The following is a 456,487-nucleotide window of genomic DNA, read 5'->3' on the forward strand; positions in this document are numbered from 1 at the left end:
CACTTTCATCGAGAATCGCCATCGAAAGATTCACAGCCTCGTAGGGTGGGCAAAGCGGCCGCCGCCAGGCGTCCGCGTGCCCACCGTCCATCCGCGCGCTCCGCTGCGCGACGGTGGGCACGGCGCCAAGGCGATCGCGCGTGATGAGAGAGCCGGGCAGCGCCTTTGCCCACCCTGCGAGACCTCGCGACTAACAAGTCGTTCAGCGCGTGCGTAGCCCGGATGAGCGCAGCGACATCCGGGGACTCATGAGCTGCGCGTGATATCCCGGATGTCGCTGCGCTCGTCTGGGTGACGTTCGCATCACGATGCGCCTGCCGTTATTCGCTCCGGTCTTCCCGACGCGCAGCGCCCAATGGCCGTGCCCGGCTAACGAACGCCCGCGTGACGTGGGCGAGCGGGATGTCATCCCTGGACCTCCTTGTCGTCGGTCCGCTGTGGCCACGGTTCGGTCGCCACCGCGCCGATTTTGCCTAGTCGACTTCTTCCGCTGGGGAACGGGGAGGAGGAGACATGGCGCCGATCCGCCGTGGACGGGTATCCGGCCTCGACGACGAGGCCGGCGTGGTGCGGTCGCATCCGCGCGTTCGTCGTGCGGCCAACAGTGCTGCGTTCGTTCGCTGGACGATCGTTGCTCTCTCGGCCGCGTCGCTCGCGGCCTGTGCGCGATCGCCTGATGTGACCGCCCGGCCTGATGCCGGCACGGCGGGCAATCAAGCCGCGCTCACCCAACAGGCTCCATCGCAGCCTGCCCCCCAAGCCAGCCCGCCGCCCCAGGCCACGGCCGCGCCCCCAGAAGCTCCCAAGCCGCGCCGGCCGCATTACGTGCCGCGCGGCGTCGCCAGCTTCTACACGGCGCCGCAGCCGACCGCGAATGGCGAGGTGTTCGACACCACCGCCATGACCGCCGCCCATCGCAGCCTGCCGTTCGGCACCCGCTTGCGGGTGACGCGGCTCGACAACGGACAGTCGGTCACGGTGCGCATCAATGACCGCGGCCCCTATATCGACGGCCGTATCGTCGATCTGTCCTATGCCGCGGCCGCCAAGCTTGGCATGGTCGAGACGGGCCTCGCCGACGTCCGCCTCAGCGTGGTGCATTGGCCGAAGCCGCGACCGCACAAGCCGCCGGCCCAGCAGGCCGCGCCCGCCGATGCCAAGCCGCTGCCGCGCCCGGCACCGACGCGTTTGTCCCTGCTGCGCATGCTTGGCGCAGGGACGCAGGTGAATCGTTGACCCCCTCGCGGGCCGTGGGCTTGGCCGAGTGACGTCGATCAGTTCGCACGCCGTGCCAACAGCAGCGCTCCGCCGAGCCCGCACATCACGGCGCCCGACGCCCGCCGCATCCGCGTCACGAGGCTCGGCCGGCGGACGATGCCATGCCGCGCCTTGGCGGCCCAGACCGTCACGATCAGGTCGACGCTGGTGTTGAGCGCGACCGAGATCAGGCCGAGCACGATGAACTGCGCGGCGACGTGGCCCGCGGGATCGACGAATTGCGGGATGAAAGCGAGGAAGAACGCCGCCGTCTTCGGATTGAGCGCCTCGACGATGATGCCCTCGCGGAATGCGCGCTGGCTACCGGTCGTCGTCACCTCCGCCGGTGCCGCGATCCGCGCCTCGCGAAAGGTCTTGATGCCGAGCCAGATCAGGTAGACTGCACCCGCGATCTTCAGCGCCGTGAAGGCGTGCGCGCTCGCCATCACCAGCGCCGATAGCCCGACCGCGCCGGCGACCACATGCACGAGCCCGCCGAGCCCGAGGCCGACGCTGGAGGCCAGCCCCTCGGCACGGCCGCCGGCCAGCGTCCGCGCCACGATGTAGAAGATGCCGGGGCCGGGCGTCAGCGCGACGACCAGCGCGGCCGAAAGAAACAGCAGGAACGTGTGGAGGTCGGGCATCGGACTCACGTCGGGGCTGAGGCTGGATGTCTCTCGGGCGTGCCGCATCTCCAGTCGACTGCGGGATCCTGGGGCAATGAACGTCGCAGACGGCTTGCGGTCAAGCCTGAGCATCGCGGTCAGCAAGCGCAGGTCTTGATCCCTGGCGCTTCAGCCGCATCAATCCGCTGATGGTCCAGGCCGTCAGCTTGGCGGCCCAATAAATGATGAGGCCCGCCAGGAGCAGGATGAAGGCGAACGCCAGCACCATCGCCACCTCCCATCCGGCATCGCTGGCAATGTCCTTGAGCGGAATGCCACGCTCGCGGATCACGTCTGCCATCGTGAGATAGGCGCGTATGTGGCCGTAGAGCTTGTACGCGAGCAGCATCGCGGCAAGGACGGCCCAGATCGTGAGCAGGCTGCGGGCAAGGCGTCCGGGATGGGTCGCGCGATAGAGGGCCATCAAGCTGCCGGCTTGCCTTGCAGCGGGCGAAAGTCCGATGACGACGAGGGACGTCCCGATCAGAATGGTCGGCCCGGCAAGCCCGGTGAGCACTGTCGCGATCAGTGTCAGCCACGGCGAGATCGGCTCGATCTTGCGTCCTGTATCGAGGTACGCTTCGCGGAGCAGCTTCTCATCCGTCATGTCCTTGAAGTACGGCTGAGCGGTGCGGTACTTGCTGAGGCCGATCCAGCACACACCACCGTCAGGAATGCTTCCCAGCTTCACAACGTTGGCGCAGGACGCAGGAACAAGGACGCCCGTGGACTCCGAGGCGGCGGCCCTGGCCTTGGCGAATTCGGTGTCGACCGCCGGGTAGCGCATCACGGCGTAGGTCGCCAGGATGATGATCGACAACAGGATGGCGATCCGAACGAGATAGGGCATGGCGCGCCCGGTCTTCAAACCGGCCTCGTCTTTGCGGATGTCCAAGGCTCAGTCTCCGCGGGGCTCGAACAGACCAGCAGATTGCCGCAGCTGATGCGGATCTTCAATTCCTGATTGAACATGTGTGGGAGGCAGCCGGTACTTGATTGCAGCTCTGCAATATCTGCTGCACCTTCGTCCCGGCCCACCGATGCTGATGATATTGGAACAGGATCCGGCTTCTGCCGAGGCAGAAGGCCTGATGTCAGAGTTGTCCGCTGCTCTCGCACGTATCACCGGCGACAGCGGTCGGTCGTCCTTTGATCCGAACGACGTGCGCGGGTCGAGGGCCTGCTTCCTGGTCGCGCGGGACGAGACAGGGCACGCTCTCGGCTGCGGCGCGCTGCGGCCGCTCGCGGCGGACATCGCCGAGGTGAAGCGGATGTATGCGCGCCCGGAGATGCGCGGTGTCGGCGCGGCGATCCTGGCGCATCTCGAAACGGCGGCTGCGGGCTACGGCTATCAGGCGATCCGGCTGGAGACACGTCTGGTCAATGTGCGCGCCGTCGCGTTCTACCAGCGCCACGGCTATCGCCGCATCCCGAACTACGGCAGGTATGCCGGCAGGCCTGAAGCCGTGTGCTTCGAGAAGCGGCTGTCTCGTCCTCGCTAGCAGCTCTTCTGCCGCAGATGCTGGATGCAGGTGCAGGTCGTCGACGATGTCAATTTGACGTCGTAGTACGGGCCGGTGCTCGACATCGCCGGGCTGTTCGTCGCGCAGCGCGGAAACAGATAGTAGCTGTCGGAAATCGTGACCGGACCGGTCACGCCGGACCCGAGACTGGGCTTGTAGCTGTAGGACACCTCGCCCAGGATGAGCGAGATGTTGGCGTTGATCGGGGTCGTGGTGGTGAAGGCCGAGAGCGTCATCTTCTGGCCGACGGTACGGCCCCCCGCCGCGTTGGTCGACTGGCTCCATTGCACCGTCGCGTTGCCGTCCTTGTCGGTCGAGACCTCGGAAACCGTGACGGTCATCAGCGCGTTGCCCTTGGCGTCCTTGACCGCGTAGGGGCCCATGATCGCAGTCGACGCCTGCAGGATGTCCAGCATCCGCGATGCAGAGATCTGCGTGTTCTGCGCCACCATGTCGGCGACGCTATGCGAGGCCTGGCTGACCTTGACGCCGATTGCGAGCCCGTTGCCGAGCTCGACCCCGCCGAGATACAGCGTCAGCATGAACGGCAGGACGATGGCGAACTCGGTCGCGGCGACGGCGTCGGTAGCGGTCCAGAAATGGCGCACGCGTGGTGACAGGCCGGTGAGCATGTCCTGATCCTTCTAAGAGGAGGGCTCGTTCTGAAAGGCGGCTGTGGCCATGATCTGCCGATTGCCGTTCGACAGATTCGAGAGGTTGAAGCCGAGCGGTCCGAGCATGACGGGCCACACGTAGATCACCCGGAGCACGACGATGTCGCCGGCGGTTCCGGGATTGTATTGCCAGACGTTGGTGACGGTGCCCTGGCTGTCGAAGGTCAGCGTGGGCATGCCCGTATTCGCGGACGACCACGCACTGGCGACCTGCATGTCGACCATCAGGCCGCCGCAGGTGAAGAAGATGCGGACCTGATCGCAGACCTTCTGCTTGAAGGCGTCCTGCGCCATGGTCTGTGCCTGCACCTGCCCGGTCATGACGAGGCGGGCCGATTGCTGCACGACCGATTCGAGCAGCTGCTGGGCGAAGAAGACGAGGAACGTCTGCAGCAGCGCGATGAGGAGCGCGATGAAGGGGGCGGCCACCAGCGCGAACTCGACCGCGGTGGCGCCGCTGCGGTCGCGGGTGAAGGCCTTGCAGACGTTGCGTCGTCCGGTCTCCGATGCTGCCCTGGATTCTGTCATGGGGGACCTACTGCACGAGGCTGGCCGTGCTCGATGCGACCTTGAGGAAAAGGTTGGTCAGAGCGGTGGAGATGTCGCCGCCGGTCTGGACGTTCGCGAACAGGCCGGACGAGGCGCAGGCCTGCAGGCGCTGCGCGATCGTGCCGGTCGAGGACGACGGATTGTTGAACTGGGCGATGCGGCTGTTGTACCAGCCGTCGGTCGTCAGCTGCAGGTATTCGGTGTAGAGGATCGCGATACGAATGTTCCGCTTCTTGATCGTGTCGCAGATCGCGGTGTTGAGCGGCTGCTGGCAGCGCACCTGCGAGCCGGCGGTCGGGAGCGGGTAGGTCGCGTTGGCATCGCAGGTGGCGGTCTTCGCGATCAGCTTGTCTTCGACGCCGTCGGTGACCAGAAAGATCACCTCCTGCGGCGTGTCGCTGCTCTGGTTGGTGCCTGTGCCCGGGTCCGGCATGATGGTGTTGAGCCCGCTCAGGGCGCCGGAGATGTCGGTGCCGAAATCGGTGTTGCAGATCGCGCTCGTCACGCAGTTCTGGTGGTCGACCGTGAGGAGCTGGATGTTCGAGATCTGCGTGCCTGCGCTGCTCGGTGTCGTCAGCGTCTGGATCGTATTGAGCTTGTAGTCGAAGGTGTAGATGCCGGCCTTGTACGTGGTGTTGTTGATCGCCGACATGCATTGCATGACGCCGCCGGTCACGCCCGGCTGCAGGCACGACCACGGGCCGACGAGCAGCTGCTTGACGGCGTTCGCCACGAGGTCGATCCGCAGGGTGATGCTGTTGCTGCGGGCGACGCTGAGATTGTCGACGGTCGACGAGCTCGCGCCGCTGTCGAGATTTGGATGCAGCTCGTGGCAGGCGAAGCCGCAGTTCTTCGATCCCGATGGCTGGTTTTTGGTTGCGGTGATCAGGTTGTCGATGTCGGTCTGGGTCGCCGCGATGGCCATCGAGGGCGAGTCGTCCAGCAGCAGGTAGAAGTTCATGTTGGGCGCACTCGACGCCTGCGCCGTGGCCGCGCCCTTGACCTGCCAGGACGGGCTGCCGAGAATCGACGGGAAATTGTTGATGGATTGGGCGACGTAGGACACCGAGATCTTGCGCTGAAGGCCGGTATCGGTGACCGTGATGGTCGGGCTCGGCACTGCGGTCAGACCCGGCAGCCCGGCCTTGGCTGCGAACACGGCGGCAGCCGTGTCCTTGACGACGTTGGTATCGGTCACGCTCAGCATCGCCGGCCTGACGGCGGCGATCGCGGCAGCATCCGCGGCGGCGTCGAGCTGGCCCTGCCTGCGCAACGCCACCGTGTAGTCGAGCGCCATCCCGAGCAGATAGATCGTCGGCACCATCATGATCGCAAAGGTGACCGCGACGTTGGCTTTGCGCTCTCGTGCGCAGCGAAGCACCAGGCCGTGCAGCATGACCTTACCCTTGCGTGTTCGGCAGCGTTCGTCGATGTCGCGTCCCCGGGATGACCTCAGACTGTCGATGCGAACAGGAGGCCTGCTTCTTCCGCCATTTGTTTCCCGTAGTTTCCACGATAGGGGGTATCGGGTTAAGCAAAGATTACTGTATCCGGATAATGCAGCCCTGGCGTGTGTCCGTTGATGCGGACCAGATGGCCTGGGAGCGCCTCAAGGCGAAGGAAGAGTGTCGTGGTTCGCTCGACCTTGTATCGAATTTGACGATGTGCGCTTTGCGCACGGGCCGAGGTGTCGAAACCGTCCTTGCGTCGTGCCGTCATGAGGCTTCCCGCCGTCCCGACATGCTGGCGATGGGCGTCAGGCGTTGCGTGTCGATCCCGGCGTCAGGGCCGTGCCAAAAACGATATCCCAGACACCCGTGACGACGCCGAAATTGCCGGGCGGGCCGCGGTGGTGTCGGACATGGCGGAGCCGGCAGCTGCGCAGCCAGGACTGCAGCGGGGACTGCCCGGCCAACGGCCAGTGATGCACGGCATCGTGGACCAAGAGATACAACACGTAGCCCACCAGCAGGCCGCTCGTCGTTCCGCTCGCCGTCTGAAGGTCGGCAAGGCCCGCGACGATCGTAAAAAATGACAAGAAGATGACAGCGCTCACCCAGATCGGCGCGCCGATGAGATCACTGGGGCGCGCGTGGTGCAGTCCGTGCAGCTGCCTGAGGATCGCGACCTCGTGATACAGGAACCGGTGCACCAAATATTCGGCGAGCGTCCACAGCGCGGCGCCGCCGAGCGCCGCCAGCAGCCAGCGCTGGTGCAAGCTGAAGCCGCCGCTCGCGAGATCGAACAGCAGAAGCGCGGCGACGACGATCGGGTAGAGGAAGAGCTCGGCGTAGTAACTGATCTTGCTGTGAGTCACGTCGTGTCCGTACGCAGATATCAAGGACGACGCGCGCCCACTGGGGAAGGCCAACCACGCGATCAGCCGACGCCCGAATCAGCATTCGTTGGAGAGGTCGTCACGGGTCTTGGGTAGCGCAGCTTTAAGTCACCTGCGTGAATGTATGAAGGTGGGCATTGAGCCGGACTTGCTTCGACGGTCTGGCGTCAGCCGCACGCGATCGCGGAACGACGCATATCCCGAGGGGCGTACGACGACCGGCCGCCGCCGCTCGAATGCGGGCGAGCATCGCCGACGTTCCGGCGGCAAGACCTCAACACAAGATCTCAACATCTGCAGATGCCGTGTCTTCCCGGGGGATATTCGAATGCACCAGCGCCGCTGCGAGGGCTACTCGCCGGCTCGTGCGATCTTGATACAATTTGCGAAGAAGTGTCAGCGCGCGCCCGAGCGAGGTTGAGGCAGCGAAATGGAAAAGGTCGGCGCTCTGGTGAAGACGTCCCGCAAGGACGAGGCGGCGCGGAGCAGCATCCGATTCAAATGGGCGGCGTTTTGAAGCCGGCGCTCTTGAGCTGCAGCGCCTCGGCTCCGAAGTAGAAAAACGAATCCGGATCTTTCGTCAGACATCTCCTGGTCTTCGACACCAGCCGCGCGGCCCATGTCAGAAAGCCCTCGTCCTTCCTCGCAACCCGTCCGTCTCGATCGAAGTAGCTGTTCACGACGTAGAATCGGCCGTCGCGGATGAACTGATCGCCCATGAAGCATCGGCTGAACTCAATCACGGGCGATCGGATCACGTCGATGCTCGAGAAGGTCCCGATGTCGTCGAAGGACATCGCGTCGAGGTCATCGGCTCGCGCTATATAGATTTTGAGCGCCTCCTTTCCCATCTGACGCACGGCAGGGGTCGGCAGAATATCAATTCGGCTGTCCTTGCGGCGTCGGGCGACGTAGATGAATTGGCCGGCCGGATCGAGCTTACTGAGCAGCTCTGCCTGGTCGTTCGGCGTCAGAAAGAAGTTGACTTGGCGGCTTCGCATGAGGCTGAGCGGAACTGTGAAGCGATCGGCTGTGGGGCACGCTGAAACAGAAGGCAGGGGGCGGGTTCGATCGCGAAGATGCCTGGTGAGTCTCGCGGGATCAGGGTCTATCGTCAAGCTTCATAGTCGTTCCGCGAGAGGCCACGCCCGGTCACCGCGATGACAGCGTTGAGGAAGACCAGGTGAGCACATCAAGCCTTCAGGCCGTTCCTGACAGGTACCTGCCGCCGGGGACAGCAGTCAGCTATGATGGTCATCAGGACGGCGGCCCCGAATATGGGGTGGTCGTTCATTGCTGGCTGGAGCCGGAGATCGGCGGCTACGACTGCTATGTCGCCTTCTTCGGGCACGAGCAGCCCATCGGAAAACCTGCTGGCAAACCCTATGTGCTGCGATACGCGGCGGCATCGCTCACGGCCATGCCGTCGTAGTCCGTCGCACATCTGCTCGACGGGCAAATCCGGCATGCCCCTCATGCACAGATTGCCCGTCGTGTTGGTTTGTCGCAATTTATCCGCTTGTGTCGTCGGGCAAATCACCCGCACATTTCCGGCCATCCCGCCTCGATGAAGAGGGACGGTTCGCGGTCGTCACGAGACGTGAGGTGGGGAGGCGGTGGCTGCACTCTGTCGCAGCGCGCGCAAGCGCGTGGACGAAGGGCAGGGTGCAGACGGTCAAGTCGTGTGGTCCTGACACCCCGACGCTGGTGTCAAGTTCGCGCCGATGCCTTGCGGCATCGCGCGGATGACGGGGGCAAACAAGCCCGGTCCCCGGGGAGAGCGCGAAGCAGCCGAAAAGCCCACCGCGCAGGGAATGCCGGATGACCGGCTGAACCTGTGGTACCTGCCGCCTGCATTCTTTGTTCGCAGGCGGGCCATGGGTTGCGGCCAGCGCCCGGCATTCCCTGCGCCCTCTTCGTAGGAGAGAGGGCGAACGACCGGAACATCTCGGGCGTTTCAGCCGCGAGGTCGTTGAGGCGCGTTCCTTTCTCTGTTGGAGAGATGCTCACCGTGAAAATCATGACGCAGCGCAAACGACTCCGCGCGCAGGTCGACAATTATGGAATCGAAGTTTGTATCGGGGTGTTGCGACCTGCTCGGTGCACCTCGCCCCGCTTGCGGGGAGAGGTCGGATTGCATCGAAGATGCAATCCGGGTGAGGGGGTACAGGTCTCACCACGAACACTTCCCGTGCGTCTGCCCCTCACCCCAACCCTCTCCCCGTAAGAACGGGGAGAGGGAGCGGACTTGCCCCGTGATGACCGACAGCGCCCGCCGACCTCACGGCGCTGTCTGGGCCTCGATCTTGAACTGCGCCAGCGCGCTCGGCGGGTCGATCGCGATCAGCTGGGCCAGCTGCATCGCCGGCACCTTGGCGCGTGGCGAGAGCTTCAGCGTGAACGTCTGGCGCGGCCGCTCGACGAAGCGGCCGAGCGCGTCGACGGCGGCGGCGACGTCGGCATTGCCGGCGGCGAGCTGCGCGCCGATCAGCTTGATGCTGTCGACCAGCGCCTTGCGCGCGGCGTCGCGGGGGATCGAATGACCGCGCGCGTAATTGGCGACGAGCACGTCGACAACGCCGAGATCGCGCAGGGTCAAGGCGAGACCGCTCGCCTCGATCTGCGCCGCGGCCGTCGTCGCCTGCTGCAGGTCGATCGTGAACACCTCCCGCGGCACCTGCGACAGCGACACGCTGGCGGAGGCCGCGACGAGATTGCTGACATCGAGCTTGAACGGCTCCAGCGCGAACGTGCCCGCGCTCTCGGTCCAGCCGAGGCCGAGATCGGCATCGACGGCGACGGTGTCGATTCCGGCGACCAGCAGCGGCAGCAGCGCCGGATTGGATGCGTCGAGCGGTCCGGCCATCTTTGCCATCAGGCGTGCCTTGGTCGGAATGGGACCGACGAACTGGCCCCAGTCGAGGCTGATATTGTCGATCTGCACCGGCTTTTCGCCGGCCTTGTAGGGCGCCGTGAGCGCCTTGAGCTCGATGCCGTCGAGCAGCTTGAACAGGATGACCGCCTCGGCGGGCGCCGGCTTGGCGCCTTGCGCCGCGAACTTGGCGCTGAAGCGCAGCAGGCTCGCGATGTCAAAACCCTTCAGCGCAAAGCGGCCGAGCTTGACCGGTCCGTTCGGCGAGGGGCCGTCGAAGCCTTCGACCGCAACCTCGCCCTTGCCGTCGCGCAGGTCGAAGCGGATCGCCGAAAGCTTCACGGGGCCCTGCGGCGCCTCGATCGACAGCCCACGCATCTCGGCGTTCTTGATCGCGAGGCCCTCATAGACGCCGGCCACCCGTTCCAGGAGCGCGATCGCCTGCTCGGGCGTGGGCTCGGCGGCGGCCGACGCGGGCAGGGCCGCGATCAGGGCCGGCAGTTGCAGCCGCGATGGCCGCACGCTGAACTCGTCGGCGAAGATGCCCTCCATGCGCATCCGCACGCCGGCATCCGAATTGACCTCGTAGGCCCCGGTCGTCACCCGGCCATAGACCCGGTAGGCGCGATCGTCCTTGGCGGCCTCGGGGTTGAGCACGGCGAGGATCGCGTTGGCGTCGATGTCGCGGTGGACGATGTCGGCGATGCGGCCCTGCATCTTCTCGACCTTGCCGGGCTGCCCGGCGCTGGCGGCGAACTTGTTGGCCGGCTGCTGCATGCTTATCGTGAACGCCGCTTCGGTGAGCTTGTAGCTCGCGATGCGGCCGTCCTTGATGCCGTCCATGGTGAAGCCGGAATAGGTGAATTCGGCGGGACCGGCGGCGGCAGGTCCTCCCTCCAGGGTGCCCGTGGCACGCGGCACAGTCAGCGAGGTCGCGCTGATCGCGGCGAACTGCTGGATCAGCGCGCGGTAGGTCTCGAGCAGGCTGCTGCCGGCCGGGATCGCGGCGAAGCGCGCCGGACCGGCATAGTCCTTCACCACGATCTGCGGCAGCTTGTAGCTCAGCCGCATCGCCGACGGGCCGGGCATCTGGCCCGCCATCGCGACGTCGCTGACCTCGATGCTGCCGGCCGCGACGTGCTCGCCGTCGGGCTGGCTCAAGCCGGTTGCCGTGATGGTGCCGAACGTGACACTCGCCGGCGGCTGCGCGGCCGACTCGATCTTGACATCGGCGATCGTCAACTTGCGCGACCACAGGTCGAAGCCGACCTTGCCGTGGCTCGCGGTGGCGCCATTCTGGCGAATCTGGGCGAAGCCGGCCTCGACCTCGCGCTCGGCGCGCGCCTGGGCGTACCAGGGGACGCCGACGAGGCCGGCGATGCCGAGGACGACGACGGCTGCGATTGCTATCAGGATACGTTTCATTCGATATACTCCGCCCAACACTCCGCCCAAGCCTTAGGCAGCAGGATGAGGATGGTCTCGATGAATGCGATGCAGTAGGGATGTGCTTCTGCGAAAAGGAAAATTGCTGGTCCGGGATGCCGACGGAAATGGTTTCGGATGTTGCATGAAAGCCGCCCAACGTGCATCACATGCGCTTCCACCGGCCGGAAAAACCGACGTCTGAACGAACCTCAAGAGACCAAAAATCCGGGTCGGAAACGCTGGAGCACGTATGTCGTCGTCCTATTCTGAAGATCTTCGTTCCGCAGCCCTGGCCTATCACCGCCTGCCGCGGCCCGGCAAGCTGGAGATCCAGGCTACCAAGCCGCTCGCCAACCAGCGCGACCTGGCGCTGGCGTATTCGCCGGGCGTCGCCGCTGCGTGCACCGAGATCGCCAACAACCCGGCCGAGGCCGCCACGCTGACCGCGCGCGCCAACCTGGTCGCCGTCGTTTCCAACGGTACCGCCGTGCTCGGCCTCGGCAATATCGGCCCGCTGGCCTCCAAGCCGGTGATGGAGGGCAAGGCGGTCCTGTTCAAGAAGTTCGCCGGCATCGACGTGTTCGACATCGAGATCAATGCCGAGACGATCGACCGCGTGGTCGAGACGGTGGCGGCGCTGGAGCCGACCTTCGGCGGCATCAATCTCGAGGACATCAAGGGTCCGGAGTGCTTCGAGATCGAGGCGCGGCTCAAGGAGCGCATGAAGATCCCGGTCTTCCATGACGACCAGCACGGCACCGCGATCATCGTCGCGGCCGCGATCAAGAACGCGCTGTCGCTTTCTGGCAAGCAGCTGGCCGAGGTCAAGATCGTGACGTCGGGCGCCGGCGCCGCCGCGATCGCCTGTCTCAACCTGCTGGTCACGATGGGCGCGCAGCGCAAGAACATCTGGGTCTGCGACATCGACGGCGTCGTCCACGAGGGCCGCAACACGCTGATGGATCCGTGGAAGGCGGTCTATGCGCAGAAGACCGACAAGCGGACCTTGGCCGAGGTGATCGGCGGCGCCGACATTTTCCTCGGGCTGTCCGCCGGCGGCGTGCTGAAGCCGGAGCTGCTCAAGCAGATGGCGGAGAAGCCGCTGATCATGGCGCTTGCCAATCCCAATCCGGAGATCATGCCGGAGGAGGCCCGCGAGGCGCGCCCCGACGCGATGATCTGCACCGGACGTTCGGACTTCCCGAATCAGGTCAACAACGTCCTGTGCTTCCCGTTCATCTTCCGCGGCGCGCTCGACGTCGGCGCCACCGCGATCAACGAGGCGATGAAGCAGGCCGCGGTCGATGCGATCGCGCAGCTCGCCCAGGACCCGCCGTCGGACGCGGTGTCACGCGGCTTCGACACCGGTGAGACGCAGGGCTTCGGTCCGGGCTCGCTGATCCCCTCGCCATTCGACCCTCGCCTGATCCTGCGCATCGCGCCGGCGGTGGCCAAGGCGGCGATGGAGTCCGGTGTCGCGACCCGGCCGATCACCAATTTCGACGAATACACCGCGCTGCTGGAGCGCTTCGCGTTCCGCTCCGGCCTCGTCATGAAGCCGGTGTTCGCCAAGGCCAAGGCGCAGCCGGTGCGCGTGATCTACGCCGAGGGCGAGGACGAGCGCGTGCTGCGGGCGACGCAGGTGGTGCTGGAGGAGAAGCTGGCGCGGCCGATCCTGGTCGGCCGCCCCTCGGTCGTCGAGGCGCGGATCAAGCGCTTCGGCCTGTCGATCAAGGCCGGCGTGGATTTTGACCTCGTCAATCCCGAGGACGATCCGCGCTACCGCTCCTATGTGCAGAGCTACATCGAGATCGCCGGCCGCCGCGGCGTGACGCCGGATGCGGCGCGCACGGTGGTGCGCACCAACGCCACCGTCATCGCGGCGCTCGCGGTCGTCCGTGGCGAGGCGGACGCGATGATCTGCGGCGTCGAGGGCCGCTACATGAGCCATCTGCGCCATGTCCGCGAGATCATCGGCTTCATGCCGGGGGTCAGGGACTATGCGGCGCTGGCGCTCACCATCACCAGCAAGGGCGCCTATTTCATCGGCGACACCCAGGTGCGCCCCGATCCGACCGCTGAGGAGCTTGCCGAGCTTGCCTCGCTGGCCGCCAATCACGTCACGCGCTTCAACATCAAGCCGAAGATCGCCTTCGTCTCGCACTCCGATTTCGGCGGCTACGACACCGACTCCTCGCGCAAGATGCGGCAGGCGACGGCGCTCCTGAAGCAGCATCGTCCCGACCTCGAAGCCGATGGCGAGATGCAGGGCGACACCGCGCTGTCGGCGACCGCGCGCAAGGCGATCCTGCCGCATTCAGATCTCGAGGGCTCGGCCAATGTGCTGATCATGCCGAACCTCGACGCGGCCAACGTCGCCTATCAGATGATCAAGGTGCTGGCGGATGCGGTTCCCGTCGGACCGATCCTGATCGGGCCGGCGCGGCCGGCGCATATCCTGACGCCGTCGGTGACGGCGCGCGGCATCCTCAACATGACGGCGGTGGCGGCAGTCGAGGCCCAGGAGCGGGCGGGGAGGGCGCAGCCGACGCTGTTTGCGTGATCGAATTGACGTGATGGAAGTGTGGCGGAATTCGTCCGGTTTCGGTCGCATTCCGCCCGTCTTTATTGTTGAAAAGCATTCGCGACGTCACATATCCGGCCCTGCGGGCCGGCGACACATTGTTTGAAGTTGATCCGTGAGGACGAGAATGCCGGGTTTCATTACGTTCGGACGCGTTCTGTTTGCCGTGATCTTCATCTACTCCGGCGCGACCAAGCTGTTCGGCATTCCGGTGACCGCCGATCTCATCGCCACCAAGATCACGATCCCCACGCTGCTCGCGCCCTATGCGGCGCAGCTCGAGGCGGCCACGAAGATGCAGATGCCGCAGATCCTCGCGATCGCCGCCGGCGCCTTCGAGGTGATCGCCGGGCTCATGATCGCGCTGAACATTCTCGGCCGGTTCTTCGCAGCGCTGATGATCCTCTTCGTCGGCGCGACGATCTTCTACTTCCACGATTTCTGGAACCAGGCGCCGCCCGACAACGTCAAGGCCCTGATCGACGCGCTGAAGAACCTGTCGATGATCGGCGCGCTGTTCATGATCTTCGGCTACGGCAAGGGACCGAAGGCGCCCGAGCAGAACGCCTATGGCGACCTCTAGCTGTCCGGCTCAGGAGGCGCGCTTCCAGGCCGTGACGCTGACGTCATGGGCGGGATCGAGCATCAGCTGATTGGCCGGCGCGAGGCCATGGGCGGTCAGCACCTGCTGCGGGGAGCGTTCGGGGCCGACGCCGGGGAAACACGGCGCGCCGCCGGGTAGTGACACGTGCGGGGCGAATGACAGGAAGAAGGTGTCGTAGCGGTCCATGAACATCTCGAACACGATCGGCCCGCCGATGATCGCCACCCTGCCGGCATTCACGCCGGCGGCGTCGCAGGCGGCCTCGAACGAGGCGCCCGCTGGGTTCCAAAGCGTGGAGAGCGGCTTCTCGGTGTCCGGCGCCAGCGCCGCCACCGCGCGGGTCACGACGAGCCGCCGGCGCTTCGGCGAGTTCGGCTGATCCTCATACGAATTGCGCCCGTGCACGATCAGATCGGCACTGTCGAGTGCATCGGAAAAGAACATGGCGTCGCCGGGGAATTTGAGCGCCGCCGGCATCACATTGTGGGAGTCGGCCAACATTCCGTCGGCCGACACGATGACATACCCTTCGAGACGAAGCTTGTTCACTGACGAAAGCAATCCTGATTCATTCGGACACTGTCGTCACAACGCTCGACACCGGTCTTTGGCTCACCGTCGGCAGCTTCGCCACCTTGGAAAGCTGCTCGTCATATTGCGGCAGCGACTGCACCGGCGCCTTGGCCCGCATCGCGACCACCTTGTAGCCGCCGGCCTTCAGGCGGCGCAGCAGCTCGGGCAGCGCCTCGGCGGTGTGCTTGTGGAAGTCGTGCATCAGGATGATGCCCTTGCCGAGCTTGTCGAGCTTCTTGAAGGTGACGTCGATCACCGCCTGCGCATTCTTGGCCTTGAAGTCGAACGAGTCGAGATCGCAGGAGAAGATGCCGATGTTGCGGGTGCCGAGATAGGTCACCATTTCCGGCGGGTGCTGCAATGCCGGGAAGCGGAAGAACGGGGCAGGCGAGTTGCCGCCGAGGGCCCATTTGACCGCGCTGATGCCGAGCTCGATCTCCTCCTTGCGCTGATCGTCGGTCAGCTTCTTGTTGGTCAGCGCCGCATGCGACCAGGTGTGCGTGCCGACGGTATGCCCGGCATTGTAGACCTGCTTGAGGATCTCCGGATAATAGGTCGCGTGCTTGCCGATTATGAAGAAAATACCGGTCGTGCACTGGTCGGACAGCGCCTTCAGCACGCCAGGGGTATTCTCCGGCCACGGACCGTCGTCGAAGGTCAGCACGACCTCGTGATCCTTGAGGAAATCGAGGTCCTTGAAGTGCTCGAAGCCGAAGCCCGGACCGCCGGTCGTGTCGATCTCGACGGTGCGGCCGACGCCCAGCGCCTCGGCATTCATGCACGGCGCGCGCGGCGGCTGGGTCTGTGCGGCAGGCTGTGCCGCAGCGGCAGCTGGTGCGGGGACCGCGGCCGGCGCCGGGGCGGCTGCCGTGCGTTGCGCCTGCGACCAGGCCGCACCAGACGCCAGCAGCGAGGCCGCCAAAGAACTTGCGAACACCAATCCAGCCGCAATCCGCATCGTGTTTCCTCGGGGGTTGTTGCTCGGGGAGCGTCGGGGATCCAGAGTCGCTCCGCCATCCGGTCGGGGATACTAGCCCACCAGCCGGATCGGCGCCAAAAGGAAACGAGGCAAAAACACGGGGAAGTTGCCGGCTTCCGCCGCATTCTTGCCAAGTGTTGCTCAGCTGTCCGCGAGGATCCGGGCGACTGCGGTCTTGACCCGGGTGTCGGTCGGCTCGACCGAGGAGGCGAACACGTCGGCGATATAGCCGTCGCGGCCGATCAGATATTTGTGGAAGTTCCAGCGCGGGGTGTCCTTGGGCCGCGCTTCCGCAGCCCAGCGGTAGAACGGGTGGGCGTTGGAACCGGTCACGACCGCCTTGGCGGTCATCGGAAAGGTCACGCCATATTCCTTGTTGGCGAGCTCCGCGATGTCGCCGGCGATTCCGGGTTCCTGGTTGAAGTCGTTGGACGGCACCGCGATGATCGACAGCCCGCGCTCGTGGAACTCGCTCCAGAGCTTCTGCAGTCCGGTATATTGTGGCGTGTAGCCGCACTGCGACGCCGTGTTCACGACCATCACCGGCTTGCCGGCCAGGTCGCCCAGCCGAATCGGTTCGCCGGACGGCACCGGAAAAGTGAAACGGTAGGCGGTGGTCTTGCTTACCGCATCGGCTTGAGCAGTGCGGGAAGCGAGCGTTGCGCCACACCACGACGCACCCATGCCGAGAAGAACCATCCTGCGATCGATCATCTGAATCTCCCTGTGCAGAGCCAGCCCCGTCAGCATGCGTATCCCCGCGCTCGCCGGGACCATCTCTTGAACGGCCGCGACGTTGCGTTGGATCAGACTGCATTCCAGCAAGGGGATACCCTTGCCCTGGGGCGGAAAAAGGGACGGCCTCGGTCGTCAGCGCAGCGAAACGATGAACTCCGTGCCTTCGCCCGTTTCGCCCTGGTTGATGCCCTGGTCGGAAATGATCAGCGAGCTTCCGGTCGAGAGCGCCTCGCCGAGCCAGGCCATCACGTCGGCGGGAATGGTGATGCGGTCGAGCGCCTCGGCCGGCGTGCTCAGCTGCACGATGGGCTTGGGATCGGGGCCGGCCTCAGCGGATTTCTTGCCGCGGCGGACTGCTTTGTCCGCGCCCTCGGCTGCAGCGACGCTGCGCGCCGAGGTTGGAAGCGAGATGACCGACCAGTGCATGGTCGCCGGATCGGCCTTGTCCGCCGCCGCGGTGAACACGTGGGTGCCGAGCGGCTTGTCGGCAGCCGCGATGGTGACCGGCATGCTAAACACCGGCGCGAAGTTTTGCCGAACGTAGAGCTTGGAGTCCTTGCGGCTGATGAAGATCGCGATCTGGCTGTTGCGCTTGAGCTCGGGTTTGGGAGCGGCCAGGCGGGACTGATCCTTGGCGGCGTCCTTGTCATCTACCGGCTTTGCCGGCGCATCTGCGGCCGTCGTGGCAGGGGCCGCAGGCTGGTCGGCGAGCTTGGCATCGCCGGGCTTGGTAGCGGCCAGGCCGGTTGCCTCGACATGGCCGGGAGCGCCCACAGGCTGTTCGGGAGACGCGGCCTGTGCCGTGTTGGCAGGTGGGCTCGCCGGCGTCGGCGCGACATCGCCAGTCGCGGACTTGCTCTCGTCCCGATCGCTCGCGATGGCCGCGGTCGGCGCGCTATTCGGTTTGGCCTCGGCGTTCGCCGTCTCGTTGGCAGCTGGCGTTTCGGAGACGCCGGGCTTGATATCCACAGCGCCCTGGGCTTCGGCCGGGTTCGTCGGCACAGGCACAGAGGCGGCGCTCGGCGGGGCGTCGGAGGCCACGGCCGGCAATCCGCCTGCATTGCTTGCATCGGCGGTGCGCAGCTGCCGGACGACCGGGCTCGCAGCCTCGCCGGAGCGGGCGCCTTCGCCATGGCCGATGGTGGCGCGCAGATCGATGGTCGCCACCGTGATGGCGGGGGTCAGCGCCGCGCCCTTGTCCGACTTGGATGCGGTAGGGGCACCGGCGTCGGGCTGGATCGACGCGCTCGGCTGCGGCGCCTTGAGCGCGGCGAGCATCGGATGCGAGAAGCTGGCCGGAGCCACTTCGCCGGGGGTCACCAGAACCCGCGATCCCATGCGCGTCCAGCCATAGAGCCGCGGCGCAAAGCTCGCGGGCATGCGGATGCAGCCGTGGGACGCCGGATAGCCCGGAAGCACGCCGGCATGGAGCGCCACGCCCGACCATGTGATGCGTTGCATGAACGGCATCGGCGCGCCACTGTAGATGTTGGAGCGGTGGAATTTCTGCTTCTGGATGACGCTGAACACGCCCATCGGCGTGGAGTGCCCCTTCATGCCGGTCGAGACCGGCGCTTCCGCAAACAGGCCGTTGGCGTCGTAGATCTTGAGCTGCTGCTTGCTGATCGACACCGCGATCGTGACTGGGCCTTGCGGCTTGGCGGCCTCCTTGTCGATCGTGGCCGGCTTCTGACTATGGCGCGCCTTGGGCTGGCGCGGCACCGCCGGGCGTGCGGTCGGAGTGATGGCGACCGGCGCGGAGTCGTTCCAATAGTCATAGGAGGCTGCGTCAGCCTGCGATGTCGCTGCTAGAACAAGCGGTACTGAAACGATTGCTACACAATAAAACCGCCCCCTGGCGGCTGCACGAACGCAGAGCATTCCGGCAAATCCTCAAGAACCATCTGGTCATTAGTGTCGCAGACGGAGTCTGCGTTCACCAGCTTGGGGCTTCTGCCCGGCGCGGTTTTCGTTCCAATCGTAGCAGAAAAGCCTCACATCGCGTTAAACGAGCAATGCAGAGAGGTAGGCAGGCAGTGCCTTCCTTGCAGGCGTTTGTGTTCCTACATGGGCGGTATGCCGAGCCATCGGCGGTATAACGGAGACCGACATGTCGTTCAGAGCCACCAAACGGTTTGATCTGTGGCTGAAAACCCTAGCTTTCCTTCTGCTTATCGGACTGTCTTCGCCTGTGGTGTCAGCCTACGCCGCGGATGAGCCGGATCTGATCTTCCGTCGGTCGACCGTGTTCAAGCTGCTCAGCCCGAACGACAAGCTCGCGACCTATGGCGTTGATGATCCTGAGGTCGAGGGCGTCGCCTGTCACTTCACCATCCCGCAGAAGGGTGGCTATGTCGGCTGGCTCGGCCTCGCCGAGGAGGTGTCGGACATCTCGCTCGCCTGCCGGCAGATCGGGCCGATCCGCTTCAAGCGCAAGCTCGAACAGGCGGACGACATGTTCCGCCAGCGCCGATCGCTGTTCTTCAAGAAGATGCAAATCGTCCGCGGCTGCGACGCCAAGCGCAACGTGCTCGTCTACATGGTCTATTCGGACAGGCTGATCGAGGGCTCGCCCAAGAACTCCACATCCTCGGTCCCCGTCATGCCCTGGGGCAAGGCGGACGACGGCGACGTCCAGAAGTGCGGCGATTTCATTCAATAACCGATTTGCCAAGAGGTGGTCGGCTGTCCGCGGACATGGCAAGCAAGATGCGCTTGGCCGGGTCGTGGCAGCCGATCAGCCGAACCAGGCCCTGCGGCGTCGGACCGGCGTCATGTCCGGCTCGCTGCTGCGCCATCGGCGCGACCAGCGGGCTGCGCCGGGCGGGTGCGCTCGACATCAACCCACCCGGCTTCAACGCACCCGATTTGGCGGCCTGCAACTTGGCGGCTTGTGCGCGTTTTTGATCCATGGCGAGCTCCGCGGAGAGCTGCGACATCTTCAACGCGCTACCGGTTTGCCGTGAGCAGAGTTGAGCCGTTCTCCTTGGGGCTAACGTTACAGCAGCGACCTTAAGAAGGTCTGCATCGGACAAATCAACCGCCCTTGGGTCGGTCAGTTGCCGCCGGTGCGGTTCGTGAGATCATCTCGTTTTGTGCGATTGCGGGAGACGTCTTCTCGCTCTGATTGTGTTTTGTGTCGTCGGGCGGGCGGGACGAAACGAAGCGATGCGGCCACGAAACCATTTTCCGTGGGGGGCGCAGAGCGGATGAAACGCGAAACGCTTATGAAACGGAGGCAGGTAGCAATGCCATCCGATTGTGTCGTCCAGCCGAACGCGGATGACATGACAACAATCAGAGACCAGCGGTCCATCATGCTCTTTCGACTGGGTGTCGCGGCGCTTGCCGTCCTGTTCTGCTTGTCCTGGTCCTCGGCCCATGCCCGGCCAACGTCCCGATTTCCAGATCTGCGCGGCGAGTTCGTGCGTCAGTGCGCGCCGCATATGCTCGGCCGATGGGTGCATCCCGAAGCCGTCTGCTCCTGTCTGCATGACCATGCGGCCGCGGTGGTCGAGGATGCCGACCTGCGTGAGGCGCTGCTGCGCGGGATCAGCGAGACCGGTGTCCCGACCATCGAGAGCAATTGGGTGCCAGCAACGAAGCAGTCCGAGATCGGCCCCACCTTCACCAAGATCGCCAAGCCGGCCCTGCAGTGCATGTTCGACCCGGCCAAATGATCACGCCGGGACGAGGCTCCGCCTGAGCGGAGCGCCGATCACGGTCGTCGCCGGACGATGCTCTTGGTCATTCCAGTCCATATTGCGACATCAACGATTGCACGTCGGGCCGGCGCATGATGCGCGAGATCTGGCCGCTGATGGCGGCTTCGTCGCCGCGCACTGACGCTCTCGCAGCGGATTTGTGGGCGGGGCGCGCGGGGGCCGGGCTGGCTGTGGTCGGCTGGCGCCGTGCAGGTGCGGACTTTTCGGCTGACGATTGAGGCGTCGCCGCTTGCAGCCCCGCTGCCGACGTGGCGGCCGCGGCCGGCAAAGTGGGCTGTATCGGCGTCGCAGTTGGGGTGGCCGCCGGCACTGCAGCGGAGGGGCTGGCTGCCGCAACGGGCATGGGCGCGACCGCATCCTGGGTCTTGGCGGTGCTGGCCGCCACGGGCGGTGTCGCGACCACATCCTTCGACGACTTGACCGCATCGGCAACCGGCGCGACGGCCGTCAGCGCGTTGGTACGGGTCTGAGACGAGGCTGCATCTGGCGTTGCCACCGGCGTCGTCACTGCGGAAAGCGTGGCCGCCGGTGGCGAGATCGGGGCCGGCGGCTCGATCACCGGAAGCGGGGCAGCGATGGCAGCGGCGCTCGTCGGCGCTGCGATGGACCCGCTTATGAGCTTTTCGGTTCTGCCCGGTTCGGACGTCCTGATGTCGCCGGGGATATTGAGGGCCTGGGTCTGCGCATGGGCCAGCATCTGCCGCGCCGTCATCGGCGTCTCCGCGACGGCCGACATCGGCAGCGTCACGGCGGACGCGAGCAACAGCTGCATCATCCTCGCGCGCGGTGTGAATTGGATCATGACGGGCTCCTCTCGGGTGCGATCTGCACTGGTTCGGTTCAGGCCGCGGCGCTGGCCGTCGCCCGGTCATGGGCGACGACGACGCGCTGGCCGCGCATCTTGGCGATCACCTCGTCGCGCGGGCCGCATGCCAGCGTCTTGCCGAAGGCCATCACCATGATGCGGTCAACATGCGCCAGAAGCTGCGGGCGGTGCGTGACGACGATCACGGTGCGGCCGGCCGCCTTCGCCTGGCCCATGGCATGGGCCAGCGCCCGCTCGCCGTCCTCGTCGAGGTTGGAGTTCGGCTCGTCCAGGATCAGCAGCCGCGGATTGCCGTAGAGCGCCCGCGCCAGGCCGACGCGCTGGCGCATGCCGCCCGACAGCGCCACGCCGCCTTCGCCGATCGGCGTGTCGTAGCCATTGGGCAGGCGCAGGATCACCTCATGCGCGCCGGCGGCCTTCGCTGCGGCCACGACCGCGGCTTCGTCCACCTTTGCGAGGCGAGCGATGTTGTCGGCGACGGTGCCGGAGAACAGCTCGATATCCTGCGGCAGGTAGCCGATATGCTTGCCGAGCCGGTTCTGGTCCCACTGGCTGTAGGCGGCGCCGTCGATGCGGATCACCCCTTCACGCAGCGGCCAGACGCCGGCCATCGCGCGCGCCATGCTGGACTTGCCGCTGGCCGAGGCGCCGACGATCGCCAGGCTCTCGCCGGCCTTGAGCGAGAAGCTGACGCCCTTGACCGAGGGACGGCCCGCGGCCGGCGGCCACACCACGGCATTTTCGACGTCGATATCGCCGCGTGGCGTCGGCAGTGCGGTCGGCGCGGCGGTGACGGGGAGGGCCTGGAACAGCTCCTCCAGTCGCCGATAGGCGGAGCGGAAGGCGATGATGCGCTTCCACTGGCCGACGACCTGCTCGACCGGCGCCAGCGCGCGCCCCATGATGATCGAGGTCGCCATCATGGCGCCGGGCGAGATCTGCTGCTCGATCGCGAGCCAGGCGCCGATGCAGAGCAGCGAGGTCTGCACCGCCATGCGCGCGAATTTGGTGACCGAATGCATCGCGGCGCCGCGCTCGACCAGGGTGCTGTGGGCATCGACCATCGCCGACTGCCGGCAGCTCCAGCGGTCCATCACGATGTCGCCCATGCCGAGGCCGCGCACCACCTCGCCATTTCGCAGCGCCGCCGCCACGAAGCGCGAGGCTTCGTTGGCGAGCGCGTTGGTGCGCTCGACGCTGGCCCGCGTGTAGAACTCGGTGAACAGCGCCAGCGAGAACAGCACGATCGCGCCGAAGAGGGAGAGGATGCCGAGATAGGCATGCTGCAGGAAGCACAGCGCGACGAACACCGGGGTCCACGGCAGATCGCAGGCGATGGCGGCGGTGCCGCTGGAGATGCAGTCGCGGATGGTCTCGGCGTCGCGGATGATCTGCTGGCCGAAGCGGTGCCGTGGCGACAGCTCGGCCTTCATCATCGTCTCGAACAGCGGATGGCGCAGCGTGCCTTCGAACTGTACGCCGGCGCGGGCCAGCACGCCGGAGCGGGCGAATTCGAGGATGCCGTAGAGCACCAGGAACACGCCGACGATCAGGGTCAGCATGACCAGCGTGCCGAGATTGCGGCTGGTGAGGACGCGGTCATACACCTGCATGGAGTAGAGCGGCGAGGCGAGCATGCTCGCATTGATGAACAGGCTGAGCACGAAGGTTGCGGTGAGCGCGGGAAAGCAGGCGCGGAGCGCGGTTCCCAGCGGGCTTCGGGTGGTGCTCGTCGTCATGTCGGATCCCCTTGCGAATACGCTGGGGGAGCTTCGCCCGCGCCGAGCGGCATTGACCGTGACAGGCCTCACATAGCGTGACGCCATTCGGCCTGCGCTTGAGTTGGCCAGTCTCAACCGCTACCGGATGGTCAGCTGAGCTCGGATTTCGAAGTTTGCACCATTCGCAGTGACCTCATGCCTGCCTCAATCTCTCAAAACATCCGGCTTGTGTCGGGCCTCATCCTGTTTGCATTCGCAGCAGCGCATTTTCTCAACCATGCCGTCGGCCTGTTCAGCCTCGAGGCGATGGACGAGGTGCAGGAGTGGCGCCTGGTGGTCACGCGGTCGTGGCCGGGGATGATCGTGCTGGCGGCGGCGCTGCTGGCGCATGCCGTGCTCGCCTTCACCAAGACGATCCAGCGCGGCGCGTGGCGGTTGCCGGCGTGGGAGCTGGTCCAACTCCTCACGGGATTCGCGATCCCCTTGCTGCTGCTGCCGCATGTCATCGAAACGCACGTCGCGCACGCGCTGTTGGGCGTCCAGGACGGCTATCTCTACGCGTTGGCACTGATATGGCCGCGCGCGGCGTGGATTCAGACGGCGCTGCTGCTGCTCGTCTGGCTCCACGGCTGCATCGGCCTGCATCACTGGCTGAAATTCAGGAGCTGGTATCGCCTCGCGCAGCCGCTGCTCATCGTGCTCGCCATCGCCGTGCCGCTGGCGGCGCTGATGGGCTTCATGGTGTCCGGGCGCGCCGTCGCGGCTCTGCTGGCCGATCCTGCCATGGCCGAGCGGATGCGCCAGGTCACGCATTGGCCGGGTGAACTCGACGAGAAGTGGCTTGGACTCTTGCAGACATCGGCACGGATCGCGGTGGCCGCGCTGCTGGTGGCCGGCGCTACGATCATCGTGTTCCGCCACATCGCGCTGCTGGCGGCACCGAAAGTGGCCATTGCCGTTGCGGGCGGCACGACGGTGCAAGCCGCAGTCGGTCCGACGCTGCTGGAGATGATCAGGAGCAACGATATCCCGCACCGGTCCGAATGTGGCGGCCGCGCCCGCTGTGGCCTGTGCCGCATCCGCGTCGAGGAAGGCGCGCAGGCGCTGCCGCCGCCCGGCCATGCCGAGCGCGTCATGCTCGCCGGCTTGAAGGCGCCGGAGAATGTCCGGCTGGCCTGCCAGATTCGCCCCGAGGGGCCGCTCACGATCACGCCTCTGGTCGTCGGGGGTGGGACGCTGGCGCAGCCGGCGGAACATGCCGACCTTCAAGGTGAGCGCCGGACCGTCTGCCTCGTCGCTATCCGCGTCCGCGCCTTTCCCGCGATCGCGGCCGACCGGCTCGCCTCCGACCTCGTGTTCTTGATCAACGAGATCTTCGGCGCCATCGGCGGCGCGGTCGAGGCCTCTGCTGGACGGATCGACCGTTTCCTTGGTGACGGCGTGCTCGCCGTGTTCGGCGAGCAGCAGGGCGCGGATCAAGGCTGTCGCGCTGCGCTGCAGGCGATCCGCGCGATCGACATCGCGATGGATCGCGTCAACGACAGGATCGCGGCCGAGATCGGCCGTCCCGTCGAGCTCGCGATGGGGGCTCACGTCGCCGAGACCGTCGTCGGGCAGCTGAGGCTCGGAGGCACGTCGCAACTGGCTGTGCTCGGCCTTGGGGCTGAATGGCCGGCGCGTCTGGCGGAATTGGCGGCGACCAGAGGCTGGCAGCTCGCGATGTCTGCGCGCATGGCCGCAGCTGCCGGCCTTGATGATCTGGATGGCACGATGCGCGAGAGGCTTGCCGATGCAGAGCAGGGCAGTGATCTCGACATTTTCGGCGTGCAACGCGCTCGCGACATTGCTCTCGCCGCGGGCGCAGGGCCGGGGACGCCGGCCTAGCTGCTGCCGGCTCATTTTTCGCGGAACGTCTTGGCCAGCGTGTTGAGCAGCGGACCGACAAGATAGTCGAGCACGGTGCGCTCGCCGGTCGAGATGATGACATCGGCCTGCATGCCCGGCACGATCTTCTCGGCGACCTCAGGCGGAATGGTCGAATAGTCGATCACGACGCGGGCCGCGTAATAGCTCTGCTTGCTCGAATCGTCGGCCATCGCATCCGCAGAGACGCTCGACACCTTGCCGAAGATCGTCGGCGTCGTGCGCGAGGAGAAATTCGGGAAGCGCACCTCGGCCTTCTGACCGATGGCGACGCTCTCGATGTCGCGCGGCGACACATGGGCCATCACGTCGACACCTTCGCCGACCGGCACGATCTCGGCGAGCGTATCGCCCGGTTTCACGACAGCGCCGACATTGCGGACCTTCATGTTCATCACGATGCCGTCGCGCTCGGCGCGGATATCGACGCGGCGCAGCACGTCCTCGGCAATGACGAGCTTCTCCCGCAGGTCCGACAGCTTGGCGCGGGTGCCGTCGAGCTGCTGGCCGACCTCGGTCTGGTACTTCTGCAGGGTCTGATCGATCTGCAGCCGCGTCTGCGCGGCCGTCTGCGTCAGCCGGGCCACGTCGGCCTGTGCCTGGCCGAGATCGCCTTGGACGCGGGCGCGATCACGTTCCAGCTCGAGGAACTTGTTGCGGGGATAGTAGCCGGCGGCGACCGCCGGGCGCACATTGTTCATCTGCGTGTCGAAGCTGGCGAGCTGGGCCACGAGCGCGGCGCGCTGGCGGTCGCGGCCGGCGAACTCCTGCTGCTGCTGGACGATCTGCGAGTTGAGGATGTTAACCTGGCTGATCAGGCCGTTGCGGCGCTCGATGAACAGGCGCTGCTGGTCGGCGATGACGAGCGCAGCCTCCGGGACGTTCTGCCGTTGCAGCAGGCTGTCGGGGAACGTGATCATCCGCGCGTTGCCCCGCTCGGCCAGCAGGCGCGCCTCCTCGGCCAGTGCAGCGTCCATCTGCTTGCGCAGCAGATCGGCGTTGGCCTGGGCCTCGGTCGGCTGCAGCCGGAACATCAGGTCGCCGCGGCGCACGGCGTGGGTTTCCTTGGCCAGGATCTCCCTGATGATTCCGCCCTCGCGGTGCTGCACCACCTTGTGGTCGCCCGAAACGGAGACCGTGCCGGACGCGACCGCTGCGCGGTCGAGCGGCGCGAGGCCGGCCCACACGCCGAAGCCGCCGAACACGAGCGCAATCGAGACATAGCCGAGCAGGGCGTAGCGGCCATAATCAGCCCTGACGGGCTGCGGCCGGTCGGCCGGTTCGAAGAAGCTCTGATCCTGCACAAGCGACATCGCCATCCTGCATCCCCCGTCGTCCACGAGACGGGAGCATCGGCGATCACGGGCGATGTCTCTGTGCGGCAGGTCACGCCATGGGATTGGCGGCGACAGAAGGTGCGAACGAGCCCTCTACTTCTTCTTCGGTCCGAACCGCGGCACACACTTCGAGGTGCGGACAATGCCGGTTTCCGCCATCCTCGATCCGGAGACCTCCTTGACCTGGCCGGCCGGGCAGGTGCCGTCATCGACCATCACGCGCTGGCCAAGCCGGAGGTCGGTGATGTCCTGCTCGCGTCCGACATATTGTGCCCGCGCCGGCGCGGCGAGCTGAAGCAGCATCACGAGGCTACAGGTGGAGGGCGCGGCAATACGTCGCCACCTCGAAATTCCAGAACGCATCACTTGCTTTCGCTGTTCAGTCCGCTCGGCCCGACGTCGCCGGCTCGACGTTGATCTTCGCGCCCTCGGTCTGCCACTGGGCATGGTAGAAATTGTAGCCGAGCACGACGATGGCGACGCCGAGAATGCCGAGAAGAAAGTAAAGCATATTGCGCGGATCCGACATGCAAAATTCCAAATGACGGCAGTGTCGCCTGGGTATGCTCAAATGTACGGCGTGGTCTGCGATTCTAAAAGGAGTGGCAAATCCGGTGCCCCTATGCATCCGATTGTGCTTTGCTGCAGTCGACAGACATCGGAAGCAGAACGGACATGATCACTCAGGACATCACGCAGCGGATCGTCGACGCGGTCGACGCCGGCTTCGACGGCCAGATCGAGACCACGCGCGACTTCGTCGCGATCCCCTCGACCCGCGGCGCCGAGGGGCCGTGCCAGGACATGTTCGGCGATCTGCTGCGTGCGCGCGGCTATGAGGTCGACGACTGGCACATCGACCTCGACGATCTCAAGGACATGCGCGGCTACGGCCCGATCGAGCACGACTTCTCCAAGGCGCGCAGCGTCGTCGGGACCTACCGGCCGGTGACGTCGGCGGGACGCTCGCTGATCCTGCAGGGGCACTGTGACGTCGTGCCGGCCGGTCCGCTCGACATGTGGGCGACGCCGCCGTTCTCGCCGGTCATCCGCGACGGCCGCATGTACGGCCGCGGCGCCTGCGACATGAAGTCCGGCACCATCGGCGCGCTCTATGCCCTCGATGCCATCAAGGCCGCCGGCTTCAAGCCGACCGCACGCATTCACCTCCAGTCGGTCATCGAGGAGGAGAGCACCGGCGTCGGCGCGCTTTCGACCCTGCAGCGCGGCTATCGCGCCGATGCCTGCTTCATCCCGGAGCCGACCGGCGGCAAGATGGTGCGCTCGCAGGTCGGCGTGATCTGGTTCCGCCTGAAGGTGCGTGGTTTTCCGGTGCATGTGGCGGAGGCCGGCGCCGGCGCCAATGCGATCCAGGCGACCTATCATCTGATCCATGCGCTGGAGAAGCTCGAAGCCGACTGGAACGAGCGTGCCAAGGGCGACCGTCACTTCAAGACGCTGACCCATCCGATCAACTTCAATCCGGGAATCATCAAGGGCGGCGACTGGGCCTCCAGCGTGCCGGCCTGGTGCGACGTCGATTGCCGCATCGCGGTCCTGCCGGCGTGGTCGGTCAAGGATTGTCAGAACGAGATCCTCGCCTGCGTCTCTGCGGCCTCGCGCGATCACCGTTTCCTGTCCAACAATCCGCCGGTCGTCGAATGGTCCGGTTTCCTGTCGGAAGGCTATGAGCTGACCAACTCTGCCGAGCCCGAGGCGGCGTTCGGCCGGGCGTTCAACGCGGTGTATGGTGGCGAGGTGCAGGATCTGGTGTTCACCGCGCTGACCGACACCCGCTTCTACGGCCTCTACTACAACATCCCGAGCCTCTGCTTCGGCGCGACCGGCGCGGCGATGCACGGCTTCAACGAATATGTCGAGCTCGATTCGCTGCGCCAGGTCACCAAGACCATGGCGCTGTTCATCGCCGAGTGGTGCGGGATCGAAGCGGCCTGAGCGGCACGTCCGAACGGAAGCAATGACCCCGCAGGTCATTGCCGTCCGTCCGAAGTCCGCGGCATCGAGATGCGGCACCGACGCGCTCGGACGCGTCGTCCGATCGCAGGGAGGAAACGGCATGACGCCGCTCGAGAAGATCAATTCGCTGAGGATGCCGTTTGCTGAACTGAAGGGCGTGACGTTCACGGAAGCGAGCTTGGAGCGCGTGGTGGCGCAGATGCAGGTGCGGCCGGATCTCTGCACGCTGCATCATACGATTCATGGTGGTGCAGTCATGGCGCTGGCCGATTCGGTCGGCGCAGCCGCGACCGTCATCAACCTGCCCGAGGGCGCCAAGGGCACCACGACGATCGAGAGCAAGACCAACTTCATCGGCGGCGCGAAGGAGGGCAGCGTCGTGACCGCGACTGCGACGCCGGTGCACCGCGGCCGCCGCACCCAGGTATGGCAGACCCGGATCGAGACAGATGACGGAAAGCTGGTGGCGATCGTGATCCAGACTCAGCTCGTGCTGTGATGATTCGTACACAAACGAATCGTTAACTCACGCGGCTCGTGCATGGCCGCATGCTCTCTCCGTAGAGGAGGGGGCTTGCAATGAATGTTGCGATGCACAATATAGACCTGTCTAGGGAAAGACGTCTGCGCGGGAGGGCTTCGAAGAGGAGTCTTTGGCAGTGTCACAGGTAGATACTTTTCGTCCCCGGCCGGGCTTTGGCTATGTGCGGACGCTCAGCCAGCACGAGGAACTGCCGCTGCTGCGCGATCATTTGCTGCGGCTCGATGCAGAGAGCCGGCATGATCGATTCAACGGTTTTCTCGATGACAGTTTCATCGAACGCTACGCGGCGCGCTGTGCGGCTGATGGCACGATCGTCGTCGCCTACATGGAAAACGGCATGGTGCGCGGCGCCGCCGAGCTCCATCCGCCGGAGCAGTCCGAGGATGGGCTCCCGGAGATCGCCTTCAGCGTCGAAGCCTGCGTGCGCCGCCGCGGCGTCGGCAGTCTGCTGTTCGAACGGGTGATTTCGGAGGCACGCTGGAAAGGCTATCACAAGCTGCGGGTGACGACGGGCTCGCAGAACCACGCCATGCGGGCGCTGGCCGCCAAGTTCGGCGCCCATCTGGCGTTCCGCCACGGCGAGTCGACCGGGACCATTGACCTGACCCAGCAGCCGCATGACGCGTTCGCAAAGCTCGTCATCGAGACGCCGATTGCGGCGGCGCGTGCGTTCTTCCACCTCAATCGCGCCTGCTGGAAGCTGGTGACCCGCATGTACGGCGACAAGCGCGCCGCCTGAGGCGCGAGGCTTTCGTTCACAGACGCGTGGCTTCCATTCACAGAAAGGCGCGACAGCGATCACCGCTGCCGCGCCTTTCTGATTCGTTCTGTTGAGATCAACCTGCGGACGGCGGCCGGCCGTCGCTCAGGTGCCGGTTCGCTTGTCGAAGTTGAAGCGGCGGACGGTGCGGCGTTCGACCACGACAGCACGCTGCTGGTGGCTGCCCTGGTCCGGGGTGATGACCCGGGTATTGGTGCGGGCGGCGACCCGGACGGCCTTCTTCACCTCGGGCAACACCTGCTCGAGCGGCAGACCCATCAGGGCCGAGGCGATCTCGGCCTGCGCCTGGACGTCGTCGGTGATGCCGGACGCCGCGAAGATCGCCTCTTCCAGAGTCGGGGGATCACGCCTGACGCGACGCGGACCGTACTTGGTGTTCCAATCTTCGCTCATGGGGGCCTCGTGAATCGTCCCGGATACCTAGAAGCAGGATTGTTGCATTGCAATATGAATTCCGCGTGGCAGGCCAGCTATGCATTCACCATGTCGCGATCGGGCAACGCTGCTGCCGTCATGTGGATATCCTGGGGCCAGCGGCGCAAGGCCGCGTGCCCGGCTTTGGTGAGGGTGTAGATGCCGCGCTCGGCACGGTCGAACCAGCCATAGACGTTGCGTTGCAGGATCTTCGGCGCGTCCGGAATGTCCGCGCGCAGCTCCCGGACGGGTCTGGGACCCCTTGACAGGGCCGAGGCGCAGGCCAGCGCCTGCTGCCGATAGGCGGTCATGACCGGCGCGCGGGTCGAGCCGCCAGCGACGGGATCACCCTTTCGCCTCTGATGCTCGATCACGAGGCGCGATCGCTTCTTTGGATTCTTGCGCGGCGCAGCTGTCGGCGGCGGCACGAGCACCTCGACCGCGCCGGTCGAGGTGACGCCGAGCATGCCGAAGCCGAGCCGGCGGCACAGATTGCGGTAGCGTGCATCGCTCTCGCGGCCCTTGCCGCGCGCCGACAGGCTGGCCGCGACCCAGACCTCGTCACACGCACCGGCGCGATCGACAGCCTGCAGCAGAAGTTCGAGATTGAAGGCCTGCTTTAGCTCGCAGACTACGACGATCGGCGGATCATCGCCCTTCAACGCCACCACGTCGCAGCCGCCGACCTCGCCTTTGGCCGCGAAGCCCAGGTTTTCGAGGAAGCGTTTGACGGGAAGGTAGAGCGCGGTTTCCAAGGGCCATCCATCGATGCGACTCAGGCGCGGGGAGTCTAGCCCGATGCGCTGCGTGATGTCAGCGCCAACTCGGCTCTTGACCGATCGCTGTCGCTACATGCGACCGACCACCGGTATCAAGGCGCCGGTCACGCCGCTCGCGGCGTCGCTCGCCAGAAACAGGATCACCTCGGCGAGCTCCTGCGGCGTCACCCATTTGTCGAAGTCGGCCTTGGGCATGCTGGCCCGGTTGGCCGGCGTGTCGATGGTCGAGGGCAGCACGGCATTGACGGTGATCTTGCCCTTCCATTCCGCCGCCAGCGCCTCCGTCAGGCGATGCACGCCCGACTTGGAGGCGGCGTATGGGCCCATGCCGGCGCCGGCCGCAAGCGCGCCCATCGCGCCGATGTTGACGATGCGGCCAGTGCTGGAGCGGGCCAGATGCGGAATCGCAGCGCGCGAGGCGTGCAGGGCCGTCATGAGGTTGCGGGCATGCATTCTTTCCCAGACGCTGTCGTCGCCGTCGGCCGCGTTCTCGAACGCGAATGCGCCGGCGATATTGATGAGGGCGTCCAGCGTGCCGAAATGGGCGGCGACCGAATCGATGGCGACTTTGGCCTGCTCGGGATCGGACAGGTCGACGCCTCCAAGCTCGATCCGGTCATCACTGGCCGCGATTTCGGCCTGGGCATGATCGATCCCGGCGACATGCGCGCCGCGCGCCAGCGCGAGATCGGCAACGCTGCGCCCGAGCGCGCCCTGCGCCCCGGTAATGACAATCACTGCTCCGTTCATTCCGTCCCTGATCCCCGTTCACACGCCCCGCAGCGTCACCTTTTTATACTATTGCCAAGCGAACGAGTTGCAATGGCTGTGCGACCGCGGCATGCAATTGCAATCACGACGCGTGGTTCGTCCGAGGTAACCATGACCGCGACAAACTCTGTCGAATTTCCCGACGTTTTCGCCACGTTTCGTCATCCGCTCAGGCATTTCCGCCAAAGCCTCACCGGCCAGCGCAAGACCCGCGTGGTGGCGCTGGGCTCGTCCTCGACCGCAGGTGCCAACGACATTGTGGCGTTTCCAGCGCGGCTCGAGCAAAAGCTGCGCAAGGCCAACCTCAATTTCGGCTGCGTGATCGATGTCCTCAATCGCGGCGTCGGCGGTCAGGAGGCTCCGGACGAGATCTCGCGGATCGAGAGCGACGTGATCGCGGAACAGCCGTCGCTGGTGATCTGGCAGGTCGGAACCAACGCCGCCTACCGATACCAGGCCTACAGCTTCGATGAGGTCGAAGCGACGCTGCGCAACGGCCTCCTTTGGCTGGCCCGGCTGCCGGTCGATGTCATCGTCATGGACCTGCAATATACGGCCGCGATCGTCGAGGCGAAGGACCGGATGGAGCGCGCCGAGGACATGCAGCGGCGGATCGAGCGGGTTACCTCGACCGCGGGTGTCAACCTGTTCAGACGCTGGGAGCTGATGAAGAGCTGGTGCGCCGCAGGCGTGCTCCTGTCAGCTCTGGATGACGGCCATGAAGACCGTCTGCATATGAGCGAAGCTGCGACCGCGAAGGTGAGCGAAGTCCTTGCCCGCGCCATCATGGCTGATCCGGCAGCCCCGGCGGATTGTTAAAATTGGCTGGAGTTTCGTAAGCCGATCGCCAGCGCGACGGGCTAGCGTGCTCCTATGCCGCTTATCGGGCGTTGGAGCTTTGTCATGATGAGACATCTGCCGGACCATGGTTTGCCGCTGGTGCAGCTGAAGGAGCAGCGGCGGGATCTCGTGGTCGCCTTGCAGAACCGTTCAGGCCCGGTGACTGGCTGGGAGTTGATGCAGATCGCAGCCGTGCAGCAGGCGATTTCCGCGTTCGAGGAGGTCATCGCCGATCTCGATGCGCTGGAGGCCGCTGAGACGGCTGACATCGAAGCGGCTTGATAGCCGCCTCCTTTGCGGGGCTTCATCAGGCTGATCGAGGTCCAGACGCGGCGTGCAAAGCACGATCGCCGCGACTAACATCGCTTCTCATGAATCGGACCTTCTTCGTCGCCCTGTTCGGATTCGTTGCGCTATCCTGTGCTGAAGCGCCGTACCGAATTGCCTGGGCTGGCTGTGCACCGGACCAGCACCAGAGTTTCCTCTGTGGCGATGGCAAGGATGCGATCCGCGTCTTTCCGCAGACGATCTCACCGTCCGCAAAGTTTGGCTTCGGATGGCGGACCTCAGCCGGACTGCCGGCGGGCCAGGTCGAGCCTGCCGCCGACGTCGAGAACGTGCTGGTCAGGCTGACCGATGGTGCGGTGGTCGGCCGGCTCGGTGGCAGCTATTGGGACAGCGGGGAGATGCGGGCCAACCGCTATGACCTGATCGCGGCCTGGTCGCCCGACAGCCGCGCCGTTGTCGAAGTTGCGAACAGCAGATGGGATACGGAGTCATTTCGCTTCTATGCCATTGGTGACGCCGACAGCGTGACCCTCGATCTGCATGAGCTGGTCGAGCGCGCCGTGCGGGCACAGAGTCCGCAGCGCGCGGCGAAGGGCCGGGTGTTTCGTGTCCGCGAGGATCTGCCGGTCAAGCTCGATGCCGATGGCCGACTCACCTTTGCCGCGATCCTGTTCATTCCCAAAAGCGAGCAGCCGGCGCTCGGCTTTCGCCTCGAGCTCATGATCAAGATCATCAAATCCTCCGCCGCGGCGCGGATCATCTCGGTGCAGCGGGCCAAGCTGCCGGACTGACGGCGGTCGATCTCATGCCGAGAGATAGCGCTGTTGCAGCGCTGCACGCGCGGCGTCGTCGATGCCCAGGGCGTCGCGCATATAGGCGTCGAGACCTCCATGCGCTTCACGGACCGTGTCGAGGGCCGCGGCCAGGAACGAGGCCTGCACCGTGCCGATCGCCTCGAGCACCTCGTGCGGGAGCTCGGCATGCGATGCGGTGTCACGCCGAAAATACTGATTGGTGAGCAGGTAGTCGTCGAGGATGATCTCGTCCGGCACGTCGAGGGCGGCGAGCACGAGCGCGCAGGCCACCCCTGTGCGATCCTTGCCGGCGGTGCAGTGAATCACCAGCGGCGCATGATCGCCGAGCAGATGATCGAACAGGGCGCGAAAGCGCGGCGTGTGGTGGCGGATATAGTTGCGATAGGACTCCCGCATCAGGTCCAGCGCATCATCCGTGGTCAATCGTCCCGCCGCCCAGCGCTCCCGCAGCACGGGGGCGACGCTCGGCTCGATCGGCAAGACGTGCACGGCGATGTCGGCGATCGTGCACAGGCTGGCGCTCCGCTCCTGACGGCCGCGGAAATCGAAGGCACTGCGGATACCGAGCTGGCGGACGGTCGCCGCGTCGGCGTCGGTCAACTGACCGAGATGATTGGAGCGGAAGATCTGCCGCCAGCGCACATGACGTCCATCGCGGCTGGGATATCCGCCGAGGTCCCTGAAATTGCTCGCGCCCTCAAGATTGAGATGGCGGGCGGGATGAGGAGGCGGATCGTCGGTCATGGCCCGATTGTACGTCATCGGGCGTCGGGTGTGAATCGGGGACGGGGAGAAAGCAAAAGGGTCGGAACCTTATCGGTCCGACCCTTCAGCAGAAGCGCGAAGCGTGCGTCACGAAACTTGTCGACATCAGCGATCCCACAACGGCTTGGCTTCCTGGATCGCCTCGTCATGGTACCAGCTGCCGCTGTAGATGGTGGGCTGCAGAGACGGAGCGATCTGCCGCGCCGAGGCGTCTCCGAGGCGAGGTGCGAGACCTGCTCGTCCCCCGCGCGGGAATTGATAGATCCTCGCGGATCCCTCGTTCACTCTGGTGTCCATCGAAATTCTCCTTCCCATCGGACCACCTGATGGTGCGCCCGACTCGTTCTCTTGTGGTTACCATTCTCGATATCGGCGGCTGCCCCCAGGAATGCAATATGATCAAAACGAAATCACAAATTGCGTATTTTGAGGGCAAACATGGATTTGCCCCCTGCGAAGCAACGTGCAGCTGATTAACGCTTGGGCCAGATCAAAGGTTGCGAGGTCGGGCGCAAAGCTTTTCGAAAATGTCCGGGAACTGCTGCCGTCTTGTTCGGCGCCTTTTTCGCGCCGCCGCAAATGCCACGGAATCAAGCGGGTTTTCGACGCGCCGGCTGCGGCGCCATGCGTCCCGTGCAATCCCGGTCGCGCTGCTTTGCCGCACCCCAGATGGCGGCAGCGCCGATCTCCGGTGCCCCGATCCGCGCGCAAAACTGCGGCGGGACGTCGCGGCACTTGGCACGTTCCGTGCTTAAGAGTGCGCTGGCCGATCGTGGCCGGGTAAGCGGGGAGCCTTCGATTGCTGGGCTCCCACCTTTCGATAAGACAGAGAGGCTCAATGACGAAATACAAGCTCGAGTACATCTGGCTCGACGGCTACAAGCCGGTGCCGAATTTGCGCGGCAAGACACAGATCAAGGAATTTTCCTCCTTCCCGACCCTGGAACAGCTGCCTCTTTGGGGCTTCGACGGCTCGTCGACGATGCAGGCCGAAGGCCATAGCTCCGACTGCGTGCTGAAGCCGGTCGCCGTGTATCCCGACGCTGGCCGTACCAACGGCGCTCTGGTGATGTGCGAAGTGATGATGCCGGACGGCAAGACTCCGCATCCGTCGAACGCGCGCGCCACCATCCTGGACGATCCGGACGCGTGGTTCGGCTTCGAGCAGGAGTACTTCTTCTACAAGGACGGTCGTCCGCTCGGCTTCCCGGAATACGGCTATCCGGCGCCGCAGGGTCCGTACTACACCGGCGTCGGCTTCAAGAATGTCGGCGACGTTGCCCGCAAGATCGTCGAAGAGCATCTCGACCTGTGCCTCGCCGCCGGCATCAACCACGAAGGCATCAACGCCGAGGTGGCGAAGGGCCAGTGGGAATTCCAGGTGTTCGGCAAGGGCTCGCGCACGGCCGCTGATCAGATGTGGATGGCCCGCTACCTGATGCTGCGCCTGACCGAGAAGTACGGCATCGACATCGAGTTCCACTGCAAGCCGCTCGGCGACACCGATTGGAACGGCTCGGGCATGCACTGCAACTTCTCGACCAAGCATATGCGCGAAGTCGGCGGCAAGGAGTACTTCGAGAAGCTGATGGACGCCTTCAAGGACGCCCGCGCCGACCACATCGCCGTGTACGGTCCGGACAACCACATGCGTCTGACCGGCAAGCACGAGACCGCGTCGATCGACACCTTCAGCTGGGGTATTGCCGACCGCGGTGCTTCGATCCGCGTTCCGCACTCCTTCGCGAACAATGGGTACAAGGGCTATCTGGAAGACCGCCGTCCGAACTCCCAGGGCGACCCCTACCAGATCGCGTCTCAGGTGCTGAAGACGATCTCGACGGTTCCGACCGGCGCGAAAGCCGCAGCCTAAGACGCCGAACATCATACCCCGGGGCAGGGGCTCACGTGATGATCCGCCGGAGCAGCCGCTCCGGCGGATCATTCGTTTGTGGCGGCACGTCGTCGACTGAGAGCTCCGCCGGTCCATCTTGATCAATCGCAAGTCGGGCATGCGACGGCGGCGGTATGTGTGTCCTGGACGGTGGAGACGCGGATCTGGGAAGCGGAGTGTCGAATGAACTTTCGGAAATGGGTGGTTGGTGTCGTGCTTGCCGGTACAGCCGTCGCGCTCGCCGTCACGCCGGTACCGTCCAATGCAGACCAGTATCTGCCGCGCCTCGGCGACATCATGAATCTGGTCCAGGTCAGGCACGCCAAGCTGTGGTTCGCTGGACAGGCCAAGAACTGGGACCTCGCCGCTTACGAGCTGGCGCAGCTCAAGCAGAGCCTCGCCGATGCGGCGGGCTTCTATTCGGGGCTGCCGGTGGACAACGTGACCACGCTGAGCCAGCCAATCCAGTCGATCTCCGATGCGATCGCGGCCAAGGACGGCAAGCGGTTCGCCTCCGCCGTGACCGAGCTGACCTCGGGCTGCAATGCCTGCCACGCGACGATGCAGCGCGGCTTCGTGGCGATCCGCATTCCGACCGACAAGCCGTTCGGCAACCAGGATTTCCGGCCGCAGGGCCACTGACCGGGCCGGCTGGGGCGTCGAGTTGCGGTGCAAAATTGCGCCTTCCACCGGCGGCGCGCATCGACTAAGAGCGGCGGCAACCCGTCCACCGCCTGAGCCCTCATGATCCGCCTCGACAACATCAGCAAGCAAGTCGGCCACCAGATTCTGTTCATCGAAGCCTCCGCCGCCCTCCAGCGCGGCGAGAAGATCGGCTTGGTCGGTCCCAACGGGGCCGGCAAGACCACGCTGTTCCGGATGATCTCGGGCCGCGAGCAGCCGGATGAAGGCCAGGTCTCGACCGATCGGGGCATCTCCATCGGCTATTTCAACCAGGATGTCGGCGAAATGTCCGGCCGCAGCGCCGTGGCCGAGGTCATGGATGGCGCCGGACCGGTGTCCGCGGTCGCCGCCGAGCTCAAGGAGCTCGAGACGGCGATGGCCGATCCGGATCGCGCCGATGAGATGGACGAGATCATCGCGCGCTACGGCGAGGTGCTGGCCCGCTTCGAGGAGCTCGACGGCTATGCACTCGACAGCCGCGCCCGCGAGGCGCTGGCCGGTCTCGGCTTCTCCGAGGAGATGATGGACAAGGACGTCGGCCTGTTGTCCGGCGGCTGGAAGATGCGCGTCGCACTGGCCCGCATCCTCTTGATGCGTCCCGACGTGATGCTGCTCGACGAGCCCTCGAACCATCTCGATCTCGAGAGCCTGATCTGGCTGGAGCATTTCCTCAAAGGCTATGAAGGCGCGCTGCTGATGACCTCGCATGATCGCGAGTTCATCAACCGCATCATCAACAAGGTGATCGAGATCGACGCCGGCCAGCTCACGACCTATTCCGGCGACTACGAGTTCTACGAGCAGCAGCGGGCGCTGAACGAGAAGCAGCAGCAGGCGCAATATGAGCGCCAGCAGGCGATGCTGGCCAAGGAGATCAAGTTCATCGAGCGCTTCAAGGCGCGGGCCTCGCATGCGGCGCAGGTGCAGAGCCGGGTCAAAAAGCTCGACAAGATCGAGCGGGTCGAGCCGCCGAAGCGCCGCCAGACCGTCGCGTTCGACTTTCTGCCGGCGCCGCGCTCGGGCGAGGACGTGGTGGCGCTGAAGAACGTCTCCAAGAGCTATGGCAGCCGTCGAATCTATGAAGGGCTGGACTTCATGATCCGGCGCCGGGAGCGCTGGTGCGTGATGGGCGTCAACGGCGCCGGCAAGTCGACCCTGCTCAAGCTGGTCACCGGCACCGCGGAGCCGGATGATGGCTCGGTGACGATCGGCGGCAGCGTCAAGATGGGCTATTTCGCACAGCATGCCATGGACCTGCTGGATGGCGAAGACACTGTGTTCGAGTCGCTCGAACATTCGTTTCCGCAGGCCGGACAGGGCTCGCTGCGCGCGCTCGCGGGCTGCTTCGGCTTCTCCGGCGACGACGTCGAGAAGCGCTGCCGGGTGCTGTCGGGCGGCGAGAAGGCGCGGCTCGTGATGGCCAAGATGCTCTACGATCCGCCGAACTTCCTGGTGCTGGACGAGCCGACCAACCATCTGGACATGGCGACCAAGGAGATGCTGATCGCGGCTCTGGCGAGCTTCGAGGGCACCATGCTGTTCGTGTCGCATGACCGCCATTTCCTTGCCGCGCTGTCCAACCGTCTGCTCGAGCTGACGCCCGACGGCATCCACCAGTATGGCGGCGGCTATACCGAATATGTCGCGCGCAGCGGCCACGAGGCGCCGGGCCTGCGCAGCTGATCACGGCGCTGCCGCCTCGCGTCATCGTTTCAACCAGTCGAAAACCAGCGGGGCGGCACGCCGGAGCGTGTCATCCATGGCGGGACCGTTGCCGGCGGTGGCCTGACGGCTGGCCGACGGCTCGTCGAAACCGTGGGTCGCTCCTGGATAGACCGTCGTGTCGATCGCCGTGCCGGCTCGCTGCGAGCGCTCGGCCAGGGAGATGCAGAGGGCTGGCGAGACTTCCTCGTCATCGGCGGCGAGAAACAGTGCGATCGGTGCATTGGTCCTGAGCGTCGGGCCGAGCAGGGCCGCTTCGCCGCATCCGGGATAGAAGACGAGGGCGCCGCGGAAACCGGATGATTGCGCACCCTGGCGAAACAGCACGTTCAATGCGGTGCTGCCGCCGTTGGACCAGCCCTGCAGCACGATCTGGCTCGCTGCGACATCGCTGCGCTGACGCAGATAAGTGAGCGCGCCCTCGGCATCGAGCGGTCGCACCGTGCGTTCATTGACGTCGTCGCGCTCCGGATCGTCATGCGTATGACGGCCGAAACCATGGGCCTTGCCGCGCGGACCAAAACTGTCGGGCAGCAGCGCGAGATAGCCGCGCTCGGCCCAGTAGCTGCCCCACATCATGTGACGCTTCGACAGCGTGCCGGCATTGCATGGCGATGCAGGCGCAGTCCGTGACACCAGCGTACAGCCGGAGTTGACGTTGGATGAGTAGGGGCCGCCGCGGCCGTGGAGCATGATGACAGCGGGAAACGGTCCATTTCCCTGCGGCTTGAACAGATAGGCCGCGAGATCGGTGCTGCCATCGGCACTTGGAAAGTACACCGTGTCCGGTTGGCCGGCCGACGCCGGTGTCAGCCACGGCATGCCAAGCAAGGCCAAACCCAGGGCAACAGCGCAGCTCTTGGTCCGAATCTTCCGCGTCGTGTTCTCCATCAGCTCTCGACCATCTCGGTCACGCGGCTGGCGAGTGCCTCGACGTCGAACGGCTTGGTCAGCACCTGCATCCCCGGCGCGAGCTGGCCGCTGCCAAGGATCGCATTCTCGGCATAGCCGGTGATGAAAAGCACCTTGAGATCGGGGCGCGTCGCCCGCGCCGCGTCGGCGAGCTGACGGCCGTTCATGCCGCCGGGCAGGCCGACATCGGTGATCAGGAGATCGATGCGCGCAATGGACTGCAGGGCGGCAAGGCCCGTGGGGCCATCCTTCGCCTCGATCACGGCGTAGCCGCGCTCCTCCAGCACCTCCATCACCAGCATGCGCACGGTCGGCTCATCATCGACGACCAGGATGGTCTGGCCCGTCCGCGCCGACATCGTCGTCTCGGTGCGTGCGGGATCGTCGGCTTCGGCTTCGTCGACATAGTGACGCGGGAAATAGAGGCACATCGTGGTGCCCTGGCCGAGCTCGGAGTAGATCCGCACCTGGCCGCCGGACTGCCGTGCGAAGCCGTAGACCATCGACAGGCCGAGGCCGGTGCCCTGGCCGATCGGCTTGGTCGTGAAGAACGGATCGAAAGCGTGCTCGATCACGTCGGGCGTCATGCCAGTGCCGGTGTCGGTCACGCACAGCGAGATGTACTGCCCCGGCGGCAGGTCGCGTTCGCGGGCCGCGCGGTCGTCCAGCCATTTGTTGGCGGTCTCGATGGTGATCCGGCCGCCCGCGGGCATGGCGTCGCGGGCATTGATGCAGAGATTGAGCAGGGCGCTTTCGAGCTGAGAGGAATCGATCAGTGCCGGCCATAAACCGCCAGCGGTGACGACCTCCAGGTTGATCTGCGGGCCGACGGTGCGGCGGACCAGCTCCTCCATGCCCATGACCAGGCGATTGACGTCGGTCGGCTTGGGATCGAGCGTCTGCCGGCGCGAGAAGGCGAGCAGGCGATGGGTCAGCGCGGCGGCTCGCTTGGAGGCGCCCTGGGCGGCCGCGACGTAGCGGTCGACTTCGGCGAACCGGCCCTGGCGCAGGCGGGCCTGCAGCATCTCGAGCGAGCCCATGATGCCCGTCAGGAGATTGTTGAAATCATGCGCAATGCCGCCGGTCAGCTGTCCGACAGCCTCCATCTTCTGCGACTGGCGCAGCGCCTCCTCGGCCTCGCGCAGCCGCGTCTGCTCGCGCAGCCGTTCCGTGACGTCGTAGACGAACTGATAGGCGCCGATCTGCTCGCCCGAGGCGTCGCGCAGCGTCGACAACCGCATCTCGTAATAGCGGCGATCCCGGCGCGGATCGCCGAACTCGCTGATTTCGACGAATTCCTCGCCGGCCAGAGCGCGTGCCCACACGGCGCGGACGGCCTCACGGTGTTCGGGCATGCCGTTGAGCAGCGCCAGCATATCGTCGCCAACCTTGGGCAGAACGCCGAAGATGCGCTCGAATTCCCGCGCGGACGCACCGTTGATCGCGATCAGGCGGAACTGCATGTCGACGACCTGGACGAAGGCGTTGGTGCCTTCGACGATGTCGGCGAGCAGCTTGCGCTCGGCGAGCGCGGCAACGACGCGCGCCTCCAGCGTGTCGTTGATCTCCTGCAAAGCCGCCTCGGCGCGCTTGCGCGCGGTGATGTCCTGGAACAGCACCGCGACCTGGCGGCGGCTCGCCGGCTCTACCCTGAACGCGGCCAGCTCGAGATGGCGGCCGGTGGCGACCAGCTCGCGCTCGAACCGGATCGGCTCGCCGGTGCGCAGCACCTTGCCATAGAGCTCGACCCAGCCTCCGGCTTCGTCGGGCACCATCTCGCGCACCTTCTGCCCGACCACGTTGGGGATGCCGGCGTGCAGCGCATAGGCCGGGTTGGCCTCGACATGGATGTAGTCGCTCAACGGGCCATGCGGGCCGTCGAAGAACTCGATGATGCAGAAGCCCTCGTCGATCGAGTTGAACAGCGTCCGATAGCGCTCCTCGCTTTCGGCCAGTGCGGATTCGGCGCGGGCACGCCATCCGGCATCCGCTGCGAACAATGTCTGGAGCCTGGCATTCTCAGTTTCGAGCTCCTGCAGGCGTCGGCGGAGCGCGTCGACCTCTGCGGAACTCACTCTGCAATGGCCTCTTCGCGCTTCGGAACGAGACAGATCGGATCGGGATGGTTGTCGCAGGGCATGTTCGGCTCGATGTGGGGATCGACTGACAACATATCATGTCAACGAGGCCCGCGGCACGCTTCCATCCATGGAACTTGCGGCCCGCGGTTCGGCCCCGCCGGCATCGCGGCGGGGCGCCGATCGCGTCGGTCGCTGGCGTCAGCCGCCAGCCTCGCACTTCTTCAGGAAGCTGGTCTTGGCGGCGCCGGCGAGCTTCTTGCCGTCGGAGCCGACCGCCTTGGTCTCGCAGGTGTCGGCCATGCACTTCTTCATGAACGAGGTCTTCGCGGCGCCGGCCAGAGCCTTGCCGTCCTTGCCGACGGCCTTGGTCTCGCAGCTGTCTTCGGCAAAAGCGGAGCCGGCCGCGAACGTTGCCAGCGCAGCGATCAGAAAAAGCTTCTTCATGAGGGTGTCTCCTTGGGACAAACAATGCGCCGGATGGGAGCCGCAAATCTTGGCGCGATCAAGTTTCCTGTTCGGGCTATCACCCGAAATCCGGCCCGGCGGGATGATGATCTCATCAGCATGCTACCGACGGCGCCGGTGCGGTCGGCTGTACGACGCATGGTCATTGAATGCCGCGCTGCAGAAACACTGAGGTCGCGGGATCTCGCTCACCGCTGCAATAACGGTCGAGGGCGGCTGCGAACTCAGCGTTCGGAGCGACCGAATCAAACAGCGTCATGGATGATTTGAACTTGGCGTCGTCCGGCGAGCCGAGGATCTCGCGGAGCGACTTGCCGTGCACCGCGAGCACGAGGCGGGTGCATTCGCGCAGGCGCGGTCCGAGCACTGGATGATCGAGATAGGCTTCGGCCTCAGCGCGGGAGCGGATGGCGTAGCGCTGTGCCATGGCGGAGCTGCCCAGCCCCTCGACCTGCGGAAAGATGAACCACATCCAGTGGCTTTGCTTGGCGCCGGCCGCAAGTTCGGCGGTCACGCGGGAATAAATCGAATTCTGTGCGCCGACAAATCGGCCGAGATCGTCACAATCTGCATTCATCGCCAAGTCCAACCATTTGAATTATTGTCAGAATCATCGGTTTTGATAGGTGTGGCGAAGGCGCGGCCGGCGGTCCAATTCCGGTGGGACCGGAGCAATCCGGGCTGGCCTTTGTCTAGATTATGCCGCACTCTTGCCATCCTATGTCATGACGGGTCGAATCGTACCCCTTGGGGTCGGACACCTTTCCGGGTGGTCCGAAAAGGGGGGTATATCGGGGACGTGATGGCTTCCAGTGAAGCAAGCGTAGACGTTCTGTTGTCGCAAGGCCGCTTCGGGCGCTCCGAAGCGATCGCATTGGTGCTTGCAGCACTGGCGGTCGCCGCGGGCGCAGCCGCATGGATCGACGCCAACAGTGAGCAGCCGCCGGTTGCGACCGCCGCGCTTCCTGCGGCAGCCGCGCCGTCGGTGACATTCGAAACCCGGTTCGCACCGGCCTCGGCGTCGGCGACCGCCTATTCCGAGAAGGACGCCATCCGGGCGCTCGACCGTTTCGCGCTGCGTGGCATCGACCGGCAGCTGCTGGATGCGCGGGCCGCGCTGGTGAAGGGCATGGAATCCCGCGATCCAAGCGCGCGCGACCCGAACAACAGCGATTGGCGGCCGATGCTGACGGAGGGCAATACGGTCACCATGCCCGCACCCGGTGTGCCGCTGCCACGGCCGCGTCCGTCGGTCGCAAGCCTGCCGACGAACCTGGTCTCGGCCAGTGCAACGGAGGCGGTGGGCCGTGTCGATGACCGCTCCATCCTGCAGAAGCTGTCGGACCTGCTGCCGAGCCCGACCAAGTTCGCTTCGCTCGGTCCCGACAGCGGCATCGTCCGCTCCGGCATCGACCTTGGTGCGCTCGGCTATGAAAAGACCGCGGTCTACGACATCAAGGCCAAGATGGTCTATCTGCCCTCGGGCATCGGGCTCGAGGCTCACTCCGGCATGGGCAACCTGCGTGACGACCCGGAGCACGTCAATCAGCGCATGGTCGGTGCGACCCCGCCTGCCACCTATGACCTGAAGCCGCGGGAAAAGCCGTTTCATGGCGTGCGCGCCCTGCGCATGAACGTGGCAGAGGGATCGGCCCTCGGGCGGGTCGGGCTGCTGACCCACCCTTATATGCTCGGTCCCGAGGGTGATTCGAACGGCTGCGTCTCGATCAAGAATTACGATCGCTTCCTGAAGGCGTATGATGACGGCGAGTTCAACCGACTCGTCGTCGTCGTCGGGCTCGAGGCTGGCTCCCCGACGCGGACCGCGCAGAAGACCGAGTGACGTCCTGTCGCTGGGACTTTGCGCGACCACGGCGGCGGCATCGGCCGCATCTTCCGGAAGGTCCCCATGAATGATCCCGCAAACTCGGAAACGCGTCTGCGTACCACTTTCAACATCAAGGTGAACGGCAAGCCGTTCGTGATTTCGACGGTCGGGCAGGCGCATCAGTTCCTCACCAGCCTCAATGCCGTCGAGTGGATGGAGTTCAAGTCGCTGCACGACCAGGCCATGGCGGCGCTGCAGGATGCGGCCGACAACGCCATCATGACGGTGCAGGCCACCACCGCCGTGCGCACGCTGTTCGTGAGTGCGAAGCTGTTGTGAGGCAGCGATGATCTCTCGCATCGTTCGACCGTCCGCTGTTTTACGCGCTGTCATCGCCCGGCTTGACCGGGCGACTCAGTACTCCGAGGCCGCCGTGATCGACCAAGAGGCCGCGGCGTACTGGATGCCCCGCCTGCGCGGGGCATGACGGCGGTGAGTGGGGCCACGGTCTCTCAACGTCGTCATGCCGGGGCGCGCGGCACGCGCGAGCCCGGCATCCATAGCCACGAGCGGCGGTGTGAGGCATGCTGGCCGCTCCAGCTTGCCCAACATGTCCCGCCTGTGGGTATGGATTCCGGGCTCGCGCTGCGCGCGCCCCGGAATGACAGCGAGAATGTCGAGGCGCCGCTCTGCAAATCACGTCACCCCACCTCTTGTAGATTCCGGGATGTCGGCGCGTAGCACATCGACGCACGTCCTCGCGTTCTCGCCACGCATATCGCGTCCGAGTGATCCATCCGTCTTGCCCTCCGCAGAGAAGAGGGCGCGGGGAATGCCGGGCTGCTGGCCGCAACCCATGGCCCGCCTGCAGAAAGAAAAGCAGGCGGCAGTCACCACAGGTTCAGCCGACAACCGGCATTCCCCGCGCGATGGTCTTCACGGCTGCTTCGCGTTCTCCCCGGTGCGCCGGGCTTTCTGGTCACCGTTTTGCGCATGATGCTTCCGCACCAGCGCGGCATCAGCGTCGGGATGCCAGGACCACGCGACTTGACCGTACGCAACGGCAACGTTCGTCGGCGCAAGATGCGCTGCGCTGCCATCGCGTCCACCGCTCCCCGCGCTCGACGTCCGTGACGACCGCGAACCGCCCCTCATGTGAGCACGGGATGGCCTGAGGAAAGCAGCAAATCGCGCTTAGGAAAAGCGGAAAATTTTTGACGGTGGGACTGGACAGCCCAAATCAGCTTGATGCGCCAGGAGAAAATCGTTTCCGCGCGCATCGCTGACGTTGCCGATTCAACCTCCGAATGCGGTAGCTTCGGAGAAGAACGCGCACTGATTTGCCCGACGGGCAGTGCAGCCATTCTTTTTTGACCACTGTTGTCTTGCGTCAGAGCAGCAAGCTGACTGCTTGCGCGCAAAGCTATTAGTTCGAGGGATGATGATTTGTTCTGGCGGACGGAACTGAAGCCGGCCGAAAGGACAAACCGTTCTCACCACGCAAAACTACGGAAGACGTTTTTACCTCCGCCGTCAAAAAGAGACGGTCTTGGACTCGCTGGCTCAGCGCTTCTCTGCGACACTTTGCCCGTCGGTCGATGGTGATTGACAGAGGGGACGTGCATGATCGGCCATATCAGCCGCCACGATGGCGAGGCGGCTCCACTCATGAATGACATGACTGGAAGCCTGTCGCGCACGGTCTGCGCCTGGCTTTGTTGAATCATTGAATGACGGTCGCGGCGCGAGAGCGTCGCGACACACGCAGGCGTGGCCTGCGCATCACGCAACACCGTGAAGCAATCCACCATGCGCTGCCGTCTGGCAGCGCAAACGCCGGCGCGCGTCCTCATGCGGGCGGTGCCGGAGCTCATGATCATGACAGCAAGCGAGGAGCTCATGACGACCAAGGATACGTCCATCAAGTTCGCCTATTGGGTGCCCAATGTCTCGGGCGGCCTGGTGATCTCCAACATCGAGCAGCGGACGAGCTGGGACATCGGCTACAACAAGAAGCTGGCGCAGATCGCCGAAGCGAGCGGGTTCGACTACGCGCTGAGCCAGATCCGCTTCACGGCCGGCTATGGCGCCGAATATCAGCATGAATCAGTCTCGTTCAGCCACGCGCTGCTGGAGGCGACCACGACGCTGAAGGTGATCGCCGCGATCCTGCCCGGCCCGTGGCATCCGGCCGTGGTCGCCAAGCAGCTCGCCACCATCAATCATCTCACCGAAGGCCGCGTCGCGGTGAACATCGTCAGCGGCTGGTTCCGCGGCGAGTTTGCGGCGATCGGCGAGCCCTGGCTCGACCATGACGAGCGCTACCGGCGATCGGAAGAATTCATTCGCGTCCTCCGGGGCATCTGGACCGAGGACAATTTCAATTTCCGCGGCGACTTCTATCGCTTCACGAACTACTCGCTGAAGCCGAAGCCGATCGATCCGCAGCCCGAGATCTTCCAGGGCGGCAGCTCGCGAGCGGCGCGCGACATGGCCTCGCGCGTGTCCGACTGGTACTTCACCAACGGCAATTCGGTCGAGGGCATCAAGGCCCAGGTCGACGACATCCGGGCCAAGGCGAAGGCCAACAATCATTCCGTCAAGATCGGCGTCAACGCCTTCGCGATCGCGCGCGACACCGAGGCCGAGGCGCAGGCCGTCCTGAAGGAGATCATCGAGAAGGCCAACCCCGAAGCCGTCCATGCCTTCGCGCATGAGGTGGCGAATGCCGGCAAGGCCTCGCCGGAGCGCGAGGGCAATTGGGCGAAATCGACCTTCGAGGATCTCGTCCAGTACAATGACGGCTTCAAGACCAATTTGATCGGAACGCCCCTGCAGATCGCCGAGCGCATCGTCGCGCTCAAGGAGGTCGGCGTCGATCTCGTCCTGCTCGGCTTCCTGCATTTCCAGGAGGAGGTGGCCTATTTCGGCAAGCACGTGATCCCGCTGGTGCGCGAGCTCGAGGCCAAAGCCGCGGCCAAGGCCGGCGTGCGCGTCCAGGCCGCAGAGTAGGGCAAGGGAGCGATGCTGTTGAGCGGGCTTACGACATCGCTGGACGTGCTGGCCCTGGAGACTTGGGCTCCAGGAACGGCGCGTCAGGTGCTCGCGGCGGAGCTGGCTGACACGCCAGCATCCGCCGCGAGCGGCGCGCCGCGCCCGGTGCTGCGGCTCGCCAACATCTCGCTGTCGTTCGGCGGCCTCACCGCGCTCCGCGATGTCGATCTCGACGTCGCGGAGGGCGAGATCCGCGCCGTGATCGGTCCCAATGGCGCCGGCAAGAGCTCGCTGCTCAACGTCGTCAGCGGGCTCTACCAGCCGGACCAGGGCGAGGTGTGGCTCGGCGATCATGCGTTCCGCCAGGTGCCGACAGCGTGGCTGGCGCGCCATGGCGTCGCCCGCACGTTCCAGAACCTCGCGCTGTTCAAGGGACTGTCCGTCTTCGACAACGTGCTGATGGGGCTGGCGCATCGCGTCCGCACGGGCTTCATCCGCCAACTCGTCGGCTCGCCGCTGGCGCGGCGGATCGAGGCTGAGAATCGCGCGGCGGCCGAGGAGGTCATCGGCTTCCTGCATCTCGCCGAGGTGAGTGACCGGGTGGCCGGTACGCTGCCCTACGGCCTGCAGAAGCGCGTCGAGCTGGCGCGCGCGCTGGTGGCCCGGCCGAAGCTGCTGCTGCTCGACGAGCCTTTCGCCGGCGTCACGCTGAGCGAGAAGCAGGAGCTGGCGCAGCATGTGCGCGGTGCGCGTGACCGCTACGGCACCACCATCGTGCTGATCGAGCACGACATCGGCATCGTCATGGATCTCTCCGACCACATCGCCGTGCTCGACTACGGCCGCAAGATCGCCGACGGGCCACCCGCCGAGATCCGCACCAACCAGGCGGTCATCGATGCCTATCTCGGCGTCGCCCATGAGGACGAAACGGAGCTCGCGATCTGATGTTCGACTATCAATTCCTGATCGAAGTGCTGGTCGGCGGGCTGCTCTCCGGGGTGATGTACTCGCTGGTCGCGATCGGCTTCGTGCTGATCTACAAGACCTCGGGCGTGCTCAATTTTGCCCAAGGCGCGATGCTGCTGTTTGCTGCGCTGACCTTCGTCAGCCTGGTCGAGCGCGGCACGCCGTTCGCGCTGGCGCCGCTGGCGACCTTGGCGATCATGGTCGCGCTGGGCATCACGATCGAGCGCGCCGTGCTGCGGCCGCTGATCAACCAGCCGCCGATCACGCTGTTCATGGCGACGCTGGGACTCTCTTATGTGATCGAGGGCGCGGCGCAGCTGCTGTGGGGCACGCAGGTGCACGGGCTCGACATCGGCGTCAGCGACATTCCGTTCGATATCGGCGGCGTCTTCATCAGCCGCTTCGACCTGTTCGCGGCAGGTGTGGCCGGCAGCCTGGTGGCGCTGTTCACGCTGTTCTTCCGCTACACCCGCACCGGGCTCGCATTCCGCGCCGTGGCCGATGATCAGTTCGCCGCGCTTGCCGTGGGCCTGCGGCTGCCGCGGGTCTGGGCCGCGGTGTGGACCGCCGCCGGCATCGTCGCGCTGGTCGCGGGCCTGTTGTGGGGCGCGCGGCTCGGCGTGCAGTTCTCGCTGTCGCTGGTGGTGCTGAAGGCGCTGCCGGTGCTGGTGCTGGGCGGCTTCGATTCCATCACCGGCGCGATCGTCGGCGGCCTGCTGATCGGCGCGATCGAGAAGCTCGCCGAGGTCTATGTCGGGCCTTTCTTCGGCGGCGGCATCGAGGCCTGGGCGGCCTATGTCGTGGCGCTGGCGTTGCTGCTGGTGCGACCCTCCGGCCTGTTCGGCCAGAAGCTGGTGGAGCGGGTGTGATGACGACGATCACCGAAACCGCTCTGCCGACGGCGCGAGCCTCCTGGCTCACTCCGAACGTGCTCGGCGTCGTCCTGCTGCTTCTGCTCGGCTACGGCCTCGTGCCGCTGATCGGCTCCGACTATCTGATGGACGCGGTGCTGACGCCGTTCCTGGCGCTGGCGCTGGCGGCGGTCGGCCTCAATGTGCTGACCGGCTATGCCGGCCAGGTGTCGCTGGGCTCGGCCGCGTTCCTCGCGGTCGGCGCTTATGCGGCCTACAATCTCAACCTGAGATTGCCGGCGCTGCCGCTGCTCGCCGACATCGTGCTGGCCGGCGGCATCGCCGCCGCCGTCGGCATCGTGTTCGGCCTGCCGAGCCTGCGCCTGCGCGGCTTCTATCTCGCGGTCTCGACGCTCGCCGCGCAGTTCTTCGTGCAATGGGCACTGACCAAGTTCGGCTGGTTCTCCAACGACAATGCATCCGGCGTGATCGACGCGCCGGTGCTCCGCGTCGGCAGCCTGACCTTCACCTCGGCGACCGGCCGCTACGTATTCTCGCTGAGCATCGTCGTGATCGCCACCGCGCTGACGGCGCGGCTGCTGGCGTCGCAGACCGGCCGCAACTTCATCGCGGTGCGCGACCACGAGATCGCGGCCAAGGTGATCGGCGTGCCGCTGCTGCGCACCAAGCTGCTCGCCTTCGGCTTCTCGTCGTTCCTGATCGGCGTGGCCGGCGTGCTCTGGGCGTTCGCGTATCTGCGCACGGTCGAGCCGGCCGGCTTCAATCTCGATCGCTCGTTCCAGATCCTGTTCATCATCATCATCGGCGGGCTGGCCTCGCTGCGCGGCGCCTTCGTCGGCGCGGCGTTCATCGTCGTCTTTCCCTTGCTGCTGTCGCGGCTCGGGGCCGCCGTGCTCGGCAGCCTGTTCGATTCCGGCGTGCTCGAAATGAGCCAGCGCATCGTCATCGGTGCGTTGATCATCGCTGTCCTCATCGCTGAGCCGCGCGGCCTGATTGCGCTCGTCGATCGTGCCGCCGCAGCAGTGCGTCGCCTCCGTTCACCACAGACCTGAAACAGTCATACCAGAAGGAGATTCATGATGACGACGTTCAGACGTGCCAAGCTGGCTTTGGGGGCGGTACTTGCCCTCGGGCTTGCGACCAGCCTGCCGGCCAAGGCCGACGAGCAGTTCTTTCCCCTGCAGAGCTACCGGGTCGGCCCCTATGCGGCTGGCGGCACCGGCTTCTTCGGTGGCTTCATCGACTATCTCAACCTGATCAACATCCGCGACGGCGGCGTCAATGGCGTCAAGCTGACCTGGGACGAGGGCGAGACGCAGTATGAGGTCGAGCGCGGCGTCGAGGTCTATGAGCGGCTGAAGAGCCGTCCGGGCGTCGCCGCCTGGAATCCGCTCTCGGTCGGCATTGCGTATGCGATGATCGATCGCATCAGCAAGGACAAGGTGCCGCTGATCACGATCAACCACGGCCGCACCGATTCCACCGATGGCCGCGTCTTCCCGTACGTGTTCCCGCTGCTGCTCAATCCCTACAGTGAGACCTCGGGCATTGTGAACTACATCGCCACGCGCGAGGGCGGGCCGGAGAAGCTGAAGGGCAAGAAGATCGTCGTGCTGTATCACGGCTCGCCCTACGGCAAGGAGACGATCCCGATCTACAAGCTGTTGTCGGACAAATACGGCTTCGAGCTCGAGCAGATCGAGGTGCCGCATCCCGGCAATGAGCAGCAGTCGCAATGGCTGTCGATCCGCCGCGCCAAGGCCGACTATGTGGTGCTGCGCGGCTGGGGCGTGATGAACCCGGTGGCGCTGAAGACCGCGCAGAAGACAGGCTTCCCGGTCGACCACATCATCGGCAACGTCTGGTCCAACTCGGAGGAAGACGTGATCCCGGCGGGCGACGCCGCCAAGGGCTATGTTGCGATCACCACGCAGGCGTCGGGCGCCGAATATCCGGTGCTGCAGGAGGTCATCAAGACCGTCTATGGCGCCGGCAAGGGCAATCTCGACGACAAGAAGCGGATCGGCAGCGTCTACCACAACCTCGGCATCGTGAACGGCATCCTCAACGTCGAGGCGATCAGGATCGCGCAGGAGAAGTTCGGCAAGCGGACCCTGACCGGCGACGAGGTGCGCTGGGGCTTTGAGCATCTCGCGCTCGATCCGGCGCGCGTCGAGGCGCTCGGCGCCAAGGGCCTGTTCCACTCGATCAACGTCACCTGGGACAATCACGAGGGCAATGGCCGCGTCACGTTCCAGCAGTGGGACGGCGCCAAGTGGAAGGTCGTCTCCGACTGGATCTCGCCGGACTGGGCGGCGCTGCGCCCGATCATCGAGAAGTCCTCGACCGCCTATGCGCAGGAGCACGGCATCAAGATCCGGACCTCAGGCGACGACCCGGTCGGTCAGTGAGACCTGCATGCGCGGGAGCCAGTCTCCCGCGCACTATTCGGGCCTCATGGTTCGAGACGCGCCGCCCGCGGCGCTCCTCACCATGAGGGTCTCCACCTCGTCAAGAGTTCAGATCTTGCGAAGAGTTCAGACCTCGTCCTGAGGAGCACGCCGTAGGCGTGCGTCTCGAAGGACGGCCGCGGAGCAACTCTCGGCGGCGCGCGCTGCGCAGTTAGGAGATTTCATCATGAGCGACGTGCTGCTGTCGGTCGAGCATCTGGCCGCGACCTATGACCAGGCGATCCGCGCGGTCAGCGACGTGTCGTTTGCCGTGCGTGCCGGCGAGATCGTCGCCGTGCTCGGTGCCAACGGTGCGGGGAAGTCGACCACGTTGCAGGCGGTGTCGGCGCTGCTGCCGGCGCGGCGCGGCCAGGTCACCGGCGGCCGCATCACCTATGACGGACGCGACGTATCCACGTCATCGGCGGCGCAGCTGGTGCGGGCAGGGCTCGTGCCGGTGCTCGAAGGCCGGCATTGCTTTGCGTCGCTGAGCGTCGAGGAGAACCTGATCACTGGCGCGATCGGCCGCGACGCCAGGCGTGGCGAGATCAGCGCTGACCTCGAACGCGTCTACGCGTTGTTTCCGCAGCTCACGCGGCATCGCCGGGCGTTGGCCGGGCTGACCTCCGGCGGCGAGCAGCAGATGACCGCGATCGGCCGCGCGCTGATGTCGCGGCCGAGGCTGCTGGTGCTCGACGAGCCATCGATGGGATTGGCGCCGCTGGTGGTCGAAAACATCTTCCGCGCGCTCAAGGCGCTCAACGCCGAGCGGGGGCTGTCGATCCTGGTCGCCGAGCAGAACTCCACCGTGGCGCTGCGCTTCGCCGATCGGGCGATCGTGCTGGAGGGCGGCCGCAGCGTGCTGTCCGGCTCCGCGCGGGAGCTCCGGCAGCGGCCCGACATCAAGCATCTCTATCTGGGCGGCCCGACCGCACCGCCGCAATCCACCCAGGCCGTGGCCTGATTTCAGAAGCGAGAGGAGACATTCCCATGCCGACCAGCACTGCTGCCCGCAAGATCGAGGCGGCGCCCTATGAGCAGCTCGACGCCATTGTCGTTGACGTGATCAGGGCGAATGCCGACCGCAACGACCACGAGGGACGCTTTCCCCGCGAGAACCTGCTGGCGCTAGCCGAGGCCGGCTGGACCGGCGTGCTCAATGATCCCCGTTTTGGCGGGCTCGGGCTCGGCCACGTCGATTTCGCCGAAGCCGCGTACCGCATCGGCCAGGCCGATGCCTCGACCGGCCTCGTCTATGTCATGCATGTCGGCGCGGCGCAGACCATCAATCTGTTCGGCAGCGACGACCAGAAGGAGCGCTGGCTGAAGGCGGACCAGGGACGGCTGCTCGGCACCTACTCGACCAGCGAGCGCGCCACCGGTGGGCACTGGTGGTACAATCTGTCGGAGGCGTCGCGCGACGGCGAGGACTACCGGCTCAATGCCGACAAGTCGTTCACGACCAGCTCGGGACAAGCCGACTTCTATGTCGCCCAGACCCGCACCCCCGGCGCCAAGGACCAGGCCGACATCATCTTCTTCATCGTCGACGGCAAGGCCGAGGGCATCCAGTCGCGGCCCTGGGAGGCGCTGGGCGTGCGCGCCAATCATTCCGGCGGCATCAGCTACAAGAACGTGCACGTCCCCAAGCGCGACCGGCTCGGCGCGGAGGGGCAGGGCAAGGAGATCATCTATGACGGCGTCTCGCCGGTCTATCTGATCGGCCTCGGCGCGGTGTGGGAGGGGCTCGCACGCGGCGTGCTCAATGCTGCGGTCGCGCACACCACGGGCTTCGTCCACAAGGACCGCAACAAGAGCCTGTCGGATTACCAGGCGATCCGGCAGGAGCTCGGCGCGGCGAAAGTGCTGGTCGAGAGCCTGCGCCCGTGGCGGATCGAGCTGGCGCACCGGCTCGACGAGCTCTGGCGCGCGGGCAAGCCGCAGAGCGAGATCCTGATCCCGCTGACCGAGTTCAAGGTGCACGCCGCTGAAGTGGCCAACAAGGTGGCGTCGACGGCGCTGACGGTGACCGGCGGCTATGGCTACCACCGCGGTCCGATCGAGCGCGCTTTCCGCGATGCACGCGCGGCGATCGCGATGGGGCCGTCCAACATCATCGCCCGGGAATGGATCGGCAAGGCACAGGTCGGCCTGCCGCTCGAGCTGTTCTACGAAGGCGGGGAGTAACGGCCCCCAGCGCTGCGGCGCGGCCGCAGCGCTAGCCGGCGAGCTCGGCGTCCCGCTCGATCTCTTCGTGCTCGGCTTGTTCAGCCGGCACCGCATTTGCGGTCTCGGCCGTCTCGAAATCGTCCTCGGCGATCTCTTGGACCTCGGCCGCGGTGCTCTCGACCTGCTCGGCGGCGAGCTCCGCCGCCACCACCGCCTCGGGCTCGGCCTCGTCGGCGGCCGGCTCGGCGAACAGGTTTGGTCCGGGGATCGTGGTCGGCACCACCGGCCGCGACTTGGCCTTGTACCAGGATGAGAACTTCTGCGAGAGGCCGGCTTCGAACTCGGCGAGCGGCAGGATGTTGCCGTCCTCGTCGGTGATGACGACCGTCCAGCCCTCCGCCGCCATGACCTGTGCATTGGCGATCACGATCAGCGCGCTTTCGCGCTGCTTGCGGATCTTCTGCGACTCCCGCTCGGCGATCATCGTGTACGCCATGACCTCAACTCCCAACCATCGACTCTGGGTGTGATGGCCCGAAGCACCATCGGTTCGCCGCCACTACGCCGCGAGAGTGTGAGCGCGGCTGGGCCGGATTGCGTTCGCCTAATGACAATTTGGCGACGTCAGACCGGTTCCGGGCGCGAACGAGTCGAAGATGCAACAGCCGGCAAAATTGTGGTGCAGGACTAAGAGCGCGTGTTGAAGGCGCGCAGCTGTGTGTCATCATTTGATTCTGCGGCGGCAACTGCTTCGCGGCATATGCGAAGGCAGCGGGTGAACCGGACAGTCAGCGGGCGAATTGGGGACCTTGATGCGAACTCATCTGTTCAGGATGCGGACTTGGAATGTGGCAATGGCGGGGCTCGCCATGTCGGCACTTGCCTTGGCGATGGTCGCCAGCCCGCGCGCCGGCCATGCCTTCACGGAAGACGACCAGCGGCGGCTGTGCACCGGCGACGTGTTCCGTCTGTGCTCGTCGGAGATCCCCGATCGCGACCGCATCATCGCCTGCATGATGAAGCAGCGCGCCAGCCTCAGCGACGGCTGCCGCAGCGTGTTCGGCCGGCCGAGCGAGCGCTCCGCCTCGGCCACAGTGACCCGCTGATCTTTCGGCGCTGCGGCGATACGCCCGGCGTCGTCGTCCGATTCTCCAGAGCACCTTTCCAACAGGTCCAGACCTGACGGCTTCAGACCTGACGACGCGCCGCGACCTGGCCCAGCCGAAGTCCGCGGCGCGTTCGTCATCATCGCGGGGCGCGCCGCAGGGGCGTGATCGCCGTGGCGCGGGCGTGGTAGACTGGCACGGATCGTCCGGCCAGGAGTTGACCCGCCATGAGCTTTCGCATCCTCGTGTTCTACGGCTCCTATCGCGTCGACCGAATGGGCATCCGGCTCGCGCAATTCGTCGTCGACGGCCTCACAGCCAAGGGACAGGACGTCGAGCTGATCGACGCCAAGGCGGTCGGCCTGCCGATGCTCGACCGCATGTACAAGGAGTACAAGCCGGGCGAGGCGCCGCCGGCCATGGCCGAGCTTGCCGCCAAGATCCGCGCCGCCGACGGCTTCGTGTTCGTGACCGGCGAATATAATTGGGGCCTGCAGCCGGGACTGAAGAACCTCACCGACCACTTCCTGGAGGAATGGTTCTGGCGACCTGCTGCGATCGCGAGCTACTCGGCGGGCCGGCTGTCGGGCGCGCGCGCCGCCACCGCCTGGCACGGCACCTTGTCGGAGATGGGCATGGTCGTGGTGTCGAGCACGCTGGCGGTCGGGCCGATCGGGCAGGCGCTGTTGGCCGACGGCAAGCCGACCGGCGATGCCGGCCAGGCGCTGGCGCGCGCGTTCCCGCGCTTTGCCGATGATCTGTTGTGGTGGGTGGAAGCCGGCCGGGAGCAGCGGGCGCGCAAGGCGCCGCCTTATTGAGCGTACGCGAAACATGACGGCGGGAGCGCAGGCGCGCTCCGCCGTCTCGCGTCGGACGAGCCTGGCTAGCGCGCTGCGCTGCTCGGCGTTGTTGTCACCGACTGCTGCCGGCGGGTCGCGGCCGCGGTCTGGCCCTGACCCTGGCAGGGCAGCTCCTTCCAGGTTCCGTCGGCAGCCTGCTGGTAGGCGCGGCACGGGGAGGACGAGGAGGGCTGCTCCTCCGTCTGCCCGTCCGTTCTGGTCGTCTGAGAATTCTTCGCCAGTGCGGGCGCTGCCGTCGCGGCGATGGCAGCCAGCGAACCGACGAAGATCACTGGGGTGATCCGCATATGGGGTTCTCCTGCTCGAAGCACCGCCGATTCAGATCCGGATTGTGGAAACATTGAGGCGGGTTGGATGGGCCGCGGTGCGATCCTTCGGGGATTCCTTGGTGCAAGTCTGGCCGCGTTAACGCTCGCGCACGGCAATCGCGCGCGTCGTGACTGTGGCGGCATCTGGGCTGGCGCGCCGCGTCTCCGGGCGCTAAGAGCGATCTGACGCGCGCAAGCGCCCTCGCGACCCGATGCAGCACGCCAGTCCGGCCTGCTCGCGTTCGGTCACCGGACGTCGGCAGGGTGGCCGGTGTTCCGACATCAGCCGCGGACTCTCGGATCGTGGCGGTTCGCCAGCAGGCGAACGGGGGCGTGGGATCGCGCAGGTGGACCACTGTGCGAGCATGACGCGACCCCGATTGCCCTCTCTCATCGCGCTGCGCGCCTTCGAGGCGGTCGGGCGACGGGGCAGCGTGCGCGCCGCCGGCGACGAGCTCGCCGTCAGCCACACCGTGGTGTCGCGCCATCTGCAGAACCTGCAGCGCAGCCTCGGCGTTGCGCTGGTCCGCGCCGAGGGCCGCGGCCTCGCGCTCACCGAGCCCGGCCGGCAGTTTCACGCCGAGGTCACCCAGGCCTTCGACATCATCGCCCGCGCCACCACGGCGGTTCGACCTGTGGCGCGGCCGACCCTGAACATCTGGTGCATCCCGGGCCTCGCCAATCGGCGGCTGCTGGCGCGGCTGCCCGAGCTGAGCGGTCCGCCGCGCAACTGGGACATCAACTTGCAGCCGACGCTGTCGCATCCGGACCTGCTGCGCGGCGAGGCGGATGCCGAGATCGTCTATGCCGAGGCGATCGAACCCGGCGGCAGCTTGATGGCCGAGGCGCTGGTAAGACCGCGCGTGTTCCCGGTCGCGAGCCCGGCCTATCTGGCGCGCTTTCCCGCCATTGCGACACTCCCGGGTCTCGCCAAGGCCGCGCTGATCCACGAGGAGTCGACCGCGCAGTGGGAGCAGTGGTTCGAGCTGGCGGGATATCCGGAGCCGGTCACCTTGCGCGGACAGCGGCTGTGGCACGCGCATCTCGCGATCGAGGCCGCCCGTTTCGGGCAGGGCGTCGCGCTCGCCAACGAGGTGCTGGTTGCGGATGACATCCGCAGCGGTGCGCTGGTCGAGGTGATGCCGTCGTCCGTTCAGATGGGCGCCTATCAGCTCGTCGCGCTGCGCGAGCGCTGGGACGAGCCCGTCATCGTCGCGCTGCGGGCCTGGCTCAAGACGGTGCTGGCGCAGTAGGCGCCGTCGTCCCTCCGTCTGGTGCCTTGAAGTCACCTGTCGTGTGGAACAAGCTGATTGATCTCATCCGCCCGCTCCTTAGCCTGCCGTGCAGACATTGCTGCACGGAGTTGAGCCATGATTGCGCGAGGGGCGGGTGCGAACGAGGAACTGCTGGCGCGACGGCACGAGGCGGTCGTGAGGGGCGTGAGCTACGCGACGCCGCTGTTTGCCGACCGCGCTCTCAACAGCGAGGTCTGGGACGTCGAGGGCAAGCGCTACGTCGATTTCGCCGGCGGCATTGCCGTGCTCAACACCGGGCACTGCCATCCGCATGTGGTGGCGGCGATCCGCGCCCAGCTCGACCGCTTCACCCACACCTGCTTCCAGGTGCTGCAATATGAGCCCTATGTGCGCCTCACGGAGCGGCTCAACGCGCTGGCGCCGATCTCGGGCCCGGCCAAGTCGATCCTGCTGACGACAGGCGCGGAGGCGACCGAGAACGCCATCAAGATCGCGCGCGCCGCCACGGGCCGCAGCGGCATCATCGCCTTCACCGGCGCCTTCCATGGCCGGACCGCGCTCGCCAATGCGATGACCGGCAAGGTGATGCCGTACAAGAAGCATTTCGGGCCGCCGCTGCCGGGTGTGTGGCACGCGCCGTTCCCAATCGCCGGCAGCAACGTGTCGGTCGAGGACACGCTGTCCTACATCAACTTCATCTTCAAGGCGGACATCGACGCCTCGCAGGTCGCGGCCATCATCATCGAGCCGGTGCAGGGCGAGGGCGGTTTCCACCAGGCGCCGCCGGAGCTGATGCGCGGCCTGCGCCGGATCTGCGACGCCCAGGGCATCGTGCTGATCGCGGATGAAGTGCAGACCGGATTCGGCCGCACCGGCAAGATGTTCGCAATGGAGCATTACGACGTGCAGCCGGACGTCATCTGCGTCGCCAAGAGCCTCGCCGGCGGCATGCCGCTGTCGGGCGTGATCGGCCGCGCCGCGATCATGGATGCGGCCGAGCCGGGCGGCCTCGGCGGCACCTATGGCGGCAATCCGCTGGCCTGTGCGGCGGCGCTCGCCGTGCTCGACGTGTTCGAGCAGGAGAAGCTGCTCGACCGCGCCAACGCCATCGGAGACAGGCTGCGCGCCGCGATCACGCGCTTCGCCCGCGCCAACACTCTGGTTCCAGTTTCCGAGCCACGTGGTCCTGGCGCGATGGTTGCATTCGACATTCTCAGGCAGCGCGGCAGCGACGAGCCGGACGCTGACATGACCAAGCGCGTGACGCGGGTGGCCCATGAGAATGGTCTGATCCTGTTGTCCTGCGGCGTGACCGCGAGCACGATCCGAATCCTGGTGCCGCTCACCGCGTCGGACGAGATCGTGGACGAAGGGCTCGCGATCCTGGAGAAATGCCTGGCCGCCTGACGCGCGGCCGGGATGAGTGGGAAGGCTGGAGGCTTGCGTGACTGAAACTGCGGCGGCAGTGCCGAATGACGTGATGGAGCGGCTCGCCGCCGCTGTCGATGCCAACTTCGCGGCGCAGGTCGGCTTCCTGCAGCAACTGGTTCAGTTTCGCAGCCTGCGCGGTGAAGAAGCGCCGGTGCAGGACTGGCTGGCCGGCGAGTTCGAGAGCCGCGGCTACAAGGTCGATCGCTTCAGCCTCGAAGATGTCGACCTGATGCGCCATCCGAAGGCGGCGCCGATGGACACCATTGCGCTCGACGGCTCCAGACAGGTGGTGGCGACGCTCGATGGCGAAGGCAAGGGCCGCAGCCTGATCCTGCAGGGGCACATCGACGTCGTGCCGGAAGGACCGGGCGATCTCTGGAACGATCCGCCTTATGAGGCTGTCGTGCGCGACGGCTGGATGATCGGGCGCGGCGCGCAGGACATGAAGGCCGGCGTCTCCGCGATGATCTTCGCGCTCGACGCCATCAAGGCGGCCGGCTTCGTGCCGGACGGCCGCATTCACCTGGAGACAGTCACCGAGGAGGAGAGCACCGGCAACGGCGCGCTGTCGACGCTGATGCGCGGTTACAAGGCTGACGCATGCCTGATTCCGGAGCCGACCGGTCACACGCTGACGCGCGCCCAGGTCGGCGCGATCTGGTTCCGGCTGCGCGTGCGCGGCACGCCGGTGCATGTCGCCTATGCCGATACCGGCACCAACGCCATTCTCTCGGCGATGCATCTCATCCGTGCCTTCCAGGAGCACACGACAGAGATCAACGCACGCGCCAGGTCGAACGCCTGGTTCGCCGCGGTGAAGGATCCGATCAAGTTCAACGTCGGCATCATCAAGGGCGGCGACTGGGCGAGCTCGACGCCGGCCTGGTGCGACCTCGACTGCCGCCTCGGCGTGCTGCCCGGCGAGACGCCGGCGCAGGCGATGGTCGGCATCGCGGAGTGTCTCGCCAAGGCGCAGGCGACGGATCGTTTCCTGTCGGAGAATCCGGTCGAGCTGGTGTGGAGCGGTTTCCAGGCCGATCCGGCGGTGTGCGAGCCCGGCAGCGCCGCGGAGGCGGCCCTCGCCGAAGTACATGCGCGCGTGTTCGAGAAGCCGCTCGACGTGCGGCTGTCGACCGCCGTCAACGACACCCGCTACTACACGGTCGACTACGGCATTCCGGCGCTGTGCTACGGACCCTATGGCATCGGTCCGCACGCGTTCGACGAGCGCGTCGATCTCGACAGCGTGCGCAAGACCACGCTGTCGATCGCGATGTTCGTCGCGCAATGGTGCGGGCTGCGCAAGGGATCGACAAAGGCATGATCAGCATCGCGCTGCTCAGCCGTCCCGGCCTGATGGATCCGATGAAGGCGCTGCTCGCGCGCGAGCTGCCGGGCGTGACCGTGTCGTCATGGCCCGAGCCGGCGACGCGCGAGGCTGAGCTTGCGGTGTGCTGGAAGCCGGAGCCGGGAGCGCTCGCGGCGATGCCGAAGCTGAAGCTGATCCATTCGATCGCGGCCGGCGTCGACAACATCCTCTCCGATCCCACCTTGCCTGATGTGCCGCTATGCCGGATCGTCGATCCCGACATCACCTCGGCGATGACCGAGTTCGTGCTGTGGGCGACGCTGTATTTCCACCGCGACTTCGACCGTGTGATCAGCAACGCGCGTGACGGTCTGTGGCGCCGTTACGACCAGTACGCTGCAAAGGACCGTCGGGTCGGCATTCTCGGGCTCGGCGCACTCGGTACCGACGCTGCGCTCCGTCTCGTCGACCTTGGCTTTGCGGTGAGCGCGTGGTCGCGTTCGCCGAAGCAGCTTGCCGGCGTCACGACCTTCAGCGGCGCTGATGCGCTCGACGCGTTCCTGAGTGAGACGGATATCCTGGTCTCGCTGCTGCCGCTGACGCCGTCGACGGTCGGGCTGCTCGATGCGGCTCGTCTGAGCCGCTTGCCCAAGGGCGCCGCGCTGATCCTGTGCAGCCGCGGCGAGCACGTCGTGACGGACGACCTGGTGGGCCTCCTTCGCAGCGGTCACCTGCGCGGCGCCGTGCTCGACGTGTTCGAGCAGGAGCCGTTGCCGTCAGATCATCCGCTGTGGCGCGAGCCGGGCGTGCTCGTGACACCGCACATGGCAGCGATCGCATCGTGGGAGACGATCACGCTGCAGGTCGCCGACAATGCGCGACGGTTGCTGCGCGGCGAGCCGTTGTTGAACACCGTCGATCGCGCCCGCGGCTACTGAGCAGACCTGCGACCAAGCAGACCAGCCACCATGCAGATTTGCGCAACTATTCGAGCGTCTGCACCGGCGGGGCAACAGGTCCGCGCGGGGCGGGTGGCGCAGCGGCAGCCGTTCTCGGCTCCGATGGTCCGGTGCGCGGCGCTGACTGTGGCTGAGCGGAGTCGATCATCGCAGCCTGGCTGTCTCTGACCGGTCGCCGGACCTGCTGTGACCGGACCGCGCGCGAGCGGCGAAAGCCCCAGGAGCGCGCGATCGATGGGCCGGCGGTGTAGCCGACCACTGCACCGGCGACGGCGCCGACCGGGCCGAACACGACAGCGCCCGACAGCGCACCCAGTGCAGCATCACCGCCGCGGTGCTCATCGGCTTTCACTGAAGATGTCATCGCGCCGGCTGCCATGATCGCAACTGCAAGCGCCGTTGTGGCCAGCATTCTGGTCATGCGATGTCCCCTTCGTCTCACCGGTGCCGAAATGAAGGACAAATGTGGCGAGAAGAATGCGAGCGGGGACGACATGGTGCGCTGGGATGCCGCGCGTTCAGGACGAGCGGTGACAATCAGCTCTGCGTCACGCGACGGGTTCCATGCTTGGCGCGCCATTTCGGTCCGGGGCCGCGCATGTAGTGGCGCTCGGGACGGTAGGGATCGCTGACCAGCGCGAAGAGGCTCTTCCAACGATCGCGCAGGGCAGCCAGACGGCGGCTTCCGGACATGAACATCCTGACCTCGACGTCAATGCATGGGTCCGAGAACGGACGAAAACGGCACGGCAAAGATCTCCTCGTCGAGGTCGTCGGCGACGTGAAGGACCCAGTCGCGCCAGTCCTCCTCGCTCTCCGCCGAAATCAGCTCGTGCATCACGCGCGTGGCGTGATCGCGGGCTTCGGAAAGATCGAGGACGGCGGTTCCGCGCCGGTCAATCAGGATCTCGTCGTCGTTGGAGCAATGAAAGAAGACCTGCGTCATGCCACGCCCCTCAGCCACCATCGAAGAATCTCACCCACAAGTAACAGCGCAGGCGCCCGTGCGGAATTACGATTGAGCCCGTAAGGTAAATTACGGGCGCAGTGTGGCCTTTTGGAACCGCATCGGCCGTGACCGGAATCACACAAATCGTGAGATCTGTCCGGGAATCTGGAACTCCTCGCGCAAGGATTGGTTAACGGCGCATTCCAGTGCGATAGGAGCCCCGCGCATGATGTCGGAAACCCAGGTTCATGCGATCGCCCGCCAGATGCTCGAGATGCAGGGTGCCGCCGCGATCGCGAAGGTCGTGCAGAAGGCGCAGCAATGCGAGACCGGCGGCGACGCCGAGGATGCCAGGGAATGGCGCCACATTGCGGACGCCATGAGGATCATGCGCGGGCCGCGCCAGAGCTGACGGGCGAATTCGCTTTTTCGGAAGTCAGGGACGCCGCTGAGACTGGACGCCGGGAGATGCACCCGACTCTGCTGCGCGGACGCGCCGCCCCGGTTCCAGTCAAGAGGGGACGCGCGCATTCTCATCCTGGTTTCCGACCCAATTTGCACGCAAGATTCAGGCAATGATTCGGCAGCGGATTCGCCGTTGACCACCGTCGTCGGCGCGACCGCCGTCCAGGGATTATTGCCATGGTCTTTTTCAAGCGTGAGCTGAGCCCGGTCGAAATCTTCGAGCGCGCGCTGAAGGACAAGCAGGCTGCAAAGCAGCGACTCGCGCAACGGCTGCGCGTGGCCGAGCAGGCGCTGGAAGAGAAGCGGGTTGCCGCCGAGCGGCTCGCCAAGGCGGGCGCGAGCAACGGCCAACTCGACCGCGTCGAAGCGAAGATGCAGGCGGTCGAGCACAAGGCCAAGGTGCTGCGCGCGGCCGTCTCCGAATGCGACGAGCAGATCATCCTCGCGGAGCGCGCCTTTGCCGACGCCGTCGCGCAGCGTGATCGCGACCGGGCCGCCAATGACATCGAGGCGGTGGCCTCGGCGATCGAGCTGGCCGTTCCGCGCTTCGAGATCGGCGCGGCCGCACTCGTCGATGCTGTCACGCGCGGCCGCGCCGCCTTGAGCGAAGCCAGCCGTTTCGCGACCGATGTCGACGACATCCGGCGCGAGGTGCTCTCGGCTGCGGAGCTGATCTGCTGGGAATTGCGCGCCGCCGCGACGCGCACGCGTGCCGGCAACATCAACGTGGCCCTGCTGGCACCTCCCGAGGTCAGGCAGCTGCCGGCTCCCGAGACCGACCGTCAGATGATCTACACCCTCAGTCCGCTGACCTGGCGCGAGGGCGAGGAGGTGAAGCGCGTGGCCGCGTTCACCATGACGGCGCTGCCCAAGGCGCTGCTGCCGCTCGCGCTGGCCCACCAGCATGTCGACTATCTGAATGCCCGGCGGGTGCAGACGCTCATGCATGTCCATGGCAGCGGGCCGCAGCAGAGCGAGCCGTTGCCGGACGATCCGGCTCTGGTCGATCTCGACGCGCTGGGCGCGCCGGCCGAGGAGACACCGCGCGCCGATGTCGCCTGAGCGTTGCGAGCGGGCAGGGGCGCCACCGCGCCGGGCCGGCGCGGCGATGGGGCTCGGATCAGCCGCGGCGTTGCTGCTGATGCTGGCCAACAGCGCAAGCGCCGAAAACCTCGATGCCGGAAAATCCGGCGCGCGGCTGTTTGCCGACAGTTGTGCGGCCTGTCACCGCTCGGCGCGCGGCCTCGCCAAGGGACGCTTCCGCCTGACGCTCTATCTGTTCCTGCAGCAGCATTACACGAGCAGCGCCGACTCGGCATCGGCGCTGAGCACCTATCTGCAGTCGGTCGATGCGCCGGCCGGGTTGCCGGGGCGCAAGGTGAAGCCGACGCGCCGATTGCAGCAGGGTGAGCCACGGCCACCGCGGCCGCCGCTGCCCGTCCGCGGTCGTTAGAGCTTTCCGGAGGCTGCTCGCATGCCGCGCGGGTTCGTCGCGCTGCACGGCAGCGCGAACTGATGGACGCGTGGGGGCCAGCGCCCGCAATTTACCGGGCGTCGTCATCCGGGTGTGGCCGACCCCTGCAACCTGGGCTATGCTTCTCGACCGAGGCGGTGGATACGGCCTGACGGACCCGACCTGACTCGTCCGACATCGAGTCCTGTCCCGCGCCGTGACGTGCCGTGATGCGTCTTGCTGAATCGTGTTTTGCCGTGTCGTGTTTTTTGGCGTTGTGTCTTGAGCTGTCTGAGGCGGGGCGGCAGCGATGATGACCTTACCGGAGCTCGCAGCAGCGGCATTGGAGCGTTTTCTCAGCTCCTATATGCGCCGGCGGTTCGGATCCTCCCACACCCAGCTGTCGGAGACGCTCCCGGCGGCTGCGCGCACGGCGCTCGAATGCATCGGCAACAGCGATGCGCTCTATCACAACGTCGAGCACACCTTGCTGGTGACGCTCGCAGGCCATGAGATCCTGCGCGGGCGCGCACTCCATAGCCACATGACCGCGGACGATTACGTCCACGTGATCATGGCGTGTCTGCTCCACGACATCGGCTATGTGCGCGGCCTGTTCAAGGAGGACGACGGCGACGGCTTCGTCGTCGATCGCGGCGGCCGCAAGGTCTGCCTGCCGCGCGGCTCCTCCGACGCAAGCCTGATGCCGTATCACGTCGACCGCTCCAAGCTGTACGTGATCAACCGCATCGAAGGCATGGCGCCGCTCGACAAGGACCGCATCGCGCGCGCCATCGAGGGCACGCGCTTTCCGCCGCTCGCCGGCCAGCAGTTCGACGAGGAGCAGTCGATCGTGCGCGCCGCCGACCTGATCGGACAGCTCGGCGATCCCAACTACATCCGCAAGGCCAACGCGCTGTATCACGAGTTCGAGGAGGTCGGCATCAACCGGCAGCTCGGCTACGGCTCGCCCGCCGACATCGTCAATCGCTATCCGCAGTTCTATTGGAACAGCGTCGCGCCGCACATCCAGACCGAGATCCGCTATCTCAACATGACCTCGACCGGGCGGCAGTGGATCGCCAATCTCTACGCCAACGTGTTCCGTGCCGAGCGCGACATCTCGCTGTCCGGCCCGCAGAACTGATGAGCCCGGCGCGCTGACCCGGACGGTTGATCCGACTCCGTCACAACCACCATCATTCCGGGGCAACACCGCAGGCCTTGAACACGGAATCTCGATATCGTCTTGCGTCCATTCCGAATGGTCTTTGGACTCGGTTGACGGCGGAAACACAACGGCTCGGCTCCGTCTGATACAGTCGGACTAACGCCGGCCGCCGACCTCGTCGATATGGTCGAGCAGATCGGCCGGATCCTCGTAGACGCGAATGGCGCCGGACTGCCGCAACTCCTCCGAGCCGTAGCCGCCGCTCAGCAGGCCGACGCCGAGCGCGCGGCAGCGCGTCGCCGCCAGCATGTCCCAGATGCTGTCGCCGACCACGACCGCGCGCTCGATCGGCATATCCAGACGCGCGGCGGCGGCCAGGAACAGGTCGGGATCGGGCTTGGCAAAGCGGACCTCGTCGCGGGTCACGACCGCGCTCTGCCGGGGATCGACGCCGAGGGCGGCGAGATTGACGGCGGCGGTCTCCATGCGGCCGCTGGTTGCGATCGCCCAGGGGATGCCGGCATCGGTCAGGAAGGCCAGCAGCTCGCGGGCGCCGGGAAGCGGGCGGACCTGCTGTCCCAGCCCCTGATAGGCGGCCGCATGCGCGCGCCTGAGCCGCTCGATCCGCTCCGGCTCCATGGCACAGCCGGTCTCGCGCAGCAGCTGGTTGGTGAACAGCCCTCCGCTCATGCCGATCTTGCGATGGATGCGCCAGACCGACAGCTCGATGCTCTCGGCATCGAGCGCCGTCTTCCACGCCAGCACATGCTGATAGACGCTGTCGACCAGCGTGCCGTCGAGGTCGAACAGAAAGGCGGTTTCGATGCGCATGGTTTGCTCCGAGGCCCTGATGATGGCCGAGAGCCAAGCGGCTGCGGCCGTTCGGGTTCCTTCCCCGGTGAGCGATCGCGCTTCAAGCGTCGGGAACGCCGTCTTCGGGTTCCCGATGCGCCAGGCTGGTGGGACTTGACGCGCCCGCACAAAGCGGGCCCGTCAGCCCTTCCGTGGCCGTCGGCTCAGCCTTTGGGACGAATGAAGCCGGCGAGGGTCTTCTTGTGCTCCTCGCACCAGTTCGTCATGCCGAGGCGGCGCTGGTCCATGTCGATGGCCTGCGTGGCCACCGCGACTTCGGCCATCAGGTCATCGTCCTGCTTCTCGCCCATCTTGCCGCCCGTGTGCAAATAGGCGATCGCCTTGCGGACCTTTTCCGTGGTGCCGTCGGGCATCTGCATGTCCTGCGCCTTCTGGACCAGATCCTGATAGACGACGTCGATCCCGGGACATTCGACCTTGGTGGCAAAGGCCTCCAGCACCATGGTCGTATAGACATGGCGCGGCTCGGCATGGACCGGAACCACGGCGGCGGCCGTCAGTACGGCCGCAATGGTCAACTTCAAACGCATACGCAGTAATCCTCCCGCTTGTTTTCAGGGAGGCTAGCGTCTGACCGCAACGCGATCAACAACGAGGGCAGTGCAACAGGACGATTTGATCGCGCGCCGCTATTTGTTCAGCCGGCGCTCCTGCTCCTTGAGCAGCAGGTCCAGATCCTCGCTCTGCTGAGCCAGCCGGTCGGCGTTGCGCTCCTCGTCGGCGGCGCCGGACTGCGAGGCGGCCTGCTCGGTGATCTGGCGGATGTTGTCGCGCAGGATCGCGATGCGGTCGGCGAGTTCGGCGTCGGACAGGATGGTCGGATCGGTCAGGCTCATGATCCCCTCGCACATGCGCTCATTGGCCTGCTCCTTAGCTCGGAAAGCCGCGCCGGGACAAGTGTCTCGCGGCGCGCCGTCACGCGCAGCCCGCTGAGGCGATGCACGCCCTGTGGCGGCCGGCCGCGCCTTCAGCGCACCGGCATCGGCGGTCGGACGACCGGCTGGTCCGGATCGGTAGCGGCGGGAGCGGAGGGCAGGGCCATCGGCGCCGGCGGCGGTGGCACCATGGCGGCCGTCGCCGGGGCCGGCGGCCGGGGCCGGTGCGGCACCGGCAGTCCCGGCTGTGCCGGTGTCACGGCAGCCGTCGCAGGACGCGGGGCGGGCCGCTGCCGCGAGATCGTCTGTCCGATGGCTTGCGGATCGAACGGCCGCGCTTCGGCCGTCCGCTCGCTGGGCCTGTCGCTGGGCTTGGCTTCCGCCACGCGCGCCATCTCGCGGGCCATCTGATCCTGGCCTGATTTGAGCTGGGCGAGGCTCGTCTTCAGCTCGGTGATCTGCTGGTTCAGGGCGGCGAGGTCATGGGCCATGGATTGCAGCAGCTGCGCCTGCTCCTGCGACGCGCCGGCGCCGAGCGCACCCGTCGCGGGCTCCTGCGCCGGAGATGCTGCGGCCGCAGCCGTCTCCTGCGTCGACGACGCGGCCGGCTGCGCGCCATCCTTGTCGGCGTTCGACACCAGCGAGATCCGCGGCATCCAGTGCGCGACCACCTCCTGGGCCTGGTCGCCATAGCTCTGCCAGGCGGCTGCGGCGACGGCACTGCCGACCGCGAACAGCACGGCCAGTACGGTGCGCAGCACCCAGGTGCCGAGTGTCGTGCGTCCCCCGGCTGCGGCGAGGTCACCGCCGGCCGTCGCCTGCGTTCTGAACTCGGGATCAATCTTGGGCGAGGGGACATCCGGCGGCCGTTGCGCGCTGCGCCGGTCGGCGTCGACGGCCGCTCGATCGCCACGGGCCGCCAGCACGATCTCGGGGTCGATCACGGCGTGGGGCTGCTGATCGCTGTCTTTCGTCGTCGTTGCAAGCATTGACGCTCCGTCCTCCGTTTCGTCCGCCTCATCGGCGGCGCTCGGCTCCGTCCCGATGTCTCCTACCAACGCATCGTCGTACTAACGTCCGTCGTACCAACGTCCCGTGGCAGAAGCCTTCGTCGCAGCAACGTCTCGTGGCGCCCACATCGGATGGCGAGGTCATCTGCTGACGACGACGTCACGCGACGCTCGGCCCGCGGGCCGCTTCAGAACAGAACCTGGATACTGTGTCCCGCGTGCGCAGGCATCTGCATGTGCACGGTGTTGGTCGTGGCTCGATGCTCCGGAACGTCCCATCATCGTTCCGCCACATCGCGGCTCGGCTGATTCCTTCGCGTCCTCCGCAGTCTCTGCCATATCAGGCCAAACCAAGGCAAAGGCATGGCAGCCTTGCGCGCGACCATCCGGCCGCAGAGCGAGCATACTCCCAATGAGCGGAGAAGGCTACGCCGATGGTATTACCGGCCCGCTCGGCCATTGTTGCCCACGATGCCTCACTGCTTGACGATCTCATCGGCAGGCAGCCACATCTCGCAGCGCAGACCGCTCGGCTCGAAACGTCTGATGACGCGCGCGCCGACCTCGTAGGGAAGCATCTGCTCGAGCAGCACCGTTCCGAAGCCGTGCCGGTGCGCGCCGAGCGCATGGCCCGAGAGGCCGGTCTCGATCCAATCGATGACGAGCCAGCGGATCGCCTCGTGCTCGTCGAGCCGCCACGCGATGCTGATGAATCCGCGCGGCACGGTCAGCGCGCCGAATTTCAGCGCGTTGGTCGCGAGCTCATGCATCGCCAGCCCGATGCTCTCGGCCGCTTTCGCCTTGATCCGCACCCGCGGGCCCGACAGCGAGAACTGCCGATCCTCGCGCGCGGCGCCGGCGCGCAACTCATCGGCGATCAGCTCGGCAAGATCGAAGCCGGCGAGCGGATCGCGCGTGACGACGGCCTGGATGCGCGACAGCGCCGCGATGCGGCCCTCGAGATGGCTCGCGAAATCCTCGACGCTCTCGCTGGAGTCGCCGGTGCGGCGGATGATCGAGCGGATCACCGCGAGCAGGTTGCGCACGCGGTGCTGCAGCTCGGCGTGCAGGAACTTCTGGTGCTCGGTGGCCTCGACCACGGCGGTGATGTCCTGGGTGATGCCGCCGATTCGCTGCACCCGCCCGGCGGCATCGACCATCGGGAAACTACGGATACGCAGCCAGCGGAGCGCGCCGTCGGTCTGCCTGATGATGCGGAAATCGGAGCTGTCGCGCTCGCCCCGCCGCGCGCATTCGAGACCCTCGATGACACCAGGCCGATCCTCCGGCAGCATCAGCTCGGTCCAAGGCGCGAGATGATCGCCCTGCAGCACCGCGCTCCGCGGCACGCCATAGATCGTTTCGAAGGCGGGGCTGAGATACTCCCAGCGCAGGCTGTCGGCGTCACGGATCCACAACACGTCCGAGGATGCCTCGCCGAACTGGCGGAAGCGCGCTTCGCTGTCGCGCAGCGCGGCTTCGGTCCGCTTGCGGTCGTCGATGTTCATCGCCAGCTCGACCAGCGTGCCGTCGCCGATGTCGCGGCCGGCGAACATCATCCAGGCCCGCTCCCCGTTCTTGCGGAAGTATTGCTTTTCATAAGGACCGATCCGTCCCGTGCGTTGCAGATGCGCGATCTGGGACGTCGAGCTCTCGAGCCACTCCGGCGGCGTCAGGCTCTTCCATGTGAGATGACGGCTTCGCACCTCCTCGCGCGAATAGCCGGTCATGTCGAGGAAGGCGTCGTTGGCATCGATCAGCACGCCCTCGGCATGATCGAAGAACAGCACGCCGACCGAGTCGATCTCCAGCAGCCGGCGCAGCCGATGCGCGCTCGAGCCCATGCTGGTGTCGCGAGGATCTGCAGGCACCGGCGGTGCATCCACGCGCAGCACGCTGCAGCTCAGCTGCGCGGCGAGATCGGGATCCGATTGCGTGAGCGCGAGCAGGTCGGGATCGATCGCCAGTTCGGGATGCGCCGCGGCCCAGAAATGCACCATGCGCAGATAGGCCAGGAACGCCGCCAGCAGCTCGAACCTGGCGTCGCCGAGCGCATGACGGATCGCCAGCCGGGAGCGAGCGGCCACAGCGCTCGGCAGGAACAGCGCCGCCGCAGCCGTGAACAGGTCGGCCTCGCTCTCGCTGCGCGGCTCGGGGATTTCCCGCGGCGCTGTCATCGCCTCGAGGCGGTCGAGGGCCGCGGCGACATCTGCGCCGTCGATGAGCGGAAGCGAGAGCAACTGGCGGGCCTGGTCAATCGTCTCCGGGCGGCACGCCGGATCGCCTCCAGGCCAGCCAAGCCCGACCAGGAAGCCGAAATGGCGCATCAGGCAATGGGACGAGCCGGCGAGGCGCGAGAGATGGACAGCGAGCCGCTCCTTGAACAAGGCGGGCAATGGCGCATCGAGATAGGCGCATTTCGCGACCTGCCACAACTGCCGGGTCGTCTCCGGAGCCGATGGGTGCGCCCGGAACAGATTGGGCATCAGCCCGAGGCGATGCACGATCTCCTGCTCAAAAGCTTCGTCGCCCATGCCCTGTTCGACCATTGCCGTTCTCCGGCACAATGCCCGAGCCGGTCGGCCTGGCGCAAGGCGCAGACGCCGGTGCAGGGAACGCCTCACTCATTGGCATCGAGCTGACGACCTTCACGGTCCAAATGCAAGTAATTCGCATTGAACAGGCCGGCGCTCATGAGGCGATCGAGGTCGGGCAGCACCAGCATCTTGCCCTTCAGCACGATCAGGTCGCCCGCGCGCAGCTCCTGGAGCGTCCGGTTGACATGGACCTTCGACAGCCCGGTCGCCTCGGCGAGGTCGGCCTGCGTGAGCGGAAAGCTGCAGCCGTTGTCGTCGGCGAGGCCGGCGAGCCGCAGCCGGAAGAACAGCTCGCACAACAGATGCGCCATGCGCTCGGAGGCGGTGCGCTGTCCGAGGTTCATGGTCCATTCGCGCTGGATCGCGGCATTCACCAGCGTCTCCCACCAGAACGCCGTGGCGATGCGCGGATATCCGGCGGAGATCTCGTCGAAGAATTCGCGCGACAGATCGGCAATCGACACGGACGTGATCGTGCCGATCGAGTGGTCCATCTCACGCAGGATGAAGATATTGAGGTCGCAGATGTCGCCGGGCAGGAAGAACGAGACGATCTGGCGGCGGCCATCCTCGAGCTGCTTGTAGCGGCAGGCCCAGCCGTTGAGGATCAGATGGACGTCCTTCGGTTTCTCGCCCTCGCGCGCGATGTCCGTCCGCGGCGCAAACGTCCTGACCCGCTGCGCGGCAGCGCGGTTGAGCATCAAACGGTCGGCCGCCGAGAGACGGACGAAGTTCTCGAGCTTGCGGATGAGATGACTCAAGGACCGGTTCCCCCCCCGCCGGGCTTATAGGGGTTCCACGTGGTGCGACTACAATAACTTATGTTAGCATGATACCTCGTTAGCTGCGCATCTTTTTGCAGGAGCGACGAAACATCGAGACGCCGGCGAATGGCCGTCTGGGCTCGTGCAACGGCCTCCGCGAGGGCGGCCCCTGCATGGCGCGCCGTCGCAGGGCGTCGGCCGGAGTCGCGCTGTTCTGATTATTGTCGAAGGAGAAGGACTGGTTGCCGTTGCGTCGATCACGCGCTGATGCGCCTGGCCCGCGCCTGCAGCGTGGCGACCGGGTTGTCATCCTTGTCGCGACGGCCTAAGCGCGCGGCCGCGCACATACGCGACATCAGCCGTGCGTTGCCACGGTGCCGGCGCATCGTGATGATCCGACAGGCAGAGGGCGACTTTCGCCTGACGCAGAGACCATGATGCGGGGACCCTGATATGCCGTGGTTCCGCGCACAGGCGAGGCGGATGTCAGGCTCGGCGCAATCCGACAGGGATGCCGGCTGAACGCCAATCGACCATCAACGGTCGGCGGCCTGCATGATCGGCGCACTCAGCAGCTCGTTGATGTGTGCGGCCGTTTCGGCCTGGAGGGCCTTTCTCAGCAGCAATTCGCGCTCCGGGCCGGCCGGCAACAGCTTGGCTGCGTTGCGTGCGTCCGTCGCAGCCTGTTGCAGACGGTCTGCAAAGGAGATGGTCTGTTTGCGCCGGGGTCTCTTGAGCGTCATGGCGAGCTCCTGTTCCTCTTAGCAGGAGCCTGCTACCAGAGCCGTGTCGTGTCGCTAACACACTTTAACATGAAGGAATGACGATCAGTGGATGGCGCGGGATTCGCGGTTGTCGCGCGCCGCCGATGAGTTGTTCGATCGTTCGAGTCAGCGCCGGAGAACGAGGACGGGTTCGATAATCTCTGCCGGCCCGGCGAGACGCGCTCGGCCGGACGTAAGACCAACGGGAGGGGGCGCATCTGCTCCAGAGCGGCGCGGCTGGACGCCTCAGAGCTCGATGATGATGTAGTCGTTCTCGACGACGACCGGATAGCGCTCGGCGATGTAGGGGCCTTTGACCAGGGTCTCGCCGGCTTCCCGTTTGACATCGTAGTTGCGCAGTCGCGTCGTGCCCGGGTCGCACCAGGACTGTCCGGTGGACAGCTCGAACTCCCAGCCGTGCCACGGGCAGCGCAGGAACTCGCCGTCGCGTTCGAGGCGATAGTCGCCGGGACCGGAGGATTGTGCGATGCCGGTGATGACACCGTTGCAGATCCGGGCGCCGCCATGGGGGCAGCGGTTCAGCAGCGCATGCAGCCGGCCGTCGACGTTGAACAAGGCGACCTCGCGGCCGTCGACGAATGCGGTGCGGCGCGTGCCCGGCGGCAGCTCATCGGCCGAGCAGACGACATGGCGGCTCATGACAGGCGGTACAATGCCATCGCATTGTCCCTGAAGATCTTGCGGCGCTGGGCGTCGGTCATCGGGAATTTGAAGGCGAAGCTGGGATTGTCGTAGTCCCAATGCGGGTAGTCGGACGAATAGAGCAGGCGGCCCCAGCCGATCCAGTCGATGATTTCAGTGAGATGCCGGGCCTGCTCGGGCTCCTCGATCGGCTGCGTCGTCCACCAAACATGCTGGCGCAGATAGTCCGACGGACGCTGCTTCAGATGCGGTACCTCCTTTCGGAACCTGTCGAAATGCTTGTCCATGCGCCAGGCGAGCGCCGGCGCCCAGGCGAAGCCGCCTTCGACCAGCACGACCTTCAGGCCCGGGAAGCGCTCGAACACACCGCCGATGATGAAGCTCGCAGCGAGCGATTCCATGCAGGCGACGAAGACGTAGTGCTCCTGCAGATAATAGGTCGGCCAGCCCGAGCCGGTCGACGGATGGCCGCCATTGTAACCGACCGGATGCAGGCCGATCGGTAGGCCGGCCCGCTCCGCCGCAGCGTAGATCGGCCAGTAGCGCGGATGTCCGAGCGGATCCGACGGTCGCGACGACAGCATGATCTGGACATAGCGGCGGTCGGCGGCGCAGCGCTCGATCTCGGCCACCGCGGCCTCGGGAAATTCCTGCGGCACGACGATGCCGGCGCGCAGCCGCGGCTCCTGCCGCACCCAATGGTCGATCTGCCAGTCATTGGTGGCGCGCGACATCGCGGCAGCGAAGTCGGGATTGCGCTCCTCCATGCCGCCCTTGCTGAGCGCCATCAGCAGCCCGAACTCGACGTTGACGGGATCGAGATGCTGCTTGCGCAGCATGTCGAGATCCGATCCTGCGGGGCCGCTGGCGGGCAGCGCGTCCGCGCGCATGCCGGCGGCCATCATCCGCGGATACATCAAGGTGCTCGACAGCGCCTGCCGCACATGCACGCCGTAGGTCTGGTAGTGCTCGCGCCAGCGCGGCGCGAGATAGGGCAGCAGCTCGCCCGGCGTGCGATGAGCGGGATGAATATCGCAGTCGACAACCGCGAGGGTCTGCCGCGCCTTGACCTCCTGGAATGGTGCATTCATCGGATCGTCTCCTCGATCGCGGCCGCGCCGCCGATCGCCTCCTGCGCGAGGCGCGGATAGGTCGCGAGCGCATTGTCGATCAGCGTCTTCCTGAGCGTGGCAGGCGACAGCCCCTCAGGCAGCACGTCGTCGGCCTCGAACTGCCAGTGCGGATAGTCGGTCGAGAACAGCAGCATGTCGTCGGAGCCGATGCGCGCGATGGTCGCCGCCACGGCCGCCGCGTCGGGCGCGTCGAACGGCTGGGTGGTCAGCCGGAGATGCTCGCGGATGATCTCGGACGGCCAGCGGTCGACCCAGGGCGTTTCGGGACGGGCGCCGCGCCAGGTCTTGTCGGTGCGCCACATCGTCACCGGCAGCCAGCTGACGCCGGATTCCAGGAAGACGAATTTCAGCCGCGGGAAGCGCTGGAACACGCCTTCGGCAATCAGGCTCACAGTCTGGTTCTCGAAGGCCTGCGCCTGCGCGACATAGTCCTCGAACTGATAGCAGGGCCAGCCGACGATGGTCGGCGCATAGCGATAGGTGCTGCCGGCATGCACCGCGATGACCAGCCCATGGCGCTCGGCGGCGGCGTAGATCGGGAAGAACTCGCGGCGGCCGAGTGGCCGCTCGCCCATCGCCAGCATCAGGACCTGCACGAAACGTCCATCGGAAGCGAGCCGCTCGACCTCCGCAACCGCCTGCGAAACATCCTGCGGATGGATCAGGATCGAGCCGCGCAGCCGCGGCTCGCGCTCGAGCCATTCGACGCGCAGCCAGTCGTTGACGGCGCGGCACAGCGCCGCGGCCATGTCGTCATTGTGAAGCGCGACGGCGCCATGGATGATGTTGGCGATCGCGAAGCTCAGGCCGAAGGCGTCGAGCGCCTGCGTTTGCACCGTCTCCAGCGCGGTCGCGGCCGGCGCTGCGCGCCAGTCGGCGCGCTGGCTGATCGGCGCATTCGGCGGATAGCTCATCATCGCGAACGGCATGCGGTCGATGGCGCGGTTGATGATCTGGTCGCGCCAGAAGTCGTCGAGATGGGGCAGCAGCTGCGCGATGGTCGGTGCGGGCAGATGGAGATCGCAATCGATTGCGCCAGCGTAAGGCAATTTCATCGTCGGCTCCGTGGCTCTCGAATGGCGTCGGTGCGGGCGTCAGCTGTCAGGCCGGCGCGGCCTGATCGACCTTGTCCGGCTCCGCAGCCGCGATCGTCCGACGCCGCTGCGACAGCCCGAGCATCAGCACGCAGCTCGCCATCACCAGCGGCGGCAGCGCCGCGAGCAGAAACAGGTTCGACGCCGGCAGATGACGTGCGATCAGCAGCCCGGCGATCAGCGGTCCGCCGATCGATCCGATCTTGGCGACCGACAGGGCCCAGCCCACCGCGGTCGTCCGATTGGCGCTCGGATAGAATTGCCCGACGGCGCTGTTCAGGCCCTGATGGCCGCCGACAACGAAGAAGCCGACGCACATCATGGCCACGAGGAATCCCACATCGCTGAAGCCGGCAACGCCGAGCGAGGCGACCAGTGGGCAGGCGATCATCGGCACCGCGGCGATCGCGATCACGCCGTAGCGGTCGAGCACGATTCCGGCGAGCAACGCGCCGACCGCGCCGCCGAGGCTGAACATCGACAGCCCGAACGCCGCCTGCGCCGGCGTGTAGCCCGAGGCTTCGGCCAGGATCGGCGTCCAGCTGTTGAGGAAGAACATGGTCACCGAGCTGGCGATATAGGCGACCCACAGCAGCGGCGTGATGATCGCAAGCCTGCCGTCGAACAGAGCCGTCAGGCGCGCGAGCGGGCCGCTACCGGCCGGGCTCGGCTCCTCCTGGACGATGAAGCGGCTGGTCGGCTGGGCGCCGAGACCGGGCGCGATGCTGTTGACGATGCGCGCAACCTCGTCGGGCTGCCTGCCCTGCACAACGAGGTATTTGATCGACTCCGGCAGGATGAAGAAGCAGATGACGGCAGCGATCAGCGGCAGCACGCCGCCGATCCAGAACACGATCGGCCAGCCGAACTGCGGCACCAGCCACGCTGCGATCAGTCCACCGGCGCTGCCGCCTCCGACATAGCCGAGCATGATGATCGCGACCGCGGTGCCGCGATAGCGGCTGGGCACATATTCGAGATTGAGCGCGTAGCACAGCGGGGCGAGGCCGCCGATACCGATGCCGGCGAGGAAGCGAAGCGCGATGAGCACGTTCAGATCGCGGGCCCAGACCGTCAGCAGGCTGAAGCCGCCGAAGGTCAGGGTGGCCACGACGATGGCGAGGCGCCGCCCGATGCGGTCGCCGAGATAGCCCAAGATCAGGCCGCCGACGAGAATGCCGAAGATCCCGGCGCTGAAGACCACTCCGAGCGTCGCCTTGTCGATGCCCCAGCTGCGAATGATGGACGGCGCCGCGAACGCCATCGCATGCAGATCATAGCCGTCGAGGCACATGATCACGGTGGAGAGGATCATGACTTTGAGCACCAGGCCGTTGCGGCGCTGGCGCTCGATGACGTCGCTGACGTCAATGACGGCCGTGGCGCTCATGGTCGCTCCTTCCCCTCGCCCTTGTCCGCCGTTCATGAGTGACGGCTTGCTGCAAACCACTCTGGCGACGGCCAGCTCGTTCTGGGCGGAGCTGCTGGCGTCAGGGCGCAACCTGGGGACGCGCCGGGAGCCAAAGCAGTTTGCAGCTGTAGGCTATTTGCTTCGGGATCGATGGAGAATAGGCTATTTTGGAACGACATTTTTTCCGGATTGGATGAAATGAGCGATAGCCTGTTGAACATGAAGGCCTTTGTGGCAACTGCCCGGGCCGGCAGCTTCTCCGAGGCGGCGCGGCAGCTGCGGCTGGCGCCGTCGGTCGTGACCAAGCGCGTGACCCAGCTCGAATGGTCGCTGAAATCCAAGCTGCTGCGCCGGAGCACGCGGCGGCTCCAGCTCACCGAGGTCGGCGAGCGCTATCTGGAGACGATGCAGCAGATCGTCCGTGAGTACGACGAGATGGCGGCCGGCGTGAAGCGGTCGCCGGACGAGATCGAGGGCCTGATCCGGATCAAGGCGCCGGGATCGCCGATGGCCATCGATCTGTCCGGGCTGCTGGCGGCGTTTCAGATCAAGTATCCGCGGGTCACGCTGGACGCCGTGCTGGTCGACCGCACCGTCAATCCGGTCGAGGAGGGATTCGATATCGTGCTGACGATGATGCCCTCGTCGTTTCACGGCGTGATCGAGGAGCCGCTACTGGCCTATCCGCGCGTGCTGTGCGCCGCGCCGTCCTACATCGCGCGCCGTGGCCAGCCGCGCCACGTGCGTGATCTGGCCGACCACGACTGCCTGGTGTTCACGCCGATGGGCCAAGTCTGGACTTTCGACGGCAAGAGCGGCCTCACCACCGTCGCGGTGCGACCTCGCCTCGTCACCAACAACAATGCGCTGCTGGTCGAGGCCCTGAGCGCGGGTGGCGGCATCGCCGTCGTGTCGCGGACGGCGATGACGCCGCGGCTGCGCAGCGGCGCGCTGGTCGAGGTCCTGCCGGACGTGCTGGTGCCGGATCTCTGGGTCAAGGCGCTAGTGCCTTCGGCGCGCGCCAATCTGGCGCGCGTGCAGACGCTGCTGGCGGCGATCCGCGACGCCTTCCGTGTGGTGGGAGAAAGTCAGCCCGCGCAGCTCGTGGCCGGTTGAGGCCGCAAGGGACTCCTGCGGGGCCTACCGGGCGAAGCGAGACCCTGTTAAGCAACTGCGGACAGCGGGGCCCTGTCCCCGACGAAGCGAAAGAGGCATCAGCAATGATTGAGACGGTTGGCATCATCGGAGCAGGCACCATGGGCAACGGTATCGCGCAGGTGTGCGCGGTCGCGGGCGTGCCGGTCGTCATGCTCGATATCTCGGAGCAGGCCGTGGCGCGTGGCGTGGCCACGGTGGGCTCGAGCCTCGACCGCCTGGTCAAGAAGGACAAGCTGACCGCCGCAGACAAGGATAAGGCGCTGTCCTTCATCACCGGCACCACGGACAAGGCCAGGCTGTCGACCTGCGATCTTGTCATCGAGGCCGCGACCGAGAACGAGGAGCTCAAGCTCAAGATCCTCAAGGATCTCTGTGCCGGCCTCAAGCCCGAGGCGCTGATCGCGACCAACACCTCCTCGATCTCGATTACCAAGCTGGCGACCGCCACAGACCGGCCCGACCGCTTCATCGGCATGCACTTCTTCAATCCGGTGCCGATGATGGCGCTGCTGGAATTGATCCGCGGCCTGCAGACCTCGGATGCCACCCACGCGGCGGCCGCCGATTTCGCCAAGCGGATCGGCAAGGTCGCGATCACCGCCAAGAACAGCCCGGGCTTTGCGGTGAACCGGATCCTGTGTCCGATGATCAACGAGGCGATTTTCGCGTATTCCGAGGGCATCGCCACCGCCGCCGATATCGACGAGGGCATGAAGCTCGGCTGCAATCATCCGATCGGTCCGCTGGCGCTGGCCGACCTGATCGGCCTCGACACGATGCTGTCGGTGATGGAGGTGTTCTACAACGGCTTCAACGACCCCAAATACCGGCCGGCGCCGCTGCTGAAGGAAATGGTGGCGGCAGGCCAGCTCGGCCGCAAGACCGGCAAGGGGTTCTACGACTACAGCAAGTAGCGGCTGCGGCAAGCTTGCGAGTTGGCAGGCCCATCAACCCGGCGCGTGGCGGGTGACATGCACCCGTCCTCGCGCTGGGGCGTCCGCCCGCCGGGCAATGGTCGTAGTTGGCTCCGTGTTTTGATCGTGGTGTTTTGGTGTTTTGATCGTGGTGTTTTGAGCGCGCGAGCTAACAGCTGCCACGTTGCTTTTGGCCACGGCACCGCCGATCCCTTCGCTCAGGGATGACAGGTCGGTCGAGCCTCCGAATACGCTTCGATGAATGAACCCACGGCACAGCGCCGGGTGGGCAAGGGGCCATGCCTCGCTGATGCAGCCCTCTAAGCCTCGACCCGGCGTGCCGTTCGTGAGTTACCGCTCTGCGGTGGTCCGATACGATACCGTCGCATTCAGCGGATGTGATACTGAGGTGGAGTCATCAAACAACCTCCCTGCAGTCGCGATCGTCTGCTGTCGTTCGGCCCGCCGCCGCTATGAGCCACGTCGGAAGCAAGCGACAGCATGATGCTCCTCCTCTGCATCGATGCTGTCAAGGCGCTTCATGACGCAATGATGAATTCGACGTTACAGCAGCCGCAGTTCCGCAACGATGTCTGCATCCGATGACAAACGTCGGAAAGTGACTACATCCGCGGTGCTGCCCGTTCGCGACAAATCGTCTCTGGCGCAGGCCGCGTGCGGACGAACGTTCATGATGTGCAGCGCCTGAGATCGCCGCGTTCGCGTGCGATGACGCTGAGAGCAGATCGGTTCATGGCCGGAACCAAAAGGGTGCCGCGGCGTCTTGTCTGCCGCGAACAAGCAGGAGAAGAGCGATGAAAGTAGCAACGATCACTCTGGCCGCGCTTGCGGCGTTCACCGGCGTCCTGCCTGTGCTGGCGGCCGAGCAGGGCGCTACGGGGGTGGTGACGGGCATCAACCGTCTGAATGGAACCCTGGCGATCAAGCGGGTTGAAAATGGAACCGTCGGCGCCAATGCGTCCGTCGCGGCGGAGGAGTACAAGGTCAAGGACGGCGCGATGATCGAGGAGGTTCATGCCGGCGATCGGGTAACGTTCTCGACCGCAGACGGGACCGGCACGAAGACGATCATCAAGCTCGACCGGCAGAAGTAGCATCATCGCTGTAAGTCCGGGGCCAAACATGGAACGGCGCAGAATTCTGCACTGTGGCGCGTGGTGTCTCGGGTTCTGGCTGATCGCCGGCCTCTGCACCAATGCAACGGCTGGGGCCGGCGATCTGTATTCGGCTCAAACCGTCGTGACCGGGCAGGGTGCGGACAACCGTCAGGCAGGCTTTGCCATCTGTCTCGAGGACGTCCTGATCAAGGTGTCCGGCGCCTATCAGCTCAGCGGGGACGCACGGCTTGCGCCGTTCAAGGCAAAGGCGAGCGACTTCGTCGCAGGCTTCGACTATCATGATCAGATGTCGGGCAAGCCGAAGCACGATGAGCAGGGCACGCGTGACCGTCCCTATGACCTCACGGTCTCGTTCGATCATGGAAGGATCGACGATCTGCTGCAAAAGCTCGGCGTGAAGCCATGGCCGGCGCCGCGGCCGTCGGTTGGCGTGATCGTGGCCATGACCTCCGGCAGCAGGAGCTTCCTCGTCGTTTCCGATGATCGGCAGTCGGATCTGCAGCGCGACGCGCTCCGCGCAGCTGCCGCCAAGCGCGGCCTCGACATCGTGCTTCCCACCACCTCGCAGGCGACCCGCATCGATATCGGTCGCGCAGCGCTTCCGCCGGCTGCGCTGCTGCCGGGAGCTGAGATGACGTTGCTCGGTCACCTCACCTGGGACGAGGCCAAGCTCGCCTGGGAGTCGCAATGGCAGCTCGATGCGGCGGGGGCAAAGCGCCGCTGGCGGCTTCGTGGTGCGACGTTCGATGACACGTTTCGTCGCGGCTTGGGCGACGTGGCTCAGATCCTGTCCGGCAACGGCGCCCCGTGAGTGGCGGCGGGCAGGTCGGCCTGGTTTGTCTCTACGCCGACTCTGGTCACAGTGGAGACTGCTGCGCCGAAGCAGAACCATGGCATTCCCTCCTTCGAGCGGGCGCAATGAGGCGGGGCGCGATCACCATGTCCACCGCAGCGCCGTGAGGTTGCCGCGATAGCCTGTCACCATCGCTGCCGGAGTCGGCGAGGGCGCTGCCGCTCCGGGAAACCGACAGGAGGGTGCTCGTGGTGAAACTCAGAACGTGTCTCGTCGCCGCGCTGTTGATCGTGGCGCCGGCATCGCTGGCGATGGCCGCCCCCGGTCTGGTGCGCAGTTCGGCCACGTTGCGTGCGGGTCCCGGCACTGGCTTTCCCTTGGTCGAGCGCATTCCGGCGGGCGCCCGTGTCACGATCCATGGCTGCATTCAAGGCGGCGCGTGGTGCGACGTGAGCTTCGCGGGCGAGCGCGGCTGGGTCGCCGCGAAGGCGCTCGCCTATCTCTACCGGGAGCAATACGTCTACCTGCCTGAATATGTCGAATACGTGCCGGTCGCACCGTTCGTGCTGACCACCTATTGGAGCAGCTTCTACTTCGGTCGTCCCTGGTTCTACCGGCACGCCTTCTGGAACCGGTACTGGCGCCAGCATCCGCCCGTCATGGCGCAGAATCCGCCGCCGCCCGGCATGACGCCGCGCGGGCCTGGTCCTGGCGGGGCTGCGCAGCCCGGCGCCATGGGCGCGGTCGCTGGGCAGCCCACGCCGTCACGCGTTGCAACGGGTTCTGCCGCACCGACCGTGGGGCGCGCCGGTCCCGGGATGTCGGCGGGAACTGCAGCTCAGGCCGCAAGACCGGTCGGTGCAATCAGCGCGCCGGCGCAGAGCGCCCGCGCGCAGATGGGCGGCATGGGCCACATGGGTGGCATGGGCGCCATGATGGCCAGTGCGCCACGCGTGAGCGCAGGCGCTCCTCGCGGCGGCGGCGGCCGTTCCGGGGCGGGCGGCGGCTTTCGCCGGCACTGACGCGGCTGCGACCCGCGGAAGAGGGTGGCGTCGATGCGCTTTGCCGACGCGGGCCAATCAGCCGCCGGGCGGCCAATGGCGCAAGGTTCGCGTTGTTCCGCCGACTGCCCATGGACTGAACGCTGGACGTCGCGACCTCGCGCGGCGCCGGGAATTGTGACCTTGCCGCGCCGGTGTCTCGGCGGGCTTCGCCGTTGGCGATGGTGGAGGTGATGACTACATCACGAGCGACGCCCCGCATCCCCACTCGTTCCGCCGCCGTGAAAAAGCTCGTGCTCGTCTTCCTCCTGCTGATCATCACCCCTCTCTCGCTCTCCGCCGCGAACTATCTGCGCAGCGATCGTCGCGGCAATTGGCAGACGGCGGATCGCTCCAGTGCCGGGCTGCTGCCGTCTCCTGCAAGCCATGACGACGCATTGGTCCGCGTGTTCGCTGCGCGCACGGTGCGCTGGCGCGGCATCTTTGCCGTCCACAGCTGGATCGTCGTGAAGGAGAAAGGCGCTCCGCGCTACACGCGCTATGACTACACGGCCTGGGGCGAGCCGATCCGTGTCGACGGCTTCGCGCCGGACGGGCGCTGGTTCGGTGCCCTGCCGGAGACGGTGCTGGCTGTCGACGGCCCGGAAGCCGAGCGCGTGATCCCGGCGATCCGCAGCGTCATCGAGAGCTATCGCTTTCGTGCCTCTGGCGACTACAGCGCCTGGCCGGGACCGAACTCGAACACCTTCGTGCAGGCCGCGCTGAATGGGGTCCCAGAGCTGAATGCGGTGCTGCCGCCGACCGCGATCGGCAAGGATTTTCCCTATGACGGCTGGTGGGGGCGCACCGCCTCCGGAACCGGCCTGTTCGTTTCGCTCGGCGGCTATCTCGGCCTCACCATTGGCTGGATCGAAGGCATCGAGCTGAACGTGCTCGGCGGGGTTCTCGGCGTCGATCTGCGGCGCCCAGCCCTGAAATTTCCAGGCATCGGCCGGCTCGGTATGCCCCTGGCTTGACGGTCCAGCGTCGGGATCTGCCACTGGCATGCGCCTTGCTGCGCATCGTCAAGGCACGCCGCAATGTCGCGGATGCGCCAGACCGCCTTCGTCTGGCTCTGACAATCGACGGGTTCGGCCGCCGTGGTTCGGCGCGAGTTCGTTTGCGCGTGTCAGATCCGCCACACGAGGCGAGGGGAGACAGGTGATGGACACGCTGTTTGCGATCTGCGCGACCTATGAGGTGGACGACGGCACGGCGCGGGGATTCGTCCTGCAGCGACGCGATGCAGATGGCAGCGCCAAGCCCTGGCCCATCCTAGTCACCCGCAAGGGCAACAACTTCTATGGATTCGAGAATGCCTGTCCGCACCAGGGCGCGCGGCTCGACAAACGGTCAGGCGAGTTCATGGACGAGGAGGGCAATTTCCTCGTTTGTAGCCAGCACGGCGCGCAGTTCGACCTCGACACCGGGCAGTGTTTCATCGGGCCCTGTCAGGGCCAGGCACTGACGCCGATCAAGCTCGTGATCGACGACGGCGACATCTGCCTGTCCGGCATCGCGCTCGACGAGGAGGACGGGCTCGACATCGACGACCCCGAGGACGATGTCCCCGAAGTGCAGATCACGTCGGATTGAACGGAGCGGCCAGGTTGCAGCCGGCGCCGATGATCAGCGCTTCTTTCGCTCGGCGCGGCTGAAATTGCTGAGGTGCCCCTCGCGCGCGGCCTGGGCGCGCGCCGCCTTGATCAGGCCGGGGCTGCGCGCGGGCGGCGCCGGAAGCGAGGGCAGGCGGGTGAGCTTGCGGCCGCCGCAGGTCGGACACACCGGCTTTTCCGAAATCCCGATCAGCAGCTCGACATCCTCTGCACAGGTCGCGCAGTGAAAGCTGTAGAATGGCATGATGCATCCCTCCTCTGCAGGCGGGACATTGCATGAAGCGGGCCAGACGCGCGATGACCTGAAAACGTCGATTTTGCCGTCATTTGCATGCAAACGGGCCGGCTTTGCTTCAGGCCGTGTGCCGAACACGACGGGGCTTGCGTCGAACATTCGACAGCCCCGCGAGCCCGGCGGCTGGTCCGGGACATCCGGGTGCCAGCCGGCCGGGAACGCGGATCAGGCGTTGGTCTTCGGCACGTACTTGCCGGCAACGCACTTGTAACTCTGCAGACGCCACTCGTGATAGGGACCCTTGGACATCCAGTCCGCGATTCCGATCTGCGCGCTGACCGCGCATGATGTCATCGTGATGCCGGACATCTCGCTGTTGGTAACAACCTTCTCCATGCAGAGCTGGCCGTTGCAAAGTAGTGCGACGAGAGTGACGAGCACGTTGATTCTGCCTCCAATGAGTGGGACCCGGTGAGGTCTGTGAAAGCAGAGTTCATGCCAAGTCTCGAATCCAGGCCGTGCCGCTACGGAAGGGATTGATACGGGTGTTACTTGCTGGTGACAGAAGAGTGACGGATTCACCGCTGACGTCACGTAGAGTTCGCCGGATCGCTCCTAACAGCTGCTGATCAGTTCGCTGCTTGACCCTCGGCGTGCCATTGCGCTCCGGCCGCCGGCGGGATCGTAGTTCGGCGATGTCAAACAACGGGCAGTGGCTGCGCAGTCCTGCAGCGTTTGCAGGCGATGGCATGTCAGGCTCGAATACCGCTGCCTGATGCGCTGAATTCCGAATGCGGCGCGCGCGGAAAACCGGCACTTCACACGCACGTGACGACGGGGCTCGGCGGCGGGCTTGCGCGAGCCGGCGCCGGTTCCGTAGGAAGACGGAAATTCAGGGGGACTTCATGACTGCCGATCTGACCCGCCGCGCGCTCCTCAAGCTGGCCGGCGCGACTTCCATGACGATGGCCGCCGTCGCGGCCGCGCGCGCCGAGGGCGGCGGTGAGAGCACGGCCGCCGGTCCCACCTTCGCGAGCCGGACACCGATTCGGATCGGCATGATGACCTTGCGGGTGAACGATGCCGACAAGGTCGCGGCGTTCTACCGCGACGTGATCGGCCTCTCGGTGCTGCAGCGGACCGAGACGATGGTTCGCCTCGGAGCCGGCGGCGTGCCGCTGGTCGAACTCGAGGCGCGTCCTGGCGCGGGCCGCGAATCGCCGCGTTCGGCCGGGCTGTTTCATACGGCGTTCCTGATGCCGACACGCAAGGACCTTGCCCGCTGGCTGGTGCATGTCGCGCTCAATCGGACCCCGCTGACCGGCTTTGCCGACCACAATGTCAGCGAGGCCGTCTATCTCGACGACCCCGAGGGCAACGGCGTCGAGGTCTATGCCGACCGCGCGCCGGAGCTGTGGCAGTGGCGCGACGGTTCCGTCAGGATGGGGACCGATCAGCTTGACGTCGATGATCTCGTCGCTCTGACCGATACGCGCACCAGCAGCTATGCCGGTGCGCCGGACGGCCTTCGCATCGGCCATGTGCATCTGAAGGTCGGCGACATCGGTCAGGCGAGCGGCTTCTACACCGGGCTGATTGGGCTCAATCCCACGCGGACAATCGATCGCGCGGCCTTCCTGTCGTCCGGCCGCTATCACCATCACATCGGCGCCAACACCTGGCGCAGCGCCGGCGCCGGACGGCGCGATGACGGCTCCACCGGCCTGTCATGGTTCTCTTTCGAGGTCGGCAGCACGGATCTGCTGGCAGGGCAGGAGGCGCGGCTGCGCGGCGCTGGAGCGTCGGTGACGACGATCGCGAACGGGCTTGAAACCGCGGATCCCTGGGGCACGAAAGTCCGCCTGATCAAGGTGTGACTCAGCCGGCTCAGCAGCGGTGTTGTTCCTCGAGGCCACGGCTATGCGCGGTTTGAGAGAGACCTCAACCGCTGCACGACGTGCCTGCGATCAAGCCTCGTTGAGGCCGGCGCCGCGATCGGTCAGCGCCTTCTCCGCCTTCGGCGTCAGTTCATAGACGTCGCCGTCCTTGGCGACATAGCCCTCCTGGATGAGCTCGAGGAGCTCGTCCTGGCGGTCGGCGGCAAAGGCGATGGATTGTCCGATGTCGCAGAGCATCGCGATCTGGTGGTCCGTCAGCATGGCCGTCCTCCTGTCGTCCATCCGAACGCGGCAGTCCGGCGAAATGTTCCGGAGATGCGCGGGCGCCCGCGTGGACGGGGCTTACGATCCGAACAGCGCCGCGTAGATCACGTAGAGCCAGCCGAAGATGCCGTGGATGATCGCCCAGAGGATCGAATGGTTGGCCGAATAGGAGATCGTCATGGCGAGCGCCGAGCCGAAGCCGACGCCATATTTGGCGCCTTCGACGCGGACAGCGTAGGTTCGGTTGCCGTTCATGTTGGTCTCGGATTTGGTCTGCGCGTCCCTACGCCTTGCGCACGAACTCGGATTTCAGATTCATCTGGCCGATGCCGTCGATCTTGCAGGCGATGTTGTGGCCGTCGCTGGCCTCCTGCAGGCGAATGTTGCGGACCTTGGTGCCACCCTTCACCGTCGAGGACGAGCCCTTTATCTTGAGGTCCTTGATGACGATGACGCTGTCACCGTCGGCGAGCACATTGCCGTTGGCGTCCCGGATGCTCGCGTCGGTCTCGGCGGTGGCGGCGACAGCGGCATCGCCGCTCCATTCATGACCGCATTCCGGGCAGACCCACAGCGCGCCGTCCTGATAGGCGTGTTCGGAGCGGCATTGCGGGCAGGTCGTTGCGTCAGTCATCTCATCCTCGGGTGCTACAGTCAGCGTGCGGCAGCGTTAGAGGCTGGGATGGAACCGGGCAAGAAAAATCCCAGAAAAAATCGTCGGATCAGGGCAGCGCGCAATGCTGGTGAGCCTGCGCGCCGCCGATGTTTGGGGCCTCAGACGGGTCGCCTGGCCGCGACTCACGCCGCCTTGCGCTCGGGGGCCTTGGTGGCCGGCTCGGCCTCGGCCGCGTCCATCGCCCGCAGATAGGTGTCGAGCAGGGTCTCGTGCTCGTCGCGCTCGTCTTGGTCCTGCTTCCGCAGCTTGATGATCTCCTTCAGGATCTTGACGTCGAAGCCCTCACCCTTGGCCTCGGCGAACACTTCCTTCTTCTGCTCGTTCAGCTCCGCCAATTCGCCGTCGAGGTGCTCGATCCGCTCAACGAAGGACCGGATGCGCGCGCCGGGAATGCCGATCTCTGACATGGTGACTCCTACACTAATGGGGCCCCGAAAATGCGGCGCACTTCGTTGCCAATGTCTTAACGCCCGCCGCTTGCACGGAGCCCGGAGGACGACGTGCTTAACGCGGAACCGGAGGCGCGCGGACGCGAGCCGCCGCGGCATGCGGCACGATCTCCCGAAGGTGACGGCCAGGGGTCCAGCCGGTATGTGAAAGCGGTCGGCGGCACTCCACAGCCCTGGCATTGGCGATACCCCACCTGCCCGGAACGACAGACCCATGACACGCGCCAGTATTCCGCCGATCGACCGCACCAGCCTCCAGGCCCAGCTCGCCGCATTGCCCGGCCTGGCCCGGCTGCGCGATCTGTCGGCCGGTTTCGCCGAGGCCAGCGACGAGACGATTGCGGCGATCCTGGAGTCGGCTGCGGGCTTCGCCGCCGACCGGCTCGACGCGCTCAACGCCCAGTCGGACAGCGGCGCACCACGGCTCGTCGATGGCGCGGTCGTCACCTCCGAGCTGCATCGGGCGGTCTGGCGGGACTATGCCGAGGGGGGCTGGATCGCGCTCGACCTTCCCGAGTCGCTCGGCGGGCAGGGGCTGCCGCTGGTGGTCGCGGTGGCGGTGCAGGAGGTGTTCGACCGTCATTGCGCCGCCTTCGGCATGCTGCCGGTGCCCCTGCGCTCGGCGGTACGGCTGATTGACGCCTGGACGACCGACGACACCATCCGTTCGGAATGGCTGCCGAAGCTGATCGCAGGCGAGTGGGGCGCGACGATCTGCATCTCCGAGGTTGGCGCGGGCTCCGACGCGAGCCGGATCCGGACCAAGGCCGTCGCACGCGGCGACGGTCGCTGGTCGATCACCGGCGAGAAGCAATGGATCTCGTTCGGCGGCCATGATCTGACCGGCCGCATCGTGCACTGTCTGCTGGCACGCACCGACAGTGCCAAGGGATTGTCGCTGTTCCTGGTGCCCGACCGTAGCGATGGAGCAGCGAACGGCGTCGTCGTGCGCAAGCTCGAGCACAAGCTTGGCCTGCATTTGTCGCCGACCTGCGCGATGGGATTCGAGGAGGCCACCGGCCATCTGCTCGGCGAGGAAGGCCGCGGTCTGGCGCAGATGTTCGTCATGATCACCAACATGCGGATGGCGGTCGGCGCGATGGGTCTCGGCATCGCGTCGGCGGCCGCCGACGTCGCGCTCGCTTACGCGCGCCAGCGCCTGCAGGGCGGCGCCGGGCCGCAGCCGCTGCCGATCATCGAACACGCCGACGTGCAGCGCATGCTGCTGTCGATGCAGGCCGGCGTCGAGACCGGCCGCGCGCTGATCTATGCCGCCGCGGTCGAGGCTGATCTCGCGCGCTGCGAGACCGACGCCGATGCGCGCCGCGACAGCGCGGCGCTGGCGCAATGGCTGCTGCCGATCGTCAAGACGCTCGGCGGCGAGCTCGCCTTCGCGACGGCTGATGGCGCGATCCAGGTGCTCGGCGGCGCCGGCTACACCACGGACTGGCCGGTCGAGCAGCTGCTGCGCGACTCCCGCGTGCTGCCGATCTTCGAGGGCACGACCGGAATGCAGGGACTCGACCTGCTGCATCGCCGGTTGTGGAAGGATGGTGGGACGGGGCTGCGCGTCTTCGTGAGGCGTGCCCGCGCCGATATCGCGGCCCTCACAGCGCACGACGCCGATGCGGCCAGTGCTGCCGGCGCGATCATTGATCTCCTGGAGACGACCGCGGAGACGCTCGGGCAGATGAAAGCCCGTCCGCGTGACGGCGAGGCCGGCGCGACCGGTTTCCTTCACCTCGCCATCGACGCGGCGCTGGCATGGTCGGCCGCACGGCTGGCGGCGCTTCACGGCGATACGCCGGCCGCTGCCCGTCTGCGCGCGCTCGGTCGCTTCCAACTCGGCGAACTGACGGGGCGCACACGCCATCACGCCGCGGAGGCGCTGCGCGGGGCCGCTTCGCTGGATGGCATCGCCACGCTGCTCTGAACTTGGCGAACCGACCGCAGCGGAGGGATGGTTGCGTGTCATTCGACCCGTTCGGAAAGCTTCTTGAAGGTGCGCTTCATCGTATTGACCTTGCCGAGATAGCCGGCGACCGAATGGTCGCCGCATCGCTCGCCTTCCTCCGGCTTGAAGCCGCGACGCACGAAGCCGGCGGCGGGGCCGGCGCCGCAGAGATGAATCACGGCCGCGAGGTCCTGCCTCTGTTGTGACGTCGGCCTTGCGGCGGGGTGGCGCGCGAGCACGGCGGCAACCTGACGGTCGAGCGAGATCACCGTGAGCGCCACGGCGTGCGCCGGCCACGCCCGGACGTAGAGGCCCGGCGAGCCGCAGCCGTCGCCGACCACCTCATGGTCCCTGATGCAGAATGGCGCGGCATCGGCAAAGGCGCCGTCGGTCATCTGGAACAGGCCGACGGCGCTGGACGCCGGCTGGTACAGCGCAAACGGGTTCCACGCCAGGCGCCAGCGCCAGTAGGTGCGCGCCACCGGATTGCCGGAGCTCTCGGTCTGGGCCAGGGCGGCCAACAGCTCCGGCGTGATCGATCGCGTCGAGCTCTCGCGGAACAGCGCACCATATTGCCGCCAAGTCTCTTCCGGCTCCTTGTCGAGCGCATGACCGGTGACGACGAACAGCTCGGTCGGCTTGCGCACGACGTGGTAGGCCAGATTGGCCAGGGCAAAGATGCACAGCGCCAGCCCGGCGCCGGTTGACAGCTTCAGCCACCGCGGCGCCGCGCCCGCCATCCGGCGCAATTTGCGCGCCGCGCGTTGCGCTGTTCGCCTTGCATCGCGCAACAGGGTGCGCCAGCGCCGCTGGCGGCGCGGCTTGCGTGGTTTCGTCGGGAGCGGAGCAGGGGGATTCGGCAACGGATTACCTCAGGGCGACTGGTGTGCCGCTCCATGGTTAAGGAAGAATTTGTGCAATTGCGTCATCCTGCAACCAGGTGTGGTGAAGGTGGTGCGTGATGAGGAAATCGGTCAGTTCTCTGCTGATGCTGCTGCTGTCGGTTCTCGCTGCGGGCATCCTGGTCGCCACGGCCGTGCTGATGAGCGGCGCGATGGGACGCTACAGCGAGAGCGTCGAGACGGGACAGCTCGCGCGCGCCGACAAGGCCATCTTCCAGAACGTTCTCGTGATGCGCGCCCATCGTGGCGACATCCAGAGCGCGCTGCTCAGCGAGGAGGATCCGCGCGCCAAGCTCACCGACTATCAGGGCGTCGAGAGCCGCGGCTATGACGGCATCGTCGCCGCGCTCGCCGGCATCGACATGCCCGAGCGCGACGAGCTCGTGGCCCGGCTGAAGGCGGCCTGGGAGGCGACCGTGCCGCAGTTCAAGCTGCTGTTCGACGAGGGTACGCGGCCGCGCGCCGAGCGCGTGCTGGCGCGCACCAATGCTTGGTACGAGGCGATGACCAAGACGCTGGACGCCGCCAACGCCGCCTCGCTCGCGGTCTCCAACCGCGCCTGGATGACCGATCCGACGATCGCCAAGATGGTCCAGGCCCGCCGCCTCGCCTGGCAGGTCCGCGATCGCTACGGGCTGCAATGCTCGTCGCTGCGCCCCAACATCAACAATTCGAAGCCGCTCGACGACGCCCAGAAGACATCGGTCGCGCAGGGCCGCGGCACCATCAATGCCGGCTGGTCCGGCCTCGACGACCTCACCGCCGGGGCCGGCGGCGCGGCGCTCGCCACCGCGGTCAAGACCTCGCGCGGCGAGGTCGAGGCGGCGCATCAGCGCATGGACCAGATCATCAAGGGCCTCGACGGCAGCGGCAAGCCGGTGATGCCGCCGGCGGAGTGGAATGCGTTCTGCCAGGGCCCCTTCAACAACATCATCGCCATCGGCATGACCGCGCTCGACGCTTCGATCGCCCGCGCCGATGCCATCAAGACGGCGGCGCTGACCAGCCTGGTCGTGCAGTCGATCGCCTTCCTCGCCGCGCTGCTGGTGGCGGGCGTGGCGGTGCGCAGCGTGCGCGTCCGCCTGGTGCGCCCGGTGGCCGCGCTGATGCAGGCGATCCAGCGCATCGGCGAGCGCGACTACCAGACCTCGGTGCCGCAATTCGCCCATGCCGACGAGTTCGGCGCGATGGCCGCAGCCCTCGAGGGCCTGCGCGAGAGCGCCGCCACCGCCGACCAGCTCGCCCGCGAGCGCGAGCTCGACCAGGGCCGCCGGCTGGAGCGCTCGCAGGCGATCGACAGCGCCTGCAGGAGTTTTGACGACACCGTGCAGGCGGTCATCGTCAGCATGAGCAACTCGACCGGCCAGCTCGATTCCAGCACCGCCGACGTGCGCAAGCTGGTCGACGATTCCACCGAGCAGACCGCCGCGGTCGCCAGCGCCGCGGAGACCGCGACCTCCAATCTCGAGACCATCGCCGCCGCCACCGAGGAGCTGACGGCCTCGGTCGCCGAGATCGCGTCCCAGGTCCAGGCCTCCGCCGCCGACGCGCGCCAGGCGGTCGCAAAGGCGGCGCAGACCAACACCACCGTCGAGCTGCTCGACCGCGCCGCCAACCGCATCGGCGAGGTGGTCAAGATGATCACCGCGATCGCCAACCAGACCAACCTGCTGGCGCTCAACGCGACCATCGAGGCGGCGCGCGCGGGCGAGGCCGGCCGCGGCTTTGCGGTGGTCGCCGGCGAGGTCAAGAACCTGGCCTCGCAGACCGCCAGCGCCACCGACGACATCACCCGGCAGATCGCCGAGATCCAGGCCGCCACCGGCGAGTCGGTCGAGGCGATCCGCTCGATCAGCCTCAACATCTCCGGCATCGACGAGAAGATGACGGCGATCGCGGCCGCCGTCGAGCAGCAGCGCGCCGCCACCACCGAGATCTCGCGCAACTTCCAGCAGGCCGCGCACGGCACCCGCGCCGTCACCGACACGATCGGCTCGGTCGCCGCCCTCAACCGCCAGACCGGCAATGCGGGCGCTGCGATGGTCGATTCCGTGCGCCGCATGTCCGATGATGCCGACCGTTTCCGCGTCGCGGTGGAGGGCTTCCTCGGCACGGTGCGCAAGGCTTAAGGGTAGCGCCATCTTGAACTCTCAGATGCAACGGCGTTGTTTGGAGCCGGGACGCAAGCGGCAGCCGTGCGCTCCGATCAAGGTACTGAGACGTGGTCGATGAGCTGAAGGCTCTGCGTATCGAGATGAGCGGCATCGATCCCGCGACGCGGATTGCGCCCGAGGTCTGCGTCATCGCTGGCCCTCGCGAGATGAGAGGGCGCGGGGAATGCCGGGCGCTGGCCGCACCATGGCCCGCCTGCAGAAAGAAAAGCAGGCGGCAGTCACCACAGGTTCAGCCGAGGCATCCCGGCATTCCCCGCGCGATGGTTTTCACGCTTATCTCGCGCTCTCCCCGGTGTCCGGCTTATAGCCACCGTCGCCCAGCGGATCATCATCACCACCGGACTTGGCGCCAGCCTCGGGGCGCCAGGACCACGCGTCTTCACGTCCGCAAGCGACTGTTCGTCGGCGAGCCCGTGAGCCCGCTGCAGCACGCCTGCGGCCACCGCATCCCCAGGCCCTACGTCTCGTGACGATCGCGAAGCGCCCCTCTCGCGGGCCGGGATAGACATAGACAATCATGAATTCAGAAAAAACGAAAGTAATTTATTTTTCACGGAAGGACTGGACAGGCCAAATCAGCCTGGATCTGCTGGTGAAAATCGCCGCTTGCCGCACGAACTATCTCCCCGTCATTGCGAGCGAAGCGAAGCAATCCAGGGCGGCGCAAAGACTCTGGATTGCGTCGTCGCCTTCGGCTCCTCGCAATGACGAGGGTACGCAGGGCGGATGAGGCGCTGAACCGTAGGGTGGGCAAAGGCGCGCCCCCGCGCGATGTTGTCGGGCACATCGTGTCGCGCGCCGTGCCCACCATCGGCGCCGCTGGGTGAGGACGGTGGGCACGGCGCGGGACAGACCTTGTCCGATCAGATCGCGCCCTGGCGCGGCTTTGCCCACCCCTACGGCACCTTGCGCGGCGGTGAAGCGCGGAACTCTCGGCCTGAGCACCCGTTGATGCAGCATCACAGCGAACAGCAACCACGGAGCGCGCATCATGCAGGACATCAGGGAACACATGGAGGTCATCGGCGCCGACGGCGTGCATGTCGGCACCGTCGACAGCGTCGAGGGCAACCGCATCAAGCTGACCAAGCAGGACAGCGGCCAGGGCAGCCACAAGGGCCATCACCATTTCATCGACAAGGGCCTCGTCGCCGAGATCGAAGGCGACAAGGTGCGGCTGTCGGCGATCGGCGCCGTCGCGGTGACGATGGAGCAGGAGAAGTAGACACGGGACTTTCGAGGCGCTGCCGAGGAACACTCGGCAGTGCTGCCGGTTGGCGCACGCAACCAAAAGGATTCAACAATGCGCGCACTCTGCTGGCACGGAAAAGGCGACGTCCGGGTCGATACCGTTCCCGATCCGAAGATCCAGCATCCGCGCGATGCGATCATCAAGATCACCGCCTGCGCGATCTGCGGCTCGGACCTGCATCTGTTCGACGGCTATCAGCCGACGATGGAGAGCGGCGACATTCTCGGCCATGAGAACATGGGCGAGGTGATCGAGCTCGGCTCAGAGGTCACCAATCTCAAGGTCGGCGACCGCGTGGTCGTGCCCTTCACCATCAGTTGCGGACAGTGCTGGTTCTGCCAGCAGGGCCTGTTCTCCTGCTGCGACCGCACCAATCCGAACGCCGAGATCGCGGCCAAGGCGATGGGCCAGTCGCCGGCCGGGCTGTTCGGCTTCAGCCACATGCTCGGCGGCTATTCCGGCGGACAGGCCGAATATCTGCGTGTGCCGATGGCCGATGTCGGCCCGATCAAGGTGCCGGACACCGTCACCGACGAGCAGGCGCTGTTCCTCTCCGACATCTTTCCGACCGGCTACATGGCTGCCGTCAATGCGCAGATCCGGCCAGGCGACACTGTGGCGATCTGGGGCTGCGGTCCCGTCGGCCAGTTCGCGATCCGCTCCGCGCTGCTGCTCGGTGCCGGACGGGTGATTGCGATCGACGAGGTGCCGGAGCGTCTCGCAATGGCCGAAGCGGGCGGCGCCGAGACGATCGATTTCTCCACATCAGACGTCTACGACGAGCTGATGCGGCGCACCAACACGCGCGGCCCTGACAGTTGCATCGATGCCGTCGGCTGCGAGGCGTCCGGCCATGGTGCGGCCGACGCGGTGCTCGACAAGGTCAAGGCCGCGGCCTACCTCACGACTGATCGGGTGCATGTGCTGCGCCAGGCGATCATGTGCTGCCGGAAGGCCGGCACGATCTCCATCCCCGGCGTGTATGTCGGCATGGGCGACAACATCCCGATCGGCGCCGCCATGAACAAGGGTCTCACGATCAAGACCGGGCAGACCCATGTACAGGCCTATACGCGCCCATTGATGAAGCTGATTCAGGAGGGCCAGATCGACCCCAGCTTCGTCGTCACCCATCCGGCCAGACTCGAAGACGCGCCGGAAATGTACCAGAAGTTCCGCGACAAGCAGGACGGCGTCATCAAGGTCGTGCTGCGGCCGGGTCGGTAGTGAAGCCAGCGTCGCGGCCTCTTCACCCCGCGCTGGCGGGGCTGTCGATCTAGCCCCCGAAGCTCCTCCGTCATTGCGAGCGCAGCGAAGCAATCCAGACTTCATCCGCTGAGAAAGCCTGGATCGCTTCGCTGCGCTCGCAATGAGGGTCCCCGTTCGTAGCTGAGAGCCCGATCGGACGTCACCCCACCGCGATCACCGCATCGCGCAGCTCGTAGCCGCTGCTCACCGGGTTGATGGTCAGCGTCGGCCGCTGCTCCAGCCTGAGGCCGGGGATTTGCAGCAGGTGGCCGAGGAAGATCGCAGCCTCGTGCAGGGCCACCGCGGCGCCGGGGCAGCGATGCGGGCCGTCGCCGAAGCTCATCAGGGTGGCAGAGCCTTTCGCCGGACGGATGCGGTCGGGGTCGAGCTGATGCGGACAGGGGCCGGCCGCGGCTTCATCGCGGTTGGCGGCGCCGACATCGATCTCCACCAGGCTGCGGGCTGGGATCGTCATCGCCCCGGCGTCGGTCTGCAGCGTCATGTCGCACGCGGCCCGGCGCTTGAGCGTGGACACCACGGGCTCCAGCCGCAGCACCTCTTCGAGAACGCTGATGCGGTCCGGCTCCTCCGCGGCGAGGAAGCGCGCGCGCAGATCGTCATGCTCGAACAGCCGCAGCGCGGCCATCACGATGAACTCGCGCGTGGTGGCCATGCCCGCGGCGCCATAGGTGAGGCATTCGGTGAGGATCTCACGGTTGGAATAGCCTTCCGCGATCAGATGCGAGATGACGTCCTCGCGCGGCTGATGGCGCCGGGTGCGAATGGCCGGCCGCACGTCGAACAGATAGAAGCCGAGGGTGCGCAGCTGGCCGTACACGGCATTGCGCAGCGTCGCGATGGATCCCCGGCCCACGGGCACGGCGAAGAACCGATTCAGCCGCGCCGCCATCGCATCGCGCGGGCTGTCGGTCAGCCCGATGATGTCCGCGGCGACGGCCACTGCGAGCGTCAGGCTCATGTCGTCGAGGCGGGCGCGGCCCGTCTGGCGAAACTCCGCCACCAGATCGCGGCTGGTCGCCTCCATCAGCGCGCGATAGCGCGTGGCGACCACGCGCGGCGTGAAGAAGCGCGCCGTGGCGCTGCGCTGCTTCTGATGCGGCTCGCCATCCTGGTACAGCACCGGGGCGTGGCGCGGGCCGATGAAGCGATGCACCAGCTCGGCATTGAAGCCGGCCTGCCGGACATCGCTGGAGCGCAACACCTCGCGCGCCGCCGCGAAGCTGTCGATCCGGACCACGTCCGAACCGGCGCTCTGCGCGTCGTGCGTTCCACGAGTTTTGAACTGGGCAGTCATGCTGGGGCTCGCTTCTGACTTGGAACACGGTTTGCGCCGCACGTCATGACGGCCGTTGGTTCTAAGTAAGGCGAACGGGGATCGGATCAATCGGCGCTCGCGCAATGATGATGGGCTTGCGCGGGATGGAACGATTGTGCCGATGGCGCGAGCCTCATGCGCGATTATCGTCTGTTCGATACGGTATCGAACCCGTCGGCTGGCCGCGATGACACATCAAGATGTGATCGGCGGATGAGCGAAGCAGACCGTACGAATTTGGTTCGATGCCCTAGGCTGATCCGGGCGCACTGCTGCGCGATCGCAAACCACGGACGATGACGTCATGGACGGTCTGGACTTCCTCGGTGCGCTGCTTTCGGGCCTGTTGCCGCAACCGATGTCTCACGCCGAACTGGCGCCGACCGGCATTTTCAAGTCGCCTCTCTACTACACCTACATGGCCGTTCTGCTGGTGCTGTTCGCCATGATCTTTACGCCGATGTTCATCCACCTTCCGCGCGTCGTGTTCCGAGCCGACCTGGTCGCGCTGCCGATTGTCGCTGTCGTGGCCTTCTTCCTTCGCCGTTCGTTGAAATGGCGCTATCCGATTTGACCCCGATGCGTCCGCGACGACGGTGCCGTAGGGTGGGCAAAGCGGCGCCGAAGGCGGCGCTGCCTACCATCGGTGGCGGTGGGTGCGGGCGGTGGGCACGGCGCGCGAGAGATCGGGCCCAACAAGGTCGTGTGTGGCGCGCCTTTGCCCACCCTACGATGCGGCATTTGCGCGGCGCTACTCCGCGTATCCCAGGATCGTCTTGAGCAGTTTCGGGAAACGCGCGTTGAGGTCGGCCTCGCGCACGACGTTGCGGTGTTCGACGCCCTGTTTGGTGGTGTGGATCAGGCCGGATTCGCGTAGGATGCGGAAATGGTTCGACAGGGTCGATTTGGCCATGTCGGGGCAGGGCGCGGCCGCCGTGCAGGACATGCAGTCCTTCTGCTCCATCAGGCTCTTGACGATGCGCAGCCGCATCGGATCGGCGAGCGCTGACAGCACGCCGGCCAAGGTGATGTCCTCCCGCGACGGGTGAAACAATTGCGCCATGAAAAATCATATAGCGACGCCCTTGCGCCTGTTCAATAGTTCACTAGTTCTGAACCATTGAAGCAGCGCCGTGGCGCGGGAGAGCAGGATGAGCAAGAGACTCGAAGGCAAGGTGGCGCTGGTGACCGGCGCATCCAAGGGGATCGGCGCCGCGATCGCGGCGCGGCTGGCAGCCGAGGGCGCTGCGGTCGCCGTCAATTACAGCGCCAGCCGGGAAGGCGCCGAGCGCGTGGTGGCGGCCATCACCGCCAAGGGCGGCAAGGCGGTGGCCGTCGGCGGCAATCTGACCGACGCGGCGCAAGTGAAATCGGTCGTCGCCGAGACCGTGAAGGCGCTGGGCGCGATCGACATCCTCGTCAACAATGCCGGCGTCTACGCCTTCGCGCCGCTCGACGGCATCACGGCCGAGCACTTCCACAGCCAGTTCGATCTCAACGTGCTCGGGCTTCTCTTGGTATCGCAGGAAGCCGCGCGCCATTTCAATCCGGCCGGCGGCAGCATCGTCAACATCTCCTCGGGCGTGTCGACCCTGACGCCGCCGAACACCGCCGTCTACACCGCGACCAAGGCCGCGGTCGACGCGATCTCCTCGGTGCTGTCGAAGGAGCTGGCGCCGCGCAAGATCCGCGTCAACACCATCAACCCCGGCATGATCGTGACCGAAGGCGTCGTCGCCGCCGGCCTGCACGAGGGCGACATGCGCAACTGGATCGAAACGGCCACCCCGCTGGCGCGCGTCGGCAAGGCCGAGGAGATCGCCGCCGCGGTGGCCTTCTTCGCCTCGGATGAGGCGTCCTACGTGACCGGCGAGACGCTGCACGTGACCGGCGGCCTGCGCTGAGGCTTTACGTCGCATCGCTCGTCACAACGACCAGCGAACCGTAGGGTGGGCAAAGCGCCGCCGTGAGGCGGCGCGTGCCCACCATCGGCGCTGGTGGGTGTGGGCGGTGGGCACGGCGCGCGAGATATCGGGCCTAACAACGTCGTGCGGGGGCGCGCCTTTGCCCACCCTACGCACTGAGGGACGTCGCTGCGCCAGGGCAGCGGACCGAATCCAGTCCTGGCGAACCCGGCTGTCGTTGCACCTGCTTTCTCCCCGTCATTGCGAGCGCAGCGAAGCAATCCAGAGTGTCTCCGCGTTGGGACTCTTGATGGCCTCCACCTCCGCCCCTTCGGGCTTCGGCGGACGCGTCGCTTGCGCTCGCAATGACGACTCGCGGGGCCAAAGGCGATTGACAACAACAACTAGAGGTTGATAATTCGTCTACGGTAGAGTCGCAGCGCGGCTTTGTCGTATCCGTGATGCGTTCACGAACGTATCGGCCGCTTCAACCGACCACCGGCTGGACACATGGCGTTTTGCCATGACGCAAGGTCCAGGCCCGTTGGATTTTCGAATCACGAAGGAATTGCTCATGCGCATCGGCTTTGCACTATCGGCCCTCTCCGTCGTCGCGGGAGCCGCGTCGCTCGGCTGGGGACTGACCACGCCGCGCACCGCGCAGGCGTTTCTGGAGGACATCTGCATCCCGCGCGTGAAGGACGGGCTGAAGAACTGTCTCGCGCCGGCCAGCGCGTGCAAGGACCCGGCCGAAGCGCTCAACCGCGGCTGCCTGCTCGAGGCCGCGCAGTTCGCGCTCATCCCGCCGGGCCGCAGCATGGTGCATGCCGACTCGACCTATTTCATTGCGCAGGCGCTCGGCTATCGTGCCGACGTGGCCTATTGGATCGCCGCCTACAATGAGAACGCCGACTACGCGCAATATGCGCCGATCGACCAGTGCGGCGGGCAGGCGACATCGACCAATTCGGGCGCCAGCTACATCACCGCCAAGTTCAACGGTTTTCAGCGCACCAACAACACCACCGATGGGCCGCTGTATCACTATGTGCTGAACTTCTCGCCGAACGGGCAGGGCACCGACGTACATGGCGCCAGCGGCGTCCAGGCGGTGTATCCGTTCCATTATCCGCCGCCCGGCTATCCCATCACCATCGACAGCGTCTATCAGGGCACGCTGTACGATCTCCGGCAATGGGCCATGAAGGGCGACGACGCCCCGGGCCTGCTGTGCACCGCCGGCTACACCACGCCGAACGGGTCGTCCAACTTCAGCGGCCCGACATGCCTGGCGAATGTTCCGCTCAGCGGCAACGTGCCGCTCCTGGAGAACTACACGATCGGGCCGGCCATCAACGTGACCTCGGGGCCCAAGATCCTCGACAACAGCAACGGCAACGTCGACTACACCCAGCTGAAATCCTGGCTGGACGACAAGAGCCGGACCACCGGCGTGCTGTTCGACGATCCCAGAAAGCCGCCGGTGCCGGTGCAGATCGCGCGCATCGGGCTCTATCTGCATTCCCTGCAGGATGCCTCCTCGCACGGCACCTTCTGCGGCGACGACGCGCCATCGCCGCCGGGCGGCTCGGATGTCGGCAGCTACATGACGATGAGCTCCGGCAGCATCAAGCTGGTGTTCGGCACCTACTGCGCGACGGGGCCGCATCTGGCGAGCCACGTCCAGGAGACGGGCACCGGCGACGCTAGCCTGCCGCTGCGCGACTATGTGGCGCTGAACAACACGCTCGACGAGCTGATCCTGTTCGGCAACAACGTCGCCAAGCCGCGCGGCTGGATCGCCAACCCGAGCCTGCTGCCGCCCAACGTCGTCGGGGGCAAGAGCGCCGCGGGCGACAGCGCCGCCGACCTGAAGTCGCGCCTCGTCGGCCGCATCGTGCAGGGCCAGCAATGGTCCCGCGCCGAAGTCTACGCGTCGGGCGTCGTCACGGCCCCGCTGCAGCGCACCGACGCCCAGGACCGCCTCAACACCATGAACGCCGCGCTCGGCGCCTATGCCAAGCGCCTGGCGACCGCCAATCCGAAGCTGACCCCGCTGCGCCCGATGCCGGGTAATTCGTTCACGGCGGGCGATACGTCGGTGTGCTTCAAATAGGGCTGCGAGCTGAGCCGGCGTGACAGCGCCAGCTCTCTCCCCACGTCATTCCGGGGCGCGCGTAGCGCGAGCCCGGAATCCATACCCACAGGCAGCTGTTGGCGGACGCGCCTCGCCGTGGGCGTACACCTCTCAACTCATAGCCGTTCGTGGTTATGGATTCCGGGCTCGCCCTTCGGGCGCCCCGGAATGACGGAGGAGAGAGACGCTGCGGCAACTCAGCCGCCGTAGGGGTGGGCAAAGCGCCGCCACCAGGCGGCGCGTGCCCACCATTGCCGCCGCCGGAGCACGCCATGGACGTGGCGGGGATTGGGCTCGCCCGGGTACTCCTTCCCGCTCGCCACCGGGCCCCCGTCGCGCTATGATGGCTGCTCCGACCAGGAAGGGCTGTCATGACCATCAAGGTTGCCGTCAGGTCAGACGTCGTTTGTGATCCCACGGTCATGAGCGGCGATCCGGTGGTTCGGGGAACACGCGTGCCCGCCGAAACCATCCTGGCCTACCTTCGCGCCGGCTATTCAGCGCAGGAAATCTTTACCGACTACCCGAGCCTCCCGATCGACGGCATCGACGCCGTGATCCGCTGGGCCGAGGCGACCCATGGCGCTGATTGGCGGTCGCCGGAGACAGCGGCAGCCGATCGTTGAGCGAGCGATTTCTGATTGACGAATGCCTAAGTGGCGCCCTCGTCGGAGTCGCGAAGGCGCGCGGCTATCAGGCCGACTACGTCACTCATCTCGGAAAGAGCGGCTGGCAGGACTGGAATCTGGTTAGGTTCGCGAGCGCGAACGACTACATCATCGTCACCAACAATCGCAGAGACTTTCTGAAAGAATATGGCAAGCTGGATGTGCATGCCGGGTTGATCATCCTGATCCCGAGGGGCACCCGTGATCAGCAGATGACCCTGTTTCAGAAGGCGCTCGATCTTTATTCGGTACGCAATGCCGATCTCGTGAACAAGTTGATCGAGGTCGCACGCGACGGCTCGGTCCGTATCCGCGAGTGGAGCGCCGACGATCACGACGACAGGCATATCAGCGATCCCAGGTGGGACTGACCGCCAGACAGCTGCTCAGCGGCCGCGCGCGAAACACGATAGCCGTGAGGCCCCATCACGAGCGCCGCCTTTAGGTGGCGTGTGTCCACCATCGCCGCCTCCAGAGACGCGGTTGTCACGATGCCACGCCGCGGCTGAGCCGCCATGCCATTGTTTGAGGCGACGATAACGGCTAAACGCGCCGCATCGGACCAACCTCATCACGCAGAGCATCATGGCCAACGAAAAAGGCCCCAACATCAAGAAGAAAGCCAAGTGCAAGAATTGCGAAGGCAAGGGCATGCTCAAGAAGGGCGACAAGGTGGTGAAATGCCAGCGCTGCCACGGAACGGGACTGCGCTAGGGCATCCTCTCGGGCCCATGAACATCTATCTCGACATCGACGGGGTGCTGCTCGACCGCAAGTCGGAGCGCGCGGCCCACGCGCCGGAATTCGTCAGGCGCGTGCTCGCGACGTGTCCGGACAGCACCTATTGGCTGACGACCCATTGCAAGGGCGACGCCGCCGTCCCCCTTCGTCGCATCGGGCCTCTGTTCGATGCCGAGACGCGGGCGCTGATGGCTAGGATCAGGCCGACCGATTGGGATCTTGCCAAGACGGAGGCCATCGACTTCAGGTCGCCGTTCCTCTGGTTCGACGATGACTGCTTCGATGTCGAGCGCAGGGCGCTGGAGCAGCACGGCGTGCTGGACAATTGGATCAAGGTGGATCTGCGCAGGACGCCGCACCAGCTCGGGCTGTTCTTGCAGAGCTTTCCGATCCCGATCAACGCGTTTGATGAGGATTGGGCCTGCGCTGACTCTAGCGCTCCTCGTCCGTCGGCGGCCGGACGCTCGCCCGGAAGGCCGGATCGGAAGCCCCGCAGTCCTTGAAATTCCGCCGCGCCTCGGTCAGCGACAGCGCTCCATTGGGGCCACCCCGGACGAGGTCGGCATCATGGTCGTCTTGTCCATCATCCTCCCAGAAGCACACCGGGCATATCTCGTAACCACCGCGCTCGCCTAACGTGAGACAGCGGCAACACGGGCAGCGGTAGCCGGAATCGGACGGTGGCTCGATGATGTTGCGGAATGTCATGCGTTGAGAATGCTGAGCTGGGCTACTCACGTCAACTTGGGGCATGCGCGCGCCCACCATGGCCAGCACCCGAGACGCGGTGGGCACGATGCGACGCGGCGTTGCCGCGTGCGCCTCTTTGCCCACCTTGCGGACTCATCATTGTAGTACCCGAAGATCGGGAGACGAGCACGGTGCCCGTGAATGTGCCCTCGCCCCTTGCGGGAGAGGGCATGTTAGAAGGTGCAGCAAGTTCGGTTTGGTGAGGGGTATGCCTCCACGAGGTCATTCGCGGAGAGATACCCCTCACCCAACCGCGCGTGTAGATGGGCCGTGCATGCCCTCTCCCGCAAGGGGCGAGGGCGCTGTATTGGGCAGCAGCCTCGCGTAGCCCGGATGACAAAGCGATATCCGGGGTCTCCCGCAGCGTCGGCGATGAGCCCGGATGTCGCTGCGCTCATCCGGGCTACACGACCTCGACCACCAGGGCCGGATCGAAGTCCGGGTTCTCTCGGCCATAGCCGTGCGGGTTGCAGATCACGCGGGTGGTGCCGATCCGGTAGTCCGAGGGCGTGTGGATGTGGCCGTGGACCCACAGCGTCGGCTGGGTGGCCAGGATCAGCGCGGAGAGGTCGGAGGCGTAGGCGGCGGTGACGCGGTCGTTGCGATAGCGCTCGGCGACCGAGCCCCAGCCGGGGGCGTGGTGGGTGACGACGACGGTCGGGCCGTCGAACGGGGTCTCCAGCAGGCCCGTGAGCCATGTGCGCGATTTCAGGTGCAGGCCGAGCGCCTCCTGCGGCCGGAAGCGCAGCCAGGGCTGCTTGCGCCAGGTGATGCGGCGATGGTCGTTCATCCGGTCGCGGCAGACGGCCATGGTGTGGACCTCGGAGCCCGCACCGAAGATCGCATAGTCGGTCCACAGCGTAGCGCCCGCAAAGCGCCCGCCCGCGAGCACGACCGCGTCGTTCTCCAAGAGATGCACCCCGAACCGCGCCGCCTCGGCCCGCGCCAGCTTCAGCTCCTCGGGGTAGGTGCGGTGATAATATTCATGGTTACCCATCACCATGACGATCGGCACGTCCGCCGCCACGATCTCGCGCAGCCGCGCAAACCCGTTCACCGCCCCCTCGCAGACATCGCCGGCGACGACCACTACATCGACACCGGGCAGGGCCGCGATCGGCTTGATGTCGGCCATGTCGGCGTGGAGATCGGAGAAGATGTGGAGGTGCATGGGAGCGGGGAGGTAGAGCCCTGGGCTCGCTGCGTAGGGCGCGTTAGCGAAGCGTAACGCGCCGCTCCGGTCAAGCGGCGGATTGCGCTCCGCTAATCCGTCTTACGCTTGCGGATCAGCGAGCGGTGGATCGGCTGGCGCCGACTTCGCGATAGGTCATTAGCTCGTTAAATACGCTTCCCATGCTTGCTGTGGTGATCCATTTGTCGAATCGATCCCGATCGTGTTTTGACCGAAGTGTCTTTCTCACGTCATCGATCTTAACTTCCACTTCTAGATGGCCGACGATCGTCTGATCCGAGATCGAATTGTCCTCTTTGAGGAGGAGATTGTAGAACGAAATAGCATCAAACTTAAATGTGTTTCCGGTATGATAGACGGTAGCAAGCATGGTGGCACAAAGATTTTCAGTCTCGCTTATTATTCGGTACCGGTAGCGGCTCATCGCAGCCAACTTATCCATATTGAGGGCTCGAAAGATCGACGTAAGAATGAGTTTAGAGATTTGATGAATGTATTTGTCATTAAGGAACATCGTTTTCATCAAGATCTGCAATGAAATAACAGTGGTTCGATAGTCGTCAAGGCCGATAAGATCTGCTGCTCGACCAACGATTTTTTCTATAGCCTCTTTCGACTGTCGTTCGGTGCTTGTTGAGCAATGACGAAATACGACAAGAAATTCTACGCAGAATTGCCACACATTCGCGATCGGCTTCGACACGAGTGCCTTAACGATCTTCTCTAGAGTGTGAGAGTTCGATAGGAACTCGATGAAGCTCCAGGATAGTGGTCCGCGATATTGATTTAAGTCGCTATAAAGCTTGTGCATGCCGTCCTTCAGCCTATAGCCGCTTATAAAGCTGCCGACTTCTCCGTCAAAGGATTGTGCTAAAATTCCGATTTCCGTTTCAGATAACTCTCGCTCGATCACGTACTCAGCGACCAGAAACTCTGTAAATGACAGATGGGGAAAATAGAAGGTTCCTGCGTCCTTCTCGCTGACGAGCGTGCCAATTGAGTGTTCCTCGACTACCGATCCAACTAATAGCTCTCGCAATTGTCCTATCGCGTCTCGCTCTGGCAGAACGTAGCGTTTCATAATCGATGGGGAAATATCGGCGACGGTAAATGTGCGTGTTCGCTTAATCGCCCAAAGCCACCATGAGAGGTCTTGCATGAAGTCTTTTCTAATCGTGCGCGACAGCTTCCGTCGTTCTGGCTTTTCCTCTTCTCTTGACAGACAGTCTTCGATGAACGTTGAGTAAAGGTCGTAGCGTGAGACTTTTTCAATCGAATTGCTCGGATTGAGGAGTATTTGTGCGAGCATTCTCGCTTGAACGGGCCGTTTGATTAGATCTTCAACCCCGATCTGTCCAACCTGCTTAAGTCGGCTTCGGATGTAGGTGGATCTATCCTTCCGTGTGTAGAAGCAGGATATATATCTCTTCAAGAAGTCGAGGTATTCGTCTCGAGAAAAGAAGTCGAGTCGGAGTTCATCGAACTCGGCTGAAATATTGTCGCTTATTTCTAGAGTTGAGACTTGCCGCCGTCCTCTCATAAGGGCTGTATGTTCTTCTCCGGTGACGATGGCGTCTGGTCTACCGAGAAGCAAAACTTTTGAGTTGGGTAGGATCAGGCGTCGAATTTCTTTCGTAATCGCAGAGAATTCTGAGGTGGTCATTGCGTGCTTCATTTCGTCGAAGCCATCTAGAATGATTACAAATCGACCAGACTCGTGGAGATTCCAAAACGTATTGTAGTTGTAGCCATGTACGCCGTGCTCGCGAGTCAGCGTGCTGGCAAAAAGGCCATCAATTCGTGGGGACGTATAGTAATCGCCTAAGGGGATCAGTATCGGAATGCGTTTGGACGAGTCGGTGAGGTAGTGTGATGCAAGTTCGGAGGCGAGATACGATGCATAACTGGTCTTCCCCATGCCGTAGCCGGCCCATATAGCAATTGGGCGGGAGCTGGCCGAAGCGAGCCAATTTGATATTCTTGAATGGAGGGTGCTGGTCGAATTCAGTACTCGTGAGGGAATATAGTACTGTGAAAGGGTGTCGTTCTGAAATCGATCTCGAAGAAATGTTGCATAGAGTGAGAAGTCGATAATGTCTTTCTCAAGCTCGCCCAGATGAATAATTTCTAAGCCGTCAAAATGGTCTGCGTGCTCCTGAACGGTGGCTGATACCGGTTTTGGTGTGACGATCCATAACTCGTCAATTCGTTTATTGTCGAAAAGCGGTTTGTAGTCGAAATAGGTTTCGCGAATGACGTCGCGGTTTATTCCAGATTTCCAGTCCTTGCATTCGATAGCTATAGTCCGGAACTTATGCGGGTTCCATTGCTTCTGAAAAACGATGTCGACGTTCTTTCCACAAATGTGCTGTTGTTCTCGGACATTTTTGTATCCAGTGGAGGAGCGCAACAAGCTAGCAACCTGCAGTTCAAAGTCGGTTCCTTTCGACATTGCCATCCTCTTGGTTGCGGTGTGGGATATTGCTCTGGCTGGTTGCTGTTTCGCAAGAAAAAAGGAGCGGGCACAGGCCCGCTCCTTAAACATTGTTGCGCTGCGAGCGATGCGGCTGCGCTAAACGCGAGCGCTCGTCACGAACACCCAGTCGTGCTTCCGCAAGTATCGCACTTCATACAAGTCCCATTCCGCACCAGCGTGAAATTCCCGCACTCCGAGCACATCTCGCCTTCGTAGCCCTTGGCCTTGGCTTCGGCGCGGCGTTCGGCCTTGGAGGCGACTTGCGCGTTTGCCGTGCCGGCCTTGCTCCATTGCAGCGCTTCGAGCTTCTCGGTGGGCGAGAGGTCGTGCTGCGGCTCCTGCTTCAGGGCGACGGCGCCGTCGATGGCGTCGCCGGTGCGGGAGGAGGAGCGGGCGGTGGCGTTCACGCCGCCGCCGACCGAACCGGTCGACGAGGAGGCCGTGCCGCTGCCCTGGGAGCCGCCGCGCATCACGACCAGGTTGTCGGTGCGCGAGCGGGTCAGGCCGCGCGAGACGTATCTCGTGGCCTGCTGGCTCGATGCGTCCTCCGACGGCTTGCCTTCGTCGACGCCGCGTCCCAGCGCATCGAAATTGCTCTCGGACGGGTCGACATGGGCGAGGTCGAAGCGCGACATGTAGCTGACGGCGAGCTCGCGGAACACGTAGTCGAGGATCGATGTCGCATATTTGATCGAGTCGTTGCCCTGGACGGGACCGGCCGGCTCGAAGCGGGTGAAGGTGAAGGCGTCGACATACTCCTCCAGCGGCACGCCGTATTGCAGGCCCAGCGACACCGCAATCGCAAAGTTGTTGATGAAGGAGCGCAGCGCCGCGCCCTCCTTGTGCATGTCGATGAAGATCTCGCCGAGACGGCCGTCATCATACTCGCCGGTGCGCAGATAGACCTTGTGGCCGCCGACGACCGCCTTCTGGGTGTAGCCCTTGCGGCGATCCGGCATCTTCTCGCGCTCGCGCATCACGACGATGCGCTCGACCAGCTTCTCGACGATCTTCTCCGAGACCTGGGTGGCGCGCGCGGCAAGCGGCTTCTCGTAGAACGACTCGACCGCATCGTCCTCGTCCTCATCGTCCGAGATGAGCTGAGAGTTGAGCGGCTGCGACAGTTTTGAGCCGTCGCGGTAGAGTGCGTTGGCCTTCAGCGCGAGCTTCCAGGAGAGGAGATACGCCGCCTTGCAGTCCTCGACCGTGGCGTCGTTCGGCATGTTGATGGTCTTGGAGATCGCGCCCGAGATGAACGGCTGCGCCGCCGCCATCATGCGGATGTGGCTCTCGACCGAGAGATAGCGCTTGCCGATCTTGCCGCAGGGATTGGCGCAATCGAACACAGCGTAATGCTCGGCCTTCAGATGCGGGGCGCCCTCGACCGTCATCGCGCCGCAGATGTGCACGTTGGCGGCCTCGATCTCGCGCTTGCTGAAGCCGATCGCGGTCAGCAGGTCGAAATTCGGGGCAGCGATGGCCTCCGCCGAGACGCCGAGCTGCTTGACGATGAACTCCTCGCCGAGCGTCCATTTGTTGAACACGAACTTGATGTCGAACGCGGTCGGCAGCGCCTTCTCGACGGTCGCAATGGCCTCGGTCGTAAAACCCTTGGCCTTCAGTGTCGTGGCGTTGACGCCGGGGGCGTTGGACAGCGAGCCGTGGCCGACGGCATAGGCCTCGATCTCGGCGATGTCGCTTTCGCGATAGCCGAGCACGCGCAGCGCCGCCGGCACCGCGCGGTTGATGATCTTGAAGTAGCCGCCGCCGGCCAGCTTCTTGAACTTCACCAGCGCGAAGTCAGGCTCGATGCCGGTGGTGTCGCAATCCATGACCAGGCCGATGGTGCCGGTGGGGGCGACCACGGTGACCTGGGCATTGCGATAGCCGTTGGTCTCGCCAAGCGCGAGCGCGTCGTCCCAGGCCTGGATGGCGTGGGTGACGAGCGAGACCTGCGGGCAGTGGGCGTGGTCGAGCGGCACCGGGTTGACCGAGAGCGCCTCATAGCCGGTCGCCTCGCCGCGCGCGGCACGGCGATGGTTTCTGATCACGCGCAGCATGTGCGGGGCGTTCTTCTTGTAGCCCGGGAAGCTGCCGAGCTCGCCGGCCATCTCGGCCGACGTCTTGTAGGCGATGCCGGTCATGATCGCCGAGAGCGCGCCGCACAGCGCGCGGCCTTCCTTGCTGTCGTAAGGCAGGCCCATGGTCATCAGCAGGCCGCCGATATTGGCGTAACCGAGGCCGAGCGTGCGGAACTCGTAGGACAGCTCGGCGATCGCCTTGGACGGGAACTGCGCCATCAGCACGGAGATCTCGAGCACGACCGTCCAGAGACGGCAGAGATGCTCGTAGGCTCCGACGTCGAACTGCTTGGCCTTGATGTCGTAGAACGTCAGCAGGTTGGCGGAGGCGAGGTTGCACGCCGTGTCGTCCAGGAACATGTATTCCGAGCACGGATTGGACGCGCGGATGTCGCCGGACGCCTTGCAGGTGTGCCAGTCGTTCATCGTCGAGTTGAAGTGCAGGCCGGGATCGGCGCTCGCCCAGGCGGCGTGGCCGATCTTCTCCCAGAGGTCACGTGCCTTGAGCGTCTTGACGATTTTCTTGTTGGTGCGGCCCACCAGGTTCCAGTCGCCATCGGTCTCGACGGCGCGCAGGAAATCGTCCTTCAGCGACACCGAGTTGTTGGAGTTCTGGCCGGAGACGGTCAGATACGCCTCCGAATCCCAGTCCGTGTCGTAGATCGGGAAGTCGATGTCCTTATAGCCCTGCTTGGCGAACTGGATGACTCGCTTGATGTAGTTGTCGGGCACCAGCGAGCGGCGCGCGAGCTTGATCTCGCGACGCAGCGCCGGGTTCTTCTCGGGGTCGAAGCAGTCGTCGCCGGAGCCCTCGCAATTGACGCAGGCCTTCATCACGGCCTTCAAATGCTTCTGGTTGATCTTGGAGCCGGTGACGAGAGCGGCGACCTTCTGCTCCTCCTTCACCTTCCAGTCGATATAGGCCTCGATGTCCGGATGGTCGGCGTCGACCACGACCATCTTGGCGGCGCGGCGGGTGGTGCCGCCCGACTTGATCGCGCCCGCGGCGCGGTCGCCGATCTTGAGGAAGCTCATCAGGCCGGACGAGCGGCCGCCGCCCGACAGCTTCTCGCCTTCGCCGCGCAGCCGCGAGAAGTTCGAGCCGGTGCCGGAGCCATATTTGAACAGGCGCGCCTCGCGCACCCACAGGTCCATGATGCCGCCGTCATTGACGAGGTCGTCCTCGACGCCCTGGATGAAGCAGGCGTGCGGCTGCGGATGCTCGTAGGACGACTTCGACTTGGTCAGCTTGCCGGTCTTGTAGTCGACGTAATAATGGCCCTGGCCGGGGCCGTCGATGCCGTAGGCCCAGTGCAGGCCGGTGTTGAACCATTGCGGCGAGTTCGGCGCGACCATCTGCTTGGCCAGCATGAAGCGCAGCTCGTCGTAGAACGCGACAGCGTCCGCCTCGGAGGAGAAATAGCTGCCCTTCCAGCCCCAATAGGTCCAGCAGCCGGCGAGGCGGTCGAACACCTGCTTGGCGGAGCGCTCGCTGCCATAGCGCTCGTTCTCCGGCAGCGCGGCCAGCGCCTCGGTGTCGGGCACCGAGCGCCACAGCCAGGACGGCACGCTCTCTTCCTCGACCTTCTTCAGGCGCGCGGCGACGCCGGCTTTGCGGAAATACTTCTGGGCCAGCACGTCGGAGGCGACCTGCGACCAGGAGTCGGGGATCTCGACATTCTCGAGCCGGAACACCACCGAGCCATCCGGATTCTTGATCTCGGACGTGGTCAGGCGGAAGTCGATCCCTGCATAGGGAGACTGTCCTTCGGTGGTGTTGCGTCGTTCAATCCGCATCGGTCGAGCCCCAATTGTTCTTGCCGGACCGCGTTGGGCGGCCGGGATCATGGCATCCAAGGGCGGCGGCTGAAAGTCCCGGACGCTGCCGGAAAACTGGTCTGCCGCCGCAGTTCAACCGGTCGCCCGGTTCCGTCCGTCGTTCAGGCGCGGCAGGGCAACCCGTCATTGCCCGCATCGCCCGAAGCTCAACGCCTCACGCTCTCAACGCGTCACGCTCACCATCCCGCTCCCTCGTCCCTGCAGGGGAGCCCCTACATCTAGTGGGGTCCCCGTGAGGGCGCCGTCCGCTTCCGTCCCCGCGCGGGACAGACGAGGCCGCGCACGCCGGGCCTTGGAGCCGTTTGGCGTGATCGTCCTCGAACCCTTCTGGGAAGCGGCCGGCGAGACCCGAAACATGACAGTGCGCCGAACCGGGCCGGAAACTAGGACGACTCCGCTTCGTCCGTCAAGGACTAGTGGGGGTTCCCTAACCAAACACTAAATATGGGGGAAAGTACGGGATAACCAGGGCGTGTGCCGGTATCTTGATGGCCGTAACTATCGGCGAGTCCTCGCGGATTCGAAACCGAAAAAATTTGCGCCAGGGCCTGTCCACAGGGCTTCGTCCCGCTGTTCACAGGGGCAAATTTATTCGCATGCGAACGGCGTGTTTTGCTTGCGTGGGCGGGACTCACGCTGCCTTACGGAGCCGCGCGGGGCAGGCATGCCCCACAATCCCTGGTGTGACCGGGGAAACGCCGGCAAGCTCACGTTCCCACAGACGGCGCCGGTGATTCCATGACAGATCCTCACAAGGCCAGCGGGCGGATCACGCCCGCCGGGCTGATGTTCCTTGCCATCACCTCGCTCGGCTGGGGCTTCAACTGGCCGGTCACCAAGCACCTCGTCGGCGTGCTGCCGCCGCTGACCTTGCGCGGCACCACCGGCGTGGTCGGGGCGCTGCTGCTGGCCTTGCTGGCGCTCGTCAGGAGCCAGAGCCTGCATGTGCCATCAGAGGTCTGGCCGCGCCTGGTGCTGGCGGGCCTGCTCAACGTCACCGCCTGGATGGTGCTGATGGGGCTGGCGCTGCTGTGGCTGCCGGCCGGCGAGGCGGCGCTGATCGCCTACACGATGCCGGTGTGGGCCTCGATCCTGGCCTGGCCGATTCTCGGCGAGCGCCCGACTTGGCTGCGCGTGTTGGCCTTGGTGATGGCGTTCGCCGGGCTCGGCGCGATCATGGGCGCCAACGGGCTCTCCGCCAGCCGCGACAAGCTGCCGGGCATCCTGATGGTGCTGGGCGGCGCGTTCGGCTTCGCGCTCGGCACGGTCATGGCCAAGAAGCTGCCGATCAAGCTGCCGCCGCTGTCGGCAGCGGCCTGGCAGATCGGCATCGGCTGTGTGCCGATCGTGATTGTCGGTCTTGCCATCGAGCATTCCGACTGGACGAAGCTCGACCAGCTCGACTGGGCGCTGATGTTCTATTCCACCGTGATCCAGTTCTGCGTCGCCTATGTTGCCTGGTTCGCGGCGCTGGCGCGGCTGCCGGCCTCGGTCGCGGCGATCGGCACCATGGCGGTGCCGGTGATCGGCGTCGTCGCCTCGGCAGTGGCGCTGCGCGAGCCGCTCGGGGCGGGGCAGGTGGCCGCGCTAGCCTTCACCCTGGCTGCAGTGGCGCTGGCAACGCGGGGCTGAGCGCCCGGCGCACCATCTGCGCCAGTTCGGCGCGCCGGTAGGGTTTCGTCAGCAGCAGCGCCTCGGGCTTGAGCGGCCCGGGCTTGAGCGGCCCGGTCTCGATGACGGCGTCATCGGTGTAGCCGGAAGTGTAGAGCACCCGGAGCGCGGGGCGCTTTTCGGTGATCGTGTCCGCAAGCTGCGGGCCGCTGACGCCGCCGGGCATGATCACGTCGGTGAACAGCAGGTCGAACGCCTGGCCCTGATTGACGATGGAGAGCGCCTCCGCGGCGTGCGAGGCGGCGAGCAACGTGTAGCCGAGGCTCTGCAGCTGGGCGAGCACGAAGTCGCGCACCAGCGGATCGTCCTCGACGACGAGGATGGTCTCGCTGCCGCGCGGCAGCGCGGCTTCCTCCTCCGGCTCGATCACCGGCACACTGCGCGCCGCCGGCAGATAGAGCCGGATCGTGGTGCCGCGGTTCGCCTCGCTATGGAGCTTCACATGGCCGCCCGACTGCTTGACGAAGCCGTAGACCATGCTCAGCCCGAGGCCGGAGCCCTTGCCCGCTTCCTTGGTGGTGAAGAACGGCTCGAAGGCGTGGTTCTTCACCTCCGGCGGCATGCCGGTGCCGGTGTCGCTGACCGCGACCACGACATGACGGCCTGGAACGACGCCCGGATGGGCCGCGGCGGCGTCCTCGTCGAGCGTGGTCGTCATCGTCTCCAGCAGCAGCCGGCCGCCGTCCGGCATCGCATCGCGCGCATTGATCGCCAGATTGACCAGCGAGTTGGCAAGCTGGGCTGAATCGACATGAGCCACCAGATTCTCGTCTGCGAGCCGCGTTCTGATCTCGACCTGCTCGCCGAGCGTCGGCCGCAGCAGCTTGGCGATGTCCTTCACGGTGGCGTTGACGTCGATGTCGCGCGGACGCAGCGGCTGCTTGCGTGCGAACGCGAGGAGATGGCTGATCAACTCAGTGCAGCGGTCCGCCGCCTTGCCGATCAGCGCGGCGAACTCCGCGGCCGCAGGCCGGTCGTGGACCGTGTCGATCAGCACCTCGATCGACCCGGTGATGATCGTCAGCATGTTGTTGAAGTCGTGCGCCACGCCGCCGGTGAGCTTGCCGATGGCATCGAGCTTCTGCGCCTGCTGCAGCAGGCGCTCGATCTCGTGCACCTCGGTGACGTCGTGATAGACCAGCGCCGCGCCGCTGATCGCGCCGTTCGAATTGCGCAGCGGCCGTCCGCTCACCATCAGGCGGAACTGCGGTCGGCCGTCGGTCGGCTTCACCACCACCTCGCGGCGATCGAACGACAGGCCGCGCAGGGCGCGCGCGATCGGCAGGTCCGCCTCTGGGATCGAGGTGACGCCGTCGTCCTCGAAGAACTGATTGGCGAGCACCATTTCGGCAAAGGTCTTGCCGACGTACGTTCCCAGAAAATGTTCCGCCGCCGGGTTCGACAGCATGATCTGGCCGTTCGGATCGACGACCAGCACCCCCTCGGCCATGCTGTTGAAGGTGTTCTCGAGAATAGCGGAGGAGCGGCGCAGCTCGTCATAGGTATCTGCCAGATCGCTGCGCTGCTGCAGCTCCTGGGCCTCGAGCGAGCTGGTGGTGGCCTGCGACCGGACGAGGGAGGTGCGCAGCGCGTGGTCCGACAGATAGGCGCGCCGGATCAGATAGAACGCGATCATGAGCAGCAGGCCGAGGCCGGCGAGATCGACCGCCAGCAGCCAGGTTCCGGTCTGCCGCGAGATTGCGGCGCGGTCCGCCAGCAGCTGATTTTCCTGCTCGACGAAGACATCGAGAGTCGCGTTGATCGTCGCCATCGCTGACGGACCGGCTTCGCTGGCCGCCATCCGCTGCAGCCCGGCACGGTCATTTGCGGCATGCCGGCGGATGAGCTCGCCGGCGAGTTCGATCCGCCGCTGCACGACGTCCTCGATCGATCGCAATCGCGCGCTCTGCGAGGGGTTGTTGCGGACGAGCTGCAGCAGGTCCGCAAAGGCCCCGGGGACGAGGCCGCTCGTCTCCTGGAACTCGGTGACGAACCGCTCGGCGCCGGTCAAGGCGAAGCCGCGCGAGGACGCTTCGGCCTGGCGCAGCAGCACGCGCAGATCCGAGCACTTTTCGAGAACCAGCATCGTATGCTCGACCCCGGCCGTATCGCTGCGCGCCTTGATATCCAGCGCCGTCGAGGCCGCGCCGATCGACAGCAGAATGCCAAGACCGAGCCCGATCATCACCCGCCGGCGGATCATCGCCTCGTTCCCATTGCGCCGGGTCTGCTTGGTCGCTCAAACGACATCGTGATGATCAATGGCTGTCCAGTGGCAGATCGAGAGTGGGACTTGGACACGCATGAACCGGTCAAGTGGAGCTGGCGAGTGCGACATCAACGCGTGTGACCAAACGGGGCGCGTGGCAGCACAGGCCGGTCTGAGAACGAGCAGGAAGCGAAATACAACCTAATTGTAAGCGTAGCGGGGGCGTCATGCCAATTGGCTGTCGCGGGTTCCATGTGGGCTTGGGCGGGCAGACGAGGGTCTGTGCGGTGGTTCCCGCCGACGCAGCGGTGGATGGGTGAGACTTAGTCCGCGCAGGCACGGACAGCCGAGCTTTCAGCGGACTCGCGCGGGCTGAGCAAGGCGAGCCGCACCATTTGGGCGAGCTCCGACTTGCGATACGGCTTGGTGAGCAGCAGCGCGGCCTGGTCGATGCGGCCGTGCTCGACCATGGCATTGTCGGTGTAGCCGGACGTGTACAGGACCCGGGTGCCCGGCCGCTGCCGCAGGGCTTCCTCGGCGAGCTCCTTGCCGTTGATGCCGCCGGGCATGATGACGTCCGTAAACAGCAGGTCGAAGGACTGTCCGGTTTCGATCTTGGCCAGCGCTTCGACGCCGGTCGATGCGGTGATGGTCTTGTAGCCCAGGCTTTGCAGCTGGGCGACGACGAAGTCCTGCACCAGCAGGTCGTCCTCGACGATGAAGATCGTCTCTTCGCCGCGTGGCGGCGGCGGCTCGGGCGGAGCGGGGGCCGCGGCCTGGCCCTTGGGCGCCGGAATGTACAGGCGGATGGTCGTCCCCCGGCCTTCCTCGCTGTAGATCTTGATGTGGCCGCCCGATTGCTTGACGAAGCCGTAGACCATGCTGAGGCCGAGCCCCGAGCCCTTGCCGGCTTCCTTGGTGGTGAAGAACGGCTCGAACGCACGGTCACGCACCTCGGGCGACATGCCGGTGCCGGTGTCGCTGACGGCCACCATGACATAGGAGCCGGGCGTCACGCCCGCATTGGCCGCGGCATAGGTGTCGTCGAGCGTGACGCGGCGTGATTCGAGCAGCAGCTTGCCGCCATTGGGCATTGCGTCCCGGGCGTTGATGGCCATGTTGACCAGCGAGTTGGCGAGCTGCGCCGAGTCGATATGCGCGATCAGCGTCTCCTCCTCGAGGATCGAGTTGATCTCGATCTGCTCGCCGAGCGTCGGTCGCAGCAGCTTGGCGATGTCCATGATGGTGCTGTTGACATCGCTGTCGCGCGGATGCAGCGGCTGCTTGCGGGCGAACGCCAGCAGATGCCGGATCAGCTCGGTGCAGCGGTCGGCGGCCTGGCCGATCAGCGCTGCGGTCGCCGCAGCGGCAGGGCGGTCTCTCACCTCCTCGGCCAGCGTCTCGATGGTGCCGGTGATGATCGTCAGCATGTTGTTGAAGTCGTGCGCGACGCCGCCGGTCAGCTTGCCGATGGCGTCGAGCTTCTGCGCCTGCTGCAGCAGGCGCTCGGTCTCATGGGCCACCGTGATGTCGTGATAGACCATCGCCGCGCCGGTGATGCGTCCGGCTCCGTCGCGCAGCGGACGGCCGCTGATCATGAGCCGCAGCGTGTCGTCCCGGTCGGGCTGGTGGATGATCAACTCGCGGCGATCGAACGTCTCGCCGCGCAGCACGCGCGGTGTCGGCAGGTCGTGCTCTGCGACCGGCGTCATGCCGTCGCTCTCGTAGACGCGCAGTCGGGAACGCACCTCGGACAGCTGCTTGCCCGGACGATAGCCGAGCAGGCGCTCGACGGCGGGGTTGGAGAACACCACCGTGTCGGCGGCATCGATCACGAGCACGCCTTCAGCCATGCTGTTGAACGTGCTCTGCAGGATCTCGGCGGAGTGGCGCAGCTTCTCATGGGCCTCGACCAGATCGAGATGCTGCTTCTCGGCTCGCTCCGCCAACGAGACGGCCTCGGCCTCGGAGCGGACCAGTGAGCTGCGCAGCGCCCGATCCTCGACATAGGCGCGCCGGATCAGGTAGCCGGCGATCAGCAGCAGCAGCGCCAGGCCGCACAGGTCGATCGTGAGCAGCAGCGATCCGGTGGTTTTCGAGGTGATCGAACGTTGCGACAGCAGGCTGCGCTGATCGGCGACGAAGCGGTCGAGATTTGCCGTGATCGCGCTCATCGTCGCCGGGCCTTCGCCGCGGCTGCCGAGCGCCGCGAGCCCGGCCGTATCGGAGGCCGCACGCAATCGGATCAGCTCCGCGGCGATATCGATCCTGCGCCCGATCAGCACGGCAGTCTCACCGAGAAGCTGCGTCGGCAGCGGACTGTCGGCCACGGCCCGTTGAAGATCGGCGACCGCAGGCGGGATTTTTCCACTCACGTCGTCGAACTCGGTGCGGAAAGCGGCGGCGCTGGTCAGCACGAAACCGCGCGAGCTGGCTTCGGCTTCGCTCAGCAGCAGCCGCAGCTCGGAGGTCTTCTGCAGAATGTTGAGCGACGAGGTCACCCAGGCCGCGTCGTCGCGCGACTTGACGTCAAGCGCTGCAGACGCAGCGCCGATCGCGAGCAGAGTTCCAAGACCGAGCCCCAGGGCGAGGCGCTGACGAATCATCCGCGTGTCTCAATCATCCACATGTCTGCCCGCTGACCAGCGGATCACCGGGCCACTCTCCCGCATCCGGGAGCCGGTGCAGCTGCATCGAAGGAACTGATGATATGTCGCAGGGCGCGCCTCCTTGTTCGAATTTTCTGGCGCGTTCGAGAGCGGCCGGTGCAAACGGAAGCGGGAGCGTGACTGCCTTGCGCGGTTTGCGCGGTCCATGGGTCCATCAACGGAGATCAGTGATGCCTGCCTTCGGCGTCGCGATGCAGAATCAGGAGCTGATTGATATTGGACCGGAACGTGCAATACATCTGCACGCCGCGGGGCACATTGTTGAAAATTCGTCGAAATTCAGTCAGCAGCGTGGCGCATCAGTCACAGAACAAACAACAACAAGGCGAGCAAATAAGACGAGAGGCGGCGAGGGAGATACCTCGCCGCCTCTCAGGTCAGCTCATCGACGTCTCAGCACGAACTGAGCTGCACGTGTTTTTACGGGCAGGGATGCCGAAGTCCGTCATAGCCCAGATAGGTACCTGACGCTGGATCGTAGGAGCGGTAGCGACGTGCGCAGTAGCTCGGGTCGACGCCTTCGGTGCCGATGACGGCGACCGGCGCGGAGTCATCATAATAGGAATCGTCCGTGTAGTAGTCCGAGCCGTAGTAGTACGGATCATTGGCGTAGGCATACGAGCTGCCGACGCCGCCGATGAATGCGCCAGCGGCAACACCGGGCCAGAAGCCGCCGCCGCGGTTCCATCCGCCGCCACGCCAGCCGTCACGCCCGCCGCCATTCCAGTTGCCGCGGTTCCAGCCGCCGCCGGGATTGGCCGCGACCTGGCCGCCGCTCGGTCCGCGGCCGCCGAAGACGGCCCCGCCGCCACGCCCCGGGTTGCCGGCAAAGCCGCCAGCGCCCGGGCCACCCGCGAATCCACCGCGGCCGGGGCCACCGGCGAATGCGCCGCGACCACCACCGCCGCCGCCACCGATGGCTGCACCACCGCGACCGCCGCCCATGGCACCGCCACCGCCCATAGCAGCTCCGCCGCCGCCACCACCACCACCACCGATGGCAGCACCGCCACCGCCGGGACCGCCGCCACGGCCGCCGCCGCCTGGGCCTTGCGCAAAGCTCGTCGTTGCCGCTGCAAGCGGCAGAAGCAGCGCCACGGCAGCGGCGGCGCTCAGTGTTTTCAGTCTGGTCATCGATGTGACTCCATGAGGGGAAAGTGATCTAACCGCAGGCGAGAGCGGTCGTTCCCTGCGGCGGACCGATGCGCGGCGAGAACGCAGTCGTTCGTCCCCCGCGGGCTGTAGCGGAACACTGGACAAGTCGCGGACGGGGTGGCATCAGGGCATGACCTTCACAGATCCGGCCCTCAGCGCATGAAACAGTTCTTTCTCAAGCTCTTCACGTGGTGGAACGGCCAGACCTTCGGCACCCAGCTGTGGACCTGGCGTTTCGGCGAGCTGGTGGGGCAGGACGCGCAGGGCAACCGCTATTACCGGACGGCCGGTGGCAAGATCGATCCGGTGCTGCATTTCGAGCGCCGCTGGGTGATTTATAACGGCCTGGCCGAGGCCAGCCGCATTCCGCCGGACTGGCACGGCTGGATCCATCACACCGTCGACGTGCCGCCGACGCAGGACGGCTACAAGCCGCGCGAGTGGGAAAAGCCGCACCTGCCCAACCTGACCGGCACGCCGCTCGCCTATCGTCCGGCCGGCTCGACCTTGGCCAGCGGCCGCCGTCCGAAGGCCACCGGCGATTATCAGCCCTGGACGCCCGGCAGCTGATTCGGTCTGTTGGGATCAATGTATCAAAAGAGGCCGCCCGGAGTTCCGGGCGGCCTCTTTGATTTCAGGGACCTGAGCGAGCGCTACGTTCCGCTCCGCCCGAGAGCTGCCGCAGCGCGCTCGGCCGCCGCGATGCGCCGCGTCCGGGACGGTGCGATGCGCTCCAGCATGCGTGACAGCACCTCGGGTGGCGCCGTGTCAGGCGAGCCGGACGTGAACGGCGGCGCCGGGTTGTATTCGAGCCGGAGCTGGATCGCTTCGGCGGTCTGGCGGTCCACCAGCTGCGACACCAGGGTCAGCGCGAAATCGATGCCGGCGGTGACGCCACCGCCGGTCACGCGGTTGCGATCGATGCAGACGCGTTCGGTGCTCACGGTCGCGCCGAACAGCGGCAGGCACTCGCGCGCACTCCAATGGGTGGCGGCGCGATAGCCGTCGAGCAGACCAGCAGCGCCAAGCGCGAGCGAGCCGGTGCACACCGAGGTGACGTACTTGGCGCCCTCGGCCTGGCGGCGGATGAAGCCGATCACGTCAGCGTCATCGAGGATGGCGTCGACCCCGAAGCCGCCGGGAATGCAGATCACGTCGGCCTGTGGGCAGTCGGCGAAGGTCGTGGTCGGCAGCAGCGTGAGAACCGAGTCCGTCGGAACAGGCTCGATTCGCTTCCAGGCCAGATGCAGCGTGGCGCCGGGCACGCTGGAAAACACCTGGACCGGGCCGGTGAGATCGAGCTGGGTGACCTGGGGGAACAGCACGAGAGCGATGGAAAGCGGTGCGGCCATGGGGCGGGTCTCGCGGACGATGACGGGTTGACGAGCGCCATCCTGCATGGTCCGCTGCATGTCTCATAGGCCAAAGTTCCCTCGATTTCGGACAGGCGGTTCGCGGAGCCTAACAGCATGATCGGCGTGCTCATCTTTCCGGACTTCCAGCTGCTCGATGCCGCGGGCCCGATCTCCGTGTTCGAGATCGCGGCGCGCTATGCGAGCGCGGCGCCGAAGATCCGGGTGATCGCGGCCGCGCCCGGGCCCGTGCGCTCCTCATCCGGGGCCGAATTGCTGGCGCGGAAATTCGGTCCCGTCTCGGCGTTCTCGACGCTGCTGATCGCCGGCGGCGATGGCGTCGAGGCGGCGAGCCGCAATACCTGCACCGTGAATTTCGTTCAGAAGGTCGCGAGCCGCGGCACCCGCATCGCCAGCGTCTGCTCCGGTGCTTTCGTGCTGGCGGAAGCAGGACTGCTGGACAGGCGGCGCGCGACGACGCACTGGCAGCGCACGCGGCAGTTCCTGCGCACCTATCCAACCGTGAAGCTGGAGCCGGACGCGATCTATGTCCGCGACGGCCAGATCTGGAGCTCGGCCGGCATCACCGCGGGCATCGATCTGGCGCTCGCGATGGTCGCCGAGGATCACGGCGAGGAGATCGCGCAGAAGACCGCGCGCCAGCTGGTGCTGTATCATCGCCGCAGCGGCGGGCAGTCGCAGTTCTCCTCGCTGCTGGAGCTGAAGGCGCCGAGCGGCCGCTTTGCCGATCTGCTGACCTGGGCGCGCGAACATCTTGAGGCGCCGCTGACCGTCGACGACCTCGCCGAGCGCGCCGGCATGAGCACGCGGCATTTCACCCGCGCCTTCGTCGCCGAGACCGGCACGACGCCGTCCAAGGCGATCGAGCGTCTGCGGCTGGAAGTGGCGCGCGACCGCGTGCAGGCCTCGCACCAGCCGATCGAGCTGGTGGCCGAAGCGACCGGCTTCCGTGACCCCGAGCGGATGCGCCGGGCCTTCATCCGCGCCTTCGGCCAGCCGCCCCAGGCATTGCGGCGCGCAGCGCGAGCGGGATAGTCTCGCCAGATCGTCTAGAAGGCCAAAGAGATCGCGTGATGGCCGGCAATTCGATGGGTTTGGGAGTCATCTTCCCGTCGCCCTATGTGATCGAACTCTCCAAACTGCGTCAGCAGCTCGATGAGGCCCATCTCGCCTGGACGATCGAATGGAAGCGCCAGCAGCAGGCGTTCGTGATCGAGAACATCCGTTTCGCACACGATCCGCATTGGAATGAGCGCGTGTTCAGCCTCCAAGCGGCGCACGATGGCAAGACCTGGGTCTGGCAGGCCGTGCGCGTCGTCCTCACCTGCAGTGGATTGTCGGTCTGAGCTGCGCGGCTGACGCGGGGGCGCAAATTGCGCACAGCTGTCGCCGACCGAACTGATGGCCGGGGCGACCAGATGTCATGATCCCCGGGCGGAGAGGCCGCGCCTTCGTTTGCGCGGACCATCGGCAGCAGCACTGGCGTCGTGGCGCGCCCGGTGACCGGCGGTTGATCTGAATCAGCATGCAGGACCTTTGGAGAGGTAGCCTGAATGTGGATTTTGCGGCGCTTGATTTCGTAGCCCTTGAGTCACGTTCCCTGGAGGGCCCTTGGAGCAGGATAAGTTGGAGCAGGACAAGTCGACGGCTGATGGCGCTGAACTTGCGAGCCCGGGCCTCGATCGTCCGTTCTCGCTCGCGGCGTATGATCATGTGCCGGACGCACTGCTGGATGTGCCGGCGCCGGAGCTGTGGCGGCATCTGCCGGGGCCGACGTTGTTCAATCTGCCGGGGCGGCAGACCGGTACGCTGTTTCTCAGCGTGCTGCTGCATGGCAACGAGGATACCGGCTGGCGCGCCATCCAGACCGTGCTGAAGCGTGCGCGAGGCCGGCCGCTGCCGCGCTCCATCCTGCTGTTCGTCGGCAACGTCGCCGCGGCGAAGGCAGGAGTCCGCACGCGTCCCGGCCAGCATGACTACAACCGCGCCTGGCCCGGCACTGCAGATCCCCGGACGCCGGAAGCGGCGGTCATGCGCGACGTCGTGGCGGTTGCGCAACGCACGGCGCTGTTCGCCAGCATCGACATTCACAACAACACCGGCAACAATCCGCACTATGCCTGCGTGAACAGCTGTGACGATGATCACCTGCAGCTCGCACGGCTGTTCGGCCGTACCGTCGTGTATTTCGAGGAGCCGGTTGGCGTGCAGTCGGCGGCGCTGGCACGGCTATGTCCGGCGATCACCGTCGAATGCGGCAGACCCGGCATCGAGGCGGGCGTCGCGCATGCGGTGGAACTGATCGAGGCGGCGCTGGCGCTGCAGCACTTTCCCGACCATCCGATCGGTGAGGCCGACATCGATCTCATGCGGACCTTCGCCATCGTCAAGGTGCCGGCGGATGCCACCTTGTCCTATGACGGCAGCGACGCGGATTTCCGCTTTCGCCCGGATCTCGATCATCTGAATTTCGCCGAGCTGGAGGCGGGCGTGTCGTTCGGAACGCATGCTGGGCGCCGGCTCGATGTGATCGCCGCGGACGATGCCGCGACGGACTATTTCGACTACAGCGATGGCGAGATCCGCCTGGCGCAGGATGCCATCCCGGCGATGCTGACGTGCGATCCCAATGCCGTCAGGCTGGATTGCCTCGGCTATCTCATGCACCGCATCGGCCGCGATGGCCGGCGGCTGGCGGCAATGAGGAGGTAGCGCGCGATGACCGCCGGGGCGCCCATAGCGCAGGATGGCGTCAGCGCTGCGGAGCGCGCGCGGTTCGACCAGTTGCAGGCGCAGTTCGCGGCCTCCTACACCGAGCTGTTCGATGATCCCGGCCTGCCGCGCACGGTCGTGATCGTGCCGAGCCTGAGCCTCGATCCCGAGGTGCTCGCCAAGGTCTCGGGTGTGCACCACTACGAAGAGCGCATGCTGTGCATGCTGCTGCTGCTGCGCATGCCGCGCACGCGCGTGATCTATGTGACGAGCACGGCGGTGCCAGAAACCATCATCGACTACTACCTGCATCTCCTGCCGGGCGTGCCGGGCGGCCACGCCCGGGCGCGGTTGACGCTGTTGTCCTGCGACGATTCCTCCGCGGCGCCGCTGACGAACAAGATCCTGGCGCGACCGCGCCTGCTCGATCGTCTGCGCGCCGCGCTCGCGCAGGGCGGCCCGGCCCATATGAGCTGCTTCACCGTGACCGGGCTGGAGCGCCGGCTGGCGCTCGCGCTGGGCCTGCCGATCTATGGCTGCGATCCCTCGCTGCTGCCGTGGGGCTCGAAGAGCGGGTCGCGCCGCATCTTCAAGGAGGTCGGCATCGATCTGCCGGAGGGGTTCGAGGATCTGTACGATGCCGACATGCTGGCCGATGCATTGTGCGAGCTGAAGTGGCGCAGGCCTGATTTGCGAAAGGCGGTGGTCAAGCTCAACGAGGGTTTTTCCGGCGAGGGCAACGCGATCGTCGACCTCACCGCGGCCCCGGATGATCACGGCCTGCGGCGATGGCTGCGCGAGCGGCTGCCGGACATGGCCTTCGAAGCGCGCGGCATGAGCTGGGAGGTGTTCGAGGACAAGCTGCGGATGATGGGCGGTATCGTCGAGGAGTTCATTCCGGGGAGCATCAAGCAGTCGCCGTCGGCGCAGCTGCGGATCGACCCGCTCGGCCGGGTCGAGCCGATCTCGACCCACGACCAGGTGCTGGGCGGCCCGAACGGGCAGATCTTCCTCGGCTGCCGGTTTCCGGCCGATGACGCCTATCGCCTGGATATCCAGGCCCGCGGCGTTGCAGTCGCGGAGGCGCTCGCGCGCAAGGGCGTGATCGGTCGGCTCGGCGTCGATTTCATCTCGGTCCGCGACGGGCCCGACTGGCGCCACGTCGCCATCGAGATCAATCTGCGCAAGGGCGGCACCACGCATCCGTTCCTGATGCTGCAGTTCCTGACCGACGGTCGCTACGAGCCCGGCAGCGGCGAATTCCTCACCCCCGCCGGCCAGCCGCGCTGCTACTACGCCTCAGACAATCTCGAGAGCGACGCCTATCTTGGATTGACGCCCGACGACCTCGTCGATATCGCCGTGGTCAACGGCCTGCACTTCCACGCCGCCGCTGGCGAGGGCGTCGCCTTCCATCTGATCGGCGCGCTGTCGGAGTTCGGCAAGCTCGGCGTGGTCTGCATCGGCCAGAGCCACGCGCGTGCCGCCGAGCTCTATCGGCGCACGGTGGATATCCTCGATCGGGAACGAAGCACGGCGCGGATTGGCGTGTAGCTCGGGACGGCGTCGCGACCACGTTGCATCATAAGCATCTGCGCTGCCGTCATCGCCGCGATGTCGCCTCGCGTGTTGGCAAGCGGGGAGGCGGCTCCTATAGTCCGCAACGGCGACCCCATCCACGGACATCTCAGCAGACAGGCCTCATGCGCGTCACCATCATTACTGGCAGCGGGGCCGGCATCGGCGCTGCAGTCGCGCGCCGCGTGGCTGCGCCGGGGCAGGCCGTGATGCTGCATGGGCAAGGCGCCGATGAGGCCGGTCTGGCGCGTCTTCGGGATGTTGCCGCGGCGTGCCGGGAGGCCGGTGCCGAGGTCGGCTTTCATTGCGGAGACCTCGCGCAGGCCGGGACCGCGGCGGGTCTGGTCGAGGCGGCCCGCCAGGCCTTCGGCCGCATCGACGCGCTGGTGCATGCCGCGGGCTTTGCCGATCGCCGCAGCTTTCGCGACCTCTCGCGCGATGGGCTGGAGCGGTCGCTGGCGGTGATGCCCACGGCATTTCATGAACTCGCCAGCGCCGCGCTGCCCGACCTGCTGCAGAGCGCGCAGGCGCGCGTCGTCGCCATCTCCAGCTTCGTCGCGCATCGCTTCGTGCCGGGTGGTGCGTTTCCCGCATCAGCTGCCGCCAAGGCGGCGCTGGAGGCGCTGGTGAAATGTCTGGCGATCGAGCTGGCCGCGAGCGGCGGCTCCGCCAATGTCGTCGTGCCCGGCTATACGCGCAAGGACGAGGGGCGGCTCGGCTCGCTCGATCCGGCGGCCTGGCAGAAGGCGGCCGCGGCCAATCCGCAAGCGCGGCTCGCCGAGCCGGACGACATCGCTGCGGCGGTGACATTCCTGCTGTCGAGAGAGGCTGGCCACATCACCGGTGCGGTGCTGCCGGTCGATGGCGGCCTGACCCTGATGTAAGTGGATTCATAGTCGATGCAAAGCCTGCCACAGACCGCCGACGTGATCGTGCTGGGCGCCGGAATCGTCGGCGTCTCTTCCGCCTACGCGATCCGCGAGCGCGGGCTGTCGGTGGTGCTGGTCGACCGCAAGGTCCCGGGCGAGGAGACCTCCTACGGCAATGCCGGCATTCTCTCCTCCGGCTCGATCCTGCCGCTCAACAAGCCCTCGTTGTTTTCAGCATTGCCGTCCTATCTCGGCAACCGGAATGCGGCACTGCGCTGGAATCCGTCCTGGACGTTGCGCAATATCGAGTGGGTGCTGCGCTTCCTCGCCAATGCCGTGGAGTCCCGCGTCCGGCCGCGCGCCACCGCGCTGCACGGCCTGATCGGCGCCTCGCTGCAACTGCATCGCGACTGGATCGTCAGGGCGGGCGAGCCGCAGCGCATCCGTGAGACCGGCTGGCTGAAGGCGTGGCGCAGCGACGCGCTCGCAGCCGCCAAGGCCGAGCAGGCGTTCCTGGCCGAGTATGGCATCAAGAGCGAGCTGCTCGACCGCCAGGCGATCTCGGCGCTCGAGCCCAACATGCTGCCGGTCTACAAAGTGGGTCTGCTGCACAGCCAGACGGCGTCGGTCGACTCGCCCGGCAACGTCACCAAGGCCTATGCGCGGATGTTCGAAGGCGCCGGCGGCATGCTGCGGCAGTCCGAGATCAGGGCGCTGCTGGCCGACGGCGACGGCTGGCGCGTGGTGCTCGGCGAGGGCGAGATCCGCGCGCGGCACGTGGTGGTCGCGCTCGGGCCGTGGTCGCCGGACATCCTGCGGCCGCTCGGCTACAAGGTGCCGATGGCGTTCGAGCGCGGCTATCATCAGGAGTTCACACCGAACCCGGTGCGGCAATTGCTGCGGCCGATCCACGATGCCGAGGGCAGCTTCCTGATGACGCCGATGGAGAATGGCGTGCGCGTCACATCGGGCGTCGAGCTGACCGACCGCGACGCGCCGTCGAACTTCGCCCAGCTCGAGCAGGTCGTGCCGCTGGCGCGCGGCGTGGTCGAGTTCGGTGACGCCATCGCGCAGCCCTGGCGCGGGGCGCGGCCGACGCTGCCCGACTCGCTGCCGATGATCGGGCCGGCGCCGCGGCATTCCGGCCTGTGGCTTGCATTCGGCAACCAGCACATCGGCTTAACCACGGGGCCGGCCACGGGGGCTGCGATCGCTGCGATGATCGCAGGCGAGGCGCCGTCATTCGACGCCTCGGCGTTCGCTCCGAGCCGGTATCTGTGAGAGGCTGGCACCATCGGCCGCGCCCTCGCGCCAGCTCGGAGCTTCGATGAACTATACCTGGGATTTCGCGATCCTCACCAAGTACAGCCATCTGTTCTGGGTTGGGCTTGCCTGGACCATGGCCTATACGCTCGGCACGATTCTGCTGGGGTCGCTCATCGGGCTGTTCGTCGGCATCGTCAGGCTGCGCCGCCTGGTCGTCGTCGACTGGCTCCTGATCGCCTATATCGAGCTGTTCCGCTGCACGCCGCTGCTGGTGCAGATCATCTGGTTCTACTACGCATTTCCGGTGGTGATCGGCGTCAACATCCCGGCCCATGTCGCTGCCGTGACCGTGCTGTCGCTGTACGCCGGTGCTTTCTATGCCGAGATCGTGCGCGGCAGCATCGAGAGCGTGCCGCGCGGACAATGGGATGCGGCGCGGGCGCTGGGCCTGCGCCCGTGGCGGATGATGCGGCTCGTGATCCTACCGCAGGCGCTGAAGCCGATGCTCGCGCCTTACGTCAACCAGTCGGTGACGCAGTTGAAGAACACCTCGCTGGTGTCGGTGATCGCCGTGCCCGATCTCGTCTACAACGCGACCCTCATCAACGCCGATACCTATCGGCCGCTCGAGGTCTACACCATCATCGCGCTGATCTACTTCGCGATCCTGTTCCCGGCCACCCTGCTGAGCCGACGGTTCGAGCGCGGCATGAGCTACGACAAGGCGTGAGGGGGTAAATTATCAGCCGTCATTGCGAGGAGCGAAGCGACGAAGCAATCCAGAGTCGCGCGCGCATCCCTGGATTGCTTCGCTTCGCTCGCAATGACGGCGGAGCGTGACGTCAGATGCTCAGCTCGACCGGCACGTCCTCGGACTTCACGCCGGCCAGGCCCAGGCCCTTGACGAACCATTCCCGCATCTGGCCGATACCGCGGTTGTAGTCGATCCACACCGCGAGAAAGTCGCGCCAGCGCTTGTCGAACTCGCGGCGCACGCCCATGCTGGAGGGGATCGCGACCGACGGCGACGTCAGGATCTTGTAGGTGCCGAGATTGGGGTTCTTGGCGATCGCGGTGAGGCCGAGGATCAACGCGTTGACGACGACGTCGACGCGGCCCGACGCCATCTCCAGCATCACCTCGTCACGCGACTTCAGCGATTTGATCGTGGCATTGGGCGCAAAGCGGCGCGCCACCGCCTCGTTGGCCGAGCCGACGTCGACGGCGATCTTCACGTCCGGCTTGTTGATGTCGGCCCAGGTCTTCGCCTCCAGGCCCTTCTTCAGCATGGCGCCGAACGGATGCGGGAATACCGTGCCGCAGAAGTCGATCACGAGCGCGCGCTGCGGCGTCGGGTTGAGCGCGAAGCCGAGGTCGATCTTGCCGGCCTGCAGGTCGAGCACCGAATTGCCGTAGGTCGACTCGACATATTCGAGCTTCACGTCGAGCAGCTTGGCGATGTCGTTGGCCATCTCGATCGAGAAGCCCGACCATGTGCCCGAGGCGAGATCCTTGTTGAAATAGGGCAGCTCGCCCGGCAGCACGGCGATGCGCAGCACCTTGTTGGCGCGCACCCGGTCCAGCGTGTTGTCGGCGGCCGCCTGCGCGGATGCGGGCGTCGTCGTCATCGCGGACGCGAGCGCGGCGCCGGAGCCGATCGCGAGCGCGTAGCGCAGCGCCTCGCGGCGGTCTTCGGAAATTCTCTGATCGTCTGATGTGGTCACATAATCCTCCTGCACCAATCGGCCGGGAGCGTAGCGTCGGGCTCGACCGCCAGCAACAAGCATATCGGACTTGATAGCAGCCCGTCCGATGCGCGGAGGAGGCGTTGCGATGCCGCGCTGCCTCATTCCGGTGCAGGGCTGATCAAGCCGTGGTCGGTCCCGCCAGATGGAAGTGGCTGCGAACGCAGGCGCTCGACGAGCGGCCGCAGCAGCTGCGGCGCGAGGTGAATCGGAAACTGACTCATCGCGAAGTACAGCCAGGTCGTGCCGGGGATCGCGCCGTCGGTGGCGGCCAGCATCAGCCCCATGTTGCGCAGCGAGACCATCAGGCCCAAGGCCATCGCCCGCTCGCGGCCGGCGCCGCGGAACAGCAGCATCGTGATACCCAGCAGCAGGAAGAACACGGCAAAGGCGAGCACCGCCAGTCCCAACATGCGGAACGGGCTCGCGATCAGATCGGCCAGGAAATGGGCCATGATGGCGGACGCGAACACGAACAGGATGAGGATGTTGCAGCCGTCGATCGGCGCACGGTGACGCCGGATCGCCGCGATGCCGAAGACGAGGCGGATCGCAACGGCGATGATCAGCGCAGCGGCGAGGATCCCGGCGAGCTTCAACCCAAGCGCGGCTGGCGACAGCGACAGGGTCTGTCCCAGGAACATGTAGGCGAACAGCGGCGCTGTCAGCGGCACCAGCGCGGTGGATGTCACCAGGGTGATCAGCACGAGCGTCGCGTCGAGCCCCATCAGCGCGGCGAGCGCCGGCGAGGCCATCATCGGCGAGGCCGTTGCCTGTAGCATGAGCGCGAGATGAAGGTCGGGGGTCGCAGCATCGAGGCCGGTGATGCGCATGAGCGCGCCGACCAGCGCGGGCACGGCAATCGTGGTCCAGGCGGTCGCGACCAGCACGAGGGCAGGGCGGCGCAGATGCGCGCGCAGCATGGCGACGTCGACGCGCATGAACGAGATGCAGAGCAGCAGGAAGATGGCGTGCGTGACGTAGGGCCGCGCCAGTTCGCCGAGCGGCGGCACGGCGATCGCGGCCAGCAGCACCGCGACGATGGCGCGCGTGCCCTGATTGCCGAGCCAGCTCAGGGCCCGCAGGGGAAGAGCGAGAGGCCTGGAGGATGGCATCGATAAACCGAACGATGTGAATCAAAGAACGCGCGAACCATGCGTTGGCCGCGCGTTCCTGCAAAGTCACATCTCGTTACCGATCGTAACGGCGCCCGGAGAGCCAGGCGCCGATCGCCGTGCCTACAGAGCGCTCGAGCCGCCCAGGACGATCTTTTCATTGAGCTTGAAATCGACGGTCTGCACGGTCTGGTCGATCTCGGTGCTGGGCATGCCGATCTGCTGCGAGATCAGCTTCACCAGAAGGTCGACGCGCTCGATGAAGGGCGCGCCGGCGGCGACGGCACGCGCCGCCGACGATGGCTTGAGCAGGCTCTCGGCGGCCTTAGCATACTTCTCGAACGGCACCTGGTCGCTCGGATCGGCGCCGAGCTTGCGCGCGATCGCGTCGACATGCTCGTAGATCGACTTCGACAGCGCGAGATTGCCGTGCACGGCATCGCGGATCGCCTGCGGCTCGCCGCGGGTGATGCAGCGATAGTTGCCGGTCAGCAGCATCGACCATTTCGCCAGCGGCACGAACAGCGAGTCGAACACCTTCAGCTTCACGGGCACGTCCTGGCCGTCGAGCCTGACGGCATCGATGTCGCGCTCGAGCTCACGCAGCAGCGCGTTGTGCTTCTCGTCCTCGAAGGCGGCCGCCTTGAAGTTCGTCGGCAGGCCGACATGGAGCACGTTGGCGCCTTCCTCCGGCGGACGGAAGGCCTGCGGATCGGGCGAGCACAAGGTCACGAGCCCGGGCGTGAAGCGCTCCCAGACCATCGCATTGGTATAGGCCTCTTCCAGATTGCCGTCGGCCAGCGCCGGGATGCGCTTCAGATAGGGCAGCGGCGGCATGTTCATGATCGAGAGGCACGGCAGCTTCGCCTCGGCGATCTTCACCATCAGCACGCGGATGGTGTGGTTGGTGTATTGCGGCTCCTGCATCGCGAGGCCGACCAGGTCGTAGCGCGACAGGTCGACACTGTCCGGCGTGGCGGCGTCGAGCTTGCCGGGCAGGTCGCGCGAGAAGATCGAGCGATGGGCCGGCTCGTCGCGCAGCTTGATGCGGACTTCGGTGCCCTCGCGGTTGATCAGCTCGGCCGTCTTCTTGCGGCAGACGAGCGTCACATTGTGGCCGGCCATCAGCAGCTTGGTGGCCAGGAGGGAGCCGTAGGAGGCTCCGAGAATCAGAATATTGCGTGCCATGCCTTGGTCTTCCCCAGAGATTGGTTCTGCGTTCGAATTTTTTATTGGCGATCCAGACGCACCGAGGAGGTCCGTCAGACGCCCGGGAAGGGCGGACGGAAGCGGTAACCCGTTGCCTCGATTGCTGGCATACCAGAGCTTTCATCCCACGGAATGGGCCGTCTGGCAAGGTGCGACGCACCCGTGCGGCATCCGGCGCGGGTGGCCCGAGCGATGGTGTCCACAGAGCGAGGGGACTGGTTGCCGGGTTCGAGGCGCTTCAGCTCAGCGCCATGTAGCGCCCGGGCTTGTGGTTGATCGCGATGATGACGTTGACGATCACGATGCCCAGGATCGACAGCGCCAGCCGGTCGACCGGGATCACGAAGAAGGCGGCGATCATGATCAGAGCATCCACCCCAAGCTGAAAATAGCCGGCGCGGATCTTCCAATTCTCCTGCAGATACAGCGCAAGGATGTTGACGCCGCCAAGCCCGGTGCGGTGGCGGAACAGCATCAGCAGTCCGGTGCCGGTCAGGCCGGCGCCGATCACGGTGGCATAGACCGGGTCGATATGGCTGATGTCGACCCAGGACGCGGTCAACCGCGAGAACACCGCGACCAGGCCGACAGCAACAAAGGTGCGGATCGTGAACGGCCAGCCCATGCGCCGGATGGCCAGCGCATAGAAGGGCAGGTTGATCAGGAAGAAGCTCAGGCCGAAGCCGTAGCCGGTGACATAGCTCAGCAGCAGCGACAGGCCTGCGGTGCTGCCGACCAGCAGCACCGTCTTGCTGTAGATCAGCATGCCCAGCGACACGAACAGCGTGCCGAGCGTCAGGGCCATCGCATCTTCGTAGAGCTTGTGCCGCTCCTGCAACACCATTTCGGTCACGGCTTCGATCCTCGTCCGCGAGCGCTCACAGCGCCCTGAAGAGGCCGGCGACGCGCGTGACGTCGGCGAGCTTGAGGCCGGCGATGTTGATGCGGCCCGAGGTCGGCATGTAGACGGCATGCTTCTCGCGCAAGCTCATCACCTCGGCCGGGGTGAGCGGCAGCACCGAGAACATGCCTTCCTGCCGGCCGATCGCGATCGAGTTCGACCAGCGTTCGCCGAGCGCTGCGGCAAAGGAGTGGCGCAGCGCCGTGAGCCGCTCGCGCATCGAGTCGAGCTCGCTCCGCCAGTCGTCGTAGAGCTCCGGCGTGCCCAGGATCGTCTTGACGATCGCCGAGCCGTGATCGGGCGGCATCGAATAGCTGGTACGGGCGATGGCGACGAGATTGGAGCGGGCGGTCGCGGCCGCGGCCTCGGCGGAGGCTGTGGCAAACAGCGCGCCGGTGCGCTCGCGATAGAGGCCAAAGGATTTCGAGCAGGACACCGCGACGAGCGCCTCGGGCACGGCCGCGACCATCGCCCGCAAGCCGACGACGTCACCGTCGAAGCCGGCGCCAAAACCCTGATAGGCGGAATCGATCAGCGGCACGAGCCCGCGCGCCGTGATCACGGCGGTGATGCGCGTCCAGTCCTCGGCGCTCAGCGGGGCACCGGTGGGATTGTGGCAGGAGGCGTGCAACAGCACCGCGTCGCCTGCCTGCGCGCGCTGCAACGCTTCGAGCATGCTGTCGATCTGCAGCGTCTGCGAAGAGACATCGAAATACGGATAGGTCTCGATCTCCAGTCCGGCCGCGGCGAAAATGCCGGCATGGTTGGGCCAGCTCGGCAGTCCGAGCCAGATCTTGCCGGTGCCGGCCTGGCGGATCAGGTCGGCGGCGAGCCGCAATGCGCCGGAGCCGCCGGGGGTCTGCACGCCCGCGGCATGGACCGGTGAGGCCGTCCCGCCGACCATCGACCACAGCAGGTCGAGGAACGCCTGGTCGCCCTCCGGCGCGACATAGGCCTTGCTGCTCTGGCTTTCCCAGATGCTGCGCTCGGCGGCCTTCACCGCGCGGAAGATCGGCGAGTTGCCGGCCTCGTCGCGATAGACGCCGACGCCGAGATCGACCTTGTCCGGCCGCGGGTCGGCCTTGAAGATGCCGATCAAGGCGAGCAGGGGATCGTCGGGCTGGCGGCTCAGTCGTTCGAACATCGTGCATTCCTGTCGGCTGGCTGCCCGCGCGCAATCATGGCCGTCGCCGCGGGCGGGCGGACACTATCGTGGTTGCGGCGCAAAAACAGCGGGATTTTTCGCAATGCACCGCTCCATCTGGTGAATGCGCAGATCCGTCGCCTGCAATGCCGACCCAGCCGATCGTCGTCAGCCAAACAGCTGGACGACAAATGTTAGCGGGGATTCCCCGAGCCAAGATCGGGCTCGTGTGTCGGCTTATTGTGAGCGGTGGCGATCTTCCTCGCGCGCTTGACGGCAAGCTGAGAGCGAACCTTGGCATCGACCTTGCGCCCGGTCGCACGTTTCCATTTGCGCAGTTCGCTGGCCGTCAGGACGACCTTCACGACGTTGTCCTTGAGAGGACTGCCCAGGGCATCGATCGTGTTCTGAGCGCTAGCCAGCCATTCTTCGTAGGTGTCGTGAACGTCGGGGCAGATCAGCTTGATATCATCCCATTCCTCGGGCCTGTACCAAGCGAGAGCAATCTGCATGTCTTGCTCGGAGTCCATCCTCCCCTCCGGTGAGTTCATGCTCGTCATCGAAGTCCAAGTCCGTAGATGTGAGATCCTGCGCTGGGCCACCATGACGCGGCCGATCAAGGCGGCGTTTGTATCTCGCCGGGTCACTGGCTGCATCGGGCGGCGAAGGTCGACCTCCACTGACACCGGCCCGGCGGAGGCGCCTTTTCAGATGCCGCCCGGCCTGCCGAGCTGCTTCAGCCAAGCACCGATGTCGCGTGCAGCGACGTTGGCCTGGTCGAGCAGCTTGCCCATGGTGAAGAAGCCGTGGAATTGCCCGGGATGCGTCCGGTGCGTCACCGGCACGCCGGCCTCGCGCAGGCGACGCGCGTAATCGTCGCCTTCGTCGCGCAGCGGGTCGGCGCCGGCGGTGAGGACATAAGCGGGCGGTAGGCCGGCGAGCGTTTCCGCCTTGGCCGGCGAGGCGCGCCAGTCGTGAATGTCGGCGGCACCGTTGAGATAGTGATCGCGAAACCAGCGGATCACCGAATGCGTCAGCAGCACGCTGGTCTCGGGTTCGCTGTGCGACGGATGGCTCATCGTGAAGTCGGTGGCCGGATAGATCAGCACCTGACCTGACAGCCTGGGTTCTTTGCCGTCCCGCGCCGACAGCGCGACGACCGCGGCGAGATTGCCGCCGGCGGAATCGCCGCCGACGCTGAGCCTGGACGCATCGATGCCGAGCGAGGCCGCATGGTCGGCTACCCATTGCGCGGCTGCGACGCAGTCGTCGACCGCGGCGGGAAACTTGTGCTCGGGCGCGAGGCGGTAGTCGACCGAGATCACGATCAGCTCGCCTTCGGTGGCGAGCGCGCGGCAGGCGACGTCGTGAGAATCGAGATTGCCGATCACCCAGCCGCCGCCGTGGAAGAACACCAGTCCCGGCGCTAGTCCGTTGGTCTGCCGCACCGTCTTCGGCCGATAGAGGCGGGCCGGGATCGCGCCATGCGGGGCAGGGATGGCGAGCTCCTTGACCTCGGCGAGCTCCGGCGGCTCGGGATTGCTGACCACGCGCGCAGCCAGATAGTAGTCGCGCGCCTCCTGGGGCGTCAGCGTCTCATAGGCGGGACGGCCGGCCTCCTGGAACGCCTTGTAGACGGCTGCGGCATCGGCATCGAGTTGAACGGGCATTGGCAAGGGACCTGTTGCGTTTGAAGAACGTTTAAGCGGCGGTACGGCCGCCGTCCACGGTGTAGGCGGCGCCGGAGACGTAGCTCGCATCGTCGGAGGCGAGGAAGGCGACGATCGCGGCGACCTCCGAGCCCTGGCCGAGCCGCCGCGCGGGCACACGGTCGACCACCTTGTCGACCGGGACGGGGGCGCCGCTGCGGCCCTCGATGATTGCGCTCAGCATGCGGCTGTCGATCAGGCCTGGACAGATGCAGTTCACGCGCACCTTGGTGCCGGTGCATTCCCACGAGGCGCTCTTGGTCAGGCCGATCACGGCGTGCTTGCTGGCGCTGTAGACCGCGATCTGCGGCGAGCCGATCAGGCCGGCGATCGAGGCGGTGTTGATGATCGAGCCGCGGTTCTGCTTCAGCATGACCGGCAGCACGTGCTTCAGGCCGAGGAACACGCCGACGACGTTGACGTCGAGCACGCGACGGAAGGCTTCCAGCGGATAATTGGTGATCGACTTGATCTCGCCCTCGATCCCGGCATTGTTGAAGAACACGTCGATGGTTCCGAACCGGTCGCAGGTCCGGCGGACATAGGCTGCGACCTGGGCCTCGTCGGTGACGTCGGCGGCGATGGCCAGCGCCTCGGCGCTGGCGGGGAGAGAGGCGATCGCGTCCTTGAGGTCCGGCTCGCGCCGGTCGACGGCGACGATGCGGGCGCCGCGCGCCGCCAGCGTCTGCATGGTCGCGGTCCCGATCACACCGGCCGCGCCGGTGACGACGGCCACCCGGCCGTCGAGGCGAATCGAATCGGTCATGTGCGTCCTTCCCTTGGCCCGGCTTCTGATGGCCGTGGCCTTGTTGCGTGTTGGTTTCACGCTATCTTCTGATCATGCAACTATCTCATTGGATGAACCAGATGGCCACCTCGCGGTGCGCTGGCAGGTCGCCCTTCCCCCGCCGTATTCGGCATGTTAACGGGAGGATGATCGAGAGCGGCGGATGGGTCATGACGCGATTTGATTGTCCCGAACCCCGATTCGCCTGATAAAGCCGCGCGAGATGCACCGAACAATCGTCCTGACCGGTATCGCGGCATTCCTGGCCGCCACATCCCTCGCGCTGGCCGTGCCTGCACGCGCGCAGATCGGTACTATTTTCTCGGATCCGGTTCCGCGTCCGCCCGGCAACATTCCGCGGCGCGGAGAGCCGATTCCGCCGCCCGACGAAGAGGAAGATATCCCGGAACTGCCGCAGGGGCGCGTGCTGCCGGCGCCGACCCGTCCGCCGCCGGGCCAGGGGGCTGCGCTGCCGGGGCCGGTTCAGTCCCAGCCGCTGGCGCCGCCGCCGGGAACGACGATCCTGCCGCAGAACAATCCGCCGGTCGCCGCGGTGCCGCCTCCGGGCCAGCCGGGTGCCGCGCCCGCTCAACCGGGCCAGCGCCAGGTGCCGCCTCGCGGGGCGCCCCAGAATGCGGCAATTCCGCCGAACGGCGCAGTGCCGCAGACGCCACCGACGATTCAGCCGGGCGACGAGGTCGTGAGCGAGCCGCCGGCGCAGAAGATCGTGAACAAGAAGGCGAGCTTTTCCGGCCTCGACAAGATCACCGGCCGGATCATCAATTTCGACGAGGATATCGGCGAGACCGTGCAGTTCGGCGCGCTGCGGGTGAAGACCGACGCCTGCTACACGCGGCCGGCGACAGAGACGGCGAACACCGACGCGTTCGTGCAGGTCGACGAGATCACGCTGCAGGGCGAGGTGAAGCGGATCTTCTCGGGCTGGATGTTTTCGGCGAGCCCCGGCCTGCATGGCGTCGAGCACCCGATCTATGACATCTGGCTGGTCGACTGCAAAGAGCCGCAGACCACGGTGGTGAGCGCGGCTCCCGATCAGAAGCCGGCGGCGCCGCAGCCGGCCCAGAAGCGGCCGCCGCAGCAGAAGCAGGCCGCGCCGCGGCCTCCGGCGCAGCCGCCGCAGTACCAGACGCAGCAGGTGCAGCCGCCGCCTCCGCCGCCACAGGCCGGTGGACCGTTCGGCGGCGTGTTCCGGTAGCGCCTCAACCGCGCTCGGCGATGATGGCGAGCGCCTCGGCGCCCGCGATCGGGCGGTCGACCGCGAGTCTGGCGAAATTCGCCGCCGGCCCGGCGATGGCCTTTTCGAGCAGGACGGTATAGCGCCGGCGCGGGATCTCGACCGCGCCGAAGGTCTTGAGATGCTCGGTGACATATTGCGTGTCGAGCAGCTCGAAGCCGCCGGCCATCAGCCGCGCCACGAGATGTACCAGCGCGACCTTCGAGGCGTCGCGGGTGCGGTGGAACATGCTCTCGCCGAAGAAGGCCCGTCCCAGGCTGACGCCATAGAGGCCGCCGACCAGCTCGCCGTCCTGCCAGCACTCGACGCTGTGGCAATGTCCCAGCGCGTGGAGGCCGCTGTAGAGCTCGCGGATGCGCCGGTTGATCCAGGTGTCCTCGCGGCCGGGCTGGGGCTCCGCACAGCCGTCCATGACCGCCTTGAACGCCTGATTGACCGTCACCGTGAAAGCGTCGGAGCGCACCGTGCGTGCTAGCCGCGATGCCACCCGAAAGCCGTCGAGCGGAATGACGCCGCGCAGCTCCGGCTCGACCCAGAACAGCGTCGGGTCGTCGGCGCTTTCGGCCATCGGAAAGATGCCGCAGGCATAGGCACGCAGCAGCACCTCGGGCGTAATCTCGGACGCTGCAGAGTCGCGCGAAGTCATGCCGGCAGCTTAGCAGGATGTCGCAGGCGAGGCGACCGTCCGTTGGCCGCACCCCGGATCTGGCGGGCTCAGCCCACCGCGGCGGCGGCCGGCTTCGGAGCGTCCTTGGTCAGGCGGAAGCGAACGATGATCTTGGTGCCGTCGTGCGTTGGGTCGGGCCCCACGGTGGCATCGAGCTTGGTGGCCATGGCGCTGACGATGCGCTGGCCCATGCCAGTGGAGCGCGGGTCGCTGGTGGCGTTCAGGCCGACGCCATTGTCGGCGATCGACAGCACGATGTCGTCGCCTTCGAGCTTGAGCTCGACGTGAATCGAGCCTGGCCCATCGGGATAGGCGTATTTGACCGCGTTCATGACCAGCTCGTTGACGACGATGCCGATCGCGACCGCGCGATCCGGGTCGATCTCGACGGTTTCGGCCTTCAGGGTCAGCCGCGACATCCGATTGCCTTCGGCCGAGCGGCGGAGATCGTCGAGCAGCGAGTCCAGATACTGGTTGAGCAGCACGCTCTTGAGATCCTGCGAGGTGTAGAGCCGGCGGTGCACCTGGGCCACGGCGGCGACGCGGCCCATCGCGTTGGTCAGCGCGGCCTTGACGTCGTCCTGGGTGCTCGAATTGGCCTGCAGATGCAGCAGCGAGGCGATGATCTGCAGCGAATTGCCGACGCGGTGATTGACCTCGCGCAGCAGCACCTCGCGCTCGGCCGCGAGCGCGGCATAGCGGTCGCGCGATGCGCGCACTTCGGCTTCCGCCTCGTCGCGCGCCTTCTGCAGCCGCGCCTGGCGCAGCGCGCCTTCGGCTGCGACCTGGAGCAGCGGAATGAACTCGCCCTGGACGTCCTTGACCAAATAGTCGGCGGCACCGGCCTTCAGCGCCGTGACGGCGATCTTGGAATCCTGCGAGGCGGTGACGAAAACGACCGGTGGCGCCTCGGGCATCGCCATGATGCGCTCCAGGGTCTCGAGGCCGTCGAGGCCCGGCATGTGCTGGTCCAGCGCCACGACGTCGATGCCGCCGCGCTGCAGCCGTTGCAGGCCGGCGCTGCCGTCGCTCGCATGCTCCACCGTGAAGCCGAGCCGCTTGAGCCCGCGCTCGACCAGCCGCGCCAGCGCCGCGTCGTCCTCGATGTAGAGCAGCGTGGGGGCGGCTGAGCTCATGCGGCGGGTGGAACCTGGATGACGGAAAAGAACAGGCCGAGTTGGCGGATGGCGTTGGCGAAGCTCTCGTAGTTGACCGGCTTGGTGATGTAGACGTTGCAGCCGAGTTCGTAGCAGCGCTTGATCTCCTGGCTGTCGTCCGTCGTGGTGAGGATCACCACCGGCGCGCTCTTCAGGAAGCTGTTCTGCTTGACCAGCTTGAGGATGTCGATGCCGGTCATGTCCGGCAGGTTGAGGTCGAGCAGGATCAGGAGGGCATGGCCCTTGTGATCGAGGCCGGTGCCGTCAGCGCCCAACAGATACTTCACCGCCTCTGTACCGTTGGTGAACGGCTTGATCTCGTTGTTCACCCCGGAGCGGCGGATGTTGCGCTCGATCAGGCGGGCGTGGCCTTCATCGTCCTCGATCATGATGATCGTCACAGGCATGGTCATCGGTCTGAGTTCCGGTTTGAGGCGTTCCAGTTGATCGGAAGCGTGATGGTGAACGTGCTGCCCTGGTCGAGTTCCGAGGCGACCGACATGGTTCCACCGAGCCGGCGCACGAGCGCGCGCACATGCGCCAATCCGATGCCCTGACCTGGACGGTCCTGGGTTCCGGCGCGGCGGAATAGATCAAAGATACGCTGGTGATCCCGGGGATCAATCCCCCGGCCGTTGTCCGTGATCTCGAAGATCGCGAAACCGAGCTTGGTCCGGGCGCGGATCGCGATGTCGCCGGGCACGCCCGGCTTCATGTATTTGATCGCGTTGTCGATCAGGTTCGAGAAGATCTGCTCGAGCGCGAGCCGGTCGCTGACGATCGTGGGCAGCGGCTCGAGCCGGATGGTGGTGTTCGCCTCGTCGGCCTGATGCGCCAGCGTCGACACGATCTGCTCGATCAGATCGCGGGTGTCGATGCGGATGGGCACGAATTCGCGGCGGCCCTCGCGGGTCAGATTGAGGATCGCGGTGATCAGCCGGTCCATCTTGGCGATCGACGATTTGATGAAGCCGAGCGCCTCGGTGAAATCCTCCGACAGCTGCTTGTCGGCGCCTTCCAGCTCGGGCTCGGCGCCCTCGGCCGGCGGCGGCGCGGCCGACACGGCCCGGGCGAGCGTCGCGATGCGCCGGAAGATGTCGTTGCGCAGCTCCTCGAGCTCGCTGGTGAAGCCCATGATGTTGACCAGCGGCGAGCGCAGGTCGTGGCTGACGATATAGGCGAAGCGCTGGATCTCCTCATTGGCTTCGCGCAAATCCGCGGTGCGCTCGTCGACGGTGGCTTCCAGATTGAGGTTGCTCTCGCGCAGCTTGGCCTCGGCTTCGTCACGGGCGCTCGTCGAGCGGCGCACCAGTAGCACCGAGATGATGGCGAGCAGGACGACCAGTGTCGAACCGACGACAGTGACGATCGTCGCCAACTGCTGGCTCTTGTCGGCCGTGGTGGTTCGCTGCGCAAACAGGCGCTCCTCCTCACCGCGCATCTCCTCAGCCGTGGCGCGCATGATCGCGCTGCTGTCCGTCGAGCCGACGTCGCGCACCAGCGCCACGGCGCCGGGGAGATCGCCGGCCGCGACCAGGGCTTTCTCCCGATCGAATTGCGACAGCCGCGTTTCGATGATGCCGCGCAATCTGGCGAGGTTCTGAACCTGGACCTGGTTGTCGGCGACGAGCGTTGCCAGCCGGTCGAGCAGCGGCCTGATCGCCGCCACGGCGGCTTCGTGATCCCTGAGGAAGTCCGGGCTCTGGGTCAGCAGATAGGCGCGCGCGCCGCTCTCGGCCCGGCGAACCTCCAGCAGCAGCGCATTGATCTGGTTCTCGGCCTCGACGGTGTGCACCACCCAGGCGCTGTCACTGCGGGCCTTGTTGACCAACAGAACCGAGGCCGTGCTGATGACGACCAGCACGAAGAAGCCAGCCGACAACAGCAGGATCTGCCCCAGCGTGCGCCGATGTCTGATCTCAGGCGCCACCGCGTACTCGCATGCCTATTGAAATCCGTGCCCCCTCAGCGGAACCGCCGACACAGCAGAACGCGTCGAGGGCCGAAGAGTTCCGGCAGGGATGTCGAATTTCGCGTCAGTCGGTCTTCTGACCGGCGAGATACTGCTCGAGCCAGTGGATGTGGTAGTCGCCGTCGATGATCGCGGGCTCGCGGACCAGCGCCCTGAACAGCGGCAGCGTGGTTTCGATGCCGTCGACGACCATCTCATCCAGTGCGCGCCGCAGCCGCATCAGGCACTCGACCCGGCTCTTGCCGTGCACGATCAGCTTGCCGACCAGCGAGTCATAATAGGGCGGGATGACGTAGCCCTGGTACACGGCGGAATCGATGCGCACGCCGAGACCGCCGGGCGGATGGTATTGCAGGATCTTGCCGGGAGAGGGCCGGAAGGTGACCGGGTTTTCGGCGTTGACGCGGCACTCGATCGAGTGGCCGTTGATGACGACCTGGTCCTGGGTCATCGGCAGGTCGCCGCCGGCGGCGATGCGGATCTGCTCGAGCACGAGATCGATCCCGGTGATCATCTCGGTCACGGGATGCTCGACCTGGATGCGCGTGTTCATCTCGATGAAGTAGAATTCGCCGTCCTCGTAGAGGAACTCGACGGTGCCGACGCCGATATATTTCAGCTCCTGCATCGCCTTGGCGACGGTGTTGCCGATCTTGGCGCGGGCCGCCGCGTCGAGCACCGGCGAGGGGCCTTCCTCCCAGACCTTCTGGTGGCGGCGCTGCAGCGAGCAGTCGCGCTCGCCAAGATGGATGGCGCCGCCGCGGCCGTCGCCGAGCACCTGGATCTCGATGTGGCGCGGCTTCTGCAAGTACTTCTCGAGATAGACCGACGCGTCGCCGAACGCCGATTTGGCCTCGTTGGCTGCGGTGGTCAGCGCGAGCTGCAGGTCGGCCTCGGTGTGCGCGACCTTCATGCCGCGGCCGCCGCCGCCGGCCGCGGCCTTGACCAGCACCGGGAAGCCGATCTCCTTGGCGATCCCCATGGCGTCCTGGTCCGGCATGACTGCGCCGTCGGAACCCGGCACGACCGGAATGCCAAGCCGCTTGGCGGTCTTCTTGGCCTCGATCTTGTCGCCCATCAGGCGGATGTGCTCGGCCTTCGGCCCGATGAAATGCAAATTGTGGTCGGACAGAATCTCGGCGAAGCGCGCGTTCTCGGACAGGAAGCCGTAGCCCGGGTGGACCGCATCGGCCCCGGTGATCTCGCAGGCGGCGAGCAGCGCCGGGATGTTGAGGTAGCTGTCCTTCGACGGCGGCGGCCCGATGCACACGCTCTCGTCAGCGAGGCGCACATGCATGGCATCGGCGTCGGCGGTGGAATGCACCGCGACGGTGGAGATGCCGAGCTCCTTGCAGGCCCTGAGGATGCGAAGGGCGATTTCGCCGCGGTTGGCGATGAGGATCTTGTCGAACATGGGGCCTCAGGGGCGAGTCGCGAATAGGGATCAGCGAATAGGGAACGGACAGCTATTCGCTATTCGCCATTGGCTATTCGCAGTTATTCAATGATCACCAGCGGCTCGCCGAACTCGACCGGCTGGCCATCCTCGACCAGGATCTGCGTCACCGTGCCGGCGCGCGGAGACGGGATCTGGTTCATCGTCTTCATCGCCTCGATGATCATCAGGGTCTGGCCGACCGAGACCTTGGAGCCGACTTCGATGAACGGCTTGGCGCCGGGCTCCGGCGCCCAATAGGCCGTGCCGACCATCGGCGAAGGCACGACGCCCGGATGCTTGGACAGGTCGGCACCGGCGGCAGCCGCGGCGGCCACCACGGGAACGCCCGCGGCGGCGGACGGCATCGCCGACGGCACGGCGGCTGCGATTGTGACATTGCGGGCGACGCGAACGCGCAGGCCGGCCCGCTCGAGCTCGATCTCGGTCAGGCTGGTCTCATCCAGCAGCGCCGCGAGCTCGCGAATGAGCTGGCTGTCTTCGGACTTGGCCGTGGTCTTTTCGTCGGGCTGGGACGCCATGATCTGATCCAGAAACCTTGTGGGACGTGAGGGCGAGGGACGTCAGGCGAGAGCCTTGATGTCTATCTTTGAAGAGGTCTTGGCACCAAGTTTTGCAGCGAGGCCCGTGATGGCGAGCCGATAGCCATCGATTCCAAGGCCACAAATTGACGCAAACGCGGCCTTGGCCGTGAAAGGGTGGTGCCGCCCGCTTGCGCGGGCCTGAATGTTGCCGATGTGCACCTCCACCGCAGGGATCCTGCTCCCCGTCAGCGCATCATGCAGTGCAATAGAGGTATGGGAGTATGCGCCAGCTTTCATGGTGATACTGACCGCGTCTTTGGCGGCGGCCGCACGGATCGAATCCAGCACGCCGTCGTGGTTGGCCTTCCGGCATTCGGTCGTCAACCCCAAGCAGGCCGCCGTTTCCACGCCCAGACGCTCGACATCGGCCGGCGTGGCGTGGCCAGAGGTCTCGTCGAGGGCATCGATCGTCATGGTCGCGTCTTCGGCCATTCCCATTCCGGCGGTGTGGCGGCAGTGGGCGGCGTTATAGGTAACAAAGCCGCCAAGGGGAAGCCTTTCGGCATCTCGGATGGGGATAGGGCGGTTGGTCCGTCACGCGAAAAAAATGCGCCAAGTCCCGGAAATGACTGGTTTACCCTTGCGAGATGCGTGGTGCACGCCATGCGTGTGGCCGGGCAGCACAAAGGGGCAGGCATTGCTGCCCGCCCCTTTTCACGTCACCTGCCTGGTCGGGGATCAGGTGTCGAGAACTGCAACGATCTCGTGGGTACGCGGATCGAGCACGATGATCTGCTCACGAACCAGGATGTAGTCATATCCGCGCCATTCCGGATAGATCGTCACAACCTCGGTCGGGAGCGGGTAGAAGCGGACGTCACGCGGCACGCGGGTACCGACCGAGATGTTGAAGTTCACGTTGGTCACCGGCTCGACGCGCTGGCTGCGGATCACGGTCGAGATCTTTGTCCGCTGCTCGGTCGAGAGCTTCGCGCCTGCGCCGGCCTGTCCCGTCGTCGTCTGGGAGCGGTCGTTGCCGGTCTTGGTCTCGGCGTTCTTGTTGACGTCGCTGTGGCCATCGCGGTTCTCAGCCGCGCCAGTGCCGCTCTTGCTGTCGCGGCCCTCGGCCTTCATGTTCTTGGAGCCGGCCTTGTCGTTCTCCGACGCCGCTCCCTTCGCATTCGGACCCTTCATGCCGTCTTCGGCGCGCTGAGCCTTCGGAGCCATGCCGGGCTTCTGATCCGACTGGCTGGAGCGCGTCTCAGGCGCGCCGCCCGGCGCCGGTGCGGCGCTGTCACGGTTCATCGGAGCTGCACCCGTCGCGCCGCCCTGCATCGCGGCCCCGCCGGACTGACCGGCGCCACCCGCGCCGCCAGCTCCCTGCGCGTTGGCGAGACCTGCGCTCGCCAGGAGCGCGATCGCAGCCACTGAAGCCATCAAACGATTAGTCATCTTGTATCCTCCTCAAATCCGCACTGCCCGCGCCGACAACTTCAGGAGAATAGAGTCGTTCCGCCCATAGCCGTTGGTTCCTCAAATATGTCTCGGCTCGCGTTCTTATGAACGGATGCTCAGAGTCATGAACCATAGATGACAGGCGTGCGCGGCCTGCGTAGGCGTGGCCCGGTGCGGTCTCACGAGGATGCGGTCTGCTGCGCGTCCCCGTGACGCTCCTTGGCGTAGCGGATGAGCGCCAGGAAGCGATAGAGGCCGTGCACGAACTTGCCGTAGGGCAAGGTGACGAACAGCGCAAACACGGCGCCGAGGTGTAGCGCAAGCAGCGCGCTCATCGCGCTGCTCTCGCGCAGCAGAAGCAGAGCAAGGCCGGTGGCGCCAGTCAGCACGAGCATGGCGAGGAAAGCGACGTCCATGCCGCGGCTGCCCCCATCCAGCAACGCCGGGTCGCGCTTGCGTTTGGCGGCGTAGAGTCCGAGCGGACCGATCACGATACCGAGTCCACCGAGCGTTCCGAGCACGACGGGAAGATCCCAGAGCGGGTAGGGCGCCTCGCGATGCAGCAGGTAGTGATAGAGCGTTGCCACGCTGGTGGAGGCAAAGCAGAGCATGAAGCCCCAGAAGGTGAGGTGGTGATAGAACCGCCTGTTGTCGCTCGGCCGCTCGTCCTCACTGTAGCAGCCGACGCCACCGCCATCGAGATAGCGCAGGCTTGCCGCATCTCGAACCGCCTGCAGCAGCGGACGCGGCTGCGCGAGTGTCGAGGCCGGCTCTCCGATGTCGTTCCAGAACGCACGGGCGCCGTTGACGAACGCGACGATGGCCCACAGGAAGGCCGCGCCGAACAGCAGCGCCATCGCATTGTGCGGCATCAGCGCGTAGAACGATCCCGGGCCATGCCGACGGGCAAACAGGGCCGTCGGGTCGTTGAGAGCCACGAAGCCCAGGATGAACGCGGCAATGCTGAGCACGGTGATCAGGGCGATCGCCAGCCCATTGCGCCTGAACAGCGGCGCGAGTGCGCGCGGCCACGCATAGTCGGCATAGCTTTCGTGCCGAACCTGGGCCAGGACCGAGGGGACGCGGACGTTGAACTCGTGCGGCGGCGAGAACTGGCAGTCGACATAGCAGGCGCCGCAGGAATGGCAGAGGTTGGCGAGGTAGTTGAGGTCGCCGGCGGTGAAGGCGCGTCGCATCTCCATGGCGGGAAAGACGGCGCACAGTCCCTCGCAATAGCGACAGGAGTTGCAGATCGTCATCAGGCGATCCGCCTCGGTCAGCGCTTCACTTCGCTGCATGTCACTTCGCTGCATGTCTTGCTGCTCCACGGCCCGCAATGCGTCCGAACACGCTGCCGATCGTCATGCCGATGCCGGCGGCATAGCCGCGGCCCAGCACGTTGCCGGCCATGATCTCGCCGGCGGCGTACATGTTGTCGGCCGGTCCGCCGGCTTTCATCATCATCCTGGCCTCGTGATCGACCCGGACGCCGAGATAGGTGAAGGTGATGCCGGGGCGCACAGGATAGGCGTAGTACGGGCCGGTATCGATGCGCCGTGCCCAATGCGTTTTCGGTGGCGTCAGGTTCTCGGTGCGGCAATCGTCGAGGATGTCGGGATTGAAGCTGCCGTCGCGCACCGATGCGTTGAACGCGGCGACGGTGGCTGACAGCTTGTCGGCATCGAGGCCGAGCTTGCCGGCGAGCTCGCCGATATCAGGCGCTTCGATCGCAGGATACAGCGAGGGCATGAACAGGCTGGCCGATTTGGCATCGAAGATGATGTAGGCGATCTGGTCGGGCTGCATCGCCACGAGCCGTCCCCAGATGGCGTAGCGCTTCGGCCAGACGTCCTCGCCCTCGTCGTAGAAGCGCATCGCGTCCTTGTTGACGACGATGCCGAACACCACGCAGTCGAGCCGGGTGATGATGCCGCCATCATATTTCGGCGCGCGCGCATCGATCGCGACCGCATGGCACTGGGTGGGATCGCCGATGCTGTCGACGCCGGCGCCGAGCAGCAGGTCGAGCACGGTGCCGCGGTTATTGGACGTGCCGCGGATCAGGAAATTGCGCGCGATCTCGCCCCAGCCTTCGACCAGCTTGTCGATGTTGGATTCGAAGCCACCGGCGGCCGCCACCAGCGCCTTGCCGCGAATGCGCGTCTTGCCAACACTGCGCTGGACGATTGCCGCACCGAAGCGGTCATCGTCGATGTCGAACGCCACCACCTCCGCCTCATAGAGCACGTCGACGCCAAGCTGCTCCGCCGTAAGATACAATGCGTTGAGCATGGCGCGGCCACCGCCGAGGAAGAACGAGTTGGTGCGCCCCAGGCTGAGCGTGCCGCCGAGCGAGGGCTGGAAGCGCACGCCCTGTTCGGCGATCCAGTCGAGCATCTCCTTGGACTCGCGGATCATCATCCGCGCCAGCTGCTCGTTGGTCTGGCCTTCGGTGACTCGCAGCAGATCGTCCCAGAACTCGTCCTCGCTGTACGGGCCGCTCAGGGTCGCAGTCGCGGCGTCGTGTGCGCAGCGCATGTTGCGGGTGTGGCGGGTGTTGCCGCCGCGGTAGAACTTCGACGCCACTTCCAGCACGATGACCGACGCACCGGCACGGCGCGCAGCGATGGCGGCGCACAGGGCCGCGTTGCCCCCGCCCACGACCACGACGTCGTAGGCCATTGGATGGTCGGCGATGCCGCCGTCGGTCGTCATGACGCGATCTCTCTCCGGGACAAGGCAAATTGGGCTGAGGGACGCGCCGGCAGCAGCGCGCCAGAAAAGCGCCTCAGCGTTCTCTCAGGTTTCGTATACTATTGTATACAAAGTTATGCAAGAGTCCTTTTCCTCTGGCCGAGGCTGTGAGAGAGTGGCTCTGATGTCTTCCGACGCCCCCACATTCACGCTCGATCGCGACAACGTCTCCCTGGGCGAGGCGGCGTTTCGCGCGCTGTGCCAGGCGTTGGAGAACGGCGTCTATCGCTCGGGGGACCGGCTGCGCGAGGACGAGGTCGCCCAGCGGCTGAGCGTCAGCCGGACGCCGGTCCGCGAGGCGTTCGGGAGGCTGATGGCGAAGGGCTGGGTGCAGCCGGCCGGCGGCCGCGGCCTCATCGTGCGCAGCCTCGACCAGAGCGAGGTTCTCGAACTCTATGCGATGCGGGAAATCCTCGAAGGCGCAGCGGCGCGGCTGGCCGCGCAATATGCCGTGCCGGCCGAGATCGCGGCGCTGCGCGACATCCATGCGCGTTTTGCGAGCGGCGCGGGGGACGCAGCCGAGCTCGCGCGGCTCAACCGGCTGATGCACGGCGCGATCCAGCGCGCCGCCCGCAATCGCTATCTCGATTCGGCGCTGGCGGACATGCATGTCGCGATTTCGCTGCTGGGCACCACGACCTTCGCGGCCGAGGGGCGCCCGGCAACGGCGGCCGCCGAGCATGCCGAGCTGATCGAGGCGATTGCCGCAGGCGATCCCGACCGCGCCGAGGCGATTGCGCGGGATCACATCCGCGAGGCGCTGCGGACGCGGCTCGGCATGAAGCTGACGGCTTGAGGCTGAGGATGGGGCTTCGCGGAACGGCGCGCCGTCGAGCGGCTGGATCGATGCAAGCTAGGCTTCGACGCAAAAAGGCCGGCTGATCCAGCCGGCCTTTTTGGTCTTGGTTCCCGCGAGCGAAGGCTGCAGGCCGGCTCAGCAGGTCGCCTTGCCGCAGCGTGCGGTGCTGATCTTCTCGCGCAGGCCCTCGACGCCGACCGCGCCGATCACGACCTGCTTGCCGATCACGTAGCTCGGCGTGCCGTTCATGCCCATGTCCTCGGCGAGCTTGAAGTTCTCCTCGATCGTCGCCTTGGCCTCGGGGCTTGCCATGTCCTTCTCGACGCGGGCCATGTCGAGCCCGAGCTCCTTGGCGACTGCGAGCGCGTGGGCCTTGTCGGCCTGGCCGCGGCCGCCGAGCAGCTTCTGGTGGAAGTCGAGATATTTCTGCGGCGCCTGCATGCGCACGGCCACCGCGACCTGCGCGGCCTCCACCGAGCCCTGGCTCAGCACGGGGAATTCCTTGAGCACCACCTTGAGCTTCGGGTCGCTCTTCATCAGGTCCATCATGTCGGCCATCGCGCGTTTGCAGTAGCCGCAATTGTAATCGAAGAACTCGACGAAGGTGACGTCACCATCCTTGTTGCCGAGCACGACGCCGCGCGGCGAGTTGAAGATGGTGTCGGCGTTCTTGCCGATGCTCGCCTCGTGCTTGGCCGCCTCGGCCGCGGTCTGGCGCTTCTGCAGCTCGGCCATGGCCTCCTCGAGCACCTCGGGATGCGAGATCAGGTAGTTCCTGACGATGGTCTCGATCTCGCCCCGCTGGCTGTCGGAGATGCTCTCCGCCGACACGACCTGCGGCGCGCCGCAGAGCGAGAGCGCGAGCAACGCCGCGGGAAGGAGCGTGCGGAAAGACGGCATGAAGGAGGTCCTCTTGGTCAAAATGATCGGGTCCTTGTCGAAGCGGTGATCGGTATCTTGGTAATCCAGTGTCGATATTAGCAGCAATCCGTCCGGGCCGTCCGGTCTACTGGCTCGAAGGCGGTTTGGCTGCGACGATGTCGTCGGCCTTGACCCAGCCGGGCGAGCCCACCGCGAACCGGGTCTTTGCCCGCGACGCGAGCTCGCGGGCGGTTTTGTTGTCGCCCCGGAGGAAGGCGGCCTGGGCCGAGGCGAGATCCGCCTCCGCATAGTCGCCCTTGCGGCCATAGGCCATCGCGAGCTGCGAATAGCCGAGCGGCGCCTCGGACTCGCGCGCGACGGCGGCACGCAGGATCGAGATCGCCTCCTCAGTGTAGGCCTTGTTGTCCGATGCGACCAAGGCCTGGCCAAGTAACATCTGGATGAGCGGCGCGTTATTGGACAGCTGCGCAGCCTTGCGCAGCGGCGCGATGGCCTCGACCGGGCGGCCGCCCTCGAGCAGGGCCTGGCCGCGGACCTCGTAGAAATAGGGGTTGGCGGGCTGCGCCTGGATCAGGGCATCGATCTGGGTCAAGGCGTTGCGCAGGTCGCCGTGGAGATAGGTTGAGATCGCCCGCGCATAGCGCGCCGGCAGGCCGTTGTCGGACAGCGGATAGCGTCGCGCGACGGTGTCCGGACGCTCCATGAAGGCCGAGATCTTGGCCCTCACCATGTCGTGGCGCAGCTGCAGCGCGGCGTCGTCCTTCTTGTCCCAATACGGGCTCTGCCGCGCCAGGCCCTCCAGCGCCTCGACGCGGTCGGCCGGCATTGGATGCGACTGCAGATAGGGGTCGGCGCCGCGGGCCGCGAACAGGCTTTCGTTGGTGAAGCGCTTGAAGGTCTCGTACATGCCCTTCGGCGACTGGCCGGTGGCGCTCAGGAATTTCACCCCGGCACGGTCGGCGTTCTCCTCCTGCTGGCGCTGATAGGACAGCAGGGAGCGGCGGATGAGCTCGCCCGGAGCCGAGAGCGTCGCGGCGCCGGCATTGGCCAGGCCGCTGTTGCCGCCGCCGCGCGCACCGACGGCGAGCGCGCCGGCGCCGAGGATGGTGGCGATGATCATCTGCGTCTGGGCGGTGGCGAGCTGCTGGCGCAGCTTGGCGAGATGGCCGCCGGCGAGATGGCCGGTCTCATGGGCGAGCACGCCGATCAGCTGGTTCGGATTTTCCGATTGCATGATCGCGCCGTAATTGACGAAGATGCGACGGCCGTCCGCGACGAACGCGTTGAACGACGAGTCGTTGATGATGACCATCTGGATGTTCTGCTTCTCGAGCCCCGCGGCGCGCAGGATCGGCCGGGTATATTCGCGCAGCAGCACCTCGGTCTCGGTGTCGCGCAGGGTCGGTGGTCCATTGCTCTGCTGCGCCGAAGCCGGCGCCGCCAGAGCGACGGCCGTCGCGAGGATTGCGGCAAGCCCGCCGGACAATTTCTTGCGAAGCACGATGGGGAGCAACATCAGGCGATCTTTGCAATTGGCGCGAGGCTCGATACGGGCTATTGCCCACCAAACTGCGGAATGCGGCTCATCTGCGGCGAATGAGGCCCAAATCCGGTCACCAGAACCAGGGCACCAGAACCAGGTCATGGGGCTCACGCCGGCCGGTTGAGAGAGCGGGTCCGAACGACTGGGGTCAATAGCAGATATCCATGGTGGATGCGACAGTGATACCGACATTGGAACAGCGGATCGCCGGCCTGACCGCGCCGTCCGGGCGCAGCAATGTTCCACCGTTCATGGTGATGGACGTGATGGCGGCGGCCGAGCGAATCGAGGCCGGCGGCGGCCATGTCATTCACATGGAGGTCGGTCAGCCGGCGGCGCCGGCCCCGCGCACCGCGATCGCGGCCGCGCACGCAGCGCTCGACCAGGCGCGCATCGATTACACCTCCGCGCTCGGGATCTCGTCGCTGCGCCAGCGAATCGCGCGGCATTATCGCGAGACGCATGGCTGCGAGATCGATCCGGCGCGCATCGTGATCACCACGGGATCGTCGGCCGGGTTCATCCTGGCGTTCCTGGCGATGTTCGAGCCCGGCGACCGCGTGGCCGTCACGGTGCCGGGCTATCCGCCCTATCGCCACATCCTGACGGCGCTGGGCTGTGAGCCGGTGCTGATCGAGACCACCGCCGAGAACCGTCATGCCCTGACCGGCGAGGCGCTGCTCGCGGCCCATCGCAAGACGCCGTTGAAGGGCGTGCTGGTGGCAAGCCCGGCCAATCCGACCGGCACCATGATGTCGCGCGAGGCGCTGGGCGGCGTCATCGCGGCCGCACGCGAAGCCGGCATCCGCTTCATCTCCGACGAGATCTATCACGGCCTCGACTATGCCTTTCCCGCGGTCACCGCGGCGGAGCTGTCGACCGAGGCCCTGATCATCAACTCGTTCTCGAAGTACTTCTGCATGACCGGCTGGCGGATCGGCTGGATGGTGGTGCCGGATGCGCTGGTCCGCCCGATCGAACGCCTGCAGCAGAACCTCGCGATCTCGGTCCCGACCCTGTCGCAGATCGCGGCCGAGGCGGCATTCGACGGCCGCGCCGAGATGGAAGCCATCAAGCACGGCTACCAGGAGAACCGCCGCATTCTGATCGAGGGTTTTCCGAAGGCCGGCCTGACCCGGTTCCTGCCCGCCGACGGCGCCTTCTACCTCTATACCGACGTCTCCGACTTCACCTCCGACAGCTTCGACTTCGCCAAGCGCATGCTGGAGGAGACCCATGTCGCGGCGACGCCGGGCGTCGACTTCGATCCGATCCATGGCCGCAGCTTCGTGCGCTTTTCCTACGCACGCTCGGCTGACGACATGCGCGAGGCGGTCGCCCGGATCGCGCGCTGGCTCGGCTAGGGCGCGGGATCAAGCGGACACGTCAGGCGTCCGCCATTCGTCGTCATTGACTCGGCCGCGACAATTTGCCTGAGGTGCGCTCCGCGAGGGCTGGGACACGCGAGGCCCGACACAACGAAGGTGGATCAGGCCAATGGCGGCAGCGACGAAAACCGGGACGCAGGGCGTCCCGTCTCAAACGGGCAACAAGCCCTGGTACAGCGTTCTCTATGTGCAGGTGCTGATCGCGATCGTCATCGGAGTAGTGGTCGGCTGGCTGTTCCCGAACATCGCCACCAATGACTGGATCAAGGCGCTCGGCGACGGCTTCATCAAGCTGATCAAGATGGTGATCGCGCCGATCATCTTCTGCACCGTGGTGTCCGGCATCGCCCATATCCAGAATGCGAGCAAGGTCGGGCGCGTCGGCGTCAAGGCGCTGGTCTATTTCGAGATCGTCTCGACCTTCGCGCTGATGCTGGGCCTGATCGTCGGCAACCTGGTGCCGATCGGGCACGGTCTTGCCGCCAAGCCGGATGCCGCGGCCGTCGCCAACTACGTCAAGCAGGCCGAGGCGCAGAAGTCGGTCGATTTCGTCCTCAACATCATCCCGGACAGCGTGGTCGGCGCGCTGGCGCGTGGCGACATCCTGCAGGTGCTGCTGTTCGCGATCCTGTTCGGCTTCGCGCTGATGGCCTTGGGCGAGCGTGGCCACCGGCTGCGCGACGTCATCGACGATACCGCGCATGCGGTGTTCGGCGTCATCGCCATCGTCATGAAGGCGGCCCCCGTCGGCGCGTTCGGCGCGATGGCCTATACGATCGGCAAATACGGCCCGGCGGCGCTCGGCAACCTGATCGGGCTCATTGCGCTGTTCTACGTGACGGCCGGCCTTTTCGTCGTGATCGTGCTCGGGCTGATCGCGCGCTTCATCGGCTTCAGCATCTTCAAGTTCATCGCCTATATCAAGGATGAGCTCCTGATCGTGCTCGGCACCAGTTCCTCCGAGAGCGCGCTGCCGCAGCTGATGGAGAAGCTGGAGCGGCTTGGCTGCTCCAAGCCGGTGGTCGGCCTGGTGGTGCCGACCGGCTATTCGTTCAATCTCGACGGCACCAACATCTACATGACCCTGGCGACGCTGTTCATCGCGCAGGCGCTCGGCGTCGAGCTGTCGTTCAGCCAGCAGGCCACCATCCTGATCGTGGCCATGCTGACCTCGAAGGGCGCGAGCGGCGTCACCGGTGCGGGCTTCATCACGCTGGCGGCGACCTTGTCGGTCGTCAATCCCGCGCTGGTGCCAGGCATGGCGATCGTGTTCTCGATCGACAAGTTCATGAGCGAGGTGCGCGCGCTCACCAACATCACCGGCAACGGCATCGCCACCGTGTTCGTGTCGTGGTGGGAAGGCGAGCTGGACCACGATCTGCTGCAGCGGCGGCTCAACCAGCAGGTCGACCCGTCCGACGTCGAGACGGCGGTCACGACCGGCTGAGCCGGCTTCGCCGCCTGCGCGGCAGAAGCGATCCAAACAGAAAACGCCCGGCCAGACTGGCCGGGCGTTTTGCGTTGCTAGGTCGAAAGTTGCTAGGTCGAAAAAGGGCGCCTCGGACCAGCTGCCTACTGGCCGCCGCCGAAGCGGCGCGACCACCAGCCAGCCCGCCGCGGGGCCGCGGGGGTGTCGGAGTCCGGGGCCGGCGCGGTTGCGACCGGCTCGTGCGTTGCGGTCTCCTCGGCCGGTGCGGGGCTGCTCTCGGCAACATTCGCGGCCGACGTCGCGCTGTCAGTCCTCGGCTCTGACGAGAAGCTGACCTTCTCGCGAACGGTCGACCGGCGCGGTGCCTTCTCTGACTCGGTCTTGGGAGCCTCGCTCTCCTGCACCTGAGCTTCAGGGGCAGGGGGCTGCGGCGCCGGGATCGCGGCGGGCGCGATGGCCTCCTCGACGTCGGTGACGGCCGTGGCATGGACCGGCGTCGCATGCTCGGCCGGCTCGTCGTCATGGCCGGGAGCGCCATTGCCGTCGAAATCGGCCACGGCCGATTCGGCCTCCGAGGCGGATGTCGGCGCGAGCTCGTCACCAATCGATGCCGCGAGACCATCCTCTGCGCCACCACGGCGACGGCGGCCGCCGCGGCGTCCGCGCCGGCGGGGACGCCGCTCGCCGCCGGGCTGATCGGTCTGCTCGCCCTGGGCGAAAGCAGGCTGTTCCTCGGTCTCGTCATCCTCGACGTCACCATCCTCGGCCGGCTGCTCCGCAGCCAAGGCCGGTTCGGTGGCAGCCGGACCAACGGCGCCTTCCGGCAGTCCGCCCTCGCGGGCCTCATTGCCACGGCCACGCCGGCGCCGGCGCCGCTTGCGGCGCTGACCCTCGCGTTCGGCTTCGGTTGCGCCGCCATCGGCCGCGTCCTCGGACAGGCCTTCGGTCTCCTCGGTCTCGACCTCGGATTCGGTCTCGACGTCGAACACCTCCTCCTCGTCGTAGATCTCCTCGGCCACCAGCGGCGGCGCGGACGCCTGCGCCGCGAGCAGCGCCTTGGCGGCCTCGAGCGTGTGCACCTGCTCGCCGCGATCGATGATGAAGGATTGCTGGCCGCTCACGCTCGGATCGGCGATCACGGCGAGTGAGACCTTGAAGCTGTTTTCGAGGTCGCGCAGATGGCCGCGCTTGTGGTTGAGCACGTAGAGCGCAACCTCGGTGCGGGTACGGACCACGAGATTGTGGGTCGCGCCCTTCATCAGCGTCTCTTCGAGGCTGCGCAAGAGCTGCAGCGCCACCGAGGACACCGAGCGGACGTGACCGGTGCCGCCGCAATGCGCGCATGGCTCGGTCGAGCTTTCCAGCACGCTGGCGCGGATGCGCTGGCGCGACATCTCTAGCAGGCCGAAATGCGAGATGCGGCCGACCTGGATGCGCGCGCGATCCTGCCGCAGGCAGTCGGACAGCTTGCGCTCGACGGAGCGGTTGTTGCGCTTCTCGTCCATATCGATGAAGTCGATGACGATCAGCCCGGCGAGGTCGCGCAGGCGGAGCTGCCGCGCCACTTCCTCGGCGGCCTCCATGTTGGTCTTGAGGGCGGTGTCCTCGATGTGATGCTCGCGCGTGGCGCGGCCGGAGTTCACGTCGATCGAGACCAGCGCCTCGGTCTGGTTGAGCACGATGTAGCCGCCCGACCGCAGCTGCACGGTCGGCGAGAACATCGCGTCGAGCTGGCTCTCGACGCCCATCCGCGAGAACAGCGGCTGGCCGTCACGATACTGCTTCACCGCCCGGACGTTGGTCGGCATCAGCATCTTCATGAAATCGTGCGCTTCGCGATAGCCGGCTTCGCCGGCCACCAGGATTTCGTCGATCTCCTTGTTGTAGAGGTCGCGCAGCGAGCGCTTGATCAGCGAGCCTTCCTCGTAGACCAGGGTCGGGGCCTGCGACTTCAGGGTCATGTCGCGGACCGTTTCCCACAGACGCAGCAGATATTCGAAGTCGCGCTTGATCTCGGGCTTGGTGCGGTTGGCGCCGGCGGTGCGCAGGATGACGCCCATGCCCTCGGGCACGTCGAGATCCTGCACCACTTCCTTCAGGCGCGAGCGGTCCTGCGCCGAGGTGATCTTGCGGCTGATGCCGCCGCCGCGGGCGGTGTTCGGCATCAAGACGGCATAGCGGCCGGCCAGCGACAGATAGGTCGTCAGCGCAGCGCCCTTGTTGCCGCGCTCCTCCTTCACGACCTGCACCAGCATCACCTGGCGGCGCTTGATGACCTCCTGGATCTTGTACTGGCGGCGCGGGCGGAAGGTGCGCTCCGGCACTTCCTCGAGCACGTCGTCGCCGCCGACCGATTCGACGACCTCTTCCTCGATCTCGTCCTCGTCGTCGTCGTCCTGGTCGCCGGCAGCGGAATCCGCGCCGTTCTCGTCACCCGGAACGATCGTGACATCGCGGCCTTCATGCTCGGCGACCGGCGAAACGTCATCGTCGTGATCATGCTCGTCATGATCGTGCTCATCATGGCCATGGCCATGGTCGTCATGGCCATGCCCGTCATGATCATGGTGGTCGTGATCATGGTCATCGTGAGCGTGCTCATCGTGACCATGCTCATCGTGGCCATGGGCTTCATGGTCATGCGCGTCGTCGTCATGATCGTCGGCCGTGCCCGCAGCGCCGGTCGTTTCGGCGGCGGCGCTCACCGAGGCAGCCACAGCCCCGGCAACGTCGCCGACCGGTCGGTCCGCGGCCTGTCCGGCATCGTCGGTGACGGCCTCATGATGCTCGCCCGCGGAGGCGCGCGATTCATCGGCTGCGCCCTGGTCAGCCTCGCTCGTCACATGGCCGGGAACCGCGGCCTCGGAGAAGCCGTGCGGCTCAGGCTGCTCGGCCGCCTCGGCATGCGGCTGATCGGAATGATCGTCATAAACGTGAGCGTGGGGCTCATGCGCCTCGTGGTCGGCCTCATGGGCTTCGGCGTGCGCGGACTGGCCGCCGTCGACGGCCTCGATGACCTCGCTCTGGACCCGCTCGCCGCTGCCGCGGCGCCGCGAGCTGCGGTGCCGGTTGCGCCGGCGGTTGGAGCGGTTCTCACTCTCTTCCTCGGCCTCGCGGTGGGCGCGCTCCTCGGCCTCGATCAGCGCCTGCCGGTCGGCGACCGGAATCTGATAGTAGTCGGGATGGATTTCGCTGAACGCCAGGAAGCCATGGCGGTTGCCGCCATACTCGACGAAGGCGGCCTGCAGCGAAGGCTCAACACGCGTGACCTTCGCCAGGTAGATGTTGCCGCGGAGTTGCTTGCGCTGGGCAGTCTCGAAGTCAAATTCCTCGACGCGGTTGCCGCGGACGACAACGACCCGGGTCTCTTCCGGGTGGGTAGCATCGATCAACATCTTGTTGGGCATATTGGAACTCTTGGAGGCGACGGACGCGATTGGCCGCGAGCGCGTGGCGCGCTGTCGGATGACGCGACGGTCCACCTGATTCGGGGGTGAGGGGAAGGCCCAAGCGCAACTGGTCGCGCCGCGCCAACCCTGGGGCCGGCGGGGTGATCTGCCGGGCGGGGGTCAGGCCCCGCATCGGCGCGGATCGTCCGCTGGTCATGGTTGGCAACTCAGTCTGGCGCATCAAGCGTCGGGCCCGTCTGGAATATGTGGGCGGCAGCGGGTGCCGCCTTGTCTCTTGCCGAAGGCCAGATCGCGCCGAGACGCATGCCCTGGATCAATACCCATCCCGTCAGGAATGTGGTATCAGGCTACGCCGTGTCTGACCTTGGCCAAATCTGACCTCGTGCCCGGACGGTCTCAGCGAGACGGCGCCCGCGCTAGGCGCTACTCGGCTCGTGACCAGCTCTCCGTCGCAGCCGCGCGGGGGCGCGCAGGCTTGGTAAAGCGTCGGAAAGGCGCAGGAAGCTCCGATCGAGGGACCTCGGAGTGAGGAGCCTGATCACGGAATTTCCGGCTTTTCACCGGGAGGTTGAACGCGACACAACCGGCAGTAAGGAATAGCCTTCAGCCCTTCGTACATACGAGGAATGGTCAGGCGGTGCAAGGGAAGCGTCGCGGAACCGCAACAATCGGTGGCCTTTAACGAAAATGACAAAATTAGGCGGTTAACCCCTGGGATTGGTTGCGGTAAGACCGTCGCGCGGAGGCACGGAATTGGCAACTGGCCGGGCAAGCTACCTTTCATTGCTGGGATGTGCGGCGCTCTGCGTCACGCAAATGTTATGCGCTGCCATGGGCCCGGCCTACGGTCAGAGTGGTCCGATCGGCCAAGTTCCGCCTGCGGCCGTGGGCCCGGGGTTCCCGATCGCCTCCGATGCACGGCTGGCCGGCGATTCCCGGCAGACCCGGTTCGTGCTCGATCTGGATAAGACGGTGCCGTTTCGGGCCTTCCTGCTCAACGAGCCCTATCGGGTTGTGGTGGATCTTCCCCAGGTGAGCTTCCACTTGCCAACCGGGGCTGGAACCAGCGGTCGTGGATTGGTGAAGGCATTCCGGTATGGACTGGTGATGCCCGGCGGCTCGCGAATCGTGTTCGATCTCACCGGTCCGGCACGAATCGCCAATTCCACCGTGCTTGACGCTGCCAATGGCCAGCCGCCGCGGCTGGTGATCGAGCTCGAAGAGGTCGATGAGGCCACCTTCGCCCGGTCCGTCGGCATCGACAGCCGGCTGCAGTCCAGACCCGCCGAATCGGCACCTGCCATCACCCCGGCGGTCGCCGCGCAGGGCGGCGTTGTGCCTCCTGCCGTCAGGCCGCCGCCGACCACCGTCGCCGTCTCAACGCCCCCGACCGGCGGCCCTCCGGACACCCGACCCGTCATCGTGATCGATCCCGGCCATGGCGGCGTCGACTACGGCACACAGGGCGGCGAGGTGCCGGAGAAGAACATTGTGCTCGCCTTCGGCCAGTCGCTGCGCGACCGGCTCGAGCGGTCGGGGAAATACCGGGTGATCATGACCCGCGACGACGACACCTTCATCCCGCTGGGAGACCGTGTCCGAATCGCCCAGAAGCAGTCGGCGGCCCTGTTCGTGTCGATACATGCCGATGCGCTGCCCAAGGGCGAAGGGAGCGCGCAGGGCGCCACCATCTATACGCTGGCGGATAAGGCCTCCGACGTCGAGGCGGAGCGGCTGGCCGAGGCCGAGAACCGCGCCGACCAGATCGGCGGGGTCAATCTGACCGAAGAGCCGGCTGATGTCGCCGACATCCTGTTTGATCTCGCAAGGCGGGAAACGCGCACATTTTCCAACAGGTTTGCCCGTCTGCTGATGAACGACATGAAGACATCGGTGCATATGCATAAGCGGCCGCTGAAATCGGCCGGCTTCCGCGTGCTCAAGGCCCCCGACGTGCCGTCGGTTCTGGTCGAGCTTGGCTATGTCTCCAACAAGGGCGACATGGGGAACCTCGTCTCCGACGCGTGGCGGTCGCGCACCGCCGACGCCATGGCGCGGGCCATCGACGCCTTTCTGGCCAAGCGCGTCGCCAATGCCGGTGGAGAGCGGGCCGACAAGCCGGCCGCGCCGCGTGCAAAGCCCTAGTTTGGCCACAGCGACCGCCGTATAAACATGCTGCGAGGCACCCGGAATCATGTGATGATTCTTTCTCTGCAGACTTGTGATAGGCTCAACCGCTGATAGGTTTGACCGGGCGGTTCTCTGGCCTGGGTTACGGCCTGGCTTACGTGGCATTGCAGCCAGCCGCGTGGCTTTGGCGGCAGCGCCTTTTGGGTTGCGCCGCGTCCAAGCCGAGAGACGAACAAGAGTTGGAACGGATATTTGCCGATGCGCTTTCTGGTGCGGTTTCTGGGATTCCTGTTCGCGGCGGGTACCGTTGTCTTCCTGGTCGGTGTGGCGGCGGCGGCTGGCCTGATCTGGCATTTCTCCAAGGACCTGCCGGACTATTCCCAGCTGCAGGATTACGAGCCGCCCGTCATGACGCGCGTGCACGCGGCCGACGGTTCGCTGGTCGGTGAATACGCCAGGGAGCGGCGGCTCTATCTGCCGATCCAGGCGGTTCCCAAGCTGGTCATCAACGCCTTCCTCGCTGCCGAGGACAAGAACTTCTACGAGCATGGCGGCATCGATTTCACCGGCATGGCCCGCGCCGCGGTGGTCTATGCGCAGAACTTCGGCTCGAACCGGCGTCCGCAGGGCGCCTCCACTATCACGCAGCAGGTCGCCAAGAACTTCCTGCTGACCAATGAGGTCTCGTTCGCCCGCAAGATCAAGGAAGCGCTGCTGGCGATGCGCATCGAGCGCACCTACTCGAAGGACAAGATTCTCGAGCTCTATCTCAACGAGATTTATCTCGGCTCCGGCGCCTACGGCATCGCCGCAGCCTCGCTGGTCTATTTCGACAAGTCGGTCAACGAGCTCACGGTGGCGGAAGCGGCCTATCTGGCGGCGCTGCCGAAAATGCCGGGCAGCCTGCATCCGATCCGCAACCGCGACCGCGCCATCGAGCGCCGCAACTACGTGGTCGACCGGCTGCTGGAAAACGGCTGGATCAAGCAGGCCGACGCCGAGAAAGCCCGCAAGGATCCGTTGACGATCGCGAGCCGCAACACTGGCGCCCACATCTTCGCCGGTGAATATTTCGCCGAGGAAGTGCGTCGCGACATCTTTGAGCGTTACGGCGAGAAGAAGCTCTACGAGGGCGGCCTGTCGGTCCGCACCACGCTCGATCCCAAGGTCCAGGTGATGGCCCGCAAGGCCATGGTCGCCGGCCTCGTGCGCTATGACCAGGAGCAGGGCTATCGCGGAGCGGTCTCCAAACTGGACATTTCGGGCGATTGGGGCCTCAAGCTGGCTGAGATCAAGTCGCTGTCCGACATTTCGCCGTGGCGGATGGCCGTGGTGCTGGAGACCAGCGACCAGTCCGCCCGCATCGGCTTCCAGCCGCCGCGCGAGCTCGGCGGCGCCGTCAGCAAGGAACGCCAGACCGGGTTGATCACGCTCGACGGCGTCAAGTGGGCGCGCGCAGCGACCGGCAATGGCCGCGGCAAGGTTCCGACGTCGGTGGCCCAGGTGCTGCAGCCGGGCGACGTGATCTATGCGGATCCGCTGTTCAAGGAAGGCAACCCGGTCGAGGGCCAGTACCGTCTCGAGCAGCTGCCCGAAGTGTCGGGCGCGATGGTCGCGATGGATCCAAACACCGGGCGCGTGCTCGCCATGGTCGGCGGCTTCTCGTTCGACCAGAGCCAGTTCAACCGCGCCACCCAGGCCTACCGGCAGCCGGGATCGTCGTTCAAGCCGATCGTCTATTCCTCGGCGCTCGACAATGGTTACACGCCGTCGACCCAGGTCGTCGACGCGCCGATCGAGATCGACCAGGGGCAGGGCGGTCAGGTCTGGCGTCCTGACAACTTCTCCAACGGCAAGTATCTCGGGCCCACGACGTTGCGCAACGCTCTGCGGCTGTCGCTGAACACGGTGACGGTGCGGCTGGCGCAGGACGTCGGCATGCCCTTGATCTCGGAATATGCACGCCGCTTCGGCGTTTATGACGAGTTGCCGAACTACCTGTCCTACGCACTTGGCGCAGGCGAGACCACGGCCATGCGCATGGTCACAGCCTATTCGATGATCGCCAATGGCGGTCGCCGGGTGAAGCCGACCTTGATCGACCGCATCCAGGACCGCTACGGCCACACCATCTTCAAGCATGACGCCCGCGAATGCCGCGGCTGCGATGCGCCCGACGGCTGGAAGAACCAGAACGAGCCGCAACTGGTCGACCGTCGCGAGCAGGTGCTGGATACGATGACGGCCTACCAGGTCACCTCGATGCTGGAGGGCGTGGTGCAGGCCGGTACGGCGACCGTGCTCAAGGAGGTCGGCAAGCCGATCGCGGGCAAGACCGGCACCACCAACGAGGCCAAGGACGCCTGGTTCGTCGGCTTCTCGCCGGATCTCGCGGTTGCGATCTACATGGGCTACGACAAGCCGCGTCCGCTCGGCAAAGGTAATGCCGCGACGGGCGGCCATCTGGCGGCGCCAATCGCGAAGGACTTCATGAAGCTCGCGCTGGCCGACAAGCCCGCCACGCCGTTCAAGATCCCGGCCGGCATCAAGCTGGTGCGCGTCGATTCGAAGACCGGCATGCGGGCGAGCCCGGGCGACGGCGGCCGTACGATCATGGAGGCGTTCAAGCCGGGCACGGCACCGCCGGACAACTACTCGGTCATCGGCGTGGCCGATGCCGACGGGCGCATGGCACCCTCGCAGAGCGGCGGCCAGCCTGATTCCGGCAGTTTCATCATCCGTCCGGGAACCGGAAGCCTCTATTAGGCGGCTGAAACGCGCGGTGGTGCGACGCAGGCGATTGCGCTTTGCGTTGCGCACCGCTACATCCCCCGTCGGACATGACGCTGCGGTTGCGACCGCGGCCTGAAGAGAGCGATATGCGCGCCGAAATCGAAAAAATCGTAGAAGAGATCAAGCAGTCTGTCGGGCTGCTGAGGAGGCATCTTTGACGTCGATGCATCGACGGCAAGGCTGGCCGAGCTGAACAAGCTCGCCGAAGATCCCAACCTCTGGAACGATCCCCAGAAAGCTCAGAGACTGATGCAGGAGCGGACCTCTCTGGAGGATTCGCTGACCGGCATCGGCAAGGTTGAGCGTGAGCTCAGCGACAACATCGAGATGATCGAGCTCGGCGAGGCCGAGAACGACGCCGGCGTGGTCACCGAGGCCGAGAACGCGCTCAAGGCCTTGAAGAAGGAGGTCGCGCGACGCGAGCTCGAGGCGCTGCTGTCCGGCGAGGCCGACAAGTTCGATACCTATCTCGAGGTGCATGCCGGCGCCGGCGGAACTGAAAGCCAGGACTGGGCGCAGATGCTGCTGCGCATGTACACGCGCTGGGCCGAAAACCACGGATTCAAGATCGAATATCTCGAAGAGACCCAGGGCGAAGAAGCGGGCATCAAGTCGGCGACCATCCAGATTTCCGGCCACAATGCCTATGGCTGGCTGAAGACCGAGGCGGGCGTGCACCGTCTTGTCCGCATCTCGCCGTTCGATTCGAACGCGCGGCGGCATACCTCGTTCTCGTCGGTTGCGATCTTTCCGGTGGTCGACGACAGCATCAAGATCGACATCAAGGAATCCGACGTCCGCACCGACACGATGCGCTCGGGCGGCGCCGGCGGCCAGCACGTCAACAAGACCGAATCGGCGGTGCGGCTGACGCATATTCCGACCGGGGTCGCGGTGGTCTGCCAAGCCGGTCGCTCGCAGCACAAGAACCGCGCCCAGGCCTGGGACATGCTGCGCGCGCGTCTCTACGAGATCGAGCTGAAGAAGCGCGAGGAGAAGGCGGCCGCGGATCAGGCCGCCAAGACCGATATCGGCTGGGGCCACCAGATCCGCTCCTACGTGCTGCAGCCCTATCAGATGGTGAAGGACCTGCGCACGGGCGTGCAGACCTCGGACACCTCCGGCGTGCTCGATGGCGATCTCGATGAGTTCATGGCGGCCACCTTGGCGCAGCGCGCGTTTGGCATCACGCCAGGGGCTGCGATCGAGGACGTGGACTGACCGGTGGCACGCGTCGCCTTCATCGGTCTCGGCCGCATGGGCCATGGCATGGCCGGGCGCTATCTTGACGCCGGCCATGCGGTGGCGGTCTGGAATCGCAGCAAGGCGAAGGCCGAGGACCTGATCGCGCGCGGCGCGCGCTGGTCGACCTCGCCGGCCGATGCCGCGATCGATGCCGACGCCGTCGTGACCATGGTCGCCGATGACGACGCCTCGCGCGCGGTGTGGCTCGGGCCTGATGGTGCGGCAGCGACGATGCGTGTCGGCACCATCGCGATCGAATGCTCGACCGTGTCGCGCGATCATGCGCTGCGCCTGTCGCGTGAGCTGAATGCCCGTGGCGTCACCTATATCGACTGTCCGGTGACGGGACTTCCCGATGCGGCGGCGAGCGGCAAGCTGACCCTGCTGGTCGGCGCCGATGCCGCCGACCTCGACCGCGCCCGGCCTTATCTGACGCCGATCGGCGCGACCATTCGCCATTTCGGTGCCGTGGGCGCCGGGACAGTCTACAAGCTGATCAACAACCTGCTCGGCGCGATGCAGATTGCGGGCCTTGCCGAGGGACTTGCGATCGCCGAGCAGGCCGGGCTCGACATGACCCTCGTGCTGGAGGCGATCCAGGGCGGTGTCGCGGCGAGCCCGCAGGTGCTGCGGCACGCGCCGCGCATGATCGCGCGCAACTTCGCCGATGCCAGCTTCACGGCGGCGCTGCGCCACAAGGATGCGGCCTACGCCTTGCGCCTCGCCGAGGAGCTGCTCGGCGAGCGACCCATCATGGCGCAGGCGGCGGTTGACGCCTACGCACGCGCGAAAGCGGCGATGCCGGATGAGGACGAGGGCCGCATGATCGAGCTGGTCTCGCGGCCGAAAGCCCTGCCTTAGCGATCCTTTCCTCACCGGTCGCCCCGTATCCAGACGGAAAGCGGGTGGACCTTGCACCGCTGCCTCTGCAACGGTCGAGCAGACATCGAACGGCGGTTGGCGGTGATGGCCTTTTCCAATGACAGGATGGACGCGCGGGATTGGTCGCTGCTCGGCCTGCTGTCGCTGCTCTGGAGCGGATCGTTCATTTTCAACGGTCTGGCCTTGAAGGAGCTGCCGCCATTGACGCTGGTGCTGCTGCGCATTGCGCTGGCCGCCGCAATCCTGCTGCCGGTGCTGCGCCTGCGCGGGCTCGGCTTTCCCGTGGGGATTGCCGGATGGCGACCATATTTTGCGGTGGCGCTGTTCAACAACGTCGTGCCGTTCTGTCTGATCGTCATCGGCCAGACCTTCATCACCTCGGGTCTGGCCGCGGTCCTCAATGCCACCACCCCGCTGTTCACGATCGTGGTGATGGCTGCAGCGGGAGATGAGCGGCTCTCGGCGCGGCGGGTGGCGGGCCTGATCGTGGGTCTCGTCGGCGTCGTCATCTTGAGGAGCGGGGCGGGGCTCGACGGCTCCGGAGACGGCTATGGCCTTCTGTTCGGCCTCGGTGCGTCGCTCAGTTACGGCATTGCCGCCCTGCTGGTGCGCCGTCATCTCGCCAGCTCGCCGCCACTCGCGACCGCCACCTTCCAGCTGTCCGCCTCGAGCATGATGATGCTCGTGATCGCCGGGGTGGTTGACCAGCCCTGGCACCTCGCAATGCCGGGGCTGCAGACGTGGCTGGCGCTCATCGGATTGGCAGCGCTGTCGACGGCATTCGCCTACATCGTGTTCTTTCAGGTCCTGCGCCGCTCCGGTGCGACCAATGTGACCTTGGTGACGCTGCTGATCCCGCTGACGACCATCCTGCTCGGATCGCTGGTGCTCGGCGAAACCATTTCGCTCCAGGAGATCGTTGGCGCGCTGGTGATCGGCAGCGCGCTGCTGGTCATCGATGGACGCATCTTCAACGTCCTGCGCATGGCGCCGCGCGCATCTTGACCCTTCGTGGTACCCGGGGTGATGCGGCGGCATCGATCGTGATAGCCTATTTCGTGCCGAACATCCGGTCGCCGGCGTCGCCAAGCCCGGGCACGATATAGGCGTGATCGTTCAGCTTCTCGTCGATCGCCGCCGTCCAGATCGGGATGTCCGGATGTTCGCTCGTGAACTTGGCGACGCCTTCGGGAGCTGCCAGCAGGCAGACGAAGCGGATGTCGCGGGCGCCACGCGCCTTGAGTAGCTCGGCCGCGGCACAGGCGGAATTGCCGGTCGCCAGCATCGGATCCATCAGGATCACGGTGCGGTCGGTCAGGTCCTGCGGCGCCTTGAAATAGTACTCGACCGCCTGCAGCGTGTTGGGATCGCGATACAGGCCGATATGGGCGATACGGGCCGACGGCATCAGGGCGAGCATGCCGTCGAGAAAGCCGACGCCGGCGCGCAGGATCGGCGCCAGGGTCAGCTTCTTGCCGGCGATCTTCGGCGCCTTCATCGGCGCGATCGGGGTTTCGATGTCGACCCATTCGATCGGCAGGTCGCGCGTGACCTCGTAGGCCAGCAGCATGCCGATCTCGTTCAACAGCTCGCGAAACCCCTTGGTCGAGCGGTCGCGCTCGCGCATCAGAGTGAGCTTGTGCTGGACCAGCGGGTGATCGACGACGTGGACGTGGCTGTTTGTCATGGCTGTGCGTCTAGCGGGATCTCGGGTGGTTTTCCAGATGGATCGGGGTGCGTAACCTTCGTCACGGCAGCACCTCGCGGCGGTCGGCGAGCATGGCCTCGGCCTCGTTGCGCCGGGCGGACAGCAGCCCGGCGCTGGCGTCCTGGATCAGGTTGAGCAGCACCTGCGCATCGCTGAGCCGCGGCACGGTCACGTAGTCGGCCCCGGCGTCGTAGAGGTCGTTGACGTCGGCGAGCAGGTCGGCCGTCGCGACAATCTTGGCCGTTGCGTTGATGCTGCGGACGTGCCGGACCAGCTTCTCGTTGTTGGCGCCCTTGAGCAGCGAATCCGGGATACTGAGGATGATGAGCTCGGCCTGGCCGACACCGGCATGCACCAGCGTGTCGACATTGCTGATGTCGCCATAGGTCACCTGGATGCCGCGGTCGGACAGGGTCCGGAACACCACGGGATTGAAATCGACCACGCCGATCTGCTCCAGCAGCGCCGGCTGGTTGCGCTCGATCTCGCTGAGCAGGGCGCTGGCGGTGCGGAAGAAGCCGAGCAGCACGATCGGCCGTCCCGCGCCGTGGCCGCCGTCATGGCCGGCCTCGCCGTCCTTGCCATCATCGAGGTCGCGCAGGCCGACGCGTTTCAGGAGCGGAATCGTCCGCCGTGCGATCGGGTCGGAGCGCACGATGACGAAGGTCGACATCACCGCGAGCAGCACGAAGGCAAAGGAGGCGGCGGCTGACGTGCCGGTCTTGAGGTGGCCGGCGGCGGCGCCGGTCTGGATCACGACCAGCGAGAACTCGCTGATCTGGGCGAGGTTGAGCGCGGGCAGGAGGCTCGCGCGCAGGCCCTGCCGCATCATGTAGAGCGGCGTGAAGGTGGTGACGAGCCGGCTCGCCACCGTGAACAGCGCGATCACCAGCGCCAGCCCGACCACGGACATCGTCGGGATCGGGATGGTCATGCCGAGGGCGACGAAGAACAACGTGATGAAGAAATCGCGCAAGGTCGTGATCTTGGCGGTGACGTCGAGCGCGTAGGGAAACGTCGACAGCGAGACGCCGGCGATCAGCGAGCCCATCTCGCGCGACAGATGCAGCCTTTCTGCGATCTCGCCGATCAGGAAGCACCAGGCCAGCGCGCCCAGCATGATCAGCTCCGGGGTGCGGGCGATACGGTGGAACACCGGCGGCAGCACGTAGCGGCTGAGCAAGAGCGCGATCGCGACCAGCGCGCCGGCGCGGGCGAACGACAGCAGGATCACCCCGACATGGAGGTCGTCGAGGCTCGGCTGCACCGCCAGGAACAGGATCGCGAAAACGTCCTGCAGCACCAGCACGCCGAGCGTGATGCGGCCGGGCAGGGTGTCGAGCTCGCGCTTCTCATACAGCACCTTGACGATGATCACGGTCGAGGACAGCGCGCAGGCGACGCAGAGATAGAGCGCGTCGTAGCTCTCTGCGCCCATCCGCATGCCGATGGCGACGAAGAACAGGATGCCGAGGGCGGCGCCGCCGAGCAGCTGGACGCCGCCGGCGATCAGAATCACCGGGCCGGCGCGGATGATCTTCTTCAGGTCGATCTCGAGCCCGATCATGAACAGCATGAAGATCAGGCCGAGCTCGGAGATCACCGAGATCGATTCCTGGGACTTGACCCAGCCGGTGCCGAAGGGGCCAATGGCGAAGCCCGCGACCAGATATGCGAGAATCGAGGGCTGGCGCCATCTGTGCGCCGCCAGTCCAAGCAGCCACGCAAACAGGATGCAGAGCGTGATGTCGCCGATCAGTTCATGCATGAAGCAACCCCCAAGGCGGCAACTTATGTCGCGATGCCGCACAAGGAAACCCGCAATCTGTCACAGCCGCCGCGCCGTTGCCGGGCTGCTGCTCGCCGCCGCTTTGATGGCCGGCGAGGCACAGGCTGCTGATGCCGTGACCACGACCTTCGCCGCCTCGCTGACGGCGGTTCCGGCGGAGGCGCCGAGCGTCACCGGCGCGGTCTATGTCCCGGTCTATTCCAGCGTCGCGGTCACACCGGGCAAGGCCCAGGCCGATTTCTCGGTGACCTTGAGCATCCACAACGCCTCCGAGCAGCGGCCGCTGATCATCCGGCGCATCAACTACTACGACACGGCCGGCGTCCTGGTCGAAGCCCATCTGCGCGCGCCGGTGGCCCTGAAGCCGTTCGCGACCATCGAGATCTTCGTGCCGACCAAGGACACCCGCGGCGGCACCGGCGCCAATTTCGTCATCGACTGGGCTGCGACCGGCGAGATCGCCGAGCCCGTCGTCGAGGCGCTGATGGTCGGCGGCATCGGCGCCGGCCATTACGCCTTCATCAGTCAGGGGCGGCCGATTCGGCAGAGCGGCGGCCGGCCGTAGCCTGGGCCAGCGTGTTCCACGCTGGTGGTCGCCGGAGGGCCCGTCGGACAGGCGTTCGGACATGCTCGCTCGTCGCCGCAGCGCCAGCGCGCCCGGAGTATGCGGGGGTATCGGACCCTCAAGAACGAGGGCGCAGGGAATGCCGGGTGAAGGGCCCCACCCATGGCCCGCCTGCGAAAAAAATGCAGGCGGCAGGTACCACAGGTCAAGCCGATCATCCGGCATTCCCTGCGCGATGGTGTTACGACTTATACGCGATCTCCCCGGTGCGCCGTGCTTTCTGGCCACCGTCGTCAGCGCCTTGCGTCCGCTCGGCACCGACTTGACCTCAGCGTCGGGAGGTCAGGACCACGCGACTTCGCCGTCCGCGACAGCCATTGCTCGTCCAGCAAGGCCACCACGTCCACCGCATCCCGCCTCAACGTCCGTGACGACGCGTACGCCCCTCGCAACGAGGCGGGACGACGCAGATCATACATGATTTCTGGAAAAGCGAAAGAGAAAAGTTGCGCAGGGTTGGCAACGGGTGATGCTGCGGTGCGAGCGGCCAGATCGCCTGGACCCAGCGTCTTGACGCACGTGATGGCGCGATGAGCTATCCGCGTTGCCGCCTCTTTTGAGGCGCCCGCGATCCGGGCTGCCGCGGAACGCCGTGCCGATGCTGGCGCCGTTGGCGCGGACGGCGCTCGGGCGTGGCGTCGCAACAAGCCGCATCGCGAACGGCCCGTCGGAGCGTCTGGGGCCGGGGTGTTTCGGTTGGGGACTCATGGCGCTTCTGCGCGCATGGTGATATGAGCAGACCCGATCTTCTCGCTGCCGGAGCTGTCGCCTCCGCGTTCGCCATGCACAGGGACGAACCTGTATGACCATTGTGAGCGGCAAAGCCTTGGCGTGGGCGGCTGGCATCCTTGCGGCGCTTGCGCTGTCGGTCGCCTTTGTGCCGGGCATCGATCTGGATGCGCTGATCTTCCGGCGTGGCCAGCCCATTTCCAGCCAGCCCATCGTCAGCCAGGACAAAGCCAGCCAGAGCGCGGCGGCATCGGGGACGCCGTCGTCAGCGACTGATCCGGCGCCCGCCGCCGCGGGGCAGGGGACGGCAGGCAAGGGCAGTTCGAATCCAGCGGCCACCGCGCTCACCACCGCGCAGCAGCAGGCCAACGGCCTCGCCGCGCTGCTGGCGCCTGTGACCCCGCCTGCTGCTCCGGACGGCGATGGGCCGTCGTTCGACGTGGTCAATGTCGATCCCGCGGGCGAGACGGTCGTCGCCGGCCGGGCTGCCCCCGGCGCCACGGTCGAGCTGCTGCGCAATGGCGAGCCGCATGACCGGGTCGTGGCCGATCGATCGGGCCAGTTTTCCATGGTTCCCCGCAAGCTGCCGGCCGGCGCGTCCGACCTGACCCTGCGCGCCCGTCAGCCTGACGGACGCGAGGTGACCTCCAAGCAGAGCGTCGCCGTCGTGGTCGAGGCCGGCAAGCGGCCGCCGACCGTCGCGCTGCTGGCGCCGGACCAGCCGACCCGCGTGCTGTCGAAGCCCGGAGCATCCTCGCCCCAGGCCGTTGCCGTGGACGCTGTCGACATCGAGCCGAACGGAACGCTACGTGTCAGCGGCCGCGCTCGGCCCGGTTCGACGGTGCGGCTCTATCTCAACGACCGCCTCGTCAGCTCGGCCACCGCCGCTGCCGACGGGCGTCTCACCGCGACCCTCAAGGATGTCACCTGGTCAGCCAAGGACCGGTTGCGGCTCGATGAGGTGGATGCGACATCCGGCACCGTTCTCGCCCGCGCCGAGGTGCCCTTGAATGGTCCCGACGATGCGACCACCGCGTCGGTGCCGACACGCGTGGCGGCGGCCGGCCCGGTGAGCGGCACGGCCGCCCCGCGGACGCAGCTGGCGATCGCCTCAGGCGCCGACCTGAAGGAGATGGGCTCGCCGTCCAGCCGCGGCGGCGCCAAGACCATCACCGTCTCGCGCGGCGACAGCCTGTGGCACATCAGCCGCCGTCTGCTCGGCGGCGGCACCCGCTATGCCGTGATCTACAAGGCCAACCGCGAGCAGATCCGCAGCCCGGACCTGATCTATCCGGGCCAGGTGTTTGTGCTGCCGGCGAAGCGGTAGTCTCGCACTTCTATCGGTGTTTCGCGAACAGCATTCGCTGGGCGGCGTTGATCGAGCTCTCGTTGAGATCGACCTCTCGCTTCGATGTCGGCATGTGCTGTCGTCTGGATTGGTAGTTGAAGTAGAGCGTGCCATGAATCCCATGGACGTCGCGCTTGAGGACCGGGCGCTGCCAAATCGCGTTGAGAACGAGGTTCGCATGGGCTTCGCCCACGCGCTGAACGAAATCCTCCGAGATTTCCATGTCACGATCACCGGGCGGAAATATCTGACAAAATTCGTCCTCGGTGGCCTGAAACACACTGAAAGTGGCGTTATCCGCGCTGTCGATCACCTGAATGTTTCTCCATTCGGAACGCGCGCCATAGATATCGAGGCCAAGTCGGATTCCGCGCTCTGCGAGCAAACACAGGCAGTGTGGACTGATTTCAATTCCTTCGTTCGTTTCCTGCAAGAACAAGCTGACGAACAGGTTCGGCCGATATCTTCCTAGGCTCCGCCAAATCGACAGGTCCTTGCTGAGCGGCAAGAGGATTTCCTCGATTTGCGCGTCAAGATCTCCAGGCTCGCGACGCTCCGCTCTCGCGATCCAACTGCCAGTTTGGGCGGTCCGTTCGCCTCGTATCACATCGCCCTTGCTGGCGCATGTGGAAGGCGCCCCGCCGAGGAGGGCGGTCAACTCCGTAGGGTTCAGGTCATCGCCAGAAAACCTCAGGGACGTGTGCGTTTCTGAAATCCTGCTCATTTGTCCAATTTTGCCTTCGCCATGATTTGCCCATTGTGATGGCTCTGATACGGCTGATGTTCAATGTATCCTTAAGGTCGAGGCAATCAATATACGCTATTGGCCGTCCCCCGACCTTCGCTTGGCAACGGCTCGCGCCAAGGACAACGTTCAATGTACTTACTCATTGCCTGTCTAATCATTATAATCGTTAGTGCCCAGATATCGTCTCGTTGGGCCTGGAACCTGTTCCGGGACTATGAGCTGGCGAGCCCATCCAAGCGGATCGCCGCGCGGCGGCGCGCGGTTTTGCCAGTACTCTGCGTGGGAGGTGTGGGGCTTCTTGTCGTCCTGCTACTTCGTGTTTCAGGGCCAGGACTTGGAGCAGCCTTAGTGAATGCTCTGATGGTGGTGGTTTCTATTTTCAGCGGCCTGTTTATTGGCATCATTGGTGCCGTCGGCGCGCACCGTAATTAACAAGCACTATAGTGGCCGGCATTTCCGCTTATGGCCCATGGCTGCCGACTTGCAGCACTGCGGCAAGTCGGCAGTTATCTGGGATACACCGACCATCGCGCCAACCCAGCAGAGAAAGCCGTCAGAGCCCGTGCCGAGGTTGTGCAGAAGAGATTCGCTCGGCGTGAGAATTTCAGTCATTGACCCGAATCGGACTTCTCTTTCGCTGACTCAAATTTTAATGTTAGGCCCGGGCAAAGGTTCACTCTCCCTGTATAAGGTCTGGCGGGTCCAAGGCACTGGAGCCGTCACGTGAGAAGGACCGACTGTGTTGCACGGGCTGCACTCGGCAGCTTGGCTGGTACGGTGACGTATTTTGCTTTGTACTTTGTTATGACGAAGCTTGGCATTGTCCAAGAGAAGCCGGTCATGTTTCATGTGATGATGATCATCGTTATACTACCAAGCGTAATAATATCCACCTTCAACGTTCCAGCGATGCTCCGCAGCGCGGATCGCGATGGAGCGGCGTAATCCATGAAGGCCGTGTTCGGTATCGTGTCAGCTCTCGCTTGGTGCGGAGCGGCGTATGGTTATGTTGTATTCGTTAGACAGCTTCGAGCATCCAGCTACGGAATGTGGACCTTAAATCAGCGAGCGCGTTTCAATGCGTGGCGAGGAAGGCCCATTGCGATCTTTCTGATCAGCGGAGCCATTTTCGCAGCAGCGATCGGGGCATCGATCGGATTCGGGTAGGTCGTCGCTTCGCGGAGACTCCGTTGTCAAAGCACGAATTTAGCTGTTGGCCCATGACTGCCGACTTGCGGCACTGCGACAAGTCGGCAGTTATCCGGGATACACCGGCTATGGCGCGAACCCATTTCGGAAGGGCAGCCCATGGCCGGCAGAGAAAGCCGTCAGGGCCGTGCCATGTCGGCTATTCGAGGTTGTGCAGTCCGTAGGGCGGATTAGCGGAGCGTAATCCGCCTATTCGGGTTGAATTGGCAGCGTGCGTGATGTCCCGGCAAAAGCGGCGGATTACGCCTTCGGCTAATCCGCCCTACGCGCTACGGAAGGATCTGTCCGACGTGAAACGAGCCCTTCGAAGATTGGGTTGGATCTATCTCACCGGCGTTGTGGTCGTGGCCGTCGCTCTTCTGACGTTTCGCTATTGGTCCGGGATGCACGGCTCTCTCCTCGTGGGGATCGCAGCTCACGACCTCGTCCTTGCTGTTCTCTGGCCCGTCTTTGTTGTGGCCGTCGTCTTGGCTATCCTCGGGTATGGCAACGTCGAATAGAAGGCTCGCCTGTCAGCCCAGACTGACATTCGCCGAGCTCGAGGGGCTCCCAATTTCACGCCTGGCGTGATAGCGTGCCAACGCAACGTCCGGAGGATCGATCATGAGAGCGCGACTGTTGGTGTCGTTTGTCGCCATTGTCGGAGTCCTTGCCGTCAATAGCCTGAACGCAGGTGCCGGAGAAGCGACGACGGAGGGCGTCAAAGCGCGGCCTGCTGCAGCCGATGCCCAGAAGTACAGGCCCAAGCAGGGATGTTTCGGGACCGGCACGCAAGACCCCGCAGGGCGTACCCAGGTGGTCTGCCGTTGAACGGCACGAGGTAGAGGTGCCTGAATTGGCGACCTCCTTGGAAGGCCCGAACGGAGGTCGGACATCGGGCGGAGCGTGCCCGCTCCATTTTGGTTTTTCAGACCTGCAGGCGCCCTCCCGAACAACTACGCGAGCATCTCACCCGCCAGCTCGCCCAGCCGCTCGACGCTGCGCTCGATCCGGGCATCCCAGTCGTGGCTGCAGCTCAGGCGCAGGCAGTTGCGGTAGCCGCCGCTCGCGGTGAACAGGCCGCCGGGCACGAAGCAGATGCGCTCGCTGAGTGCGCGGGTGTAGAGCGCGTTGGCATCGAAGCGGTCCGGCAGCTCCAGCCACAGCACGAAGCCGCCCTTCGGGTCGGTCATCCGCGTTTCGTTCGGGAAGCTGCGGTCGACCGTGCGGCGCATGCGGTCGATGTTGTCGGCGAACAGTTTGCGGATGCGCCGCAGATGGGCGTCGTAGCCGCCCGACTTCAGGAAATCGGCCATCGCCTTCTGCGGCAGCGCCGCGCCGCTCAGCGACAGCGCGAATTTCGCCGCCAGGATGTGGTCGTGGCGGCGGTTGGCGGCGAGCCAGCCGATCCGATAGCCCGGCGCAATGGTCTTCGAGAACGAGCTGCACAGGATGATGTCGGCCTTCGGGCTGATCGCGGCGAACGGGCGTGGCCGATCGTTGCCAAAACTGATGTCGCCGTAGATGTCGTCCTCGATCAGCGGCACGCCATGGCGCGTCAGCACCTTGGTGATGTCAGCCTTGCGCCCATCAGCTGTGCGCGTGCCCAGCGGATTGTTGAAGCTCGAAGCGAGCAGGCAGGCCGCGATCCGGCGCGCGCCGAGCGCCTTGTCGAGCGCTGCGACGTCGATGCCGCTGACCGGATCGGTCGGCAGCTCGAGCGCGCGCAGGCCGCGGGCTTCGAGCACCTGCAGCAGTCCGAAATAGGTCGGGGATTCGATCGCGACCGTGTCGCCCGGCGTCGTGGTGACGCTGAGCGCAATGTTCAGCGCCTCGGTGCAGCCGTTGGTGATGAGCACACCCTCGGGCGGCACCGCGTGCCCGAGCCGCAGCGCGCGCTCGGAGATCTGGTCGCGCAGCTCGGCGTCGCCATGCGGATCGGCATAGATGTTGTAGTGGCGGCCATGAACCCTGGCACAGCGGGCGAGATGGCGGTCGAGACGTTCCGCGGCGAGCAGGCTGGCGCTCGGGAGTGCGCAGCCCAGCGGCGCGTAGGACGGATCGCCGGCATAAGCGAGCACGCTGAAGACGGGATTGGAGATCGAGACCGGCGTGGCGCGTTGCGGCGGCCGGGAGGCTGCGGGCAGCGCGCGCTGCTGGTGCGGCCGCCCCAGGACATAGAAGCCGGACTTTGGCCGAGCTTCGAGCACGCCGCGATCCTCGAGCAGCCGATAGGCCTGCAACGCGGTCGTCAGGCTGACGCCCTGCTGGGCGGCGAAGGCACGCACCGAGGGCGCGCGCATTCCGACGCGCAGAACGCCGCTCTCGATCAGCGCCACCACGCGGCTCGCCAGGGTTTCATAGAGCGGCTGAGCGGGTGCGTGCTGGTCCATACAGTCCATCCAACATGGAATCTGTTCTGGTGGCAATTGCGATCATCTGTATCTGTCAGCCAGTCTCCCGACGGTTCTAGGGTGTGGCGTTCTCCAGAGGAGTCTGCCATGCCCCGCGTGCCCAGCCGTTTCCCGCACAACGACATCATGAGTCTGGCGCAGCCGGTGCGTTACGATCTCGCTGAGAGCCTCGGCCCGGATCTCCGGCTGGGCCAGTTGCTCGCCGGCGACTTCGCGCGTGAGCTGGACGACCTCACGCTCGCCTATGGACCGACCGAAGGCGATGCCGAGCTGCGCCGGCTGATCGCCGCCCGTCACGGCGTGCGCCCGGAGGAGGTGCTCACCACCGTCGGCTGCATGCAGGCGCTGTTCCTGCTCGCCTTCATCCTGAGCGAGCCGGGCGCGGAGGCGGTGATCGGATGCCCCGTCTTTCCCAACGCGCGCAATGTGCTCGACGCTGTCAACATGCGTGTCGTCGCGCTGCCGATGCGCTTCGATGACGGCTATCGTCTCGATGCCGATCGCCTGAGATCATTGCTGACCGCGCGGACCCGGCTGGTCAGCCTGGCGTCGCCGCAAAATCCGTCGGGTGTCGCGCTGTCGGAGCGCGAGCTGCACGACGCGCTCGCCGCCATGGACGAGATCTGTCCCGAGGCCTTCCTGCTGCTCGACGAGACCTATCGCGAGGCCGTGCATGGCGATGCGGACTTGCGTCCGAGCCTCGTCACGCGTGATCGCCGCATCGTCAGTTGTGCCTCGTTCTCCAAATGCCATGGTGCGCCCGGCATTCGGACCGGCTGGGTGATCACGCAGGACGCAGCGCTGCGCGCGCAGCTCGTGCTGGCCAAGTTCAACACGACGATTTCCAACTCCGTCGTCGATGAAGCCATCGCGCGGCGCATCCTGCGCGAGCTCGACAGCCTCATGCCCGAGCGGCGCCGCCATCTCGCTGCGGGGCTTTCACGAACGGCCGCGTTCGTTGCTGATAACGCCGAGCTGGTCGAATGGGTCAGGCCGGATGCCGGTGCGTTGTGCTGCGTCCGGCTCAGGCGCGGGGTGTTCGACGATGCCGCGGTGGCACGGTTCTACGACGAGCTCGCGGCGCGGGAAGCGCGCGTCGGCGCCGGATCCTGGTTCGGCGAGGAGGATCGCGTGGTCCGGCTCGGCTTCGGCCTGCTGGCGCTGCCGCAGCTCGACGAAGCGCTGCATCTTACGTCGCAGGCGCTGACGACGGCGGCGCGGAGAGGGCGGTGACCGAAGCGCGAGGCGCGATCTAGCCCGCGCTGAGCCGCACGCCGGCGCGCAGGAATTTCTGCGGGTCGACGGCTTCGCCGTCGATACGGGTCTCGTAGTGCAGATGCGGGCCGGTCGAGCGGCCGGTGGAGCCGACCTCGCCGATGATGTCGCCGATCTTCACCTGCTGGCCGATCTTGACGTTGATCTCGGAGAGATGGCCGTAGCGGGTGGAGAGGCCGTTGCCGTGATCGATTTCGACCATGCGGCCATAGCCGCCGGCCCAGCCGGCGTTCACGACCTTGCCATTGGCGGTGACGCGGACGGGATCGCCGGTGGCGGCGCGGAAGTCGAGCCCCGTGTGCATGGCGGGACGGCCGAGGAACGGATCGGAGCGCACGCCGAAGCCCGAGGTGAACTCGACCTCGCCGATGACCGGCTTGCGATACGGCACCAGCGACAGCGTGCGGTTCATCTTGTCGACCTGGGCGCGGGTCAGGCTGATGCGGTAGAGCTGGCGCTCGAACGGGCCGGATTCGGCGCCGATCTTGACCGGCACGAACGGGCCGCCCATGCCGCCCTTCGGCGTGGCCGCCTCGAGCTGGCCCATGTCGAGGCCGAGATCGGTGATGACGCCGCGCATCCGGCGCAGCTTCGATTCCAGCGTTTCCTCGGCCGAGGACAGCATCGCGATCTGCCGCGCCTCGACCTGGTCGAGCGAGCGCGTCAGCCGCGTCAGCACGTTGTCGACGCCGGCGAGCTTGGTGGCCTGGCTCGGCTGCGCATTGGCCAGAACGGGGCTGCGCGATTCGAGCCGGGCCTCGCGGTCCGGCGGCGCGGTGAAGATCACGGTGTCGCTGATCGGCGACGGCTTTGGCGCGGACGGCGCAGACGGCGGCTCGATCGCGGCCGGTGCGCGCGCAGGCGCACGAATCGAGCCGGTCACGTCGGGCATGCTGCCGAGCGCGGTGGCGCGGCCTTCGAGCGCGGTCTGGCGCTTGAGGATCTGGTCGAGCTTCTGGTCGAACTGCTCCTGGTCGAGCAGCTGGCGGCTGGTGGCGCGGTCGACCTTGGCGCGCAGCTCGGCGATGCGGTCCTCATAGGCGTATTGCATCTCGGCCTGGCGCGCGATCAGCCGCGTCAGCACGTCGTCGCGGAAGGCAAAATAGGTCGCGGTCGCCGCCGACCACAGGCCGAGCAGGCTGACGGTGCCGACCACGATCCAGAACACGATCGGGCCGATCCGCACCTGCTTGCCGGCATGGACGAGCGTGTAGTCGCTCTGCGATCCCGCCGCGACGGCCTGCGCAGGCGCCGGATGTGGTGCGGCTGCACGCCGGTGATGGGCGTGGCCGCGATCATGAGGATGGTGCTGGGGATATTCGGCGTGATGGCCGGAACGATGCGACATCGGCACTCCCGCGCCGGCCGGAGCTCATCAATTCCCAGCGGCGTCATTTACGGGAGGGATTTGACCCCTGCATGGTTAATTTTTCCCCAACACCATCGCGCGCGATTCTACAGGGCGCGCGCCACCGCCAGCACGGCGTCGGCATGGCCATCGACCTTGACGTTGCGCCACAGCTTGGCGACGCGGCCGTCGGCGCCGATCAGCACGGTGCTCCGGATGATGCCGAGAAATTTGCGGCCATAGAGCGATTTCTCGCCCCAGGCGCCATAGGCCTCCAGCATCTCGTGGGTCTCATCCGAGCCCAGCGGCACCGTGAGGTCGTGCTTGTCGCGGAAATTGTCCTGCGCCTTGACCGAATCGGCCGACACGCCGAGCACCGCCGCGCCGGCGGCGGCGAAGTCCTTGGACAGGCGGGTGAAGTCGATCGCCTCCTTGGTGCAGCCGGGCGTGTTGGCCTTGGGATAGAAGAACAGCACCAGCTTCTTGCCGGCGTAATCGGCCAGCGAGACGGTTCCGCCGCCGTCGCGGGGCAGCTTGAAGGCCGGCGCCTTGGCACCCTCGGCGAGCCCGGTTCCAGCGGCCGCGGGGGCGGCAGCTTTGGTCTTTGCGGCGGGCTTGGCCACGGACGCTTTGGCGACGGCCGCCTTGGCGCTGACGGGTTTTGCGGCCTTGGCGGTGGTCTTCTTGGCGACCTTCTTGGCGGCGGCGGCGACGCGGTTCCCGGCGGCCGCTCCGTACGACGCCGGATTGGAGGATTTCTTCCGTGATTCCTTTGACATACGCCTTCCTTTCGTCGCTTTCAGCGGCTCAACAATGAAACTATCCCGGTTCTTGTCCGGTGTCCCGGGATCGATCTGCATCCGTGCCTCGGCGCGTCGGAGGTGATGCCTCTTGCGACGCTCGGGAGATCACGGGTACCAGCAAGCATGAGTACCAGCGCCATGACGACTCTCGTACCGTCTCCGGATCAGATGACCCCGCGACAAATTACGGTCGGCCCCGGAAGGGCGTCGGCCCGCCGGCACGATTGGGTGGGCAAAGCCGAGGGCGCCGGGGTATAGTGGATGCGCTTCGTGCTTCGTCCGGCCCGCCATGCGGCTGCGACGGCAACAGGCGGTTTTGACGGCGTCCGCTCGCGCGCGGCGGCAAGAGAGACGGGGGCGCGGGCCATGCCGGCGAGCCAGCGGCGCGCTCCGTGAACGGGCGGGGCCACACCGGCGACCAACCTGGCCGAGGCCAGTTTGGCAGGACCATATCGGACACCAGCGGCCAGCACCGAGAGGCAATGGCAAGACAGACATCACCCCAGCGGCCCTATCTGCAAGCGGACACCCAGGGCCAACATTGGGATGACGCCGATTGGCACGCGACTGAGCCGTCCGAGGACGCAGCCGAGCACGACGAGGCGGCCGAACAGCGCGCGCGTCGGCTGTTGCTGAGATCCGATTCGGAGCTGCGCGCCGCGACGCATCCGCAGCGCTCGGGTGGCCGGCTGGTGCGGCGCTGCGTCGTCTCGCTCGTGCTGCTGGTGCTGATTCTGGCGGTCGGCTTCGGCGGGCTGTGGCTGCGACTCGGTGTCGGCCCGATCAGCCTCGATCTGGCGACGCCATGGCTCGCGGCCGCGATCGAGGACAATATCGGCCACGGCAACACCGTCGAGGTCGGCGGCACCCAGATCGAGCGCGCCGGCCGGATCCGGGTCGCGGTCCGGATTCGTGACATCGTGGTGCGCGACCAGGACCGCGCCATCGTCGCCAGCGCGCCCAAGGCCGAGGTCCGGCTGTCCGGGGCCGCGCTGCTGATGGGCCAGCTGCGTGCCGAGAGTCTCAAGCTGGTCGACGCCGAGCTCGCGATCCGGATCACGCCCGACGGCACCGTCACCGTTTCCGCCGGCGAGACCGCCAAGCCGCTGGCGACCGGTGTCGCCTCCAAGCGCGATGCCGGCCTGCCGCCGACCTTCCCGCGCCAGGGCCAGGCGTCCACGTCCGCGCCCGCTGCGCCTCCGGCGATGTCGCCACAGGCCGCGCCTGCCAGCGCGCCGCCGGCCGCTCCGGCAGCCGCCCAGAATGGCCTGCTGGCGGGGCTCGACTGGCTCGACAGCCTGAGCCTGACCGGGCTCGACGGCCAGAACCTGAACGAGATCGGCCTGAAGAACGGCGTGCTGGTCGTCGATGACCAGCAGCGCGGCAACAAATGGACGTTCGAGAACATCAGCCTCAGCCTGCGCCGGCCATCCGGCGGCGGCGTCGCGCTCAGCCTCGGCGAGGAGGGCGCCAAGCCGTGGCTGCTGCGGGTCCTGGTCGGGCCGCCGGCCAACGGCGTGCGCACCATCGACATCAAGGCCGACAAGGTCTCGACCAGCAACATCCTGCTGGCGCTGCGGCTCAAGGATCTGACCTACATGGCGGACCTGCCGATCACCGGCGAGGTCAAGGGCGAGCTCGGCCGCGACGGGCTGCCGACCTATCTGCGCGGCAAGCTCAACATCGGCGCCGGCAACATCATCGACACCGATACGCCCGACTATCCGATGGCGATCGACTCTGCCGAGATCAACATGGAGTGGGACTCCACCCGTCGCGCGCTGATCGCGCCGTTCAAGGTGATCTCGGGCGCCAACCGCATCACGCTGAACGCCAATCTGGAGCCGCCGAACGACGGCGTGACCGACTGGCGGCTCGGCCTCAGCGGCGGCACGATCCTGCTCGGCGCGATCGCCGGCGATCCGCCGCTGATCTTCAACCGGATCTCGATCAACGTCCGTTTCGATACCGACGGCAAGCGGGTGCTGCTCACCCAGGCCGAAGTGTCCAACGGCGAGATCGGCGTCGCCGGCACCGGCAGCGTCGAATATGCCGGCGAGCCACGGCTGAAGCTCGGCTTCGCCGCAACGCCGATGCCGGCGCTCGCCATGAAGCGGATCTGGCCGGCGCTGATCGTGCCGGAGGTGCGGGCCTGGATCATCGAGCGGATCGAGCGCGGCTCGGTGCAGCGCATGGACATCGCGGTCAACTCGCCGACCCGCAACCTGCCGCGCAAGGGGCCGCCGATTCCCGACGACGGTCTCGACGTCAACATCATCGCCAACAACGTCACCGTGCATCCGGTCGACGGCCTGCCGTCGGTGCGCGATGCCGACATGAAGGTGCACGTCACGGGCCGCACCGCGACCGTGACGATCGGGCAGGGCGTCGCCGACACGCCGGCGGGCCGCAAGCTCAACTTCTCGGACGTCGTGTTCGAGGTGCCGGACATGGCGCCGAAGCCATCGCCGTCGCGGGTGCGGATGCGCGTCGATGGCCCGGTCGCCGCTGCCGCCGAGGTCCTGTCCTCCGACCGGCTGAACGATCTCTCCTCGATGCCGATCGACCCCAACCAGACCAAGGGCACGTTCCAGGCCAGCGTCAATCTGGCGATGCCGGTCAAGGGCGAGCTGACCAAGGCCGACACCAGCTACACGGTGACCGCGGATCTCAACGGCTTTGCCGCGGACAGGCTGGTGATGAACCAGAAGCTCGAGGCCAATACGCTGAAGATCGTGGCCAACGCCGCCGGCTATCAGGTCAAGGGCGACGTCAAGATCAACGGCCAGCCGGCGGCGCTCGACTATCGCAAGCCCGCCGAGGGCGATGCCGACATCAAAATGCAGGCGACGCTGGACGACGAGAGCCGCGCGCGATTGGGCATGGATCTCGGCGCCGCCGTCACCGGAAAGATTCCGCTCAAACTCAACGGCAAGATCGCGGGCTCCAGCGATCGCGACAGCCGCATCGGCGTCGAGGCCGACCTGACCCAACTGAAGCTGGACAACCTGTTGCCGGGCTGGATGAAGGCGCAGGGCAAGGCGGCAAAGGCGACGTTCAACGTGGTCGCGAAGCCGCAATCAACCCGCTTCGAGGACATCAGCATCGAGGGCGGCGGCGCTTCGATCAAGGGCTCGCTGGAGGTCGACCAGAACGGCGATCTGATGAATGCGAACTTCCCGACCTATTCGCCGTCGGACGGCGACAAGACGCAGCTCAAGGCCGAACGTGGCCAGGACGGCGTGCTGAAGCTGTCGATGCGCGGCGACGTGTTCGACGGCCGCGGATTTCTCAAATCGGCGATCTCAGGCAGCAAGGACAGCGACAAGGGCAAGGGCAAATCCAACGTCGACTTTGATGCCGAGGTCAAGCTCGGCGCGGTGGCAGGGTTCAACAGCGAGTCGATGCGCAGCGTGGACGTAAAGGTCTCGCGGCGCGGCGGCGTGTTCAAGAGCTTCAACTTGGCCGGTAAGATCGGCCGCGACACGCCCGTCACCGCGGATCTTCGTGTCGGCCGCGATGCGTCCGCTGCGGAGCAGCGCAGCGGACGGCGACAGGGCCGCGAGGTCGTCCTTCTCGCAACCGACGACGCCGGCGCCTTCCTCAACTTCACCGACACGTACACGAAGGTGATTGGCGGCCAGCTCGAGCTGGCCGTAGAGCCGCCGACGGCTGATTCCGCGCCAAAGGAAGGGCTCGTCAACATGCGCAATTTCAGCGTCAAGGGCGAGCCGGCGCTGGATCGTGCTCTCGCCGGCGGAGGGGGCACTGGCAACCAAGGCGTTGGCTTCACGGTGGCTCGCGCCGAGTTCACCCGGCAGCCCGGACTGCTGTCGGTCCGCGACGGAACGATTCAGGGGCCTGCGATCTGCCTGACGATCGAGGGCAACATCGATTACAATGTGAGCCAGGTCCGCATGAATGGGACCATGATCCCAGCCTGCGGGCTGAACAACATTCCCGGCCAGATTCCCTTGATTGGCCTGCTGCTGGGCAATGGCAATCGCGAGGGCGTGTTCGGCGTCACCTTCGAAGTGGTCGGCACGCCCGGCAAGCCGGTGGTGCGCGTCAATCCGGTCTCCGCGATCGTGCCCGGCGTGTTCAGAAACATCTTCCAGTTCAACACCGGAAAGCAGCCCTATCCGCCGGCAGAGATTGCGCCCAATAACTGAGCTCGCGCAGCCGTCTCAGCGCCGCAACGCCGGCACCACCAGGAACGGGATCATGCCGATGACGACGCTGACCAGCGCGAGCCCGATCACGGCGTCATAACCGTGGGTGAGATCGTGGATCACGCCGCCGCTCCATGATCCCAGCGCCGAGCCGAGGCCGCTGCCGAACGTGATCGTGCCGTAGATCGTGCCGAGCCGCTTGCCGCGGAAGATCTTCATCGCGGTTGCCGACAACAGCGGTCCGCGCGAGCCGATCATGCTGCCGAAGCAGACGACGAAGCCGATGAGCAGAAAGATGTTCGGCCAGAATTGCAGCGCCCACAGCATGAGGATTCCCGCGATCGACACCGCGTAGGAGAACAGCACCGACCGCCGCCGGCCGATCAGCCCGTCGAGCCAGGAGACCCCGAGCATGCCGAACAGCAGCACGACGCCCGAGAAGCCCCAGGCGGTCGCCGCCTGCAGCGGCGGAAAGCCGGCATCGATCAGATAGGCGACGACCTGCGGCGCGATCGCATACATGCCGATGGCGGTGAAAAAGAAGGTCGCAAACAGCGCCCAGAAGGCGTGGTGGCGCAGCGCCCGCGCCAGGGTCCAGGCATCGTCGGCGAGCTCATCAGCGAGCGGCTTCGTGACATGGGGTGCACCGGCGGCGAACAGCCGCCAGGGCAGCAGCGCCAGCGGCACCAGCAGGATGAACGCAGCGGCGCCGAATGACTGATAGGCGCTGCGCCAGCCGATGGCGTCGATCAGCAGCTGCGAGCCCGGCAGCAGCATCAGGACGCCGGCGCCGGTGGCCGAATAGATCACCGCCATCGCGGTCGGAAGCCGCGCGCCGAACCAGCGTCCCAACAGGATCGAGTTGGGGACATTGCCGATCAGCGCGATGCCGATGCCGACGCACAGGCCGACGCTGAGCTGGAATTGCCACAGCGCCTGCGCATGCGCCGCCGAGGTGAACGCCGCGCCCAGCAGCGCCAGGCCGAGTGCATAGACCACGCGTGGGCCGGAATGATCGAACAGCCGCCCGATGACAGGCGCGGCGAGACCGCCGGCCAGCGCCGTCAGCGAATAGATCGAGACCACCTCGGCGCGGTCCCAGCCAAAGCTGTCGGAGATCGGTTTGAGAAAGACGGTGAAGCTTTCGCCGAGCCCGCGGCCGAGCACGGAGAGCGCAAAGCACAGACCAAGCACGACACCAGCCGTGCGCGCCGCCTTCGGTGGCGGGTCGGTCGGCGTCTCTTCGGCTTGCGCTGGCTCTTGCGGCGCGCTGATCGTCATGGCCGCCAGGGAGCGCTTTCCGGCGCGCCCTGACAAGCAGGCAAAACCGAATGCCCCTATGCAGGCCTGACCAGCACGTGCCGCTTCTTGCCGAGCGACAGCTTGATCACGCCCTCGCTGGTCAGCTCCGCAGCCGTCAGCGCCATCTTCTCGTCGGTGACAGCGACGTCGTTGACGCGCAGGCCGCCGCCCTTGATCTGCCGCCGCGCCTCGCCGTTGGAGGCGACGAGGCCGGCCTTGACGAAGGCGTTGAGCACGCCGAGGCCGGCGTCGAGCTCGGCCTTGCTCACCTCGACGGTGGGCAGGTTCTCGGCGATCGCGCCTTCCTCAAAGGTGCGGCGCGCGGTCTCGGCGGCTGTGCGCGCAGCCTCTTCGCCGTGCAGCAAGGTGGTGGCCGCATCCGCCAGCGCCTTCTTGGCCTCGTTGATCTCGGCGCCCTGGAGCGCGCCGAGCTTCTCGATCTCGGACAGCGGCAGCGTCGTGAACAGCTTGAGGAACTTGACGACGTCGGCGTCCTCGGTGTTGCGCCAGTACTGCCAGAAATCATACGGGCTGCACTGGTCGGCGTTGAGCCAGATCGCGCCCTGCGCGGTCTTGCCCATCTTGGCGCCGGAGGCGGTGGTCAGCAGCGGCGTGGTCAGCGCGAACAGCTGCTCGGTGCCCATGCGGCGGCCGAGCTCGACGCCGTTGACGATGTTGCCCCACTGGTCGGAGCCGCCCATCTGCAGCCGGCAGCCGGTGCGCCGCGCCAGCTCGACGAAGTCGTAGGCCTGGCAGACCATGTAGTTGAACTCGATGAAGCTCATCTCCTGCTCGCGCTCGAGCCGGAGTTTCACCGAGTCCATGGTCAGCATGCGGTTGACCGAGAAGTGCCGGCCGATGTCGCGCAGCATCTCGATCCAGTTCAGCTTGGTCAGCCAGTCGGCGTTGTCGAGCATGATGGCGTCGGTCGCGCCGTCACCATAACGCAGCACCTTGGCGAACACGCCGCGGATCGACGCCTTGTTGGCCTCGATCTCGTCGACCGTGCGCATCGCGCGGGTCTCGTCCTTGCCGGAGGGGTCGCCGACCATGGTGGTGCCGCCGCCCATCAGGGTGATCGGCTTGTTCCCGGTCTGCTGCAGCCAGTGCAGCATCATCATGGTCAGGAAGTTGCCGATGTGCAGCGAGCGTGCGGTGCAGTCGTAGCCGACATAGGCGGTCGCCTGGCCCTTGGCGGCGAGCGCATCCAGGCCCTCGAAATCCGAGCACTGATGGATGAAGCCGCGGCTCTGCAGCACGTTCAGGAAGTCAGACTTGAAGCCGGTCATTGTCGGGCGACTCTGAGCATTTGTTTACGGTATTGGCCGCTTGTCGCAGCCGGGCACGGACCGGCGGCTGCCGCAGCTCCGAGCGTTGTGGCATTATAAGATGCGCCCGGCTTGTACAAGGTCATGTACAAGACGAAGGCAGGACCTCAAATCAGCCGCACTTCCAGGCGAGGCCAGGATTTTCAGGTTCAACTGCAATGATTCTGACCGCACTTGGCCTCATGAGTGGCACCTCGCTCGATGGGGTGGACGTGGCCTTGATCGAGACCGACGGGCGGCAGATCAAGAGGCTCGGCCCGTCCGGCTACCGGCCCTATGGCGCCGCCGAGCGCAGCCTGCTGCGCGAGGCGCTGGCGGATGCGCTGCAGATCGAGCGCCGCGAGGCGCGTCCGGGGCGGGTCCGCGACGCGGAGCAGGCCGTGACGCTGGCGCATGCCGAGGCGATCGCGGCGTTCCTGGCCCAGCATCGGCTCAAGCCTGAGGACATCGACATCATCGGCTTCCACGGCCAGACCGTGCTGCACCGGCCGGAGCGGCGGCTGACCGTGCAGATCGGCGATGCCGGCGCGCTGGCCAAGGCCGTCCACATCCCGGTCATGCATGATTTCCGCGCTGCCGATGTCGATTTCGGCGGGCAGGGCGCGCCGTTCGTGCCGGTCTATCACCGCGCGCTGGCGCAGTCGCTGTCGCGCGAGGGGCCGATCGCCGTGGTCAATATCGGCGGCGTCTCCAACATCACCTATATCGACGGCGACGACGTGCTGATCGCCTGCGACACTGGTCCGGGCAATGCACTGCTCGACGATTTCATGCACCGCACGACCGGCCAGGCGTTCGATCAGGACGGCCGGGTGGCCGAGCAGGGCGCGCCGGACGAGGCGTGGATTGCGGGTGCGCTGGCGCTGCCGTTCTTTGCGCTGCCGCCGCCGAAATCGCTCGACCGCAACGATTTCGCGGCCCTCAAGCTGGGCGAGATGTCACCGGCCGACGGGGCTGCGACCTTGACCGCGTTCACGGCCGCCGCGATCGCCCGCATCGTGCCGCTGCTTCCGAAGCCGCCGGCGAGCTGGATCGTGTGCGGCGGCGGCGCCCGCAACCACACCATGATGCGGATGCTGCGCGAGCGCGTGGCGCCCGCCAGCGTCGAGTCGGCGGACGCGCTGGGCTGGTCGGCCGACGCCATCGAGGCCCAGGCGTTCGGCTTCCTCGCGGTGCGCGGCATGAAGGGCCTGCCGCTGAGCTACCCGACCACCACGGGCGTGCCATTCCCGATGACCGGCGGGGTGATCGCGCGTCCCTGATCGATGCAATTGCATGGACCTTGACAGATTGATGCAAGTGCATCTAGTTTGATGCATCTGCATCAAACTGCCGAGGATGTCATGTCGCCCTCCCTGAAGCTGATCAGCCACAAGCTCTGCCCCTATGTGCAACGCGCGGTCATTGCGCTGACCGAGAAGGGCGTCGCGTTCGAGCGGATCGACATCGATCTCGCCAACAAGCCCGACTGGTTCCTGAAGCTGTCGCCGCTCGGCAAGGTGCCGGTGCTGGTGGTGCCGACGGCGCAAGGCGAGGTGGCGCTGTTCGAGAGCAACGTGATCTGCGAGTACATCGAGGACACGCAAGGCGGCGCGAAGCTTCATCCGGCGGACGCGCTGGCGCGTGCGCAGCACCGCGCGTGGATGGAGTTCGGCTCGGCAATCCTTGGCGATCTCTGGGGACTGGAGACGACGCAGGATGGTCAGGTGTTCGCCGCCAAGCGCGAGACGCTGACGGCGAAGTTTGCCCGCGTTGAGGAGGCGTTAGGCGAGGGGCCATACTTCGCCGGCGCGCAGTTCAGCCTGGTCGACGCGGTGTTCGCGCCGATCTTCCGCTATTTCGATGTGTTCGATGAATATGGTGATCTCGGCATCTTCGCCGGAACGCCGAAGCTTCGCGCCTGGCGCGATCAGCTCGCGCAGCGGCCGAGCGTGCGGACGGCCGTCAGCGCCGACTATCCGGATCTGCTGCGCGCGTTTCTCGCGCGGCATGATGCGCATCTGTTGAAGCAGGCGGCGTAGCCAGAACGTCGAGTTTGCGGAAGAGCCGTGCGATACAGCGCCCTCTCCCCTTGCGGGAGAGGGCATCGCAGCCCTATCCACATACGCGGTTGGGTGAGGGGTATCTCTCCCCGAACGAAGCCTGCGGAGAGATACCCCTCACCCAAGCGAACTCGCCGCGCTTTTCTACATGCCCTCTCCCGCAAGGGGAGAGGGCGCATTCATGTGCGCCACGTCTCACGTCTAACGATCAATCACCGCGAAGCGAAGCATAGGCCTCGCGTTATTACTCAGCAACAACGCTTCAGCTCACCTCACATTGGCGAGGCGCATGTCCAGATAGGCCGTGATGGTTTCCATCAGCGGCTCGAGCTTGCTGTCGAAGAAGTGGTTGGCGCCGGGGATGATCTGCTGATCGATCACGATGCCCTTCTGCGTCTTCAGCTTCTCGACCAGCGTATTGACGTCCTTCGGCGGCACCACCGCATCCTTCTCGCCATGGACGATGAGGCCGGAGGACGGGCACGGTGCGAGGAACGAGAAGTCGTAGAGGTTGGCGGGCGGGGCGATCGAGATGAAGCCCTCGACCTCCGGGCGGCGCATCAGCAGCTGCATGCCGATCCAGGCGCCGAACGAGAAGCCGGCGACCCAGCAGGCGCGCGCTTCCGGGTTGATGGTCTGCGCCCAGTCGAGCGCGGAGGCTGCATCCGACAGCTCGCCGGTGCCGTGGTCGAACGAGCCCTGGCTGCGGCCGACGCCGCGGAAATTGAAGCGCAGCACCGAGAAGCCGCGATGCGCGAAGGCGTAGTAGCACTGGTACACGATCTGGTGGTTCATCGTGCCATGGAACTGCGGATGCGGATGCAGGATCATCGCGATCGGCGCGTTCTTCTGCTTGGCCGGATGGTAACGGCCCTCGAGGCGGCCCGCCGGACCGTTGAAGATGACTTCAGGCATCAAAGAATCCTTGGCAGAGCATCGACCGACTTCGTCCGTGCTTCATCTGGCGCCTCGCCGACGATATCAGCAGGAAAAGTGGTGATCGAGCGCCTTCCGTTCGCTTGGACGGAGCAGCGCTGGCGTGGCTGGAAGTTGGCCTTCTAGCATGGAGCGCAGGGCAAAAAGCAAGGATTTTCAACGCCTGGCAAATGAGAGAACGGCCCGCGCGCGATGTCCTCCGCGCGGCGCGCGCGCACCCCGGAGATTGCCGCGATCGCTCGAGATGTCGGTGCAGCTAGTTGAAAACCTTGGAATTTTCTTTTTCCGCTGGAGCGACCATGCGGGGCGGGGGCGTTGTCCGCTCCACCTGCGCAACCGCGCCGCGAAAGCGGCGGCTGCCCTGAACCGTCTTCCCGGTGTCGAAGGTCAGTCCGAAGTCACCCGATGGGAGCGGCGACAGCGCGGTCACCCTGGCCATGTTGGCCAACTTGCTGCGGTGGATGCGGACCAGGCCCAATGGGGCCAGGTCGGTCTCGGTCGCTGACAGCGTGCCGCGGACAAGGTGCTGCCTGCCGTCGGCCATGGTGTATTCGACGTAGTTGCCGGCGGACGAGACCCATAGGATGTCGGCCGGCACGATCCGGAGTCGGCTTGCGCCATCACGCAGCCAGAGAGCCGCCGGAGCATGGCCGCCGCCGGGTTCGCTGGCTGCCAAGGCATGGGCCGTTGCACGATAGCCATCGTAGAGCCAGAGCGTCGTGCTGATCAGCAGCGCGGTCATGACGTCCTTGCGAAACTCGTACAGGATCGTTGGCCACGAGAGGCCGAAATCATAGCTGCCGCCGCCGGCCCACAGCAGGAGCTTGCGCAACACCACCATGCCCAGGATGTGGAACGCCGAGAAGACGACGAGGGCCGCTGCGGCGAGCGCGGCATGACGCATCGCAAATGACGACGAGCGGATCGATCGGATGGTTGCCACCAGCAGCGGCGTCAGCAGGATGATGAACAGGATGCTCGTCATCTCGTACGTCAGCGGCTTTGCGAGATCGTAGGCTGCGCCCCGCCTGACGGCGTCATGGGCCGATGAAAAGGCATTGATGACGCCGACACCGACCGACAACGCGGCTGTCGTCGCATAGAAGACCCGATCGCGCGGACGCAGGATCAGACCCGTCATCTTGTTCATGGGACCGCCCCTCACCATCTCCATTCGGCGCGCGACAATACCACCATGCCGGGCGGGAGGCCGCATCACCAATCGCCGGCGCGGACGTGCGGTGGCTGTCCGTTGCCCGGCTTGATATGAACGGGCCATGGCCGACAGGATCTACCTCGATTGGAACGCGACGACACCGCTGCGCCCGGAGGCGCGCGCGGCGATGGTCGTCGCCATGGATCTGGTCGGAAATCCCTCGTCGGTTCATGCCGAAGGCCGCAGGGCGCGGCGGGTGATGGAGGATGCGCGCGAGGTGATCGCCCGCGGGCTGGGCGCGGTCGCCCGGCGCGTCGTGTTCACCTCCGGAGGGACCGAGGCCAATGTGCTGGCTCTCAGCCCGGGGCTGAAGGCGCCGGCCGGGCCGGTCGAGCGTCTGCTGGTGTCGGCGGTCGAGCATGCCTCTGTGCTGGCGGGAGGTCGCTTCGCGCCGGCTGCCGTGCTGACGATTCCCGTTGGTCCGTCGGGCGTGGTCGATCTCGGCCGCCTCGAAGCGCTGCTGGCCGGCGGGCCGCCGGCGCTGGTCTCCGTGATGGCCGCCAACAACGAGACCGGGGTGCTTCAACCAGTCTCTGACGTGGCTGAGATCGTGCGCCGCGCGGGTGGCCTGTTGCATGTCGATGCGATCCAGGCGTTCGGTAAAATACCAATTGATATCAAGCAGATGGGCGCCGACCTTGTGGCTGTGTCTGCACACAAGATCGGCGGTCCCAAGGGGATTGGCGCGCTGGTGCTCGGGGCCGGTGTCGAGGAATTGGTCCCGCTGCTGCGTGGTGGCGGCCAGGAACGCGGGCGGCGGGCTGGAACCGAGAATGTGGTCGGGATCGCCGGCTACGGTGCCGCGGCGGGGGCTGCGCTGGCGGCTCTGGAGGCGGATCTGGCCCGGGTCACGGCGCTGCGGGAGCGGCTGGAAGCCGGTCTTTGTCGGACGCCCGGTGTGACGGTATTTTCGTCGGATACGGCCCGGCTGCCCAATACCACGCTGTTCACGGCCCCCGGGATGAAGGCCGAAACCGCCGTCATCGGCTTCGATCTCGAAGGTATTGCGGTATCGTCCGGGTCGGCCTGCTCCTCCGGCAAGGTGCAGCCGTCGCATGTGCTGGAGGCCATGGGCGTGAGTTCCGCCGCGGCCCAGGGAGCGGTGCGGCTCAGTCTGGGCTGGTCCACGACCGAGGCGGAGGTGGATCGCTGTCTCGAGGCTTGGCGAAAGCTGTCCTTGACCCTACTTAAAGGACGTGACGAAACAGCGCTTGAGCGATTCTAAGGGCGTGATTTCGTCTGGGAAACGTCGTAAGACGGTTCCGTAAGATGTCCACCGCGGTCCTTGAAACCGCGAGCGGAGGATGGAATGCCAGCCGTACAAGAGACGGTCGACCGCGTCAGGCGGATCGACGTCGACCAATATCGTTATGGGTTCGAGACCGTCATCGAATCCGAGAAGGCTCCCAAGGGGCTTTCCGAGGACACGATCCGTTACATCTCGGGCAAGAAGAACGAGCCCGACTGGATGCTGCAATGGCGCCTGGAGGCCTATCGCCGCTGGCTGACCATGCAGGAGCCGACCTGGGCGCGTGTCGACTATCCGAAGATCGATTTCCAGGATCTCTACTACTATTCAGCGCCGAAGCCGAAGAAGCAGCTCTCCTCGATCGACGAGATCGATCCGGAGATCCTGAAGACCTATGAGAAGCTCGGCATTCCCTTGCGCGAGGTCGCGATCCTCGAGGGCGTCGAGCCCGTGCCAGGCGCCGGCAGCCCCGAGACCCGCAAGATCGCGGTCGACGCCGTGTTCGATTCGGTATCGGTGGCGACCACGTTCAAGGAGGAGCTGAAGAAGGCCGGCGTGATCTTCATGCCGATCTCGGAAGCCATCCGCGAGCATCCCGAGCTGGTGCAGAAGTATCTCGGCACGGTCGTGCCAACCTCGGACAATTTCTACGCGACCTTGAACTCGGCGGTGTTCTCCGACGGCTCGTTCGTCTACGTGCCGCCGGGCGTGCGCTGCCCGATGGAGCTGTCGACCTATTTCCGTATCAACGAGCGCAACACCGGCCAGTTCGAGCGCACGCTGATCATCGCCGACAAAGGCGCCTACGTGTCCTATCTCGAAGGCTGCACGGCGCCGCAGCGGGACGAGAACCAGCTGCACGCGGCGGTCGTCGAGCTGGTCGCGCATGACGATGCCGAGATCAAGTACTCGACGGTGCAGAACTGGTACCCGGGCAATTCGGAAGGTGTCGGCGGCATCTACAATTTCGTCACCAAGCGTGGCGACTGCCGTGGCAACAATTCCAAGATCTCCTGGACCCAGGTCGAGACCGGATCGGCGATCACCTGGAAATATCCGAGCTGCATCCTGCGCGGCGACAATTCGCGTGGCGAGTTCTACTCGATCGCGATCTCGAACGGCTATCAGCAGGTCGACTCAGGGACCAAGATGATCCATCTCGGCAAGAACACGACGAGCCGGATCATCTCGAAGGGCATCGCCGCGGGCCGCTCGCAGAACACCTATCGCGGCTTGGTGACGGCGCATCGCAAGGCGACGAACGCGCGCAACTTCACCGCCTGCGATTCGCTGCTGATCGGCGACAAATGCGGCGCGCACACCGTGCCCTATATCGAGGCCAAGAACTCCTCGGCCACCTTCGAGCACGAGGCGACGACGTCCAAGATCTCCGAGGACGTGCTGTTCTACTGCGTCCAGCGCGGCCTCTCCCAAGAGGAAGCGGTCGGGCTCGTCGTCAACGGCTTCGTCAAGGACGTGCTGCAGCAGCTGCCGATGGAGTTCGCGGTCGAGGCGCAGAAGCTGATCTCGATCAGCCTCGAAGGTTCAGTCGGCTGAGGCCACACCGGGCGGGCCCGCAACGCGGCCCCGCTCGTGCTGACACCAACATCATCCGCCCTCGGACCCGATCGATCGGCTGCTCCAGGGCAAGCGTTGAGCGGAAACAGACTATGGCACTACTCGAAATCAAGAACCTGCAGGTCCGCGTCGAGGAGCGCGAGATTCTCCACGGGCTGACGCTGACGATCGACGCCGGCAAGGTGCATGCGATCATGGGGCCGAACGGCTCCGGCAAGTCGACGCTGTCGCATGTCATTGCCGGCAAGCCGGGCTATGAGGTGACCGGCGGCGAGATCCTGTTCAAGGGCGAGGACCTGCTGGCGATGGCGCCGGACGAGCGCGCCGCCAAGGGCGTGTTCCTGGCGTTCCAATATCCGGTCGAGATCCCCGGCGTCGCCACCATGACCTTCCTGCGCACGGCGCTGAATGCGCAGCGCAAGGCGCGCGGCGAGGAGGAATATTCGACGCCGGATTTCCTCAAGAAGGTGCGCGAGATCTCCAAGCAGCTCAGCATCCCCCAGGACATGCTCAAGCGCGGCGTCAATGTCGGCTTTTCCGGCGGCGAGAAGAAGCGCAACGAGGTGCTGCAGATGGCGCTGTTCCAGCCGTCGCTGTGCATCCTCGACGAAATGGATTCCGGCCTCGACATCGACGCGTTGCGGATCGCCGCCGACGGTGTCAACGCGCTGCGCTCGCCCGAGCGCTCGATGGTTGTGATCACCCATTATCAGCGGTTGCTGAACTACATCGTGCCCGACGTCGTTCACGTGATGTCGAAGGGCCGCGTCGTGAAGAGCGGCGGCAAGGAGCTCGCGCATGAGCTGGAGGCGTCCGGTTACGCCCAGTTCGAAGACGCGGCCTGAGCGCCCGCGTGAATGGATCTGTGATGAATGTAGCTTTGGTCAAGAATGACAGCGTCCCGGCAGCGAGCAGCGTGTTTTCTGCCGCTCAGGGGCGTCTGCCCGGCGCCGGCAAGGTGGCGGACATCCGGCGCGAGGCCTTCGCGGCCTTCGAGCGCACCGGCCTGCCGCACCGGCGCATCGAGGAATGGAAGTACACCGATCTGCGCGCGCTCGTGCGCGAGGTGCTGCCGCTCGCCGGCAGCCCCGAAGCGGCGGCGCTGGCACGGGCCAAGACCGCGATCGCGTCGGTCGCGATCGCAGGCGCAGCCAAGCTCGTGCTGGTCGATGGTGTCGTCGCCGCTGATCTGTCGGATCTCTCGGCGCTGCCGTCCGGTGTCACGGCGCGAGCCTTGCGCGACGTGCTGAGCGATCAGACCAATGATGCGCGTGGCGATTTGCTGCTGACCAAGGCGGCCGATCCGATGCTGTCGCTCAACGCGGCACTCGCGACGGATGGCGTCGTCGTCACGGTGGCCGACGGCGTGCAGCTGTCGTCGCCGCTGCAGCTCATTCACGTCGCCACCGCATCCAAGGCGGCCCGCTACAGCCGTTCTCACGTCCGGATCGGGCAGGGTGCCCGTGCGACGCTGGTTGAGAGCTGCATCGCCGCCGACGGCGCTGGGGCCTATCAGGCCAATGATGTCGCCGTCATCTGGATCGGGGACGGGGCCGCTCTGTCGCATGTCCGGCTGATGAGTGACACTGCAGATGCCGTGAACATCGCCTCCGAGCTGTTCACGGTCGGCGCGAAGTCGAAGCTCAGCCTGTTCAACATGACCAGCGGCGGCGCGGTCAGCCGGCTGCAGGCGTTCTTCACGCTCGCTGGCGAAGGCAGCGACCTCATCGTCAACGGCGTCAACCTGCTGCGCGACAAGCAGCATGGCGACATGACGCTGGTGGTCGACCACGCCGTGCCCGGCTGTACCAGCCGCGAGAATTTTCGCGCTGTGCTCGACGACCGTGCCCACTCGGTGTTCCAGGGCCGCATCATCGTGCGTCCTGACGCGCAGCAGACCGACGGCAAGATGATGACCCGCGCGCTGCTGCTGTCCGACGAGGCCGAGGCCGATGCGAAGCCGGAGCTCGAGATCTTCGCCGACGACGTCTCCTGCGGCCATGGCGCCACCGCCGGCGCGCTCGACGACAGCCTGCTGTTCTATCTGCAGGCGCGCGGCCTGCCGGAGAAGCAGGCGCAGGCGCTGCTGATCCAGGCCTTCGTCGGCGAGGCCATCGAGGCGATCGAGGACGATGCTCTGCGCGAGCGCGTGATCGCCGCCGCACAGGACTGGATGGAGGCGCGCGCATGAGCACGCATCCCGCCGTCTCCAACGGCTCCTACGACGTCGCCCGCATCCGCGAGGATTTTCCGGCGCTGGCGCTGCAGGTCTACGGCAAGAAGCTCGTCTATCTCGACAACGCGGCGTCGGCGCAGAAGCCGCGCGCGGTGCTCGACCGCATGACGCTGGCCTATACCAGCGAATACGCCAACGTGCATCGCGGCCTGCATTATCTCGCCAACGCTGCCACGGAAGCCTATGAGGGCGGCCGCGAACGGGTGACGCGCTTCCTCAATGCGCGGCGCAGCGAGGAGATCATCTTCACCCGCAACGCGACCGAGGCGATCAACCTCGTCGCGTCGTCGTGGGGCGGACCGAACATCGGCGAGGGCGACGAGATCGTGCTCTCGATCATGGAGCACCATTCCAACATCGTGCCGTGGCACTTCCTCAGGGAGCGCCAGGGCGCGGTGATCAAGTGGGCCCCGGTCGACGACGACGGCAACTTCCTGATCGACGAGTTCGAGAAGCTGCTGACCGAGAAGACCAGGCTGGTCGCGATCACGCAGATGTCGAACATGCTCGGCACGCTGGTTCCCGTCAAAGAGGTCGTGCGCATCGCGCACGCGCGCGGCATCCCGGTGCTGGTCGACGGCAGCCAGGCTGCCGTGCATCTCGCCATCGACGTCCAGGACATCGACTGCGACTTCTACGTCTTCACCGGCCACAAGCTGTACGGGCCGACCGGGATCGGCGTGCTCTACGGCAAGTATGATCGTCTCGCCGCGATGCGCCCCTTCAACGGCGGCGGCGAGATGATCCGCGAGGTCGCGCGCGACTGGGTGACCTATGGCGACCCGCCGCACCGGTTCGAGGCGGGAACGCCGATGATCGTCGAGGCGGTCGGGCTGGGCGCGGCCATCGACTACGTCAATTCGGTCGGCAAGGAGCGGATCGCGGCCCACGAGTTCGATCTGGTCACCTACGCCCAGGACCGGCTGCGCGAGATCAATTCGCTGCGGATCATTGGCACCGCCAAGGGCAAGGGCCCGGTCATCTCGTTCGAGATGAAGGGCGCACATGCCCATGACATCGCCACCGTGATCGATCGCCAGGGCGTCGCGGTTCGGGCGGGCACGCATTGCGTGATGCCGCTTTTGGAGAGATTCAACGTCACGGCGACCTGCCGTGCCTCGTTTGGCATGTACAATACGAGGGAAGAGGTCGATCAGCTGGCCCAGGCATTGATCAAGGCGCAGGATTTGTTTGCATGACCGACACCGCCGACGTCAAAACTCAATCCGTGGAAACCCATTCGGCGCTGCCGCCGGAGGAGACCGAACGGCTCTCCACCGAGATCATCGCAGCGCTGAAGACGGTGTTCGATCCGGAGATCCCGGCTGACATTTACGAGCTCGGCCTGATCTACAAGGTCGACATCAAGGACGACCGAAGCGTCGACGTGTTGATGACCCTGACGACGCCGAACTGTCCGGCGGCCGGCGAGTTGCCGACCATGGTGGAGAACGCGATCGCCAGTGTCCCGGGTGTCGGCGTGGTCAATGTGAGCATCGTCTGGGAGCCGCAATGGACCCCGGACCGGATGAGCGACGAGGCCCGCCTCGTCCTCAACATGTGGTGAGATCAGCGGGCACGAAGCTTGAATAGTGAGGGCGGATCACACACCCCGCCGGGATGACGCCATGACCAGCACGACGAATTCGACTGCTCCCATTGCCAAGCCGAAGCCGCGGCCTCGCCCGCAGGTGATGCGGCTGACCGATGCCGCGGCGACGCGGATCCGCCAGCTGACGGAGCGCGCGGAGTCCGAGATCATTGGATTGCGTGTCGGTGTCAAGAACGGCGGTTGCGCCGGGCAGTCCTACACGGTCGAATATGCCCATGACATCAGGCCGACCGACGAGGTCGTCGAGGACAAGGGCGTCAAGATCCTGGTCGACCCCAAGGCCGTCCTGTTCCTGCTCGGCACCGAGATGGACTACCAGGCCGACAAGATGCAGGCGCAGTTCGTCTTCAACAATCCGAACCAGATCAGCGCCTGCGGCTGCGGCGAGTCGGTGCAGCTGAAGCCGGCCGAGGTCTGATCGTCCGCTTTCCGTCAGGGCGGCTCCGGCACATTGTTGTGTTCCGGACATTGACACGCGTCTGTCTCCAGGCCGACAAATCCGTCTCACGACGCGGCTATGGGGTGGGATGGGCGCGATGGATCGCGAATTCCTGATCGATCTGTTTTCTGGCTTCGGTCCGGTCACGATCCGGCGGATGTTCTCCGGCTTCGGCATCTCCGCCGACGGCATCAACTTCGCGCTTGCGCTGCGCAGCGGGCTCTATCTGCGCGCCGATGAAACGACCTTCGACAGGTTCGAGGCTGCGGGGTCCAAGCCGTTTTCCTACGAGACGCGGGCGCGGACCATGACCGTGCGGTCGTATTGGCAGGTGCCGGCGCATCTGTTCGACGACACCGACGAGTTCGCTACGTGGGCCAGGGACGCATTCGCTGCCGCCCAGCGGGCGGCCCTGAGCAAGCGAAGCCGGAAGAGGCCAACGCCGGGTCACGCCGCGAGCGAGGAGACGCCGGCCCGCGGCAAGGCGCGGAGAGCAACCGCCAAAAAAGCAGCGAAGCAGACCACGCCGAGCAAGACGCGAAAGGCGGCCGCGGCGAAGGTCGCCAAGACCGACGGCAAAGCGCCCGCGACTGGCGGGGTGAAGCGTCGGACGACGACGGCTTCGGCGCGGCCGAAATCACGAGCGCCATCAGCGCGAACGCGTTGAGGCTGCCCTAAGGCGAGATTGACGGCGCCGCGCGTCAGGCGACCTGGACGCGCGTTGCCGCCGTGTATTCAGGATCGCTCTCGCATACCACTCTGTTGCGGCCGTTGCGCTTGGCGGCGTAGAGGCAGGCGTCGGCGCGTTCGATCAGCGCGTCGGTGTCGTCGCCGGCACGCAGCATGGACACGCCGACCGAGATGGTGACGCGCCCCAGGATCTCGCCAGTCGACTTCTTCTTCAGCTCCTTCGCGGTGACCGCGCGCCGGATCTGGTCGGCAACCGTGAGCGCCTGCCGCAGCGAGGTGTTCGGCAGCACCACGGCGAATTCCTCGCCGCCATAGCGCGCGGCGATGTCCTGGCCCTTGATCGCATGCTTCATCGTCATTCCGACCAGTCGCAGCACCTGGTCGCCGGTGAGATGGCCGTAGGAGTCGTTGAACGACTTGAAATGATCGATGTCGAACATCAGCAGCGACAGGGGCTGCTTGGTCGCAAGACCCGTCTGCACCGTCGTCTCGATCATGCGGTCGAAATATTTGCGATTTCCGAGCCCGGTGAGCGGATCTGTCAGGCTCTCGGCGCGGATCACTTCCAGGCTGTGCTGCAATCCGCTGATTTCGTCCTTCGACAGCGACAGGCGTTCCTCGAGCAGCCGGTTGGTCTCCCGCATCTGCCTTGTCGACTGCGCCAGCGCTTCGATGATGTCGACCATCTGCTCGCGGCTCGTCGCCGCCGCGAGCTTCTGATCCGCCCCGGCGAGGCTTGCATCATAGCTTGCGGTTCTGCCGAGCGCGTCGGCGATCGTGCTCATCAGGTCGTCGATCTCGCCGACCACGCGCGCGCCGACCTTGTCGATCCGATCCGACGTCTTGAGATGGGCGAGATAGGATTCGTAGAGCTCATCGAGCTCGGACTGCGACAGCTTGCCGTTGCGCGACAGCGTTTCGTTGATGATTTCGTTCAGCGGCGCGTTGTAGCCCGTCGCGTAGACGTACCAGATCTCGTAGTTGCGCGGATTGGCAGAGTGACGCAGCGTCCTGATCTGGCTGAGCGCCACCTCGGCGAGGGCCATCGTGCGTTCGTGTTCGTCAAGCGCATTGACCACAACAGGTTCTCCCCAATCGCCCGCGTCGCCGTCACAGCAATGAAATAAAACAATGCCGGCCAAGCTATCGGACGTTTGTGAACCAGGGGTAAATACGGCCGTAGAGTCACGGGCGAACGTCAAGTCGCGCTGACAGGACGGTCGTCATCTCATATGTTCAATGAGCTGCATAGACAGGCCAGTCTCGTGCAGGCGGACAGGATGTGATCGTGCGTCACGCCATTTCGCGTTGTCGATCGCCATCGCAGTGTAGGCGCAACGCTGAGCTCAAGACATGTGAGACGAACAGCTCGCTGCTGAAGAGAGCGAAGCTCCGAGCAACGACGCGTGTTGCGTGGCTCGGAGCCTTGAGGCCGTGCTTGCGCCGATCAAGGCAGCGGTGCGCGCACCGGTCGGAGCAGGAAGGCCGGAAGATGCGAATGATCAGCCGGCTCGTTATCATGGTCACGCCGAGGCCGCCGCTGTTCGCTGCGCGGCTGCTGCTCGTGGCGCGGCTGGTCGGTGCGGGCGGTCGGCGCCGGCCGCGCGGCCGCAGGCTGCGCCGCGCGCGGGGAAGCCGCAGCGGGACGCGGCTCCCGCTCACGCGGTTCTCGCTCTCGCGGCTCGCGCTCACGGGCCTCTCGTGGCTCGCGCTCGCGCGGCGTCTTGCCGCGGCTGCTGCGGCGTGAGCCGTCGCGTGGACGGCGCTCGCGCGCTTCGTCATCGCGCGAGGCCTCTTGCACCTCGTAGTCACCCTCGATTGTCGGGATGCTCTGGCCGATCAGCTTCTCGATCGCGGCGACCGACTTCTGATCGGGGGGAGAGACGATGGAAATCGCGGTGCCGGTTCGCCCGGCGCGACCCGTGCGGCCGATGCGGTGGACGTAGTCATCGGAATGATGCGGCACGTCGAAATTGAAGACATGGCTGACCTCGGGAATGTCGAGGCCGCGCGCGGCAACGTCAGAGGCGACGAGCAGAGGCAGTTCGCCCTTGCGGAATTGGTCGAGCGCGGCGGTGCGGGCCGACTGGTCCATGTCGCCATGCAGGGCGCCGACGCTGAAGCCGTGCTTCTGCAGCGACTTGTGAACGATGGCGACATCGCGCTTGCGATTGCAGAAGATGATCGCGTTCTTCAGATCCTTGGCGTCGCGCAACAGCCGGCGCAGCACCTCGCGCTTCTGATGTGCCTCGCGCCCGGACGGCACCTGCAACTGGGTGATGTTGACGGCGGTGGTTGCCGGCTTGGACACTTCGACCTTCTGCGGATTGTGCAGGAAGGCCTCGGTGATCCGCCGGATTTCCGGCGGCATCGTCGCGGTGAAGAACAGCGTCTGGCGCGTGAAAGGGACCAGCTTGCAGATGCGCTCGATGTCGGGGATGAAGCCCATGTCGAGCATGCGGTCGGCTTCGTCGATGACCAGGAGCTCGACGCCCGTCAGCAGCAGACCGCCACGCTCGGTATGATCGAGCAGCCGGCCGGGCGTTGCGATCAGGACGTCGACACCGCGGGTCAGCTTGCTGTCCTGATCACCGAACGACACGCCGCCGATCAGGAGGGCGACGTTGAGCTTCTGTCCAACGCCGTAGCGATCGAAGTTCTCTTTCACCTGGGCCGCGAGCTCGCGGGTCGGCTCCAGGATCAGGGTGCGCGGCATTCGTGCGCGGGCGCGGCCCTTTTCGAGGATGGTGAGCATCGGCAGGACGAAAGCGGCGGTCTTGCCGGTACCGGTCTGGGCGATACCAAGCACGTCGCGGCGCGACAGCACATGAGGAATCGCCTGTTCCTGAATGGGAGTAGGGGTGGTGTAACCGGTGGCCGCAACTGCAGCCAACACCTTGTCAGACAAGCCGAGATTGGAAAAGGACATCGAGCCTCTGTGTCACGCGCCAACAGGCACGGGGCCTCTGTTCGACGCCGCCGTTAGGAATCGAGGGGTAAAAGGCTGTGGCCGCGTTCAACCCCGAAACGGCATGCTTTAAGGAAGCTGGGGGCTTTCTGACTGACGCTGACCCGCAGCCAGTGCTTGGTAGAATCGAGTAGCGTTTCCAAGCCGCGATAATCAGAAAATAGGGTCAAATCCCCCAAAGTCAATGGAGCTGGCGGCCGAAGCCCCGAAAAAGCTTAATGTTTTTGCCGAAAATCCGGGCACTTCAACCGGTCTTTGGCGCAATTCCGAAAGATGTTGGCATGTTTTCCAAGGCTCGGCTCGACACCCTGAGTGACGGAATCTTCGCTGTCGCCATGACGCTGCTCGCCCTCGACGTCCGGTTGCCCGACGATTTCCACCCGCGGGACGGCAGCGAGCTGCTCGATGGCCTGGTCAACCTATGGCCGAAATTCTTTCCCTACGTGCTCAGCTTTGGCGTGCTCGGGCTGCGCTGGCTCGCCAACATCCAGGTGCGGAGCCGGACGGATGACGTCTCGCGAGACTATGCGCGATGGTGGTTGCTGTATCTGCTGCTCGTCACCTGCGTACCGTTCACCACGACGGTCGTGGGGCGCTTCGCCCATTTCGCGCCGGCAATCTGGCTCTATGCCGGGCATACGCTGCTGATCGCACTGACAGGCTGGCGGATGGTCTCGATGACGCCGAATCTGGAGCCGGGCGATCATCTGCGCGACCGGCAGGTGTCGACGATCGTGCTGATCGCAGCGTCCCTGCTGGCGATCCTGCTCAGCTTCGTCAGCCCGGCACAATCGCTATGGGCTTTCACACTGACGCCGCTTGGGCCCGTCATACGCCGGTGGGAAAAGCGGCAGGCGAGGGCCGATTGAACCCATCGCCTTTGGATTTCGACTATGCCAGGACGAGCCGCTTGGCCCGCTGAAGCGCTGCGGGCCGACGGAAGACAGGAGCGACGCATGCGCGGACCGATATTGACGCTGCTGGCGTGGCTCACAATGGCGTTGGCCATGTCGACGCCGGCCCAGGCCGAGAAGCGCGTCGCGCTGGTCGTCGGCAACAATGATTATCGCTACGTCCCGAAGCTGCAGAAGGCCGTCAACGACGCGCGCACCATGGGCGACACGCTGAAGCAGCTCGGCTTCAACGTCATGGTCGCCGAGAATCTCACGCGCCAGCAGTTCAGCCAGACGCTGCTGGCGTTCGACAACGCCGTCGAACCGGGCGACACCGCGTTCTTCTTCTATGCCGGCCATGGCTTCGAGATCGCCGGCCAGAACTTCCTGTTGCCGACCGACGTGCCCGCGGCGACAGAGGGGCAGGAGGAGCTGGTGCGCGACGCCTCGATTCTCGCCGACCGCATCATCGAGCGGCTGCAGAACAAGAAGGCGCGCACGTCGATTCTCGTCTTCGATGCCTGCCGCAACAATCCGTTCGAGCGCTCCGGCACGCGCGCGGTCGCCGGCGGAGGCGGACTGGCGCCGCTGACGCAGTTGCCCGAGGGCGTGTTCTCGGTGTTCTCGGCCGGTCCGCGGCAGACCGCGCTCGACCGACTGTCGAACGATGACGCCAATCCGAACTCGGTGTTCACCCGCACCTTCGCCAGGGAGTTGACACAGCCCGGCGTCAATCTGGTGCAGGTCGCGCAGCGCACCCGGCGCGCCGTCAGCGAGCTCGCCGAGACCGTGCGCCACAAGCAGATCCCGGTCTATTTCGATCAGATGGTCGACGACGTCTTCCTCAACGGGGTCGCCAAGGGCCCGGCCGCGGCCGACAAGCCGGCCGAGCCGCAGCAGAAGCTGGCCGCGCTGCCGCCCGTGTCGGCCCCGCGCATCCCTCCGGCCAACGAGTCGTTGAACGCGCCGATCGCGATGTTCTCGCGCCACAATGGCGGCTGGACGATCACGTTCTCGATCGCGGATCCGACGCTCGGGATTTCGTGGCGCATGGGGGACACGGGGGACTTCCGCGAGACCGGGTTCATGGACGTGCTCGATCCGCGGACCCGCAAGCGCATGCCCAATCCCTCGATCCAGCTGCCGGCGGATGCACCGGCCGGGACCATCAACGTGCGCTATGTCGATGCCTCGGGCGAGATGCAGGGGCCGTTTCCGATCCGCTTCGAGCCGGAAGCTGCGCTGGTGCGTGACCAGCGCAAGATCCTCGACATGACCGCGACCAGCTGGCTGTCGTTCCGCGAGTTCAATGGCCTCCTGGTCTACTACACGCACCTGATGTCGTATCGCTGCGCGATCCGCGAGGTGCGCATCGGCATCGACAGCGCGGTCCCCGACAAGGTGCTGAACATGCCCGGTTGCGACATGAAGGACCCGATCTCGATCCCGTCGAACGCCACGCCCTATCTGAAGCTGCCGCCGTCGACGCAGTTCATCTCGGTCGAGCTGACCTATCGCGATGGCAGCGTCTCGGAGATCAAGAGCTTCCGGCGCTGAGGCGCCGGCTCACGCCATAATCGAATAGCCGCCGTCGACGGGAATCGCCGTGCCGGTGACGAAGTCCGACGCCGGCGAGCTCAGGAACGTGGCGATGCCGGCGAAGTCGTCGATGTCGCCCCAGCGGCCCGAGGGCGTGCGCGCCAGCACGCGGTCGTGCAGGCCGTCGATCTGCTTGCGGGCTGCGCGTGTCAGATCGGTGTCGATCCAGCCCGGCAGGATCGCATTGACCTGGATGTTGTCCGGTGCCCAGGCACAGGCGCAGGCGCGCGTGTACTGCACGATGCCGCCTTTGCTCGCCGCATAGGCCGGCGCGAAGCTGGCGCCGAAGATCGACAGCATCGAGCCGATATTGATGATCTTGCCGCCGCCATTCGCCTTCAAGGCGGGGTAGGCGGCCTTCGAGCACAGGAAGGCGCTGGTGAGATTGGTGTCGATCATCTCGCGCCATTCCTCGAGCTCGAGCTGATCTGGCGGCTTGCGGATGCTCATGCCGGCATTGTTGATCAGGATGTCGATTCGCCCGAGCTCGCTAGCGACACGTTCGACCATCGCTGCGACAGAGTCCTTGTTGCTGACATCGGCCGTGACCGCGATGGCGCGGACGCCGCGGCCGGCAAGGTCGGCCACCGCGGCTCCCGACTTGGCCTCGTTGCGGCCGACCACGGCGATGGCAGCGCCTGCATCGGCGAGACCGCGGGCCATGCCCAGGCCGATTCCGCCATTGCCTCCCGTCACGATCGCAACCTTGCCACTCAGGTCGAAACGGCCCGCCATCCATCGTCTCCAAACGTTTGCAAAGAGCTCAGCAGGTGCCCTGCCAGATCATCACCAGGCCCAGCGCGCCCATTCCGACGCCATAGCCGGCCCATTGCAGCTGGTTGATCATGAAGCTCGTCCGCGGCCACGCCACCACGCCGGTGCCCTGGCCGACCCAGAGCAGGCCGATGGCAAGCAGAAGCAGGCCACCGATCATCAGGAATCTCCGCATGGCCATCTTCTCCCTCATCGACCGGCGTCACCGCATCGGAGACGCTGCAGCCGTCTTTTTTGTGAAGTTTTGTAAAGAGGAAGCTAGCGGCGCACGGGGCGGTTGACCAGCAGATCAAGCACCAAAACAAAAAGCCCCGGATCAACCGGGGCTTTTCACAACAAATTCGAGATGCCGAGTGGGGACTGATCAGTACTTGGCAACCACCGGGCCGGTCCAGTTGAAGCGGTAGACCAGCGAGGTGCTGATAGTCTGCACCCACGGCTTGAAGCTGATGGCGTCGGTCGTCGCGAGGTTGCCAGCGTTGGTGCGGACGGCAACGTCCTTCCGATCGTAGAAGGCCGTACGATATTCGGTCTTCATGAACCAGCCCGGCGCCGAGATGCCGAAGATGTTCAGGTTGTTCTCGACACCGCCGCCGACGAAGAAGCCATTGCGGTTGAACGAGTCGGTGTGGAAGGCCGAGGCCGCGCCAGTCAGGGTGGTCAGGGCAGTACCCGACCAATGCGACCCGGTGTAACCGGCATTGACGTACGACAGGACGTTCGGAGCAACCAGATAACCGACGCGAACACCTGCAGCCCAAGCATCCTGCATCTTGATGCGGCCGGTCAGCGCAGCGAACTCATCGTTGATGTTGCCGCGCAGGCTGCCGAACTGGCCATCGCCGAACACGCCAACAACCCACGAGGGATTGACCTGCCAGTCGTAGCCGGCACCGACGGTGCCGAACCAGCCGTCGCCGCCGACGCGCTGATTGATCGTCGCAGGAACGCCCAGGACGTTTGTGTGCGAGTCAGCATCCCAGATGCCGCCACCTGCACCACCGAAAATATAAAAGCCGGTCCAGCTCGGCGCGACCGGCGCCATCGGAGCCTTCGCATAAGGACGTGCAGCAAGATCAGCAGCCGACGCTGCACCCGTCATCGCCAGCACCGCGGTCGCTGCAAGCAAAAGCTTTTTCATATTCAATTCCCCAAGATCGTCGTGTCGCAAATGCCGGGTTGCGGCGGCGATTCCCTCGCCAGATGTGCCAGAACTATAGCCGATTGGTGCCCAAAAGCTGTTGCCGGTTGACCACACCGGAGGGGAAAGTGCGGTGCGGAACGCCGGCCTGGGCGGTAACGAATTGTTTATAAAAAGAAAAAGCAGGCCCACGCGAGCGCGTGGAACCTGCAATCGAAGCGCGAAATTCGGCTAAAAGCTAGACGTCGAGCAGCTCATCGCTCGCAAATTCCGCCTTTTCCGAGATGAAGGCGAAGCGCGCCTCCGCTTTGGTGCCCATCAGGCGCTCGACCGAGTCGGCGGTGCCGTCGCGATCGTCGGCCAGCAGCACGACCCGGAGCATGGTCCGCTTGGCCGGATCCATGGTGGTCTCCTTCAGCTGCGCCGGCATCATCTCGCCCAGGCCTTTGAAGCGGCCGATGTCGACCTTGGCGTTGGCGTTGAACTCGCGCTTCAGGATCTCGTCCCGGTGGGCGTCGTCGCGCGCATAGAACGTCTTGCTGTTGTGGGTCAGCCGGTAGAGCGGCGGCACGGCGAGATAGAGATGGCCCTCGTCGATCAGCCGCGGCATCTGCCGGTAGAAGAAGGTGATCAGCAGCGAGGCGATGTGGGCGCCGTCGACGTCGGCGTCTGTCATGATGATGATGCGCTGGTAGCGCAGATCTTCTTCGCGGTAGGCCGCACCGGTGCCGGCGCCGATCGCCATCACGAGGTCGGCGAGCTGGGCATTCGCCGTCAGCTTGTCCTTGCCGGCCGAGGCGACGTTGAGAATCTTGCCGCGCAGCGGCAGCACGGCCTGCTTCTTGCGGTCGCGCGCCTGCTTGGCGCTGCCGCCGGCCGAATCGCCCTCGACGATGAACAGCTCGGAGCCTTCGGTACCGGCGTCGGTGCAGTCGGCGAGCTTGCCGGGCAGGCGCAGCTTCTTGGTCGCGGTCTTGCGCGCCGTCTCCTTCTCCTGGCGGCGGCGGATGCGATCCTCGGCGCGCTCGATGACGAAGTCGAGCAGGCGATTCGCCTGGACCGGGTTGCCGGACAGCCAATGATCGAACGGGTCCTTGACGGCCTGCTCGACGATGCGCTGGGCTTCCGCCGTGGCGAGCCGGTCCTTGGTCTGGCCCTGGAATTCGGGCTCGCGCACGAACACCGAGAGCATGATGGCGGCGCCGGCCATGATGTCCTCGGAGGTGATGTTGGCGGAGCGCTTGCCCTGGCCGACGCGCTCGGCGTGGTCCTTCAGCCCGCGCAGCAGCGCGCTGCGGATGCCGGATTCGTGCGTGCCGCCATCCGGCGTCGGAATCGTATTGCAGTAGGACGACAGGAAGCCGTCGGCGTCAGCGGTCCAGGCGACCGCCCATTCGCAGCCGCCATGGCCGCCAGTGCGGCCCGATTTGCCGGCAAAGATGTCAGGATGGACCAGCGTATCGGCGTGAATGGCGGCCGCCAGATAGTCCTTCAGGCCGCCCGGGAAATGGAAGGTCGCCTCCGGCTGAACGTCCTCGATGCCCTTCAGCAGCGCAGGATCGCACTTCCAGCGGATCTCGACGCCGCCGAACAGATAGGCCTTTGAGCGCGCCATCTTGAACAGGCGCTGCGGCTTGAAGGTCGCCTTGGCGCCGAAGATGGTCGGATCGGGCTGGAAGCGCACCCTGGTGCCGCGGCGGTTGGCGACCTTGCCGATCTCCTCGAGCTTGCCCTTCGGGTGGCCGCGCTCGAAGATCATGCGGTAGAGCTTCTGGTTGCGCGCGACCTCGACCTCGAGCCGGGTCGACAGCGCGTTCACCACGGAAATGCCGACGCCGTGCAGGCCGCCCGAGGTCTCGTAGACCTTGGAGTCGAACTTGCCGCCGGCGTGCAGCGTGCACATGATGATCTCGAGCGCCGACTTCTTCGGGAATTTCGGATGCGGATCGATCGGGATGCCGCGGCCGTTGTCGGTCACCGTCAGGAAGCCCTCGGTGTCGAGCTCGACCTCGATGAAGGTGGCGTGACCGGCCAGCGCCTCGTCCATCGAGTTGTCGATGACCTCGGCGAACAGGTGATGCAGCGCCTTCTCGTCAGTGCCGCCGATATACATGCCGGGACGGCGCCGCACCGGCTCCAGCCCCTCCAGAACCTCGATGTCACGGGCGGTATAATCGCCCTCGGAACTCGCCGCACGGGCGGCTGGCTTGGCCGGTGCCTTGCCCTTGGCGGCGAACGCCGCCAACGGGTCGGTGACGCCCTTGGCTTTGGCTTTTGCAGCTGATTTCAACGGCTTACCCATGGAATTGGATGTTGCGCTTGCGCAAGAGGGAACGAATCGTTGGGCCTGACTATGCCATGGACCGGCATAAAACAATGACCCAAGGCTGAGCGGATCTTTCCGGAGCGCCTCGCGGCAGCCGTCTTGCAGTCCTGTTCACGCGGCACAGCCGGTTGTTGTGACTTGAAGTTGGCGGGCTCCGTGGCGTACCAGTCTCCGTCAGGGAACCGCGAAGGCCTTCAAGCACTTAAGCGCCGCGGAGCAGAAAGGCGTCGAGCAGATGGAAGATTTCGGCCGCGCGGTTGCCGAATTCGTGCGCGACCATCAGGCCTGGGCTGCCCCGATCGTCCTGCTGCTGGCCTTCGGCGAGTCGCTGGCCTTCATCTCGCTCCTGATTCCGGCCTGGGGCGCCCTGGTCGCGATCGGCGCCCTGATCGGCGCGACCGGCATCAGCTTCTGGCCGGTCTGGCTGGCGGGCGGACTCGGAGCCGCGCTCGGCGACTGGGTCTCCTACTGGTTCGGCTACCGCTACAAGGATCGCGTCGCCCAGATGTGGCCGCTGTCGCGCTATCCGGAGCTGTTGCCGCGCGGCGAGGCCTTCGTGCGCGACTGGGGCGTGCCCAGCATCTTCATCGGCCGGTTCTTTGGGCCGCTGCGCGCCTCGGTGCCGCTGGCGGCCGGCATCTTCGAGATGCCCTACGTGATGTTTCAGGTCGCCAATTTCGTCTCGGCGCTGGTCTGGTCGGCGGCGCTGCTGCTGTTCGGTGATGTGATCGGGCGGATCATGGAATGGCTGTGGCGATCGGCCTGAGGCGCTCCGGCTGCTGGCAACCTTGACGCAGGAACTCTGTGGCTTTATAGGCCTGCGCCCATGATCAACGCAGCGACCATCATGTTCGCCTATATGCGCCGTCGTACCTTCGCGGTACGGGCGATGATCTGCGTTTGAGATCACAGCCCTTGCCGCCGGATACGATCCCGCGGCAATCTTTCCTCTTGCAGCGCGATTGATCAGGCGGCTCCTTCGACCAGCAGGAGTTTCCGATGTACACGCCACCGCCCTTCAAGCCTGACCGCGCCGCGAGCCTCGGCTTCTCGGACGCGCGCGGCTTCGGCACGGTCTGCGCGTGGGACGGGGCCAAGCCGGTCGCATCCTCGGTGCCGTTCTGTCTGGGCGCGCTGAACGACGGCACGCCGCAGGCGTTCTTCCATGTTGCGCGCGGCAATCCCCTGGCCAAGCTCGCCGACGGCACGACACCCTGGCTGCTCGCCGTCAACGGCGCCGATGCCTATGTGTCGGCCGACTGGTACGTCTCGCCCGAGCAGGTGCCGACCTGGCTGTATCAGGCGGTGCATCTGACCGGTCCGGCGCGGCTGTTGTCCGAGGCGGAGCTGGCGCAGCAGGCGGATGAGCTCAGTGCCAAGTTCGAGCAGCGCCTGCTTCCGAAGAAGCCCTGGACGTCCGACAAGATGACGGCCGGCCGGCTGGAGGCGATGCGCAGGGCGATCGTCGGCGTCGTGATGACGATCGAGACCGTCGAGGGCAGCTTCAAGCTCAACCAGCACAAATCCGAGGCCGATTACGCGGCGGTCGCAACGCGGCTCGGCGAGCAGCCCGACATCGGCTCGCAACAGATTTCCTCTCTCATGCGGCAGGCGCGGCCCCAGGCCTTTGCCGGCGAAACCCAGACCTGAAGGAGCGTGTGATGTCCGTGATCGATAGCAATCCGCCGAAGATCCACAATGCAGCCGGCACCGCGACGCGCTCTGTGTTCGTCGACGGCGGCTCCGGCACGACCGGTCTCGGGATTGCCGAGCGGCTGGCGCATCAGAGTGACATCGTCGTGAAGACGATCGCTGAGGACAAGCGCAAGGACCCGGCCGCCAAGCGGGCGCTGATGGCCGAGGTCGACCTCGTCATCCTGTGTCTGCCCGACGATGCCGCCAAGGAGACCGTCGCGCTGATCGACGGGATGGGATCTGCGGCGCCGAAGGTGCTGGATGCATCCACCGCGTATCGGGTGGCGCCGGACTGGGCCTATGGCTTCCCCGAGCTCGCGGCCGACCAGGCCGACAAGATCCGCAACGCCCGCAAGGTCTCCAATCCCGGCTGCTATCCGACCGGCGGCATTGCCCTGCTACGGCCGCTGGTCGATGCGGGCCTGCTGCCGCAGGATTATCCGGTGACGGTGAACGCGGTGAGCGGCTATTCCGGCGGCGGCAAGACCATGATCGCGGCCTACGAGAACGGCACCGCGCCGGCATTCGAACTCTACGGTCTCGGCCTTGAGCACAAGCATCTGCCAGAGCTGCAGCTCTATGCGAAGCTGACGCGGCGGCCTATTTTCATTCCCTCCGTCGGCAACTACCGGCAGGGCATGCTGGTCTCGGTGCCGCTGCAGCTCGACACGCTGCCGGGCAAGCCGTCGGGAGCCGATCTGCAGGCCGCCTTGGCGAAGCACTATGCCGGCAGCAAATACGTGTCGGTGATGCCGCTCGACGGCACCGCCGCCAAGAGCGGCAAGCTGGAGCCCGAGGCGCTCAACGAGACCAACAAGCTCGAGCTCTACGTCTTCGCCAGCGACAAGCATCACCAGGCGGTGCTGGTCGCGCGGCTCGACAATCTCGGCAAGGGCGCGTCGGGCGCGGCCGTGCAGAACATGCGGCTGATGCTCGGACTTCCCGACCTCGGGAGCTGAGACCGGTTCGGATCGATCCGGCTGCAGAAGCAGCCTACGCGATCGGCAACATCATGCGACGGCCGGCATTCCGCCGGCTCCGCCGTGCAGTGGCGCACGCCAGACATTGATGGGCAGACCCATGACCGCCTATGACCTGAACGAACTGCCCGTCACCGTGAACGACGTGCGGGCCGCTGCGGAGACCATCAGCGGCGCCGTGCTTGCCACCGCTTGCAACCAGAGCCGGACGCTCGGCGAAATCTGCGGCTGCAACATCTGGCTGAAGTTCGAGAACCTGCAGTTCACGTCCTCGTTCAAGGAGCGCGGCGCGCTGAACCGGCTGAATGCGCTCTCCGCCGCCGAACGCGAGCGCGGCGTGATCGCGATGTCCGCCGGCAACCATGCGCAGGGCGTCGCCTACAATGCGCGGCGGCTCGGCATCCCCGCCACCATCGTGATGCCCGTGGGCACGCCGATGGTGAAGGTGGAGAACACCCGCCGGCACGGCGCCGAGGTCGTCATCTCCGGCGCCACGCTGGAGGAAGCTGGCGCGTTCGCGCGCGAGCATGGCGCCGCCCGCGGCATGACCATGATCCATCCTTACGACGATCCGCTGATCATCGCCGGGCAGGGCACGGTGGCGCTGGAGATGCTGGCGGTCGTCCCTGAGCTTGACACGCTCGTGGTGCCGATCGGCGGCGGTGGCCTGATCTCGGGCATCGCGGTGGCGGCGCGCGCGCTCAAGCCGTCGTTGCGGATCGTCGGCGTCCAGGCCGAGCTCTATCCGTCGATGTACAATGCGATCCGCGGCCAACAGCTGCCGATGCGCGGCGATACGCTCGCCGAGGGCATCGCGGTGAAATCGCCGGGCCGGATCACGACCGAGATCATCCGCCATCTCGTCGACGACATCCTGCTGGTCACCGAGCCGCAGATCGAGCGCGCCTTGGCGACGCTGATCTCGATCGAGAAGACGGTGGTCGAGGGCGCCGGCGCCGTCGGGCTCGCTGCGGTGCTCGCGCATCCCGGGGAGTTCGCCGGCCGCAATGTCGGGCTGGTGCTGTGTGGCGGCAACATCGACACCCGGCTGATCGCCTCGGTGCTGACCCGCGAGCTGGCGCGCGAGGGGCGGCTGACGCAGCTGTCGATCGACATCGTCGATCGTCCGGGCCAGCTTGCGGCGGTATCGACGCTGCTCGCCGACGCCGGCGCCAACATCATCGAGGTGTCGCATCAGCGCACGTTCTCGGATCTGCCGGCCAAGGCGACCTTGCTGGAACTGGTGATCGAGACGCGCGACCAGGCGCACCTGAACGACGTCATGGCGAGGCTCGCCTCGGCCCACTTCAAGGCCAGATGCACCTGAGCGCATCGCGCTCGAATTGTCATTCGAATGCAGGTCGCCACGATGTTCAAGACCATTCGCCATATCTCCGACGTGGAGCCCGCCGTTGCGGGCAAGAAGGAGATTCGCTTCCTCAGCCAGCCCAACGGCATCACGCTCGGCTGCTATCTGTTCATGGATTCCAAGACCTTCGATTCACCGGAGGCCCTGGAGTGCCGCGGCATCGCGTTCGATCGCGCGAGCCATGTCGTGTCCCGGCCGCTGCACAAGTTCTTCAATGTTGGCGAGAAGGAGTGGCTGACGCCCGACCGCCTAGTGTCGCGCGATGACATCGTCGCCGTCTATGACAAGCTCGACGGCAGCATGGTCGCGACCGCCTGGGTCGACGGGGAGCTGAAATGGCGGTCGAAGAAGTCCTTCAATTCGGATGTGGTCAAGCTGGCGACGCGGCTGCTGGAGCAGCCGGCGCATCGCCGCATCTCGGCCTTCGCTCAAGAGGTCGCGAGCGCCGGCCTGACGGCGATCTTCGAGCTGACCCATCCCGATGCCCGTATCGTGGTGGCTCAGGAGCAGCCCGAGCTGCGGCTGCTGCATGTCCGCGACAATTTGACCGGCCAGTACGTCATGCTCGATTCCGGTCATGCGATTCATGATCTGGTCGCACGCCACGGCGTTCCGCTGGTGCACCGGTTCGACGGGCTGACGCTGTCGGCCGCGATCGAGTCGCTGACCGACATGCAGGACAGGGAAGGTTACGTCATCCAGTTCGCCAATGGCGACATGGTCAAGATCAAGTGCCCCTGGTACGTGCGCATCCATCGCAGCCTGTCGTTCCTGCGCGAGCGGGATATCGCCTGGCTGGCGTTGAACGAGGAGCTGGACGATGTGAAGAGCCATCTCGTCATGGCCGGCATCGATCTCGCCGCCGTCAACGAGGTCGAGGCGCGGCTGAAGCGCATGCTCGCGGGCTTCGTGGATGAGATCGAGGCGATCTGGGAGCGCGGCCGCGATCTCGATCGCAAGAGCTTTGCGATCGCCAACAAGGATCATCCGCTGTTCAGCCTGGCGATGCAGCGCTATCTCGGCAAGGAGGTGACCCTGCTCGAATGGTACGGGCGCACGCGGCTGAAGGACGATTTCAGCCTGCGTCCGCTGGTCGACGAGACGTTGATCGACGCGCTCGATGGCTGAGGGGCGTCGCGCGCGTCGCTGCGGCCCGCCTCAGGACCCAGGTGGAGCCGCGCTGACTGTCAGCTGCAGGGGCAGGCTCGGCTGGCCGATGGGAGACTGGAAGCGCGTGTCGTCGGGCGCGAACTCCTGCATCGTCACCGCATAGGTTCCATTGCCGAGCGGCACCGGTGGTGAAAACCATTGGCCGTCGATGTCGGCGGCTGTCGTGACCACGGTCCGGATCCCGCTGCCGGACACGGTGATGCGTGCGATGTTCAGGGCTCCGATCTTGTTGGTGTAGGCGATGAGCGAGGCGGCGAGGTAGGCGGCGCCGCCGGTCCATGTAAACGTCACGACCGGCGAGTTCGAGGTCGCCGAGGACGCGGTGAGGCTTTGCCCCGGGAAAGCGGTGAACAAGGGCGGCGAGCCCGTGCCGGCCACCGGCGGGGCCGGCGTTCCCAACATGGGAATTGCGGTCCCATCGGGCTGCGGGCCCATCGTCAACAGCGCCGGCGGAATGAAGGTCGAGGCCCCGGCCAGGAAATTGATGGTCATGGCGATGTCAGTGCCGCCGCTGGACGGCGGCCCCATCGCGATGGTGGCTCCGCCATCGATCGCCTGTGCACCGGGGGCCACCGACCAGCCAAATCCCTGCGGCTGGCTCGTATCGGCGGCGGTGGTTGCGTAGAGATTGAAGGTCTTCGACGCCCCGTCGGCGCTGACCATCACGCGATACCACGTCACTCCGCTGGTCGCGACGGGCATGCCGGTGATGATGAGACTGCCCGGAGATTGCTGCGAGCCGGGCGCCGGCGAGGCGACATAGCTGCCGCCGCTTCCGGTCACGGTCCAGACCCACCACAGGCTGCTGTCGGCTCCCGCTGCCGACGCGGTCAGCACGATCGGCGCCCATTGTGGCGTGCTGCCGGAGTATCCCGTGAGCACGTCCAGCTCGATGCTCGCTGCGGTCTGATCCAGCATCCAGGTGGTCGTGCCAGAGGCGCTGGCGGGAAGCGTGAAGTTGAGGGTCATGTTGATGGCGCCGCCGGAGGTCGCAGGCGGTACCTGATAGGTGCCGGACGAGGGCGGCGGGATATAGTTGTAGATCTGCGGAGTCGTGTAGCCCTGGGCGGCATCCGTATCCGCATACACGGTCAGATTCAGCTCGGCGACGTCGCCGCCGTCCTGGCCGAGCGGCAGCAGCGGGCCGCCGGACTGATATAGCGCCATCAGATTGTCGGTGTAGCCCGAGCCGTAGGAGTTCGAGCACTGGAAGAAGATCTTCGAGTAGGGATCGTACATGGTCTGCGGATTGCCGTGGCCGCCGAACGCGTAGCTCGGATCCCAGTTCCAGTTGGAGTTGAGGTCGACCGCTGACGACACGAACGGGTTCAGCGCGGGTCCGTATCCGCCCCAGAGGCCGGCCGTGAAGCCGGTGAACAGGCTCTTCAGAACGTTGCCCCATTGATTGTTGGCGCCGCCATTCATCGCAGGGGATGTCGATCCGAAGATGGTGTAGGGCAGCGGGTCGGCCTTGTCGGTGTAGATCTCGACGTTGGCGTTGGTGGCGTAGATGCTGTTGGCGAGCTCGGCGGGCGTGATCCTGATGTGGCCCTTGATCTGGCTGTTGGACGCGGGGCTGAGCCAGAATGTCGAGGTCTTGGCGTCGTAGCTCAGCGCATAGCTGTAGAAGCCCTGATTGTGCCAAATGCCGTTGGCATCTGGGGCGCCATTGAAGAAGCCGGCCATCGCGAGCGCCGCTGCATCGGTCGATTCGAAGGTTGCGATGTAGGAGGTCCAGTCCGACGGCGAGAAGGGCGGGGTGCTCCCCGAGGGAAACGGCGGGACCGTAACCTGCGAGGCCGACGCTGGCGATACGGCATAGCGGGGAGTGCCGCTCAGAGGGCCCGCATCGAAATCGAAGACGAGACTGGTGCTGGTCGGATGGATGCTCTGGATCGCGGCGAAGATCGAACTCCCTGATCCCGCCGTCGCGGCCGCGTAGCCGACACTGCCATTGGCGTCGCTGAGCTGCATTGGGAGTCCGAAGCCGACCACGGATGTCAAATTGGCGGCGTCGTTCGAGCTGCCCGTGAGGGTCAGCTCGATGCTGTCGAAGCGAAAATTGTTCTGCTGGGCATTGTCGATGCTGATGTCCGATTGTTGAGGAATCAATCCCGGGATCGGATCGGTACCCGTCGACGCGCCGCTCCAGACGATCAAATAGAGCTTTCCGGCAGTAATCGACGCGATGGGGATGTTGACCGTCGTCGCCGCCATCGATCCGTTAGCGACGATGGTCGTGAAGGTCCCGTCCGGGTAGAGGATGGCGTCGACCCAGATCCCGACCTGGTTGTAGAGGCCGGTGCCAAGATTGGAGCCCTCGCCGACGGTGGCGAGAGTCGGACTGAGAGTGATGTTCAGATTGGTCATGTCGTGCCCGCTTTTGAAATGAGCTAGTCGCGGCGCTGCTTCCGATGAAAGGGCATGAAGAGAGGAAAAGCGGGCGATCAAAATAATCTGGTCAGACAGTCGGCTGAAACACGCGAGAAACGCGATGCCCGATCGAATCAGCATACGTCAGTAGTTCGTATTTTGCAATCTTTGGTTGATAAAGCAATTTCCTCCGTCCGATGAACGTTTCCGCCCGCAGCAGAAGGACTTCGCGATCCCGGGACGTCCTCGGCCGTTCGCAGATGCGAGCAGAGTTTCTTGAGGGGTCTGATCAGAATTTCAGTTGCGCACCTCAAAAATTGAGGACAGGATTACCGCAACAAAAAAGATCGGGAGGACGTGATGAGACTGCTCGCGAAGCTGGGACTCGCCGCTGCCGCTTGCCTGCTCTGGGCCAACGCCGCGAATGCCGACACCACCGTCAAATGGCTGCACATCGAGGTCAACCCGGCCCAGGTGAAGATCTGGGAGGAGGTGGCGCGTGCCTACGAGGCGTCGCATCCGGGCACCAAGATCGAGATGCAGTTCCTCGAGAACGAGGCCTACAAGGCCAAGCTGCCGACGATTCTGCAATCCAAGGACCGGCCGAACATCATCTACAGCTGGGCCGGCGGAGTCCTGAAGGCGCAGATCGAGGCGGGCGTCCTGGAGGACATCACAGATCAGGTCAAGGGCTACAGCGACAGCCTGACACCGGCGGCGCTCGCCGCGTTCACCGATCAGGGGCGTGTTTACGGCCTGCCGATCTCGCTCTCGCAGGTCGGCTTTGTCTGCAACAAAGAGCTGATGGCCAAGGCGAAGGTCGATCCGGCTGCGATCAAGAGCTGGGATGATCTGCTGGCTGCCGTGAAGACGTTGAAAGCTGCCGGCGTGACCCCGATCGTGGTCGGCGGCGCCGACAAATGGCCGCTGCACTTCTACTGGACACATCTTGCTGGCCGCATCGGTGGCAAGCCGGCGTTTGATGCGGCGCTGCGCGGCGAGGATGGCGGCTTTGCCGGCGATACCTTTGTAAAATCCGGCGAGCTGTTCAAGCAGCTGGTCGATCTCCAGCCGTTCCAGAACGGCTTCCTGGGCTTCAAGAACCCGCAGGCCGTCGGCTATTTCGGCGACGGCAAGGCGGCGATGACGCTCGCGATCAGCTCGGTCTACAATCTGCAGCGCGCGCTCGCCGCCGACAAGGTCGGGCTGAGCGAGGACAAGATCTGCTGGTTCGATTTCCCGGTCGTGGCGGGCGGCAAGGGGGCGCCGACGGACACGCTGGGCGGCATCACGGGATGGCTGGTCACCAAGGGCTCGCCCAAGGAGGCCGTCGACTTCCTGAAATATTTCATCTCGAAGGACGTCCAGACGCGGCTTGCGGCGGGCAGCTTCATCGTCCCGGTGGTGCAGGGCGCCGATGCCGGCCTCAACAATGGCTTCATGAAGCTGATCGCGGCCAATCTGGCGAAGTCGAACTATCACCAGAACTTCTACGACCAGAGCCTGGGTCCCTCGGTCGGCCGTGTCGTCAACGACGTCAGCGCGGAGATCGCCGGCGGCAGCATGACCCCGCAGGACGCCGCGAAGGCCATCGAAGCGGCGCGCAAGCAGGGCAACTGACGTGGCGCGTCCGATTGCGACGACGCCGGCGATGCAGGTCGCGCGGCCGCCGCTCGCCGCGCAGGCGACTCGCGGTCCGAGCTGGGACGGCCGGTTCACCGTCCTGGTCCTGTTCCTGCCACCCGCGCTGCTGTTGTTCACGCTGTTCGTGGTGCTGCCGATCGGCGAGGCCGCCTGGTACTCTGCCTTCAACTGGAATGGGTTCGGCAAGCCGACCAACTGGATCGGCTTCGACAACTACCGCTTCGTGCTGGAGACGCGCGCATTCTGGCTCGCGCTCCGCAACAACGGGATGATCATCGCGGTCTCGCTCTGCGTCCAGCTGCCACTGGCGCTGACCTTGGCCCTGATGCTGGCGGAACGGTTCCGCGGCGCGGTTGCACTGCGCATGCTGTTCTTCATGCCCTATATACTGGCCGAGATCGCCACCGGGCTGATCTTCAGCTTCGTCTATGACGGCGATTACGGGCTCGTCGCCTCGATCTGGCGCAGCTTCGGCGCCGAGCCGCCGCATCTGCTGGCCTCGACCGACACGGCGATGCTCGCGGTGCTGATCGTGATCGTCTGGAAGTATTTCGGCTTCCATATGATGCTGTTCATCGCTGCCCTCCAGAGCATCGACAAGAGCCTGATCGAGGCCGCCCGGATCGACGGCGCGACGCGGACGCAGAGCCTGCGCCATGTCGTCATTCCCTTGCTCTATCCAACGATCCGGCTCTCCGTTTTCTTTGCCATCATCGGTTCTCTGCAGCTGTTCGACCTCGTGATGCCGCTGACGCGCGGCGGTCCCGCCGACAGTTCCAATACGATGGTGAGCTTCCTCTACAACAACGGCATCTCCCGCATGCGGGTCGGCTATGGCAGCGCCATCGGCGTCATCCTGTTCGTGATCTGCGTGACCTTTGCCTTCACCTACAAGCGATGGTTCATGCGCGATGAATAGGGCCGAAACCACACGCCCGCCGTTCGATCCCGCCGTGCTGTTCAGGACGGCGTTCCTCGCGGTCGTCGCCATCTTCGTTTTGGTGCCGTTGCTCGCAACCTTGCTCGGCGGCTTCAAATCGCTCGGCGAGCTGCGCGTCAATCCGTTCGGCCTGCCGCAGCATTGGGAATGGCAGAACTATGCGGACATCCTGTTCTCCGGGCGCTACTGGCAGCTGCTGCGCAACTCGCTGATCATCTCGACCCTGACGGTGACCTTGACCCTGATCGTCGCCTCAATGGCAGCCTTCACCTTCGCCCATGTCCGGTTCTTCGGCAGCTCGATGCTGCTGAGCTATCTGACGCTGGGTCTCTTGTTTCCTGCGGCGACCGCGGTGCTGCCGCTGTTCATCAAGGTGCGCGATCTCGGGCTGCTCGACACCTATTTCGGCGTCGCGCTGCCGCAGGTCGCGTTCAGCCTGGCCATGAGCGTGCTGCTGCTGCGGCGCTTCTTCAAGGACATCCCCTACGAGCTGCTTGAGGCGGCGCTGGTCGACGGCTGCAGCTACGTCAAATTCTTCCGCTACGTGACGCTGCCGCTGTCGCGGCCGATTCTGGCCACCGTCGGCACCATCACCTTCGTCAACAGCTGGAACGCCTATCTCCTGCCGCTCGTGATGCTCAACACCGACGCGCTCTATCCCTGGCCGCTCGGCATCATGGTCTATCAGGGCGAGTACTCGTCCGAGTGGCATCTGATCCTCGCCTTCATCACCCTGACCATCCTGCCGACGATCATTCTCTTCCTGCTGGCACAGAAGCACATCGTCGCCGGCCTCACCGCGGGCGCGGTCAAGGGATGAGCGGCACCTCACGGAGATCAAAATGAGAAAAGTCGGAATCGGCATCATCGGCTGCGGCAACATCAGCACGGCCTATCTGAAGGCCGCCCAGCGCTTCCCGGTCCTGGACATCAAGGCGCTTGCCGACATGCGCAGCGACGCCGCCGAGCGGCAGGGCGCAGCGTTCGGTCTGCCCGCGATGCGGGTCGATCAGCTGCTGAAGCGCGACGACGTCGAGATCGTCATCAATCTCACGGTGCCGCTCGCCCATACCGACGTCAGCCTCGCCGTGCTCAATGCCGGCAAGCACGTCCATTCCGAGAAGCCGCTCGGCATCGACGTCGCGGAGGCGCGCAAGGTAATCGAGCTCGCCGCGCAGAAGAACCTGCGCGTCGGCTGCGCGCCCGACACCTTCCTCGGCGGTGGCCACCAGACCGCGCGCAAGCTGATCGACGACGGCGCGATCGGCACGCCGGTGGCCGGCAGCGTGTTCTTCGGCTGTCCCGGCCACGAGCGCTGGCACCCGGCGCCGGGCTTCTACTACCTGCGCGGCGGCGGGCCGATGCTCGACATGGGCCCGTATTACATCACCGATCTCGTGCAGTTGCTCGGCCCGGTCGCGAGCGTGATGGGCTCGACCGCGCGCCCGCGAGCGGAACGCCTCGTGACCAGCCAGCCCATGAACGGCACGCTGATCCCGGTCGAGGTGTCGACCCACGTTGCGGGCACGCTCGAATTCGAGAGCGGGGCGGTGGTCTCGGTCACGATGAGCTTCGACGTCCCGAAACACCGGCACGCGCCGATCGAGATCTATGGCGAGAAGGGCAGCATGCTGGTGCCCGACCCCAATCGTTTTGGCGGCGAGGTGCAGGTCGCCAAGACCGGCGGCGACTGGGAGACGGTGCCGCTGACGCATGGTCACATCGATGGCGAATTCCGCTCCATCGGCGTCGCCGACATGGCGACCGCGATCCTGAACAATCGGCCGCACCGCGCCAGCGGCGCGCTCGCCTTCCATGTGCTGGAGGTGATGGAGGCGTTCCAGACCTCCGCCAAAGAAGGCCGCCGCATCGGGATCGAGAGCCTTGTCGAGCGGCCGGCGATGCTGCCTGCGGGACGTGAAACCGGACAGATCGACTGAGGACAGAACCATGCGCAAGGCAATGATTGTATGGGGCGGCTGGCCTGGACATGATCCCGATCTCTGTGCCTCGATGATCCGCGGCTGGCTGAGGGCCGAAGGCTTCGAAGTGCGGATCGAGACCACGACGGCCGCATTCGCCGATCCCGCGATTCACGATCTGTCGCTGATCATCCCGATCTATACGATGTCGAAGATAGAAAAGGCCGAGGCGCTCAACCTCTGCGCAGCGGTGCGCGGCGGCGTCGGGCTCGCCGGCCACCATGGCGGCATGTGCGATGCCTTCCGCGATTCCGTCGATTACCAGTTCATGTGCGGCGGGCAGTGGGTCGCCCATCCCGGCAACATCATCGACTACCGGGTCGACTTGACGCGGCCGGACGATCCCATCATGAAGGGATTGACGAGTTTCGAGCACCGTTCCGAGCAATACTACATGCATGTCGACCCGGCCAACGAAGTCCTGGCGACGACCACCTTCACGGGCGAGCACGCCGACTGGATCGAGGGCGTGGTGATGCCGGTGGTCTGGAAGAAGCGATATGGTGCGGGCAGGGTATTCTATTCCTCGCTCGGCCATCGCGCCTACGAGCTGGACGTCCCGGAAATCCGCACGCTGATGACCCGCGGCATGCTATGGGCGGCGCGGGCGTGACAGCCGGTGCGCCGACCGCGCCGGTTCGCGCCACGCTCGAGGACGTCGCGCGTACGGCGGGCGTGTCGCTGGCCACCGTTGATCGCGTCATCAACCGCCGCGAGGGCGTGCGCGCCAAGACCGTCGCACGGGTGGAGGCGGCGGTCGCCAAGCTCGGCTACCGCGCCGACGTCGCGGCCGCCCGGCTCGCACGCGGACAGAGCTTTCGGTTCGCCTTCGTGCTGCCGACCGGCGGCAACAGCTTCATGACCCATCTGACCGAGCAGGTGCGGCACACGGCGGATTGGCTGGCCGGCCAGCGTGGCTTCATCGACATTCTCCATGTCGACGTGTTCGATCCCGATCTGCTGGCCGGCGCGCTGGAAACGCTGTCGCCGGCCTATCACGGCGTCGCCGTGATCGCGCTCGATCATCCCAGGGTCCGCGCCGCGATCGACGACCTCACCACGCGCGGGGTCGCCGTCGTGACCCTCGTGTCCGACGCGCCGAGCTCGCGCCGCCTGCATTATGTCGGCATCGACAATCCGGCCGCAGGGCGGACGGCGGCGACGCTGATGGGACGCTATCTCGGCGGCCGCGAGGGCACGGTCGCCGTGATCGCGGGATCGTTGGCACTGCGCGATCATGCCGAGCGGCAGTTTGGCTTTCATCAGATCCTGTCGAGCGAATATCCCCAGCTGCGCGCGCTGCCGCCGCTCGAAGGGCGCGACGACAGCGCGCGCACGCGGGAGCTGACGGCGGCGCTGCTCGTCCGGCATCCCGATCTGCGCGGCATCTATTGCTGCGGCGCCGGCAACCGGGGCATCGCCGATGCGCTCGAGGCCTCGGGCCGCGCCCGCGAGGTGGTCTGGATCACCCACGAGTTGACCGACCATACGCGGCGGTTCCTGGTTCGTGGCACGTGTGATGCCATCATCAACCAGGATCCCGGCCACGAGGCGCGCTCGGCCGCGCGGGTGTTGCTGGCGCATTGCGCGGGCGAGCCGATCAGCCCCGATCAGGAGCGCATCCGGATCGACATCTTCCTGCGGGACAACTTGCCGTAGGAATCAGGCCTACAGCCAGCCGAAGATCGCGATCGCCAGCACGGCCTGGGCCAGGAAGCCGACCACGAAGGCCAGCGTGCGGAACACCGGCAGGCCGATGGCGTAGACGATCACATGGGCGACGCGGGACCAGAAGTAGACGGCGCTGGCGAGCACGGTCCATTTGGTCGAGTAGTCGATCGAATTGAGGATCAGCACCAGCGGTGCGAAGATGATGAGGTTCTCCACCGCATTGTCATGCGCGAACATCAGTCGCGTCGCCCACGCCGCATGCGGCTTGTCGTTGCGGGAGGGATTGGCCATCGCGCCGGAGATGCCGCGGACCTGGCACCGGTTCAGGATGTAGGGAACCCACAGCAGGCCGGTCAGAATGACCGTCAGCGTCAGCCAGAACAGTTCGCGCGTCATCGAGGTCCCCTCAACTGATTCCCGTCCCGTCCCGGCGGGACGGAGCGGTTATAGTCAATCGCGATGGACTGCGCTATGCGCGGACGCGGACATAGGAGCCGGGGGCATCCTCGATCGGTGGATAGGCCTCGGTGCCGACGCTGCGCGCTGGAACCTCCTCCGGATCGAGCTCGCTCAGCCAGGCGCGCCAGTCGGGCCACCACGAGCCCTTGTGCTCCTGCGCGCCCTTGAGCCAGTCCTTCAGCGAGATGTCGTGGATCTGGTCGTTGGTCCAGTACTGGTATTTGCCGGAGGAGGGCGGATTGACCACGCCGGCAATGTGGCCGGAGCCCGACAGCACATACTTCACCGGGCCGCCGAAGAACTGCGAGCCGTACAGCACCGAATCTGCCGGCGCGATGTGGTCCTCGCGGGTGGCGAGATTATAGACCGGCACCTTCACCTTGGAGAGGTCGAGCAGCGTGTTGTCGAGCACCATCGTGCCGGTGGACAGCCGGTTCTCGAGATAGCAGTTGCGCAGGTAATAGGAGTGGTTCGCCGCCGACATGCGCGTGGCGTCGGAGTTCCAGTGCAGCAGGTCGAACGCCTGCGGCGGCTGGCCCTTCAGATAGTTGTTGACGACGTAGGACCAGATCAGGTCGTTCGACCTGAGCATGTTGAAGGCCATCGCCATCTTGCTGCCTTCGAGCACGCCCGCGGCCTGCATGTCGCGCTCCAGCGCCGAGATCTGGGTCTCGTCGACGAACACGAGCAGATCGCCGGCATGGGTGAAGTCGACCTGTGCGGCCAGGAAGGTCGCCGATGTCACGCGCTGGCGGCGCTTGTCGGCGAGCCAGGCGAGCGTGGTCGCGAGCATGGTGCCACCGACGCAATAGCCGAGCGTGTGCACCTTCATCTCGCCCGTCACCTTCTCGATGACGTCCATCGCGGTGAGCGGACCTTCCTTCATGTAGTCGTCCCAGGTCTTGGTCCCGAGCTTCTTGTCGGGATTGACCCAGGAGATCACGAACACCGTGAGGCCCTGATCGACGCACCATTTGACGAAGGATTTTTCGGGGCGCAGATCGAGGATGTAGAACTTGTTGATCCAGGGCGGCACGATCAGGAGCGGCGTGCGCAGCACGTTCTCCGTCGACGGCGCGTACTGGATCAGCTGCATCATCTCGTTCTGGAAGATCACCTTGCCCGGCGTCGTCGCCATGTTGACGCCGACCTCGAGATTGGCCGGGTCGGATTGGCGGATCTTCAGCGAGCCCTTGCCGGCCTCGATGTCCTCGGCGAGCATCTGCATGCCGCGCACGAGATTGTCGCCGCTCGATGCCACGGTCTGCCGCAGCACCTCGGGATTGGTCAGCACGAAGTTCGACGGCGCCAGCGCGTTGGTGATCTGGTTGACGTAGAACTCGGCCTTCTTGCGCGTGTGCGGATCGAGGCCTTCGGCATTGTGCACGAGGTCCTGCGCCCATTGCGTCGTCAGCAGATAGGCCTGCATGACGAAATCGTAGAACTGGTTCGACTTCCACTCCGGATCGGCAAAACGCTTGTCGCGCGGCGAGGGCGAAATCGCCGGCGGGGCATCCTCGCCAGCGAGCCGCCGCGAGGCCGAGCCCCACAGGTCGAGATAGCCCTTGGCGATCTTCATCTGGATGTCGCTGGCGCGATCCTTGTCCGACAGCCAATAGTCGGCGACCGCCGTGAACGATTTCACGACCTCGGCGATTTCGGCCGGCGGCCGGTCCTGGACCTCACCGGTTTCGCGCGGCTTCAGATAGGCTGCGAGCGCCTTGCCGCTGGTCTCCATTGCTCTCGCGATGTTCGTCGCGAAGGCTTCGGCGTCGAATGTTTTTTGTGGATTGGTGTTGTTTGGAACGTCGGTCATGGCTTGATTACACTATCGCGTCGAATTGGTTTCGTCACCGCGCGAGATCAACAATCCGCGCGTTTGCGGTTAATTCGATGTCTGTGTGTTGCGCTGCGAAAAATGCGCTTGCTTCGGTCATGGTGACCTCGTAGGTGGTCGATATTCCTGTTCAACCAGCCAATCTTTCGAGTGACAATTGGTTGTGCTGCGGCAAAATGTGCCGCGTTGCGATTGGTGGGTCGTGGTGGCGGTGGAGACTGTGGCGTGAAGCCGGGGGAGCAGAGGCGGAGGATGCGCGCGCGGGCCCTCGCCGCCGGTGCGGTGCTCTGCACCAGCCTTGCGCTGTCCGGCTGTTCCAGCCAGGTCGCTGACATGCCGTCGCTGGAGGCCGATGCCACGGCGCGCCCGAAGGAGCAGGGCGGCTATCTGCCCGTCAACGACGTTCCGCGCGATCGCGAGACGCCGATGATCTCGCCGGAGGAGCGCACCAGGATCGAGAAGGAGCTCCAGGCTGCGCGCGACCGCCAGGCCTCGGTCGGGTCGGGCGTCAGGGACCGGTGAACGACCGGATCGCTGGCTGACGTAATTGTCTGGCATGGCGCGGTGTCCATGGTAAAACACCGGAATCAACCGCACCTCAGCGTGTCGTCGCCAGCCAAGCCGTAAGGCCGTGCTAAGTTCATGATCTAGCACGGATTTCAGGGCAGCGCCGCCGCAGAGCCAGCGCTGCTGGCTGATCCGCCCCCGGTTGCCGGAGCCGAGAGACCCATGGAAGATTTCTATCGCATCCGCCGTCTGCCGCCTTACGTGTTCGAGCAGGTCAACCGGGCCAAGGCGGCCGCGCGGAACGCCGGCGCCGACATCATCGATCTCGGCATGGGCAATCCGGATCTGCCGGCGCCGCCGCATGTGCTCGAAAAGCTCAAGGAGACCCTGGGCAAGCCGCGCACCGACCGCTACTCCGCCTCGCGCGGCATCGTCGGGCTGCGCCGCGCCCAGGCGGCCTATTACGATCGCCGCTTCGGGGTGAAGCTCAATCCCGATACCCAGATCGTCGCCACGCTCGGCTCCAAGGAAGGCTTCGCCAACGTGGCGCAGGCGATCACCGCGCCGGGCGACGTCATCCTGTGCCCCAATCCGAGCTACCCGATCCACGCCTTCGGCTTCCTGATGGCCGGCGGTGTGATCCGCTCGGTGCCGTCGGAGCCGACGCCGCAATTCTTCGAGGCGGCCGAGCGGGCGATCATCCACTCCATTCCGAAGCCGCTGGCGCTGATCGTCTGCTATCCCAGCAATCCGACCGCCTATGTCGCGAGCCTCGACTTCTATCGCGACCTCGTCGCATTCGCGAAGAAGCACGAGATCCTCATCCTCTCGGACCTTGCCTATGCCGAGGTCTATTTCGACGACAACAACCCGCCGCCGTCGGTGCTGCAGATCCCCGGCGCGATGGACGTCGCCGTCGAGTTCACCTCGATGTCCAAGACCTATTCGATGGCCGGCTGGCGCATCGGCTTTGCGGTCGGCAACGAGCGCATCATCGCGGCGCTCGCGCGCGTGAAGTCGTATCTCGATTACGGCGCGTTCACGCCGGTGCAGGTCGCGGCCACCGCCGCACTGAACGGTCCCGACGACTGCATTCGCGAGATGCGCGACGTCTATCGCAAGCGCCGCGACACGCTGGTCGAGGCGTTCGGCCGCGCCGGCTGGGAGATCCCCTCGCCGGAAGCCTCGATGTTCGCCTGGGCGCCGCTGCCGGAAGCCTTCAAGAGCCTCGGCAGCATGCAGTTCGCGACCCTGATGGTCGAGAAGTCCGGCGTCGCGGTGTCGCCGGGCGTCGGCTTCGGCGAGCATGGCGAGGGCTACGTCCGCATCGCGATGGTGGAAAACGAGCAGCGCATCCGGCAGGCCGCGCGCGGCGTCCGGCGCTTCCTTGAAAGCGGCATCGAAACGTTGCACAACGTCGTTCCCATCGCCAACCGGCGCTAAACCCTCCGCACTTTTGCTTTCGACAGGTTCTTTGATTCCATGATCGCACCCCTGAGAGTGGGCATCGCGGGCCTCGGCACCGTGGGTGTCGAGGTCGTTCGTCTCATCGAGCGGCAGGGGCGTGTGCTCACCGAGCGGACCGGGCGCCCCGTCAAGGTCGTGGCGGTGACGGCGCGCTCGAAGGCCAAGAAGCGCGGCATCGATCTCTCCGGCATCACTTGGGCCAAGGACGCACTCGCACTGGCTGCTGATCCCGAGGTCGACTGCCTGGTCGAACTGATGGGCGGCGCCGGCGATCCCGCGCTGTCGGCGATCGATACCGCGCTCAAGGCCGGCAAGTCGGTGGTGACGGCGAACAAGGCGCTGATCGCCAAGCACGGCCTGAAGCTCGCCAAGGCGGCGGAGAAGCACGGCGGCGCACTGAATTTCGAGGCCGCGGTCGGCGCTGCCATTCCGGTGGTCAAGACGCTGCGCGAAGGGCTCGCCGGCACCGGCATCAACCGCGTCTATGGCATCCTCAATGGCACCTGCAACTACATCCTGACCCGGATGGAGCAGGACGGCCTGTCGTTCGACGAGTGCCTGAAGGACGCCCAGCGCCTTGGCTATGCCGAGGCGGATCCATCGTTCGACATCCACGGCCATGATACCGCGCAGAAGCTGGCGATCCTGGCGAGCCTCGCTTTCGGGACCCAGGTGGCGCAGAATTCGGTCTATGTCGAAGGCATCTCCTCGATCGCGCCGGAGGATCTGCGGGCGGCCGCCGAGCTCGGCTACCGGGTGAAGCTGCTCGGCGTCGCCATGCGCACCGCAAAGGGGATCGAGCAGCGGGTGCATCCGACCATGGTGCCGAAGTCCTCCTCCATCGCCCAGGTGATGGGCGTGACCAACGCGGTCACGATCGACGGCGAGGGCATTCCGCCGATCACGCTGGTCGGCCCGGGAGCAGGCGGCGCTGCCACGGCCTCGGCCGTCGTCGCTGATATCGCCGACGTTGCGCGCGGTATCCGCGCTGCCCCGTTCGGGCGGCCGGTCGACAAGCTGCAGGCGACCGGGAAGGCGCCGATGGAGCGCCATGAGGGCGGCTACTACATCCGCCTGATGGCGCGCGACCATGCCGGCACGGCGGCGACCATCGCGACCCGGCTGGCCGAGCAGAAGATCTCGATCGAATCGATCGTGCAGCGCCACCCCAACGGCAGCGAGCCGGCGAAGACGGCCGGCAAGGCGGCGCCCGTGCCGGTCATCCTGATTACCTATGCGACCCACGAGGATGCTGTGCATAAGGCGCTGCAGGCCGTGCAGCGCGACAAGGTCATCAGCGGCAAGCCGCAGGTGATCCGGATCGAGAAGAATTAGCGCATGATGCCCAGGGAACCGATTGTCCCTGCTCAAACAAACGCGTGGCGTTTGGTTTAGGTTCATGCTCAAAACGGAGAATGCAGGGGCGGGGGCGCTGTTGCCGGTGCTGCCCGTCTGAACCGTATGCCGCCGCCCATGGGGGCGGTGCCTGAGCGGTAGGTTTTGATGGCGGGTGTCCGCCGTGACGTCTTGAGGAGTTGACCGATGTCGACGCAGATTTCCGTCCCGCAACAATTGCTGCTCGAGCGCATCCTGACCCTGGAGCTGGTGCGCGTGACCGAGCGGGCGGCGGTGTCGGCAGCGCGGCTGCGCGGCCATGGTCAGGAGAAGCCGGCCGACCAGGCCGCCGTGGACGCGATGCGCCGCGAGCTCAACAAGCTGCCGATCGAGGGGACGGTCGTGATCGGCGAGGGTGAGCGCGACGAGGCGCCGATGCTCTATATCGGCGAGAAGGTCGGCCTCAATACCGGCCCCAAGGTCGACATCGCGGTCGACCCGCTCGAAGGCACGACCCTGTGCGCCAAGAATATGCCGGGCTCGATCGCGACGATGGCGATGGCCGATGAAGGCACGCTGCTGCACGCGCCGGACGTCTACATGCAGAAGATCGCGGTCGGCCCCGGCTACCAGAAGGGCGTCGTCGAGCTCGACGCCACGCCGGCCGACAACGTCCGCCGCCTCGCCAAGGCCAAGGGCGTCGATACCTCCGCCATCACCGTGCTGGTGCTCGACCGTCCGCGTCACGCCGACATCATCCAGGGCGTGCGCTCGACCGGCGCCGCGGTGCGCTTGATCACCGATGGCGACGTCGCCGGCGTGATCCATTGCGCCGATCCCGACAACACCGGCGTCGACATGTATCTCGGCACGGGCGGCGCGCCGGAGGGCGTGCTGGCCGCGGTGGCGCTGCGCTGCATCGGCGGCCAGATGCAGTGCCGCCTGATCCTCGACACCGAGGAGAAGCGCGAGCGCGCCCACAAGATGGGCGTCGGCGATCCCAAGATGATCTACGGCATCGAGGACATGGCCCGCGGCGACTGCCTGTTCGCGGCCACCGGCGTCACCACCGGCTCGCTGCTCTCCGGCGTCAAGTTCCGCAAGGACGGCGTGATCGAGACCGAGACCGTCGTGATGCGCTCGGTCACCGGCACCGTCCGCTACATCCGCGCCGAGCACCGACAGCTGGAGAAGTTCCACCTCGACTGACGGCGGAGCGTCGCGATGTCGGATCTGTCCATGGTCAAGGCGCTGGTGTTCGACGTGTTCGGCACCGTCGTCGATTGGCGCACCAGCCTGATCAACGACTTCACCGCGTGGTCGAAGACCCGCGGCATCCAGGGCGACTGGGTGGCGCTGGTCGACGGCTGGCGCGGGCTCTATGTCGGCTCGATGGACGAGGTCCGCAGGCATCCGGAGCGCGGCTACGTCATCCTCGACGTGCTGCACCGGCGCTCGCTGGAGACGCTGGTCGCGCAGCTCGGCATCACCGGGCTCACCGAGGCCGATCTCGATCATCTCACCCGCGGCTGGCACCGGCTGCATCCGTGGGCCGACAGCGTCGCCGGGCTGACCCGGCTGAAATCCAGATACATCATCGCGCCGCTCTCCAACGGCAACGTGGCGCTGCTCACCAACATGGCGAAGTTCGCGGGGCTGCCCTGGGACCTCGTGCTCTCCGCCGAGCTGTTTCAGCACTACAAGCCCGACCCCGAGACCTATCTCGGCGCCGCGCGTCTGCTGGGCCTCGCGCCCGGCGAGGTCATGATGGTCGCCGCGCACAACAATGATCTCGAGGCCGCGCAACGCTACGGCCTGAAGACCGCCTTCGTCGCCCGTCCCACCGAATACGGCCCGCTGCAGAACCGTGATTTCGAGGCGACCGGCGCCTGGGACATTGTCGCCGATGATTTCGGCGGCATCGCCGATCGCTTGGGCTGCTGATCCTCCTGTCCTACGCCCCCGATACGATCACGCCGTACCAGCCGAGACCCTTGTAGGTCTCGTAGCCGGGCGTGGCGTGGAAGGCGACCATGCGCCCCGAGGCGTCCTGATAGAAACCGCTGCGCTTGCCGTCGAGCTTGAGCGACACCCGCTCGCTCAGGATACCCTGGCCATCCGAGGACGCGATCACGCGCAGGCTGGAATCCACCAGCAGCGCGCGGGCCTTGTCGGTTTCGCCGACGCGCACGCCCTGGACGATGGCGCGGGCCTGAGCCTCCCAGTCGAAATGGATCGCGAGCACGCCGAGCGGCTTGCCATGGGCCTTGCCGTGCTCGCGCACCGAGGCGCAGTAGGTCGCGACCTGGGCATTGCCGAGCAGCGGCTGGCATTCGACGTCGCCGGCGACGTAGTCGTCGCCCGAGCGCAGTCCGCGCGCCTCGCGAAACCACTTGGTATCGGCTACGCTCTGGCCGACTACGTTGTAGCGGTCGGCGCGGCCATTGGCGATCACCTTGCCGCTGGGATCGCACAGCCACAGATCGAGATAGACGGTGTAGGCCGAGAGAATGACTGCGAGCCGTTCGGACACATGGGCGACGCGGCCGGCATCTGGCGCTGCGGCGCAATCGACGACCGCGGAATCCGTCGCCCACCAGCGCACGTCGCAGGTCCGCTCATAGAGATTGCGGTCGATCAGCTCGATCGCGTTGAGCGCCAGGTCGACCATGCGCTCGCCGCGGGCCCGCTCGGTCATGCGCTCGATCGAGCTCTTCAGATTGCCGGTGCGCGTCGTCAGCTGGCCTTCCAGCTCGCGCGCGATGGTCTCGACGAGCTGTCCGACCGCGCGCACCTCCTGCGCCACCACGGCGAAGCCTGCACCTTGCGCGCCGACCCGCGAGCTCTCGATCAGCGCGTTGAGCGCCAGCATCTTCATCTGGTTGGTGATCTGCTGGATCGACTTGGTCTTCTCGCAGGCGATCTGATTGACCTCGCCGGTGAGCCGCGCGATCAGGGCGGAGACGTCAGTCTCGTCCTCATGCTGGGCAGCCTGCGAAGGGACGAGCGAGGGCGAGGGCTTCAAATCAGGCGCAGTCAGCATCGGCAGGGCACTCCATGTTGCTGCACGTCTCCCCGGCCTGGAGATCGCGAACAAACAAACGGTTCTTTTGATTGAAATTGTAGGGAGTTCGCCTAACGGCTGTTTAATGCACGCCCTTGAACACAGCTGTAATTTTAGGCAACTGTCCAGTGATACCGTTCTCGCGCACGAGTTCCCGGGACAAGTCCAGAATTCCGTGGGGTTCCAGCCTGGGAACCGAATCCAGGCGCGCGGTTGCTGTAGATTCGTGGCCTGCTTGCGAATCGTCCCCGCGCCAAACGAGGCTTTGCACCCCATGACCCTGTCCGCCGCCGCCTTGCCGATGAGCGCGCCCCAGGGGTTTCTCGGCGTGCGGCTGTCGCTGACCAACAAATTGTGGCGCGACCGGCTGGATGCGCGGGGCGCAGCGCGCGCGCTCGCGATCGTGCAGCGCTATCAGTTGCCGGAGATGCTGGCGCGGGTGCTCGCCGGGCGCGACGTCGGCATCGACGACGTCAACGACTTCCTCGATCCGACCATCCGCAAGCTGATGCCCGATCCGTTCACGGTGACGCAGATGGAAGGGGCGGCCAGGCGCATCGCGGATGCCGCGGTAAAGGGCGAAAAGGTTGCCATCTTCGGCGACTACGACGTCGACGGCGCGACCTCGGCGGCGCTGCTCGCCTGGCACCTGCGCCATTGCGGGCTCGATCCGCTGATCCACATTCCCGACCGCATCTTCGAAGGCTACGGTCCGAACGTGGAGGCAATCCGTGGCCTGGCGAACAAAGGCGCGACGCTGCTGGTGACGGTCGACTGCGGGACGACCAGCCTCGAGCCACTGGCGGAAGCGCGGCGGCTCGGCATGTCCGTGGTGGTGATCGACCACCATCAATGCGGCGAGGAGCTGCCGGAGGTCGAGGCGCTGGTGAATCCGAACCGGCCCGACGATCTCTCGGGTCTCGGCTATCTCGCCGCGGTCGGGCTGACCCTGGTGACGCTGGTTGCGGTCAACCGGGAGCTGCGCGGCCGCGGCTTCTGGAGCAGGACGCGGCCGGAGCCCGACCTGCTCAGCATGCTGCATCACGTCGCGCTCGGTACCGTCGCCGACGTCGCGCCGCTGATCGCGCTCAACCGCGCCTTCGTCGCCAAGGGCCTGATCGCGATGCGCCGGCGCGACCATGTCGGCCATACCGCGCTGATGGATGTCTCCAGGCTCAACGGTCCGCCCGAAGCCTGGCATCTCGGCTTCATGCTGGGCCCCCGCATCAATGCCGGCGGCCGCATCGGCCGCGCCGATCTCGGCGTCCGGCTGCTGCTGGAGGGCGACGTCTCGGAAGCCGCGCGCATCGCCGCCGAGCTCGACCGGCTCAACAGCGAGCGCCGAATCATCGAGCAGCACGCCGAGGCCCAGGCCGAGGCCGAGGCGCTGGCCTCGCTCGGCCTGGAGGACAAGGGCGCCGTCATCGTCACCGCGTCGGAAGGCTGGCATCCCGGTGTGGTCGGGCTTGTGGCCTCCCGGCTGAAGGAAAAGTTCGCCCGTCCGGCGTTCGCGATCGCGCTGGAGCCGGGCGGAATCGGCACCGGATCGGGCCGTTCGATCCCCGGCGTCGATCTCGGCAAGGCCGTGCGCCACGCCGTGGAGCAGGGCCTCCTGATGAAGGGCGGCGGCCACGCGATGGCGGCCGGCGTCACCTTGCGCAAGGAGCGGCTGGCGGAGTTTCGCGCCTATCTCGAAAGCGCGCTCGCTCCCGACGTCGCCGAGGCGCGCCACGTCAACGAGATCCTGATCGACGGCGCGATCAGCGCGCGCGCCGCGACGCCGGAGCTGGTGGCGACGCTCAATCGCGCAGGTCCCTTCGGTAGCGGCAATCCCGAGCCGATCGTGGCGCTGCCGTCGCATCAGCTGGTCTACGCCGACGAGGTCGGGCAGGCGCATCTGAAGCTGCGCTTCAAGTCCGGCGACGGTTCGACCGTCAATGCCATCGCGTTCCGCTCGGTCGGCCAGAAGCTCGGCAACGCGCTGCAACAGCATCGCGGCGAGCTCCTGCATGTCGCGGGCACCCTCACCGTCGACCGCTACCAGGGCGTCGAGCGCGTGCAGCTCCGCGTGCTGGATGTTGCCGTGCCGGACCACGGCCCGGCGATGATCAGGTAGCAGCCGCCACATCCGCCGTCGTCCCGGACAAGCCCGCCGACGCTCGCGTCGGCGGGCGCAGATCCGGGACCCATACGCCGCAGCAGATGTCGTGAGGACGAGATGCCCATTGCGATCGTGCCTCGCACGTCTCCCTGTGGGTATGGATCCCGGGTCGGCGCCCCACGCGCTGCGCGCGCGTGGCTTGCCCGGGACGACAGCGGAGCGTGTGACGCGCATCGTGGCTCGCATGACCGTTCGATCTCGCCGCGGCGGATCGTAGCCCGGCGATGAACAGGTCGCAGCAACATCCACGGTGTCGTCCCGGACAAGCTTCGCCGACGCTTGCGTCGGCGAAGCGCCGATCCGGGACCCATACGCCGCAGCAGATGTTGTGAGGACGAGACGCCCATTGCGATCGTGCCTCGCACATCTCCCTGTGGGTATGGATCCCGGGTCGGCGCCCCACGCGCTGCGCGCGCGGCTTGCCCGGGACGACAACGGAGCGTGTGACGCGCATCGCGGCTCGCATGCGTCTTCGAACTCGCCGCCGCGGATCGTGGCCCGGCGATGAACAGGTCGCAGCAACATCCACGGTGTCGTCCCGGACAAGCTTCGCCGACGCTCGCGTCGGCGAAGCGCCGATTCGGGACCCATACGCCGCAGCAGATGTCGTGAGGACGAGACGGCCAATGCGATCGTGCCTCGCACGTCTCCCTGTGGGTATGGATCCCGGGTCGGCGCCCCACGCGCTGCGCGCGCGTGGCTTGCCCGGGACGACAGGGGAGCGTGTGACGCGTATCGTGACCCGTATCACCATCGCAAGCATGACCGTTCGATCTCGCCGCGCAGATGCGCCCGAGTGATGCTTGATCGAGGCCCTCATGGAAAGGAGAGGGCGCAGGGAATGCCGGGTGAAGGCCCCACCCATGGCCCGCCTGCAAACAAAAAGCAGGCGGCAGTCACCACAGGTCAGGCCGATCAACCGGCATTCCCTGCGCGGTGGGTTTAACGCTTATACGCGCTCTCCCCGGTGTCCGGCTTGATAGCCACCGTCGCCGGCGGGATCATCATCACCCGCCAACTTGGCGCCAGCCTCGGGGCGCCAGGACCACGCGATTTCACGTCCGCAACCTGCCGTTCGCCGGCGCGCCATCACAGCACGCTGCGGCACGATCGCGGCCACCGCATCCCGCCCTCCACGTTCATGACGATCGCGAAGCGCCCCTCTCATGAGAGCAGGACAGCGGCATCATTTCCGATTTTCGGAATAATAGCAAGCGGAATTTTCGCACAGAGCCGGCGGCTGCGGTCATCCGACTGACATCGCGGTCGAAAATGGCAAAAGCGCACCGATGGGTGTGAGCCATTGCGATGCCCACGTGATGCGCGTCCGTCGCAGGATGATTGCCGCTGTACCATTTTCCCGTCGTCCTCTAGCTTTCTCGGCGTGTCGACCGACCGGAATGAGTGTTTCCATGCGACGTGTGTCTGCCGTGCTCACGGTTTTGCTGGTGTTGGTGTCGTCGACCCATGCCGAGCCGGGCCTGCATTGGCGAGAGGCAGGCCCGGGCGATAAAACCTGGTCTGCGGACATCTTGCGCGAGGTGCAGGACTTCGCCCGCGAACAAAAGCCGACGTCGATCATGGTGGTCAGAGACGACGAAATCATCGCGTCCGCGGGCGACCTCGGCGCCAAGGTCAATATCCGGTCCGAGCGAAAGAGCCTCATCAGCGCTCTCTACGGCATTGCCGTCGAGGAGGGCCGGATCAACCTCGACAGCACGCTTGCCGAACGCGCGATCGACGATCGCCCCGACGCTCTGTCGCCTGCCGAGAAGACCGCAACGGTTCGCCAATTGCTGATGGCGCGCTCCGGCGTCTATCATCTCGCGGCCTACGAGACGCCGCAGATGAAGCAACTCCGGCCAGCGCGCGGAAGCCATCCGCCCGGCAGCTTCTGGTACTACAACAATTGGGATTTCAACGCGCTCGGCACGATCTACCGCCAATCCGTCGGTAACGTGTTCGAAAGCTTCCAGACGCGGATCGCGCGGCCGCTGGGCATGGAGGATTTTTCGGCGAGGGATGGTCATTACCAGCAGGAGGCCTCGTCCTCACATCCGGCCTACGTGTTTCACATGAGCGCCCGCGACCTGGCGCGGTTCGGCGTGCTGTTTCTGAACGGCGGACGCTGGAATGGGGCGCAGCTGGTCCCGGCGCATTGGGTGACAGAATCCACCACGCGGCTGTCGGACACCGAGCAGACCGAACGCGGCTATGGCTATCTCTGGTGGACCTACACCAAGGAAAGCTCGGGCCTCACCGCCTTCTTCGCCAATGGCTATGGCGGCCAGCTGGTCGTCGTCGTTCCGGCGAAGCGCCTCGTGCTCGTAGAGCTGGTCGATCTCGCCGTGAACCGGCAAGGTGTCCGAACCCAGCGCGTGCTCGATCTCGTCAGCAAGATCAGCGCGTCGTTGCCGTGAGCAGCCGCCATGCCGATCGCCATCAATCTTCGGTCCGATCACCCATCTGCTGGCGAGATCGAGCGGCTGTGGGATCAGGTCGCGACGTTCGAGGACGTGCCGTCGATGCGCGAACTCGGCTATCGGCCGCACCTGACCTTTGCGATCTACGATTCGCCCGAAATTGACGCTGCGACCGCATGGCGGGCCATGCGCGAGGCCGTTGAAGGCGCTCCGGCCTTGTCGATTCAGTTCAACCGCATCCGGTGGTTTTCGGCCGCGCGATTCGTGCTCTGGGCCGAGCCCGAGATGAATGAGAGTCTGCTCCGCTGGCACGCCGCGATCGCGGCGGCGATCGATCCGGTGCATTGTCGAGACCACTATCGTCCTGGGGCGTGGACGCCGCATTGCACGCTGGGAACGCGGATCATGGACGGGCGCCACGACGACGCGCAAGCGTTCGCGCGCACGTTCGATCGGCGGTTCTCAGTCGTGTTTGACGTGGTCGATTGCGTGACCTTTCCGCCGGTGCAGATCGTTGCGGAGCGGGGGCTGCCTTAAGCCCTCGGCACGTGCCAACATCGATCCGACAGCAGCGAGACGAAGCTCAGCGCCAGGACGGCTTCGGCAGCTGAACGGGATAGAATTTCGGCGGCGGCCGATGAACGGGAGAAGGCGCGACGGCGTCCGGCGCGGAGTACAACAGGATCGCCTCGAACGGCACGTCGGGAGCTTCGGCCGCAAATCCGGAGCAGGTGAGGGGCGTCCCTCTGCAGCACCCTTCGAGGCTCAGTGTCAGCTCGTCCGGGCCGAACAGCGACGGCTGTCCGGGGGCGTGACGTTTCGTCCTGATCAGCGCGGTAAAACGATCGCCTTCCGCCTCGTAGCTTCCGGCATAGCTGAGCACGGTATCGCCGCCGCAGACCTTGCCGCCCACCAGTTGGACGATGCCCGTCCCCTGGCCTTTGGGGGTCTTGAACCAGGCGGAATAGGTGCCTTCCTTCATCATCTGCCGCAGATCCCGTCGTTGGGTCGGCGCAATCGTTGTGCGGCGCAAATTAAGGCAAGGTGAAAGCTGACGGTCGAATTGAACCAGAAGGGCGGATTTTGTTCGTATACGAATGGTCGGCCCGCGCCGGCCGTTCATCTCGACACCCGCCAAACTGTCTCACGTCCGAGCGCAATGAATCGGGGCGCCACGCCGCTCCGCCTTCCCCAGGAAATTTGCCTCGCTCGGTCGCGGAGCGCGTATAAGGGAACGCGACCAGGGTCACTTTGAGGAACATTTGATGGCATCCGAAGCTCGTTCGCCCCGTCTTGCGGTTCTCATCGACGCCGACAATGCCTCGGCCAAGATCGTGGACGGGCTGTTCGAGGAGATCGCCAAGATCGGCGAGGCCAGCGTGCGCCGGATCTACGGCGATTTCTCCAGTCCGCGCTCGCGGCCCTGGGCCGATACGCTGGCCAAATACGCCATCGTGCCGCAGCAGCAATTCGCCTACACGACGGGCAAGAACGCCTCCGACATCACGCTCGTCATCGACGCGATGGACCTGCTGCATAGTGGCCGGTTCGACGGCTTCTGCCTGGTGTCCTCGGACAGCGACTTCACCCGGCTCGCGGCGCGCATCCGCGAGCAGGGCATCGACGTGTTCGGCTTCGGCGAGCAGAAGACGCCGGAGAGCTTTCGGCAGGCCTGCCGCCGGTTCGTCTACACCGAGAACCTGCGCAGCGGGGCGGCGACCAGCAAGGATGCCGACAGTGCCGCGGCGCCGAAATCGCTGCTGCCGATCAGCGCGGCGACCCCCATGATCCAGAAGGTGATCACGCAGATGGAGAGCGAAGACGGCTGGGTCGCGCTCGGCGAGGTCGGCAAGCAGCTGTCCAATCTGGTGTCCGACTTCGACCCGCGCACCTATGGCTGCCGCAAGCTCAGCGACCTCGTCCGCAAGACCGGCGCCTTCGAGATCGAGGAGCAGTCCAAGGGCGGCGGCTCGGTGCGCATCCGCGTCAAGAAGCCGAGCGGATCGCCGCCCAGAGCCAGGACGCCGAGGTCCGGCCAGCGTGAACAGGCCAAGACGTGATCTTGCCCGCATATTGATGTCGGTTTGATAGTCGCGCTCTTGACAACAAGCGAGGCCGGGTAGGGTGGGCAAAGCCGTCGCCGAAGGCGGCAGCGTGCCCACCGTCGGGCGGCACGCTCAGCGGTGGGATGGTGGGCACGGCGCCACGAAGAGTTCACAGGTCGTGAGAGCACGGCTGCGCCTTTGCCGACCCTACGATCTCGAAGTCGTCCGTGTCCCTAAGAATCGAGCGGCGTCATGTGACTGGCGACTGCTTCCGCTTTGCGCCGATGGCGACCGAGTGCGTGCGGCTACGTCATGACGTCGCGATGGGCCACTTTCCGGACTTATGCACCGCAGCAAATCAAACGACCACCGCCTCGTGGATGGCACGCGCACCATCGTCTGGGAGCGCCGAGAGAATTGAAAAGCAAAGATCGCACGACCCGACTCTGGATTCGCGTGAGAGTTGGAATAAGGTTGCGCGAGGTCCGCATAACAATCGAAAACGATCCCGGGAGGACATCATGCTCGACACCACGGTTGCCGCTCGCGTCCAGGCTTTTCTCGACAAATTCGGAGCCGCGCTAGCGGCGGCGGATCTCGACTCCGCCGTGGCTATGTTCGCGCCTGAATGCTACTGGCGCGACCTCGTCGCGTTCACCTGGAACATCAAGACGATGGAAGGCCGCGATCAGGTCCGCGACATGCTTGGCTCCTGCTTGGCGCGCGTGAAGCCGCGCCACTGGACAATCGCCGAGGGTGAAACGCCAACCGAAGCTGACGGCGTGACCGAGTCCTGGATCTCGTTCGAGACCGAGCTCGCGCGCGGCTATGGCCTGATCCGGCTCCAGAACGGCCAGATTTGGACGCTCCTGACGACGATGGTCGAACTGAAAGGTCATGAGGAGAAGGCCGGCTTCACCCGGCCGCTCGGCGCCCGGCACGGCGTCAATCCCGGGGCCAAGACCTGGAAGGAATTGCGCGACGAGGAAACCGAACAGCTCGGCTTCACCACCCAGCCCTACGTGCTCATCATCGGCGGCGGCCAGGGTGGGATTGCGCTCGGCGCGCGGCTGCGTCAGCTCGGCGTGCCCACCATCATCATCGAGAAGAACGCCAGGGCCGGCGATTCCTGGCGCAACCGCTACAAGTCGCTCTGCCTGCACGATCCGGTCTGGTACGACCATCTGCCCTATATCGACTTCCCGAAGAACTGGCCGGTGTTTGCGCCCAAGGACAAGATCGGCGACTGGCTGGAGATGTACACCAAGGTCATGGAGCTGAACTACTGGACCGGCACCACGGCCAAGCATGCCGCATGGGACGACGCCAAAAAGGAATGGACCGTCGTCGTCGAGCGCGACGGCAAGGAGATCACGCTCAAGCCGAAGCAGCTTGTCTTCGCGACCGGCATGTCGGCCAAGCCGAACATGCCGCAGCTCAAGGGCATGGACAGCTTCAAGGGGGAGCAGCACCATTCCTCGCGCCATCCCGGCCCCGACCGCTACAAGGGCAAGAAGGTTGTTGTGATCGGCTCGAACAATTCCGCGCATGACATCTGCGCCGCGCTGTACGAGGCGGGCGTCGACGTGACCATGGTGCAGCGCTCGACCACCCATATCGTGCGCTCGGAGTCGCTGATGGAATCCCTGGGCGATCTGTATTCCGAGCGCGCGGTCCGCGGCGGCATGACGACGGCGAAGGCCGACCTGATCTTCGCCTCGCTGCCCTACAGAATCCTCAATCAGTTTCAGAAGCTGGTGTACGACAAGATCCGGAAGGACGACGCCGAGTTCTACTCGGGGTTGGAGAAGGCCGGCTTCCGGGTCGACTTCGGCGACGACGATTCCGGGCTCTTCATGAAGTACCTGCGCCGCGGCTCGGGCTACTACATCGACGTCGGCGCCTCGCAGCTCATCATCGACGGCAAGATCAAGCTGGTCGCGGGCCAGGTCGAGGAAATCACGCCTGACGGGGTCAGGCTCGACAACGGCGAGGAGCTGCCGGCCAATGTGATCGTCTACGCCACCGGCTACAGCTCGATGAATGGCTTTGTCGCCGATCTCATCAGCCGGGACATGGCCGACAAGGTCGGCAAGGTCTGGGGACTCGGCTCGAATACGACCAAGGACCCCGGCCCTTGGGAGGGCGAACAGCGCAACATGTGGAAGCCGACGCAGCAGGAGGCCCTATGGTTCCACGGCGGCAATCTGCACCAGTCGCGCCACTACTCGCAATTCCTGTCCCTTCAGCTGAAGGCGCGCTACGAAGGCCTGCCGACGCCGGTCTATGGCCTGCAAGCCGTGCACCATAAGGGCTGAGATTGCTGCGGTGGCGCGGGCTCGTATGGTCGAGGTCAGCTCAGGGTCATAAGCGACCCTGAGGCACTCACGCAACTATCATCAGGTCGGCCCCCGAGAGGACATTCTCAGCGCCGCTCCGGAAGGTCCGGGATGGGCCAATTCCAGACGATGCGCTGCAGTCTCTCAAGCTTTCTTAATTCTGGTAGATGCTGTTTTACGCGCCGCGCAGTAGGTAAGGGCGACTGGCGGATAAACGATTTTGGATGAGTGTGCGATGTTCGATGACAATGTAACGATCAAAATCTTGCTCGCGTTCGTGGCGGCCGCCGCTACGGCACTCCGACTCGTGCTCGCCGACGGAAGAATGCGGCGTTCGCAACCAAGCTTGTCGTTCGCTGCCGATACATGGGCAACAGAGAAATTTGGCATCTGGTGGGCAGGAAGAGGAGTGATGGTTTTGGCAATCTTCGCTGCCGGGATCGGTTTTGCCTTTCTCGGTACGGGAAGTTCTGCTGGTTCCTTGATTCTCTCGGGTTTTTCAGTTGTGGCAACCGCCCTGGAATTTACTCGTAGTAAAATGTAGCTGCAAGCTTCCGCCGATGATCCCATGTCCGCTTCGGGTCAAAAGCTGGCGTAAGCAGCTCCGGCGGTTCACGTCCGATCGATCCCCAAGAGCAGACGTTCTCCGCGCCGCTTCGGAATGTTCGGTATGGGCCAGAAGTGCAAAGCGGCCGCCGCAGGAGGCGGCGTGCCCACGTCGGGTGACGTGATGAGCAGCGGGATGGTGGGCACGGCGCCACTCCGACCTCGAACGCGGCGAGAGCACGGCTGCGCCTCTGCCCACCCTACGGCCTGTACTCCGCCATCAACTTGTCCATGAGGTAGCGATGGGCCTCCGGCTTCGCCGCGGGCGGACAGAATGAGATGAAGGGCAGGTTGGCGTCTCCCGCTGGTGCGCCGTCCGCTGGGGCGGCCAAGTGGTGCTCGTGCTCCTCCAGATGTTTGCAGATTTTGAAAAGGCCAAGATACAAGGCCTTGAATGAATCTGTCCCGTTGATCGCCTGTTCGAAAGGGCTGCCCAAGCCGCGAACTTCAATATCACAGTACCAGGAAATCGGTCCGGCACATCTGGGCGCGGACATTCTGGCAACGACGGGGGCGTCCGTCGTCGTGTCGCGCAGCACGCGCTCGGCGACGACGTTGGTCATCTTGGTCTCGGATACGTCTTCCGGCTGCACTGACGAGACCGGTCCAGGCAGGGCGTCGAGCAACTCGCTGTCCTTTTGCTTGATGAAGCGCAAGGCTTCGATCCGTGTCTGAGGAAAAGAGCAACTGGCGATCAGGGGAATGTCACTGTCCCCCGGCTGACCATCCAGGAACGCCAGGCCTGCCTCCTCGCCTGCCAGGAGCTTGCAAAGAAATTGCAGCCCCAGACACAGCGCCTGAAACGAGTCGATCCCGATGATCCGACTGTCGACCGGGCGCTCCAGGCCGTGGATTTCGACCCTGCAATGCCACTCGGACTCGTCGACACATTCAGGCGCGAACAGGCGTGCGACGACATCGCTGTTCGTCGCAACGTTGCGGTAGGTGCGCTCAGCCACGATCGTGGTCATGGTCGGCTCCTGTCGATCCGTTCTTTAACAACAAGACGATGAGCCACGACCGCGTGCTCATCAGCACGGCGCGCGGCGACGTCGCTCAGCCGCCCTGCCTGAGCTTCGCGAGCACCTTCAGCCCGCCATAACCGTCGGCCGGGATGAGGCCGGCCTTGGCCTGGAAGTCGCGGATCGCCTTCATGGTGTCGTTGCCGACGCGGCCGTCGGTGCCGCCGGTGTCGAAGCCGGCCGCCGTCAGGCGCTTCTGCATCTCCTGCACCTCGGCCAACGTCAGCGCGCGCTCGGAGCCGGGGAACGGCTGCAGGAAGGGCGGGGAGCCGGTGATGCGGTCGCCGAGATGGCAGATCGCGAGCGCGTAGCTCATCGCCGGATTATAGGACTTCACCGAGTAGAAGTTCGGGCCCAGCAGGAAAGCGGGGCCGCCCTCGACGGGAATCCACAGTTGCGCCGTCGCGTTCGGCTGCGGGAACGGCTGGCCATCGGCGCGGCTGACGCCGGCCGCCTGCCAGGCCGCGTAGCTGCGGCTGCCCGACATGTTGCCGGGCGCGCGCACCTCGTAGCCCCAATGCTCGCCGCGATGATATTTGCCGCGGTTGACGAGATAGCGCGCGGTCGAGCCGAGCGCATCGTCGGGCTTGCCGAACGGGTTGATCTTGCCGTCGCCGTCATAGTCGAAGCCGACATTGAGCCAGACCTCGGGCATCCACTGCGTGTGGCCCATCGCGCCGGCCCAGGAGCCGCGCATCTCCTCCGGCGTGCTCCAGCCGCGGTCGACGATTTTCAGCGCGTTGGTGAGCTCGGTCTCCCAATAGGCCTTGCGGCGCGGCTCGTTCCAGGCGAGCGCGGCGAGCGCCGGAAATACCGGGCGCATGTGGTTCTGCTGCACCAGCGGATCGCCGAACGCGGACTCGACGCCCCATAGCGCGAGAAGCGTGCCGCGCTCGACGCCAAAATCCTTCTCGATGCGCGTGAACAGCGCCTCGTTTGTCTGCAGCGCCACCTTGCCGTTGATGACGCGCCAGTCGGAGACGCGGCGGTTGATGTACTGCCAGAGCTGCTCCTTGAACTCCGGCTGATTGCGCATCTCCTTGAACACGGTCATGTCAGGCTCGAGCCGGGCCATGACGCGGGTCCAGGTGGCCTGCGAGATGCCCTTGGCGAGCGCGCGGGCGCGAAAGCCGTCGCGCCAGGTCTCGAATTCGGCGGGCGCGGCCGAGGCCGGCATGGCTGGGACGAGCAGCGCGGCGGCGCCGATGCCGGAGCGGAGCAGGGCGCGGCGGGTCGTGGAATCGGGCTGGGTCATGCCACCATTCTAGCCGCTGGCACCGGCTGAAGGCAGGCCCCGAACGTTCAATCCTGATGGAACTCGGCGGCCACCTGCGCCAGCCAGCGGCGGACGGTGACGAGCTCGCGCTTGCCCAGGCTGCCGGCCAGCCTGCGCTCTACCGCGGCGGCCTTGAGACGCGCCCTAGCCAGCAGCGCGAGGCCATGGCGGGTCAGGTTCCACTGCAGCACCCGGCCATGGACGGGATGCGGCGTCTTCCGGATGGCGCCGTCGCGTTCCAGGTTGGCAATGATCACGTTCACGGTCTGCGGCGTCAGCAGCGCGATGCGGGCGCAGTCGGCACCGGACAGGCCCGGATAGGCCTTGAGCATCGTCAGCACCACGAATTGCGGATGGGTGAGGCCGGTCGAGGTCAGCGCGCGGTCGAGCGACAGCCGCGCCGCCGCCTGCGCCTGGCGCAGCAGGTAGGCGAGGTGGCCGTCCTCGCCGCGCTTGCCCTCGCCCGGGAGCGGCGCAGAGGCCGGGGCGGCATTCGTCCCCGATGGGCTGCGCGACCGGGCCGCGCGCGCTGTCGTCGGCGCAGGACGGCTCGGCGGTCGGCGCGGCGTCGATCGGGAGGCTGTCTTGCGCATGATATCAGAGCTCTGATAAGTTGTCAGACAGCTGATAACATACGAGATGAACCATGTCACATGCGCGCAGCGAATACACGAATTTCAGGAGCCAGGCACCGGAGCTCTACGACGCCATTCTCGCGGTCAGCCAGCAGGCGGCCAAGGCCGGAATCGACAAGCAGCTGCTCGAGCTGGTCAAGATCCGGGCGTCGCAGATCAACGGCTGTGCGTTCTGCGTGCAGCATCATTTGCTGCTGGCCGAGAAGCTCGGCGTCTCCGCGGACAAGATCAATCTCGTCGTGGTGTGGCGCGAGGCGCCGCAATTCTCGGCGCGCGAGCGCGCGGCGCTGGCCTTCACCGAGGCGCTGACCAAGCTGGACGGCGGCGTGAGCGACGAGGTCTATGGGCAGGCGCGCGCCGAATTCTCCGAGACGGAGCTGGTGTTCCTGACCTCGGCGATCGGCGTGATCAACCTCTGGAACCGCTACGGCGTTGCCTTCCGTTGGACGCCGGCGGAGCGTCCGGCGCGGCCGGCCTGAGCGGCGGGAACCGCCGAGGCCGGATGCGAGTTGTGCATCCCAAAGCAGAGGAGGCGCGCATGACGGAGCCGAACCAGCCGCTCGAGCCCGATGATTTCCCGCTCGAGGCCGAGAAGGAGCGCATCTGCCGCCAGGACGGCAAGCCGATCGCGCGAACCGACACCGAGGCGATGGCGCATGACATCGCCGAGCGTCTCAACGCCGATGAACAGCGCCGCGAGGAGGACAAATGGTCGGCGTGATCCGCCTCGGCTTGAACAGGATGACTCGTCCGACAGGGATCGCCGCGCCTGTCGACTGAGACCAGGTGATGATGCGTTTCCACGGAAACGCATCACGATCGCATCTACTTATCTGAAGCTGATCGTTTCGGAAAACCGGCTTCCACGTTCCGGATCAAGCTCTAGAAGCGGTAGTTCAGGCCGACATGGACCTCGTTGATGCGGTCCTTCAGGCTTCCGGTCGCGAACGCGTTGCTGGCGGGGTCTGTCAGCCTGAACGCGTTGTCGCCGAACGAATAGTAGTTGTACTCGAAGTTCACCGACCAATGCTGCGCGAATGCCCATTCGACGCCTGCGCCCGCCGTCCAGCCCGTCACTGTCCTTGTGCCCCTGGGATCGAAGGTCGGTCGTCCCGGAAGAGTGAACACGATGTCGGATTTTTCGCGCGTCCAGGCCGCACCGCCTCTGGCATAGCCCAGCCAGCCGCTTGCGAAACCGTAGCCGAGGCGCGCTGTGGCGGAGGCCAGGAGATCATTGCGCACCGTGAAGTGCGTGGGCACGGTCAGGCCCGTGTTCAGATCCGTCAACCGGCCCGGTGTGTCGCTCTTCAAGCCCAACCAGGATGCGCGCCCCTCGATCCCGATCACCCATGGCGATGCGAGCTGATAGTCGCAGCCGATCTGTCCGCCCGCGGCAGCGCCGACGGAACTGAAATCGCCAGAGCTTCGGATCTTGTCGTCGCTGATCGCTGCGCCAAGCTGACCGCCAACGAAGCAGCCGGTCCAGGAGAAGCTTGCGGCCGAAGGCGGCGTCGCAGCAGCCTTGAGCGGAAGATCCGCTGCCTGCGCGCAAGTCACGGTGGCCAGAGCCGCCACGATCGACCCGATTTTCAACATGATGCCCCCAAAAGCCGCCCGGCGTTTTCGGGGTTTTTTCATGTCCGAATGGACTGCGACACATCAGCGCGGTTGTGACGAAATGTTTCCGAGGTTGTGTGGCTTCGCAACGACACGTTCATCCGCCGTCCGCAAGCCGCCCTCCTGTTCGGAGGTCGGGACGCAACGAACGATGTTGACCTCTGGCGTATCGATGGGGACGGCGACCGACCAGTGCGACTGATCGGAGCTGCATGTTCGCGGCGCCATGGGCGACGAGATTGACGGAGCTCATCGCGCGCCAAGCGAGACGTGGACCCGCTGACCGGATCACTCCGCGCAGCGGCTCAAAACGGATTGGCGGGTTGCGCCCGCTTGGGGCCTTCGGGCTTGGGCTCGACGGTGAGGCTGGGATCGGTCGGCATCACGCGGGCGCCGGCGGCGCGGGCGGCCTGGCCGGTCGCCGAGAGCCGTGCCTGCTCGGCGGATTTGATCTCCGGCGGATGCCAGCGGTCGCGCACCAGCATGGTCAGCGCGCCGACGCATCCCAGTGCGATCGCTGCGGAGACCAGCGCGGCTCCGATCCTGCTCTGGGGCTTGGCTGTCACGATCCGTCATCCTCCCTGTGGGAAGACAACAAGCAGCGGCGGGAATGGGTTCCGGGCCCTGTCGGCTGCGCGGGCGCTGTCAGTTCGGTGTGCGCGCTGCGGCGGCGTCGGCCTGCGGACCCGCGGCCGGCGGAAGCGTCCCCGTGGTGACCGGAGCAACAGACGAGGAGACCATGTCCATCCCGATCTCGCGGCCGCGGCCGCCGATCAGCCGCTCATAGGCGGCGATCAGGGTCATGTAGGGATTGACCCAGATCCAGCCGTCGCGGGTGAACAGCTGGACGTCGAAATGCAGATGGCGCGTGGTGCCGTTGGGATGATCGAGATAGTTCGAGACCACGCCGATCGGCTCGCTTTCGCGCAAGGCCCGGCCGTTGAGCAGGCCGTCATTGTCCATCGCGGTCGGGTTCATGTGCATGTAGCGGAAGCGGATGTGCTCGGTGCCGCTGTTGACCTGGATGGTGACGGCCTGCTGTTTGCTGCTGCGAATGACCACGCCGTCGCGGACCGCGAGCACGCGCTGCCGCCATGGATCGCAGCCATCGGCGCCGTCGCGGCGCACCGGGCAGGCGCCGGGCCTGAGGTCCTGGCCCTGATGGCCAAAGCCGCTGGCGCACTGGCCGACATTGAAGCTGCGGGCCTCGCAGAAATTGTCGCGCCAGGGATACTGGCTCCAGGGCTGGTCGAGCTTGTCGCTGGCGCGGCGGCGGCCGAATGATTGCGAATGCACATAGGCAGGCCAGTCGAGCGGAAAGCGGATCTGCGAGTAGGCGGTGCGATCGGCGCGCCCGCTCTGGCCGCGCGCGCCCGAGTTGGCGACGATGTCGCCGGCCGGGCGAAAGCTGAAGTCGGCATCGAGCGCTACGGGCCGCTCCGTCGCCACCGGGGTGATCTCCGGCGGCAGGCGCTGCGGCTGGCCACCAGCCACGTGCAGCGCCTTCAGGAATCGCTCGGCGATCGGATACGCCTCGCGGCAGGCCAGCCGCTTCGGCCGCGGCGCGCTGTCGAGGCACTGGATCGAGACCACATAGGGCACGCCGAAACGCGTGAAGGCATAGCGGACATAGCCCTCGCGGATGAAGCGCCGCAGGTCGGGATATTGCGCGGCCAGCGCCTTGACGCTCTCGCCCTTGCCGCCGGCGGGATCGGCGACGTCATAGGTGATGCCCGATCCGGTGATCTGGATCTCGACGGGCTTGGCGAAGATGCGCGACGGCAGGCCCGAGGTCACCTCCGGCGGCAGCGAGAACACCGCATCGTAGCCGGAGGGGCCGGCATCGAACAGATCGGTCTGGAAGTCGGCCTGGTAGCGCGGCAGGGCCTGCTGCTCGATCGGGCCCCTGCGGCGCGCGCCGAGAAAGGCGGTGGTGTCGAACGGCAGCAAAACGGGGACCGGACTGCGTCCGATCCCCGTGAAGATCATCGAGGTCACGCCATTGAGCTGGACCAGCGCGGGCCGTCTGCGCGGGTCATCGGCTGTGATGCCGTGCCGGCGGGCCGTCAGCGCGACATCGGCCGCGACCTCGGGCGCCACTGTCAGCTCGGAGCGAAGCTGATCGAGCGCTGCGCGCCAGTCGGCGCGATGCAGGGTGATAGTGGGGGGCGCAAAGGCATCGGCCGCACGTCCGATCGACGACGCGGCCAGCGTGATCATCGCCGCCAGGGCGGCGGTGATAAAGGTGATGCTTGCCCCCAACCCCCGCGCCCCCCGGCGTCAGCTCATGCCATTGCTTCGCGCATCATGCGTCAGTCCTTGGCGCGCTCGCAATAGGAGCCGTCCTCGGTCATGACGACGATGCGGGTGCCCACCGTGATGTGCGCGGGCACGCCGGTGCGGACGCCGTTGGAGAGCACGGCCGGCTTGTAGGACGACGACGCGGTCTGGCCCTTGGTGACCGGCTCGGTCTCGACGACCTCGAGCGTGACGCGCTGCGGCAGCGTGATCGCCACCGGCACCACGTCGTGCATCGACAGCTTGACGGTCATGTTCTCCTGGAGATACGCCGCCTGCGTGCCGACCACGTCCTTCGGCACCTGGACCTGATCGTAGCTTTCCGGGTTCATGAAGTGGAAGCCGTCGGCATCCTCGTACAGGAAGGTGAAGTTGCGCTCTTCGATCGTTGCCTTCTCGACCTGGTCGGTGGTCTTGAAGCGCTCGGAGATCTTCACGCCGTCGCTGATTCGGCGCATTTCGATCTGGCTGACCGGGGTGCCCTTGCCAGGATGGATGTTCTCGGCGGTCACGACGACGTAGAGCTTGCCGTCTTGCTCAATGACGTTACCCTTGCGAATAGAGCTGGCGATGACTTTCAAAGCTGTTTTTCCTGATCTTGGGGCCCGGCAACGGGCAGAGCCGGGCGGCGGTCGGACGCCGGGTGCGGTTTCGGGGCGCAACATACTGATTTTGTCCGGCGTTGCCAGTGTTTTGCGGCGCCCATGGGCGATCGCCTGATGTCATCAGAGCCATCTCCGTCGCCGTGGTGGTCACCCCAGCGGCATGCCGACGTCAGGCCGTTCCTGCAGGCCCGGGCTGCGATCATGCGCGGCTTGCGGGCCTGGTTCGAGGAGCAGGGCTTTGCCGAGGTCGAAACCGGCATCCTGCAGGTGTCGCCGGGGAACGAGACCCATCTGCACGCGCCGGCCACCGAGTTGACGGGCTGGGATGGAGTCCGGCAGCGGCGGTATCTCAGGACCTCGCCGGAATTCGCCTGCAAGAAGCTGCTGGCGGCCGGCGAGCGCCGCATCTTCGAGTTCGCGCGGGTGTTCCGCGACCGCGAGCGCGGCGACCTGCATCTGCCGGAATTCACCATGCTGGAATGGTACCGGGCCGATGCGCCGTATGATGCGATCATGGCCGATACGGTGGTGGTGATCGCCCATGCCGCCCAGGCGACCGGAATCCGACAGTTTTCCTTCCGCGGCCGGACCGCCGATCCGTTCGCCGAGCCCGAACTGCTCACCGTCGCCGCCGCGTTCGACCGCCATGCCGGGATCGATCTGCTGGCGACGATCCACGACAGGACCGGCGACCGTGACGCGCTGGCGGCTGCGGCCCATGGCAGGATCCGGGTCAGCGCTGATGACACCTGGTCGGATCTGTTCAGCAAGGTGCTGGTCGAGCATGTCGAGCCGCATCTCGGGCAGGGGCGCTTGACGGTGCTGTTCGAATATCCGACGCCTGAAGCCGCGCTGGCGCGGGTCAAGGGCGGCGAGCCTCGGGTCGCCGAACGCTTCGAGGTCTATGCCTGCGGGGTCGAGCTCGCCAACGGCTTTGGCGAGCTGACCGACGCGGCCGAGCAGCGCCGCCGCTTCGAGGAGGAGATGGCGGAGAAGCAGCGGCGCTATGGCGAGCGCTATCCGCTGGATGAGGATTTCCTCGCCGCTGTGGCCGAGATGCCGCAGGCGAGCGGCGTCGCGCTCGGCTTCGACCGCCTCGTGATGCTGGCGGCCGGCGCGGTCAGGATCGATCAGGTGGTGTGGACGCCACCGGCAGGTGAGCGATGAACAGGATCGAACGTCCCACGACGTTGCGCAGCGCAGCCGATCTGGTCGCGCAGGGCCTGGCTGATCCGAGCCAGCAGGCTGCGCTCGAGCGCGTGGCCGAGCGCTATGCCGTCGCGGTCACCACGCATCTCGCCGACCTCATCGACACCGATGATCCCGACGATCCCATCGCGCGCCAATTCGTGCCGTCAGCTGACGAGCTGGTTGCCGCTCCCGGCGAGCGCGGTGATCCGATCGGCGACGATGCGCATGCACCGGTGCCGGGCATCGTGCACCGCTATCCCGACCGCGTGCTGCTCAAGCTGGTCCATGTCTGCGCCGTCTACTGCCGCTTCTGCTTCCGCCGCGAGATGGTCGGGCCGGGCAAGGACAATGCGCTGTCGGAGGACGCCTATCGCGGAGCGCTCGACTACATCCGCTCGCATGGCGAGATCTGGGAGGTGATTCTTACTGGTGGCGATCCGCTAATGCTGTCGCCGCGGCGTCTGAAGGAGATCATGGCCGATCTCGCCGGTATCGATCACGTCAAGGTCATCCGCATCCACACACGGCTGCCGGTCGCCGATCCCCAGCGGATCACGCCGGCGCTGGTCGATGCGCTCAAGGTCGCGGGCGCGGCGACCTGGGTCGCGCTGCACGCCAACCATCCGCGCGAGCTGAGCCCGGACGTGCGGGCCGCCTGCGCGCGGCTGGTTGACGCCGGGATTCCCCTGGTCAGCCAGTCGGTGCTGCTGCGCGGCGTCAATGACGATGCCGCGACCCTGGAAGCCTTGATGCGCGGCTTCGTCGAGACCCGCATCAAGCCGTATTATCTGCACCATGGCGATCTCGCCCCGGGCACCGCGCATCTGCGCACCACGCTGGCGCAGGGACAGGCGCTGATCCGGGCGTTGCGCGGCCGCGTGTCCGGGCTGTGCCAGCCCGACTACGTGCTCGACATTCCCGGCGGCCACGGCAAGGCGCCGGTGGGGCCGCAATACCTCACTGCCGAGGATTCTGTTGAGCAGGATCATGCCGCAGCTGCGCAAAGGCGCTATCGTGTGATTGACTATTGCGGCGAGGCGCACCTCTATCCGCCTGCTGGCGACTGACATGGTCGGCCGATTCCGCTGACACGGAGGAGCAACATGAAAAAACTTGCGATCGCGATGGGGCTCCTGATCCTGGTCGCCGATGGCGCGACGCTGGCGCAGAGCGCCGGCGGCTCCTCCGGCGGCGCGCGCGGGACATCCTCGCCGGAGGCGCCGCGAGGACACCGCCAACCGCGCCCGAGCGATCTGCCCAAGGCCGAGCAGGCCGCCGAAGACAGCTCGATCAGCGGCATGAGCAAGGAAGACCGCGAGCTCGACCGCAAGATCAAGAGCATCTGCCGCGGCTGCTGAGCGCGGCGCGCGCGAGAGGCGCGCCACGCCGTTGATGCGATGGGCTCACGCCGAGCGTTCGCGAGCCGCCTGCTTCCGCGCGGCCCGCCGCGCCGCGACCGCGTCGGCGAGCTGCTCCAGCACCTCGACCGTCGTGTCCCAGCCGATGCAGCCGTCGGTGATGCTCTGGCCGTAGGTCAGCGGCACGCCGGGCTTGACGTCCTGCCGTCCCGCGACGAGATGGCTCTCGATCATCACGCCCATGATGCGCTGCTCGCCGTTGGCCAGCTGGCCCGCGATGTCGGCGGCGACGAGCGGCTGGTTCTCCGGCTTCTTGCTCGAATTGGCGTGGCTGGTGTCGATCATCAGCCGCGCCGGCAGGCCCGCCTTGACCAGCTCGACGGAGGCCTGCTCGACATGCGCGGCGTCGTAGTTCGGGCCGTTGCCGCCGCGCAGGATGATGTGGCAGTCCTCGTTGCCGGTGGTCGCCGCGATGCCCGAGCGGCCGCCTTTGGTCACCGCCATGAAATGATGCGGATGGGCGGCCGATTTCACCGCGTCGGTGGCGATGCGGATGTTGCCGTCGGTGCCGTTCTTGAAGCCGACCGGGCACGACAGGCCGGAGGCGAGCTCGCGATGGATCTGGCTCTCGGTGGTGCGCGCGCCGATCGCGGCCCAGGCGACGAGGTCCGCAATGTATTGCGGCGTCGTCATGTCGAGGAATTCGCATCCCGCCGGCAGGCCGAGATTGTTGACCGCCGAGAGCACGTTGCGCGCGAGACGCAGGCCCTTGTTGATGTCGAAGGAGTTGTCGAGACCGGGATCGTTGATCAGGCCCTTCCAGCCGACGGTGGTGCGCGGCTTCTCGAAATAGACCCTCATCACGATCTCAAGCCGATCACTGAGGCGTTCGCGCAGGGCGGCGAGGCGGCCGGCATAGTCGATCGCGGCGTCGGGATCATGGATCGAGCAGGGCCCGACGATCACCAGCAGGCGATCGTCGCTGCCGGTCAGGATAGCGTGGATCGCATTGCGCGCGGCCATCACCACCCGGGTGGCAGTGAGGGTGCGCGGAATCTCGCCCATCACCTCCACAGGCAGGCTCAATTCCTTGATTTCCTTGATACGAAGATCGTCTGTGGTGCTCAGCACGGCGGGCTCCTGCGTGTCTTGATGGGCACCTGCCGGCCATAAAAAAAGCCGCCAGGTCTGGCGGCTTGTTCGGATATCTTGCTGCAATGTGTCAGATTGAGCGCGATCCTCCCGCCGCCAGCGAGCTGTCGTAGCTAAAGTACCAATAATAGCTGGTGGCGAGGTTGATCATGAGCGTTCTATAGCGGCCGGGCCGCCGCTTGTCATCCCGAAAAATCGCGGCGCGCGGCCTCAGGCGTTCCGCGCCGCGAGCGCCATGCCGATCATCGACAGGCCGCCGAACAGCAGGTTGATGCCGACCAGCAGGCCGATCGCCCAGGTCGCCGTGCCCGGCAGGCCGGAAATGATGATGCCGGCGATGCCGATGTCGACGACGCCCGAGATCGCCAGCCACGACCAGCGCCCGGACAATTCGCGGCGGTGCTCCAGCGCATACATGATCGTGGCGACGCCCTCGGCGAGGAAATAGACGCCGATCACGACGGTCAAAGTGACCGTGCCCTGGATCGGCTGCGCCACCAGGATGATGCCGGCGATGATCGCGAGGGCGGCCGACAGCAGCGACCACCAGAAGCCCGGCATGCCGCGCGCCCAGAAGGTGAGCGCGAGGCCTGCGATGCCCGAGATCAGGAACATCCAGCCGAGAAAGATCGTGACCGCAAGGCTCGCGAGGGGGGTGAGGATCATCGCGAGCAGGCCGAGACCGGCGAGCAGGATGCCTTCGAACAGGAAGGCCTTCCAATGGGCGCGGACGGTCGCGCTCATCTGCGACTTGATGCGCTGGATCTCGGGTGGAATCGTGTCCTGGGGCAAGGTCATGCTCAATCACTCCCGGCAAGATCGCGCGCTGGACGCCGCGCCGCCTGCCCACGCAGATGGTGAGGAACCTCAGCCTGGACAAGCCGCGCGCAGCGTTTCGTTGCATCGCCGACCCGCGCCGCGGGTTTACGCCGTGGTCCGCATGCGGTTGCGGCCGAAAACATAGACCGTCGTTGTGACAATCAGCAGGGCCACGCCGAGCAGGATCGCCGTGAGCCCCAGGGGAACCAGGACGCCCGCGACGTTGCGGTCGGGGTTGAGCAGCCAGTGCCGGATCGAGGTCAGGACGAAGCCGAGCCCGATGAAACCGGCGGCGCCGCCGAGCAGCAGCAGCGCCCACATCCTGCGCAGCTGGCTCAGCCGTGCCCGCGCCATTTCGGTTCGAGGCGTATGGTGGTGGGCGACCCGGCGCACCAGCCGCACGGCGAGCCCGATCGAGGAGAAGCCGATCAGCACGCTGGCGCTCCCGAGCCAGAGTCGCGAGGTCGGATCCAGACTGGACGCCCGCTGCAGCAGCAGCAAGGGATAGTCGAACGCCGCATGCAGCATCACCGGGGCCGCCAGCACCAGCGCCCAGCTCGACAGCCGCGCCCAGTCGCGATTGTGCCGGTTGGCCCCGAGCGCCGTCGAGGTGCGCGCGATCGCCAGATAGGCCCCGGCGATGATGCCGAGCGCGCCGTGGAAGGGCACGGTGAGCACGCTGCGCAGGATCGCCAGCGAGCGCCACATCTCGGCATGCTGGACGAGGTAAGCGAGGTTCTCGTAGGCCGCAAAGCCCAGACCGACGGCTGCGCCATAGAACACCGTGTCCATGGCATTGCCGACCTGGCGGCGCCGCGACCACAGCGCCGCGATCACCGCAACCTTGGCGATTTCTTCCGGCAGGGCGACGCTGAACAGCGCCCGGGCTGCCTGCGCGATCCAGGGATTCTCGATCGCCAGCCCGACGTTCTGGAACGGAATCCTGACGATGCCGAGCAGCAGCACGCTGGCCGCGCCGAGCAGAAAGGCGGTCCAGATCTTCAGGGGCGGCCCGGAATTGTCACCCGCCGCGACCACCAGCCAGAGGATCAGCAGCGCAGGCGCGATCGCCGCGGTGCCGATCACGGTCGCAAGAGCTTCAAGCAGGTTTATCTGCGATGGCAGGTAGGCCATGGTCTCCAATCATCCAATGCCGCCGCGGAACCAGTTCTTAGCCTTCCGCGCATGCATGGATTTGACATTGGTCGCTGGCCGCGGGGCAAGACCTACATGTCGGCAGGATCAGCCGTGCATCAAGGCGGTCGCATGGGCCGATTCGAGGGCCGCCGCGCGCGCACAGCCGCCTTAGCGCGACCTTGAACCTCGCGGCGTGGGGCCGTCGCCGTCACGGGCCGGCGTCCGCGGCTCGACTGGCGTCCAGCCGTCGGTGCGCGATGGCGTCGGTGCCTGGGCTGTGGTCGGCGTCTCCACGCAGCTCAGCCGCGGGGTTGGATCGGCGACGCGCCGGCACTCCAGCCCCTCGGCCAGCGCGGCCTGGCTGGCGACGCATGCAATGAACAGGATCGGAACTAGTCTCATAAAGCCCCCGCAGCCATGAAGCTGAGCCGTCGCATCCGTCGATCAGCGAGGCTTCTCACGTCTTGCCGCGAAAAGGTGCATTTTTTTGGCCAATCTCGCCTTCAATTCGAAAAAGCGCTCAGATCCGGGCGGCGAACGGGTCGCACCGGCGCTGATTGCCCTCTCAATTGACGCGAGATCGGCCGCAATTGTCCGCATGGGTTGCGTTCTGCGGCGGCGGGAATCGATGTGCGTCAGCTGCCGGCCGATACGGTCTCCGGGACGACGACCGAGTCGCGCGGATCACCGCGCATGGCCAGCACGGCGAGCAGGCCGATGCCGACCCCGATCATGACGTAAAAGATCGGCGCCAGCGGCGAGCCGGTGAGCGCAATCAGCCAGGTCACGAAGAACTGGGCGAAGCCGCCGGAGATCAGCACCGCGACATTGTTGACGATCGACAGCGAGGTGGAGCGGACGCGCACCGGGAACAGCTCGACCAGCGTGGTACAGTAGACGCCGAGGAAGAAGGCGCTGAAGCAGCCGATCACGACCTGGCTGACCAGCAGCCTGGCGATCGACGGTGCCGCGATGACCCAGGCATAGAGCGGATAGAGCAGCACGAAATAGCCGAGCAGCGAGATCAGCAGCAGCGGCTTGCGCGGGTAGCGGTCCGATACGGCACCGGCGATCGGCACCACGATGGTCATCACCACCGCCGCGATCAGCTGCACCAGGAAGCTCTGCATCAGCGGCAGCTTCAGCACCTCCTTGGCATAGGTCACGGTGTAGCCGAAGGTGACGTAGAACGACACTGCGCTGGCCACCACCATGCCCATGCCGATCAGATAGTTGCGGCCGGGATGCTTCAGCGCGGCCACGAAGGGCTCGCCATGGCTCGTTGATTTGACGCGCACGAACGGCTCGGGCTCGACCAGCCTGGCGCGCATCACGAACAGGATCGGCACGATCGCGAGCCCGACGATGAAGGGAATGCGCCAGGCGCCCGCATTGATCTGCTCCGGGGTGAAGATCATGGTGATGCCGGCGCCGAGCGTGGCGCCGAGCGCATTGGCCATCAGCTGTCCCGCGATCTGCCATGACCCGAAGAAGCCGGTGCGGCCGGGAGGCGCGGCCTCGATCAGATAGGCGGTCGAGGTGCCGAACTCGCCGCCGACCGAGAAGCCCTGCAGCAGGCGCGCGATCAGCACGATGAACGGCGCGGCGAGGCCGGCGGTTGCATAGGTCGGCGTCAGCGCCAGCAGCGCGACCGACAGGCCCATCAGCGCCATGCCGAGCGTCATGGCCGCCTTGCGGCCGTGCCTGTCGCCGACATAGCCGAGCACGAGGCCACCGACCGGCCGCATGAAGAAGCCGGTGCCGAACAGCGCCGTCGTCAGCAACAAGGCGTTCAGCTCGGTGGCCGGCACCTTGGGGTCGACCGGGAAGAACAGGTTCTTGATGACCGGCGTCATCAGCGCGAACACCGTGAAGTCGTACCACTCCATCGCATTGCCGGCGATCGCCGCCACCATGGCCGTCCTGCTCTTCGACTGCATCTGCGCGGGTCCCTCTTGATCGGGTCAAATGGAGGTGGTGGAGACGGGCTCGCGCTGCGCATCCGCGTCGGCATCGGTCCATTCGTCGCCGTGGATCTCGGGAGTCGCGAAGGCCTTCAGATTGGCGAAATGCAGCTCGCGGTCCTCGACGAACAGCCGGCGGACGATGCCGCGGGCGAGCCGGTCGGCGCCTTCGCTGATCGCGGGAATGTCGCCGGACAGCTTGCCGTGGCTCAGCGTCGCCGGATAGTTGAAGCCGTGAAGCCGCGACAGGGCAGGGCACGTGCCCGGCACCTTCTCGAGAAACTCGAAGCTGTCGCCGAGATCCGGCGAGCTCGACAGCTCGTCATTGGCCATGCCGTCCGGCGCCGGGAAGCGGTCGCGCCAGAACCGGATGTGGGGCGCGAACGCGCCGAGCTCGGGTCGCAGCGCGAGGTCGACCTTGAAGCCGGTGCCGAAGATGATGAAGTCGGTGGCGTAGCGGCCCTTCGGCGTGGTGACGACGACGTGGCCGTCACGCTGCTCCAGCGCCGAGATCGGGCTGGCGAGATGGAAACGGGCCTGCGGAAATGCCGACACGCGCAGCACGCTGGGGCGCGGCGGCGGCGTCTGCGCGCCGATCGTGTGATCGAGGAAGCGCCACTTCCAGTCGTCGGACAGGCCGGCGAAGCCGTGCACGACGCCCTGGCTGCCGATGCCCGTGAACTTGTTGACGCGCGGAATGTCGGCGCGGCGGATGAACAGGTCGAGCCGTGCGGCGCAGGCTTCGAGCGCGACCGCCGCATTGTCCATGGCCGAGGCTCCGGCGCCGACTACGGCGACACGCTTGCCCTTCAGGCGGTCGAAGTCGATCGCATCCGCGGTGTGGGCCCAGAAGCGACGATCAATGGGGGCCGCGATCTCCGGCACGAACGGGCCGCCGAGCCCGTCGCGGCCGGTGGCGAGCACGACGTGGCGGGCGAGGATCTGGCGCGATCCGTCGGGACTGCGGATGTCGACGGCGAGCAACTGGTCAGGACGCGGTTCGATCCGCTCGACCGTCACCTCGTTGTGCACCGGCAGCTCCAGCACCTTTCGGTACCAGACGAGGTAGTCCATCCACAGCGTGCGCGGCGCGCGGTCCAGACGCTGCCACGCCTCGGCCCCGTACTGCGCCTCGTAGAAGGCGCGGAAGGTCAGCGCCGGCAGGCCCATCGCGGGGCCCGTCAATTCCTTCGGGGATCGCAGCGTGAGCATGCGGGCATAGGTGACCCAGGGGCCCTCCTGGCCGGCGCTGGCGCGATCGAGCACGATCTGGTTGTCGATGCCCAGGCGCTTGAGCATGGCGGAGGCCGCGAGGCCGGCCATGCCGCCGCCGACGATCACGACATCGCGCACCGGGACGCCGTCTACGGTGCGGCGGGGCACCCAGGATTTGGCCGGCCATTCCAGCCACGCCAGATCCTGGCGCAGGCGCGCTTCGAGCGCGGCGAGGCCAGCCGCGTCGGGACGGGGTTCACTCATCATGCGGTTCTTTCGACTTGGACGACCTCGTCGGCGGCCTCGGCAAACGCCGCGGCGCCGTCATGAAGCCGGGCGCCGGGCATCAGGCGCGCCGCCGCGCGCAGCGCCGCGTTGAGCGCGGCGACGGTCGGCGTGAGCTCGCGCCCGGCAGGCGTGATGGCGGCGAACAGAAACGGAATGGCGACATCGAGCTTGCGCGTCACGATGCCGGTCATCTCCAGATGCGAGGTCAGCACGGGCTCGACGATCGCGACCCCGAGCGACTGCCGGGCCATCGCCACCGCGTTCAGCGAGGCGTTGGTCTCGATCACCTCCTGCGGCCTTATCCCGGCACGCTCCAGCGCCTCCTCGACGCGGCGGCGCAGCCGAAATGGGTTCGCCATGGTCAGGAGGCGGCGGCCGCCGAGGTCTTTCAGGCGGATCACCTTCTTCTTCGCGAGCGGGTGATCGGCGGCCACGCAGGCGACGCAGGGCACCTCGCAGACCCACTGCACGTCGAGGCCGGGATGCTGGATCGGCAGGCTGGCGAGGCCGAAATCCGCAGACTGCGCCAGCACGGACTGCACGACATTCTCGGCCGACAGCGACTGGACGTGCACATGGCGCGGCAGCAGGTCGCCGTTCATGGCGGCCAGCGCGGCCGGCACGACGCCGGCGGCGAGCGCGGAGATCGCGGCGAGGCTGAGCACGGGCAGGGCGCCGGCGCCGATCGCGCTGGCGCGGGCACGGATGTGCTTGAGGCCGAGCAGCAGCCGCTCGACCTCGGCATGGAACAGCACGCCCTTCGGCGTCGGCGCGATGCGCGGGCCGTTGCGCGTGAACAGCAGATAGCCGACGTCGGTCTCGAGATCCTGGATCTGCCGCGTCACCACCGGCTGCGAGCGGCCAAGCAGGCGCGCGGCCGCGGTGATGCTGCCGGCGGACATCACGGCGGAGAAGGCTTCGAGCAGCCTGATATCGATCACGTCATCATGCATTCCTGGCATTATGCACCACCTTCAATCCGCTTGAAGCATAAAATTTCCGCTCGGGATGGCTTATTATTCATCAGAAGTATGATGGAATGAACTTGATGCAAAAAGTGGATTATGATCGGTTGTGCGGATGATCCGACCGCCCGACGTTCCTGCTTCGCTGCCGAGCCCGCCGCGCTATCGCCGCGGCTGGGTCGATGACGCCGTCGACGCCATCGAGGCCGACCAGTGCCGGACTGCGGACACGCATCTGATCCGGCTGATCGTGCCCGCGCTAGCGGGCATCGACATCTACCTGAAGGACGAGTCGACGCATCCGACCGGCAGCCTCAAGCATCGGCTGGCGCGGTCGCTGTTCCTGTACGCGCTGTGCAACGGCCATATCCGCGAGGGGACGCCGGTGGTCGAGGCCTCCTCGGGCTCGACCGCGGTGTCCGAGGCCTATTTCGCCCAGATGATCGGCGTGCCGTTCTACGCTGTCATGCCGCGCACGACGTCGGCCGAGAAGATCGCCGCGATCACGCATTACGGCGGCAATTGTCATCTGATCGACGATGGCCGGGCGCTCTATGCGGAGGCCGCCGCGCTCGCCGCCCGGCTCGGCGGCCACTACATGGACCAGTTCACCTTCGCCGAGCGGGCCACCGACTGGCGCGGCAACAACAACATCGCCGAGTCGATCTTCAACCAGCTGCAGGGCGAGCGCTGCCCGCTGCCGGAATGGATCGTGATGAGCGCGGGGACCGGCGGCACGTCGGCCACGATGGGGCGCTATCTGCGCTACTGCCGCCATCCGACGCGCCTCTGCGTCGCCGACGTCGAGCATTCGGCGTTCTTCGATGCCTTCTGCAGGGATGACTGCGCACAGACCTGCGAGCGGCCCTCGCTGATCGAGGGCGTCGGCCGTCCCCGCTGCGAGCCGTCCTTCGTGGCCGGCGTCGTCGACCGCATGATGAAGGTGCCGGACGCCGCGTCGATCGCCGCCATGAACGTGCTGACGCGACGGCTGCGCCGCCCGGTCGGCGGCTCGACCGGAACCAACTTCCTGGCGCTGTGCCGGCTCGCGGCCGAGATGCGGCAGGCCGGGCAGACGGGATCGCTGGTGACGCTGATCTGCGATTCCGGCGAGCGCTATCGCCAGACCTATTACGACCCGCAATGGCTCGCCGGACGCGGGCTCGATCCCGCGCCCGTCGAGGCCGCGCTGACGGATTTCCTGGACACCGGCGCGCCGCTCTGCCTCGACATTGCCGATGCCTGCAATCCCTACGAGATGCGAGATCCCGCATGATCACCCTGATCGAGAAGCTCTCCGGCATTCCCGCCGGTTCGACTCTGGCGGCGGCGCTGAAGACGCGCGCGGAGGTGCTACGCCTGAGCGAGGCGGCCCACGACGCGGTCCTGCTGCCGCGCGATCCCGGCGGGCTCAGCCATGCGCTACGCGCCGCCCTGGCGGCGCGGATGTGCCGCCATGTCGGAAACGCCGCGCTGGTCGCGCATTATGACGGCTATCTCGCGCATTCCGGCGATGACGATGTGGCGGCACTCGCACGGCCGGGAGGGGTGTGCGGCGATGCCCGCCACGACGCGATGGCGCGCCACGCCGACCTGCTGACGCTGTCGCCGCGCGATGCGACGCGCGAGGACATCGCGAGGCTCAGGGCGGCCGGCGTCGGCGATCCCGACATCGTCAGATTGTCCGAGCTCGCGGCGTTCGTGAACTACCAGCTGCGCGTGATCGCGGGACTGATGCTGTTGAAGGAGATCGCATGAGCAAGCCGGTTCACAGCTTCACGGCCAAGGTGCCGGAATGGTCGCCCTATGTGACCCCGGTCGACTTCGCCGGCGCCACGCCGGAGCAGCTCTCTGCGATGAAGATCACGCCCTCCAACAAGGGCGTCTCGTCCTATGTGCTGACCTTGGCGCACGATCCGGAATCGCTCGAGATTCGCTCGCCGCTGTTCAACCTGATCATGTACGGCAAGGATGGCCTCAGCCCTGCCGAGCGCGAGCTCGGTGCGATCGCGGCCTCCGTGGTCAACCGCTGCATCTATTGCACGGCGGTGCATGCCTCGCGCTTCCTCGGCCACACCAAGCGGACCGACCTGATCGAGACGATCTTTGCCGACGAGCTTCAGGCGAGCCTTCCGCCGCGCGAGCAGGCGGTATTCGACTTCGCGGCCCGGCTGTCGACGACGCCGGTCGCGGCGACGCCCGCCGACGTCCGGTCCCTCAAGGAGGTCGGCCTCGACGAGCTGGAGCAGGTCGACCTGATCCTCTCGGCCGCGATCTTCGGCTGGGCCAATCGCCTGATGCACACGCTGGGCGAGCCGCTGGCCGAGGACGCCTGACACGCGGGTCGCGCTGCCGCAAAGCCCGGCTTCGTGCGCAATGCCTGATCTAAATCAACGATCGCCCCGCCAAGCTGGGCTTTCGTGCGTCCTGCACGCGGGGCCTCGAACGGCTCGCGGGAGCTCCGGCGACGGGCCGCCGGGCAGGGGAAGGACGATCCGGCGATGAACTACGACAGCTATTTCGACCGCGCCCTCGACCAGCTGCACCAGGAACGCCGCTACCGTGTGTTCGCCGACCTCGAGCGCCTCGCCGGCCGCTTTCCGCGCGCGATCTGGCACTCGCCAGACGGTCCGAAGGACGTCGTCATCTGGTGCTCCAACGACTATCTCGGCATGGGCCAGCATCCGAAGGTGATCGGCGCGATGGTCGACGTCGCCGCGCGCATGGGCACCGGCGCCGGCGGCACCCGCAACATCGCCGGCACCAACCATCCGCTGATCGAGCTCGAGCGCGAGCTCGCCGATCTCCACGGCAAGCAGGCGGCGCTGGTCTTCACCTCGGGCTATGTCTCCAACGAAACCGGCATCTCGACGATCGCGAAGCTGCTGCCGAACTGCCTGCTGCTGTCGGATGCGCTGAACCACAATTCGATGATCGAGGGCGTCCGCAAGTCGGGCGCGGAGCGGCAGATCTGGCGGCACAACGATCTCGCCCATCTCGAGGAGCTGCTGCGGGCGGCAGATCCCGATCGCCCCAAGCTGATCGTCTGCGAGAGCCTCTACTCGATGGACGGCGACGTCGCGCCGCTGCACCGGATCTGCGATCTCGCGGAGCGCTATGGCGCGCTCACCTATGTCGACGAGGTCCACGCGGTCGGCATGTATGGCCCGCGCGGCGGCGGCATCGCCGAGCGCGATGGTGCGATGGCCCGCATCGACATCCTCGAAGGCACGCTCGCCAAGGCCTACGGCTGCCTCGGCGGCTACATCGCCGCCAACGCCAACCTGATCGACGCCGTCCGCTCCTATGCGCCGGGCTTCATCTTCACGACAGCGCTGCCGCCGCCGGTCTGCGCCGCCGCGACCGCCGCGATCCGGCACCTGAAGAGCTCGCAATGGGAACGCGACCGGCACCAGGACCGCGCGGCCCGGCTCAAGGCCGTGCTGAACGCCGCCGGCCTGCCGGTGATGGCCTCCGACACCCACATCGTTCCGGTGCATGTCGGCGATCCCGAGAAGTGCAAGACGGCGTCCGACCTGCTGCTGTCCGAGCACGGCATCTACATCCAGCCGATCAACTATCCGACCGTGCCGCGTGGCCTGGAGCGGCTGCGCATCACGCCGTCGCCGTACCATGATGACGGTCTGATCGACGCGCTGGCCGAGGCCCTGGTCGACGTCTGGGACCGGCTGGGCCTTGCCCGCGCGCCGCAGGCGCTGGCAGCCGAGTGAAGGGCCAATTGTCGTCCTGACCTGCCAGCTCGCTCTGTCAGTTTGATCTGCCGCAAGGCCGCCGGTGCCCGCGCGGGCATAGTCTTCCGCGATCAGGGGAGCATGCCGGTTCGGCAGGGCCCGGGCCGGCTCAAAGGCGAGACAGCCAATGGCAAAGATCATCGAAGCGCTGCTGCAGGAACACCAGAATCTCGAAAGGCTGCTTTCGGTGCTCGAGCACGAGCTGGAGCTGTTCGACCACAATCGGCGGCCCGACTACGACATCCTGCAGAGCATCATTGCCTATTTCGAGGACTATCCGCAGCGCTGTCATCATCCCAAGGAGGAGATGATCTTCGTCAAGCTGCGTGCGCGCGATCCTGCTGCAGCCGCCACTTACGGCGACGTCGACGACGAGCACGAGACCGAGGCACAACGGTTGCGCGGCTTCGCCGAAGCCGTGAACGCGGTTCTGGCGGACCAGGAGATCCTGCGCGAGAGCTTCCATGGCGCGGTGCACCAGTTCATCGACAGCCAGCGCGAGCATCTGCGCAAGGAGGAGACGCTGCTGTTTCCGGCCGCCCTGCGGGCGCTGCAGCCCGAGGACTGGGCCGACATCGACGCCCGCATGTCCGACCGCAAGGACCCGCTGTTCGATGGCGATGTCGCCGAAAAGTTCCACAATCTCGAGCGGACCATCCTGCGCTGGGAGCAGGAAGCGGAGCAGGCGCGCGCCGGGGCGGGCTGAGGGACGCCCTGTCTCACGGACGCTTTGTCTCAATTGCGCCGCGCGGCCGGAAGGCTATAGTTCCTATTGGGGGACAGGGCGCTCTTTCACGGAGTTGGCTATGACCGCTTCGACTACAGGGCTCGAGCCGGTCCGAGCTGCGATGGCCGGACGTGGTGATGATCCGCAGGACAAGCCGGTGACGACACCGATGTCGCAGCAGAGCGCCTTCGGCTGTCACGGCTACGACATGCATCCGCAGGAGTTCGTGCGCTTGTCGGGCTGCCAGGAGCTGAAGCTTCGTCGCGAGAAGAAGCGGGCCCTGGTCTTGAGCTGACGGCGTGTCGAGCGGACGGTGCTGTTGCTGCGGCGCACTGGATCCGCGCCGAACCATCACCGCTGCTCGCCCGGCGTGCAAATGTCTGCAGAGCGTCGCTCCGCTGCACCCCTGTTAGTTTGTCGTTAACCAAATCGCGCGACCCTGTTCGCATGCTCCCCCAGGAGTGCGACGGAACCGGACAGCCGGATCCGGCAGTCGCGACAAAAGGCCGGCGGCGTAACGCCCGCCGGCCTTTTTGCGTGGGGCCGGGGAGCGCCGGGCTCGCTGTCGGCAACCGGGCAAGGCGACCGCGGCGCCTGCCCTCAATTGCGCCGCGCCAGCGAGCGCAGGAAGCCCTGGTATTCCTCGTTCAGCTCCATGTCGACCGCAGGCGCCAGCCGCAGCAGCACATTGGCGATGAAGGCTTGGTCGTTGCGCGGCTCCTCCAGCACCTCGCGCAGCACCGGGACGTTGTCCTCGATGTGATGCAGGAAGGCGACGCCTTTCTCGGCGGTCTCGGTCCAGCGGGCCCGCGTCCATTTCGCCAGCGGGTACATGATCTCGTGGACGAAGTTCGACTTGCGGGCCTTCTCGAAGAAGCGCAGGCCCGCGCTCCAATGCTCCTTGGCGCGCAGCGGTGGTGGCGGCAGATCGCCGGTTAGCATCTTCTTGCCGGCCTGGCCGACGAAATCATCCAGCGTCGTCGGCGCGTCGATGGTGGCGCGGAAGTGCCACAGCGCGAACGAGCCGGGAAAGTCTGTGCCCATCTGATCGAGCAGGGCGGTCTCGACCTTGTCGAGCGCGGCCTTGTCGCCCTTCAGCGCCGCCGTCATGGCGAAGGCGAACAGCGCGTCATTGCCGACCTCGTGCACGCCGCCGTTCTTGAGCTGCGCGGCCGACAACGTCGGTGTCTTGCCATCTGCGGGCACCGCGGCTTCGCCCGCGCGCTGCGCCTTGATGAAGGCGGTGATCTCCAGCCAGCCCATCAGGTTGGCGATGAAGGCGTCGGGATCGACATGGACGATCGCGAGATTGAGCGGCTCCTTGCGTTGTCTCAGCTCGGTCATGTCGGTCATGTCGCACTCCGTCGCCGCCGGCCGGCGTCCTGTCGCGTTCGCGACACAACGGAAGGACCAACGAGATGTCTGCCGCTCGATGGAGCAAGAAGGAGGCCAGCGGTCTCTCCGGGCTTGCCGGCGCGATGTGGTCCCGGAACGAGTCTTGCTACGTCCGTTCGCTCGATCTCGGGACAAGGAGGACGGCCGGCCCATGTTCACCCGCGTCTGCAAGGCCGACACGATCGACGAAGGCGGCATGCGCCTCGTCATCGCCGACGCCCATCTGATCATGCTCGCCTGGCCCGACAATGGTGAGCTCAAGGCCTATCAGGGCATCTGCCCGCATACCGCGGCGCCGCTGGAGGAGGCTGGGTTCGACGGCCGCCTGCTGAGCTGTCCGGTGCACAACTGGACCTGGGACGCGCTGACCGGCATGCCCGTGCATCCGCTGGAGAGCGCGCTGGCCGAATATCCGGTCAAGGTCGAGGACGGCGTGGTCTACATCGACACTGAAGGGGTCTCGCCGCTGTTTGCGGCGCGTTGAGCCCGCCTGGGCCCGGGAGAGCGGCGAAGACGTCCACGGCCGGCTTGCCCGGGCGCGCAAACGCCTCTATACGTTCGGCGCGCGCGGCACGGAATCACCGCAAAGTGGTTCAGCCGACCTCGCAGATCATCGTCTCAAGCCGCTGATTTGCTGAAGGTTTTGCCAAGAACGTGCAAACGGCGATAGCGCCGGGGCCTCGTGCCTCCGTGGTATCGTGCGTCTTGCTCCCTTCGTCTATCGGTTAGGACGCCACCCTTTCACGGTGGAGAGAGCGGTTCGATTCCGCTAGGGAGCGCCAACCTCGGCTGCTTTTCCTCCCTCAATGTCTGTGTCGGCCGTCCGAGCGGACGTCGCTGGTTTCCGGTCTCTTGTGCATCGCAGGGGCTGCCAACTGGCCCTATCAACCGTCCATTAGGGTCCTTGGCGTACTGCAACGGGCGAGCAGGAGCAGGATTGATGGCCGCGACCAAGAAGCGGGAAGCCCGCAAGTCCATGAGGCAACCGGCGTGGATCACGCTGGAGGGCGGATTCGCGGTTCGGCATTGCCTGGTCCAGGATATCTCCAGCTCCGGCGCCAAGCTCACGCTCGAGGACGCCGCGGCCCTGCCGGCGACGATCCGGCTCGCCTTCGCTCGGGATGCGCGCACGGGGCGGCTGTGCCAGGTGATGTGGCGCCGCGGCGCCTCGGTGGGCGTCAAGTTCATCGGCAAGTAGACGCTGACGTCGCGTTGCGGCGGCGTCTGCGCTAACAAGCGGACATGTGCAGATCTGTCATCCTCGGAACGGTGGCGTGGCTGGCCGTGGTCGGCACCGCGTCCGCCGGCTCGCCGGGTTCCTCGCTGCTGGCGCCGAAGGCTCCGGAACCCAGTAAGCCCGCCCGTCCCGCCACGACCCCGATCAATCCCTGCGCGGCCTACGGGGCCAACTTCGCGCGCGTTGCAGGAACCGATACGTGCGTGAAGGTCGGCGGGGCCGTGCGCGTCGAGATGGGCACCTCAACCGGTCGCTGACGCGCCAAGCCTACGACAGCGGGGGCGCGATGTGGCGGATGAAGGCCGGGCGCCGGGCGATGTCGCGGTACCAGCGCGCCAGGCTGGGCAGCTCCGGCTTGACCACGCCTTCGACGCCGAACCATCTGCGCGCATAGGCGCCGAGCGCGATGTCGGCCAGCGTGAAGCTCTCGGCCTCGAGATAGCTTCGCGTGCCGAGATGCGTATCGAGAATGCGCCACATCGCCGCGGCGTCGTCGGCCGCCTTCTGCAGGGCGGCCATGTCACGCTGCTCCGGCGGGGTGCGCACGAGGCCCCAGAACAGCGGACGCTCGGTCGGCTGTACCGTCGACAGCGTCCAGTCGAGCCAGCGCTCGATCGCGGCGCGGCGCTGCGGCATCGCTGGATAGAGCGGCGTCGCGCTGCCGTAAGCGAGACAGAGATAGCGCATGATCGCGTTGGATTCCCACAGCACGAAATCGCCGTCGACCAGCGTCGGGATGCGGCCGTTCGGATTCATCGCGAGATAGTCCGGCTCGGTGTTGCGGCCGAATTGCATGCCGGCGTCGATGCGCTCATAGGCGATGTCGAGCTCGGCGAGACACCACAGCACCTTCTGCACGTTCACCGAATTGGGGCGTCCCCAGATCGTCAGTCTGTTGTCGGCGGACACGTTCGGCTCCTGTCTGGTTGTGCGCGTGAGCTTCATTGTTAGCCCATGTTACGCAAAAAGCCCCGCGTGCAAGCGGGGCTTTTCCGTCGAACCTGTCATTCACGGCGATCAGCGGCCGAAGAACAGCCACAGCAGAATGATCACCGGGATCGGCACGCCCAACAACCACAGTAGAAGTCCTCGACCCATCACGGCCTCCTCAAAGCGCTGCGTCAATCGAAGCGACAACGCGAGGGGGGCCGTGATGTTCCGGCACGTCGAAGATGGCGGGCGGATCACCAATGTCCGGTGTTCGGCATCGACAGCCACGGTTCGGCCGGAGCTTTCGGCTCGCCCTTCTGCAACAGCTCGATCGAATGCAGGTCGGGCGAACGGATGAACGCCATGTTGCCGTCGCGCGGCGGCCGGTTGATGGTGACGCCGAGCTTCATCAGCCGGTCGCAGGTGGCGTAGATGTCGTCGACCTCATAGGCGAGATGGCCGAAGAAGCGGTCCTCGCCATAGCTCTCCTCGTCCCAGTTGTAGGTGAGCTCGACCAGCGGAGCGCCGCGCGTCGCCGGCAGGCTCTTCAGCAGGTGTTCATCCTCGGGTGCGCAAAGAAACAACAGGGTGAAGCGGCCCTTGTCGTTGTCGATGCGGCGCACCTCCTTGAGGCCGAGCGCATCGGAGTAGAATTTCAGCGCCACGTCGAGATTGCGCACGCGCAGCATGGTGTGGAGATAACGCATCGTTTCTTCTCTCCCTGAGCTTGAAGCGGAGTTTCAACGGCCGCTTGCGGACGCCGATCCATAGCAGCAATTGGCTCGCGTGCGCATCACAGCTGAGCCTGGCGGAGCACCGGCTCGCGCGGAATTGTGGTTCGCACGACGGAGCGCCCGACGGGTCTGCGCCATGCTGCGGGACGCTCGGGATGGCCGCGAATCGCTATTTTGGCAGTGATTCGCCGTGCGAACGAATGGACGCGATGCAGCCGCATACGGGTTTTTCAGCGGTTTTCGAACGCCCTGTGCGGCCAAAATCACGCAGGACCATCGAAAATGCCTGGAAATATAGGGGAAAATGAATCGCATGCTCCATTCGATGCGCATCGCAGCTTGACTTCTCCGCGCTCCGTTGGAATTTTGGCGCCGCTGTGGGTGCTTCGGGGCCCCTAGAAATGCAGGAGAATCCCGAAAAATCGCGGGGTGATACGCCACCAGACGACTGAAGTCCCGGCTGTGCAATGCAGCCAGAAAGCCCCGACAAGTCTGCGCAGCAATGCGCTGATAGCCGCGCAGTCGTCACCTCATTCATCGGTACCAATCATAAGGAGATACGATGGCTACCCAACTGTCCAAGTCGCAACTCATCGAGAAGATCGCGACCACCACCGAGCTGTCCAAGCGTGACGTCAAGAACGTCATGGAGACGCTGACCGACGTCGGCCACAAGGAGCTGAAGAAGAACGGCGTGTTCCTGGTGCCGGGCTTCGCGAAGTTCGTTGTCGTCAAGAAGCCGGCCGTCAAGGCGCGCAAAGGCACCAACCCCTTCACCGGCGAAGAGATGATGTTCAAGGCCAAGCCGGCCCGCAAGATCGTGCGCGCCCGCCCGGTCAAGGCCGCCAAGGACGCGGTCGCCTGATCCTGCTCTCGCAGACAATCAATCGCGACCAGAGGCTCCCTGAAAAGGGGGCCTTTTTCGTTTCATGGTGTTCTGTCTAGCAGGTGTCCTGCTTGGCGCTGCCGTGGGGATCGACTATCGACGCCGACGTTCGCAGCATCCTGGACGGTGCCGAAACGACAGCAGCGCCAGCGCGACGGAATATCTTCGTCGCGTGGCGCTACCCTCGAAGACTGGGCCCTTAAATCCCCAGTACTGATGTGTCTCGGTCATCCGCCCAAAGGTTCAATGATCTTGCGGGAAGAGTCGATCGCGCCTTACGGCCGTGCCATCGCACTTCATCGTCCCGGATAGGGTGCCCTTGCCGGTTGGGGGACAAGCCTGCCCATGTTGCGCAGCAAGCCGTTGATCGCGTTGGTTAAGCTCGGGGCCTGGGGCTGTGGATATGCTGCGGATCTCCTGTGGAGGACACAGCGGTCGGCCGCGATCCCCTTACGCCTCGGGGGAACCGTCGCCGTGCGGCTCGCGCGCCGCGCTGACAACGTCAGGTCCATGGTGACGGGATGCGATCACGACGAAACCGCCATAGCCGATGATGTTGAACAGAAGCTCGAGCCAACTTGCCATTGCCGATCCATGTTGACCGGACCAAACGCATCAACCGGCTGCTGGTTCCCGCAACGACAGCCATGGACCGAGCTGCAACCAATCCGGCGGCGTCTGCGTTGTTTGGACGCATCGGAATTGGAGGACATCGATGATGAGAAAGACACTGGCTGTTCTCGCGACCGCTGGCGCTGTCGCCGCAACCGCACTCGTCGCGCCGGCTCCGGCTCAGGCGCGCGGCATCGGCCCTGGCCTCGCATTCGGTCTTGCCGCAGGCGCGTTGACCGCGGGTGCCATCGCCGCGGCGCATCCCTACTATTATGGCTATGGTCCGGACTACGGCTATGACTACGGTCCGGACTACGGCTATGACTACGGTCCACGCTATGTCTACGGGCCTGGTCCCTATGCCTATTATGGTGGGCCCTACTATTATCGTCACCACCACCGGCGCCATCACTGGTAAGCGTGCGCGCCACTCAGGAATCGAGGAGCCCGGGCGGCATCGGCCCCCGGGCTCGTCCTGCACGCCGAGCTGCAGACAACGCTATTCCGCGGCCTCGCCGCGATCAGCCTTACGCCAGGCCTGCCGCGCATATTCCTTGCGCTCGCGGGCAAACTTCTCCTGCGTCGACTTGAATCGTGCAAGTCTTGCCGCGATCTCGGCGCGCTCCTGCGTGCGCCGATCGTGCTGCGTCTCGTCCTGTCCCACGGAATCCCTCTGCTCCGGTTTGCTATCCGGCGAGTCCGGCCATGAGACGCGCGACAAACTTCCTGGCGAATCGCTGCCGCGATGTGGCTGCCTGATTGCGGCGTGATTGCGGACGCGTGTGGATGGCACATGGCTCGGCTCGGGCGAGCCCCCGAGACCGTCGCCATCCCGCAGGTGCAGGTTGGCCTCCGGACTCGCGCCGCGTGCGCTCCCAAGCCCAGGGGTTTCCAGCGGATGCCACATGGTGCAACGATGAGCTGGCAAACGTGCCGCCGCTGCCCCGAACGTGCTATGGAGGACCCGCGACGATCCGACATGTGGTGCTCCACTGATGATTGCGTCTGATCTGCAGGAGGGCGTGAACCGTCTCGGTGACATGATCGCAGCCGCGCGCGTGATCGTGCCCTTCACCGGCGCCGGCATCTCGACCGAGGCGGGCATCCCTGATTTCCGCTCGCCGGGCGGACTGTGGACGCGCAACCGGCCGATCGACTTCGCGGAGTTCGTCGCCAGCCAGGATGCGCGGGACGAGGCGTGGCGCCGCCGCTTCGCGATGCAGGAGACGTTTGCCGCAGCGCGTCCCGGCCGCGGTCACCGCGCGCTGGCGTCACTCTACCGTGCCGGGAAGATTCCGGCCGTGATCACCCAGAACATCGACAATCTGCACCAGGATTCCGGCTTCGCCGGGGAGCATGTCATCGAGCTGCACGGCAACACCACCTATGCGCGCTGCATTGGCTGTGGGCAGCGCTACGAGCTCGCCTGGGTGCAGGAGCGGTTCAAGGCCGATGGTCTTGCACCGGATTGTCCGGCCTGCGCTGAGCCGGTGAAGACGGCGACCGTGTCCTTTGGTCAGTCCATGCCGGAGGACGACATGCAACGTGCGGCCGAGCTTGCGCAGCACTGCGACCTGTTCATCGCGATCGGCTCATCGCTGGTTGTATGGCCGGCAGCAGGCTTTCCATTGATGGCAAAGCAGGCGGGTGCGCGATTGGTGATCATCAACCGGGAACCGACCGATCAGGACGACGTTGCAGACCTCGTCATTCGCTTCGACATCGGTGAAGTGCTCGGACCATTCATCCGTAATTGAACGGAAATTGATGCATTTTTGTCGGCAAGTCTGTTCATATGCCTCACTGAATCCGATTTTTGTCTATGCGCGGCACGAGGGAATGTTATCTTTGATTCGAGAGATTCGCGTGACTCGTCGGGGGTATAGTCGATGAGCATGCGCAGGGCGCCGTTGCAGGGGTGGCGGCTCACAATTCATCTGTGAGGTCCGGGGTTATGGGGTCGGACGGATTTGAGTCCAAGAAGCTTGGAGTACCGGTCACTGGTGTAACTACACCAAACCGGCTCGGGGCTGACTATCAAGGCAGCGTCGAGCGAGATTCGGCGATTGATGCGCTCACAGGTCTTGGCGAGAACCTCGTCGAAATCAGCGGCGTCATCAAATGGTTCGATGCTTCCAAGGGGTACGGCTTCATCGTTCCCGACAATGGCTGGCCGGACGTGCTGCTGCACGTCACGGTGCTGAGGCGGGATGGCTATCAGACCGCCTATGAAGGCGCGCGGCTGGTCGTCGAGTGCGTCCAGCGGGCGAAGGGCTATCAGGCCTTCCGCATCGTCTCGATGGACGAGTCGACGGCGATCCATCCGGCGCAGATGCTGCCGCCGCGCACCCATGTCACGGTGACGCCGACCAGCGGGCTGGAGCGGGCCCAGGTCAAGTGGTTCAACCGGCTGCGCGGTTTCGGCTTCGTCACCTGTGGCGAAGGCAGTCCGGACATCTTCGTGCACATGGAGACGCTGCGCCGGTTCGGCATGACCGAGCTGCGCCCCGGCCAGTGGGTCCTGGTCCGCTATGGGCCCGGCTCCAAGGGCATGATGGCGGCGGAGATTCACCCGGAGACGGGCTCGCCGGCGCTATCCTCGCACTGAGCGAAAGCATCGACGGATGTTGCGGAGCCCCGGGGACCCCGGGGCTTTGTCGTTCTCTGGCCTGGGCGTTTTGGGCGAGGGGTCTCCAACGGTGCCGTCCGCGGTCTTGCTGCGGAGGCCGTGACCGTGTAGTGACGGGGTCTTCCAGGACATTGGTCCGTCGAGGATATCGGGGTATAGCGCAGCCTGGTAGCGCGGCAGTTTTGGGTACTGCAGGTCGTTGGTTCGAATCCAGCTGCCCCGACCATTTCCTCATCGCGCGGCAGGGATGTGCCTGATCACGCGGCCTCAAGGCCCCAGCTGCGAGCAGTACAACCATGGGGATTGTGGGCGAGGCCGCCTGGCAGTCGTTCCCGCATGATCATCGGCGTCACGCCAGGGCTTTGATGGATGCCGAGGGGGAGCCGTCGTGGCTGGCGCGGCTCAAAAAAATTCGGATGCTCCCGCAGCGGCAAAACCCGGGAGCATCCGAAGTGGTGCGGGTGAATCCGGGGAAGGAACATCCGCCAGCCCTCACATCAGCGCAATCCGGATCTCGCGTCTTTGCGGTAAATCAAATCAATCGCTTGGGTCTGCGCGGCGTCATCGGCAACGTTGTGCAGCGCGTGTTCGCGACATCGCGCGGCCAGATGTGAGCCAGCCGGGCCGGGCAAAACAATGCCGGCCGCGATTGGCGGCCGGCATGGCAACGATGGATCTGCAGCGTCGGCTCGATCAAGGCACTGCGCGCGGCGACGGCGGGTTTCAGCCCGCGGTGCCCGTCACCACGCGCGGCGGCGCCATCTTGAAGTGCTGCTTCGCATAGGCGACGATCTGGCGGTCGCTCGGATGATCCGCTGCCTCGACGGCAACGATGCGCTTTCCGATCGCGGGATGTTTCTCGCGCAGATGCTTGGCGAGCTCGGTCTTGGCGCCCGCGGGGCCGATGATCAGGATCTCTCCGGCATCGTTGAGCGCGCTCGCAATCTCCTCGAGGAAGTGCTTGTCGGGCGCCGCGTGGCCGCTGCCGATCGCATTGGCCTTGTGGTGAAGATGCTTGGTCTGCAGATGCGGATGCAGCGTCAGCTCGTCGGCACCGGTCAGGCCGATGTGAAACAGCTTGGCCTCGCTGTGATCGAGCCAAATGACGGCATGGAAATGGGTCGACATGATCTGGTCCTTGTCAGCAAATCGCCGCGTGAGCAGCTTGCGCCAGGGAGCGCATGCCGCGGCACGCGGCTCCCGTGTGCTGACAACCTTAGCCAGCCGGCACCAGGCCCTGCTTGATGCAGGTCAACCGCCAAAGCCGCCGGGAAGCGGCCGCGCGGCTCCCCTCACGAGGACGCGGCTGGTTTCGGTGCGGCGGGTTTCGGCAGCGGCTTGTCCTGCCGCTTCGACCACGAAATGTAATAGGCCACCGTCGTCATGATGGCGATACCGGCGGCGCTGATCAGGATCTGCGCCAGCAGCGAGCCCGAGCTCAGCATCAAGGTGAAGTGGCCGATGAACGACAGGAACACGCCGACGCAGAACACCGCGAGCGACTGCTGACCGCAGACGACGAGGGGGTCGAAGCCCTTCCACTCCAGGCCCGGCCATTCCTTCGGCACGAAGCGGATGACCAGGATCACGATCACGACGAAATGCAGGAAGCGATAGGGGGCGAGATTGGTCTTGTCGTTCGGGTTGAACGCCGAATACAGCCAGTGCGGCAACATCGTGCCGTAGTCCGGGAAGCGGCCGGCCATGGTCATGATCAGCGCGAGCAGCAGATAGGCCAGACAGAAGTAGAGCGTCGCCGGCGCCATGATGATGCTCATCGAGCGGCGGGCGCCACCGAGCGCGCACCACGAGCCGAACACGAACAGCACCTGCCAGCAGTACGGGTTGAAGTACCAGGTGCCGGCGGGATAGGCGGCGAAATTCCAGCCCATCTGGCGCGCTACGAGCCAGAGCACGATCGAGGCAATCATCGTCAGGTCCGGCTGGCGCAGCATCATCCAAAGCACCGGCGGGAAGAATCCCATCAGCACGATGTACAGCGGCAGCACGTCGAGATTGACCGGCTTGAACTTCAGGATCAGCCCCTGCGCCAGCGTGTCGCTGGCATGGTCGACCAAGCCGGCGACGTTGAACTCGTCGATGATCTCGGAAACCCCGAACCGGGTCGCCAGATAGCTGATGGCCACGATGTAAATGACGAACAGGACGATGTGGGCGACGTAGAGCTGCCACACCCGCTTGGTCAGCCGTGTCGCGCCGACGATGAAGCCGCGATCGATCATCATGCGCGCATAGACGAACGACGCGGTATAGCCCGAGATGAACACGAACAGGTCGGCGGCGTCGCTGAAGCCGTAATTTCGCGTGGTGATCCAGTTCACCACATTGTCCGGGATATGATCGAGATAGATCGCCCAGTTGGCGATCCCGCGAAACAGGTCGAGCCGAAGGTCGCGCCCTCTGTCGGGCAGCGTGGCATTGATTTTCATGGCCGCTTCAACGCACTGTTTTGAATGGAAAACGTTCGGGGAGCAGGGGAGGCGCCGTGGCAGTCGACCGAGATTGTCACGGGACGGCAGAATGACTATACCGGGCACGATAAACGGTCATGTCCTGGATGGGAATCACCGTTCCGTGCTGAACGTTTGATGTAACCCATCCCGGCCGTTTCCGCCAAACGCCTGACGACCGCTGCTTCGAGGGGCTCTTCCAGCCATGACTGCACGCATTTCCAAGCCGGCCAAGAACGCCATGCAATCGGGGAAGGCCAAGACCCGGGACTGGCAGCTGGACTACGAGCCGGAGCAGCCGCGCGCCGTCGAGCCGCTGATGGGCTGGACCTCGTCCTCGGACATGAAGCAGCAGCTGACCTTGCGGTTCGACAGCAAGGAAGAGGCGATCGCCTATTGCGAGCGCAAGGGCATTCCGTACCAGGTGATCGAGCCGAAGGAGCCGGTGAAGCGGCAGATCGCCTATGCCGACAACTTCTCGTTCCGCCGCGGCGAGCCTTGGACGCATTGATTTCGGACGGATCTCGAAGCACTGCTCTTGGGCCTCCCGTCTGAGCCCGACAACGGGCTCACTGGTCGGCGCGCAGAGGCATGGACGCCGTAGCCCGGGTCGTCTAGCCCGGGCCGGTCGGGATCGGCAGCGGTCCGTCCTTGGACTGGCCGAGCGACGGAAAGCTTCTGATCGCGCGGACGCCGGGCAGGGCGGCGAACTGCCGAAGCTGCTGGCTCATGCCCTCGACGCCGGTCGAGACGCATTTCAGCAGGAAGTCCGCATCCCCCGACAGCCGCCAGCATTGCTGAACCCAGGGCAGCGGCATGATCGCAGCCTCGAATGCCTGCAGCGCGCTCTGGTGCTGGCTGTCGAGCTGGATCGTGACGAACGAGACCACCTCATAGCCTAGCAGTCGCTCGTCGATGGTGGCGCGGATCGCCTTGATCACGCCGCGGCTGCGCAGCGCGCGGACACGGCGCAGGCAGTTGGGCTGGGAGATGCCGACGCGCTCGGAAAGCTCGTTGATCCGGATGCGGCCGTCCTCCTGCAGCTCGGCCAGGAGCCTGCGATCGATTGCGTCGAGGTCGGGAGTGTCAGCCATCGCCGCATGCGCCTATTCGGTCGGGATGGCGTCTCGGCCGCCCGGCGGGCGCCCCGCGCTCTGCGGCATGACGCCGGACAGCACCAGCTTTTCATGGGCGGCGATGATCGCGTCCTTGGTCAGCCGGCCGCCCGGACGATACCAGCTGCACAGCCCCGTCAACAGCGCGATGATCGCGAAGGTCGCGACCTGGACGTCGACCACCTCGAAGACGCCCTCCGCCACGCCGTCGGCCAGAATGTCGGTCAGCCGGCGCTCATAGGCGCCACGCAGGGCCACGACGGCCGCATAGTTGCGCGGCTCCAGGCTGCGCAACTCCGAATTGGCGATGAACACCTCGCGCTTCCTCGTCATGTGGTAGCTGACGTGGAAGGCGACGAAGGCCCGCAACCGTGCGACCGGTCCGTGCTTGTCACGCAGCACCAGCTCCAGCTCGCGCAGCAGGTCGTTGATGTGATCCTGGATCAGATCGGACAGCAGCTCCTGCTTGGTGCTGATGTGGTTGTAGAGCGAGCCGGGCTGAATGCCGACCTCTGCGGCGAGCTGGCGCAGGCTCATGGCCGCGTAGCCATGCTGGAAGATCAGCCGCAGGCCGGCCTTGCGGATCGCCTCCATCGTCGTCGGACCATGCGACCCGATCGTGCGCGCCATCTTCAGCCTCGCCGGATGGTTGCGGGCGCGTCGGCCGCCTGATCCGACCCGCGCCCGTGAATTTTATACAAAAACACTCGTATTCTCAATATCATGATCGTCGGCCCGAAACATACAACAATCCCCTTGAGAATAGAATTTAAAAACGTATGATCGTTTAATTCGAGAACAAGGGACGGCTCCAATCGGCCGCCCGAACGCAGGGAGGACAGCATGCCGGCAGAGATGGTACACCCGCGTTCGCAGCGGTCCCTCCGGCCGCGCGCGGTCTGACGCGTGCTCCCTCGGCTTTCCATCCGGCCCCAGCAACGAAGACGGCGATCATGACGCTTCATTCCACGATCGATCCCTCGTCCTCCGATTTCGCGCGCAACGCCGAGAGCATGCGCGCGCTGGTCGCAGACCTCCGCACCAAGCTCGCTCAGGTCTCGGACGGCGGCGGTGAGGCTTCGCGCAAGCGCCATTTGGCGCGCGGCAAGATGCTGGCGCGGCAGCGCGTCGACCTGCTGCTCGACCCCGGCACGGCGTTCCTGGAATTGTCGCCGCTGGCGGCCCATGGGCTCTATGGCGGCGACGTGCATTCGGCCAGCATCGTCACCGGCATCGGCCGTATCGCCGGCCGTGAATGCGTCGTCGTCGCCAATGATGCCACCATCAAGGGCGGCACCTATTACCCGATGACGGTGAAGAAGCACCTGCGCGCCCAGGACATCGCGCGGCAGAACAATCTGCCCTGCGTCTACATGGTCGACTCGGGCGGCGCCTTCCTGCCGCTGCAGGACGAGATCTTCCCCGACGAGCGGCATTTCGGCCGCATCTTCTACAACCAGGCGCAGATGTCGGCCGCCGGCATTCCGCAGATCGCGGTCGTGATGGGCTCGTGCACGGCGGGCGGCGCCTATGTGCCGGCGATGTCGGACGAGAGCATCATCGTGCGCAATCAGGGCACCATCTTCCTCGGCGGCCCGCCGCTGGTGAAAGCTGCGACCGGCGAGGTGGTGAGCGCCGAGGAACTCGGCGGCGCCGACGTCCATTCGCGGCAGTCCGGCGTGACCGATCACTACGCGCAGAACGATGCCCATGCGATCGGCATCGCGCGCCGCATCGTCGGCACCCTGAAGCCGCCGGGTGCCCGCACCGTGCTCAACATGCGCAAGGTGCGCGAGCCGCGCTATCGGGCGGAGGAGATCTACGGCGTGGTGCCGGCCGATGGCCGCAAGCCGTTCGACGTGCGCGACATCATCGCGCGCGTGGTCGACGGCTCCGAGTTCGACGAGTTCAAGAAGCTCTATGGCCAGACGCTGGTGTGCGGCTTCGCTCACATCTGGGGGCATCCGGTCGGCATCATCGCCAACAACGGCATCCTGTTCAGCGAGAGCTCGCTGAAGGGAGCGCACTTCATCGAGCTGTGCTGCCAGCGCAACATTCCCTTGGTGTTCCTGCAGAACATCACCGGCTTCATGGTCGGCAAGAAATATGAGGCCGGCGGCATCGCCCGTGACGGCGCCAAGCTGGTGACGGCGGTTGCGACCGCCGCGGTGCCCAAGTTCACGGTGGTGATCGGCGGCTCCTATGGCGCCGGCAATTACGGCATGTGCGGCCGCGCCTATGCACCGCGCTTCCTCTGGATGTGGCCGAATGCGCGCATCTCGGTGATGGGCGGCGAGCAGGCGGCGATGGTGCTGAGCCAGGTCCGCCGCGACGGCATCGAGGCCAAGGGCGAGAGCTGGCCGGCCGAGGAGGAAGAGAAGTTTCGCAGCCCCATCCGCGCGCAATACGAGGCGCAGGGCAATCCGTACTACGCGACAGCCCGGCTGTGGGATGACGGCGTCATCGATCCTGCCGATACCCGCCTCGTGCTCGGGCTCGGATTGTCCGCTGCCGCCAATGCCCCGGTCGAGCCGACCAGGTTCGGCCTGTTCAGGATGTGATCATGGCTCCTCCCGGACTGTATCGTCGTTTCCGCAAGCTCCTGATCGCCAATCGCGGCGAGATTGCTGTGCGCGTCATCAAGACGGCGCGCGCGATGGGATTGAAGACCGTCGCGGTCTATTCCGAGGCCGACCGCAACGCACTGCATGTCGCGCTCGCCGATGAGGCCGTGCTGCTCGGGCCGGCGCGCGCCCGCGACTCCTATCTCAACATCGAGCGGCTGATCGAGGCCGCAAGGCAGACCGGTGCCGAGGCGGTGCATCCCGGCTATGGCTTCCTGTCCGAGAGCGCCGAGTTCGCGCAGGCCTGTCTCGACGCCGGGCTGGTGTTCGTCGGGCCGACAGCGGCGATGATCACCGCGATGGGCTCGAAATCCGGCTCCAAATTCCTGATGGAGCAGGCCGGCGTGCCCTTGGTGCCCGGCTATCACGGCGAGGCGCAGGACGAAGCGACGCTCGCCAACGAAGCCGCGCGGATCGGCTTCCCCGTGCTGATCAAGGCCTCGGCCGGTGGCGGCGGCCGCGGCATGCGCGTGGTCCATGCGGCGAGCGATCTCGCTGATGCCGTCACCAGCGCCAAGCGCGAGGCCAAGGCCGCGTTCTCCGACGATCGCGTGCTGATCGAGAAATACGTCGAGAACCCGCGCCACATCGAGGTGCAGATCATCGGCGACAGCCACGGCAACCTGGTCTCGCTGTTCGAGCGCGAATGCACCCTGCAGCGAAGGCATCAGAAGGTGATCGAGGAGGCGCCGTCGCCGACGCTGACCCCGGCCCAGCGCGAGACGGTCTGCGCGGCCGCTCGCCGTGCAGCGGGTGCGGTCAGCTATGTCGGCGCGGGTACCATCGAGTTCGTCTCCGATGGCCGCGACGTGTTCTTCATCGAGATGAACACGCGGCTGCAGGTCGAGCATCCCGTCACCGAGCTGATCACCGGCGTCGACCTCGTCGAATGGCAGCTGCGTGTCGCCTTCGGCGAACAGCTGCCGCTGAAGCAGGACGAGATCCGGCTCAACGGCCACGCCATCGAGGCCCGGGTCTACGCGGAAAATCCGGCGAAGAACTTCATGCCCTCGGTCGGCACCATCAAGACCTGGCGAACGGCGGCGGAGACCGCCGGCCTGCGCGTCGATGCCGGCTATCGCGAAGGCGATGCCGTCTCGCCCTATTACGACGCGATGCTGGCCAAGATGATCGCCTGGGCACCGACGCGCGAGGTTGCCATCGAACGGCTCAATCGTGGGCTGGAGGACACGGATGTCCGCGGCATCGTCAGCAACATACCGTTCCTGTCGGCGCTGCTGACGCATCCGGATATCGTGGCCAATGCAATCGATACCGGCTTCATCGAGCGCCATCTGGCTCAGCTGACACAAGCAGGCGCAACGGCTGGCGATGTCGAGCTGTGCGCTGCGGTCGCGGCTATTCTCATCGACGAGCAGAAGGTTGCCGCAACGGAGCAGGGCTCGCCGTGGCGTGCCTCCGGCTGGATGCCGGTCGGCTTGCGGCAGCGCGTGTTCTCCTTCCGCGCGGGTGCCGGCGGCGAGCCGCGTACGGTCACGCTGTCCTATGGTCCGGGCGTGCAGAGCCTGTCGATCGATAATCGCGTGACGTCATTTTCGGCGATTGCCACCGATGATGGCGGCTTCGACCTTGTGCGCGACGGCGTCAAATCCCATGTGGTGGCCGTCATCGAGGGCCATGAGCTGTATCTCCGCACCCTCAACGGCCGGTTCGATCTGCACTGGATCGATCCGTTCGGCGGCGACGACGAGGAGCAGAGCGGCGAGGACAAGATCGTCGCTCCCTTGCCGGGCACCGTCGTGGCGCTGCTGGCGCAGGAAGGGGCGGTCCTGGAGAAGGGGGCGGCCATTCTGACGCTCGAGGTGATGAAGATGGAGCAGACCTTGCGGGCGCCGTTCGCAGGCCGGCTCAAGGCGATCAAGTGCAAGGTCGGCGACATCGTGCAGGAAGGCGTCGAGCTGGCGGAGGTCGAACCCTCCGCCTGATCCTTCAACCGGAGAGGGCAGCATGAGCGAGAGCGTGCGCATCATCGAAATGGGCCCGCGCGACGGCCTGCAGAACGAGAAGACGCTGGTCAGCGTGGCCGATCGCATCGCCTTCATCCGCGCGCTGGTGGACGCCGGCCTGACCACGGTCGAGGTCGGCGCGTTCGTCTCGCCCAAGGCGATCCCGCAGATGGTCGGCTCCGACGAGGTCATGCGCAGCGTGGCCGCGCTGCCCGGCGAATTCCACGTGTTGGTGCCGAACGTGAAGGGCTATGAGGCCGCGCATGCTGCGGGCGCCAAGGTCATCTCGGTGTTCACGGCGGCCTCGGAGAGCTTCTCCCGCGCCAACATCAACTGTTCGATCGGGGAGTCACTGGAGCGCTTCAAGCCGGTCGTTGCGCACGCCAAGACCGACGGCATCAAGGTGCGCGGCTACGTCTCCTGCGCGCTCGGCTGTCCCTATGAGGGTGAGATCAAGCCGCAGGCGGTGGCCGACGTCGCCAAGGCGCTGTGGGACCTCGGCTGCTACGAGATATCGCTGGGCGACACGATCGGCGTCGGCACGCCGCTGAAGGCCAAGCAGATGCTGCGTGCCGTCTGCGACGACGTGCCGGTGACGCATCTGGCGATGCATTTCCACGACACCTACGGCCAGGCGCTGGCCAATCTCTATGCCGGGATGGAGGAGGGCGTCCGCGTCATCGACGCCGCCGCCGGCGGCCTCGGCGGCTGTCCGTTCGCGCCGGGCGCGACCGGCAACGTCGCGACCGAGGACGTCGTCTACATGCTCGAGGGCATGGGGATCCGGACCGGCGTAGACATGGCCAAGCTGCTAGCGGCGACCAACGAGATCAGCCGGCTGCTCGGCCGCCCGCCGGTGAGCCGCGTCGCTGCCGCGCTGAATGCGAGAGGCAGGCGAGTAGCGAATGGCGAGTAGCGAATAAGGGCGGCGGCCCACTCGCTAAATCCCTATTCGCTACTCTCTGTTCGCCATTCGCTATTCTCACCGGCTCAGATCCGGCCCCATCACCAGATCCGGCAGCGCGGTCGAGATCTGCGGCACGAAGCACAGCAGCAGCACGGCCGCCATCATCAGCAGCACGAACGGCAGTGTGCCCCAGATCACCTCGCGCAGGGGAATGTCGGGGGCGACGTTCCGGATGACGAAGATGTTCAGGCCCACTGGCGGGTGGATCAGGCCCATCTCCATCACGATCGTCATGACGACGCCGAACCAGATGATGTCGAAATTCGCGGCCCGCAGCGGCGGCAGGATGATCGGCGCGGTCATCAGGATGATCGAGACCGGCGGCAGGAAGAAGCCGAGCACGACCACCATCAGCAGGATCGCGGCGAGCAGTTCCCAGCGCGGCAGATGCATCGCGACGATGGACTCGGCGACGGACTGCGAGATGTGCAGGTAGCTCATCACGTAGGAGTACAGCAACGACATGCCGATGATCAGCATCAGCATCGTCGACTCGCGCAGCGTCGCCTTCATGATCGGCGCGAGATCGGCCGGACGCCACACGCCGTAGATCAGCGCGATCAACGCCAGCGCGAGAATGCCGCCGAGACCCGCAGTCTCCGACGGCGTGGCCAATCCGCCATACAGCGCCACCATGACGCCGGTCAGCAGCAGCACGAACGGAATCACGCGCGGCAGCACTGAAAAGCGCTGCGCCATCGTGTATTCGTCCCTGGTCAGGATGTCAGACCAGGTGCCCGACTTCTCGTAGACCGCTTTAGCGCGCGCGTATTCCTGCCGGAAGCGCACGACGGCATAGACGCCGAACAGGGTGACCAGCAGCAGGCCGGGCCCGATACCGGCCAGGAACAGCCGTCCCAGCGATTTCTCTGCGGCGATCGCGAACAGGATCATCGTGATCGATGGCGGCAGCAGGATGCCGAGCGTGCCGCCGGCCGCGATGATGCCGGCAGCAAAGCCGCCGGAATAGCCGCGCTTGCGCATCTCGGGGATGCCGGCCGAGCCGATTGCCGAGCAGGTCGCGGGCGATGATCCCGCCATCGCGGCGAACAGCGCGCAGGCGAACACGTTGGCGACGCCGAGGCCGCCGGGTACGCGATGCAGCCAGGCGTGCAGCGCGGAGTACAGGTCCTGACCCGCGCGGGAGCGGCCGATCGCAGCGCCCTTCAGGATGAACAGCGGGATCGACAGCAGCGTGATCGACGCCATTTCCTCGTAGACGTTCTGCGTCACCGTATCGAGCGACGCGGCCGGCATGTAGATCGCCATGAACACCACGGCGACGGCGCCGAGCGCGAAGGCGATCGGCATGCCCGCGAACATCGCAAACAGGGTGGACAGCCCGTAGGCGATCCCAATTCCAAACACGCTCATCGACGCGCTCCGGTCAGCGGCGCCACGATCTGCAGCAGCATCTGGATGCACAGCAGGGTCATGCCGGCGGCCATCAGGCCGTAGGGAATGGCGAGCGGCGGCGACCACATCGAGTTGGAGACCTGTCCGTCTTCCCAGGCCTCATGGGTGAGGGTCCAGGATTTCCAGGTAAAGAAGGCACAAAACAGGAAGCTGGCGACGTCGACGAGCCAGAGCCGGATCCTGTTGGCCAAGGGCGACATCAAGCCGACAAAGGCCTCGATGCTGACGTGGCCGCGATTCTCCTGCACATAGGCTGCGGTCATGAAGGTGGCGCCGACCAGCAGGAACACGGCGGCTTCGTCCTGCCAGTAGTTGGCGGCCTTGAACAGCGCGCGACCCGCGACGCTGTAGCTGAGGATCAGGCAGGCGGCGATCAGCGCGATCGCGGCCAGGACGACGATGATGCTGTTGAGCAGCGAGATCACACGCTGAAGCGGCGCCAGCGGTCCGCTGGCGCCGTTGGTCGGCGAAGCCTCGCTATCGGAGACGGGCGCGTGCATCAATCAGGCCGCGACGTCGGAGGCGAGCTTCAGGAGCTTGGCGCAGTTCGCCGACTTTGCGCCGTAGTCCTTCCAGGCGGTGTCACGGGCAATGTCGCGCCATTTGTTGACGGTCTCGGCGTCGAGCTCGGCGACCTTGGCGCCGGCCTTCTCATAGACCTTGGCGACCTCGATGTCGTCGTCCTGCGCACCCTTGCGTCCAAAGGCCTCGAGCTCGGCGCCGACAGTGACCAGGATGTCCTGCTGGTTCTTCGGCAGCTTGTCGAACGTCGCTTTCGACATCATCAGCGGCTCGAGCATGAACCAATAGGAGGCCTTGGCGCCGGAGGTCAGAGCCTTCGCAACCTCCTCGAGACGGAACGAGATCAGGCTGGTCGAGGAGGTGATGCCGGCATCGCAGGCGCCGGTCTGCATCGCCGTGTAGATTTCGTTCGACGGTACCGACAGCACCGACGCGCCGGCGGTCTGCAGCACCATGTCCATCTCGCGCGAGCCGCCACGCACCTTCATGCCCTTGGCGTCGTCGGGAGTCACCAGTGGGCGCGAGCGGCTGGCGACGCCGCCCGCCTGCCAGATCCAGCTCAGCAGGATGATGCCCTTGTCGGCGAGAAAGTCGTTGAGCGCCTTGCCGACCGGCTCGTTCTTCCAGCGCAGGCCTTGATCATAGGTGGTCACGAGACCCGGCATCAGCCCGATATTGGTCTCAGGAACCTCGCCGCCCGCGTAGGGCATGGGATAGAGGCTGATGTCGAGGGCGCCCTTCCGCATTGCCGAGAACTGCGCGACGGTCTTGATCAGCGAGGAGTTCGGATAGATCTCCGAAGCGATCTCGCCGCCCGAGCGCTTCGACACTTCTTCGGCGAACACGCGGCACAGCCGGTCGCGGAAGTCGCCCTTGTCGATGGTGCCGCCGGGGAATTGGTGGGAGATCTTGAGCGTCGTGGCAGCATGGGCCGTGCCGGTTCCGAACCGCAGAATGGCGGGCGCAGCGAGCGCGGAGGCGATGACGTGGCGGCGTGAGAGCATGAGATTTCCCCTGGACAACTTCTGATTGGGTTCCCGGATCCCGGTTCGTGGCGTGCCTATATTAGCCAATCTGCCGGATTTACCTCTAGCCGAACCAGACAGTTCGTTCGAGGTCTAATGCATGGGAATCGACACATTGCTGCGGCGCAAATGCCAGTCTCTGAATCCCTTGCAACGATTGTACTAACATGGGCTTGCCGGGCGAAATTGTGTCGACCTTCCAAACACCGCCGACCGCCCGTCAAAAGTGATCGCCGAAAATAATTTCGCCGGTCCGTAACAACGGTGGTGCAGGCAACGTCGAGATCAGGGAGCGGCGCATCGATCGCCGTCCAACCCCGCACTCCGAAGGAGCGACCATCATGACCTCTCGTAACCGCCTCATCCTCGCTTTGTCCGCCGCTGCTCTCGCCTTCAGCGTGGCGGCTGCGCCCGCAGCGTTTGCTGAGGACAAGATGGGCAAGGACGATGGAATGAAGAAGGGCGCGATGTCCCATGACGGCATGAAGAAGGACACGATGGCCAAGGACAGCATGGGCAAGGACGGCATGAAGAAGGACGATGCCATGTCCAAGGACGGGATGAAGAAGGACGACGGCATGATGAAGAAGAACTGAGCCGGTCCGATCGCGGCGCTGCCGACGACGTCAGGCTCGGCGCTTCACCGTACTGACGGCACGGCACTGACGACGGAAGGCGCCATGGCGAGAAACCGGCCATGGCGCCGCTCCATCACTTCTTCTTTCCGCGCGCCTTGCGCGCGGCGTAGCGTGCATCGCGCTTGGCCTTCTGCTCGGCTTCCATCTCGGCCTGACGGGCGGCAAACTCTTCCGCCTCGCGGGCGAGCCGGGCGGCTTCGGCCACCTTGGCCTCTTCCTCGAGCCGCTTCTGCTCGGCCCTTGCGGTCTCGCGCTCGAGCCGCTGCTGCTCGCGGCGGGCCGCGGCAGCCTCACGCTCCTGCCGTCGCTTCACAACCTCGGGATCGTCCGGCCCGGGCTGCGACTTGAACTTCTGCAGGATGCCCTGCCGGGCCTGCTGCGCGGCCTTTTGCCGATCGGCAAAACCGGGTTCCTTGAATCCTCTCATGGAGACGTCGTCACTTCGCTGATGGTGTGGTTTGATGTGTGGTTCGGTCGGGCTGCATGCGCCGCCAAGCCATTGCTTCCACGGTGTCGTGAACACGAGCGAGGGCCGACGCGAGGCCGTGTGTATAGGATCGCATGCATCGATGACAAATGCTTTATCGCCACTCTCCCGCCTCGGGCGGCTTTGACGCTTGCATGGCGCGCGCTGGAGGCTATGTAAGCAGCCCCCGCGCTGCCGACAAAGGCCGGCCGGATGTGAATTGCATCACACCCCGCGGGCACCAGCACACCACCCGGGTGCGACGTCGAACGGAGTTTACCAGCATGACCTCGGTCTTTCGGAGGCGCAGGGGCATGGCGACCGTCCTTGCGCTCGTGGGTCTGGTGGTCAGCGCCGGCGTGATGACTGCGGTGCTCGCCCGGCCCACCCCGGTTCCAGCCGGCGTTCTCGGTGCGGGCTGGCAGTGCGCGCAGCTGTTCTGGGTGACGAGCTGCACGCGGGTCGAGCCGGTCGTGCCTGCATCGCGTCAGCACCCCGATCCCCACGGCGCGGCGGCCGACCTGCGAGCAGCCTAGGCTTAAGACGGCATGAGCGATCGGGACGAAGGCAGCGGGCGTGGGCCCGCAATCGCGGCGCTGCTGTTCGCAGCGATCGTGGTCGGTTTCGGCTTGTGGCTGGCCCACAGCCTCACCGCGGCCAGCAAGATGCAGGATTGCCTGATGTCGGGGCGGACCAATTGCAACGTCATCGCGCCGGAGCGCTGAGGAGCGCAAACCCAGCGGCGAATCAGCGCGCTTTTCGCGTATCCTGATCGGCAGGATCGGCGCTGGCCGCAAAATCGTCGCGATTCTACCGGTTTGTCGCGCAGGATGTGGTGTGGCCGAGATGTCGGGCACTTTGTCCGGCCGGCGCCCGGCGCGCCGCGGCCTCGGCCAGGACAGCACCATTGCAGATGACGGGCGAGCGAGGGGTAGGCAAGCATGACGTTGTTCGATCAAACCAGATGCTGGCTGCCGGCCTTGGCCGTCCTGGCTGCCGTGGCGCTGCCGACCGCAGGCCAGGCGCAGGGGCCAGGAGGTGGACCAGACCAGGCCGGCCCCGGTCATCCGCACGGCCGTCCGCCGGGTGTCATCCGTCAGGGGCAGGGCGGACAACAGCCCTCCGGCCAACCCCAGGCGCAGCAGGTGCCGCGCCAGCAGGGCCCCATGGCAGGTCAGCCAGGTGGACCACCACCGCGGGCCGTCATGCCGCCGCAGGCCGCCATGTCGCCGCAGGCCGCTATGCCGCCGCAGGGGCGCCTGCCGGCGCCGGTGGCGCAGCAAGGACATCCGCCCGGCGCGGGCTATGACCGTGGCCACGGCTATGGACCGGGACCCGGCCCGGCAGCCATGGGCCGTGGGCCGGACGCGCGCTATGCCCGCGGCGCCGTCGGCGTTCGCCAGTATGGTGGGCAACCCTATCGCGGCCGGGTCGGCTGGGAAGGTGGCCGCTGGCGCCACGAGGTTCACAACGGCCGGCCGGGCTGGTGGTGGGATGTGGGCGGCGTCTGGTATTATTATCCCGAGCCGATGGAAGGTCCGCCGACCTACGTGTCCGAAGACTATGCCGACGACGTCGTCTATGCGCCGGCTGCAGCGTATGAGGCGCCTCCGCCGCCGGTGGCCTACGAGCCTGCGCCGCCGCCGTCCGATCCGGATCCCGGTGCCAGCGCGCTCGGCGGCGCCATCATCGGGGGTGTGCTGGGCGGCATCCTGACCGGCAAGGCGGGCGGTGCAGCCGCGGGCGCCGTGATCGGTGGTGCCACGGGCGCAATCGCCGGTGCCACGGCCGCAGCGCGTCCGGGCTATTATTTGTCGCAAGGCAATTGCTACTATCGCTATCCGTCGGGCGAGTATGTCGCGGTTGATCCGCGCTCCTGCTATTGACCCCGCGCAGATTCCGGAGGTGCCGCAGGCAGGGTCTGTGGGCGGCGCCACCGGACCCGGGAGTTGTGTCCGGGACCGGGCATCGTTCGCCCGGTCGCGAGCTGCGACCGGGGCTCCGCAAAGGTCCGGAGCGGGACTTGGAACGAATCCTGTTACGCTCCGCTTCATGGCGAGGTGAGAGTTTCCGGAGCGATGGCCAAGGCGTCTAAGCTGGTTGCCGCCAAGGGCGGCAAGGTTCTCCTGGTCCGGCGCTGCATCGATGGCCGCTGGATGTTTCCGGGTGGCCGCAAGCGGGCGCGCGAAACCGCGAAGGACTGCCTCAAGCGCGAGATCAAGGAGGAGCTTCCGAAGCTCAAGCTCGGCCGGCTGCGGCTGTGGAAGGAAGTCACCGAAAAGAACAAGCGGTCCGGTCGCAAGATGAGCGACGCGATCTTCATCGCCAAATATGCCAAGGGGCGGCTCGAGATCGGTGACAAGAAAGAGATCGACCGCGCGGTATGGCAGAAGCCCTACGGGCTCAGCCTGACGCCGACGTCGCGCTACATCCGCGACCGGCTGTTTCCCCGCAAAACAGATTGAGTGACTGGATCCGGAACCTCTCGCGGCCTCCGGCGTTCTGTCTTCATGACCTACGACAGCACAGCCAGATCGCCACGCGTCCTCTCGCCTGAAGAGCGTCGGGCGCGCGATGCCATGCGCAGGACCGAGGCCGAGCAGGCCATGCGCGAACATGAGGAGGCCCAGCGGGCCTTCTACAAGAATCGCGAGCGTCTGCGCGCCGAGCGCCTGGCCCGCGAAGCCGGCGAGAAGCGCGACTGAGTCCTGGCGACTCAGCCCGCCGGGCGGGTTCTGAACGCGTTTGCCATCCGCAGGAACGCCCGATCGAGCAGGTCGTACATGTCGCCGGTGATGTCGCAATCGAACATCGCGCGGCGCATGCACGTCATCCACTCGTCGCGCTCGGCCTCGCCGATCGGATAGGGGCGGTGCGCCGACATGATGCAGCGGTGCTCGGCACGCTCGAAATACAGCGCCGGTCCACCGAGCCAGCCGCTGAGGAACTCGAACAGCAGCTGCCTGATCGGACTGAGGTCGGCACCATGCATGGCGCGGATGCGGCTGGCGTCCGGCTCCTCGTCCATGATCGCGTAGAAGCGATCGGCCAGACGTCGAACGCCCGCTTCCCCGCCGATGAGCTCGTAGGGCGTGGCCTCGACCACCACTGCTTCGCTGGCTGAATCCACTGCCGTCATTGCATCTCGTTTCCGTTCGCCCCTTTGTAGCCAACAGGCGACGGGCGCACGGTGCCTTGATCTGCATCAAAGGCGACACGCCCAAGGCCGCCCCGCGGCGCAGCCGGGGGCGTAAGCAGGGAAAGCGCGGACGCGCTAGCGCATATTGGCTTTGACGAGGCGCTGCCGGTCGGTGTCGGCGGCAATCTGGCGCAGGGTCTGGCGCAGCAATGCCAGATCGACGGGCTTCGAGAACGGCGGGTAGACGTTGAGGCCCAGGATCTTGCCCGCTCGCACGGTCACGTCGCGGGTCTGGTCGTCGGAGCCGCTGATGATCAGCACGGGCGTGCGGCATTTCATGTCGGCGAGGAGCTGCAACACCTCCGTGCCGGAGCGCTCGCCAAGATTCAGATCCAGGGTGATGCACTCGAAGTTGCGTCGGCGCAGCACGTTGATGGCGCCGTCCACCGAGTTGACGCCGGTGGTCGCAAACCCGGCCTGCACCGCGATCTTGCGCAGGATCGACAGATGAACATCGGCATCTTCGATCACGAGAAGTTCGTTCAGCATGGTCCCCGCGCGGCTGTGTGTCGGCTTCTAGTGGGCGCCTGGAGCTTAAGAGTCGGTTTCTGAGTTCCACGTAAATTTTCAGTCCCGTAGAATCACGGAAAAATCTGCACGCTGCCGGGCATTTGGTAACCGTCAGATCGCTGATGGTCCTGCAGCGGTGCCAGGCGGCGCCTCCAGCGTCACCCGCGGATGGAGGTTCAGGGGGGCACGTCGTCATTCAGCCTCGCGACGCGCATGGCGCCCGAGCTTTGCGGTCGGCTCGCCCTCGAGAACAGAGGGCGCGGGGAATGCCGGGTGATGGCCTCACCCATGGCCCGCCTGCAGCAAGAAAAGCAGGCGGCAGTCACCACAGGTTCAGCCGGATCAGCCCGGCATTCCCCGCGCGATGGTTTTCACGCTTATCTCGCGCTCTCCCCGGTGTCCGGCTTTTAGCCACCGTCGCCGCCGGGATCATCATCACCTGACGGCTTGGCGCCAGCCTCGGGGCGCCAGGACCACGCGATTTCACGTCCGCAACAAGGCCGTTCGTCCGCGCGCCATTGAAGCACGCTGCGGCCTCGTCGCAGCCACCGCATCCCGCGCCCAACGTCCGTGACGATCGCGAAGCGCCCCTCTCGAGGAGCACGGGACGAGGGCATCAGACAACAAGTTTCGAAAAACAGAAAGAGGAATATTTTTCGCAGACAGACTGGACAGAGGTGATGTCGCTGAATGCGCTGTTGAAATGAGCGTCACGGCGCATCGCCGGACTGTTAGTCCGCCACTCACAGGTGAGGCATCGGGCCGACCCGACGGGCAAATCACTTGCGACCAGGCTCGCCGTTTGCTGTCATGCGTCTCGGCGCACCGTGCTGACGGCGCGCCGCGGACCATGGAGGTGACGTCGTGGCAACAGCTGCGACCATTGGCGCACCGGCCATGGATGAAGCTTGCGACGCCCGGGGGGCGATGGTACGAATTCGCCCAACACTCAAGATTGTGAGCGGCCGACGACATATCTTGTTGCTCGAAGTCGCAGTTACTTCGTTTTTTTCCGGGACGCGTTTGCGCTCCCATCGGATGGGGGCAATTCGTGCCGCAAGCAGCAGCCTACCGCGTCATGATCAATCGACTGATGAACCGAGCCGGGCTTCAGATTGTCCGGCAGTCCACGCTGGACCGTTTGATCCTTTCGGCGCGCCACGGCGAGACGATGCAGCCGGTCGAAGTTCGTCTGGTCGAGCCTGAGTCGAACGAGCCTCAACCGGACGAGCCTCAAGCAGACGAAGCCGAGTCGATGGAGCCGGCGTTGCGGTCGAACGAAGGCGCCCACAATTTCCGCAAGGTGGCACAGGCCAAGGAGCCGACGGAGGAAGTCCCGGTCTCGTATCTGCGCAATCTCCAGCGTGAGAGTCTGGCGCTCCGCGACATGTCGACGGAGCTCATCAAGCTCAGGGCGCAGCTGGAAGGGACGTCCAACGAAGCCATTCCGGCCGCTCCGGCCGAGGCTGAGGCCGGATCCGGGACAGGCAACCACAAAATCTATACGCCCGTGTATGATTACTGCGGGCTGCGAACCGACCCCACGATCGTGCACAATCACGACTTCATGCGCGATCCCCGGTTCGTCGCCGCCTATGAGCGCGGCGTCGTCGCGGAAGGCTATGAGCCCCACTATTATTGGCGAGCTCACGTCGCACTCTGGTGCGCCAGCGTCGCCGCCCGTCTGACCGGCGACTTCGTCGAATGCGGCGTGTGTCGCGGGATGCTGAGTTCGTCGATCATGACCTATCTCAACTGGAACCAGATCGGCCGGCGCTTCGTCCTGTTCGATACCTTCACCGGGGTCGACGAAGAGATCGTGTCTGCAGAAGAAGTCGCTTCCGGCAATCTCGGCTACTTTCGAGAAATGTACAAAGAGGACATCTACGAGCGCGTGGTTCGCAATTTTTCCGAGTTCAAGAACGTCGAGATCGTGAAAGGAAGCGTCCCCTCGACGCTGTCCAGCGTCGACATCGAGGCCGTGGCCTATCTCTCGATCGACATGAACAACGTCACGCCCGAGATCGCGGCCATCAACCATTTCTGGGACAAGCTGCAGCCGGGCGCTCCCGTGCTCCTCGATGACTATGGTTTCGTCAGGTACGAGGCGCAGAAGCGGGGTTTCGATGCCTGGGCTGCAGAACGGGGCGTGAGCATCCTGGCGCTGCCGACGGGACAGGGCCTGATCGTCAAGCCCCCGGCCGCGTGAAGACCACGCGTTCGAACGAACCGCCTCCCTCGTGCTGAGGCGGGGCCGGCAGCTATGGCTGCGGGACGAGACGAGGACAAGTCGCGGCTCGCGCGGAGCCGACATTGACAGCCTCTGCGCGCGACCACTACGGTGATGCCGACGGTTCCTTTCGAGGATTAAACGGGAACGCGGTGAGGGGAGATCCGAAGCCGCGGCTGCCCCCGCAACTGTAAGCGGTGAGCCTTCGCCATCAGCCACTGGATCTCGGTCCGGGAAGGCGGCGACCAGGCGGTGACCCGCGAGCCAGGAGACCTGCCGTCAGTCGTGGTCACACGTGAGCACATCGGGCGGGGTGTCCTGGTGGAAGCCGTTCTCCTGCTGCCAAGCGGGAGAAGTCTTTTGCTTGCGGTGACGTGCCACGTTGTCGCGAGCCTGTTTGATGATCTCCGCTCTCTCCGTCGCGTCGAAGCGACGCGTTCTTCTCCTGTCCTCAATTGCCATCCTGTGCCTGTCATCGCCGCCCGACGGCTGGTCACAGGACTCCAGGACGGAGCACGCGCTCGATCCTGTGGTGGTCGACCCGCCCACATCTCCGCGTGCGCGCCGCTCCGCCGCGGCTGACGTGAAGCGCGCCGCCGCCAGGCCGCTCCGTGGGCGTGCTCCCCCGCAGACCGACGTCGGGGCCGCGGTGCCGGCCAAGCCCGGCTTCGCCGCACCGACGCTGAACCTGACCGGCGCGACCTCGACGGGCAGTCGGCTCGGCCTGACGCGGCTGCAGACGCCGGCGAGCATCGACGTGATTTCGGCCGAGACACTTGCCGAGCGCGGCCAGCAGAACGTCATCGATGCTGTGACCCAGAATGCCGTCGGCTTCACCGCGAGCCCGGCACCCGGCAATGGCGGGCTGTCCTTCAACACCCGCGGCTTCACCGGCAACGGTTCGGTGATGACGCTCTATGACGGCACGCGTCTCTACGTCGGCTCGGGGACGCTCACCTTTCCCTTCGATACCTGGTCGGCCGAGCGCATCGAGGTGCTGCGCGGCCCGGCCTCGGTAATGTATGGCGAGGGGGCGGTCGGCGGCGCCGTCAACGTCGTCTCGAAGCTGCCGCTGTGGGTTCAGCGCAACCAGGCGGAGATCTCGCTCGACAGCAACATGACGCGCCGGATCGCCGTCGACAGCGGCGGACCGGTCAGCAAGGACGTGGCCTACCGCATCACCGCGACCGGCAACCTGTCGGACGGCTGGGTCGATCGCGACCGGACCTCGAATGTCGCGCTGCATGCGGCGGTTCAGGTCAAGCAGAATGAGGACGTCACCTGGACGATCTCGACCGACTATGGCGACCGCAGCCCCTCGCGCTATTTCGGCACGCCGCTGGTCAATGGCCGCATCCTCGAGACCCTGCGTTTCGAGAACTACAATATCGGCGACAGCAGCATCCGCTATCGGGACAGTTGGAACCAGGTCAAGACGGAATGGCAGGTCGCCGACGGCATTTCCGTCCGCAACACGCTCTATTATCTGAATAGTCGGCGGCACTGGAAGGATGTGGAGAGCTACGCCTACAATGCCACGACGGGACGCATCGACCGCAGCAGCTATATCGAGATCTTCCACGACCAGCAGCAGATCGGCGACCGATTCGATGCGACCTTCCGCGGCCATATCATGGGCATGGCCAACGAATTCGTGGCCGGGGTCGACGTCAACAACATCAGCTTCACCCATACCAACAACTCGCCCTATGGCGGCACGTCGTCGGTTGCGATGTACGACTTCGATCCGGGCGTGTTCTCCAGTCCCAATCGCACCGTGCCCGGCTTCGGCAGTACGACCAACCAGTACGGCCTGTTTGCCGAGAACCGCCTGTCGGTGACGGACCGGTTCGCGCTGATCGGCGGCATCCGGCAGGATGAGCCTACGATCGCGCGCACCGACTATGTGACTCCTGGCAACAGCTACGAGAAGTCCTATCACGCCACCAGCTGGCGCGCCGGCGCCGTCTATACGCCGATCAAGGATCTTGCCTTCTATGCCCAGTATGCGGTCGCCGTCGATCCGGTCGGCAATCTGATCACATTGTCGGCGGCGAACCGCAACTTCGCGCTGTCGAGCGGCAAGCAGATCGAAGTCGGCGTCAAGCAGTCGTTGTGGGGCGGCCGGGGCGAATGGACGCTGTCCGCCTATGAGATCGTCAAGAACAATTTGCTGGCGCGGGATCCTGCCAATCCCTCCGTCACGGTTCAGGTCGGCCAGCAATCGTCGCGCGGCGTCGAGGCGTCGATCGGTCTCGTGCTCGATCATGGCTGGCGGATCGACGCCAACACGGCGCTGTTGCGCGCCAAATATGACGACTTCGTTCAGTCGGTCGGAGGCGCCGCCGTCAACTATGCCGGCAATGTCCCCGTCAACGTGCCGCAGACGGTCTCCAACGTCTGGGCGACCTGGGGCTTCGCGCCGAACTGGTCGGCCAATGCCGGCGTCCAGATCGTCGGCAGGACCTTTGCCGACAATGCCAACACGCTGGTGCGGCCGGCCTACACCGTCGTCAATGCCGGCGTCCAATGGAAGCCTGATCCAAATACCACGGTGTCGTTCCGCGTCTATAATCTGTTCGATGAGATCTATGCGACGTCGGGCGGGACGACGCAGTGGCTGCTTGGTCAGCCGCGGACGGTCCAACTCGCCGTGAACGTGACGTTCTGACCATGCGCCGCCGGTTCGTTCGGACGGCGCGGCGGTGGCTGTATCTCAGCCACCGTTGGATCGGCATCGCCACCTGTCTGCTGTTCGCGATGTGGTTCGCGTCGGGCGTGGTGATGATGTATGTCGCCTTTCCCAATCTTTCCGAGAGAGAACGGCTTGCGGCGCTGCCCGAGCTGGATTGGAGCCTGGTCGCGCTGTCGCCCGACGAGGCCTTGCGGAGTGCTGGGTCGACCTCCTACCCACGCGATCTCCGTCTGTCGATGCTCGGCGACGCGCCGGTGTATCGGCTGACCGGCTGGGATGGCGTCCGGCGCACGCTATCCGCCGTCGACGGCCGAACGGTGGAGCAGATCTCCGAACAACAGGCGCTTGCCGTGGCGAGATCGCATCCGGCGAGCCGCGCCCCCGTGGTCGCAGGGATGGTTCATCGCGACCAGTGGAGCGTGACGGCGCGCTACGATCCGTTGCGGCCGTTCTACCTGGTTGGGCTCGGTGACGCCGCCGGGACCGAGCTCTATGTGTCCGCGCGCTCCGGCGAGATCTTGCTGGATGCCAGCCGCGCGGAGCGCGTGTGGAATTGGCTCGGCGCCATCCCGCATTGGATCTATCCGACGGTGCTGCGCCAGGACGGAGCGTTGTGGCGCAGCGTCGTACTCTGGATCTCCGGCATCTGCCTCATCGTCGGCATCAGCGGCATCTGGATCGGTCTCCTCCGCGTGCGGCTGAGGCGCCGCTATGCGAGCGGGCGGATCACGCCGTATCGCGGCTGGATGGCGTGGCATCATCTCACGGGACTCGTCGCCGGATCCCTGGTGTTGACCTGGATGTTCTCGGGCTGGCTGTCGCTCAATCCGGGTGACGCCTTCGCCAATCGCGGCACCGCGCGCGAGACCCTGCAGCGTTACGCCGGCCATGACGCACCTGATGTGGCGGCCCGGTTGCCGGCCGTGCTGCCGCGCGACGCTGTCGAAGCGCGCTTCGTGTGGCTCCAGGGTGTTCCGCTGATGATCGTGGCTTCGCGCGACGGCTTGCAGACGCTACGCGATCCGGCCACGGGCGACGTCGTCCGGCTCACGACCGAACGCCTGCAGGCCGTTGCTGCGACGCTCATGCCGGGCGATCGCCTTGCGACGATGCAGCTGTACACGCAGTACGATTCCTACTGGTACGCCCATCATCAGCCTCGCGAGCTGCCGGTGCTTCGCGCGCAGTTCGACGATGTGGCCGGGACCTGGTTTCACATCAGCCCCGTCACCGGCGAGGTGCTCGGGCGCATCGACGACCGCCGGCGGATCTATCGCTGGCTCTTCAATGCGCTGCACAGTTTCGATTTCGGGCTACTGCTCGCCTACCGCCCGCTCTGGGACGTCCTGGTGATCACGCTGTCGCTGCTCGGCGGCATCGTTTCGGTCAGCGGAGTGGTCATCGGGTGGCGCCTGCTGCGCAGATGATGCAGCGCCTGGCGAAGGGCTCAGCGACCGGCGCGACGAATCATCGCTGTGGAGAATGCCGGGGCAGTGGGGAGGCCGAGGTCAGAGCGGACGCCGGCTCGCAATCGGGGCGGATGAGCTCGGCAGGCCGTTGACCGGGGCGGAGCCGGCCGGGCGGACGCGCCTGGCCGACTGCCGCCATTGCCGGACGTTCACGAAGATTCCGGCGAGCAGCAGCGGCGCGGCGGCGGCCGCCGCCATCAAGGGCGACAGCGGTTTCGGCGAGATCATCTCCAGGACCATTTCGGAGACCATCCAGAGCGTCCCGAACACGACGGCGAAATCGAGCGGAGGGATGCGCAGCCAGTACAAAAAGCCTGCGACCAGGACCGCCGGGGCGAGGGCGGGGCCAATCATGTAAAAGGTCAGCTCCGGCGGCGTCAGGGCGTCGAGAAGCATGGACGCCAGCAGCCAGAGGCTGAAGAACATCACTGCGCCGTCGAGATATCGCATGGACCACCTCCGCCGCGACATTTTGGCGCAATCTTTGGCTGGTTTGTGACTGTTTCGTCAAGTCGGGAACTTCCAAGCCGCCGCCGGCTCGCGTCACCGGAGGCCTGGACGGGGCACAGCCGCCCGCGCCGCACCATCTGGATACCTCCCGCGACCATGCCTCCGTCGAGAACACGGCATGTCGGGCTGGTCTGGGCATGAGGTCCGAGGCATCACGTCCGAGGCGCTTGGTGCATGACGTGGCGGACGTGGAAGACATCCTGAAGCAGGCTGGCGCACGGCGTGTCAGCACGCGTTGAACGTGTCATGTGAGACGGCGCCCCCGGCGCGGCTGCCGGTATAAAGTTTATAGATCAGCCAGGATCTGGCATATCCGCACGGCTCCGCGGGACCATGCGCCATGCCCATCGAAGATGTCGAAACCCTGATCCGAGTCATCGCCTCCGGCCGTAGGCCGGAGCTTCTGCTGTTCTGGGGCCACACCGCCAAGGCCAATGACGTTGGCAAGCACGTGCTCAGCCAGTGGTGGCCCGCGGCGTTCACGCTCGACGGTCTGACCTACGCGACCGCCGACGATCCGCAGGCGCGCGATCCCGCCGCCTGGCTCGGCCTCAACCTGCTGGGTTTCGCGCTGATGCAGGCACGCACAGCGCTCGGCTGAGCTCGGCGGCTTGCCTGCTGCGGCGCTTGGCCGCTCACAGCCGCGGATCAATCGGCTCGCTCTCCAAGGCCAGCACGGCAAAGACGCATTCGTGCACGCGGCGCAGCGGCTCGCGGGCGACGAAGCGGGTCAGCGCCTCGTGGCCGAGCGCGAATTCGCTCAAGGCGAGCTTCCGCTTGCCCTCGAGCTTGCGCGGCCGCAGCCGCGCGAGATGCTCCGGCGCATCGTATTCCGGGCCGTAGATGATGCGCAGATATTCGCTCCCGCGCACCTTCAGCGCCGGCTGGATCAGGCCCTTCGGCCCGCGCGCAACGAAGCCTTTGGGCTTCACCACCATGCCTTCGCCGCCGCCCGCCGTGAGCTGCTCCCACCAGCCGATCGCGTCATTGACCGCCGTGTCATCCGCCAGCGTCACCGTGCGCCATTGCGTGCGCGCGATGACCGGGTCGGCTGCTGCCAGCCGGTCGGCCAGCGTCATGTGCCAGACGTGGTCGTGATCGAACCAGACCCGGCCCTCGCTGGCGAGCAGGTGAAACGGCGCGACCTCGAGATCATCGATGCTGCTGACCGGCCAGACATAGGGGGCCCAGGCCTGGCCATAGCGCCGCGCGCGCGTGACGCGCTCCCGGACATGATCGCCGAGCGCCGCGACGTCGAGCCCCCGGGCCGCGGCGCGCGCCAGTGCATCCGCTGCCGCGTCCAGGCCCACGACCGATGACGCTGCGACCGGCGCATACTGGCTCTCGATCAGGCTGCCGGCCTTGGCCGACCACGGCATGATCTCGGCGTCGAGCAGCAGCCAGTCGGACTGCAGCTCCTGCCACAGCCCGGCGCGCTCGACAGCGCCGCGCAGCCGCGCCAGCAGCGCTTCGGTCATGGTGGGATCGTTGAAGAAGGCGCGGCCGGTGCGGGTCCAGATCGCGCCGCTCTCGTCGCCGGCGATGCCGAAGCGGGCCTTGGCGACATCGGCACTGCTGCACAGTGCGATGACCGCGCGCGAGCCCATGTGCTTCTCCTCGCACACCACCTCGGCGACATTGCGCGCGCGGAAATGCGCGAACGCCTCCTCGGGACGCTCCAGCCAGCCCTCGCGGGCGCTGGTCTCCGACGGCGACATGGTCGGCGGCAGATAGACCAGCCATTGCGGCGCGAGCGCAAAGCGACTCATCACCTCCAGCGCCGCCGCCGCGTTCTCCTCGGCCACGACGACGCGCCCCTTCAGCGTGGTGTCGATCCAGCGCCGGCCGCTGACGTCAGCGATGTCGAGCAACTGGTCTGCCTCGGCCTGCGCCGAAACAGTGCCCGCGCGGGCGGTGAGCGGACGGACCGGCTCGCACCAGACGCGCTCGGCCTCGACCTCGACGAGCTCGCGCTCGGGCCAGCGCAGCGCGGTCAAGCGGCCGCCGAATACGCAGCCGGTGTCGAGGCACAGCGTGTTGTTGATCCATTCGGCGTTGAGCACCGGCGTGTGGCCATGGACGACGGCGGTCGGCCCGCGATAATTGGCGGCCCAGTCGGCGCGCACGGGCAGGCCGAACTCGTCGATCTCGCCGGTGGTCTCGCCATACAGCGCGAACTCGCGCACCGCGCCTGAGCCGCGGCCGATCATCTCCTCCTTCAGCCCGGCATGGGCGACCGCGAGCCGGCCGCCGTCGAGCCAGACATGGCTGCGCAGGCCGTCGAGAAAGCCGGGCAGGGCGTCGCAAAAGCCGCGATCCTCGCTCGCAAGCTGATCGATCGTGGCCTGCAGGCCATGCGCGATGGTGACCTTGCGGCCCGCCAGCCAACGCCCGAACTTGCGGTCGTGGTTGCCCTGCACGGCATAGGCGCTGCCGGCCGCGACCATGTGCATGACGATGCGCAGCACGTCCGGCGATTGCGGGCCGCGGTCGACGAGGTCGCCGACGAACACCAGCTTGCGCCCCGCGGGCGGCGTCACGGTGACGGCGCGGCGGCCCTCCTCGTCGTGCCATGTGACCTGGTAGCCGAGCTTCGCCAGCAGCGCCTGCAACTCGCCGGCGCAGCCATGGACGTCGCCGATGATGTCGAACGGGCCGGCATCGTGGCGCTTGTCGGTCCACAGCGGCTGCCGCGCGACGGTCGCCGCCTCGATGCGCTCAACGCTGTCGAGCTTCCACACCTGGCGGAAGCCTTCGCGCTGCAGGCCGCCGAGGCCGCGGCGGATTTCCGAGACCATGCGCTGCACGACCGGGCCGCCGAAGGCGCGCTCGGGGCGCGACCTGTTTCGTTCGATACAGATGTCGATGCCGGGATCGAACACGATCGCGACCGGCAGCGCGTGCCATTTGCGCGCGAGCTCGATCCAGCCCTTGCGGTCGGCTGTGCGCACATTGGTGGCGTCGACCACCGCGAGCCGGCGATGCTTCAGCCTTCGGCCGGCGATCTCGCGCACGATGTCGAAGGCGTCCGCGGAGACGCTCTGGTCGGTCTCGTCGTCGGCGACCAGGGCGCGGCAATGATCCGAGGAGATCACTTCGGTGGGCAGGAAATGCTTGGCGGCGAAGGTCGACTTGCCGGAGCCGGTCGAGCCGATCAGCACGACCAGCGCGAAGTCGGGGATTTCGATGTTCATGAATGTGCTCAGCGGGTGAAGACGGCCATCTGGGTCGGCGCGCCCAGGGTTTCGTCGTGATGGCCGATGCCGGAGACGGCGACCTGATAGTTGAAGGCGGTACAGATATGCGTCGCCCAGCCGGCAAATTCAGCGCGCGTCCATTCGAAGCGGTGGTCGCGATGGCGGAACTGGCCGGCGGGCAGGCTCGGAAACAAGGCGTTGTAGTCGGCGTTCGGCGTGGTCACGATGACCGCGCGCGGATGAGCCGCGCCGAACACGACGCGCTCGACCAGCGGCAGCCGGTCCGGATCGAGATGCTCGATCACCTCGACCAGCGCGGCGGCATCGGCCTCGGCCCAGCGCGCATCGCGATAGGTGAGCGAGCCGTGGAGCAGCGTGACGCGGCCCTCGGGCGGACCGCCGAGCGCGCCGAGCTTCAGCCGCTTGGCTGCGCGCTCCAGCTCGCGGGCGGCAGGATCGAGGCCGATCAGGCGTTCGGCGAAACGCTCGCGGACGAGAAGCTGCAGCAGCTTGCCTTCGCCGCAGCCGAGATCGGCGATGGTCCTGGCGCCGCTGGCGCGCAGTGCCTCGACGACCGCGGACAGGCGCAGATCGTTGAGGCGGATCGGCGTCTCCAGCGTCTCCTCGGTCTCGCTGCGCGCATCGGGATCGAGCGCCTCGTCCTGCGTCTCCGGCGCGAGCCGGGCCAGCGCCGCCCGGGCCAGCACGCCGCGATGGCGCAGGTAGCGGCGCACGATCAGCTCCTTGGCGGGATGGGCGTCGAGCCAGCCTTCGCCGCGCTTGAGCAGCTTGTCGATCTCCTCGTCGCCGACCCAATAGTGCTTGGCGTCGTCCATGACGGGGATCAGCACGTAGAGATGGTTCAACAGCGCGCTGAGCCTGGCGGTGCCGCGCAGCGTGAGCCGCACGTAGCGGCTGGTCGGATCGCCCTGCGGTCCCGCCACGGCCGCGACCTCGACCTCCCAGCCGAGCGGCTCGAACAGCTGCCGCAGCACGGCTTCGCCGCCGCGCAGGGGCAGGGGCGTCACGACGGCTTCCAGCGGAATGGCGCTGTCGGCGAGCTCCTGGCGGCTGCTGCTGACGCCGTTCATCGCGGTCCGGAACGCCTTGTTGAGCGCGACCGACAGGAACGAGGACGCGGCATAGGGCCGGTCGTTGACGTATTGATCGAGCAGCCCGTCGCTCTGGCCCTTGCCGCGCACGAGGCCGATCGGATCGACGTCGAGCACCAGCGCCGCCTCGCAGCGGCTCTCGCTGGCCTCCGGATAGACGATCAGCGCCTTGCCATAGGTGAGCTCGAGCTCATGCAGCCTGTCCGGATGCTTGTTGAGCAGGAAGCCGAGATCGGTGGCGGGCTGGTGGGTGGTGGCGATGGAGAGAAACATGGCGTCAGTTAAACCAATCCGCTTGATGTGATCCACTCGAGATGCAGGCGAACATATGCAGGCAGACCCGGGCGCGTCTGTGACGCGTCCGGGCCCATTGTCGTCAGTGCAGGGTGGACCCTCGCGGAGTCTTCTCCTGCGCCGCGATCCAGGCGATCACGGCCTCGGAGAAGCCGTCGACCCGCGTCCAGGGCCCATAGCCGACCCCGTGCTGATACGACGCCACGTTGACCATCGTCCCGCGCGCCCGCGGCTGCGGCACCGCATCGTGGCTCTGCTCGTCGGTGAAGACGATCAGGCGGTCTCCCGCCCGGTCGACCTCCTCGACCGCACGGCCGAGATAGGTCCCGGCATGCGGCTGCGAGTTGATGATCGCATCGCGCAGCGCGAAGCCCCGGCGCGGCGGCACCTTCACGACAGCGTTGCTGAACGTGAAGATCTCCACCGCGTCGCAGACCTCACGGGCGAGGATCGCCAGCCCGCATGCGGCTTCCGCGCGCGTCATCTCCGACTGCGCGGACAGCCTTGCGAACATCGAGCCGGACACGTCGATCAGGAGCCGCGTGCGGCCCGGAAGCCGCGCGTACCCCTTGATCGATCGCAGCATCGCGCCCTCGAGCTCGGGCTCGAAGTTGGGCGCGTGCCGGGCCGCCGTGATGAACCGATACGGCAGGACACGGTCCGTCCGCATCGTCGCGATCGCCTCCGCGATCGTCGCGCGCGGCACTCCGGCCTGTCGCATCAGGCGCAGGTTGCGCAGCAGCGCCAGCGCTCCGAGCCTGTTCTCACCGAGCAGCCGCTCGAAGCTCGCACGTTTGTCCGCACCCGCCGACAGCGCGACCTCCCAGGTGTCGGGCGAGGGCAGCTCGCCCTGGACGAGCTGCTTCCACACCGCCTCCTGGGCGGCGTCCTTCGGCCTGGCGTGCACCAGGAACAGGACGTCGCGCAGCCGCACCGGGCCCTCGCGGTCATACTTCGCGAGCTGATAGGCGTCGAACTTCTCGAACGCCTTCGCCAGACCCTTCTTGACCTGCGCCGACACCGGCTGCCGCTTGCGCTGCTGCTGCGGACCGAGAGAGTCCGCCCAGTAAATCGCCAGCAGCTCGGTCATCTCGTCCGGCCGCTGGATGATGCGCGCCAGCGTGTCGGCGACCAGCGCACGGTGCTGTGGCAGCCGCGCCATCTCGCGCGCGACGAGCAGCGGCGCATGCCGCAGCTTCATCTCCTCGCGCGCACGGACTGCGAGCTGAGCCACGCTGCGCGGCTCGACCTGGGGCACCAGCGCCTTGATGCGGTCGGCGATCGCGACCCCGTCCTCGTAGAACTGGTTCTCCCACAGCAGGCAGCTCATCAGCGTGCGCTGCAGCGCCTGCTCGGGCGCGAGCTGTCGGGATGGCGCACCCTCATGGGTGAAGGCGCGCAGGAACTTGTTGAGCCTGACCATGGTGGCCTCCTCTTGCTGGTTGATGATGGATGGGTTGGCCGGGGCGCCGGCCGACGCGCATGATGTCGGTTGAGATCACGCGCGATGGGACCGCGCGCCGGGAACGGGCGAATGCTGAGGTCCGCTCCACTGATATGGAGCGGCTAGTGCTCTGCCGCTGAGCTACCGGCGCATGGAACGCCGGGTGGGAGTCGAACCCACGACCTCTCGATTAGCAATCGAAGTATCAGCACTCTTCACCACGGCGCGTGGCAAGGGTTGACCGCCTCATGCGAGGCGATCAGGACATGACGGACCACGAGCCGGGAACAGGCGACGGCTGAGATCCGGTCCAGAAAGGTGGACCGGAAAAGCGCTCTACCTCTGAGCTACCGGCAGAACGCCGGGCGGGATTCGAACCCGCGACCTCTCGCGTGGAAGGCGAAGTAACAGTCGTCTTCACCACGGCTCGTGGATTGGTTCGGCGGGGAATAAGCGATGCTGTTGCTGCCCTTGTCGGGCGCTCGGGTTCAACGAAGTAACAGGCATCTTCACCACCGCTTGGCCGCCCGGCTTGAGCCGGGCGACGATGCTTGATGCTGGGGAACAGGCGATCACGGGAATACGACGATCGAAACGCAAGCTTGGCGTAACGCCTCGCCGCAACCCGCGTCTCACCCATCTCGCTTGACGGATTCCACGGTACGATCGATCGAAGGCGGCTCATCGCCGCGTTTGGCGCGAAGGATCCGCGATCTTCACCACCAGCATCTCCCGGCCGCGAACGGCCGGGAATTCAAATGGCTTTGTCTGCGGCGCTGCACGGCGCCGCATGGTGCGAGCTCCATGGAGCCCGCTCTGTCATCGGTGTCCGGCGCACGCGCCTTCGTTCCCTCCGACAGGCCCCGCGCACTTGGGCCGCGCGCATCACCTGCGCGAGCCCCGGGATCCGGGTCTCCCGTTCCGGCCGACAGCCGGGACTTCCATTGGTTTCGCCGTGCAGGCCGCTGGCGTGAGGGCAACAAAAAACCCTCCGGAGCGGCTGGCTCGGGAGGGTCCGTGTGATGCGGACTATTGATCTTGCCTCAAGCAAGACCGCTCCCCCGAGCGTGGCGTGCGCCATCCACCGGCGCAAAGCCGTTGGACGTGCAAATCATGTATTCGGTGCCGAAAGACATCGTCGTGCTCATGTTCATCGCGGGCGTAGTTGCTCGCGAGGCCGCGGGACATACGCTCGTTTGATGGGGCTGTCAACAGCGTGTAGCGAAGTCGCCGCGAACTTTCTGCGTCGGTCGCAACCGCTTTGATCTGCAACAATCTGCTGATGTGATGCACGCCTATCCTCATCCATGGTCAGATTGAGACGGGCGTCTTTGCCATGAACCGACGGACGATGTTGTTAGGAGCCGGAGGCGCGATCGCCGCGGCCTCGCTCGGCGTTGCATCATGGCGCGCGACCACGGGGACGATGCAGGACTACGAGGCGTACAGCGCGCGACTGCGCGCGCCGCTGTCGCAGGATATCCTTGATGTCATCCGCTATGCGACGCTCGCGCCCAACAGCCACAACACCCAGCCCTGGCGCTTCGGCGTGACGGGTGATGTGATCGAGATCCGGCCCGATCTGTCGCGCCGCACGCCGGCCGTCGATCCGGACGACCATCATCTGTTCGTCAGCCTCGGCTGCGCCGCGACCAATCTCGCGGTCGCCGCCGCTGCGAGTGGCCGTCCGGGCGAGGTGGCCATCGATGGGCAGACGGTGCAGTACGGGTTCACGAAGGCTCCGCTGCGTGACGACCCGCTGTTGGGTGCGATCACCCGCAGGCAATCGACGCGCGCCGACTATGACGGACGTCCCGTGCCGACCAGCGATCTCGCCGCCCTGCGCGCGGCGGCCGCGATGCCTGGTGTCGATCTCGCGATCATCACCGATCCCGCGAAAGTGGCTGCTGTCCGCGATCTCGTCATCGCCGGCAACGATGTGCAGATGCGCGATGCCGCATTCATGCGCGAGCTGAAGGGCTGGATCCGCTTCAATCCGCGCAGTGCCATGGCGATGGGCGACGGCTTGTTCGCTGCCGCAAGCGGCAATCCCTCGCTGCCGACCGCTCTCGGCGGCTTCGCGTTCGATCGCCTGTTCGATGCATCAGCGGAGAACGACAAATATGCTCGTCAGATCACGTCCTCGGCAGGCATTGCCGTGTTCACCGCCGAGCAGGCCGATCCCGCGCACTGGATCAAGGTCGGGCAGGCGTGTCAGCGCTTTGCACTCGAAGCGACGCGGCTCGAGCTCAAGCTCGCTTTCATCAATCAGCCGGTCGAAGTGGCCGCCTTGCGTCCCGAACTCTCGCGCCTGATCGGGACCGCGCGGCGACCGGATCTCGTGCTGCGCTTCGGCTATGGCCCCGCGCTGCCCTATGCGCCTCGCCGGCCGGTTGCCGACGTGCTGAGTTCATGAGTCGTTCCTGTCAATCTTGACGGAATCTCGACTCGGTGCATTGCTTCGGGACATGTTCGAGAACACCCGATTGGCACGCATGAGCGACGGGCATTATTGCCTGGTGCGCGACCTTGGCCTGGTCAAGGGCGGCAAGGGCATGCGCCATCATGAGGTGGTGGTCGATTTCAGCTATCGCGGCATCAAGGTGTTCGCGAAGCAGGGCGCCTCGTCGCTGATGAAACGGGCGGTCGCCAAGCTCGCCCTGCATGAAGCCACATCCAAGCTGCCGGCGCTGTTGCGCGTGCGCCTGCGCGAGCCGCAATAAGATCAACGTTTTCGCGCGGGCTGGCCGCTGAAATGACCTGGGGCGCGCTTGGGGCTGTAAGGGCTGTCCGGATTCACATCGAGATCGACCTCGGCGACGCAATATTGCGGTCGGAGATGGGTCTGGCCGGAGTGCCAGCGCCCGTCGCGCAATTCCACCTCGCTCATGCCAGCGACATCGAAGCACTTCCATTGGCCGCCCGGCGGCAGGCCGCGGCTCGCGCCGCCGGCGAACTGGAACGCCAGCACGCGCTCGCGGCCGGCGCTGTGGCCGAGGATGATCGGACAGATCGCGCGGGCGAAACCGCCATACATGCACAAGACCTGACGGCGCGCGATCATCGCCTGCATGATCAGCTGGTAGGTTGCACTCGCCATGCTGGCCTTCTGCACATTGCAGCACCATAAGACCGCCGCCCGCGACCGGTTCCGAATCCCATCTTGCGACGGCGGCGCGCGGCCCTAGATTGAGGCCTTAACGCAAAGCGCGAGCAAGCCCATCATGACCGATCTTTCCAGCTTCCCGATCACCACGCGCTGGCCGGCGCAGCATCCCGACCGGATCCAGCTGTATTCGCTGCCGACGCCGAACGGCGTGAAGGTGTCGATCATGCTGGAGGAGACCGGGCTCGCCTACGAGCCGCACGCGATCGATTTCGGCAAGGACGACCAGAAGACGCCGGAATTTCTCTCGCTCAATCCGAACGGCAAGATCCCCGCGATCATCGATCCCAATGGCCCCGGCGGCAAGCCGCTCGGCCTGTTCGAGTCCGGAGCGATCCTGCACTACCTCGCCGAGAAGACCGGACAATTCCTTCCTGCCGATCCGGCGCGGCGCTGGCAGACCCTGCAATGGCTGCACTTCCAGATGGGCGGCATCGGCCCGATGTTCGGCCAGCTCGGCTTCTTCCACAAATTCGCCGGCCGTGAGTATGAGGACAAGCGGCCGTTGCAGCGCTATGTCGCCGAGAGCAAGCGCTTGCTCGGCGTGCTCGACACCAGGCTCGATGGCCGGCAATGGATCATGGATGGCGACTACACCATCGCCGATATCGCGACGCTCGGCTGGGTGCGCAACCTGATCGGCTTCTACGGCGCCCGCGAGCTGGTTGAGTTCGATGCGCTGAAGCAGGTGCCGGGCTGGCTCGAGCGCGGCCTGGCGCGGCCGGCGGTGCAGCGTGGGCTGGAGATCCCGAAGCGGCCGTGATCGTCAGCGAGGCCGATTTCGAGCAGCGTCTGGAGGAGGTCCTGTCGGCGCCTGCCGTGGCGGGCGACGGCGTGCTCGGTCCTGACAGCGTGATGTGGCGGGTGCATCGCGAGGCCGCGTTGTTTCTCGGCGCCGGCCGCGCGCTGCTGCTGCAACTCGCCCATCCCTGGGTCGCAGCCGGCATCGCCGAGCAGTCGAAGGTGTTCGCCGATCCGCTCGGCCGCTTCCACCGCACCTTCGGCATCGTCTACACGATGGTGTTCGGTACCCGCGGGCAAGCCGTTGCGGTCGCGCGCCGGCTTTACCGGCGCCATGCCGCCGTCGACGGCATGATGCCCGAGACGGTGGGACCGTTCGCGGCCGGCTCGCGCTTTCGCGCCAACGACGTCGAGGCGCTGCGCTGGGTCCATGCCACGCTGGTCGAGACCGCGATGATGTCCTACGGCCTGCTCTGTCCGCCGCTCAGCGCGGCTGAGCGCGAGCAATATTGGCGCGAGGCGATGCGTTTTGCGCGTCTGTTCGGGATTCCGCACGAGGCGCTGCCGCAGGATTGGACGTCGTTCAAGGCCTACACCGCCACGATGATGGAGTCGGAGACGCTGACCGTCGGCACGGCTGCGCGCGACATCGCGCGACGTATTTTCTCTGGTGAGGCAACCTGGATCGGGCCGCCGCGCTGGTTCACCGCGCTCACGGCCGAGATGCTGCCGGAGCGGCTGCGGTCGGGCTTCGGGCTGCCTTACGGCGAGCGCGAGCGCCGCGCTGCGGCGCGGGCCCGCATCTGGCTGCCGCGCGCTTATGCGGTGTTGCCAGGCCGGCTGCGTACCGTCGGTCCCTATCAGGAGGCCATGGCACGCATCGGCGGCCACGAATGCCCGCCGCTCACGCGGCTGCTCAACCGCGCCTGGATCGGTCAGCCGCTGATGCCGGCCGCGAGCGGAACGCCCAGCCGCCATGCTCACGGCTGAAGGCTGTCATCGCAGGGTGTGAGGGAGTTCATACAGGCGCAGTCCAGGTCCGGGCTACGATCGATGAGGCCTGCGGAAACGCAAAGCCGGATTTGTCCGGACAGCATGCAGGAGACTGCGATGAATGCGCTCACGCTTCTGATCATCCGTCATGCCGAGAAGCCCGATGGTGATGCGACCGGACCGGGGCTGACCCACAAGGGCACGCCGGATTCGAAATCGCTCGTGATCTTCGGCTGGGAGCGGGCAGGGGCGTGGACAGCGCTGTTCGGCAGCGGATTGGGCGGCGCCACCTATCCGACGCCGCAGGCGGTTTATGCGGCCGATCCCGATAGCACCAAGGACGGGTCCGATCCGAGCCGCCGGCCGTATGAGACGGTGCTGGAACTGGCCGCACGCGTCGGACTGGACAAGCCGAACACGTCTTTCGCCAAGGGGCAGGAAGCCGCGCTGGTCGATGCGCTCCTGGCGCAGTCCGGCACGGTGCTGGTGGCGTGGGAGCACAAGGCGATCATCTCCGACATCCTGCCGCGTCTGCCGGTCAGCAATGCCGGCGAGTTGCCGACCCATTGGTCCGGCAAGCGCTTCGACGTCGTGCTGCGGTTCGATTGCGCCGCCGGCGGAACAGAGCTCGCGTTCACCGAGCTCTATCCCTGCCTGATGCCCGGCGATTCGGCGAAGCCCCTGAAGAGGGATCCAAAGGACGACTGAAGGATATCCCTCTCGCGGGCATTCTCGTCACGCGAGATATCCCCAGGAGAACGGGCGACGGAGCGCGCCTGGCGGCTTGATCGTGGTAGACAGGTGCCGCGCGCGTAGGTGGGGTGCGTTGGTCACTGTGCATGTCGTTTCCGTTCAAGAAGCTCAACGCCATCAGGCCCTTCTTCAGCCATGCGGCCTTTCAGAAGGCGGAGCATTTGCAAGTCGATGGAGGCGTTGTCGATCTTGAGATCAGCGAGGACGGCCACGAGCTCGCGGCTGAAGTGCAGGGGTCCCAGTCCTGGCCCTATGATGTCGAGATCGCGCTGAAGTCCGACAAGAACGGCCGCGTCGCTGTCGCCAGCAGATGCTCTTGTCCGATGGGGCACGGTTGCAAGCACGTCGCGGCGGTGCTGATCGAGGCGATCGAGCGGTTCTCTGACGCCGAGGTGGACGACATCAGGTCGACCAAGGCGGCCGCGCAGGCCAAGCCACGCGCGCTGGTGCTGCCGCCGAAGATCGTCTCCTGGCTGGATAAGATCGGAAAGATCAGCCGCGGCGATGCCTATCCGCCCGAGGTCAGGCAAAGGCTGGTCTATGGCGTGCGCGCCCATGCGGAGCCGGGGGAGGCGCCTTACCCAATCGTCCTGATATGGTCGGTGCGGCTGCGCAAGGACGACAGCTTCTCCGACCAGGTCTCCCGGGTCGACAATGTGCGGAGCGGCGCGGACCGGGCGCCAGCCTTCTATCGCGATAGCGACATCGAGATTCTGTCGCGCCTCAGTCAAGGAGCCTACATCGACAAAGGGTGGGCGTTCCGGATCGGCTCGGCCGCCCTGATGAAGCGCTTGATCAAGACCGGACGGGCCTACTGGCACGATATGACGGGACCTTTGTTGCGCTGGGGCGACACGCGGGCTGGCCGTATCGAATGGCAGCCTGTCGGCCTCAAAGGGGTCGGCGCACGGCTTGCCTTGGACGGGGCGCTCGCGCTCCATGCCGAGCCGCCGGTCTATGCCGACGAGAAGCTCGGCATCATCGGCGAGGTCGATACCGGGATCGCGGCGAGCACGGCGCACCTGTTGTTGAGCGCGCCGGTGGTGCCGTCGGCGCTCGTCGGCGAGGTCTCCCGCCATCTCACCCAGCGGCTGCCGGCGCTCGATCCGGCCCTTCTGCCGGCGCGACCGACCGAGGTGGTCCAGGTCGAGGCCAAGCCTGTGCCCGTTCTGCGCCTGATGCGCGGACCCTATCCCAGCTACGGTTTTCGCGGGCACCATATCAGCAAGCTTCCGCTCTGCGTGGTCCGGCCCGGTTTCCGCTATGGTCAGATCGAGATCGACGCCTCCGGCAAGGGGGCCGGGGTGGAGGCGTTCCATGAGGGACGCATCGTTCGCATCAAGCGGTCCACGGCCGACGAGCGCAAGGCAGCCAAGCGGCTGACCGAACTCGGCCTGGTTCCGCTGCGACGCGTGCAGCCCTACAACCATGGCAGTCACGCGGAGGACCTGACCTTCGAGGACGAAGGCCGGTGGCTGCAATTCGTGCATCTCGATCTCGATGCATTGCGGGAGCAGGGCTTCGACATCCGCATCGATGATGACTTTCCCTATCGGCTTGCGGAGTCGTCCGGCCTCGTCGACATGGAGATCGAAGGAAGCGGAATCGACTGGTTCGAATTCGGCTTCAAGATCGACGTCGACGGTCAGCAGCATGACCTTGCCGAGCTTCTGGTGCGGCTGCTCGCGAGTGAAGACATCGTCGACGCATTGGCGGCGGCGGGCGCCGAGACCAAGCACATGTATGTGCCGCTGCCAGACGGTCGGCATCTGGCGCTCGCCGCCGGCCGCTTCCTTCCGGTCCTGCTGGCGCTGCAGACGATGCGGCTCAGCGGCGGCGGCATCGATGCCTCGGGCAAGATCAAGCTGTCGCGTGCCCAGATGCTGCCGTTGCTGGCACATGATGCGAGCGCTTTCGCGCTCAAGGGGCACGATGATCTGCGCCGGCTGGCCGACCTGGTGCGGCAGCATCGGCAGGACGAACTGACGCTGCCTGCGGGCTTCACCGCCAGGCTGCGACCCTATCAACAGCAGGGTGTCGCCTGGCTCGATCTGTTGCGACAGGCCAATCTCGGCGGCGTTCTGGCCGATGACATGGGGTTAGGCAAGACCGTTCAGGTGCTGGCGCTGCTCGCGCTCGAAAAGGCGCGCGGCGCGCTGACGGCTCCGGTGCTCATCGTTGCGCCGACCAGCCTGATGACCAACTGGTTCAACGAGGCCGCCAAGTTCGTTCCCGATCTGAAGGTCCTGGTCTTCCACGGCGCGGCCCGCAAGCAGACGGTCGAGCAGATCCCCGAGTACGACGTCGTGCTGACGACCTATCCGCTGATCGCGCGCGACCACGAGCTCATCCTCGCGCGGGACTGGCACATGGCCATTCTCGACGAGGCGCAGACGATCAAGAATCCCAATGCGGCGACCACGCGCTGGCTCAGCGCGATCAAGGCCAGCCATCGCTTCTGCCTGACGGGAACGCCGATGGAGAACCATCTCGGCGAACTCTGGTCGATCATGAGCTTCGTCAACCCGGGCTATCTCGGCGACAAGACCGCGTTCACGCGCAACTGGCGCACGCCGATCGAGAAGGAGGGAAACCAGATGCGGGCGGCGGCGCTGACGCGCCGCGTCAAGCCGTTCCTGCTGCGGCGGACCAAGGAGGAGGTCGCCTCCGAGCTGCCAGCGAAGATCGACATCGTCGAGACCGTCGCGATCGACGGCAAGCAGCGCGACCTCTACGACTCGATCCGGGCAGCGATGGCGAAAAAGGTCCGCAAGGCGCTCGATGAGCGCGGCCTCGCCCGCAGCCACATCATCGTGCTCGAGGCGCTGCTGCGGCTGCGCCAGGTCTGCTGCGACCCGCAACTCCTGAAGCTCGATGACAAGGTCGAGCGGCCCTCGGCCAAGCTCGACCGTCTCATGGAGATGGTCGAGGAGTTGCTCAGCGAGGGGCGCAAGATCATCATCTTCTCGCAGTTCACCTCGATGCTCGCCTTGATCGAGGCGCGTTTCGAGGCGGCGGACATCGACTACGAGCTGCTCACAGGCGACACCCGCGATCGCAAGCGCGCGATCGAGGCGTTCCAGAACGGCAACAGCCCGGTGTTCCTGATCAGCCTGAAGGCCGGTGGCGTCGGTCTGAACCTGACCGCGGCCGACACCGTCATCATCTATGATCCCTGGTGGAATCCCGCCGTCGAGGCGCAGGCGATCGACCGGGCCCACCGCATCGGGCAGGACAAGAAGGTCTTCGTCTATCGGCTGGTGACCGCAGGCACCATCGAGGAGAAGATCGGCGAGTTGAAGCAGCGCAAGCAGGCGCTCGCCGATTCTCTGTTCGATCGCGAGGGCAATATCGGCAAGGCGCTCACCGAGGAGGATATCGCCGCTCTGTTATCCTGATGTCGTGTCCGTCGCCGGCGTGATGCATATGGCATACGTTATTCCGCGCGGGGTCAGGCGAGCGCGATACGTTCGCGGTCGCGGGAGTCCTCGACCCAGGCATGGGCGGCAAACCATTCATGGTAGATGCTGCAGTGCGGGCAGTAGGCGCGCGAGAAGAACACGGGCATGCGCTGAAAGCGCTCGGCATCCATTTCCATCCCTGTCTCGATGCTGCGGCCGGTCTGCGGACAACGGATCATGATCTTGCCCATTCACGGTCTCCTGTTCGCGCGCCAGATACGCCGGGGATGCGAAGAAAATGTAATGCCCAGCCGACAGTTTCGTGGCAAAGGTCGGCATGAATTCCGACGTTGGAACGGAAGGCCTCATCCGCATCAAAAGCGGGTGAATCGCATTGCAAAATGCGGGGCCGATTGTCGCAACATGGGACATCCGTCGCGATCGGACACGATTGTTTGAGGACGCGTGGCATGAGCATCACGATCTACGGAATCAAGAACTGCGACACGATGAAGAAGGCGCGCACCTGGCTCGATGATCATGGCGTGGCTTACGACTTCCACGACTACAAGACCGCCGGGATCGACAAGGCGATGCTCAAGACCTGGAGCGACGAGCTCGGCTGGGAGTTGCTGCTCAATCGCGCCGGCACCACGTTCAAGAAATTGCCCGATGCCGACAAGGAAGGTCTCACCGAAAGCAAGGCCATCGCGCTGATGCTGGCGCAGCCGTCGATGATCAAGCGCCCGGTGCTCGATCTCGGGACCAAGCGCGTGGTCGGTTTCAAGCCGGACGTCTACGCCAAAGAGGTGAAGGGCGCGAAGTAGCCGCGCCCGCAACTGAAGGCGCCAATGGAACGAAGAGGGCCGAAACGGCCCTCTTTTTGCGTCGCGGCGTCGGCCAGCCGCGGAAAGCTGTTGCCGGAAACCTGTGATTGAGCGACAATCTGTAGCGCTACAGAGCTCAATTGCAAGGACGGATTCATGGACGCGGGCCTCCCCGAACTCGGCGACCTCGAACGCGAGGTCATGCAACTGGTCTGGGAGCACGGTCCTGTCACGGCCGAAACCGTTCGCGAGAAGCTGTCGCGCAAGCTCAAGGAATCGACCGTGCGCACGGTGCTGCGCCGGCTGGAAGAGAAGACCTATGTGACCCATACGGTCGACGGCCGTACCTACGTCTATACGGCTGCAGAGCCCCGCGCGCGCGTTGCCGCCAAGGCCGTGCAGCGCATCGTCGACTGGTTCTGCAACGGCTCGGTCGAGGAGGTGCTGGTGGGCATGGTCGACACTGCGATGCTCGACCAGCGCCAGTTGCAGGCGCTCGCCGACCAGATTGCCAAGGCCAAGAAGGACAAGTCGTCGGGCAAGCCAACAGGAAGGTCAACAGGCGGGGGGAAATGATGCTCGCTGTTCTGGCGGAAGCGGCGCTACGCACGGTCCTGCTGGGAGGTGTCGTCGGGCTTGGCCTCTGGCTGTGCCGCGTGCGTCATCCGCAGCTGCAGATGACGGCGTGGCTGGTCGTGCTGATCGCTTCGCTGGCCATGCCGCTCGCGATGCATTGGACCAGCGTCACGATCACCGTCCATCCCGTCACGGCGCCGGCCGCGGCGCCCGGCTGGCTGCCGGACGACGCCGCGCCTGCGGTCGCAACGCCGGCGCCCGTCTCCGACGACGGGGCCTTCGCGCGCCCGACGCCGGTTGCGGCGGAGCCGTTGGTCAGCCTGGCAGCCGCCGCGATGCTCGTCTATCTCGCCGTCGCAGGCCTGATGCTGCTGCGCCTCGCGATCGGGCTCGCGCTGACCTGGCGGCTGGCGCGCCGGGCCGAGCCGCTCGACGGCACGCTGAAGCTGCGCCTGAGCGAGGCGATCGCGAGCCCCGTCACCTTCGGATCGACGGTGCTGGTGCCACCGCAATGGCGCTCCTGGGATGCGCGGAAGCAGGCTGCCGTGCTGGCCCATGAGGCATCGCACATCGCAAACCACGACTTCCACATGCTGATCCTGGCGGCCGTCAATCGTGCGCTGTTCTGGTTCAGCCCGTTCGCCTGGTGGCATCACCGCCGGCTGGCCGAGCTCGCCGAGATGATCAGCGATGCTCATGCCATCTCCGCGCTGGACGACCGGGTTTGCTATGCCGAGATCCTGCTCGACATCGTGCAGGCGCCGCGGGGTCGTCTGGCGGCGCTGGAGATGGCCCGGCCATCAACGGTGCGGGCGCGGATCGAGCGTATTCTGACGGAGGCAAGCGTGCTGCCGAGGATGGGGCCGGGCCGCCGTGTCGCGCTGGCCGCGCTCGTGATGCCGCTCGCGATACTCTCGGGGCTGGCGGTCACCACGCGGACGGAGATGGCCTCCGCCAAGGCGGTAGCTGGTCCTGGCGATCTCGGCAACCCGGGAAAGCGGGCCGAGCATATCGCCTTCTACGCGGCAGGGGCGCGTGGCGTGTTTGCCATCTCGCGGCAGGGAGATGCGCTCTACGGGCAGCTGACCGGTCAGCGCCGGCTGCGGCTTGCCTCGGCCGAACCCGGCCATTACGCCTACCCCGACAATGCCGGCCTGCTCAGTTTCATGATGGACGAGCGTCCGCCCAGAGAACTGGTGCTGCATCAGCTCGATCGCGATCTGACGGCCGCGCGTATCACCGAATTTTCCGCCTGCGAAGGCCGGTCAGGGACCGCGCCCGGAGACGACTATGCGGGCTGGTACGAGATCAATGCGAGCCGCGTGCTCAAGGTGAGCGTCGCCGCGGACGGCTTGCAATTGTCGGAGACGGGACGCGGCAGCTTCAGCGTCGCGGCTGAGTGCCCGGATTCCTTCTCCAGCAGGAGCGATGATCTGTTGCTGTTCCTGCGCGACAAGAACGGCAAGGTCGGCCGCCTGCTGCTGCAGGATCCGCTGCTCGGCGCGCGGACGGCGCGGCGGGTCGACGAGGCGCGCGCCAAGGTGATCGAGGAGAATTTCGCGCGGCGCATCGCCGAAGTGCCAGAGCGCTTCCGCGAGCAGGTTCCGACCCCCGGCAGCCGTGAGCTGGTGCTGCGCGGGATTTCCGAACTGCGACGGGGAACGCCGAACTACGCGCTGATGAGCCCGTCGCTTGCCGCCAACATCCGTCAGCATGCGACGTGGCTGCAGGCGAGCTTCAAGACGCTCGGTGAGGTGGAGTCGATCTTCTTTCGCGGCGTCGGATCCGGTGGCTACGACATCTATGGCGTGAAGTTTGCCAATGGCACCGCGGAATTCCGTCTGCTCATGACGCCGGACGGCAAGGCTGACGACGTCACCTTCCGACCCGACGGCAACCAGGCGCCTGGCGAGGTGCTCGACTGCGCCAGCGAAGCGTCCTTGCGGCCACGTCCCGATGCGACGCCGATCCGGCTCACGGTCTACAATTCGAGCCGGCAGGAGGTTCAGCTCCACCGGCTGGATGAGCACGGCCGGCGGATCGCGCATGCGCCGATCGGCGATGATCTGTCGTCGTCGTTCACGACCGAGATCGGCACCCCCTGGGTGATCACGGATGCGTCGGGCCGCTGCCTGGAGATCATCCTGCCGGGGCGGCGCACGCGCTTTCACACGGTCGAAGCCACGTCGGCGGGCAGCGCGGCAGACCGCTTCGGCGAACGGCGCTCGGCGCCGATGCCGGACACCGAGACGAAGCTGCGCAACTACATCGACGCCATCGTGCGCGGCGAGCCGGACTATTCGCAGATGACCGCGGAGGTCGCAGCCTATACGCGCCAGCAATTGTCGATGAATCAGGCCATCCTGGCCAGGCTGGGCGACATCAGGGCCATCAGCTTCCGCGGCGTGTCGGCTCTGGATAACGACATCTACATGGTTCATTTCGTCAACGGCATGGCCGAGTGGCGCATCGGTCTGGCCAGAAACGGCAGCATCGGCCGCATCGCGCTCGGGCCCTCGTTCTGATCGCGCAACGGCCGGCGGCCACGGCGTCACGACGCCTGCAGCCGCCGGAAGCGCGGGGATCAAATTCGGCGAACCCAATCTCGGCTTGAACCCTGCGGCCCGAAATGCTACGGTTTGTAGCGTTACTGATCGTCGTGAAAGGGCGCGATCATGGTGAGCTCAGGCAAGGCTGATGCGGTGATCGCGCTGAACCGGTTCGGCATGGGACCGCGGCCCGGTTCGATCGTCGCGATCGCGTCGGACCCCAGGGGCGCGCTGCTGGCCGACCTCGATCGCCACACCGTGAGCCTGGCGGCGGCGGCCGCGCTTCCGGATGCCGCAAAGGCGTTCCGTATCGTCAACGAGGCCAATGCCAGGCGGCAGGCCAAGACGGTGGCCGCCCGGAAGGCGCGCGAGGAGGCGCAGAAGCAGCAGGCTGCCGCAGCGGCGATGGCGCCCATGGCCGCGAGCTCGGGATCGGCCGAGGCCGATGCTGACGCCAAGGCCGCGGCGGAGGCGATCCCCGATCCGGGCCGCCAGTTCTATCTCGACGAGGCCAGGGTCCGAACGGAGGCGGCACTGACGGCGGAGATCGGCTTCGCCGAGCGTCTGGTCTGGTTCTGGTCCAACCATTTCTGCATCTCGGCCGACAAGATCCAGAGCATGTCGGGCGCCTATGAGCGCGAGGCAATCCGTCCATACGCGCTCGGCCGCTTCACCGACCTGCTGCTTGCGGTCGAGAGCCATCCCGCGATGCTGTTCTATCTCGACAACACGGTGTCGATGGGCGCGGGCTCGATTGCGGGCCTGAACCGCAGCCTTGGCCTCAACGAGAATCTCGCGCGCGAGATTCTCGAGCTGCACACGCTCGGCGTCCGCAGCGGCTACGGCCAGTACGACGTCATCGCCTTCGCCAACATCCTGACCGGCTGGACCCTGCGCGCGCCGGCGGCCGATCCCGAGCGCGGCGGCGAGTTCATCTTCAATCCGCGCCTGCACGAGCCGGGCGCACAGACGGTGATGGGGAAGAGCTATGCGGATGAAGGCGTGGAGCAGGGGCGCGCCGTGCTGCGGGATCTCGCCGCCCATCCCGCCACGGCGAGCCATGTGGCGGACAAGCTGGCGCGTCATTTCATCGCCGATCAGCCGCCTCAGGAACTGGTGGATGAGCTGGCCCGGGTGTTTCGAGACACCGCTGGTGATCTCAAGGAAACGGCCAAGGCGATGGTCACGTCGGCCGCGGCCTGGACTTTGCCGCCGTCCAAGCTGAGGCGGCCGTCCGAATGGGGCGTGGCGATGGTGCGCGCCGCAGGGATCACGGACGTCGACGGTTTGCGCTTCACTCAAGGGCAGCGGCTGCTCGGGGAGCCGCTGTGGCGTCCGTCGTCGCCGAAGGGATATGCCGATGACGAGCCGAGCTGGATCGACGGCCTCGGCGGCCGCATCGACGTTGCCAACGTCTTCGCCGAGCGCATCAGCGGCCAGGTCGATCCGCAATTCATCATCGAGACCGTGCTGCAATCCCGCGTGTCAGCCGAGGTGATGCAGGCGGTGGCTCAGGCCGAAAGCCGCCAGCAGGCGCTGGTGCTGCTGTTCATGTCGTCGGACTTCCAGAGGAGGTGAGCATGGGGCACATTCATCTGCCGAGCCGGCGCGACGTGTTGCGTGGCTCCGGCGCGCTGTTCGCCTGGACCCAGATGCCGCGGCTGGCGCGGGCGGAAGGGCGTGATCCGCGGCTGCTCGTGATCGTGTTGCGGGGCGCGCTCGACGGCCTCGGCGCTGTCGCGCCGGTCGGTGATCCCGATTGGGTGAGCCTGCGCGGCGACCGCGCGCTGCTGCTCGACGGCAAGCCGGCCGCGCTGCCGCTCGACGGCTTCTTCGCGCTCAATCCGGCGATGCCCAACCTGCACCGGCTCTATGGCGCGGGACAGGCGGCGATCGTGCATGCGACCTGCACGCCCTATCGCGACCGTTCGCATTTCGACGGCCAGGACGTGCTGGAAAGCGGCATGGTCCGCCCAGGCGCGACCGATACCGGCTGGCTCAATCGCGCGCTGGTCGAGATGGACTCGGACGGCCGGGTGAACACCAATGGCAGCCGCGCACTCGGCATCGGCGCGGTGACCCCGCTGGTCGTGCGCGGCCGCGCGCCGGTGCTGTCCTGGTCACCGCAGCGGCTGCTGCCGGCGAGCGACGATACCCAGATGCGGCTGCTCGACCTCTACAGGCACACCGACGCGAAGCTCGCCGCCGCGATGGAGTCGCGGATCAAGCTGGCGGCGATCGGCGGCACGGCTGGAGGCAGCACCGCCATGACCGACACGCCGGAGGCCGCGCTGCTCGGTGTCGCCCGCCTGCGCGCCTTCTTCGCGGAGACCGCGGGCGCGGCCGCGCGCTTCCTGGCGCGGGAGGATGGTCCGCGTGTCGGTGCGCTCGGCTTCGTCGGCTGGGACACGCACATCAACGAGGGCGCCGGATCGGGCCAGCTTGCCAACCTGTTGGGAGCGCTCGACGGCGCCCTGGCGGCGATCGAGACCGGCATGGGGCCGGCCTGGCGCGAGACCGTCGTGACCGTCGTCACCGAGTTCGGCCGCACCGCGCATATCAACGGTACCAATGGCACGGATCACGGCACCGGAACGGTGGCCTTGCTGGCCGGCGGCGCCGTGAAGGGCGGCCGCGTGATCGCCGACTGGCCGGGGCTGAAGCTCGCCCAACTCCACGAGCAGCGCGATCTGCGTCCGACCACCGACCTGCGCGCCGTGCTCAAGGGTCTGCTGAAGGACCATCTGCGTGTCGATGGCACCGCGCTCGACAGTCGCATCTTCCCCGGCAGCGCCGACGTCGCGGCGATGTCCGGGCTGCTGACATGACGCATCGCGGGCGGCCTCTTTCGGGCCGCAGCTGCTCTTCACCGCATCGAGAGATGCCAAGACCGCACCGAGAGATGCCACGCGCTGAACGAGTTCGCCGATGACTCCAGGTCTCATTCCCCGCCGCCTTCTGTTCGGCAACCCGACGTTCCTCGACGCCAGGCTGTCGCCGGACGGGCGATTTCTGTCCTGGCTCGCGCCGGTCGACGGCGTGCTCAATGTCTGGGTGGCACCGTCGGATCGCATTGCCGACGGCGAGCCGATGACGCACACCAGGGGGCGGCCGATCGCGTGGCAGGAATGGAGCCCGGACGGACGCGCGATCATGTTTCTCAAGGACGAGAACGGCGATGAAAACTTTCATCTGTTCGTCGTCGATGTCAGGACGCGCGAGGTCCGCGACCTCACGCCATATCCGGGCGTCCGCGCCATTCCGACGTTCTGGTCGTACCTGACGCCCAACCGCATTGCGTTGACATTGAACGACCGCGATCGCGCCAGCCCCGACGTCTATGCGCTCGATCTCGACAGCGGCGTCCGCACGCTGCTCTGGCAGAACATGCAGCAGCTCGATTTCGTCGGGCTCGACTGGCAGCTGCGGCCGCGCCACGCTCGCAGCAACGCGCCGGACGGCGGCGCGCGGCTGTGGCGGATCGAGGACGGCATGCTCGTGCCGTGGTGCGACGTGCCCTATGAGGCGAGCTGGAGCACGCGCGCCTGGACCTTCGACGCGACCGGAAATCACCTGCATTTGTTTTCCTGCCTCGACCGCGAAACGACGGCGCTGGTGCAGATGGACTGGCTCACCGGCGAGGAGCGCGTGCTATTCGCGAGCGAGGCGGCCGATGTGACGGCGTGGATCTGGGATGCGCGGACGCTTTCGCCAGTTGCCGCGGCGATCGATCCGGGACGGCAGGCCTGGCACGCGCTGACGCCGCAGCTGGCCGACGATCTGGCCGCAATCCGCGACGCGCTGCCCGGCCATGCGTTTCACGTCACGAGCCAGTCCGATGACGATCGCCGCTGGACCCTGATGAGCACCACGCCGCAGCAGCCGGGCACCTTCCATCTCTACGATCGCGACCGCGGCACGGTCACGGAGCTGTTCACGGCGCGTCCCGAGCTGAAGCGATACCGGCTGGCGCCGATGCAAGCGATCAAGACCAAGGCGCGCGACGGCCTCGATATGGTCTCCTATCTCACCTTGCCGGCTGACATCGCCGGCGACCGGCCGCCGGCACCGCTGCCGATGGTGCTGGTCGTGCATGGCGGGCCGTGGGGCCGGGACATCTACGGCTATCGCGGCGACCACCAATGGCTCGCCGACCGCGGCTATGCGGTGCTATCGGTGAACTATCGCGGCTCGACCGGCTTCGGCCGCGCGTTCATCGCCGCGAGCGAGAAGGAGCACGCGCGCCGCATGCATGATGATCTCATCGACGTGGTCGAATGGGCGGTCGCGGAGGGCATCGCGCAACGCGACAGGGTGGCGATCACCGGGGTGTCCTATGGCGGCTATGCGTCGTTCGTCGCCGCAACCTTCACGCCGGACGTGTTCTGCTGCGCGGTGCCCGTGGTCGGCATCACCAACCTGCAGACGCTGCTGGAATCCATGCCGCCCTATTGGTCGGGCTTCGCCGAGTTCATGTATCGCAGCTATGGCGATCCGCGCACCGCGAGGGGCAGGGCACTGCTGGCGGAGCGTTCGCCGATCCACAAGGTCGACAACATCGCAAAGCCGATGCTGATCTTCCACGGCGCCAACGACGTGCGCTGCCTGATGGCCGAGAGCGACACGATCGTATGCGCCATGCGCCAGCGCAACATTCCGGTGACCTACATCGTCTATCCCGACGAGGGACACGGCTTCCAGAAGCCGGAGAACCGGCTGTCCTATATCGCGATCGCGGAAGCTTTTTTCGCTCACCATCTCGGCGGCGCGTGCGAACCCGTCGGACGTGATTTCGATGGATCGAGCCACGAGGTCAGGGCCGGCGCGCAATTGTTGGCGCATTACCTCTCGTCCCAGCCCGGGGCCGATCAACCGCGCTGCGCCTGAGCCGCCCATCGCGGCCAGCGCCGGCTGGCGGTGCGACGGCGGATCGGGCGCAGCATGGTCCTCCCTGTGGGCGGGAAAGCCGGAAAAGCTTCAACGTCAGGTGCACCAGCCGCCTTGCGACGCCGTTGCCCAGCTTTCCGCCTTGCCTAACTCCCTCGATTGACGGCATATTCCGGCGCGAAGCGGTCGCGCGCGCCGGTGGCATGGTCCAGCCGTCGCAGAACCGCGTTACCAGAAGAAGCGAGGGGCCGGGCGCGGTGTGCGCCGGCTTGGGGGGAATCTGTTTGGCTGACGAGTTCATTCTCGAGACCCACGGATTGACGAAGGAATTCGCGGGGTTTTTTGCCGTTCGCGATGTTTCGCTCAAGATTCGCCGGGGCACCATTCACGCGCTGATCGGCCCCAATGGCGCCGGCAAGACGACGTGCTTCAATCTGCTGACCAAGTTCCTGCGGCCGTCGGCCGGCAAGATTCTCTATAAGGGGCAGGACATTACCGCTGTAGCGCCGGCCGACGTGGCCCGTCTCGGGCTGGTCCGCTCGTTCCAGATCTCGGCGGTGTTTCCGCATCTGACCGCGCTGGAGAACGTCCGCGTCGCCCTGCAGCGGCAGCATGGGTCGTCGTTCGACTTCTGGCGCTCCAAGACCGTGCTGAACCGCTTCAACAGCCGCGCGCTGGAGCTGCTCAACGACGTCGGCCTCAGCGAGTTCGCCAATATTCCGGCTGTCGAAATGCCCTATGGACGCAAGCGCGCGCTGGAGATCGCCACGACCTTGGCGCTCGACCCGGAGATGATGCTGCTGGACGAGCCGATGGCCGGCATGGGCCATGAGGACATCGACAAGATCGCCACGCTGATCAAGCGCATCTCCGCGAAGTACACGATCCTGATGGTCGAGCATAATCTGAGCGTCGTCGCCAACCTCTCCGACACCATCACCGTGCTGACGCGGGGCCAGGTGCTGACCGAGGGGCCGTATTCCGAGCTCTCGAAGGACGAGCGCGTCAAGGAAGCCTATCTGGGAGCCGGACATGCCTGAGGTGATGACGGCCACGCGATCGCCGGGCGAGTACTCCGCCGCAGGGACCATTCTCGAGGTCAGGAATCTCGAAAGCTGGTACGGCGAATCACACATCCTGCATGGCATGAACTTCAACGTGAAGCCCGGCGAGGTGGTGACGCTGCTCGGCCGCAACGGCGCCGGCAAGACCACCACCCTGAAGTCGATCATGGGCATCATCGGCAAGCGCAGCGGCTCGGTGCAGTTCAACGGCCGCGAGCTGATCCGCATGACCTCCGACAAAATCGCGCGGCTCGGCATCGCGCTGTGTCCGGAGGAGCGCGGCATCTTCGCGAGCCTCGACGTGCGCGAGAACCTGCTGCTGCCGCCGGTGGTGCGACCGGGCGGACTGACGCTCGACCAGATCTTCGAGCTGTTTCCGAACCTGAAGGAACGGCTCAAGAGCCAGGGCACCAAGCTCTCCGGCGGCGAGCAGCAGATGCTGGCGATCGCGCGCATCCTGCGCACCGGTGCCAGCTTCCTGATGCTGGACGAGCCGACCGAGGGTCTCGCCCCGGTCATCATCCAGCAGATCGGCCACACCATCGCGCGGCTGAAGAAGGAGGGCTTCACGATCCTCCTCGTCGAGCAGAACTTCCGCTTCGCCTCGACAGTCGCCGACCGCTACTACGTGGTCGAGCACGGCAAGGTCATCGACGGTTTCGCCAATGCCGATCTCGCCGCCAACATGGACAAGCTGCATACTTATCTCGGCGTCTGACCGGCGCCGAAACGTTCTTTGGAAAGTTCTGGAAAGTTGGACATGAAAAACAGGTTCATCGCGTCACTGCTGCTGGGAACGGCGCTCACCTTCGCTGCCGGCAGCATCGCTTCGGCCGGCGACAAGACGGTCAAGATCGGCGCGCTGTCCGATCAGTCCGGCCTGTACTCGGACCTCGGCGGTCCCGGCTCGACGCTCGCGGCGCAGATGGCGATCGAGGATTCCGGCCTCACGGCCAAGGGCTGGAAGATCGACGTGATCTCCGGCGACCACCAGAACAAGCCGGATATTGGCACCTCGATCGCGCGGCAGTGGTTCGACGTCGAGAAGGTCGACGTGATCGTCGACGTGCCGAACTCGGGCGTGGCGCTGGCCGTCAACAACGTCGTCAAGGAGAAGAACGGCGTCTACATCAATTCCGGCGCGGCGACCTCCGACCTCACCAACGCGCAGTGCTCGCCGAACACCGTGCACTGGACCTACGATACCTACATGCTGGCGCACACCACCGGCCAGGCGCTGGTCAAGGCAGGCGGTACGAGCTGGTTCTTCCTGACCGCGGACTACGCCTTCGGCGCCGCGCTGGAGCGCGACACCACGGCGGTCGTCACCGCCAATGGCGGCAAGGTCATCGGCGGCGTCAAGCATCCGCTCAACACCTCCGATTTCTCGTCGTTCCTGCTGCAGGCGCAGTCGTCGAACGCCAAGGTCATCGGGCTGGCCAATGCCGGCGGCGACACCACCAACTCGATCAAGCAGGCCGCCGAGTTCGGCCTCACCAAGGGCGGCCAGAAGCTCGCCGCGCTGTTGCTGTTCCTCACCGACGTCAAGTCGATCGGGCTCGACATCGCGCAGGGCCTCAACTTCACCGAGACGTTCTACTGGGACATGAACGACCAGACCCGCGCCTTCTCCGACCGTTTCGCCAAGCGGATGAAGAACAGCGCGCCGCCGACCATGGTGCAGGCCGGCGTCTATGCCGGTCTCGCGCATTACTTCAAGGCGCTGGAGGCGCTCGGCGAGAACCCGCATGACGGCATCAAGATCGTCGACAAGATGAAGTCGATCCCGACCGAGGATGCGCTGTTCGGCAAGGGCGAGATCCAGCCCAACGGCCGAACCATCCACACCGCCTACCTGTTCGAGGTCAAGAAGCCGTCCGAATCCAAGGCGCCGTGGGATCTCTACAAGCTGGTCGGCTCGGTGCCGGGCGACCAGGCCTTCACGCCGCTCGACAAGAGCGCGTGTGCTCTGTTGAAGAAATGAGCCGCTGCGGCTCCGGCGGCTGATGCCGCCGGCGCCGCTGTTGTCTTCCAGGAAACGCCGAGAGAAAACAGAACAAGACGATGCAGGCCCTCTACGCACAGCTTCTGGTTGGACTGATCAACGGCTCGTTCTACGCGCTGCTCAGTCTCGGGCTTGCCGTCATCTTCGGCATGCTCAACATCATCAACTTCGCCCATGGCGCGCTCTACATGATGGGCGCGTTCTGCGCTTATTTCCTGCTGAACATCGGCGGCATCAACTATTGGTGGGCGCTGCTGCTGGCGCCGATCATCGTCGGCATCTTCGGCATGATCCTGGAGCGCACGCTGCTGCAGTGGCTGACCGGGCTGGACCATCTCTACGGCCTCTTGCTCACCTTCGGCATCGCGCTGATCGTGCAGGGCCTGTTCCAGAACTATTTCGGCTCCTCGGGCCTGCCTTACGCGATCCCGGATCAACTGCGCGGCGGCATGAATCTCGGCTTCATGTTCCTGCCGATCTATCGCGGCTGGGTCGTGGTGTTCTCGCTGGTGATCTGCGTCGCCACCTGGTTCCTGATCGAGCGCACGCGGCTCGGCGCCTACCTGCGCGCCGCGACCGAAAACCCGACGCTAGTGCGGGCCTTCGGCATCAACGTGCCGCGCATGATCACGCTCACTTACGGCCTCGGCGTCGGACTCGCGGCCCTTGCCGGCGTGCTCTCGGCACCGATCAACCAGGTCCGGCCGCTGATGGGCGCCGACCTGATCATTGTCGTGTTCGCGGTGGTCGTGATCGGCGGCATGGGCTCCATCATGGGCTCGATCATCACAGGCTTCGCGCTCGGCGTGATCGAGGGACTGACCAAATATTTCTATCCCGAGGCTTCCAACACCGTGGTCTTCGTTCTGATGGTCCTGGTGCTGCTGGTGAAGCCGACGGGTCTGACCGGACGGGCGGCCTGACATGACATCGATCACCGACGAGACCCTGCCGATCACCCCGCGCGCGGTGCGCGACGAAATGATCGTGTTCGTCATCATGGCGGCGCTGCTCGCCATCGTGCCATTCACCGGGCTGTACCCGTTCTTCGTCATGCAGGCGCTGTGCTTCGCGCTGCTGGCCTGCGCCTTCAACCTCCTGATCGGCTATGGTGGCCTGCTGTCGTTCGGCCACGCGATGTTCTTGGGGACAGCGGGCTATTGCAGTGCCCATGCACTGAAGGTCTGGGGCCTGCCGCCGGAGCTCGGCATCCTCACGGGCATCGCTGGCGCCTTCGTGCTCTCGATCATCACCGGCTACATCTCTATCCGCCGCCAGGGCATCTACTTCTCGATGATCACCCTGGCCCTGTCGCAGCTGCTGTATTTCGTCTATCTCCAGACGCCGTTCACCCATGGCGAGGACGGCATCCAGGGCATTCCGCAGGGCAGGCTGTTCGGCTTCATCGACCTCTCGAAGCCGACTACGCTGTATTACGTTGTGCTGGTCGGGTTCCTTGCCGGCTTCCTGCTGATCTTCCGCACCATCAACTCGCCCTTCGGCGAGGTGCTGAAGTCGATCCGCGAGAACGAGCAGCGCGCGATCTCGCTCGGCTACAAGACCGACCAGTACAAGCTCCTGGCCTATATCCTGTCCGGCACCATCGCCGGCTTTGCCGGCTCGCTGAAGGTGTTCGTGGCCCAGAATGCCTCGCTGACCGACGTGCACTGGTCGATGTCGGGCGAGATCGTGCTGATGACGCTGGTCGGCGGTCTTGGAACGGTATTCGGGCCCGTCGTCGGAGCGTTCGTAATCATCGCCATGCAGCAATATCTGGCCGGGTTCGGGCAGTGGGTGACGGTGATCCAAGGCGTCATCTTCGTCGCCTGCGTGCTCACCTTCCGCCGCGGCGTGGTCGGGGAAATCGCCCATCTGTTCAAGCGCTCCCTCTAAGTCATTGATCTAGAATAGAATTGCCTGAAAGGCAGAAAGCGGTGGATGATCGTGCCACCGCTTCTGCTGGCGCGGGATCCGGGATATGACAGTTCTGTGACGGGCCGGCCCTGGCCCGTTTTCGGAATCGATGGACCTCGTCCCATGCTGAACTGGTTTCGCGCCGTCCTCCCGCGGGAGGAGCGGTTTTTTGATTTGTTCGCCCGCCACAACAAGGTGGTGATCCAGGGCGCGCATGCGCTGCAGGACATGTTGCAGGGCGGCGACGACATTCTGGTCCACTGCCAGCGCGTCAGCCAGTTCGAGAACGAGGCCGACAACATCACGCGCGAGGTGCTGACCGCCGTCCGCCGCACCTTCATCACGCCGTTCGACCGCGGCGACATCAAGAACCTGATCACCTCGATGGACGACGCCATCGACCAGATGCAGCAGACGTCCAAGGCCGTGGTGCTGTTCGAGGTCAAGGAGTTCGAGCCGACCATGCGCGAGATGGGCACGCTCCTGGTCGAGTGCGCCAACCTGATCAGCAAGGCGCTGCCGCTTCTGCAGGCGATCGGCCAGAACGTGCCGATGATCACCGCGATCACCGAGGAGATGACCAAGCTGGAGGGCCGCGTCGATGACCTCCACGACATCGGGCTGAAGGAACTGTTCCTCAAGCACCGCAACGCCAACACCATGGATTTCATCGTCGGCGCCGAGATCTACGACCATCTGGAGAAGGTTGCCGACCGCTTCGACGACGTCGCCAACGAGATCAATTCGATCATGATCGAACAGGTCTAGGGGCGCGCCGTGGACGCTCAACTCGGCCTTCCGATCCTGGTCGGCCTCATCGCCGTCGCGCTCGCCTTCGACTTCCTGAACGGCCTGCATGATGCCGCCAACTCGATCGCAACCATCGTCTCGACCCGGGTGCTGCGGCCGCAATATGCGGTGTTCTGGGCCGCGTTCTTCAATTTCGTCGCTTTCGGCGTGTTCGGCCTGCACGTCGCCCAGACCATCGGCACCGGGATCATCGATCCCGCCATCGTCGATGCGCACGTGATCTTCGCCGCCCTCGTCGGTGCCATCGTCTGGAACCTCGTGACCTGGGCGGCGGGCATCCCATCGTCGAGCTCGCACGCGCTGATCGGCGGCCTGGTCGGGGCAGGCTTCGCCAAGGCCGGCCTCTCGGCCACGGTCTGGAGCGGGCTGTCGAAGACCGTGCTGGCGATCGTGCTGTCGCCGCTGGTCGGTCTCATCCTGGCGATGATCCTGGTCGCGATCGTGTCCTGGGCCTCGGTGCGCTCGACGCCATTCGCCGTCGACCGCGCCTTCCGCATCCTGCAGTTCGCCTCCGCCTCGCTGTATTCGCTCGGCCATGGCGGCAACGACGCCCAGAAGACGATGGGCATCATCGCCGTGCTGCTGTACTCGCAGGGCCACCTCGGCGAGCACTTCACGGTGCCGTTCTGGGTGGTGCTGTCCTGCCAGACGGCGATGGCGCTTGGTACCCTGATGGGCGGCTGGCGTATCGTCCGCACCATGGGGCTTCGCATCACCAAGCTGAACCCGATGCAGGGCTTCTGTGCCGAGACCGGCGGCGCCATCACGCTGTTCCTGGCGACCTTCCTCGGCGTGCCCGTCTCGACCACCCACACCATCACCGGCGCCATCGTCGGCGTCGGCGCCGCCCGCCGTGCCTCGGCCGTACGCTGGAACGTAGCCGGATCGATCGTCTACGCCTGGATTTTCACGATTCCGGCCTCCGCCATCGTCTCGGCGCTGACCTTCTGGCTGGTGTCGGTGCTCCGGCACTGACCCGCGGCCGGACGATGGGTTAACTCGCCGGTTGGAGTTGCGGTGCAAAACGCCTATATGGAGGGCGCGCGGCGGCCGTGATCCCGCGCGTTTCCCGATCAATCGACCGCTCTCTGGCCCCGAAACGACGCCTGCCGCCTCATGTCCGACATCACCGTCACGACCGAACAGCCCCGCACCGCCTTGTCCGACGAGGTGGCGCGCCGGCGCACCTTCGCCATCATCTCGCACCCGGACGCCGGCAAGACGACGCTGACCGAGAAGCTGCTGCTGTTCGGCGGCGCCATCAACCTCGCCGGCCAGGTCAAGGCCAAGGGCGAGCGCCGCAACACCCGATCGGACTGGATGAAGATCGAGCGCGATCGCGGCATCTCCGTCGTCACCTCGGTGATGACCTTCGAGTTCGAGGGGCTCGTCTATAACCTTCTCGACACGCCGGGCCACGAAGACTTCAGCGAGGACACCTACCGCACGCTGACCGCAGTCGACTCCGCCGTGATGGTGATCGACGCCGCCAAGGGCATCGAGGCGCGCACGCGAAAACTGTTCGAGGTCTGCCGCCTGCGCGACATCCCGATCATCACCTTCATCAACAAGATGGACCGCGAGAGCCGCGACACCTTCGATCTGCTGGACGAGATCGAGAAGACGCTGGCGCTCGACACCACGCCGATGACCTGGCCGGTGGGCCGCGGCCGCGATTTCATCGGCACCTATGACATCCGCGACGGCGGCGTGCGCCTGCTCGAAGGCGGTGGCGCCAAGACCGGCGCGGCGCAGCAGATCGAGATCTCCGAGCTCGCTGGCTACAACGCCAATCTCGACATGGGCCAGATCAAGGATGAGCTCGATCTGGTCCGCGAGGCCTGCAAGCCGTTCGATCTGGAGGCGTTCCGCGAAGGCCATCTCACGCCGGTCTATTTCGGCAGCGCGTTGCGCAATTTCGGCGTCGGCGATCTGCTCGAAGGCCTTGGCCGCTACGCGCCGTCGCCGCGGGCGCAGGAGTCCAATTTGCGCAAGGTCGACGCCGCCGAGCCGCGCATGAGCGCCTTCGTGTTCAAGATCCAGGCGAACATGGACCCCAACCACCGCGACCGCATCGCGTTCGCGCGGCTGTGCTCGGGCAAGCTCAACCGCGGCATGAAGGCCAAGCTGGTGCGCACCGGCAAGACCATGCCGCTGTCGAGCCCGCAATTCTTCTTCGCCCAGGATCGCTCGGTCGCCGACGAGGCCTTCGCCGGCGACGTGGTCGGCATCCCGAACCACGGTTCGCTTCGCATCGGCGATACGCTGACCGAAGGCGAGGACCTGACCTTCGTCGGCGTGCCGAGCTTCGCGCCGGAAATCGTCCGCCGCGTCCGGCTCACCGACGCGATGAAAGCCAAGAAGCTGAAGGAAGCGTTGCAGCAGATGTCGGAGGAGGGCGTGGTGCAGGTGTTCCGCCCGCGCGACGGTGCGCCGGCCCTGGTCGGCGTCGTCGGTCCGCTGCAGCTCGACGTGCTCAAGGCGCGGCTCGATGCCGAATACTCGCTGCCCGTCGAGTTCGAGATCTCCGAGTTCTCGCTGGCGCGCTGGATCTCGTGCGACGACAAGAAGAAGCTGGAGGCGTTCATCGCCTCCAACAATTCCGGCGTCGCCGACGACGTCGATGGCGATCCCGTGTTCCTGGCCAAGAACGAGTTCTATCTCGGCTACACCAAGGAGCGCGCCGAGGGCATCGTGTTCTCCAACGTCAAGGACGTGAAGAAGAAGGCGTGAGGCTCGCTGCAGCTTCTCGTCATTCCGGGGCGCGACGAAGTCGCGAGCCCGGAATCCATTTCGCTTCTTGTTCTGCGGCCCGATGGATTCCGGGCTCGCCCTGCGGGCGCCCCGGAATGACGAGCGGAGAGAGATCGGCCTACAGCTCGATGATCCCCCGCCGCGCGGCGTGCGCCACGGCATCCGTGCGGCCGGTGGCGTCGAGCTTGTCGAGCAGCGAGCCGACATGGAACTTTGCGGTGTGCACGGAGATGCCGAGGCTGCGCGCGATCTCCTTGTTGGAGCAGCCCTCGGCCATCAGCGCCAGCACGTCGCGCTCGCGCGCGGTGAGCTGAAACGCGTCAGCGTCAGTCGCGCGGTTCTCCGCATGGCTGCGCTCGCCGATTTCGCTGCTGCCCGGCCGCACGACGGCGACATCGGCGCTCTCGCCCGGCGCGGCGAGCCGGAGGCCGGCGATGCCGCCGAGCAGCACGGCCAGCCGGTCGGCCAGCTCGGCATCGTCGACCGCGATGGCGATCGTGACCGGCGCGCTCTTGTCCTCGCTCACGCCGGCCGCTCGCCGATGGTCAGGGCCATCTGCACCGGCTCGCCACTGCGCAGGGCCGCCACCTCGACCACCGCGCCGACGCTGTCGGGACCGAGCTCGCGCATCAGGGCGCGCATGCCCCGGAATGGCTGGCTGTTGAGTGCCGTGATGATGTCGCCCTGGCGCAGGCCTGCGGTGGCCGCAGGACCGTTCTTGTCGATGCTCATGACCATCGCGCCGATGCCATTGTCGAGCTTCACCGGCTGCAGGCCGGCGCCGAGATAGCCGCGGGCGATGCGGCCGTGCTGCTCCAGCTTGCCGGCAACGCGTGCGATGGTTGCGGCAGGGATCACGAGCGTGCGCCGTGGTCCGCGCACCGCCATGCCGATCGCGCGCCCCTGCGCATCGAGCGCGAGGCCGCCTTCCGAACTGTGCCGCAGCCTCGTGTCGAGCTCGATGCGCGCCGTGATGTCGCCGCCGCGCAGGCTCCGCCACGGGCCGGCAGCTTTCGACACCATCGCAAGGGACGCGACCGGCGTGCCCTGGTCGGCGGCCGTGATGACGGCGAGCGACCCGAGCGGCGGGACGTCGCTGGTCAGCGGCGCAGGCGCCGCCTCCTTGCCGTCATAGCGCAGCAGGGCGACGTCGGTGGTGTGGTCACGCCCGGCGATCACCGCGGGGCGCGTGGTGCCGTCGGCAAACACGAGCGTAATCTCGCCCTCGTCGGCCAGAGTCTCGTCCGCCGTGACGACGAGGCCCGGCTTCCAGACGAAACCCGACGCGCGTGAGCGGTGCGAATGGACCGAGACGAGAGATGGCGCGGCTGCAGCCACGGTCACGGATAGCGCTGACGACAGTGAGGAGAGGGCAGAAAGATCGGGCATCGACGGCTCCATTGGTTGATCCCAATGTGGAGCGTCGGTCGTCGTTTCGGAACTCCCCGGGTGGGCAGGCTGTGGGAGCTCAGATCGCCTCAGAGCGTCGTCCGTGCCTTCGGCAGCGGGAAGGCGAGGTCGCCGTGCTTCGAGGTCTTCAGCCCGAGCCCGACCAGCGCCTCGGCGAAGCGCACCGCGGCGGCGACGCCGTCGATCACGGGAATGCCGAGCTCGGTCGAGAGGTCATGCGCAAGATCCGCCATGCCGGCGCAGCCGAGCACGATGGCGCCGATGCCGTCCTCGCGCAGCGCCGCCTGGCATTCGCCGAGCAGCGTGCCGCGCACATTGGCCTCGGGCTTGTCGAGATCGAGCACGGCGACATCGACCGCGCGCACCTTCCGGCAATGCTGTTCCATGCCGTAGTTGCGCACGAGGTGCTCGGCGATCACCTTGGTCCGCGACAAGGTCGTGACGATGCTGAAATGGGTGGCGACGAAGCTCGCCGCATGCATGGCCGCTTCGGCAATGCCGAGCACGGGCACGGCGGACAATTCACGTGCGGCCAGCAGGCCGGGGTCGCCGAAGCAGGCGATGACATGGGCATGGCAGCCTTCGGCGTCGCCGGCCTCGACCTCCTTGAGCATGCCGACCGCGGCGATCGCCTCGTCGTAATGGCCCTCGATCGACGCGGCGCCGAAGCGCGCGGTGCGGCCGACGATCCGGGTCGTCGGGCTCGCGCTGGCTTGGGCCGCGCTCGCGATCAGCTCTGTCATCGATGCCGTCATGTTCGGGTTGATGACGTTGATCACGGTCTCGCTGTTGCGGCTCATCGCTTCCGTCCGGTTGTTGTCGCGTCCTGCCGTGTTCTAGACGAGTTCCGCTGTTACCGTCGAGAGAGGTTCGCATGGCCGGAACGCGCAGACGTGAACGGCATTGAGCTTGCGAATGTCGCCATCGGAACCAGCTCTGAGTCCATCTGTCCCGAGAGTCCCATGCTCCGTGTCATCGTGCTTTTCCTGCTGATGATGGCCGCGCCGGTCACCGCCGATGCGCGCCAGCGGCAGATCAATCCGGTGCCGTTCGCGCACACGCCGTGCAGCGTGCTCGACGAGCGGCCGTGCACGCCGTCCTTCTGCGGCGTCTACGGGCCTTGGCCCTGCATTCCCGAGATGAACTATCCCTATGGGCAGAACCTGCAGCTGACAATCGAGAGTCGGCCGGCGAAGGACCAGGAGGCCAAGTATCAGAAGCCGGATCACGATCTCGACACCATCGGTGATCTGTTCGCCGCGCTGCGCGCGTGCTGGACGCCTCCGCCGGAGGGCGATGCCCGTGCCGGAATGCAGATGACGGTGCGCTTCAGCTTCAAGCGGACCGGGGAGATGGTCGCGCCGCCGCGCGTCACGTTCGCGACCTCGGGCGTCTCGGCGGAGACGCGTGCAACCTTTCTGAAGGCGATCAATGCCTCGCTCGATGCCTGCCTGCCGCTGAAGTTCACCTCGGGCCTGGCCGGCGCATTGGCCGGGCGGCCGATCGCGATCCGCTATGTCGACAACCGCGACCTGAGCAAGACGTCGCAGCAGCAATAACGCCGCTCGCGGCGGGAAGGTGTCGGCGCCGGGCACGTTGCGATGCCGCCCCCGAAGATGATACCCAGTTCCCCGCAGGTTGCGTGCACAAAGGGGGACGCCGTGGGACTTCTGGTGATGGTGGTGGGGCTCGTGCTGTTTCTCGGCGCCCACGTGTTCACGACGCGGCGCGAGGCGCGGGCGCAGGTCATCGCGCGGCTGGGTGAGGCGCCTTACAAGCTCGTCTACACCGTCGTTGCACTCGCCGGCCTCGCCCTGATCGTGTGGGGCTTTGCCGAGTATCGCCATGGCGGCGGCTGGATCCAGGTTTGGACGCCGCCCAAGGCGCTTAAGCACATCAACCTGGCCTTGATGCTGCCGGCAGTCATCATGGTGGTTGCCGCCTATGTTCGCGGCCGCATCTACACCATTCTCAAACATCCGATGCTGGCCGGCGTGAAGCTGTGGGCGTTCGGCCACCTGCTCAGCAACGGCGATCTCGGCGGCATCATCCTGTTCGGCTCGATCCTGGCCTGGGCCGTCTTCGACCGCATCTCGCTCAAGCGCCGCGCCGATGCCGGCGGGCCGCCGATCCCGGTCGGCGGCATTGGCAACGACGTCATCGCGGTGGTGGTCGGCATCATCGTCTATGCCGCGCTGGTCTTCGCGTTCCATCCGGTCGTGCTCGGCATTCCCGTCATCGGCAATTAGCGGTTCTCGGCAGCCGCATTCTGCCGCACAATTCAGCGTCGCTCGAACAGCGAGCGGCGCTGATGACCGGAGCCATCCGGCAAGCAACAAGAAAACGTCAGGGGAGGCGATCCGATGGAGTGGTCGCAACATGCCGCCATCAAGCCGATGCGCCGTGAGCAGCGTTTCGGCGACCGCGTGGTGCCGCTGTTTGCAGAGCGTCCGGCCAGCATATGGGCGATGGTCGAGGACGCCGCCGCGCGCAATGGCGACGGCGAGGCGCTGGTCTGCGGCGCTCAGCGGCTGTCCTGGCGCGAGGTGCTGGACATTTCGGCGCGGATCGCGAGCGGGCTGCAGGCGAGGGGCTTGCGCAAGGGCGACCGGCTGGCGCTGCTGCTCGGCAATCGCATGGAATTCGTGCTGACGCTGTTTGCGGCTGCCAAGCTCGGGCTAATCACGGTTCTGCTGTCGACGCGGCAGCAGACGCCTGAGATCGCCTATGTGCTGAACGATTGCGGCGCCCGGCTGCTGCTGCATGAGGCCGTGCTGGCGGACCGGCTGCCGCCTGTTGCGGAGACGCCCGAGCTGCTGGAGCGCGTTGCCGTCGATGACGACCGGGCACGCTCCGGTTTCGCCGCGCTCGTCGATCATCCGCCCCATGCCGAGCAGGTGGCCCTGGCCGAAGAGGACACCGCGATGATCCTCTACACCTCCGGCACGACAGGCCGGCCGAAGGGCGCGATGCTCGCCCATGGCAACATCGTCCACTCCTCGATGATCTACGAGGCCTGCCTCGGGCTGACGCCGGCGGACCGTTCGATCGCGGCCGTACCACTCGGCCACGTGACGGGCGTCGTCGCCAACATCACCAGCATGGTGCGCTGCGCCGGCACCTTGATCATAATGCCGGAGTTCAAGGCCAGCGAGTATCTCAAGCTCGCCGCGCGCGAGCGCGTGACCTACACCGTGATGGTCCCGGCGATGTACAATCTGTGCCTGCTGCAGTCTGATTTCGACAGCCACGATCTGTCGTCCTGGCGCATCGGCGGCTTCGGTGGCGCGCCGATGCCGGTGGCGACCATCGAGAAGCTCGCGGCGAAGATTCCGGGTCTTCGGCTGGTGAATGCCTACGGCTCGACCGAGACCACCTCGCCATCGACCCTGATGCCGCCTGATCTCACGGCACGCCACATCGACAGCGTCGGTCTGCCGTGCCCGGGCGCCAGCATCCTGGTGATGGATGCGGAGGGACGAGAGCTGCCGCGGGGCGAGATCGGCGAGATCTGGATCGGCGGCGGCCAGGTCATCAAAGGCTATTGGAACCGTCCCGAGGCCACTGCCGAGAGCTTCACCGCCGGCTACTGGCATTCGGGCGACCTCGGCTCGATCGATGCCGATAACTTCGTCCGGGTGTTCGACCGTCAGAAGGACATGATCAACCGCGGCGGCCTGAAGATCTATTCCGCTGAGGTCGAATCGGTGCTCGCCGGCCATCCCGCCGTCATCGAGAGCGCGATCCTCGCCAAGCCTTGCCCGGTGCTGGGCGAGCGGGTCCATGCCGTGGTGGTCACGCGCGAGCCAGCCACCGCCGAGGTCCTGCGCAGCTGGTGCGCCGAACGGTTGTCGGACTATAAGGTCCCGGAAACCCTGACCGTGACCACGGACCCTTTGCCGCGCAATGCCAACGGCAAGGTGATGAAACGGCAGTTGCGCGAAGCCTTGACGGCATGATAGCCGCCTCCGATCCGTGCGGCAGCCGCGGGACGGGGGTAACACCTTGATTCGGTTGGACTCGCCTTGCCACCGCCATACCGATACGGTATCGGCGCCAGCGTGCGGGTGATGGCGGCTCGCGCGGCACTTCAAATCCGTTCGCGTGAGCGCACAGCGAACTTGACGGGATGTCATTAAGTGTCTGAATTCATTGATGAAGTAGATGAAGAGGTCCGCCGGGAACAGCTCAAGAAGCTGTGGGACCGCTATTCGCTGCTTTTCATCGCCATCGCGGTGCTGATCATCGCGGGCGTGGGTGGCTGGCGCGGCTACTCGTATCTCGAGGCCCAGAAGGCCGCCGAGGCTGGCGTGTCCTTCAACAAGGCCCTCGAGCTGTCCGAACAGAACAAGCACGCCGAGGCGGAGAAGGCCTTTGCCGATGTTGCGGCCACGGCACCATCCGGATACCGCATGCTGGCCCGGTTCCATCAGGCCGCCGAGGCGGCGCTGCGGGACAACGCCGCTGCCGTGAAGCTCTATGACGAGCTCGCCGCCGACCGCAGCATCGGCGCCGAGCAGCAGTCGATGGCGCGGCTGCGCGCGGCCGGTCTGCTGGTCGACACCGCGCCTTACGCCGACCTGAAGCCGCGCCTCGACGGCGAGACCGCGCCCGGCGCACCGTTCCGTCACGCCGCGCGCGAGCTGCTGGCGCTGTCGGCGTGGAAGGCCAATGATGCGGCTGCCGCCCGCCAGTGGCTGGACATGATTTCGCTGGATGGTGAGACACCGCCCGGCCTGCGCTCGCGCGCCGAGGCACTGCAGGCGCTGCTGCCTGCCGTTGCCAAGAGCTGATGGTGAGCCGATCGCGACCTGTGCGACGGCGAAACTGAGTTTGATCGGAAAATGACGACCATGCGCCGCCCCCAACGCCTCATCGCCCTGACCGTCCTCGCCGCCCTGACAGGCGTTCTCGGCGGCTGCGCCAGCGGCGGCAGCTTCGATCCCTCGGATATGCTCGACTTCCTGGATACGAAGAAGAAGCTGCCCGGTGATCGCAAGCCGGTGTTCCCCGAAGGCGTGCCCGGTCTCGAGCAGGGCGTGCCGAAGGAGCTCTACAAGGGCGCGCAGCAGCAGCAGATGAATGATCCAGGCGCGCAGGCGGCCGCCCCGCCGCCGGCTCCCGCAGAGGAGCCGAAAGGCAAGAAGGGCGCCAAGGGCCGCCAGCAGGCCGCGGTGAGCAATCCGGCGCCCGCCGATCCGCAGGACGGCGAGGCTGCTGCGGTCGAGGAGGGCGCTGCGGCCGTTCCGGCGGCGCCGAAGCCGAAGAAGATCGTTCGCCGCCGCACCACCGCGCCGCCGCCGGATGAGGCCGCGCCCGCGCAGCAGCCTGTCCGGCAGTCCAGCGGCCAGTTCCCGGCGCCGGTCCCGAGCGGCTCCTTCAACCGTTAAGGCCGTCCGCGAATCGCACGATCGCCGGTTCGGTTTTGCGTCCGGATGCGCTACAGCTGCGCGCTCACGCGCACGGATCATCATGCCTTTCACCATCGCCATCATCGGCCGGCCCAACGTCGGCAAATCGACCCTGTTCAACCGCCTGGTGGGACAGAAGCTGGCGCTCGTCGACGACATGCCGGGCGTCACCCGCGATCGCCGCGAGGGCGAGGCCAAGCTGTATGATCTCAATTTCACGATCATCGACACCGCCGGTCTCGACGAGGGCCCCAAGGGCTCGCTGACTGCGCGGATGCAGGAGCAGACGGAGACCGCGATCGCGCTCGCGGATGCGCTGTTCTTCGTGATCGACGCCCGTATCGGCCTGACGCCGGCCGACCGCGCCTTCGCCGACTTCGCCCGCCGCGCCGACAAGCCGGTGCTGCTGCTTGCCAACAAGAGCGAGGGCAAGCATGGCGAGCTCGGCGCGATGGAGTCCTACGCCCTCGGGCTCGGCGATCCCATCCAGATCTCGGCCGAGCACGGCGAGGGCATTGGCGAACTCTACGATGCCGTCAGCAAGCTGGTGCCGCCCACGGAGGACGAGGACGATGAGCACGAGGAGACCGACGAGGAGCGCGCCGCACGGCCGATCCGCGTCGCCATCGTCGGCCGCCCCAATGCTGGCAAGTCGACGCTGATCAATCACCTGCTCGGCGAGGAGCGCCTCCTGACCAGCCCCGAGGCTGGCACCACGCGCGATTCGATCGCCGTCGAGATCGAATGGAAGGGCCGCGGCTTCCGTGTCTTCGACACCGCGGGTCTGCGCCGGCGCTCGCGCATCGAGGAGAAGCTCGAGAAGCTGTCGGTCGCCGATGCGCTGCGCGCGGTGCGGTTCGCCGAGGTGGTCGTGCTGATGATGGACGCGCAGAACCGCTTCGAGGAGCAGGATCTGCGCATCGCCGACCTGATCGAGCGCGAGGGCCGGGCGCTGGTGATCGCGGTCAACAAATGGGACCTGATGGAGGCCCAGCCCGGCCAGATCTCGATGCTGCGCCGGGACGCCGATCATTGGCTGCCGCAGATCGCGGGCGCGCCGATCGTGGCGGTGTCGGGCCTGAGAGGCGAGGGCATCGACCGGCTGATGCAGGCGATCGTCGATTCCTACGCCGTCTGGAACAAGCGCGTGTCGACCGCTGCGCTGAACCGCTGGTTCGAGGAGGCCATCGCCAACAATCCGCCGCCGGCGGTGTCGGGCCGCCGTCTCAAGCTCAACTACATCACCCAGACCAAGGCGCGGCCGCCGAGCTTCGTGCTGTTCTGCTCGCGGGCCGACGCGATCCCGCAATCCTATCTGCGCTATCTCACCAACTCGATGCGCGAGACCTTCGCCCTGCCGGGCACGCCGGTGCGGATTACGCTCCGCGAGAAGGCCAATCCGTTCGCCCACAAGCGCAAGCGGCCGAACTGAGCGGTACTGCCGCGTTGGATCGGCCTGACATTGTCGGCATGATCGAACGGGCGTTTCCATCGCGTCTCCCTAATCCGCCGAAAACCCGAACGGGATCGACGACGTCCTGAAATCGTCCGGCAGGATCTCGCGGCCGATCGGCGGCGCCGAGCGGGCCGCGCATTTCGGCCGGTGGCAGACGCGGCAGGCGACCCCGATCGGGGTCGGTTCGTCGGCATCGGGACCGTGGCCGTCGCGGGTGTAGATCAGTTGGCCCGCATGCTCGGCGGCGCAGCCGACCGCAATGGCGCGCTCGACCCGGACGGCGCCGTAGGAGCCGCCGCCGGCAGTGACGGTACGGGCGATCGAGAAGAAGCGGCGGCCGTCCGGCAGCTCCAGCCATTGCGTGATGATCTGGCGCGGCGTCTTGAAGATGCCGTGCACCGACCACAGCGGGCAGGCGCCGCCGTGCCTTGCGAACGGAAAGCCGGCGCCGTCGAGCAGTTTTGAGACGTTGCCGGCGGGATCGACGCGGATCAGGAAGAACGGGATCTTCTCGGCGCCCGGCTTCTGCAAGGTCGTGACGCGATGCGCCGTCTGCTCGAAGCTGGTGCCGAACTGCCGCGCCAGCGCTTCGAGATCGTAGGCCCTGGCGTCGACGGCTTTCGCGAAGATCGAGTAGGGCATGATGATCGCAGCCGCCGCATAGGCCGCGAGCGCGCGGCGCGCCAGCAGCTCGGCGGTCTTGCTGGCGAACTTGCCGTCCTCGAGTGCCGCGCCGATCTCGTTGTCGAGCTCGAGGTAAGCGAGCTGCCGCGCCAGCTCGAACTTCAGGCTCGCGCTGTCGAGCGAATCCTCGATCAGCAATTGCCGGCGATGCAGATCGAGCCGCCTGAGCGAGCCGAGCATGACGTTCGGCGGCATGTAGCGGACCTGCAGATTGTGCCGCACGCGAAACCGCTCGATGAAGCCCGCAGGGCTGGCGGAGACCTGCGGCGAGCCGGTCGCCGAGCCTTGGAAGATCGCTTGCGCCAGCCGCTCCGCGGCGTCGTCGAGACCCGCAAAATTGTTGCGGCGGGCGGCCAGGAAGCGGCGGACGTCGGCGACGGGATCGTTGGCGTCGAAGCCGTCGGGTAGCGGCGGGCCGCCGGAGGTTGCGGGCGCCCGCTCGGCCAGCGCCAGCTGCTCCTCGCGATAGGCCGTGTAGAGCCGCAGGAAGGCCTCGGTCATCCCGGGATAGCTGACGGCGAGGTCGGAAATCTCCAGCGCGGGGATGTCGATGTCGGAGAACATCGGATCCTTCAGGACCGACTGCATCCGCGCGGTGTGGTCGGCGCCGCCGTCGCCGGCGAGATCGGCGAGGTCGATCTTGTAGGTCCGGGCCAGCCGCAGCAGCATGTCGGCCGTGACCGGCCTCTGATTCCGCTCCAGAAGCGCCACGTAAGGCGCTGATATTTCGAGGTCCGCGGCCATGTCGGCCTGGGTCAGGCCGAGCTCGCGCCGGAGCCGGCGCAGGCGCGGGCCCATGAAGATCGATCGTGCCGTGGCTGTCGACATGGTCAAATCCCGGTTCTGTAATCTCCTTACAGCTATACACGAGAAGTTTGTAAAGTGTGACAAGCTTTCCGCGCAATGTCTGGTCCGCCGTTCCCGCGTGCTTACAATAGGTCCCAGGTTGTCCTTAACCGAGGGATCACGGACATGAACTTCCAACCGCGTGGATTGAGCGACCAGGCCATCATGGGACCGGCCTCCTACCAGGCCGAAGTCGAGGCGGCGCGTGCGCTGCTCGAGACCAACCCGACCTGGAACGGCGTCACCGCCGAGGCCGTGGCGCGCATGCGCCTGCAGAACCGCTTCAAGACCGGCCTCGACGTCGCCCGCTACACCGCCGCCGTGATGCGCGCCGACATGGCCGCCTATGACGAGGACAGCACCAAGTACACCCAGTCGCTGGGCTGCTGGCACGGCTTCATCGCGCAGCAGAAGCTGATCTCGATCAAGAAGCATTTCGGCAAGACCGACCGCCGCTACCTCTATCTCTCCGGCTGGATGATCGCGGCGCTGCGCTCCGAATTCGGCCCGCTGCCGGACCAGTCGATGCACGAGAAGACCTCGGTGCCCGCGCTGATCGAGGAACTCTACACCTTCCTGCGCCAGGCCGACTCGCGCGAGCTCAATGATCTGTTCCGCACGCTGGACGCGGCCCGCAAGGCCGGCGACAAGGCGAAGGAGACCGAGATCATCGCCAAGATCGACGGCTTCCAGACCCATGTCGTCCCGGTCATCGCCGACATCGACGCCGGCTTCGGCAATGCGGAAGCGACCTATCTGCTCGCCAAGAAGATGATCGAGGCGGGCGCCTGCGCGCTGCAGATCGAGAACCAGGTCTCCGACGAGAAGCAGTGCGGCCACCAGGACGGCAAGGTCACCGTGCCGCATGACGTGTTCCTGGCCAAGATCCGCGCCTGCCGCCACGCCTTCCTGGAGCTCGGCGTCGAGGACGGCATCATCGTCACCCGCACCGACTCGCTCGGCGCCGGCCTGACGCAGCAGATCGCCTTCTCGAGCCAGCCCGGCGATCTCGGCGACCAGTACAACAGCTTCCTCGACTGCGAGGAGGTGACGCCCGCGAACGCCCGCAATGGCGACGTCATCATCAACCGCGACGGCAAGATGCTGCGTCCGAAGCGGCTGCCCTCCAACCTCTACCAGTTCCGTCCCGGCACCGGTGAGGACCGCTGCGTGCTCGACTGCATCACCTCGCTGCAGAACGGGGCCGACCTGCTGTGGATCGAGACCGAGAAGCCGCATATCGAGCAGATCGCCAAGATGGTCGACCGCATCCGCAAGGTGATCCCGAACGCCAAGCTCGCCTACAACAACTCGCCGTCGTTCAACTGGACCCTCAACTTCCGTTGGCAGGTCTATGACGCGATGAAGGAGGCGGGCCAGGACGTCAGCAGGTACAACCGCGCCGAGCTGATGAAGGCGGAGTACGACGACACCCCGCTGGCGAAGGAAGCCGACGAGCGCATCCGCACCTTCCAGGCGGATTCGGCCAAGCGCGCCGGCATCTTCCACCACCTCATCACGCTGCCGACCTACCACACGGCCGCGCTCTCGACCGACAACCTCGCCCGCGAGTACTTCGGCGAGCAGGGCATGCTGGGCTACGTCAAGAACGTCCAGCGCGCCGAGATCCGCCAGGGCATCGCCTGCGTCAAGCACCAGAACATGGCCGGCTCCGACATCGGCGACGACCACAAGGAATACTTTGCCGGCGACAAGGCCCTGAAGGCCGGCGGCGCGCACAACACGATGAACCAGTTCGGCTGAGCTCTGCCGGGTGAACCGCTGAACTGACAAGGCCCGTCTGGTGCGGCAGCGCTCCAGGCGGGTTTTGCTTTTGCTTAGACTCTCCGATCCGCAACTCGCTTTCCAATCGATGAGCGCGCTGCTCATGGCCAATCTGCAACTCCGGCTTCGGACCTCAACCCTCATGGTGAGGAGCGCCGCCCTTGCGGCGCGTCTCGAACCATGAGGCCACAGTAGGGGGCCTCGCCCTTCGAGACGCCCGCCTGCGGCGGGCTCCTCAGGGTGAGGGGCAAAGGCCGTATTCCTGTCGCCATCAGCCTTCACCAGCGTGACTGGACTCTCTCACCGCTCACTCACCGCCAGCCGTGCACCCAGCAGCGCGAAGCCGCCGGCAAACGCTCGGCGCAGCCAGGCCATGACGCGGGGCCGGCTGACGACGCGATCGCGCACGGCTGCTGCAAACAGCCCGTAGACCACGAACACCGCGAACGTCATCGCCATGAACGTCGCCGACAGCTCCAGCATCATCGCGAGCGGATGCGACTCATCCGGTGCAATGAACTGCGGCAGGAAGGCGAGGAAGAAGATCGACAGTTTTGGATTGAGGATGTTGATCAGAAAACCGGTCAGCACCACGCGCCCGGCCGAGCGCGCCTCGTCCTTTGCGTCATCCTTCGTCTCCACCGACAGCGCGCCGCGCTCGCCGAGCGTCTGCCAGGCCATGTACAAGAGATAGGCGACGCCGCAATATTTCAGCGCGGCAAAGGCCAGCGCGCTGGTGTGCAGCACCGCGGCAAGCCCGACGATGGCAGCCAGCATCGCCGGGATGATGCCGAGCGTGCAGCCGAACGCGGCGGCGATGCTCAGGCGCGATCCCTTGGTCAGCGCCACGGCGAGCGTGTAGAGCACGCCGGTGCCGGGCGAGGCCACCACGATCAGCGAGGTCAGCAGAAAGGCAAACGACATCGGCGGGCTCCCAAATTCGCGGCCGCATCAGCGAACAGCGCGTCTCACATCGAACGCCAGCATTCCACACAGCGCCGGCGGACGATAGCCGTGACGGGTTCACGCATCGGCGATCAGGACACGCGGCGTTGCTTGCACGAGCGCGGCCCATGTGTAGACAATGAAGGGCAGGGGCGCGTTCAACCATCGTCGCGACGCATCTCGCGTCCGAGCTTTGCTGGTCGTCTCGCCCTCCGCAAACAGAGGGCGCGGGGAATGCCGGGCTGCAGGCCGCAACCCATGGCCCGCCTGCAGAAGAAAAAGCAGGCGGCAGTCACCACAGGTTCAGCCGACATCCGGCATTCCCCGCGCGATGGTCTTCACGCTTATACGCGATCTCCCCGGTGTCCGGCTTGGTAGCCACCGTCGCCCTCGGGGATCATCATTCCCCGAGAACTTGGCGCCAGCTTCGGGGCGCCAGGACCACGCGATTTCACGTCCGCGACCGACTGTTCGTCCGCGCGCAAGCGCGCTGCAGCCAGCCGCGGCCACCGCTCCCCGCGCCCAACGTCCGTGACGATCGCGAAGCGCCCCTCTCGAGGAGCACGGGATGGGGACAGTCAACCATGAGTTTCTGAAAAAGTGAAGTTGAATATTTTTGCGCTGCCGACTGGACAGGGGTGATCGTGTTGAGTGGCCTGATGAAATGAGTTTTTCCGAGCATCCTCACAGCACATCCTGCCGGAAAGCGTAGCGCGGTCGCGCCATGATCCGGCCTCTGCCCGATTTGGTGCTGGCGGCTGCTGCAATTTGTGCATGCACCGAACGCGCTGTCCTGGCGTTGATCGCGAGGAAGGTCGTGGCGGAGCAGCGGCGTCATGTTGACAACCATGAATTCCCGCCGCTGGCGATCGCCTGACACATCCAAAACCACCGATCTAATTGATGGAGGACGACGGCAACTGTGTCCTACACGCAACGTAGTCGGTTTTTGATAGTTACTCTATTCCCCCCGAGGTTGTGGCTATTGTTCCCCAGATCGGCCCCTGCTACCGCTGGTCAACGACAGTGGGGATGCTGTGGGGGCTCAAATGGACTGTTTGCGTTGGCTTGCCATTGGGCTGGCCATCCTTGGAGGGGCGTGTCTTGCAGGGTGTGCCGCGCCGCTCGCGGTCAACAATGTGACCGACATCCGGCCGAACACCGGCAGCCGAGGGATCGACGTCTACGAGCCGAAGCGCCGGACCGACCCAAGCGCACCCGAGTTCGCGGGTGACCAGCTTGTGGAAGTGCGGACGTTCCACAATCCCGGCCAGAGCGGCGAGGTCGAGATGGCCGGGGCCTCTTGCTTGCTGGAAGCCACTGGCTTCACCGCAACCATGACGAGCCCCGCAAAGGTGCGCGTGCCGCTCTATCGCGGACAGTCGAGCACGCTGGCCGTGACGTGCCAGAAGCCTGGCTATCAGAAGCGGATGATCACGGTCGCGCCCTTTGATTCCACGCGCCAGGCTCGTCTGGCCAGCGGCGTCAATGGCGGGATCCTTGGTGCGGTCATCGTGGCAGGCATCGATGCCGCCGCCGACAATTCGAAGAACGACTGGCGTTATCCCGTGGCGAAGGTCGTGCTGGAGGCCGATGCCGCCGGCAGATAAGGGGCGGATCTTTCGTCACTGGGGCCGATTCCAATTTGGTGCACCGTAAGGGGGCGTCCTGTTGATGCGGTCGGTCCGCCGGCCTGGCCGCTCGGAGACGCACTCGGCCGGAGAAGCACGATGTCGGAATGGCTGACGACCTATTGGCCGGCCATTCTGGTTGGCGCCGTGTTCGGAACACTCTTCTCGTTGGTCAGAGACTTCTTGGGCCGATTTGTCTTCAGCGCCGTGCTGTTCCTGATCGCCTACAAGGTGCTCGTCAACGCGATGGGGCATGCCGGTGCGCGATGGGATCACCAACTCGCCGGCGCCGCCCTCCTGGGGATCTTCGCCGGTTGCCTCGTGCGCCCCGGTGCCGCCCGAATGGTCAGGACATTCAGATTAACGGGACATTCCGGCCCGGAATCGTGATCACATCGCCGGTTGGTGCGGCGGCAGTGCGCTCGATCCCTGCGCCGGCGCCATGCTGCGGAGCGACATCAATGCCAGGCATTCACGCCATGAGAACCCTCGCGCTGATCCCCCTTATTGCATGTCTCGCCGGATGCGGGATGGTCGACGCCGTGTCGAACGGACTTGCCTATAGCAGGGCCGTCGAAGCCGATCTCCTCGCCGAAACCGGCGTGCGGCCGGCCGTCGGCTTCAACTGGAATAACGGCACCCTGACCTCCGTCATGGTGACCTTCCCCAAGCTCTACACCGACAAGCCGCTGCCGGAGTTGTCGGAGACGGTCCGTGCCGCCGTGATCAAGGAATTCAAGCAGAGCCCGAAGCAGCTGGTGCTCGGGTTTGCGGTGAACGGGTAACAACGGGTAAGGGCAGCCGATCGAACCGACGACGCGGCGTACCGCATCTATCAGAGTGGATAAGCTCGCGGGTGCTCCATGATAGCTCAGGATTCAAGTCTCGTTGGAGCAAGGCGCTCGCCTTGAGGCGGTCGGTGGCAAGTCAGCAGTTTGGGGCCGAAAATCGTGGCGCGGGCTGGCGCTGGTTCGATCGATTCATGCTGGTCTGCGGTGGTGTTGGCCTTGGCGGATTCTTCTTTTGCCTGTTCTTGGAGGGACAACTGGCGCCGCCCACGCGGCCAACATTTCCGGAGCCGGAGTTGGGCTACACGCACATGATCAGTCTGTCGCATAGGTATGGCTACGTATACGTCACTGCTTTTGAATACCTGGCTCGGACGTACGGGCCCTTTGTCGCGTTGGGCGTTTCGGTCGTGATCGGCATCTGTGGTCGCGCCGTCGAATTGATCTGTGGTCGCGCTGTTCCATCTGGCAAGCGGGCGCCGACCATTCCCGAGAATATTCTTATGGTTTGTGCGGCCGTCGCATTCTTTGCGTTCATGTATTTGATCTGGCTCGAAGGGCTTTTGCGGTGAGCCAACTCACCGGGTCCATCGCGTCTCGGGTCTGAGGCGACCGCGACCGTCCGGCCATGTTGGTCCGGAGTTCGCGGAATACTTAAATTGCAGAGCACGATATCCAGACACGAAGGCGGATTTCCAGCAGAGCCCGAAGCCGCTCGTGATCGGGCTTGTGGCAGCTGAGACAGGGGCGGGCGGCAGGCCTCCTGACAAGTGCAGCATCGGCATCGTCGCATAGAAAAAGCCCGGGTCGAACGACCCGGGCTTCGACATCTCATGGACCTCGAACATCGAGATCACCGATCCAATCTCCGAGTCAGTCCTCAGCTCAGGACTGAGTGGGATCAATATTTTGCGATGACGGGGCCGCCGAACTTGTAGTTGATGCCGACGCGGCCGATGTTCTCGCGCAGGTTCACCGTGTGGGTGTAGACGTTGCTCGGGAAGGCCACGCCGCCCGGATTGAACGCGGTCAGATTGGTGCTGGTGGTGCTGGCGCGGCCGAGATCGACATAGAGATATTCGGCCTTGATCGACCAGCCGTTCATCAGCGCGTATTCGGCGCCGCCGCCGGCGGTCCAGCCGTAGCGGGTCGAGGAGATCGACGCCGATTCATTGGCGGCCGCGAACGTGTCGGTGAACAGGTAGTTGGCGCGGACATTGGCGACCGCAAGACCGCCGGTGCCGTACAGCAGCAAGGTCGGCGTCGCCAGGAAGCCGACGCGGCCGCGCAAGGTGGCCAGCCAGTCGGCGGAGGCCGAACTGTTGACGGTGAACGCGGTCGGCGCGCAGCAGGGATAGACGGCGGTGCCGGAGGCCGACTTCTTGAAGCCGAGATAGTTGAAATCGGCTTCGAGGCCGACCACGGCACTGTTGATCTGCCAGTTGTAGCCGGCCGTCAGGCCGCCGGTGAAGCTGGTGCGGTTGAGGTTCTGGTTGCCGACCGTGTTGATCGCGGGCACGCTGGTGGTCGCGAAATAGCCGACCGGCGAAAACACCGTCGCGGTCGTCGCATTGGACTGCCCCCAGGCGCCGCCGGCATTGAGACCGGCATAGAAGCCGGTCCAGTTGTAGCCCGGCGCCATCATCGGCGCCTTGGTGTAGGTCCGGGGTGAGAGATCTGCCGCCGATGCGGCGCCGGCGCTCAACGCCAGGGTGAACAGAGCAGCAGCGAACTTCCTCACGGCGACCTCCAATGAATGACTTGCTTGCGCGATGACCGTGTTCCTACAACCATTCCGCGCACGATGCTGTCACCGATCAGCCACAAGAAATCGCCAACTTGGACGAAAAGGTAGCTAGATGTGGGGTGAACGCGGCTAAAATGCGGTCCGTGGCGGAAACAACTCATTGGGCGGGCGTCGCGTAGCCCGAAGGTTGGCGCGGGATCGTGACGACGGTGGGCACGACGTGCGTGGGACGGCCGCCTCATGTCGGCGGCTTCACTGTGCTTGAGGATCATATGTGCGCACTCACGTTGGATTTCGATCGTGGCAAAGTCGGCTATTCGCCGGACCGTGTTGACGCACTCGAATGGGCGCTGACCGAGTTGAGCGGGCAGCAGCACACGATGATCAGGACCGAGTTACGGATTTAGGCAGCGTCACGTTGCAATAGGTGCTCACCAATCTCAGAAACCGAGTGCATTGATCGCAGACGGATTTCCTCTTGGTCGGCTTGTTTCTCCAACTGGCGAAGGGCCTCGCCCATAGTATCAAGCTGCTTTTGTGTAAACTGAGGATCGTTGAATGGAGGATGCTGAATCAGCATTTCGTGGTCGCGTTTAGTCCAGCCCGTCCTTTCGCCGTCCTTGTCTACCTTTAGGTCCCAAAGCCCTTTCGTGATGCGAAGCACTGATCGTTTGTGCTGACTAACGAGTAGAGCGCCAAAATTTGCGACAATCTTGGATCCCGAGTAGTCGATCCTCACTTCAGATGCGTTACCACTGTCCGGCCTCTGTTCGCGGATCTCGCGGCTGAAGAACTTATCGGTCTCGGGGCGTTTTGCCTTCATGTATTCGAGAACAAGTATAGGTAATCGGTCCCGCTGGGGTGAAACATCGCCGGGCTCGTCCGCGAGTGTCTTCGTGCGCTTGCTTGCTGCCGGCGACTCGCGATGCGCCAACGACGAGAGCGTGGCCAACCACGACTTGGCAACAGCCTGTAGCGATTCGCCTTCAGCATCGCGCAACTCGCCAATCGCTATTCCAGAGAATGCAGGCCGGTAGTCCGAAAGAGCATCGATTGATCGACTAGCTAGATCCGCTTGCAGAGCGTCCAAACCGGCGCTTGCTGCAAGTATTGCGACGGCAGCGTTTTCACCGAGAAGGCATTCCAGTCGGAAAAGATCTGTAGCCCTCTCAAGATAGAATCCGGAAGCGTTTACAGCAGCGACGCCGACGACGACCTGTTCCGGTGAGCCGAGAATGGGACGCAGGAGTATAGGAGCCCACTTGGCTCGCACATACTGTTCCGCAGACGGGAAGTCGGCAATAGCGAATGGTCGCATCTCAGACCACCAAATCCAATGTATCAGCCGCAATCCGCTCAGTGTGGGCCGTACGATCACAGAGAAACGTCACCAAGGCGTTGAAATCGGGATCTCCGTATAAGTCGGGAAGACCGTTCGTGGTGCCAAGCTTGTGCAGGTCTATTTGAGCGATCCGCGTCACCAATGTGCTTACGGTTTTCACATATTCCGCTTTCTGAGCGGGCGAGAGGCTCGGAGTCAGCCATTGTTTCAGCCGGCTTATATACGTGCCATCCGCCACAAGATCGCTTTGGGTCCAATTGTGGCCCGTGAAACAGCGTCCATGATCGATCAGCCATGGCAAAGCATCAAATGCCAACAGTATATTGCCTGGGTGCCGGTCGATGTTCGCAGCCCACGCATCAAAACCGTAGAAGTTGCCGAGCCGCCCGCTATTGATCAACGCGTCAACGACGCGCTTCATGGCAGCCACATCGAAGCCGAACTTCGTGTTTATTATCTGAGCAACTGAAGGCGATGATAGATCAGCGCTTCCGAAAAGGAAGCTGACCTCGTCGACCTTCGGAGCATATTTGGTTTTGAGAACGTTTTCGGTCGCCGCGACGACAAATGCGGGGGGAATTGGCAAATCAAGAGCGACAGCCAACGTGGCTGCCATGAGTTCGTTTGCCAATTCTCGTAAAGGGATATCCTTCACGATGGCAGCGCGGACGCCGCTATCGGTCAAAATTTGGGCCCTGTAGGTGTCGCCCAAATTCGGGATTCCTGCATCCTTGAATGCAATGGCGCCGAGCAGAAGGCGACCTTTTCTAATCGTAGCCTTGTTGGGAGCCGGTGCCGCTCCCTTATCGCTTGTCTCTGAATCAGCCATTTCACTCCCCAATACGCAATTCTTTCGCAACCAGCGGCTGCGGACAAGTGCGACGGGTTGCGGCGTCTTCAGAAAAAGTTGGTAAGTGGCCCTGTCTTGGGCCGCCAGATGACGGCCAGCTAAAAATTCAGCCTAAGTGCTTGATTTGGGTGGTGAGCGCGCCGGGACTCGAACCCGGGACCCCATGATTAAAAGTCACGTGCTCTACCGGCTGAGCTACGCGCTCGCTTCCAAGGAAGCGGTGTGACGGCTGACCGTCACTGTCCGGATCGTCGGCAGGTGACCATCAGAACGCTTGCGGCGGGGCTGTGGTTCACTGCGGGCCGCGGAAACGGGGCGGCAAAACCCCGGCCGTGGGCCGCATGCTGTCGTGGGCGCTGTGTAGGGGGTGGGTGCGGTCCGGTCAATAGGGCGGACGGGGGAAACCACAGGGGGGCGGATTGCGGGGCGGATGGAGGTTGCTGCCCCAGCGAGGCCTCGTGGTTCGAGACACGCCGCCCAAGGGGCGGCGCTCCTCACCATGAGGGTTTATTAGAGTGGGCTGGGCGCCCTGCGGTAGCGTCGTCGGATTAGGGCCTCGGAGCCGCCAGATACGCTTGATGCCCCACACTCCGGCCTCATCCTGAGGAGCCCGCCGGAGGCGGGCGTCTCGAAGGATGGCCGCGGGCGGGATGCCCCAGCGATGGATTATGGGGACCGGCGCCCAGTCAGCCAGCGCCCCGGGCCTCAGACCTTCTCCGCCACCTTCGTCGGCGCCGCGCTCAGCGCCGCCGGCTGCATGCCCGGCCCTGCCAGTTCCGGCACCCAGACTGGGCGCAGGCCGATCAGCTCGGCGGTGCGGACGGTGGCGTGGCGCCAGAACTCGAAGGAGTTGATGCGCGACATTTCCAGCAGCGCGATCGCGACCGCTGACAGGAACGGCAGGCTTTCCAGGATCAGGACGGCGGCGAAGATGTAGAGCTCGGTGATCGCCAGATGGTTGGTGGTGATCAGGATGGTGGCGCCGATCAGCAGCAGGGCGCCGATCACGGCCTCCCAGAACGCCTGGAACTCGATCGACATCCGGGACAGGCCGCCCTTCGACGTGCGGGCGAACGCCAAATGCTCGGTGATCAGGCCCTGGGCCACGGCGCGGCTGACCGTCCACTGCACGGACATCGCCGCGATCATCGCGCCCAGCATCTGCCATGACCTGACGGGCACGCGCAGCCGGTACAAAATGAGGAAGTGGGCGAGCGAGACCACGAAGGCGGCGATGATCGGGATGGTCAGGATCTTGTCGGGGATGGCGATGCCGGCAAATGCCACGATCGGCACCCAGATCAGGTTCAGGATCGCGACCACCACGCCGAGGCTCTCGGCGCCGAGCCAGTTGAGCCAGCCGAGCGAGAATTCGCGCTTCTGGTCCGCCGTCAGCCGGCTGCGGCCCGGCAGGAAGCGGCGCCAGTGCTTCTTGACGATCTGGAAGCCGCCATAGGCCCAGCGGTGGCGCTGCTTCTTGAACGCCTCGTAGGTGTCGGGCAGCAGGCCCTCGCCGTAGCGGGTGTTGGTGTAATGCGTCTGCCAGCCGAGCTCCTGGATGGCGAGGCCGAGGTCGGTGTCCTCGCAGATCGTGTCGCTCGACCAGCCGCCGGCCATGTCCATCGCCGCGCGCCGGATCAGGCACATCGTGCCGTGCACGATGATCGCGTTCTCCTCGTTGCGCTGGACCATGCCGATGTCGAAGAACCCGGCATATTCGCCGTTCATGATGTAGTGCATCAGCGACAGATGCTCGTCGCGATGTTCCTGCGGCGCCTGCACCAGGCCGACGGCGGGATCGGCGAAGGCCGGCACGAGGTCGGAGAGCCAGTCCGGCGTCACCACATAGTCGGCGTCGATGATGCCGATGATCTCGGCATCCGCCGCGGTGCGCTCCATCGCGATGCGGAGCGCACCCGCCTTGAAGCCCTTGACCTTCTCGGCGTTGATGAACTTGAAGCGCTCGCCGAGCATCCGGCAGTGATCCTGGATCGGCTGCCAGAACGCCGGATCCGGCGTGTTGTTGATGATGCAGACGACCTCGTAGTTCGGGTAGTCGAGGCGGGCCAGCGCATCCAGCGTCTGCTTCATCATGTCGACCGGCTCGAAATAGGCCGGCACGTGGATCGAGACCTTCGGGCAATAGCCTGACGGCATGGCGGCGCGGTCGCGCGCAACCTTGTCACGGGTCAGCAGCCGGCGCGGCTCGCGGCCGAAGGCGATCGCGGCGATCTCCTCGATGCGGGCCATCGCGATCAGGATCAGCGGCACCAGCAGGATCAGGCCCAAGGTCAGCGCGAAGGTCGAGCCCCAGACGAAATAGTGCACGTTCCAATAGGCGAAGACGTTGGAGACCCAGGCGCCGACGCCATGCGCCGTGATCGCCAGCATCATCGCCTGCAGCACGGTCGGCTGGCGCAGCCGCACGATCGGCAGCGACAGCAGCACGCCGACCAGGAGCGCGATGGTGGCGAGCTTCCAGTAATCGGGGTTCACGATCGGGCCGGTCCAGGCGAACTTGGCCTCGCGCGAGGCGTTCAGCACGCCCCAATACGGGCCGACACCGCCCTCGAAGAACTTCCAGGGCTGATCGATGCCCTCGACGATGTTGTACTCCATGCCGATGGCCTCGGCGCGGGTGACGAAATTGCGCAGCACCCAGGCCTGCTGGAACGGGCCGGGATCGGCGATGCCGCGGTTGTAGCCCTCGCTCGGCCAGCCGAACTCGGCGATCACGATGCGCTTGCCGGGAAATTTTTCGCGCAGCAGCTGGTAGCGATCGACGGCCTGGTCGACGGCCTGGGTGTGGTTGAAGAACTCCCAATACGGCAGCACATGCGCGGCGATGAAGTCGACGCTGGAGGCGAGCTGCGGATAGTCGCGCCACAGGTTCCAGATCTCGCCGGTCGTGACGGGCACGCTGACCGACTTCTTGACCTTCTTGATGTAGCCGATCAGCTCATCCGGCTTCAGCTCGCCGCGGTACAGCGTCTCGTTGCCGACGACGACGCCGATGACGTTGCTGTTGCGGCGGGCGAGCTGAACGGCGGCGGCGATCTCGCGCTCGTTGCGGTCCTCGTTCTTGTCGATCCAGACGCCGAGCATAACCTTCAGCCCGACTTCCGCGGCAATCGGCGGTACCAGCTCGACGCCGCCGGTCGACGAGTACAGGCGGATGGCGCGGGTGATGGTCGCGAGCTTCTTCAGGTCGCTGCGGATGCGATCGGCATTGGGGACGTTGTCGACGTCGGGATGGTCGGTGCCCTCGAACGGCGCATAGGACACGCTCGGCAGCATGCCGGTGAAGTCGGGCGCATTCTGCTTCTGCTGGAGGACGCCCCACAGCGCGGCGTGCGCGGCGGCGACGAACAGGATGACGGCTGCGATCACGCGCATCGGTCAGAACACCATGGCGGGCTGGAGAGTGAGGAGCAGCTGAACCGGCGACGCGCGCTAAGGAGCGGCGCATCGCCAACGCACCCCGCCTGCGTGCTGCCCGGGCACGGTGGCGAAGCGCGGCTTCGGTTGGACACCGGCAGGTCCGGCATTGGCGCCTGGCCGACGGTCGCATTAAGGCCGGCCCATCGCTGAACGAAGGCTGAACCGCCGGATCGATCGAAACCGACCCGGTGCGACACGATAACGCTGCAGCGCGATTTAACAACTGCAGCGGTGCTGCAATCCGCATGGAGCAGCCCTGCCGGCCTGGCGGCCGGGCAGGGCGCGTGGCCTTACTGCTTCGCCGGCTGCGGCGACGGCGCCGCCTGCGGCGCGGCCGGCTGAGGCGCCGGCTGCGATCCGGCCGGAACCGGGGTGGCGGCCGGGGCCGGCGCGGTGGCGACCTGCGGCTTGGTGTCCGGATTCACCCAGCAGGCATGGACGTGGTTGTTCAGCGAGTTCGGCACCTTGTCGTCGATCTGGGCGACGAAGCGGGTGAGGCAGCGGAACGATGCCTGAATATGGCCGCCGGGGCAGCCGAAGCGGTCATAGAGGTCGAGGTGGCGGAACGCGGTATCGAGGTCGTCGCGATACATCAGTTGGACGACGCGGCGGCCGAGCCAGACGCATTCCGGGTTGCCAGCGGGACCGCCGCTCAGCGCCTGCGCCGCCTCGGTAAACTCATCGGCCTTGCGCTGGTTTTCCTTGATGTCGGCCGGATTGGAGGCCTGCGGCTTTTGGTCCTGGGGGTGGTCGTTGCCGCTCTGGGCGAACGCGGCGGGCGCGGCGCCGACGAGGAGGCCGACGGACAGGATACCCGCCGACGCGACAAGGCGCAAAACCGAAAGCTTGGACTGGAGCACGCGTCGACCCATAAATTCCCCGATTGTTGCCTTCATGCCGTCCCCTGGCGGACGCAGTGTTGATGCCGATCAAATCGGCCCCGATTGCGGCGGGAGGTTGATTCCGACCTTCGCATGCCGTTCCTAAAATGGCGTTCCTGACGGACGCTTGAACGGCTCCCGGAGGCGGGGGCGACGGGCGGGTCAACCGGAGATTCCCAATGACTGGAATCTCGGATTTTGTCCAGCAACGCCCCAACTTTCTCGCGTCATCGTAAAAGCGGGATTGGCAGCGGGACGCCCGACGCGGTTGGGGGCGCTGCGATCGCCTACTTGGCAGATCGCCGCCGACCGGGTAATCGACACCACCCTGCCTGGAGAACGGAACTGAAATCCCTTCGTACGCCGCTGGCGCTTCTGCTCGTATCCTTGGCTGTGATCGCCGCCGCATGGTGGTGGCTGGCCCAGCCCATCACGCTCGCCCGCGCGCCGATCGAGCTCGATTCGAAGGTGCAATGCGTCTCCTATGCGCCGTTCCGAGGCCAGCAGAGCCCGCTCGATCCGACCACCCATATCGATGCCGAGCAGATTGAGCAGGATCTGGTGCAGCTCGCCAAGATCAGCGAATGCGTGCGCACCTATTCAATCGAGAACGGCCTCGACCAGGTTCCGGCCATCGCCGCCCGGGTCGGCATCAAGGTGATCCAGGGCATCTGGCTCGGCTCCAACAAGCTGAAGAATCAGCAGCAGATCGGCATCGCGGTCGACCTGATCAAGCGCTATCCGCAGGTGATCACCGGCGTCGTGGTCGGCAACGAGGTGCTGCTGCGCGGCGAGATGACCACCGCCGATCTCGCGGCCACCATCCGCAGCGTCAAGGCGCAGGTCCAGGTTCCCGTGACCTACGCCGACGTCTGGGAGTTCTGGCTGCGCAACCGCGAGCTCTACGACATCGTCGACTTCGTGACCGTGCACATCCTGCCTTATTGGGAGGACATGCCGGTGCGCGCGAAATTCGCCGCCTCCCATGTCGACACCATCCGCCAGCAGGTCGGCGTGGCGTTCCCAGGCAAGGAGATCCTGATCGGAGAGACCGGCTGGCCGAGCGAGGGCCGGATGCGCGAGGGCGCGCTGCCGTCGCGCGCCAACCAGGCGCGGGTGGTGTCGGAGATCCTGAGCCTCGCCAAGCGCGAGAATTTCCGCGTCAACCTGATCGAGGCCTATGACCAGCCCTGGAAGCGCAAGCTCGAGGGCACGGTCGGCGGCTATTGGGGCCTGATCAGCGACGACCAGCGGGCGCTGAAATATCCGCCCGGTCAGCCGGTCAGCAACTATCCGCAGTGGAAGCTGCAGATGGGCGGCGGCATGATCCTGTCCTTCGTGGTGTTCCTGGCCGGCTGGCTGACGGTGCGGCGCCGGCCCTGGCCGCCGCACATCTCGGCCTGGCTCGGGGTCGGGATCTCGGCGACCACGGCGGGCGTGCTGTTCGGCATGGCCGCGGACAAGGTGTTCTATGAGAGCCTGGGCTTCGGCGGCTGGCTGCAATGGGGCGGCCTGCTCGCCGCCGGCATGCTGGCCCCGATCCTGTCCGCCAATGCGGCGATGGCCGGCCGGCCGCTGCCGACCTTCCTGGACCTGCTCGGTCCGGCCGACGGCCGCAAGCAGCTCAAGATCACCGCCGTGCTCGGTCTGGTCCTGATCGTCACCGTGCTGATCGCGGCCGAGACGGCGCTCGGCTTCGTGTTCGACCCGCGCTATCGCGACTTCCCGTTTGCCAGCCTGACCATGGCCGTGGTGCCGTTCGCGCTGCTGCTGGCCAACCGGCCGGCACAGGGCGCACGGCCGATCGCGGAGGCGAGCTTTGCCGGGCTGCTCGCGCTCTCCTCGGTCTACGTCATCTACAACGAAGGCCGCGACAACTGGCAGGCGCTGTGGACCTGCGCGATGTACCTGACGCTCGCCGTCACGCTGTGGCGGGCGCGGGCCGTGCAAAGCCGAGGATGAGCAGGCCGATCGCCAGCCCCGACAGCACGATATTGTAGAGCACGATGCCGAGCCCGGCGGCGATCAGCCCGCCGGTCAGCAGCACGATCGACGGCCGCATCACGTGCAGCACCGCGATCACCAGTGCCGTGGCGCCGAACACCGAATTCTTGAACAGCGTGGTCGCGACCGCCCGGCTCTTGCAGGCGAGCGTCTGCAGGCCGGCGTCGCAGGCGAGCGCGACGCTCGACAGCTCGATCGCGAGATAGCGCAGATAGAGGGCGTAGCCGACGGTGACGAAGCCGATGATCAGGAGCCATTGCACCTGATAGGGCGAGAGGCGGAACGGGGTCTTTTTCATGCGCGGGACTATGCTGCGGAACGCCGTCGCGGACAAGCCGCAAAGCCGCTTCGCGGACTGCTTTCACAATCCGCTGTAACCGGCTGTCGCGACCAGATGATTTGAGGCTCAGGAGCGGCGGAAGAACGACGACAGCGCCGACGGCTGCTCGGGCTTCGGCGCCTCGGCCGGCGGGGGCGGCGCGGCAGCCGCCGGCGGCGGTAGCTCCTCACGCTTGCCATGGCGCTGCTGCTGCGCCTGCGGCTGCAGGACGCGGCGGCGCTGCGCCGGAACCGGCTTCTGGACCGGGGGCGCCGTTGCGGCAGGCTTCGACTCGGTGGTGCTGTCCGGCTCCTCGCCGACCGCGAGCCGCTGGCCGTCATAGACGGTCGTCTCACAGGCGCGCTGCGTCTCGGCCAGCGCAGCGCAGATCCGCGCCGCCGCCGCCGCATCGGTCAGCGGCCCGGCGCCGAGCCGCAGCTGCATGCCCGGACCGTTGCGGCCTTCCTTCACCATGATGATCGGCCGGAGCGCAGCCAGCTCAGGATTGCTCTTCGCAAGGCCCCGCCACAGCGCCCGCAGGCCGGGCACGGAATTGGCGCCGCCGAGATCGATGGCGAACTCGGTCTTCTGAATGGCGGTGACCGCATCTGCCGTGTCGCCGCCCTTGGCGAGGGAGGTGTCTGCGGGATCAGCCTTGGCGAGCCTGTCCGAATCGGCCGGCTTGGCCATCGGTTCCGCCGCCGCGGCCCTGTAGCCCGTGGCGACAGCGGCACCCGCCGGCGGAGGCGGAGTCGGCGATGATCCGGCCGCCGGCGAGGGCGAGGCGCCGCCGGAGATCGCAACCGACAGGCCCTTCGCCGCCTCCGGCCTTGTCTTGTCCGGGCTGGCCCCGACGACAGCCGGCGGCGCGGCCGCGCCCGACGGGCCTGCATTCGGGCCAACCGCGGCACCCGGTACGGGCATGAACGGCGACAGATTGCCAAAGGCCGGCAGCGGAGTTGGCGCCGGGGAAACCGCGGGCGCCGGCTGCGGCGTTTGCGACTCGACCGCCGCAATCTGCGGCGCCGGGGCCGGCTTGTTGCCGGCGGGCGGGTTCGCGGCGGACTGACTGCTCTGCTTGGCCAGCGCGCCGGTGACCAGCTCGACATTCTGCTCGAGGATGGTCACACGCCGGTAGAGCTGGTCACGATCGGTATTCAGCGTCTCGATGGCCGCGCCGAGCTGCCGCGCCTCGCCCTGCGTCTCCTTGGCGAGCGACTGCAGCAGCTGCGCCTGGCGTGAGAGATCGGCCGCAGAAATGCGGTCCTTGCGCCATCCCTGCGCGGCCTGATTGGTAAAAATGGCCAGCCCGATGGCGCCGACGGCGCCCGCGCCCCACCATCCGAGCCGCCACATTGCACGGCGATCGAGCTCGTTTTCATCCGCAAACAGTCCGGACAGTGTTCCGCCCGTCTTTTCAGCTCCATTCACGCCGGCTGATTTGTGGGAGTCCCTAGCCATGAACCTGCCTTAATCGAATCACGAAGCGAACATTAACAGGAAAACCAGCATGGGTTTCAGCCGGAGCAGGTTTGCCGCGCGCCGAAAACGATTTATGACAGCGCCTGTTGCGCGTTCCGCTATCTCCAGGGTGTTTGATGACCGCTCGATCCAGTCTGACCATCGTGCTTGCGGCAGGCGAGGGCACGCGGATGCGCTCGAACATCCCGAAAGTGCTGCATCCGATCGCCGGCGAATCCCTGCTCGCCCATGTGCTGGCGGCGGCGCCGAGCGGCGACGGCGCCCGGATCGCGGTCGTGGTCGGGCCAGAGCACGACGCGGTCGAGAAGGAGACAAGGCGCCTGCGCCCCGACGCCGAGATCTTCGTTCAGCGCGAGCGGCTCGGCACCGCGCATGCGGTGCTGGCCGCGCGAGAGGCGATCGCGCGCGGCGCCGACGATCTTCTCGTGGCCTTCGGCGACACCCCGCTGATCACCGCCGACACATTCGCACGGCTGCGGGCGCCGCTGGCGCAGGGCGCGGCGCTGGCCGTGCTCGGCTTCCAGGCGGCCGATCCGACCGGCTATGGGCGCCTGCTGCTGGACGGCTCGAAGCTGGTTGCGATCCGCGAGCATGCCGACGCCAGCGAAGCGGAGCGGGCGATCACGCTGTGCAACGCCGGTGTGATGGCGATGAATGGCCGGCATGCGCTGGCCGTTCTCGACAAGATCGGCAACGCCAACAGCAAGGGCGAGTATTATCTGGTCGACGCCGTTGCCATCGCGCGCGAGCAGGGCCTCGCGGCGGTCGTGATCGAGACCTCCGAGGACGAGGTGCGCGGCATCAACACCAAGGCGCAGCTTGCTGCGGCCGAGGCCGTGATGCAGACACGGCTGCGGCAGGCGGCAATGGACGCCGGCGTCACCCTGATCGCTCCGGAGACGGTCTATCTGGCTGCGGACACGACGTTCGGCAGGGATGTCACCATCGAGCCGTTCGTGGTGATCGGCCCCGGCGTCTCGATCGGCGATGGCGCGATCGTGCATTCGTTCTCGCACATCGTGCAGTCCAGACTCGGCCGTAACACCCTGCTTGGACCGTTCGCGCGGCTCAGGCCGGGCACGTCGCTCGGTGACGGCGCCAAGATCGGCAATTTCGTCGAGGCCAAGGCCGCGGTGCTGGAGGCGGGCGTCAAGGTCAACCACCTGTCCTATATCGGCGACGCCCATGTCGGCGCCCATTCCAACATCGGCGCCGGCACCATCACCTGCAATTATGACGGCTTCAACAAGCACAAGACTGTCATCGGCGAGGGCGCCTTCATCGGCACCAACACGTCGCTGGTGGCGCCGATCAACATCGGCGCGCGCGCCTATATCGGCTCCGGCTCGGTGATCACGCGCGACGTGCCCGACGATGCGCTGGCGCTCGAGCGCAGCCCGCAGACGACGCGCGAAGGCGCCGCGGCGCGCTTCCGCAGCGCCAAGCAGCGCCAGAAGAAGTAAGGCTGACGGCTCAGCCTTCGTCGTCCTGGAACTCGGCGAACATCTCGCGGGTCAGCCGCCAGCCGCGGCGGGTGGCGTGCTTGACCGGCTCGTTGGTCCGATGCTTGATCGGCATCGGCTTGAGCTCGTGGGCGAGGGTCGGCGGCGGCCAATGCGCCAGATGGCTGCCTGAGGTGGGGTGGGATAGGCTGAGCGAGCTCGTGCCTTTGGGATCAGATGGGCGACGGGTGGTGGTCATGGCAGCATCTCCGACGCAACAGTCTCTGCGCGAAAGCGTTGACCGGACGTTAAGTCCATTCCGAATGAGACCTCCGCATCGAGCCGGAGTTGCGTAGCCGTCCGCGCGATGAAGGCGTCCACTTAACCCTGTCGCAATCCGCAATAATTATTGAATCCTGAAAGCGCGCGGTTTTCGTTAAGACATTGCCACGCATTTGAATCTCTCTCGACGATTTGGGGACTAGCGCTGATGTGCGGAATTGTCGGCATTTTGGGACGCGGACCCGTCGCCGAGCAGTTGGTCGACTCGCTGAAGCGGCTCGAATATCGCGGTTATGATTCTGCCGGCGTAGCGACGCTTGAAGGCGGCGTACTGGAACGCCGTCGCGCAGAAGGTAAACTAAAGAATCTCGAAGCCAGGCTTCAGGCGCAGCCGCTCAAGGGCTTCACCGGCATTGGTCACACGCGCTGGGCGACGCATGGCAAGCCGACCGAGAACAACGCGCATCCGCATGCGACCGATCGCGTTGCGGTCGTCCACAACGGCATTATCGAAAATTTCCACGAGTTGCGTGCAGCCCTTCAAAAGAAGGGAACTGTATTCGCAACAGAAACGGATACTGAGATCGTCGTGCATCTTGTCGACGATCTCCTCAGCCAGGGTGTTGCGCCGGTAGAGGCCGTGCGCGAGACGTTGTCGAAACTCAAGGGCGCTTTCGCACTCGGATTCATCTTCGCAGGTCAGGACGATCTTCTTATCGGCGCACGCAACGGCCCTCCGCTGGCGGTCGGCTACGGCAGTGGCGAGATGTATCTCGGATCGGACGCGATTGCGCTCGGACCCTTCACTGACAACATCAGCTATCTTGAGGACGGCGACTGGGTAGTTCTGACCCACAAGGGTGCGACCGTTTATGACCGCAACAATGCGGTCGTTGATCGCGAGATCGTCAAGCACGGTCCTTCGACCTCGCTGGTCGACAAGGCCAACTACCGCCACTTCATGGCCAAGGAGATTCACGAGCAGCCGGAGGTCGTCGGCCACACCCTGGCGCGCTATGTCGACATGGGCACCGAGCGCGTGATGCTGCCGGCGCGGCTGCCGTTCGACTTCAAGGACATCCAGCGCATCTCGATCACCGCCTGCGGCACTGCGAGCTATGCCGGCTTCGTCGCAAAGTACTGGTTCGAGCGCTTCGCGCGCGTGCCGGTCGAACTCGACGTCGCCTCGGAGTTCCGCTACCGCGAGGCGCCGCTGCGCAAGGGCGATCTCGCCATCTTCATCTCGCAGTCCGGCGAGACCGCCGACACGCTGGCGGCGCTGCGCTACGCGAAATCACAGGGCGTGCACACGCTCTCCGTCGTCAACGTGCCGACCTCGACGATCGCGCGCGAGAGCGAGATCGTGATGCCGACCTTGGCGGGTCCCGAGATCGGCGTCGCCTCGACCAAGGCGTTCACCTGCCAGCTGATGGTGCTCGCGGCGCTGGCGATCGCGGCCGGCCGCGGCCGCGGCGAATTGTCGGAGGCTGACGAGACCAAGCTGGTGCACGGACTCGTCGAGGTGCCGCGCCTGATTGCTTCTGCGCTGACGGTCGAGCCGCAGATCGAGAAGCTCGCCCGCGAGATCGCGAAGTCGAAGGACGTGCTCTATCTCGGCCGTGGCACCTCCTATCCGCTGGCGCTCGAAGGCGCGCTGAAGCTGAAGGAGATCTCCTACATCCATGCCGAGGGCTATGCCGCCGGCGAGCTCAAGCACGGCCCGATCGCGCTGATCGACGAGACCATGCCGGTCGTCGTGATCGCGCCCTATGACCGGGTGTTCGAGAAGACGGTGTCGAACATGCAGGAAGTCGCTGCGCGCGGCGGCAACATCATCCTGATGACCGACGCCAAGGGCGCGGAGGAGGCGACCGTGGACTCGCTGGTCACGATCGTCATGCCCGACATGGCCGCGACGTTCACCCCGATCGTCTACGCCATCCCGGTGCAGCTGCTCGCCTATCACACGGCCGTGGTGATGGGCACTGACGTCGACCAGCCGCGCAATCTGGCGAAGTCGGTCACGGTGGAATAGGGCGCTGTCGTCCGGCGATGCTCTCGCATCGCCTGACGACGCCGTGAGTTGCGAGGCTGCCTCCGCCCATTCGGTGTCATCCCGGCGAACGCCGGGATCCATAACCACCGCACGCCGTGGCCGGCAATGCTGGCAACTCCAGCGTGCCTCACACCGCCTTTCGGGAGTATGGGTCCCGGATCTGCGCCCGCCAACGCGGTCGCGTTGTCGGGCTTGTCCGGGACGACGACCGAGTTTGGCCGGCTTGCAGCGGAGCTCAAGCGATCGCACGGCAGCCCCGCTTGCCATCCGTTCAACAATCCGACATCAGCGTCTGGCGACGACCCCGGCAGCGGATCGGTCGGTCCGCTGCAACATGGCGATCTCGATGGCCCTCGACACCTGGCTGCTGTTTCTGCTCACGAGCATCGGCATTTCGCTCACGCCGGGGCCGAACGGCCTGCTCGCCCTGACCCACGGCGCGCTGCATGGCGGACGCAAGACGTTGTTCACGATCGTGGGCAGCCTGATCGGGTTCGTCCTGATCATCGCGCTCTGCCTGTTCGGCATCGGCGCCCTGGTGCAATCCTCGATCACCTGGCTGGTGGTCCTGAAGTGGATCGGCGGGCTCTATCTCGCCTGGCTCGGCATCAGGCTGTGGCGATCACCGCCGGTGGCGGTCGACGTCGGCGATGCGCCCGTCTCGGCGAGCGGGCATGCGCTGTTCCGTCAGGGCTTCCTGACCGCGGCGACCAACCCGAAATGCCTGCTGTTCTTCAGCGCCCTGTTGCCGCAATTCATCGACCCCGATCGCAGCCTGGCGGTTCAGTTCGCCATCGTGGCCACCACCTATACGATCACGGAGTTCGTGACCGAATATGCCATCGCCAGCGCGGCCGCCCGGGTTCGCCCCTGGCTCGCGCGGGTGGGACGGCGTTTCAACCAGGTCTGCGGCGGCATCTTCGTGGCCGTTGGTCTGGCCCTGCCGCTGCGCAGCGCCTGATCCCGCAGATCGCGGTCTTGAAGCGGCTCCGCGCCGCAGGAGGGGCCCGAAAACGGCCGTCACCGCCCCGGTTTTCCGACACCCTGCCGGCCCGCCACAGGCAGAGGCAAAGCGCGCGGTGTGTCGGAAAGTGGGCCTTGCCCTTCCAAAAATCTGCTAAGACCCTTACCTGAGCCTTGATCCGATCCGGAAGTGCGCATGAGTTCCCGCGACGACCTGCCGCCTGAGACCCATCCTCTGACCGAACCGCCGGCCGAGACGCCCCATCACGGGGTGATGTTTCGGTTTCGCAACTATTTTTTGACCGGCCTCGTCGTCGCAGGCCCGGTCGCGATCACCCTCTACATCACCTGGTGGTTCGTGACCTGGGTCGACGGGCTGGTCCGGCCGTTCGTTCCGCTGGCCTACCGGCCGGAGACCTATCTCCCGTTCGGCGTGCCGGGCTCCGGCTTGATCGTCGCCGTCATCGGCCTCACGCTGCTCGGCTTCCTCACCGCGAACCTGATCGGCCGCACCTTGGTCGATCTCGGCGAGCGGCTGCTCGGCCGCATCCCGGCGGTGCGCGCGATCTATCGCGGCCTCAAGCAGGTGTTCGAGACGCTGTTCTCCGGCAAGGGCTCCAGCCTGCGCCGCGTCGGCCTGGTCGAGTTTCCCTCGCCCGGGATGTGGTCGATCGTGCTGATCTCGCAGCCGCCGAGCGTGGAGATCGCAAACCGGCTGCCCGGCGACGACGAGCAGATCTCGGTGTTCCTGCCGTGCGCCCCGAACCCGACCACCGGCTTCTTCTTCTATCTGCCGAAGAGCAAGATCATCGAGGTCGACATGAGCGCCGAGGATGCGGCGACCTTGATCATGTCCTGCGGCGTGGTGCAGCCGGGTTCCGATCCGCAGAAGAAGGCCACGGCGCTCGCCAGCATGGCCAACGCCGCGCGTATCGCCAACGGCCAGGCCCAGCAGGCCCCGCGCCTGGAGCCGGAAACAGCCAAAGCGGACTAGACAAGGCGGACCAAGTCCGTGGCGTGGGACGCGGGCCCCCGCTAAGCGGCGTCCTGCGGCACGAACACGCGCAGCCGGTGCCCGTCGGGATCGAGCGCCACGAAGGTGGTGCCGAAATCCATCCGCGTCGGCGGTTGCACGATCTGCAGGCCGCGACTCCTCCAGTCATCATGGATCTTTTCGACCTCGCCGGGATCGGCGACCGTGAACGCGACCTCGCTGAAGCCGGCCGCGCCGGCGGCCGCGGGCTCCACCGTGTGCCGCGACCATAATCCCAGCATCACGCCCTCGCGCAGCGGCAGCATCGCAAAGGTCGGGGACTGCTCGATGACGGGACGGCCAAGCAGGTCGGCATAGAAGGCCGCGCTGGCGGGCGGGTTGTCGACATAGAGGATCAGGAAGCTGAACTCGGGCATGTGTTGCTCTCCGGTGACGGCGCCGGCAGCGGCGCGCGTCCAAGAGCACTAGCCGAGCCCCATGCCAGATCCTGTCAGCAGTCGCTGAGCTTGCTCCATGTCCACGACCCGTGCGCCGAGCGGGCCGATGTGCGCATGGCGGCGCTTTTGCGCTGCATGATGGTGCGTGAAAGGCACAGCCGACAGCGGTCTCGTTCCTACAACCGCAAGGCGGTGGTTTTCCCGTCAGTCACCATGGAAACATCGCGCAAACAAATATGAGGCGTAGGGGGAGCGTGGAATGAGGTCTGTGAGCAGAACGGCGTTGTGGTGTGCCGTCGCGGTGTCGGGAACGTTGCTGCAGCTGATGCATCCGGCTTCGGCGCAAACGAACTACACGCGGATTCAGGCCTTCGGCGACAGCTATGCCGACACGGGCAATCTCTGGACCTACACCGGCGGCGCGGGCAAGCTGCCGCTCTATCCGACCGGGCGCTTCAGCGGCGGCACCAATTTCGTCGACACGACCTCGGCGCTGCTCGGCATTCCCCAGCTCAACTACGCCATCGGCGGCGCCATGGCCGGCAACACCAACGTGGTCGCGCCCGGCATTCCCGGCTTCTTCCAGGAATGGAGCGGCCTGACCGGCTTCTCCGGCAAGATCTCGTCGACCGACCTGGTCGAGATCTCGGTCGGCGGCAATGATGCGCGGGCCTATTACCGTGCCGGCGGCACGCTGGCGGGAGCGCCGACCGCCGCCGCCGTGACGGCGCAGCAGGCGATGGCTGGCATCAACGCGCTGGTCGGCGACGGCGCGCGCACCATCGTGTTCACCGTCGGCGATGTCAGCACGCTGCCGGAGGCCATCGGCAATGCCAACGCCGCAGCCGGCAAGTCCTACAGCACGACCTACAACGGCCTGATGCAGGCATCACTTGCCGGCATCGCCCGCAACGGCGTGCGCGTCGAATATGTCGACACCGGCCTGGTCGGCACGCTGATCCAGGCCAATCCATCGCGCTATGGCTTCAGCAGCTTCGCCTGCACGGTTGCCTGCATCGGCAATACGGCCTTGCAGTATCAGTCGCTGTTCTATGTCGACGGCGTGCACCTGACCTCGCACGGCTTCGAGGTGCTGGGCCAATACATCGTCAACCGCCTCAACGCGCCGCTGACCTTCGCGCCGCAGGGTGAGGTGGCGTCGATCTCGGCGATGGGCTTTGCCTCGACGCTGATCGGCAAGCTCGACATGTTCCGCGAAACCACCGGCTTCGCGCCATCGACCATGAACTCGTTCGCCGCCGTGACCAAGGCGCCTTATGCCAAGGCGCCGCCGCTCGCGCCCGCCAGCCCGTGGTCGTTCTACATGCAGGGCAATGGCGGTCTCAGCAATCGCCAGGGCAACGTCGCTTCCAACGGCTTCAATCTCGACAGCATCGGCGGCACCATCGGTGTCGACTACCGGCTGTCGGCCAACGCCCTGGTCGGCGCCGCGTTCGACTACTCCAATCCGAAGGCCAAGCTGTTCAACAATGCCGGCACCACCGATGCCAACTCCTATCAGCTCGGCGTCTACGGCGTCTGGGCCAACAGCAATCTGTTCGCCGAAGGCCTCGCCACCATCGGCAAGCAGGACTATCGCAATACGCGCCTGGGCGTCGTCGACACCATCACCTCGGCTCCCGGCGGTACGACCTTCGTTGCCGCGGCCAAGGCCGGCTATCTGTTCGATGCCGGCACGGCCAAGATGGGACCGATCGGCGGCCTGACCTATGCGCGCGCCCGCGTCGACGGCTTCACCGAGTCCGGCGATCCCGCACTGACGCTCACGGTCGGCCCGCAGACCGCCGAGACCCTGATCGGCAGCATCGGCGTGCAGCTGCGCACCCCGTTCCAGGTGCAGGGCGCGACCGTGCATCCGTACCTGAACCTGACGCTCGACGACGATCTGATCGGCAACGGCCGCCTGATCCAGTACAGCGCGACCTCGGCGCCGCTGATCGTCAACAACTGGAACGTTCCGAGCGGCACCTCGCACAACGTCTATGGCCGGATCAGCTCCGGCATCGTGGCGCCGTTCTGGAGCAATGTGGCGCTGACGGCGACCGTGTCGCGCACCATCGGGCGCACCGGCGGCGACGACTTCTACGGCAGTGGAGGACTGAAGATCTCGTTCTGAGGTCAGCTGCGGCGGCCAGCGCTCTTGGGGGCTCTAAGGGGGGCGGCGCTGATGTTGCAGCCAAGGCGAGGGCAGCCCGGAAGGGCTGCCCTTCGTTTTCGCGCCTTCTGTTTTGTCATCGGCTGCGCATAGTCTTCGGGACCGTTCCAGGAATCGGAGTCCATCCATGCCTCCCAGCATTGCCGTCATCGCCCCCGGCGCCATGGGCAGCGCCATCGCCGCACGCCTCGTGGAGCATGGCTGCAAGGTGCTGACCCTGCTCGAGGGACGCAGTGCGGCGACGCGGGCGAGGGCGGCCGCGTCCGGCATGGTCGGCGCCAGCGAGTCCGAGATCGCCAATGCCGACATCATCCTGTCGATCGTGCCGCCGGGCGAGGCGGTGGCGCTCGCCGAGCAGCTCGCGACCGTGATCAACCGCAACGCCAAGAAGCCGGTCATCGTCGACTGCAACGCCGTCAACGTCGAGACCATCCGAAGGATCGAGGACATCGTGCTGTCCTCGGGTGCGCGGCTGGTCGATGCCGCCATCATCGGCCTGCCGCCGAAGCCCGGGGCGAAAGGGCCTGCGCTGTATGTCAGCGGCGATGCGGCGGCGGATGTGAGCGTGCTGGGGCAGCTCGGGCTCGACCTGCGTCGGATCGAAGGACCGATCGGCGCCGCCTCCGCGCTGAAGATGTCCTATGCCGGCATCAACAAGGGCCTGACCGGGTTAGGGGCCGCAATGGTGCTGGCCGCGACGCGGGCCGGCGCTGCGGACGCGCTGCGTGACGAGCTCGCGCTCAGCCTGCCGCACGTCCAGGCTCGTCTCGCCAACTCGCTGCCGGACATGCTGCCAAAGGCCTATCGCTGGGTCGCCGAGATGCGCGAGATCGCGGGCTTCCTGGGGCCGGATCATCCGGCCGCGCTGATCTACGAAGGTTTTGCGCGGCTGTTCGAGCATATCGCGACGGACGTGCAGGGGCAGGGCACCGACGCGGCGCAGCTTGTCGCTTTTGCCGAGAGTTGCAAGGCGAAGTAGACCATCTCGGCTTGTCGTCCCGGGCAAGCCACGATGCGCGATAGCACGTCGCGGCGTCGACCCGGGACCCATACTCCGCGGCGGCTGTGATTTGCGAGCAGGACAACGCGCCTGCGTTGAACTATTCCCTGGGGTTATGGGTCCCGGCTCAAGGCCGGGACGACAGTGGAGTTCGTTGATGCAATGACGCGATCACCCCGCCGTCAGCAGCGGGATCGCCTCGTCGCGTTCGTACAGATACAGCAGGCAGCGCAGCGCATCGCTGCGCGGGCCCTTCAGCTTGGGATCCTCTTTCAGGATCCGCAGCGCCTCGTCGCGGGCCTGGGTGATCAGCTGGGCGTGCACCTCGGGGCGGGCGATGCGATAGCCGGGCAGGCCGCTCTGGCGAATGCCGAGCACGTCGCCTTCGCCACGCAGCTTGAGATCCTCCTCGGCGATGCGGAAGCCGTCGGTAGTCTCTCTGATCACGGCGAGCCGCGCCTTCGACATCTGCCCGAGCGGCTCGTGATAGAGCAGGATGCAGGTCGACGCCTCCGAGCCGCGGCCGATGCGGCCGCGCAGCTGGTGCAATTGCGCCAGCCCGAAGCGCTCGGCATTCTCGATCACCATGATGCTGGCGGCGGGCACGTCGACGCCGACCTCGACGACGGTGGTTGCGACCAGCAGGCGCAGCTCATGCGTCGCGAAGCGGCCCATGACGTCGTCCTTCTCGCTGCCCTTCATCTTGCCGTGGACGAGGCCGACCTTGTCGCCGAAGCGCTCGCGCAGGCTCTCGAACCGGTCGGTCGCATTGGTGAGGTGATCGATGCCCTCGGCCTCGGATTCCTCGACCAGCGGGCAGATCCAATACACCAGCTTGCCGGCATCGAGCGCGCGGCCGACGGCGTCGATCACTTCGCCGCGCCTGATGTCGGCGACCGCGCGGGTGTCGATCGGCTGGCGGCCGGCCGGCTTCTCGCGCAGCTCGGAAATGTCCATGTCGCCGAAATAGGTCAGCACGAGCGTGCGCGGGATCGGCGTCGCCGAGAGCACCAGCACGTCGACGGCCTCGCCCTTCGACGTCAGTGCGAGACGCTCGCGCACGCCGAAGCGATGCTGCTCGTCGACGATGGCGAGCGCCAGCGATTTGAAGATCACATCGTCCTGGATCAGCGCGTGGGTGCCGATGAGGACATCGATCTCGCCGGCTTCGAGCCGGGCGAGGATGTCGCGGCGCTCCTTGCCCTTCTCGCGGCCGGTCAGGATCGCCGCCCGCATCCCGGCGCGCTCGGCGAGCGGCGTGATCGTCTTGGCATGCTGCCGCGCCAGGATCTCGGTCGGCGCCATCAGCGCCGCCTGCTTGCCCGCTTCCGCCACGGCCGCAGCGGCGAGCAGCGCCACGACAGTCTTGCCCGAGCCGACGTCGCCCTGCAGCAGCCGCAGCATGCGCACCGGCTTTTCGAGATCGGCGGCGATCGCCGCCATGGCCTGAGCTTGCGAATTCGTCAGCGCATAGGGCAGGGCATCGATGATCTTGTGGCGTAGATGGCCGTCGCCGGCATGGCGGTTGCCCGCTGGGCGGCGCAATTGCGCCCGCACCAGCGCCAGCGCCAATTGGCCGGCGAGCAGCTCGTCGAAGGCGAGCCGCGACCAGAACCGGTTCTCCGGCAGGATGTCCGTCAGTTCCTGAGGGACATGGACGCGCGTGAGCGCCTCCTTCAGCGGCGGGAAGTTGCAGCGGCTGAGCACCTCGGGGCTGATCCATTCCGGCAAGTCGGGCAGCTTGGTCAGCGCCAATGCGATCGCCCGCCGCAGCGAGCCGAGCGCGAGTCCCTCGGTCAGCGGATAGACCGGGTCGATTCCTGACAGCTTGGCAAAGGCGGCTTCGTCGAGGATGGGGTGAGGATGGACGATCTGCGGGATACCGTCATACATCTGCACGGTGCCGGAGACGTAGCGCTTGGCGCCGACCGGCAGGATCTTCTCGATATAGTCGCCCTTGGGACGGAAGAACGTCAGCACGACGTCGCCGGTCTCGTCGCTGGCGTAAACCAGATAGGGCGCGCGCGCGTTGCGCGACGGACGGTGGCGGTCGACCGTGACTTCGAGCGTCACCACGGTTCCGGCCGCGGCGTCGCGGACCTTGGGCCGGTGACGGCGGTCGATCACGCTGGCCGGCAGATGCAGCAGCAGGTCGACCACGCGCGGCGTCTCGCTGCAGCTGAGCAGGTAGCGCAGCAGCTTGTCCTGCTTCGGCCCGACCCCCGACAGGGTGGTGACCGGTGCAAACAGCGGATTGAGGATGGCAGGACGCATGGGCCGAACACTTAAAGCGGTTTGGCGGTCGGAATACCCGGCCCCGGGCAGACATCCACCTGTTTTTTCGTTCGTTACGGAGGGCGGGACATGCCGGTCCTGCGTCGGATAAGGGCTGACAGGGCCCCGCAGCGCCGCTATATCGAGCCCGCCCGGCACCGTCCGGGCTTTTGGCGTTGTATTGGAGCAGGATTTTCGATGACTGGGACCACCCGATCGAGCCAAGGCCTCGATGACCGCCGCAAGCGGCTGCTGTTCCACTGCTGGCACCGCGGCACGCGGGAGATGGACCTGATTCTGGGGCGGTTCGCAGATGCCGAGATCGGCACGCTCTCGGACCAGGAGGTGGCGGAGCTTGAGGAACTGCTCGAGATTCCCGATGCCGACCTCTACGCCGCCGTGACGGGCGCCCAGCCGCTGCCGCCCCAGCGGGCCAGTGCCTTGTTCGAGCGGATCAAGTCCTTCCCCGTGGCGGACGCCGATTGATGAAGAGCCCGGTCAAGTCGCCTGCCGAGCACCTCGCGCCGGGGCGCGCACTCACGCTCGCCAACGTCGCCGAGGGCGCCGAAGGCCTCGTCGTCTCGGATCTGGCGCGCGCGGTCGCGGCCAAGCCGAAGCCGCCGGCGGTCAGCCTCGCCGTGGTCTGCCGCGACGGCGCGCGGATGCAGCAGCTGGCGCGGGCGCTCGATTTCTTCGCTCCCGACCTGCCGGTCATGCAGTTCCCGGCCTGGGACTGCCAGCCCTATGATCGCGTCTCGCCACATGGCGGCATCCTGGCCCAGCGCGTGACCACTTTGGCGCGGCTGTCGCGCTTGGCCGGCAGCGACAAGCCGCTGATCGTGCTGACCACCGTCAACGCCATCCTGCAGCGGGTGCCAGCGCGCGACACCATGGCGGGGCAGGCGCTGTCGGTCGCGCCGGGCCATGTCGTGCCGATGGACTCGGTGATCGCCTGGCTGGAGCACAACGGCTACCACCGCTCCTCGACGGTGCGCGAGAGCGGCGAATATGCCGTCCGCGGCGGCATCCTCGATCTGTTCCCGGCCGGCCTCGACCAGCCGGTCCGTTTCGACTTCTTCGGCGACAGCCTGGAATCGATCCGCACCTTCGATGCCGAGACCCAGCGCACCATGCTCGACATGCGCTCGCTCGACTTGGTGCCGGTGTCGGAATTCCAGCTCGTCACCGACACCATCCGCCGTTTCCGCATGGGCTATGTCGCCGAGTTCGGCGCGCCCGAGCGCGACGATGCGCTGTATGAGGCCGTCAGCGAAGGCCGCCGCTATCCCGGCATGGAGCACTGGCTGCCGCTGTTCCACGACAAGATGGAGACGTTGTTCGACTATCTGCCGCACACGCCCATCGTGATCGAGCCGCAGGGCGAGGACGCTGCGCGCGAGCGCTTCAAGCAGATCATCGACTATTACGATGCACGCCGCGAGGCGATGGAGCATCCCGGCGGCGGCGCGATCTACAAGCCGTTGACGGTCAATCGGCTGTATCTGACGTCGTCCGAGTGGGCCGAGCGGCTCGCTTCCGTGCCGCTGGCGCGGATGACGCCTTTCGCAGTGCCGGAAGGCACTGGTGTCGTCGACATCGGCGCGCGGCAGGGCCGCAACTTTGCGCCGGAACGCAACGACGCCGCCGTCAACGTGTTCGAGGCTGTCGTGGCGCATGTGCAGGCGCTGCAGTCGGTGCGCAAGAAGGTCGTCATCGCGCTGTGGAGCGAGGGCTCGCGCGACCGCATGGCCAGCATGTTGAAGGACCACAAGCTGATCCACGTCACCAGCGTCAACACCTGGCGCGTGGTGCAGGCGACGCCGCGCAACGAGACCATGCTGGCGCTGCTCGGCCTGGAGTCCGGCTTCGAGACCGACCAGATCGCGGTCATCTCCGAGCAGGATATTCTCGGCGACCGCCTGGTGCGGCCGCGCCGGGCGAGCCGCAAGCTCGACAACTTCATCTCGGAGGTCACGAGCCTAGGCGTTGGCGACATCGTCGTCCATGTCGACCATGGCATCGGCCGTTTCGTCGGCCTGCAGACGCTCGAGGTCGCCGGCGCGCCGCATGACTGTCTCGAATTGCGCTATGCCGGCGAGACCAAGCTGTATCTGCCGGTCGAGAATATCGAGCTGCTGTCGCGCTACGGCTCCGACCAGACCAGTGTCGAGCTCGACAAGCTCGGCGGCTCGGGCTGGCAGACCCGCAAGGCCAAGCTGAAGAACCGCATCCGCGAGATGGCTGGCGAGCTGATCAAGATCGCCGCCGAGCGCATGCTGCACGAGGCGCCGAAGCTGCCGGTGCAGGCCGGCCTCTACGACGAGTTCTGCGCGCGCTTCCCCTATGACGAAACCGAGGACCAGCTCGGTGCCATCCAGGCGACGCTCGCTGATCTCGAAGCGGGACGTCCGATGGACCGGCTGGTCTGCGGCGACGTCGGCTTCGGCAAGACCGAGGTGGCGCTGCGGGCAGCCTTCGCGGTCGCGCTCGAAGGCAAGCAGGTCGCGGTCGTGGTCCCGACCACGCTGCTGGCGCGACAGCATGCGAAGAACTTCAGCGAGCGCTTCCAGGGTTTTCCGGTCAATGTGGCGCAGGCCTCGCGCCTGGTCAGCACCAAGGAGCTCAACCAGGTCAAGAAGGGCCTCGCCGACGGATCGGTCGACATCGTCGTCGGCACCCATGCGCTACTCGGCAAGGCGATCAAGTTCCGCGACCTCGGCCTCGTCATCGTCGACGAGGAGCAGCATTTCGGCGTCAGCCACAAGGAGCGGCTGAAGCAGCTCCGCGCCGAGGTGCACGTATTGACCTTGTCGGCGACGCCGATCCCACGCACTTTGCAGCTGGCGCTGAGCGGCGTACGCGAGCTGTCGATCATCGCGTCCCCGCCGGTCGATCGCCTCGCCGTGCGCACCTTCGTGGCCCCGCATGATCCCGTGATGATCCGCGAGGCGCTGCTGCGCGAGCGCTATCGTGGCGGCCAGGCGTTCTACGTGGTGCCGCGCATCGACGATCTCGCCGAGGTCAAGGAGTTCCTCGACAAGACCGTGCCGGAGATGAAGGTCGCGGTCGCCCACGGCCAGATGGCGCCGACGGTCATCGAGGACATCATCTCGGCGTTCTATGACGGCAAGTTCGACATCCTGCTGTCGACCACGATCGTGGAGTCCGGCCTCGACATTCCCCGCGCCAACACGCTGATCGTGCACCGCGCCGACATGTTCGGCCTCGCGCAGCTCTATCAGCTGCGCGGCCGCGTCGGCCGCTCCAAGCTGCGCGCCTATGCGCTGTTCACCCTGCCGACGCACAAGATCAGTGCCCAGGCCGAGAAGCGCCTCACCGTGCTGCAGTCGCTGGAGACGCTGGGGGCCGGCTTCCAGCTCGCCAGTCACGATCTCGACATCCGCGGCGCCGGCAATCTGCTCGGCGACGAGCAGTCCGGCCACATCAAGGAGGTCGGGTTCGAACTCTATCAGTCGATGCTGGAGGAGGCGATCGAGAACCTCAAGGCCGGCGTCACCGAGCCAACCGTCGACCGCTGGTCGCCGCAGATCACGATCGGCATGCCCGTGCTGATTCCGGAGGACTATGTCTCCGATCTCTCGGTGCGGCTGTCGCTGTATCGCCGGCTCGCCGATCTCGAGACCGACGACGAGATCGACAATTTCGCCGCCGAACTGCGCGACCGCTTCGGCAAGCTGCCGGACGAGACGCGCTATCTGTTCAAGGTCGCCGCGATCAAGAACTACTGCCGCCGGGCCAATGTCGAAAAGGTCGATGCCGGCCCGAAGGGCGCCGTCATCGCCTTCCGCGACAACAGCTTCGCCTATCCCGACCGCCTCGTCGCCTTCATCAAGCGCCACGGCCAGGCCGCCAAGGTGCGCCCCGACATGAAGGTGGTGTTCCTGCAGCTCTGGGAGACGCCGGAGGAGCGGCTGGCGGGCACGACGGATATTCTGAAGGAACTGGCGGAGCTCGCGGAGAAGAAGAAGGCGGCGTAGTCAGCTTCTGCTCTCGATCGCTGGCGCGCAGCCGGGCGTCGTCCGCCCGGCTGATGCTGTCGGCTACAGCAACTTTCAGCGCAGCTGCCAGCCGAAATGCAGCGCGAAGCTGGCGACGAGGAAGACCGAGACGATCGCGACCACGCTCACCCAGTCGGTCTCATCGCGTGATTGTCTGTTTTGCATCGCGCAACGCTCCGTTTTCGGAGGCACCCAAAGCCCATTGCAGGATGACACCAGACAAGTACGGCGAATGCGCGATCTCAAGATGTACGTGTCTGGCTGAGATCGTGGCCAATTCAACAGCCGTCATTGCGAGCGCAGCGGCGCAGCAAAGCAATCCAGACTCCTTGCTGAGCCCTGGATTGCTTCGCTGCGCTCGCAATGACGCGAGGTTGGTGCTTGTGAACATAATCAGCCAAGCGCACGTCGGTAGGGTGGGCAAAGCGGCCGCCGACAGGCGGCGGCGTGCCCACCGTCGATCAGCGTGCTCAGCGGCGAGATGGTGGGCACGGCGCTATCCGCGATCTCGCATTTGGTGGCACCGTGCGTGCGCCTTTGCCCACCCTACGGACCAGGACTCGTCGCTGGATAAGTAACGCCCGACTTTGGAGCTCAGGCCTTGCGCCGCGCGTCTCAGGGCGTTCCGCGCAGCGGCGCCAGTCCCGGATGCGAATTGACGAAGAACACGGCGCTCGATGGTGCGCTCGTCTGATGTGTGTCGCCCTCGAACCGCATGACATAGGCGCCGGGGAGGCGTGGCGCCGTCCACTGCGCTGAAATGTGCGTGATCTCCGGTCCCTGGTAATCGAGTGGCACTCCTCCACCATAGGCGACCAGAGCAGGCTTCACGGCACTGCTGCTCTGCAAGCCCGGGCGCGGCGCAGCGCTGACGCTCAGCCGTCCCTTGATGGTCGTGGTCGGCGTGTCCGGGATGATCAGCAGCTGCATGACTTCGCCGGGAGCAAAGCTGTGCTTGTGGAGGTTGATCGTGATGCCAGGCTCGGCCATCAGGAAGGCCCGCATGCGCGAGAGGCCGAAGATGTTGTCAAGCGCATCCGACAACTGGACGGTACCAAGGATTCCGACATGGTCGCCCGGCATCGAATACTTGCCGGAGTAGCTGCCCGCGAGGGCGCTATAGACAGGCACCGTGCCATCGCCATCCACCTTGATCGTCTCGACGAAATCCGTGCCGCGATAGAGATACGCGTTCGAGGTATTCAGACCCGTGCCGGCGATGAGATAGTACGCGACGTGGGACGGCCGATGCGCGATGTCGAGCTGCTGCCACGAGGTCGCGGCGGCGCGCGTGCTCGATGCCGTCAGCCCGTATTTGCCGGCGACGGCGGGATCATAGACGTCCTGCTCCTGAGGAGTCAGAAGGGTGTCGAGCAGCACCTCAGTCCCGGGAATCGGAAAGCACTGGAAGCAGGCCGGGTAGCTCGGATTGTTGGCGATCCTGCGCAAGTCGTCCCGGCTCAGGCCGAGCGAGCCCGCTTCACAGCCCAGCGCCTGACCCTGAGCGGTCGCTGCGCCCAGATGCGGCCCGCAAACAGCGATCAGGCGCTTGATCGTCCCAAACCACGGCTCGTTCCGGTATCTCTGGCTTTCCAGCACCAGCCGCGCCACCAGATTGCCCATCGAATGGCACACCAAGGTGATCGCCGTTGCCCCCGCGCCGACGGCCTGGGCGATGCGCCGTGCCAGCATCTCGGACGAGGCGACGAACGGCGCGTTCGACTGCCAGAGATCGACCCGCCAATCATAGTAGAAGTCGATGCGCTCGGCCTTGGGCTGGAGCCGGTTTGCGATCTCATCCAGCTTGTTCATGATCGGCCGATAGACCGGATACGCGTAGCCATTGAACACTGGAAGCTCGGCCCAGATCCCGGTGGCTTTCACCTGCGGATTGAGCAGATCGTCGACCCGGTGGTAGCCGTCCCAGACGATCTCCTCCACTTTCGGCGGCCATACCTGGGTCTCCCCCAGACTGAGGCACGACCCCGTGATGCCGGGGACCAGAATGATCGTCTCCATCGACCCCTCCCCTGGTGCTACCACCGACCGCGCGGACCTATCGGTCGCCGGTACGCTGTTGCCGCAGGGAAGCTATGTGCATTTCAAGATCAAGACAATCGAAAGTTGAACCCGCTGCCTGCGGCTAGCGGGGCGATCGGAGCGCTGTGGATGAAGCACGGTCGAGCGCCGCGGAGACCCAATCCTCACGACGCCGCGCGTTGCGCCTCGCCGTAGACGCGGGCCGGCAGCGTGCTCAAGCATCACAGATCGACCCTGACCTCGACCGCATCAGGGTCTTTCGCTTCGCCATATCGCTTGATCACAAAGCCACCCCGCGTCAACGGGACTGCCTTCAGGATCGGAGCGACGACACCGAACAGCTGATCGGCGTCGCGACCGTACATGAAGAGCACACAGCGTCCGCCGCCGAACTCGTCGCCGTCGAACTCTCCGACTCCGTGATGGTCGATCGCCTGCTGCAGCTTGGCTGTCAGATCGGCGATCTCTGCGCATTCGTGCTCCGACACGAAGGAGCCTTTTCTCAAGGGAATATAGGCAATGACAGCCTGCTCCATGCGCCGTTCCAGTCAGATGCTGACGGTACGATGTAGCACGCGTCGGGCGGATGAGCGAAGGTCAATCCGACACTGCACGTGATCGGCGTGCTACGGTTCGCTGACGCTCCTACTTCCTCGTCATCTCCATCACCCACGCCCGCTGCTCTTCCGTATCCGGCACGGGCACGCCGCGCGCGGCAGTGATCCGCGACAAGGCCTCGGCCGCGTCAACACCAAGCCGGATCATCACGCAGGCCGCAATGGCCGCTGAGCGGCCGATGCCGGCGCGGCAATGGATGAGAGCGGCGTCTCCGGTTATCAGCCGTGCTTCGAGGTCCCGTGTGAGCTGCACCGCCGCGCTTCGGCTCGCAGGGACAGCGCGGTCGGGAATCGGGAACGACAAGAAGGCCATGCCGTGCAACTGGCACAGCGCCGCCTCGCGCTCCAGGCCGAGGTCGTGAACTTCGGCGGGCTCCAGCAGGCTGACGACGACGGCAACCCCGTCGCTCGCCCAGGCGCCGATCTCGTCGTCGAGCCAGTCCCCGGCCCGCGGCCGGGCTGCGATGGCGAGGCGGCCGGAGATGGGGAGGTCGATCCAGTGCAGGCGGGACATGGCGGTGATCCTCGCAAGTGAAGGTCGCCTGGATGAGCGTAGCGATATCCGGGCTACGCGGTGCCGGCCAAAATGGAAAACTCGTGACTGCTGGCTCGCTTGCGCTCATCTTAGGCCAAGAAGCTCACAGACGTTCTCGATCGCGTCGAGGCTTGGCCAGTCGAGGGTCGCCTAAACAAACGAAGCTCTCGGAGACCTCGCAGACATTGGTGGCACGCGCCGCCTTGCGGTTTGCCAACGCGACGACCACGATTCGTAGTTCTTGTCAGCGCAATGATCCGCGGGCCGCGCGAATCCTCACGACGCCGCGCGTTGCGCCTCGCCGTAGACGCGGGACAGCAAGGTGCGGGCGGTGTCGCCTGGCTGCAGCGCCGCGACGGTGACCGAGGGCTCGGTGCGGGCGTCGCGCTTGCCGTGGGAGGTGTGGCGCATCACGCTGGACAGGCGACGCGCGATGGCGTGGGCGGAGCGCAGGTCGGTTTCGGCGAACACGACGACGACGGAGCCGTTGTCCTCGTGGGTGCCGAAATCCATCCGCCGCATCAGCCGGCTGATGATGCGGGCGCCATCGTACTGCGCGCGCGGGTTGACCGGATCGAAGGCGAAGCGCGCGACCGCAAGGCTGCCGCCGTTCTTCAAGGTCTGGCTCACGGCGGTCGCGAAGTCGCGGGCGAAGGCGCTGCGGGTGAGCAGGCCGGTCTGCGGATCGAGCATGCCGCCGGCCTCGATCGCGCGCAGCGTGCGGTTGAGCCGGGACTCGAACGCGTGCTGCCGGATCAGGGGCAGGGCGTGGGCCGCGATGCGCGCGGGATCGCCGGCGATGATCTCGAGATTGGCGAGCTCCTGCAGCGGCGCTGGCTGGTTGGCGGTGACGACGACGGCGAGGTTGCGGAAGCGGGTGTCCTCGGCGAGCACGGCGAGAAACGCATCGACCACGCGCGGCGAAAATCCTTCGCCGAGCACGATGCCGTCGATGTCGCGGCTCGACAGATTCTTGGCCGCAGCCTCGATGCTCAGCGCGCCGACCACGGCCATGCGCTCGCCCAGCGCAACCGACAGGCCGGGAAGCGAGGCGCCGCGGCCGAGCAGCAGCACCGTCGCGTCATCCAGCGGGTCGGTGTCGGGCAAGGTCGCGCCGTCGGTCTTCTTCTCGTCGAGCCGGCGCAGCACCATCGTATGCAGGGTGCGGACGCGCAGTGCTGCGCGCAGCCGCGCCATCAGGCGTTCGGTATTGTCGCTGCCGTGCAGGGGGATGGCATTGTCGGGCAGAGCCGCGTCGCCCGGCGCGATGGCGATCATGGGCACATAGGGGCGGCGCGCCTCGACGTGACGCGAGACCGCCGTGACCGCGGTCGCGTCGGCGCCGTCCATCACGGCCAGCACGGCCGCCGGCTGGACCTTCGACATTGCGCTCAGCGCGTCGGTCCAGCGCACCTCGATGGATGGGAGAATTCGTGCCGCCGCGAGAGCCGCAGTCAGCGAAGGCCGCGATGAGGTGGAGACGACGAGAAGCGGGCCTTGTTGAGACATTCAGGAAAACTCAGGATACGCTGACGATCTGACGCGATCCTAGGTCTCTCCCGTTAACGCGGCGTCAACACTGTTCCCAACACGCGGTTCCACATTCGCGTCGGGACGGCCAGTTCAGCTGCCCGAGCCGGCGCGGTCGCGGAAGGCTTCGACCATCAGCGGATTGAGGCCGAGCTCGGCGAGCGCCTCCCGCGCGCGGGCATTGTCCATGGCGCGTCCGGCGAGCCGGTGACCGCTGAGACGGTCGGGCAACGCGGTGAGCAGCGCGCCCTGGCCGAGGCGACGCGACCATTCGTGCAGGTCCTGGGCGAGGAAGCGGTAGCCGCCGACGGCCATCACGCCCGCCGGCGGCGCGGTGATCGAGATCGTGTCCTGGGCGCGGTCGAGCCGCACCGCGTATTCGGTGTCGACGAAATCGCGCGGCGGCGCCGGCATCAGCGAGTCGCTCGGAGGCGGCGGCGGCGCATAGGCTGCGACCACCACCATCGGACCGCGCAGACCGAGCGTGCCCTTGGGCGTGACCAGGATCTCGCCGGCGATCGACGATCCCGGCTGCTCGCGCAGCGCGCCCTGGCGGCCAGGTTTGACCGGACCGGGGCTGCCATCGGCCGCGGTGCGGCGCACCGAGAACAGGCCGGCCTCGCCGAACAGATAGACGTCGGTGAACTCGATGTCGCGGGTCTTCCACTGCGGGCTCGACGCCACCTGCTCGGGCGCCCGCCACATCCCCAGCACGTAGCGCAGGTTCGGCAACCGTGCCGCGAGATCGGCCTCGTCGAGACGGAAGGCGAGTTGCGACGGAACGATCAGGGTGTCGCAGCCGAGCTGGCCGAGCTGCTGCTCGAGGGCATCCGCATCGAACGGATGGTGCAGCGCGAGGCTGCCGCCCGACAACAGCCAGGTCACGACCGAGGCGGCGAGGCCGGCGAAGGACGACGGCAGGAACGCCGACATCATGTTCACGCCTTGCGGCAGATCGCTTTCGAGCGAAACCGCCAGCCCGCCCGCGATCAGGCTGAGATGGGTTCGCGGCACCGCGCGGAAACCGTCGGCCGTGACATCGAACGAGACGATCGCGGCCTTGCGGCCATCCGGCATGATCCCGCGCGTCGAGCGCGAGGGTTTGGCGATCGACTGATCGAGCGAGTACATGCCCTCGGGCAGGTCGGAGCCGAAGCCGCAGACGTGGCGGATCGAGAACGCTTCCGCGGCCGCGTTCATGGCGAGGTCGGCATGGATGACGCCGTCGATCTTCGACATCGTCACGATGGCGCGCGCGCTGGTGCGGTTCAGCGCCGCCACCAGCTCGGCCTGTCGCCACAGCAGCGGGAAAACCGCAACGACCAGGCCGGCGCGATGCGCCGCGAGCACGGTCAGAACGAACTCGATGGTGTTTGGCAATTGCACCGCGATCACCGAATGCGCCGGCAGGCCGGCGTCGATGAAGTGGGCGGCCAGCGCCGAGATGACGCGATCGGCTTCCGCGTAGGTCAGGCGCATCGGCGGCCGGCCGGCGATGCGCTGCTTGTTGATCGGATCGATCAAGGCGACGGCATCCGGCTTGCGCGCCAGGATGCGTTGAAACAACGCGTCGAGCGTCGGCGACGTATTGGCCTGATTCACCTGTTGCCCCGTACTTTCACGGACCCGGCCACAACCAACTGCCCCGGTTGGTCACTTCGATGCCGGCTCCGGCCGCTGCCACCAGCTCTCCGGGAGCGCTCCCGTCAAAGCTGTCCTCTTGGGCCGTTCTATACGATTCCACCGAGCGATCCATTCCTCGGCGGCATTGAGCACTGGAATAGCGTAGAACCTCGCCATCAGGGTACGGTCCAATGCGCGAACGGTCGAGATAAATTCCGGCCTGTCGCGGGCCCGCAACAGCGCGGCGATCATCGCATCGATCGCCGGGTCCTTGGCGCCCATGTAGTTCCGCGTTCCGGTCCGGTCGGCGGCCTCGCTGCCCCAGTAGAACGCCTGCTCATTGCCCGGCGACAGCGACTGGTCCCAGCGGTTCTGGATCATGTCGAATGCGAAGCTCAGGCGGCGCTGGTCGAACTGCACGGGATCGACGACCCGGATCGATGCGTTGATCCCGGCGCGCTTGAGGCTACCGGAATAGGCCAGCGCGATGCGCTCCTGATCGCGCGTCGTGACCAGGATCTCGAACGCCAAGGGCTCGCGCGACGCCCGGTGCCGCAATACGGTGCCATCGAGCTCGTAGCCGGCCTCGGCAAGCAGATCGAGCGCGGATTTGAGCGTCGTGCGGTCCCGGCCGGAGCCGTCGGTGACCGGCAGGCGATAGCTGCCGTCCATGATGTCTGCGGGGATCTGTCCGGCGAACGGCTTCAAGAGCTCGCGCTCGGCCGCATCGGCCGCACGTCCATAGGCCGACAGCTCGGAGCCGGCGAAATAGCCGCCGCTGCGGCGGTACAGCCCGAAGAAATAGTTGCGGTTGATCCACTCGAAATCGAACAGCAGGGTCAGCGCACGGCGCACCCTGACGTCGGCGAACATTTCGCGCCTCGTGTTGAACACCAGGAACTGGGAGGGCTGCGGCATCCCCGAGATGAAGCTGTCGCGGATGACCTCGCCATTGCGCACGGCCGGGAAGTCGTAGCCGTCGTGCCAGCGCAGCGGCTCGGTCTCGACCCGGAAGTCGTAGAGCCCGCGCTTGAAGGCTTCGAACTGACCGTTGGACTCGCGGTAGTAGTCGAGCCGGACCTCGTCGAAGTTCCATAAGCCACGATTGGCCGGCAGATCGCGGCCCCAATAGTCGGGATTGCGGGTCAGGGTGACGCTGGATCCCGGCCGCACCGCCGTGACCCGATAGGGGCCGGAGCCGACAAAAGCGGCCATCGTGGTGTCCTCGAAGGTCGCGACGTCGGTGGCATGCTGCGGCAGGATCGGCATCAGGCCGAGAATCAGCGGCAGCTCGCGATCCTCGCTGCCGCCGAAATCGAACCGGATCGTCAGCGGATCGAGCACGTCGGCACGGGCGACCTTGCTATAGAATTGCCGGTGATTGGGACGGCCGTGATCGCGCAGCAGCGCGAAGGAGAAGGCGACGTCCGCCGCCAGAACCGGCTGGCCGTCGGAGAAGCGGGCGCGCGGATCGAGGTGGAACGTGACATGGGTCCTGCGGTCATCCGTCTCGACGCTGCGGGCCAGCAGCCCATAGAGCGTGAAAGCCTCGTCATTGCCGCGGGTCAGCAGGCTCTCCACCACATAGGTGCGGATTTGCTGCACTGCGACGCCGCGCACGATGAACGGATTCAAGCTATCGAAGGTACCGAGCAGTCCCCATACCAGACGGCCGCCCTTCGGGGCGTCCGGGTTGGCGTAGGGCATGTGGTCGAAGTCGGCGGGCAGGGCCGGAGCGCCGTGCATGGCAATTGCCGCAGTTTCGGCCGCGTTTGCCCTGGAGGTGTAGACCGGCTGCAACAGCGCCAGGATCGCGCCGCCGACACAAGCCGCTGCGCCCAACATGCGCTGCAGCATCAGGACCGGGGCGCAACTGATTGATTCGGAACGGGCCACGGAGGGCTTTTACCACAGGCCCGGCCTCGCTAAACGGCGTCTGCGACGTGGTCCGCGGCATTGATCTTTCTGCGCACCGCGTTATGAAAGCGGGCAATTCGCGCAAGGCGGCAACGCCTGTCACTTAACCGCCTCAATTCCTGAGGAGACAGCCGCTTCGACGGCTCGGTGTGGCGCCTTTGGCGGTCTCGGGCGCTGCCGTTCAGAAAGGGTTTTCCGCAATGAATTTCCGTGACTTGGCCTCGTCGGTTGGGCCGCGTGGGCGGCGCGTCGCCCTGCTGGCGGTCACCGCACTGGCCGTTTCCTTTGCTTCTGCCGCGCAAGCGCAGGCTCCGGCGCCTGCTGCGCCGAAGGCGAAGGCTCCGGCTCCCGCCCCCAAGGCTCCCGCTCCGGCCGCGCAGGCCCCCGCCAGTCCTCCCGCCGGCGGCCAGCCGCAGCAGCAGGCCCAGCAGGAGATGCCGCAGCTGATCTACGCGCCCTGGACCAAGTTCTGCCTGAAGGGGCAGGATGCCAATGCCAAGCAGGTCTGCTTCATCGGCAAGGACGGTCGCATCGAGTCCGGACAGCCCGTGGTTGCCGCCGTCATCATCGAGCCCGAAGGCGAGCCGAAGAAGATCCTGCGCGTGACCCTGCCGCTCGGCATGCAGCTGCAGCCGGGCACCCGCATCGTGGTCGACAACAACCAGGCGCTGCAGAGCGGCTACGTCATCTGCTTCCAGAACGGCTGCATGTCGGACTACGAGGCCACCCCGGATTTCCTCGCCAGCCTCAAGAAGGGGCAGAACCTGTACGTGCAGGCCATCAACTCCAACGGCACGGCATTGACCTTGCCGCTGCCGCTGCAGGAAGGCAGCAGCAGCTTCGCGAAGGCCTATGACGGTCCGCCGACCGATCCGAAGGAGTTCGAGAAGACCCAGCAGAAGCTGCAGGAAGAGCTGCAGAAGCGCGCCGAGGAGCAGCGCAAGAAGCTCGAGCAGACCCAGGGCGGCCAGCCGGCGGCGAAGCCGTAACGCCGTCCGAGGCCGCGATCACCGCAAAACAAAAGGCGCTCCGATGGAGCGCCTTTTTTGTTGCCGTCGATGGTGTGCCGCCGAATTTGGCTGGGTGGGGCGTGCCCGCCGCGATGCCGTTGTGAATGCGGCCGCGCGCCAGCCGGCGTCAGTTCATCAGCGGGTTGCGCGGACGGTAGCCGCCGGACTTGTCCTTGATGAAGATCTCGGCAACCTGAGAGTGCCGGATCGGCTCACCCGAGTCGTCCGGAACCAGGTTCTGTTCGGAGACGTAGGCGACGTATTCGGACTCCGCGTTCTCCGCCAGCAGATGGTAGAACGGTTGATCCTTGTGCGGCCGAACCTCTTCGGGGATCGAGAGCCACCACTCCTCGGTGTTGTTGAACTCAGGATCAATGTCAAAGATCACGCCCCGGAACGAGAATACCCGATGCCGGACGATCTGGCCGATCTGAAACTTGGCAGTTCGCGCTTTGATCATGTGAGTCGAATAGACCAGGATTGCGGCTGATGCTAGTGCCCAACGGGCGGATTTAATCTAGACATCGCCGATTCGCGCCGCGCCGCGAGCCCCCGCATTTCCGGCCCGCAAAGGGTCGCCGCCGAGACCCATGTTCGACATCCTTGATCTGGCCCTGCCGTATTTCGGCGTCGTTTTCATAGGGTTCGCCTGCGGTAAATGGAAAAGGCTGCCGGAATCCGGGCTCGCCTGGATGAACTTCTTCCTGCTCTACGTGTCGCTGCCCGCCTTGATGTTCAACCTCATCGCGCGCACGCCCTTTGCGGAGTTGCGCAACCCTCGGTTCCTGGTTGCAACGACGCTTGCGACGGTTCTCACCTTCACCCTGGCGCTCGTGCTCGGCAGGCTGATCGGCCGGCTGTCGCTGCGTGAGGCCACCATGGCCGGGCTCGCCGGCGGCTACGGCAACATCGGCTATATGGGACCTGGGCTGGCGCTGGCCGTGCTCGGCACCAAGGCCGCGGCGCCGACCGCGCTGATCTTCTGCTGCGACAGCATCTTCCTGTTCTCGATCGTGCCGCTGCTGGTGGAATTGACCGAACGCGATCATGCCTCGCTCGCGCATGCGCTGCGCACCGTGCTGCAGCAGATTCTGCGGAACCCTCTGATCATGGCGACGGCCGCCGGCATTCTGGCCGCGGCGTTCGAGTTCCATCCGCCGACCGTGATCGATCGCACCCTGCAGTTTCTGCAGAATGCGGCTGCGCCGACCGCGCTGTTCGCTCTCGGCGTCACCGTGGCGCTGCGGCCCTTCGAGCGGCTGCCCTGGGAGGTGCCAGTGCTCACGGTCGTGAAGCTCGTGATCCACCCGCTGGTGTCGTTCGGCCTGATGCTGCTGTTCGGGCCGTTTGCGCAGCCCTGGGCTGCGACCGCCGTGCTGATGGCGGCATTGCCGCCCGCGCTCAATGTGTTCGTGATCGCCCGCCAGCACGACAGCTGGATCGAGCCTGCGTCAGGAGCCGTGCTGATCGGCACCTTCGCCTCCGTGGTCACGCTGACCAGCGTGATGTGGCTGATCCAGAGCGGCCGGCTGGTGTTTCCCTGAAGGCCTCAGCCGGCCTTGCGTGTGGAGCGCCAGGACGGTGCCAGCCCTTCGCGCATCGCCAGCCGCCGCAACGGGCCGAAGCCGCCGATCAGATGCATGCCGACCGCGCGCAACGACTGCATCGGCAGCAGATCGCTGAGCAGCGAGCGGTTGGCGACATCGATGACGAAGGTCCGGCTCAGAATGTCGGTGCGGCGGGCGGCGCCATAGCGGGCAACGACCTGCGGCGCGCCGGGATCCTCGCCGGCCGCCTGCGCCTTGCGCACGATTTCGGCGATGTCGATGCCGTCGCGCAGGCCGAGATTCAGTCCCTGCGCGCCGATCGGCGGCACCACATGCGCGGCCTCGCCGATCAGGACGATGCGGTTCTGGGCGTAGCGATGCGGCCGCTCGATCGCGAGCGGAAACAGATGCCGGCCCGGCTCGACGCGGACGCGGCCGAGGATCGAATGCGACTGCCGCTCGATCGCCGCGGACAGCGCGTCGTCGTCGAGCGCGTGCAGCCGTTCCGCCTCCTTCGGGGCAGCAACCCAGACGACGCTGCTGCGGTCACCCGGCAACGGCACGAGCACGCAGGGTCCGTGCGGCGTATGGAATTCCGTCGAGACGTTATGATGCGGCCGCCCGTGGGTGATGTTGAAGGTCAGGGCCGCCTGCTGCAGCGCGCGCCGGCTGACGCCGATGCCTGCGGCCTCGCGGCAGAGGGAATGACGGCCGTCGGCGCCGACCACGAGGCTCGCGGTCAGCACGCGCCCCGATGCGGTGGTGACGGTCACGGCGGCGTCGTCGGTGCGAACGCTCTCGGCATCCTCGGCAATCCGCGTCAGCGCGGCGATCTCGCCCACGCGCTGCTCCAGCGCCTCGACCAGGACGGCATTGGCGATGTTGTAGCCGAACACATCGAGGCCGATCTCGTCGGCGACGAAGCGGACTTCCGGCGCGCGGATCAGGCGGCCGGTGTCGTCCACCAGCCGCATCGTCTTCAGGCCGGCGGCCCGATCGCGGCACGACGACCAGACGCCGAGTTCGTCGAGGAAGTCGACGGAGCCGCCGAGCAGGGCCGTGGTGCGATTATCGGCATACGGCACCTGGCGGGCCACGAGGGCGGTCCGGGCGCCGGTCTGTGATAGGGCGATGGCGGCCGCAAGCCCTGCCGGGCCGCCCCCGACGACGATGACATCGAAGCTGGTGTCTGCATTTGTCATACGGGAACATTTGACGTTCCTGCCGGGCTTTTTCAAGGGTGATGCGGACTGATGCGCGGCGCATCGCCGCAATCGCGGATATGCAACTGGCTCCGATTCCTGATAGCACTGGCGCTGCATGGATCAGTTAAGACCAGAGAGCGCCGTATCGGCCACGCCAGTTCGGCGCGCTGCCGCGATGTCGGTGCACGTCTTCACCGCGCTCGGCGCCGGCGTCGCGCTGATCGCCATGCTGCAGGCCGTGCGCGAGCATTGGACTGCGATGTTCTGGTGGCTCGGCGTGGCGCTCGTCATCGACGGCATCGACGGGCCGCTGGCGCGCTGGCTCGACGTCGTCCATGTGCAGCCGGACTGGTCAGGCGACGTACTCGATCTCGTCGTCGACTTCACGACCTATGTGTTCGTGCCGGCCTATGCGATCACCGCGAGCGGCTTGCTGCTGCCATTGGCAGCGCCGGTGATCGGCGTCGGCATCGCGGTGACCGGCGCATTGTATTTCGCCGACCGCCGCATGAAGAGCGACGACAACCATTTTCGCGGCTTCCCGGGCCTCTGGAACATCGCAGCGTTCTACCTGTTCCTGCTGCAGCCGCCGCCGCTGCTCGCGACCCTCGGCCTTGCGATCCTGACCGCGCTGACTTTCGTTCCGTTCCACGTCATCCATCCGGTGCGCGTCGAACGCCTGCGCTGGCTGACGCTGCTCCTGGTCGCACTCGGTGTCGTGCTGGTGATCTACGCGCTGAGCCAGAATTTTTCCGTGAGCCCGATCGTGACCGCGCTGCTGTGCGCGATCGGCCTCTACATCGTCGCGAGCGACTCCGCGATTCGTCTGTTGAGATCCTTGAAAGCATGATCGACCTCCTGACCAGTCCCGAAGCCTGGGCGGCGCTGCTGACGCTGACCGTGCTCGAAATCGTTCTCGGCATCGACAACGTCATCTTCCTCTCGGTGATCACGTCGCGCATTCCGGAGCCGCAGGCCCTGCGCGCGCGGCAGATTGGCCTCGCACTGGCCTTGATCTTCCGCATCCTGCTGCTCAGCGTGCTGGTCTGGCTGATCGGTCTCACCCAGCCGGTGTTCTCGATCCGCGGCCTCGGCTTCTCCTGGCGCGACATCATCCTGATCGGCGGCGGGCTGTTCCTGATCGCCAAGGCGACGCATGAGATTCATGCCGAGGTCGAGGCGCGCGAGGACAACGGGGCGGAAGGCGGCGGCACCAGCAGCTTCTTCTGGGTGATCGCGCAGATCATCGTCATCGATCTCGTGTTCTCGCTCGATTCCATCATCACGGCGATCGGCATGGCCCAGGATCTCGAGATCATGATCGCCGCCGTGATCATCGCGGTCATCATCATGTACGTCTCGTCCGGGCCGGTGGCACGGTTTGTCGCGAACCATCCGACCACCAAGATGCTGGCGCTCGCCTTCCTGGTGCTGATCGGCGTGGCGCTTGTTGCCGACGGCTTCGAGTTCCACATCCCGCGCGGCTACATCTACTTTGCCATCGCCTTCGCACTCGCCGTCGAGGCCTTCAACGTGATGGCCTCGCGCAACCGCAGGAAGCGGGCAGGCTGAGTTGACAAGGCGTTCGTGATCGCCTTCGCTTCGGCCACCGCCGCGCCGGCGGCCGTGATCCGGCGCGTGCGACGGGCCGGATATCCGACGAGAATCAGGTAATTGTTGCGGGTTGTCAGGTTGGATTTTCGGGTCCAGCCACCGAGCGCCCGAAGGGGAGAATGCGGGATGGTCAAGGCGGTGCGCGTGCACAAGGTGGGAGGCCCCGAGGCGCTCGTCTATGAGCCGGTCGATCTGGCCGCCCCTGGGCCGGGCGAGGTCCGCATCCGCCAATATGCGATCGGGCTGAACTTCATCGATGTGTACTATCGCACCGGCCTGTACAAGGCGCCCGGCCTTCCGTTCATTGCCGGCAACGAGGCGGCCGGCGAGGTGATCGCCGTCGGCCCCGGCGTCACCCATTTCCATCCCGGCGATCGCGTCGCCTACTACGAGACCCTCGGCGGCTATGCCACCGAGCGCAACATCGCCTGGCAGCGCCTGGTCAAGCTGCCCGATCACATCACCTATGAGCAGGGCGCGGTGCTGATGCTCAAGGGACTGACGGTCTGGTATCTGCTGCACGCGACCTTCAAGGTCGAGCCGCATCATCGCGTGCTGATCCACGCTGCGGCTGGCGGCATCGGCCTTCTCGCTTGCCAATGGGCGCGGGCGCTCGGCGCCCATGTCATCGGCACCGTCGGCTCGAAGGCCAAGGCCGATCTCGCGCTGGCCAACGGCTGCGACCACGTCATCCTCTACAACGAGGAGGACTTCGTCGCCCGGGTCAAGCAGATCACCCGCGGCGAACTCTGCGACGTCGTCTATGACGGCGTCGGCAAATCGACCTTCCCCGGCTCGTTGTCCTGCCTGAAGCCGCGCGGCCTGTTCGTCAGCTTCGGTAACGCTTCGGGTCCGGTACCGCCGTTCTCGATCGCCGAGCTGAACAGCCACGGCTCGCTGTTCGCGACCCGGCCGAAGCTCAACGATTACATCGGCAAGCGCTCGGAGCTGCTCGAGGGCGCCGACGCGCTGTTCTCAGCCGTCATCAGCGGCAAGCTGCACGTGCCGATCAATCACGCCTATGCGCTGAAGGATGCAGCGAAAGCTCATACCGACCTGGAAAGCCGCGCCACCACGGGGGCGTCGATCCTGAAGCCATGATCGCCTGACGACCGGCTCATCGTTCACCGTCCGGGATCGCTGCCGCATCACCGTCCGGACGGCGCCCGAGCGACGCATCGGTCGAAGCCGCCGGCGCGATCCGCGCCGGGGCCAGACTGTCCTGTCCATCCTGCCAGGCGCGCTCGCGCTCGGGATGGCCGAGCGCCAGAGCAAGTCCCTGGTTCAACTCATAGAGATCCGAGGCGAGCCGCGCAGCGGCGAGGGCCGCCCTGAGCGAGTCCTGAACCACGGCGCGCAATGCAACGTGCGGCGCCGAGACCGGCACATCGACATCCCGCCCGGCCATCGCCTGCGCGCAGGCACGCCGATCGAACGACGCGTGGCCGCGGCAGGCCAGCGGGCGCACCGGATGAATGATGCAGCCGCCGCGGACCTCGAACGGGCAGGGCTGGCGCAGCTGCATCCGCTCCGCTTCGCTCAACCCTTGCGTCGCGCGGTTGGCAAGCTTGACCCGCCGCGCCAGCGAGCCCAGGGCCGTCGCCGACGCGTACTCGTCGATGCTGCGGACGTAGCGCGCCAGCAGGAAGATCTCCGGTGCCGTCGCGGTCACGCGCAACGCGCAGCAGGAGGGACAGCCCTTGGCGCAGGCCAGCGCCGGCAGATGCGCCATCTGGGCGTCGATATTCGCTTCGAACAGATCGAACGCGCGGTCGGCAAGCGTGTCAGCCAGGCTGCTCGACGTCGACCCGGCGGACAGCAGCGAGCTGAACACCCGCTGCAACTCGGTGAAAGCCGCTTCGCTCAAGGCAGTCCTCCAACCGGCGAGCGAAAAGAGCGCCAGCGGCCGCGGCGCACCCGGCGCACCGCGGCCGACAGGAATGAGGCCGAGAGGACGCTCACAGCCTCATCCGGAGAGAGCGTTCGTCAGGCCGCGAGATCCTTCAGGATCGCCTCGAAGCAGGGGCGGGGGATGCGGAAGAAGCCGCGACCGCCGGCAAAGGTCTGATAATGCGGGCGAGCCATGTCGAGCAGCCGCTCGTACCACTGATTGGCGGTCAGGCCGGCCGGCTTCTCCCCGATCGTGTTGATATCCGAGTTCGGAAAGAAGCGGACATGGATCAACACGTCCTCGGTCGCGGCGACCGGAGCGATGTGGCTCCCGGTGTCCTCGACGGGCAGCACACGCGCCAGATTCTCTCTCGCCATTCTTGCGTCTCCTTCTGTCGTGCCGACCTCGTCGTCGGCGGAATGATCATCAGCTTGGTCCCGGCAAGCCTCGTTCCTGACGAGCTGATCACATCCCGTACAACGCTATATCCACAAAGATATAACGTAAGTCATCGGATCGCAGGTGTTTGGCCCGGCGAGGATCGTCGCTGCCGGGCCATGCTGTCTTTGATCCAGGTCAATCGGGGTCTGCCATCCCTGTTCGGCGCCGGAAATCCGGCGGCGGCACCGGGAGATTTGACGATCATGAGCTCACGTCCTCGCATTGGCATCTTCTGCCCCTACGACAATCACGGTCACACCCACGCTGCCATCCAGGCCGAAACCGATCTGGCTGGCCGAGCTCGCCGCGGCTGGACCGCGCAGCGTCCTGCTGGTCCCGACCAGCGAGAACGCCGCGCTGTGATCTGCTTGCGACGTTCCGGACACACATCCTGGACGGCCAGTCCGACTGACGTCGGGCCGGCCCGCCCGGGAAGCTCAGCTGCTAGGCCACGCAACGCGCGGCGCCCGCCTTGGTCAGGATTCCATCCAGCGCCTCGATCATGGCGCCAATCTCGTCCCGGGTGACGTTCAGCGCCGGCATGAAGCGCAGCGTGTCCGGACGCGGCGCATTCAGCAGCAGGCCGAGCTCGAAGGCATGGGCGACGATCGCCGGCGCGATCGGCCTGACGACATCGAGCGCGAGCAGGAGGCCGCGGCCACGCACCTCGCCGAGCCCGTGCCGCGCCGAGAGGCGCTGCAGTTCGCTCTCCAGGTAGATCCCGTTGTCAGCGACGCCTTTCAGAAACTCCGGCTTCTCGATGACATCGAGCACGGCAAGCCCGGCGGCGCACATCAGCGGATTGCCGTTGAAGGTGCCGCCCTGATCGCCATGCTCGAAACAGGACGCCTCGTTGGTCGCCAGCAGCGCCGCCAGCGGCACACCGCCGCCGATGCCCTTGCCGAGCGTCATGATGTCCGGAAGGACATCGGCGTGCTCATAGCCGAACAGTTTTCCGGTCCGGCCCATGCCGGTCTGGATCTCGTCCACGATCAGGAGCAGTCCGTGCTTCGTCGTCAGCGTCTGCAATTGCTGCAGGAACTTGGCCGTCGCTGACCATACGCCGGCCTCGCCCTGGATCGGCTCAAACATGATCGCGACCGTCTTGTCGGAGATCAGCGCCTCGACCGAGGCGATGTCGTTCAGCCGCGCCTTGGGGAAGCCCGGCACCTTCGGCTCGAACAGCGGCTCGAACGCCTTCTTGCCTGAGGCCGACATCGTCGCCAGCGTACGGCCGTGAAAGCCGCCTTCGAAGGTGATGATCTCATAGGCGCCGTTTCTGTGCCGCGCGCCGTATTTGCGCGCCAGCTTGATGGCGCCTTCGTTGGCCTCCGCACCGGAGTTCGTGAAGAACACCTGGTCGAAACAGGAGCGTTCGGTCAGCGCCTTCGCCAGTTGCAGACTGGTGTCGTTGAAATAGGCCGGGCTCGGCGTGATCAGCCGCGCGGCCTGGTCGGCGAGCGCCTTGGCCAGCTCGGGCGGCGCATGGCCGAGCGCGTTCACCGCCCAGCCCTGGATGAAGTCCAGATAACGCTTGCCGCTGTCGTCCCACAGCCAGGAGCCCTTGCCCTGAACAAACACGGTGCGCGGACGCGCCGTGATCTCCATGAGGGCGTCATACGGATGGGGAGCGGTCAGCATGTTCAGTCTCCTATGACAGGTGTGAAAACGACGGGCCGAAAAGCGAGAAGGCCGCTCCTTTGCGGGAGCGGCCTTCTCGAAAACCTGGAGCTGATGAGCTTAACTGATCAGCAACGTCTTCGGACATGGCGCGCCCCGGCATCGTCACGGCGGTGACGACGGCAAACGGCGGCGCGGCGGTTGGTCCGATTGAAGATCATGCAGCGGCCATACAGGTAAATCGCGAGCGCTGTCAAGACGGCGGCCGCTCGGCCAATTGCGACGGGGCCGGGAGCCGGAGGATGTAAGGGGCTGACAGAATGCGTGCGGTCATCGCACGGGCACAGCCGGCCCAACCCGTTTAGCTCCAACTTTACCAAACATTTAGCGGCAGCATTTACCGTGTCGGTCAGCTTGAAGTGCAAGCTGCTCAGGATGAGCGATGTCGAACCCCCAATTCACGATCGCCGAGGACGTGCAGGCGGCGATTGCCACCGGCTCAGCCGAACGCTGCTCCGGCGTCGCCGAGCGGGTCGCCTCGCTGTTCATTGCCTCGGCCGGCAATCTGGACGCCGAGCAGCACGCTTTGTTCGCCGACGTCTTCGAACGTCTCGTCAACACGATCGAGCTGCGCGCGCTGGCCGATGTCGGCGCCCGCATCGCGCTCGCCGAGCTCAGCGCCCAGCTCGCCCCGATCCCCCAGACGCCGGTCGCCGTGATCCGGCGGCTCGCGCATCATGACGACATTGCCGTGGCTGGCCCGGTGCTGTCGGAGTCGCCGCGCCTCAGCGCCGAGGACCTGGTCGAGATCGCCGGCAGCCGGAGCGAGAAGCACCTGATTGCCGTCGCCGGCCGCTGGTGGCTGCAGGAGATCGTCACGGACGCGCTGCTGGTCCGGCGCTATCCCAGCGTGAGCCGGAAGCTGATGAAAAATCCCGGCGCACGCATCTCGGCGGCAGGCTTCTCCATCATTCTCGCGCAGGCAATGGGCGATCCCGAGCTTGCCATCGCCACGGGCATCCGCGCCGACCTGCCGGCCGCCTTGCGCAGGACGTTGCTGCAAAGCGCCAGCGAGGCGGTGAGAGCGAGGCTGCTCGCCTCGGCGCCGCCGCATCTGTACGAGGAAATCCGTGGCGCAATTGCCGCCGTCACGGCAGACGCCGAGCGCGGCATGTCGCGGAGTCGTGACTTCGGCGGCGCCAAGCTGACGGTCGGGCAGTTGAAGCAGGCCGGCAAGCTCAACGAGGCGATGCTGCTCGATTTCGCCCGTCAGCGGCGCTACACCGAAACCATCGCGGCGATCGCCGAGCTGGCGAAATGCAGCATCGAGCTGGTGCGGCCGCTGATGCAGAGCTTGCGCAGCGACGGCATTCTCGTGCCGTGCAAGACCGCCGGGCTGAGCTGGACCACGGTGGCCGCGATCCTCGACAGCCGCTTCGTCTCTGGCGCGACGAAGCCTGACGAATTGACCAAGCTGAAGAACAGATATCTCGAACTGACGCTCGACGAAGCGCAGCGGCTGCTCAAGCTGTGGAGCGTGAGGACCGGTTCGTCGGCGAACTGAGCCGGTCCAGGATCAGAAGCCCGACACGGTTCCGTGCAGATCATATTCGTCGGCGCGGTCGATCTTGGCCGTGACGATCTCGCCGACCCGCAGCGGACGGCGGCTGGACAGGTAGACGGAGCCATCAATATCGGGCGCATCCGCCTTGGAGCGGCCCTTGGCGACGGTCGGGCCGACCTCGTCGATGATGATCTGCTGGCGCGTGCCCACCTTGCGCTTGAGCCGTCGCGCCGAGATCTTCTGCTGGCGAGCCATCAAGGCGTCCCAGCGCTCCTGCTTGACCTCGTCCGGGACCTGGCCGGGCAGGGCATTGGAGGTTGCACCCGCGACGGGCTCGTATTTGAAGCAGCCGAGTCGGTCGATCTCGGCCTCGTCAAGCCAGTCCAGCAGGTAGGCGAAGTCTTCGTCGGTCTCGCCGGGGAAGCCGACGATGAAGGTCGAGCGCAACGCCAGATCGGGGCAGGTCGTCCGCCACGCCTTGATCCGGTCGAGCGTCTTGTCCTGTGCGGCCGGCCGCCGCATCGCCTTGAGGACGTTGGGGCTGGCATGCTGGAACGGGATGTCGAGATAGGGCAGCACCTTGCCCTCGGCCATGAGGCCGATGACCTCGTCGACATGCGGGTAGGGGTAGACGTAATGCAGCCGGACCCAGGCGCCGAGCTCGCCGAGCTCGCGGGCCAGATCGAGGAAGCGGGCCCGGACGTTGCGGTCCTTCCAGGGGCTCTCGGCGTATTTGATGTCCAGCCCGTAGGCCGAGGTGTCCTGCGAGATGACCAGCAGCTCCTTGACGCCGGCCGCGACCAGCCGTTCGGCCTCGCGCAGCACGTCGGCCGCGGGCCGCGACACCAGATCGCCACGCAGCTTCGGGATGATGCAGAAGGTGCAGCGGTTGTTGCAGCCCTCGGAAATCTTCAGGTAGGCGTAGTGGCGGGGCGTCAGCTTGATGCCCTGCGGGGGGACGAGATCGAGATGCGGATTGTGGACCGGCGGCGACGCCCGATGGACGGCGTCCAGGACGCTTTCGTACTGCTGCGGGCCGGTGATCGAGAGCACACCGGGATAGGCCTGCTCGATCTGCTCGGGCTCGGCGCCCATGCAGCCGGTGACGATCACCTTGCCGTTCTCGGCCATGGCCGAGCCGATCGCGGACAGCGATTCCTGCTTGGCGCTGTCGAGGAAGCCGCAGGTGTTGACGATGACGACGTCGGCGCCGTCATGCTGGCGGGCCAGCTCGTAGCCTTCGGCCCGGAGCCGCGTGATGATGCGCTCGGAATCGACCAGCGCCTTCGGACATCCGAGCGAAACAAAGCTGATCTTGGGCGCGGAACCCTGCTGCATCTTGGAACTGCCTGATGGGATACGCGTCAGCTAGTCCGAATTGCTCAGAAAGACAAGGCTTTAAGGCGGGCGCGTCCATGCTATGGATGAGGGCCCGGACACCCCTGGTGATCGATGAGCGCCGAGCAGTCGCCTAAAATCGTAATCGTTGACGAGAGCCCGATCCGCGCAGCCATTCTAGAAGAGGGTCTGCGGGAGGCGGGATTTACCGGCGTGGTGCATGTTAGCGAGATGCAGGGCCTGCTGGCCCGAATCTATGCGCTGGATCCGGACGTCATCGTCATCGACCTGGAGAATCCGAGCCGCGACGTGCTTGAGCAGATGTTCCAGGTCAGCCGCGCCGTGCGCCGGCCGATCGCCATGTTCGTGGACCAGAGCGACGCGGCCTCGATCCAGGCCTCGGTGGAGGCCGGGGTGTCGGCCTACATCGTCGACGGCCTGAAGAAAGAGCGGATCAAGCCGATCCTCGACCTCTGCATCTCCCGCTTCAATGCGTTCTCGAAGCTGCAGGACGAGCTCGAGCGCGCCAAGTCGGCGCTGGAGGATCGCAAGGTCATCGACCGCGCCAAGGGCATTCTGATGAAGATGAAGGGCTTCACCGAAGAGGAGGCCTACGTTCTGCTGCGCTCCACGGCGATGCGCGAGAAGAAGAAGATCGGTGAGATCGCCCAGTCGATCCTGACCGCCTCGGAGATGCTGAAATGACCGGCCCGCTTCGCATTGGCTTCATTCCTCTGGTCGATGCTGCGGCGCTGATCGTCGCCGTCGACAAGGGTTTTACGGCTGCCGAAGGGCTCGACGTCACGCTGGTCCGCGAGGTCTCCTGGTCGAACGTCCGCGACAAGCTCAACATCGGCCTGTTCGATGCCGCGCATCTGCTGGCTCCCGTGGCGATCGCCTCGAGCCTCGGCATCGGCCACGTCAAGGTCCCGATCGTGGCGCCGTTCAGCCTCGGCGTGAACGGCAATGCGATCACGGTGACCCCGGCACTGCACGCGGCCCTCATGGCGCACCTCGAAGGCGATCGTTTCGATCCGATGGCGACGGCGCTCGCGCTGGCGCGTGTCGTTGCCGAACGCCGCAAGGCCGGTGCCGAGCCGCTGACGTTCGGCATGACGTTTCCGTTCTCCACCCACAACTACCAGCTCCGGTTCTGGATGGCCGCAGGCGGCGTCGACCCCGACGAGGACGTCCGCCTGGTGGTGCTGCCGCCGCCCTATATGGTCGAGAGCATCGCCAGCGGCCACGTCGACGCCTTCTGCGTCGGCGCGCCCTGGAATTCGATCGCGGTCGATCTCGGCATCGGCCACATCCTGCACTTCGTGTCGGACGTGCTGGTGCGCGCGGCGGAGAAGGTGCTGGCTGTCAGGCAGAGCTGGGTCGACAAGAACCCGGAGGCGCTGGCCGCTCTGGTCCGGGCCTGTGGCCACGCGGCTGATTTCATCGAGAAGAACCACGCCGAGGCGGCGCATATCCTCGCCCAGCCGGAGCGCATCGGCGTCGATGCCGAGGTGATCCAGCGCACGCTGAACGGACGGCTGAAGATCTCGCCGGACGGCACCTTCCGGGATAGCCCGCGCTATCTGCTGGTCGGGCGCGAGGGCGCGGCCCGGCCGGAAAAGATCCAGGCCGCCTGGCTGTATGCCCAGATGGTCCGCTGGGGGCAGACGCCGCTGAGTAGCGAAGCCCTGAGCACGGCCATGGGCGTGTTCCGGCCTGATATCTACGACGCCGCGCTCGGCACGCAGGGGCGGGCCGAAGGTGCTGCGATTGGCGCCTTCGCGGGTCCGCCGTTCGCGGCCGACGATGTCGCCGGCCATCTCAAGGCCTTCAAGATCGGCCGTTGGACGGCCTAATCTCCTTGCGAACAGAATTCGGGCAGCTCGGTCCATCGGTCAAATTTTGGGCGGAGTGCCCGCATTTCAGGGCTTGAGCCGTCGATCGCGGTTTCGGCGATTCGAGCAGCGCCCTGAATTCTCTCACATTTCCCGATTTTCCCGGCTGGCACGCAACTTGAATGTTGCAGTGCAGTCAGCCGCCACAGATGCCGCTGACTGCAGTCCATCTCGGATTTCCGCAGCAACGAAGCTGGTCGGATCGCTTCCTTGAACCGTGCCTCATCGGCCGTTCGACGACGCGATCCTCATCCCATCCGCAAACGCCATTCGTCCTGGCCGCTGGAGCTTCGTCAGCCATCATGAAAATCGAACCCTTGTCAGTCGACTTCAACGACGAGCAGAAGCGCTATCTCGAGGGGCTGGCGGCCGGCCTCAAGGTCACGCTCGCGGGCCGCGGGCAGGCTGCCGCAACGACAGCGGCCGAGCCGACCGGGCCGGACGCCATCCACATCAAGGCTCAGGACAAGGTCATCGCGTCCGGGCGCAAGCTCGCCGACCAGGAGAAGGTCAAGCGCGAGCTGAATCCGTTCGATGCCTATGAGCGGCTGAAGGAACAGGCCCGCAGCAATGCCGCGCCGTCCACGGCGGACAACTTCCGCTGGCGCTATTACGGCCTGTTCCACGTCGCGCCGGCGCAGGATTCCTACATGTGCCGGCTGCGCATTCCCAACGGCGTGATGAAGCATTGGCAGCTCGCGGGGCTCGCCGACCTCGCCGACCAGCTCTGCGGTCCCTATAGCCACGTCACGACGCGCGCCAATCTGCAGCTCCGCGAGATCCCGCCCAAGCATGCCGTGATGCTGCTGGAAGGGTTGTCGGATCTCGGCCTCACCGCGCGCGGCTCCGGCGCCGACAACATCCGCAACGTGACGGGGACGCCGACCGCCGGCATCGATCCGCAGGAGCTCTTGGACACGCGGCCCTATGCGCGCGAATGGCACTTCCACATCCTCAACGACCGCTCGCTGTATGGCCTGCCGCGCAAGTTCAACGTTGCCTTCGACGGCGCCGGCCGGATCGCGGCGCTGGAAGACACCAACGACATCGCGTTCTCGGCCGTCGAGGTGAAGGACGGCTTTGGCGTGACGCCCGGCGTTTGGTTCAGGCTCGGGCTCGGCGGCATCACCGGCCACAAGGATTTCGCTAGGCCGACCGGGATCATCGTCGAGCCGGAGCGCGCGACCGAGGTGGCTGATGCCATCGTGCGGCTGTTCATCGAGACCGGCGACCGTACCAATCGGCTGAAGGCACGGCTCAAATACGTGCTCGACAGCATGGGCCACGACAAGTTCATGGAAGCCGTCGAGGCCAGGCTCGGCCGCAAGCTCGCGCGTGTCCCCGATGAGGCGCTGAAGCCGCGTCCGGAGGCGGATCGCATGGCGCATATCGGCGTGCACCCCCAGAAGCAGCAGGGCCTGAACTGGATCGGCGTCGTATTGCCGCTCGGCAAGCTGACGACGGATCAGATGCGGGCACTCGCCAAGATCGCTTCCGATCTCGGCGACGACGAGATCCGGCTGACAGTGTGGCAGAACCTGCTGCTATCGGGCGTGAGCGACGACAAGGTTGCGCTGGCCTGCGCCGCGATCGAGCAGATCGGGCTCTCGACGACAGCCTCGCACATCCGCGCCGGGCTGATTGCCTGCACCGGCAATGCTGGCTGCAAGTTCGCGGCCTCCAACACCAAGAAGCATGCCGCCGAGATCGGCGACTGGTGCGAGACGAGGGTGGATGTCGACACGCCGCTCAACATCCATCTGACCGGCTGCCATCATTCCTGTGCCCAGCACTACATCAGCGACATCGGCATGATCGGCGCGAAGGTGCCGGTCGGTGACGGCGACGACACGGTCGAGGGCTATCACCTGTTCGCAGGCGGCGGCTTCGGTCCGCAGGCCGACATCGGCCGCGAGGTCTATCGCGATCTCAAGGCGGAGGACGCGCCGCGCTTCGTCGAGAAGCTGCTCAAGGCCTATCTCGCCCATCGCGCTTCGCCTGAGGAGACCTTCCTGTCGTTCGCCCGCCGCCAGGATGGCGAAGCCCTGCGCCGGCTCGCCGAAGCCCAGACGACGTCCGAGGTGTCAGCATGAACCAGATCACGCCCATGCCAAAGATTGAGCCGAAGATCGAGATCATTCCCGCGACGGCTCCGTTCTCCGAGGCGCAGCGCTCCTGGCTGAACGGCTTCCTCGCCGGCGCGCTCGGCCTCGACGGATCGACGGCGCTGTCGCCGGCGCAGAACGGCGCCGTGCTGGCGCCTGCAGGCGATGCCGACGACGGCGAAGCGCCATGGCACGACCAGACCATGCCGATCGCGGAGCGCATGAAGCTCGCCGAGGGACGTCCGCTGCGCCGGCGCCTGATGGCCGCGATGGCGCAGCAGGACTGCGGCCAATGCGGCTATAATTGCAGCGACTATTCGGATGCGATCGCCAATCGCAGCGAAGCGCGCCTCAATCTCTGCGTCCCCGGCGGCAAGGAAACCGCACGGATGGTCAAGGCGCTGTATGAGGAGATCGACAAGGCGCCGGCCGCGGCCAAGCCCACCGTTGCAGCGACACCGGCCACCGTCTCCGTCGTCGTCACCGAGCCCGGCCGCTCGCGCGACAATCCGGTCGCGGCGACGTTCCTGTCGCGGCGGCTGCTCAACAAGCCGGGCTCGGAGAAGGAGACCTGGCACATCGAGTTCGATCTCGGCGAGGCCGGGCTTGATTACGTCGTCGGCGATTCCTTCGGCATCTTCGCCAAGAACGATCTCGGCCTCGTCGACCAGATCATCGCGCTGCTCGGCGCCTCGCACATGACCGAGGTCAACGGCAAACCGCTGCGGCAGTGCCTGCTGGAGGACGTCTCGCTGTCGCCGGCGCCGGACTCGCTGTTCGAGCTGATCTCCTTCATCAGCGGCGGCGCGACGCGCGAGAAGGCGCGGCGGCTGGCGCAGGGCGAGGATCCCGATGGCGATGCGGCGACGCTCGACGTGATGGCCGTGCTGCAAAAATTCTCCAGCGTGCGGCCGCATCCCGAGGCCTTCGTCGAAGCCCTGGAGCCGCTGCAGCCGCGGCTGTATTCGATCTCGTCGTCGCACAATGCGACGCCCGGAAAATTGTCGCTGACGGTCGACTGCGTCCGCTACGTTATCGGCAAGCGAAAGCGCCTCGGCCTCGCCTCGACGTTTCTCGCCGAGCGCATCAATCCCGGCGACAAGCTTCACGTCTACGTCCAGAAGGCGCATGGCTTTGCGCTGCCGGCCGATCCGAAGACGCCGATCATCATGGTCGGCCCCGGCACCGGCATCGCGCCGTTCCGCGCGTTCCTGCTCGACCGCAAGGCGACCGGTGCGCCGGGCAAGAACTGGCTGTTCTTCGGCCACCAGCGCAGCGACTGCGACTTCTTCTACGCCGACGAGCTCAACGCGATGAAGACCTCCGGTCTTCTCACGCGGCTGTCGCTGGCGTGGTCGCGTGACGGCGACAAGAAGTTCTACGTCCAGGACCGCATGCGCGAGGTCGGCCGCGAGGTGTGGACCTGGCTCACCGAGGGCGCGCATCTCTACATCTGCGGCGATGCCAAGCGCATGGCCAAGGACGTCGAGCGCGCTCTGGTCGACATCGTCGCCCAGTTCGGCGCGCGGTCGACGGACGAGGCCGTCAGCTTCGTGGCGGACCTCAAGAAGAAGGGCCGGTTCCAGCTCGACGTTTATTAACGAGTCGAGGCGGCCCGGAACCCTGCGGATAAAATTCTCAACCGGAACACCGGCTGAGAATTTTTTGGTTCCCCATGGACCCCGGACAGGGGGCTTGTCGTTATTTCGCCGGTTGTCTTGCACTGGCCCGTGAGAACGCTTTTCTCATGGCCGGAACTTCAGGAGACCGGTCATGCGGACGATATCGACGCCCCTGCGACAGATGCCCGAGGCTCGCGCGATGCGCGAGCGAGGCACGACAGCTGCGCTGATTGGCCTCTACGGAGCGCTGGCTCTGATCGCGGCGATTACCTTGGGCATGCCCTTCACCCATCCCTTCTGATCAGACTCCTCGTCGATCACGGCGCCGTCTTGAACGGCGCCACCTTGATACCGGCCACATCGAGCGCCTGGCGCACCTCGCGGGCAATCTCCACCGCACCCGCCGTATCGCCATGAATGCAGACCGTGTCGGTCCGCATCTTCATGACCTTGCCGGTCACGGAGATGACCGCGCCGTCCTGCACCATGCGCACCACGCGGTCGGCGATCTCCCTGGGATCATGCAGCACTGCGCCGGGCTTGCTGCGCGAGACCAGGAGTCCGTTGTCGTCATAGGCGCGGTCGGCAAACACCTCGTGGGCCATCGACAGGTTCGCCTTCTCGCCGGCGGTCACCAGCTTGGAGTTGGCGAGCACGACGAAGATCAGGCTAGGATCGACGGCCTTGATCGCCTTGGCGATCGCGTTCGCCGTCATGTCGTCCTCGCAGGCGACGTTGGACAGCGCGCCGTGCGCCTTCACATGCGTCACCTTGTGGCCGGCCGCGGTCGCGATCGCCTGCAGCGCGCCGATCTGATAGGCGACGAGGTTCTCGATCTCTGATGATTTCAGCCCGGGCACCGCGCGCCGGCCGAAGCCATGCAGGTCGCGGTAGCCGGGATGGGCGCCGACGCTGACGCCCTTCGCCTTGGCCATCTCGACGGTCCGGCGCATGATGTCGGCATCGCCGGCGTGGAAGCCGCAGGCGACGTTGACCGACGTCGCCAGCTCGATCATCGCGGCGTCATTGCCCATTTCCCACGGGCCAAAGCTTTCTCCGAGATCACAGTTCAGGTCGACTTTACCGGTCATGTTCGATGTCCGCGCGTTGATGGGTCCGAAGCAGCGTGAGAGGAGATGAGTTAATCGGGTGTCACTCCAAGCCAGGTGGTGACGTCGGTGGCACTGACGGCGTGTCCGGCCACATTGGCCGTGAACAGGGCATCGATGTTGAAGTCGCTGCTCGCGAGCTCGGTGACGCGGCCGGGCAGGCTGCGCAGCAGGTCCTTGTAGCGGCGCAGCTCGGCCTGCGCCTCGGCCATGCTGACGGCCTTGAAGCGGAACGGCGTGCCGGCCGGCATCTGCGCCAGCCGTCCGAAATCGGCCGAGATGACGGTCGCGATCTTCGGATAGCCGCCGCTGGTGCCGCGGTCGGACATCAGCACGATCGGCGAGCCGTTGCCGGGCACCTGGATGCTGCCCTCGACGGTGCCGTCAGAGACGATGTTGTGGCCGTGCAGGTGGCGGATGACCGGGCCTTCGAGGCGATAGCCCATGCGGTCGCTGGTCGCCGAGACCATCCAGTTACCGCCCAGGAACAGCGCCTTCATCTCGTCGCTGAACTCATCGTCCTGCGGACCCATCACGACCCGGATCGCGCCGCTCAGCTTCGGCAGCTCGATCTGCATCTCCGGCGTCTGGCCGGCCGGCGCGACCTCGAACACGTCGCCCGACTGCAGTGGGCGCGGGTAGGGGCTGCCGAGCCCCGCGCGCGCGTTGACCGAGAGGCTGTCGAACATCGGCTCGCCGGCGATGCCGCCTTCGATGGCGAGATAGCTGAACGAGCCGCCGCGCGCAAAACCGAGCGTGAGCTTCTCACCCTCGTTCAGCGTGACCGACGTGTTCATCTCGATCTGGCGTTTGGCCGCCTCGGCAGGCCGCGGCGCGCCGGACAGCGCGACGCGAACCGGGCCGTCCTTCGCCGTGAACGTGGCGCCGAACGGGCCGATCTCGATGGCTGCCGCCATCACCGCATTGCCGACGAGACTGTTCGCGGCCGCCAGCGACAGCTTGTCCATCGCGCCCGACGGCGTGAGCCCATAGCGTTGCGCGCCGAAGCGGCCGCCATCCTGCACCGAGCTTGCCGGACCGATCTGTGAGACGACGAGAGTGCTCATGCGGCGACCCGCTCGGCGATGAGCTCGCCGCCTTCGGCCGCGCGCTCCTGTTCGGCAAAGGTCTTCACGTCGACCGCATAGAAGCTGACCTCGTCGCCGGGCTCGAGCAGGAAGGTCGGCTCGCGGTGCAGCTGGAACGTCCGCATCGCGGTGCGGCCGAGCAGATGCCAGCCACAGGGGCCGGCGAGGCACTGGATCCCGGTCTGGATGCCGCCGATCGCGACGATGCCCGCCGGCGTCGCGAGCCGTGGGTTCTGCCGGCGCGACATCTGCAAGCGCGGATCGAGGCCCGACAGATAGGACCAGCCCGGCGTGAAGCCGATCATCGCGACGCGATAGGTGCCGGCGACGTGGCGCGCGACCACCTCATCCGGCGTGATGCTCAGCGCCTTCGCGACGTCCTCCAGGTCGATGCCATTCTCGCCGCCATAGCAGACCGGCACCCGCCAGCGCCTGACCTCGCTGTCCGGCGCGAGCGACCCGGCCGACAGCGCCAGCAGCCTCGCGCCGAGCGCCTCGTGGTCGATCACGCCGGGATCGTAGTGCACCAGCAGCGATCGATAGGTCGGCACTGTCTCGGTGATGCCCTCGATCGCGGCGGCGGCCAGCGCATGGTCGAGCGCGAGGACGCGGCGGTTGGCGGTCTCGTCGATGGTCCGGCTGAACTCGACGGTGATGGCGCTGTCGCCGCTGGGCAGGAGACGGGGAGGTGCAAAAGGATCGGCCATGAGTCCGAAGTGATCCGCGTTGGTGTCCCTCATCTAGCTGTTTTCAGTCGCGAGTGGAATTGGCTCGAAGGCAAAAAGTCTCGAAAATTCAATAAATTAATCGGATGTCTTGCGATAAGAGAACTTTATCGGGCCGCGCGAACCGCATGCCTGCCGCGCACTCTGCCAGCTCTTGACGCGGGGACCGTCGCTCGCAAGATGCGCCTGATTTTTTCGCCAGCCCATTGGAGCGCAAGTCTCGAGATGTCCCTCACCCCCGAAGCCATCGCAACCCTGTCCCAGGTCACCACCGCGACCATCACCACGGTCCTGCTGAAGAAGGGATTGCGCAATGTCTGGCTGCGCGGCGCGCGTCCGCTGCGTCCGGGACAGAAGCGGCTGGTCGGTCCCGCCTTCACGCTCCGCTTCGTGCCGGCGCGCGAGGATCTGGCGACGCCGGAATCCTGGTCGTCGCCGATCTCGACGCGCACTGCGATCGAGGCCATGCCCGAGGGCTGCATCGCCGTGGTCGATGCGATGGGCGTCAAGGATGCAGGCATCTTCGGCGACATTCTGTGCGCCCGCATGGTCAAGCGCGGCGTCACCGCGCTGATCACCGACGGCGTCGTGCGTGATCTCGAAGGCGTGCTCGGCACCGGCTTGCCGGTGTGGTGCGACGGCTACGCCGCGCCGCCGTCGGTCGCCGGCCTGACCTTTGTCGGCTGGGGCGAGGCGATCGGCTGCGGCGGCGTCGCCGTGTTCCCGAACGATGTCATCGTCGCCGACCAGGACGGCGCGGTGCTGATTCCGCAGGCGATGCTCGATCACGTGCTCGCCGAGGGGCCCGAGCAGGAGCGCATGGAGGCCTGGATCGTCGACGAGGTGAACAAGGGCGCGGTGCTGCCGGGTCTGTACCCGATGAACGCCGAGACCAAGGCGCGCTACGCCGCGTCGAAGAAGTAGTCCGCGACGCCGACCGATCGACAGCACAGCTTCAGGAAAGGCAGAACAATGGTGGATGTTTATCTCGCGGGCTCGCGCCCGACGCGCCGCGCGGCGGCCGAGAGCTTTACGGGCACGGTCTGGCAGGACCCGATCATCACGCCGCAGGCGCCGGCCCGCGTCGCCTCGGCGCGTGTCGCGTTCGAGCCGGGCGCGCGCACGGCCTGGCACACCCATCCGCTCGGCCAGACGCTCTATGTCATCCAGGGCGTCGGCCGCGTGCAGGCCAAGGGCGGGCCGGTGCGCGAGATCAAGGCCGGCGATGTCGTCTGGATCCCGCCGGGCGAGAAGCATTGGCATGGCGCCGCACCGACGACCGGCATGGTCCACGTCGCGATGCATGAATCGCTCAATGGCGAGCACGTGACCTGGATGGAGCACGTCACCGACGAGGAATACGCCACGGCTGTCGGCTGAGGTCCGCCTGAGACCATATCGAGCGCGCGGTCGAAAGCCCGCGCGCTTTTCTTTTGGACGCGCTTCGACGGCCGCCGCGCTCAGTTCACCCGCGTCCAGGTCTGGCCGCCACAGAACATGCCGCCGAAGGCGCAGCCCTGCACGCGCAGGCTGTCCGATCCCTTCAGCGCGATGGTCGAATCGTAGGTGCTGCCGCTGTTCGGATCGAAGATGCGGCCGGTCCACTTCTTCTCCGGCGTCTTGTCGCTCGGACGCATGTTGATCAGGATCTGCTCGCCGTTCTGATTGGTCTTGGCGTCCACGGCGTAGCCGCAGAGATTGGTCCCGCAAGGCTCGATGCGGATCTTGCCCTCCTTCTCCTCGGTCAGCCAGATGCCGACGGGCGAGTTCGGATCGCGGGCAGCCGCTGGCGCTGCTGCGGTTGGCGTAGCGGCAACCGTCGTCACGGCGGGCGCGGCCTGGGCTGGCCGCGGTTGGACCGCTGCAGGTGCTGGGGCCGCAGGAGGAACGGCAGCGGTGGATGGAGTGGCCGGCGCGGCGGTCTTGGCGGCCGGTGCGGCCGGAGCAGCTGCGGGCGGCGCGGCCGCTTGGACGGGGGCAGGAGCAACCTGAGCAGGCGCAACGGGCGCAGCCGGCGGGCTCACAGGCGCGGCCGCTGTCGGCGCTGGCGCCGGAGGAACCGGGGCAGGGGCCGTCGCCGCTGGAGCCTGAGCAGGCGGAGCCGGCGAGACCGCCGCCTCGGCGGGCGCCTGGGCCGGCTTGTCCGAACCCGGCTGCGGCTTGGTCGCCGTATCCTTGGTCCGCTTGGTCTTCTTCTGCTCGGTGTTGTCGTAGACGCCGGGGATCTGCACCGTGCCGCGGTCGGGATCGATGCGGATCGTCTTGCCGCCGTACTCGATGACGTATTGCGCGTGGGCGGCACTGCTGGCCAGAACCAAGGCCGCAACGGCCAACAGCCTCTTCATCAGGGTCTCCGCGATACCGGTTGCTGATATGAGCGAGCTCACGCGCTGGTAAGTCGCTCGCGCTGGACCTCCGGTTCAATCCGTCACCTGCTCAGAAATCGAGCGGCGCATTGTCGACGACCTCCTTCATCACGAAGAAGGTGCGCGTCTGCCGCACGCCCGGCAGCGAGATCAGCTGGTCGCCATGCATCCGGTTGAAGTCCTGCATGTCGCGGACGCGGATCTTCAGGAAGAAGTCGAAATCGCCGGCGACGAGATGGCAGTCGAGCACGAATTTCAGCTTGCGGATCGCGGCCTCGAAGGTGCGAAAGCTTTCCGGCGTCGAGCGGTCGAGCACGACGCCGACCAGCACCAGCGCGCTGCGCTCGACCTTCTCGGGGGCGATCTGCGCGCGGACACCCTTGATGATGCCGTCCTCGAACAGGCGCTGGGTGCGGCGGTGGCAGGTCGCCGGGCTGACATGGACGGCCGCGGCGAGCTCCGCGTTGCTCATGCGGCCGTCCTTCTGCAGCAGCTGCAGGATGCGACGGTCGACGCGGTCGAGATCGGTGTCGGAAGGTTCTTTCATCAAAGTGCCACCAGGTGAGAGAATTCGCTGCCAAGTCGGCTTTCTTCGGACGTAAGCACGGAAATCACGGCCAATAAAGAGAGCACCTTTCTCGTGGTTTTTCGTATCTTCTGACCGACCCAAATCCACCATCCACGGAGAGATCCCGTGCTTCGGCTCGACAAGTTCAAGAAGTATCCGCTCACCTTCGGCACCACGCCCATCGAACATCTGCCGCGCCTGACGGCTGCGCTCGGCGGCAAGGTGCAGATCTACGCCAAGCGCGACGACTGCAATTCCGGCCTCGCGATGGGCGGCAACAAGCTGCGCAAGCTCGAATACATCGTGCCCGACGCGATCGAGTCGAATGCCGACACCCTGGTCTCGATCGGCGGCGTGCAGTCCAACCACACCCGCATGGTCGCGGCGACCGCCGCCAAGATCGGCATGAAGTGCGTTGTCGTGCAGGAGAGCTGGGTGCCGCACGAGGATGCCGTCTATGACCGCGTCGGCAACATCCTGATGACCCGCCTGATGGGCGCCGACAGCCGCATCGTCGAGGACGGCTTCGACATCGGCATCCGCAAGAGCTGGGAGAACGCGATCCAGTCGGTGAAGGATGCCGGCGGCAAGCCCTACGGCATTCCGGCCGGCGCCTCCGTGCACAAGTTCGGCGGCCTCGGCTATGTCGGCTTCGCCGAAGAGGTGAGGGCGCAGGAAGCCGAGATGGGAATCAAGTTCGACTACGTCATCGTCTGCGTCGTGACCGGCTCGACCCAGGCCGGCATGATCGTCGGCTTCGCCGCCGACGGCCGCGCCGACCGCGTCATCGGCATCGACGCCTCCGGCACGCCCGAGCAGACCCGCAGCCAGGTCCGCCAGATCGTCGACAACACCGCGGAGCTGGTCGAGCTCGGCCGCAAGGTGCGCGACGACGAGATCGTCATCATCAACGACTATGCCTATCCGGCCTATGGCGTGCCGAGCGCCGAGACCAACGAGGCCATCCGCCTCGCCGCCCGCACCGAGGCGATGATCACCGACCCCGTCTACGAGGGCAAGTCGATGCAGGGCATGATCGACCTCGTCAAGAAGGGCTACTTCCCGGAAGGCTCGAAGGTGCTCTACGCCCATCTCGGCGGCGCTCCCGCGATCAACGGCTACAGCTACACGTATCGCAACGGGTGACGGTCGCTCGAGCAGCGCTCGCTGCTTAGTTATGAGCCGAGCTTTCACAACCAACTCCGCTGTCGTCCCGGCCTCGAGCCGGGACCCATAGCCACCGGCAGCGCTGTTGTGACGGGCTGCATCTCCCGACCTGCCACGAACTACGGCCTGTGAGTATGGGTCCCGGCTCGAGGCCGGGACGACACCGTTTGTGTCGCGCGAGCGATCCACTCAGCATCGTCATTCCGGGGCGCGCGATAGCGCGAGCCCGGAATCCATAACCACGATCGCCCGTATCGGGCACGCCAGCCGCTCCATCTCGTTCCAACAAGCTCATCACGGCGTATAGATTCCGGGCTCGCGCTGCGCGCGCCCCGGAATGACAGGGAGTTTGTTGGAAGAGCGATCCGCACATGACATCGCCGCCTCGCGACGCATCCGCGTCCGAGTGATCCGCCAGTCGTGCCCTCCAATAAAAGAGGGCGCAGGGAATGCCGGGTGAAGGCCTCACCCATGGCCCGCCTGCAACAAGAAAAGCAGGCGGCAGTCACCACAGGATCAGCCGAACATCCGGCATTCCCTGCGCGACGGTCTTAACGCTTCCTTCGTGCTCTCCCCGGTGTACGGCTCTCTAGCCACCGTCGCCCGCGAGGATTCGTCATCCCCCGAACTTAGCGCCAGCGTCGCGGCGCCAGGACCACACGACTTCGCGTCCGCGCCGTGCCGTTCGTCCGCGTGCAAGCACGCTGCGGCAACAACGCGGCCATCGCATCCCCACCTCGCGTGTCGTGACGATCGCGCGCAACGCCCCTCTCGATGAGGCGGGATGGCGGCAGTCAAACACACAATTCTGAAAAACGGAATAAGAATATTTTTGGCAGGGGGACTGGACAGGGGTCTTCCCGTTGAAATTGCTGGCGAACATTACGTCTTGGCGCAACCCATTTGGGGCATTCTCGCATAGCGGTCCCATCACCGCGTTGATCGGATCTCCACCAAGTCTTGTCGAGGGTCGCATTCGTCCGTCGTATGGCCGCACCGGGCCACATGCGGACTTGGGCCCGAAGGGCAACATTGACGGCAAGCGCGTTCATGGGTGATGCTACGCACCGTCGTAGACATAGGTGGAGGTCGCCATTATGCGCTGTCGCATTGTGACAACGACGCTTGTGGTGCCGTTGGTATTGACCTCGCTTGCGGTCGGCACGGCCGTAGCCATGCCGGCGGCGCGGCATTTGGCATCCGCCTTATGGAACGCGCCGGATTATCTGCCCGCGCTTGCCCAGAACGGCCAAGTCCACTTCGAGCCTGGTGCGGAAGAGTATGCGCGCGAGGTGGCGGCACTGCTTCCGGCGGCGCTAGGCCGGGTCGAGGCGGCGCAGGGACGACGGTTCGCTCGTCCAGTAACCATCGGAGTATACGCAACGGTCGAGAAGTACGCAGTTGCCAATGCCAGCGGCGACCCGGGTGCCGTCGGTGTCGGAGCTTTCGGACGCGTGGTCTTGTCACCAACACTGTATGAATCTCAGCACCAACGTCTGCCCGCGATACTCACCCACGAATTGTCGCACGTTCACCTTCAGGGCTACTTATCCAGTTACGCATGGGTCCGCCTCCCCAACTGGTTCAAAGAAGGCCTCGCTGTCACGGTATCGGATGGCGGCGACGAGTACGTCAGCCAACGGGAAGCGCAGCGCGCTATCGATCGTGGCCAACACATAGACATTGACGATACTGGAAGCTTTCTGAATCTCACCGAAATTGGATTCGCGCGGGCACCTACCGGAATTACACCGTCGCACCGGACAGTGATGGCCTACCGCCAAGCACATATGTTCGTCCAGTTTCTGCACGATTTTGACAACGCAGGCTTCGATCGGATGATGGACGCGATTCTTGACAATCGCCCGTTTGCCGACGCGGTGCAGGTTGGTTATCAGGATAACATTCAATCGCTTTGGAAAAGGTTCGCGTCTGCAGCTCAGCGATAATCGCTAGGCCGAAGAGATAGTTTTCTCTGCACTCGATCGACGTGTCGAAATTCAGGCTGTCGATACGATCGCAAGATTCATCAAAGCCAACGGGCTTAAGCCGTGACTATCGATCTGGCGATGTCCGCTTCGGGTCAAAAGCCGGCTTGTTGCACGAAATTTCTTGCTTCCGCTTTGAGATCCTGGAGCAGACATTGCCGGAGCTGAGCCGAAGGTGGCCACCGTACGAGGACCGATTTGGAACGGCGGTCATACGCCGTTCGCCGCTCAGGGCTACCGTGCCCTATGGCGGGCGCTCAGGTATCCGCCAAACGCCGTGACCGCGGGGCTCAGCAGCAGAGAGACGAAGTACAGTGCTTCATGACCCGCCGCACCGCCTCTGACCAGGGCGTATACGGTGGCTCCGACCGAAAGGATCGACGACAAGCCCCCGTTGAGAACATCATCGTGCCTGGCCATGCGGGCCGCGACGTAGCCACTCAGCACGGAGCCGAGTGAGCCCAGGAGGGTAGACCAGAACCAGAAGACGCCGCTCGCCAGCACGAACTGGTTGGCGGCGTCCATATTGTTCGCGGAAGCTGCCGATGACTTCAGGACATAGATCGCCGCCAAGAAGCCCGCGATGGAAGACAAAACGATGTCGACAATGTTGCCGACCGCAACAGCCATGAGAGATATGCGGTTCATCCCGTCCTATGCACTTTAGGTCACTGAACGTAGCAACCTACACTTAAACGGCGCTATCAAAAAGCGGTACGAGTGAGCAAGGTTGCGAACGTGCTTAGGCGGTTGGTCCGCTCCGGGTCAAAAGCGGCCATTCGGTTCAACGAAGGCGTACTTCCGGCTGAGGTCCGATAGCTGACATCGCTGAGGCCGACCGGAATGTCCGAGATGGGCCACGAACGGACTCCGTACGAGAGGTGCATCAAGCGTCAAAATCAGGCACGTGGTTCGTGCGATGCGCTGCAAATCTTGACATTCCCGGCTGGTCCCATTAGGGGAACGGCGCTCCGCAACCTTCGCGGACTGAACAGAGGCGTACAATGACGGACGATAGCCAGCACCGGGAGTCTCGCTAGCGCGTCCGTCGAGGCGTGCTTGCGCGCCTCCCTTCTGATGCCGGACGGCCGAAGCCGCCGGCACATTTTCCCACAACGAGTCTGAGACGTCGAAGCCTGTGATGCGCACGCGCATTGCGAGCTCGCGGCTGCGCGTCCTCACGGATTCGCGGCACGACGCCGCGCGACTCGTCTTTCTTTCCAGAGACTCCAGCGGAGTTTGAAGATGACCCGCATCCTGAGAAATATCGGCATCATGGCGCATGTCGATGCCGGCAAGACCACATTGACCGAGCGCATCCTGCTCGACACCGGCCGGATCCACAAAGCCGGCGACGTTCACACCGGCAACACCGAGACCGACTCCCATGCGCTCGAGAAGAAGCATGGGATCACGATTTCGGCTGCCGCGATCTCGTGCGACTGGCGCGGCGCGTCGATCACGATCATCGACACGCCCGGACACGTCGACTTCCAGATCGAAGTCGAACGCTCGCTGCGCGTGCTCGACGGCGCGATTGCCGTGTTCTCGGCCGTCTCCGGCGTCGAGCCGCAGTCGGAAACAGTCTGGCGCCAGGCTGACCGGCTCGGCGTGCCGCGCCTGTGCTTCGTCAACAAGATGGACCAGGTCGGCGCCCATCTGGAGCGGACCGTCGACATGATCACCGAGCGTCTCGGTGCCAATCCGCTCGTCCTGCAGGTTCCGATCGGCGGCGAAGGCGACTTCGCGGGCGTGGTCGATCTCGTGTCGATGCAGGCGCTGCTGTGGGATGGAGCAGGGGCGTCGCCGACGGTTTGCGCGATTCCGGAGGGACTGCGCAGCGCGGCAGAGATGCAGCGGCAGCGTCTGCTCGAGACGCTGGCGGATCAGGACGAGGCGATCATGGCGGCCTATCTCGGCGGTGAAGCGATCGGAGCGGCTGACATCAAGGCGGCGATCCGGCAGGCTTGCATGGCGGGACGGCTGACGCCGGTCCTGTGCGGGTCGGCGTACCGGAATGTCGGGGTGCATCCGCTGCTCGACGCCATCGTGGACTATGCGCCGGCCCCATCGGACCGGCCGCCGGTGGCGGGCATCAACCCGCGCAGCGGCGAGGTCGAGCATCGGCTGCCGCGTCCGGACCAGCCGTTTGCGGCGCTGGTGTCCAAGGTGCAGGCGAGCCGGTTCGGAACGCTTGCGTTCATCAGGGTCTATGCCGGTCGCATTGCGGCAGGGACGTCGGTGACCAATGCGACGGCCGATCGGGCCGAGCGCATTGGCCGGTTGTTGCGGATGCAGGCCGATGCGCAGACCGAGATCGACGACGCCTCAGCCGGCGACGTCGTCGCGATCGTCGGCCTGAAATCCGTCGCCGCCGGTGACACGCTGAGCGATCCGGCGCAGCCCATCGTGCTGGACGGCTTCGTCATCCCGGCCCCGGTGATCGAGGCGGTGATCGAGCCGCGCCTCGGTCGCGACCAGGAACGGCTGGGGCAGGCCCTGGCGCTGATGGCGCGCAGCGATCCGTCGCTGCGCGTCGTCATCGACGCGGACAGCGGCCAGACGCTGCTGCGCGGCATGGGCGAACTGCATCTGCAGATCGCCGTCGAACGACTGAAGGAGGACTACAATGTCGATGCTGCCATCGGCGCGCCCCAAGTTGCCTACCGTGCTGCCGCGTCGCGGCCGAGCGAGGTCGACCACACCCTGCGCAAGCAGAGTGGCGGCCCCGGGCAAATGGCGCGCGTTCGCCTCGCCTTCGCGCCCTTGGAGGACGGCGAGACGGGACTCGTGTTCGTCGACAAAACCGTCGGCGGCGCCGTTCCGCGCGAGTTCATTCCATCGATCGAAAAGGCCCTGCGCCAGTCGCTGCTGGACGGAGGGCCTGGCGGATATCCTGTGCTCGGCCTGAAGGTGAGCCTGCTGGACGGCGCCTTTCATCAGAAGGATTCGTCCGGGCTGGCTTTCGAACTGGCGACGAAGGAGGCGTTCCGGATCGGCTTCGAACGCGCCGCTCCGATCCTGCTCGAGCCGCTGATGCGGGTCGTCGTGACGACTCCCGAAGACTATCTCGGGAGCATCATCGGCGATCTGCAAAGCCGGCGCGGTCGCATTCTTGCGACCGAACCGATCCCGCGCGGGCAGGACGTCACGGCCGAAGTGCCGCTGGCGGAGTTGTTCAACTACGTCAGCGCGCTGCGGTCGCTGTCGCAGGGGCGCGCCGTCTACACGATGGCGTTCTTGCGCTACGCGCCGGCGCCACAGGGCGTCACTGACAAGGCTCGTCAGTCGGCGTGACCACAACACGGAGATGAGCGGCCAATAGCCGCTCATCTCGCTCGACAGTCGGCGCGCAGGGGCACGATGCTGCCCTTTGGCCGTTCCGTTTCCGCCCGTCTCGAAGAGAAGCGATCGGGGAGCCAAGCCCGGACTATCTGAAATACCAGGGGTAGGTCCAGTACACCCCGTCTGCCGCGGTCCGCATCCGCATGATCGCCTTTGAGCCGGCGCGTTGATCATCCTCGACGGCCACCACGGTTCCGACGGGGAAGGTCCGGCATTCTCCCGACGCCTTCTTGGCGCGCCAGAAGGCTGCAAAGCGCGGCGTGTCTCCCATCAGGTCGCCGAGCGTCTTCAGCGTCTGCCACGACCGGCAGGAGACCGCAGCGGCCGCCGCCGTCACCCGCTGCCCCTGATCGTAGGCGTGAGCGGGCGTGATGATGGCCGCGGCGAGCAACACGGGACCGATGCGTCTCAAAACCCATCTCCTTCAGATAAAATGATTGATCGCTTACTTCCGAACGATCTGAACTTGCCGCAACACCTTCAGCAGTTCGGCACGCGACTTCGCCGTCTTGCTCGTGTCGGCTGCTCTGGTGGAAAGATGCAGATCGATCCATGCATTGGCCTCGACGCGCTCGGCGCGCAGATGAACTTGGACGAGACCAGCGACGGAGACGTCGTAGGCGACCACCTCCCATCCGCCCTCCCGCAGCGTCTCGACATGCGTCGGCGCCGTGGCTCCTGTCAGCGCCGGCGACCGCAACTCCGCCGCCCAGAACGCCTCGAGGCCCTTGTATTGCTGCGCCGGTTCGAGCCACCCGCTCAAGATCAGCAGAGGCCGGGCGCGGCTGAGCTTGAAGTAGCCCGGCCTTGCGCCTTCCACGGGATCGGACCGAAGCGCCGGCTCCGAGATCTTCACGATCACTTGGCTCTGCGGCACGGTGAACGTGAACGGGACCTCTGATTGCGCTGGGCCGCTGACAGCGCCGAGTACGGCCGTCATCGCGCCGAACAACGATACGGCCCTTGCACCAAAGCGAACTCGCATGACGCCCCTCCCAACCACGGGGACATGGTAGCGCGGGCTCACGTCCGTGCATATGCCGCGGCTGGTCACGTTGATCGAAAACGGGTTTAGGACTGCGGCAGGCGCTCGCTCCTGGCGCCAGATTCAGGATGGCAGGCCAGCATGTGCTCCGTCCGCCAGAAACGCCATCGAGATCACGTTCTCATAGCGACCGTCGATCCGGACGGCGTTGCGATGCAATCCCTCCGCTTGGAAGCCGACCGATTTGTATAAGGCGATCGCGTTTTGATTGGCCTCGCGCACCGTCAGTTCGATACGCGTGAGCCCGCCGGCGAGCGCGGCATCCATGGTCTGCCGGATGAGCGTGCGACCGATGCCGCGGCCGCGCCAGGGCGGCAGCAGGCCCATGCCCAGGGTGCCGCAATGGGCATAGATCGTCCTGCGCGTATTGGTCAGGATATCGCACCAGCCGACGATCCGGCCATCGTCAACGACGACGAATTGCGGCTGGCCGTTCTCGATGTTGTTCAGAACGAAGGCTCTGATTTCGTCGAGCGACGCCGCTTCGAGGAACGAGAGAAAGCGCCGTTCGCGCGCCACGCTGTCCAGCACGGCACGGAATGCAGCGATGTCGCTCTCGGTGATGGATCGGATCTCATGGGACATGATCTGGTTGCTTCCAGAGGAGGGCGCGGCGCGAACTGCCGACCGGCCTGTCGTGATCGCCACTCGTCGGCGCTCTTGCTCATGTGCCAGTACGCAGCATCGCCGGCAACTCGGTGATGAGCGCGCAGCCTCGCCATCGGGCGGTCCGCGAACGACGAACGGACCGTTTCCAGCACACGATGGTTGCTCTCGTTTCGGTCCCTCGCGCGTCGCGCGAGCCGCCGGGACATGCGCTTGCGCGGTGCGCCGATTCCGCAACAGCTCGGAGAAAGGTCGATCGACGCAAGTGTGGCACGCTGGCGCCTCAATCGTGGCCGTGCGAAGAAGCGAGCATTGTTGGTGTTCATCTACCTGGAGGGGCGCACCCATGCGCTATCTGCTTGCCGTCCTCGCGATCGTCCTGTTGCCGTCGGTTGCGGTCGCACAGGAGCGGATCACGATGGCGGACTACGTCGCGTTGTGTCTCGCGCTGTGGGATGGCGCGCCGGATATTTCCGCGCGGGCGAGCGAACTGGGACTGGTGGACTCCACCGGCGGGACGTCGGGGGCGTCGATCACCATCGAGAAATCCACCATGCGGCTGTTCAAATCGGCGTCGGGCAACGTCTCGTCCATCAGCACGGTGATGGAGGAGGGCAAGCAATCCTGGTGCGACATCAACGTCCCCGTTGCGCTCGACCGCGCCGATCTCGACGTCCTCGCAAAGGCCTTGGATCTCGACGGGCAGGTCGTCACGCTCGGCCAGTCCACCATCGGCAGCTGGCGGATTCGCAAGCGCCGGCCGCCGGTGCTGGTCCGCACGATTCTCGGACGGGCCAACACAATAGTGGTTCTGGTGCGGTTCGAGCCGTCCGGGGCGACCGCCGCGGCGAAGCCGCAGAAGACGAGCCATTGAAGGTCGGAGCAGGGCGGCGATCGCATCTCGACATCCGGGGCTGCCGCGACGAACCATCGTGTTAGTTAGCTAGCTCCTCCGTCATGCCCGGGCTTGTCCCGGGGCATCACGAAGTGGAGAGAGACGAACGCAAAACTGCGATTGTCAGATACGATGGCGCTGGTGGCGCAGCATTTGGGATTTCAGCACCTCCGATCCGATGGCAAGCGCCAGCGCCAGATCCAGCCAGATCGAGAGGATCATCGCGGCACGCCGTGCGTCAGAACGCGATGCGCAGTCCGGCGCGGCCGCTGATGATGGTCGAGCGGTCGGAGAGGGCGAGATACTCGCCGGCCGAGAACAGTGTCAAGTTGCGGTTCTGCCATTCCAGCCCAAGGCCGCCGAAGCCGCCCCACACGTTGGACTGGCCCGGTGTCGCGAACGGGATCGTCTGTCCGAGCAGCGCCGCATTGACGCTGTTGCCGCCGACCCGCTGGGTGCCTAGCACGCCGGCGGTGAGGCTGGTCGACAGCACGTCGCCGGGCGAGAACGTGACGCTGCGTGTCAGCTTCGCTTCGCCGCGCTCCTCGAGCGTGCTCACGGTCTGGCCGTTCAGGGTCAATGGCGCGGTCGTGCCGGTTTCAGTAGTGCCGGCATAGGAGCCGTAGAGATAGCGCAGCCGGACCGAGGGCGTCAGCGTGTAGCTGGCGCCGGCGAGGCTTCCCAGCGCCCAGCGATGGCCGAAGGTCGCCTGCGGGCTCACGTACCAGCCGTTGAAGTTCGCGGACGCGGTCTCCAGGCCGCCCGCGACGAGGTTGTTGTTGATGGTGCGGCTCGAACTGTTGCGGGAGCTTCCGGCCTGTACCGCCGCGTGCAGGAAGGAGGCGCCGATGTCGTAGCGCGCATAAGCTCCGCCGAAGACGAGGTCGGCATTGCTGCTGCCCTGATTGAAGTCCACCGCGCTGCGGGTCTGGCCGCCACCGAGGAAGGCGCCGAGCCGCAGGCCGGGCCGCGTCTGCCAGTCACCGCCGATCATGCCGCCGTAGAACAGGTTCGTCGTCCGCAGCAGCACGCCGTCCTGCTGCTGGATGCGCTGGCCGGCGAAGCCGCGCGCCCAGACCGTGCTGCCGTCGCCATAGGTGACAGTCGGGTTCTTGAACTGAAGACCCTGGCCGGCATAGGCCGACAGTCCCGGCATCGCGGCGAAGGCTTCGTCGATGCGCGAGGAGGAGTCGGGAGCCGCGAAGGCGAGTGGTCCGCCGCCCGGGGCGCTGGTGCCGGTGAAGACCGGCACGGCATCGAACACCGCGCGGCTGAAGTCGCCCAGGCTGCGCGCCGTCGCGGCAAACGTCGTAGGATCCACCGCGACGGCCCGGTTGCCGGAGACGGCGAACGGCGTGGTGCCGGTCACCGTCGCCCCGGACAGCGTATCGAAGGTGAGGTTGTGGTTGCCGCCGCGGAAGTTGACGGTGTCGCCGCCGCCGCCGAGCTCGATGGCGCCGATCAGGCGCGAGCCTGTCAGCAAAGTGAGGGTGTCGGCGCCCCCAGCGAACTGCAGCGCCGACGTGCTTCCGGAGACGGTGCCGGCGTTCGTGACATTCGCCGTGCCGAACACTTGAATGCCGAAGCCTTGGCCGCCCGTACCGGCCGCCCCGCTGATGCTCCCGGTGTTGAAGATGCTGGCATTGTTGCTGACGGAGATGCCGACGCCTCGGCCGCCAGCGCCCGACACGCTCGCGATGGTGCCAAAGTTCGACACGTTGGCGTCATTGGCGACGGCGATGCCATAGCTGAAGCCGGTCCCGACCGACGCGCTGGCGATGCTGCCCGAATTGGTCACGCTGGCGTTTCCACCGGCCGAAATGCCGATGCTCTGCTGGTCGCCTCTGGCCGTGATGGTCCCGGAATTGGCCACCGTGGCGTCCTGGCCGGCGAGAAGGCCGAGGCCGAACTGGCCGCCGTCCCCGGAGATGGTCCCGGAATTCGCCACGTCGGCCATGCCCGTGACAGCCAGCAGGCCGTAGGACTGACCGCCGGCGCCGGCGACAGCCGAGAGCGTGCCGGAGTTCGTCAAGCGGACGTTGCCATTGGCGCTGACCAGCCCGAAGGCTTGACCGCCTACGCCCGCGACCGCTGAAATGCTGCCGGAATTCGTGACGTCGGCATCGCGCTGGGCCTGGATGCCAAAAGCCACGCCGGAGAAGCCCGCGGCGGCCGAAATCGTCCCGACATTCGTCACGCGCGCGTCCTGGCCGGTGACGATCCCATAGCTGCTGCCACTGTCGTCGGCCGCTCCGGAAATGGTGCCGGAGTTCGTCACATTGGCATTCCTGAACGCCAGGATGCCGATGCCTTGGAAGCTTCCGCTGCCGGTGATCGTTCCGGAGTTGGTCACGTTGGCATCGTTGCCGACATAGAGGCCATAGCCGAGCACGCCGGATGGACCCGAGATCGCCGAGATGACACCGGAGTTCGCGATGGTGGCGTCGTTGTTGACGGCCACGCCGAGGGCCTGGAATCCGGAGCCTGAAATGGTGCCGAAATTGGTCACCTTGGCGTCTTGCAGGGCGCTGAGGCCGACGCCGGTTCCGGCCGCGTCAGTTCCGGAGATGGTGGCCGCACCGGCATTGGTCACCGTCGCGGTGCCACTATCCTCAAGGCCGGTCGCGCCCCCGGTCAGGGCGATGGAGTTGCTGCAGGTCTGGTTGGTCCCAGTGGCCTGGCACTGCTGCGCCAGAGCCGCGCCGGTTGGCAGCAACAGCCATCCCATCAGCAAGCTGCCGCCAACCGCGCGCTTCAATGCCATTTTGATCAACCAGTTTAAATATACCGCCAGTTGTGATGGAACATGGCGTGCATTAGGTCGTCAATGGGACTTGATACGGCGTATGTCCGGGGATGTCCGGATGTGTCTTTTCGATCTCACCCGGACACGATGTGGGCTCCGAAGGACGCGCGTTCAGCGCCGCTCCGGATCACCCCTCAATCGAACCAGGTCTTGTAGATCGCCTGGTAGCTGCCGTTCTCGGTGGAGATGTGCAGCCACTGGTCCACGAACGCCTTGAGCGCGACGTCGCGCTGCAGCCAGTAGGCCTTCTCGGAGAAATCGAACGGCTTGTCGGGATGGACCGCGCAGAGCACGCCCGGATGCAGCTTCTGCTGATAGCGGGTCTCGGAGGCGTCGGTCATCATCAGGTCGGCGTCGCCTTTGGCGATCTCCTCGAAGATGGTGACGTTGTCATTGTGGACGCGGATGTCGGCCGCCTTGACGTTGGCGCGGGCGAAGCGCTCGTTGGTGCCGCCGGGGTTGACGATGACGCGGGTGCCCGGTCTGTCGATGTCGGAGAGCGTCTGGTACTTCGAGGTGTCGCTGCAGCGCGCGATCGGGGTCTTGCCTTCGCGCATGATCGCCGTCGAGAAAAAGCCCTTCTTCTGGCGGTCGAGCGTGATCGAGACGCCACCCATCGCAACGTCGAACTTGTCGGCCTCGAAATCCTTCATCAGCTGCGGCCAGCTGGTCGGCACGAACTCCACCTTCACGCCGAGCGCCTTGCCGAGCGCCTCGGCCATGTCGACGTCGAAGCCGGAGAACTTGCCCGTCGCCTTGTCGAGATAGGTGAACGGCTTGTAGTCGCCGGTCATGCCGACCCGCAGGGCGCCGCGCTGCACGATCTCATCGAGCCGTGAGGCTTGCTCGGCGGCGGCCGCGGCCACGACGCTGCAGAGCAGCGCCACGCCGGTCAGGGCGGCGATCGTCCGGTTGAAAAGTCCCATATTGAAATACCTCGCTTGGTTGGGCCGCGCTATTCTTAGCCGAGGTCGCCACGCGCGACGAGGGGCCGCGGGACGGGGGGGTGATGAGCATTTCGTTGGTGCAGGCGTCGGTCGAGACGTTCGTGCCGTATCTTCGCAACTTGTCGGCGCTGCTCGACAAGGCCGCAGCCTTTGCCGAGGCGCGGGGCATCGATCCGGCGGACCTGCTGCAGGCGCGGCTCGCCCCCGACATGTTCAATCTGATCCGGCAGGTCTGCGAGGCCAACCGCCACGCCACCATCGCCTGCGCGTTGCTGGCCGGTCAGCCGCAGCCCATGGTCGCCGAAAGCGACACGGATGTGGCCGGGTTGAAGGCGAGGATTGCAATCGCGATCGACCATGTGCGGAGCGCGCCACGCGCAGCGATCGAAGACGGTGCAGAGCGCGAGGCCGTCTTCACCTTCCGCAACGGCGCGACGCGCCGGTTCGCGGATGGCCGCTCATTGCTGCTGACGTTCAGCCTGCCGCAGTTCTTTTTTCATGTCACCACGGCCTATGACATCCTGCGCCATGCCGGTGTGCCGTTGGCGAAGTCGGACTATCTCGGATTGCCGCGATAGGGGCGTGGTGCGAAAACGACATGAGGCCGCCCGCAGGCGTCACGCACAGCCATCCTTCGACGAGCTGATCGCTACATCGGCCGCTTTGCCGTCGTCCCTTTGAAGCGCCGGCTACTTCTCGCCGCGACCCGTGGGGGTGAACGGGGCGGTCGGGCCCTTGCCGGTCATCTCGTTCTTCAGCGCCTCGAAGCGCTCGATCGCCTCACGCGCGCGGGCATCGACCGTCTTGATGGCAGCTTCGGCGCTCATCGGTCCGGTGCTCACTGCAATCGAGGTCGGACCGACGGTCTCGTCGACATAGTAGCCGTCGTCGCCCCGCCGGGACGTCCAGCGGAAACGGATTGCGGAGATCGGACCCGGACCGACCTTGGTGTAGCCGTCAGCCTGTTCAAACGGGATGACCGCGGCGGCCTTCCTGGACGGCGGCGTGGCCTTGTCGGCCGGCTTGGCGGTTTCAGGCTGATCCAGAATGCTCGCTATCGTTGCGAGCGCATGCTCCGTCGCAACACTCATGATCGCCCCTGTTCCCTACCGGCGCGCGTAACCTTCGGCGCCAATAGTCCCAGTTGTAGCGAGATTTGGGCAGGTTGCAAGAATGCGTTCAAAATTGGGCGACAAAGAGGTGGAGAAAGGTTCTGACATCCGCGTGATGGCACCCCGGCACCTGCCCCATCGCTGAAGGGCAGGGCCGTCTCCATCGTACCAGCGCTGCTGCTACAGCACGTCCTGATTGATCACGTTCTGCCGAATCGGATCGCCGTCCAGGACGCTCAGGATGTTGCGCGCGGTCTGCTCGCTCATCCGGTCGACCGCCTCGCGGGTGACGCCGGCGACGTGCGGGGCCATGATCACGTTGGGCAGAGCATGGAGCGCATGGCCGACCGGCGGCGGCTCCTGCTCGAACACGTCGAGGCCGGCGCCGGCCAGCCGTCCCGACGACAGCGCATCATACAGCGCGGCCTCGTCGATCAGGCCGCCGCGGGCGGTGTTGATCAGGTAGGCCGAGGGCTTCATCAACCGCAGACGCGCGGCATTGAACAGGCCGATCGTCTCCGGCGTCTTCGGGCAGTGGATGCTGACGAAGTCGGCGCGCGGCAGGGCGGCATCGAGATCGGCGACCGCCTCGCAGCCGGCAGCGGTGATATCGGCGGCGGGCTTGTAGGGATCGTAGACCAGGACCTGCATCTCCATCGCGAGGCAGCGCTTGGCGGTGCGGGTGCCGATGCGGCCGAAGCCGATGATCAGCACTGTCTTGCCGTAGAGATCGAACGGCAGCACGCCGAGGCGCGCGCCCCAGGTGCCGTCCTTGACCATCGCATGCATCTCGCTGGCGCGCTTGGCGAGCGTCAGCATCATGAACAGCGCCTGCTCGGCGACCGAGGGCGAGTTGGCGGTGCCGGCCACCATCAGCGGCACCTTGTGCCTGGAGAGCGCGGGAACGTCGACGGCGTCGAAGCCGACGCCGATCCGGGTCACGACCTTCATGTCGCCGGCGGCCAGCAGTTCCGGCTCGCCGAAGCGGGTGGCGCCGAGCGCGACGCCATGCACGGGCGCGTGGGCGGTGAGCAGCGCGGAGAATTCGGCCGCCGAGATCATGTTGGGAAACTCGATCATCTCGACGTCGTCGCGCGCCGCGAGCAGCGCGCGGCCCTTGGCCGAGAAGGATTCCGTGACGAGGATCTTGTTCTTGTTGCTGGCCGTCCTGGTGCTCATGTCCTGCCCTTGACCCGATTTTCTTGTCGGGCCGTCGTCAGATCACGAGGCCCGTGGTCTCGTTTAGCAGGTGCATATTGTTGAGGTCCATCGCCATGCGCAGAGGGCTGCCATCCCGCGCGCCGGCATTGGGGCTGACCCGCCCGCACACCGGCGTGTCATCGAGGGCGAAGTAGACCAACGTCTCCATGCCCATCGGTTCGGTGACGTCGAGCAGCGCCTCGAACGGCTCGATTCCAGGCTCCGTATGCGGCTTGGTTTCGGTGATGTGCTCCGGCCTGATGCCGAGCAGCAGCCGCTCATTCCGTGACACGGATTGATAGCGCGCGGCGCGCGCTGGCGGTAGTGGAAACGCGATGCGGTCGGTGAGACGGATCTGGAGCCGGCCATTGGCCTCCTCGAGCCGGCACGGCACGAAGTTCATCGCCGGCGAGCCGATGAAGCCGGCGACGAAGCGCGTCGCCGGATTGTGGTACAGCTCGTTCGGGGTGCCGATCTGCTCGATGCGGCCCCGGTTCATGACGACGACGCGGTCGGCCAGGGTCATGGCCTCGACCTGGTCATGGGTGACGTAGACCGTCGTGGTGCGTACCTTCTGGTGCACCTTCTTGATCTCGATGCGCATCTGCACGCGCAGCTTGGCGTCGAGGTTCGACAGCGGCTCGTCGAACAGGAACACCTTGGGATTGCGCACGATGGCGCGGCCCATGGCGACGCGCTGGCGCTGGCCGCCCGAGAGCTGCTTCGGCTTGCGGTCGACGAGGTCGACGATATCGAGCATCCGTGCGGCCTCCGCCACGCGGCTCTTGATTTCGGCCTTCGGATAATGCTTCAGCCGCAGCCCGAACGACATGTTCTCCGCCACCGTCATGTGCGGATACAGCGCATAGTTCTGGAACACCATCGCGATGTCGCGGTCCTTCGGCGGCACATCGTTGACGACGTCGCCGCCGATCGCAATGTCGCCGTCGGAGATGTCCTCCAGGCCCGCAATCATCCGCAACGTCGTCGACTTGCCGCAACCGGAGGGGCCGACCAGCACGACGAACTCGTGGTCGGCGATGTCGAGATCGATGCCCCTGACCGCCTCGACGTCATCATAACGCTTCACGACCTTACGCAAGCTCACTTCAGCCATGTCAACGAACCCCTCATGTCAGCCCTTGGTCGCGCCAGCGGTGAGGCCGGCGATGTAGTAGTCCATCAGGAACGCGTAGATGATCAGCGGCGGCGCGGCGCCAAGCAGGGCGCCGGTCATGATCTGCCCCCAGTTGAAGACGTCGCCCTTGATCAGGGTGGTGACGATGCCGACCGGCAGCACCAATTGGTCCGCCGAGGTCGTGAACACCAGCGGATACAGGAACTGCGCCCAGGACACCGTGAAGGCGAAGATGGTCGCGGCGATCAGGCCGGGCAGGGCGACAGGGATGAAGATCCGCGTCAAGGTCTGCAGCCAGGAAGCGCCGTCGATGATCGCGGCCTCGTCGAGTTCCTTCGGGATCGAGGCGAAATAGCCGATCATGATCCAGGTGCAGAACGGCACCGTCAGGGTCGGATAGATGAACAGCAGCACGTACCAGCGGTTGATCAGCTGGATGCCGGTGACGTCGCCGATCATCGCGAACATCTTGAACAGCGGAATGAACAGCAGACTGTCCGGGATCAGATAGGTCAGGAATACGCCGGTGGCGAGCGTCGCCGAGCCCCAGAACTTCATGCGCGACAGCGCGAACGCGGCGGGAATGCTGATCAGCATGGTGATGATCACGACGATGATCGAGACCATAGCAGAGTTGAAGAAGAACCGCAGGAACTGGTTCGAGGTCAGAAGCCCGGCATAGTTCTCCAGGGTGGGGTGAAACACCCACCATGGGTTGGTCGCGGCCGAGATCTCCGCGCTGCCTTTCAACGAGGTGATCAGCATATAGAGCGGCGGCACCAGCGAGAAGATCGCGAACAAGGTCAGGAAGAAGTACGACCAGCGCAGCGCCCAGGTGCGGTCGCGGCTCATCGAGCCATATTTGACATTGCGGGTGGGACCGGCCTTGTCGATCGTGAGCGTGCTCATCAGGATTCATTGCCCCGCTTGTTGACGTCGCGCAGGATGAAGATCGCGGCCACCGCCAGGATCGGCACCATGAACAGCGAGACGCTGGCGCCGAGCGGAATGTCGCTGCCCTCGATGCCGACGCGGAACGCCCAGGTCGCGAAGATGTGCGTCTTGTCGAGCGGGCCGCCGGCGGTGAGGATGCGGACGATGTCGAAATTGGCGAACGTCACGATCAGCGAGAACAGCGTGGTGATGGCGATGATGTTGCGCATCATCGGCAGGGTCACATACCAGATCCGCTGCCACCAGTTGGCGCCGTCGATCGCCGCGGCCTCGTAGAGCTGCTCGGGAACCGATTTCAGCGCCGCCAGATACATGATCATGAAGAACGGCGCGCCGTACCAGACGTTCACCAGGATCACCGAGAACCGGGCCCAGGCGGCATCGCCGGTCCAGGGAATGGGACCGATGCCGAAGAAGCCGAGCGTGTAGTTGAAGGCGCTGTAGGACGGGTCGAACAGCCACAGCCAGGCGAGCGTGCTCATCGCGGGCGGGATCACCCAGGGCACCAAGAGCATGCCGCGCCATTTGCGCTGCCCCTTGGCCGGGATGTTGTGCACGAAATGCGCGACGATGAAGCCGATCAGCGCCTTGAACACGACGGCCGTGATCGCAAAGATGCAGGACTGCTTGACGACCAGCCAGAACGTGTCGCGCTTGAACAGGAACTCGAAATTGCCGAAGCCGACGAACCGCTGCATCGACTTGTTCAAAGTGGCGAGATGCACCGAGTAGAAGGCGGGATAGACGACCAGCAGCGCGATCAGCAGGATCAACGGCAGCGTCATCAGGAAGGCCGTGGTCGACTTTCGCTTCAGCGCCTTTCGCAAGCTGCTGCGGCCAGCGGCCTTGCGGGGGCGGGCGGCGGCCGTTTCGCCGATGGCGGTATCAACCATGAGAGCGAGCTCCTCGTGAGGTCCCCGGCGGATGGCGTTGACTGGATGTGGAACGGATAAAGTGCGCGGCCCGCCTGATGATGCGGGCCGCCAAGGTTGCAACGGACGCCTGCTCAGCTGCGCAGGAAGCCCTCGCACTCGCCCTCGGCCCAGGTGAGCGTCTTCTCCAGGCTTTCGCCCTGGGCATAGCGCAGGCACATCTTGGTCTGCGTCGCCTGGAAATAGATCTGCTGCGCGACCTTGGGCGGAGCCGGTGACGCCGCGATCGAGAGCACCTGCTGCTGATAAGGATCCGGGTAGTGGAAGATCGTGCCCTTGGGCGGTCCCTGTTCGACCCAGATCTTCAGCTTTGTCAGCTTCTCGAAGGCCGGCAGGTCGTAGCCGCCGCTCGCGTCCACCATCTTCTCGATCGAAGACGGCTTGGAGAGATGCACGAGCAGGCTCTTCGCCGCCGGCTTGTTCTTGGAGAAGCTCCAGATCGACCAGAAGTAGGGCAGGAACGGCGCGAAGCGGCCTTTGGGGCCCGCTGGAAAGCCGTGGGTCCAGCACTGCTCCGCCACTTGCGGTGCATCGCGCTTGGCGACTGCCCAGGCGCTCGGCGGGTTCATGATCAGCGCGCCCTTGCCCGCGATCAGCCATTTGTTGTTCGAGGCGTCGTCCCAGGCACCGACATCCGGCGGCAGGAAGGCGATCAGCTTCTTGTAGAACTCGAGCACCTGGCGCACCGCATCGGTCTTGACGGTGAGGTCGCCCTTGGCGTTGACCAATTCGGCGCCGAACGCCTTGAAGAACGCGCCCGCCGTATCGACATTGTCGGACGTTTCGCCGAGCCCGATTCCAAACGGGACCCCGGCCTTGTGACAGGCCTCAGCGGCCTTGAGAAACGTATCGGTGGTCCAGTTCTCGGCCTTGGGCGGACCGCCTGCCGGATACATCTCCTGTACGTCGATGCCGGCATGTTTCTTCATCAGGTCGATGCGCGAGCAGGGGCCCTTGATCTGGCTGCCGACACAGGCGGGCACGCCCATCCATTTGCCGTCGAGCATTCCCAGATATTTGACGGTATCGTTGACGGCACCGTTCTCCTGGATGATGGGCTCCATGATGTCGTTCACGGGCTCCATCAGGTCGGAGTTGGAGTGGCACCACCAGGTCGGCATCTGGAAGATGTCATGGCCGGACTTGGCTTGCGCCTCGGCGGCGATGGTCACGAGGTTCTTGTTGCCCTGGCTGGTGATGTAGTCGATCTCGAGATCGACCTTCTCCTTGGCCGCCCATTCCTTGCAGAGCTCCGTCGACGCATCGTTGGCGCCTGGAACCCAGTGGTCCCAGAACCCGATCGAGAGCTTGCCGGCGGCGTACGCTCCGCGCACATAGGGCGCGGTGATCATGACCGCCGAGGCGGCAGCAGTTGCAGCAACGAATTGTCGGCGATCCAGCTTCCTCCGTGACATGGCGTTCCCTCCCTGGTGAGCCAAGCATTCGGTTGATGGCGAATCCTGTTTGTTAGTTGTTGCGTCGCGTCGGGCGCGACTGGATTTCGCTTGGCTGCGATCAGAGCAGAATTGCGTGCGACTGTCGAGAAAGCAGGTGCGGCGACACATAGCACTCATGGCGTGCACATTTCGTCGCAGGGTCCGCAGCTGATCGCATCGCAGCGATGAACGCTGCGATGCGATGCGGCTCGCAACCGAAGTCACGATCAGCGTCGCTCGACCTGTTCGATGCGGTGCTGCTTCGCGCGGCAGATGGACTTACGCGTTGCGGCAACGATAGAATTGATCCGACTCGTGGCCACATGACCGAGGTGTCGCGAGCCGGTGGCGCTTAGTTGCATGGAACCTGAATTGATGACGATGAAGTCCATTGGCAGGCGGCGTTGGTGTTTGCGATGCATCGCAATAGGCGCGTCCTTGGTGGTCGTCGCCCTTGCGGACCCACCGCGTCAGGTTGACGCGCAGGGCCTGTTCAAGGGCGTCGAACAGGGCGCGCGCGAAGGCAACAGGGCTGCGGGCCCCGTCGGCGGCGTGCTTGGCGGCGCGATCGGCGGCGTCGTCGGCGTGGTCACCGGTGTGACCGGAGCCTTCACCGGCAACACCGGTCAACCGAACGCGCAGCCCGCGGCGGCACCTCCGGAGGGCAAGAAGAGCAAGGCCGCGAAGACGGCCAGGACCAGGGTCGCGAAAGCGGCACCGATGCTGACGCAACCGGGCGCGCCGGAGCTCACGGCCGAGCAGATCGTCGCCAACAGCGATGCCAATGTCGAGCGCCTGAAGAGCGGCCTCAGCCTGACGGAGGAGCAGGCGAAGAACTGGGGTCCGTTCGCCAATGCGATGCATGCGCTTGGTCGCAACGGCGCCGATCGCCTCAACCTGCGCATCGCACGCTCGAAGCGCGATCCGCCCGACGACATCGTCGAGCAGATGCGCAACGAGGCCCAGTTCCTGGTCGATCGCGCCGCCGACCAGCGCGCCGTCGCCGATGCCTCGGAGCCGCTGTTCACCAGCCTCGACGACAAGCAGAGGCAGATCTTCATCGACGAAATGGTCCGTCTCAGCCGCGAACGCGGGCTGGACTGATCTGATGCAGCCGATCCGACGCGCCGACGCGTCGCTTCAGCCCGCCGGCGTGATGCGGTGGTACTTTGCGGCCAGCAGTGCCGCCAGCTCCGTTCTCGCATCGGCCAGCGGGATGGCATGCTGGCGCGCCTTGGCCATGGCCATCGCCCCGGAATAGGCGGCGATGATGAGGGTCGCGAGGCTGTCCGGATGCAGGTCGCGCGCGCGGTCCGCGAGGACGTCGGCGTAGAACTTCGCACGCAGGGCGTCATGCCACGACGCGAAGATGTCGCTGAGCGCGACGCGCATTTCCGCATCGTGCAGCGAAAGCTCCAGCGCCATGTCGTTGAGTGGACAGCCGGCTACGGCGCGCCTGCTCGTCAACTCGCCGATGATGGCTGCAAAGATGCTGTCGATGGCCGTGGGCGCATCGGCATGAGCTTGGAGCGGCGCGATCCACGTCGCTGTAACCACCTGCGCCACCCGGTCCCGGATCACGGCAAGGCCAAGGTCGCGCTTGGCCGGGAAGTGATGGGCCAGGGCGCCACCCGATACGGACGCCTTCTCCCGGATCTCCAGCATCCCCGTGGCGAGATAACCCTGGCGAACGAAGGCGTCGTAGGCGGCGTCGACGATGCGCCGGCGCACGCCGTCCGGGTCGTTGGTTCGTCGGTTGGTTTTCATCTCGCCAGGAACATAGCGGCCTGATGAAACAGGTCAATCATCCTGTTACCCAGAACCGGACGATCGACCTGTTGAGGGTGATCCCCCGGACGGCGCAGAATTGAGGTGGCTGCAGAGCTGGGATGGGGGCGTTCCCCGACGTCGGAACGGTCACGTGCGCGCGAGATGGACCGCGCGCCAAAGCTGCATTAGAAACAAATTGCAATACGTTTCAAAGTGCATTCGCTATTGGCTCGCATATGATCGTACCGTCAGATCCGTCGCCGACCTCCGTATCGCGTCGGGTCACAATAAAGCCAGGCGTGACCGCGAGTAGACCAGCGGGCGGCTCAGCTTGGCGTCTGGAGGAAATTTGTTTTCGAGAGTACGAATGCGCCGTTGGATCGAAGCGCGGCTGGGTCTTGGCGAAGCCAGCGCTGCGAACTGGCTGGACGCCGATGCCAAACGTTTCATCGAGGCTTTGCAGTCGGAGTTGAAGGCTGCCAAGGATGACGCGCAGCGCTACAAGCGCATTACCGAAGAGATGGGCGTGATCATGGGCCGTCTGCGCGACGAGCGCGACAGCCACAAGCTCGAATGGGAGTCGGCCTCCGCGGAGCTGCGCCGGCTGACACGGCCGCGCGCGACGACCGCTTCCGCCAATGGCGCGGCGCTCCGCAGCGGCCGTGATGCACCGGTGTTGAAGAATACGCCGTCGTCGGCGCTGCGGGTGCTGTGCGTCGGCACGGGGCGGGACGGCACGACGTCCCTCACGCGCATGATGCAGGAGATCTTCGACCACCAGGGCAACGGCGACAGGGCCGTGCACGAATGGGGGTCGCGCGAGCTCAACGAGCTGTTCTGCCGTCTCAAGGAAACCAAGGACAGCAGCATCGAGGAAGAGATTCGTCAGATGATCCGCGACTGCCCCCACGCCTGCGTGGTCGGCAATGGCTACGCGGCTGTCCTGCCGATCATCGCCGAGCTGCTCGGCGACCAGATCACGCTGGTGCATTTGCGCCGCCGCGACCGCGCGGCCTGCATCGCCAGTCTGGCCGAGAATGCAGAATTGTCGCCGCAGAACCATGTCTACTACGCCGACTCGCCGGCCGCGGAGCGCAAGCGCCCGACCGCTTTCCACTTCGGCGAGATGACGCAGCCGCAATGGTTCGAGCTGTCGCTGACCGACAAGTTCGGCTGGTACTACGACAAGACGCATTCCCTGATCGAAAGATACGCGAACCTGTTCCCGAACACGCTCGCGGTCGACACGGAGGATCTCGCCGCGGACAGCGTGCGTGCCGCGTTGGCTCATGCAGCCGGCAGCACCGAGGCGCCGCGAGCCTTCCACGTCAACCGCTTCGTGGATCTGCGCCATGTGCCGGCCGATCGCCGCAGCTTCGTGCAACGGCTGCTCGGCCAGCTCGACGTCCAGATGCTCGCCCACGACGACCTGTACGGGCTGCGACAGGTGCTGAACGAGATGATCTATCATCTCGCTCATTTTCCGGACGCGGCGCCCGGTGCGCTGGATGAGCTGCGCTGGACCCTGGTCGAGATGCACAGGCTGCTCGATAACCGCATCGGCGACGTCCGCGAGTTGATGGAACGGGTCGGTGTGGTCCCGGACGTGGCTGGCGTGTTGAACGGCCAGGGCGCTCCGCGGGCGAGCAAAGAAGCCTACCTGAACAGCTGACAGGTCGTGGCGAGCGGGAGGCTGGCCGGATCAGCTTTTGAAAGATGCACCCGACCGCCGCGCCGGCGTGCCCGCGTTCAGAGTGCGCTGGCCGGCGCTGTCCGCAGCCAGCCGGTCCATCGCACTCTCCTCGATCAGGAGCCTGATGAGCGCCATCCGCTTCTGTTCGTCATTGGCTTCGGCCAGCAATCGACGATACCGGCCATGGTCGTACCCTGGTTCATCAACCCGCATGTCACGCCCCCGCGCACGACTTTTCCCAGCGATCAAAGTGTTCTGCAATCGTCGTGATCCGCAAGCGGCGCTCGCTGCCGACGCGGGCTTGTCCCCAGTTAGGGACCGGGTGAGGGAGCAACACCATCATCGCGAACAGTCGCGGGAGGTGTACGGCTTTAAGCTTTTCGCCGGTCACTTGGAGCGCCTTGCGCGTCCGGGCCGGTCAAACGTATCGCCGCTCGCGCGACAGACTGGGCGATGCGTTCAGACAGGGCAGGGTCCGAAACGGCGCGAGCCAGTGTCACGCCGCCGCTGAGCATGGCCAGCAGCACGATCGCCTGATCCTCCCGCGAAGGCGCAGGGGAGGCCAGTCCACCGTTCTCCGGCAAGCCCGCGGCGATCTCGCTGACCAGAAGCCTCAGCTCGGCCGTATAGGCAGCTCGCGTGTCCTGATCCGCGCGCATCACGTCGGGAGAGAGGCTCGGCAGGGCACAGCTCTCGCCGAGATCGCAGGTCCGCTTATAGCCGAGATAGAACTTCACAAACGTCTTCAGCCATCCCTTGGGCTCGCTGGCCTTGAGCGCGGCAATTCCCTGACGGAGTTCGTCCAGGCCGGACAGCACGGCCGTGCGGAAAGCGTCGCTCTTGGATTTGAAGTGACCATAGAACGCGCCGTTGGTCACGCCCGCGGCCTTGGTCAACGCATCGATGCCGGCGCCGCCATAACCGGCCTGCCGAAACACCCGGCCTGCGGCGGCGACGACCTTCGCCTTGGTCTCCTGCTTGTGCTCCGCGCTGTAACGCATGGTCCGATCCCCGAGAGAGAACGCTTCAATTAGGCCTTGCAAAGAGAGTGATCAATATTTATTGATAGAGAGCGTTCGGTATTTAAGATGCGATCGCTGCTCGAATGAGGAGAAATCCATGCCCATCACACTCACCTTGCCCGACGGATTGTTGTCGCCACGCGAACAGGCCGAAGCCTTTGCCGGCTTGACGGATGCGCTCCTGGAAGTGTCGGGTCTTGCCGGGAACGCTTTCATGGCGGCGAATATCGTCGGTTCGATCAATGTGCTGCCGAAAGAACGTGTGCTTGCTGGCGGCAAGCCGGTTGCGGCCGCTTTCATCGAGCTCAAGCTGCCTGAGATCGCGCTGGCGACGCGCGAGGCGAAAACAGCCTTTCTCGAGAAGGCGACCGATGTCGTCGAAAAGGCCGGCGGTGGACGGTTGAAGCGAGAGCATATCTGGTCGAACATCGTCTACGCTCCCGACGGAGCCTGGGGCATTGCCGGAGAAAGCTACGGCAACGCGGATCTCGTCGCGGCGATCGCCGATGCCACAGCATAATCATTCCTGAAACGAACGAAGCTTTGCGATGGCCGGGACGCGCGGCGCAGCTCTCGCGCGGTGCGGCAGCGCGTGGAGATCATCGATGCAGTTGGCAAACTATCTCTTCTTCACGACGCAATGCGAAGCCGCGCTTGCCTTCTACACGCAATGCGGTCTCGGCCACGTCACGACGCTCGTACGCCATGGCGAGCGGGGTATCCCGATCGCCAGCGAGGCCATGAGAGGCAAGATCATGCATGCCCGTTTCGAGGGACCGGGGGTTCTGTTCTTCGCGTCGGACAATCACGACGCCGAGCCGATGCGCGGCTCCGCCCACATCCTCATCATGGACGATCGCAAAACGACTGATGTGTTGTTCACGAAGCTCGCCGTCGGCGGCAAGGTGACGACGCCGCTCGCGCTGCAGCCGTGGGGCAGCTACTATGGCAAGCTCACCGATCGGTTCGGCGTTCAATGGATGCTGGACTGCGCGTCTTCGTCTTAGCCACGCGGCAGGCTACGTTCGAGATGATAAGCAGGATGCTGGCGCGATCGCTTTATGACCATCTGCTCGGCGAACGGCCGTCTCAGTGCGATGCAGGCCGCTGGGGAATCTCGAAGGTTCGTGTTTCGGCATCGAGGACCTTGTGAGTCGCATCGGCAAGTTCGATCAGCACGCGGTGGGATCCCGGCGACAGACCTTGGAGGATGATCGGTTCGTCGCTGGCGTGAAGCCAATGCCACGGGCCGTCATCGACCGTGATGTGAAGGTGGCCGAGCCGCGGGACGACCTGACTCGCGGTCTCGCCGTAGAGCGGCACGATCTTCAGGTTCTCGGTTCGGAACGTGATGATCACCAGCCCGGCGGAGAGCGGACCAGCGAGCGGCTGATTGACAACAAGGTGCGCGGGGGGCTGCGGCGGCGCTGACACCGTCTGTGTCATATGCTCCTGAGCGAGGGCTCCAGACCATCCCATCGGATCAAAGACCGACAGGGCAAGGACGAAACCGAGAAAGGCATTACGCGATGTCATAGGTTTCACCCAGCTTTGCGGAGCGGCCAAACGCTCAATGTAATCATCGATTACATTGAGCGGCGACCGCTGTCCAGCGTCATGTCATCAGCGATTACGCGCTTGGCTGATTGCGCTATACCGGTGGCATCATGGCCTCGTCCAACTCATCGAAAACCAGGTCGGCAGTTCGCCAAGGCTATCATCATGGCAATCTGCGCCAGGCCCTTCTCGATGCGGCGGTGCTGTTGATCGAGACCAAGGGTCTCGATCAGGTGAGCGTGCGCGAAGTGGCCAAGATCGCGGGCGTATCGCCCGGGGCGCCCTTCCGCCATTTCCCGAGTCGGACCGCGCTGCTGACAGCCGTCGCGGAACAGGCGATGGACCGGTTGATCGCGGAAATCGACAACGCGCTTGCCGCAGCGGAGGGCGAGACTTCCCTCATGCGATACCGGGCGATCGGGATCGGCTTCTTCCGTTGGGCAATTGCCAACCCGGTCCATTTCCAGGTCATTTCCACGCGCACCGCGATCGATTTCGACGGCTCTTCGCTGGTCCATCGCAATGGCGAGATTCGTGCCGTCATGGTCCGCCTGATGCGGGACGCTGAGACGGAGGGACTGCTCCGGAATGGCGATGCGGCCCGCCACGCGGTGGCAGGCCGTGCGCTGGCCTATGGCCTCGCGCGGATGTACATTGATGGACAATTCCCGAGTTGGGGACTGCGCGGCGCAGACCCACTCGAGGAAGTGATTGGAATGTTCGACCTCTTCATCTCCTCGATCGCCGCCTGAGCGGCTTTCGGATCCGGCACGTCGCCGCCTTTGCAGCAAGCGACTCGCGGACGACCTCGGCGGAGGGGGCCCGCGGCCGGATATAGAATTGCGCTCTGACGTGGTCCTGGTGAGGCCGTCTTGGCGGAACGTCGTGGCGGAAGGGGTGGGATTCGAACCCACGGTGCCCTTGCGGGCACGCCGGTTTTCAAGACCGGTGCCTTAAACCACTCGGCCACCCTTCCATCCGGTTCGAATCCGGAACAGCGGCGAATCCCTCGAAAATCGTGGCGGGGCTTTCGTCGCAGCCCCTGTTTATGGTGCCGGCTTGCGGCTCGTCAACGGCGCTTTGACGCGCTGGCCGAATCTCGCCGAAGCAAGACGAGTCCGCGTCGCGCTTCGCGCGATTCCGTTGCTGGTCGACCAGGCCGTCAATCTGGCGCCCGTTGGCGCCAATGCTGCCCGGCTTCGGTTTATCGGAAAAAAGATCATCAGTCCGGAGCACAAGACCAGCGTGCTCACGGCTGTCAGGGCGAGGAAACTGCCCGAAAGCAAGTTTTGATGTCGCATCGGGCCACCAGCTTCGGCCGCACTGCGGGTCCGACCTCCTGACGAGGTTCGGACGAAGATCGGCAGTATGTAAAAGTTCGCAAATTGCAGCTTCAGGTCAATCCTGAAGTGTCGTTCTCGAAGAGCGGACGAGAGCCGGCCATCACGCCGGCTGTCCGACTTGTCACGCATCAGGCCCGCGAACGGACGCCCTCAAACGCATGAGCAAGGAAGATCCCGGCGCCAACCAAGCCCATCACTGCTGTCATTGCTTCGATCATCGCGAACACACCCTTGTTGCGCCCCGTGTGAAGGAAACGACGTGCAGCCCTGCACAGTCAAAATGATTCAGGTCCCGGTAATTGAGAACGCCCTCGGGTGAGGATTTCACGCAACATATGTGTCCAAAAAGGTGCACTTGAAACATCACGGCGCAGAAAGCTGCACGCTTGGGCAGCTATCGGACTCCGCGACAACCGCTGGAAAGCTCCGGTTAACCACGGCGGGGTCCACCCCATTTCCGCCGTGTTCGGGTTGCGTTATTCTTGTGCATTGAGTTGCGGGGGACGCGACTCGGGGAAGCCGGGGGCCGGCGGGCTAGATGTTGGCTCGGACGGCAGCCGGCGCAGTGGTATTTGGGGTCGATGGGGACTGATCAAGCAGATCCGGCCGGGAAAGCGGTGCGCAGCGCCATCGCGATTGTCGCCTGCCTGATGGTGGCGAATTGCGCCTCGTCGAACAAGTTCGCCAGCAAGGTCGACCCAAAGTATGGCGTGTCGTCGAGCCCGCGCGTCGTCGGCTTCGGCGAGCCGGTGCCCAAGGGCGGCGGCGTCTACCGAATCGGCAAGCCCTACACGGTCGCCGGCAAGACCTACGTGCCGGAAGAGGACGCCAACTACCGCGCCGAGGGCATGGCGTCCTGGTATGGCGATGATTTTCACGGCCGGCTGACCGCCAATGGCGAGGTCTTCGACATGACCTCGCTGACCGCGGCGCATCCGACCCTGCCGCTGCCGAGCTACGCCCGCGTCACCAATCTCGCCAACGGCAAATCGCTCATCGTCCGCATCAATGACCGCGGTCCGTATCATGGCGACCGGCTGATCGACGTCTCCAACAAGGCGGCCGATCTGCTCGAGTTCAAGGGCAACGGCATCGCCAAGGTGCGTGTCGAATATGTCGGCCGCGCTCCGCTCGAAGGCTCTGATGACACCCAGCTGATGGCGACCTTGCGCACCGGCATCCCGGCGCCGGCGCCCTCGCTGGTGCGTGTCGCCTCGGCCAAGCCATTCGTGCCCGACGTCGGCGCGGGCCGGCCGATTCGCGGCGAGATCCCGCTGCCGGAGGGGCGCCCCTATACGCTCGGCAACACCTCGGCCGACATCGCCTCGATCGGCGCGACCTCGGAGATGTCGGCTTCCGGCCGGACGCGGGGACGCACGCTCGACAATCCGCGCGCTGTCTCCTACGACCAGGACGGTCGCTACGCAGGGCAGGGCAGGGCGGAGGCAAACGATGGCGCCGACGAAGCCCGCGACATCATGGGCGGCCGCGGCCTGTACTGAGATCGCCAACAACGGCCTTCACCTACGGCTTAGAAACAACAGCTCGACCGATTGAACCGCCCCATGCCGGGGCGGTTTCGATTCCGGTGGTCACTCAGGCTCTATTGCGCCGAGAACGGCACCCGCGCTCTGGCCGAGTAGGTCCAGACATGGGTGGTGCTGCCAATGCCGCCGAACTCGGCGCCGAGCCCAACGCTGGCCCCGCCCGGCGTCCTGATGCCGAGACCGCCGGTGGCGCGCGCCGACCAGCCCTGCAGCAACGGGGTGGAGGCCAGAGCGGTGCCGGCGAGCGCGGCGGCATCCTCCTTGTTGAAGTAATAGTCGCCATACAGGCCGACGAATGGGGTCAGCACCAATCCGCTGTCGAGCCAGGCCACGGGGTAGGCGGCCCTCAGGCCGCCGGAGGCGCGGCCGCTGGCGAAATCATGGGTGCCCTGCAGAGTCCCGAGCGAGTCGGTGTAGGCGTTCTCGTGCTCCCACAGCGCGTAGACCTTGGCCGAGGGCTCGAGCAGGAAGCCATAGGCCTGGTACAGGCCGGTCAGCCCGGTTGCCACCATCCAGCGCTGGCCATTGAAATTGCCCTGCGCGGTGCCGGCGGTGCCGTTGTAGCCGATGCCGGAATAGGCCACCGCCGCATCGTAGCGCAGCGTCGGCGACAGCTTCCAGCCGAGATAGGCGCCCACCGTCCAGCCGTCGCCCTTGAGCTTTCCGTTGATGTCCTGCTCCGTGTAGCTGAAGGTCTCATAGCCGCCGAGGGCGCCAATCAGGAAGTTCGGTGCCGCCTTGTACGTCACCCCCATCAGGGCGTTGAGCTGCTGGCCGTAGAGCGAGGACTGGCTGGCCTGGGCGACGCCGGCGATCGTCGTGGTGCCCCAGCGGTCGATGCCGGTGCTGCGCACATCGGCCCACAACAGCCATTGCTTGTCCTCATGCCATCTCGGCGCGGCCTTCTTCGGCGCCTGCTGGTCGATCGCCGCGAAGGCATTGTCGATCCGCGACCGGCCTCGGCCGGATCGGCCGTCGGTCCCGAGGCTGCCACCGCGATCGGCGCCATAGGCGCTGCTGCCCGACCCGGCCGCGCCGGGGAGGGCCGCGACGTCGTCCTGGTCACGCGGGTCAGCCGAGAAGTTAAAGCGCATGCGGCCATTGCCGGGTGTCAGCAAGGGGCCGCCATCGTTGAAACCATCGGCGATGGCATCGTCGATCGCCCCGGAGATGGCCTGTCCCGAATTCTGCGCCACCATTTTGGTGACGTTGAGCTGAAGGGCGCGGAGCCTGACGCTGTCGAGTGGCACGTTCACCGTCTGCGCCAGGCCGGGCGAGGTGCTGGCCGCGAAGCTTGGGCTGCCGCCATAGTTGGCTGTGATCGTGTGGCTGCCGACCGCGAGCGCCGATGTGGTGAAGGTCGCAACGCCGCCACTCAGCGTCGCTGTTCCGATCGCCGTGCCGTTGTCGCTGAAGGTGACCGTGCCCGTCGGCGTTCCACCCGCCCCGGTGACCGTTGCCGTGAACGTCACGGCCTGACCGGCCTGGCTCGGGTTCTGCGACGATGTCAGCGCCGTCTGCGTCGCCGCCGACAGATAGGCGAAACGGTCAGCGGCCGAGGCAGCTGAAGTTTGTCCGCTGTTGGTGACAGTGACATCGACCGTACCGCTGCCGGCCGGCGAAATGGCCGTGATGGAGGTCGCCGAGTTGACGTTGTAGCTCGCCGCATTGACGGCGCCGAACTTCACGCCTCCCGCGCCGGTGGTGCCGGCGAATCCGGTGCCCGTGATGGTCACCGTGGTGCCACCCGCCGCAGGGCCTGACGTCGGCGAGATCGATGTCACCGTCGGCGCGCCGAAATAGGTGAACTGGTCGGCTGCCGAGGTCGCCGAGGTGCCGCCAGCGGTGGTGACCCTGACGTCGACGGTGCCGGTGCCGGCCGGCGAGGTCGCCGTGATCGAGGTGGCCGAGTTGACCGTGAAGCCGGTCGCCGGAGTCGCGCCGAAGTTCACCGCGGTTGCTCCCGTGAAGCCGGAGCCGGTGATGGTGACCGACGTGCCGCCGATCCCAGGTCCGGAGGTTGGTGCGATCGAGCTGACCGTCGGAGCTGCGGTATAGGTGAATTGATCCGCCGCCGAGGTTGCCGACGTGCCGCCCGCGGTGGTGACGCGGACGTCCACCGTGCCGGCGCCGGCCGGCGATGTCGCGGTGATCGAGGTCGCCGAGTTCACCGTGAAGCCGGTCGCAGGCGTGGCGCCGAAATTGACCGCCGTGGCGCCGGTGAAGCCGGTGCCGGTGATGGTCACCGACGTGCCTCCCGCCAAGGGCCCGGCGGTCGGTGCGATCGACGTCACGGTCGGGACCGGCGAGTAGGTGAACTGATCGGCAACTGACGTCGCCGAGGTGCCGTTCGGCGTGGTCACGCGAACATCGACCGTGCCGGTCCCCGCCGGTGAAGTGGCCGTGATCGAGGTGGCGGAATTGACGGTGAACCCGGTCGCAGGCGTCGCGCCGAAATTCACTGCAGTCGCCCCGGTGAAGCCGGTGCCGGTGATGGTCACTGAGGTGCCGCCGGCGACAGGCCCGGATGTCGGCGAAATCGACGTCACGGTCGGCGGGCCGATATAGGTGAACTGGTCGGCCGCCGAGGTCGCCGAGGTGCCGCCGGCAGTGGTGACCCGGATATCGACCGTACCGGTGCTGCCGGCGGGCGAGGTCGCCGTGATCGAGGTCGCCGAATTCACCGTGAAGCCGGTCGCCGGCGTGGCACCAAAATTCACCGCGGTCGCTCCGGTGAAGTTCGTGCCGGTGATGGTCACCGAGGTGCCGCCGGCCACCGGCCCCGAGGTCGGCGAGATCGAGGTGACGGTCGGTGCAGGGATGTAGGTGAACTGGTCGGCTGCCGAGGTCGCCGAGGTGCCGCCCGCAGTGGTGACCCTGATGTCGACGGTGCCGGTGCCGGCGGGCGAGGTCGCCGTGATCGAGGTGGCGGAATTGACCGTGAAGCCGGTCGCCGGCGTCGCGCCGAAATTGACCGCCGTGGCGCCAGAGAGATTGGTGCCGGTGATGGTCACGGAGGTGCCGCCGGCACCGGGCCCCGACGTCGGGGAGATCGATGTCACCGTCGGTGCGGCGACATAAGTGAACTGGTCGGCCGCCGAGGTGGCGGAGGTGCCGCCAACGGTGGTCACCGTCACGTCGACGGTGCCGGTGCCAGCGGGCGAGGTCGCCGTGATCTGCGTCGCCGAATTGACCGTGAAGCCGGTCGCCGGCGTCGCACCGAAGTTCACCGCGGTGGCGCCGCTCAGGTTGGTGCCGGTGATCGTGACCGTGGTGCCGCCGGTCTGTGGACCCGCCGTCGGCGAGATCGATGTCACCGTTGGCGTCCCAATATAGGTGAATTGGTCGGCGGCCGAGGTGGCCGAGGTGCCGCCGGCCGTGGTGACCCTGACATCGACCGTCCCCGTGCCGGCCGGCGAGGTCGCCGTGATGGAGGTCGCCGAATTAACGGTGAACCCGGTCGCAGGCGTCGCACCGAAATTGACCGCGGTCGCACCGGTGAAGTTGGTGCCGGTGATGGTCACCGTCGTGCCGCCGGCCACCGGCCCTGAGGTCGGCGAGATCGAGGTCACCGTCGGTGCGGGGATGTAGGTGAACTGGTCGGCGGCCGAAGTCGCCGAGGTGCCGCCTGCGGTCGTGACGCGGACGTCGACGGTGCCCGTTCCCGCCGGCGACGTCGCGGTGATCGAGGTCGCCGAGTTGACCGTGAAGCCGGTCGCTGGCGTCGCGCCGAAATTGACCGCGGTGGCCCCGCTGAAGTTGGTGCCGGTGATGGTCACCGTGGTGCCGCCACCACCTGGTCCCGATGTCGGCGAGATCGAGGTCACCGTCGGTGCGGCCACGTAAGTGAATTGATCAGCTGCACTGGTTGCCGACGTTCCGCCGACGGTCGTGACGGTCACGTCGACGGTGCCTGTCCCGGCCTGCGAGGTTGCCGTGATCTGGGTGGCCGAGTTGACCGTAAAGCCGGCAGCCGGCGTCGCGCCGAAATTCACCGCGGTGGCGCCGCTGAAGCCGGTGCCGGTGACGGTCACGGTGGTGCCGCCGGTCGTCGGTCCCGCCGTTGGCGAGATCGAGGTCACAGTCGGCGCGGCGACATAGGTGAATTGATCCGAGGCCGAGGTGGCCGAGGTGCCGCCGGCCGTGGTCACCCTGATATCGACCGTGCCGGTGCCGGCCGGCGACGTCGCGGTGATCGAGGTGGCCGAGTTGACCGTGAAGCCGGTTGCAGGCGTCGCGCCGAAATTGACCGCGGTCGCGCCGGTGAAGTTGGTGCCGGTGACGGTGACCGTCGTGCCGCCGGCCAACGGCCCCGAAATCGGCGAGATCGAGGTCACCGTCGGTGCAGGAATGTAGGTGAACTGGTCGGAAGCCGAGGTGGCCGAGGTGCCACCGGCGGTCGTGACGCGGACGTCGACGGTGCCCGTTCCCGCTGGCGACGTCGCGGTGATCGAGGTCGCTGAGTTGACCGTGAAGCCGGTCGCCGGCGTGGCGCCGAAATTGACCGCGGTCGCCCCGCTGAAATTGGTGCCGGTGATGGTCACCGTGGTGCCGCCGGCGCCGGGGCCCGTGGTCGGCGAGATTGAGGTCACGGTCGGTGCGGGGATGTAGGTGAACTGATCGGCGGCAGACGTGGCCGATGTTCCGCCCACAGTGGTGACGGTCACATCGACGGTGCCGGTCCCGGACGGCGAGGTCGCGGTGATCTGAGTCGCCGAATTGACCGTAAATCCGGTCGCCGGCGTGGCGCCGAAGCTGACCGCCGTGGCGCCGCTCAAATTGGTGCCGGTGATGACGACAGATGTACCGCCGGCGCCGGGTCCCGATGTCGGCGCGATCGACGATACCGTGGGCGCGGCCACATAGGTGTATTGATTCGCCGGCGCCGCCTGGGATGCGGCGCCATTGGTGACCGTCACATTGACGGTGCCCGCCGACCCGGCCGGCGCGACCGCCGTGATCTGGGTGCTGGAGTTGACCACGTAGCTGGTCGCATTGTTCGAACCGAACTTCACGCCGCCGGCGCCGGTGGTCCCCGAGAATCCGGTGCCGGTGATGACGACCGAGGTGCCGCCCGCGGTCGGGCCGGAATTCGGTGACAATGCGGTGACGGAGAGGCTGGGCGTGACGTTCGTGAGCGAGATGGTCAGGCCGCTATCGGTGGTGCCGAACGTGCCAGTGCCAACATCAGTCGTCGACGAATAGTTCAGAATGATCGTGTCGGAGGTCGTCGGCGGCGCCGTCGTCATCGTCAGATTATAGGTTACGTAGTAGGCATTGCCGTTATTGGGATCAATCGTCTCGATCGGCGTGATCGTGTAGACGCCCCCATTCGAACCAGCGATCGATGCGGACGTGTCGGATCCGGCCCCTGTAATCGGGAAACCAGTATTTGTGTCGGTTCCGCACGCATTGTACAGGCCGCTGTTGGCGATTCGATTGTATTGCGTGCCCGTTTTCGGCACGAGCGTCGCGCCGGGACCGGTGGCGCCGTTGACGCTGAATGTGATCTGCGAGTTCAGCGCAATGCTCGTCGAAACCGTCAATGCGGACACGGCCGAGCAGTTGGCAGCCCAGGCGTCACTTGCAACAAAGCATACGAGGCCCGCGACTGCCGAGACAAGGGCGTAGCGCCGCGCGCTGGCTTTGCCAGGCCGGGAGGCAGAGGCTGTCGCATGGGATGACGCGCGTGCCGGCGGTCTGTCGAGCGAGCAGCCGAAAGCGTGGGCGAATGCGTCCCCCATTGCACGGACCAGCATCCAGATCCCGGCAGCAGCTACGCAGATCAATCGCGTTGCCTGCCAAGCGGCCGCGTTCAGCGCCGGAAGACAACCTTGTCCGGTCCTGGTCGTGAAATTCACTACGCCCCCTTCGCGACATCGTCTCCCAAGTCTCGATGCCGCAGCAAAATCATTGATCAGATAAATTGAGTTCTACCGATTGTGTGCATTAGCACGTGACTTCGCGCTGCGAGCAAGCCGCGGACGACGGGTTCCCGGCAAAACTTCTACCAGGGCAGGTAGTTTTCGACCGTCAGTTGCAACTCGGCAACAGGGCAGTGTTGGATAGAGCGGGCGCGCCGCACGCCAGCAGCGGCACACGTTGCGCGGCTGCTGACCCGCCGCCTCGCCGCATGCGCGATACGGCCATAAGTTGTCGCGCTCGATGATTGCGCGTGCGGGCTTGACTGTTGCTGGTTCGCCCCCTAACAATCTTGGCGAGCATATGATTGCGATGTACTACCGTTTTTGGCCCGCCACGCGTCGATATTCCGCACGTCAACGAATCCGCACTTCAATTCTGCACTTCAATGAAGAGGCGATCCATCGCCTGATGGAAGAGGGGGGAGCATGCCGTCACAGCCCATCCTGGGTCAGATCATGCCTTTTGCCGGCACGACGGTGCCGAGAGGATGGGCGCTGTGCAACGGCGCCCTCCTGGCAATCCAGACCAATCAGGCGCTGTTTTCATTACTCGGCACCTACTACGGTGGTGATGGTATCCAGACGTTCGGACTGCCCGACCTGCGCGGCCGCGCGATTCTCGGGTCCACCGGCAGCAGTGGCGAATTTCCTGCCGGCATGACCAGCGGCACGGTTTCAGTGACCCTGAACGCGCAGCAGCTTCCAAGCCACAACCACATGATTCTGGCATCGACTGCGCAGGGAACGGGACGAGGCGCTGCTGCGACGAACAATCTTTTTGGCACAAACACGATTCCGCCAGCCGGCCCAAAGTCCATCTTCCTGACCGCAGGGAGCGGAGAAGTACCGCTCGCGCCGGGTACGAATGTCGTCGATGAAGGCGGCAATCAAGCGCACAACAACATGCAGCCCTATCTCGTCATCAACTACATGATTGCGCTCAACGGCATCTTTCCGTCTCGCGACTGAGACTTCCACCGCGAAGCGTTCAGCCCCCGCAAACCGCTTCCATGCTTGAGCTTTCCCGAACTGCGCTTCGTGAGAGGCGCCCCGTTCCTGACGCTGATTTGCAATCGATGCTTGAAAGGGACTTCGGCGATGTCAGACCCCTTTATTGGCGAAATCCGGCTGTTCGGGTTCCCACGGGTGCCGGATGGCTGGCTGGCCTGCAATGGACAGAGCCTGTCGATCTCGGAATACACCCCGCTTTATACCCTCATCGGTACGATCTATGGCGGCGATGGCGTGCAGACCTTCAATACGCCCGATCTGCGCGGTCGCGTGCCAATCGGCCAGGGCCAGGGGCCGGGTCTGCCGCTGTACGTGCTTGGCCAAATCGCAGGCGAGGACGAGCACGTTCTGATCGAGAACGAGATGCCCGTGCATAACCACGCACTGATGTCGTCGACCGCCGCCGCCGAGACGGGGACGCCCGGAACGATGGTTCACTTGGCCACGGCGTCAGCCGGAAATCTTTACGCGCCGGCGGCGGATGCCGCGCCGTATGAGACGATGGCGGCCTGCGTCGCATTGGCAGGCAACACTGTCCCGCACAACAACATCATGCCGACGGTCGTGGGCAACTACTGCATCTGCTTCAACGGCGTCTTCCCGTCATCGGGCTGATCGCACCCCGTCCTGCGCGTCGGCAGATTTCACGCTTCACTGGATTTGAGGAGAGACCAAGTGTCGGACCCGTATGTCGGCGAAATCCAGGCCTTTCCGTTTAGCTTTGCTGCTCAGGGCTTCAACCAGGCCTGGCTGCCATGCTTTGGCCAGTTGCTGCCGATCCAGCGATTCACACCATTGTTTGCCTTGATCGGCACCTATTACGGCGGCAACGGGACCAGCAATTTCCAGTTGCCCAATCTGAGCGGCTCTATCACCAACGGCCAAGGTGATGGTCCGGGTCTCCAGCCGCGGGTGTTCGGCGAATCGATCGGGAGCAGCACGGTCGGCCTGGTCACCAGTGAGATGGCGGCGCACACCCACGGTCTGCAGTTGGGGAGCAAGACGGCCGCAAATGCGGCGCCTGGTCCGGGAACGGCCGGGACCATGGCCGCCATCGATCCCATCTTCAATGGTTTCGTGCCGCTGCCGAGCACCACCACGCTGGCACCGAACGCCATGACTCTGACCGGGCAGGGCATTCCGCATGACAACACGCAGCCGACCCAGGCGCTGATCTGGTGCATCGCCTATGCCGGCATCTTCCCGTCGTTCAACAATTCCTGAACCGATGGACGCGATCGCGTTGATGACGATCGCAACCGAGATCGTCTCGCCGGATGCCCGATTGCGGTTGCGGCTCGCCGGGACCGCCGATGAGCCGTTTCTTCGCGACCTCTTCAAATCCGTCAAAGGCGCCCAACTCGCAACAGCCGGCCTGCCGCCCGCGATGCGCGACCTCGTGCTGGCGCAGCAATATCGCGCGCAGGTCGCGGGCTATGCGGCGCAATGCCCTGCGGCGCAATCGCTGATCATCCTCCGCGATGGTGCGCCGGTCGGACGGCTGCTGCTCGACCGCGCGGCGTCGCGATGGCACGTGGTCGATCTGGCGTTGCTGCTGGGGGCACGCAACGCCGGTGTCGGTCGCGAGATCATGCAGGCGGTCGCCACGGCGGCACGGGAGCAGGGCGCCGCGGTGCTGTCGCTCGCGGTCGCGACGGCCAATGAGGACGCGATGCGATTCTACGTCCGGCTGGGTTTCCAAGATGTCGCTGACGGTGCGAACGCGTCGCATCGCAAAATGGAGCTGACGCTCGCCCGCTGAGCTCGCTCCGGCTCACGGGCGAACAGGCGCCACCTCGCGCAGGAACGCGATCAACGCCTCATTCACCGCTTCAGCGCATTCCTGCTGGATCCAGTGCCCCGCGCCCTCGATGATCAGCTTGCGCCGGAGATCGGGCAGCACGCGCGCCATCTCCTGAACGCGCTTGGCGCCGATGATCCCGGTCACGACCGCGTCCTCGCTGCCGGCGATGAACAGTGACGGCTGACGGATCTGCGCATCCTGCCAGGGCGCGGTGAGCTCCCAGTTGCGATCGATGTTGCGGTACCAGTTCAGGCCACCGCGAAAACCGGACACGCGATAGGCGTCGATGAACTCCGCGAGGTCGGCCTCGCTCAGCCACGCGGGCAGAGGCAGGTCCGGGGTCGCGGCGCCGAGGAAGCCGTTGCCCGGCGCGACGAACAGCGACTGCGGATCGGAGAAGCCGCGCGCCAGCACGGTGCGCATCGTCAGCGCGACGTCGCGCTCGAGTTCGGTCTCTGCGACACCAGCGGTCTGAAAATACTGCCAGTAGAAGTTCTCGATCCCGCCAGCCCGCAGCGTGTCGAGCGGCCGGGCCCGACCGCGGAACGGAGGCGGGACGCTCAGGCCGGCGACGGCCGTGAACAGGTCGGGCCGGAACAGCGCGGCGTGCCACGCCACCGGCGCGCCCCAGTCGTGGCCGATGATGATGGCCTGCCGCTCGCCGAGCGCGCCGACCAGCGCCACCATGTCGCCCACGATGTCGAAGATCGTATAGGCGGCGGCGTCGGCCGGCGCCTGCGAGCGGCCGAAACCGCGCATGTCCGGTGCGGCGACGCGATAGCCGGCCCCGGCGAGAGCCGGAATCTGGTGCCGCCACGAATAGGACAGCTCGGGCCAGCCGTGGCACAGCAGCACGAGCGGCCCCGCGCCCTGCTCGCGCACGAACAGCTCAATTCCATTGGCCTTGACGATCCGCGTCGATGACACCGTATCCGCCCTCGATTGCCTGATTTTTACGTGGCTGTCGCAATGGTATCGCACCGCCTGCGAGGCTGCGCAAATCCCGGGACAGTTGCCGGATCCGCAGGACTGCCGAGTTGTTTGCGCATCGCGCAGCTGCTAGTTTGCAAGCGCGCTCCAGAGCTTAGCCGATGGATTTCATGACCTTCCCGTTCCCTCGCTCCGGTTTGATGTCCGGACGGGCGACGCGTGCGCTCGTCGTCCTGGCGGCCGTGATCGCCGTCGGGTGGAGCGGCATGCTCTACGCCGCCAATCAGAGCGTCCAGGGCGCGAAAAAGGACGACGGCGGCTTCGACGGTGATGCGCCGACCGCGATCCTGGTCGAAGCCAGCAGCGGCAGCGTGCTGTTCGAGAAGAATGCGGACGAGCTGCGCGCGCCGTCGAGCATGATGAAGCTGATGACCGCCGAGGTCGTCTTCAACGCCGTCAAGGACGGCACGATCAAGCTCACCGACGAGTACCGGATCAGCGAGAACGCCTGGCGGCGGGGCGGGGCGCCGTCCGGCGGCTCGACCATGTTCGCCGCGCTGAACAGCAAGGTCTCGGTCAGCGACCTGCTGCGCGGCGCCCTCATCCAGAGCGGCAACGATGCCTGCATCGCGCTCGCCGAGGGCATGGCGGGCAACGAGAAGATCTTCGCGGCCGACTACATGACCAAGCGCGCCCGCGAGCTCGGCCTGACCAAGTCGACTTTCGCCAATTCCAACGGGCTGCCGGACCCCGGCAACAAGATGACGGTGCGCGAGTTGGCGATGCTCGCCCGGCACATCATCCTGGATTTCCCGGAGTTCTATAAGATCCTCGGCGAGAAGGAATTCACCTGGAACAAGATCCGGCAGCAGAACCGCAATCCGCTGCTGAATGCGATGGAAGGGGCCGACGGGCTCAAGACCGGCTTCACCAAGGAAGGCGGCTACGGCATGGTCGGCTCGGCCGTGCAGAACGGCACGCGGCTGATCGTCGTGGTCAACGGTCTGGAGGATCCCGAGGACCGCGCCACCGAAGCCAAGAAGATGCTCGAATGGGGCTTCCGCAATTTCGAGACCCGCACCTTGTTCGCCGCCGACCAGACGCTCGGCTATGCCAAGGTGTTCGGCGGCGAGAGCCGCTCGGTCAAGCTGTCCAGTCCGGTGCCGGTCAAGGTGATGGTGCAGAAGAACGGCGGCGAGAAGCTGATCGCGCGTGTCGTCTACAGTGGACCCGTGAAGGCGCCGATCGAGCCGGGTCAGAAGGTCGGGGTTGTCAGGGTCTGGCGCGGCCCCAATATCGCCATGGAGGCCCCCGTCTATGCCGCAGAGGCAGTGGGCAGGGGGTCGACGATGCGGCGCGCGATCGATGGGGCCAGCGAGCTCGTGATCGGAATGTTCCGCGCCGGGGCCGAGAAGCTCTAGAGACATGGCGGATTTAGCTTTGAAACGTGGTCCTGGCCGCGGCCGATTCGTCACTTTCGAGGGCGGCGAGGGCGCGGGAAAATCCACGCAGATCAAGATCTTGGCGGACCGTCTTGAGAAAGACGGCGTGCGCATCGTGCTGACCCGCGAGCCCGGCGGATCGCCGGGGGCGGAAATCATGCGCCACCTCGTGCTGTCAGGGATGGGCAAGCTGCTCGGGCCTGAAGCCGAGACGCTGCTGTTCGCGGCCGCCCGCGACGACCATGTGCGCAACGTGATTCTCCCGGCCCTGAACCAGGGCAGCTGGGTGCTGTGCGACCGCTTCTTCGATTCGACGCGGGCCTACCAGGGCAGCCAGGGCAAGGTCGCGCCCGACGTGCTCAATGCGATGCAGCGGGTGACGATCGGCGATCTCAAGCCGGACCTCACCGTGATCCTGGACGTGCCTGCGGAGGTCGGGATGAAACGGGCCGCGGATCGGCGCGGCAACGGCGCACCGGATCGCTTCGAGGGCGAGGACGTCAAGTTCCACCAGGGCCTGCGCGAGGCGTTCCGCAAGATCGCGGCCGACGATCCCAAGCGCTGCGTCCTGATTGATGCGACGGCGAGCGCCGACAACGTTTCGCACATCATCTGGGATGCCGTGCGCGAGCGGCTGCTCGCGGTAGCCGTGGCTGCCGCCTCATGAGCGCGCGCAAGGTCGAGCCTGAGATCAGCGTCCGCCATCCGCGCGAGACGACCGCCCTGTTCGGACACCGCGAGGCCGAAGCGGCGCTGCTGTCCGCCTATCGCAGCGGACGGATGGCGCATGCCTGGCTGATCGGCGGCCCGCAGGGGATCGGCAAGGCCACGCTGGCCTACCGCATGGCCCGCTTCGTGCTGGCGCACCGCGATCCCGCCTCCGCCGAGGTGGGCGCGGCTGATTCGCTGCATGTCGCTCCGGACGACCACGTCGCGCGTCTGATCGCCTCCGAGGCCCATGGCGGACTGCTCACCCTGGAGCGGTCAGCCAACGACAAGGGCTTGCTGCGCACCGTCATCACCGTCGACGAGACCCGCGAGACGATCTCGTTCTTCGGCTCGACCGCGGCGGTCGAGGGCTGGCGCGTCTGCATCGTCGACACCGTCGATGAGCTCAATACCAACGCTGCCAATGCGCTGCTCAAGATCCTCGAGGAGCCGCCGCAGCAGTCGCTGTTCCTGCTCGTGAGCCACGCGCCGGCGCGGGTGCTCGCCACCATCAAGTCGCGCTGCCGCAGGTTGTCGCTGCGGGCGCTGTCGACCGACGACGTGATGCGTGCCGCGGCCGAGGCCACCGGCAGCGATGCGGCCGATCCGGCGCTGCGCGAGGCGGCGAGCGCGTCCGAGGGCAGCGTCGCGCGGACCCTGATGCTGCTCGGCGGCGACGGGCTGCAGCTGCAGACCCGGACGGCGGCGCTGCTCGCGAGCCTGCCGCGCATCGATCCAAGCGAGCTCCATGCCCTGGGCGACGCGCTCGGAACCAGCGACCGCGTGGCGCTGGCGAGCTTCCTCGACAGCATCGAGCGCTGGGTGGCGGCGCGGCTGCGCGCCGGTGACGCCAACGCGGAACTGCCGCGCCTTGCACGGCTGGCGGAGGTATGGGAAAAGATCGTCCGCGCCGCGCGCGACACCGAATCCTATAATCTGGAACGAAAACCGCTGGTTTTCTCGGTGTTCGGGATGCTCGCCGAAGCCACGCGCTGACCGCGCCGACCATCATCCCGAGATCGCCAGGACTAATCCGTCGACCGACGTCGTCAAAGAGGAATTTGCCGTGGCCAAGGCCAGCAAGACTACCGTGAAGAAGGGCAAGCCCGCGAGCAAGGGCGCCGCGAAGAAGGCTGCTGCCAAGAAGACTGCGAAGTCGCCGGCAAAGAAGGCCAAGGCCAGCGCCAAGAAGGCGGCGACGGCGAAGGACAAGGACGCCAAGGACAAGGCGAGCAAGGCCAAGGCTGCGAAAGCTGCGCCTGCGAAGGCCAAGAGCAAGGCACCGAAAGCGGCCAAGAGCGCTCCGAAGAAGGCCGTAAAGGCGCCGGCCAAGAAGGCCGCGGCCAAGCCGGCGGCACCGCCGGCCAAAACGGTGACCACCAAACCCGTTGCGGCGAAGAAGGCCGCCGCGCCGAAACCGCCGGCCGCGCCGAAGAAGGCTGCGCCGGCCGTGGTCGAAGCGCCGAAGCCGCCGCGTCCCGCGAAGCCGAAGGCGCCGCGGAAGCCGAAAGTCGAGGCCGTCGCGATTCCCGAGATCGAGATCGCCGAGGCCGAAATCGTCGAGATCGAGGTGACCGAAGTCGAGGTGACGGAGATCGTGGAATCACCGGCGCCCGACGCGGCTGCGCCCGCCGACGCCAACACCTTCTACGTCACGACCGCGATCGCCTATCCCAACGGCAATCCGCATATCGGCCACGCCTATGAGGCGATCGCGACCGATGCGATCGCGCGCTTTGCGCGGCTCGACGGCAAGGACGTGTACTTCCTGACCGGCACCGACGAGCACGGGCTGAAGATGGTGCAGACCGCGCAGAACGAGGGTCTGACGCCGGGCGAGCTCGCCACCCGCAACGCCGGCCGCTTCCGCGACATGGACGAGCGGCTCAACGTCTCGTTCGACCGCTTCATCCGCACCACCGAACCGGCACACCACAAATCGGTGCAGGCGATCTGGAACCGCATGCGCGAAAATGGCGACATCTATGCCGACAGCTATGCCGGCTGGTACTCGGTGCGCGACGAGGCCTATTACGCCGAGGACGAGACGGTCGTCGACGAGCACAACGTCCGCCGCGGACCGCAGGGCACGCCGGTCGAATGGGTCGAGGAGAAGAGCTATTTCTTCCGCCTGTCGGCCTACCAGGACAGGCTGCTCGCGCTCTATGAGAGCCAGCCCGACTTCATCGGCCCGGACGCGCGGCGCAACGAGATCATGAGCTTCGTCAAGGGCGGGCTGAAGGATCTCTCGATCTCGCGCACCACCTTCGACTGGGGCGTCCGCGTGCCCCACGACGAGGAGCACGTAATGTATGTGTGGGTCGACGCGCTGACCAACTACATCACCGGCGTCGGCTTCCCCGACGAGGACGATGCCAATTGGAAGTACTGGCCGGCCGACGTGCACGTCATCGGCAAGGACATCATCCGCTTCCACGCGGTGTACTGGCCGGCGTTCCTGATGTCGGCCGGCGTGCCCGTGCCGAAGCGGGTCTATGCCCACGGCTTCCTGTTCAACAGGGGCGAGAAGATGTCGAAATCGGTCGGCAACGTCGTCGATCCGTTCAACCTCGCCGATCAGTATGGCGTCGACCAGCTGCGCTACTTCTTCCTGCGCGAGGTGCCGTTCGGCCAGGACGGCAACTACAATCACGAGGCGATCGTCGCGCGCATCAATGCCGATCTCGCCAACGATCTCGGCAATCTCGCGCAGCGCTCGCTGTCGATGATCGCAAAGCAGCTCGGCGGCCAGCTGCCGGAGCCCGGCGAGTTCTCGGCCAACGACAGAGCGATCCTGGCGGAGGCCGACGCGATGATCGGCGCCGCGCGCAAAGCCATGGCGACGCAGCAGATCCACCAATGGCTGAACGCCGTGTGGTCGGTCGTGGCCGAAGCCAACCGCTATTTCGCGGGCGAAGCGCCGTGGGCGCTGGCCAAGACCGATCCGAAGCGCCAGCACACGGTGCTTTACGTCACCGCCGAGGTGATCCGGCAGGTCGCGATCCTGACCCAGCCGGTGATGCCGACCGCGTCCGCGAAGCTGCTCGACAGCCTGGGCGTCCCCGAGGACGAGCGCAGCTTCGCGCGGCTTGGCGGCGATGTCCGGATTGCGGCCGGCACGCAGCTGCCGGCGCCGCAGGCGGTGTTCCCGCGCTATATCGAGCCGACGGCGGCGGAGTGATGCTGGTCGACAGCCACTGCCATCTGGACTTCCCGGATTTCGCTGAGGATCTGGATGGCATCGTCGCGCGTGCCGCGGCGGCCGGCGTCGGCCGCCTGGTGACGATCTCAACGCGGGTGCGCAGGCTGCCCGAACTGCTCGCCATCGCCGAGCGGTTCGAGAACGTGTTCTGCTCGGTCGGCACCCATCCGCACAATGCGGACGAGGAGGATGGCATCGCGGCCGAGGAGCTGATCGCATTGGCGAGCCATCCCAAGGTGGTCGCGCTCGGCGAGGCCGGGCTCGACAATTTCTACGACCATGGCTCCAAGGACGCCCAGGAGCGCGGTTTTCGCGCGCACATTGCGGCCGCGCGTGAAACCGGCCTGCCGCTCGTGATCCACACCCGCGAAGCGGACGAGCAGTGCAGCCGCATCCTCGAAGAGGAGATGGCGCGCGGAGCTTTCAAGGCCGTGCTGCATTGCTACACCGGCGGACGCGAGCTGGCGATGAAGGCGATCGACCTCGGACTGCACATCTCGTTCACGGGCATCGTGACCTTCAAGAAATCGGATGCCTTGCGCGCGCTCGCCGCCGAGGTGCCGGCCGACCGCATCATGGTCGAGACCGACGCGCCGTATCTCGCGCCCGGCAAGTTCCGCGGCAAGCGCAACGAGCCGGCCTATGTGGTCGAAACCGCGAAGGTGCTGGCGGAAACCCGCGGCGTCTCGTTCGAGGCGTTCTCGCGCCAGACCACCGAGACCTTCTTCAAGCTGTTCTCCAAGGTGCCGCGGCCCGAGGTGCACGCATGACGACGACGCTCACCATCCTCGGCTGCGGCTCCTCGGCCGGCGTGCCGCGCCCGGCGCTGGGGTGGGGCGCCTGTGACCCGAACAATCCGAAAAATCGCCGCCGCCGCTGCTCGCTGCTGGCAGAGCGCCGCGGCGCGCATGGCATCACGCGCGTCGTGATCGACACCTCGCCCGATCTGCGCGAGCAGCTGATCGATACCGAGGTCGATCACATCGATGCGGTGTTCCTCACCCACGAGCATGCCGACCAGACCCATGGCATCGACGATCTGCGCTCGGTGGTGATGCACCAGCGGCGGCGCATTCCGGTCTACCTGAACCAGTCCACCGCCAAGGACATCATGCACCGGTTCTCGTACTGCTTCATCTCGCCGCCCGGCAGCGACTACCCGCCGATCCTGACCCAGCACTCGATCGAAGCCGGCGAGACGCAGGCGGTGGAAGGCAAGGGCGGCGAGCTGAAGCTGACGGCGTTCCTGGTCCAGCACGGCAACATCCCCGCGCTCGGCTACCGCATCGGCGACGCCGCCTACACGCCGGACCTCAACGACATCCCGGAGGAGAGCTGGGGCGCGCTGGAAGACCTCGATCTCTGGATCATCGACGGCCTGCGCCCCGCGTCGCATCCAAGCCATTTCTCGGTCAACGACGCGCTCGCCTGGATCGAGCGCTTCAAGCCGAAGCGCGCCGTCATCACCAACATGACCGCCGACCTCGACTACGAAGTGCTGCGCCAGAGCCTGCCGGAGGGCGTAGTGCCGGCATATGATGGGATGCGGCTGGAGATCGGGTAAAGCACCCCGGTTGATACGGCCGTCATTGCGAGGAGCCGAAGGCGACGAAGCAATCCAGAGTCGTCGCGGGACCCTGGATTGCTTCGCTTCGCTCGCAATGACGCTTTTGGTCGGCCTCGAGGTTTCCAGTTCTGCCAACACCAAGAACATGGAGAAACTGCCATGTTGTCGCTGTTCTTCGAGGTCGAGGTCAAGCCGGGACGGCTCGACCAGTATCTGCAACTCGCCGCCGCGCTGCGGCCCGAGCTCGACGCGCTCGGCGGCTGCCTGTTCCTCGATCGCTTCCGCAGCCTGTCGCGCGACAACCTGATCCTGTCCTATCAGATCTGGCAGGACGAGGGCGCCATGGCCGCGTGGCGCGTCCATGCCCACCACCACGACATCCAGACCCTCGGCCGCGACAAGGTGTTTTCCGACTATCGTCTTCGCGTCGCCGAGCTGATCCACGAGGTGAAGCCGGGGCAGGCCGCCTGGCAGCCGGAGCGCCGCGGCACCTACAATGATCCGAAGCGGAGGGCGCCGACCTATGTGCTCGTCCTCGAAACGGCTGAGCCGCAGCTCAGCGCTGGGACGGACCTGCCGGTCGCGAGCTTCTCCAGCGTCTATCGCGAGGGCCGTTTCGCGCATCTGATCGAATTGCCGGATGAGGCGACCGGGCTTGCGCTGAGCACACGGCTGCTCGCCGAACCCGGCGCCGACAACATTCGCGTCGTCGAGATCGTCAGAGACTACGGCATGTACGACCGCAGCGAAGCGCCGCAGTACTATCCGGAGAAGAGCAGGGATTTGTAGCTTCGTCATTGCGAGCGCAGCGAAGCAATCCAGGGCTGAGCAAGGACTCTGGATTGCTTCGCTGCGCTCGCAATGACGGCTTGGTTGATATTGTGCCTCTCAGCTACGCCGAGATCGCCTTGGCCGAGTCGACCTGATTGCGCAGCAGGAATTTCTGGATCTTGCCGGTCGACGTCTTCGGGATCGGGCCGAACACGATCGTCTTCGGCGTCTTGAAGCCGGACATGTGGCTGCGGCAATAGGCGATGATCTCGGCCTCCGTGGCCTCGGCGCCGTCCTTCAACTCGACGAAGGCGCAGGGCACCTCGCCCCATTTCGGATCGGGTTTTGCGACGACGGCGGCGAATAGCACGGCGGGGTGTTTGTAGAGGATGTCCTCGACCTCGACGGACGAGATGTTCTCGCCGCCGGAGATGATGATGTCCTTGGAGCGGTCCTTGATGATGACGTAGCCATGGGCGTCGAGCACGCCGAGGTCGCCGGTGTGGAACCAGCCGCCGGCAAACGCTTCCTGGGTCGCCTTGTCGTTCTTGAGGTAGCCCTTCATGACGATGTTGCCGCGGAACATCACCTCGCCGATGGTCTCGCCGTCGCGCGGTACCTCCTGCATCGTCTGCGGGTCGAGCACGGTGACGGCTTCCTGCAACGGATACGGCACACCCTGGCGGCGCTTCATCTGCGCGCGCTCGGCGGCGGGCAGGTCGTCCCAGCCCGGCTGCTCGGCGCACACCGAGGCAGGGCCATACACTTCGGTCAGGCCATAGACATGCGTCAGCTTGATGCCGATGCTCTCGGCGCCTTCGAGCACGGCCACCGGCGGCGCGGCGCCGGCGATCAGGCCGACCACCGGCTTGTCGCGCTTGCCCTTCGGCGCATCCGGCGCGTTGATCAGGACGTTGTAGACGATCGGCGCGCCGCACATGTGGGTGACGCCGTGGGTCTTGATCAGCTCGAAGATCCTGGTCGGCTCGACCTTGCGCAGGCAGACATTGATGCCGGCCGCCGCGGCCATGGTCCAGGGGAAGCACCAGCCGTTGCAGTGGAACATCGGCAGCGTCCAGAGATACACCGGATGCTGTCCGAGCCCGCCCGCGAGGATGTTGCTGACGGCGTTGAGGTAGGCGCCGCGGTGATGGGTAACGACGCCCTTGGGATTGCCCGTCGTGCCCGAGGTATAGCTCATCGCGATCGCGTCCCATTCATCTGCGGGACGGCGCGGCTCGAAGGTGGGATCGCCCGAGGCGACGGCGGCCTCGTATTCGATCTCGCCGATGCGGCTGCCGCCGGCATAGGAGGCGTCGTCGACGTCGATCACGAACGGCTTGGGGTTGCTCATCAGCTTGAGCGCTTCGCTGATCACGCCGGAGAATTCCGGATCGACCAGGATGATCTTGGCCTGGCCGTGATCGAGCTGGAACGCGATCGACGGCGCATCGAGCCGGATGTTGAGCGTGTTGAGTACGGCGCCGGCCATCGGCACGGCGAAATGGACCTCGTTCATCGCCGGGATGTTCGGCAGCATCGCCGCGACCGTGTCGCCCTCGCCGATGCCACGGCCGGCGAGATAGGACGCGAAGCGCCGGCAGCGTTCATAGGTCTGGCGCCAGGTGAGGCTGCGGCCCTCATAGACCGTGCTGACATGATCGGGATAGACCGCCGCGCTGCGCACCAGGAAGCTGAGCGGGGTCAGGGGCACGTAGTTGGCCGGGGTCTTGTCCAGGCCGATCTGATACTGGTTCGTGCTCATCGCTGTCCTCCCTCGTCACCTCAAGAGTTTACAGGAACCCGATCGAAATCCACGGAAAAATCGCCACGATGATGAGGCCGATCAGAAGCGCCAGCATATAGCCCCAGATCGGCCGGATGCCCTCGGCGGGATCGACCCGGCCGATCGCGCAGGCGGCGTAATATCCCACTCCGAACGGGGGGGCGAACAGGCCGATTCCCATCGCCAGGATCACGACCATGGCATAATGCACCTCGTGCACGCCGACGGCGCGCGCGATCGGAAACAGCAGCGGCCCGAACAGCACGATCGCCGGAATGCCCTCGAGCACACTGCCGAGGATCGTGAACGCGATGATCGAGACGGCGATGAAGGTCGCAGGACCGCCCGGCAGGCCCGTCATGGCCGCCGCCAGCGACCGCGAGAATCCGGACTGTGTCAGCCCCCAGGCCATGCCGGTGGCCGTGCCGATGATCAGCAGGATGGCGCCGGACAGCGCCGCCGTCTCGACCAGCATCGGCCTCAGGCGCCGCCAGTCGAAGCGGCGATAGATCAAGAGGCCGGCGAGGACGCCATAGACGATCCCGATGGTCGAGACCTCCGTCGCGGTGGCGATGCCCTCGACCACGGCGGCGCGGATCACGAAGGGCAGGGCCAGGGCAGGGACCGAGACGATGAAGGCCTTGCCGATCTCGCGGCCAGTGGCACGGCGGACACCGCTCATGTCCTCGCCCCGATAGCGCCACCACACCAGCGTGCACAGCGTGAATGCGAGCACGACGCCCGGCAGCAGGCCGCCGGTGAACAGCGCCGCGATCGAGACGCCGGTGACCGAGCCGATCGTGATCAGCACCAGGCTCGGCGGGATGGTCTCGGTCTGCGCGCCGGTGGCGGCGAGCAGGGCGACGAGATCGCCCGGCTTGGCACCGCGCGCCTTCATCTCCGGAAACAGCACCGGCGCGACCGCGGCCATGTCGGCCGCCTTGGCGCCTGATATGCCCGACACGAGATACATCGCGCCGACCAGCACGTAGTGCAGGCCGCCGCGGACGTGGCCGAGCAGGCTCGCCAGGAACGCGACCATCGCACGCGCCATGCCGGTCATCTCGATCAGCAGGCCGAGGAAGACGAACAGCGGCACCGAAAGCAGGATGAGGTGGCTCATGCCCTCGTCCATGCGGCCGACCAGCACCATCAGCGGCGTACGCGTCGTCAGCGACAGATAGCCGAAGATCGCCAGCCCGAACGCGAACGCGATCGGGACGCCGGCGAAGACACAAAAGCCGACCACGCCGACGAAGAAGATGATCAGGTTGAGGTTGCCGAGCGGCTTGAGCGCCGGCTGCGCCAGCCAGAACAGCGCGACCACCGCTGCAATGGAGATCAGAGCCAGCAGCATCGTCTTGAGACTGGCCGCGCGCGCCAAGCGGATCAGCGCAAACAGCGCCATCAGGCCGATGCCGACCGGCAGCGCCGCGGCGCGGCAGATATTGGAGATCTGCAGCGCCGGCGTGGTGATGTAGCTTTCCTCGTAGGCGTAGTCCCACGACGGCCAGGCGATCATCACCAGGAACGCCAGCGCAGCCGCCGTGGCGACAAGATCGAGATAGGCGCGCAAGCCGGGGCTCGCGCGCGCCACCATCGCGGTCATGCGCATGTGCTCGCCGCGGCGGAACGCCACCGCGGCGCCCAGCATCGCGAGCCACAGGAACAGGATCGAGGCCAGTTCGTCCGACCAGATCAGCGGCCGGTGCAGCCCGTAGCGCGCGACCACGCCCGCGAACAGGATGACGATCTCGGCGACGACCAGCAGCGCCGCCGGGATCTCGACCAGCAGGCCGAGCCAGGATTCGAGCGTATCGAGAAACGACCGCCGGCGAGGGGACTCGATGATCACCTCGCCGATCGCGATTTCCGTGTACTCGGCATGCGCCATGACGTCACCCGAACGCGCTTACGTCAGTCCGACTCAAGACAGCTTGCCGACGGCCTTTTCCAGCAGCGCCCAGGCCTCGTCGCCATACTTGCCCTTCCACTCAGCATAGAATCCGGCGGTGCGCAGCTTGTCGCGGAACGGCGCCACGACGGGCTGATTGAACGTCAGGCCCTTCGATGCGAGGTCCGCCTGCAGGCCGGCATTGAGCTTGGCAACGTCCTCGCGCTCCTTCACCGCGGCGGCGTTGATGTGCTTGGCAACGATGGCGCGCATGTCGGCCGGCACGGCTTCCCAGGCGCGGCGGTTGGCCAGGAACCAGAAGCCGTCCCACATGTGGTTGGTCAGCGAGCAGTATTTCTGCACCTCGTAGAGCTTGGCGGTCGAGATGATCGCGAGCGGGTTTTCCTGGCCCTCGACGACCTTGGTCTGCAGCGCCGAATAGACCTCGCTGAAATTGATCGAGGCGGGTGCGGCCTCGAACGCCTTGAACATCGACGTCCACAGCGGCGACACCGGCACGCGGATCTTGAACCCCTTGAGGTCGTCCGGCCCGTTGATCGCCTTGGTTGACGACGTCGTCTGGCGGAAGCCGTTGTCCCAGATCTTGTCCATGACCATCAGGCCGGCCTTGCTGATCTGGCCGCGCACATAGGCGCCGAGATCGCCGTCCATGGCCTTCCAGACCGTGTCGTAGTCCGGGAATGCGAAGCCGATGCCGTTGATCGAGGCCGCCGGCACGAGCGTTGCCAGGATCAGGCCCGAGAGCGTGAAGAACTCGACGCCGCCGGAGCGGATCTGGCTCAGCATGTCCGTGTCGGAGCCGAGCTGGTTGTTCGGGAATATCTGCAGGTCGAACTTGCCGTTGGTCTCGGCCTTGATCGCCGCCGCCATCTCCTTGGCGCGGACGTTCAGCGGATGCGTGTCGGGCAGGTTGTTGGCGTACTTGTAGGTAAAATCGGCGCTCTGCGCGCGCGCGACATGCGGGGCCGCGATTCCACCCAGAACGGCCGAGGCCGCAGTGGCCTTCAACAGCGCGCGTCGTGACAGGCTCATTCTCGTTTCTCCCTTACGAAGCTTCTTCTTGTTGCATCTGCGCCGAATGACATCGCGGACGAATCCTGCGACGTCAGCGGCGTCCGTCTGCGCTTATTGCAGCGATGGGCCGCAGCGGCAATATCGGCGTTCGCGACAGACGCCACGGAGCGGCTTCCGAGGGTTTTGGAGCCACCATCGAGGGAGGTTCGCGGAGCCGTCTGGAAGACCCGGCAACGGAGGAAGATCTGAGCTCTTGGCGCCAAGCCGCTGATCTTCCTCAGCATATAAATATTCCATAATATACCTTATGCGAATTGGCTATGCCGGTTTCGGACCGATCCCCCACCAGTCCTTCGTGGCCGAAACTCACGGGACTCGGTCTTGCCGTTGGGGATGTCACCTCGGTGGCGCGGGTTCATCGCTGGCTTCAAGGCGGCGGCCAAGCCCAGGCGCGCGTCAGAGCGCGAGATTGAACTTCAGCATGGTCAGGCGCGGATGGGTTTCTTTCATTCCGAGCGCGACGGCCTGGTGGAGTATCTCGCGGGCTGTATCCTTGTCGACGACGAGGCCGAGGATCCGCAGCGGGTCGTACATCTTGTTGACGGGCAGCTCCCCGGTTTCGAGCTCGGCCGTCACAGAACTGGTCCAGTGCTTGTAGGGCCCCCAATGGCTCATCTGGGGCGCCGTCAAAGTGCCCCTGTCAGGTCCCAGAAAATCTCCGACGCTGTGCCAATAGTTCGACCGGAAGGTTGCGCGCAGTCCCCGCTCCCACAGCGGACGGGCCACGCCTTCAAACAGCGCCATCGGAATCGAATCGGAAGACTCGTTGATGTCCAACAGACGCGAAGCGACGACCGAGCGTATCTCGACGTCGCCAATCTCGACCACGAGCCGGATGAAGTCGTCGCCGAGCTCCGTCAAGTCGCTCTGTTGCGCCATGTCCAGCGGGGTGACACCACGCGCCTGCGCCAGTTGATCGAGCGTTTGACGCGCTCCTTCCGTCTCCACACCGATCAGCGCCTTGAGCTTGCTTTCTGCCACAGCGCGCACCTTCGCCGACCGATCGGCGAGAAAATGCTTCAACAGACGCACCTGCGATGGGAGGCTGTCTCGAGGCCATGCACCTCTGTCGATCGTGGATAGCAGCTCGAGTCGCACGGCGGTCGGTTCCGACGGCCCCAGCGACACCAGCAGATCATAGGCGGCCTGACGGTCCCTCCGGAGCAGGTCTTCGAACGCCCGTACCCGGCGTTTCGGTTTCCATCGCGCCCAGTTCGCCGCGGTGAGGCGATTTCCCTCGTGGAACGGCGTCACGCCATTGTCCGACAACCAGTCGACCCACGGCTGATACAGCGCGGCATATTGCGCACTCCCAGGAGCAGGAACCCAGTCCGATGGATGGGCGCAGAAGCCGCGCGCTTCCGCCAACGCGAGAAAATCGACGAGCGAACCATTGCCGAGCGGAAGTTCGTAGTCGAGGATGGCGCGAAAGGCCGTGCGGGCCGCGTCGCGCATGCGGGGAAGCCTGAGCTCCGGAAGATGCGACGCCAGCTCGGCGTCGGCGGCGCGGGTGACGGCAAAGCGCCGCTTGATCTGCAACAGTTCGCCAATGGACATTCGTTCGTCCTTCGATCGCGCCGCGCGTTGCGACCATCGAGTCGCTGCGCTTCCCTTTGTCGAGCACCGTAGCGATCAGAGGTTGAGGTTCGGCTAAAGGCCACGGCCATCATCGATGGTCTCGTCATCGCCGGGCGGCGTGACCGTGCACGTGTGAAATCGCCCCTCGTTCGTCACCCTGCAGTCTTGGTTTGGTCAAAGCCCTTGGCCAAATCGCAGGCGGGATTGGGCATGGGTGTTTCGCATATGGGACCCGAGGTTATGCCAGTTCAGTCGACGCCGAAGGAAGTCGATCCGGGCGATGTCGCGCTGTCGCCCGAGAACGAGCTCTGCGAGCAGATCTATCAACGCGTCCTCACCGAGGTGCGCGCCCGGATCGATCAGCGGATTGCGGCGATCGAGGCCCAGGCCGAAGCTGAAGCCGACGCTGAAGTGGAAGCGACCGAAGCTGCCGTGACCGCAGCCGACGCCGCGACCACAGCTGCGCCTCCTGCAACCCGGCGCCGGCCGGTGGTTCGCGCGGCGATCACGCTTGCGGCATCCGCCGGGCTCGTCGGCGCTGTCGTCACCTTGGCGCGCGATCATACGGAGACCCTCACCTCGGTCACCGACCGGATCGAGGCGGCGATTCAATCCATCCGTCGCGAGGCTCCCCAGATGGCGATGCCATCCGTCGGACGGGAGATGCCGATGGCCGGATCGAGCGCGGCCGAGGCCGCAGAGACGCCCCCAGCCTTGCCATCCCTCTTGCCGTCCCCATCTGCGTCACCATCGCCGGAGGCCGCGCCAGGGCGGTCCAGCGATCCGTCCTCCGCCATGGCGGAAGCCACGCCCGAGCACGACATGCCGGCAGCTCCCGATCGGGATCTCGCGCCCCTAATCGAGAAGATCGCGCACGACGTCGCCGCGCTGCAGACCGGGCTGCAGGATCTGAAGGTCAGCCAGGAGCAGGCCAGCCGCGATCATACCAGGGCGATCGAGCAACTGCAGGCAAGCCAGGAGCAGCTGGCGCGCACATTCCGGGCGTCGAAGACCGAGGCAGCGACGACCGTCGGTGCAGCCGTGCGTCCCGCGCCCCGCCCGCCACAGGCGCGCCCTCCTCGGTTTCCGAACTTCTGAGCTGATGAGATCCGGGCAGGGAGCAGGGACACCCCTGCTCCCTGCCCCTCGCCTTCAAAGATAGTTCGCCGCGGCTTCCGCCTCGAAACGATCCGGCGGGCCTTCCCAGACGATCTTGGCGTGGTCGAGCACGTAGACGCGGTCAGCGTGCGGAAGCGCGAAGGTGACATTCTGCTCGCCGAGCAGCACCGTGATCTTTGTGGTCTCGCGCAGCCGGTCGAGCGCCTTGGACAGTGTCTCCAGGATCACCGGCGCCAGTCCAAGCGTCGGCTCGTCGAGGATCAAGAGCTTCGGCTTCATCATCAGGGCGCGCGCGATCGCCAGCATCTGCTGTTCGCCGCCCGACAGCGTGCGCGCCAATTGCGGCTGCCTGGTCTTGAGGATCGGAAACAGCCCGAACAGCCAGTCGAGCCGCTCGCTGCGTTCCGCATCGGGCAACGCATTGCCGCCGAGCTCGAGATTTTCGCGCACGCTCATGTCGCCGAACAATTCGCGCGTCTCCGGGCACTGCACGATGCCCGAGCGCGCGATCTGCGCCGCGGTGCCACCGGCAAGGCTGCGCCCTGCCCATTTCACCTCGCCGGAGAACGGCACCAGGCCGGAGATGGCGTTGAACAGCGTCGTCTTGCCGGCGCCGTTGAGACCGACGACGGAGACGAACTCGCCTTCGTGGACGTGCAGCGAGACGTCCTGCAGCGCCTGAGCCTTGCCATAGAGCACGCCGACCTTGTCGACCTGCAGCGCCGGCGTGACGTCCTTGAAGCTCGCCTCGGGCCGCGCGGTTGAAACGAGCGCGCCGCCGAGATAGACGCGGCGCACGGTCTCGTCCTGCATCACCTCGCTCGCCTTGCCCTCGGCGATCTTCTCGCCGAGATACATCGCGAGCACGCGGTCGACCAGCGCCGAAACGCTCTTGACGTTGTGGTCGACCAGCAACACGGCATGGCCGTCGTCGCGGAATTCGCGAATGAGATTGGAGAAGTCGGCGACCTCCGAGGCGGTGAGGCCGGCGAACGGCTCGTCGACCAGCACCAGCTTCGGGCTGCGTGCGACAGCCTTCGCAAGCTCGAGACGGCGCAAATCGGCGAACGCCAAGGTCGGCGGCCGGCGCTCGATGACCTTGCCCAGGCCAACGCGCTCGGCAATCGCACGGGCGCGCGCATCGACGTCCTTGTCGGCGAACAGCCGCAGCAGCTTGTCCGGCAGCAGCGCGACCTTGATGTTCTCCAGGACGGTCTGGCGCGCCAGCGGGCGCGAATGCTGGAACACCAGCCCCACGCCCATGCGCGCGATTCGATGCGATGGCAGGCCTGCGAGTTCGACGCCGTCGAGCTTGACGGAGCCCGCGGTCGGCCGCTCGACGCCCATCACGCTCTTCATCGCGGTCGACTTGCCTGAGCCGTTGGGCCCGATGAGACCGAGGATCTCGCCGGGGCGGATCGAGAAGCTCAGATCCTTGACCGCGACGAGGCCGCCGAAGCGTTTGGTGAGGCCGCTGACCTCCAGCATCGGAGCGCCGCTCATGCTTTGGCCCCTCCCCTGATCATGCCCAGGAATCCATCGGGGAAGAACAGGATGACCACGAGCGCGATCACCGAGACGATCAGGGTGGCGAGCTCGCCGAGCGGCCGCAGCAACTCGCCCATGCCGATCAGGAAGATTGCGCCGATCGCGGCACCGATCACGGTGCGCCGGCCGCCGAGCACGGCGGCGATGATGATCTGCACGCCGACGCCGACATCGACGAAGGTCGAGACCGAGGCGGTGCCCATGTAGAACACCATCAGCGCGCCGGCGAGGCCGGAGAAGAACGCGCTGACGACGAAAGCGGCGAGCTTGTGCTTGGTGACGTTGAAGCCGAGCGCGCCGGCCTGGATCTTGTCCTGGCCGCTGGCCTGCAGGATCAGGCCGATCGCGCTACGCGACAGGCCGAAGAGAATCGCGCCTGACACCAGCATGAAGCCGAGCGCGATCCAGTAGTTGGTCTTGGCGTCGATCGAGATGACGTCGGGCACCGCGAGGCCGATCTCGCCGCCGGTCAGCCCGGCGGCGACGACGATGAAGTTCTGCAGCATCAGCACGGCCACCAGCGTGGTAAGGCCGAAATACGGTCCGCTGACGCGCAGCGCCGGCAGCGCCAGCACGACGCCGCCGACCACCGCCGCCAGCGCGCCGGCCGCGATGCACAGCCAGATCGACAGGCCCGGCGAGAAATGCGCGTCGAGAATGCCGGCCGTGTAGGCGCCGACGCCGATCAGGAAGGTCGGACCGAAATTGACCTCGCCGGCGAAGCCGAACAGGAGATCCCAGGACATCGCGAACACCGCCGTGTAGTACGCAACCGTCAGCAGTCCGAGGACGTAGCCCGAGACATAGGTCGGCAGCACGAGCGCGACAATTACGGTGGCGAGGCCGATCCAGAACAGCCTGGATGAGACGAAATTCGGCATCCTCACCTCCGTCCGAACAGCCCTTGCGGGCGCAGATACATGACGACGACGAGCAGCAGCAGCGCTGGAATGGTTCGATAGGCGGGCGAGATCAGATAGGCCGTGCCGGTCTCGAGATAGCCGACGACATAGGCCGCAATCAGCGAGCCGGAGACGCTGCCGAGGCCGCCGAGCACCACGATCGAGAATGCGCTCGCCGTCAGCGGCCCGACGCTGTAGGAGCTGACTCCTAGGAACATGCCGAGCAGGATGCCGGCGACGCCCGCCAGCAGGCCGTAGATGGCCCAGACGGTGAGATAGATCGACGACAGCTCGATGCCCAGCAAGGTGACGCCGCGCGGGTTCATCGATGCCGCCATCACCGCCTTGCCGCGCCGGGTGCGGTTGACGAGAAACCACAACAACCCGATCGCGACCCAGCAGATCACGGCCGTGAAGTATTCGTTGCGCGGCGTCCGCACGCCGAGCACCGTGGTCACGCCTTCGACGATCGGCAGCACGGTCTTGGCGTTGTTGGTGAAGGCATAGGCGATCGCCTCCTGGATGATGATGCCCCAGAGCAGCGTCGCAGTCAGGATGAAGATCTCCTTCTCCGATTCCGCGATCACCTTGGAGCGCTGGATCGGCCTCACGGCGATGAAATAGGTGGCGAAGGCCAAAATGAAGCCGGCGATGATGCCAATCAGCGCGCCGGTATAGGGCCCGACGCCGAATTCGCTCGCGGCAGCCCAGGCTGCGACCGCGGCGCCGACCATGATGGCGCCGTGAGAGAGGTTGAGCACGCCCGAGACACCGAAGATGAGCGTGAAGCCGGTCGCGCCGAGCGCATACAGCGCGCTGATGGCGAAGCCATCAATCAAGATCTGCCAGAACAGCATTGAAAACCTAAAACGTCGGACTGAGGCACCCAAAAAATGGGCCGCTCGTTCGAGCGGCCCCGCGATGCGTCAGTTGCTGGCCGCCTTGAGCTTGATGAAGGACGGCCAGGTGATCGTGCCGGCCGCGAGTTCCTTCGGCCAGACATTGACCTGCTTGCCGCTCTGCCACTGCAGCATCAGCCCGGTGATGTAGCCCTTCCCCGTCCGCAGCGCATGCGGGTTCGCATCGCCCTTCGGCTTGAACGCGATGCGGCCGATGGTGCCGACATAGTCGGTCGCCTCCATCGCCTCGACCATCTTGTCGGGATCGGTGCCGCCGGCGCGATGGATCGCGTCCGCGATCATGTAAACGTCGTCGTAGGACGTGTAGCCGGCATAGGACGGGAAGTTGCCGAACTTCTTCTGATAGGCCTCGACGAAGGGCAGCGTCTTCGGCGTCACGGCAACGCCGGGTCCCGACACGGCATTGTAGAACACGCCCTCGACGGCGCCGTTGGTGTCCTTCCAGAACGTCGAGTTGGTGGCCTGCGAGGAGATGCCGAACATCGGGATCGGCACCTGCTGGCTCTTCCACTGCACCGTCGGCTGGGTGCCGACATGCGAGATGCCGGTGATCATGACGTCCGGCTTCAGGCCTTCGATCTTGTTGAAGATCGGCGTGAAGTCGGTCGTATCCGGCGACATGCGGATGTGGTCGACGACCTTGAGCCCGATCTCAGGCAGGCACTTCTCGTAGCCCGCATCGAGCGGCGTCGTCCACGCCGCGTCCTCGCTCATGATCACGGCGGTCTTCATCTTGTAGGGCTCGACTAGCAGATCCTTGGCGGCGTCGCAGACGAGGCCGGCCAGCGAGGTCGAGGTCAGGTAGCCGTGGAACGTGTATTTGAGCTGGTCGTAGTTCTTGGCGATGTTCTGGGTGATGACGTCGGACGCGGCACCGGGCGTGATCATCAGCGTCTTGAGGCGCCCTGCCCACGGCTCCAGCGCCAGCACGACCTCGGAAATGTAGCTCGCGATGACGGCGTTGACCTTGTCCTCGCTGACCGCGCGCTGGAAGGCGCGCACCGACTCCGCCGACGAGGAATGATTGTCATAGACGACGATCTCGATCTTGCGGCCGTCGATGCCGCCCTTGGCATTGATCTCCTCGGCAGCCAGCTGCGCTGCGGGTGCGATCGACGAGCCGGCCACCGCCTGCGCTTCGGCGATCACGCCGATCCGGATCGGATCCGCCGCCGAGGCGGCCGAGGAAATGAGCGCGGTTGCGCAGCCCGCAAGCAAGACCGACTTGAGCGACATCATGAAACCTCCCGAATCTCTTATGTGCCTCTGACGGGCACCGAGAGTGTGATCGTGCATTCCGTCGTGAGCAAGTGCGCCGCGCAGGCCCGGCTCTGCATTTTCAGCATGATGTCGCTGCGAACGTCTCGCGACAGCGGCGACACGATTCAGCGAAAGCCCGGCGGCGGAGCTTTGTTCCTGCTCTGCCGTGGACCTTCCACGCGACGGCATGCGCTGCACTGCAGCGCCATCCCGGGCCCGGAGCCTCGCGATTGCTGCAGCGCCTTCATCGCGAGGTCGGCTGCCGCTATTGACCCAGCATCTCGTGGACGTCGTAGGTCATCACGGCGAGCAGCGCCGCGAGCGCCAGATAGGTGCCGGCATATTCCAGCTTGGTCTGCAACGTCGTGCCGTAATACGCGACGTTCTCGGGCGCGGAGGGATCATAGCGCCACGCCTTCATCACTTGCGGCGCCGCGAGGACTGCGATGATGATGAGCATCGGGCTCGGCCGGTAGAACATCAAGGCGAGCAGCAGGGGCACGCCGAGAAACCAGATGCGCGGGCTGAGGACGCTGGTCACGCGGCCGCCATCGAGCGGCGAGATCGGCAGCAGGTTGAACAGGTTGAGGAACAGGCCCGAATAGGCGATCGCAAGCAGCAGATTGCTGCCCTCCGATCGCGCCCACAGATAGACCGCCAGCGCCGAGGCGGTCCCGACCAGCGGGCCGGCAAGTGCCACATAGGCCTCGGTCTCGACGTCGACCGGCTGATCCTTGAGCGCGATCCACGCGCCCACGAACGGGATGAAGGCGGGCGCGCCGACATCGAGGCCGCGCTGCCGTGCCGCGATGTAGTGCCCCATCTCGTGGGCGAACAGCAGCGCGATGAAGCCCGCCGCATAGCGCCAGCCCCAGATGCCCGCATAGACCACCAGCGACAGCAGCATCGTGCCGCCGCTCATGGCGAGCTTGCCCCACTTCAGGCCGGAGAACAGGATCAGCAGCAGCGCCTTCACGCCGGCCCGCCCGCATTGTCGCTGCGCGGCTTGCGGCGGAAGAAGTTCATGACGGCAGCCCCGAACCCGATCACCGCGAAGATGATGATCTTGGCGAACTTCAGGACGAACGCTCCCGCTAGCGCCAGTAGTCCGAGCTTCTTCGCGGCGACGCCGCCGACCAGGGCCAGCAGCCCATATTCGGCGATGCGATCGGTGCTGGCGCTGAAATCTTCATAGCGCTTGCCGGCATTGTAGGAGAGATCGGACAGCAGCTCGCGCGCGACCGCCTTGTCGCTGGCAATGCGCTCGGAGCCGGACAGCAGATTCAGGCTGAAATAGCCGTCTCGTCCGAGCGCGAAGGTGTTGTAGTTGACGTTCTTCGGCGCATCGTCGGGCTGGCCCTTCTCCTTGGCGAGCAGCGACCAGACGAGGCGATGGGTGGTCGCGTCATAGGCCGGAGGCTCGATCCAGCCGATGACAGCCATTTCGGGAAATCCCCGCGCGACGCGATCCTGGTTGGACTCCTCGGCGCCGGCGCGCAGATTGCTGAGAAGCTCGTCGGCGTTCCAGTTCTTGGCATCATCGTCTTTGATGTAGCCGTCCTTGATGTGCTTGATCACCACCATCCAGCCGTCGTCCTGGCGTTTGCCGACGACGAGCCCGACGAAGGTCGCGTCGTTGACGACGTTGCCGAGCGCGCGCAGCACCCGCAGGCCTTCGCTCTTCGGCACGTAGAAGTAGTCCGACGGCAGTTTCAGCGTGCCCTGATCGATCAGTGCGATGTCGCTCGGGCCGTCAGTCCCGGCCTGGCTGGCGGCCTGCCAGGCGGCCATCAGTTCGGCCTTGCGCGTGGCCTCATCCGCCGGCGCGGCCTGCGCCGACGCGCAAACTGCCCCGCACAAGAATGCAGCGCACAACACCGCGCGCGCGATTACGATCAAACTCTGCACCGCCCCAATCCCTCACAACCTCAAGATGACGGGTCAGATAGTACCTTGAAGGTCGACGCGCGTGCAAGGAACCCGCTTCTCAGCAAGCCGGCGGCGGGGAAGATTGTCCGAAAACGCCCCCTCCTCGTCACGACGCTGTCTTGCTTTCGGCCAAAGCGGCGGGTCGAGTCACGTTTGAAAATTCAAGGACAAAAGCGGCGTCGGCGGCGGGC

General features: G+C 65.8%; 419 protein-coding genes, 6 tRNA genes and 1 riboswitch. Of the genes, 225 read left to right on the top strand and 200 right to left on the bottom strand.

Annotated elements, in window-relative coordinates; all coding sequences use genetic code 11:
- Positions 1–513 precede the first annotated feature (513 nt).
- A complete protein-coding gene (locus QQL87_RS00005; protein ID WP_284416422.1) occupies positions 514–1,236 on the top strand; it encodes a septal ring lytic transglycosylase RlpA family protein in 723 nt (240 codons plus the stop codon).
- A 38-nt stretch (positions 1,237–1,274) separates the two neighbouring features.
- On the opposite strand, the gene QQL87_RS00010 is transcribed toward QQL87_RS00005, so the two are convergent.
- Positions 1,275–1,901, bottom strand: coding sequence for a LysE family translocator (locus QQL87_RS00010; protein ID WP_284416421.1), 627 nt, complete (start codon positions 1,899–1,901; stop codon positions 1,275–1,277).
- A gap of 100 nt (positions 1,902–2,001) precedes the next feature.
- Complete coding sequence (locus QQL87_RS00015) at positions 2,002–2,817, bottom strand: hypothetical protein (protein WP_284416420.1); 816 nt, start codon at positions 2,815–2,817, stop codon at positions 2,002–2,004.
- Between the two features lie 196 nt (positions 2,818–3,013).
- Between QQL87_RS00015 and QQL87_RS00020 the strand changes: the two genes are divergently transcribed.
- Positions 3,014–3,424 carry a GNAT family N-acetyltransferase gene (locus QQL87_RS00020; RefSeq protein ID WP_284416419.1) on the top strand — a complete coding sequence of 137 codons (411 nt, stop codon included), beginning with the start codon at positions 3,014–3,016 and terminating at the stop codon, positions 3,422–3,424.
- Here QQL87_RS00020 and QQL87_RS00025 read toward each other — a convergent pair.
- The 5 genes from QQL87_RS00025 to QQL87_RS00045 form a co-directional block, all read right to left on the bottom strand.
- A complete protein-coding gene (locus QQL87_RS00025; protein ID WP_284416418.1) occupies positions 3,421–4,077 on the bottom strand; it encodes a TadE/TadG family type IV pilus assembly protein in 657 nt (218 codons plus the stop codon). The genes QQL87_RS00020 and QQL87_RS00025 overlap by 4 nt on opposite strands.
- A 12-nt stretch (positions 4,078–4,089) precedes the next feature.
- Complete coding sequence (locus QQL87_RS00030) at positions 4,090–4,647, bottom strand: TadE/TadG family type IV pilus assembly protein (RefSeq protein ID WP_284416417.1); 558 nt, start codon at positions 4,645–4,647, stop codon at positions 4,090–4,092.
- Between the two features lie 7 nt (positions 4,648–4,654).
- Positions 4,655–6,064 carry a pilus assembly protein TadG-related protein gene (locus tag QQL87_RS00035; RefSeq protein WP_284416416.1) on the bottom strand — a complete coding sequence of 470 codons (1,410 nt, stop codon included), beginning with the start codon at positions 6,062–6,064 and terminating at the stop codon, positions 4,655–4,657.
- Positions 6,065–6,424: 360 nt separating this feature from the next.
- Positions 6,425–6,985 carry a sterol desaturase family protein gene (locus QQL87_RS00040; protein WP_284416415.1) on the bottom strand — a complete coding sequence of 187 codons (561 nt, stop codon included), beginning with the start codon at positions 6,983–6,985 and terminating at the stop codon, positions 6,425–6,427.
- A gap of 518 nt (positions 6,986–7,503) precedes the next feature.
- Positions 7,504–8,007, bottom strand: a complete 504-nt coding sequence (locus QQL87_RS00045; RefSeq protein WP_284416414.1) for a hypothetical protein — start codon at positions 8,005–8,007, stop codon at positions 7,504–7,506.
- Between the two features lie 182 nt (positions 8,008–8,189).
- Here QQL87_RS00045 and QQL87_RS00050 point away from each other — a divergent pair, with 182 nt between their 5' ends.
- Complete coding sequence (locus QQL87_RS00050; RefSeq protein ID WP_284416413.1) at positions 8,190–8,438, top strand: hypothetical protein; 249 nt, start codon at positions 8,190–8,192, stop codon at positions 8,436–8,438.
- 849 nt (positions 8,439–9,287) lie between these two features.
- Here QQL87_RS00050 and QQL87_RS00055 read toward each other — a convergent pair.
- Complete coding sequence (locus tag QQL87_RS00055; protein ID WP_284416412.1) at positions 9,288–11,303, bottom strand: aq_1923 C-terminal domain; 2,016 nt, start codon at positions 11,301–11,303, stop codon at positions 9,288–9,290.
- A gap of 253 nt (positions 11,304–11,556) precedes the next feature.
- Between QQL87_RS00055 and QQL87_RS00060 the strand changes: the two genes are divergently transcribed.
- Positions 11,557–13,869: an NADP-dependent malic enzyme gene (locus QQL87_RS00060; protein WP_284416411.1), complete on the top strand. Its 2,313-nt coding sequence runs from the start codon at positions 11,557–11,559 to the stop codon at positions 13,867–13,869.
- 148 nt (positions 13,870–14,017) lie between these two features.
- Complete coding sequence (locus QQL87_RS00065; protein WP_284416410.1) at positions 14,018–14,473, top strand: DoxX family protein; 456 nt, start codon at positions 14,018–14,020, stop codon at positions 14,471–14,473.
- A gap of 9 nt (positions 14,474–14,482) precedes the next feature.
- On the opposite strand, the gene QQL87_RS00070 is transcribed toward QQL87_RS00065, so the two are convergent.
- The 4 genes from QQL87_RS00070 to QQL87_RS00085 all read right to left on the bottom strand — a co-directional run bounded on the left by QQL87_RS00070 (position 14,483) and on the right by QQL87_RS00085 (position 18,665).
- Positions 14,483–15,043, bottom strand: a complete 561-nt coding sequence (locus QQL87_RS00070) for a dihydrofolate reductase family protein (protein WP_284416409.1) — start codon at positions 15,041–15,043, stop codon at positions 14,483–14,485.
- Between the two features lie 19 nt (positions 15,044–15,062).
- Positions 15,063–16,025: a polysaccharide deacetylase family protein gene (locus QQL87_RS00075; RefSeq protein WP_284416408.1), complete on the bottom strand. Its 963-nt coding sequence runs from the start codon at positions 16,023–16,025 to the stop codon at positions 15,063–15,065.
- Positions 16,026–16,187: 162 nt separating this feature from the next.
- A complete protein-coding gene (locus tag QQL87_RS00080) occupies positions 16,188–16,760 on the bottom strand; it encodes a glutathione peroxidase (protein WP_284416458.1) in 573 nt (190 codons plus the stop codon).
- A 156-nt stretch (positions 16,761–16,916) separates the two neighbouring features.
- Positions 16,917–18,665 carry a L,D-transpeptidase family protein gene (locus tag QQL87_RS00085; protein WP_284416407.1) on the bottom strand — a complete coding sequence of 583 codons (1,749 nt, stop codon included), beginning with the start codon at positions 18,663–18,665 and terminating at the stop codon, positions 16,917–16,919.
- 229 nt (positions 18,666–18,894) lie between these two features.
- On the opposite strand from QQL87_RS00085, the gene QQL87_RS00090 reads away from it, so the two are divergent.
- Positions 18,895–19,446, top strand: coding sequence for a CreA family protein (locus tag QQL87_RS00090; protein ID WP_284416406.1), 552 nt, complete (start codon positions 18,895–18,897; stop codon positions 19,444–19,446).
- Here QQL87_RS00090 and QQL87_RS00095 read toward each other — a convergent pair.
- Positions 19,436–19,696, bottom strand: coding sequence for a hypothetical protein (locus QQL87_RS00095; protein WP_284416405.1), 261 nt, complete (start codon positions 19,694–19,696; stop codon positions 19,436–19,438). The genes QQL87_RS00090 and QQL87_RS00095 overlap by 11 nt on opposite strands.
- A 405-nt stretch (positions 19,697–20,101) precedes the next feature.
- Here QQL87_RS00095 and QQL87_RS00100 point away from each other — a divergent pair, with 405 nt between their 5' ends.
- Positions 20,102–20,464 carry a hypothetical protein gene (locus QQL87_RS00100; protein WP_502871126.1) on the top strand — a complete coding sequence of 121 codons (363 nt, stop codon included), beginning with the start codon at positions 20,102–20,104 and terminating at the stop codon, positions 20,462–20,464.
- A gap of 67 nt (positions 20,465–20,531) precedes the next feature.
- Here QQL87_RS00100 and QQL87_RS00105 read toward each other — a convergent pair whose 3' ends face one another.
- Both QQL87_RS00105 and QQL87_RS00110 read right to left on the bottom strand, forming a co-directional pair.
- On the bottom strand, positions 20,532–21,311 hold the full coding sequence (locus QQL87_RS00105; RefSeq protein WP_284416404.1) for a hypothetical protein: 780 nt from the start codon (positions 21,309–21,311) through the stop codon (positions 20,532–20,534).
- A 38-nt stretch (positions 21,312–21,349) separates the two neighbouring features.
- Positions 21,350–23,074, bottom strand: coding sequence for a type I secretion system permease/ATPase (locus tag QQL87_RS00110; protein ID WP_284416403.1), 1,725 nt, complete (start codon positions 23,072–23,074; stop codon positions 21,350–21,352).
- A gap of 177 nt (positions 23,075–23,251) precedes the next feature.
- Here QQL87_RS00110 and QQL87_RS00115 point away from each other — a divergent pair, with 177 nt between their 5' ends.
- The gene (locus QQL87_RS00115; protein WP_284416402.1) at positions 23,252–24,940 is read left to right on the top strand and encodes an adenylate/guanylate cyclase domain-containing protein; all 1,689 of its coding nucleotides are present in this window, start codon (positions 23,252–23,254) and stop codon (positions 24,938–24,940) included.
- 11 nt (positions 24,941–24,951) lie between these two features.
- On the opposite strand, the gene QQL87_RS00120 is transcribed toward QQL87_RS00115, so the two are convergent.
- From QQL87_RS00120 to QQL87_RS00130, 3 genes are all read right to left on the bottom strand, one after another.
- Positions 24,952–26,298 carry an HlyD family type I secretion periplasmic adaptor subunit gene (locus QQL87_RS00120; protein WP_284416401.1) on the bottom strand — a complete coding sequence of 449 codons (1,347 nt, stop codon included), beginning with the start codon at positions 26,296–26,298 and terminating at the stop codon, positions 24,952–24,954.
- Between the two features lie 111 nt (positions 26,299–26,409).
- Complete coding sequence (locus tag QQL87_RS00125) at positions 26,410–26,679, bottom strand: DUF6719 family protein (RefSeq protein WP_284416400.1); 270 nt, start codon at positions 26,677–26,679, stop codon at positions 26,410–26,412.
- Positions 26,680–26,695: 16 nt separating this feature from the next.
- Positions 26,696–26,827 carry a hypothetical protein gene (locus QQL87_RS00130; RefSeq protein WP_284416399.1) on the bottom strand — a complete coding sequence of 44 codons (132 nt, stop codon included), beginning with the start codon at positions 26,825–26,827 and terminating at the stop codon, positions 26,696–26,698.
- 164 nt (positions 26,828–26,991) lie between these two features.
- On the opposite strand from QQL87_RS00130, the gene QQL87_RS00135 reads away from it, so the two are divergent.
- The 3 genes from QQL87_RS00135 to QQL87_RS00145 all read left to right on the top strand — a co-directional run bounded on the left by QQL87_RS00135 (position 26,992) and on the right by QQL87_RS00145 (position 29,576).
- Positions 26,992–28,272 (top strand): ArgE/DapE family deacylase, encoded by a 1,281-nt coding sequence (locus tag QQL87_RS00135; protein ID WP_284416398.1) that lies wholly within the window; start codon positions 26,992–26,994, stop codon positions 28,270–28,272.
- A 121-nt stretch (positions 28,273–28,393) separates the two neighbouring features.
- Complete coding sequence (locus tag QQL87_RS00140; protein ID WP_284416397.1) at positions 28,394–28,792, top strand: PaaI family thioesterase; 399 nt, start codon at positions 28,394–28,396, stop codon at positions 28,790–28,792.
- 160 nt (positions 28,793–28,952) lie between these two features.
- Positions 28,953–29,576: a GNAT family N-acetyltransferase gene (locus tag QQL87_RS00145; RefSeq protein ID WP_284416396.1), complete on the top strand. Its 624-nt coding sequence runs from the start codon at positions 28,953–28,955 to the stop codon at positions 29,574–29,576.
- Between the two features lie 126 nt (positions 29,577–29,702).
- On the opposite strand, the gene QQL87_RS00150 is transcribed toward QQL87_RS00145, so the two are convergent.
- The 3 genes from QQL87_RS00150 to fabG form a co-directional block, all read right to left on the bottom strand.
- The gene (locus QQL87_RS00150) at positions 29,703–30,011 is read right to left on the bottom strand and encodes a hypothetical protein (RefSeq protein WP_284416395.1); all 309 of its coding nucleotides are present in this window, start codon (positions 30,009–30,011) and stop codon (positions 29,703–29,705) included.
- Between the two features lie 77 nt (positions 30,012–30,088).
- A complete protein-coding gene (locus QQL87_RS00155) occupies positions 30,089–30,787 on the bottom strand; it encodes a DUF2161 domain-containing phosphodiesterase (RefSeq protein ID WP_284416394.1) in 699 nt (232 codons plus the stop codon).
- 93 nt (positions 30,788–30,880) lie between these two features.
- Positions 30,881–31,561, bottom strand: coding sequence for a 3-oxoacyl-ACP reductase FabG (gene fabG, locus QQL87_RS00160; RefSeq protein WP_284416393.1), 681 nt, complete (start codon positions 31,559–31,561; stop codon positions 30,881–30,883).
- Positions 31,562–31,693: 132 nt separating this feature from the next.
- Between fabG and QQL87_RS00165 the strand changes: the two genes are divergently transcribed.
- The 3 genes from QQL87_RS00165 to QQL87_RS00175 all read left to right on the top strand — a co-directional run bounded on the left by QQL87_RS00165 (position 31,694) and on the right by QQL87_RS00175 (position 33,501).
- The gene (locus QQL87_RS00165) at positions 31,694–32,401 is read left to right on the top strand and encodes an SGNH/GDSL hydrolase family protein (protein ID WP_284416392.1); all 708 of its coding nucleotides are present in this window, start codon (positions 31,694–31,696) and stop codon (positions 32,399–32,401) included.
- Positions 32,402–32,485: 84 nt separating this feature from the next.
- Positions 32,486–32,704, top strand: a complete 219-nt coding sequence (locus tag QQL87_RS00170) for a hypothetical protein (RefSeq protein ID WP_284416391.1) — start codon at positions 32,486–32,488, stop codon at positions 32,702–32,704.
- 89 nt (positions 32,705–32,793) lie between these two features.
- On the top strand, positions 32,794–33,501 hold the full coding sequence (locus QQL87_RS00175; protein WP_284416390.1) for a hypothetical protein: 708 nt from the start codon (positions 32,794–32,796) through the stop codon (positions 33,499–33,501).
- 12 nt (positions 33,502–33,513) lie between these two features.
- On the opposite strand, the gene QQL87_RS00180 is transcribed toward QQL87_RS00175, so the two are convergent.
- The gene (locus tag QQL87_RS00180; protein WP_284416389.1) at positions 33,514–34,287 is read right to left on the bottom strand and encodes a tyrosine-protein phosphatase; all 774 of its coding nucleotides are present in this window, start codon (positions 34,285–34,287) and stop codon (positions 33,514–33,516) included.
- 108 nt (positions 34,288–34,395) lie between these two features.
- Complete coding sequence (locus tag QQL87_RS00185) at positions 34,396–34,587, bottom strand: DUF2735 domain-containing protein (RefSeq protein ID WP_284416388.1); 192 nt, start codon at positions 34,585–34,587, stop codon at positions 34,396–34,398.
- Between the two features lie 541 nt (positions 34,588–35,128).
- Here QQL87_RS00185 and QQL87_RS00190 point away from each other — a divergent pair.
- From QQL87_RS00190 to abc-f, 3 genes are all read left to right on the top strand, one after another.
- Positions 35,129–36,163, top strand: a complete 1,035-nt coding sequence (locus QQL87_RS00190; RefSeq protein WP_284416387.1) for a glutamine synthetase beta-grasp domain-containing protein — start codon at positions 35,129–35,131, stop codon at positions 36,161–36,163.
- Between the two features lie 204 nt (positions 36,164–36,367).
- The gene (locus QQL87_RS00195) at positions 36,368–36,826 is read left to right on the top strand and encodes a hypothetical protein (RefSeq protein ID WP_284416386.1); all 459 of its coding nucleotides are present in this window, start codon (positions 36,368–36,370) and stop codon (positions 36,824–36,826) included.
- 102 nt (positions 36,827–36,928) lie between these two features.
- Positions 36,929–38,551: a ribosomal protection-like ABC-F family protein gene (gene abc-f / locus QQL87_RS00200; protein WP_284416385.1), complete on the top strand. Its 1,623-nt coding sequence runs from the start codon at positions 36,929–36,931 to the stop codon at positions 38,549–38,551.
- A gap of 21 nt (positions 38,552–38,572) precedes the next feature.
- Here the strand turns inward: abc-f and QQL87_RS00205 are convergent, their stop codons facing one another.
- From QQL87_RS00205 to QQL87_RS00220, 4 genes are all read right to left on the bottom strand, one after another.
- A complete protein-coding gene (locus QQL87_RS00205) occupies positions 38,573–39,481 on the bottom strand; it encodes a dienelactone hydrolase family protein (protein ID WP_284416384.1) in 909 nt (302 codons plus the stop codon).
- Positions 39,481–41,577, bottom strand: coding sequence for a PAS domain-containing protein (locus tag QQL87_RS00210; protein ID WP_284416383.1), 2,097 nt, complete (start codon positions 41,575–41,577; stop codon positions 39,481–39,483). The genes QQL87_RS00205 and QQL87_RS00210 overlap by 1 nt, the downstream gene beginning before the upstream one ends.
- A 204-nt stretch (positions 41,578–41,781) precedes the next feature.
- Positions 41,782–42,027, bottom strand: a complete 246-nt coding sequence (locus QQL87_RS00215; RefSeq protein WP_284416382.1) for a hypothetical protein — start codon at positions 42,025–42,027, stop codon at positions 41,782–41,784.
- A gap of 163 nt (positions 42,028–42,190) precedes the next feature.
- Entirely contained in the window at positions 42,191–42,625 is a 435-nt protein-coding gene (locus tag QQL87_RS00220; RefSeq protein ID WP_284416456.1) for a DUF1810 domain-containing protein, read from the bottom strand.
- 225 nt (positions 42,626–42,850) lie between these two features.
- On the opposite strand from QQL87_RS00220, the gene QQL87_RS00225 reads away from it, so the two are divergent.
- The 9 genes from QQL87_RS00225 (at position 42,851) to QQL87_RS00265 (ending at position 53,348) form a co-directional block, all read left to right on the top strand.
- On the top strand, positions 42,851–43,891 hold the full coding sequence (locus QQL87_RS00225; RefSeq protein WP_284416381.1) for a DUF2778 domain-containing protein: 1,041 nt from the start codon (positions 42,851–42,853) through the stop codon (positions 43,889–43,891).
- A 66-nt stretch (positions 43,892–43,957) separates the two neighbouring features.
- Positions 43,958–44,215: a hypothetical protein gene (locus QQL87_RS00230; protein WP_284416380.1), complete on the top strand. Its 258-nt coding sequence runs from the start codon at positions 43,958–43,960 to the stop codon at positions 44,213–44,215.
- A 1,560-nt stretch (positions 44,216–45,775) separates the two neighbouring features.
- A complete protein-coding gene (gene sfnG, locus QQL87_RS00235) occupies positions 45,776–46,888 on the top strand; it encodes a dimethylsulfone monooxygenase SfnG (protein ID WP_284416455.1) in 1,113 nt (370 codons plus the stop codon).
- 12 nt (positions 46,889–46,900) lie between these two features.
- A complete protein-coding gene (locus QQL87_RS00240) occupies positions 46,901–47,818 on the top strand; it encodes an ABC transporter ATP-binding protein (RefSeq protein ID WP_284416379.1) in 918 nt (305 codons plus the stop codon).
- Entirely contained in the window at positions 47,818–48,708 is an 891-nt protein-coding gene (locus tag QQL87_RS00245) for a branched-chain amino acid ABC transporter permease (RefSeq protein ID WP_284416378.1), read from the top strand. The genes QQL87_RS00240 and QQL87_RS00245 overlap by 1 nt, the downstream gene beginning before the upstream one ends.
- Complete coding sequence (locus QQL87_RS00250; protein WP_284416377.1) at positions 48,708–49,763, top strand: branched-chain amino acid ABC transporter permease; 1,056 nt, start codon at positions 48,708–48,710, stop codon at positions 49,761–49,763. Before QQL87_RS00245 ends, QQL87_RS00250 begins: the two co-directional genes overlap by 1 nt.
- 27 nt (positions 49,764–49,790) lie before the next feature.
- A complete protein-coding gene (locus QQL87_RS00255) occupies positions 49,791–51,122 on the top strand; it encodes an ABC transporter substrate-binding protein (RefSeq protein WP_284416376.1) in 1,332 nt (443 codons plus the stop codon).
- 226 nt (positions 51,123–51,348) lie between these two features.
- On the top strand, positions 51,349–52,125 hold the full coding sequence (locus QQL87_RS00260; protein ID WP_284416375.1) for an ABC transporter ATP-binding protein: 777 nt from the start codon (positions 51,349–51,351) through the stop codon (positions 52,123–52,125).
- Positions 52,126–52,151: 26 nt separating this feature from the next.
- Positions 52,152–53,348: an acyl-CoA dehydrogenase family protein gene (locus tag QQL87_RS00265; protein WP_284416374.1), complete on the top strand. Its 1,197-nt coding sequence runs from the start codon at positions 52,152–52,154 to the stop codon at positions 53,346–53,348.
- Positions 53,349–53,379: 31 nt separating this feature from the next.
- Here QQL87_RS00265 and QQL87_RS00270 read toward each other — a convergent pair whose 3' ends face one another.
- Positions 53,380–53,826 carry a hypothetical protein gene (locus QQL87_RS00270; protein ID WP_284416373.1) on the bottom strand — a complete coding sequence of 149 codons (447 nt, stop codon included), beginning with the start codon at positions 53,824–53,826 and terminating at the stop codon, positions 53,380–53,382.
- 358 nt (positions 53,827–54,184) lie between these two features.
- Here QQL87_RS00270 and QQL87_RS00275 point away from each other — a divergent pair, with 358 nt between their 5' ends.
- Positions 54,185–54,436, top strand: a complete 252-nt coding sequence (locus QQL87_RS00275; RefSeq protein WP_502871117.1) for a hypothetical protein — start codon at positions 54,185–54,187, stop codon at positions 54,434–54,436.
- A gap of 227 nt (positions 54,437–54,663) precedes the next feature.
- A complete protein-coding gene (locus QQL87_RS00280) occupies positions 54,664–55,254 on the top strand; it encodes an NADPH-dependent FMN reductase (RefSeq protein ID WP_284416371.1) in 591 nt (196 codons plus the stop codon).
- 65 nt (positions 55,255–55,319) lie between these two features.
- On the opposite strand, the gene QQL87_RS00285 is transcribed toward QQL87_RS00280, so the two are convergent.
- On the bottom strand, positions 55,320–55,583 hold the full coding sequence (locus QQL87_RS00285) for a hypothetical protein (RefSeq protein WP_284416370.1): 264 nt from the start codon (positions 55,581–55,583) through the stop codon (positions 55,320–55,322).
- Between the two features lie 386 nt (positions 55,584–55,969).
- On the opposite strand from QQL87_RS00285, the gene QQL87_RS00290 reads away from it, so the two are divergent.
- From QQL87_RS00290 to QQL87_RS00305, 4 genes are all read left to right on the top strand, one after another.
- A complete protein-coding gene (locus QQL87_RS00290; protein WP_284416369.1) occupies positions 55,970–56,857 on the top strand; it encodes a LysR substrate-binding domain-containing protein in 888 nt (295 codons plus the stop codon).
- 117 nt (positions 56,858–56,974) lie between these two features.
- Positions 56,975–58,267, top strand: coding sequence for a 4-aminobutyrate--2-oxoglutarate transaminase (gabT, locus tag QQL87_RS00295; protein ID WP_284416368.1), 1,293 nt, complete (start codon positions 56,975–56,977; stop codon positions 58,265–58,267).
- Positions 58,268–58,304: 37 nt separating this feature from the next.
- A complete protein-coding gene (locus tag QQL87_RS00300; protein ID WP_284416367.1) occupies positions 58,305–59,615 on the top strand; it encodes an ArgE/DapE family deacylase in 1,311 nt (436 codons plus the stop codon).
- Positions 59,612–60,538 (top strand): 2-hydroxyacid dehydrogenase, encoded by a 927-nt coding sequence (locus tag QQL87_RS00305; RefSeq protein ID WP_284416366.1) that lies wholly within the window; start codon positions 59,612–59,614, stop codon positions 60,536–60,538. Before QQL87_RS00300 ends, QQL87_RS00305 begins: the two co-directional genes overlap by 4 nt.
- A gap of 46 nt (positions 60,539–60,584) precedes the next feature.
- Here the strand turns inward: QQL87_RS00305 and QQL87_RS00310 are convergent, their stop codons facing one another.
- The 3 genes from QQL87_RS00310 to QQL87_RS00320 form a co-directional block, all read right to left on the bottom strand.
- Complete coding sequence (locus tag QQL87_RS00310; protein ID WP_284416365.1) at positions 60,585–60,980, bottom strand: hypothetical protein; 396 nt, start codon at positions 60,978–60,980, stop codon at positions 60,585–60,587.
- 116 nt (positions 60,981–61,096) lie between these two features.
- The gene (locus QQL87_RS00315; protein ID WP_284416364.1) at positions 61,097–61,258 is read right to left on the bottom strand and encodes a hypothetical protein; all 162 of its coding nucleotides are present in this window, start codon (positions 61,256–61,258) and stop codon (positions 61,097–61,099) included.
- 13 nt (positions 61,259–61,271) lie between these two features.
- Complete coding sequence (locus tag QQL87_RS00320) at positions 61,272–61,505, bottom strand: DUF6894 family protein (RefSeq protein WP_284416363.1); 234 nt, start codon at positions 61,503–61,505, stop codon at positions 61,272–61,274.
- A 232-nt stretch (positions 61,506–61,737) separates the two neighbouring features.
- Here QQL87_RS00320 and QQL87_RS00325 point away from each other — a divergent pair, with 232 nt between their 5' ends.
- The 4 genes from QQL87_RS00325 (at position 61,738) to QQL87_RS00340 (ending at position 64,573) form a co-directional block, all read left to right on the top strand.
- A complete protein-coding gene (locus tag QQL87_RS00325) occupies positions 61,738–61,920 on the top strand; it encodes a hypothetical protein (RefSeq protein WP_284416454.1) in 183 nt (60 codons plus the stop codon).
- Positions 61,921–62,150: 230 nt separating this feature from the next.
- Positions 62,151–63,035, top strand: coding sequence for a hypothetical protein (locus QQL87_RS00330; RefSeq protein WP_284416362.1), 885 nt, complete (start codon positions 62,151–62,153; stop codon positions 63,033–63,035).
- The gene (locus QQL87_RS00335) at positions 63,025–63,426 is read left to right on the top strand and encodes a cytochrome C (protein WP_284416361.1); all 402 of its coding nucleotides are present in this window, start codon (positions 63,025–63,027) and stop codon (positions 63,424–63,426) included. Before QQL87_RS00330 ends, QQL87_RS00335 begins: the two co-directional genes overlap by 11 nt.
- Before the next feature lie 310 nt (positions 63,427–63,736).
- Positions 63,737–64,573 (top strand): HD domain-containing protein, encoded by an 837-nt coding sequence (locus QQL87_RS00340; protein ID WP_284416360.1) that lies wholly within the window; start codon positions 63,737–63,739, stop codon positions 64,571–64,573.
- Positions 64,574–64,753: 180 nt separating this feature from the next.
- Here QQL87_RS00340 and QQL87_RS00345 read toward each other — a convergent pair whose 3' ends face one another.
- The 11 genes from QQL87_RS00345 to QQL87_RS00400 form a co-directional block, all read right to left on the bottom strand.
- Positions 64,754–65,428 carry an HAD family hydrolase gene (locus QQL87_RS00345; RefSeq protein WP_284416359.1) on the bottom strand — a complete coding sequence of 225 codons (675 nt, stop codon included), beginning with the start codon at positions 65,426–65,428 and terminating at the stop codon, positions 64,754–64,756.
- 185 nt (positions 65,429–65,613) lie between these two features.
- The gene (locus QQL87_RS00350; protein ID WP_284416358.1) at positions 65,614–66,000 is read right to left on the bottom strand and encodes a hypothetical protein; all 387 of its coding nucleotides are present in this window, start codon (positions 65,998–66,000) and stop codon (positions 65,614–65,616) included.
- 99 nt (positions 66,001–66,099) lie between these two features.
- Complete coding sequence (locus QQL87_RS00355) at positions 66,100–66,306, bottom strand: hypothetical protein (RefSeq protein WP_284416357.1); 207 nt, start codon at positions 66,304–66,306, stop codon at positions 66,100–66,102.
- Positions 66,307–66,437: 131 nt separating this feature from the next.
- Positions 66,438–67,334: a hypothetical protein gene (locus tag QQL87_RS00360; protein WP_284416356.1), complete on the bottom strand. Its 897-nt coding sequence runs from the start codon at positions 67,332–67,334 to the stop codon at positions 66,438–66,440.
- 497 nt (positions 67,335–67,831) lie between these two features.
- Positions 67,832–69,904 carry a PAS domain S-box protein gene (locus QQL87_RS00365; protein WP_284416355.1) on the bottom strand — a complete coding sequence of 691 codons (2,073 nt, stop codon included), beginning with the start codon at positions 69,902–69,904 and terminating at the stop codon, positions 67,832–67,834.
- A 71-nt stretch (positions 69,905–69,975) separates the two neighbouring features.
- The gene (locus tag QQL87_RS00370) at positions 69,976–70,713 is read right to left on the bottom strand and encodes a Crp/Fnr family transcriptional regulator (protein ID WP_284416354.1); all 738 of its coding nucleotides are present in this window, start codon (positions 70,711–70,713) and stop codon (positions 69,976–69,978) included.
- Positions 70,714–71,252: 539 nt separating this feature from the next.
- Positions 71,253–71,459, bottom strand: a complete 207-nt coding sequence (locus QQL87_RS00380) for a hypothetical protein (RefSeq protein WP_284416353.1) — start codon at positions 71,457–71,459, stop codon at positions 71,253–71,255.
- Positions 71,460–71,726: 267 nt separating this feature from the next.
- Positions 71,727–72,140, bottom strand: a complete 414-nt coding sequence (locus tag QQL87_RS00385; protein WP_284416352.1) for a Rieske (2Fe-2S) protein — start codon at positions 72,138–72,140, stop codon at positions 71,727–71,729.
- Positions 72,137–73,234 carry an amidohydrolase family protein gene (locus tag QQL87_RS00390; RefSeq protein WP_284416351.1) on the bottom strand — a complete coding sequence of 366 codons (1,098 nt, stop codon included), beginning with the start codon at positions 73,232–73,234 and terminating at the stop codon, positions 72,137–72,139. The genes QQL87_RS00385 and QQL87_RS00390 overlap by 4 nt, the downstream gene beginning before the upstream one ends.
- On the bottom strand, positions 73,231–74,331 hold the full coding sequence (locus tag QQL87_RS00395; protein ID WP_284416350.1) for an amidohydrolase family protein: 1,101 nt from the start codon (positions 74,329–74,331) through the stop codon (positions 73,231–73,233). Before QQL87_RS00395 ends, QQL87_RS00390 begins: the two co-directional genes overlap by 4 nt.
- 46 nt (positions 74,332–74,377) lie before the next feature.
- The gene (locus tag QQL87_RS00400; protein WP_284416349.1) at positions 74,378–75,760 is read right to left on the bottom strand and encodes an MFS transporter; all 1,383 of its coding nucleotides are present in this window, start codon (positions 75,758–75,760) and stop codon (positions 74,378–74,380) included.
- Between the two features lie 219 nt (positions 75,761–75,979).
- Between QQL87_RS00400 and QQL87_RS00405 the strand changes: the two genes are divergently transcribed.
- The 7 genes from QQL87_RS00405 to QQL87_RS00435 all read left to right on the top strand — a co-directional run bounded on the left by QQL87_RS00405 (position 75,980) and on the right by QQL87_RS00435 (position 82,421).
- Positions 75,980–76,897, top strand: a complete 918-nt coding sequence (locus QQL87_RS00405; protein ID WP_284416348.1) for a LysR family transcriptional regulator — start codon at positions 75,980–75,982, stop codon at positions 76,895–76,897.
- 104 nt (positions 76,898–77,001) lie between these two features.
- On the top strand, positions 77,002–77,853 hold the full coding sequence (locus tag QQL87_RS00410; protein ID WP_284416347.1) for a 3-hydroxybutyryl-CoA dehydrogenase: 852 nt from the start codon (positions 77,002–77,004) through the stop codon (positions 77,851–77,853).
- An 815-nt stretch (positions 77,854–78,668) separates the two neighbouring features.
- Positions 78,669–78,968 carry a copper-binding protein gene (locus tag QQL87_RS00415; protein ID WP_284416346.1) on the top strand — a complete coding sequence of 100 codons (300 nt, stop codon included), beginning with the start codon at positions 78,669–78,671 and terminating at the stop codon, positions 78,966–78,968.
- A 28-nt stretch (positions 78,969–78,996) separates the two neighbouring features.
- Positions 78,997–79,803, top strand: coding sequence for a DUF2066 domain-containing protein (locus QQL87_RS00420; protein WP_284416345.1), 807 nt, complete (start codon positions 78,997–78,999; stop codon positions 79,801–79,803).
- A 230-nt stretch (positions 79,804–80,033) separates the two neighbouring features.
- Positions 80,034–80,807, top strand: a complete 774-nt coding sequence (locus QQL87_RS00425; protein ID WP_284416344.1) for an SH3 domain-containing protein — start codon at positions 80,034–80,036, stop codon at positions 80,805–80,807.
- A gap of 272 nt (positions 80,808–81,079) precedes the next feature.
- Positions 81,080–81,802, top strand: coding sequence for a DUF3750 domain-containing protein (locus QQL87_RS00430; protein WP_284416453.1), 723 nt, complete (start codon positions 81,080–81,082; stop codon positions 81,800–81,802).
- A gap of 187 nt (positions 81,803–81,989) precedes the next feature.
- Positions 81,990–82,421 carry a Rieske (2Fe-2S) protein gene (locus QQL87_RS00435; protein ID WP_284416343.1) on the top strand — a complete coding sequence of 144 codons (432 nt, stop codon included), beginning with the start codon at positions 81,990–81,992 and terminating at the stop codon, positions 82,419–82,421.
- A gap of 33 nt (positions 82,422–82,454) precedes the next feature.
- On the opposite strand, the gene QQL87_RS00440 is transcribed toward QQL87_RS00435, so the two are convergent.
- Together QQL87_RS00440 and QQL87_RS00445 are read right to left on the bottom strand one after the other, a co-directional pair.
- Positions 82,455–82,685: an FmdB family zinc ribbon protein gene (locus QQL87_RS00440; RefSeq protein WP_284416342.1), complete on the bottom strand. Its 231-nt coding sequence runs from the start codon at positions 82,683–82,685 to the stop codon at positions 82,455–82,457.
- Between the two features lie 216 nt (positions 82,686–82,901).
- On the bottom strand, positions 82,902–83,117 hold the full coding sequence (locus QQL87_RS00445) for a hypothetical protein (protein ID WP_009027404.1): 216 nt from the start codon (positions 83,115–83,117) through the stop codon (positions 82,902–82,904).
- A gap of 464 nt (positions 83,118–83,581) precedes the next feature.
- Between QQL87_RS00445 and QQL87_RS00450 the strand changes: the two genes are divergently transcribed.
- Positions 83,582–84,553 (top strand): VOC family protein, encoded by a 972-nt coding sequence (locus QQL87_RS00450; protein ID WP_284416341.1) that lies wholly within the window; start codon positions 83,582–83,584, stop codon positions 84,551–84,553.
- A 90-nt stretch (positions 84,554–84,643) separates the two neighbouring features.
- Here the strand turns inward: QQL87_RS00450 and QQL87_RS00455 are convergent, their stop codons facing one another.
- The 4 genes from QQL87_RS00455 to QQL87_RS00470 form a co-directional block, all read right to left on the bottom strand.
- Positions 84,644–84,835, bottom strand: a complete 192-nt coding sequence (locus QQL87_RS00455) for a hypothetical protein (protein WP_284416340.1) — start codon at positions 84,833–84,835, stop codon at positions 84,644–84,646.
- 81 nt (positions 84,836–84,916) lie between these two features.
- Positions 84,917–85,093, bottom strand: a complete 177-nt coding sequence (locus QQL87_RS00460) for a hypothetical protein (RefSeq protein WP_284416339.1) — start codon at positions 85,091–85,093, stop codon at positions 84,917–84,919.
- A gap of 28 nt (positions 85,094–85,121) precedes the next feature.
- The gene (locus QQL87_RS00465) at positions 85,122–85,472 is read right to left on the bottom strand and encodes a zinc ribbon domain-containing protein YjdM (protein ID WP_284416338.1); all 351 of its coding nucleotides are present in this window, start codon (positions 85,470–85,472) and stop codon (positions 85,122–85,124) included.
- A gap of 164 nt (positions 85,473–85,636) precedes the next feature.
- Positions 85,637–85,921, bottom strand: coding sequence for a DUF2312 domain-containing protein (locus QQL87_RS00470; protein WP_284416337.1), 285 nt, complete (start codon positions 85,919–85,921; stop codon positions 85,637–85,639).
- A gap of 256 nt (positions 85,922–86,177) precedes the next feature.
- On the opposite strand from QQL87_RS00470, the gene QQL87_RS00475 reads away from it, so the two are divergent.
- On the top strand, positions 86,178–87,896 hold the full coding sequence (locus QQL87_RS00475) for an acyl-CoA dehydrogenase family protein (protein ID WP_284416336.1): 1,719 nt from the start codon (positions 86,178–86,180) through the stop codon (positions 87,894–87,896).
- Between the two features lie 38 nt (positions 87,897–87,934).
- Here QQL87_RS00475 and QQL87_RS00480 read toward each other — a convergent pair whose 3' ends face one another.
- Positions 87,935–88,657 carry a transglycosylase SLT domain-containing protein gene (locus tag QQL87_RS00480; protein WP_284416452.1) on the bottom strand — a complete coding sequence of 241 codons (723 nt, stop codon included), beginning with the start codon at positions 88,655–88,657 and terminating at the stop codon, positions 87,935–87,937.
- Between the two features lie 221 nt (positions 88,658–88,878).
- Between QQL87_RS00480 and QQL87_RS00485 the strand changes: the two genes are divergently transcribed.
- The 4 genes from QQL87_RS00485 (at position 88,879) to QQL87_RS00500 (ending at position 93,472) form a co-directional block, all read left to right on the top strand.
- Complete coding sequence (locus tag QQL87_RS00485) at positions 88,879–90,948, top strand: methyl-accepting chemotaxis protein (RefSeq protein ID WP_284416335.1); 2,070 nt, start codon at positions 88,879–88,881, stop codon at positions 90,946–90,948.
- A 562-nt stretch (positions 90,949–91,510) separates the two neighbouring features.
- A complete protein-coding gene (locus QQL87_RS00490; RefSeq protein WP_284416334.1) occupies positions 91,511–91,723 on the top strand; it encodes a hypothetical protein in 213 nt (70 codons plus the stop codon).
- A gap of 261 nt (positions 91,724–91,984) precedes the next feature.
- The gene (locus QQL87_RS00495) at positions 91,985–92,218 is read left to right on the top strand and encodes a DUF2171 domain-containing protein (protein ID WP_284416333.1); all 234 of its coding nucleotides are present in this window, start codon (positions 91,985–91,987) and stop codon (positions 92,216–92,218) included.
- A gap of 78 nt (positions 92,219–92,296) precedes the next feature.
- On the top strand, positions 92,297–93,472 hold the full coding sequence (locus QQL87_RS00500) for a zinc-dependent alcohol dehydrogenase (RefSeq protein WP_284416332.1): 1,176 nt from the start codon (positions 92,297–92,299) through the stop codon (positions 93,470–93,472).
- A gap of 181 nt (positions 93,473–93,653) precedes the next feature.
- Here QQL87_RS00500 and QQL87_RS00505 read toward each other — a convergent pair whose 3' ends face one another.
- Positions 93,654–94,808: a cytochrome P450 gene (locus QQL87_RS00505; protein ID WP_284416331.1), complete on the bottom strand. Its 1,155-nt coding sequence runs from the start codon at positions 94,806–94,808 to the stop codon at positions 93,654–93,656.
- Positions 94,809–95,133: 325 nt separating this feature from the next.
- Here QQL87_RS00505 and QQL87_RS00510 point away from each other — a divergent pair, with 325 nt between their 5' ends.
- Positions 95,134–95,403, top strand: a complete 270-nt coding sequence (locus QQL87_RS00510; RefSeq protein ID WP_284416330.1) for a hypothetical protein — start codon at positions 95,134–95,136, stop codon at positions 95,401–95,403.
- A 177-nt stretch (positions 95,404–95,580) separates the two neighbouring features.
- On the opposite strand, the gene QQL87_RS00515 is transcribed toward QQL87_RS00510, so the two are convergent.
- Entirely contained in the window at positions 95,581–95,892 is a 312-nt protein-coding gene (locus QQL87_RS00515; protein WP_284416329.1) for an ArsR/SmtB family transcription factor, read from the bottom strand.
- Between the two features lie 88 nt (positions 95,893–95,980).
- On the opposite strand from QQL87_RS00515, the gene QQL87_RS00520 reads away from it, so the two are divergent.
- From QQL87_RS00520 to QQL87_RS00545, 6 genes are all read left to right on the top strand, one after another.
- Positions 95,981–96,733 carry an SDR family NAD(P)-dependent oxidoreductase gene (locus tag QQL87_RS00520; RefSeq protein WP_284416328.1) on the top strand — a complete coding sequence of 251 codons (753 nt, stop codon included), beginning with the start codon at positions 95,981–95,983 and terminating at the stop codon, positions 96,731–96,733.
- A 574-nt stretch (positions 96,734–97,307) separates the two neighbouring features.
- On the top strand, positions 97,308–98,849 hold the full coding sequence (locus QQL87_RS00525) for a hypothetical protein (protein WP_284416327.1): 1,542 nt from the start codon (positions 97,308–97,310) through the stop codon (positions 98,847–98,849).
- 392 nt (positions 98,850–99,241) lie between these two features.
- Positions 99,242–99,496, top strand: coding sequence for a DUF433 domain-containing protein (locus tag QQL87_RS00530; protein ID WP_284416326.1), 255 nt, complete (start codon positions 99,242–99,244; stop codon positions 99,494–99,496).
- The gene (locus QQL87_RS00535) at positions 99,460–99,909 is read left to right on the top strand and encodes a DUF5615 family PIN-like protein (protein WP_284416325.1); all 450 of its coding nucleotides are present in this window, start codon (positions 99,460–99,462) and stop codon (positions 99,907–99,909) included. Before QQL87_RS00530 ends, QQL87_RS00535 begins: the two co-directional genes overlap by 37 nt.
- Before the next feature lie 214 nt (positions 99,910–100,123).
- Positions 100,124–100,252, top strand: a complete 129-nt coding sequence (locus tag QQL87_RS00540; RefSeq protein ID WP_284416324.1) for a hypothetical protein — start codon at positions 100,124–100,126, stop codon at positions 100,250–100,252.
- Between the two features lie 17 nt (positions 100,253–100,269).
- Entirely contained in the window at positions 100,270–100,782 is a 513-nt protein-coding gene (locus tag QQL87_RS00545; RefSeq protein WP_284416323.1) for a hypothetical protein, read from the top strand.
- Here QQL87_RS00545 and QQL87_RS37235 read toward each other — a convergent pair.
- The 4 genes from QQL87_RS37235 to QQL87_RS00560 all read right to left on the bottom strand — a co-directional run bounded on the left by QQL87_RS37235 (position 100,712) and on the right by QQL87_RS00560 (position 108,575).
- The gene (locus QQL87_RS37235) at positions 100,712–101,047 is read right to left on the bottom strand and encodes a CPCC family cysteine-rich protein (protein ID WP_349817335.1); all 336 of its coding nucleotides are present in this window, start codon (positions 101,045–101,047) and stop codon (positions 100,712–100,714) included. The two genes, QQL87_RS00545 and QQL87_RS37235, sit on opposite strands and share 71 nt — an antisense overlap.
- 385 nt (positions 101,048–101,432) lie before the next feature.
- Entirely contained in the window at positions 101,433–102,200 is a 768-nt protein-coding gene (locus QQL87_RS00550; RefSeq protein WP_284416322.1) for a metallophosphoesterase, read from the bottom strand.
- A gap of 115 nt (positions 102,201–102,315) precedes the next feature.
- Positions 102,316–104,673: a restriction endonuclease gene (locus QQL87_RS00555; protein ID WP_284416321.1), complete on the bottom strand. Its 2,358-nt coding sequence runs from the start codon at positions 104,671–104,673 to the stop codon at positions 102,316–102,318.
- 137 nt (positions 104,674–104,810) lie between these two features.
- Positions 104,811–108,575 (bottom strand): vitamin B12-dependent ribonucleotide reductase, encoded by a 3,765-nt coding sequence (locus tag QQL87_RS00560; RefSeq protein ID WP_284416320.1) that lies wholly within the window; start codon positions 108,573–108,575, stop codon positions 104,811–104,813.
- A 780-nt stretch (positions 108,576–109,355) separates the two neighbouring features.
- Between QQL87_RS00560 and QQL87_RS00565 the strand changes: the two genes are divergently transcribed.
- On the top strand, positions 109,356–110,249 hold the full coding sequence (locus tag QQL87_RS00565) for a DMT family transporter (RefSeq protein WP_284416319.1): 894 nt from the start codon (positions 109,356–109,358) through the stop codon (positions 110,247–110,249).
- On the opposite strand, the gene QQL87_RS00570 is transcribed toward QQL87_RS00565, so the two are convergent.
- The 3 genes from QQL87_RS00570 to QQL87_RS00580 all read right to left on the bottom strand — a co-directional run bounded on the left by QQL87_RS00570 (position 110,212) and on the right by QQL87_RS00580 (position 116,300).
- Positions 110,212–112,491 (bottom strand): CHASE3 domain-containing protein, encoded by a 2,280-nt coding sequence (locus QQL87_RS00570; protein ID WP_284416318.1) that lies wholly within the window; start codon positions 112,489–112,491, stop codon positions 110,212–110,214. The two genes, QQL87_RS00565 and QQL87_RS00570, sit on opposite strands and share 38 nt — an antisense overlap.
- A 329-nt stretch (positions 112,492–112,820) precedes the next feature.
- On the bottom strand, positions 112,821–115,103 hold the full coding sequence (locus QQL87_RS00575; RefSeq protein ID WP_284416317.1) for a CHASE3 domain-containing protein: 2,283 nt from the start codon (positions 115,101–115,103) through the stop codon (positions 112,821–112,823).
- 483 nt (positions 115,104–115,586) lie between these two features.
- Entirely contained in the window at positions 115,587–116,300 is a 714-nt protein-coding gene (locus tag QQL87_RS00580; RefSeq protein WP_284416316.1) for a BA14K family protein, read from the bottom strand.
- Positions 116,301–116,480: 180 nt separating this feature from the next.
- Here QQL87_RS00580 and QQL87_RS00585 point away from each other — a divergent pair, with 180 nt between their 5' ends.
- Complete coding sequence (locus QQL87_RS00585) at positions 116,481–116,891, top strand: NADH:ubiquinone oxidoreductase subunit NDUFA12 (RefSeq protein ID WP_284416315.1); 411 nt, start codon at positions 116,481–116,483, stop codon at positions 116,889–116,891.
- A gap of 83 nt (positions 116,892–116,974) precedes the next feature.
- On the opposite strand, the gene QQL87_RS00590 is transcribed toward QQL87_RS00585, so the two are convergent.
- A complete protein-coding gene (locus QQL87_RS00590) occupies positions 116,975–117,673 on the bottom strand; it encodes a DJ-1/PfpI family protein (RefSeq protein ID WP_284416314.1) in 699 nt (232 codons plus the stop codon).
- Between the two features lie 117 nt (positions 117,674–117,790).
- Here QQL87_RS00590 and QQL87_RS00595 point away from each other — a divergent pair, with 117 nt between their 5' ends.
- The 7 genes from QQL87_RS00595 (at position 117,791) to QQL87_RS00625 (ending at position 124,849) form a co-directional block, all read left to right on the top strand.
- Complete coding sequence (locus QQL87_RS00595) at positions 117,791–118,729, top strand: GlxA family transcriptional regulator (RefSeq protein ID WP_284416313.1); 939 nt, start codon at positions 117,791–117,793, stop codon at positions 118,727–118,729.
- Positions 118,730–118,767: 38 nt separating this feature from the next.
- A complete protein-coding gene (locus QQL87_RS00600; RefSeq protein ID WP_284416312.1) occupies positions 118,768–119,040 on the top strand; it encodes a hypothetical protein in 273 nt (90 codons plus the stop codon).
- A 265-nt stretch (positions 119,041–119,305) separates the two neighbouring features.
- Positions 119,306–120,406: a M14 family metallopeptidase gene (locus QQL87_RS00605; RefSeq protein ID WP_284416311.1), complete on the top strand. Its 1,101-nt coding sequence runs from the start codon at positions 119,306–119,308 to the stop codon at positions 120,404–120,406.
- Between the two features lie 6 nt (positions 120,407–120,412).
- The gene (locus tag QQL87_RS00610) at positions 120,413–121,960 is read left to right on the top strand and encodes a peptide ligase PGM1-related protein (protein ID WP_284416310.1); all 1,548 of its coding nucleotides are present in this window, start codon (positions 120,413–120,415) and stop codon (positions 121,958–121,960) included.
- A gap of 149 nt (positions 121,961–122,109) precedes the next feature.
- A complete protein-coding gene (locus tag QQL87_RS00615) occupies positions 122,110–122,868 on the top strand; it encodes an SDR family NAD(P)-dependent oxidoreductase (protein ID WP_284416309.1) in 759 nt (252 codons plus the stop codon).
- A gap of 15 nt (positions 122,869–122,883) precedes the next feature.
- Positions 122,884–124,134, top strand: a complete 1,251-nt coding sequence (locus tag QQL87_RS00620) for an NAD(P)/FAD-dependent oxidoreductase (RefSeq protein ID WP_284416308.1) — start codon at positions 122,884–122,886, stop codon at positions 124,132–124,134.
- A gap of 46 nt (positions 124,135–124,180) precedes the next feature.
- Positions 124,181–124,849, top strand: coding sequence for an amino acid ABC transporter permease (locus QQL87_RS00625; RefSeq protein WP_284416307.1), 669 nt, complete (start codon positions 124,181–124,183; stop codon positions 124,847–124,849).
- A 112-nt stretch (positions 124,850–124,961) separates the two neighbouring features.
- Here QQL87_RS00625 and QQL87_RS00630 read toward each other — a convergent pair whose 3' ends face one another.
- The 8 genes from QQL87_RS00630 to QQL87_RS00665 all read right to left on the bottom strand — a co-directional run bounded on the left by QQL87_RS00630 (position 124,962) and on the right by QQL87_RS00665 (position 132,708).
- Positions 124,962–125,843, bottom strand: a complete 882-nt coding sequence (locus tag QQL87_RS00630) for a transporter substrate-binding domain-containing protein (protein ID WP_284416306.1) — start codon at positions 125,841–125,843, stop codon at positions 124,962–124,964.
- A 122-nt stretch (positions 125,844–125,965) separates the two neighbouring features.
- Positions 125,966–126,979 carry a Na+-dependent transporter gene (locus QQL87_RS00635; protein ID WP_284416305.1) on the bottom strand — a complete coding sequence of 338 codons (1,014 nt, stop codon included), beginning with the start codon at positions 126,977–126,979 and terminating at the stop codon, positions 125,966–125,968.
- Between the two features lie 123 nt (positions 126,980–127,102).
- Positions 127,103–128,167: a ketopantoate reductase family protein gene (locus QQL87_RS00640; protein WP_284416304.1), complete on the bottom strand. Its 1,065-nt coding sequence runs from the start codon at positions 128,165–128,167 to the stop codon at positions 127,103–127,105.
- Between the two features lie 259 nt (positions 128,168–128,426).
- Positions 128,427–129,041, bottom strand: a complete 615-nt coding sequence (locus QQL87_RS00645; RefSeq protein WP_284416303.1) for a YitT family protein — start codon at positions 129,039–129,041, stop codon at positions 128,427–128,429.
- Between the two features lie 25 nt (positions 129,042–129,066).
- Positions 129,067–130,233: an amino acid aminotransferase gene (locus QQL87_RS00650; protein WP_284416302.1), complete on the bottom strand. Its 1,167-nt coding sequence runs from the start codon at positions 130,231–130,233 to the stop codon at positions 129,067–129,069.
- A gap of 194 nt (positions 130,234–130,427) precedes the next feature.
- Positions 130,428–130,763, bottom strand: a complete 336-nt coding sequence (locus QQL87_RS00655; RefSeq protein WP_284416301.1) for a hypothetical protein — start codon at positions 130,761–130,763, stop codon at positions 130,428–130,430.
- Between the two features lie 177 nt (positions 130,764–130,940).
- Positions 130,941–131,903 carry a LipP1 family hormone-sensitive lipase gene (gene lipP1, locus QQL87_RS00660; protein WP_284416300.1) on the bottom strand — a complete coding sequence of 321 codons (963 nt, stop codon included), beginning with the start codon at positions 131,901–131,903 and terminating at the stop codon, positions 130,941–130,943.
- A 31-nt stretch (positions 131,904–131,934) separates the two neighbouring features.
- Positions 131,935–132,708, bottom strand: a complete 774-nt coding sequence (locus tag QQL87_RS00665) for an SDR family NAD(P)-dependent oxidoreductase (RefSeq protein WP_284416299.1) — start codon at positions 132,706–132,708, stop codon at positions 131,935–131,937.
- Positions 132,709–132,952: 244 nt separating this feature from the next.
- Here QQL87_RS00665 and QQL87_RS00670 point away from each other — a divergent pair, with 244 nt between their 5' ends.
- The gene (locus QQL87_RS00670; RefSeq protein ID WP_284416298.1) at positions 132,953–133,945 is read left to right on the top strand and encodes a DUF2155 domain-containing protein; all 993 of its coding nucleotides are present in this window, start codon (positions 132,953–132,955) and stop codon (positions 133,943–133,945) included.
- A 4-nt stretch (positions 133,946–133,949) separates the two neighbouring features.
- Here QQL87_RS00670 and aat read toward each other — a convergent pair whose 3' ends face one another.
- The 10 genes from aat to tcuA all read right to left on the bottom strand — a co-directional run bounded on the left by aat (position 133,950) and on the right by tcuA (position 143,930).
- Positions 133,950–134,630 (bottom strand): leucyl/phenylalanyl-tRNA--protein transferase, encoded by a 681-nt coding sequence (gene aat / locus QQL87_RS00675; RefSeq protein ID WP_284416297.1) that lies wholly within the window; start codon positions 134,628–134,630, stop codon positions 133,950–133,952.
- A gap of 68 nt (positions 134,631–134,698) precedes the next feature.
- Positions 134,699–135,787 carry a sensor histidine kinase gene (locus QQL87_RS00680; protein WP_284416296.1) on the bottom strand — a complete coding sequence of 363 codons (1,089 nt, stop codon included), beginning with the start codon at positions 135,785–135,787 and terminating at the stop codon, positions 134,699–134,701.
- Positions 135,784–136,221 (bottom strand): response regulator, encoded by a 438-nt coding sequence (locus QQL87_RS00685; RefSeq protein ID WP_284416295.1) that lies wholly within the window; start codon positions 136,219–136,221, stop codon positions 135,784–135,786. The genes QQL87_RS00680 and QQL87_RS00685 overlap by 4 nt, the downstream gene beginning before the upstream one ends.
- Complete coding sequence (locus tag QQL87_RS00690) at positions 136,218–137,738, bottom strand: sensor histidine kinase (RefSeq protein WP_284416294.1); 1,521 nt, start codon at positions 137,736–137,738, stop codon at positions 136,218–136,220. Before QQL87_RS00690 ends, QQL87_RS00685 begins: the two co-directional genes overlap by 4 nt.
- A gap of 106 nt (positions 137,739–137,844) precedes the next feature.
- Positions 137,845–139,194, bottom strand: a complete 1,350-nt coding sequence (gene accC, locus QQL87_RS00695; RefSeq protein ID WP_284416293.1) for an acetyl-CoA carboxylase biotin carboxylase subunit — start codon at positions 139,192–139,194, stop codon at positions 137,845–137,847.
- A gap of 83 nt (positions 139,195–139,277) precedes the next feature.
- Positions 139,278–139,757: an acetyl-CoA carboxylase biotin carboxyl carrier protein gene (gene accB, locus QQL87_RS00700; RefSeq protein WP_284416292.1), complete on the bottom strand. Its 480-nt coding sequence runs from the start codon at positions 139,755–139,757 to the stop codon at positions 139,278–139,280.
- Between the two features lie 42 nt (positions 139,758–139,799).
- Positions 139,800–140,252: a type II 3-dehydroquinate dehydratase gene (locus QQL87_RS00705; protein ID WP_502871118.1), complete on the bottom strand. Its 453-nt coding sequence runs from the start codon at positions 140,250–140,252 to the stop codon at positions 139,800–139,802.
- A gap of 246 nt (positions 140,253–140,498) precedes the next feature.
- Positions 140,499–141,212 (bottom strand): DUF1236 domain-containing protein, encoded by a 714-nt coding sequence (locus tag QQL87_RS00710; protein WP_284416290.1) that lies wholly within the window; start codon positions 141,210–141,212, stop codon positions 140,499–140,501.
- Between the two features lie 182 nt (positions 141,213–141,394).
- Positions 141,395–142,513 (bottom strand): tricarballylate utilization 4Fe-4S protein TcuB, encoded by a 1,119-nt coding sequence (tcuB, locus tag QQL87_RS00715; RefSeq protein ID WP_284416451.1) that lies wholly within the window; start codon positions 142,511–142,513, stop codon positions 141,395–141,397.
- 1 nt (position 142,514) lies between these two features.
- The gene (gene tcuA / locus QQL87_RS00720) at positions 142,515–143,930 is read right to left on the bottom strand and encodes an FAD-dependent tricarballylate dehydrogenase TcuA (RefSeq protein ID WP_284416289.1); all 1,416 of its coding nucleotides are present in this window, start codon (positions 143,928–143,930) and stop codon (positions 142,515–142,517) included.
- 163 nt (positions 143,931–144,093) lie between these two features.
- On the opposite strand from tcuA, the gene QQL87_RS00725 reads away from it, so the two are divergent.
- Positions 144,094–144,765 (top strand): GntR family transcriptional regulator, encoded by a 672-nt coding sequence (locus tag QQL87_RS00725; protein ID WP_284416288.1) that lies wholly within the window; start codon positions 144,094–144,096, stop codon positions 144,763–144,765.
- Between the two features lie 138 nt (positions 144,766–144,903).
- On the opposite strand, the gene QQL87_RS00730 is transcribed toward QQL87_RS00725, so the two are convergent.
- On the bottom strand, positions 144,904–145,668 hold the full coding sequence (locus QQL87_RS00730) for a DsbA family protein (protein WP_284416287.1): 765 nt from the start codon (positions 145,666–145,668) through the stop codon (positions 144,904–144,906).
- A gap of 106 nt (positions 145,669–145,774) precedes the next feature.
- On the bottom strand, positions 145,775–147,166 hold the full coding sequence (locus tag QQL87_RS00735; protein WP_284416286.1) for a M48 family metalloprotease: 1,392 nt from the start codon (positions 147,164–147,166) through the stop codon (positions 145,775–145,777).
- Between the two features lie 191 nt (positions 147,167–147,357).
- Here QQL87_RS00735 and QQL87_RS00740 point away from each other — a divergent pair, with 191 nt between their 5' ends.
- On the top strand, positions 147,358–148,557 hold the full coding sequence (locus QQL87_RS00740) for a pyridoxal phosphate-dependent aminotransferase (protein ID WP_284416285.1): 1,200 nt from the start codon (positions 147,358–147,360) through the stop codon (positions 148,555–148,557).
- A gap of 133 nt (positions 148,558–148,690) precedes the next feature.
- Positions 148,691–150,028, top strand: coding sequence for a C4-dicarboxylate transporter DctA (gene dctA, locus QQL87_RS00745; RefSeq protein ID WP_284416284.1), 1,338 nt, complete (start codon positions 148,691–148,693; stop codon positions 150,026–150,028).
- A gap of 125 nt (positions 150,029–150,153) precedes the next feature.
- Here the strand turns inward: dctA and QQL87_RS00750 are convergent, their stop codons facing one another.
- The gene (locus tag QQL87_RS00750) at positions 150,154–153,417 is read right to left on the bottom strand and encodes an Rne/Rng family ribonuclease (protein ID WP_284416283.1); all 3,264 of its coding nucleotides are present in this window, start codon (positions 153,415–153,417) and stop codon (positions 150,154–150,156) included.
- Between the two features lie 834 nt (positions 153,418–154,251).
- Between QQL87_RS00750 and QQL87_RS00755 the strand changes: the two genes are divergently transcribed.
- From QQL87_RS00755 to QQL87_RS00775, 5 genes are all read left to right on the top strand, one after another.
- The gene (locus QQL87_RS00755) at positions 154,252–155,565 is read left to right on the top strand and encodes an N-acetylmuramoyl-L-alanine amidase (RefSeq protein ID WP_284416282.1); all 1,314 of its coding nucleotides are present in this window, start codon (positions 154,252–154,254) and stop codon (positions 155,563–155,565) included.
- A gap of 243 nt (positions 155,566–155,808) precedes the next feature.
- The gene (locus QQL87_RS00760; RefSeq protein ID WP_284416281.1) at positions 155,809–158,316 is read left to right on the top strand and encodes a penicillin-binding protein 1A; all 2,508 of its coding nucleotides are present in this window, start codon (positions 155,809–155,811) and stop codon (positions 158,314–158,316) included.
- Between the two features lie 113 nt (positions 158,317–158,429).
- A protein-coding gene (gene prfB, locus QQL87_RS00765) for a peptide chain release factor 2 (RefSeq protein ID WP_284416280.1) occupies positions 158,430–159,564 on the top strand; the annotation gives its coding sequence in 2 pieces (ribosomal slippage) (positions 158,430–158,498 and positions 158,500–159,564; 1,134 coding nt in all).
- A 3-nt stretch (positions 159,565–159,567) separates the two neighbouring features.
- Positions 159,568–160,449 (top strand): NAD(P)-dependent oxidoreductase, encoded by an 882-nt coding sequence (locus QQL87_RS00770; protein WP_284416279.1) that lies wholly within the window; start codon positions 159,568–159,570, stop codon positions 160,447–160,449.
- 105 nt (positions 160,450–160,554) lie between these two features.
- Positions 160,555–161,475: a DMT family transporter gene (locus QQL87_RS00775; protein WP_284416278.1), complete on the top strand. Its 921-nt coding sequence runs from the start codon at positions 160,555–160,557 to the stop codon at positions 161,473–161,475.
- Between the two features lie 46 nt (positions 161,476–161,521).
- On the opposite strand, the gene upp is transcribed toward QQL87_RS00775, so the two are convergent.
- Positions 161,522–162,157, bottom strand: coding sequence for a uracil phosphoribosyltransferase (gene upp, locus QQL87_RS00780; protein WP_284416277.1), 636 nt, complete (start codon positions 162,155–162,157; stop codon positions 161,522–161,524).
- Between the two features lie 61 nt (positions 162,158–162,218).
- Entirely contained in the window at positions 162,219–163,946 is a 1,728-nt protein-coding gene (locus tag QQL87_RS00785) for a cation:proton antiporter (RefSeq protein WP_284416276.1), read from the bottom strand.
- A 25-nt stretch (positions 163,947–163,971) separates the two neighbouring features.
- On the opposite strand from QQL87_RS00785, the gene QQL87_RS00790 reads away from it, so the two are divergent.
- Positions 163,972–164,532 (top strand): DUF3124 domain-containing protein, encoded by a 561-nt coding sequence (locus tag QQL87_RS00790; RefSeq protein WP_284416275.1) that lies wholly within the window; start codon positions 163,972–163,974, stop codon positions 164,530–164,532.
- A gap of 862 nt (positions 164,533–165,394) precedes the next feature.
- Positions 165,395–166,648 carry a LysM peptidoglycan-binding domain-containing protein gene (locus tag QQL87_RS00795; protein ID WP_284416274.1) on the top strand — a complete coding sequence of 418 codons (1,254 nt, stop codon included), beginning with the start codon at positions 165,395–165,397 and terminating at the stop codon, positions 166,646–166,648.
- 10 nt (positions 166,649–166,658) lie between these two features.
- Here the strand turns inward: QQL87_RS00795 and QQL87_RS00800 are convergent, their stop codons facing one another.
- Positions 166,659–167,393, bottom strand: coding sequence for a DUF4279 domain-containing protein (locus tag QQL87_RS00800; protein ID WP_284416273.1), 735 nt, complete (start codon positions 167,391–167,393; stop codon positions 166,659–166,661).
- Between the two features lie 153 nt (positions 167,394–167,546).
- Here QQL87_RS00800 and QQL87_RS00805 point away from each other — a divergent pair, with 153 nt between their 5' ends.
- Positions 167,547–167,849 (top strand): hypothetical protein, encoded by a 303-nt coding sequence (locus QQL87_RS00805; RefSeq protein ID WP_284416272.1) that lies wholly within the window; start codon positions 167,547–167,549, stop codon positions 167,847–167,849.
- Positions 167,850–169,561: 1,712 nt separating this feature from the next.
- Here the strand turns inward: QQL87_RS00805 and QQL87_RS00810 are convergent.
- A complete protein-coding gene (locus QQL87_RS00810; protein ID WP_284416271.1) occupies positions 169,562–170,998 on the bottom strand; it encodes an aminotransferase-like domain-containing protein in 1,437 nt (478 codons plus the stop codon).
- 108 nt (positions 170,999–171,106) lie between these two features.
- On the opposite strand from QQL87_RS00810, the gene QQL87_RS00815 reads away from it, so the two are divergent.
- Positions 171,107–172,252, top strand: a complete 1,146-nt coding sequence (locus QQL87_RS00815) for a pyridoxal phosphate-dependent aminotransferase (RefSeq protein ID WP_284416270.1) — start codon at positions 171,107–171,109, stop codon at positions 172,250–172,252.
- Between the two features lie 19 nt (positions 172,253–172,271).
- On the opposite strand, the gene QQL87_RS00820 is transcribed toward QQL87_RS00815, so the two are convergent.
- Both QQL87_RS00820 and QQL87_RS00825 read right to left on the bottom strand, forming a co-directional pair.
- Complete coding sequence (locus tag QQL87_RS00820) at positions 172,272–173,642, bottom strand: M23 family metallopeptidase (protein ID WP_284416269.1); 1,371 nt, start codon at positions 173,640–173,642, stop codon at positions 172,272–172,274.
- A gap of 107 nt (positions 173,643–173,749) precedes the next feature.
- Positions 173,750–174,421 carry a peroxiredoxin gene (locus tag QQL87_RS00825; protein WP_284416268.1) on the bottom strand — a complete coding sequence of 224 codons (672 nt, stop codon included), beginning with the start codon at positions 174,419–174,421 and terminating at the stop codon, positions 173,750–173,752.
- A 506-nt stretch (positions 174,422–174,927) separates the two neighbouring features.
- Here QQL87_RS00825 and QQL87_RS00830 point away from each other — a divergent pair.
- Positions 174,928–178,617, top strand: a complete 3,690-nt coding sequence (locus QQL87_RS00830) for a YhdP family protein (protein WP_284416267.1) — start codon at positions 174,928–174,930, stop codon at positions 178,615–178,617.
- A gap of 15 nt (positions 178,618–178,632) precedes the next feature.
- Here QQL87_RS00830 and QQL87_RS00835 read toward each other — a convergent pair whose 3' ends face one another.
- Positions 178,633–179,898 (bottom strand): MFS transporter, encoded by a 1,266-nt coding sequence (locus QQL87_RS00835; protein WP_284416266.1) that lies wholly within the window; start codon positions 179,896–179,898, stop codon positions 178,633–178,635.
- 56 nt (positions 179,899–179,954) lie between these two features.
- Positions 179,955–181,208, bottom strand: a complete 1,254-nt coding sequence (gene tyrS / locus QQL87_RS00840; RefSeq protein WP_284416265.1) for a tyrosine--tRNA ligase — start codon at positions 181,206–181,208, stop codon at positions 179,955–179,957.
- Positions 181,209–181,405: 197 nt separating this feature from the next.
- On the opposite strand from tyrS, the gene QQL87_RS00845 reads away from it, so the two are divergent.
- Positions 181,406–182,509, top strand: a complete 1,104-nt coding sequence (locus QQL87_RS00845; protein WP_284416264.1) for an anhydro-N-acetylmuramic acid kinase — start codon at positions 181,406–181,408, stop codon at positions 182,507–182,509.
- Positions 182,510–182,590: 81 nt separating this feature from the next.
- Positions 182,591–183,268 (top strand): glutathione S-transferase family protein, encoded by a 678-nt coding sequence (locus QQL87_RS00850; protein WP_284416263.1) that lies wholly within the window; start codon positions 182,591–182,593, stop codon positions 183,266–183,268.
- Between the two features lie 288 nt (positions 183,269–183,556).
- Here the strand turns inward: QQL87_RS00850 and QQL87_RS00855 are convergent, their stop codons facing one another.
- Positions 183,557–184,204, bottom strand: a complete 648-nt coding sequence (locus QQL87_RS00855) for an alpha/beta hydrolase (protein WP_231323698.1) — start codon at positions 184,202–184,204, stop codon at positions 183,557–183,559.
- Between the two features lie 277 nt (positions 184,205–184,481).
- Entirely contained in the window at positions 184,482–185,375 is an 894-nt protein-coding gene (locus tag QQL87_RS00860) for a LytTR family DNA-binding domain-containing protein (protein ID WP_284416262.1), read from the bottom strand.
- Positions 185,376–185,502: 127 nt separating this feature from the next.
- On the opposite strand from QQL87_RS00860, the gene QQL87_RS00865 reads away from it, so the two are divergent.
- The 8 genes from QQL87_RS00865 (at position 185,503) to QQL87_RS00900 (ending at position 193,222) form a co-directional block, all read left to right on the top strand.
- Positions 185,503–186,666 carry a cysteine desulfurase family protein gene (locus QQL87_RS00865; protein ID WP_284416261.1) on the top strand — a complete coding sequence of 388 codons (1,164 nt, stop codon included), beginning with the start codon at positions 185,503–185,505 and terminating at the stop codon, positions 186,664–186,666.
- Between the two features lie 84 nt (positions 186,667–186,750).
- Entirely contained in the window at positions 186,751–188,247 is a 1,497-nt protein-coding gene (sufB, locus tag QQL87_RS00870) for a Fe-S cluster assembly protein SufB (protein WP_284416260.1), read from the top strand.
- A 113-nt stretch (positions 188,248–188,360) separates the two neighbouring features.
- Positions 188,361–189,113: a Fe-S cluster assembly ATPase SufC gene (sufC, locus tag QQL87_RS00875; RefSeq protein WP_284416259.1), complete on the top strand. Its 753-nt coding sequence runs from the start codon at positions 188,361–188,363 to the stop codon at positions 189,111–189,113.
- A gap of 23 nt (positions 189,114–189,136) precedes the next feature.
- Entirely contained in the window at positions 189,137–190,459 is a 1,323-nt protein-coding gene (gene sufD, locus QQL87_RS00880) for a Fe-S cluster assembly protein SufD (protein WP_284416258.1), read from the top strand.
- A complete protein-coding gene (locus QQL87_RS00885; RefSeq protein WP_284416257.1) occupies positions 190,456–191,703 on the top strand; it encodes a cysteine desulfurase in 1,248 nt (415 codons plus the stop codon). Before sufD ends, QQL87_RS00885 begins: the two co-directional genes overlap by 4 nt.
- On the top strand, positions 191,700–192,071 hold the full coding sequence (locus QQL87_RS00890) for an SUF system Fe-S cluster assembly protein (RefSeq protein WP_284416256.1): 372 nt from the start codon (positions 191,700–191,702) through the stop codon (positions 192,069–192,071). Before QQL87_RS00885 ends, QQL87_RS00890 begins: the two co-directional genes overlap by 4 nt.
- A gap of 61 nt (positions 192,072–192,132) precedes the next feature.
- On the top strand, positions 192,133–192,534 hold the full coding sequence (locus QQL87_RS00895; protein ID WP_284416255.1) for a HesB/IscA family protein: 402 nt from the start codon (positions 192,133–192,135) through the stop codon (positions 192,532–192,534).
- 118 nt (positions 192,535–192,652) lie between these two features.
- Entirely contained in the window at positions 192,653–193,222 is a 570-nt protein-coding gene (locus QQL87_RS00900; RefSeq protein ID WP_284416254.1) for a TfoX/Sxy family protein, read from the top strand.
- Positions 193,223–193,256: 34 nt separating this feature from the next.
- On the opposite strand, the gene QQL87_RS00905 is transcribed toward QQL87_RS00900, so the two are convergent.
- Positions 193,257–194,324: a GGDEF domain-containing protein gene (locus tag QQL87_RS00905; RefSeq protein WP_284416253.1), complete on the bottom strand. Its 1,068-nt coding sequence runs from the start codon at positions 194,322–194,324 to the stop codon at positions 193,257–193,259.
- A gap of 368 nt (positions 194,325–194,692) precedes the next feature.
- Positions 194,693–196,174, bottom strand: a complete 1,482-nt coding sequence (locus QQL87_RS00910) for a DEAD/DEAH box helicase (RefSeq protein ID WP_284416252.1) — start codon at positions 196,172–196,174, stop codon at positions 194,693–194,695.
- Positions 196,175–196,494: 320 nt separating this feature from the next.
- Here QQL87_RS00910 and QQL87_RS00915 point away from each other — a divergent pair, with 320 nt between their 5' ends.
- Positions 196,495–197,082 (top strand): TMEM175 family protein, encoded by a 588-nt coding sequence (locus tag QQL87_RS00915; protein WP_284416251.1) that lies wholly within the window; start codon positions 196,495–196,497, stop codon positions 197,080–197,082.
- 87 nt (positions 197,083–197,169) lie between these two features.
- Entirely contained in the window at positions 197,170–198,663 is a 1,494-nt protein-coding gene (locus QQL87_RS00920) for a caspase family protein (protein ID WP_284416250.1), read from the top strand.
- A 9-nt stretch (positions 198,664–198,672) separates the two neighbouring features.
- Here QQL87_RS00920 and QQL87_RS00925 read toward each other — a convergent pair whose 3' ends face one another.
- From QQL87_RS00925 to parE, 4 genes are all read right to left on the bottom strand, one after another.
- On the bottom strand, positions 198,673–199,440 hold the full coding sequence (locus QQL87_RS00925; protein ID WP_284416249.1) for an SDR family NAD(P)-dependent oxidoreductase: 768 nt from the start codon (positions 199,438–199,440) through the stop codon (positions 198,673–198,675).
- Positions 199,441–199,468: 28 nt separating this feature from the next.
- Positions 199,469–199,654, bottom strand: coding sequence for a hypothetical protein (locus QQL87_RS00930; protein WP_042340795.1), 186 nt, complete (start codon positions 199,652–199,654; stop codon positions 199,469–199,471).
- 189 nt (positions 199,655–199,843) lie between these two features.
- On the bottom strand, positions 199,844–200,620 hold the full coding sequence (locus QQL87_RS00935; RefSeq protein WP_284416248.1) for an outer membrane protein: 777 nt from the start codon (positions 200,618–200,620) through the stop codon (positions 199,844–199,846).
- Positions 200,621–200,858: 238 nt separating this feature from the next.
- Complete coding sequence (gene parE, locus QQL87_RS00940) at positions 200,859–202,922, bottom strand: DNA topoisomerase IV subunit B (protein WP_284416247.1); 2,064 nt, start codon at positions 202,920–202,922, stop codon at positions 200,859–200,861.
- Between the two features lie 259 nt (positions 202,923–203,181).
- On the opposite strand from parE, the gene QQL87_RS00945 reads away from it, so the two are divergent.
- From QQL87_RS00945 to QQL87_RS00965, 5 genes are all read left to right on the top strand, one after another.
- Positions 203,182–203,712 carry a DedA family protein gene (locus QQL87_RS00945; protein WP_284416246.1) on the top strand — a complete coding sequence of 177 codons (531 nt, stop codon included), beginning with the start codon at positions 203,182–203,184 and terminating at the stop codon, positions 203,710–203,712.
- 233 nt (positions 203,713–203,945) lie between these two features.
- Entirely contained in the window at positions 203,946–204,596 is a 651-nt protein-coding gene (locus QQL87_RS00950) for an FMN-binding negative transcriptional regulator (protein WP_284416245.1), read from the top strand.
- An 11-nt stretch (positions 204,597–204,607) separates the two neighbouring features.
- Positions 204,608–205,600: an N-acetyl-gamma-glutamyl-phosphate reductase gene (gene argC / locus QQL87_RS00955; protein WP_284416244.1), complete on the top strand. Its 993-nt coding sequence runs from the start codon at positions 204,608–204,610 to the stop codon at positions 205,598–205,600.
- Positions 205,601–205,721: 121 nt separating this feature from the next.
- Positions 205,722–206,948, top strand: coding sequence for a threonine ammonia-lyase (locus QQL87_RS00960; RefSeq protein WP_284416243.1), 1,227 nt, complete (start codon positions 205,722–205,724; stop codon positions 206,946–206,948).
- Between the two features lie 42 nt (positions 206,949–206,990).
- Positions 206,991–208,118, top strand: coding sequence for an RNA ligase (locus tag QQL87_RS00965; protein WP_284416242.1), 1,128 nt, complete (start codon positions 206,991–206,993; stop codon positions 208,116–208,118).
- A 30-nt stretch (positions 208,119–208,148) separates the two neighbouring features.
- Here QQL87_RS00965 and QQL87_RS00970 read toward each other — a convergent pair whose 3' ends face one another.
- Positions 208,149–210,530, bottom strand: a complete 2,382-nt coding sequence (locus QQL87_RS00970) for a hypothetical protein (RefSeq protein WP_284416241.1) — start codon at positions 210,528–210,530, stop codon at positions 208,149–208,151.
- 363 nt (positions 210,531–210,893) lie between these two features.
- Between QQL87_RS00970 and QQL87_RS00975 the strand changes: the two genes are divergently transcribed.
- The 6 genes from QQL87_RS00975 to QQL87_RS01000 are packed head-to-tail and all read left to right on the top strand — an operon-like array spanning position 210,894 to position 216,758.
- Positions 210,894–212,153, top strand: a complete 1,260-nt coding sequence (locus QQL87_RS00975) for an extracellular solute-binding protein (protein WP_284416240.1) — start codon at positions 210,894–210,896, stop codon at positions 212,151–212,153.
- 1 nt (position 212,154) lies between these two features.
- A complete protein-coding gene (locus tag QQL87_RS00980; protein WP_284416239.1) occupies positions 212,155–213,096 on the top strand; it encodes a carbohydrate ABC transporter permease in 942 nt (313 codons plus the stop codon).
- Positions 213,089–213,937 carry a carbohydrate ABC transporter permease gene (locus QQL87_RS00985; RefSeq protein ID WP_284416238.1) on the top strand — a complete coding sequence of 283 codons (849 nt, stop codon included), beginning with the start codon at positions 213,089–213,091 and terminating at the stop codon, positions 213,935–213,937. The genes QQL87_RS00980 and QQL87_RS00985 overlap by 8 nt, the downstream gene beginning before the upstream one ends.
- A 22-nt stretch (positions 213,938–213,959) precedes the next feature.
- Positions 213,960–215,057, top strand: coding sequence for a Gfo/Idh/MocA family protein (locus QQL87_RS00990; RefSeq protein WP_284416237.1), 1,098 nt, complete (start codon positions 213,960–213,962; stop codon positions 215,055–215,057).
- 10 nt (positions 215,058–215,067) lie between these two features.
- Complete coding sequence (locus QQL87_RS00995; protein ID WP_284416236.1) at positions 215,068–215,712, top strand: ThuA domain-containing protein; 645 nt, start codon at positions 215,068–215,070, stop codon at positions 215,710–215,712.
- Positions 215,694–216,758, top strand: coding sequence for a LacI family DNA-binding transcriptional regulator (locus QQL87_RS01000; protein ID WP_284424098.1), 1,065 nt, complete (start codon positions 215,694–215,696; stop codon positions 216,756–216,758). Before QQL87_RS00995 ends, QQL87_RS01000 begins: the two co-directional genes overlap by 19 nt.
- Before the next feature lie 9 nt (positions 216,759–216,767).
- Here QQL87_RS01000 and QQL87_RS01005 read toward each other — a convergent pair whose 3' ends face one another.
- Both QQL87_RS01005 and QQL87_RS01010 read right to left on the bottom strand, forming a co-directional pair.
- Positions 216,768–217,166: an MAPEG family protein gene (locus QQL87_RS01005; RefSeq protein ID WP_284416234.1), complete on the bottom strand. Its 399-nt coding sequence runs from the start codon at positions 217,164–217,166 to the stop codon at positions 216,768–216,770.
- Positions 217,167–217,239: 73 nt separating this feature from the next.
- Entirely contained in the window at positions 217,240–219,045 is a 1,806-nt protein-coding gene (locus tag QQL87_RS01010) for a PHA/PHB synthase family protein (protein ID WP_284416233.1), read from the bottom strand.
- Between the two features lie 273 nt (positions 219,046–219,318).
- Here QQL87_RS01010 and QQL87_RS01015 point away from each other — a divergent pair, with 273 nt between their 5' ends.
- From QQL87_RS01015 to QQL87_RS01035, 5 genes are all read left to right on the top strand, one after another.
- Positions 219,319–219,588 carry a hypothetical protein gene (locus QQL87_RS01015; protein ID WP_284416232.1) on the top strand — a complete coding sequence of 90 codons (270 nt, stop codon included), beginning with the start codon at positions 219,319–219,321 and terminating at the stop codon, positions 219,586–219,588.
- A gap of 207 nt (positions 219,589–219,795) precedes the next feature.
- Entirely contained in the window at positions 219,796–221,016 is a 1,221-nt protein-coding gene (locus QQL87_RS01020; RefSeq protein WP_284416231.1) for an LL-diaminopimelate aminotransferase, read from the top strand.
- A 39-nt stretch (positions 221,017–221,055) separates the two neighbouring features.
- Complete coding sequence (locus QQL87_RS01025; protein ID WP_284416230.1) at positions 221,056–222,375, top strand: homoserine dehydrogenase; 1,320 nt, start codon at positions 221,056–221,058, stop codon at positions 222,373–222,375.
- Between the two features lie 207 nt (positions 222,376–222,582).
- On the top strand, positions 222,583–223,584 hold the full coding sequence (glpX, locus tag QQL87_RS01030) for a class II fructose-bisphosphatase (protein ID WP_284416229.1): 1,002 nt from the start codon (positions 222,583–222,585) through the stop codon (positions 223,582–223,584).
- Between the two features lie 15 nt (positions 223,585–223,599).
- Complete coding sequence (locus QQL87_RS01035; protein WP_284416228.1) at positions 223,600–224,319, top strand: haloacid dehalogenase type II; 720 nt, start codon at positions 223,600–223,602, stop codon at positions 224,317–224,319.
- Between the two features lie 10 nt (positions 224,320–224,329).
- On the opposite strand, the gene QQL87_RS01040 is transcribed toward QQL87_RS01035, so the two are convergent.
- Positions 224,330–225,418, bottom strand: coding sequence for a methyl-accepting chemotaxis protein (locus tag QQL87_RS01040; RefSeq protein WP_284416227.1), 1,089 nt, complete (start codon positions 225,416–225,418; stop codon positions 224,330–224,332).
- Between the two features lie 295 nt (positions 225,419–225,713).
- Here QQL87_RS01040 and recJ point away from each other — a divergent pair, with 295 nt between their 5' ends.
- The 3 genes from recJ to QQL87_RS01055 all read left to right on the top strand — a co-directional run bounded on the left by recJ (position 225,714) and on the right by QQL87_RS01055 (position 230,560).
- Entirely contained in the window at positions 225,714–227,555 is a 1,842-nt protein-coding gene (gene recJ / locus QQL87_RS01045; RefSeq protein WP_284416226.1) for a single-stranded-DNA-specific exonuclease RecJ, read from the top strand.
- 1,457 nt (positions 227,556–229,012) lie between these two features.
- Positions 229,013–230,020: a serine hydrolase domain-containing protein gene (locus QQL87_RS01050; protein ID WP_284416225.1), complete on the top strand. Its 1,008-nt coding sequence runs from the start codon at positions 229,013–229,015 to the stop codon at positions 230,018–230,020.
- A gap of 9 nt (positions 230,021–230,029) precedes the next feature.
- Positions 230,030–230,560, top strand: coding sequence for a 2'-5' RNA ligase family protein (locus QQL87_RS01055; protein ID WP_284416224.1), 531 nt, complete (start codon positions 230,030–230,032; stop codon positions 230,558–230,560).
- 46 nt (positions 230,561–230,606) lie between these two features.
- On the opposite strand, the gene QQL87_RS01060 is transcribed toward QQL87_RS01055, so the two are convergent.
- Complete coding sequence (locus QQL87_RS01060) at positions 230,607–231,161, bottom strand: hypothetical protein (RefSeq protein WP_284416223.1); 555 nt, start codon at positions 231,159–231,161, stop codon at positions 230,607–230,609.
- Between the two features lie 127 nt (positions 231,162–231,288).
- Here QQL87_RS01060 and QQL87_RS01065 point away from each other — a divergent pair, with 127 nt between their 5' ends.
- From QQL87_RS01065 to QQL87_RS01075, 3 genes are all read left to right on the top strand, one after another.
- Complete coding sequence (locus tag QQL87_RS01065; RefSeq protein ID WP_284416222.1) at positions 231,289–232,083, top strand: NYN domain-containing protein; 795 nt, start codon at positions 231,289–231,291, stop codon at positions 232,081–232,083.
- 506 nt (positions 232,084–232,589) lie between these two features.
- Positions 232,590–234,386: an NAD(P)/FAD-dependent oxidoreductase gene (locus tag QQL87_RS01070; RefSeq protein WP_284416221.1), complete on the top strand. Its 1,797-nt coding sequence runs from the start codon at positions 232,590–232,592 to the stop codon at positions 234,384–234,386.
- A 256-nt stretch (positions 234,387–234,642) separates the two neighbouring features.
- A complete protein-coding gene (locus QQL87_RS01075; RefSeq protein ID WP_284416220.1) occupies positions 234,643–234,951 on the top strand; it encodes a hypothetical protein in 309 nt (102 codons plus the stop codon).
- A gap of 262 nt (positions 234,952–235,213) precedes the next feature.
- On the opposite strand, the gene QQL87_RS01080 is transcribed toward QQL87_RS01075, so the two are convergent.
- The 3 genes from QQL87_RS01080 to QQL87_RS01090 form a co-directional block, all read right to left on the bottom strand.
- Positions 235,214–235,984, bottom strand: a complete 771-nt coding sequence (locus QQL87_RS01080; RefSeq protein WP_284416219.1) for a DUF6968 family protein — start codon at positions 235,982–235,984, stop codon at positions 235,214–235,216.
- 85 nt (positions 235,985–236,069) lie between these two features.
- Positions 236,070–237,290: a lytic murein transglycosylase gene (locus QQL87_RS01085; RefSeq protein WP_284416218.1), complete on the bottom strand. Its 1,221-nt coding sequence runs from the start codon at positions 237,288–237,290 to the stop codon at positions 236,070–236,072.
- Positions 237,291–237,337: 47 nt separating this feature from the next.
- Positions 237,338–237,904: a MarR family winged helix-turn-helix transcriptional regulator gene (locus QQL87_RS01090; RefSeq protein ID WP_284416217.1), complete on the bottom strand. Its 567-nt coding sequence runs from the start codon at positions 237,902–237,904 to the stop codon at positions 237,338–237,340.
- A gap of 53 nt (positions 237,905–237,957) precedes the next feature.
- On the opposite strand from QQL87_RS01090, the gene QQL87_RS01095 reads away from it, so the two are divergent.
- Both QQL87_RS01095 and QQL87_RS01100 read left to right on the top strand, forming a co-directional pair.
- Positions 237,958–238,425 (top strand): carboxymuconolactone decarboxylase family protein, encoded by a 468-nt coding sequence (locus QQL87_RS01095; protein ID WP_284416216.1) that lies wholly within the window; start codon positions 237,958–237,960, stop codon positions 238,423–238,425.
- 59 nt (positions 238,426–238,484) lie between these two features.
- The gene (locus QQL87_RS01100; protein ID WP_284416215.1) at positions 238,485–238,667 is read left to right on the top strand and encodes a hypothetical protein; all 183 of its coding nucleotides are present in this window, start codon (positions 238,485–238,487) and stop codon (positions 238,665–238,667) included.
- Between the two features lie 161 nt (positions 238,668–238,828).
- On the opposite strand, the gene QQL87_RS01105 is transcribed toward QQL87_RS01100, so the two are convergent.
- The 4 genes from QQL87_RS01105 to efp all read right to left on the bottom strand — a co-directional run bounded on the left by QQL87_RS01105 (position 238,829) and on the right by efp (position 242,442).
- Positions 238,829–239,542 (bottom strand): outer membrane protein, encoded by a 714-nt coding sequence (locus tag QQL87_RS01105; protein WP_284416214.1) that lies wholly within the window; start codon positions 239,540–239,542, stop codon positions 238,829–238,831.
- A 326-nt stretch (positions 239,543–239,868) separates the two neighbouring features.
- Positions 239,869–240,129, bottom strand: a complete 261-nt coding sequence (locus tag QQL87_RS01110; protein ID WP_502871119.1) for a hypothetical protein — start codon at positions 240,127–240,129, stop codon at positions 239,869–239,871.
- Between the two features lie 79 nt (positions 240,130–240,208).
- Positions 240,209–241,825, bottom strand: coding sequence for a M23 family metallopeptidase (locus tag QQL87_RS01115; protein ID WP_284416213.1), 1,617 nt, complete (start codon positions 241,823–241,825; stop codon positions 240,209–240,211).
- Positions 241,826–241,875: 50 nt separating this feature from the next.
- Positions 241,876–242,442 carry an elongation factor P gene (gene efp / locus QQL87_RS01120; RefSeq protein ID WP_284416212.1) on the bottom strand — a complete coding sequence of 189 codons (567 nt, stop codon included), beginning with the start codon at positions 242,440–242,442 and terminating at the stop codon, positions 241,876–241,878.
- Positions 242,443–242,580: 138 nt separating this feature from the next.
- Between efp and epmA the strand changes: the two genes are divergently transcribed.
- From epmA to QQL87_RS01135, 3 genes are read left to right on the top strand one after another with little or no spacing between them, the layout of a single operon-like run.
- Positions 242,581–243,633 (top strand): EF-P lysine aminoacylase EpmA, encoded by a 1,053-nt coding sequence (gene epmA, locus QQL87_RS01125; RefSeq protein WP_284416211.1) that lies wholly within the window; start codon positions 242,581–242,583, stop codon positions 243,631–243,633.
- Positions 243,630–244,724: a lysine-2,3-aminomutase-like protein gene (locus QQL87_RS01130; protein WP_284416210.1), complete on the top strand. Its 1,095-nt coding sequence runs from the start codon at positions 243,630–243,632 to the stop codon at positions 244,722–244,724. Before epmA ends, QQL87_RS01130 begins: the two co-directional genes overlap by 4 nt.
- 36 nt (positions 244,725–244,760) lie before the next feature.
- Positions 244,761–245,015, top strand: a complete 255-nt coding sequence (locus QQL87_RS01135; protein WP_284416209.1) for a hypothetical protein — start codon at positions 244,761–244,763, stop codon at positions 245,013–245,015.
- 45 nt (positions 245,016–245,060) lie between these two features.
- Here the strand turns inward: QQL87_RS01135 and QQL87_RS01140 are convergent, their stop codons facing one another.
- The 6 genes from QQL87_RS01140 to QQL87_RS01165 form a co-directional block, all read right to left on the bottom strand.
- Complete coding sequence (locus tag QQL87_RS01140; protein ID WP_284416208.1) at positions 245,061–246,146, bottom strand: 3-deoxy-7-phosphoheptulonate synthase; 1,086 nt, start codon at positions 246,144–246,146, stop codon at positions 245,061–245,063.
- Between the two features lie 231 nt (positions 246,147–246,377).
- Complete coding sequence (locus tag QQL87_RS01145) at positions 246,378–246,965, bottom strand: HdeD family acid-resistance protein (RefSeq protein ID WP_284416207.1); 588 nt, start codon at positions 246,963–246,965, stop codon at positions 246,378–246,380.
- 126 nt (positions 246,966–247,091) lie between these two features.
- On the bottom strand, positions 247,092–248,120 hold the full coding sequence (locus tag QQL87_RS01150) for a PrsW family intramembrane metalloprotease (RefSeq protein WP_284416206.1): 1,029 nt from the start codon (positions 248,118–248,120) through the stop codon (positions 247,092–247,094).
- A gap of 638 nt (positions 248,121–248,758) precedes the next feature.
- Positions 248,759–250,063, bottom strand: coding sequence for an MFS transporter (locus QQL87_RS01155; protein WP_284416205.1), 1,305 nt, complete (start codon positions 250,061–250,063; stop codon positions 248,759–248,761).
- Positions 250,064–250,087: 24 nt separating this feature from the next.
- Entirely contained in the window at positions 250,088–251,566 is a 1,479-nt protein-coding gene (locus tag QQL87_RS01160; RefSeq protein ID WP_284416449.1) for an NAD(P)-binding domain-containing protein, read from the bottom strand.
- Positions 251,566–252,543: a LysR family transcriptional regulator gene (locus tag QQL87_RS01165; RefSeq protein WP_284416448.1), complete on the bottom strand. Its 978-nt coding sequence runs from the start codon at positions 252,541–252,543 to the stop codon at positions 251,566–251,568. The genes QQL87_RS01160 and QQL87_RS01165 overlap by 1 nt, the downstream gene beginning before the upstream one ends.
- A gap of 127 nt (positions 252,544–252,670) precedes the next feature.
- On the opposite strand from QQL87_RS01165, the gene QQL87_RS01170 reads away from it, so the two are divergent.
- The 6 genes from QQL87_RS01170 (at position 252,671) to QQL87_RS01195 (ending at position 257,329) form a co-directional block, all read left to right on the top strand.
- Complete coding sequence (locus tag QQL87_RS01170) at positions 252,671–253,831, top strand: PLP-dependent cysteine synthase family protein (RefSeq protein ID WP_284416204.1); 1,161 nt, start codon at positions 252,671–252,673, stop codon at positions 253,829–253,831.
- Complete coding sequence (locus QQL87_RS01175) at positions 253,831–254,313, top strand: CMD domain-containing protein (protein ID WP_284416447.1); 483 nt, start codon at positions 253,831–253,833, stop codon at positions 254,311–254,313. Before QQL87_RS01170 ends, QQL87_RS01175 begins: the two co-directional genes overlap by 1 nt.
- Positions 254,310–254,891, top strand: coding sequence for a peroxidase-related enzyme (locus QQL87_RS01180; protein WP_284416203.1), 582 nt, complete (start codon positions 254,310–254,312; stop codon positions 254,889–254,891). Before QQL87_RS01175 ends, QQL87_RS01180 begins: the two co-directional genes overlap by 4 nt.
- A 165-nt stretch (positions 254,892–255,056) precedes the next feature.
- Positions 255,057–256,286: a 5-aminolevulinate synthase gene (gene hemA, locus QQL87_RS01185; protein ID WP_284416202.1), complete on the top strand. Its 1,230-nt coding sequence runs from the start codon at positions 255,057–255,059 to the stop codon at positions 256,284–256,286.
- Between the two features lie 148 nt (positions 256,287–256,434).
- Positions 256,435–257,013 carry a hemerythrin domain-containing protein gene (locus QQL87_RS01190; RefSeq protein ID WP_284416201.1) on the top strand — a complete coding sequence of 193 codons (579 nt, stop codon included), beginning with the start codon at positions 256,435–256,437 and terminating at the stop codon, positions 257,011–257,013.
- Between the two features lie 100 nt (positions 257,014–257,113).
- Positions 257,114–257,329, top strand: a complete 216-nt coding sequence (locus tag QQL87_RS01195) for a hypothetical protein (protein WP_284416200.1) — start codon at positions 257,114–257,116, stop codon at positions 257,327–257,329.
- Positions 257,330–257,634: 305 nt separating this feature from the next.
- Here the strand turns inward: QQL87_RS01195 and QQL87_RS01200 are convergent, their stop codons facing one another.
- The gene (locus tag QQL87_RS01200) at positions 257,635–258,387 is read right to left on the bottom strand and encodes a hypothetical protein (RefSeq protein ID WP_284416199.1); all 753 of its coding nucleotides are present in this window, start codon (positions 258,385–258,387) and stop codon (positions 257,635–257,637) included.
- A 193-nt stretch (positions 258,388–258,580) separates the two neighbouring features.
- Here QQL87_RS01200 and QQL87_RS01205 point away from each other — a divergent pair, with 193 nt between their 5' ends.
- From QQL87_RS01205 to QQL87_RS01220, 4 genes are all read left to right on the top strand, one after another.
- On the top strand, positions 258,581–258,913 hold the full coding sequence (locus tag QQL87_RS01205; RefSeq protein WP_284416198.1) for a monooxygenase system ferredoxin subunit: 333 nt from the start codon (positions 258,581–258,583) through the stop codon (positions 258,911–258,913).
- 223 nt (positions 258,914–259,136) lie between these two features.
- Positions 259,137–259,211: transfer RNA gene (locus tag QQL87_RS01210), tRNA-Glu, on the top strand.
- Between the two features lie 158 nt (positions 259,212–259,369).
- Positions 259,370–259,627: a PilZ domain-containing protein gene (locus QQL87_RS01215; RefSeq protein ID WP_284416197.1), complete on the top strand. Its 258-nt coding sequence runs from the start codon at positions 259,370–259,372 to the stop codon at positions 259,625–259,627.
- A gap of 44 nt (positions 259,628–259,671) precedes the next feature.
- Complete coding sequence (locus QQL87_RS01220; RefSeq protein WP_284416196.1) at positions 259,672–259,923, top strand: porin; 252 nt, start codon at positions 259,672–259,674, stop codon at positions 259,921–259,923.
- Between the two features lie 10 nt (positions 259,924–259,933).
- On the opposite strand, the gene QQL87_RS01225 is transcribed toward QQL87_RS01220, so the two are convergent.
- Positions 259,934–260,611: a glutathione S-transferase family protein gene (locus tag QQL87_RS01225; protein ID WP_502871120.1), complete on the bottom strand. Its 678-nt coding sequence runs from the start codon at positions 260,609–260,611 to the stop codon at positions 259,934–259,936.
- 239 nt (positions 260,612–260,850) lie between these two features.
- Positions 260,851–261,303: a VOC family protein gene (locus tag QQL87_RS01230; RefSeq protein WP_284416194.1), complete on the bottom strand. Its 453-nt coding sequence runs from the start codon at positions 261,301–261,303 to the stop codon at positions 260,851–260,853.
- 589 nt (positions 261,304–261,892) lie between these two features.
- Here QQL87_RS01230 and QQL87_RS01235 point away from each other — a divergent pair.
- Positions 261,893–262,195, top strand: a complete 303-nt coding sequence (locus QQL87_RS01235; RefSeq protein ID WP_006614754.1) for an HU family DNA-binding protein — start codon at positions 261,893–261,895, stop codon at positions 262,193–262,195.
- A gap of 471 nt (positions 262,196–262,666) precedes the next feature.
- Here QQL87_RS01235 and QQL87_RS01240 read toward each other — a convergent pair whose 3' ends face one another.
- Positions 262,667–262,801, bottom strand: a complete 135-nt coding sequence (locus tag QQL87_RS01240) for a hypothetical protein (protein ID WP_284416193.1) — start codon at positions 262,799–262,801, stop codon at positions 262,667–262,669.
- Positions 262,802–262,934: 133 nt separating this feature from the next.
- Here QQL87_RS01240 and QQL87_RS01245 point away from each other — a divergent pair, with 133 nt between their 5' ends.
- On the top strand, positions 262,935–263,246 hold the full coding sequence (locus QQL87_RS01245) for a hypothetical protein (protein ID WP_284416446.1): 312 nt from the start codon (positions 262,935–262,937) through the stop codon (positions 263,244–263,246).
- Between the two features lie 81 nt (positions 263,247–263,327).
- On the opposite strand, the gene QQL87_RS01250 is transcribed toward QQL87_RS01245, so the two are convergent.
- Positions 263,328–263,492 carry a hypothetical protein gene (locus tag QQL87_RS01250; RefSeq protein ID WP_284416192.1) on the bottom strand — a complete coding sequence of 55 codons (165 nt, stop codon included), beginning with the start codon at positions 263,490–263,492 and terminating at the stop codon, positions 263,328–263,330.
- Positions 263,493–263,823: 331 nt separating this feature from the next.
- Between QQL87_RS01250 and QQL87_RS01255 the strand changes: the two genes are divergently transcribed.
- The 4 genes from QQL87_RS01255 (at position 263,824) to QQL87_RS01270 (ending at position 266,071) form a co-directional block, all read left to right on the top strand.
- Positions 263,824–264,585, top strand: coding sequence for an SIR2 family NAD-dependent protein deacylase (locus QQL87_RS01255; protein ID WP_284416191.1), 762 nt, complete (start codon positions 263,824–263,826; stop codon positions 264,583–264,585).
- A gap of 197 nt (positions 264,586–264,782) precedes the next feature.
- Positions 264,783–265,436 carry a cold-shock protein gene (locus tag QQL87_RS01260; RefSeq protein ID WP_284416190.1) on the top strand — a complete coding sequence of 218 codons (654 nt, stop codon included), beginning with the start codon at positions 264,783–264,785 and terminating at the stop codon, positions 265,434–265,436.
- Between the two features lie 170 nt (positions 265,437–265,606).
- Positions 265,607–265,683: transfer RNA gene (locus QQL87_RS01265), tRNA-Pro, on the top strand.
- A gap of 70 nt (positions 265,684–265,753) precedes the next feature.
- A complete protein-coding gene (locus tag QQL87_RS01270) occupies positions 265,754–266,071 on the top strand; it encodes a hypothetical protein (RefSeq protein ID WP_284416189.1) in 318 nt (105 codons plus the stop codon).
- A gap of 109 nt (positions 266,072–266,180) precedes the next feature.
- On the opposite strand, the gene QQL87_RS01275 is transcribed toward QQL87_RS01270, so the two are convergent.
- Both QQL87_RS01275 and QQL87_RS01280 read right to left on the bottom strand, forming a co-directional pair.
- Positions 266,181–266,585, bottom strand: a complete 405-nt coding sequence (locus tag QQL87_RS01275; protein WP_284416188.1) for a translational machinery protein — start codon at positions 266,583–266,585, stop codon at positions 266,181–266,183.
- Between the two features lie 164 nt (positions 266,586–266,749).
- Entirely contained in the window at positions 266,750–267,907 is a 1,158-nt protein-coding gene (locus QQL87_RS01280) for an OpgC domain-containing protein (protein WP_284416187.1), read from the bottom strand.
- A 226-nt stretch (positions 267,908–268,133) separates the two neighbouring features.
- Here QQL87_RS01280 and QQL87_RS01285 point away from each other — a divergent pair, with 226 nt between their 5' ends.
- Entirely contained in the window at positions 268,134–268,439 is a 306-nt protein-coding gene (locus tag QQL87_RS01285; protein ID WP_284416186.1) for an ETC complex I subunit, read from the top strand.
- 103 nt (positions 268,440–268,542) lie between these two features.
- Here the strand turns inward: QQL87_RS01285 and QQL87_RS01290 are convergent, their stop codons facing one another.
- Both QQL87_RS01290 and QQL87_RS01295 read right to left on the bottom strand, forming a co-directional pair.
- Positions 268,543–269,022 (bottom strand): Lrp/AsnC family transcriptional regulator, encoded by a 480-nt coding sequence (locus tag QQL87_RS01290; RefSeq protein WP_284416185.1) that lies wholly within the window; start codon positions 269,020–269,022, stop codon positions 268,543–268,545.
- Positions 269,023–269,034: 12 nt separating this feature from the next.
- Positions 269,035–269,673, bottom strand: coding sequence for a TetR/AcrR family transcriptional regulator (locus QQL87_RS01295; protein ID WP_284416184.1), 639 nt, complete (start codon positions 269,671–269,673; stop codon positions 269,035–269,037).
- 323 nt (positions 269,674–269,996) lie between these two features.
- Between QQL87_RS01295 and QQL87_RS01300 the strand changes: the two genes are divergently transcribed.
- Genes QQL87_RS01300 through QQL87_RS01310 form a run of 3 tightly spaced genes read left to right on the top strand, consistent with a single transcriptional unit; the run spans position 269,997 to position 274,550 of the window.
- A complete protein-coding gene (locus QQL87_RS01300) occupies positions 269,997–271,604 on the top strand; it encodes a carboxyl transferase domain-containing protein (RefSeq protein WP_284416183.1) in 1,608 nt (535 codons plus the stop codon).
- Positions 271,605–271,606: 2 nt separating this feature from the next.
- The gene (locus tag QQL87_RS01305) at positions 271,607–273,613 is read left to right on the top strand and encodes an acetyl/propionyl/methylcrotonyl-CoA carboxylase subunit alpha (RefSeq protein WP_284416182.1); all 2,007 of its coding nucleotides are present in this window, start codon (positions 271,607–271,609) and stop codon (positions 273,611–273,613) included.
- A 22-nt stretch (positions 273,614–273,635) separates the two neighbouring features.
- Positions 273,636–274,550: a hydroxymethylglutaryl-CoA lyase gene (locus QQL87_RS01310; RefSeq protein ID WP_284416181.1), complete on the top strand. Its 915-nt coding sequence runs from the start codon at positions 273,636–273,638 to the stop codon at positions 274,548–274,550.
- Between the two features lie 66 nt (positions 274,551–274,616).
- Here QQL87_RS01310 and QQL87_RS01315 read toward each other — a convergent pair whose 3' ends face one another.
- From QQL87_RS01315 to QQL87_RS01325, 3 genes are read right to left on the bottom strand one after another with little or no spacing between them, the layout of a single operon-like run.
- A complete protein-coding gene (locus tag QQL87_RS01315) occupies positions 274,617–275,975 on the bottom strand; it encodes a TRAP transporter large permease (RefSeq protein ID WP_284416180.1) in 1,359 nt (452 codons plus the stop codon).
- Complete coding sequence (locus tag QQL87_RS01320; RefSeq protein WP_284416179.1) at positions 275,972–276,517, bottom strand: TRAP transporter small permease; 546 nt, start codon at positions 276,515–276,517, stop codon at positions 275,972–275,974. Before QQL87_RS01320 ends, QQL87_RS01315 begins: the two co-directional genes overlap by 4 nt.
- Positions 276,518–276,520: 3 nt before the next feature.
- Positions 276,521–277,543, bottom strand: a complete 1,023-nt coding sequence (locus QQL87_RS01325; protein ID WP_284416178.1) for a TRAP transporter substrate-binding protein — start codon at positions 277,541–277,543, stop codon at positions 276,521–276,523.
- 362 nt (positions 277,544–277,905) lie between these two features.
- On the opposite strand from QQL87_RS01325, the gene QQL87_RS01330 reads away from it, so the two are divergent.
- Complete coding sequence (locus tag QQL87_RS01330; protein WP_284416177.1) at positions 277,906–278,160, top strand: pentapeptide MXKDX repeat protein; 255 nt, start codon at positions 277,906–277,908, stop codon at positions 278,158–278,160.
- A gap of 115 nt (positions 278,161–278,275) precedes the next feature.
- Here the strand turns inward: QQL87_RS01330 and QQL87_RS01335 are convergent, their stop codons facing one another.
- Positions 278,276–278,629: a DUF6481 family protein gene (locus QQL87_RS01335; protein ID WP_284416176.1), complete on the bottom strand. Its 354-nt coding sequence runs from the start codon at positions 278,627–278,629 to the stop codon at positions 278,276–278,278.
- A 353-nt stretch (positions 278,630–278,982) separates the two neighbouring features.
- Here QQL87_RS01335 and QQL87_RS01340 point away from each other — a divergent pair, with 353 nt between their 5' ends.
- From QQL87_RS01340 to QQL87_RS01360, 5 genes are all read left to right on the top strand, one after another.
- Positions 278,983–279,204: a hypothetical protein gene (locus QQL87_RS01340; protein ID WP_349817253.1), complete on the top strand. Its 222-nt coding sequence runs from the start codon at positions 278,983–278,985 to the stop codon at positions 279,202–279,204.
- Between the two features lie 12 nt (positions 279,205–279,216).
- Positions 279,217–279,393 carry a hypothetical protein gene (locus QQL87_RS01345; protein WP_284416174.1) on the top strand — a complete coding sequence of 59 codons (177 nt, stop codon included), beginning with the start codon at positions 279,217–279,219 and terminating at the stop codon, positions 279,391–279,393.
- A gap of 216 nt (positions 279,394–279,609) precedes the next feature.
- Positions 279,610–280,554: a hypothetical protein gene (locus QQL87_RS01350; protein WP_502871121.1), complete on the top strand. Its 945-nt coding sequence runs from the start codon at positions 279,610–279,612 to the stop codon at positions 280,552–280,554.
- A gap of 192 nt (positions 280,555–280,746) precedes the next feature.
- Positions 280,747–281,133, top strand: coding sequence for an NUDIX hydrolase (locus tag QQL87_RS01355; RefSeq protein WP_284416173.1), 387 nt, complete (start codon positions 280,747–280,749; stop codon positions 281,131–281,133).
- Positions 281,134–281,178: 45 nt separating this feature from the next.
- On the top strand, positions 281,179–281,373 hold the full coding sequence (locus QQL87_RS01360; RefSeq protein WP_284416172.1) for a hypothetical protein: 195 nt from the start codon (positions 281,179–281,181) through the stop codon (positions 281,371–281,373).
- Between the two features lie 11 nt (positions 281,374–281,384).
- Here QQL87_RS01360 and QQL87_RS01365 read toward each other — a convergent pair whose 3' ends face one another.
- Both QQL87_RS01365 and QQL87_RS01370 read right to left on the bottom strand, forming a co-directional pair.
- The gene (locus QQL87_RS01365; RefSeq protein ID WP_284416171.1) at positions 281,385–281,807 is read right to left on the bottom strand and encodes a group II truncated hemoglobin; all 423 of its coding nucleotides are present in this window, start codon (positions 281,805–281,807) and stop codon (positions 281,385–281,387) included.
- A 135-nt stretch (positions 281,808–281,942) separates the two neighbouring features.
- Positions 281,943–282,356, bottom strand: coding sequence for a response regulator (locus tag QQL87_RS01370; protein ID WP_284416170.1), 414 nt, complete (start codon positions 282,354–282,356; stop codon positions 281,943–281,945).
- A gap of 1,288 nt (positions 282,357–283,644) precedes the next feature.
- Between QQL87_RS01370 and QQL87_RS01375 the strand changes: the two genes are divergently transcribed.
- From QQL87_RS01375 to QQL87_RS01385, 3 genes are all read left to right on the top strand, one after another.
- Positions 283,645–284,586 carry a TylF/MycF/NovP-related O-methyltransferase gene (locus tag QQL87_RS01375; protein WP_284416169.1) on the top strand — a complete coding sequence of 314 codons (942 nt, stop codon included), beginning with the start codon at positions 283,645–283,647 and terminating at the stop codon, positions 284,584–284,586.
- A gap of 125 nt (positions 284,587–284,711) precedes the next feature.
- Positions 284,712–284,902, top strand: a riboswitch (cobalamin riboswitch).
- A 105-nt stretch (positions 284,903–285,007) separates the two neighbouring features.
- On the top strand, positions 285,008–287,278 hold the full coding sequence (locus QQL87_RS01380; RefSeq protein WP_284416168.1) for a TonB-dependent receptor: 2,271 nt from the start codon (positions 285,008–285,010) through the stop codon (positions 287,276–287,278).
- Positions 287,279–287,280: 2 nt separating this feature from the next.
- Positions 287,281–288,729, top strand: a complete 1,449-nt coding sequence (locus QQL87_RS01385) for a PepSY-associated transmembrane domain-containing protein (protein ID WP_284416167.1) — start codon at positions 287,281–287,283, stop codon at positions 288,727–288,729.
- A gap of 81 nt (positions 288,730–288,810) precedes the next feature.
- Here QQL87_RS01385 and QQL87_RS01390 read toward each other — a convergent pair whose 3' ends face one another.
- Positions 288,811–289,197: a hypothetical protein gene (locus tag QQL87_RS01390; protein WP_284416444.1), complete on the bottom strand. Its 387-nt coding sequence runs from the start codon at positions 289,195–289,197 to the stop codon at positions 288,811–288,813.
- Positions 289,198–289,621: 424 nt separating this feature from the next.
- On the opposite strand from QQL87_RS01390, the gene QQL87_RS01395 reads away from it, so the two are divergent.
- A complete protein-coding gene (locus QQL87_RS01395; RefSeq protein WP_284416166.1) occupies positions 289,622–289,882 on the top strand; it encodes an NADAR family protein in 261 nt (86 codons plus the stop codon).
- 34 nt (positions 289,883–289,916) lie between these two features.
- Here the strand turns inward: QQL87_RS01395 and QQL87_RS01400 are convergent, their stop codons facing one another.
- The 5 genes from QQL87_RS01400 to QQL87_RS01420 all read right to left on the bottom strand — a co-directional run bounded on the left by QQL87_RS01400 (position 289,917) and on the right by QQL87_RS01420 (position 295,755).
- Positions 289,917–292,475 carry a polynucleotide kinase-phosphatase gene (locus QQL87_RS01400; protein ID WP_284416165.1) on the bottom strand — a complete coding sequence of 853 codons (2,559 nt, stop codon included), beginning with the start codon at positions 292,473–292,475 and terminating at the stop codon, positions 289,917–289,919.
- A gap of 8 nt (positions 292,476–292,483) precedes the next feature.
- On the bottom strand, positions 292,484–293,863 hold the full coding sequence (locus QQL87_RS01405) for a 3' terminal RNA ribose 2'-O-methyltransferase Hen1 (RefSeq protein ID WP_284416164.1): 1,380 nt from the start codon (positions 293,861–293,863) through the stop codon (positions 292,484–292,486).
- Positions 293,864–293,966: 103 nt separating this feature from the next.
- On the bottom strand, positions 293,967–295,307 hold the full coding sequence (locus tag QQL87_RS01410) for a TROVE domain-containing protein (protein ID WP_284416163.1): 1,341 nt from the start codon (positions 295,305–295,307) through the stop codon (positions 293,967–293,969).
- Between the two features lie 173 nt (positions 295,308–295,480).
- Positions 295,481–295,555, bottom strand: a tRNA-OTHER gene (locus tag QQL87_RS01415).
- A gap of 132 nt (positions 295,556–295,687) precedes the next feature.
- A tRNA-OTHER gene (locus tag QQL87_RS01420) sits at positions 295,688–295,755 on the bottom strand.
- A 909-nt stretch (positions 295,756–296,664) separates the two neighbouring features.
- Here QQL87_RS01420 and QQL87_RS01425 point away from each other — a divergent pair.
- Both QQL87_RS01425 and QQL87_RS01430 read left to right on the top strand, forming a co-directional pair.
- The gene (locus QQL87_RS01425; protein WP_284416162.1) at positions 296,665–297,744 is read left to right on the top strand and encodes an Acg family FMN-binding oxidoreductase; all 1,080 of its coding nucleotides are present in this window, start codon (positions 296,665–296,667) and stop codon (positions 297,742–297,744) included.
- A 79-nt stretch (positions 297,745–297,823) separates the two neighbouring features.
- Positions 297,824–298,051 carry a hypothetical protein gene (locus QQL87_RS01430; protein WP_284416161.1) on the top strand — a complete coding sequence of 76 codons (228 nt, stop codon included), beginning with the start codon at positions 297,824–297,826 and terminating at the stop codon, positions 298,049–298,051.
- A 2-nt stretch (positions 298,052–298,053) separates the two neighbouring features.
- Here QQL87_RS01430 and QQL87_RS01435 read toward each other — a convergent pair whose 3' ends face one another.
- On the bottom strand, positions 298,054–298,428 hold the full coding sequence (locus tag QQL87_RS01435; protein ID WP_284416160.1) for a hypothetical protein: 375 nt from the start codon (positions 298,426–298,428) through the stop codon (positions 298,054–298,056).
- A 124-nt stretch (positions 298,429–298,552) separates the two neighbouring features.
- On the opposite strand from QQL87_RS01435, the gene QQL87_RS01440 reads away from it, so the two are divergent.
- The 4 genes from QQL87_RS01440 to QQL87_RS01455 all read left to right on the top strand — a co-directional run bounded on the left by QQL87_RS01440 (position 298,553) and on the right by QQL87_RS01455 (position 304,379).
- Positions 298,553–299,257, top strand: coding sequence for a glutathione S-transferase N-terminal domain-containing protein (locus QQL87_RS01440; protein WP_284416159.1), 705 nt, complete (start codon positions 298,553–298,555; stop codon positions 299,255–299,257).
- On the top strand, positions 299,254–300,225 hold the full coding sequence (locus QQL87_RS01445; protein ID WP_284416158.1) for an oxygenase MpaB family protein: 972 nt from the start codon (positions 299,254–299,256) through the stop codon (positions 300,223–300,225). The genes QQL87_RS01440 and QQL87_RS01445 overlap by 4 nt, the downstream gene beginning before the upstream one ends.
- 120 nt (positions 300,226–300,345) lie before the next feature.
- On the top strand, positions 300,346–300,936 hold the full coding sequence (locus tag QQL87_RS01450) for a histidine phosphatase family protein (protein WP_284416157.1): 591 nt from the start codon (positions 300,346–300,348) through the stop codon (positions 300,934–300,936).
- A 131-nt stretch (positions 300,937–301,067) separates the two neighbouring features.
- Positions 301,068–304,379, top strand: a complete 3,312-nt coding sequence (locus QQL87_RS01455; RefSeq protein WP_284416156.1) for a DEAD/DEAH box helicase — start codon at positions 301,068–301,070, stop codon at positions 304,377–304,379.
- Positions 304,380–304,432: 53 nt separating this feature from the next.
- Here the strand turns inward: QQL87_RS01455 and QQL87_RS01460 are convergent, their stop codons facing one another.
- Positions 304,433–304,633, bottom strand: coding sequence for a hypothetical protein (locus QQL87_RS01460; protein WP_284416155.1), 201 nt, complete (start codon positions 304,631–304,633; stop codon positions 304,433–304,435).
- 219 nt (positions 304,634–304,852) lie between these two features.
- On the opposite strand from QQL87_RS01460, the gene QQL87_RS01465 reads away from it, so the two are divergent.
- The 14 genes from QQL87_RS01465 (at position 304,853) to QQL87_RS01530 (ending at position 321,747) form a co-directional block, all read left to right on the top strand.
- Positions 304,853–305,209 carry an ArsC family reductase gene (locus QQL87_RS01465; protein ID WP_284416154.1) on the top strand — a complete coding sequence of 119 codons (357 nt, stop codon included), beginning with the start codon at positions 304,853–304,855 and terminating at the stop codon, positions 305,207–305,209.
- 156 nt (positions 305,210–305,365) lie between these two features.
- Entirely contained in the window at positions 305,366–305,785 is a 420-nt protein-coding gene (locus tag QQL87_RS01470) for a BlaI/MecI/CopY family transcriptional regulator (RefSeq protein ID WP_284416153.1), read from the top strand.
- Positions 305,782–308,310, top strand: a complete 2,529-nt coding sequence (locus QQL87_RS01475) for a M56 family metallopeptidase (RefSeq protein WP_349817252.1) — start codon at positions 305,782–305,784, stop codon at positions 308,308–308,310. The genes QQL87_RS01470 and QQL87_RS01475 overlap by 4 nt, the downstream gene beginning before the upstream one ends.
- Before the next feature lie 150 nt (positions 308,311–308,460).
- Positions 308,461–309,912 carry a DUF1800 domain-containing protein gene (locus QQL87_RS01480; RefSeq protein WP_284416152.1) on the top strand — a complete coding sequence of 484 codons (1,452 nt, stop codon included), beginning with the start codon at positions 308,461–308,463 and terminating at the stop codon, positions 309,910–309,912.
- A gap of 2 nt (positions 309,913–309,914) precedes the next feature.
- Positions 309,915–311,162, top strand: a complete 1,248-nt coding sequence (locus QQL87_RS01485) for a DUF1501 domain-containing protein (protein WP_284416151.1) — start codon at positions 309,915–309,917, stop codon at positions 311,160–311,162.
- A gap of 100 nt (positions 311,163–311,262) precedes the next feature.
- Positions 311,263–313,221 (top strand): S9 family peptidase, encoded by a 1,959-nt coding sequence (locus tag QQL87_RS01490; protein ID WP_284416150.1) that lies wholly within the window; start codon positions 311,263–311,265, stop codon positions 313,219–313,221.
- Positions 313,222–313,505: 284 nt separating this feature from the next.
- Positions 313,506–314,261, top strand: a complete 756-nt coding sequence (locus QQL87_RS01495; protein ID WP_284416149.1) for an ABC transporter ATP-binding protein — start codon at positions 313,506–313,508, stop codon at positions 314,259–314,261.
- Positions 314,254–315,003: an ABC transporter ATP-binding protein gene (locus QQL87_RS01500; protein ID WP_284416148.1), complete on the top strand. Its 750-nt coding sequence runs from the start codon at positions 314,254–314,256 to the stop codon at positions 315,001–315,003. Before QQL87_RS01495 ends, QQL87_RS01500 begins: the two co-directional genes overlap by 8 nt.
- Positions 315,004–315,045: 42 nt before the next feature.
- On the top strand, positions 315,046–316,269 hold the full coding sequence (locus QQL87_RS01505) for an ABC transporter substrate-binding protein (protein WP_284416147.1): 1,224 nt from the start codon (positions 315,046–315,048) through the stop codon (positions 316,267–316,269).
- An 80-nt stretch (positions 316,270–316,349) separates the two neighbouring features.
- The gene (locus QQL87_RS01510) at positions 316,350–317,213 is read left to right on the top strand and encodes a branched-chain amino acid ABC transporter permease (protein WP_284416146.1); all 864 of its coding nucleotides are present in this window, start codon (positions 316,350–316,352) and stop codon (positions 317,211–317,213) included.
- A gap of 1 nt (position 317,214) precedes the next feature.
- On the top strand, positions 317,215–318,183 hold the full coding sequence (locus QQL87_RS01515) for a branched-chain amino acid ABC transporter permease (protein WP_284416145.1): 969 nt from the start codon (positions 317,215–317,217) through the stop codon (positions 318,181–318,183).
- Positions 318,184–318,327: 144 nt separating this feature from the next.
- The gene (locus QQL87_RS01520; RefSeq protein ID WP_284416144.1) at positions 318,328–318,972 is read left to right on the top strand and encodes a DUF47 domain-containing protein; all 645 of its coding nucleotides are present in this window, start codon (positions 318,328–318,330) and stop codon (positions 318,970–318,972) included.
- Between the two features lie 9 nt (positions 318,973–318,981).
- Positions 318,982–319,989: an inorganic phosphate transporter gene (locus QQL87_RS01525; RefSeq protein ID WP_284416143.1), complete on the top strand. Its 1,008-nt coding sequence runs from the start codon at positions 318,982–318,984 to the stop codon at positions 319,987–319,989.
- A 141-nt stretch (positions 319,990–320,130) separates the two neighbouring features.
- Entirely contained in the window at positions 320,131–321,747 is a 1,617-nt protein-coding gene (locus QQL87_RS01530; RefSeq protein ID WP_284416142.1) for a peptide chain release factor 3, read from the top strand.
- Between the two features lie 139 nt (positions 321,748–321,886).
- Here QQL87_RS01530 and QQL87_RS01535 read toward each other — a convergent pair whose 3' ends face one another.
- From QQL87_RS01535 to QQL87_RS01545, 3 genes are all read right to left on the bottom strand, one after another.
- Positions 321,887–322,294, bottom strand: a complete 408-nt coding sequence (locus QQL87_RS01535; protein WP_284416141.1) for a response regulator transcription factor — start codon at positions 322,292–322,294, stop codon at positions 321,887–321,889.
- Positions 322,291–323,157, bottom strand: a complete 867-nt coding sequence (locus QQL87_RS01540) for a S1C family serine protease (RefSeq protein WP_284416140.1) — start codon at positions 323,155–323,157, stop codon at positions 322,291–322,293. Before QQL87_RS01540 ends, QQL87_RS01535 begins: the two co-directional genes overlap by 4 nt.
- A gap of 89 nt (positions 323,158–323,246) precedes the next feature.
- Positions 323,247–323,978 (bottom strand): aspartate/glutamate racemase family protein, encoded by a 732-nt coding sequence (locus tag QQL87_RS01545; protein ID WP_284416139.1) that lies wholly within the window; start codon positions 323,976–323,978, stop codon positions 323,247–323,249.
- Positions 323,979–324,140: 162 nt separating this feature from the next.
- Between QQL87_RS01545 and QQL87_RS01550 the strand changes: the two genes are divergently transcribed.
- The 6 genes from QQL87_RS01550 to der all read left to right on the top strand — a co-directional run bounded on the left by QQL87_RS01550 (position 324,141) and on the right by der (position 330,021).
- Positions 324,141–324,737, top strand: a complete 597-nt coding sequence (locus QQL87_RS01550) for a UCP034077 family protein (protein ID WP_284416138.1) — start codon at positions 324,141–324,143, stop codon at positions 324,735–324,737.
- Positions 324,738–324,839: 102 nt separating this feature from the next.
- The gene (locus QQL87_RS01555) at positions 324,840–325,427 is read left to right on the top strand and encodes an NnrU family protein (RefSeq protein ID WP_284416137.1); all 588 of its coding nucleotides are present in this window, start codon (positions 324,840–324,842) and stop codon (positions 325,425–325,427) included.
- Between the two features lie 114 nt (positions 325,428–325,541).
- Positions 325,542–327,137 (top strand): class I adenylate-forming enzyme family protein, encoded by a 1,596-nt coding sequence (locus tag QQL87_RS01560; protein WP_284416136.1) that lies wholly within the window; start codon positions 325,542–325,544, stop codon positions 327,135–327,137.
- Between the two features lie 180 nt (positions 327,138–327,317).
- Positions 327,318–327,971 carry a tetratricopeptide repeat protein gene (locus QQL87_RS01565; RefSeq protein ID WP_284416135.1) on the top strand — a complete coding sequence of 218 codons (654 nt, stop codon included), beginning with the start codon at positions 327,318–327,320 and terminating at the stop codon, positions 327,969–327,971.
- Between the two features lie 60 nt (positions 327,972–328,031).
- On the top strand, positions 328,032–328,568 hold the full coding sequence (locus tag QQL87_RS01570; RefSeq protein ID WP_284416134.1) for a hypothetical protein: 537 nt from the start codon (positions 328,032–328,034) through the stop codon (positions 328,566–328,568).
- 82 nt (positions 328,569–328,650) lie between these two features.
- Positions 328,651–330,021 carry a ribosome biogenesis GTPase Der gene (gene der, locus QQL87_RS01575; protein WP_284416133.1) on the top strand — a complete coding sequence of 457 codons (1,371 nt, stop codon included), beginning with the start codon at positions 328,651–328,653 and terminating at the stop codon, positions 330,019–330,021.
- A gap of 69 nt (positions 330,022–330,090) precedes the next feature.
- On the opposite strand, the gene QQL87_RS01580 is transcribed toward der, so the two are convergent.
- Positions 330,091–331,557 (bottom strand): helix-turn-helix domain-containing protein, encoded by a 1,467-nt coding sequence (locus QQL87_RS01580; protein ID WP_284416132.1) that lies wholly within the window; start codon positions 331,555–331,557, stop codon positions 330,091–330,093.
- Positions 331,558–331,701: 144 nt separating this feature from the next.
- Here QQL87_RS01580 and QQL87_RS01585 point away from each other — a divergent pair, with 144 nt between their 5' ends.
- On the top strand, positions 331,702–333,339 hold the full coding sequence (locus QQL87_RS01585) for an isocitrate lyase (protein ID WP_284416131.1): 1,638 nt from the start codon (positions 331,702–331,704) through the stop codon (positions 333,337–333,339).
- Between the two features lie 321 nt (positions 333,340–333,660).
- Here the strand turns inward: QQL87_RS01585 and QQL87_RS01590 are convergent, their stop codons facing one another.
- Positions 333,661–334,284, bottom strand: a complete 624-nt coding sequence (locus QQL87_RS01590) for a LysE family translocator (RefSeq protein ID WP_284416130.1) — start codon at positions 334,282–334,284, stop codon at positions 333,661–333,663.
- A 1,160-nt stretch (positions 334,285–335,444) separates the two neighbouring features.
- Here QQL87_RS01590 and QQL87_RS01595 point away from each other — a divergent pair.
- From QQL87_RS01595 to QQL87_RS01610, 4 genes are all read left to right on the top strand, one after another.
- On the top strand, positions 335,445–335,915 hold the full coding sequence (locus tag QQL87_RS01595) for a hypothetical protein (protein ID WP_284416129.1): 471 nt from the start codon (positions 335,445–335,447) through the stop codon (positions 335,913–335,915).
- 120 nt (positions 335,916–336,035) lie between these two features.
- Positions 336,036–336,326 carry a hypothetical protein gene (locus QQL87_RS01600; RefSeq protein WP_284416128.1) on the top strand — a complete coding sequence of 97 codons (291 nt, stop codon included), beginning with the start codon at positions 336,036–336,038 and terminating at the stop codon, positions 336,324–336,326.
- A 140-nt stretch (positions 336,327–336,466) separates the two neighbouring features.
- Positions 336,467–336,721 (top strand): hypothetical protein, encoded by a 255-nt coding sequence (locus tag QQL87_RS01605; RefSeq protein ID WP_284416127.1) that lies wholly within the window; start codon positions 336,467–336,469, stop codon positions 336,719–336,721.
- Positions 336,722–336,855: 134 nt separating this feature from the next.
- A complete protein-coding gene (locus QQL87_RS01610; RefSeq protein WP_284416126.1) occupies positions 336,856–337,296 on the top strand; it encodes a hypothetical protein in 441 nt (146 codons plus the stop codon).
- A 329-nt stretch (positions 337,297–337,625) separates the two neighbouring features.
- On the opposite strand, the gene QQL87_RS01615 is transcribed toward QQL87_RS01610, so the two are convergent.
- From QQL87_RS01615 to QQL87_RS01640, 6 genes are all read right to left on the bottom strand, one after another.
- Positions 337,626–338,465 (bottom strand): outer membrane protein, encoded by an 840-nt coding sequence (locus tag QQL87_RS01615; RefSeq protein WP_284416125.1) that lies wholly within the window; start codon positions 338,463–338,465, stop codon positions 337,626–337,628.
- A 409-nt stretch (positions 338,466–338,874) separates the two neighbouring features.
- Positions 338,875–339,789 (bottom strand): hypothetical protein, encoded by a 915-nt coding sequence (locus QQL87_RS01620; protein ID WP_284416124.1) that lies wholly within the window; start codon positions 339,787–339,789, stop codon positions 338,875–338,877.
- Between the two features lies 1 nt (position 339,790).
- Positions 339,791–340,642, bottom strand: a complete 852-nt coding sequence (locus QQL87_RS01625) for a HipA family kinase (protein ID WP_284416123.1) — start codon at positions 340,640–340,642, stop codon at positions 339,791–339,793.
- A 150-nt stretch (positions 340,643–340,792) separates the two neighbouring features.
- Positions 340,793–340,868, bottom strand: a tRNA-Lys gene (locus tag QQL87_RS01630).
- Between the two features lie 500 nt (positions 340,869–341,368).
- Complete coding sequence (locus QQL87_RS01635) at positions 341,369–344,059, bottom strand: glycosyltransferase (RefSeq protein ID WP_284416122.1); 2,691 nt, start codon at positions 344,057–344,059, stop codon at positions 341,369–341,371.
- Between the two features lie 335 nt (positions 344,060–344,394).
- Positions 344,395–344,976: a beta-1-3, beta-1-6-glucan biosynthesis protein gene (locus QQL87_RS01640; protein ID WP_284416442.1), complete on the bottom strand. Its 582-nt coding sequence runs from the start codon at positions 344,974–344,976 to the stop codon at positions 344,395–344,397.
- 402 nt (positions 344,977–345,378) lie between these two features.
- On the opposite strand from QQL87_RS01640, the gene QQL87_RS01645 reads away from it, so the two are divergent.
- Positions 345,379–346,947: a glycoside hydrolase family 17 protein gene (locus QQL87_RS01645; protein ID WP_502871127.1), complete on the top strand. Its 1,569-nt coding sequence runs from the start codon at positions 345,379–345,381 to the stop codon at positions 346,945–346,947.
- Here the strand turns inward: QQL87_RS01645 and QQL87_RS01650 are convergent.
- Positions 346,907–347,287, bottom strand: a complete 381-nt coding sequence (locus QQL87_RS01650; RefSeq protein WP_284416120.1) for a hypothetical protein — start codon at positions 347,285–347,287, stop codon at positions 346,907–346,909. The two genes, QQL87_RS01645 and QQL87_RS01650, sit on opposite strands and share 41 nt — an antisense overlap.
- A gap of 108 nt (positions 347,288–347,395) precedes the next feature.
- A complete protein-coding gene (locus tag QQL87_RS01655; protein ID WP_284416119.1) occupies positions 347,396–348,769 on the bottom strand; it encodes a hypothetical protein in 1,374 nt (457 codons plus the stop codon).
- Between the two features lie 137 nt (positions 348,770–348,906).
- On the opposite strand from QQL87_RS01655, the gene glmU reads away from it, so the two are divergent.
- Positions 348,907–350,253: a bifunctional UDP-N-acetylglucosamine diphosphorylase/glucosamine-1-phosphate N-acetyltransferase GlmU gene (gene glmU, locus QQL87_RS01660; RefSeq protein ID WP_284416118.1), complete on the top strand. Its 1,347-nt coding sequence runs from the start codon at positions 348,907–348,909 to the stop codon at positions 350,251–350,253.
- 10 nt (positions 350,254–350,263) lie between these two features.
- Here the strand turns inward: glmU and QQL87_RS01665 are convergent, their stop codons facing one another.
- Positions 350,264–350,491: a hypothetical protein gene (locus tag QQL87_RS01665; RefSeq protein ID WP_284416117.1), complete on the bottom strand. Its 228-nt coding sequence runs from the start codon at positions 350,489–350,491 to the stop codon at positions 350,264–350,266.
- Positions 350,492–350,722: 231 nt separating this feature from the next.
- Here QQL87_RS01665 and glmS point away from each other — a divergent pair, with 231 nt between their 5' ends.
- The 3 genes from glmS to QQL87_RS01680 all read left to right on the top strand — a co-directional run bounded on the left by glmS (position 350,723) and on the right by QQL87_RS01680 (position 354,527).
- Positions 350,723–352,549: a glutamine--fructose-6-phosphate transaminase (isomerizing) gene (gene glmS / locus QQL87_RS01670; protein WP_284416116.1), complete on the top strand. Its 1,827-nt coding sequence runs from the start codon at positions 350,723–350,725 to the stop codon at positions 352,547–352,549.
- 367 nt (positions 352,550–352,916) lie between these two features.
- Complete coding sequence (locus QQL87_RS01675) at positions 352,917–353,531, top strand: LysE family translocator (protein WP_284416115.1); 615 nt, start codon at positions 352,917–352,919, stop codon at positions 353,529–353,531.
- Between the two features lie 198 nt (positions 353,532–353,729).
- Complete coding sequence (locus tag QQL87_RS01680; protein ID WP_284416114.1) at positions 353,730–354,527, top strand: DUF502 domain-containing protein; 798 nt, start codon at positions 353,730–353,732, stop codon at positions 354,525–354,527.
- 41 nt (positions 354,528–354,568) lie between these two features.
- On the opposite strand, the gene QQL87_RS01685 is transcribed toward QQL87_RS01680, so the two are convergent.
- A complete protein-coding gene (locus QQL87_RS01685) occupies positions 354,569–354,943 on the bottom strand; it encodes a VOC family protein (RefSeq protein WP_284416113.1) in 375 nt (124 codons plus the stop codon).
- A 280-nt stretch (positions 354,944–355,223) separates the two neighbouring features.
- Here QQL87_RS01685 and QQL87_RS01690 point away from each other — a divergent pair, with 280 nt between their 5' ends.
- Both QQL87_RS01690 and QQL87_RS01695 read left to right on the top strand, forming a co-directional pair.
- Entirely contained in the window at positions 355,224–357,101 is a 1,878-nt protein-coding gene (locus QQL87_RS01690; RefSeq protein WP_284416112.1) for an autotransporter domain-containing protein, read from the top strand.
- A gap of 166 nt (positions 357,102–357,267) precedes the next feature.
- Entirely contained in the window at positions 357,268–358,119 is an 852-nt protein-coding gene (locus QQL87_RS01695; RefSeq protein WP_284416111.1) for an NAD(P)-dependent oxidoreductase, read from the top strand.
- A 192-nt stretch (positions 358,120–358,311) separates the two neighbouring features.
- Here the strand turns inward: QQL87_RS01695 and recG are convergent, their stop codons facing one another.
- The gene (recG, locus tag QQL87_RS01700; protein WP_284416110.1) at positions 358,312–360,414 is read right to left on the bottom strand and encodes an ATP-dependent DNA helicase RecG; all 2,103 of its coding nucleotides are present in this window, start codon (positions 360,412–360,414) and stop codon (positions 358,312–358,314) included.
- A gap of 198 nt (positions 360,415–360,612) precedes the next feature.
- On the opposite strand from recG, the gene QQL87_RS01705 reads away from it, so the two are divergent.
- Together QQL87_RS01705 and mfd are read left to right on the top strand one after the other, a co-directional pair.
- Positions 360,613–360,900 carry an FAD assembly factor SdhE gene (locus QQL87_RS01705; protein WP_284416109.1) on the top strand — a complete coding sequence of 96 codons (288 nt, stop codon included), beginning with the start codon at positions 360,613–360,615 and terminating at the stop codon, positions 360,898–360,900.
- Positions 360,900–364,412: a transcription-repair coupling factor gene (mfd, locus tag QQL87_RS01710; protein ID WP_284416108.1), complete on the top strand. Its 3,513-nt coding sequence runs from the start codon at positions 360,900–360,902 to the stop codon at positions 364,410–364,412. The genes QQL87_RS01705 and mfd overlap by 1 nt, the downstream gene beginning before the upstream one ends.
- A 636-nt stretch (positions 364,413–365,048) precedes the next feature.
- On the opposite strand, the gene QQL87_RS01715 is transcribed toward mfd, so the two are convergent.
- The 6 genes from QQL87_RS01715 to QQL87_RS01740 form a co-directional block, all read right to left on the bottom strand.
- Positions 365,049–366,452, bottom strand: a complete 1,404-nt coding sequence (locus QQL87_RS01715; protein ID WP_284416107.1) for an alpha/beta hydrolase — start codon at positions 366,450–366,452, stop codon at positions 365,049–365,051.
- 242 nt (positions 366,453–366,694) lie between these two features.
- Positions 366,695–367,009, bottom strand: coding sequence for a hypothetical protein (locus tag QQL87_RS01720; protein WP_284416106.1), 315 nt, complete (start codon positions 367,007–367,009; stop codon positions 366,695–366,697).
- Positions 367,010–367,118: 109 nt separating this feature from the next.
- On the bottom strand, positions 367,119–367,604 hold the full coding sequence (locus QQL87_RS01725; protein ID WP_284416105.1) for a phosphatase domain-containing putative toxin: 486 nt from the start codon (positions 367,602–367,604) through the stop codon (positions 367,119–367,121).
- Positions 367,605–367,901: 297 nt separating this feature from the next.
- Positions 367,902–369,134: a GGDEF domain-containing protein gene (locus QQL87_RS01730; protein ID WP_284416104.1), complete on the bottom strand. Its 1,233-nt coding sequence runs from the start codon at positions 369,132–369,134 to the stop codon at positions 367,902–367,904.
- A 114-nt stretch (positions 369,135–369,248) separates the two neighbouring features.
- Positions 369,249–370,757, bottom strand: coding sequence for an AMP-binding protein (locus tag QQL87_RS01735; protein ID WP_284416103.1), 1,509 nt, complete (start codon positions 370,755–370,757; stop codon positions 369,249–369,251).
- 51 nt (positions 370,758–370,808) lie between these two features.
- Positions 370,809–372,635 (bottom strand): extracellular solute-binding protein, encoded by a 1,827-nt coding sequence (locus QQL87_RS01740; RefSeq protein ID WP_284416441.1) that lies wholly within the window; start codon positions 372,633–372,635, stop codon positions 370,809–370,811.
- A gap of 260 nt (positions 372,636–372,895) precedes the next feature.
- Between QQL87_RS01740 and QQL87_RS01745 the strand changes: the two genes are divergently transcribed.
- Positions 372,896–373,684 carry an invasion associated locus B family protein gene (locus QQL87_RS01745; RefSeq protein WP_284416102.1) on the top strand — a complete coding sequence of 263 codons (789 nt, stop codon included), beginning with the start codon at positions 372,896–372,898 and terminating at the stop codon, positions 373,682–373,684.
- Between the two features lie 148 nt (positions 373,685–373,832).
- Here the strand turns inward: QQL87_RS01745 and hspQ are convergent, their stop codons facing one another.
- A complete protein-coding gene (gene hspQ, locus QQL87_RS01750; protein WP_284416101.1) occupies positions 373,833–374,165 on the bottom strand; it encodes a heat shock protein HspQ in 333 nt (110 codons plus the stop codon).
- 130 nt (positions 374,166–374,295) lie between these two features.
- Here hspQ and QQL87_RS01755 point away from each other — a divergent pair, with 130 nt between their 5' ends.
- Positions 374,296–375,249, top strand: coding sequence for an AEC family transporter (locus tag QQL87_RS01755; RefSeq protein ID WP_284416100.1), 954 nt, complete (start codon positions 374,296–374,298; stop codon positions 375,247–375,249).
- A 5-nt stretch (positions 375,250–375,254) separates the two neighbouring features.
- Here QQL87_RS01755 and QQL87_RS01760 read toward each other — a convergent pair whose 3' ends face one another.
- Complete coding sequence (locus QQL87_RS01760; RefSeq protein WP_284416099.1) at positions 375,255–376,454, bottom strand: UbiH/UbiF family hydroxylase; 1,200 nt, start codon at positions 376,452–376,454, stop codon at positions 375,255–375,257.
- Positions 376,455–376,572: 118 nt separating this feature from the next.
- Here QQL87_RS01760 and pcsA point away from each other — a divergent pair, with 118 nt between their 5' ends.
- The 3 genes from pcsA (at position 376,573) to QQL87_RS01775 (ending at position 379,172) form a co-directional block, all read left to right on the top strand.
- The gene (pcsA, locus tag QQL87_RS01765) at positions 376,573–377,307 is read left to right on the top strand and encodes a phosphatidylcholine synthase (protein WP_284416098.1); all 735 of its coding nucleotides are present in this window, start codon (positions 376,573–376,575) and stop codon (positions 377,305–377,307) included.
- On the top strand, positions 377,304–378,029 hold the full coding sequence (locus tag QQL87_RS01770) for a TerC family protein (protein ID WP_284416097.1): 726 nt from the start codon (positions 377,304–377,306) through the stop codon (positions 378,027–378,029). Before pcsA ends, QQL87_RS01770 begins: the two co-directional genes overlap by 4 nt.
- 168 nt (positions 378,030–378,197) lie before the next feature.
- Entirely contained in the window at positions 378,198–379,172 is a 975-nt protein-coding gene (locus QQL87_RS01775; RefSeq protein WP_284416096.1) for a quinone oxidoreductase family protein, read from the top strand.
- 16 nt (positions 379,173–379,188) lie between these two features.
- Here the strand turns inward: QQL87_RS01775 and QQL87_RS01780 are convergent, their stop codons facing one another.
- From QQL87_RS01780 to QQL87_RS01790, 3 genes are all read right to left on the bottom strand, one after another.
- Positions 379,189–379,938: a YkgJ family cysteine cluster protein gene (locus QQL87_RS01780; RefSeq protein WP_284416095.1), complete on the bottom strand. Its 750-nt coding sequence runs from the start codon at positions 379,936–379,938 to the stop codon at positions 379,189–379,191.
- A 119-nt stretch (positions 379,939–380,057) separates the two neighbouring features.
- On the bottom strand, positions 380,058–380,339 hold the full coding sequence (locus QQL87_RS01785) for a hypothetical protein (RefSeq protein WP_284416094.1): 282 nt from the start codon (positions 380,337–380,339) through the stop codon (positions 380,058–380,060).
- A 508-nt stretch (positions 380,340–380,847) separates the two neighbouring features.
- The gene (locus QQL87_RS01790) at positions 380,848–382,044 is read right to left on the bottom strand and encodes an acetylornithine transaminase (RefSeq protein WP_284416093.1); all 1,197 of its coding nucleotides are present in this window, start codon (positions 382,042–382,044) and stop codon (positions 380,848–380,850) included.
- A 421-nt stretch (positions 382,045–382,465) separates the two neighbouring features.
- On the opposite strand from QQL87_RS01790, the gene QQL87_RS01795 reads away from it, so the two are divergent.
- On the top strand, positions 382,466–383,587 hold the full coding sequence (locus tag QQL87_RS01795) for a DUF2336 domain-containing protein (protein WP_284416092.1): 1,122 nt from the start codon (positions 382,466–382,468) through the stop codon (positions 383,585–383,587).
- Positions 383,588–383,599: 12 nt separating this feature from the next.
- Here the strand turns inward: QQL87_RS01795 and rimO are convergent, their stop codons facing one another.
- The gene (gene rimO / locus QQL87_RS01800) at positions 383,600–384,925 is read right to left on the bottom strand and encodes a 30S ribosomal protein S12 methylthiotransferase RimO (protein ID WP_284416091.1); all 1,326 of its coding nucleotides are present in this window, start codon (positions 384,923–384,925) and stop codon (positions 383,600–383,602) included.
- Positions 384,926–385,039: 114 nt separating this feature from the next.
- Here rimO and QQL87_RS01805 point away from each other — a divergent pair, with 114 nt between their 5' ends.
- From QQL87_RS01805 to QQL87_RS01825, 5 genes are all read left to right on the top strand, one after another.
- Positions 385,040–385,630, top strand: coding sequence for an ANTAR domain-containing response regulator (locus QQL87_RS01805; protein WP_012044202.1), 591 nt, complete (start codon positions 385,040–385,042; stop codon positions 385,628–385,630).
- The gene (locus QQL87_RS01810; RefSeq protein ID WP_284416090.1) at positions 385,627–386,781 is read left to right on the top strand and encodes a CmpA/NrtA family ABC transporter substrate-binding protein; all 1,155 of its coding nucleotides are present in this window, start codon (positions 385,627–385,629) and stop codon (positions 386,779–386,781) included. Before QQL87_RS01805 ends, QQL87_RS01810 begins: the two co-directional genes overlap by 4 nt.
- A 341-nt stretch (positions 386,782–387,122) precedes the next feature.
- Positions 387,123–388,913 (top strand): NirA family protein, encoded by a 1,791-nt coding sequence (locus tag QQL87_RS01815; protein ID WP_284416089.1) that lies wholly within the window; start codon positions 387,123–387,125, stop codon positions 388,911–388,913.
- A complete protein-coding gene (locus QQL87_RS01820; protein ID WP_284416088.1) occupies positions 388,910–390,526 on the top strand; it encodes a sulfite reductase subunit alpha in 1,617 nt (538 codons plus the stop codon). Before QQL87_RS01815 ends, QQL87_RS01820 begins: the two co-directional genes overlap by 4 nt.
- Before the next feature lie 172 nt (positions 390,527–390,698).
- A complete protein-coding gene (locus QQL87_RS01825; RefSeq protein WP_284416087.1) occupies positions 390,699–390,848 on the top strand; it encodes a hypothetical protein in 150 nt (49 codons plus the stop codon).
- A 16-nt stretch (positions 390,849–390,864) separates the two neighbouring features.
- On the opposite strand, the gene QQL87_RS01830 is transcribed toward QQL87_RS01825, so the two are convergent.
- Genes QQL87_RS01830 through pxpB form a run of 3 tightly spaced genes read right to left on the bottom strand, consistent with a single transcriptional unit; the run spans position 390,865 to position 393,451 of the window.
- Positions 390,865–391,638: a LamB/YcsF family protein gene (locus QQL87_RS01830; protein WP_284416086.1), complete on the bottom strand. Its 774-nt coding sequence runs from the start codon at positions 391,636–391,638 to the stop codon at positions 390,865–390,867.
- Positions 391,639–391,688: 50 nt separating this feature from the next.
- Positions 391,689–392,723 carry a 5-oxoprolinase subunit C family protein gene (locus QQL87_RS01835; protein WP_284416085.1) on the bottom strand — a complete coding sequence of 345 codons (1,035 nt, stop codon included), beginning with the start codon at positions 392,721–392,723 and terminating at the stop codon, positions 391,689–391,691.
- On the bottom strand, positions 392,720–393,451 hold the full coding sequence (gene pxpB, locus QQL87_RS01840; protein WP_284416440.1) for a 5-oxoprolinase subunit PxpB: 732 nt from the start codon (positions 393,449–393,451) through the stop codon (positions 392,720–392,722). The genes QQL87_RS01835 and pxpB overlap by 4 nt, the downstream gene beginning before the upstream one ends.
- Before the next feature lie 243 nt (positions 393,452–393,694).
- Here pxpB and QQL87_RS01845 point away from each other — a divergent pair, with 243 nt between their 5' ends.
- On the top strand, positions 393,695–394,393 hold the full coding sequence (locus QQL87_RS01845) for a ribonuclease activity regulator RraA (RefSeq protein ID WP_284416084.1): 699 nt from the start codon (positions 393,695–393,697) through the stop codon (positions 394,391–394,393).
- Between the two features lie 48 nt (positions 394,394–394,441).
- Positions 394,442–394,849: a (R)-mandelonitrile lyase gene (locus tag QQL87_RS01850; RefSeq protein WP_284416083.1), complete on the top strand. Its 408-nt coding sequence runs from the start codon at positions 394,442–394,444 to the stop codon at positions 394,847–394,849.
- 80 nt (positions 394,850–394,929) lie between these two features.
- Here the strand turns inward: QQL87_RS01850 and QQL87_RS01855 are convergent, their stop codons facing one another.
- Positions 394,930–395,814, bottom strand: coding sequence for a DUF2147 domain-containing protein (locus tag QQL87_RS01855; protein WP_284416082.1), 885 nt, complete (start codon positions 395,812–395,814; stop codon positions 394,930–394,932).
- 91 nt (positions 395,815–395,905) lie between these two features.
- Positions 395,906–396,382, bottom strand: coding sequence for an Lrp/AsnC family transcriptional regulator (locus QQL87_RS01860; RefSeq protein WP_284416081.1), 477 nt, complete (start codon positions 396,380–396,382; stop codon positions 395,906–395,908).
- Positions 396,383–396,529: 147 nt separating this feature from the next.
- Between QQL87_RS01860 and QQL87_RS01865 the strand changes: the two genes are divergently transcribed.
- Positions 396,530–397,549, top strand: coding sequence for a 1-aminocyclopropane-1-carboxylate deaminase (locus tag QQL87_RS01865; RefSeq protein ID WP_284416080.1), 1,020 nt, complete (start codon positions 396,530–396,532; stop codon positions 397,547–397,549).
- Between the two features lie 1,103 nt (positions 397,550–398,652).
- Entirely contained in the window at positions 398,653–399,519 is an 867-nt protein-coding gene (locus QQL87_RS01870) for a gluzincin family metallopeptidase (protein WP_284416079.1), read from the top strand.
- A gap of 273 nt (positions 399,520–399,792) precedes the next feature.
- Here the strand turns inward: QQL87_RS01870 and QQL87_RS01875 are convergent, their stop codons facing one another.
- Positions 399,793–400,188: a hypothetical protein gene (locus tag QQL87_RS01875; RefSeq protein ID WP_284416078.1), complete on the bottom strand. Its 396-nt coding sequence runs from the start codon at positions 400,186–400,188 to the stop codon at positions 399,793–399,795.
- Between the two features lie 615 nt (positions 400,189–400,803).
- Here QQL87_RS01875 and fusA point away from each other — a divergent pair.
- Positions 400,804–402,855: an elongation factor G gene (fusA, locus tag QQL87_RS01880; RefSeq protein ID WP_284416077.1), complete on the top strand. Its 2,052-nt coding sequence runs from the start codon at positions 400,804–400,806 to the stop codon at positions 402,853–402,855.
- Positions 402,856–402,988: 133 nt separating this feature from the next.
- Here fusA and QQL87_RS01885 read toward each other — a convergent pair whose 3' ends face one another.
- The 3 genes from QQL87_RS01885 to QQL87_RS01895 all read right to left on the bottom strand — a co-directional run bounded on the left by QQL87_RS01885 (position 402,989) and on the right by QQL87_RS01895 (position 404,533).
- On the bottom strand, positions 402,989–403,315 hold the full coding sequence (locus QQL87_RS01885; RefSeq protein WP_284416076.1) for a hypothetical protein: 327 nt from the start codon (positions 403,313–403,315) through the stop codon (positions 402,989–402,991).
- A gap of 33 nt (positions 403,316–403,348) precedes the next feature.
- The gene (locus QQL87_RS01890; protein ID WP_284416075.1) at positions 403,349–403,888 is read right to left on the bottom strand and encodes a hypothetical protein; all 540 of its coding nucleotides are present in this window, start codon (positions 403,886–403,888) and stop codon (positions 403,349–403,351) included.
- A gap of 123 nt (positions 403,889–404,011) precedes the next feature.
- Positions 404,012–404,533: a GNAT family N-acetyltransferase gene (locus QQL87_RS01895; protein ID WP_284416439.1), complete on the bottom strand. Its 522-nt coding sequence runs from the start codon at positions 404,531–404,533 to the stop codon at positions 404,012–404,014.
- 367 nt (positions 404,534–404,900) lie between these two features.
- On the opposite strand from QQL87_RS01895, the gene QQL87_RS01900 reads away from it, so the two are divergent.
- Entirely contained in the window at positions 404,901–405,428 is a 528-nt protein-coding gene (locus QQL87_RS01900; RefSeq protein ID WP_284416074.1) for a hypothetical protein, read from the top strand.
- Between the two features lie 259 nt (positions 405,429–405,687).
- Here the strand turns inward: QQL87_RS01900 and QQL87_RS01905 are convergent, their stop codons facing one another.
- Positions 405,688–408,177 carry an autotransporter outer membrane beta-barrel domain-containing protein gene (locus QQL87_RS01905; RefSeq protein WP_284416073.1) on the bottom strand — a complete coding sequence of 830 codons (2,490 nt, stop codon included), beginning with the start codon at positions 408,175–408,177 and terminating at the stop codon, positions 405,688–405,690.
- A 212-nt stretch (positions 408,178–408,389) separates the two neighbouring features.
- Positions 408,390–409,181: a transporter substrate-binding domain-containing protein gene (locus QQL87_RS01910; RefSeq protein WP_284416072.1), complete on the bottom strand. Its 792-nt coding sequence runs from the start codon at positions 409,179–409,181 to the stop codon at positions 408,390–408,392.
- Positions 409,182–409,264: 83 nt separating this feature from the next.
- On the opposite strand from QQL87_RS01910, the gene QQL87_RS01915 reads away from it, so the two are divergent.
- The gene (locus QQL87_RS01915; RefSeq protein WP_284416071.1) at positions 409,265–409,780 is read left to right on the top strand and encodes a DUF1993 domain-containing protein; all 516 of its coding nucleotides are present in this window, start codon (positions 409,265–409,267) and stop codon (positions 409,778–409,780) included.
- Between the two features lie 111 nt (positions 409,781–409,891).
- Here the strand turns inward: QQL87_RS01915 and QQL87_RS01920 are convergent, their stop codons facing one another.
- The 6 genes from QQL87_RS01920 to QQL87_RS01945 all read right to left on the bottom strand — a co-directional run bounded on the left by QQL87_RS01920 (position 409,892) and on the right by QQL87_RS01945 (position 415,953).
- Positions 409,892–410,293: a hypothetical protein gene (locus QQL87_RS01920; protein ID WP_284416070.1), complete on the bottom strand. Its 402-nt coding sequence runs from the start codon at positions 410,291–410,293 to the stop codon at positions 409,892–409,894.
- A 201-nt stretch (positions 410,294–410,494) separates the two neighbouring features.
- Positions 410,495–411,493 carry a hydroxyacid dehydrogenase gene (locus QQL87_RS01925; protein WP_284416069.1) on the bottom strand — a complete coding sequence of 333 codons (999 nt, stop codon included), beginning with the start codon at positions 411,491–411,493 and terminating at the stop codon, positions 410,495–410,497.
- Between the two features lie 37 nt (positions 411,494–411,530).
- A complete protein-coding gene (locus tag QQL87_RS01930; RefSeq protein WP_284416068.1) occupies positions 411,531–412,631 on the bottom strand; it encodes an ABC transporter ATP-binding protein in 1,101 nt (366 codons plus the stop codon).
- Positions 412,632–412,649: 18 nt separating this feature from the next.
- Positions 412,650–413,561 carry a carbohydrate ABC transporter permease gene (locus QQL87_RS01935; protein ID WP_284416067.1) on the bottom strand — a complete coding sequence of 304 codons (912 nt, stop codon included), beginning with the start codon at positions 413,559–413,561 and terminating at the stop codon, positions 412,650–412,652.
- Positions 413,561–414,499 (bottom strand): carbohydrate ABC transporter permease, encoded by a 939-nt coding sequence (locus QQL87_RS01940; protein WP_284416066.1) that lies wholly within the window; start codon positions 414,497–414,499, stop codon positions 413,561–413,563. The genes QQL87_RS01935 and QQL87_RS01940 overlap by 1 nt, the downstream gene beginning before the upstream one ends.
- A gap of 113 nt (positions 414,500–414,612) precedes the next feature.
- On the bottom strand, positions 414,613–415,953 hold the full coding sequence (locus tag QQL87_RS01945) for an ABC transporter substrate-binding protein (RefSeq protein WP_284416065.1): 1,341 nt from the start codon (positions 415,951–415,953) through the stop codon (positions 414,613–414,615).
- A gap of 396 nt (positions 415,954–416,349) precedes the next feature.
- Here QQL87_RS01945 and QQL87_RS01950 point away from each other — a divergent pair, with 396 nt between their 5' ends.
- Complete coding sequence (locus tag QQL87_RS01950) at positions 416,350–417,078, top strand: Spy/CpxP family protein refolding chaperone (protein ID WP_502871122.1); 729 nt, start codon at positions 416,350–416,352, stop codon at positions 417,076–417,078.
- A 36-nt stretch (positions 417,079–417,114) separates the two neighbouring features.
- Here the strand turns inward: QQL87_RS01950 and QQL87_RS01955 are convergent, their stop codons facing one another.
- Positions 417,115–417,741, bottom strand: coding sequence for a TetR/AcrR family transcriptional regulator (locus QQL87_RS01955; RefSeq protein ID WP_284416063.1), 627 nt, complete (start codon positions 417,739–417,741; stop codon positions 417,115–417,117).
- A gap of 370 nt (positions 417,742–418,111) precedes the next feature.
- Here QQL87_RS01955 and QQL87_RS01960 point away from each other — a divergent pair, with 370 nt between their 5' ends.
- Positions 418,112–419,416, top strand: coding sequence for a hypothetical protein (locus QQL87_RS01960; protein ID WP_284416062.1), 1,305 nt, complete (start codon positions 418,112–418,114; stop codon positions 419,414–419,416).
- A 30-nt stretch (positions 419,417–419,446) separates the two neighbouring features.
- Here QQL87_RS01960 and QQL87_RS01965 read toward each other — a convergent pair whose 3' ends face one another.
- Together QQL87_RS01965 and QQL87_RS01970 are read right to left on the bottom strand one after the other, a co-directional pair.
- On the bottom strand, positions 419,447–419,650 hold the full coding sequence (locus QQL87_RS01965) for a hypothetical protein (protein ID WP_284416061.1): 204 nt from the start codon (positions 419,648–419,650) through the stop codon (positions 419,447–419,449).
- Positions 419,651–419,808: 158 nt separating this feature from the next.
- Positions 419,809–420,438, bottom strand: a complete 630-nt coding sequence (locus QQL87_RS01970; RefSeq protein WP_284416060.1) for a TetR/AcrR family transcriptional regulator — start codon at positions 420,436–420,438, stop codon at positions 419,809–419,811.
- A gap of 118 nt (positions 420,439–420,556) precedes the next feature.
- Here QQL87_RS01970 and QQL87_RS01975 point away from each other — a divergent pair, with 118 nt between their 5' ends.
- Together QQL87_RS01975 and QQL87_RS01980 are read left to right on the top strand one after the other, a co-directional pair.
- Positions 420,557–420,979: a tautomerase family protein gene (locus tag QQL87_RS01975; protein WP_284416438.1), complete on the top strand. Its 423-nt coding sequence runs from the start codon at positions 420,557–420,559 to the stop codon at positions 420,977–420,979.
- Positions 420,980–421,064: 85 nt separating this feature from the next.
- Positions 421,065–421,466 (top strand): VOC family protein, encoded by a 402-nt coding sequence (locus QQL87_RS01980; RefSeq protein WP_284416059.1) that lies wholly within the window; start codon positions 421,065–421,067, stop codon positions 421,464–421,466.
- An 82-nt stretch (positions 421,467–421,548) separates the two neighbouring features.
- On the opposite strand, the gene QQL87_RS01985 is transcribed toward QQL87_RS01980, so the two are convergent.
- Positions 421,549–421,995: a DUF6130 family protein gene (locus tag QQL87_RS01985; RefSeq protein WP_284416058.1), complete on the bottom strand. Its 447-nt coding sequence runs from the start codon at positions 421,993–421,995 to the stop codon at positions 421,549–421,551.
- Between the two features lie 131 nt (positions 421,996–422,126).
- Between QQL87_RS01985 and QQL87_RS01990 the strand changes: the two genes are divergently transcribed.
- On the top strand, positions 422,127–422,768 hold the full coding sequence (locus QQL87_RS01990; RefSeq protein ID WP_284416057.1) for a TetR/AcrR family transcriptional regulator: 642 nt from the start codon (positions 422,127–422,129) through the stop codon (positions 422,766–422,768).
- Between the two features lie 134 nt (positions 422,769–422,902).
- Here the strand turns inward: QQL87_RS01990 and QQL87_RS01995 are convergent.
- Positions 422,903–422,992 (bottom strand) — tRNA-Ser (locus tag QQL87_RS01995).
- 83 nt (positions 422,993–423,075) lie between these two features.
- Here QQL87_RS01995 and QQL87_RS02000 point away from each other — a divergent pair.
- Together QQL87_RS02000 and QQL87_RS02005 are read left to right on the top strand one after the other, a co-directional pair.
- A complete protein-coding gene (locus QQL87_RS02000; RefSeq protein WP_284416056.1) occupies positions 423,076–423,309 on the top strand; it encodes a hypothetical protein in 234 nt (77 codons plus the stop codon).
- A gap of 631 nt (positions 423,310–423,940) precedes the next feature.
- Entirely contained in the window at positions 423,941–424,861 is a 921-nt protein-coding gene (locus QQL87_RS02005; protein WP_284416055.1) for a septal ring lytic transglycosylase RlpA family protein, read from the top strand.
- A 101-nt stretch (positions 424,862–424,962) separates the two neighbouring features.
- Here QQL87_RS02005 and QQL87_RS02010 read toward each other — a convergent pair whose 3' ends face one another.
- A complete protein-coding gene (locus tag QQL87_RS02010) occupies positions 424,963–430,452 on the bottom strand; it encodes an IPT/TIG domain-containing protein (RefSeq protein WP_284424099.1) in 5,490 nt (1,829 codons plus the stop codon).
- A gap of 804 nt (positions 430,453–431,256) precedes the next feature.
- On the opposite strand from QQL87_RS02010, the gene QQL87_RS02015 reads away from it, so the two are divergent.
- The 4 genes from QQL87_RS02015 (at position 431,257) to QQL87_RS02030 (ending at position 433,603) form a co-directional block, all read left to right on the top strand.
- Positions 431,257–431,799, top strand: a complete 543-nt coding sequence (locus QQL87_RS02015) for a phage tail protein (protein WP_284416053.1) — start codon at positions 431,257–431,259, stop codon at positions 431,797–431,799.
- 129 nt (positions 431,800–431,928) lie between these two features.
- The gene (locus QQL87_RS02020) at positions 431,929–432,456 is read left to right on the top strand and encodes a phage tail protein (RefSeq protein ID WP_284416052.1); all 528 of its coding nucleotides are present in this window, start codon (positions 431,929–431,931) and stop codon (positions 432,454–432,456) included.
- Positions 432,457–432,516: 60 nt separating this feature from the next.
- On the top strand, positions 432,517–433,065 hold the full coding sequence (locus QQL87_RS02025; protein WP_284416051.1) for a phage tail protein: 549 nt from the start codon (positions 432,517–432,519) through the stop codon (positions 433,063–433,065).
- Positions 433,066–433,087: 22 nt separating this feature from the next.
- Positions 433,088–433,603, top strand: a complete 516-nt coding sequence (locus QQL87_RS02030) for a GNAT family N-acetyltransferase (protein WP_284416050.1) — start codon at positions 433,088–433,090, stop codon at positions 433,601–433,603.
- Positions 433,604–433,615: 12 nt separating this feature from the next.
- On the opposite strand, the gene QQL87_RS02035 is transcribed toward QQL87_RS02030, so the two are convergent.
- Positions 433,616–434,572 carry an alpha/beta fold hydrolase gene (locus QQL87_RS02035; RefSeq protein WP_284416049.1) on the bottom strand — a complete coding sequence of 319 codons (957 nt, stop codon included), beginning with the start codon at positions 434,570–434,572 and terminating at the stop codon, positions 433,616–433,618.
- A gap of 203 nt (positions 434,573–434,775) precedes the next feature.
- Here QQL87_RS02035 and QQL87_RS02040 point away from each other — a divergent pair, with 203 nt between their 5' ends.
- The 7 genes from QQL87_RS02040 (at position 434,776) to QQL87_RS02070 (ending at position 442,283) form a co-directional block, all read left to right on the top strand.
- Positions 434,776–435,996 carry a D-alanyl-D-alanine carboxypeptidase family protein gene (locus QQL87_RS02040; protein ID WP_284416437.1) on the top strand — a complete coding sequence of 407 codons (1,221 nt, stop codon included), beginning with the start codon at positions 434,776–434,778 and terminating at the stop codon, positions 435,994–435,996.
- A 4-nt stretch (positions 435,997–436,000) separates the two neighbouring features.
- Positions 436,001–436,684 (top strand): dTMP kinase, encoded by a 684-nt coding sequence (gene tmk, locus QQL87_RS02045; RefSeq protein WP_284416048.1) that lies wholly within the window; start codon positions 436,001–436,003, stop codon positions 436,682–436,684.
- Positions 436,681–437,721 carry a DNA polymerase III subunit delta' gene (locus QQL87_RS02050; RefSeq protein WP_284416047.1) on the top strand — a complete coding sequence of 347 codons (1,041 nt, stop codon included), beginning with the start codon at positions 436,681–436,683 and terminating at the stop codon, positions 437,719–437,721. The genes tmk and QQL87_RS02050 overlap by 4 nt, the downstream gene beginning before the upstream one ends.
- Positions 437,722–437,791: 70 nt before the next feature.
- Positions 437,792–439,906, top strand: a complete 2,115-nt coding sequence (metG, locus tag QQL87_RS02055) for a methionine--tRNA ligase (RefSeq protein ID WP_284416046.1) — start codon at positions 437,792–437,794, stop codon at positions 439,904–439,906.
- Positions 439,906–440,697 (top strand): TatD family hydrolase, encoded by a 792-nt coding sequence (locus tag QQL87_RS02060; protein WP_284416045.1) that lies wholly within the window; start codon positions 439,906–439,908, stop codon positions 440,695–440,697. Before metG ends, QQL87_RS02060 begins: the two co-directional genes overlap by 1 nt.
- Positions 440,694–441,491: an MBL fold metallo-hydrolase gene (locus QQL87_RS02065; RefSeq protein WP_284416044.1), complete on the top strand. Its 798-nt coding sequence runs from the start codon at positions 440,694–440,696 to the stop codon at positions 441,489–441,491. Before QQL87_RS02060 ends, QQL87_RS02065 begins: the two co-directional genes overlap by 4 nt.
- Before the next feature lie 162 nt (positions 441,492–441,653).
- Positions 441,654–442,283 carry an antibiotic biosynthesis monooxygenase family protein gene (locus QQL87_RS02070; protein ID WP_284416043.1) on the top strand — a complete coding sequence of 210 codons (630 nt, stop codon included), beginning with the start codon at positions 441,654–441,656 and terminating at the stop codon, positions 442,281–442,283.
- Positions 442,284–442,386: 103 nt separating this feature from the next.
- Here the strand turns inward: QQL87_RS02070 and QQL87_RS02075 are convergent, their stop codons facing one another.
- The 4 genes from QQL87_RS02075 to QQL87_RS02090 form a co-directional block, all read right to left on the bottom strand.
- The gene (locus tag QQL87_RS02075) at positions 442,387–444,030 is read right to left on the bottom strand and encodes an acyl-CoA synthetase (RefSeq protein WP_284416042.1); all 1,644 of its coding nucleotides are present in this window, start codon (positions 444,028–444,030) and stop codon (positions 442,387–442,389) included.
- A 28-nt stretch (positions 444,031–444,058) separates the two neighbouring features.
- Positions 444,059–445,945: a TRAP transporter large permease gene (locus QQL87_RS02080; protein WP_284416041.1), complete on the bottom strand. Its 1,887-nt coding sequence runs from the start codon at positions 445,943–445,945 to the stop codon at positions 444,059–444,061.
- 33 nt (positions 445,946–445,978) lie between these two features.
- Positions 445,979–446,998 (bottom strand): TRAP transporter substrate-binding protein, encoded by a 1,020-nt coding sequence (locus QQL87_RS02085; protein WP_284416040.1) that lies wholly within the window; start codon positions 446,996–446,998, stop codon positions 445,979–445,981.
- Between the two features lie 438 nt (positions 446,999–447,436).
- A complete protein-coding gene (locus QQL87_RS02090) occupies positions 447,437–448,597 on the bottom strand; it encodes a DUF5691 domain-containing protein (RefSeq protein ID WP_284416039.1) in 1,161 nt (386 codons plus the stop codon).
- Positions 448,598–448,858: 261 nt separating this feature from the next.
- Between QQL87_RS02090 and QQL87_RS02095 the strand changes: the two genes are divergently transcribed.
- Positions 448,859–449,716 carry a hypothetical protein gene (locus tag QQL87_RS02095; protein WP_284416038.1) on the top strand — a complete coding sequence of 286 codons (858 nt, stop codon included), beginning with the start codon at positions 448,859–448,861 and terminating at the stop codon, positions 449,714–449,716.
- Positions 449,717–449,770: 54 nt separating this feature from the next.
- On the opposite strand, the gene QQL87_RS02100 is transcribed toward QQL87_RS02095, so the two are convergent.
- From QQL87_RS02100 to QQL87_RS02125, 6 genes are all read right to left on the bottom strand, one after another.
- Complete coding sequence (locus QQL87_RS02100; RefSeq protein ID WP_284416037.1) at positions 449,771–451,240, bottom strand: ATP-binding cassette domain-containing protein; 1,470 nt, start codon at positions 451,238–451,240, stop codon at positions 449,771–449,773.
- Entirely contained in the window at positions 451,237–452,166 is a 930-nt protein-coding gene (locus tag QQL87_RS02105) for a branched-chain amino acid ABC transporter permease (RefSeq protein WP_284416036.1), read from the bottom strand. The genes QQL87_RS02100 and QQL87_RS02105 overlap by 4 nt, the downstream gene beginning before the upstream one ends.
- 2 nt (positions 452,167–452,168) lie before the next feature.
- Positions 452,169–453,044 carry a branched-chain amino acid ABC transporter permease gene (locus tag QQL87_RS02110; RefSeq protein WP_284416035.1) on the bottom strand — a complete coding sequence of 292 codons (876 nt, stop codon included), beginning with the start codon at positions 453,042–453,044 and terminating at the stop codon, positions 452,169–452,171.
- Positions 453,045–453,113: 69 nt separating this feature from the next.
- Positions 453,114–454,346, bottom strand: coding sequence for an ABC transporter substrate-binding protein (locus QQL87_RS02115; protein ID WP_284416034.1), 1,233 nt, complete (start codon positions 454,344–454,346; stop codon positions 453,114–453,116).
- Between the two features lie 286 nt (positions 454,347–454,632).
- Positions 454,633–455,343, bottom strand: a complete 711-nt coding sequence (locus QQL87_RS02120; protein ID WP_284416033.1) for a site-2 protease family protein — start codon at positions 455,341–455,343, stop codon at positions 454,633–454,635.
- The gene (locus QQL87_RS02125; RefSeq protein ID WP_284416032.1) at positions 455,340–456,275 is read right to left on the bottom strand and encodes a DUF2167 domain-containing protein; all 936 of its coding nucleotides are present in this window, start codon (positions 456,273–456,275) and stop codon (positions 455,340–455,342) included. The genes QQL87_RS02120 and QQL87_RS02125 overlap by 4 nt, the downstream gene beginning before the upstream one ends.
- Between the last annotated feature and the right edge of the window lie 212 nt (positions 456,276–456,487).

This window comes from Bradyrhizobium sp. SSBR45G (assembly GCF_030159255.1).
In the GTDB taxonomy this organism is placed as follows: Bacteria; Pseudomonadota; Alphaproteobacteria; order Rhizobiales; family Xanthobacteraceae; genus Bradyrhizobium.

Coding starts and splice junctions, on each gene's coding strand:
- QQL87_RS00005 (WP_284416422.1), top strand. CDS start 514: ATGGCGCCGATCCGCCGTGGACGGGTATCCGGCCTCGACGACGAGGCC.
- QQL87_RS00010 (WP_284416421.1), bottom strand. CDS start 1,901: ATGCCCGACCTCCACACGTTCCTGCTGTTTCTTTCGGCCGCGCTGGTC.
- QQL87_RS00020 (WP_284416419.1), top strand. CDS start 3,014: ATGTCAGAGTTGTCCGCTGCTCTCGCACGTATCACCGGCGACAGCGGT.
- QQL87_RS00025 (WP_284416418.1), bottom strand. CDS start 4,077: ATGCTCACCGGCCTGTCACCACGCGTGCGCCATTTCTGGACCGCTACC.
- QQL87_RS00030 (WP_284416417.1), bottom strand. CDS start 4,647: ATGACAGAATCCAGGGCAGCATCGGAGACCGGACGACGCAACGTCTGC.
- QQL87_RS00035 (WP_284416416.1), bottom strand. CDS start 6,064: ATGCTGCACGGCCTGGTGCTTCGCTGCGCACGAGAGCGCAAAGCCAAC.
- QQL87_RS00045 (WP_284416414.1), bottom strand. CDS start 8,007: ATGCGAAGCCGCCAAGTCAACTTCTTTCTGACGCCGAACGACCAGGCA.
- QQL87_RS00055 (WP_284416412.1), bottom strand. CDS start 11,303: ATGAAACGTATCCTGATAGCAATCGCAGCCGTCGTCGTCCTCGGCATC.
- QQL87_RS00060 (WP_284416411.1), top strand. CDS start 11,557: ATGTCGTCGTCCTATTCTGAAGATCTTCGTTCCGCAGCCCTGGCCTAT.
- QQL87_RS00065 (WP_284416410.1), top strand. CDS start 14,018: ATGCCGGGTTTCATTACGTTCGGACGCGTTCTGTTTGCCGTGATCTTC.
- QQL87_RS00075 (WP_284416408.1), bottom strand. CDS start 16,025: ATGCGGATTGCGGCTGGATTGGTGTTCGCAAGTTCTTTGGCGGCCTCG.
- QQL87_RS00080 (WP_284416458.1), bottom strand. CDS start 16,760: ATGATCGATCGCAGGATGGTTCTTCTCGGCATGGGTGCGTCGTGGTGT.
- QQL87_RS00085 (WP_284416407.1), bottom strand. CDS start 18,665: ATGCTCTGCGTTCGTGCAGCCGCCAGGGGGCGGTTTTATTGTGTAGCA.
- QQL87_RS00090 (WP_284416406.1), top strand. CDS start 18,895: ATGTCGTTCAGAGCCACCAAACGGTTTGATCTGTGGCTGAAAACCCTA.
- QQL87_RS00095 (WP_284416405.1), bottom strand. CDS start 19,696: ATGGATCAAAAACGCGCACAAGCCGCCAAGTTGCAGGCCGCCAAATCG.
- QQL87_RS00100 (WP_502871126.1), top strand. CDS start 20,102: ATGCTCTTTCGACTGGGTGTCGCGGCGCTTGCCGTCCTGTTCTGCTTG.
- QQL87_RS00105 (WP_284416404.1), bottom strand. CDS start 21,311: ATGATCCAATTCACACCGCGCGCGAGGATGATGCAGCTGTTGCTCGCG.
- QQL87_RS00110 (WP_284416403.1), bottom strand. CDS start 23,074: ATGACGACGAGCACCACCCGAAGCCCGCTGGGAACCGCGCTCCGCGCC.
- QQL87_RS00115 (WP_284416402.1), top strand. CDS start 23,252: ATGCCTGCCTCAATCTCTCAAAACATCCGGCTTGTGTCGGGCCTCATC.
- QQL87_RS00120 (WP_284416401.1), bottom strand. CDS start 26,298: ATGGCGATGTCGCTTGTGCAGGATCAGAGCTTCTTCGAACCGGCCGAC.
- QQL87_RS00125 (WP_284416400.1), bottom strand. CDS start 26,679: ATGCGTTCTGGAATTTCGAGGTGGCGACGTATTGCCGCGCCCTCCACC.
- QQL87_RS00130 (WP_284416399.1), bottom strand. CDS start 26,827: ATGCTTTACTTTCTTCTCGGCATTCTCGGCGTCGCCATCGTCGTGCTC.
- QQL87_RS00135 (WP_284416398.1), top strand. CDS start 26,992: ATGATCACTCAGGACATCACGCAGCGGATCGTCGACGCGGTCGACGCC.
- QQL87_RS00140 (WP_284416397.1), top strand. CDS start 28,394: ATGACGCCGCTCGAGAAGATCAATTCGCTGAGGATGCCGTTTGCTGAA.
- QQL87_RS00150 (WP_284416395.1), bottom strand. CDS start 30,011: ATGAGCGAAGATTGGAACACCAAGTACGGTCCGCGTCGCGTCAGGCGT.
- fabG (WP_284416393.1), bottom strand. CDS start 31,561: ATGAACGGAGCAGTGATTGTCATTACCGGGGCGCAGGGCGCGCTCGGG.
- QQL87_RS00165 (WP_284416392.1), top strand. CDS start 31,694: ATGACCGCGACAAACTCTGTCGAATTTCCCGACGTTTTCGCCACGTTT.
- QQL87_RS00170 (WP_284416391.1), top strand. CDS start 32,486: ATGATGAGACATCTGCCGGACCATGGTTTGCCGCTGGTGCAGCTGAAG.
- QQL87_RS00175 (WP_284416390.1), top strand. CDS start 32,794: ATGAATCGGACCTTCTTCGTCGCCCTGTTCGGATTCGTTGCGCTATCC.
- QQL87_RS00180 (WP_284416389.1), bottom strand. CDS start 34,287: ATGACGTACAATCGGGCCATGACCGACGATCCGCCTCCTCATCCCGCC.
- QQL87_RS00185 (WP_284416388.1), bottom strand. CDS start 34,587: ATGGACACCAGAGTGAACGAGGGATCCGCGAGGATCTATCAATTCCCG.
- QQL87_RS00190 (WP_284416387.1), top strand. CDS start 35,129: ATGACGAAATACAAGCTCGAGTACATCTGGCTCGACGGCTACAAGCCG.
- QQL87_RS00195 (WP_284416386.1), top strand. CDS start 36,368: ATGAACTTTCGGAAATGGGTGGTTGGTGTCGTGCTTGCCGGTACAGCC.
- abc-f (WP_284416385.1), top strand. CDS start 36,929: ATGATCCGCCTCGACAACATCAGCAAGCAAGTCGGCCACCAGATTCTG.
- QQL87_RS00205 (WP_284416384.1), bottom strand. CDS start 39,481: ATGGAGAACACGACGCGGAAGATTCGGACCAAGAGCTGCGCTGTTGCC.
- QQL87_RS00215 (WP_284416382.1), bottom strand. CDS start 42,027: ATGAAGAAGCTTTTTCTGATCGCTGCGCTGGCAACGTTCGCGGCCGGC.
- QQL87_RS00220 (WP_284416456.1), bottom strand. CDS start 42,625: ATGAATGCAGATTGTGACGATCTCGGCCGATTTGTCGGCGCACAGAAT.
- QQL87_RS00225 (WP_284416381.1), top strand. CDS start 42,851: ATGGCTTCCAGTGAAGCAAGCGTAGACGTTCTGTTGTCGCAAGGCCGC.
- QQL87_RS00230 (WP_284416380.1), top strand. CDS start 43,958: ATGAATGATCCCGCAAACTCGGAAACGCGTCTGCGTACCACTTTCAAC.
- sfnG (WP_284416455.1), top strand. CDS start 45,776: ATGACGACCAAGGATACGTCCATCAAGTTCGCCTATTGGGTGCCCAAT.
- QQL87_RS00240 (WP_284416379.1), top strand. CDS start 46,901: ATGCTGTTGAGCGGGCTTACGACATCGCTGGACGTGCTGGCCCTGGAG.
- QQL87_RS00245 (WP_284416378.1), top strand. CDS start 47,818: ATGTTCGACTATCAATTCCTGATCGAAGTGCTGGTCGGCGGGCTGCTC.
- QQL87_RS00250 (WP_284416377.1), top strand. CDS start 48,708: ATGACGACGATCACCGAAACCGCTCTGCCGACGGCGCGAGCCTCCTGG.
- QQL87_RS00255 (WP_284416376.1), top strand. CDS start 49,791: ATGACGACGTTCAGACGTGCCAAGCTGGCTTTGGGGGCGGTACTTGCC.
- QQL87_RS00260 (WP_284416375.1), top strand. CDS start 51,349: ATGAGCGACGTGCTGCTGTCGGTCGAGCATCTGGCCGCGACCTATGAC.
- QQL87_RS00265 (WP_284416374.1), top strand. CDS start 52,152: ATGCCGACCAGCACTGCTGCCCGCAAGATCGAGGCGGCGCCCTATGAG.
- QQL87_RS00270 (WP_284416373.1), bottom strand. CDS start 53,826: ATGGCGTACACGATGATCGCCGAGCGGGAGTCGCAGAAGATCCGCAAG.
- QQL87_RS00275 (WP_502871117.1), top strand. CDS start 54,185: ATGGCGGGGCTCGCCATGTCGGCACTTGCCTTGGCGATGGTCGCCAGC.
- QQL87_RS00280 (WP_284416371.1), top strand. CDS start 54,664: ATGAGCTTTCGCATCCTCGTGTTCTACGGCTCCTATCGCGTCGACCGA.
- QQL87_RS00285 (WP_284416370.1), bottom strand. CDS start 55,583: ATGCGGATCACCCCAGTGATCTTCGTCGGTTCGCTGGCTGCCATCGCC.
- QQL87_RS00290 (WP_284416369.1), top strand. CDS start 55,970: ATGACGCGACCCCGATTGCCCTCTCTCATCGCGCTGCGCGCCTTCGAG.
- gabT (WP_284416368.1), top strand. CDS start 56,975: ATGATTGCGCGAGGGGCGGGTGCGAACGAGGAACTGCTGGCGCGACGG.
- QQL87_RS00305 (WP_284416366.1), top strand. CDS start 59,612: ATGATCAGCATCGCGCTGCTCAGCCGTCCCGGCCTGATGGATCCGATG.
- QQL87_RS00310 (WP_284416365.1), bottom strand. CDS start 60,980: ATGACCAGAATGCTGGCCACAACGGCGCTTGCAGTTGCGATCATGGCA.
- QQL87_RS00315 (WP_284416364.1), bottom strand. CDS start 61,258: ATGTTCATGTCCGGAAGCCGCCGTCTGGCTGCCCTGCGCGATCGTTGG.
- QQL87_RS00320 (WP_284416363.1), bottom strand. CDS start 61,505: ATGACGCAGGTCTTCTTTCATTGCTCCAACGACGACGAGATCCTGATT.
- QQL87_RS00325 (WP_284416454.1), top strand. CDS start 61,738: ATGTCGGAAACCCAGGTTCATGCGATCGCCCGCCAGATGCTCGAGATG.
- QQL87_RS00330 (WP_284416362.1), top strand. CDS start 62,151: ATGGTCTTTTTCAAGCGTGAGCTGAGCCCGGTCGAAATCTTCGAGCGC.
- QQL87_RS00335 (WP_284416361.1), top strand. CDS start 63,025: ATGTCGCCTGAGCGTTGCGAGCGGGCAGGGGCGCCACCGCGCCGGGCC.
- QQL87_RS00340 (WP_284416360.1), top strand. CDS start 63,737: ATGATGACCTTACCGGAGCTCGCAGCAGCGGCATTGGAGCGTTTTCTC.
- QQL87_RS00345 (WP_284416359.1), bottom strand. CDS start 65,428: ATGCGCATCGAAACCGCCTTTCTGTTCGACCTCGACGGCACGCTGGTC.
- QQL87_RS00350 (WP_284416358.1), bottom strand. CDS start 66,000: ATGCGTTTGAAGTTGACCATTGCGGCCGTACTGACGGCCGCCGCCGTG.
- QQL87_RS00355 (WP_284416357.1), bottom strand. CDS start 66,306: ATGAGCCTGACCGATCCGACCATCCTGTCCGACGCCGAACTCGCCGAC.
- QQL87_RS00360 (WP_284416356.1), bottom strand. CDS start 67,334: ATGCTTGCAACGACGACGAAAGACAGCGATCAGCAGCCCCACGCCGTG.
- QQL87_RS00365 (WP_284416355.1), bottom strand. CDS start 69,904: ATGGTCGAACAGGGCATGGGCGACGAAGCTTTTGAGCAGGAGATCGTG.
- QQL87_RS00380 (WP_284416353.1), bottom strand. CDS start 71,459: ATGACGCTCAAGAGACCCCGGCGCAAACAGACCATCTCCTTTGCAGAC.
- QQL87_RS00385 (WP_284416352.1), bottom strand. CDS start 72,140: ATGAGCCGCCATGTCGTCTGCTCGGCCGATGAGCTGCCGCCGGGCACG.
- QQL87_RS00390 (WP_284416351.1), bottom strand. CDS start 73,234: ATGAATGCACCATTCCAGGAGGTCAAGGCGCGGCAGACCCTCGCGGTT.
- QQL87_RS00395 (WP_284416350.1), bottom strand. CDS start 74,331: ATGAAATTGCCTTACGCTGGCGCAATCGATTGCGATCTCCATCTGCCC.
- QQL87_RS00400 (WP_284416349.1), bottom strand. CDS start 75,760: ATGAGCGCCACGGCCGTCATTGACGTCAGCGACGTCATCGAGCGCCAG.
- QQL87_RS00405 (WP_284416348.1), top strand. CDS start 75,980: ATGAGCGATAGCCTGTTGAACATGAAGGCCTTTGTGGCAACTGCCCGG.
- QQL87_RS00410 (WP_284416347.1), top strand. CDS start 77,002: ATGATTGAGACGGTTGGCATCATCGGAGCAGGCACCATGGGCAACGGT.
- QQL87_RS00415 (WP_284416346.1), top strand. CDS start 78,669: ATGAAAGTAGCAACGATCACTCTGGCCGCGCTTGCGGCGTTCACCGGC.
- QQL87_RS00420 (WP_284416345.1), top strand. CDS start 78,997: ATGGAACGGCGCAGAATTCTGCACTGTGGCGCGTGGTGTCTCGGGTTC.
- QQL87_RS00435 (WP_284416343.1), top strand. CDS start 81,990: ATGGACACGCTGTTTGCGATCTGCGCGACCTATGAGGTGGACGACGGC.
- QQL87_RS00440 (WP_284416342.1), bottom strand. CDS start 82,685: ATGCCATTCTACAGCTTTCACTGCGCGACCTGTGCAGAGGATGTCGAG.
- QQL87_RS00450 (WP_284416341.1), top strand. CDS start 83,582: ATGACTGCCGATCTGACCCGCCGCGCGCTCCTCAAGCTGGCCGGCGCG.
- QQL87_RS00455 (WP_284416340.1), bottom strand. CDS start 84,835: ATGCTGACGGACCACCAGATCGCGATGCTCTGCGACATCGGACAATCC.
- QQL87_RS00460 (WP_284416339.1), bottom strand. CDS start 85,093: ATGAACGGCAACCGAACCTACGCTGTCCGCGTCGAAGGCGCCAAATAT.
- QQL87_RS00465 (WP_284416338.1), bottom strand. CDS start 85,472: ATGACTGACGCAACGACCTGCCCGCAATGCCGCTCCGAACACGCCTAT.
- QQL87_RS00470 (WP_284416337.1), bottom strand. CDS start 85,921: ATGTCAGAGATCGGCATTCCCGGCGCGCGCATCCGGTCCTTCGTTGAG.
- QQL87_RS00475 (WP_284416336.1), top strand. CDS start 86,178: ATGACACGCGCCAGTATTCCGCCGATCGACCGCACCAGCCTCCAGGCC.
- QQL87_RS00480 (WP_284416452.1), bottom strand. CDS start 88,657: ATGGCGGGCGCGGCGCCGCGGTGGCTGAAGCTGTCAACCGGCGCCGGG.
- QQL87_RS00485 (WP_284416335.1), top strand. CDS start 88,879: ATGAGGAAATCGGTCAGTTCTCTGCTGATGCTGCTGCTGTCGGTTCTC.
- QQL87_RS00490 (WP_284416334.1), top strand. CDS start 91,511: ATGAATTCAGAAAAAACGAAAGTAATTTATTTTTCACGGAAGGACTGG.
- QQL87_RS00495 (WP_284416333.1), top strand. CDS start 91,985: ATGCAGGACATCAGGGAACACATGGAGGTCATCGGCGCCGACGGCGTG.
- QQL87_RS00500 (WP_284416332.1), top strand. CDS start 92,297: ATGCGCGCACTCTGCTGGCACGGAAAAGGCGACGTCCGGGTCGATACC.
- QQL87_RS00505 (WP_284416331.1), bottom strand. CDS start 94,808: ATGACTGCCCAGTTCAAAACTCGTGGAACGCACGACGCGCAGAGCGCC.
- QQL87_RS00510 (WP_284416330.1), top strand. CDS start 95,134: ATGGACGGTCTGGACTTCCTCGGTGCGCTGCTTTCGGGCCTGTTGCCG.
- QQL87_RS00515 (WP_284416329.1), bottom strand. CDS start 95,892: ATGGCGCAATTGTTTCACCCGTCGCGGGAGGACATCACCTTGGCCGGC.
- QQL87_RS00520 (WP_284416328.1), top strand. CDS start 95,981: ATGAGCAAGAGACTCGAAGGCAAGGTGGCGCTGGTGACCGGCGCATCC.
- QQL87_RS00525 (WP_284416327.1), top strand. CDS start 97,308: ATGCGCATCGGCTTTGCACTATCGGCCCTCTCCGTCGTCGCGGGAGCC.
- QQL87_RS00530 (WP_284416326.1), top strand. CDS start 99,242: ATGACCATCAAGGTTGCCGTCAGGTCAGACGTCGTTTGTGATCCCACG.
- QQL87_RS00540 (WP_284416324.1), top strand. CDS start 100,124: ATGGCCAACGAAAAAGGCCCCAACATCAAGAAGAAAGCCAAGTGCAAG.
- QQL87_RS00545 (WP_284416323.1), top strand. CDS start 100,270: ATGAACATCTATCTCGACATCGACGGGGTGCTGCTCGACCGCAAGTCG.
- QQL87_RS37235 (WP_349817335.1), bottom strand. CDS start 101,047: ATGGTGGGCGCGCGCATGCCCCAAGTTGACGTGAGTAGCCCAGCTCAG.
- QQL87_RS00550 (WP_284416322.1), bottom strand. CDS start 102,200: ATGCACCTCCACATCTTCTCCGATCTCCACGCCGACATGGCCGACATC.
- QQL87_RS00555 (WP_284416321.1), bottom strand. CDS start 104,673: ATGTCGAAAGGAACCGACTTTGAACTGCAGGTTGCTAGCTTGTTGCGC.
- QQL87_RS00560 (WP_284416320.1), bottom strand. CDS start 108,575: ATGCGGATTGAACGACGCAACACCACCGAAGGACAGTCTCCCTATGCA.
- QQL87_RS00565 (WP_284416319.1), top strand. CDS start 109,356: ATGACAGATCCTCACAAGGCCAGCGGGCGGATCACGCCCGCCGGGCTG.
- QQL87_RS00570 (WP_284416318.1), bottom strand. CDS start 112,491: ATGATCCGCCGGCGGGTGATGATCGGGCTCGGTCTTGGCATTCTGCTG.
- QQL87_RS00575 (WP_284416317.1), bottom strand. CDS start 115,103: ATGATTCGTCAGCGCCTCGCCCTGGGGCTCGGTCTTGGAACTCTGCTC.
- QQL87_RS00580 (WP_284416316.1), bottom strand. CDS start 116,300: ATGACCAGACTGAAAACACTGAGCGCCGCCGCTGCCGTGGCGCTGCTT.
- QQL87_RS00585 (WP_284416315.1), top strand. CDS start 116,481: ATGAAACAGTTCTTTCTCAAGCTCTTCACGTGGTGGAACGGCCAGACC.
- QQL87_RS00590 (WP_284416314.1), bottom strand. CDS start 117,673: ATGGCCGCACCGCTTTCCATCGCTCTCGTGCTGTTCCCCCAGGTCACC.
- QQL87_RS00595 (WP_284416313.1), top strand. CDS start 117,791: ATGATCGGCGTGCTCATCTTTCCGGACTTCCAGCTGCTCGATGCCGCG.
- QQL87_RS00600 (WP_284416312.1), top strand. CDS start 118,768: ATGGCCGGCAATTCGATGGGTTTGGGAGTCATCTTCCCGTCGCCCTAT.
- QQL87_RS00610 (WP_284416310.1), top strand. CDS start 120,413: ATGACCGCCGGGGCGCCCATAGCGCAGGATGGCGTCAGCGCTGCGGAG.
- QQL87_RS00615 (WP_284416309.1), top strand. CDS start 122,110: ATGCGCGTCACCATCATTACTGGCAGCGGGGCCGGCATCGGCGCTGCA.
- QQL87_RS00620 (WP_284416308.1), top strand. CDS start 122,884: ATGCAAAGCCTGCCACAGACCGCCGACGTGATCGTGCTGGGCGCCGGA.
- QQL87_RS00625 (WP_284416307.1), top strand. CDS start 124,181: ATGAACTATACCTGGGATTTCGCGATCCTCACCAAGTACAGCCATCTG.
- QQL87_RS00635 (WP_284416305.1), bottom strand. CDS start 126,979: ATGCCATCCTCCAGGCCTCTCGCTCTTCCCCTGCGGGCCCTGAGCTGG.
- QQL87_RS00640 (WP_284416304.1), bottom strand. CDS start 128,167: ATGGCACGCAATATTCTGATTCTCGGAGCCTCCTACGGCTCCCTCCTG.
- QQL87_RS00650 (WP_284416302.1), bottom strand. CDS start 130,233: ATGTTCGAACGACTGAGCCGCCAGCCCGACGATCCCCTGCTCGCCTTG.
- QQL87_RS00655 (WP_284416301.1), bottom strand. CDS start 130,763: ATGGACTCCGAGCAAGACATGCAGATTGCTCTCGCTTGGTACAGGCCC.
- lipP1 (WP_284416300.1), bottom strand. CDS start 131,903: ATGCCCGTTCAACTCGATGCCGATGCCGCAGCCGTCTACAAGGCGTTC.
- QQL87_RS00665 (WP_284416299.1), bottom strand. CDS start 132,708: ATGACCGATTCGATTCGCCTCGACGGCCGGGTGGCCGTCGTCACCGGC.
- QQL87_RS00670 (WP_284416298.1), top strand. CDS start 132,953: ATGCACCGAACAATCGTCCTGACCGGTATCGCGGCATTCCTGGCCGCC.
- aat (WP_284416297.1), bottom strand. CDS start 134,630: ATGACTTCGCGCGACTCTGCAGCGTCCGAGATTACGCCCGAGGTGCTG.
- QQL87_RS00680 (WP_284416296.1), bottom strand. CDS start 135,787: ATGAGCTCAGCCGCCCCCACGCTGCTCTACATCGAGGACGACGCGGCG.
- QQL87_RS00685 (WP_284416295.1), bottom strand. CDS start 136,221: ATGACCATGCCTGTGACGATCATCATGATCGAGGACGATGAAGGCCAC.
- accC (WP_284416293.1), bottom strand. CDS start 139,194: ATGTTCGACAAGATCCTCATCGCCAACCGCGGCGAAATCGCCCTTCGC.
- accB (WP_284416292.1), bottom strand. CDS start 139,757: ATGGCGTCCCAGCCCGACGAAAAGACCACGGCCAAGTCCGAAGACAGC.
- QQL87_RS00705 (WP_502871118.1), bottom strand. CDS start 140,252: ATGGCCGAAGACGCGACCATGACGATCGATGCCCTCGACGAGACCTCT.
- QQL87_RS00710 (WP_284416290.1), bottom strand. CDS start 141,212: ATGACTAATCGTTTGATGGCTTCAGTGGCTGCGATCGCGCTCCTGGCG.
- tcuB (WP_284416451.1), bottom strand. CDS start 142,513: ATGCAGCGAAGTGAAGCGCTGACCGAGGCGGATCGCCTGATGACGATC.
- tcuA (WP_284416289.1), bottom strand. CDS start 143,930: ATGACGACCGACGGCGGCATCGCCGACCATCCAATGGCCTACGACGTC.
- QQL87_RS00725 (WP_284416288.1), top strand. CDS start 144,094: ATGTCTTCCGACGCCCCCACATTCACGCTCGATCGCGACAACGTCTCC.
- QQL87_RS00730 (WP_284416287.1), bottom strand. CDS start 145,668: ATGCCGTCTTTCCGCACGCTCCTTCCCGCGGCGTTGCTCGCGCTCTCG.
- QQL87_RS00735 (WP_284416286.1), bottom strand. CDS start 147,166: ATGTTGCTCCCCATCGTGCTTCGCAAGAAATTGTCCGGCGGGCTTGCC.
- QQL87_RS00740 (WP_284416285.1), top strand. CDS start 147,358: ATGGTGGATGCGACAGTGATACCGACATTGGAACAGCGGATCGCCGGC.
- dctA (WP_284416284.1), top strand. CDS start 148,691: ATGGCGGCAGCGACGAAAACCGGGACGCAGGGCGTCCCGTCTCAAACG.
- QQL87_RS00750 (WP_284416283.1), bottom strand. CDS start 153,417: ATGCCCAACAAGATGTTGATCGATGCTACCCACCCGGAAGAGACCCGG.
- QQL87_RS00755 (WP_284416282.1), top strand. CDS start 154,252: ATGGGCCCGGCCTACGGTCAGAGTGGTCCGATCGGCCAAGTTCCGCCT.
- QQL87_RS00760 (WP_284416281.1), top strand. CDS start 155,809: ATGCGCTTTCTGGTGCGGTTTCTGGGATTCCTGTTCGCGGCGGGTACC.
- QQL87_RS00775 (WP_284416278.1), top strand. CDS start 160,555: ATGGCCTTTTCCAATGACAGGATGGACGCGCGGGATTGGTCGCTGCTC.
- upp (WP_284416277.1), bottom strand. CDS start 162,157: ATGACAAACAGCCACGTCCACGTCGTCGATCACCCGCTGGTCCAGCAC.
- QQL87_RS00785 (WP_284416276.1), bottom strand. CDS start 163,946: ATGCATGAACTGATCGGCGACATCACGCTCTGCATCCTGTTTGCGTGG.
- QQL87_RS00790 (WP_284416275.1), top strand. CDS start 163,972: ATGTCGCGATGCCGCACAAGGAAACCCGCAATCTGTCACAGCCGCCGC.
- QQL87_RS00795 (WP_284416274.1), top strand. CDS start 165,395: ATGACCATTGTGAGCGGCAAAGCCTTGGCGTGGGCGGCTGGCATCCTT.
- QQL87_RS00800 (WP_284416273.1), bottom strand. CDS start 167,393: ATGAGCAGGATTTCAGAAACGCACACGTCCCTGAGGTTTTCTGGCGAT.
- QQL87_RS00805 (WP_284416272.1), top strand. CDS start 167,547: ATGTACTTACTCATTGCCTGTCTAATCATTATAATCGTTAGTGCCCAG.
- QQL87_RS00810 (WP_284416271.1), bottom strand. CDS start 170,998: ATGGACCAGCACGCACCCGCTCAGCCGCTCTATGAAACCCTGGCGAGC.
- QQL87_RS00815 (WP_284416270.1), top strand. CDS start 171,107: ATGCCCCGCGTGCCCAGCCGTTTCCCGCACAACGACATCATGAGTCTG.
- QQL87_RS00820 (WP_284416269.1), bottom strand. CDS start 173,642: ATGTCGCATCGTTCCGGCCATCACGCCGAATATCCCCAGCACCATCCT.
- QQL87_RS00825 (WP_284416268.1), bottom strand. CDS start 174,421: ATGTCAAAGGAATCACGGAAGAAATCCTCCAATCCGGCGTCGTACGGA.
- QQL87_RS00830 (WP_284416267.1), top strand. CDS start 174,928: ATGGCAAGACAGACATCACCCCAGCGGCCCTATCTGCAAGCGGACACC.
- QQL87_RS00835 (WP_284416266.1), bottom strand. CDS start 179,898: ATGACGATCAGCGCGCCGCAAGAGCCAGCGCAAGCCGAAGAGACGCCG.
- tyrS (WP_284416265.1), bottom strand. CDS start 181,208: ATGACCGGCTTCAAGTCTGACTTCCTGAACGTGCTGCAGAGCCGCGGC.
- QQL87_RS00845 (WP_284416264.1), top strand. CDS start 181,406: ATGATTCTGACCGCACTTGGCCTCATGAGTGGCACCTCGCTCGATGGG.
- QQL87_RS00850 (WP_284416263.1), top strand. CDS start 182,591: ATGTCGCCCTCCCTGAAGCTGATCAGCCACAAGCTCTGCCCCTATGTG.
- QQL87_RS00855 (WP_231323698.1), bottom strand. CDS start 184,204: ATGCCTGAAGTCATCTTCAACGGTCCGGCGGGCCGCCTCGAGGGCCGT.
- QQL87_RS00860 (WP_284416262.1), bottom strand. CDS start 185,375: ATGAACAAGATGACGGGTCTGATCCTGCGTCCGCGCGATCGGGTCTTC.
- QQL87_RS00865 (WP_284416261.1), top strand. CDS start 185,503: ATGGCCGACAGGATCTACCTCGATTGGAACGCGACGACACCGCTGCGC.
- sufB (WP_284416260.1), top strand. CDS start 186,751: ATGCCAGCCGTACAAGAGACGGTCGACCGCGTCAGGCGGATCGACGTC.
- sufC (WP_284416259.1), top strand. CDS start 188,361: ATGGCACTACTCGAAATCAAGAACCTGCAGGTCCGCGTCGAGGAGCGC.
- sufD (WP_284416258.1), top strand. CDS start 189,137: ATGAATGTAGCTTTGGTCAAGAATGACAGCGTCCCGGCAGCGAGCAGC.
- QQL87_RS00885 (WP_284416257.1), top strand. CDS start 190,456: ATGAGCACGCATCCCGCCGTCTCCAACGGCTCCTACGACGTCGCCCGC.
- QQL87_RS00890 (WP_284416256.1), top strand. CDS start 191,700: ATGACCGACACCGCCGACGTCAAAACTCAATCCGTGGAAACCCATTCG.
- QQL87_RS00895 (WP_284416255.1), top strand. CDS start 192,133: ATGACCAGCACGACGAATTCGACTGCTCCCATTGCCAAGCCGAAGCCG.
- QQL87_RS00900 (WP_284416254.1), top strand. CDS start 192,653: ATGGATCGCGAATTCCTGATCGATCTGTTTTCTGGCTTCGGTCCGGTC.
- QQL87_RS00910 (WP_284416252.1), bottom strand. CDS start 196,174: ATGTCCTTTTCCAATCTCGGCTTGTCTGACAAGGTGTTGGCTGCAGTT.
- QQL87_RS00915 (WP_284416251.1), top strand. CDS start 196,495: ATGTTTTCCAAGGCTCGGCTCGACACCCTGAGTGACGGAATCTTCGCT.
- QQL87_RS00920 (WP_284416250.1), top strand. CDS start 197,170: ATGCGCGGACCGATATTGACGCTGCTGGCGTGGCTCACAATGGCGTTG.
- QQL87_RS00925 (WP_284416249.1), bottom strand. CDS start 199,440: ATGGCGGGCCGTTTCGACCTGAGTGGCAAGGTTGCGATCGTGACGGGA.
- QQL87_RS00930 (WP_042340795.1), bottom strand. CDS start 199,654: ATGCGGAGATTCCTGATGATCGGTGGCCTGCTTCTGCTTGCCATCGGC.
- QQL87_RS00935 (WP_284416248.1), bottom strand. CDS start 200,620: ATGAAAAAGCTTTTGCTTGCAGCGACCGCGGTGCTGGCGATGACGGGT.
- parE (WP_284416247.1), bottom strand. CDS start 202,922: ATGGGTAAGCCGTTGAAATCAGCTGCAAAAGCCAAAGCCAAGGGCGTC.
- QQL87_RS00945 (WP_284416246.1), top strand. CDS start 203,182: ATGGAAGATTTCGGCCGCGCGGTTGCCGAATTCGTGCGCGACCATCAG.
- QQL87_RS00950 (WP_284416245.1), top strand. CDS start 203,946: ATGTACACGCCACCGCCCTTCAAGCCTGACCGCGCCGCGAGCCTCGGC.
- argC (WP_284416244.1), top strand. CDS start 204,608: ATGTCCGTGATCGATAGCAATCCGCCGAAGATCCACAATGCAGCCGGC.
- QQL87_RS00960 (WP_284416243.1), top strand. CDS start 205,722: ATGACCGCCTATGACCTGAACGAACTGCCCGTCACCGTGAACGACGTG.
- QQL87_RS00965 (WP_284416242.1), top strand. CDS start 206,991: ATGTTCAAGACCATTCGCCATATCTCCGACGTGGAGCCCGCCGTTGCG.
- QQL87_RS00970 (WP_284416241.1), bottom strand. CDS start 210,530: ATGACCAATCTGAACATCACTCTCAGTCCGACTCTCGCCACCGTCGGC.
- QQL87_RS00975 (WP_284416240.1), top strand. CDS start 210,894: ATGAGACTGCTCGCGAAGCTGGGACTCGCCGCTGCCGCTTGCCTGCTC.
- QQL87_RS00985 (WP_284416238.1), top strand. CDS start 213,089: ATGAATAGGGCCGAAACCACACGCCCGCCGTTCGATCCCGCCGTGCTG.
- QQL87_RS00990 (WP_284416237.1), top strand. CDS start 213,960: ATGAGAAAAGTCGGAATCGGCATCATCGGCTGCGGCAACATCAGCACG.
- QQL87_RS00995 (WP_284416236.1), top strand. CDS start 215,068: ATGCGCAAGGCAATGATTGTATGGGGCGGCTGGCCTGGACATGATCCC.
- QQL87_RS01000 (WP_284424098.1), top strand. CDS start 215,694: ATGGGCGGCGCGGGCGTGACAGCCGGTGCGCCGACCGCGCCGGTTCGC.
- QQL87_RS01005 (WP_284416234.1), bottom strand. CDS start 217,166: ATGACGCGCGAACTGTTCTGGCTGACGCTGACGGTCATTCTGACCGGC.
- QQL87_RS01010 (WP_284416233.1), bottom strand. CDS start 219,045: ATGACCGACGTTCCAAACAACACCAATCCACAAAAAACATTCGACGCC.
- QQL87_RS01015 (WP_284416232.1), top strand. CDS start 219,319: ATGCGCGCGCGGGCCCTCGCCGCCGGTGCGGTGCTCTGCACCAGCCTT.
- QQL87_RS01020 (WP_284416231.1), top strand. CDS start 219,796: ATGGAAGATTTCTATCGCATCCGCCGTCTGCCGCCTTACGTGTTCGAG.
- QQL87_RS01025 (WP_284416230.1), top strand. CDS start 221,056: ATGATCGCACCCCTGAGAGTGGGCATCGCGGGCCTCGGCACCGTGGGT.
- glpX (WP_284416229.1), top strand. CDS start 222,583: ATGTCGACGCAGATTTCCGTCCCGCAACAATTGCTGCTCGAGCGCATC.
- QQL87_RS01035 (WP_284416228.1), top strand. CDS start 223,600: ATGTCGGATCTGTCCATGGTCAAGGCGCTGGTGTTCGACGTGTTCGGC.
- QQL87_RS01040 (WP_284416227.1), bottom strand. CDS start 225,418: ATGCTGACTGCGCCTGATTTGAAGCCCTCGCCCTCGCTCGTCCCTTCG.
- recJ (WP_284416226.1), top strand. CDS start 225,714: ATGACCCTGTCCGCCGCCGCCTTGCCGATGAGCGCGCCCCAGGGGTTT.
- QQL87_RS01050 (WP_284416225.1), top strand. CDS start 229,013: ATGCGACGTGTGTCTGCCGTGCTCACGGTTTTGCTGGTGTTGGTGTCG.
- QQL87_RS01055 (WP_284416224.1), top strand. CDS start 230,030: ATGCCGATCGCCATCAATCTTCGGTCCGATCACCCATCTGCTGGCGAG.
- QQL87_RS01065 (WP_284416222.1), top strand. CDS start 231,289: ATGGCATCCGAAGCTCGTTCGCCCCGTCTTGCGGTTCTCATCGACGCC.
- QQL87_RS01070 (WP_284416221.1), top strand. CDS start 232,590: ATGCTCGACACCACGGTTGCCGCTCGCGTCCAGGCTTTTCTCGACAAA.
- QQL87_RS01075 (WP_284416220.1), top strand. CDS start 234,643: ATGTTCGATGACAATGTAACGATCAAAATCTTGCTCGCGTTCGTGGCG.
- QQL87_RS01080 (WP_284416219.1), bottom strand. CDS start 235,984: ATGACCACGATCGTGGCTGAGCGCACCTACCGCAACGTTGCGACGAAC.
- QQL87_RS01085 (WP_284416218.1), bottom strand. CDS start 237,290: ATGACCCAGCCCGATTCCACGACCCGCCGCGCCCTGCTCCGCTCCGGC.
- QQL87_RS01090 (WP_284416217.1), bottom strand. CDS start 237,904: ATGCGCAAGACAGCCTCCCGATCGACGCCGCGCCGACCGCCGAGCCGT.
- QQL87_RS01095 (WP_284416216.1), top strand. CDS start 237,958: ATGTCACATGCGCGCAGCGAATACACGAATTTCAGGAGCCAGGCACCG.
- QQL87_RS01100 (WP_284416215.1), top strand. CDS start 238,485: ATGACGGAGCCGAACCAGCCGCTCGAGCCCGATGATTTCCCGCTCGAG.
- QQL87_RS01105 (WP_284416214.1), bottom strand. CDS start 239,542: ATGTTGAAAATCGGGTCGATCGTGGCGGCTCTGGCCACCGTGACTTGC.
- epmA (WP_284416211.1), top strand. CDS start 242,581: ATGTCATCAGAGCCATCTCCGTCGCCGTGGTGGTCACCCCAGCGGCAT.
- QQL87_RS01130 (WP_284416210.1), top strand. CDS start 243,630: ATGAACAGGATCGAACGTCCCACGACGTTGCGCAGCGCAGCCGATCTG.
- QQL87_RS01135 (WP_284416209.1), top strand. CDS start 244,761: ATGAAAAAACTTGCGATCGCGATGGGGCTCCTGATCCTGGTCGCCGAT.
- QQL87_RS01145 (WP_284416207.1), bottom strand. CDS start 246,965: ATGACCTTGCCCCAGGACACGATTCCACCCGAGATCCAGCGCATCAAG.
- QQL87_RS01150 (WP_284416206.1), bottom strand. CDS start 248,120: ATGGCCTACCTGCCATCGCAGATAAACCTGCTTGAAGCTCTTGCGACC.
- QQL87_RS01155 (WP_284416205.1), bottom strand. CDS start 250,063: ATGCAGTCGAAGAGCAGGACGGCCATGGTGGCGGCGATCGCCGGCAAT.
- QQL87_RS01160 (WP_284416449.1), bottom strand. CDS start 251,566: ATGAGTGAACCCCGTCCCGACGCGGCTGGCCTCGCCGCGCTCGAAGCG.
- QQL87_RS01165 (WP_284416448.1), bottom strand. CDS start 252,543: ATGCATGATGACGTGATCGATATCAGGCTGCTCGAAGCCTTCTCCGCC.
- QQL87_RS01170 (WP_284416204.1), top strand. CDS start 252,671: ATGATCCGACCGCCCGACGTTCCTGCTTCGCTGCCGAGCCCGCCGCGC.
- QQL87_RS01180 (WP_284416203.1), top strand. CDS start 254,310: ATGAGCAAGCCGGTTCACAGCTTCACGGCCAAGGTGCCGGAATGGTCG.
- hemA (WP_284416202.1), top strand. CDS start 255,057: ATGAACTACGACAGCTATTTCGACCGCGCCCTCGACCAGCTGCACCAG.
- QQL87_RS01190 (WP_284416201.1), top strand. CDS start 256,435: ATGGCAAAGATCATCGAAGCGCTGCTGCAGGAACACCAGAATCTCGAA.
- QQL87_RS01195 (WP_284416200.1), top strand. CDS start 257,114: ATGACCGCTTCGACTACAGGGCTCGAGCCGGTCCGAGCTGCGATGGCC.
- QQL87_RS01200 (WP_284416199.1), bottom strand. CDS start 258,387: ATGACCGACATGACCGAGCTGAGACAACGCAAGGAGCCGCTCAATCTC.
- QQL87_RS01205 (WP_284416198.1), top strand. CDS start 258,581: ATGTTCACCCGCGTCTGCAAGGCCGACACGATCGACGAAGGCGGCATG.
- QQL87_RS01215 (WP_284416197.1), top strand. CDS start 259,370: ATGGCCGCGACCAAGAAGCGGGAAGCCCGCAAGTCCATGAGGCAACCG.
- QQL87_RS01220 (WP_284416196.1), top strand. CDS start 259,672: ATGTGCAGATCTGTCATCCTCGGAACGGTGGCGTGGCTGGCCGTGGTC.
- QQL87_RS01225 (WP_502871120.1), bottom strand. CDS start 260,611: ATGAAGCTCACGCGCACAACCAGACAGGAGCCGAACGTGTCCGCCGAC.
- QQL87_RS01230 (WP_284416194.1), bottom strand. CDS start 261,303: ATGCGTTATCTCCACACCATGCTGCGCGTGCGCAATCTCGACGTGGCG.
- QQL87_RS01235 (WP_006614754.1), top strand. CDS start 261,893: ATGGCTACCCAACTGTCCAAGTCGCAACTCATCGAGAAGATCGCGACC.
- QQL87_RS01240 (WP_284416193.1), bottom strand. CDS start 262,801: ATGGCAAGTTGGCTCGAGCTTCTGTTCAACATCATCGGCTATGGCGGT.
- QQL87_RS01245 (WP_284416446.1), top strand. CDS start 262,935: ATGAGAAAGACACTGGCTGTTCTCGCGACCGCTGGCGCTGTCGCCGCA.
- QQL87_RS01255 (WP_284416191.1), top strand. CDS start 263,824: ATGATTGCGTCTGATCTGCAGGAGGGCGTGAACCGTCTCGGTGACATG.
- QQL87_RS01260 (WP_284416190.1), top strand. CDS start 264,783: ATGGGGTCGGACGGATTTGAGTCCAAGAAGCTTGGAGTACCGGTCACT.
- QQL87_RS01270 (WP_284416189.1), top strand. CDS start 265,754: ATGGGGATTGTGGGCGAGGCCGCCTGGCAGTCGTTCCCGCATGATCAT.
- QQL87_RS01275 (WP_284416188.1), bottom strand. CDS start 266,585: ATGTCGACCCATTTCCATGCCGTCATTTGGCTCGATCACAGCGAGGCC.
- QQL87_RS01280 (WP_284416187.1), bottom strand. CDS start 267,907: ATGAAAATCAATGCCACGCTGCCCGACAGAGGGCGCGACCTTCGGCTC.
- QQL87_RS01285 (WP_284416186.1), top strand. CDS start 268,134: ATGACTGCACGCATTTCCAAGCCGGCCAAGAACGCCATGCAATCGGGG.
- QQL87_RS01290 (WP_284416185.1), bottom strand. CDS start 269,022: ATGGCTGACACTCCCGACCTCGACGCAATCGATCGCAGGCTCCTGGCC.
- QQL87_RS01295 (WP_284416184.1), bottom strand. CDS start 269,673: ATGGCGCGCACGATCGGGTCGCATGGTCCGACGACGATGGAGGCGATC.
- QQL87_RS01300 (WP_284416183.1), top strand. CDS start 269,997: ATGACGCTTCATTCCACGATCGATCCCTCGTCCTCCGATTTCGCGCGC.
- QQL87_RS01305 (WP_284416182.1), top strand. CDS start 271,607: ATGGCTCCTCCCGGACTGTATCGTCGTTTCCGCAAGCTCCTGATCGCC.
- QQL87_RS01310 (WP_284416181.1), top strand. CDS start 273,636: ATGAGCGAGAGCGTGCGCATCATCGAAATGGGCCCGCGCGACGGCCTG.
- QQL87_RS01315 (WP_284416180.1), bottom strand. CDS start 275,975: ATGAGCGTGTTTGGAATTGGGATCGCCTACGGGCTGTCCACCCTGTTT.
- QQL87_RS01320 (WP_284416179.1), bottom strand. CDS start 276,517: ATGCACGCGCCCGTCTCCGATAGCGAGGCTTCGCCGACCAACGGCGCC.
- QQL87_RS01325 (WP_284416178.1), bottom strand. CDS start 277,543: ATGCTCTCACGCCGCCACGTCATCGCCTCCGCGCTCGCTGCGCCCGCC.
- QQL87_RS01330 (WP_284416177.1), top strand. CDS start 277,906: ATGACCTCTCGTAACCGCCTCATCCTCGCTTTGTCCGCCGCTGCTCTC.
- QQL87_RS01335 (WP_284416176.1), bottom strand. CDS start 278,629: ATGAGAGGATTCAAGGAACCCGGTTTTGCCGATCGGCAAAAGGCCGCG.
- QQL87_RS01340 (WP_349817253.1), top strand. CDS start 278,983: ATGGCGACCGTCCTTGCGCTCGTGGGTCTGGTGGTCAGCGCCGGCGTG.
- QQL87_RS01345 (WP_284416174.1), top strand. CDS start 279,217: ATGAGCGATCGGGACGAAGGCAGCGGGCGTGGGCCCGCAATCGCGGCG.
- QQL87_RS01350 (WP_502871121.1), top strand. CDS start 279,610: ATGACGTTGTTCGATCAAACCAGATGCTGGCTGCCGGCCTTGGCCGTC.
- QQL87_RS01355 (WP_284416173.1), top strand. CDS start 280,747: ATGGCCAAGGCGTCTAAGCTGGTTGCCGCCAAGGGCGGCAAGGTTCTC.
- QQL87_RS01360 (WP_284416172.1), top strand. CDS start 281,179: ATGACCTACGACAGCACAGCCAGATCGCCACGCGTCCTCTCGCCTGAA.
- QQL87_RS01365 (WP_284416171.1), bottom strand. CDS start 281,807: ATGACGGCAGTGGATTCAGCCAGCGAAGCAGTGGTGGTCGAGGCCACG.
- QQL87_RS01370 (WP_284416170.1), bottom strand. CDS start 282,356: ATGCTGAACGAACTTCTCGTGATCGAAGATGCCGATGTTCATCTGTCG.
- QQL87_RS01380 (WP_284416168.1), top strand. CDS start 285,008: ATGATCTCCGCTCTCTCCGTCGCGTCGAAGCGACGCGTTCTTCTCCTG.
- QQL87_RS01385 (WP_284416167.1), top strand. CDS start 287,281: ATGCGCCGCCGGTTCGTTCGGACGGCGCGGCGGTGGCTGTATCTCAGC.
- QQL87_RS01390 (WP_284416444.1), bottom strand. CDS start 289,197: ATGTTCTTCAGCCTCTGGCTGCTGGCGTCCATGCTTCTCGACGCCCTG.
- QQL87_RS01395 (WP_284416166.1), top strand. CDS start 289,622: ATGCCCATCGAAGATGTCGAAACCCTGATCCGAGTCATCGCCTCCGGC.
- QQL87_RS01400 (WP_284416165.1), bottom strand. CDS start 292,475: ATGAACATCGAAATCCCCGACTTCGCGCTGGTCGTGCTGATCGGCTCG.
- QQL87_RS01405 (WP_284416164.1), bottom strand. CDS start 293,863: ATGTTTCTCTCCATCGCCACCACCCACCAGCCCGCCACCGATCTCGGC.
- QQL87_RS01410 (WP_284416163.1), bottom strand. CDS start 295,307: ATGGTCAGGCTCAACAAGTTCCTGCGCGCCTTCACCCATGAGGGTGCG.
- QQL87_RS01425 (WP_284416162.1), top strand. CDS start 296,665: ATGAACCGACGGACGATGTTGTTAGGAGCCGGAGGCGCGATCGCCGCG.
- QQL87_RS01430 (WP_284416161.1), top strand. CDS start 297,824: ATGAGCGACGGGCATTATTGCCTGGTGCGCGACCTTGGCCTGGTCAAG.
- QQL87_RS01435 (WP_284416160.1), bottom strand. CDS start 298,428: ATGGCGAGTGCAACCTACCAGCTGATCATGCAGGCGATGATCGCGCGC.
- QQL87_RS01440 (WP_284416159.1), top strand. CDS start 298,553: ATGACCGATCTTTCCAGCTTCCCGATCACCACGCGCTGGCCGGCGCAG.
- QQL87_RS01450 (WP_284416157.1), top strand. CDS start 300,346: ATGAATGCGCTCACGCTTCTGATCATCCGTCATGCCGAGAAGCCCGAT.
- QQL87_RS01455 (WP_284416156.1), top strand. CDS start 301,068: ATGTCGTTTCCGTTCAAGAAGCTCAACGCCATCAGGCCCTTCTTCAGC.
- QQL87_RS01460 (WP_284416155.1), bottom strand. CDS start 304,633: ATGGGCAAGATCATGATCCGTTGTCCGCAGACCGGCCGCAGCATCGAG.
- QQL87_RS01465 (WP_284416154.1), top strand. CDS start 304,853: ATGAGCATCACGATCTACGGAATCAAGAACTGCGACACGATGAAGAAG.
- QQL87_RS01470 (WP_284416153.1), top strand. CDS start 305,366: ATGGACGCGGGCCTCCCCGAACTCGGCGACCTCGAACGCGAGGTCATG.
- QQL87_RS01475 (WP_349817252.1), top strand. CDS start 305,782: ATGATGCTCGCTGTTCTGGCGGAAGCGGCGCTACGCACGGTCCTGCTG.
- QQL87_RS01480 (WP_284416152.1), top strand. CDS start 308,461: ATGGTGAGCTCAGGCAAGGCTGATGCGGTGATCGCGCTGAACCGGTTC.
- QQL87_RS01485 (WP_284416151.1), top strand. CDS start 309,915: ATGGGGCACATTCATCTGCCGAGCCGGCGCGACGTGTTGCGTGGCTCC.
- QQL87_RS01490 (WP_284416150.1), top strand. CDS start 311,263: ATGACTCCAGGTCTCATTCCCCGCCGCCTTCTGTTCGGCAACCCGACG.
- QQL87_RS01500 (WP_284416148.1), top strand. CDS start 314,254: ATGCCTGAGGTGATGACGGCCACGCGATCGCCGGGCGAGTACTCCGCC.
- QQL87_RS01505 (WP_284416147.1), top strand. CDS start 315,046: ATGAAAAACAGGTTCATCGCGTCACTGCTGCTGGGAACGGCGCTCACC.
- QQL87_RS01510 (WP_284416146.1), top strand. CDS start 316,350: ATGCAGGCCCTCTACGCACAGCTTCTGGTTGGACTGATCAACGGCTCG.
- QQL87_RS01515 (WP_284416145.1), top strand. CDS start 317,215: ATGACATCGATCACCGACGAGACCCTGCCGATCACCCCGCGCGCGGTG.
- QQL87_RS01520 (WP_284416144.1), top strand. CDS start 318,328: ATGCTGAACTGGTTTCGCGCCGTCCTCCCGCGGGAGGAGCGGTTTTTT.
- QQL87_RS01530 (WP_284416142.1), top strand. CDS start 320,131: ATGTCCGACATCACCGTCACGACCGAACAGCCCCGCACCGCCTTGTCC.
- QQL87_RS01540 (WP_284416140.1), bottom strand. CDS start 323,157: ATGCCCGATCTTTCTGCCCTCTCCTCACTGTCGTCAGCGCTATCCGTG.
- QQL87_RS01545 (WP_284416139.1), bottom strand. CDS start 323,978: ATGAGCCGCAACAGCGAGACCGTGATCAACGTCATCAACCCGAACATG.
- QQL87_RS01550 (WP_284416138.1), top strand. CDS start 324,141: ATGCTCCGTGTCATCGTGCTTTTCCTGCTGATGATGGCCGCGCCGGTC.
- QQL87_RS01560 (WP_284416136.1), top strand. CDS start 325,542: ATGGAGTGGTCGCAACATGCCGCCATCAAGCCGATGCGCCGTGAGCAG.
- QQL87_RS01570 (WP_284416134.1), top strand. CDS start 328,032: ATGCGCCGCCCCCAACGCCTCATCGCCCTGACCGTCCTCGCCGCCCTG.
- der (WP_284416133.1), top strand. CDS start 328,651: ATGCCTTTCACCATCGCCATCATCGGCCGGCCCAACGTCGGCAAATCG.
- QQL87_RS01580 (WP_284416132.1), bottom strand. CDS start 331,557: ATGTCGACAGCCACGGCACGATCGATCTTCATGGGCCCGCGCCTGCGC.
- QQL87_RS01585 (WP_284416131.1), top strand. CDS start 331,702: ATGAACTTCCAACCGCGTGGATTGAGCGACCAGGCCATCATGGGACCG.
- QQL87_RS01590 (WP_284416130.1), bottom strand. CDS start 334,284: ATGTCGTTTGCCTTTCTGCTGACCTCGCTGATCGTGGTGGCCTCGCCC.
- QQL87_RS01600 (WP_284416128.1), top strand. CDS start 336,036: ATGTCGGAATGGCTGACGACCTATTGGCCGGCCATTCTGGTTGGCGCC.
- QQL87_RS01605 (WP_284416127.1), top strand. CDS start 336,467: ATGGTCGACGCCGTGTCGAACGGACTTGCCTATAGCAGGGCCGTCGAA.
- QQL87_RS01620 (WP_284416124.1), bottom strand. CDS start 339,789: ATGCGACCATTCGCTATTGCCGACTTCCCGTCTGCGGAACAGTATGTG.
- QQL87_RS01625 (WP_284416123.1), bottom strand. CDS start 340,642: ATGGCTGATTCAGAGACAAGCGATAAGGGAGCGGCACCGGCTCCCAAC.
- QQL87_RS01635 (WP_284416122.1), bottom strand. CDS start 344,059: ATGCGCGTGATCGCAGCCGTCATCCTGTTCGTCGCCGCCGCGCACGCC.
- QQL87_RS01640 (WP_284416442.1), bottom strand. CDS start 344,976: ATGGGTCGACGCGTGCTCCAGTCCAAGCTTTCGGTTTTGCGCCTTGTC.
- QQL87_RS01650 (WP_284416120.1), bottom strand. CDS start 347,287: ATGAAAAAGACCCCGTTCCGCCTCTCGCCCTATCAGGTGCAATGGCTC.
- QQL87_RS01655 (WP_284416119.1), bottom strand. CDS start 348,769: ATGGCTAGGGACTCCCACAAATCAGCCGGCGTGAATGGAGCTGAAAAG.
- glmU (WP_284416118.1), top strand. CDS start 348,907: ATGACCGCTCGATCCAGTCTGACCATCGTGCTTGCGGCAGGCGAGGGC.
- QQL87_RS01665 (WP_284416117.1), bottom strand. CDS start 350,491: ATGACCACCACCCGTCGCCCATCTGATCCCAAAGGCACGAGCTCGCTC.
- glmS (WP_284416116.1), top strand. CDS start 350,723: ATGTGCGGAATTGTCGGCATTTTGGGACGCGGACCCGTCGCCGAGCAG.
- QQL87_RS01675 (WP_284416115.1), top strand. CDS start 352,917: ATGGCCCTCGACACCTGGCTGCTGTTTCTGCTCACGAGCATCGGCATT.
- QQL87_RS01680 (WP_284416114.1), top strand. CDS start 353,730: ATGAGTTCCCGCGACGACCTGCCGCCTGAGACCCATCCTCTGACCGAA.
- QQL87_RS01685 (WP_284416113.1), bottom strand. CDS start 354,943: ATGCCCGAGTTCAGCTTCCTGATCCTCTATGTCGACAACCCGCCCGCC.
- QQL87_RS01690 (WP_284416112.1), top strand. CDS start 355,224: ATGAGGTCTGTGAGCAGAACGGCGTTGTGGTGTGCCGTCGCGGTGTCG.
- QQL87_RS01695 (WP_284416111.1), top strand. CDS start 357,268: ATGCCTCCCAGCATTGCCGTCATCGCCCCCGGCGCCATGGGCAGCGCC.
- recG (WP_284416110.1), bottom strand. CDS start 360,414: ATGCGTCCTGCCATCCTCAATCCGCTGTTTGCACCGGTCACCACCCTG.
- QQL87_RS01705 (WP_284416109.1), top strand. CDS start 360,613: ATGACTGGGACCACCCGATCGAGCCAAGGCCTCGATGACCGCCGCAAG.
- mfd (WP_284416108.1), top strand. CDS start 360,900: ATGAAGAGCCCGGTCAAGTCGCCTGCCGAGCACCTCGCGCCGGGGCGC.
- QQL87_RS01715 (WP_284416107.1), bottom strand. CDS start 366,452: ATGGAGACGATCATTCTGGTCCCCGGCATCACGGGGTCGTGCCTCAGT.
- QQL87_RS01720 (WP_284416106.1), bottom strand. CDS start 367,009: ATGGAGCAGGCTGTCATTGCCTATATTCCCTTGAGAAAAGGCTCCTTC.
- QQL87_RS01725 (WP_284416105.1), bottom strand. CDS start 367,604: ATGTCCCGCCTGCACTGGATCGACCTCCCCATCTCCGGCCGCCTCGCC.
- QQL87_RS01730 (WP_284416104.1), bottom strand. CDS start 369,134: ATGTCTCAACAAGGCCCGCTTCTCGTCGTCTCCACCTCATCGCGGCCT.
- QQL87_RS01740 (WP_284416441.1), bottom strand. CDS start 372,635: ATGCTGCAGCGCATGTTGGGCGCAGCGGCTTGTGTCGGCGGCGCGATC.
- QQL87_RS01745 (WP_284416102.1), top strand. CDS start 372,896: ATGAATTTCCGTGACTTGGCCTCGTCGGTTGGGCCGCGTGGGCGGCGC.
- hspQ (WP_284416101.1), bottom strand. CDS start 374,165: ATGATCAAAGCGCGAACTGCCAAGTTTCAGATCGGCCAGATCGTCCGG.
- QQL87_RS01755 (WP_284416100.1), top strand. CDS start 374,296: ATGTTCGACATCCTTGATCTGGCCCTGCCGTATTTCGGCGTCGTTTTC.
- QQL87_RS01760 (WP_284416099.1), bottom strand. CDS start 376,454: ATGACAAATGCAGACACCAGCTTCGATGTCATCGTCGTCGGGGGCGGC.
- pcsA (WP_284416098.1), top strand. CDS start 376,573: ATGGATCAGTTAAGACCAGAGAGCGCCGTATCGGCCACGCCAGTTCGG.
- QQL87_RS01770 (WP_284416097.1), top strand. CDS start 377,304: ATGATCGACCTCCTGACCAGTCCCGAAGCCTGGGCGGCGCTGCTGACG.
- QQL87_RS01775 (WP_284416096.1), top strand. CDS start 378,198: ATGGTCAAGGCGGTGCGCGTGCACAAGGTGGGAGGCCCCGAGGCGCTC.
- QQL87_RS01785 (WP_284416094.1), bottom strand. CDS start 380,339: ATGGCGAGAGAGAATCTGGCGCGTGTGCTGCCCGTCGAGGACACCGGG.
- QQL87_RS01790 (WP_284416093.1), bottom strand. CDS start 382,044: ATGCTGACCGCTCCCCATCCGTATGACGCCCTCATGGAGATCACGGCG.
- QQL87_RS01795 (WP_284416092.1), top strand. CDS start 382,466: ATGTCGAACCCCCAATTCACGATCGCCGAGGACGTGCAGGCGGCGATT.
- rimO (WP_284416091.1), bottom strand. CDS start 384,925: ATGCAGCAGGGTTCCGCGCCCAAGATCAGCTTTGTTTCGCTCGGATGT.
- QQL87_RS01805 (WP_012044202.1), top strand. CDS start 385,040: ATGAGCGCCGAGCAGTCGCCTAAAATCGTAATCGTTGACGAGAGCCCG.
- QQL87_RS01810 (WP_284416090.1), top strand. CDS start 385,627: ATGACCGGCCCGCTTCGCATTGGCTTCATTCCTCTGGTCGATGCTGCG.
- QQL87_RS01815 (WP_284416089.1), top strand. CDS start 387,123: ATGAAAATCGAACCCTTGTCAGTCGACTTCAACGACGAGCAGAAGCGC.
- QQL87_RS01820 (WP_284416088.1), top strand. CDS start 388,910: ATGAACCAGATCACGCCCATGCCAAAGATTGAGCCGAAGATCGAGATC.
- QQL87_RS01825 (WP_284416087.1), top strand. CDS start 390,699: ATGCGGACGATATCGACGCCCCTGCGACAGATGCCCGAGGCTCGCGCG.
- QQL87_RS01830 (WP_284416086.1), bottom strand. CDS start 391,638: ATGACCGGTAAAGTCGACCTGAACTGTGATCTCGGAGAAAGCTTTGGC.
- QQL87_RS01835 (WP_284416085.1), bottom strand. CDS start 392,723: ATGAGCACTCTCGTCGTCTCACAGATCGGTCCGGCAAGCTCGGTGCAG.
- pxpB (WP_284416440.1), bottom strand. CDS start 393,451: ATGGCCGATCCTTTTGCACCTCCCCGTCTCCTGCCCAGCGGCGACAGC.
- QQL87_RS01845 (WP_284416084.1), top strand. CDS start 393,695: ATGTCCCTCACCCCCGAAGCCATCGCAACCCTGTCCCAGGTCACCACC.
- QQL87_RS01850 (WP_284416083.1), top strand. CDS start 394,442: ATGGTGGATGTTTATCTCGCGGGCTCGCGCCCGACGCGCCGCGCGGCG.
- QQL87_RS01855 (WP_284416082.1), bottom strand. CDS start 395,814: ATGAAGAGGCTGTTGGCCGTTGCGGCCTTGGTTCTGGCCAGCAGTGCC.
- QQL87_RS01860 (WP_284416081.1), bottom strand. CDS start 396,382: ATGAAAGAACCTTCCGACACCGATCTCGACCGCGTCGACCGTCGCATC.
- QQL87_RS01875 (WP_284416078.1), bottom strand. CDS start 400,188: ATGGCTGTTGCGGTCGGCAACATTGTCGACATCGTTTTGTCTTCCATC.
- fusA (WP_284416077.1), top strand. CDS start 400,804: ATGACCCGCATCCTGAGAAATATCGGCATCATGGCGCATGTCGATGCC.
- QQL87_RS01890 (WP_284416075.1), bottom strand. CDS start 403,888: ATGCGAGTTCGCTTTGGTGCAAGGGCCGTATCGTTGTTCGGCGCGATG.
- QQL87_RS01895 (WP_284416439.1), bottom strand. CDS start 404,533: ATGTCCCATGAGATCCGATCCATCACCGAGAGCGACATCGCTGCATTC.
- QQL87_RS01900 (WP_284416074.1), top strand. CDS start 404,901: ATGCGCTATCTGCTTGCCGTCCTCGCGATCGTCCTGTTGCCGTCGGTT.
- QQL87_RS01905 (WP_284416073.1), bottom strand. CDS start 408,177: ATGGGATGGCTGTTGCTGCCAACCGGCGCGGCTCTGGCGCAGCAGTGC.
- QQL87_RS01910 (WP_284416072.1), bottom strand. CDS start 409,181: ATGGGACTTTTCAACCGGACGATCGCCGCCCTGACCGGCGTGGCGCTG.
- QQL87_RS01915 (WP_284416071.1), top strand. CDS start 409,265: ATGAGCATTTCGTTGGTGCAGGCGTCGGTCGAGACGTTCGTGCCGTAT.
- QQL87_RS01920 (WP_284416070.1), bottom strand. CDS start 410,293: ATGAGTGTTGCGACGGAGCATGCGCTCGCAACGATAGCGAGCATTCTG.
- QQL87_RS01925 (WP_284416069.1), bottom strand. CDS start 411,493: ATGAGCACCAGGACGGCCAGCAACAAGAACAAGATCCTCGTCACGGAA.
- QQL87_RS01930 (WP_284416068.1), bottom strand. CDS start 412,631: ATGGCTGAAGTGAGCTTGCGTAAGGTCGTGAAGCGTTATGATGACGTC.
- QQL87_RS01935 (WP_284416067.1), bottom strand. CDS start 413,561: ATGAGCACGCTCACGATCGACAAGGCCGGTCCCACCCGCAATGTCAAA.
- QQL87_RS01940 (WP_284416066.1), bottom strand. CDS start 414,499: ATGGTTGATACCGCCATCGGCGAAACGGCCGCCGCCCGCCCCCGCAAG.
- QQL87_RS01945 (WP_284416065.1), bottom strand. CDS start 415,953: ATGTCACGGAGGAAGCTGGATCGCCGACAATTCGTTGCTGCAACTGCT.
- QQL87_RS01950 (WP_502871122.1), top strand. CDS start 416,350: ATGACGATGAAGTCCATTGGCAGGCGGCGTTGGTGTTTGCGATGCATC.
- QQL87_RS01955 (WP_284416063.1), bottom strand. CDS start 417,741: ATGAAAACCAACCGACGAACCAACGACCCGGACGGCGTGCGCCGGCGC.
- QQL87_RS01960 (WP_284416062.1), top strand. CDS start 418,112: ATGCGCCGTTGGATCGAAGCGCGGCTGGGTCTTGGCGAAGCCAGCGCT.
- QQL87_RS01965 (WP_284416061.1), bottom strand. CDS start 419,650: ATGCGGGTTGATGAACCAGGGTACGACCATGGCCGGTATCGTCGATTG.
- QQL87_RS01970 (WP_284416060.1), bottom strand. CDS start 420,438: ATGCGTTACAGCGCGGAGCACAAGCAGGAGACCAAGGCGAAGGTCGTC.
- QQL87_RS01975 (WP_284416438.1), top strand. CDS start 420,557: ATGCCCATCACACTCACCTTGCCCGACGGATTGTTGTCGCCACGCGAA.
- QQL87_RS01980 (WP_284416059.1), top strand. CDS start 421,065: ATGCAGTTGGCAAACTATCTCTTCTTCACGACGCAATGCGAAGCCGCG.
- QQL87_RS01985 (WP_284416058.1), bottom strand. CDS start 421,995: ATGACATCGCGTAATGCCTTTCTCGGTTTCGTCCTTGCCCTGTCGGTC.
- QQL87_RS01990 (WP_284416057.1), top strand. CDS start 422,127: ATGGCCTCGTCCAACTCATCGAAAACCAGGTCGGCAGTTCGCCAAGGC.
- QQL87_RS02005 (WP_284416055.1), top strand. CDS start 423,941: ATGGGGACTGATCAAGCAGATCCGGCCGGGAAAGCGGTGCGCAGCGCC.
- QQL87_RS02015 (WP_284416053.1), top strand. CDS start 431,257: ATGCCGTCACAGCCCATCCTGGGTCAGATCATGCCTTTTGCCGGCACG.
- QQL87_RS02020 (WP_284416052.1), top strand. CDS start 431,929: ATGTCAGACCCCTTTATTGGCGAAATCCGGCTGTTCGGGTTCCCACGG.
- QQL87_RS02030 (WP_284416050.1), top strand. CDS start 433,088: ATGACGATCGCAACCGAGATCGTCTCGCCGGATGCCCGATTGCGGTTG.
- QQL87_RS02040 (WP_284416437.1), top strand. CDS start 434,776: ATGTCCGGACGGGCGACGCGTGCGCTCGTCGTCCTGGCGGCCGTGATC.
- tmk (WP_284416048.1), top strand. CDS start 436,001: ATGGCGGATTTAGCTTTGAAACGTGGTCCTGGCCGCGGCCGATTCGTC.
- QQL87_RS02050 (WP_284416047.1), top strand. CDS start 436,681: ATGAGCGCGCGCAAGGTCGAGCCTGAGATCAGCGTCCGCCATCCGCGC.
- QQL87_RS02060 (WP_284416045.1), top strand. CDS start 439,906: ATGCTGGTCGACAGCCACTGCCATCTGGACTTCCCGGATTTCGCTGAG.
- QQL87_RS02065 (WP_284416044.1), top strand. CDS start 440,694: ATGACGACGACGCTCACCATCCTCGGCTGCGGCTCCTCGGCCGGCGTG.
- QQL87_RS02070 (WP_284416043.1), top strand. CDS start 441,654: ATGTTGTCGCTGTTCTTCGAGGTCGAGGTCAAGCCGGGACGGCTCGAC.
- QQL87_RS02075 (WP_284416042.1), bottom strand. CDS start 444,030: ATGAGCACGAACCAGTATCAGATCGGCCTGGACAAGACCCCGGCCAAC.
- QQL87_RS02080 (WP_284416041.1), bottom strand. CDS start 445,945: ATGGCGCATGCCGAGTACACGGAAATCGCGATCGGCGAGGTGATCATC.
- QQL87_RS02085 (WP_284416040.1), bottom strand. CDS start 446,998: ATGAGCCTGTCACGACGCGCGCTGTTGAAGGCCACTGCGGCCTCGGCC.
- QQL87_RS02090 (WP_284416039.1), bottom strand. CDS start 448,597: ATGTCCATTGGCGAACTGTTGCAGATCAAGCGGCGCTTTGCCGTCACC.
- QQL87_RS02095 (WP_284416038.1), top strand. CDS start 448,859: ATGCCAGTTCAGTCGACGCCGAAGGAAGTCGATCCGGGCGATGTCGCG.
- QQL87_RS02100 (WP_284416037.1), bottom strand. CDS start 451,240: ATGAGCGGCGCTCCGATGCTGGAGGTCAGCGGCCTCACCAAACGCTTC.
- QQL87_RS02105 (WP_284416036.1), bottom strand. CDS start 452,166: ATGCCGAATTTCGTCTCATCCAGGCTGTTCTGGATCGGCCTCGCCACC.
- QQL87_RS02110 (WP_284416035.1), bottom strand. CDS start 453,044: ATGCTGTTCTGGCAGATCTTGATTGATGGCTTCGCCATCAGCGCGCTG.
- QQL87_RS02115 (WP_284416034.1), bottom strand. CDS start 454,346: ATGATGTCGCTCAAGTCGGTCTTGCTTGCGGGCTGCGCAACCGCGCTC.